The 399056-nt window shown below is 65.9% G+C and carries 368 protein-coding genes, 9 tRNA genes, 4 pseudogenes and 2 riboswitches (1 of these 383 running past the window's edge); of the genes and pseudogenes, 154 read left to right on the forward strand and 227 right to left on the reverse strand.

The window, feature by feature from the left end; genetic code table 11:
* The 3 genes from QWJ37_RS09165 to QWJ37_RS09175 form a co-directional block, all read right to left on the reverse strand.
* Positions 1–1248, reverse strand: partial view of a carboxylesterase/lipase family protein gene (locus QWJ37_RS09165; RefSeq protein WP_290245098.1) — the 5' portion only. 270 nt of this gene lie to the left of the window's left edge; only the first 1248 of its 1518 coding nucleotides appear in the window; its start codon is at positions 1246–1248; its stop codon lies beyond the left edge, outside the window.
* Between the two features lie 149 nt (positions 1249–1397).
* Positions 1398–1619 carry a hypothetical protein gene (locus QWJ37_RS09170; protein WP_290245099.1) on the reverse strand — a complete coding sequence of 74 codons (222 nt, stop codon included), beginning with the start codon at positions 1617–1619 and terminating at the stop codon, positions 1398–1400.
* A 295-nt stretch (positions 1620–1914) separates the two neighbouring features.
* Positions 1915–3552 (reverse strand): ABC-F family ATP-binding cassette domain-containing protein, encoded by a 1638-nt coding sequence (locus tag QWJ37_RS09175; protein ID WP_290245100.1) that lies wholly within the window; start codon positions 3550–3552, stop codon positions 1915–1917.
* A gap of 85 nt (positions 3553–3637) precedes the next feature.
* Here QWJ37_RS09175 and QWJ37_RS09180 point away from each other — a divergent pair, with 85 nt between their 5' ends.
* The gene (locus QWJ37_RS09180; RefSeq protein WP_290245101.1) at positions 3638–4531 is read left to right on the forward strand and encodes an arginase family protein; all 894 of its coding nucleotides are present in this window, start codon (positions 3638–3640) and stop codon (positions 4529–4531) included.
* 51 nt (positions 4532–4582) lie between these two features.
* Here QWJ37_RS09180 and QWJ37_RS09185 read toward each other — a convergent pair whose 3' ends face one another.
* The gene (locus tag QWJ37_RS09185) at positions 4583–6103 is read right to left on the reverse strand and encodes a carboxylesterase/lipase family protein (RefSeq protein ID WP_290245102.1); all 1521 of its coding nucleotides are present in this window, start codon (positions 6101–6103) and stop codon (positions 4583–4585) included.
* A gap of 187 nt (positions 6104–6290) precedes the next feature.
* Between QWJ37_RS09185 and QWJ37_RS09190 the strand changes: the two genes are divergently transcribed.
* A complete protein-coding gene (locus QWJ37_RS09190) occupies positions 6291–6950 on the forward strand; it encodes an SDR family oxidoreductase (protein ID WP_290245103.1) in 660 nt (219 codons plus the stop codon).
* 131 nt (positions 6951–7081) lie between these two features.
* Positions 7082–7921, forward strand: a complete 840-nt coding sequence (locus QWJ37_RS09195; RefSeq protein WP_290245104.1) for an SDR family oxidoreductase — start codon at positions 7082–7084, stop codon at positions 7919–7921.
* Here QWJ37_RS09195 and QWJ37_RS09200 read toward each other — a convergent pair.
* The gene (locus QWJ37_RS09200) at positions 7918–8763 is read right to left on the reverse strand and encodes a lysophospholipid acyltransferase family protein (protein WP_290245105.1); all 846 of its coding nucleotides are present in this window, start codon (positions 8761–8763) and stop codon (positions 7918–7920) included. The two genes, QWJ37_RS09195 and QWJ37_RS09200, sit on opposite strands and share 4 nt — an antisense overlap.
* A 152-nt stretch (positions 8764–8915) precedes the next feature.
* Here QWJ37_RS09200 and QWJ37_RS09205 point away from each other — a divergent pair, with 152 nt between their 5' ends.
* Positions 8916–9890, forward strand: a complete 975-nt coding sequence (locus tag QWJ37_RS09205; protein ID WP_290245106.1) for an alpha/beta hydrolase — start codon at positions 8916–8918, stop codon at positions 9888–9890.
* On the opposite strand, the gene QWJ37_RS09210 is transcribed toward QWJ37_RS09205, so the two are convergent.
* Positions 9870–10625 (reverse strand): glycosyltransferase family 2 protein, encoded by a 756-nt coding sequence (locus QWJ37_RS09210; protein WP_290245107.1) that lies wholly within the window; start codon positions 10623–10625, stop codon positions 9870–9872. The two genes, QWJ37_RS09205 and QWJ37_RS09210, sit on opposite strands and share 21 nt — an antisense overlap.
* A gap of 241 nt (positions 10626–10866) precedes the next feature.
* Here QWJ37_RS09210 and QWJ37_RS09215 point away from each other — a divergent pair, with 241 nt between their 5' ends.
* A complete protein-coding gene (locus QWJ37_RS09215; RefSeq protein WP_227902008.1) occupies positions 10867–11919 on the forward strand; it encodes a YeeE/YedE family protein in 1053 nt (350 codons plus the stop codon).
* 71 nt (positions 11920–11990) lie between these two features.
* On the forward strand, positions 11991–12218 hold the full coding sequence (locus QWJ37_RS09220; protein WP_290245108.1) for a sulfurtransferase TusA family protein: 228 nt from the start codon (positions 11991–11993) through the stop codon (positions 12216–12218).
* Positions 12219–12312: 94 nt separating this feature from the next.
* On the opposite strand, the gene ligD is transcribed toward QWJ37_RS09220, so the two are convergent.
* Entirely contained in the window at positions 12313–13335 is a 1023-nt protein-coding gene (ligD, locus tag QWJ37_RS09225; RefSeq protein ID WP_290245109.1) for a non-homologous end-joining DNA ligase, read from the reverse strand.
* A 38-nt stretch (positions 13336–13373) separates the two neighbouring features.
* On the reverse strand, positions 13374–14594 hold the full coding sequence (locus QWJ37_RS09230; protein WP_290245110.1) for an MFS transporter: 1221 nt from the start codon (positions 14592–14594) through the stop codon (positions 13374–13376).
* A 421-nt stretch (positions 14595–15015) separates the two neighbouring features.
* Positions 15016–15162: riboswitch (cyclic di-AMP (ydaO/yuaA leader) on the forward strand.
* Positions 15163–15167: 5 nt separating this feature from the next.
* Here QWJ37_RS09230 and QWJ37_RS09235 point away from each other — a divergent pair.
* Positions 15168–16067 (forward strand): LysM peptidoglycan-binding domain-containing protein, encoded by a 900-nt coding sequence (locus tag QWJ37_RS09235; RefSeq protein ID WP_227902011.1) that lies wholly within the window; start codon positions 15168–15170, stop codon positions 16065–16067.
* 97 nt (positions 16068–16164) lie between these two features.
* Here the strand turns inward: QWJ37_RS09235 and QWJ37_RS09240 are convergent, their stop codons facing one another.
* From QWJ37_RS09240 to kdpF, 6 genes are read right to left on the reverse strand one after another with little or no spacing between them, the layout of a single operon-like run.
* Complete coding sequence (locus QWJ37_RS09240; RefSeq protein ID WP_227927864.1) at positions 16165–16839, reverse strand: response regulator transcription factor; 675 nt, start codon at positions 16837–16839, stop codon at positions 16165–16167.
* Complete coding sequence (locus QWJ37_RS09245) at positions 16836–19367, reverse strand: ATP-binding protein (RefSeq protein ID WP_290245111.1); 2532 nt, start codon at positions 19365–19367, stop codon at positions 16836–16838. Before QWJ37_RS09245 ends, QWJ37_RS09240 begins: the two co-directional genes overlap by 4 nt.
* 3 nt (positions 19368–19370) lie before the next feature.
* Complete coding sequence (gene kdpC, locus QWJ37_RS09250) at positions 19371–19979, reverse strand: potassium-transporting ATPase subunit KdpC (protein WP_227902014.1); 609 nt, start codon at positions 19977–19979, stop codon at positions 19371–19373.
* A gap of 54 nt (positions 19980–20033) precedes the next feature.
* The gene (gene kdpB, locus QWJ37_RS09255; protein ID WP_290245112.1) at positions 20034–22184 is read right to left on the reverse strand and encodes a potassium-transporting ATPase subunit KdpB; all 2151 of its coding nucleotides are present in this window, start codon (positions 22182–22184) and stop codon (positions 20034–20036) included.
* 2 nt (positions 22185–22186) lie between these two features.
* Positions 22187–23848: a potassium-transporting ATPase subunit KdpA gene (gene kdpA, locus QWJ37_RS09260; protein ID WP_227927868.1), complete on the reverse strand. Its 1662-nt coding sequence runs from the start codon at positions 23846–23848 to the stop codon at positions 22187–22189.
* Positions 23848–23937 (reverse strand): K(+)-transporting ATPase subunit F, encoded by a 90-nt coding sequence (gene kdpF / locus QWJ37_RS16180; RefSeq protein ID WP_227902017.1) that lies wholly within the window; start codon positions 23935–23937, stop codon positions 23848–23850. The genes kdpA and kdpF overlap by 1 nt, the downstream gene beginning before the upstream one ends.
* A gap of 326 nt (positions 23938–24263) precedes the next feature.
* Between kdpF and QWJ37_RS09265 the strand changes: the two genes are divergently transcribed.
* The gene (locus tag QWJ37_RS09265; RefSeq protein ID WP_227927869.1) at positions 24264–24965 is read left to right on the forward strand and encodes a TetR/AcrR family transcriptional regulator C-terminal domain-containing protein; all 702 of its coding nucleotides are present in this window, start codon (positions 24264–24266) and stop codon (positions 24963–24965) included.
* Positions 24966–24967: 2 nt separating this feature from the next.
* Positions 24968–25717 carry an SDR family oxidoreductase gene (locus tag QWJ37_RS09270; protein WP_227902019.1) on the forward strand — a complete coding sequence of 250 codons (750 nt, stop codon included), beginning with the start codon at positions 24968–24970 and terminating at the stop codon, positions 25715–25717.
* On the opposite strand, the gene QWJ37_RS09275 is transcribed toward QWJ37_RS09270, so the two are convergent.
* From QWJ37_RS09275 to QWJ37_RS09300, 6 genes and pseudogenes are all read right to left on the reverse strand, one after another.
* On the reverse strand, positions 25714–27060 hold the full coding sequence (locus tag QWJ37_RS09275; RefSeq protein ID WP_290245113.1) for an alpha-amylase family glycosyl hydrolase: 1347 nt from the start codon (positions 27058–27060) through the stop codon (positions 25714–25716). The genes QWJ37_RS09270 and QWJ37_RS09275 overlap by 4 nt on opposite strands.
* Positions 27061–27174: 114 nt before the next feature.
* Positions 27175–27879 (reverse strand): penicillin-binding transpeptidase domain-containing protein, encoded by a 705-nt coding sequence (locus tag QWJ37_RS09280; RefSeq protein ID WP_356881878.1) that lies wholly within the window; start codon positions 27877–27879, stop codon positions 27175–27177.
* Positions 27880–28030: 151 nt separating this feature from the next.
* Positions 28031–29266 (reverse strand): annotated as a pseudogene (locus tag QWJ37_RS09285) (transglycosylase domain-containing protein); the annotation flags it as partial.
* Positions 29267–29548: 282 nt separating this feature from the next.
* Positions 29549–31186, reverse strand: coding sequence for a ribonuclease J (locus tag QWJ37_RS09290; RefSeq protein WP_227902022.1), 1638 nt, complete (start codon positions 31184–31186; stop codon positions 29549–29551).
* Between the two features lie 255 nt (positions 31187–31441).
* The gene (locus tag QWJ37_RS09295) at positions 31442–31621 is read right to left on the reverse strand and encodes a hypothetical protein (protein ID WP_290245115.1); all 180 of its coding nucleotides are present in this window, start codon (positions 31619–31621) and stop codon (positions 31442–31444) included.
* The gene (locus QWJ37_RS09300; RefSeq protein WP_290245116.1) at positions 31618–31788 is read right to left on the reverse strand and encodes a maltose acetyltransferase domain-containing protein; all 171 of its coding nucleotides are present in this window, start codon (positions 31786–31788) and stop codon (positions 31618–31620) included. Before QWJ37_RS09300 ends, QWJ37_RS09295 begins: the two co-directional genes overlap by 4 nt.
* 112 nt (positions 31789–31900) lie before the next feature.
* On the opposite strand from QWJ37_RS09300, the gene QWJ37_RS09305 reads away from it, so the two are divergent.
* The 5 genes from QWJ37_RS09305 to QWJ37_RS09325 all read left to right on the forward strand — a co-directional run bounded on the left by QWJ37_RS09305 (position 31901) and on the right by QWJ37_RS09325 (position 37634).
* Positions 31901–32887: a glycosyltransferase family 2 protein gene (locus tag QWJ37_RS09305; protein WP_290245117.1), complete on the forward strand. Its 987-nt coding sequence runs from the start codon at positions 31901–31903 to the stop codon at positions 32885–32887.
* A gap of 2 nt (positions 32888–32889) precedes the next feature.
* Positions 32890–33876 (forward strand): alpha/beta fold hydrolase, encoded by a 987-nt coding sequence (locus tag QWJ37_RS09310; RefSeq protein WP_290245119.1) that lies wholly within the window; start codon positions 32890–32892, stop codon positions 33874–33876.
* Complete coding sequence (locus QWJ37_RS09315) at positions 33860–34480, forward strand: L-threonylcarbamoyladenylate synthase (RefSeq protein ID WP_227902026.1); 621 nt, start codon at positions 33860–33862, stop codon at positions 34478–34480. The genes QWJ37_RS09310 and QWJ37_RS09315 overlap by 17 nt, the downstream gene beginning before the upstream one ends.
* A gap of 455 nt (positions 34481–34935) precedes the next feature.
* On the forward strand, positions 34936–36981 hold the full coding sequence (locus tag QWJ37_RS09320; RefSeq protein WP_290245121.1) for an alkaline phosphatase: 2046 nt from the start codon (positions 34936–34938) through the stop codon (positions 36979–36981).
* Between the two features lie 62 nt (positions 36982–37043).
* Entirely contained in the window at positions 37044–37634 is a 591-nt protein-coding gene (locus QWJ37_RS09325) for an SRPBCC family protein (protein WP_227902028.1), read from the forward strand.
* Here the strand turns inward: QWJ37_RS09325 and QWJ37_RS09330 are convergent.
* The 4 genes from QWJ37_RS09330 to QWJ37_RS09345 all read right to left on the reverse strand — a co-directional run bounded on the left by QWJ37_RS09330 (position 37583) and on the right by QWJ37_RS09345 (position 40993).
* Positions 37583–38317 (reverse strand): DUF2071 domain-containing protein, encoded by a 735-nt coding sequence (locus tag QWJ37_RS09330; RefSeq protein ID WP_227902029.1) that lies wholly within the window; start codon positions 38315–38317, stop codon positions 37583–37585. The genes QWJ37_RS09325 and QWJ37_RS09330 overlap by 52 nt on opposite strands.
* Before the next feature lie 45 nt (positions 38318–38362).
* Positions 38363–39952 (reverse strand): ABC-F family ATP-binding cassette domain-containing protein, encoded by a 1590-nt coding sequence (locus QWJ37_RS09335; RefSeq protein ID WP_290245122.1) that lies wholly within the window; start codon positions 39950–39952, stop codon positions 38363–38365.
* 135 nt (positions 39953–40087) lie between these two features.
* Positions 40088–40378 carry a hypothetical protein gene (locus tag QWJ37_RS09340; RefSeq protein WP_227927878.1) on the reverse strand — a complete coding sequence of 97 codons (291 nt, stop codon included), beginning with the start codon at positions 40376–40378 and terminating at the stop codon, positions 40088–40090.
* Positions 40379–40543: 165 nt separating this feature from the next.
* The gene (locus QWJ37_RS09345; RefSeq protein WP_227902032.1) at positions 40544–40993 is read right to left on the reverse strand and encodes a Fur family transcriptional regulator; all 450 of its coding nucleotides are present in this window, start codon (positions 40991–40993) and stop codon (positions 40544–40546) included.
* 140 nt (positions 40994–41133) lie between these two features.
* On the opposite strand from QWJ37_RS09345, the gene QWJ37_RS09350 reads away from it, so the two are divergent.
* From QWJ37_RS09350 to QWJ37_RS09360, 3 genes are all read left to right on the forward strand, one after another.
* Complete coding sequence (locus QWJ37_RS09350) at positions 41134–41598, forward strand: GatB/YqeY domain-containing protein (protein ID WP_227902033.1); 465 nt, start codon at positions 41134–41136, stop codon at positions 41596–41598.
* Positions 41599–41673: 75 nt separating this feature from the next.
* The gene (locus QWJ37_RS09355; RefSeq protein WP_227902034.1) at positions 41674–42255 is read left to right on the forward strand and encodes a TetR/AcrR family transcriptional regulator; all 582 of its coding nucleotides are present in this window, start codon (positions 41674–41676) and stop codon (positions 42253–42255) included.
* An 81-nt stretch (positions 42256–42336) separates the two neighbouring features.
* The gene (locus QWJ37_RS09360; RefSeq protein WP_227902035.1) at positions 42337–43173 is read left to right on the forward strand and encodes an SMP-30/gluconolactonase/LRE family protein; all 837 of its coding nucleotides are present in this window, start codon (positions 42337–42339) and stop codon (positions 43171–43173) included.
* 39 nt (positions 43174–43212) lie between these two features.
* Here QWJ37_RS09360 and QWJ37_RS09365 read toward each other — a convergent pair whose 3' ends face one another.
* The 5 genes from QWJ37_RS09365 to QWJ37_RS09385 form a co-directional block, all read right to left on the reverse strand.
* Positions 43213–44439, reverse strand: coding sequence for an acyl-CoA dehydrogenase family protein (locus QWJ37_RS09365; RefSeq protein ID WP_227902036.1), 1227 nt, complete (start codon positions 44437–44439; stop codon positions 43213–43215).
* A 63-nt stretch (positions 44440–44502) separates the two neighbouring features.
* On the reverse strand, positions 44503–45774 hold the full coding sequence (locus QWJ37_RS09370) for an ion channel protein (RefSeq protein ID WP_290245124.1): 1272 nt from the start codon (positions 45772–45774) through the stop codon (positions 44503–44505).
* Positions 45775–45871: 97 nt separating this feature from the next.
* Positions 45872–47293 carry an MDR family MFS transporter gene (locus QWJ37_RS09375; protein WP_290245294.1) on the reverse strand — a complete coding sequence of 474 codons (1422 nt, stop codon included), beginning with the start codon at positions 47291–47293 and terminating at the stop codon, positions 45872–45874.
* A 185-nt stretch (positions 47294–47478) separates the two neighbouring features.
* On the reverse strand, positions 47479–47808 hold the full coding sequence (locus QWJ37_RS09380; RefSeq protein ID WP_227927882.1) for a hypothetical protein: 330 nt from the start codon (positions 47806–47808) through the stop codon (positions 47479–47481).
* A gap of 27 nt (positions 47809–47835) precedes the next feature.
* Positions 47836–49416: a sodium:proton antiporter gene (locus tag QWJ37_RS09385; RefSeq protein ID WP_290245125.1), complete on the reverse strand. Its 1581-nt coding sequence runs from the start codon at positions 49414–49416 to the stop codon at positions 47836–47838.
* A gap of 322 nt (positions 49417–49738) precedes the next feature.
* On the opposite strand from QWJ37_RS09385, the gene QWJ37_RS09390 reads away from it, so the two are divergent.
* The gene (locus QWJ37_RS09390; protein WP_290245126.1) at positions 49739–50851 is read left to right on the forward strand and encodes a hypothetical protein; all 1113 of its coding nucleotides are present in this window, start codon (positions 49739–49741) and stop codon (positions 50849–50851) included.
* On the opposite strand, the gene QWJ37_RS09395 is transcribed toward QWJ37_RS09390, so the two are convergent.
* Both QWJ37_RS09395 and hrpB read right to left on the reverse strand, forming a co-directional pair.
* A complete protein-coding gene (locus tag QWJ37_RS09395; protein ID WP_290245127.1) occupies positions 50848–51879 on the reverse strand; it encodes an FUSC family protein in 1032 nt (343 codons plus the stop codon). The two genes, QWJ37_RS09390 and QWJ37_RS09395, sit on opposite strands and share 4 nt — an antisense overlap.
* 127 nt (positions 51880–52006) lie before the next feature.
* Positions 52007–54631, reverse strand: a complete 2625-nt coding sequence (gene hrpB / locus QWJ37_RS09400) for an ATP-dependent helicase HrpB (RefSeq protein ID WP_290245128.1) — start codon at positions 54629–54631, stop codon at positions 52007–52009.
* A 300-nt stretch (positions 54632–54931) separates the two neighbouring features.
* On the opposite strand from hrpB, the gene QWJ37_RS09405 reads away from it, so the two are divergent.
* The 3 genes from QWJ37_RS09405 (at position 54932) to QWJ37_RS09415 (ending at position 56982) form a co-directional block, all read left to right on the forward strand.
* Complete coding sequence (locus tag QWJ37_RS09405; RefSeq protein ID WP_227902043.1) at positions 54932–55423, forward strand: CarD family transcriptional regulator; 492 nt, start codon at positions 54932–54934, stop codon at positions 55421–55423.
* A gap of 100 nt (positions 55424–55523) precedes the next feature.
* Positions 55524–56267: a GntR family transcriptional regulator gene (locus tag QWJ37_RS09410; protein WP_290245129.1), complete on the forward strand. Its 744-nt coding sequence runs from the start codon at positions 55524–55526 to the stop codon at positions 56265–56267.
* A gap of 52 nt (positions 56268–56319) precedes the next feature.
* On the forward strand, positions 56320–56982 hold the full coding sequence (locus QWJ37_RS09415) for a malonic semialdehyde reductase (protein ID WP_290245130.1): 663 nt from the start codon (positions 56320–56322) through the stop codon (positions 56980–56982).
* 89 nt (positions 56983–57071) lie between these two features.
* Here QWJ37_RS09415 and QWJ37_RS09420 read toward each other — a convergent pair whose 3' ends face one another.
* Genes QWJ37_RS09420 through QWJ37_RS09435 form a run of 4 tightly spaced genes read right to left on the reverse strand, consistent with a single transcriptional unit; the run spans position 57072 to position 60273 of the window.
* Positions 57072–57686, reverse strand: coding sequence for a TetR/AcrR family transcriptional regulator (locus QWJ37_RS09420; RefSeq protein WP_290245131.1), 615 nt, complete (start codon positions 57684–57686; stop codon positions 57072–57074).
* A gap of 21 nt (positions 57687–57707) precedes the next feature.
* Positions 57708–58895 (reverse strand): NAD(P)/FAD-dependent oxidoreductase, encoded by a 1188-nt coding sequence (locus tag QWJ37_RS09425; RefSeq protein WP_227927889.1) that lies wholly within the window; start codon positions 58893–58895, stop codon positions 57708–57710.
* Positions 58892–59083, reverse strand: coding sequence for a ferredoxin (locus tag QWJ37_RS09430; protein ID WP_227902048.1), 192 nt, complete (start codon positions 59081–59083; stop codon positions 58892–58894). The genes QWJ37_RS09425 and QWJ37_RS09430 overlap by 4 nt, the downstream gene beginning before the upstream one ends.
* Positions 59080–60273, reverse strand: coding sequence for a cytochrome P450 (locus tag QWJ37_RS09435; protein ID WP_290245132.1), 1194 nt, complete (start codon positions 60271–60273; stop codon positions 59080–59082). Before QWJ37_RS09435 ends, QWJ37_RS09430 begins: the two co-directional genes overlap by 4 nt.
* 226 nt (positions 60274–60499) lie before the next feature.
* Here QWJ37_RS09435 and QWJ37_RS09440 point away from each other — a divergent pair, with 226 nt between their 5' ends.
* The 5 genes from QWJ37_RS09440 to QWJ37_RS09460 all read left to right on the forward strand — a co-directional run bounded on the left by QWJ37_RS09440 (position 60500) and on the right by QWJ37_RS09460 (position 66068).
* Positions 60500–61564 (forward strand): phosphotriesterase, encoded by a 1065-nt coding sequence (locus tag QWJ37_RS09440; RefSeq protein WP_290245133.1) that lies wholly within the window; start codon positions 60500–60502, stop codon positions 61562–61564.
* 58 nt (positions 61565–61622) lie between these two features.
* Positions 61623–62555: a phosphotriesterase gene (locus QWJ37_RS09445; protein WP_227902051.1), complete on the forward strand. Its 933-nt coding sequence runs from the start codon at positions 61623–61625 to the stop codon at positions 62553–62555.
* Between the two features lie 65 nt (positions 62556–62620).
* Positions 62621–63739: an FAD-dependent monooxygenase gene (locus QWJ37_RS09450; RefSeq protein ID WP_227902052.1), complete on the forward strand. Its 1119-nt coding sequence runs from the start codon at positions 62621–62623 to the stop codon at positions 63737–63739.
* 41 nt (positions 63740–63780) lie between these two features.
* The gene (locus QWJ37_RS09455; RefSeq protein ID WP_290245134.1) at positions 63781–64713 is read left to right on the forward strand and encodes an alpha/beta hydrolase; all 933 of its coding nucleotides are present in this window, start codon (positions 63781–63783) and stop codon (positions 64711–64713) included.
* A complete protein-coding gene (locus tag QWJ37_RS09460; protein WP_290245135.1) occupies positions 64710–66068 on the forward strand; it encodes an aromatic acid/H+ symport family MFS transporter in 1359 nt (452 codons plus the stop codon). Before QWJ37_RS09455 ends, QWJ37_RS09460 begins: the two co-directional genes overlap by 4 nt.
* Before the next feature lie 111 nt (positions 66069–66179).
* Here QWJ37_RS09460 and QWJ37_RS09465 read toward each other — a convergent pair whose 3' ends face one another.
* Positions 66180–67118 carry an MBL fold metallo-hydrolase gene (locus tag QWJ37_RS09465; RefSeq protein WP_290245136.1) on the reverse strand — a complete coding sequence of 313 codons (939 nt, stop codon included), beginning with the start codon at positions 67116–67118 and terminating at the stop codon, positions 66180–66182.
* A gap of 186 nt (positions 67119–67304) precedes the next feature.
* Between QWJ37_RS09465 and QWJ37_RS09470 the strand changes: the two genes are divergently transcribed.
* Positions 67305–69038, forward strand: a complete 1734-nt coding sequence (locus QWJ37_RS09470; RefSeq protein WP_227902056.1) for a CocE/NonD family hydrolase — start codon at positions 67305–67307, stop codon at positions 69036–69038.
* 70 nt (positions 69039–69108) lie between these two features.
* On the opposite strand, the gene QWJ37_RS09475 is transcribed toward QWJ37_RS09470, so the two are convergent.
* Positions 69109–70848, reverse strand: a complete 1740-nt coding sequence (locus QWJ37_RS09475; RefSeq protein WP_290245295.1) for a glycerol-3-phosphate dehydrogenase/oxidase — start codon at positions 70846–70848, stop codon at positions 69109–69111.
* A 253-nt stretch (positions 70849–71101) separates the two neighbouring features.
* Here QWJ37_RS09475 and QWJ37_RS09480 point away from each other — a divergent pair, with 253 nt between their 5' ends.
* Positions 71102–72010 carry a sugar-binding domain-containing protein gene (locus tag QWJ37_RS09480; RefSeq protein ID WP_231709776.1) on the forward strand — a complete coding sequence of 303 codons (909 nt, stop codon included), beginning with the start codon at positions 71102–71104 and terminating at the stop codon, positions 72008–72010.
* Positions 72011–72045: 35 nt separating this feature from the next.
* Positions 72046–72591, forward strand: a complete 546-nt coding sequence (locus tag QWJ37_RS09485; RefSeq protein WP_290245137.1) for a DUF4334 domain-containing protein — start codon at positions 72046–72048, stop codon at positions 72589–72591.
* A gap of 4 nt (positions 72592–72595) precedes the next feature.
* On the opposite strand, the gene QWJ37_RS09490 is transcribed toward QWJ37_RS09485, so the two are convergent.
* From QWJ37_RS09490 to QWJ37_RS09520, 7 genes are all read right to left on the reverse strand, one after another.
* A complete protein-coding gene (locus QWJ37_RS09490; protein ID WP_227927893.1) occupies positions 72596–73423 on the reverse strand; it encodes an SDR family NAD(P)-dependent oxidoreductase in 828 nt (275 codons plus the stop codon).
* 112 nt (positions 73424–73535) lie between these two features.
* Positions 73536–73835: a transcriptional regulator gene (locus tag QWJ37_RS09495; protein ID WP_227902060.1), complete on the reverse strand. Its 300-nt coding sequence runs from the start codon at positions 73833–73835 to the stop codon at positions 73536–73538.
* Positions 73828–74292, reverse strand: a complete 465-nt coding sequence (locus QWJ37_RS09500; RefSeq protein ID WP_290245138.1) for a hypothetical protein — start codon at positions 74290–74292, stop codon at positions 73828–73830. Before QWJ37_RS09500 ends, QWJ37_RS09495 begins: the two co-directional genes overlap by 8 nt.
* Positions 74293–74319: 27 nt before the next feature.
* Positions 74320–75291, reverse strand: a complete 972-nt coding sequence (sigJ, locus tag QWJ37_RS09505; protein WP_290245139.1) for an RNA polymerase sigma factor SigJ — start codon at positions 75289–75291, stop codon at positions 74320–74322.
* The gene (locus tag QWJ37_RS09510) at positions 75225–76385 is read right to left on the reverse strand and encodes an FAD-dependent oxidoreductase (protein ID WP_290245140.1); all 1161 of its coding nucleotides are present in this window, start codon (positions 76383–76385) and stop codon (positions 75225–75227) included. The genes sigJ and QWJ37_RS09510 overlap by 67 nt, the downstream gene beginning before the upstream one ends.
* Positions 76386–76494: 109 nt before the next feature.
* Positions 76495–77169 carry a M15 family metallopeptidase gene (locus QWJ37_RS09515; protein WP_290245141.1) on the reverse strand — a complete coding sequence of 225 codons (675 nt, stop codon included), beginning with the start codon at positions 77167–77169 and terminating at the stop codon, positions 76495–76497.
* A 98-nt stretch (positions 77170–77267) separates the two neighbouring features.
* Positions 77268–79436 carry an ABC transporter permease gene (locus QWJ37_RS09520; RefSeq protein ID WP_290245142.1) on the reverse strand — a complete coding sequence of 723 codons (2169 nt, stop codon included), beginning with the start codon at positions 79434–79436 and terminating at the stop codon, positions 77268–77270.
* A gap of 153 nt (positions 79437–79589) precedes the next feature.
* Between QWJ37_RS09520 and QWJ37_RS09525 the strand changes: the two genes are divergently transcribed.
* Positions 79590–80252, forward strand: coding sequence for a TetR/AcrR family transcriptional regulator (locus tag QWJ37_RS09525; protein WP_290245143.1), 663 nt, complete (start codon positions 79590–79592; stop codon positions 80250–80252).
* A 12-nt stretch (positions 80253–80264) separates the two neighbouring features.
* On the opposite strand, the gene QWJ37_RS09530 is transcribed toward QWJ37_RS09525, so the two are convergent.
* Complete coding sequence (locus QWJ37_RS09530; RefSeq protein WP_290245144.1) at positions 80265–81242, reverse strand: NAD(P)/FAD-dependent oxidoreductase; 978 nt, start codon at positions 81240–81242, stop codon at positions 80265–80267.
* 116 nt (positions 81243–81358) lie between these two features.
* Here QWJ37_RS09530 and QWJ37_RS09535 point away from each other — a divergent pair, with 116 nt between their 5' ends.
* Positions 81359–81946 carry a helix-turn-helix domain-containing protein gene (locus QWJ37_RS09535; protein WP_290245145.1) on the forward strand — a complete coding sequence of 196 codons (588 nt, stop codon included), beginning with the start codon at positions 81359–81361 and terminating at the stop codon, positions 81944–81946.
* A 12-nt stretch (positions 81947–81958) separates the two neighbouring features.
* Here the strand turns inward: QWJ37_RS09535 and QWJ37_RS09540 are convergent, their stop codons facing one another.
* Both QWJ37_RS09540 and QWJ37_RS09545 read right to left on the reverse strand, forming a co-directional pair.
* Positions 81959–83380 (reverse strand): ABC transporter permease, encoded by a 1422-nt coding sequence (locus tag QWJ37_RS09540; protein WP_290245146.1) that lies wholly within the window; start codon positions 83378–83380, stop codon positions 81959–81961.
* Between the two features lie 178 nt (positions 83381–83558).
* Positions 83559–84509: a zinc-binding dehydrogenase gene (locus tag QWJ37_RS09545; RefSeq protein WP_227927899.1), complete on the reverse strand. Its 951-nt coding sequence runs from the start codon at positions 84507–84509 to the stop codon at positions 83559–83561.
* Between the two features lie 136 nt (positions 84510–84645).
* Between QWJ37_RS09545 and QWJ37_RS09550 the strand changes: the two genes are divergently transcribed.
* The gene (locus QWJ37_RS09550) at positions 84646–85398 is read left to right on the forward strand and encodes a MerR family transcriptional regulator (RefSeq protein ID WP_290245147.1); all 753 of its coding nucleotides are present in this window, start codon (positions 84646–84648) and stop codon (positions 85396–85398) included.
* 13 nt (positions 85399–85411) lie between these two features.
* Here the strand turns inward: QWJ37_RS09550 and QWJ37_RS09555 are convergent, their stop codons facing one another.
* Positions 85412–85882, reverse strand: a complete 471-nt coding sequence (locus QWJ37_RS09555) for an NUDIX domain-containing protein (RefSeq protein ID WP_290245148.1) — start codon at positions 85880–85882, stop codon at positions 85412–85414.
* Positions 85879–86319: an NUDIX domain-containing protein gene (locus QWJ37_RS09560; protein WP_290245149.1), complete on the reverse strand. Its 441-nt coding sequence runs from the start codon at positions 86317–86319 to the stop codon at positions 85879–85881. Before QWJ37_RS09560 ends, QWJ37_RS09555 begins: the two co-directional genes overlap by 4 nt.
* Positions 86320–86474: 155 nt before the next feature.
* Here QWJ37_RS09560 and QWJ37_RS09565 point away from each other — a divergent pair, with 155 nt between their 5' ends.
* Positions 86475–88052: an NCS1 family nucleobase:cation symporter-1 gene (locus QWJ37_RS09565; RefSeq protein ID WP_290245150.1), complete on the forward strand. Its 1578-nt coding sequence runs from the start codon at positions 86475–86477 to the stop codon at positions 88050–88052.
* A gap of 85 nt (positions 88053–88137) precedes the next feature.
* Complete coding sequence (locus tag QWJ37_RS09570; RefSeq protein WP_290245151.1) at positions 88138–88875, forward strand: aspartate/glutamate racemase family protein; 738 nt, start codon at positions 88138–88140, stop codon at positions 88873–88875.
* A gap of 74 nt (positions 88876–88949) precedes the next feature.
* Here QWJ37_RS09570 and QWJ37_RS09575 read toward each other — a convergent pair.
* Positions 88950–89034: transfer RNA gene (locus tag QWJ37_RS09575), tRNA-Leu, on the reverse strand.
* 178 nt (positions 89035–89212) lie between these two features.
* Here QWJ37_RS09575 and QWJ37_RS09580 point away from each other — a divergent pair.
* A complete protein-coding gene (locus QWJ37_RS09580) occupies positions 89213–89806 on the forward strand; it encodes a response regulator (RefSeq protein WP_227902269.1) in 594 nt (197 codons plus the stop codon).
* Positions 89807–89900: 94 nt separating this feature from the next.
* Here the strand turns inward: QWJ37_RS09580 and pyk are convergent, their stop codons facing one another.
* The 16 genes from pyk to hisI all read right to left on the reverse strand — a co-directional run bounded on the left by pyk (position 89901) and on the right by hisI (position 108586).
* A complete protein-coding gene (gene pyk, locus QWJ37_RS09585; RefSeq protein WP_227902074.1) occupies positions 89901–91412 on the reverse strand; it encodes a pyruvate kinase in 1512 nt (503 codons plus the stop codon).
* Between the two features lie 218 nt (positions 91413–91630).
* Positions 91631–92425 (reverse strand): hypothetical protein, encoded by a 795-nt coding sequence (locus tag QWJ37_RS09590; RefSeq protein ID WP_290245152.1) that lies wholly within the window; start codon positions 92423–92425, stop codon positions 91631–91633.
* Between the two features lie 85 nt (positions 92426–92510).
* Positions 92511–93269 carry an ABC transporter permease gene (locus QWJ37_RS09595; RefSeq protein WP_290245153.1) on the reverse strand — a complete coding sequence of 253 codons (759 nt, stop codon included), beginning with the start codon at positions 93267–93269 and terminating at the stop codon, positions 92511–92513.
* Positions 93266–94069: an ATP-binding cassette domain-containing protein gene (locus QWJ37_RS09600; protein ID WP_290245154.1), complete on the reverse strand. Its 804-nt coding sequence runs from the start codon at positions 94067–94069 to the stop codon at positions 93266–93268. The genes QWJ37_RS09595 and QWJ37_RS09600 overlap by 4 nt, the downstream gene beginning before the upstream one ends.
* Positions 94070–94091: 22 nt before the next feature.
* A complete protein-coding gene (locus QWJ37_RS09605; protein ID WP_227927908.1) occupies positions 94092–94454 on the reverse strand; it encodes a DUF1048 domain-containing protein in 363 nt (120 codons plus the stop codon).
* A complete protein-coding gene (locus tag QWJ37_RS09610) occupies positions 94435–94806 on the reverse strand; it encodes a PadR family transcriptional regulator (protein WP_227927909.1) in 372 nt (123 codons plus the stop codon). Before QWJ37_RS09610 ends, QWJ37_RS09605 begins: the two co-directional genes overlap by 20 nt.
* A gap of 264 nt (positions 94807–95070) precedes the next feature.
* Positions 95071–96528 (reverse strand): glutamate synthase subunit beta, encoded by a 1458-nt coding sequence (locus QWJ37_RS09615; protein WP_227902080.1) that lies wholly within the window; start codon positions 96526–96528, stop codon positions 95071–95073.
* Entirely contained in the window at positions 96521–101110 is a 4590-nt protein-coding gene (gene gltB / locus QWJ37_RS09620; protein ID WP_290245155.1) for a glutamate synthase large subunit, read from the reverse strand. Before gltB ends, QWJ37_RS09615 begins: the two co-directional genes overlap by 8 nt.
* A gap of 258 nt (positions 101111–101368) precedes the next feature.
* The gene (lgt, locus tag QWJ37_RS09625) at positions 101369–102391 is read right to left on the reverse strand and encodes a prolipoprotein diacylglyceryl transferase (RefSeq protein ID WP_290245156.1); all 1023 of its coding nucleotides are present in this window, start codon (positions 102389–102391) and stop codon (positions 101369–101371) included.
* Entirely contained in the window at positions 102391–103197 is an 807-nt protein-coding gene (gene trpA, locus QWJ37_RS09630; protein WP_227902083.1) for a tryptophan synthase subunit alpha, read from the reverse strand. Before trpA ends, lgt begins: the two co-directional genes overlap by 1 nt.
* On the reverse strand, positions 103194–104537 hold the full coding sequence (trpB, locus tag QWJ37_RS09635) for a tryptophan synthase subunit beta (RefSeq protein WP_227902084.1): 1344 nt from the start codon (positions 104535–104537) through the stop codon (positions 103194–103196). The genes trpA and trpB overlap by 4 nt, the downstream gene beginning before the upstream one ends.
* Positions 104538–104598: 61 nt before the next feature.
* The gene (gene trpC, locus QWJ37_RS09640; protein WP_227902085.1) at positions 104599–105435 is read right to left on the reverse strand and encodes an indole-3-glycerol phosphate synthase TrpC; all 837 of its coding nucleotides are present in this window, start codon (positions 105433–105435) and stop codon (positions 104599–104601) included.
* Positions 105436–105729, reverse strand: a complete 294-nt coding sequence (locus tag QWJ37_RS09645) for an HGxxPAAW family protein (protein ID WP_227902086.1) — start codon at positions 105727–105729, stop codon at positions 105436–105438.
* 84 nt (positions 105730–105813) lie between these two features.
* Positions 105814–106497 carry a Trp biosynthesis-associated membrane protein gene (locus QWJ37_RS09650; RefSeq protein WP_290245157.1) on the reverse strand — a complete coding sequence of 228 codons (684 nt, stop codon included), beginning with the start codon at positions 106495–106497 and terminating at the stop codon, positions 105814–105816.
* A complete protein-coding gene (locus tag QWJ37_RS09655; RefSeq protein WP_290245158.1) occupies positions 106494–108137 on the reverse strand; it encodes an anthranilate synthase component I in 1644 nt (547 codons plus the stop codon). Before QWJ37_RS09655 ends, QWJ37_RS09650 begins: the two co-directional genes overlap by 4 nt.
* 68 nt (positions 108138–108205) lie before the next feature.
* Positions 108206–108586, reverse strand: a complete 381-nt coding sequence (gene hisI, locus QWJ37_RS09660; protein WP_227902089.1) for a phosphoribosyl-AMP cyclohydrolase — start codon at positions 108584–108586, stop codon at positions 108206–108208.
* Positions 108587–108685: 99 nt separating this feature from the next.
* Between hisI and QWJ37_RS09665 the strand changes: the two genes are divergently transcribed.
* Positions 108686–109333, forward strand: a complete 648-nt coding sequence (locus tag QWJ37_RS09665; protein WP_227902270.1) for a TIGR03085 family metal-binding protein — start codon at positions 108686–108688, stop codon at positions 109331–109333.
* Positions 109334–109369: 36 nt separating this feature from the next.
* Here QWJ37_RS09665 and QWJ37_RS09670 read toward each other — a convergent pair whose 3' ends face one another.
* The 14 genes from QWJ37_RS09670 to QWJ37_RS09730 all read right to left on the reverse strand — a co-directional run bounded on the left by QWJ37_RS09670 (position 109370) and on the right by QWJ37_RS09730 (position 119958).
* Complete coding sequence (locus QWJ37_RS09670; RefSeq protein WP_290245159.1) at positions 109370–110389, reverse strand: DUF808 domain-containing protein; 1020 nt, start codon at positions 110387–110389, stop codon at positions 109370–109372.
* Between the two features lie 174 nt (positions 110390–110563).
* Positions 110564–111085: an immunity 26/phosphotriesterase HocA family protein gene (locus QWJ37_RS09675; protein WP_227927915.1), complete on the reverse strand. Its 522-nt coding sequence runs from the start codon at positions 111083–111085 to the stop codon at positions 110564–110566.
* A 938-nt stretch (positions 111086–112023) separates the two neighbouring features.
* Positions 112024–112308, reverse strand: a complete 285-nt coding sequence (locus tag QWJ37_RS09680; protein ID WP_227927916.1) for a hypothetical protein — start codon at positions 112306–112308, stop codon at positions 112024–112026.
* Positions 112286–112807 carry an Imm26 family immunity protein gene (locus QWJ37_RS09685; RefSeq protein ID WP_227927917.1) on the reverse strand — a complete coding sequence of 174 codons (522 nt, stop codon included), beginning with the start codon at positions 112805–112807 and terminating at the stop codon, positions 112286–112288. The genes QWJ37_RS09680 and QWJ37_RS09685 overlap by 23 nt, the downstream gene beginning before the upstream one ends.
* Positions 112808–112837: 30 nt before the next feature.
* Entirely contained in the window at positions 112838–113524 is a 687-nt protein-coding gene (locus QWJ37_RS16185) for an RNA 2'-phosphotransferase (protein ID WP_356881928.1), read from the reverse strand.
* A complete protein-coding gene (locus QWJ37_RS09690) occupies positions 113424–113762 on the reverse strand; it encodes a hypothetical protein (protein ID WP_227927918.1) in 339 nt (112 codons plus the stop codon). Before QWJ37_RS09690 ends, QWJ37_RS16185 begins: the two co-directional genes overlap by 101 nt.
* Positions 113763–113867: 105 nt before the next feature.
* A complete protein-coding gene (locus tag QWJ37_RS09695) occupies positions 113868–114263 on the reverse strand; it encodes a hypothetical protein (protein ID WP_227927919.1) in 396 nt (131 codons plus the stop codon).
* A gap of 360 nt (positions 114264–114623) precedes the next feature.
* A complete protein-coding gene (locus tag QWJ37_RS09700) occupies positions 114624–115238 on the reverse strand; it encodes a hypothetical protein (protein WP_227927920.1) in 615 nt (204 codons plus the stop codon).
* A gap of 406 nt (positions 115239–115644) precedes the next feature.
* Positions 115645–115956 carry a hypothetical protein gene (locus tag QWJ37_RS09705; protein WP_227927921.1) on the reverse strand — a complete coding sequence of 104 codons (312 nt, stop codon included), beginning with the start codon at positions 115954–115956 and terminating at the stop codon, positions 115645–115647.
* Positions 115957–116496, reverse strand: a complete 540-nt coding sequence (locus QWJ37_RS09710) for an RHS repeat-associated core domain-containing protein (protein WP_290245160.1) — start codon at positions 116494–116496, stop codon at positions 115957–115959.
* 1109 nt (positions 116497–117605) lie between these two features.
* Positions 117606–118433 carry an RHS repeat-associated core domain-containing protein gene (locus tag QWJ37_RS09715; protein ID WP_356881935.1) on the reverse strand — a complete coding sequence of 276 codons (828 nt, stop codon included), beginning with the start codon at positions 118431–118433 and terminating at the stop codon, positions 117606–117608.
* 157 nt (positions 118434–118590) lie between these two features.
* A complete protein-coding gene (locus tag QWJ37_RS09720; RefSeq protein ID WP_290245162.1) occupies positions 118591–118854 on the reverse strand; it encodes a hypothetical protein in 264 nt (87 codons plus the stop codon).
* Positions 118855–118942: 88 nt separating this feature from the next.
* On the reverse strand, positions 118943–119509 hold the full coding sequence (locus tag QWJ37_RS09725; protein ID WP_290245163.1) for an RNA 2'-phosphotransferase: 567 nt from the start codon (positions 119507–119509) through the stop codon (positions 118943–118945).
* Between the two features lie 107 nt (positions 119510–119616).
* Positions 119617–119958, reverse strand: a complete 342-nt coding sequence (locus QWJ37_RS09730; RefSeq protein ID WP_227927925.1) for a hypothetical protein — start codon at positions 119956–119958, stop codon at positions 119617–119619.
* Positions 119959–120968: 1010 nt separating this feature from the next.
* Here QWJ37_RS09730 and QWJ37_RS09735 point away from each other — a divergent pair.
* Positions 120969–121430 carry a hypothetical protein gene (locus QWJ37_RS09735; RefSeq protein ID WP_227902094.1) on the forward strand — a complete coding sequence of 154 codons (462 nt, stop codon included), beginning with the start codon at positions 120969–120971 and terminating at the stop codon, positions 121428–121430.
* A 96-nt stretch (positions 121431–121526) separates the two neighbouring features.
* A complete protein-coding gene (locus QWJ37_RS09740) occupies positions 121527–122468 on the forward strand; it encodes an endonuclease NucS domain-containing protein (RefSeq protein WP_227927926.1) in 942 nt (313 codons plus the stop codon).
* A 251-nt stretch (positions 122469–122719) separates the two neighbouring features.
* On the opposite strand, the gene QWJ37_RS09745 is transcribed toward QWJ37_RS09740, so the two are convergent.
* The 6 genes from QWJ37_RS09745 to QWJ37_RS09770 form a co-directional block, all read right to left on the reverse strand.
* Positions 122720–122968, reverse strand: coding sequence for a type II toxin-antitoxin system prevent-host-death family antitoxin (locus QWJ37_RS09745; RefSeq protein ID WP_227902096.1), 249 nt, complete (start codon positions 122966–122968; stop codon positions 122720–122722).
* A gap of 95 nt (positions 122969–123063) precedes the next feature.
* Positions 123064–123573 carry an Imm26 family immunity protein gene (locus QWJ37_RS09750; protein ID WP_227902097.1) on the reverse strand — a complete coding sequence of 170 codons (510 nt, stop codon included), beginning with the start codon at positions 123571–123573 and terminating at the stop codon, positions 123064–123066.
* On the reverse strand, positions 123570–129146 hold the full coding sequence (locus QWJ37_RS09755) for a DUF6531 domain-containing protein (protein ID WP_290245164.1): 5577 nt from the start codon (positions 129144–129146) through the stop codon (positions 123570–123572). Before QWJ37_RS09755 ends, QWJ37_RS09750 begins: the two co-directional genes overlap by 4 nt.
* A 253-nt stretch (positions 129147–129399) precedes the next feature.
* The gene (locus QWJ37_RS09760) at positions 129400–129681 is read right to left on the reverse strand and encodes a pyrophosphorylase (RefSeq protein WP_227902099.1); all 282 of its coding nucleotides are present in this window, start codon (positions 129679–129681) and stop codon (positions 129400–129402) included.
* A 251-nt stretch (positions 129682–129932) separates the two neighbouring features.
* Positions 129933–130973: an NAD(P)-dependent alcohol dehydrogenase gene (locus tag QWJ37_RS09765; protein ID WP_290245165.1), complete on the reverse strand. Its 1041-nt coding sequence runs from the start codon at positions 130971–130973 to the stop codon at positions 129933–129935.
* Positions 130974–131040: 67 nt separating this feature from the next.
* Positions 131041–132261 (reverse strand): MFS transporter, encoded by a 1221-nt coding sequence (locus QWJ37_RS09770; protein ID WP_290245166.1) that lies wholly within the window; start codon positions 132259–132261, stop codon positions 131041–131043.
* Positions 132262–132430: 169 nt separating this feature from the next.
* On the opposite strand from QWJ37_RS09770, the gene QWJ37_RS09775 reads away from it, so the two are divergent.
* Positions 132431–132934 carry a hypothetical protein gene (locus QWJ37_RS09775; protein WP_290245296.1) on the forward strand — a complete coding sequence of 168 codons (504 nt, stop codon included), beginning with the start codon at positions 132431–132433 and terminating at the stop codon, positions 132932–132934.
* Between the two features lie 12 nt (positions 132935–132946).
* On the opposite strand, the gene QWJ37_RS09780 is transcribed toward QWJ37_RS09775, so the two are convergent.
* The 5 genes from QWJ37_RS09780 to QWJ37_RS09800 form a co-directional block, all read right to left on the reverse strand.
* Positions 132947–133432 carry a GNAT family N-acetyltransferase gene (locus QWJ37_RS09780; protein ID WP_290245167.1) on the reverse strand — a complete coding sequence of 162 codons (486 nt, stop codon included), beginning with the start codon at positions 133430–133432 and terminating at the stop codon, positions 132947–132949.
* 220 nt (positions 133433–133652) lie between these two features.
* Positions 133653–134189, reverse strand: coding sequence for a hypothetical protein (locus QWJ37_RS09785; RefSeq protein ID WP_290245168.1), 537 nt, complete (start codon positions 134187–134189; stop codon positions 133653–133655).
* A 113-nt stretch (positions 134190–134302) separates the two neighbouring features.
* Positions 134303–135073, reverse strand: a complete 771-nt coding sequence (gene hisF / locus QWJ37_RS09790; protein ID WP_227902104.1) for an imidazole glycerol phosphate synthase subunit HisF — start codon at positions 135071–135073, stop codon at positions 134303–134305.
* A 12-nt stretch (positions 135074–135085) separates the two neighbouring features.
* A complete protein-coding gene (hisG, locus tag QWJ37_RS09795) occupies positions 135086–135931 on the reverse strand; it encodes an ATP phosphoribosyltransferase (RefSeq protein WP_227902105.1) in 846 nt (281 codons plus the stop codon).
* 82 nt (positions 135932–136013) lie between these two features.
* The gene (locus QWJ37_RS09800; RefSeq protein ID WP_227902106.1) at positions 136014–136277 is read right to left on the reverse strand and encodes a phosphoribosyl-ATP diphosphatase; all 264 of its coding nucleotides are present in this window, start codon (positions 136275–136277) and stop codon (positions 136014–136016) included.
* Positions 136278–136507: 230 nt separating this feature from the next.
* On the opposite strand from QWJ37_RS09800, the gene QWJ37_RS09805 reads away from it, so the two are divergent.
* The 11 genes from QWJ37_RS09805 (at position 136508) to QWJ37_RS09855 (ending at position 149019) form a co-directional block, all read left to right on the forward strand.
* Positions 136508–136915 carry a YciI family protein gene (locus QWJ37_RS09805; protein ID WP_290245169.1) on the forward strand — a complete coding sequence of 136 codons (408 nt, stop codon included), beginning with the start codon at positions 136508–136510 and terminating at the stop codon, positions 136913–136915.
* A 226-nt stretch (positions 136916–137141) separates the two neighbouring features.
* Positions 137142–137474 carry an antibiotic biosynthesis monooxygenase family protein gene (locus QWJ37_RS09810; protein WP_290245170.1) on the forward strand — a complete coding sequence of 111 codons (333 nt, stop codon included), beginning with the start codon at positions 137142–137144 and terminating at the stop codon, positions 137472–137474.
* A gap of 79 nt (positions 137475–137553) precedes the next feature.
* Positions 137554–138123 (forward strand): hypothetical protein, encoded by a 570-nt coding sequence (locus QWJ37_RS09815; RefSeq protein ID WP_290245171.1) that lies wholly within the window; start codon positions 137554–137556, stop codon positions 138121–138123.
* A 304-nt stretch (positions 138124–138427) separates the two neighbouring features.
* Complete coding sequence (gene pelF / locus QWJ37_RS09820) at positions 138428–139939, forward strand: GT4 family glycosyltransferase PelF (RefSeq protein ID WP_290245172.1); 1512 nt, start codon at positions 138428–138430, stop codon at positions 139937–139939.
* Complete coding sequence (locus QWJ37_RS09825; RefSeq protein ID WP_227927935.1) at positions 139936–141267, forward strand: hypothetical protein; 1332 nt, start codon at positions 139936–139938, stop codon at positions 141265–141267. Before pelF ends, QWJ37_RS09825 begins: the two co-directional genes overlap by 4 nt.
* Positions 141268–141314: 47 nt before the next feature.
* Complete coding sequence (locus QWJ37_RS09830; RefSeq protein WP_290245173.1) at positions 141315–142019, forward strand: spherulation-specific family 4 protein; 705 nt, start codon at positions 141315–141317, stop codon at positions 142017–142019.
* Positions 142016–142888 carry an endo alpha-1,4 polygalactosaminidase gene (locus tag QWJ37_RS09835; RefSeq protein ID WP_290245174.1) on the forward strand — a complete coding sequence of 291 codons (873 nt, stop codon included), beginning with the start codon at positions 142016–142018 and terminating at the stop codon, positions 142886–142888. The genes QWJ37_RS09830 and QWJ37_RS09835 overlap by 4 nt, the downstream gene beginning before the upstream one ends.
* A gap of 112 nt (positions 142889–143000) precedes the next feature.
* Positions 143001–144383: an MFS transporter gene (locus tag QWJ37_RS09840; RefSeq protein ID WP_290245175.1), complete on the forward strand. Its 1383-nt coding sequence runs from the start codon at positions 143001–143003 to the stop codon at positions 144381–144383.
* 180 nt (positions 144384–144563) lie between these two features.
* A complete protein-coding gene (locus tag QWJ37_RS09845) occupies positions 144564–144980 on the forward strand; it encodes an SRPBCC domain-containing protein (RefSeq protein ID WP_290245176.1) in 417 nt (138 codons plus the stop codon).
* Positions 144981–145128: 148 nt separating this feature from the next.
* Positions 145129–146961: an MFS transporter gene (locus QWJ37_RS09850; RefSeq protein ID WP_290245177.1), complete on the forward strand. Its 1833-nt coding sequence runs from the start codon at positions 145129–145131 to the stop codon at positions 146959–146961.
* 537 nt (positions 146962–147498) lie between these two features.
* The gene (locus QWJ37_RS09855) at positions 147499–149019 is read left to right on the forward strand and encodes an HNH endonuclease signature motif containing protein (protein ID WP_290245178.1); all 1521 of its coding nucleotides are present in this window, start codon (positions 147499–147501) and stop codon (positions 149017–149019) included.
* A 126-nt stretch (positions 149020–149145) separates the two neighbouring features.
* Here the strand turns inward: QWJ37_RS09855 and QWJ37_RS09860 are convergent, their stop codons facing one another.
* From QWJ37_RS09860 to QWJ37_RS09930, 15 genes are all read right to left on the reverse strand, one after another.
* Entirely contained in the window at positions 149146–149541 is a 396-nt protein-coding gene (locus QWJ37_RS09860) for an MmcQ/YjbR family DNA-binding protein (RefSeq protein ID WP_227927942.1), read from the reverse strand.
* Between the two features lie 12 nt (positions 149542–149553).
* The gene (locus QWJ37_RS09865) at positions 149554–150651 is read right to left on the reverse strand and encodes a DNA alkylation repair protein (protein WP_290245179.1); all 1098 of its coding nucleotides are present in this window, start codon (positions 150649–150651) and stop codon (positions 149554–149556) included.
* A gap of 226 nt (positions 150652–150877) precedes the next feature.
* The gene (locus QWJ37_RS09870; protein ID WP_290245180.1) at positions 150878–151537 is read right to left on the reverse strand and encodes a GNAT family N-acetyltransferase; all 660 of its coding nucleotides are present in this window, start codon (positions 151535–151537) and stop codon (positions 150878–150880) included.
* Between the two features lie 3 nt (positions 151538–151540).
* Positions 151541–152023, reverse strand: a complete 483-nt coding sequence (ribH, locus tag QWJ37_RS09875) for a 6,7-dimethyl-8-ribityllumazine synthase (RefSeq protein WP_290245181.1) — start codon at positions 152021–152023, stop codon at positions 151541–151543.
* Between the two features lie 32 nt (positions 152024–152055).
* Positions 152056–152715, reverse strand: coding sequence for a GTP cyclohydrolase II (gene ribA / locus QWJ37_RS09880; RefSeq protein ID WP_290245182.1), 660 nt, complete (start codon positions 152713–152715; stop codon positions 152056–152058).
* A complete protein-coding gene (gene ribB / locus QWJ37_RS09885; RefSeq protein WP_290245183.1) occupies positions 152712–153353 on the reverse strand; it encodes a 3,4-dihydroxy-2-butanone-4-phosphate synthase in 642 nt (213 codons plus the stop codon). Before ribB ends, ribA begins: the two co-directional genes overlap by 4 nt.
* Complete coding sequence (locus QWJ37_RS09890; protein ID WP_290245184.1) at positions 153350–154021, reverse strand: riboflavin synthase; 672 nt, start codon at positions 154019–154021, stop codon at positions 153350–153352. The genes ribB and QWJ37_RS09890 overlap by 4 nt, the downstream gene beginning before the upstream one ends.
* Positions 154022–155098 carry a bifunctional diaminohydroxyphosphoribosylaminopyrimidine deaminase/5-amino-6-(5-phosphoribosylamino)uracil reductase RibD gene (gene ribD / locus QWJ37_RS09895; protein WP_290245185.1) on the reverse strand — a complete coding sequence of 359 codons (1077 nt, stop codon included), beginning with the start codon at positions 155096–155098 and terminating at the stop codon, positions 154022–154024.
* A gap of 2 nt (positions 155099–155100) precedes the next feature.
* Positions 155101–155784: a nicotinamide riboside transporter PnuC gene (pnuC, locus tag QWJ37_RS09900; RefSeq protein ID WP_227902125.1), complete on the reverse strand. Its 684-nt coding sequence runs from the start codon at positions 155782–155784 to the stop codon at positions 155101–155103.
* Positions 155785–155951: 167 nt separating this feature from the next.
* Positions 155952–156099, reverse strand: a riboswitch (FMN riboswitch).
* Between the two features lie 8 nt (positions 156100–156107).
* On the reverse strand, positions 156108–156776 hold the full coding sequence (rpe, locus tag QWJ37_RS09905; protein ID WP_227902126.1) for a ribulose-phosphate 3-epimerase: 669 nt from the start codon (positions 156774–156776) through the stop codon (positions 156108–156110).
* A gap of 24 nt (positions 156777–156800) precedes the next feature.
* The gene (locus QWJ37_RS09910) at positions 156801–158294 is read right to left on the reverse strand and encodes a transcription antitermination factor NusB (RefSeq protein ID WP_227927951.1); all 1494 of its coding nucleotides are present in this window, start codon (positions 158292–158294) and stop codon (positions 156801–156803) included.
* On the reverse strand, positions 158291–159226 hold the full coding sequence (gene fmt, locus QWJ37_RS09915; RefSeq protein WP_227902128.1) for a methionyl-tRNA formyltransferase: 936 nt from the start codon (positions 159224–159226) through the stop codon (positions 158291–158293). The genes QWJ37_RS09910 and fmt overlap by 4 nt, the downstream gene beginning before the upstream one ends.
* A 5-nt stretch (positions 159227–159231) precedes the next feature.
* Positions 159232–159825, reverse strand: a complete 594-nt coding sequence (gene def / locus QWJ37_RS09920; RefSeq protein ID WP_227902129.1) for a peptide deformylase — start codon at positions 159823–159825, stop codon at positions 159232–159234.
* A gap of 44 nt (positions 159826–159869) precedes the next feature.
* Positions 159870–160784 (reverse strand): PD-(D/E)XK nuclease family protein, encoded by a 915-nt coding sequence (locus QWJ37_RS09925; RefSeq protein ID WP_290245186.1) that lies wholly within the window; start codon positions 160782–160784, stop codon positions 159870–159872.
* 143 nt (positions 160785–160927) lie between these two features.
* Positions 160928–161002 (reverse strand) — tRNA-Val (locus QWJ37_RS09930).
* Positions 161003–161225: 223 nt separating this feature from the next.
* Between QWJ37_RS09930 and QWJ37_RS09935 the strand changes: the two genes are divergently transcribed.
* From QWJ37_RS09935 to QWJ37_RS09965, 7 genes are all read left to right on the forward strand, one after another.
* Positions 161226–161299, forward strand: a tRNA-Gly gene (locus tag QWJ37_RS09935).
* A 71-nt stretch (positions 161300–161370) separates the two neighbouring features.
* Positions 161371–161444 (forward strand) — tRNA-Cys (locus QWJ37_RS09940).
* 37 nt (positions 161445–161481) lie between these two features.
* Positions 161482–161553: transfer RNA gene (locus tag QWJ37_RS09945), tRNA-Val, on the forward strand.
* Between the two features lie 28 nt (positions 161554–161581).
* Positions 161582–161655, forward strand: a tRNA-Gly gene (locus QWJ37_RS09950).
* Between the two features lie 56 nt (positions 161656–161711).
* Positions 161712–161783: transfer RNA gene (locus QWJ37_RS09955), tRNA-Val, on the forward strand.
* Positions 161784–161808: 25 nt separating this feature from the next.
* A tRNA-Gly gene (locus tag QWJ37_RS09960) sits at positions 161809–161882 on the forward strand.
* A gap of 127 nt (positions 161883–162009) precedes the next feature.
* Positions 162010–162906, forward strand: coding sequence for a GNAT family N-acetyltransferase (locus QWJ37_RS09965; protein ID WP_290245187.1), 897 nt, complete (start codon positions 162010–162012; stop codon positions 162904–162906).
* Between the two features lie 182 nt (positions 162907–163088).
* On the opposite strand, the gene QWJ37_RS09970 is transcribed toward QWJ37_RS09965, so the two are convergent.
* Both QWJ37_RS09970 and QWJ37_RS09975 read right to left on the reverse strand, forming a co-directional pair.
* Positions 163089–163481 carry a hypothetical protein gene (locus QWJ37_RS09970; RefSeq protein ID WP_290245188.1) on the reverse strand — a complete coding sequence of 131 codons (393 nt, stop codon included), beginning with the start codon at positions 163479–163481 and terminating at the stop codon, positions 163089–163091.
* Between the two features lie 8 nt (positions 163482–163489).
* Positions 163490–164017, reverse strand: a complete 528-nt coding sequence (locus QWJ37_RS09975) for a hypothetical protein (RefSeq protein WP_290245189.1) — start codon at positions 164015–164017, stop codon at positions 163490–163492.
* Between the two features lie 304 nt (positions 164018–164321).
* Between QWJ37_RS09975 and QWJ37_RS09980 the strand changes: the two genes are divergently transcribed.
* Together QWJ37_RS09980 and QWJ37_RS09985 are read left to right on the forward strand one after the other, a co-directional pair.
* Positions 164322–165614: a ScyD/ScyE family protein gene (locus QWJ37_RS09980; RefSeq protein WP_290245190.1), complete on the forward strand. Its 1293-nt coding sequence runs from the start codon at positions 164322–164324 to the stop codon at positions 165612–165614.
* 121 nt (positions 165615–165735) lie between these two features.
* Positions 165736–165993: an antitoxin gene (locus QWJ37_RS09985; RefSeq protein WP_227902133.1), complete on the forward strand. Its 258-nt coding sequence runs from the start codon at positions 165736–165738 to the stop codon at positions 165991–165993.
* A 104-nt stretch (positions 165994–166097) separates the two neighbouring features.
* Here the strand turns inward: QWJ37_RS09985 and zapE are convergent, their stop codons facing one another.
* Entirely contained in the window at positions 166098–167135 is a 1038-nt protein-coding gene (gene zapE, locus QWJ37_RS09990; protein ID WP_227902272.1) for a cell division protein ZapE, read from the reverse strand.
* A 228-nt stretch (positions 167136–167363) separates the two neighbouring features.
* On the opposite strand from zapE, the gene QWJ37_RS09995 reads away from it, so the two are divergent.
* The 5 genes from QWJ37_RS09995 (at position 167364) to ybaK (ending at position 170429) form a co-directional block, all read left to right on the forward strand.
* Positions 167364–167846 carry a hypothetical protein gene (locus QWJ37_RS09995; protein ID WP_290245191.1) on the forward strand — a complete coding sequence of 161 codons (483 nt, stop codon included), beginning with the start codon at positions 167364–167366 and terminating at the stop codon, positions 167844–167846.
* A gap of 149 nt (positions 167847–167995) precedes the next feature.
* Positions 167996–168385 carry a hypothetical protein gene (locus tag QWJ37_RS10000; RefSeq protein ID WP_227927957.1) on the forward strand — a complete coding sequence of 130 codons (390 nt, stop codon included), beginning with the start codon at positions 167996–167998 and terminating at the stop codon, positions 168383–168385.
* A 101-nt stretch (positions 168386–168486) separates the two neighbouring features.
* Positions 168487–169398 carry a sulfurtransferase gene (locus tag QWJ37_RS10005; RefSeq protein ID WP_227927958.1) on the forward strand — a complete coding sequence of 304 codons (912 nt, stop codon included), beginning with the start codon at positions 168487–168489 and terminating at the stop codon, positions 169396–169398.
* Positions 169399–169428: 30 nt separating this feature from the next.
* On the forward strand, positions 169429–169893 hold the full coding sequence (locus tag QWJ37_RS10010; RefSeq protein WP_227902137.1) for a SufE family protein: 465 nt from the start codon (positions 169429–169431) through the stop codon (positions 169891–169893).
* A gap of 26 nt (positions 169894–169919) precedes the next feature.
* Positions 169920–170429 (forward strand): Cys-tRNA(Pro) deacylase, encoded by a 510-nt coding sequence (gene ybaK, locus QWJ37_RS10015; protein WP_227927960.1) that lies wholly within the window; start codon positions 169920–169922, stop codon positions 170427–170429.
* A gap of 42 nt (positions 170430–170471) precedes the next feature.
* On the opposite strand, the gene QWJ37_RS10020 is transcribed toward ybaK, so the two are convergent.
* Positions 170472–171200 carry a class I SAM-dependent methyltransferase gene (locus tag QWJ37_RS10020; RefSeq protein ID WP_290245192.1) on the reverse strand — a complete coding sequence of 243 codons (729 nt, stop codon included), beginning with the start codon at positions 171198–171200 and terminating at the stop codon, positions 170472–170474.
* A gap of 3 nt (positions 171201–171203) precedes the next feature.
* Complete coding sequence (locus tag QWJ37_RS10025) at positions 171204–172583, reverse strand: MFS transporter (RefSeq protein ID WP_290245193.1); 1380 nt, start codon at positions 172581–172583, stop codon at positions 171204–171206.
* Between the two features lie 77 nt (positions 172584–172660).
* On the opposite strand from QWJ37_RS10025, the gene QWJ37_RS10030 reads away from it, so the two are divergent.
* Positions 172661–173227 carry a winged helix-turn-helix domain-containing protein gene (locus QWJ37_RS10030; protein WP_290245195.1) on the forward strand — a complete coding sequence of 189 codons (567 nt, stop codon included), beginning with the start codon at positions 172661–172663 and terminating at the stop codon, positions 173225–173227.
* 38 nt (positions 173228–173265) lie between these two features.
* Positions 173266–173784 (forward strand): GNAT family N-acetyltransferase, encoded by a 519-nt coding sequence (locus tag QWJ37_RS10035; RefSeq protein WP_290245196.1) that lies wholly within the window; start codon positions 173266–173268, stop codon positions 173782–173784.
* A 1-nt stretch (position 173785) separates the two neighbouring features.
* Here QWJ37_RS10035 and QWJ37_RS10040 read toward each other — a convergent pair whose 3' ends face one another.
* A complete protein-coding gene (locus QWJ37_RS10040) occupies positions 173786–175048 on the reverse strand; it encodes an alpha/beta fold hydrolase (protein ID WP_227902143.1) in 1263 nt (420 codons plus the stop codon).
* Positions 175049–175145: 97 nt separating this feature from the next.
* Here QWJ37_RS10040 and QWJ37_RS10045 point away from each other — a divergent pair, with 97 nt between their 5' ends.
* The 16 genes from QWJ37_RS10045 (at position 175146) to QWJ37_RS10120 (ending at position 187195) form a co-directional block, all read left to right on the forward strand.
* Complete coding sequence (locus tag QWJ37_RS10045) at positions 175146–175637, forward strand: hypothetical protein (RefSeq protein WP_227902144.1); 492 nt, start codon at positions 175146–175148, stop codon at positions 175635–175637.
* A 14-nt stretch (positions 175638–175651) separates the two neighbouring features.
* Positions 175652–176098, forward strand: coding sequence for a peptide-methionine (R)-S-oxide reductase MsrB (msrB, locus tag QWJ37_RS10050; protein WP_227902145.1), 447 nt, complete (start codon positions 175652–175654; stop codon positions 176096–176098).
* Between the two features lie 8 nt (positions 176099–176106).
* Complete coding sequence (locus QWJ37_RS10055) at positions 176107–176655, forward strand: flavin reductase family protein (protein WP_290245197.1); 549 nt, start codon at positions 176107–176109, stop codon at positions 176653–176655.
* A gap of 22 nt (positions 176656–176677) precedes the next feature.
* Complete coding sequence (map, locus tag QWJ37_RS10060; protein ID WP_290245198.1) at positions 176678–177448, forward strand: type I methionyl aminopeptidase; 771 nt, start codon at positions 176678–176680, stop codon at positions 177446–177448.
* A gap of 149 nt (positions 177449–177597) precedes the next feature.
* On the forward strand, positions 177598–177918 hold the full coding sequence (locus QWJ37_RS10065; protein WP_227902148.1) for a hypothetical protein: 321 nt from the start codon (positions 177598–177600) through the stop codon (positions 177916–177918).
* A 104-nt stretch (positions 177919–178022) separates the two neighbouring features.
* Positions 178023–178466 carry a hypothetical protein gene (locus tag QWJ37_RS10070; protein WP_227902149.1) on the forward strand — a complete coding sequence of 148 codons (444 nt, stop codon included), beginning with the start codon at positions 178023–178025 and terminating at the stop codon, positions 178464–178466.
* Positions 178466–179497, forward strand: coding sequence for a hypothetical protein (locus QWJ37_RS10075; protein ID WP_290245199.1), 1032 nt, complete (start codon positions 178466–178468; stop codon positions 179495–179497). The genes QWJ37_RS10070 and QWJ37_RS10075 overlap by 1 nt, the downstream gene beginning before the upstream one ends.
* Entirely contained in the window at positions 179484–180806 is a 1323-nt protein-coding gene (locus QWJ37_RS10080) for a V-type ATPase 116kDa subunit family protein (RefSeq protein ID WP_290245200.1), read from the forward strand. The genes QWJ37_RS10075 and QWJ37_RS10080 overlap by 14 nt, the downstream gene beginning before the upstream one ends.
* Positions 180803–181258: an ATP synthase subunit C gene (locus QWJ37_RS10085; RefSeq protein WP_290245201.1), complete on the forward strand. Its 456-nt coding sequence runs from the start codon at positions 180803–180805 to the stop codon at positions 181256–181258. The genes QWJ37_RS10080 and QWJ37_RS10085 overlap by 4 nt, the downstream gene beginning before the upstream one ends.
* A complete protein-coding gene (locus tag QWJ37_RS10090) occupies positions 181255–181488 on the forward strand; it encodes a hypothetical protein (RefSeq protein ID WP_227927971.1) in 234 nt (77 codons plus the stop codon). The genes QWJ37_RS10085 and QWJ37_RS10090 overlap by 4 nt, the downstream gene beginning before the upstream one ends.
* A complete protein-coding gene (locus tag QWJ37_RS10095; RefSeq protein ID WP_290245202.1) occupies positions 181485–182012 on the forward strand; it encodes a hypothetical protein in 528 nt (175 codons plus the stop codon). The genes QWJ37_RS10090 and QWJ37_RS10095 overlap by 4 nt, the downstream gene beginning before the upstream one ends.
* On the forward strand, positions 181997–183925 hold the full coding sequence (locus QWJ37_RS10100) for a V-type ATP synthase subunit A (RefSeq protein ID WP_290245203.1): 1929 nt from the start codon (positions 181997–181999) through the stop codon (positions 183923–183925). Before QWJ37_RS10095 ends, QWJ37_RS10100 begins: the two co-directional genes overlap by 16 nt.
* On the forward strand, positions 183918–185330 hold the full coding sequence (locus tag QWJ37_RS10105; RefSeq protein WP_227902156.1) for a V-type ATP synthase subunit B: 1413 nt from the start codon (positions 183918–183920) through the stop codon (positions 185328–185330). The genes QWJ37_RS10100 and QWJ37_RS10105 overlap by 8 nt, the downstream gene beginning before the upstream one ends.
* A 13-nt stretch (positions 185331–185343) precedes the next feature.
* Positions 185344–185943, forward strand: a complete 600-nt coding sequence (locus QWJ37_RS10110; protein WP_227902157.1) for a V-type ATP synthase subunit D — start codon at positions 185344–185346, stop codon at positions 185941–185943.
* 475 nt (positions 185944–186418) lie between these two features.
* Positions 186419–186877 (forward strand): DUF2809 domain-containing protein, encoded by a 459-nt coding sequence (locus tag QWJ37_RS10115; protein WP_290245204.1) that lies wholly within the window; start codon positions 186419–186421, stop codon positions 186875–186877.
* A gap of 90 nt (positions 186878–186967) precedes the next feature.
* The gene (locus tag QWJ37_RS10120; RefSeq protein WP_290245205.1) at positions 186968–187195 is read left to right on the forward strand and encodes a hypothetical protein; all 228 of its coding nucleotides are present in this window, start codon (positions 186968–186970) and stop codon (positions 187193–187195) included.
* A 7-nt stretch (positions 187196–187202) separates the two neighbouring features.
* Here QWJ37_RS10120 and QWJ37_RS10125 read toward each other — a convergent pair whose 3' ends face one another.
* Entirely contained in the window at positions 187203–188369 is a 1167-nt protein-coding gene (locus tag QWJ37_RS10125; RefSeq protein WP_227927978.1) for an acetyl-CoA C-acetyltransferase, read from the reverse strand.
* Between the two features lie 285 nt (positions 188370–188654).
* Here QWJ37_RS10125 and QWJ37_RS10130 point away from each other — a divergent pair, with 285 nt between their 5' ends.
* From QWJ37_RS10130 to QWJ37_RS10165, 8 genes are all read left to right on the forward strand, one after another.
* Positions 188655–190283, forward strand: a complete 1629-nt coding sequence (locus QWJ37_RS10130; protein ID WP_227927979.1) for a peptide chain release factor 3 — start codon at positions 188655–188657, stop codon at positions 190281–190283.
* A 181-nt stretch (positions 190284–190464) separates the two neighbouring features.
* Positions 190465–191895: a DUF6421 family protein gene (locus tag QWJ37_RS10135; RefSeq protein ID WP_290245206.1), complete on the forward strand. Its 1431-nt coding sequence runs from the start codon at positions 190465–190467 to the stop codon at positions 191893–191895.
* Positions 191892–192659 carry an SDR family oxidoreductase gene (locus QWJ37_RS10140; protein ID WP_290245207.1) on the forward strand — a complete coding sequence of 256 codons (768 nt, stop codon included), beginning with the start codon at positions 191892–191894 and terminating at the stop codon, positions 192657–192659. The genes QWJ37_RS10135 and QWJ37_RS10140 overlap by 4 nt, the downstream gene beginning before the upstream one ends.
* A 45-nt stretch (positions 192660–192704) precedes the next feature.
* Entirely contained in the window at positions 192705–193787 is a 1083-nt protein-coding gene (locus QWJ37_RS10145) for a low specificity L-threonine aldolase (protein ID WP_227927982.1), read from the forward strand.
* Positions 193788–193910: 123 nt separating this feature from the next.
* Positions 193911–194534, forward strand: a complete 624-nt coding sequence (locus tag QWJ37_RS10150; RefSeq protein WP_227928084.1) for a DUF3000 domain-containing protein — start codon at positions 193911–193913, stop codon at positions 194532–194534.
* 51 nt (positions 194535–194585) lie between these two features.
* A complete protein-coding gene (locus QWJ37_RS10155; protein WP_290245208.1) occupies positions 194586–195917 on the forward strand; it encodes an HRDC domain-containing protein in 1332 nt (443 codons plus the stop codon).
* 247 nt (positions 195918–196164) lie between these two features.
* Entirely contained in the window at positions 196165–196590 is a 426-nt protein-coding gene (locus QWJ37_RS10160) for an SRPBCC domain-containing protein (protein ID WP_290245209.1), read from the forward strand.
* 56 nt (positions 196591–196646) lie between these two features.
* Positions 196647–197201 carry a GNAT family protein gene (locus QWJ37_RS10165; protein ID WP_227927985.1) on the forward strand — a complete coding sequence of 185 codons (555 nt, stop codon included), beginning with the start codon at positions 196647–196649 and terminating at the stop codon, positions 197199–197201.
* Here QWJ37_RS10165 and QWJ37_RS10170 read toward each other — a convergent pair.
* Complete coding sequence (locus QWJ37_RS10170; RefSeq protein ID WP_227927986.1) at positions 197198–197698, reverse strand: DinB family protein; 501 nt, start codon at positions 197696–197698, stop codon at positions 197198–197200. The two genes, QWJ37_RS10165 and QWJ37_RS10170, sit on opposite strands and share 4 nt — an antisense overlap.
* A gap of 145 nt (positions 197699–197843) precedes the next feature.
* Between QWJ37_RS10170 and QWJ37_RS10175 the strand changes: the two genes are divergently transcribed.
* The gene (locus QWJ37_RS10175) at positions 197844–198101 is read left to right on the forward strand and encodes a hypothetical protein (RefSeq protein WP_227927987.1); all 258 of its coding nucleotides are present in this window, start codon (positions 197844–197846) and stop codon (positions 198099–198101) included.
* A gap of 140 nt (positions 198102–198241) precedes the next feature.
* Here the strand turns inward: QWJ37_RS10175 and QWJ37_RS10180 are convergent, their stop codons facing one another.
* A complete protein-coding gene (locus tag QWJ37_RS10180) occupies positions 198242–198514 on the reverse strand; it encodes a hypothetical protein (protein ID WP_227902169.1) in 273 nt (90 codons plus the stop codon).
* A gap of 119 nt (positions 198515–198633) precedes the next feature.
* Entirely contained in the window at positions 198634–199269 is a 636-nt protein-coding gene (locus tag QWJ37_RS10185) for a hypothetical protein (RefSeq protein ID WP_227902170.1), read from the reverse strand.
* 193 nt (positions 199270–199462) lie between these two features.
* Between QWJ37_RS10185 and QWJ37_RS10190 the strand changes: the two genes are divergently transcribed.
* A complete protein-coding gene (locus QWJ37_RS10190; protein ID WP_227927988.1) occupies positions 199463–201292 on the forward strand; it encodes an immune inhibitor A domain-containing protein in 1830 nt (609 codons plus the stop codon).
* Positions 201293–201414: 122 nt separating this feature from the next.
* Here the strand turns inward: QWJ37_RS10190 and QWJ37_RS10195 are convergent, their stop codons facing one another.
* The 3 genes from QWJ37_RS10195 to QWJ37_RS10205 form a co-directional block, all read right to left on the reverse strand.
* Positions 201415–201939, reverse strand: a complete 525-nt coding sequence (locus tag QWJ37_RS10195) for a GNAT family N-acetyltransferase (RefSeq protein ID WP_290245210.1) — start codon at positions 201937–201939, stop codon at positions 201415–201417.
* Positions 201936–202448 (reverse strand): GNAT family N-acetyltransferase, encoded by a 513-nt coding sequence (locus QWJ37_RS10200; RefSeq protein ID WP_290245297.1) that lies wholly within the window; start codon positions 202446–202448, stop codon positions 201936–201938. The genes QWJ37_RS10195 and QWJ37_RS10200 overlap by 4 nt, the downstream gene beginning before the upstream one ends.
* A gap of 87 nt (positions 202449–202535) precedes the next feature.
* The gene (locus QWJ37_RS10205; protein ID WP_290245211.1) at positions 202536–202997 is read right to left on the reverse strand and encodes an SAM-dependent methyltransferase; all 462 of its coding nucleotides are present in this window, start codon (positions 202995–202997) and stop codon (positions 202536–202538) included.
* Between the two features lie 124 nt (positions 202998–203121).
* On the opposite strand from QWJ37_RS10205, the gene QWJ37_RS10210 reads away from it, so the two are divergent.
* A complete protein-coding gene (locus QWJ37_RS10210) occupies positions 203122–203631 on the forward strand; it encodes a PGPGW domain-containing protein (RefSeq protein ID WP_227927991.1) in 510 nt (169 codons plus the stop codon).
* Between the two features lie 21 nt (positions 203632–203652).
* Here the strand turns inward: QWJ37_RS10210 and QWJ37_RS10215 are convergent, their stop codons facing one another.
* Positions 203653–205044 carry an MFS transporter gene (locus QWJ37_RS10215; RefSeq protein ID WP_290245212.1) on the reverse strand — a complete coding sequence of 464 codons (1392 nt, stop codon included), beginning with the start codon at positions 205042–205044 and terminating at the stop codon, positions 203653–203655.
* Between the two features lie 114 nt (positions 205045–205158).
* Here QWJ37_RS10215 and QWJ37_RS10220 point away from each other — a divergent pair, with 114 nt between their 5' ends.
* Positions 205159–205560 (forward strand): ClpX C4-type zinc finger protein, encoded by a 402-nt coding sequence (locus tag QWJ37_RS10220; RefSeq protein ID WP_227902176.1) that lies wholly within the window; start codon positions 205159–205161, stop codon positions 205558–205560.
* Here the strand turns inward: QWJ37_RS10220 and uvrA are convergent.
* Positions 205557–208079 (reverse strand): excinuclease ABC subunit UvrA, encoded by a 2523-nt coding sequence (gene uvrA / locus QWJ37_RS10225; protein WP_227902177.1) that lies wholly within the window; start codon positions 208077–208079, stop codon positions 205557–205559. The two genes, QWJ37_RS10220 and uvrA, sit on opposite strands and share 4 nt — an antisense overlap.
* Positions 208080–208387: 308 nt before the next feature.
* Between uvrA and QWJ37_RS10230 the strand changes: the two genes are divergently transcribed.
* From QWJ37_RS10230 to QWJ37_RS10240, 3 genes are all read left to right on the forward strand, one after another.
* Positions 208388–208765: a PLDc N-terminal domain-containing protein gene (locus QWJ37_RS10230; protein WP_227927993.1), complete on the forward strand. Its 378-nt coding sequence runs from the start codon at positions 208388–208390 to the stop codon at positions 208763–208765.
* Positions 208766–208857: 92 nt separating this feature from the next.
* The gene (locus QWJ37_RS10235) at positions 208858–211446 is read left to right on the forward strand and encodes a LuxR C-terminal-related transcriptional regulator (RefSeq protein WP_290245213.1); all 2589 of its coding nucleotides are present in this window, start codon (positions 208858–208860) and stop codon (positions 211444–211446) included.
* Between the two features lie 99 nt (positions 211447–211545).
* A complete protein-coding gene (locus tag QWJ37_RS10240; protein ID WP_341482198.1) occupies positions 211546–211959 on the forward strand; it encodes a hypothetical protein in 414 nt (137 codons plus the stop codon).
* On the opposite strand, the gene QWJ37_RS10245 is transcribed toward QWJ37_RS10240, so the two are convergent.
* Positions 211904–212356: an alpha/beta hydrolase gene (locus QWJ37_RS10245; RefSeq protein WP_290245214.1), complete on the reverse strand. Its 453-nt coding sequence runs from the start codon at positions 212354–212356 to the stop codon at positions 211904–211906. The two genes, QWJ37_RS10240 and QWJ37_RS10245, sit on opposite strands and share 56 nt — an antisense overlap.
* The gene (locus QWJ37_RS10250; RefSeq protein WP_290245215.1) at positions 212317–212937 is read right to left on the reverse strand and encodes an alpha/beta hydrolase fold domain-containing protein; all 621 of its coding nucleotides are present in this window, start codon (positions 212935–212937) and stop codon (positions 212317–212319) included. The genes QWJ37_RS10245 and QWJ37_RS10250 overlap by 40 nt, the downstream gene beginning before the upstream one ends.
* 196 nt (positions 212938–213133) lie before the next feature.
* On the opposite strand from QWJ37_RS10250, the gene QWJ37_RS10255 reads away from it, so the two are divergent.
* Both QWJ37_RS10255 and QWJ37_RS10260 read left to right on the forward strand, forming a co-directional pair.
* Entirely contained in the window at positions 213134–214375 is a 1242-nt protein-coding gene (locus tag QWJ37_RS10255) for an acetyl-CoA C-acyltransferase (RefSeq protein ID WP_227902181.1), read from the forward strand.
* Entirely contained in the window at positions 214375–216504 is a 2130-nt protein-coding gene (locus QWJ37_RS10260) for a 3-hydroxyacyl-CoA dehydrogenase NAD-binding domain-containing protein (RefSeq protein ID WP_290245216.1), read from the forward strand. The genes QWJ37_RS10255 and QWJ37_RS10260 overlap by 1 nt, the downstream gene beginning before the upstream one ends.
* 193 nt (positions 216505–216697) lie before the next feature.
* Here QWJ37_RS10260 and QWJ37_RS10265 read toward each other — a convergent pair whose 3' ends face one another.
* On the reverse strand, positions 216698–217609 hold the full coding sequence (locus tag QWJ37_RS10265) for an SDR family NAD(P)-dependent oxidoreductase (protein ID WP_290245217.1): 912 nt from the start codon (positions 217607–217609) through the stop codon (positions 216698–216700).
* A gap of 101 nt (positions 217610–217710) precedes the next feature.
* Here QWJ37_RS10265 and QWJ37_RS10270 point away from each other — a divergent pair, with 101 nt between their 5' ends.
* Together QWJ37_RS10270 and QWJ37_RS10275 are read left to right on the forward strand one after the other, a co-directional pair.
* Complete coding sequence (locus QWJ37_RS10270; RefSeq protein ID WP_290245218.1) at positions 217711–218376, forward strand: TetR/AcrR family transcriptional regulator; 666 nt, start codon at positions 217711–217713, stop codon at positions 218374–218376.
* Positions 218377–218435: 59 nt separating this feature from the next.
* The gene (locus QWJ37_RS10275) at positions 218436–218669 is read left to right on the forward strand and encodes a hypothetical protein (protein ID WP_290245219.1); all 234 of its coding nucleotides are present in this window, start codon (positions 218436–218438) and stop codon (positions 218667–218669) included.
* Positions 218670–218993: 324 nt separating this feature from the next.
* Here the strand turns inward: QWJ37_RS10275 and QWJ37_RS10280 are convergent, their stop codons facing one another.
* From QWJ37_RS10280 to QWJ37_RS10305, 6 genes are all read right to left on the reverse strand, one after another.
* Positions 218994–219971, reverse strand: a complete 978-nt coding sequence (locus tag QWJ37_RS10280; RefSeq protein ID WP_290245220.1) for an aldo/keto reductase — start codon at positions 219969–219971, stop codon at positions 218994–218996.
* A gap of 39 nt (positions 219972–220010) precedes the next feature.
* Positions 220011–220328, reverse strand: a complete 318-nt coding sequence (locus QWJ37_RS10285; protein ID WP_290245221.1) for a hypothetical protein — start codon at positions 220326–220328, stop codon at positions 220011–220013.
* A gap of 48 nt (positions 220329–220376) precedes the next feature.
* Complete coding sequence (locus tag QWJ37_RS10290; protein WP_290245222.1) at positions 220377–221231, reverse strand: SDR family oxidoreductase; 855 nt, start codon at positions 221229–221231, stop codon at positions 220377–220379.
* A 50-nt stretch (positions 221232–221281) separates the two neighbouring features.
* A complete protein-coding gene (gene dxs, locus QWJ37_RS10295; protein WP_227902189.1) occupies positions 221282–223255 on the reverse strand; it encodes a 1-deoxy-D-xylulose-5-phosphate synthase in 1974 nt (657 codons plus the stop codon).
* Positions 223256–223429: 174 nt separating this feature from the next.
* Positions 223430–226255 carry an aconitate hydratase AcnA gene (gene acnA, locus QWJ37_RS10300; protein WP_290245223.1) on the reverse strand — a complete coding sequence of 942 codons (2826 nt, stop codon included), beginning with the start codon at positions 226253–226255 and terminating at the stop codon, positions 223430–223432.
* Between the two features lie 287 nt (positions 226256–226542).
* Positions 226543–227832 carry a TRAM domain-containing protein gene (locus QWJ37_RS10305; RefSeq protein ID WP_290245224.1) on the reverse strand — a complete coding sequence of 430 codons (1290 nt, stop codon included), beginning with the start codon at positions 227830–227832 and terminating at the stop codon, positions 226543–226545.
* A gap of 157 nt (positions 227833–227989) precedes the next feature.
* On the opposite strand from QWJ37_RS10305, the gene QWJ37_RS10310 reads away from it, so the two are divergent.
* Both QWJ37_RS10310 and QWJ37_RS10315 read left to right on the forward strand, forming a co-directional pair.
* Positions 227990–228664, forward strand: coding sequence for a TrkA family potassium uptake protein (locus QWJ37_RS10310; RefSeq protein ID WP_227902192.1), 675 nt, complete (start codon positions 227990–227992; stop codon positions 228662–228664).
* Positions 228661–229446: a TrkA family potassium uptake protein gene (locus QWJ37_RS10315; RefSeq protein ID WP_227902193.1), complete on the forward strand. Its 786-nt coding sequence runs from the start codon at positions 228661–228663 to the stop codon at positions 229444–229446. Before QWJ37_RS10310 ends, QWJ37_RS10315 begins: the two co-directional genes overlap by 4 nt.
* On the opposite strand, the gene QWJ37_RS10320 is transcribed toward QWJ37_RS10315, so the two are convergent.
* From QWJ37_RS10320 to dut, 4 genes are all read right to left on the reverse strand, one after another.
* Positions 229335–230072, reverse strand: coding sequence for a DUF3159 domain-containing protein (locus tag QWJ37_RS10320; protein ID WP_290245225.1), 738 nt, complete (start codon positions 230070–230072; stop codon positions 229335–229337). The genes QWJ37_RS10315 and QWJ37_RS10320 overlap by 112 nt on opposite strands.
* Positions 230069–230410 (reverse strand): hypothetical protein, encoded by a 342-nt coding sequence (locus QWJ37_RS10325; protein WP_227902195.1) that lies wholly within the window; start codon positions 230408–230410, stop codon positions 230069–230071. The genes QWJ37_RS10320 and QWJ37_RS10325 overlap by 4 nt, the downstream gene beginning before the upstream one ends.
* Before the next feature lie 3 nt (positions 230411–230413).
* Positions 230414–231154 (reverse strand): DUF3710 domain-containing protein, encoded by a 741-nt coding sequence (locus tag QWJ37_RS10330; protein WP_227902196.1) that lies wholly within the window; start codon positions 231152–231154, stop codon positions 230414–230416.
* Positions 231155–231218: 64 nt separating this feature from the next.
* Positions 231219–231689 (reverse strand): dUTP diphosphatase, encoded by a 471-nt coding sequence (gene dut, locus QWJ37_RS10335; RefSeq protein WP_341482016.1) that lies wholly within the window; start codon positions 231687–231689, stop codon positions 231219–231221.
* Positions 231690–231923: 234 nt separating this feature from the next.
* Here dut and QWJ37_RS10340 point away from each other — a divergent pair, with 234 nt between their 5' ends.
* Positions 231924–232394, forward strand: coding sequence for a DUF3093 domain-containing protein (locus QWJ37_RS10340; RefSeq protein ID WP_227902198.1), 471 nt, complete (start codon positions 231924–231926; stop codon positions 232392–232394).
* Between the two features lie 4 nt (positions 232395–232398).
* Here QWJ37_RS10340 and QWJ37_RS10345 read toward each other — a convergent pair whose 3' ends face one another.
* Positions 232399–232698 (reverse strand): DUF4193 domain-containing protein, encoded by a 300-nt coding sequence (locus tag QWJ37_RS10345; RefSeq protein ID WP_227902199.1) that lies wholly within the window; start codon positions 232696–232698, stop codon positions 232399–232401.
* A 303-nt stretch (positions 232699–233001) separates the two neighbouring features.
* Here QWJ37_RS10345 and sepH point away from each other — a divergent pair, with 303 nt between their 5' ends.
* Positions 233002–234399, forward strand: a complete 1398-nt coding sequence (sepH, locus tag QWJ37_RS10350; protein ID WP_290245226.1) for a septation protein SepH — start codon at positions 233002–233004, stop codon at positions 234397–234399.
* Between the two features lie 146 nt (positions 234400–234545).
* Here sepH and QWJ37_RS10355 read toward each other — a convergent pair whose 3' ends face one another.
* From QWJ37_RS10355 to QWJ37_RS10370, 4 genes are read right to left on the reverse strand one after another with little or no spacing between them, the layout of a single operon-like run.
* The gene (locus tag QWJ37_RS10355) at positions 234546–235349 is read right to left on the reverse strand and encodes a thymidine kinase (protein ID WP_290245227.1); all 804 of its coding nucleotides are present in this window, start codon (positions 235347–235349) and stop codon (positions 234546–234548) included.
* Between the two features lie 2 nt (positions 235350–235351).
* Entirely contained in the window at positions 235352–236569 is a 1218-nt protein-coding gene (locus tag QWJ37_RS10360) for a nucleotide pyrophosphatase/phosphodiesterase family protein (protein WP_227928008.1), read from the reverse strand.
* A 4-nt stretch (positions 236570–236573) separates the two neighbouring features.
* A complete protein-coding gene (locus QWJ37_RS10365) occupies positions 236574–237242 on the reverse strand; it encodes a DUF5998 family protein (protein ID WP_290245228.1) in 669 nt (222 codons plus the stop codon).
* A 60-nt stretch (positions 237243–237302) separates the two neighbouring features.
* Positions 237303–239990 carry a GNAT family N-acetyltransferase gene (locus QWJ37_RS10370; RefSeq protein WP_227902204.1) on the reverse strand — a complete coding sequence of 896 codons (2688 nt, stop codon included), beginning with the start codon at positions 239988–239990 and terminating at the stop codon, positions 237303–237305.
* A 110-nt stretch (positions 239991–240100) separates the two neighbouring features.
* Here QWJ37_RS10370 and QWJ37_RS10375 point away from each other — a divergent pair, with 110 nt between their 5' ends.
* Entirely contained in the window at positions 240101–242611 is a 2511-nt protein-coding gene (locus QWJ37_RS10375; protein ID WP_227902205.1) for a DNA topoisomerase IV subunit A, read from the forward strand.
* Between the two features lie 76 nt (positions 242612–242687).
* Here the strand turns inward: QWJ37_RS10375 and QWJ37_RS10380 are convergent, their stop codons facing one another.
* The 3 genes from QWJ37_RS10380 to QWJ37_RS10390 form a co-directional block, all read right to left on the reverse strand.
* Entirely contained in the window at positions 242688–245036 is a 2349-nt protein-coding gene (locus QWJ37_RS10380) for a heavy metal translocating P-type ATPase (RefSeq protein ID WP_290245229.1), read from the reverse strand.
* A gap of 81 nt (positions 245037–245117) precedes the next feature.
* The gene (locus tag QWJ37_RS10385) at positions 245118–245342 is read right to left on the reverse strand and encodes a heavy-metal-associated domain-containing protein (protein ID WP_227902207.1); all 225 of its coding nucleotides are present in this window, start codon (positions 245340–245342) and stop codon (positions 245118–245120) included.
* Positions 245343–245395: 53 nt separating this feature from the next.
* The gene (locus tag QWJ37_RS10390) at positions 245396–245776 is read right to left on the reverse strand and encodes a metal-sensitive transcriptional regulator (protein WP_290245230.1); all 381 of its coding nucleotides are present in this window, start codon (positions 245774–245776) and stop codon (positions 245396–245398) included.
* 118 nt (positions 245777–245894) lie between these two features.
* Here QWJ37_RS10390 and QWJ37_RS10395 point away from each other — a divergent pair, with 118 nt between their 5' ends.
* The gene (locus tag QWJ37_RS10395; protein WP_290245231.1) at positions 245895–246593 is read left to right on the forward strand and encodes a metal-dependent transcriptional regulator; all 699 of its coding nucleotides are present in this window, start codon (positions 245895–245897) and stop codon (positions 246591–246593) included.
* Between the two features lie 6 nt (positions 246594–246599).
* Here QWJ37_RS10395 and QWJ37_RS10400 read toward each other — a convergent pair whose 3' ends face one another.
* From QWJ37_RS10400 to QWJ37_RS10415, 4 genes are all read right to left on the reverse strand, one after another.
* Positions 246600–247592: a GNAT family N-acetyltransferase gene (locus QWJ37_RS10400; protein ID WP_290245232.1), complete on the reverse strand. Its 993-nt coding sequence runs from the start codon at positions 247590–247592 to the stop codon at positions 246600–246602.
* A gap of 9 nt (positions 247593–247601) precedes the next feature.
* Entirely contained in the window at positions 247602–251042 is a 3441-nt protein-coding gene (cydD, locus tag QWJ37_RS10405) for a thiol reductant ABC exporter subunit CydD (RefSeq protein ID WP_290245233.1), read from the reverse strand.
* On the reverse strand, positions 251039–252055 hold the full coding sequence (gene cydB / locus QWJ37_RS10410) for a cytochrome d ubiquinol oxidase subunit II (RefSeq protein ID WP_227902211.1): 1017 nt from the start codon (positions 252053–252055) through the stop codon (positions 251039–251041). The genes cydD and cydB overlap by 4 nt, the downstream gene beginning before the upstream one ends.
* A gap of 99 nt (positions 252056–252154) precedes the next feature.
* Positions 252155–253762 carry a cytochrome ubiquinol oxidase subunit I gene (locus QWJ37_RS10415; protein ID WP_227902212.1) on the reverse strand — a complete coding sequence of 536 codons (1608 nt, stop codon included), beginning with the start codon at positions 253760–253762 and terminating at the stop codon, positions 252155–252157.
* Positions 253763–253948: 186 nt separating this feature from the next.
* Between QWJ37_RS10415 and QWJ37_RS10420 the strand changes: the two genes are divergently transcribed.
* Both QWJ37_RS10420 and QWJ37_RS10425 read left to right on the forward strand, forming a co-directional pair.
* Positions 253949–254311, forward strand: a complete 363-nt coding sequence (locus tag QWJ37_RS10420) for a BlaI/MecI/CopY family transcriptional regulator (RefSeq protein WP_227902213.1) — start codon at positions 253949–253951, stop codon at positions 254309–254311.
* Positions 254312–254318: 7 nt separating this feature from the next.
* Positions 254319–255302 carry a M56 family metallopeptidase gene (locus QWJ37_RS10425; protein WP_227928014.1) on the forward strand — a complete coding sequence of 328 codons (984 nt, stop codon included), beginning with the start codon at positions 254319–254321 and terminating at the stop codon, positions 255300–255302.
* A gap of 24 nt (positions 255303–255326) precedes the next feature.
* Here the strand turns inward: QWJ37_RS10425 and bsh are convergent, their stop codons facing one another.
* Both bsh and QWJ37_RS10435 read right to left on the reverse strand, forming a co-directional pair.
* Positions 255327–256274, reverse strand: a complete 948-nt coding sequence (gene bsh / locus QWJ37_RS10430; RefSeq protein WP_227928015.1) for a choloylglycine hydrolase — start codon at positions 256272–256274, stop codon at positions 255327–255329.
* A gap of 148 nt (positions 256275–256422) precedes the next feature.
* On the reverse strand, positions 256423–258534 hold the full coding sequence (locus QWJ37_RS10435) for a DNA topoisomerase IV subunit B (protein WP_227902216.1): 2112 nt from the start codon (positions 258532–258534) through the stop codon (positions 256423–256425).
* A gap of 279 nt (positions 258535–258813) precedes the next feature.
* Here QWJ37_RS10435 and QWJ37_RS10440 point away from each other — a divergent pair, with 279 nt between their 5' ends.
* Positions 258814–259029, forward strand: a complete 216-nt coding sequence (locus QWJ37_RS10440; protein WP_227902217.1) for a hypothetical protein — start codon at positions 258814–258816, stop codon at positions 259027–259029.
* Positions 259030–259271: 242 nt separating this feature from the next.
* Here QWJ37_RS10440 and QWJ37_RS10445 read toward each other — a convergent pair whose 3' ends face one another.
* From QWJ37_RS10445 to QWJ37_RS10460, 4 genes and pseudogenes are all read right to left on the reverse strand, one after another.
* Positions 259272–260549: an RNA polymerase sigma factor gene (locus tag QWJ37_RS10445; protein ID WP_290245234.1), complete on the reverse strand. Its 1278-nt coding sequence runs from the start codon at positions 260547–260549 to the stop codon at positions 259272–259274.
* 287 nt (positions 260550–260836) lie between these two features.
* The gene (locus tag QWJ37_RS10450; RefSeq protein ID WP_290245235.1) at positions 260837–262267 is read right to left on the reverse strand and encodes a DUF4192 family protein; all 1431 of its coding nucleotides are present in this window, start codon (positions 262265–262267) and stop codon (positions 260837–260839) included.
* A 237-nt stretch (positions 262268–262504) separates the two neighbouring features.
* Positions 262505–263845 (reverse strand): MFS transporter, encoded by a 1341-nt coding sequence (locus tag QWJ37_RS10455; protein WP_227902220.1) that lies wholly within the window; start codon positions 263843–263845, stop codon positions 262505–262507.
* A 327-nt stretch (positions 263846–264172) separates the two neighbouring features.
* Positions 264173–265066: pseudogene (locus QWJ37_RS10460) on the reverse strand (PAC2 family protein); the annotation flags it as partial.
* A gap of 256 nt (positions 265067–265322) precedes the next feature.
* Between QWJ37_RS10460 and QWJ37_RS10465 the strand changes: the two are divergent.
* From QWJ37_RS10465 to QWJ37_RS10530, 14 genes and pseudogenes are all read left to right on the forward strand, one after another.
* Positions 265323–266852 (forward strand): leucyl aminopeptidase, encoded by a 1530-nt coding sequence (locus QWJ37_RS10465; RefSeq protein ID WP_227902221.1) that lies wholly within the window; start codon positions 265323–265325, stop codon positions 266850–266852.
* A gap of 189 nt (positions 266853–267041) precedes the next feature.
* Positions 267042–268424 carry a dihydrolipoyl dehydrogenase gene (lpdA, locus tag QWJ37_RS10470; RefSeq protein WP_227902222.1) on the forward strand — a complete coding sequence of 461 codons (1383 nt, stop codon included), beginning with the start codon at positions 267042–267044 and terminating at the stop codon, positions 268422–268424.
* Positions 268425–268540: 116 nt separating this feature from the next.
* On the forward strand, positions 268541–270334 hold the full coding sequence (gene sucB / locus QWJ37_RS10475) for a 2-oxoglutarate dehydrogenase, E2 component, dihydrolipoamide succinyltransferase (protein ID WP_227902223.1): 1794 nt from the start codon (positions 268541–268543) through the stop codon (positions 270332–270334).
* 163 nt (positions 270335–270497) lie between these two features.
* Positions 270498–270851 carry a hypothetical protein gene (locus QWJ37_RS10480; RefSeq protein WP_290245236.1) on the forward strand — a complete coding sequence of 118 codons (354 nt, stop codon included), beginning with the start codon at positions 270498–270500 and terminating at the stop codon, positions 270849–270851.
* An 80-nt stretch (positions 270852–270931) separates the two neighbouring features.
* Positions 270932–271360: an OsmC family protein gene (locus tag QWJ37_RS10485; protein WP_290245237.1), complete on the forward strand. Its 429-nt coding sequence runs from the start codon at positions 270932–270934 to the stop codon at positions 271358–271360.
* Positions 271361–271593: 233 nt separating this feature from the next.
* Entirely contained in the window at positions 271594–271899 is a 306-nt protein-coding gene (locus tag QWJ37_RS10490) for an urease subunit gamma (protein WP_227902226.1), read from the forward strand.
* 1 nt (position 271900) lies between these two features.
* Positions 271901–272794, forward strand: a complete 894-nt coding sequence (locus QWJ37_RS10495) for a hypothetical protein (RefSeq protein WP_227928020.1) — start codon at positions 271901–271903, stop codon at positions 272792–272794.
* 64 nt (positions 272795–272858) lie between these two features.
* Positions 272859–273164: pseudogene (locus tag QWJ37_RS10500) on the forward strand (urease subunit beta); the annotation flags it as partial.
* Positions 273165–273301: 137 nt separating this feature from the next.
* Positions 273302–275029: an urease subunit alpha gene (gene ureC, locus QWJ37_RS10505; RefSeq protein WP_290245238.1), complete on the forward strand. Its 1728-nt coding sequence runs from the start codon at positions 273302–273304 to the stop codon at positions 275027–275029.
* Between the two features lie 9 nt (positions 275030–275038).
* Positions 275039–275728, forward strand: coding sequence for an urease accessory UreF family protein (locus QWJ37_RS10510; RefSeq protein ID WP_290245239.1), 690 nt, complete (start codon positions 275039–275041; stop codon positions 275726–275728).
* Positions 275729–275823: 95 nt separating this feature from the next.
* Positions 275824–276456 (forward strand): urease accessory protein UreG, encoded by a 633-nt coding sequence (gene ureG, locus QWJ37_RS10515; RefSeq protein WP_227902231.1) that lies wholly within the window; start codon positions 275824–275826, stop codon positions 276454–276456.
* Positions 276457–276530: 74 nt separating this feature from the next.
* The gene (locus QWJ37_RS10520; RefSeq protein ID WP_290245240.1) at positions 276531–277541 is read left to right on the forward strand and encodes an urease accessory protein UreD; all 1011 of its coding nucleotides are present in this window, start codon (positions 276531–276533) and stop codon (positions 277539–277541) included.
* Positions 277542–277555: 14 nt separating this feature from the next.
* Positions 277556–278749 carry a HoxN/HupN/NixA family nickel/cobalt transporter gene (locus QWJ37_RS10525; RefSeq protein ID WP_227928024.1) on the forward strand — a complete coding sequence of 398 codons (1194 nt, stop codon included), beginning with the start codon at positions 277556–277558 and terminating at the stop codon, positions 278747–278749.
* Positions 278746–279678 (forward strand): urea transporter, encoded by a 933-nt coding sequence (locus tag QWJ37_RS10530; RefSeq protein WP_290245241.1) that lies wholly within the window; start codon positions 278746–278748, stop codon positions 279676–279678. Before QWJ37_RS10525 ends, QWJ37_RS10530 begins: the two co-directional genes overlap by 4 nt.
* 39 nt (positions 279679–279717) lie before the next feature.
* On the opposite strand, the gene crcB is transcribed toward QWJ37_RS10530, so the two are convergent.
* From crcB to QWJ37_RS10550, 4 genes are all read right to left on the reverse strand, one after another.
* Positions 279718–280095, reverse strand: coding sequence for a fluoride efflux transporter CrcB (crcB, locus tag QWJ37_RS10535; RefSeq protein ID WP_227902235.1), 378 nt, complete (start codon positions 280093–280095; stop codon positions 279718–279720).
* The gene (locus QWJ37_RS10540; RefSeq protein ID WP_227902236.1) at positions 280092–280544 is read right to left on the reverse strand and encodes a CrcB family protein; all 453 of its coding nucleotides are present in this window, start codon (positions 280542–280544) and stop codon (positions 280092–280094) included. The genes crcB and QWJ37_RS10540 overlap by 4 nt, the downstream gene beginning before the upstream one ends.
* Positions 280545–280800: 256 nt before the next feature.
* The gene (locus QWJ37_RS10545; RefSeq protein ID WP_290245242.1) at positions 280801–284367 is read right to left on the reverse strand and encodes a S41 family peptidase; all 3567 of its coding nucleotides are present in this window, start codon (positions 284365–284367) and stop codon (positions 280801–280803) included.
* Between the two features lie 9 nt (positions 284368–284376).
* Positions 284377–286347, reverse strand: coding sequence for a protein kinase (locus QWJ37_RS10550; protein ID WP_290245243.1), 1971 nt, complete (start codon positions 286345–286347; stop codon positions 284377–284379).
* 123 nt (positions 286348–286470) lie between these two features.
* Between QWJ37_RS10550 and lipB the strand changes: the two genes are divergently transcribed.
* The 3 genes from lipB to QWJ37_RS10565 all read left to right on the forward strand — a co-directional run bounded on the left by lipB (position 286471) and on the right by QWJ37_RS10565 (position 289128).
* A complete protein-coding gene (gene lipB / locus QWJ37_RS10555; RefSeq protein ID WP_227928029.1) occupies positions 286471–287199 on the forward strand; it encodes a lipoyl(octanoyl) transferase LipB in 729 nt (242 codons plus the stop codon).
* Entirely contained in the window at positions 287196–288200 is a 1005-nt protein-coding gene (gene lipA, locus QWJ37_RS10560) for a lipoyl synthase (protein WP_227928030.1), read from the forward strand. The genes lipB and lipA overlap by 4 nt, the downstream gene beginning before the upstream one ends.
* A 175-nt stretch (positions 288201–288375) precedes the next feature.
* Positions 288376–289128 (forward strand): DUF4191 domain-containing protein, encoded by a 753-nt coding sequence (locus tag QWJ37_RS10565; RefSeq protein WP_227902241.1) that lies wholly within the window; start codon positions 288376–288378, stop codon positions 289126–289128.
* Here the strand turns inward: QWJ37_RS10565 and QWJ37_RS10570 are convergent.
* Complete coding sequence (locus tag QWJ37_RS10570) at positions 289125–290231, reverse strand: NAD-dependent epimerase/dehydratase family protein (protein ID WP_290245244.1); 1107 nt, start codon at positions 290229–290231, stop codon at positions 289125–289127. The two genes, QWJ37_RS10565 and QWJ37_RS10570, sit on opposite strands and share 4 nt — an antisense overlap.
* A 37-nt stretch (positions 290232–290268) precedes the next feature.
* Positions 290269–290709, reverse strand: coding sequence for an RDD family protein (locus tag QWJ37_RS10575; RefSeq protein WP_227902243.1), 441 nt, complete (start codon positions 290707–290709; stop codon positions 290269–290271).
* Positions 290710–290957: 248 nt separating this feature from the next.
* Between QWJ37_RS10575 and glnA the strand changes: the two genes are divergently transcribed.
* Positions 290958–292382: a type I glutamate--ammonia ligase gene (gene glnA / locus QWJ37_RS10580; RefSeq protein ID WP_227902244.1), complete on the forward strand. Its 1425-nt coding sequence runs from the start codon at positions 290958–290960 to the stop codon at positions 292380–292382.
* Between the two features lie 95 nt (positions 292383–292477).
* Here glnA and QWJ37_RS10585 read toward each other — a convergent pair whose 3' ends face one another.
* Entirely contained in the window at positions 292478–293131 is a 654-nt protein-coding gene (locus QWJ37_RS10585) for a hypothetical protein (protein WP_290245245.1), read from the reverse strand.
* A gap of 135 nt (positions 293132–293266) precedes the next feature.
* Positions 293267–293395: a hypothetical protein gene (locus QWJ37_RS10590; protein ID WP_269437478.1), complete on the reverse strand. Its 129-nt coding sequence runs from the start codon at positions 293393–293395 to the stop codon at positions 293267–293269.
* Positions 293396–293714: 319 nt separating this feature from the next.
* Between QWJ37_RS10590 and QWJ37_RS10595 the strand changes: the two genes are divergently transcribed.
* A complete protein-coding gene (locus QWJ37_RS10595) occupies positions 293715–294395 on the forward strand; it encodes an alpha/beta family hydrolase (RefSeq protein WP_290245246.1) in 681 nt (226 codons plus the stop codon).
* Here QWJ37_RS10595 and QWJ37_RS10600 read toward each other — a convergent pair.
* Positions 294370–294921 carry a dihydrofolate reductase family protein gene (locus QWJ37_RS10600; RefSeq protein ID WP_290245247.1) on the reverse strand — a complete coding sequence of 184 codons (552 nt, stop codon included), beginning with the start codon at positions 294919–294921 and terminating at the stop codon, positions 294370–294372. The genes QWJ37_RS10595 and QWJ37_RS10600 overlap by 26 nt on opposite strands.
* Positions 294922–295059: 138 nt before the next feature.
* Between QWJ37_RS10600 and QWJ37_RS10605 the strand changes: the two genes are divergently transcribed.
* From QWJ37_RS10605 to QWJ37_RS10630, 6 genes are all read left to right on the forward strand, one after another.
* A complete protein-coding gene (locus QWJ37_RS10605; RefSeq protein ID WP_290245298.1) occupies positions 295060–295986 on the forward strand; it encodes an alpha/beta hydrolase in 927 nt (308 codons plus the stop codon).
* Between the two features lie 224 nt (positions 295987–296210).
* Positions 296211–297290 carry a Fe2+-enterobactin ABC transporter substrate-binding protein gene (gene fepB / locus QWJ37_RS10610; RefSeq protein WP_290245248.1) on the forward strand — a complete coding sequence of 360 codons (1080 nt, stop codon included), beginning with the start codon at positions 296211–296213 and terminating at the stop codon, positions 297288–297290.
* Between the two features lie 12 nt (positions 297291–297302).
* Positions 297303–298310 (forward strand): iron ABC transporter permease, encoded by a 1008-nt coding sequence (locus QWJ37_RS10615; protein WP_290245249.1) that lies wholly within the window; start codon positions 297303–297305, stop codon positions 298308–298310.
* Positions 298307–299356 (forward strand): iron chelate uptake ABC transporter family permease subunit, encoded by a 1050-nt coding sequence (locus QWJ37_RS10620; RefSeq protein ID WP_290245250.1) that lies wholly within the window; start codon positions 298307–298309, stop codon positions 299354–299356. The genes QWJ37_RS10615 and QWJ37_RS10620 overlap by 4 nt, the downstream gene beginning before the upstream one ends.
* Positions 299357–299385: 29 nt before the next feature.
* Positions 299386–300189: an ABC transporter ATP-binding protein gene (locus tag QWJ37_RS10625; RefSeq protein ID WP_227902253.1), complete on the forward strand. Its 804-nt coding sequence runs from the start codon at positions 299386–299388 to the stop codon at positions 300187–300189.
* 125 nt (positions 300190–300314) lie between these two features.
* Entirely contained in the window at positions 300315–301496 is a 1182-nt protein-coding gene (locus QWJ37_RS10630; protein WP_290245251.1) for an alpha/beta hydrolase-fold protein, read from the forward strand.
* A 92-nt stretch (positions 301497–301588) separates the two neighbouring features.
* Here the strand turns inward: QWJ37_RS10630 and QWJ37_RS10635 are convergent, their stop codons facing one another.
* From QWJ37_RS10635 to QWJ37_RS10665, 7 genes are all read right to left on the reverse strand, one after another.
* Positions 301589–301954 (reverse strand): SdpI family protein, encoded by a 366-nt coding sequence (locus QWJ37_RS10635; protein ID WP_227928036.1) that lies wholly within the window; start codon positions 301952–301954, stop codon positions 301589–301591.
* 36 nt (positions 301955–301990) lie between these two features.
* Positions 301991–303262 (reverse strand): FAD-binding protein, encoded by a 1272-nt coding sequence (locus QWJ37_RS10640; RefSeq protein ID WP_290245252.1) that lies wholly within the window; start codon positions 303260–303262, stop codon positions 301991–301993.
* Positions 303263–303428: 166 nt separating this feature from the next.
* Positions 303429–304106: an NUDIX hydrolase gene (locus QWJ37_RS10645; protein WP_290245253.1), complete on the reverse strand. Its 678-nt coding sequence runs from the start codon at positions 304104–304106 to the stop codon at positions 303429–303431.
* A 54-nt stretch (positions 304107–304160) separates the two neighbouring features.
* A complete protein-coding gene (locus QWJ37_RS10650; RefSeq protein WP_227902257.1) occupies positions 304161–304889 on the reverse strand; it encodes an amino acid ABC transporter ATP-binding protein in 729 nt (242 codons plus the stop codon).
* Positions 304886–306316, reverse strand: a complete 1431-nt coding sequence (locus QWJ37_RS10655) for an amino acid ABC transporter substrate-binding protein/permease (protein ID WP_341482017.1) — start codon at positions 306314–306316, stop codon at positions 304886–304888. Before QWJ37_RS10655 ends, QWJ37_RS10650 begins: the two co-directional genes overlap by 4 nt.
* Before the next feature lie 140 nt (positions 306317–306456).
* Positions 306457–309471: a bifunctional [glutamine synthetase] adenylyltransferase/[glutamine synthetase]-adenylyl-L-tyrosine phosphorylase gene (locus QWJ37_RS10660; RefSeq protein WP_290245254.1), complete on the reverse strand. Its 3015-nt coding sequence runs from the start codon at positions 309469–309471 to the stop codon at positions 306457–306459.
* A 16-nt stretch (positions 309472–309487) separates the two neighbouring features.
* The gene (locus QWJ37_RS10665) at positions 309488–310828 is read right to left on the reverse strand and encodes a glutamine synthetase family protein (protein ID WP_227902259.1); all 1341 of its coding nucleotides are present in this window, start codon (positions 310826–310828) and stop codon (positions 309488–309490) included.
* Positions 310829–310993: 165 nt separating this feature from the next.
* On the opposite strand from QWJ37_RS10665, the gene panB reads away from it, so the two are divergent.
* Positions 310994–311860, forward strand: a complete 867-nt coding sequence (gene panB / locus QWJ37_RS10670; RefSeq protein WP_227902260.1) for a 3-methyl-2-oxobutanoate hydroxymethyltransferase — start codon at positions 310994–310996, stop codon at positions 311858–311860.
* Here panB and QWJ37_RS10675 read toward each other — a convergent pair whose 3' ends face one another.
* Entirely contained in the window at positions 311861–312022 is a 162-nt protein-coding gene (locus QWJ37_RS10675) for an SPOR domain-containing protein (protein WP_227902261.1), read from the reverse strand.
* Between the two features lie 101 nt (positions 312023–312123).
* On the opposite strand from QWJ37_RS10675, the gene map (QWJ37_RS10680) reads away from it, so the two are divergent.
* Together map (QWJ37_RS10680) and ppgK are read left to right on the forward strand one after the other, a co-directional pair.
* Positions 312124–313002 carry a type I methionyl aminopeptidase gene (gene map / locus QWJ37_RS10680; RefSeq protein WP_227902262.1) on the forward strand — a complete coding sequence of 293 codons (879 nt, stop codon included), beginning with the start codon at positions 312124–312126 and terminating at the stop codon, positions 313000–313002.
* Between the two features lie 39 nt (positions 313003–313041).
* Positions 313042–313845 (forward strand): polyphosphate--glucose phosphotransferase, encoded by an 804-nt coding sequence (gene ppgK / locus QWJ37_RS10685; RefSeq protein WP_227902263.1) that lies wholly within the window; start codon positions 313042–313044, stop codon positions 313843–313845.
* Positions 313846–313976: 131 nt separating this feature from the next.
* Here the strand turns inward: ppgK and nrdR are convergent, their stop codons facing one another.
* From nrdR to dinB, 25 genes are all read right to left on the reverse strand, one after another.
* Entirely contained in the window at positions 313977–314477 is a 501-nt protein-coding gene (nrdR, locus tag QWJ37_RS10690) for a transcriptional regulator NrdR (protein ID WP_227902264.1), read from the reverse strand.
* Positions 314478–314606: 129 nt separating this feature from the next.
* Entirely contained in the window at positions 314607–315965 is a 1359-nt protein-coding gene (hisD, locus tag QWJ37_RS10695) for a histidinol dehydrogenase (RefSeq protein ID WP_227928090.1), read from the reverse strand.
* 77 nt (positions 315966–316042) lie between these two features.
* Positions 316043–319582, reverse strand: coding sequence for a DNA polymerase III subunit alpha (gene dnaE, locus QWJ37_RS10700; RefSeq protein ID WP_227902265.1), 3540 nt, complete (start codon positions 319580–319582; stop codon positions 316043–316045).
* Between the two features lie 71 nt (positions 319583–319653).
* Positions 319654–320589: an RluA family pseudouridine synthase gene (locus tag QWJ37_RS10705; protein WP_227902266.1), complete on the reverse strand. Its 936-nt coding sequence runs from the start codon at positions 320587–320589 to the stop codon at positions 319654–319656.
* A complete protein-coding gene (gene lspA, locus QWJ37_RS10710) occupies positions 320586–321197 on the reverse strand; it encodes a signal peptidase II (protein WP_290245299.1) in 612 nt (203 codons plus the stop codon). Before lspA ends, QWJ37_RS10705 begins: the two co-directional genes overlap by 4 nt.
* A gap of 220 nt (positions 321198–321417) precedes the next feature.
* Positions 321418–322086 (reverse strand): DivIVA domain-containing protein, encoded by a 669-nt coding sequence (locus QWJ37_RS10715; RefSeq protein ID WP_227902285.1) that lies wholly within the window; start codon positions 322084–322086, stop codon positions 321418–321420.
* A gap of 155 nt (positions 322087–322241) precedes the next feature.
* Positions 322242–322532, reverse strand: a complete 291-nt coding sequence (locus QWJ37_RS10720) for a YggT family protein (RefSeq protein ID WP_227902286.1) — start codon at positions 322530–322532, stop codon at positions 322242–322244.
* 57 nt (positions 322533–322589) lie between these two features.
* Positions 322590–323120 (reverse strand): cell division protein SepF, encoded by a 531-nt coding sequence (gene sepF, locus QWJ37_RS10725; protein ID WP_227902287.1) that lies wholly within the window; start codon positions 323118–323120, stop codon positions 322590–322592.
* Between the two features lie 88 nt (positions 323121–323208).
* Complete coding sequence (locus tag QWJ37_RS10730; RefSeq protein ID WP_227902288.1) at positions 323209–323967, reverse strand: YggS family pyridoxal phosphate-dependent enzyme; 759 nt, start codon at positions 323965–323967, stop codon at positions 323209–323211.
* Positions 323968–324025: 58 nt separating this feature from the next.
* On the reverse strand, positions 324026–324727 hold the full coding sequence (gene pgeF / locus QWJ37_RS10735) for a peptidoglycan editing factor PgeF (protein WP_290245255.1): 702 nt from the start codon (positions 324725–324727) through the stop codon (positions 324026–324028).
* Between the two features lie 32 nt (positions 324728–324759).
* Positions 324760–325956, reverse strand: coding sequence for a cell division protein FtsZ (gene ftsZ, locus QWJ37_RS10740; RefSeq protein ID WP_227902290.1), 1197 nt, complete (start codon positions 325954–325956; stop codon positions 324760–324762).
* A 315-nt stretch (positions 325957–326271) separates the two neighbouring features.
* Entirely contained in the window at positions 326272–327420 is a 1149-nt protein-coding gene (locus QWJ37_RS10745; protein ID WP_290245256.1) for a cell division protein FtsQ/DivIB, read from the reverse strand.
* Positions 327410–328852 carry a UDP-N-acetylmuramate--L-alanine ligase gene (gene murC / locus QWJ37_RS10750; protein ID WP_290245257.1) on the reverse strand — a complete coding sequence of 481 codons (1443 nt, stop codon included), beginning with the start codon at positions 328850–328852 and terminating at the stop codon, positions 327410–327412. Before murC ends, QWJ37_RS10745 begins: the two co-directional genes overlap by 11 nt.
* Positions 328849–329958, reverse strand: coding sequence for an undecaprenyldiphospho-muramoylpentapeptide beta-N-acetylglucosaminyltransferase (gene murG, locus QWJ37_RS10755; protein ID WP_227902293.1), 1110 nt, complete (start codon positions 329956–329958; stop codon positions 328849–328851). The genes murC and murG overlap by 4 nt, the downstream gene beginning before the upstream one ends.
* A complete protein-coding gene (gene ftsW / locus QWJ37_RS10760) occupies positions 329955–331286 on the reverse strand; it encodes a putative lipid II flippase FtsW (RefSeq protein WP_227902294.1) in 1332 nt (443 codons plus the stop codon). Before ftsW ends, murG begins: the two co-directional genes overlap by 4 nt.
* Position 331287: 1 nt before the next feature.
* Complete coding sequence (gene murD / locus QWJ37_RS10765) at positions 331288–332883, reverse strand: UDP-N-acetylmuramoyl-L-alanine--D-glutamate ligase (protein ID WP_227902295.1); 1596 nt, start codon at positions 332881–332883, stop codon at positions 331288–331290.
* Positions 332865–333968, reverse strand: coding sequence for a phospho-N-acetylmuramoyl-pentapeptide-transferase (gene mraY, locus QWJ37_RS10770; RefSeq protein ID WP_227902296.1), 1104 nt, complete (start codon positions 333966–333968; stop codon positions 332865–332867). The genes murD and mraY overlap by 19 nt, the downstream gene beginning before the upstream one ends.
* Positions 333965–335467: a UDP-N-acetylmuramoyl-tripeptide--D-alanyl-D-alanine ligase gene (gene murF, locus QWJ37_RS10775; protein ID WP_227928045.1), complete on the reverse strand. Its 1503-nt coding sequence runs from the start codon at positions 335465–335467 to the stop codon at positions 333965–333967. Before murF ends, mraY begins: the two co-directional genes overlap by 4 nt.
* A gap of 6 nt (positions 335468–335473) precedes the next feature.
* Complete coding sequence (locus QWJ37_RS10780; protein WP_227902298.1) at positions 335474–337132, reverse strand: UDP-N-acetylmuramoyl-L-alanyl-D-glutamate--2,6-diaminopimelate ligase; 1659 nt, start codon at positions 337130–337132, stop codon at positions 335474–335476.
* The gene (locus tag QWJ37_RS10785; RefSeq protein WP_227902299.1) at positions 337122–338909 is read right to left on the reverse strand and encodes a penicillin-binding protein 2; all 1788 of its coding nucleotides are present in this window, start codon (positions 338907–338909) and stop codon (positions 337122–337124) included. Before QWJ37_RS10785 ends, QWJ37_RS10780 begins: the two co-directional genes overlap by 11 nt.
* Positions 338910–338954: 45 nt before the next feature.
* Complete coding sequence (locus QWJ37_RS10790; RefSeq protein WP_290245259.1) at positions 338955–339662, reverse strand: hypothetical protein; 708 nt, start codon at positions 339660–339662, stop codon at positions 338955–338957.
* The gene (gene rsmH, locus QWJ37_RS10795; RefSeq protein ID WP_290245260.1) at positions 339659–340660 is read right to left on the reverse strand and encodes a 16S rRNA (cytosine(1402)-N(4))-methyltransferase RsmH; all 1002 of its coding nucleotides are present in this window, start codon (positions 340658–340660) and stop codon (positions 339659–339661) included. Before rsmH ends, QWJ37_RS10790 begins: the two co-directional genes overlap by 4 nt.
* Before the next feature lie 202 nt (positions 340661–340862).
* Complete coding sequence (gene mraZ, locus QWJ37_RS10800; RefSeq protein ID WP_227902302.1) at positions 340863–341294, reverse strand: division/cell wall cluster transcriptional repressor MraZ; 432 nt, start codon at positions 341292–341294, stop codon at positions 340863–340865.
* 283 nt (positions 341295–341577) lie between these two features.
* Entirely contained in the window at positions 341578–341952 is a 375-nt protein-coding gene (locus tag QWJ37_RS10805) for a DUF3040 domain-containing protein (protein WP_227902303.1), read from the reverse strand.
* Positions 341953–342140: 188 nt separating this feature from the next.
* Entirely contained in the window at positions 342141–343391 is a 1251-nt protein-coding gene (gene dinB, locus QWJ37_RS10810) for a DNA polymerase IV (protein ID WP_227902304.1), read from the reverse strand.
* Between the two features lie 103 nt (positions 343392–343494).
* Here dinB and QWJ37_RS10815 point away from each other — a divergent pair, with 103 nt between their 5' ends.
* The gene (locus QWJ37_RS10815) at positions 343495–344007 is read left to right on the forward strand and encodes a hypothetical protein (protein ID WP_290245262.1); all 513 of its coding nucleotides are present in this window, start codon (positions 343495–343497) and stop codon (positions 344005–344007) included.
* A gap of 3 nt (positions 344008–344010) precedes the next feature.
* Positions 344011–345138 (forward strand): polyprenyl synthetase family protein, encoded by a 1128-nt coding sequence (locus QWJ37_RS10820; RefSeq protein WP_290245263.1) that lies wholly within the window; start codon positions 344011–344013, stop codon positions 345136–345138.
* A gap of 203 nt (positions 345139–345341) precedes the next feature.
* On the opposite strand, the gene QWJ37_RS10825 is transcribed toward QWJ37_RS10820, so the two are convergent.
* A complete protein-coding gene (locus QWJ37_RS10825; protein WP_227902307.1) occupies positions 345342–345695 on the reverse strand; it encodes an Rv2175c family DNA-binding protein in 354 nt (117 codons plus the stop codon).
* Positions 345696–346030: 335 nt separating this feature from the next.
* On the opposite strand from QWJ37_RS10825, the gene QWJ37_RS10830 reads away from it, so the two are divergent.
* Complete coding sequence (locus QWJ37_RS10830) at positions 346031–347344, forward strand: LysM peptidoglycan-binding domain-containing protein (protein WP_356882075.1); 1314 nt, start codon at positions 346031–346033, stop codon at positions 347342–347344.
* An 82-nt stretch (positions 347345–347426) separates the two neighbouring features.
* The gene (locus QWJ37_RS10835; protein WP_290245264.1) at positions 347427–349613 is read left to right on the forward strand and encodes a Stk1 family PASTA domain-containing Ser/Thr kinase; all 2187 of its coding nucleotides are present in this window, start codon (positions 347427–347429) and stop codon (positions 349611–349613) included.
* Between the two features lie 124 nt (positions 349614–349737).
* Here the strand turns inward: QWJ37_RS10835 and QWJ37_RS10840 are convergent, their stop codons facing one another.
* Together QWJ37_RS10840 and QWJ37_RS10845 are read right to left on the reverse strand one after the other, a co-directional pair.
* Positions 349738–351138 (reverse strand): class II 3-deoxy-7-phosphoheptulonate synthase, encoded by a 1401-nt coding sequence (locus QWJ37_RS10840; RefSeq protein ID WP_227928052.1) that lies wholly within the window; start codon positions 351136–351138, stop codon positions 349738–349740.
* A 503-nt stretch (positions 351139–351641) separates the two neighbouring features.
* Positions 351642–352304: pseudogene (locus QWJ37_RS10845) on the reverse strand (lysophospholipid acyltransferase family protein); the annotation flags it as partial.
* A 166-nt stretch (positions 352305–352470) separates the two neighbouring features.
* Between QWJ37_RS10845 and QWJ37_RS10850 the strand changes: the two are divergent.
* Both QWJ37_RS10850 and QWJ37_RS10855 read left to right on the forward strand, forming a co-directional pair.
* Positions 352471–353235 (forward strand): alpha/beta fold hydrolase, encoded by a 765-nt coding sequence (locus tag QWJ37_RS10850; protein WP_290245265.1) that lies wholly within the window; start codon positions 352471–352473, stop codon positions 353233–353235.
* Entirely contained in the window at positions 353232–353753 is a 522-nt protein-coding gene (locus QWJ37_RS10855; protein ID WP_290245266.1) for a hypothetical protein, read from the forward strand. Before QWJ37_RS10850 ends, QWJ37_RS10855 begins: the two co-directional genes overlap by 4 nt.
* A 26-nt stretch (positions 353754–353779) precedes the next feature.
* Here the strand turns inward: QWJ37_RS10855 and QWJ37_RS10860 are convergent, their stop codons facing one another.
* Entirely contained in the window at positions 353780–354760 is a 981-nt protein-coding gene (locus QWJ37_RS10860) for an ROK family glucokinase (protein ID WP_227902349.1), read from the reverse strand.
* Between the two features lie 236 nt (positions 354761–354996).
* On the opposite strand from QWJ37_RS10860, the gene QWJ37_RS10865 reads away from it, so the two are divergent.
* Positions 354997–356805 (forward strand): AMP-dependent synthetase/ligase, encoded by a 1809-nt coding sequence (locus tag QWJ37_RS10865; RefSeq protein ID WP_227902313.1) that lies wholly within the window; start codon positions 354997–354999, stop codon positions 356803–356805.
* Positions 356806–356841: 36 nt separating this feature from the next.
* Here QWJ37_RS10865 and QWJ37_RS10870 read toward each other — a convergent pair whose 3' ends face one another.
* Complete coding sequence (locus QWJ37_RS10870; protein ID WP_290245267.1) at positions 356842–358269, reverse strand: mycothione reductase; 1428 nt, start codon at positions 358267–358269, stop codon at positions 356842–356844.
* A gap of 9 nt (positions 358270–358278) precedes the next feature.
* Complete coding sequence (locus QWJ37_RS10875; protein WP_290245268.1) at positions 358279–361695, reverse strand: pyruvate carboxylase; 3417 nt, start codon at positions 361693–361695, stop codon at positions 358279–358281.
* Positions 361696–361958: 263 nt separating this feature from the next.
* Here QWJ37_RS10875 and QWJ37_RS10880 point away from each other — a divergent pair, with 263 nt between their 5' ends.
* Positions 361959–362801 carry a ParA family protein gene (locus QWJ37_RS10880; protein ID WP_227902316.1) on the forward strand — a complete coding sequence of 281 codons (843 nt, stop codon included), beginning with the start codon at positions 361959–361961 and terminating at the stop codon, positions 362799–362801.
* A gap of 86 nt (positions 362802–362887) precedes the next feature.
* Here QWJ37_RS10880 and QWJ37_RS10885 read toward each other — a convergent pair whose 3' ends face one another.
* The 6 genes from QWJ37_RS10885 to QWJ37_RS10910 all read right to left on the reverse strand — a co-directional run bounded on the left by QWJ37_RS10885 (position 362888) and on the right by QWJ37_RS10910 (position 367667).
* Positions 362888–363469: a MerR family transcriptional regulator gene (locus QWJ37_RS10885; RefSeq protein ID WP_227902317.1), complete on the reverse strand. Its 582-nt coding sequence runs from the start codon at positions 363467–363469 to the stop codon at positions 362888–362890.
* A gap of 186 nt (positions 363470–363655) precedes the next feature.
* Positions 363656–364156, reverse strand: coding sequence for a bifunctional nuclease family protein (locus tag QWJ37_RS10890; protein WP_227928056.1), 501 nt, complete (start codon positions 364154–364156; stop codon positions 363656–363658).
* A 3-nt stretch (positions 364157–364159) separates the two neighbouring features.
* Complete coding sequence (locus tag QWJ37_RS10895; protein ID WP_227902319.1) at positions 364160–364909, reverse strand: MerR family transcriptional regulator; 750 nt, start codon at positions 364907–364909, stop codon at positions 364160–364162.
* Positions 364910–364940: 31 nt separating this feature from the next.
* Positions 364941–365417 (reverse strand): FHA domain-containing protein, encoded by a 477-nt coding sequence (locus tag QWJ37_RS10900; RefSeq protein ID WP_227902320.1) that lies wholly within the window; start codon positions 365415–365417, stop codon positions 364941–364943.
* 200 nt (positions 365418–365617) lie between these two features.
* A complete protein-coding gene (locus QWJ37_RS10905) occupies positions 365618–366373 on the reverse strand; it encodes a VOC family protein (protein ID WP_227902321.1) in 756 nt (251 codons plus the stop codon).
* 175 nt (positions 366374–366548) lie between these two features.
* The gene (locus tag QWJ37_RS10910; RefSeq protein ID WP_290245269.1) at positions 366549–367667 is read right to left on the reverse strand and encodes a PQQ-dependent sugar dehydrogenase; all 1119 of its coding nucleotides are present in this window, start codon (positions 367665–367667) and stop codon (positions 366549–366551) included.
* Between the two features lie 265 nt (positions 367668–367932).
* Here QWJ37_RS10910 and QWJ37_RS10915 point away from each other — a divergent pair, with 265 nt between their 5' ends.
* Positions 367933–368496, forward strand: a complete 564-nt coding sequence (locus tag QWJ37_RS10915; RefSeq protein ID WP_290245270.1) for an alpha/beta fold hydrolase — start codon at positions 367933–367935, stop codon at positions 368494–368496.
* 104 nt (positions 368497–368600) lie between these two features.
* Here QWJ37_RS10915 and QWJ37_RS10920 read toward each other — a convergent pair.
* From QWJ37_RS10920 to QWJ37_RS10965, 10 genes are all read right to left on the reverse strand, one after another.
* Positions 368601–368674, reverse strand: a tRNA-Pro gene (locus QWJ37_RS10920).
* A gap of 230 nt (positions 368675–368904) precedes the next feature.
* The gene (gene der / locus QWJ37_RS10925) at positions 368905–370467 is read right to left on the reverse strand and encodes a ribosome biogenesis GTPase Der (protein WP_227902324.1); all 1563 of its coding nucleotides are present in this window, start codon (positions 370465–370467) and stop codon (positions 368905–368907) included.
* A 171-nt stretch (positions 370468–370638) separates the two neighbouring features.
* Entirely contained in the window at positions 370639–371340 is a 702-nt protein-coding gene (gene cmk, locus QWJ37_RS10930; protein WP_227902325.1) for a (d)CMP kinase, read from the reverse strand.
* Positions 371337–372446 (reverse strand): prephenate dehydrogenase, encoded by a 1110-nt coding sequence (locus QWJ37_RS10935; RefSeq protein WP_290245271.1) that lies wholly within the window; start codon positions 372444–372446, stop codon positions 371337–371339. The genes cmk and QWJ37_RS10935 overlap by 4 nt, the downstream gene beginning before the upstream one ends.
* 4 nt (positions 372447–372450) lie before the next feature.
* Positions 372451–373650 carry a pseudouridine synthase gene (locus QWJ37_RS10940; RefSeq protein ID WP_227902327.1) on the reverse strand — a complete coding sequence of 400 codons (1200 nt, stop codon included), beginning with the start codon at positions 373648–373650 and terminating at the stop codon, positions 372451–372453.
* Between the two features lie 24 nt (positions 373651–373674).
* Complete coding sequence (scpB, locus tag QWJ37_RS10945; RefSeq protein ID WP_227902328.1) at positions 373675–374316, reverse strand: SMC-Scp complex subunit ScpB; 642 nt, start codon at positions 374314–374316, stop codon at positions 373675–373677.
* Entirely contained in the window at positions 374313–375125 is an 813-nt protein-coding gene (locus QWJ37_RS10950; RefSeq protein ID WP_227902350.1) for a segregation/condensation protein A, read from the reverse strand. The genes scpB and QWJ37_RS10950 overlap by 4 nt, the downstream gene beginning before the upstream one ends.
* A 76-nt stretch (positions 375126–375201) precedes the next feature.
* Positions 375202–376095 carry an AAA family ATPase gene (locus tag QWJ37_RS10955; protein WP_227902329.1) on the reverse strand — a complete coding sequence of 298 codons (894 nt, stop codon included), beginning with the start codon at positions 376093–376095 and terminating at the stop codon, positions 375202–375204.
* A gap of 114 nt (positions 376096–376209) precedes the next feature.
* Positions 376210–376797: a GNAT family N-acetyltransferase gene (locus QWJ37_RS10960; protein WP_290245272.1), complete on the reverse strand. Its 588-nt coding sequence runs from the start codon at positions 376795–376797 to the stop codon at positions 376210–376212.
* 145 nt (positions 376798–376942) lie between these two features.
* Positions 376943–378355: a cation:dicarboxylase symporter family transporter gene (locus QWJ37_RS10965; RefSeq protein ID WP_227902331.1), complete on the reverse strand. Its 1413-nt coding sequence runs from the start codon at positions 378353–378355 to the stop codon at positions 376943–376945.
* A 131-nt stretch (positions 378356–378486) separates the two neighbouring features.
* Between QWJ37_RS10965 and QWJ37_RS10970 the strand changes: the two genes are divergently transcribed.
* Together QWJ37_RS10970 and QWJ37_RS10975 are read left to right on the forward strand one after the other, a co-directional pair.
* Positions 378487–380103 carry a sensor histidine kinase gene (locus QWJ37_RS10970; RefSeq protein ID WP_290245273.1) on the forward strand — a complete coding sequence of 539 codons (1617 nt, stop codon included), beginning with the start codon at positions 378487–378489 and terminating at the stop codon, positions 380101–380103.
* A 2-nt stretch (positions 380104–380105) separates the two neighbouring features.
* On the forward strand, positions 380106–380813 hold the full coding sequence (locus QWJ37_RS10975; RefSeq protein WP_290245301.1) for a response regulator: 708 nt from the start codon (positions 380106–380108) through the stop codon (positions 380811–380813).
* A 9-nt stretch (positions 380814–380822) separates the two neighbouring features.
* Here the strand turns inward: QWJ37_RS10975 and QWJ37_RS10980 are convergent, their stop codons facing one another.
* The gene (locus QWJ37_RS10980; protein ID WP_290245274.1) at positions 380823–382742 is read right to left on the reverse strand and encodes an AMP-binding protein; all 1920 of its coding nucleotides are present in this window, start codon (positions 382740–382742) and stop codon (positions 380823–380825) included.
* 222 nt (positions 382743–382964) lie between these two features.
* On the opposite strand from QWJ37_RS10980, the gene QWJ37_RS10985 reads away from it, so the two are divergent.
* The 4 genes from QWJ37_RS10985 to QWJ37_RS11000 are packed head-to-tail and all read left to right on the forward strand — an operon-like array spanning position 382965 to position 387237.
* Positions 382965–383651, forward strand: coding sequence for a GntR family transcriptional regulator (locus QWJ37_RS10985; protein ID WP_227902351.1), 687 nt, complete (start codon positions 382965–382967; stop codon positions 383649–383651).
* Positions 383638–385155 carry an MmgE/PrpD family protein gene (locus QWJ37_RS10990; protein ID WP_227902335.1) on the forward strand — a complete coding sequence of 506 codons (1518 nt, stop codon included), beginning with the start codon at positions 383638–383640 and terminating at the stop codon, positions 385153–385155. The genes QWJ37_RS10985 and QWJ37_RS10990 overlap by 14 nt, the downstream gene beginning before the upstream one ends.
* Positions 385156–386061, forward strand: coding sequence for a methylisocitrate lyase (gene prpB / locus QWJ37_RS10995; RefSeq protein ID WP_227902336.1), 906 nt, complete (start codon positions 385156–385158; stop codon positions 386059–386061). It begins immediately after the preceding gene.
* A gap of 42 nt (positions 386062–386103) precedes the next feature.
* A complete protein-coding gene (locus QWJ37_RS11000; protein ID WP_290245275.1) occupies positions 386104–387237 on the forward strand; it encodes a bifunctional 2-methylcitrate synthase/citrate synthase in 1134 nt (377 codons plus the stop codon).
* A 193-nt stretch (positions 387238–387430) separates the two neighbouring features.
* Here QWJ37_RS11000 and QWJ37_RS11005 read toward each other — a convergent pair whose 3' ends face one another.
* From QWJ37_RS11005 to QWJ37_RS11050, 10 genes are all read right to left on the reverse strand, one after another.
* A complete protein-coding gene (locus QWJ37_RS11005; protein ID WP_290245276.1) occupies positions 387431–387931 on the reverse strand; it encodes an NUDIX domain-containing protein in 501 nt (166 codons plus the stop codon).
* A complete protein-coding gene (xerD, locus tag QWJ37_RS11010; RefSeq protein WP_227902352.1) occupies positions 387931–388845 on the reverse strand; it encodes a site-specific tyrosine recombinase XerD in 915 nt (304 codons plus the stop codon). Before xerD ends, QWJ37_RS11005 begins: the two co-directional genes overlap by 1 nt.
* 346 nt (positions 388846–389191) lie before the next feature.
* A complete protein-coding gene (locus tag QWJ37_RS11015) occupies positions 389192–389860 on the reverse strand; it encodes an NUDIX hydrolase (protein ID WP_227902339.1) in 669 nt (222 codons plus the stop codon).
* Between the two features lie 4 nt (positions 389861–389864).
* On the reverse strand, positions 389865–391559 hold the full coding sequence (locus tag QWJ37_RS11020; RefSeq protein WP_279326973.1) for a CTP synthase: 1695 nt from the start codon (positions 391557–391559) through the stop codon (positions 389865–389867).
* A gap of 82 nt (positions 391560–391641) precedes the next feature.
* Positions 391642–393363 carry a DNA repair protein RecN gene (recN, locus tag QWJ37_RS11025; RefSeq protein ID WP_227928069.1) on the reverse strand — a complete coding sequence of 574 codons (1722 nt, stop codon included), beginning with the start codon at positions 393361–393363 and terminating at the stop codon, positions 391642–391644.
* The gene (locus tag QWJ37_RS11030; protein WP_227902342.1) at positions 393360–394415 is read right to left on the reverse strand and encodes an NAD kinase; all 1056 of its coding nucleotides are present in this window, start codon (positions 394413–394415) and stop codon (positions 393360–393362) included. Before QWJ37_RS11030 ends, recN begins: the two co-directional genes overlap by 4 nt.
* Before the next feature lie 49 nt (positions 394416–394464).
* Positions 394465–395313, reverse strand: a complete 849-nt coding sequence (locus QWJ37_RS11035; protein WP_290245277.1) for a TlyA family RNA methyltransferase — start codon at positions 395311–395313, stop codon at positions 394465–394467.
* A 2-nt stretch (positions 395314–395315) separates the two neighbouring features.
* Positions 395316–395537 (reverse strand): hypothetical protein, encoded by a 222-nt coding sequence (locus QWJ37_RS11040; RefSeq protein WP_290245278.1) that lies wholly within the window; start codon positions 395535–395537, stop codon positions 395316–395318.
* A gap of 127 nt (positions 395538–395664) precedes the next feature.
* Positions 395665–396663: an HAD-IIA family hydrolase gene (locus QWJ37_RS11045; RefSeq protein WP_290245279.1), complete on the reverse strand. Its 999-nt coding sequence runs from the start codon at positions 396661–396663 to the stop codon at positions 395665–395667.
* Positions 396656–397492 carry a hypothetical protein gene (locus QWJ37_RS11050; RefSeq protein ID WP_227902346.1) on the reverse strand — a complete coding sequence of 279 codons (837 nt, stop codon included), beginning with the start codon at positions 397490–397492 and terminating at the stop codon, positions 396656–396658. The genes QWJ37_RS11045 and QWJ37_RS11050 overlap by 8 nt, the downstream gene beginning before the upstream one ends.
* A gap of 6 nt (positions 397493–397498) precedes the next feature.
* Between QWJ37_RS11050 and QWJ37_RS11055 the strand changes: the two genes are divergently transcribed.
* Positions 397499–398698 carry a hypothetical protein gene (locus QWJ37_RS11055; protein WP_290245280.1) on the forward strand — a complete coding sequence of 400 codons (1200 nt, stop codon included), beginning with the start codon at positions 397499–397501 and terminating at the stop codon, positions 398696–398698.
* Positions 398699–399056 lie beyond the last annotated feature (358 nt).

Genomic DNA, 399056 nt, shown 5'->3' on the forward strand with positions numbered 1-399056 from the left:
GGAATGGGTGGCGCCGAAGCCCAGGAGATTCATCATCGGCGTGGCGTAGTCGTAGCGGTATGCCCAGGTTGGGGCCACCCGCGAGTGCCCTTCGGCCACCATCTGGCTGGGATACCAGAAGACCAGGTCGCCGCTGATGTCCACGGACCGTTGGCGGGAGGGATAGCCCGGGTACGCTGCCACCACGCGGTCCCGGGCGAGCGGATCGGTCCCCGCGAACATCTTCTCGATCCGTTCAGGCGTCGACGGAAGGATGTTGGAGACCTTCGCGAAGAGTGCCCCTTCGCGGGCCATGGTGCCCAGCACCAGCGGCACCTGGTGTGATTCTCCCTCATGGAACATGTCGATTGGATGCCGCGGCAGAAAGTCACCGTCGATCACCGGCGAAACGCTCAGCGAGCCTGGCTGTTTGGCCGGACCTATTTTCGTGGTCATCTTCCGGGTTGCCTCGACAAGCTTGGATGCGCTGATGGTGGTCAGCCCCTCCGCTGCATCGGACGGGCTGATGCCAAGTATTTCCAGCAGGTCCGCGGCCCAGGCTGCATGCGTGTGGGGGTAATATGCTCCCGATGGTGCCGGGCTTTGGGCATAGGCCTGGTGGAAGAGCCCCCGGGCGCTGGGGATGCACATCAGGGACGTCACCGCCAGGCCGCCGGCCGATTCGCCGAAGAGGGTGACGTTCCCGGGATCCCCGCCGAAGGCCTCGATGTTCTGCTGAATCCACTCCAGTGCCGCTACCTGGTCCCGCAGTCCCACATTGGCGTCGAACCGGTGTTCCGGGGTCGAGTAGGCACGGAAGTCCATAAAACCGAGTGCCCCGATGCGGTAGTTGAGGCAAACGTAGACAACGTCCCCGTCCCTGACGAGCTTTGCGCCGCGATAGGTAGGTTCGGCCGAGGACCCGGAACTGAACGCACCGCCGTAAAGGTAGACGAGAACCGGGCGCAGGGTATCCGAGGGGTCCAGCGGGGCGGACACATTCACGCTCAGGCAGTCTTCGTCCATCGCCACCCGGCGGTGCGTGCCGGTAAGGCTGGGTGCCTTGGACTGCGGCGGCACCGCACCGAAAAAGCGTGCATCACGGATCCCGGTCCAGCTCTCCGGCGGCCGGGGTGCGCGCAACCGCAGCTCCCCCACGGGCGCTGCCGCATAGGGAATACCACGCCAGGTACGTACACCCTGGTCAACAACGCCCTGAACCCGACCGTTACGGGTTTCAACCACCAGTGATTCAACGCCAATATCCACGACGAACTCTTTTCGGCCGGGGAAAGCTGAGCCTGCTCCCTGCGACTATCAACGATAGCCGGGCGCCCAAGAGCTAACCAGAGACGGAGCCGCTCACGGCTGCACGCCGTGCGGGATTGTGCCGCGGCCGCACTCTTTCGGACGGCGGACTACGCGGCGGAAACGAGCCGTCCTGCCGCGCTGCGGCGTCCCGAGACCCTCGAACCGGCGTTTTTGACCAGATAGCGGTGGACGCCGAATTCCTTGGCGCAAAGCAGGGCAACGGCAAAGACGTTCAATGCAATCTTGGTGCCCGTGGACCAGTCAGTGGCCACGCACAGCATCCAGACAACAATCAGGACGGGCAGATCAGCCCGCTTCAGCGCCTTCACAGCCAAAGGCCGTACTGCCAGCCGCCCACTCCGGGGGCGTCACCGGGCAGACACCGCTGAGGCGTCCCGGCTGCACTGCCGCTTCCCCAGCCGCAGTGCAGGTTGGCTGCCGGGCAGCCGCGTTTTCCACTCCATGGATCCATTGGACACTTCTTCCGTGAAATCGTCCGATAACTTAGCGAGACCAATCCGTGAGCTAAGCGCCGCATCCGCGGGGATGCAGCCTGCATAATTTCTATCACATTCGGTCAAGCAATATGTCCTCCCCTGCTGCCGCGGCACGGGAGGACGCCGCTCACCGGATGCGGACGGTCCCGCCCTCAACTTCCCACCGCACATCCAGGCGCACATTTTCCAGCAACCGCCGGTCATGGGATACCAGCAGCAACGCACCCTCGTAACTCTCCAACGCTTCTTCCAGCTGCTCGATCGCGGGCAGGTCCAGATGGTTAGTGGGCTCATCGAGAACCAGCAGGTTCACCCCCCGTGCCTGCAGCAGTGCCAGGGACGCACGCGTCCGCTCACCGGGAGACAGGTCCCCGACCCTGCTGCCGACCTGGTCCGCCTTGAGCCCGAACTTGGCCAGCAGGGTCCTCACTTCCGCCGCGGAAAGTTCAGGGACGGCGGCCTCAAATGCGTCGCCCAGCCTGGCACCGGCCGGCAGCTGCCCGCGCCCCTGATCAATTTCGCCCACGGCCACGGAGGCTCCCAGGGACGCTGTGCCGGCGTCCGGGGTTTCCCGCCCCAGCAGGAGCGCGAGGAGGGTGGACTTTCCCGCACCGTTGGGGCCGGTGATGCCGATCCGCTCCCCCGCATTAACCTGCAGGGAAACCGGTCCCAGGGTAAAACTGCCGCGGTTTAGCACCGCTGCGTTCAGGGTGGCGACCACGGAACTGGACCGAGGTGCCGCCCCGATGCGCAGCTGCAGCTGCCATTCCTTGCGCGGTTCCTCCACCTCGTCCAGCCGGGCAATCCGCGATTCCATCTGGCGGACCTTGCGTGCCTGCTTTTCGGAGGACTCGGTGCTGGCTTTGCGGCGGATCTTGTCATTATCCGGATTCTTCTTCATCGCGTTGCGCACGCCCTGGGAACTCCACTCCCGCGTGGTCCGGGCCCGGGAAACAAGATCGGCCTTCTTGTCTGCGAACTCGTCATAGGCCTCGCGGGCGTGCCGGCGTGCGACGGCGCGTTCTTCCAGGAACGCCTCGTATCCGCCGTCGTACACACCCACACTGTTCTGTGCCAGGTCCAGTTCCACCACGGTGGTCACGCAGCGGGCCAGGAACTCCCGGTCGTGGGAGACCAGCACCACCCCGCCGCGCAGGCCGCGGACAAACTGCTCCAGCCGGGCCAGCCCGTCCAGGTCCAGGTCATTGGTGGGCTCATCAAGCAGGACTATGTCGAACCTGCTCAGCAGCAGCGCAGCAAGGGCCGTCCTGGCAGCCTGCCCGCCGGACAGGCCGGTCATCGGTGCGTCCATTTCCACCTCCAGCCCGAGGTCCGCGAGCACCGACGGGGCACGGTCCTCAAGATCCGCAGCTCCGGAGGCCAGCCAGCGATCCAGGGCAGCGGCATACACATCGTCCACACCGGGGGTATCCGTTCCCAGCGCCTCGGCAGCCTTTTCCATGGCCACGGTGGCCGCAGCCGCACCGGTCCGGCGGGCCAGGTAAGCACCCACTGTTTCACCCTGTACCCGCTCGTGCTCCTGCGGCAGCCAGCCCACAAAGGCGTCAGCAGGATTGGTGCTGACCGTTCCGGCCAGTGGTTCGGCAGCGCCGGCCAGCAGGCTCAGCAGCGTGGATTTGCCGGCACCGTTGGCACCCACCACGCCGACCACGTCGCCGGGGGCGACGGTCAGCGACAGGTGCTCGAACAGGGTGCGGTGGGCGTGGCCGCCGGAAAGATCCCGGGCGACAAGTGTTGCAGTCATACCACCAGTCTATTTTGCGTGCGGCCTGTTTCTGCGCGGTGCCCCGGCGGTAGGCTGGTTATCCCCTCCGCACCTAAGGACTGCCATGAATTCCATGCATCCCACCGGCCCCGGGGCCCTCCGCCTGATTTTCCCGCAGTGGCAGGGCGCCGCAGGAGCGGGAACCGTAGGGTCGCTGCCGGCAGGCCAGCCGCACCAGACCCTGCTCTCCTACCATCTGGGCCCGCCCCTGCTGGAGCTGCTTTCCCCGCTGCATGACGGGCCCACGGCCTTTGTGCCGGTAAGTACGGATACATCGGACGCGGCAGTGGAAACGGTAGACGGCATTTATGCGCGCGGCGCCGTTCTCCAGCAGCTCCGGCAGGCACTGGAGGTGATACAGGACGCTGCCCCGGAGACCGTGGTGACCTTTGGCGGGGAATGCTCGGTGAGTGTAGCTCCGTTCAGCCATCTTGCCGCACTGTACAGCGGGGATCTGGCGGTGCTGTGGGTGGATGCCCACCCGGATACCGGCACGCCGGGCGACGGTTACACCGGGTTCCGGTCAATGTCGCTGGCAACCCTGGCCGGAGAGGGTGACGAAGAGTTCCTCGCGGCGCTGCCCGCCGTGGTGCCGCCGTCCAATATTCTCCAAATCGGCCTGCGGGACTGGCAGGATCCCGGCATCGGCACCAAACAGCGCCTGGGTATCCGCAGCGTGGGCATCACGGATACACCTGAGGACACCCGCCGGATCCTGGAATGGCTGGCACTGACCGGTGCCACGAAACTGGCGGTGCACGTGGACCTGGATGTACTGGACCGGCGCGATTTTGCCGACACCACCGGCGGCGGCAGCCGCGGCGTCCGCGTTCCTGACCTGCTGCGCATCATCGATGCGGTCAGCGACGCCGGAGATATTGTCGGCTTATCGCTGGCTCAGCATGCGCCCCTGGAACTGCTCCGGTTGGGCGGCCTGCTGCGCGAGCTCCCCGTTTAGCCCCCGTCCACCCCCCCCCACGGACCACTTCCCCCCGCGCGGGTTTACGGTTCACCGGTAGCCCAGGTAGCCGTTCCACGCAACGCGCCGGACGTGGTGCGGGTCTGGCACTATCTGATCCGTCCGGTCAAAGATTTTGGTCTTGCGTGACTGTGTCTCATACGCAGGCCACATCGGCCCGGGATTCCCCGTCCGCGCAAACCGCAGCAGCGCCCCCTGGAAACGGTTGCTGACCGAAACGGCAGTGCGTCCGCCGCCGGCGAGCGTCAGGAACCGGCCGAGCCCGGAGGCATAGTTGCCGAACACAGCCGGGATATCCAGGCCGTGGGTGGCACCCAGTCCCAAAAGATGGGCCATGCGGGGAGCGTAATCGAAGCGGTAGGACCATGTTGGGGCAAACGCTGAGTGGGCCTCCGCCACCTGTATCCCCGGATGCCAGAAAACCGCATCGCCGCCAACATCCACTGCTTCCCGTTTCCCGGGATAACCGGGGTAGGCGCCCAGCACCCGGTCCTTGAGGTCAGGCCCGGTCAGGGCAAACATGGTGTCGATCCGCTCCGGCTTTGTTGGCAGCACATCCTCGAACTGGTCGAAGAGGGCACCTTCGCGGCCCATGTTGCCCATGACAAGCGGCACGCGGTGCGCCGTCCCGGCCCGGAAGGCGTCTATGGGGTGCAGTGGCAGGAAGTCACCGTCCACTACCGGTGCGACGGCGCGCGTGCCCGGTTCGGATTCCGGGGCCACGTCCCGGGTCAGGCGCACCGCCGCCTCCACCAGGCGCGACGCCGGGAGGCTGGCCAGGGCCTTTCCGGCGTCGGCTTCGGGGACGCCGAGGAGGTCCAGCAGGTTGGCGGCCCATTTTTCGGGCAGTCCCGGTCCGTAGGCCGTGGACGGTGCCGAGCTCAGGGCAATGGCCCGGTGGAACAGGCCCTTTGCCGAGGGTGCGCACATCAGGGCGGTCACGGACATGGCGCCGGCGGACTGACCGAAGATGGTCACATTGCCCGGATCTCCCCCGAACCGGGCAATGTTCCGCTGGACCCAGCGCAGGGCCGCAACCTGGTCTGCAAGGCCGCAGTTCGCGTCGAAGGGACGCTGCGGCGTGGAGTACCGGCGGAAATCCATAAAGCCCAGTGCGCCGAGCCGGTAGTTCATGCAGACGTACACAACGTCCCCGCGTTCCACCAGCCTGGTGGAGTCATACGCCTCGGCGGAAGCGGCTCCCGTGGTGAAGCCTCCGCCGTAAAGGTAAACGAGGACCGGCCGCGGCGCTGCGGGTGCCAGCGGCGCAGTGACGTTCACCGTCAGGCAATCCTCATCCATCGGCGTCCGCCGGCCGGCACCCAGGAAACCCCGGCCGCGCGGCTGCGGCGGCACCGGGCCATAAGCCGTGGCGTCGAACACCTCCGTCCATGGGCGTACCGGCTGCGGGAGGCGAAGCCGCAGCTCACCAACCGGCGGGGCGGCATAGGGGATCCCCCGCCAGGTCCGCAGGCCGCTGTTCACGGCGCCGCGCACCGGCCCTTCCATCGTTTCAACTGTGAGATCCGGCCGAACTGCAGTAAGGGACACAGTGTTCCTTCCGGGGTTCCAGGGTGTGGCGCGATCATAGCGGCCGCAGGGAACCGCCCGCTATCCCCCGGGCCGCTATTCCCGGTCCCGGAAACTAAGCCATTGGCGTAGGACGCGTTCCCTCGCAGCAAAAATATGCGAAGCATGCTTATGGTGGAGGCACGTAAGTCAACGAAAGGAATGCCGCATGTCACGCATCGCCATCATCGGGGGACACGGAAAAGTTGCACTCCACCTCGCCCGCAGGCTCACCGCCGCAAACCACTCCGTTACGTCAGTGTTCCGCAATCCGGACCACACCGCGGATGTCGAGGACACCGGGGCCGCTGCCAAGGTAGCCGACGTCCAGGACCTGTCCACGGAGGAGATGGCCGAGCTGCTGCGCGGTCATGATGCAGTGGTCTGGACTGCCGGAGCCGGCGGCGGCAGCCCCGAGCGCACCTTTGCCGTGGACCGGGACGCAGCCATCCGGTCGATGGACGCAGCCGAAGCTGCCGGCGCGAAGCGGTACGTTATGGTCTCCTACTTCGGGGCAGGCAAGGATCACGGTGTGCCGGAGGACGATGGGTTCTACGCGTACGCCGAGGCCAAGGCCGACGCCGACGAGCACCTGCGTGCCAGCGGGCTGGACTGGACCATTCTCGGCCCCAGCGCACTGACGCTGGATCCGGGTACGGGACGGATTGAAACCGGTTCGGGGGTTACCGGCAGCCAGGTATCCCGCGAGGATGTTGCCCATGTGGCAGCGGAGGTCCTCGACCGCCCCGAAACGGCAGGCCGGACCATCGAATTCAACAACGGCACAACGCCCGTAGCCGAGGCGCTGGACGCCGTGGCCGCACAGTAGCCGTGACGTAGTCCGCGGTCGGTGCCGGGGCACGTACCGGGGTGAGCCCCGGTACCTGCCCCGGCCTTCCGGTGACGGACGCCTGCACGGAGCACGCCAAGGACCAGGAGCGAAGCCAGGAAAGGACCACCATGAACCAGCCAAAGCAGCAACAGGAAGTGCCCGGAACGCAGGAGGCGATGACGCCGATTCCGGATTGCGGCGAGGAAACCTACCGCGGCAGCGGGAAGCTCGAGGGCAAAGCCGCCGTGATTACCGGTGGCGACAGCGGTATCGGCCGGGCAGTGGCCATCGCGTACGCACGCGAGGGGGCCGACGTCGTGATCTCCTACCTGAACGAGGATGCGGACGCGCGGGATACCGCCCGGCTTGTGGAAGAGGCCGGCCGCAGGGCGGTACTGGTGCGCGGAGACCTGGATACGGCAGCTCAGTGCCGCCGCGTCATCGATACCGCTGTTGACCAGTTCGGCAAGGTGGACATCCTTGTCCACAACGCGGCGTTCCAGATGGACCGCGAATCCATTGAGGAGATTCCGGACGACGAGTGGGAGTACACGTTCAAGGTGAACATCAATGCGATGTTCTATCTGGTGAAGGCAGCCCTGCCGCACATGTCCCCGGGCTCCTCAGTGATCGGCACTTCCTCGGTGAACTCCGACATGCCGGTGCCCACGCTGGCGCCGTATTCAGCAACCAAGGCAGCCATTGCCAACTTCTCCGCCAGCCTGTCGCAGCTGCTTGGCGAACGCGGCATCAGGGTCAACAGCGTGGCGCCTGGGCCCATCTGGACACCGCTGATCCCGGCCACCATGCCCGAAGACAAGGTTGAGTCCTTCGGAGCCGACACACCCCTGGGGCGGCCGGGCCAGCCGGCTGAACTGGCACCGACCTACGTGCTGCTGGCCTCTGAGGACGGCAGCTACATCTCCGGAGCCCGGATTGCCGTCACCGGAGGCAACCCCATCCTCTAGCCGGTGATCTTGTACTTCTCCCGGTCAGCTGCATCCAGTACACGCTGTTCCTCCACACCCATGGCGCTGCCGCCCCGGCTGCGTGGCATCCACCACGCACCGGGGGAGGGAGTGACCGGATACGTGTCAATGCAATGGTCGATTCCGGCCTGCAGTTCCTCCTGCAGCCGCAGGGTTTCCGCCGCGACGTCGGGATTTTCGTCAACGCGGATCATTTCGCCCACGTGCATGCGGACCGGTGTCTTCCACACCGAGGACAGGCTCAGCCCGTGTCCGCGGGTCTTCATCCGGTGGGCGCCCCAGATGGAAATCGGAATGATCGGCACACCTGCCTCGGCGGCCATGCGCACAGCGCCGGTCTTCAATTCGCGGACCGAGAAGCTGCGGCTGACCCCGGCTTCGGGGAGAACCGCAAGATAGTCTCCGCCCCGCAGCTTTTCCACGGACTCCGCATACGCAGCAGCACCGTCGGCCCGGTCCACCACCACATGCTCACACCAGTCGCAGACGGCCTTGACGAAGGGCTTTTTAGCCGCCTTCTTCGTGACCAGGAAGCGCATATGCACCTTCAGCTTCCGCCAGATGAGCAGCTCAGCGAAGGCAAAATCGAGATACCCGAAGTGCGTAATGGCTACCACGGCGCCTTTGCCGGGAACCACCTTGCGGTCCAATCCGCGGATCTGTTCGCCGGTGGGAAGATTCTCCAGGCCCGAGGGAATCACCGGGACCCGGAAGAGGCCGCGTGCGGCGAGGCCCGTGAAGACAATACCTCGGTAAACGTATTTGTTGGGGGAACGCTTTGCGGGCAACGTCAGCTCCTGGGAATGGGATGGTTCGGACATTTAGGGGCAGGCATAAAGATTCTAACGTGTGACGGCCGGCCTGCCCGGGCAGGTAGCACGCGGCACGCATCTTCCGGGTTTCTTGCCGCCTGAACAGGTCAGCAGCCTCCGCCCCGCAGACGGCGGCAGTCCGCGGCCGCTATCTTTTAGCCATGGCATTTAGGGGAATCTTTCCCGGGCGGAGGCTTCCCCGCAGACTGCACCCGGAACCGGCTGCGGGACCGGGTGCGGATCCAGGTGCAGCTGCCGCCGCGGACCCGGCTGCTGCGCGGGACGCCGCACTGGGCGACATTGACTGGACGGTCCTGCCACCGGGAACCGGGCGATCCTTTTTCCCGGCACCCAGCGGGGCCCTGGCCGCCGTCAGTATGGGCAGCCCTGCCGATACGCCGGTCATCCTTGTGCCTGGCGCCATGGGCTCCAAGGAGGATTTCTCCCTTATACTCCCCGAACTTGCCGCCGCCGGCTACTTCGCCTTCAGCTATGACCTGGCCGGCCAGTATGAGTCCGCCGGGGCCGGCCCGGAGCAACTGCACCCTCCGCGGGCCCATTATGACTACGACCTGTTTGTTGATGACCTGATCTCGGTGCTGGCCGTTCACGGCCCCGCCCATGTGGTCGGGTACTCGTTTGCCGGCGTCGTCGTCCAGCTCACGGCACTGCGGCGGCCGGACCTGTTTCGAAGCATGACCCTGCTTGGCTGTCCGCCCCGGGGCGGACAGAGTTTCCGCGGCGTAAGCCGGATCGGGTGGCTCGCTCCGCTGATCGGCGACCGGATCAGTGCGGACCTGATTGTCTGGGGGGTCAGGCGCAACTTCATCAGGGCGCCGGCAGGCCGGATGAAACTGGTCAACCTCCGCTTCACCGTCACCCGGCGGGATTCGATCCGAGACATGGTCCGGCTGATGCGCCACGCCCCGGACCTGCGCGCCGCCCTGGGCGCCACGACGGTGCCCAAATTCGTCGGTGTCGGTGCGCATGATGTGTGGCCGGTCCGGCTGCACCGGGAGTTCGCCGCGAGCATTGGCGCATCCTTTGCCGTGTACGCCACCGGACACAGCCCCAGCGAGGAATCCCCCTATCAGCTGACCCGCGACCTGCTGCGGTTATACCGCACCGCCCGCTAGGTACCGGCGTTCCCTGCGCCGGGCCAGCGGCCCCTCAGCGGCAAAATCGACCCGGAACGTTACATAGGCCATGGCCAGCCGCCTGCCCAGCCCGGCCCAGGTATGGAACGGACGGGCAGACACCCGGACGCGAAGCGTCTCGTCCCACACAACGTTCATCCACGGGCGCAGCTGGTAACTGAGGTCCAGGTCATCATGGACCCGGGGAACGCCGCGGTGGACCCGGTCCCGGACCTGTTCCCACATACTGCGGTGGAAGCCGAAGTTGGAGCCGAAGAGCGGCGGATGTCCCATCAGCAGGTTCATTGACCAGCGGTAGCCGCCGATGTACAGGTTCCGTGCAATCCACAGGATCACCGGACCTGCTCCGTAGAAATCCCCGGGGCCGGTCACCGCGGTGTCCTTGCCGGCCGCCAGCAGGGCAGTCTCCAGCTGGGCAAGCCAGTGCGGTGGCGGAACCGAATCTGCGTCGATGCGGGTCAGCCATTCACCGGCGGCCTCGTCGAAGCCGCGGAAGGTTGCTGCGGCAACACCGACACTGTCCTCCCGGACCCGGCGGACCCCGAAGGCCCGGCAGACCTCCGCGGTCCGGTCGGTGCTGGCGTTGTCCACCACCAGGATTTCATCCGGGGCACGGGTCTGCTCTGCCAGGCCCCGCAGGCACGCGGCGAGCATGGGGGCATCGTTTCGGCAAGGAATCACCACCGAGATGGTCGGCATCGCATCCCGTTCCACGGTTGGATGTACAGGGTCCTGCCCTCCGATCATCGCACCGCCCACCCGTGGCGGCCATGCATCCGTTCCTGCCTGCCCGCCCGGACGGCAAAGAAAGCCGGCGGATGTCCAGCCGTTCCGTAACCCGGCTTCATGCCCGGTCACATGGCGCCACACTCATTGAGGGCCGGGGCAGGCCCGCACTAGCGTTGCTCAACTGCGGCGGGATAGGCCGCAGTTCGTCTTCTCAGGAGTTCTTTCCATGCTAATTTCAGGCCTGCTGGTGGGGGTGGCCCTCGGTTTCGTTATGCAGCGGGGGCGCTTCTGCGTTACCGGCGCTTTCCGTGACATCTGGGTGACCCGCAATACGCGGTGGCTGACCGCTTTCCTGGTGGTGGTGGCTGTTCAGAGTGTGGGCGTCTTCGCCCTCGACGCAGCCGGAGTCATCACGCTCCATGGCGATGCCTTTCCCTGGCTCGCCACTATTGTGGGCGGCTTCATCTTTGGCTTCGCCATCGTCCTGGCCGGCGGCTGCGCCACCGGAACCTACTACCGGGCAGGTGAAGGCCTGGTGGGCAGCTGGCTTGCCCTGATTACCTATGCCCTCTTCGCCGCCATCATGAAGACGGGACCGCTGGCCGGATTCAACACGGCCATGCGCTCAGTGACCGTGGAACAAAGCAACTTTTACACCGTCCTGGGTGTTTCTCCGTGGCTGTTTGTCGCCGTACTGGTTGCCGCCGTCGCGCTGGCGGTCCGGCATCACCTGAACAAGCCCCGCATCGCAATGGCCGCCCTGCCGCCTTCCAAAACCGGCCTGGCACACCTGTTGTTCGAGAAGCCGTGGAATGCCTTCGCCACCGCGGTGGTCATCGGCATTATTGCCATTGCCGCCTGGCCGCTCAGCTGGGTCACGGGCCGTGAAGACGGTCTGGGCATCACCACACCCTCCTCCAAGCTTGTTGGCTATTTGGTGACCGGTGACGCCGAGCTGGTGGACTGGGGCGTGTTCCTGGTTGTCGGCATCCTCCTTGGCTCCTTCATTGCCGCTAAGGGCAGTGGAGAATTCCGGGTCAGGGTGCCGGACGCCGCCACCGTCATAAAAAGCCTGGGCGGAGGCGCGCTGATGGGCATTGGCGCCGCACTGGCCGGCGGGTGCACCATCGGCAACGCCATGGTGCAGACGGCGCAGTTCAGCTTCCAGGGCTGGACAGCCCTGGTCTTTATGATTCTGGGCACCGGCCTGGCCGCGAAGCTGACCATCATGAACCGCCGGCAGGCACCCGCAGCTGCGCGCGTACCGGCGGGAGTATGACCTCCGCTGCCCCACCCGCAGCCGTTTCATTCATCCATCCACCCGAAACCCCACCACAAAGGAGTCACACCGTGGCAAAAGTAACCCTGGAAACCAACGGATCCGTCTGCCCCTTCCCTCTGGTTGAAGCCAAGGAGGCCATGAAAACCATGACTGTGGGCGATGAGCTGGTCATCAACTTCGACTGCACCCAGGCCACGGACGCCATCCCCCGCTGGGCGGCCGAAAGCGGCTACCCGGTCACGGACTTCTCCAAGACCGGTCCGGCGGAGTGGTCCATTACGGTCGCAAAGGCGTAGCCCGTCCCGCGCAGGCCCGCAGCGGATTCCGGCGCCGCCGGAGTCTGCCGGGGGCACCTGGCCGGGGAGGAAACCCGGCCCGGGTACGGGTCCGTCAGTCCTTGCGGCGGGCCCGGCTGGGCTGGACCCGGGGCGGCTCCCCCGGCATCTTGGGATAGTCCGGCGGGAAGGGCAGCTCGCCCAGCCCGTTGGCCAGGTCCCGCTCCCACCAGCCCAGCAGCACGTCGATGGAGCCGGGCCGTGCATACATGTCGGCCCACGGATCCCCTACCGTACGCAGCCGCTCGGGAATGGTGGCAATGGTGAAGTCACCCGGATGCACCTGTTCGAGTTCCTCCCAGCTGATCGGGCAGGAGACGGGGGCATCCGGGAGGGCGCGGGGGCTGTAGGCCCCTGCCATGGTCCGGTCCCGGTTGGCCTGGTTGAAATCCACGAATACACGCGGGCCGCGCTCTTCCTTCCACCACGCGGTGGTCACCTTCTCCGGCATCCGCCGTTCCACCTCCCGCGCTGCGGCAATGACGGCATGGCGGACATCCTGGAACTCATGCTCCGGCCGGATCGGGGCAAAGAGGTGGATGCCGCGGTTGCCGGAGGTCTTGATGTACCCCTCCAGACCTGCCTCGGCGAGGATGGAGCGCAGTTCCAGCGCGGCCGGGACGGCGTCGTCGAAGTCCGTGCCCGGCTGGGGGTCCAGATCGATGCGCAGCTGATCGGGATTGTCCGTATTCTCCGCCCGCGAGGGCCAGGGGTGGAATACCACTGTGTTCATCTGCACCGCCCAGACCGCGGCCGCCGGCTCATCCAGCACCACCTGCGGGTGGGACCGGGCACTGGGATAGGTCACCGTAACCCCGCGCATCCACTCCGGCATGCCCCGGGGCGGATTCTTCGAGAAGAACACTTCCCCCTCGATTCCTTCGGGGAAACGCTCAAGGGAGACCGGCCGGTCCCCGTTGGCCCGAATAAAGGCTTCACCCACGTCCGCCATGTAGCGCGCCAGATCGAGCTTGGTGATCCCCGGGACGGGCCAGAGCACCCGTCCGGGACTTGAAATTCGTATCTCGCGTTCCCCGTCCGGACCGGGAACCGTCAGTGTTTCCGCCTCGCGTGCCATGGGCCTGCTCCCCTCGCTTGTGGAACGAGGGTACCCCGTCAGGCGGCGGGCGTGTCCTGAGCCACGAAGGCGGTATGGTCCGGCCGCCGGTCCTTGCGGCCGTGCACAAAGTAGTACAGCACCGTATTGCCCAGCAGCACCGCAGCGAGGACCCAGTACATACCGTGGAACCCGCTCAGCGGCAGCAGTACTCCCAGCAGGAGCGGGCCCAGACCCACTCCGGCGTCCATAAAGATGAAGAACGTGGACGTGGCCAGGCCAATCCGTGCCGGTGCGGCCATGCCCACTGCGATGGCCTGGGCGCACGGCATCAGGGCACCGAAGCCGAACCCGACGAAGACGCCGGCCACGGCCATGACAGTGTCATTGGGGGCGTAGGCAAGGAGCGCCAGGCCGGCGGCGAAGGAGAGAAGCGTGGGGTAGACCACGGCGTTGTCTCCGTGGCGGTCCTGGATCCGGCCAACGAAGAGCCGCGATACCAGCACCACCCCGGCATAGACCACAAAGAAGACGCTTGCCCCGAGGACCATGCCCTCCGTCTGGGCGTAGGAGTTCAGGAAGGAAAGGATGCCCGCGTAGGCGGCACCGGCGATGAACATTACCGAGGCAATGGGAAGCACGGACACATCGAGGATGTCGCTCAGGTGCATGCGCCACTTGTTCTTCAGTTCCTCCGGGCCCGGCGTGCGCTCGGGCAGCCGCAGCACCAGGGAAAGAATCAGGGCAACGGCGGCGCAGGCGGCAGCAAACAGGAAAAGCGCACGGTAGCTGGCCGAGTCCACCAGCAGCACGGCCAGGAACGGCCCGACGGCGGTGGCCAGGGTGGTGGAGATGCCGAAGTATCCGGTGCCTTCCCCGCGCCGGTGGGCGGGGATAAGCCCCATAACCGAGGCCGAGAGGCTGGTGCTGGCGGCACCGAAGGCGGCGCCGTGGAGCAGCCTCACTGCCAGCAGCAGGCCCAGGTTCGAGGCCGGGATGTAGAGCACCGAAGCGGCTACGAAAACTGCGAGGCTGGCGATCAGCATGCGCCGGCGGCCAATGAAATCAAGGAACTTTCCGGCAAAGACCCGGGCGGCAAGAGCGCCGATCACAAACGAACCGGAGGCAAAGCCTGCGGCGCTGTCCGACGCGGCGAACTCCTGCACCGCGTAGAGCGCCATGGTGGTCATCAGCAGGTAAAAAACGAGGGAAATGAACAGGTTCGTGACAATCGCCAGCACGAATCCCCTGGTCCATAGTTTCTGGCTGCTGCCTGACACTCGCGTTGCTCCTGTGCATCGTTGAGGCTGCCCTCGGTTGAAAGGTAGCCTAAGTATCTTATGCAGGAGAGCTGGCGCACCGGCAACCCAGATCCGCCAGGGAGAGCGACTTCACATTTTTTGTCTGCGGAACGGCGGTGTATCCCTGGCATCACGTGCACCATATACAACATCCGTTATGCGCCCCCGGCGCCGGACAACAGTCAGGCCTGAAAAATCGGCGGGAACAGTGTGACGGCATGGCATTGGATGGCATTGCAGGGGCCGGAGTGACTAGCACATCGAGGCGCCACTCACACGCTGCAGAGAACCGGATCACTAAATGGTTATCCAACCGTAACCATCTTGTACGGTTATTTCCATGCCGCTCTGAACGCGGCTCCCCCGGACTAGTTACCTAGCTCTGCCGCTTATCCGGGGTCCACAGAACGCACCATCACGGCAGGGGCGGGGGAACCAATGACGGGTTCCACGAATCCTTGGGGTTAAGTCGCCGGATTCACTCCGATGACCGGGTGTCTCCCATCCGCATCCGACAGCTCACCTCGCAGGTATCGGGAGAGGTAAATCAACATGTCATTCAATAAGAACCGTGGACGTCACCGTGCCGAGACCGCCGGCGTTTGGTCCACCATCTCACAGACCACCGTCAGCCGCGGACGGACCATCGGCAGCACCGCAGCCGTTGTAGCCGCCGGATCCGGCCTGATGCTCGGAATGGCCGCACCGGCCTCCGCAGGCGTCGTAGCGAACGACAACTACACGCCGACCCAGGCTGCAGCTCCGGCCGCACCGGTCGCAGCCCCCGTGGCTGAAGCCGCTCCCGTTGCCGCTCCGGCAGCCGCCAGCACCACCCACACCGTTCAGTCCGGTGACACCCTGGGCGCCATTGCCGCCAACTACGGCGTCAGCCTGGACAGTGTCTTCGCCCTGAACGGCCTGTCCATGGCATCGATCATCTACCCCGGCGACGTTATCACCGTCTCCGGCGAGGCAGCAGCCGCACCGGCTGCCCTGGATTACGCTGCCGCCACCTACACCACCGAGGCCTACGCCGCACCGGTCGCCCCTGCTGCCGCGGACAACGGCATCATCAGCACCCAGGCCACTTCGGTTACCCCGGCCCCGGCTCCCGCCGCCGCTGCTGCCACCGGCAGCAACGCCACCATGCTGGCATCGGCGTACTCGCAGCTGGGCGCCGCCCAGGACTGCACCGTCCTGGTTGAGGTTGCCCTGCGCGCCGCCGGCCACTCCGTGGGCGACCTTGCCCCCGCACAGCTGGCTGCCTACGGCACCCAGGTCTCCACTCCGGAGCCCGGTGACATGGTCTACTACGCCGACGGCGGCATGGGTCTGGCCCACATTGCCATCTACATCGGCAACGGCGAGGCCATCCACAGCGGCTGGAACGGCAACCAGACCGTGGTCCAGTCCGTCAACGTCGGCTCCGGCCCCGTGTTCTACCGCGCATAAGGCTTAGCGGCCCGTCCGCGCACGGCAATCCTGCCGTAGCTACGCAAAAGCGTCCGTTCCCTGAAGGGGGACGGACGCTTTTGCGTTTCCAGCGCCGTTACGGCACAAACCGGTACCCCATGCCGTGCTCGGTCAGCAGATGCTCGGGACACCCGGGGTCTACCTCCAGTTTGCGGCGCAGCTGCCCGATGTACAGCCGCAGGTAGCCCGTATCGGTGGTGCCCGGCCCCCAGACGTCGTGCAGGAGGGTATCCCGCGTCACCAACATGCCCGGGTGTGCCAGGAGGGCCGCCAGCAGGCGCCATTCAGTAGGCGTAAGGCGGATGTCGGACCCGTCCGGCAGCCGGATAATCCGCCGGGCAGCCAGATCGACACGCACCGAGCCGAAGGATATTTCGCTCGGCCCTGCCGCGGCCGGTGTCCGGCGGGACAGGGCACGGATGCGGGCCAGCAACTCCTCGGTGGAGAAGGGCTTCGTCACATAGTCGTCAGCGCCGAGGTCCAGTGCACGGACCTTGTCCGCAGGATCCATCCGGCCGGATACCACCAGGATGGGCACCGCGCTCCAGCCGCGGACCGCCTCGATGACATCCATCCCGCTCAACCCGGGCATGCCCAGGTCCAGGACCAGCAGGTCAGGATGGGTATCCACGGTTTTACGGATGGCTGCACTGCCGCTCTCGGCGGTCACCACCTCGTACCCGTACGCGGAGAGCGTGATGCGCAGGGCGCGCAGTATCTGCGTATCGTCGTCGGCCAGCAGGATCCTCATCGGGCCCCCACCGGCAGGCCGCCTGCCCCGGCGGACACACGGTCCGCGGCAGGCAGCGAAAGGACCATGGTCAGCCCGCCGCCGGGTGTGTCTTCGGCCTCCAAGGTGCCGCCCATACCTTCAGTGAATCCCTTCGCCAGTGCCAGTCCCAGCCCCAGGCCGGTTTGATTGTCCGTGTCGCCCAGCCGTTGGAACGGCGTGAAGATGTCCGGTTGCCGTGGTTCCGGGACACCGGGGCCCGAGTCTATGACACGGATTTCCACCCGTCCGGAAAACTCGCTCACGGCCAGCACGGCTCTGGCCGACTCCGGGCTGAACCGTACGGCGTTAGCCAGGAGATTGACCAGCACCCGCTGCAGCAGCACCGGATCGGCAAGAACATTCCGGCCGTCCACAGGAATCCCGAGTTCCACCTCGGCCGGGCCCAGGTCCAGTTCCTCCAGTGCCGGCAGCACGGCATCGGCAACATTCAGCGGCTCCAGGTTCACCCCGACCACCCCCGCCTGCAGCCGGCTGACGTCCAGCAGGCTGGTCACCAGCGTGGAAAGGGACGCGAGTGATTCCTCGGCAGTGGCAAGCAGCTCGCTGCGGTCCTGCTCGGACCAGGTGACGTCCGTGGCCCGCAGTCCGGTAACCGCGGCGGTGGCCGCCGTCAGCGGCCGGCGCAGGTCGTGTCCCACGGCGGCCAGCAACGCCGTGCGTACCTTGTCCGCCTCGGCCAGGGACCCGAGCCCGCGGGCCGTCTCGGTCAGTTCCCGGTGCTCCAGTGCCGCTTCCAGCTGGGCGGTGATGACCGCCAGCAGCCGGCGGTCCGACGCCGCCAGTTCACGCCCCCACAGATCCAGGAAGGCGCGTTCCCCCACCGGCAGCCGGGTGAAGGCCGGGTCCCCCGGCGGGAGATCTGCCGGCCAGTCGCCGTCGGCGTACAGGTCCATGCCGTCCGCCCTCAGCCGCGCCGCGCCCAGGGTAAACGCCTCACGGGTGCGCCCCACCAGGGCGGCCAGGGCATCCTCACCCCGCAGCACGCTGCCCGCGACCGAAGCCAGCAGTTCGGATTCCGACGCCGACCGCCGGGCGGTGCGGGCACGGCGCGCCGCCGCATCCACCACGTAGCTGACCAGCAGCGCGTTCACCACGTACAGGCCCAGGGCCAGCATGTGGGAGGGCGTGGCAACCGTGACCGTGTAGAGCGGCTGGATAAAGAAGAAGTCCAGCGTGAGACCCGAAAGCAGCGCGGCGAACAGTGCCGGCCAGATCCCGCCCACCAGCGCCACCAGAATCACCAGCAGCTGGTAGCTCAGGACATCGCCGGTGATGGTCTCGGCGCTCCGGACGGCCACCAGCCCGGCGGTAAGCAGCGGACCTCCGGCCAGGGCCAAGGCAAAACCCAGCAGGCGGCGGCGCCTGGAGAGTGCACCGCCGAAGTGCGGCAGTACCAGCGCCCGTGCTGCCGCCGAGTGGGACACGATGTGGACATCAATGTCCCCCGACTCCCGGATCACGGTGGCACCGATCCCGGGGCCGGAGAGCAGCGCCGCAATCCGCGGGCGGCGGCTCACGCCGACTACCAGCTGTGTGGCGTTCACGCCGCGGGCAAAGTCCACCAGTGCCTTGGGAATGTCGTGGCCCACCACCTGGTGGAAGGTGCCGCCCAGTTTTTCCGCCAGGATCCGCTGCGCCGCCAGCTCCCCGGGCTCTGCTCCGCGCAGCCCGTCCGCACCGGCAATGTGGACGGCCAGCAGTTTCCCGCCGGCCGACCGGGCGGCTATCCGCGCACCCCGGCGCAGCAGCGTTCGTCCTTCGGGGCCGCCGGTCAGGGCTACGACAACCCGTTCCCGGGCTTCCCATTTACGGTGAATGCCCTGTTCCGCACGGTACCGGTTCAGTGCCGAGTCCACCTCGTCCGCCAGCCACAGCAGGGCCAGCTCGCGCAGCGCGGTGAGGTTGCCCAGCCTGAAGTAGTTGGACAGCGCGGCGTCCACGCGTTCGGCCGGGTAGATCACCCCGTCGGCCAGCCGTCCCCGCAGGGACTGCGGCGCCAGGTCAACCAGTTCCACCTGTTCGGCCTCGCGCAGGACGGCGTCCGGTACGGTTTCGGCCTGCAGGGTGCCGGTGATCTGCTCGATCACGTCATTAAGCGAATCGACGTGCTGGATGTTCACGGTGGACAGGACGTTGATCCCGGCATTGAGCAGGGCCTGCACGTCCTGCCACCGCTTTTCATGCTTCAGTCCGGGGACATTGGTATGGGCCAGTTCGTCCACCAGCGCATACTCCGGGGCGCGGGCCAGGACGGCGTCCAGGTCCAGCTCCGTGAGCGCCAGCCCGCGGTGGTGCAGGACGGCGCGCGGGACTGTCTCCAGGCCCTCGGCCTGGGCAGCTGTCGCTGCACGGCCGTGGGTCTCCACCAGCGCGACGACGACGTCCGCCCCCTCGCTGCGGAGGCGGCGCCCTTCCTCCAGCATGGCGTAGGTCTTCCCCACACCGGGCGCCGCCCCCAGGAATACCCTCAGTTGTCCCCGCGTCATGGACTAAGTGTCCAGCTCCGCCAGTGAAATGTTCAAAAGCAACACGTTAACGGTGCGCAGTCCGAGGATCCCTGCGAACGGAGCCTGCGTGGCATCATCCACGAGTGCCTGGACCCGGGCCGGGTCCAGGCCGCGTTCGGCGGCCACCCGGTCCACCTGCATCCGGGCGTACTCGGGGCTGATGTGCGGATCCAGCCCGGACCCCGACGCGGTGACTGCCTCGGCGGGAACATCTGCCGGCGCCACCGCCTCCAGCTCGGCCACGGCGGCCCGCCGCTCCGCCACTGCAGCAGCCAGGTCCTCATTCAGCGGGCCGAGGTTGGAGCCGCTGGAGGCGCCGCCGTCGTACCCGTCCCCCGCTGCCGAAGGCCGGGACTGGAACCACTGCGGCAGGGCGGCGCCGTCGGCGTCAGTGAAGGACTGCCCGATCAGCGCCGATCCCACGTCCGTGCCGCCGCTGCTGACCATCGAGCCGTTGGCCCGGCCGTGCAGGGCGGCCTGTCCGATTCCGGCGACTGCCAGCGGATACACCACGCCGAGGAGAACAGTGAGCACTGCCAGTGCCCGGAGGGAGACGCCAAGCTGGCGCATACTGCTGCGGACGGGGTTCATTTACTGCTCCTGGTCAGAGGTGTGCTGCGTACTGTGCGGGTAAGGGGCGCCATTTCAGAAGCCCGGGAGAAGGCTGATCAGCAGGTCGATGGCCTTGATGCCGATGAATGGCGCGATCACGCCGCCCACACCGTAGACCAGCAGGTTCCGGCTAAGGATCGAGGAGGATCCGGCGGCCCGGTACTTCACGCCCCGCAGTGCCAGCGGGATTAGCACCACGATGATAAGCGCGTTGAAGATGACCGCGGACAGGATTGCCGAGGCGGGTGAATGCAGCTGCATCAGGTTCAGTGCGGACAGGCCCGGGAACACCCCTACGAACATCGCCGGGATGATCGCGAAGTACTTGGCAATGTCGTTCGCGATGGAGAAAGTGGTCAACGCACCGCGCGTGATGAGCAGCTGTTTGCCGATACCGACAATGTCGATCAGCTTGGTGGGGTCGGAGTCCAGGTCCACCATATTGCCCGCTTCCTTCGCCGCGGAGGTGCCGGTATTCATTGCCACGCCGACGTCGGCCTGGGCCAGGGCCGGGGCGTCATTTGTGCCGTCACCGGTCATGGCGACCAGGTGGCCGCCCTCCTGTTCACGCCGGATCAGGGCCATCTTGTCCTCGGGCGTCGCTTCCGCGAGGAAGTCATCCACCCCTGCCTCGGCCGCAATGGCCCTGGCGGTGTAGGGATTGTCACCGGTGATCATCACCGTGCGGATGCCCATGGCGCGCAGCTGCGCGAAACGGTCCTTCAGGCCCTCCTTGACCACGTCCTTCAGGTGGACGACGCCGAGCACCCGGGTGCCGCCGTCGGCGTCCCGGACCGCCACCAGCAGCGGTGTGCCGCCGCCCGTGGAGATTTTCTTTACCTGGTCTTCAACGGCAATCAGCACGTCGACGTCGATGCCGCCGGATTCCGCAGTCCAGTCCAGGATGGCGGAGGAGGCGCCCTTGCGGATCTTCGCCCCGTCGGGGAAGTCCATGCCGCTCATCCGGGTCTGCGCAGTGAAGGGAACGCTGACGGATCCGGCGGGCGGTTCGGGCCTGCACCCCTTCGCTGCGGCCAGGTCCACGATGGACTTGCCCTCCGGGGTGGGATCGCCGAAGGAGGACAGCACTGCGGCGTCAATCAGGTCGGTGCTTTCGGTGCCGTTGATCGGGATGAACCCGGCGGCCTGGCGGTTGCCGTAGGTGATGGTGCCGGTCTTGTCGAGCAGCAGGGTGGTGACGTCGCCGGCTGCCTCCACTGCGCGGCCGGACATGGCCAGGACGTTGCGCTGGACCAGGCGGTCCATGCCGGCAATGCCGATGGCGGAGAGCAGCGCGCCGATGGTGGTGGGGATCAGGCACACCAGAAGTGCCACCAGCACGGGGATGCTGACGGTCGCGGACGAGTAGCCCGCCAGCGGGTTGAGCGTCAGCACCACCACGATAAAGACCAGGGACAGCGTGGCCAGCAGGATATCCAGGGCAATCTCGTTGGGCGTTTTCTGCCGGGCGGCGCCTTCCACCAGCCGGATCATCCGGTCCACGAACGTTTCACCGGGCCTGGACGTGATCCGTACGACGATCCGGTCCGAGAGGACGCGGGTGCCGCCGGTGACGGCCGAGCGGTCGCCGCCGGATTCACGGACCACCGGAGCGGATTCACCGGTAATGGCGGATTCGTCCACGGAGGCAATACCGTCAATGATGTCGCCGTCGCCCGGGATGACCTGTCCTGCTTCGACCACCACGACGTCGTCCAGGGCCAGGTCGGCCGAGGGGACTTCGGCCACAGTTGCCCCCAGAGCGGCCGGATCGCGGGCTGCGTCATACCCGTCCACCCGGTAGGCGGTGGTGGTGGCACGGCTGTTGCGCAGGCTGGCTGCCTGCGCCTTGCCCCGTCCCTCGGCCACGGATTCCGCGAGGTTGGCGAAGATAACGGTGGCCCAAAGCCATCCCGCGATCAGCCAGGAGAAGGCTCCGGGGACGGCGGTGCCGCCGGAATCCGCCGGCCCGCTGAGGAAGGGTTCGGCCACGGCGATGGCCGTGATCAGGACGGCTCCGGCTTCGACAATGAACATCACCGGCGTGCGGACCATAAGCCGGGGGTCCAGCTTCCGGAAAGCTCCGGGCAGGGCGGCCGCCAGCGATCCCGCGGTGATGCCGCGGCGCACCGGGGCCGGGGCACCGGCCTGTTCGGATTCTCGGGGTTTGGTAAGTGTGGACATGGTTAGTGCAGTCCTTCCGCCAGGGGACCCAGCGCGAGTACGGGAAAGAAGGTCAGGGCAGTCACAATCACGGTGACGCCGCACAGCAGCGTCACGGATTGCGGCCGGTGGGTGGGCAGGGTTCCTGAGGTGGCAGGGACCTTGCCCTGCTCCGCGAAGGCCCCGGCCAGTGCGAGAACGAAGATCATCGGCAGGAAGCGTCCGACGAGCATGGCCACGCCTAGGGCCGTGTTCAGCCACGGGGTGTTGGCAGTAAGGCCCGCGAACGCCGAACCGTTGTTGTTGGCTGCCGAGGTGAAGGCGTACAGGACCTCACTGAAGCCGTGCAGCCCGGTGTTCAGGATGGAGGTGCCTTCAATGTCGGCCCGGATGGCCGGTACGGCGAAACTCAGTGCCGTTCCCACCAGGACCAGGGTGGGCATGGTGAGGATGTAGAGGCTGGCGAGCTTGATTTCCTTCGGCCCGATTTTCTTGCCGAGGTATTCGGGGGTGCGGCCTACCAGGAGGCCGGCCACGAAGGACGTAACCACTGCCAGGATCAGCATGCCGTAGAGCCCGGAGCCGACGCCGCCGGGGGCCACCTCGCCGAGCATCATGTTCAGCATGGCCATCATTCCGCCCAGCGGGCTGAAACTGTCATGCATGGCGTTCACTGCTCCGGTGGACGTGAGCGTGCTGGTGGAACCGAAGAGCGTGGAGGCGGCTATCCCGAAGCGCTGCTCCTTGCCCTCCATGGACCCGGCGGCGCCGTCAGCCGCACCGAATTCGAAGGCTGTCATGGCTGCGAGCGACACCGTGAAGATCCCGGCCATAGCGGTCAGGATGGCGTAGCCCTGCCGGCGGTCGCCCACCATGGTGCCGAAGGTGCGGGGCAGGCTGAACGGGATGAGAAGCATCAGGAAGATTTCCACCAGGTTGGTCCAGCCGCCGGGGTTTTCGAACGGATGCGCGGAGTTGGCGTTGAAAAACCCGCCTCCGTTGGTGCCCAGCAGCTTGATGGCTTCCTGCGAGGCCACCGGCCCGCCGGGGATGGTGGCGGTTCCGCCCAGCAGCGTGGTGACGGAGCTGAAGCCGTTGAAGTTCTGGATCACCCCGCCAACCATAAGGACAATGGCGGCCAGGAATGCCCCGGGGAGCAGCAGCCGCAGGACGCCGCGGGTCAGGTCCACCCAGAAGTTGCCGATGGTGGCGCAGTTGCGCCCGGCCAGTCCGCGGATCAGGGCCACGGCCACGGCCAGCCCGACGGCCGCCGAGAGGAAGTTCTGCACTGCGAGTCCGGTCATCTGCACCGCATAGCCCATGGTGGCTTCGGGTGAATAGGACTGCCAGTTGGTATTGGCCACGAAGGAGGCAGCCGTGTTAAAGGACAGGGCCTCGGGGACGGCAGGAAGGCCGAGCGAACCCGGCAGCAGCGGCTGGACCCGCTGCAGCACATAGAGCAGGAGCATGCTGGCTCCGGAGAAGGCCAGGACGCCGCGCAGGTAGCTCTGCCAGGCCTGGCCGGAGGAACCGTCCACGCCGATCAGGCGGTAAAAACCGCGTTCTATCCGAAGATGTTGATCGGAGGAATAGAGCCGGGCCATGTAGTCGCCGAGGGGCCGGTGGACCAGGGCCAGCAGGAGAAGCAGGCTGAGCACCTGGGCAAGCGTTGCCCACCCGCCCATCAGAACCGCTCCGGTCGGATGAGGGCCACCAGAAGGTAGCCGGCTGCGGCCGCCCCGAGGCAAAGCGCCAGGATATTAAAGACGATCACAGTCTTTCCACCGCCCCGACCATCAGGACAAACGCAGCGAATAGCCCTGCGAAGCCCAGCACAAATAAAACGTCAAGCACAGGAATTGCCCCCAGCCGAATCAGCGTGCCGCCGCAACGGCAGCACGGGCACGCCTTGTGCCGCATTCGATTAGAAACCTCCGCAGGGCGCCCTGGCGCCGTTCCTAATGCTTTCCTTACGGCCCCGCCGCAAACCCTTACGAAATACCCATAACGCGGCGTCGCAGCGGCGAACAGGATGCGCAGCTCCGTGGCGTGTACGCCGTAAACTTGAAGCACCGATCTTATTCGCAGAAAGGCACGCCCGTGTCCCGGAAAAACCCGCTGACCCCGGACGGTATCGCAGCAGCCGCCGTCGCGATAGCCGACGCCGAAGGCCTCGATGCCGTGAGCATGCGGCGCGTTGCCGGTGACCTGGGCGTCTCGGCCATGGCGCTGTACCGGCACGTGGCAGACCGCAATGACCTGCTGCTGATGATGGCCGGGGCGGCCACCGCCGAATTCTCCCTGCTTGGCCCCGGGACCCACACCTGGCAGCAGGTGCTGGCCCACATGGCAGAGGCGCAGTGGGAAGCGTTCACGGCACACCGCTGGCTGCTGCGCATTGTGCTCACTCCGCGCAGGCTGGTGAACATGGCCAGCCCCGGGGACGTGGAACGGATACTTGCCACGCTCGCCTCAGCCGGCCTGAGCGAGGAGCAGGGCTTCGACTGCCTGCTGGGAATTTCCGCCGCCGTGATAGGCACTTCGGCCATTACGGCGGCAGCCCACTACGGCCCGGCCTTCGATGGACAGCCGGCGCCCGCGGACGGCGGACAGGGCGAGTGGAAGGACGGCACAGCGGTGGCCCGGCACCCGCGGGCGGCCCGTTTCCAGCAGCAGGGCATCACCTATGCCGGGTCACGCCGTTCCCTGGACTTCTTCGTTGCCAACTTTATTGCCGGCGTCGAACAGACACTGGCACAGGCTCAGGACCTGCCAACGGGTTCTGCGACACGGAAGGAATAAGGATGAAACTCAGTAACCGGACAGCGATCATTACCGGCGGGGCCGGCGGGATCGGGCAGGGAATTGTCCGGCGGTTCCTCGCCGAGGGCGCCAAGGTTGCGGTAGTGGACATCGACCAGGCGCAGGGCGACAAGCTGCTGGCCGACCTCGAAGGCAAAGGCGAGGTCATATTCATCGCGAAGGACATCTCCAAGGCCGAGAACGCCGCAGCCATTGTGGCCGAAACGGTGGCACGCTTCGGCGGGCTGGACATCCTGGTGAACAACGCCCATGCCTCCAAGCAGGCGCCGATCATGGAAACCACGCAGGAAATGTGGGACCTGTCCTTCAACACGGGCACCATGGCCACCTTCCACCTGATGCGGGCCGCCTATCCCGAGCTGAAAAAGACCGGCGGCAGCATCATCAACTTCGGCTCGGGGGCGGGTATCAAGGGCCTGCCCAACCAGGTTGCCTACGCGGCGGCCAAGGAAGCCATCCGCGCCATCTCCCGCACGGCCGCCAACGAGTGGGCGACGGACGGTATCCGCGTCAACGTGGTCTCCCCCGTGGCGCTGACACCGGGCATTGTGCAGTGGGCCAAGGCCTTCCCGGACGCCTATCAGGAGGTTGTCGACGGCGTACCGCTGGGCCGGCTGGGTGATCCGGAAACCGACATTGCACCAATTGTGGTGTTCCTGGCCAGCGATGATTCGCAGTACCTGACGGGCCAGACCCTGATGGCCGACGGCGGCACCATCAAGCTGTACTAGCCGGCAGCAGTACCAAGCACGGCCCATCCGCCGCCGGGCAGGGACAGCTGCCTACCCGGGACGTCCAGCCCACCCTCGCCGGCGAGGACGTCCCGGGCTGCGGCCGGCACCGGAATATGCCCGGCTGCGGCGGAGGCATTCAGCGCCACGAACAGTGAGTTCCCGGCGTCGTACACCTCGTAGACAATCTGCTCATTGCTCAGCGAATGCACCCGGGTGCGGGCCGCGTGAACCCAGGCATGCCGGCGGCGCAGCCCGATCAGTTCGCGGTGCAGCCGGTACAGCGGCGCGCCGACATCGGAAAGTCCGTCGGGGGTGGCGGGGAACAGCGGCCGGATGTCGTCGTCCCCTCCGGCACGCTCCTCCTTGATGCCCCGGTAGCCCTGCTCGTCGCCGTAATAAATGGCAGGCGTGCCCGGCAGGGTCAGCAACAGCACCACCGCCTGCGCCAGCCTGCCCGACGGCGCCAGCCGGCTGGCAATGCGCGTCACGTCATGGTTGCCCACGAAGGTCAGCGGCACGAAGCTGTCCAGGAACGTGTTGTGCCGCTCCAAGGCAGCCGCAAGTTCGTAGAAGTTGGCGTCACTAAGCGAGCTCCAGACTGCCTTCCACAGCTCGTACTGGGTCACTGCGTCCAGTTTTCCCGCGCGAACCTCGGCCGGGTAGTCGCCGTGGATGTACTCCCCCACAAAATAGGCCTCCGGGAATTCGGCCCTGACCTCGGTGAGCACGCGTGCCCAGAACTCTGAGGGTACGGCGTACGCGGCGTCCAGCCGCCAGCCGTCAGCCCCGCGCCTGAGCCAGTGCTTCATCACATCGGCCACAAAATCCGCTACCGCGGGTTCGCCGTGATTCAGCGCCACCAGGTGGTGGTGCCCCTCGAAGTCGCCATACTGCGGTTCGGTTCCGGGTTTCCATCCGTCCGGCCAGTCCAGGTGGAACCAGCCGGCTGTCTCCGCGGCAGGCCCCTTCTCCAGTGCCTCCATAAACGGGGCAAAGCTGCGGCCGGTGTGGTTGAACACCCCGTCCAGCAGAACGCGGATACCGCGGGCCCGGGCCGCACGGATCAGCTCGTCGAAATCGGCGTCGTCGCCGAGCCGGGGATCAATCCGGTAATAGTCGGTGGTGTCGTACCCGTGGGATTCGGAGGCAAACACGGGGCCGAGGGCAAGGCCGGACGCGCCCATCTCCACCAGATAGTCCAGCCAGTCCGCCAGGTGCGGCAACCGGTGCTGCACGGGCTGCGCAACCGCCGGATCCCCGCCGGCTGCCATATCGCCCGGCGTTTTTTCGGCTCCGGTAAAGCCCAGCGGGTAGACGTGCCACCACACAGCGTGCTGCACCCAGTCCGGCGTCCTCATGTAACAGGTGACCTTTCAGTAGTCCTCGCGTCCTGGTCCAGTCTGCCATTATCAGCCGGCCCGCAGGTGCAAGCCGCCGGCCGGGAGCTGCGGCGGCTAGCGCAGCTCTGCCGGAACTGCGGGGAAGGCGTCCGCTGCGTAAAGACCTGCCACGGCCTTCATGTACTGCGTCCACTGGGCGCCGGCGAGGGCTGATCCGTCCACGTAGGAACGGGTAACCCCGTTGATTTCCTGGTTGTTCAGGGACGTGTAGGAGTTCCAGTTGCCCACCCAGGACGCCGTGGAGATACCCGTGGTGTAACCCACCGTCCAGGTCTGTTCAGACTGGTCGGTGGTACCGGTCTTGGCGGCTGCAGGCACACCGATGGGGCTGATGCTGCCCGGCGATCCGTTGACCAGGTTCTGCAGCGGCAGGGTAACCGCGGCGGCCACGTCCTCGGAGATGGCACGGCTGCAGTTTTCACCCGGAACCTCATATGAGTTGCCGCGGCCGTCGGTTACCTCGGTCAGCGCCGTCGGCTCGCAGTATTGCCCGCCGCTGGCGAACGTGGCGTAGGCCGCGGCCATGGTCAGCGGGGAAACTTCCTGTCCGCCGAGCACAAAGGACGGGCTCGTGACCTCCAGGGGTTCCCCGTCGACTGCCCGGTGCACACCCATGCTGGTGGCGGTATCCCTGATATCGCACAGGTCCAGCAGCGCTGCCTGCGCCACCGTGGCGGTGTTCACTGACTGGGTGAGGCCCTGGCTGACGGTCATCGGCCGTTCGAAGCCCCTCGCTGGCGTTTTTGAACTTCCATTCATCAAACTCGGTGTTTGCACCCAGGCATTTCGCCTGCCAGTCGAACCCGGCGGGATAGGACGTGCGGGTCGCGTCGATGGTGTCGCTGAGGCTCCGGCCGGATTTCAGCCACTGGGCCGTGGTGAAGGGTTTCATGGTGGATCCGGGCTGGAACCCGTAGGGGGTCCCGCCCATATCCGCATCCACGTTGAAGTTCAGCTGGGTCCTGCCGGCCCCGGGTTCCGGCGTGTACACGGTGTTCTGCGCCATGGCCAGGATCTTCCCGGTGCCCGGCTCAACGGACACCATTGCCGAACCGGCGCCGGATGCATCCCCGACTGGAACCTGTGCCTCGATCTGTGCCTGCGCCTCCGACTGCAGCCGGGAGTCAAGGGTGGTGCGGATGGTCAGTCCGCCGCGCGCCAGAAGCTTGGCGCGGTCCTGGACGTCGGCGCCGAAGGCTTCGGACTGCAGGATGGTCTGCTCCACGTAGCTGCAGAAGTACTGGGCGGTTTCGGCGCCGGTGCAGCCGGAGGTAACGGTCTGGGGGTTCAGGTCCAGGCCCGTGGCCACGGCCTGCTCATACTCGGCCTGGCTGATTTTGCCGTTCTTCAGCATCGCCGCCAGGACCGTGTCCCGGCGGGCCTGCGTCCCCTCGGGGTTGGTAAAGGGGTTGTAGTGGCTTGGTGACTGCACCATTCCGGCCAGCATGGCCGACTGTGCCGGGGTCAGCTGGGACGCCGGCACACCGAAGAAGCTGCGCGCCGCGGCTTCCACACCGTAGGTCTGCCCGCTGAACAGCACAATGTTCAGGTAGCCCTCAAGGATTTCCTCCTTGGTGTACTGCTTCTCCACGGCGACGGCGAGCTTGGCTTCACGCAGCTTGTCGCCCAGGTCCTTGGTGCCGCTCAGGGTCAGGTCACTGCCACCCTTGCCCGCTGCAATATCGCGGTTGATCAGGACGTTGTTAACGTACTGCATGGTCAGCGTGGAGGCACCCTGGGTGTCGCTGCCGCTGGCGTTGGAAGCCACCGCGCGGGCCACACCCTTGAAGTCAATGCCGTTGTGATCGAAGAAGCGTGCGTCCTCGATGGAGACAATCGCATCCTGCATGCTCTGCGAAATCTGGTCCAGGGTGACCGGGACACGGTTCTGCGCGTAGAACGTGGCCAGCAGGACGCCGTCGGCGCTGTAAATCTTCGACCCCTCGTCCAACGGGCCGGTTTCAAGCTCGTCCGGCAGCTGGTCCAGTACCTCCACGGTCATGTCCGTTCCGGTGGCCGCCACGGCTGCCACGGGTATCAGGGTGGCGGCGGCCAGCACGCCGGCCAGCAGGCTGACGAGGAAGAAGGCTGCCACCCGTGCGGGCAGCGTGAGTCGTTCCAGGAACGAGGGTTTGGGGGCTTGCATCCGGCTAAGTTATCGGTTTTTCCTGTGAGCGCTCCGGCACCGGCGGATGCCCGGAAGCGCGCTGCGGGGCGCGCGCACCGGCCTGCCGTCCGCCGTCCTGCCGCGTACTGACGGGGTTCAGCGGGGACCCCGCGCCGTGTCGCCGGGCCGGCGGGGCCGGACTGCCGAGCGTCGCAGGGAGAAAAAAATCACACGGCAGGGCAACTTACAGCCCCGGTTAACGAAGTCCGGCCCGCAGCGTAATCACTGCGGGCCGGAGCGCGGGACGGGTCCCGGGGCTAGCTACGCGTCAACAACAATCGCCGTGATGGCCGGCGTGCGGTTGTAGAACCGGCGCATCCAGTTGGCGACGGCGCGCTCGATGACGTCTTCGAGGTCCTCACCCTTGGGTCCGCGGCGGCTGCCGGAGGCCGCGTTGGCCAGGGCCTTCTCCACGGCTTCCTCGGCCTTCTTCAGGTCCTCTGACTTCACGGTAAAGCCCTTGGTGAAGAACTCGGCAGGCTCGGCAATGGTGCCGGTATCGGCGTCGACCAGGGCCAGCACCGTCACGGCGCCCTCCTCGGCCAGCTGCATGCGCTCCTTCAGGGTTTCCTCGGTGGTGTGGCCAACGCTGTCGCCGTCCACGAAGACCAGGTCCACCTGGTGTTTCCCGGAGATCGTGGCCCGGCCGCGGCGCAGGTCAACGGTCATGCCGTTTTCGGCGATGACGACGTCGCGGGGATCCATGCCGGTTGCCTCTGCGATGGCTCCGTTGGCCTTGAGGTGGCGCCATTCGCCGTGCACCGGCATCACGTTGCGCGGCTTGACGATGTTGTAGCAGTAGGCGAGTTCGCCGGCGCTGGCGTGGCCGGAGACGTGCACCTTGGCATTGCCCTTGTGCACCACGTTGGCGCCGATCTTGGTCAGGTTGTTGATGATGCCGTAGATGGCGTTCTCGTTACCCGGGATCAGCGAGCTGGCCATCAGCACGGTGTCGCCCTCGTGGATACGAATCTGGTGGTCCTTGTTGGCCATCCGCGACAGCGCGGCCATCGGCTCGCCCTGCGAACCGGTGCAGATCAGCACCACCTTGTGGTCATCGGTGCGCTGCAGGGACTTGAAGTCCACCAGGATGCCCTTGGGGATGTTCAGGTAGCCCAGTTCCTCGGCGATGGTCATGTTGCGGATCATCGAGCGGCCCACGAAGGAGACCTTGCGGTTGTAGCGCGATGCCGCGTCGATGACCTGCTGGATGCGGTGGATGTGGCTGGCGAAGCTGGAAACAATGATGCGGCGCGGTGCGGTGCGGAACACCGTGTCGATGGCCGGGGCCAGTTCCTTTTCCGAGGCCATAAAGCCGGGGACCTCGGCGTTGGTGGAGTCGGTGAGGAACAGGTCCACGCCTTCCACGCCGAGCCGGGCGAAGCCGGTGAGGTCGGTGATGCGGCGGTCCAGCGGGAACTGGTCCATCTTGAAGTCACCGGTGTGCAGTGCCATGCCGGCGGCGGTGCGGATGGCAATGGCCAGGCCGTCCGGGATGGAGTGGTTCACGGCCAGGAACTCCAGGTCGAAGCCGCCGATGGTGCGGCGGTCGCCTTCCTTGACCTGGATCAGCTTGGGCTTGATCCGGTGTTCCTTCAGCTTGGCCTCGATGAACGCCAGGGTCAGCTTGGAGCCCACGATGGGGATGTCCGAACGCTCGCGCAGCAGGTACGGGACACCGCCGATGTGGTCTTCGTGGCCGTGGGTCAGGACAACGGCAACAACGTCCTGCAGGCGGTCACGGATGGCGGTGAAGTCGGGCAGGATGAGGTTGACGCCGGGGTGTTCCTCTTCGGGGAAGAGGACGCCGCAGTCAACAATCAGCAGCTTGCCGTCGAATTCGAAAACGGTCATGTTCCTGCCGATTTCGCCGAGGCCGCCAAGATTCATGACTCGCATGGTTCCCTTCGCGAGTTCCCGGGGGGCTTTTAGGACGGCAGGTGTTCTATTCACGGATGATTTTCTTTCGTTGGGGATCGGGATTGCAAAGTGGAATGGCAGCCGTACGGCGGCATTCCGGAAGTCTGTGGTGCGGCCAGAGCAGGGCCGTCGGCTGCGGTGCTTACATCTATTCTATTGACTTTTCCGGCGCGCCGCGGACCACGGGGTTCCCGGGAGCGTCACGACGGCGCCGGACACCGCGTTTTTGCGCGGTCAGGCCGGCTTGGTGGCGTGCTTCGGGTTGCGGCTGATTACCGTGCCGTACCCGCACTTTGGACAGGCCCAGAGCGTCCGCAGGGGTTTGGCCGGGTTGCCTGCCACAACGGTATTGGGCGGTACATTGCGTGTGACGACGGCGACGGCCCCCACCACGCTGTTCTCCCCCACACTCACTCCGGGAAGGATGATCGCGGCGATGTGTGCTGTGCTGCACTTTGGTCCGTGGGCCAGGTGCGGGCGTAGCGCTCGGCCAGCGCCATGGCACGCCGGCTGTCTGCGGCCAGCTCCGGCTCGTCGGCAACGTAGGGATCGCCGGCAAGGTAGGGACGGCCGGCAAGCATCCGCTCCGCATGCTGCGGGTATCTCCGGGAAAAAGTCGCGCTTCTCCATGTGTCCCAGCCTACGGCATTACTAAGCTTGCTTAGTACTGGCAGTGCGGTTATCTTCTCTGGCATGGACGCCCGTCCCCGGACAAACGCCGAATACATCCTGCCGCTTAAATGGACTGAGGACAGCGGCCTGGAAGAGCTGTGCGGATACCTCGAAGTGCTGTGCACCCATCTGCCGGTACTGGTGGTGGACGGCTCCGACGAGGAACGCTTCGCCGCGCATGGCCGGGCGTTCCCGCCGGCGGTGCGGCATTGCCGGCCCGCCCACCCCGAATGCCTCAACGGCAAAGTTGACGGAGTCCTGACCGGCCTGGACCTGACCCGGGCGGAGTACCTGATTATTGCCGACGACGACGTCCGCTACACGCCGTCCGCGCTCAGCCGCGTGCTTGCGCTGCTCGCGGACGCCGACGTCGTCCGTCCGCAGAACTATTTCCCCGCCCCGCTGCCGTGGCATGCCAAATGGGACACCGGCCGCATCCTGCTGAATCGCGCCTTCGGTTCGGACTACCCCGGAACGCTGGGCGTGCGTGCGGAGCTCCTGCGACGCACCGGCGGCTACAGCGGAGACGTACTGTTCGAGAATCTGGAACTGCTGCGCACGGTCAAGGCGGCAGGGGGCCGCGAGGCACGCGCCGGAGACCTGCATATCGCCCGGCTCCCCTGCTCGGCCCGCCGGTTCTTCAGCCAGCGGGTCCGCCAGGCCTACGACGGTTTTGCCCAGCCCTTGCGCCTGTCGGCCGAGCTATCCCTCCTCCCCCCGCTGACCTGGTGCCTTCGCCGGCCGCGCCGGTTGGCCGGTTTCGCCGGCATTGCCGTTGCGGCGGCAGAATACGGCCGCCGGCGCGGCGGCGGAAGCCGGGTGTTTCCACCGACGGCGGCCCTCTGGGCACCCGTCTGGCTTTCTGAGCGGGCGGTCTGCATCTGGCTGGCAGCAGTCCGGCGGATGGGCGGGGGCATCCCGCACTCCGGCACCCGGATAAGGACCGCCGCGCATTCTGTTGTCACCCTTCGCCGGGAGCTGCACCGGGGAACAGACCCGGTGGCGTAGCGATGGGGAGTATTCCGGACAGCGGGAGCCACGGATGGGTACAGGTGCCCCATGCCCGCATTTACTGGGAGGGCAGCGGCAACCCGGCCGGCACCGCGGTCCTGTACCTGCACGGCGGCCCTGGCAGTTCGCTCGGTTCCGGCGGCTACCGCAGCCTGCACAATCCACGGCTTTTTTACACCATCGGGATCGACCAGCGAGGCTGCGGCCGCAGCACTCCGGCCGCACAGGATGATCCCGGGCACCTGCACCTGAACACCACCCAGACGCTGATCGCCGACATCGAAGCGGTGCGGACCAGCCTGGGGATCAGCCGGTGGATAGTCACCGGAATATCCTGGGGCAGCACCCTGGCGATGGCCTATACCCTCCGGCACCCGGACCGCGTCATTGGGCTGGCCGTGGCCGCCGTCACCACCACCAACCGTGCCGAGGTGGACTGGATCACCGGCGGCGTCGGGCGGTTCTGCCCCGAATCCCTGGCCCGCTTCAGCCGGGATGCCCGCGCCGTCGCCGGCGAGAGAACCGTTGAAGCGTACGCCCGCCGCCTGGCAGGAGAGGACCGGACGGATGCCCTTGCCGCCGCCGGAGCCTGGCTGCAGTGGGAATCCGCAGTTGCCGCTTTGGAACCCGGTGCGCCGGCCGGTCCCCGGTTCGACGGCGAGCGCAGCCTGGTGACGTTCGCGCTGTTGACTACCCGCTACTGGGCGCAGGACGGCTTCCTGCCCGGAGAGGCGGCGATCCTGGCCCGGGTGCGGGAGCTGGACGGCATCCCGGCCCGGCTGATCCACGGGCGGCGGGATGTCGGCAGTCCCGTAGGTACGGCCTGGGAGTTGCACCGGCACTGGCCCTCCAGCCGCCTCACGGTCATCGAGGACGAGGGACACGTGGGACCGAAGGCACTCGCTGCGCTGGGTGCCGCTGTGGAACAGCTACGGGGTGCAGAGCCTGCTCCGCCGGTAGGCTTTGACCATGGCCAGATACTATGACGTCCACCCCGACAATCCGCAGCCGCGGTCCATCAACCAGATAGTGGATACCATCCGCTCCGGGGGCCTCATCGCCTATCCCACAGACTCCTGTTACGCGCTGGGCGTCCAGCTGGGCAACCGGGAGGGAGTGGAACGCATCCGCCAGCTCCGCAGGCTGGATGAGAAGCACCACTTCACCCTTGTCTGCCGGGACTTCGCACAGCTGGGCCAGTTTGTGCAGCTGGATAACTCGGTGTTCCGCAGCGTTAAGGCCGCCACCCCGGGCAGCTACACCTTTATCCTGCCGGCCGTGAAGGACGTTCCCCGCTGGCTCTCGCATCCCAAGAAGCGGACGGTGGGAGTACGCATCCCGGATAACGCCGTGGTCCAGTCCATCCTCGCTGGCCTGGGCGAGCCCCTGCTCTCCAGCACCCTGCTGCTGCCCGGAGACGAGGAGCCGATGACCGAGGGCTGGGAAATCAAGGAGCGCCTGGACCACCAGGTGGACGCCGTCATCGACTCCGGTTTCTGCGGCCCCGATCCCACCACCGTCATTGATTTCTCCAGCGGCGCCCCGGAAGTGGTCCGACGCGGAACCGGAGACCCGTCTCCCTTCGAATAACCTGCCCGCCGGTACACGCTTCCCCGCGGCCTCCCCTGCCGCAGCCTAAACAGGCTGCCGGAGGAACCGGTTTGCCTCACCTCGGTTGACTCCCCGGAAGCCGGTACAGAGTGTTGCACGCGTCAGGGGGACCTTCACCGCTAGGCACTCGCAGGGGAATCCACATGAATAAGACGGCTAAGGCAGTATCAACGGCGATATTGGGCATTTGCGTCCTAGCAGGATGCGGAACCGGCGTGGGACTGCCGGGACACGGGGGTGGTACCGGCAGCCCCTCGGCCACCGGACATCCAACCCGGCCGGGACATACCGGTACACCGACACCCTCCGCTACCTCCACACCAAGTCCCACAGCTACCGGGAGCCCCTCTCCGACGGAAAGCCCGTCCCCTTCACCCAGTCCCACGGATGGTGGCGGAGACGGCGGAACCGACGAGTCGGTCAACGTCATCCTGATGGTCGGCGACGGTATGGGCACCAGCCAGCGCGACGCCATCCGGCTCGCTTCGGTGGGCCTGAGCGGGGAACTGGCCATGGACACCCTTCCCGAGGTGGGCAGGGTGCACACCAACTCCGCGGACGAGGAAACGTTCATCACCGATTCCGCCGCAGCAGCCACCTCCATGGCCACCGGTGTCAAAACCTACAACGGCGCCATCGGGATGGATGTGGACCGGCAGCCGGTCACCACGGCACTGGAAATAGCCGAGGAACTGGGCAAGTCCACCGGGCTGGTCACCACCAGCCAGGTCACCGACGCCACGCCGGCCGCGTTCGGCTCACATGTCCTGGACCGGGACGAGCAGAGCGCCATTGCCGCACAGTTCCTGCGCAGCTCGCACCCGGAAGTCATCCTGGGCGGCGGCGAAGACCACTGGTATCCGGAGGGCAGCCCGGGCAGGTACCCGGACAATCCTGACGAGGATCCCTCTGAGGAGAGCGCCGGCACCGAAGGCAATCTGGTCGAAGAAGCCATGGACCGGGGCTACGAATACGTCTGGGACCTGCCGGGCCTGCAGGCAGCACAGGGGGACCGGATTCTGGGACTCTTCGCCAATGAGGAAATGTTCCAGTACGGCGACGACGTCGAGGAAACCTACAACCCCTCGGTTCCGCTCACGGAAATGACGCGAAAGGCCCTCTCCGTGCTGGACGGCAACCAGTCCGGCAACGGCTTCTTCCTGATGGTGGAGGAAGAAGGCATTGACGCCTTCAGCCACGTTAACAACGGTGCGCTCACCATCGGGTCCGGCATTGAGTTTGACCGGTCGGTGGCTTTGGCCAAAGAGTTCGCCGAGCAGGACGGCAATACGCTCCTGGTCACGGTCGGCGACCACCAGACCGGCGGGATGGTTATCGAACCGCTGGGCGGCGCAGACCCGACGAATCCTGACAGCCCGGTGCAGGAGGAACCCTTTGACGTTGCCGGTTCGGAGCAGCAGTTCCGGATTGACTGGACCACCAACGGCCACACCGGCGACGACGTGCCCCTGACGGCCATGGGGCCGGGCGCCGAAATGCTCACCGGGGTGTACGAGAACACCCGCATCTTCGACGTGATGGTGGACGTTATGCGGTCCGGCACCGAACGGGCCTTCGATCTGCAGTCCCACCGCGGCGGGCGCGGGGAAAACACCGAGGAGTCCCTCGCGGCGTTTGCCCATTCCCTGGAACTGGGGGTAACCACTTTGGAGCTGGACACGCACCTGACCGAGGACGGCAAGGTGATTGTCTGGCATGACGACACCATCCAGCCGGAGAAGTGCGCCGACACCGGTCCGGCCACGTACGTGGATCCGGAGTTTCCCTACGTGGGTGACCGGGTGGCGGAGCTTAGCCTGGCGCAGATCCGGATGCTGGATTGCGGTTATGCCCAGCTGCCGGGCTACCCGGAACAGGTGGTGTCGCAGGGGAACACCATTGCGGAACTGCGTGATGTGTACGCGCTCGCCGATCGCTACGGGGCGGACACGGTCCGCTTCAATGTGGAGACCAAGGTCGAAGAGGGGCTGGCCGGCGGTCCGGGCAGCGTGGCGCTGACCGAGGCGGTTGTCAGTGAGGTCCGCGCGGCAGGCAAGGCCGGACGCACCACTATCCAGTCCTTCGACTGGTCCACGCTGAACCTGGTAGCCGGGATGGCCCCGGAACTGGTGCTGGTGGCGCTGGCCGGGACTCCGGAGGATCTGGGCGTGGGGCAGCCGGGGGCTGCACCGGAACTGGGCGGCATCGACATTGATGACTTCGGCGGTTCGGTTCCCCGGGCGGCCGCGTCTCTGGGGTACGACGTCGTCTCCCCCATCGCCACCAGCGTCACTCCGGCGATGATCACCGAGGCACACGGCCTGGGACTCAGCGTTATTCCCTGGACCGTCAATGAGGCGGCGGACATGAACGCGCTGATCGACCTGGGAGTGGACGGCATCATCACCGATTACCCCACCCGGCTGCGGACGGTTATGGCTGAGCGCGGGCTTCCCCTGCCCCCGGCCTACGCCGGCTGAGCCGGGCCGGGGCGGCGGGACCGTATTTTCCGCCGCCCCGGCGCCGATGGCATGCTGGTGCAATGCCCGGTCTCTATGTCCTTCCCTCCAGCTGGCTGCTTGATGCCTCCCCCGAAGACGTATGGGAGGCGGTGGCCGGCCCGGAGATGGACTGGCCCCGGTGGTGGTCCGGCTGCACCCGGCAGGACGTCTCCCCGGCTGCTGCCCCCTCCGGCGACCGGGCCGCGGTGCTGCTCTCCTCCACCGTCCGGCTGCAGTTCCGCGCCGCACTGGGCTACCGTCTTTCCATTACCCTGCGTCCCACTGCGGTGGACCACCCGGTCTCGATCGATTTCGACGCCGCCGGTGATCTGGCCGGCAGCGGGCAGATCCGCCTGACTCCCCTGGCCGCTGACGGCGGGACGGAGCCGGTGCAGACGCGGATGGACATATCGTGGCGGGTCCGGCCGACCCGGCCGTGGATGCGCCTGCTCACCCCGGTTGCCCGGCCGGTTCTCACGGCCGCCCACGCGCTGCTTATGCACCGCGGCGAAAAGGGACTGCAGCGCCTGCTTCGCCGGGCGGCGGGCGGTACCCGGCAGAGTGCACCTGCGCAGGCGCTTCAGGCAACCCGCCGGGGCCGGCCGAACAGGGTGTCCACCCCCGTGGAGTAGTGCACGGTGTCCGGCGGGCCGGAGACATCCAGCCCGGCGGCGGAGAGCAGTTCATCGTCGCAGTGTGCCAGCCGCGCCGGGTGCAGCGGCCAGGGCCGGTGGGAATTGGGGATAAAAACCGTGCTGCCGCCGAAAGCGGTATGCAGTCCGAAGCGGGCCGTCAGCCACAGCGAGAGCTCATCATCGGCCTGCCGGGCACAGTCCGGAACCGCAGCGAAGGAGGAACGTGCCTGCCTGCCGAACCGCTCGACGTCGTACCCCCGGGCCGTGCCGGCGCGGACCGGCCTGCACCGCGACCAGACATAGGGAATCCGCAGCGAGCGTGCCACGAGCACGGGAGCGAGCCGGGATGCGTCCAGGGACAGGAACAGAACCCCCGCGCTGCCGTCTGCGCCGCGGGAATACAGCCGCACGTTGATTTCCGTGAAGGAGCCGACGTAGGGCATGCCGATCCGTCCCAAAAACCGCGTCTTTGGCGCGTGGAACCCGATCAGCCCCACCCAGGTGGCACCATGAAGAACGTCCGGTTCCACGCCCGGCGGCATAAACGGGACGGCCGCTGCGGGGTCCATGCGCCAGTGCAGGAACACCACGTCTGCCCAGGTCTGGGCCATCAGCACCGGCGGTGCCGCGCGTGGCCCGGCAGGCCAGGGCTCCTGTGAACCGTGCCCGTACACACCCATTCCGCCAACGTAACAGCGGGTGCTAATCCCCTGCCAGGGCTTTTCCTAGGCTTCGCGGATGTCCACCTGCCCCGGGGCGGATCCTTCGGCGCCGAAGATGAGGCGGCGGGTGGCGATTTTCTCGGTGAAGAACCGGTCATGGCTGACCACAATCACGGCACCGGGAAAATGCATCAGGGCCCGTTCCATCACCTGGGTGCTGGACATGTCAAGGTGGTTGGTTGGCTCGTCCAGCAGCAGGACGGGTGCGCCGGAAAGCAGGCACTGGGCCATGGCCACCCGGGCACGCTGGCCGCCGGACAGGTTGCCGATCTTCTGGGTCAGGTCCGCTTCGGAGAACTGGAACATGGTCAGGAAGCGGTTCACGGACTTTTTCGTGGCACTGAAGGCAAGGGATCCCGGCAGGGCGTTGACCGCGTGGGTGACCGTGTCGCCGTCGTCGAGCGCCTCAAGCATTTTGTTGTAGGAGACCATGGACGGGCCCTTGGGCCAGCTGACCTCGCCGGAGTCGGGGGTCTCCTCCCCCGTGAGGACACGCAGCAGGGTGGTCTTGCCGCTGCCGTTGGTGCCGGTGACGGCAATCCGGTCGCCTTTGTTCACTTCAAAGCTCAGGTCGCTGAAGAGCACTTTGTCGCCGTAGGACTTGGACAGTGAGCGGAAACGGCCCAGCACGTCCTTGACGTGCAGGCCGGCATAAATGCCGGTGATGATTTCATCCACCGGCCGGGGTGCCCGGGACTTCTTGATCCGGGCCAGCTGGCTGCTCAGCCGGCCGCCGGCCTTGGCCGCCTCACGGCGGTCCGCGATGCCCTCGGCTTCAAAGGCCAGCAGTTCGGCTTCATGCACAAACTGGGCCTGCAGGGTTTTCAGCCGGAACTGCTTCTGCACAACGTATTCCGCAAAGTTGCCGGGGTATTCGTGCAGGTGGAAGTTCTCCACCTCCACGATGCGGGTAACCACGGCGTCCAGGAACTTCCGGTCATGCGAAACGATGACCGCCGCACCGCGGAAGTCGCGGAACCAGCCCTCAAGCCATTCCACGCCGTCCACATCAAGGTAATTGGTTGGTTCATCCAGCAGCAGCACATCCGGCTGTTCAAGCAGGATTTTCGCCAGCGCCGCCCGGTTCCGCCAGCCGCCGGAGAGGGCGTCAATGGCGCAGGTCCGGTGCGCCTCGGTGAAACCGAGGGTGGTGAGCACGGCATCGATGCGGCGGGGGTAGTCCCAGCCGTCCAGCCGGTCCATGGTCTCAAACAGTTCGGCCTGGCGGGTGATGAGCCGGTTCATTTCCTTCTCGGCGGGAGCCCCGGCAATGGCCGTGTCTATGCGGGCGAGCTCCACTTCGACGTCCTTGATCCCGGTAAAGACGGTGTCCAGCACCTCGGTGATGCTGGCTTCTCCGTCCAGTTCGGAGAACTGGGAGAAGTAGCCGATCCGCAGGCCCGGCTCCACCGTCACTGTGCCGGAATCCGGTTCGAGCCGGCCCAGCACGAGTTTCAGGATGGTGGACTTGCCGGATCCGTTGCGTCCGATCAGCCCGATCCGGTCCTTGGGTTCAAGGCGAAGGAACGCTTCGCGCAGCACCTGCTTGTTCTCGAACGATGTGTTGACGTCCTGCAGCCGGATCAGGCTCATGGTGTCCTCTCATAGGGGGGTGGTCTTCCTCGCCCCCGCGGGACAACGAGCATTCAGCTTATCGGCTGCGCACGTCCCGCCCGGCGCGGCCGCACGGTCTGCACCGCAGCCTGCGCCGGGGAATGCCGCCGCTGCCTACGCCTGAAAGGTGTAGCTGCCGCGGGCACGGCGGGGAGCAGATGCTCCGTCGGTGCAGGTGTAGCTGCCCGCGGGGCGGGTCCGCTGGCTGGCGGCGGTGACGTAGCTTCCCCGGGAGCGCGGGGTGCGGCGGGTTTCCGCAGCGGAGTCATAGCGGCTGGTGTAGCTGCCTTCGGGACGGATCGGAGCTGCTGCCTGTTCCGTGCGTTCGGCAACGGCAGGGCGCGGAGCGGAGTCCTGGCGGTTATCGTCACGGGCGGTGGCGGTAGGGGTGATCAAAATGGTCATGGTTCTCTCCTCGGATAACGCGTTGTGGTGAGACTCGGGCCGGTTCCTACCGCCGGTTTGCACAAGTGCAGGCCGGGGCAGGGGCGGTTTCCGGGCAGCGTGAAGCCCGGAAAGGGGTAATCGCCATTGAAAGGGGCCCGCCGGTGGTTCGACGGTTGGTGCTGCCTACGGGGCGGAGGATTCCGCCAGCTGCCGGCAGCTGCTGCAGATGCCGCTGAATGTCACTTCGGCGGCCAGCACGGTGAAATCGGAATCATCCGACGGCTCCAGGCAGGGTGCCTGGCCAATCACGCAGTCAACGTCCCTGATTTTCCCGCAGTGAATGCACACCAGATGATGGTGGTTATCTCCCACTCGGGACTCGTACAGGGCCGGTGAACCGGCGGGCTCAAGCCGTCGCGCCAGGCCGGCCTCGGTAAAGGCGGCCAGGATGCCGTAAACCGCTTGGGCGGAGATGTTCGGCAATTCCTCGCGGACGGCAGCAAGAACCTGCTCCGCACTGGAGTGCGGGGTCTGCTGCAGCACCTGCAGTACGGCCAGGCGCTGCGCGGTGACCTTCAGTCCGGCGGTCCGGATGTTCCCGGCCAGCCGTTCCGTGTCTTCGTCCGTCTGCATATCAAAACCCTATCAGTTGTTTTGAGCGACTCAAGACAACTTCCGCCCTTTCGGACTGTGATTCCGGACGCTGTGACCGGCACCTCCCGTGTAGGGGAGGATGAGGGTAGGAACTTGTGTCAAGGAAAGAGGAACAGGGTATGGGAACGCTCAAAGACCGGCTGCAGCAGGATATGAAAGCGCATATGAAAGCCGGCAACCGCACGGCGCTGGCCACGGTCCGCAATGTGCTTGGTGAAATCGGCACGCGGGAAAAGTCCGGGAAGACACCCGTGGAGCTGGATGACGCGCAGACCATCTCCCTGCTGCAGAAGGAGGCAGCCAAGCGGCGAGACACCGCACGGATCTACACCGAGGCAGGGGAAGCGGACCGCGCCACGGCGGAGATCGCAGAAGCGGAGATTATCGAGGCGTACCTGCCGGCTGCGCTGAGCCGGACAGAGGTTGAGGCCATCGTGGACGAGGAGATTGCCGGGCTGCGCGCCGGCGGCACGGAACCGTCCATGCGGCAGATGGGGCAGGTCATGAAACCGGTGACGGCCAGGGTGGCCGGCCGGTTTGACGGCAAAACGGTCAGCGAGATTGTCCGCTCGCGCCTGGCCTAACCGCCCCGCACCGGATGCACTCCCCTGTTACTCTGGTTGCTAAACGCTCATTTTGTTCAGAATCCGGAGGATCAGGTGCCCGCAACCGACACGGGCCAGCGCCTGCTGGAATCCGCCACCGAGGCCTTCGCAGCCAAGGGTTTTCACGGCACCACTACGCGGGACATTGCTGCAGCAGCAGGGGTGACGCCCGGGGCCGTGTACGTCCACCACAGGTCCAAGGAAGAGCTGCTGTACAGCATCTCGAAGCTGGGCCATGAGCGGACCCTGGAGCTGGTCCGGGCCGGAATGGCCTCGAGCACGGATCCGGTGGAGCAGATCCGCAACGTGGTGCGGGACTTTGTGGAATGGCAGAGCAGCAACCGGACCAAATCCAGCGTGGTCAACTTCGAGTTGCCCGCCCTCAGCGATGAGCACCGGGCCGAGGTGCTTGAGATCCGCCGTGCGGTGGACGCCGAGTTCCGGACCGTCGTCGACCGCGGGCGCGAACTGGGTGTGTTCTCGGTGCCGGACACCCGGCTGGCTGTTTTCGCTCTTCTGTCCCTGTGCATCGACGTGGCCCGCTGGTTCCGCGCGGACGGAAGGCTCACCGCGGCCGACGTCGCGGCGAACCACAGCATGCTGGCGCTGCGGATGCTTGGCGCCGCCGGCTCCTGACCCGCACCGTCTGTTCCCGGAACCGTGCGGGCGGCATACTGTACCTGCACACTGGAACACCCGGATGAAGCGAGGTGCAGCATGGCGGAACCGGCAACCCTGGCATCCGGCATTGGAATGGGCGAATCCGCACGCTGGCACGGCAATGAATTCTGGTTTGCGGACTGGACAGCGGGCACCATCTCGGCGCTGGACCGGCAGGGAAACATTCGCCGTGCCGCAGCGGTGCCGTCCTTCCCCATCAGCTTTGACTGGCTGCCTGACGGCAGGATGGTCGTGGTCTCGGGCAGTGACGGCACCGTGCTGGTGGAGGTACCCCACGCCGGGCTGGTCCCGCTGGCCGATCTGCGGCGGCTCTCCGAGCACCCCTGGAACGAGATTGCCGTCCACCCCGGCGGCAACGCCTACGTCAACGGCATCGGGGCGGACTACGCCGCCGGGGCGGGCAGCGACGGCATCATAGCCCTGGTCCGGCCGGACGGCTCCGCCGAGACAGTCGCCCGCGGACTGTCCTTCCCCAACGGAATGCTGGTCTCCGAGGACGGCAGCACCCTGGTGGTGGCCGAATCCAACGCCGGCCGCCTGGCATCCTTCACTATCAATGCCGATGGCACGCTCACCCCCGCGGGCGAGTGGGCCGGGGTGCCCGGCAGTGCCCCGGACGGCATCTGCTGGGACGGTGCCGGCGGCATTTGGTTTGCCGAAGTGCCCGGTGAGCGGTGTGTGCGAATCCGGCCCGGCGGGGACGTTGTGGAGTCCGTACAGCTGGAGCAGGGCTGTTTCTCCTGTGCTGTGGGAGGAGACGACGGCGGACTGCTTTTTATGATGACCGCACAGTGGCCGGAGGCCATGGACCCGATGGCGGGGAACACCGGCAGGGTGCTGGGGCTGCGGGTTGGCGGGCCCCAACACCCCTAGAGGTGTCCGTCGACTGTTCTCCGGCTGGCCTCTGATGCTCTAGGCGAAGGCGGACAGGCCGGTGATGTGCCGGCCCAGAATCAGGGACTGCATGGTGTCGGTGCCCTCATAGGTGAAGACCACCTCCATGTCGGTCAGGTGCCTTGCCACATGGTTTTCGAGCAGCAGTCCGTTGCCGCCCATGATGTCCCGTGCCTCCTGGCAGATCCAGCGTCCCTGCCGCGCTGCGAACATTTTCGCCATGGATGCCATGGGGCTGGTCATCTGGCCGGATTCGCCCAGCTCGTTGAGCCGGAAGCAGGTCAGCTTGATGGCGGTCAGCTGGGCAAGCATGTTGGCCAGCTTGTTCTGCACCAGCTGGAACCCGGCAATCGGCTTGCCGAACTGTACGCGCTGCTTGGCGTACGCGACGGCAATCTCATAAGCAGCCACGGCATGTCCCAGCGCCTCCCAGGCCACTCCCCCGCGGGTGGCGGCAAGGACCTTGTTTACGTCCTTGAAGGAGTTGCAGTTTTCCAGCCGGTTCGCGGCCGGAATGCGCAGGTCCTCAATGACAATGTTGGGCTGCAGCACGGCACGCTTGCCCATCTTTCCGGTGATGACTTCGGCGTTATACCCGGCCGGGTGGCCCTCGGCGCCCTTCTCCATGACAAACGCCTTAACCGCGCCGTCGGCTTCATCCCGGGCGTAAATGATCACGATGTCGGCAAAGCTGGCATTGCCGATCCATCGCTTGCTGCCGTTCAGGACGTAGAAATCGCCCTCGCGCCGGGCACTGGTCTCCAGCGAGACCGAGTCGGATCCGTGCGCCGGCTCGGTCAGGGCAAAGGCGCCGATCTTTTCAAACCGGGCCATGGCCGGCAGCCAGCGCTGTTTCTGTTCCTCACTGCCGAGCATGTCGATGCTGCCCATGGCCAGGCCGGAGTGGACCCCGAAAAAGGTGTTGATGGAGCCGTCGCCGCGGGCCAGCTCAGCGGCTGCGATGGAGGCCGACATCCGGCTCATGCCGGGGCACCCGTATCCCTTGATGGTGCCGCCGGCGATGTTGAGGGCTGCCAGCTTGGGAATCAGCTCGTACGGCACCTCGGCCCGCTCCCAGTATCCGTTGATGACCGGCAGCAGGTCCTGGTCCACGAAGGCGCGTACCCTCGCCTGCACGTCTTTTGCCTCCTCATCCAGCTGCTCGTCGAGCAGGTACAGGTCGGCATCAACGTCGGCGACGTCGTTCGGATCGAAGGTGGGACGGGCGGACTGGAGGACGGTCATCGGGGCTCCTGACGTAAGCACTAACTAATCGTTCATTTAGTATGGGGTCCGTCACACCCGTGGTCAAGGATTTTCCGGGACGCCCTGTTCGGCGAGCATGTGCGGGGCGTTGGTGACCACCAGCCAGGCCGGCAGCACGGCCAGGCAAAGGACGCCGGTCACGGTGACGTCGCCGGTGATCACCACGGCGATGAAGAGGGCCATCCAGCCGTCCCGGGCCACGGCAAGTACCAGCCCGAGCACGGCCGCGGACACGGCCAGCGCTACCGGTATGCCCGGCACAAACCCGGCAACCGCCAGGCCGGCGGCAACGCCGATAAAAACGGCAGGAAATATCCTCCCGCCACGGAAGCCTGCTGCCGCCGCTATGACCAGGGCGGCGAGTTTCACCAGTGCGTCACCGAGCAGGGCCCAGGGTTCCTCGCCGCCCGGGTTTTGGAGCAGGCGCGCGGATTCGGCCGCCCCTTTGAACAGGGTCACCGGCCCGCCGAGCACACCCAGCAGGCCAAGCAGCGCTCCCCCGAGCGTGGTGTAGAGGACGGGGCTTCCCAGCCGCCGGAATCCGCTGTGCACCCGGGCGAAGACCACTACCCCGAGCAGGCCGAATGCGGCCGCCAGCGGAGCAATCACCAGCGCCGCCAGTACGTCCCAGCCGTCCGGGGCGCCCATGGGCGGGAGCCGGACCTGCAGCAGCGTGCCACCGAGCAGAGTCATGGTTACTGCTCCGGCACCGGCGGAGACGAGCGGCAGGAAAAGCCTGTCAAAGAGGGCTCCCCCGGTGCGCATTGCGCCGGCCAAGCCGGTAAAAAGCAGGGCGGCCGCCACGGGTGTGCCGAACATGGCACCCACGGTTCCTGCCACCGCGAGGCCGGCGATCACCCGGGCGGGTATGCGGACGAAAAACCGCCCTGCCAGCGCGCTCAGCAGGGCGGTGTTGATGGCAATAATCGGATTCTCCGGTCCCAGGCTGACGCCCCCGGCCAGTCCAAGGACTGCAGCCAGGGCGAGCCCCGGCACCACGCCGGGCGGCAGCGGCGGACCGCCCAGTTCGGCGGCTGCTGAATCCGGGCCGGCATGGCCTGGCACAAACCGTACAGTGAGTCCCACGGCGAGCCCGGTAACCGTCAAGGTGCCCAGAATCCACCAGCCGCCCGCGGGATCCGCGCCGACGGCGGCCGGCAGGTCCGCCCAGACCCAGTGTTCGAGCAGCAGGCTAAGCCTGTCGAGACCAAAAAGGACCAGGGCGGACACCACGCCGAACAGGACCGCCGGGCCCGCGAGGGCCAGCAGCATCCGGACGCGGTTTCCGCCGGGGGCTTGCCTGTGCTCGGACATGGTGCCACTTCCCGGAGTGCAGTGCCTGTGATGGGGCGGATTGCACCTGCGTTACCGAGGATAGTGGCCGCCGCTGCCGAACAACAGGCACACCGGGTTAGTGGACGCCCACCCCGTCAGGCAGTTCGTTCACGGGACGGCGGACAAAGAATGACGCCGCCAGTGCCACCAGGGAGATCACGGCGCCCCAGAAGAAGGCCGTATGGATTCCGGCCGCTGCTGCCGGGATGGCCGCCAAGCCGTCATTAACTGCAGCGGTGGTGCCGGCTGTCATCAGCGTGATGAAGACTGCCGTACCTGCCGCTCCTGCCAGTTGCTGGAGCGTGTTGATGATGGCGCTGCCGTGCGAGTACAGCGTGCGGTCCAGGGAACCGAGTGCAGAGGTGAACAGCGGGGTGAAGATAAAGCCGAGGCCGGCGTTCAGGAAGCAGTGCAGCAGGATTACCAGTGGCACCGGAGAATCCTCCGTCAGCATGGTCATGCCCCAGAGCGAAGCACTCAGCACCAGGGCGCCGGGAATCACCAGCGGCCGCGGTCCGAAACGGTCAAAGAGACCGCCGACAATCGGGGACAGGATTGCCATGACCGCACCGCCGGGCAGCAGCAGCAGACCGGTTTCCAGAGTGGACAGGCCCAGCACGTTCTGCAGGTAGAGCGGGAGCACAATCAGGCAGCCGAACAGGGCCATCATGCTCACCAGCACCATAACCACAGCTATGACAAACGGCTTGCTGGTGAAAGTGCGCAGGTCCATCAGTGCCCGGTCAGAGCGCTGGAGCACCAGCTGGCGGTACACAAACCCGGCCATGGCCAGTGCACCGACGGTCAGGGGGATCCACAGCGGCATCAGTTCCTTGCCCTGGGCCGCCTCTCCGATGCTGCTCAGGCCGAAGATGATTCCGCCGAAGGCAAAGGTGGAGAGCACTATGGACAGGGCATCGAAGGGAACCCGTTTCGGTTCGGTCAGGTTGCGGATGAAGACTGTCCCCAGGACCAGCGAGAGCAGGGCAATGGGCAGCACCAGCCAGAACATCCAGCGCCAGTCCAGCGCATTGAGGATGATGCCGGAAACGGTCGGCCCGATGGCCGGAGCCACGGCGATCACAATCGAAATGGTTCCCATCATGCGGCCGCGCCTGTGCGCAGGCACCGCGTTCAGCACCGTGGTCATCAGCAGCGGGATCATGATGGCCGTACCGCCGGCCTGGATGATCCGCCCGCCCAGCAGGGCACCGAATCCGGGAGCCAGGGCAGCGAGGAGGGTGCCGGCACTGAACAGGGACATGGCGGTCATAAACAGGCCGCGCATGGAGAAGCGCTGGAGCAGGAACCCGGTCGCGGGGATTACCACGGCCATGGTGAGCATAAACCCGGTGGTAAGCCACTGGGCGGTTCCCGCAGTGATGTTCAGGTCCGCCATCAGCCGGGGCAGAGCCACGCTCATGATGGTTTCGTTCAGGATTACGACAAATGAGGAAACGAGCAGCAGCCCGATAACGGTTTTCGTCCGCGGATCCAGGGCGTCCGGTGCCGGTTTCCGTCCGGCGCGTTTTGTGGTGCCCGCTGCGGGCAGCGGTGAAGAGTTGGTGTGGGGGTCAAGACTCAAAGGGGTGAAATCCAATCACGCATAGTTGCTGGGGCACGCGGCGATCGATGCCCGGCCTGCCATCCTATGCGTTTGGAACACCCGGGGATTAATCCGGGCTATCCGAAGCCAATGACCAGCAGCCCGAACCCAAGGACGCAGGCAACCACCAGCCACCAGCCAAACACCACGGCCACGGCAGCCATGGCCAGCACCATCACCCAGGTCCGCCGGACGCGGCTGCGCAGCCAGGTGAAGATCAGCGGGGCGGCCAGCAGGAGCATCACCACGGACCCAAGGATCAGTGCCAGCAGCAGAGTGAGCAGCACCGGCTCCGGCAGAATCCACAGCTGCAATATCACCACTGCCACCGCCAGGGTGATGGCGGCAGCCGCCTGCACCACCCATGCCAGCCCCAAAAGCGGCCAGGACTGATCGTTTTCGCTCATAAACCCGCAGTCTAGCCGCGAAGGAGCCTAGTGCCGTTCCCGGTGGTCCATGGTGACGGTCCTCAGATCCAGCCGCCGCAGCACTCGGTCCACGGCCTCGGGATCCGTGCCGGGGCGGCGTCGGGCTGCGAGCACCTCGCGCCGTGCCGCGTCCATGGCTTCACGTTGGACCACATCCATGAGTTCCAGGGTGGCTTTGCGGTCCAGCAGCTTCTGCGGATCCGGCTCGTCATCGCCCTGCAGCATTGAGTGCAGCGAGGACATCCGCTTGGCCAGCACGGCCCGGCGTTCCGGCGGAAGCTGCGCAATTGCCGTGGAGCGTTTCATGCTTTCTATGGCTGCCCGTTCCGCGCGAAGCGCCAGTTCGCGTTCCTTGCGGTCCGCGTCCCGGTGGTCATCGGGCAGCTTGAGGACCCGCATCAGCCAGGGCAGGGTCAGGCCGGGTATAACGAGCGTGACCACGAGTACGGCCGCGGCGCACGCGACCACGAAGTTCCGGCCGGGCAGGGCCTCCCCGGCCATGGTGGTGCCGGGCAGCGCCAGGGCCAGCGCCAGGGTGGCGAGCCCGCGCATGCCGCACCAGGTCAGCACGAGGACTTCCTTCAGCGAGCCGGGAACCCGGTTCATCTCGGTTCCGCCCAGCCGGTAGATACCCAGCATCCACAGGAACCGCACCACCAGGACGGCCACGCATACTGCGGCAATTCCGGGAACGAAGCCGAGCAGTTCCGCCCCCTCGTCCTCGATGATGTACCGCATCTCGATGCCCACCAGGCCAAACGCAACACCAGTGGTCAGCATCTCCACCACGTCCCAGAAAGCGGTACGGGTGAGCCGTTCCTCGGAATCCTGCGGGCGGGCCCGGCGTCCAAGTTCCAGTGCGGTGACCACCACTGCCACCACCCCCGAAAAGTGCGCTTCTTCAGCAATCAGGTACACGGCATAGGGCGCCACCAGAGTAGCTGCCGAACGGGCCACCATGTTCGGGACAAAACGGTTCAGGCTGCCAATAAGCCACGCCATGGCCAGGCCCAGGAGGACGGCTCCCGCTGCACCGATAAGGAACCTCGGAACCACATCCCATCCGACTTCACCTCCGCTGGTGCTGGCCGCCACGGCGGCCTGGAAGATCACGATGGCGATGGCGTCGTTAAACAGGCCCTCTGTCTGGAGCACGGTGATCAGGCGGCGCGGCATTTTTACCTTGCCTGCCACCGCTTCCACCGCCACCGGGTCCGGCGGGGCGACAATGGCACCCAGGGCAATTGCGGCCGGTAGTCCGAGGGCCGGGATCATGGCCCAGGAAACCCCGGCAACCACCGCAACTGTGACTGCGACCAGGGCTACGGCCAGGAGCACCAGTGACCGCCACCGCAGGCGGAAGACGGACCAGGAGCTTCTTTGCGCCGCGGCGTACAGCAGCGGCGGCAGGAAGAGCGGCAGGATCAGTTCCGGGTTGATGTGCACCTCGGGAATGATCGGCAGAAAAGCGATCAGGGCGGAGAAGATCAGCATCAGCACCGGGTACGGAAGGCGGATACGTTCACCGACGCCGGCAGCCAGTACGGTTCCGAACAGCAGTCCGATCAGCAGTATCAGGAATTCCATGGTCTCAGCACCTTCCGCGCCTGGAGTCCGGAGCTGTTATGCATGCCATGTCTGTCCGCAACCTCTTCCGGGTCTGGGTCACTGCCTATTGGTCTGCGGACAATTATTGCACCCGGTCCGGGAGAGTGAATGAATGCATCGAGTGCAGGCTTGCCCCGGGGCGGGTGGAACCCGGCAGACTTCACGGGCGAACATCACAGGCGTGCATACGCATCCTCACAGCGGGAACCCCCGCCCGCGGTGTCAAGCCCGGATGTGGACAGCGTTAAGATTATTCAACAGGCATTTTGAGTGCACAAATCAAGGTGATTTGAGTTCTAAGATGTTGACTCCACATCTGTATGACCCCGTCCCTACCGTTTCACAGCGGGGCACGCTGACCGCTGCCCGCGGCCCCGGTCTGCTGATCGACTGGGACCCTGCCGACATACCGGATGCCCTGGACCGTCTCGCCGAACAGCATCCGGAGCACTTCACCGGCCCGGATGCCCTGCCCCAACACCCTGTCCCCTTCCGGATGCGTTTGCTGGATGCGGGGGCTCCACCCCCGATCCTGATCCACCCCTCCGTGGAGCAGGCCCAGGCAGGCTTTATCCGCGAGCAGGCCCGGGGCGTACCCATGGGTGCAGGCAACCGCAATTACAAAGATTGCCATGCCAAGGTGGAAGTAGCCGTTGCGGTAAGCCCCGTCAGCGTATTGTCCGGCGAGCGTAACCCTGCGACCCTCCGGGAGGTCGCCGAGGGGTTGGATCTGCCCTGGCTCCGGTCTTTCGTCACCTTTCAGCATGAATCGCCCAGCCACGCCGTGCTGCGGATGACGCGTGACGAGCAGCAGCGGGCGCTGCGGGAGACAAATTTTGCAGTGGACAGGGCCACGAACCCCACCGGGGCGGTGGCCGATACCGTGGCCACGGTTCGCCGTCTCCGCGAACTGTTTCCCGGGGACCGCGGCATCCTTTACGCCGTCTGCATGAATCACATCCATCTGGAACCAGGCCAGGCCATGGTCACACCGGCGGGCTGCCTGCATACTTACGTGTCCGGTCAGGCAGTGGTGCTGATGAGCATCTCCGAGAACTCGCTGCGGGTGGGCCTGACCAGGGACTACGTGGATACCGGTGAACTCCAGCAGGTCCTGCGTGAGGACCAGCCAACGCCGGCCCCCCTGCCGGTTATCCCAGTTGACGGCTTCCAGGACAGGATTCCGCTGTGGAGCGAGGATCTGCATCTGGGGCGTGCGGTGTTGGATGACACCGAAGAGACCGTCCAGCTGGGCCGTTTTGCCATAGTGCTCTCAGCGAAGGGGCGCGCGGAAATCACCGTGGGTGGCACCACCACACCCGTATCAGAGGGCTGCCGCGTCCTTTATCTTGGGGACCCGGTTCAGGCCCGGGTCCGCGGACCCGCGCAGCTTTTCATTGCTACCCGGCGCTAGCCCCGCACCCTGGATCCCGCATGCCGCGGAGTGGTGACGGCGACCACTGCCAGCGCCACCAGCGCACCAATAGTAGTTTGCAGTGACCGGTCCATGGTTAGCGCCCACACGTCTCCGCCGTGCGTAAATCCCGTCATCATCAGCGCCACGGGCGTCAGGAACACCATGGCGGCGCCGTAATGCCTGACCACATAGAGTTCACCGCTGAACTGCAGCATGGCCAGCAGCAATGCCAGCTGCACGGCTGACCAGGGCACCTGCATCAGCAGGGCGGAAAACAGTACGCCGGCATAGGTGCCGGCAATGAAGTGCACTGCCCTGGCTGGTCCCCGGGACAGTTCGACGGCGGCCAGTGGGGCGCAGGCAGCCAGCATTGCCCAGTATCCGTGTCCGAGGCCGAGCCCTGCGGATACCGTGCCGGCAATGCCTACTGCTGCGGCGTAACGGCTTGCGTGGACCAGCAACCGGCGGGCACGCCTCGGGCTGCCCAGCCGTGCCGCCGGCTCCCGGAGACGGCCCGGGCTATGCCGGCGGGCGTGCAGCCGGCCGGCCACTCCCAACAGCACCGCCAGCAGCGTACTTGCCGTGACGGTGAGAAATGCTTCGACCAGCGAACCGGCAAACGGCGCGGCCGACGTCGCTGTAAAGGCAAAAATGTAAGTGAACGGGCCGGCCGGGCGCACCCGCAGGGAATCCGCAGCCACAGAGATGCCCGCAGCAATCAGGGTTCCGGTGAATACCACTGTCCAGGGTCCGCGGCCGGCCTGGGACAAGGCCACCCCGGCCATCACCGTCAGGACCATCAACACGCCGGAAGCGGTTTGCTGCTTCAGCCGCCGCCAGTGCGGTTCGCTGCGCCCGAACACGCCGGTCAGGGAACCAAAGATGGCACACATGGTCAGATCGGTACGTCCGGCCGGAATTAGTACCAAAAGCGGCAGCAGCATCCCCAGGCCAACACGCACGGCCGGGAAGCGGTGTCCGCGGCCGGAGGGGATACTCAGGAATTCACGGACGGAGTACTTCACGGGTGCAGACAGCCTTTCACGGCAGCACAGGACGGCGCGCTGCCCTTCCAGCCTAAAACCCGCCGTGCTTCGCGGCGGGGCAGGGCGGCTGTGACTCTGCACTCAGTACCGCCCCGGAACCCCGCCCCTACATCCGGGCCTTGGTGCGTGCCGTTGCCTTGGCCTGCCAGGGATCTTCGGGCCAGGGGTGCTTGGGATACCGGCCCCGCATCTCAGCCCGCACCTGTGCATACGGTCCGGACCAAAAGGACGCCAGGTCATCCGTCACCGCCAGCGGCCGGCCCGCCGGTGAGAGCAGATGAAAGAGGACCGGAACCCTGCCCTGGACCAGGCGGGGAGTCTGTGCCCACCCGAAACACTCCTGCAGCTTCACGGCTACCACGGGCCGCTCCCCTGCATAGTCGATCCGCACGTGCGAGCCGCTGGGCACCTCAAGCCGTTCGGGAACCAGCTCCCCCATGTGCGCGGCCTCGGGCCACGGAAGCAGCCGCCGGAGCGGTTCGGTGAGGTCGATGCCGCGCACCGGGCTGCCGGCCGCCAGTGCGTCGAGCTCCGGTGCAAGCCAGTCCTGGAGCCTGGCCAGCAGCGCCTGCTCGGCAACATCGGGCCACGGTTCCCCCAGTTCCCGGTGCAGCAGTGCCATCCGCCGGCGCAGCGTGCCGGCAGCCGGTGAAAAGCCGATAATGTCCAGTCCCTCCTTCAACAACGCACGGCCAACGGCATCCCGGCCGGCCTCAACGGAAGCCCGGACCGGTGTAGAGGAGAGCACAATGGCGCCCAGCCGGCGTTCCTGACGGGCGCTGACCCGCCCGCCGGCAAACCGGGCCTCCACTGTATCCGTGAGCAGATGCGCAGCAGCGGCTTCGGCGGACGCTGCTGACAAGGGTGCGGCAGCCCGAATCACGGCGCCCGTGCCCGCGGCATCCCGGCCGGCAGCACGCGCCACCTCTGCCACGGCCAGCCACTCCTGGCCGCCAAGGCTACTGCCCGCCGGAAGGCCCGCCCGGGTGCCGGAGGCGAGCAGATAGCGCTCCGGCCCGGTGCCCGGCACCCGCCGGGCAATCCGGTCCGGGAACGCCAAGGCAAGCACGTACCCCGAACCTTCGTCCGGATCGGGGACCCAGGGGTGCTGCCCGGCCACGGACGCCGGTGGATGCTGTTTCCGGGCCACCGTCTCCATCCGCCGGACGTCTTCAGCCCAGCGCCGATGTCCCGGGTCCCGGCCGGAACGCAGGTCGGACAGCAGGCGGGTAAGGTCCGCGCCCGGGGCGCGCGCCTCCCCGGCTGCCAGGGCCACCGCCTCCGCGGCCGGGCGGGCCCCCACGGACGCCGCCCCGTCCAGGAGGGCCCGGGCCAGACGGGGGTCGGCAGGAACAGCGGCGAGCGCCTTACCGGTCGCGGTAGCCATACCTTGGGCATCAACAGCCCCAAGTCCCCGCAGCACGGAGACGGCCTCCTGCAGGGCAGCGGGCGGAGGTGCATCCGGGAGCGCCAGGCCGGTGCCTCCCGGCGCACCCCAGCAGGCGAGCATCAGGGCCGCGCCGGTCAGGTCCGCGACGGCGATTTCCGGAGTCGGGTGGGCCGGTGCTGCACCGTAGGCCCTGTCGTCGTAGCAGCGCACCACCCGGCCCGGCCCCTGGCGGGCGGCCCGCCCGGCCCGCTGCTCGGCTGATGCCCGGGAACAGGAGACCGTGACGAGCCCGGACATGCCGCGGGCAGCATCCCGCCGGGGCTCACGCGCCAGGCCCGAATCTACTACCAGGCGCACGCCCGGGACGGTCAGCGAGGATTCCGCCAGCGCCGTGGACACGATAATCCGTGCCGGTTCTCCCGCCCCCCGGCCGGAAACCGCCCGGTCCTGTTCCCGCGCCGGGACCTGCCCGTGCAACTCGAGCACTTCCGTTCCCTTCGGAGTCCGGGAACGCAGGCGGCTGGCCACGTGGGCCACTTCCCGGGCACCGGGGACAAACACCAGCGTGTCGACGGCGGGGTCACCGGCCTGCGCGTCGGAGTGCGCCAGGGCAGCGGTATCTGCCACATGATCCAGGAACCCGCGCGTTACACCGTGTTCATCCAACCGTGGCACGGACGGCGGGCGCCATTGGACAGTAAGCGGGTACAGGGCGGAGGGGCAGTCGACCAGCGGCGCCGGCCCGCGGCCGTCGCCGTCACCGAGCAGCGCGGCAAACCGTTCCGCATCCAGGGTCGCGGACATGGCAATAAGTGTCAGGTCACCGCGCAGCTGCCGGACTTCGGCGAGCATCCCCAGCAGCAGGTCCGTTTCCAGTCCGCGTTCGTGGACCTCGTCCAGGATGACGGCCGCAGCCGTTTCCAGCCCTGGATCAGCCAGGAGCCTGCGCAGCAGGATTCCCGGCGTCACGAACTCGATGATGGTCTCCGCGGAGGTGCGGGCCTCTCCCCGGACCGTGTAGCCAATGCGCTGTCCGAGTGCTGACCCGTCAAGCTGGGCCAGCCGGCGGGCCGCTGACCGGGCGGCAACCCTGCGTGGCTGGGTGACCAGAACCCGGCCCCGGGTGCCGGCTGCCTTCGCAGCGGCGTTGGCTACCGCCGGCGGCACCAGCGTTGTTTTGCCCGTGCCCGGCGGTGCCTGGACCACTGCGCTCCCGGCTCCGGCGGCAAGCAGGGCCGCCAGCTCCGGGAGTGACTCTGCGAAGGCCAGGCCGGCACCTATGCGGGACAGGTCAAAAGCCCGTTGCAGGTCCGGCGGAAACGGGGAGGATGGAGCATTCACTTTTCCATTCTGCCCTCCGGCCGGGTTCTTCCCGGCCCAAAGGAGCGCCGCTGCAGGTTTTTTCACGGACCTCGGACCCGCATCCGGCCGCAGGCACCGGATTTTGCCGGGGTTTCCGGCGTAAAATAGATCCAGTGGCCGGGCTCGCAGGTGCAGCTGCTTCCATCCATAGGTGGCCGGGTGCATCCGTGCTTTTGGCACGCCGGGCAGTTCTGTCCGCAGCTGAAACGATGGTTACCGCCGGCGACCTGCCGGAAGGGCATCGAGCGTGGCCCCGGACTTCCGCCAGGAGGTAATTACTTGCCATTTTCAGAGGGACAGGTTTTGGTCCACCCCCACCACGGCCCCGCCGTCGTGATGTCCTATCAGACCCACCCCCGGATGCAGAAGGACTGCATTGTCCTGGAGGTCCGGTCCTCCCGACTGCTGGTCTGGGTTCCTGTTGACCAGGTTGAACATGTGGGCCTCCGGCCGGTACTTGATTCCGCCGGGCTGTCTGCCCTGTTCGCCGTCCTGAAGGCTCCCGCGGATACTGAGGATCCGCAGTGGTCCCGCCGCTACAAGGACAACAGCGAAAAGATCGCAACCGGCGATCCGATGGTGATTGCCGCCGTCGTCCGCAACCTGATGCTGCGCGATGCGGACCGCGGGCTCTCGCAGGCGGAACGGGAAATGCTCCGGCATGCCCGCCGGCCGCTGCTGACCGAAATTTCCCTTTCCCTGGGTATTTCGGAGGACGACGCCGGCGGCCGGCTGGACGCCGTCTGGTCAAGTTCAGGCGCGGCCGCCTAGGGCGGGTTTGCGGGCCCCGGACGCCCGTAATGTCCGGGTATCGGCTCCGAATCGTGGTTGACTGTGATCCCCGCTGTTTATCACTTGGAGTACGAACACCATGGCCGCTGGCGAACTTGATCCCTCGTCCGGGGTCCCCCTGTATCGGCAGATCAAGGACATCCTCCGCACGGAGATTTCCGACGGGACGGCGGATCCGGGCACGCCCATGACCGAGGACCGGCTGCTGGAGCGCTTCGGCGTGAGCCGGGCGCCGATCCGGCAGGCCCTGAAGGAGCTCTCCTCGGAAGGGTATGTCTACCGGAAGCAGGGCAGGGGCACCTTTCCGGTCACCGGCCCGCGCATTCTCCGCCCGGCCCACGTGCGTACCGGCGATCTTTACCATTACCTGACCGAAAGCGGCCTGCATCCGGCATCGATCGTTTCCGACATCGCACGGGTGGAACCTCCGGAGAAGATGTCAGAAGTCCTCGGCATTGACCCCGCGGAACGGGTGCTTCACTTTACCCGGGTGATTTCCGTGGAGGGTGAACCCCTGCTCGAAGCGCGCATTTACATCCGTGCACCGGAGGGCTTTGCTCCGACCGTCCTCGAACTGGAGGAGTCCGGCTCGGGCTTCGAGCTGCTGGAACGGGAGCTGGGCATTGCCCTTGGCCGGGCCGAGCATGAATCCTGGGCTACCGCCGCAACGGCGGAGCAGTCTGCCGCACTGGGGGTGCGCGAAGGCAGTCCGCTGCTGGTTATCGAAACGGTTTTCTATACCACCGACGGGCGGCCGGCCGGCTGGCGTTCCGCGGTACACCGCGCCGACCAGTTCAGGTACAGATTCGTAACCGGGCGCTAGGACTTCCGGTCACCGGACGCCGTTCGTTTTGGACATACTCCCACGCAGCCGTATGGTTAAACCTTCAACCATCTACTTTGAAGGAGGACTGCTGGGCATGAGCGACGGCACTCTCGAATCAACCTCGGCGCTCGACTCAGCAGCCCTGGACCTGCTGTTCCGCGACGCACGGACCGTTGCCGAGTTCACGGACCAGCCGGTCACGGATGAACAGCTCCGGGACATCTATGAGCTGACCAAAATGGGCCCCACGGCAATGAACATCCAGCCGCTGCGGATCACCTGGGTACGCTCGCCTGAGGCCCGCGGGCGCCTGGCGGCCCACATGGCTGAGGGCAACAAAGCAAAGACCGAAGCGGCTCCGCTGACGGCCGTCCTCAGCTTTGACCGCAGCTGGCACCGGCATTTCGCCACGGTTTTCCCGCCGGCTCCCGCCCAGGGCGCCGTCTTTGCCGCCAACGCCGAGCTCAGCGCCATGATGGGCAACAACAACGCCCACCTGCAGGCCGGGTACTTCCTGCTTGCGGTGCGTGCCGTTGGCCTGTCCGCCGGTCCCATGGGCGGCTTTGACGCCGCAGGGCTGGATGCCGATCTGCATGCCGGCCTGGACCGCCAGTCCTTCCTGGTGGTGAACATCGGCGTTCCCGCTGCAACGGAACCGCGTCACCCCCGTCTGCCCCGCCTCGACTACGCCACGGCGGTCACGGAGCTCTAGGAAGCACGGGTCCTTGGGAAACCCTGAGCACTAAGAATAAAGCAGAAGGCCCGCCGGACTCCGGCGGGCCTTCTGCTCACATTCACCTGTCAGGCATCGTCGCACAGCAGGTGGTACCAGCTGTCCGCGAGCACCTCCAGCGCGTGCTCCCGGTTCGGCTCCAGTTTCCGCCGGGTCCACAGGGTGGCCACGTAATCCAACTGCGTGTAGGCCAGGGTGCCCCGGATGTGGTGGGTTTCGGCAGGGAAGCGTCCGGCCAGCTGCAGGCCGCGGACAATGTCGGAAATGACTTCCTCATGCCACCCGTCCATAAGTGCACGCACCTCGGGATCAAGGGCGGCAGCCTCCTCAAGCACGTCCAGATAGGGTCGGAACACCGGCCAGAGCGCAGCACGCGATTCCAGCCAGTCCAGGACACCCGCTATCCGGCCTGCCCGGACCACCTCCACGAGTTCCCGGGCCGTGGACGGCTGCCCGGCACCGGCTGCCCGTTCCAGGACAGAGTTCACCCGGCCCATGAAATCCTTCATCAGCTCGGTCCGTGACGGATAGTAAGCGTAGAAAGTGACCCGGGTGGTACCGGCCGCCACAGCAATTTCATCGATGGTGGTGGCGGCGTATCCCTTGGCGGTGAAAAGCTCCAGGGCGCACTCGACAATCCTGTCCCGCGTCAGTTGTTTTTGGGCCTCACGCAGCGACGACATGCTGTTTACAGTAGCAGTCAGTCAGGTGCGGACAGGCACCGGCGGGCTGAGCACGCCGGGTCCCTGGCTGGCCAGACGGCGCAGCTTGGGAACCGGAATGCGGTAGTTCACCGACACTGCGGTCCCTGCCCCGTCCGGGCTGCCCCACCACATCAGCCGCGAGTCCTCGTTTGGCCCGTCCGACGAGGAGCCGGGCGCACCCTGAACGGGCGTAAATCCGACTGCCTTGAGCGACAGGCCGAATGCTTCGGTCCAAAAGTACGGCTGGAAAGCCAGTTCGGGTGCCTCCTGCCCGTGCAGCAGTCCGGCGGCGGCAACCTTGGCCTGGTCAATGGCGCTGGTCCACAGCGGCACCCGGGCCACTCCCCTGCCGGTGGGGAAACTGGCTACGTCCCCGGCAGCGACAATGTCCGGCCGCACCCGGCCGCGGGAGTCCACCTGCAGTGTCCCGCCGGTCAGCAGCCCGGACCCGGCCAGCCACTCCGTGTTGGGGATATCGCCGGCAGCCGTCACCACCAGATCTGCTTCCAGGCGGCTTCCGTCCGCCAGCAGCACCGTGGTACCGGCGTCGGAGCGCTCGAGCTGCGCCCTGCCGCCGCCGCTGATGATCCTCAGCCCCTGCCGGGTGGCCGCCGTGGCGAAAATGTCCGCCAGGTAACCGCCCAGCTGCCGGGACAGCGGCGGGCCGTCGGAAACCAGGGTCACCCGGCAGCCGGATTTCAGACATCCTGAAGCGACTTCCATTCCCAGCGGGCCGCCACCCACGACAACCACCGAAGGCCCGGCAGCGGCCAGCCGCTTCAGGCGGAGAGCGTCCTCAAAGGTCCGCAGTGTGACTTCGTGCCCCGCGCCGCCGTCGTCCGCTGCCGGGCCAAGCCGGCGCGCCCGGGAACCGGAGGCGATCACCAGTCCGTCGTACGGCAGCTCCCCTCCCGAATCCAGCCGGACCACCCGCGCCCGGGGATCGAGCCCGGCAGCGGATTCCCCAAGCATCTCGGTGGCACCGTGCGTCGGCGCGGGCAGTTCATGCGCGGCGAGGTCTTCCCCGCCGTGCAGCAGTGCCTTCGAGAGCGCCGGGCGGCTGTAGGGCCGGTGGGTTTCGGCCCCTACTACGGTCAGTTCCCCGTCAAACCCGCCGGCACGCAGGGCATCGCAGGCCGTCAGGCCCGCAATCCCGTTACCCACCACCACTATGCGCCGCTGTGTCATGCGCTCAGCCGCAGAGCTGCCACGGGGCAGATCCGCACGGCGGCGTTCGCCGCCGAAGCGTCCGCCGGATCCACTTCCGCAACATCGATCACCAGCTCGCCGTCGTCATCGAGGTGCATCAGTTCCGGGGCCGCCTCCTCGCACAACCCGTGGCCCTCGCACCGCGGCCGGTCCAGTTCTATCCTCATGCTGCCTCCACCTTCGTTACCTGCAGTTCATCAATGCTCCGCGTGATGTTGCCGGGGACGCGGATTTCCTCCCCTGCTGTCCAGGACTTCATGTGCCGTGCCAGAGCACCGACAATGGCGTGGCCTTCCAGCTTCGCCAGCCCCTGTCCGGCGCAGCCGTGGGGGCCGTAGCCGAAGGAGAGGTGGTCCACGGGATTGCGGGTGACATCGAACAGGTCCGGGTCCGCGTACTGCCGGGGGTCGCGGTTTCCCGCGCCGAAGAGGATGCCCACCTGCGACCCGGCCGGAACGGTCGCGGAGCCTATCTCCACGTCCGCGGTGACGCGGCGCCCCCACACATGGATGGGTGCCCAGTACCGCAGCACCTCGGCGAAGGCGGACGGCACCAGCGAGGGGTCCTCCCGGATGAGGTCCAGCTGCCCGGGATGCCGGCCAAAGAGCGCCACCGCATTGCCAATCGAGGCGATGGTGGTGTCCACGCCGGCCCCGAGGTACTGGTGGATGATGTTTCCGGCGTAGCCCGCCGGAATCTCGCCCCGGGCTTCGGCGTCGAAGATCCCGCGCCCAATCGAGCCGGGAAGCAGATCCCCGGCAGTGACGGATGAGCACCACTCGTACAGTTCCCCGGCAATCGGGAAGCTTTCCCGGGTGCGCTGGTTCAGCGGTCCGATCACCTGCATGGCCGCCTGTCCCCAGCGCAGCATGTTCTCCTTCACCGCACCGTCGAAGCCGATCAGGTCCGCCACAATTTCCAGGGGAAAGGCACGGGCCAGCGAATCAATGGCGTCGAAACCGCCGCCGGCTGCCAACCCGGCAACCAGTTTGTCTGCTTTCTCCTCAATGACCACCTTGAGCCCGCGCAGCGCCCGCGGCGTCAGGTTCGCGGAGAGCGTGGCCCTCAGCTGGGTATGCAGCGGTGCGTCCGACGCCAGGGAGGTGCCCGCCAGTGCCTCGTTGACCATCGGGTTGAACCCGATGGAGGTGGAGGAGAAGGTTTCGGGATCACCCAGCGCATCCCGGATGGTTTCGTACCGGGTCAGCACATACACATCGTTCCGCGGAAGGTACACCGCCGGGGCGAGCTCACGCAGTTCGGCGTACACGGGATACGGATCGGCCAGGACGGCGTCGTCCCAGAGGTCAACGTCGGAAACGGCGGGTGCGTTCATGGGCACCTTTGTGCTGCTCATGGTGAAACTCCTTTGTTTCGAGGGACAGGGGCAAGGGCTGCGAAGACAACTGCAAACAGTCTGGACGGAAGGTTTACAGTGTGTCAAGCATCACATATAAACCTGACGTTCTGATGTCTTACTTGACACGGTGTAAAGGAATCTGTGATGCTACCCACACATCAACAACGGGTGTGAGCAGCGCCATATGCGCCTCGCACCCACCCGAGCTTCAAAGGAGAGGCAAGTGAGCCACTTCGCCGGCGGCGACGCCGCAAGTACTTCCCCGGGCGCCGTCGGACAGCAGAGCCGCAGCGCCACCGTCAATACCGTGCTGGGCCCCGTTCCCGCCGATCAGCTGGGCCCAGTGGCAGTGCATGAGGCCCTCCTTTCAGTGCTTCCCGGTGCGGAGTATGCCCCCGACATCTCCATGGACCGGGCAGAGATCTTCGAGACCCTGGCAGCTAAGCTGACCGAGTTCCACCGGCACGGCGGACGCACCGTCGTGGACAGCACCGGCATGTTCCACGGCCGGGACCTTCCCCTGTATGAAGCCCTTTCCCGCTCCACCGGCGTGCACATTGTCGCCTCCACGGGCATGGGGCCCGAAGAGATGCTGGGCGGCTACTTCCTGACCCCGCAGACCAACCCGCCTACCCCGTGGCCGGCCGACAAGTTTGCCGACCTTTTTACCAGGGAAGCCATCGACGGCATGGTGATCCCCCGCCTCGAACGCCGGGCAGCTGCCGGCCTGGTGGCAACGGCTGCGGACCGCGCCGGCATGACGCCAACGGAGGAGAGCCTGTTCCGCGGCGCGGCCCGCACCGCGCAGGCAGCAGGCATTCCGGTATCCATCCGCTTCGGCGCCGACGCACTGCATGACCTTGATGTTGTCCTCGAGGAGGGACTGGCGGCGGACAGGGTGCTTGTTGGCGGACTGGACCGCCGTGACGCCGTGGAGGCAGGAGCACCCTTGGAGGTGGCCCGCCGCGGAGCCTACGTGGTCCTTGACCGGGTGGGCACGAACGGGGAGGACGCATATGTGGACGACAGCCGGCGGGCCGGCCTGGTTCAGGAGATGGTGAACGCCGGGTACGCCGCACAGATCCTGCTCTCCGGCGGTTCCGTGGGCGTGGCCAAGGGCCACCCCGGCTATGACCTGCCGTTCAGCTACGTCCTGTCCACCTTCGTTCCGTTCCTGCACTCACAGGGACTCGGAGAGGAAGTCACCCGGCAATTCCTGGTCGATAACCCCCGCGTCCTGCTTTCCGTGCGCGGCGCCGTGCCTGCCCCGGCAGCGGCCGGCGTCTGAACAATCAAAAACTTATCTATTTTCTGAGGTGTTGGTGTTGGCAAAAGTAAACACTGTATTGGGTACCATTCCGGCCGAAGAGCTCGGCATCGTAGCCGTGCACGAACATATCGGCTACGGCATGCCCGGCAGCGAACTGGACGAAAAGTGGTGGAAGACGCCGGAAGAGCGGTACGCCGAAACGGTGCCGAAGCTGCGGCAGTTCCATGAGTACGGGGGCGGAACCATCGTGGACGCCACGGGGATCTGCAACGGCCGCGATGTGGACTATTACAAGTCCCTGTCCAAAAAGACCGGCGTGCACATTGTGGCGTGCACCGGATTTGTGGGCGGAGACACCGCTCTGCCGCACTTTGCCCGCGCAAGCGTGGCCTATCTGGCCTCGGTCTTTGTCCACGAAATCACGGTGGGCATCGGGGACACCGGAAGCAGGGCCGGCGTCATCAAGGTCGGGGTGAGCCGCGGCGGCCGGATGACCGAGCTCGACAAGCGCATCTACCGCGCCGCAGCCCGGGCCTCGGTAGCCACCGGCGTTCCGATCCTGACCCACCTCGCCATCGATCCGGCACCCGCCATCCGGATCTTCAATGAGGAAGGCCTGCCGCTGGACCGGGTGCTGTTCGGCCATGCAGATGACGGCCTGAACGCCGAAAACACTCCGAGCGAATGGATCATGAGCCAGGGTGGCCGCATTGGCTTCGATACCTTCGGCTACGAGACCGAACTGCCTGATCCGCCGTTCTGGGCCCGGCCGCGCAAGGAACGCCTGGACCATTTCCTTGACCTGATCGCAAAGGGACACCTGAACCGGCTGCTGGCGTCCGCGGACGCCAACTGCAGCCCGCTTGGCTGGCCCGGGGTCAAGGGACACACGGTCAACTACATCTTCGAGGACCTGATGCCGGACCTGCGCAATGCCGGTGTCGACGAGGCAGACATCAAGACCCTCTTTGTCGATAACCCCGCAGAATTCCTCTCCATCTCCGCCTGAACATTCCCGAAACGCCCCACACACTGCCCGGCGCAGCGACGCTCCGGACAGGGAAAGCGATACCCATGGAAATCTCTGAATTCAAAGACCTGCACATCGCCATTGTCGGCGGAGGATACGGTGGCGCCGCGGCGGCCATCGCGCTGAAGAGCATTGGCGCCGAAAACGTCCACGTTTATGAGCAGGCTCCGGCCTTCGGACAGGTGGGCGCAGGCATCGGCCTGCGCCCGACCACGGTGGAACTGTTCCGCCAGTGGGGCATTTTCGACCGGATTGCGGCGGTCAGCGCACCCAGCGACCACCTACGGATCCTGTCCGACGACGGCGCCCACCTCCTGGCACGCGAGGAATGGCCGATGCTGCACGGCTACGCCCAGACCAACCACACCCGCATCATCCACCGCGGCGACTTCATCGAGGCTCTCTTCGGTGCGCTGCCGGAGCAGATGGTCCACACCGATCACAAGCTCACCTCCATCACGGACAACGGCGCGCAGTCCACCCTCACGTTCGAAAACGGCCGCACGGTAACCGCCGATCTGGTGATCGCGGCGGACGGCATTCGCTCCCTGGTCCGCCAGCAGCTTTTCAGTGCGAAGCCGCCGGTCTTCGCCGGCGAGCATGCCTACCGCACCGTTATTTCCATCGACGACGCGTTTGGCCTGGTCACGGACGACAACCCCCGCTTCTACGTGGCCCGGAACGGCACCGTGGCCTACACCCTGCCGCTGCGGCACCGCAACGAGGTGTCCTACGACATCACCACACGCTCCGACGACGATTCCTGGGCACCGGTGATCACCAACGAATCGCTCGTCGCCGTCCTGGAAGGCTTCGACCAGCGCGTCATCGACGTTGCACGCACCCTGGACATCACCAAGGTGACCAGCCGTTCGGTCTATGACATCGACCCGGTGGACGTCTGGCACAGCGAGTCGGTCACCCTGCTCGGGGATTCGGCACACGCCATGCTGCACCACCAGGGCCAGGGCGCCAACTCAGCCATCCAGGACGCCGGCGCCCTCGCGGACGCCCTGCTGGCTGCGGACTCGATCCCCGCCGCCCTCGAACAGTTCCAGGCCGTACGCAAGCCCGTCACGGATGAACTGCAGCGGTTGTCCCGGCTGGGCTGGACCCCGGAGTCCGCGGAAACAGCCTTCCCGGAACAGACACCGGCGCGCTGAGCCAGCCTGTCCCCCGCACTTTCAAGCACCAAGGAAACAACATGACGATACATCCGGAAATCGCCAAAATCCTGGCCACTATCCCCGCCCCCGACGGCTCGCCGCTGGATCCGGCTGCCATGCGCGCCGGCGAGGCGGCGCAGGTTCCCCCTCCGGCGGACCGGCTGCCGCTGCACGCCGTTGAGGATCGCACCGCAGCAACGCCCGCCGGGGACGTGCCGGTACGGATCTACACACCCGTGGACGCTGACAGCTACGGCCTGCTGGTGTACCTGCACGGTGGCGCGTTCTTCCTCGGCAGCCTCGACACCCACGATCACGTCGCGCGTTCCCTGGCCAAGGAAACGGGCTTTAAGGTGATCTCCGTCGGATACCGGCTGGCACCCGAGGCAGCGTTCCCCGCCGGACTCCGGGACAGCTACGCCGTCCTCCGCTGGGCGGCGGACAACGGTGCCGAGCTGGGCTGGGACGGACGGAGCCTCGCGGTGGCCGGAGACAGTTCCGGCGGCAACTTCGCCGCTGCCCTCACGGCCATGGCGAAGGACGACGGCTGGCAGGGCATCACCCATCAGGTCCTGTTTTACCCGTCCCTGGATTTGGACTTCGATGTGGACCGCTACGCCTCGATGCGGGAAAACGCCGAAGGTTACGGGCTGGAGACTGCGGGCCTGGCACCCTTCAACGCGTTCTACCTCGAGAACGGTGCGGACCCGGCGGATCCCCTCGTTTCGCCCATCAAGCGCGGTGACCTCTCCGGCCTTCCGCCGGCCCTGATCATCACTGCCGAGCATGATCCCCTGCGCGACGAGGGTGAACTCTATGCAAAGCGCCTGGCGGAGGCCGGGGTCCCCGTGCAGCTGCACCGCTACGCCGGCGCGAACCACGGTTTCGTGGCCAACTTCTCCTGGCTGCCGGAGTTTTATGCGGCTTTCAGGGAGACGGCGCAGTTCCTCACCGGTAACGAGCAGCCGTGAATCCGGTCAACGTCCGGGAGTTCATCGCCGGGACACCCTTCAACCGGTTCCACGCCGGCATGCTGTTCTGGTCCTGCTTCATCATCACCTTCGACATGTATGACCTGGTGGTCTACGGGTCGGTGCTGCCGGTCCTGATGGAGGAATGGTCGCTGGGACCGGTGGCAGCCGGCGCGATTGGCAGCTACGGCATCTTCGGCATGATGGTGGGTGCCATCCTCTTCGGGATACTGGCTGACCGGCTGGGCCGGACGAGGGTCCTCACGCTCAGCGTTGTCCTCTTCTCCGTGGCCAGCGCCCTGTGCGGCTTCGCGCCGAACCCGGAGGTTTTCTCCGTGCTGCGCTTCATCGGCGGCCTGGGCATCGGCGGCATCCTGCCCTGCCTTATTGCCATGCTGACCGATTATGCGCCCCGGAACCGGGCGAACACCCTGGTGGCCGTGGTGATGTGCTTCTTCTCGGTGGGCGGCATCCTGGCAGCCTTCGTGTCCATGCTGGCGCTTCCGGTGTTCGGCTGGCAGAGCGTTTACTGGGTGGCTGCGCTGCCCCTGCTCTTCCTGCCGCTGATGACCAGGTACTTCCTGGACTCCCCGGCAAGCCTGCTGGAACAGGGGAAAACGGCTGAACTGCGATCCGCCCTCGGCAAGGTGAACCCGACGGCCGTTCCGGCCCAGGACGACACGTTCACGGTCAGCCAGGCAAAGGAACCGGGCAGTCCGGTGACGGCGCTGTTCAGGAACCGCCGGGCGCTGGGGACGCTGATGATCTGGGTGGCCTTCTTTATGTGCCTGCTGATGATCAACGGGCTGACCACCTGGCTGCCGAAACTGATGGTGGAAGCCGGCTACGCCCTGAACTCGAGCCTGACGTTTATGGTTGTCCTGAACGTGGGTGCCATCATCGGCACGCTGGTTCTGGGCAAGCTCTCGGACAAGTGGGGCGTCAAACGCGTACTGGTACCCATGTTTGTGGTCTCCGCGGTCTCCCTGACACTGCTCGGTTTCGGCAGCAACATGGCCGTCCTGCTGCTCCTGGTGGCAGTAACCGGGGCCTGCACCATGGGGGCGCAGAACATCTCCTACTCCTTCGTGGCGCAGTACTATCCCTCCTCCATCCGTTCAACGGCCATCGGTCTGGCGTCCGGAGTGGGACGCATGGGCGCCATCCTGGGTCCGACCTTCGGCGGTGTGCTCCTGACCCTGAGCCTGCCGGTGGAAATGAACTTCCTGTTCTTCGCCATCCCGGGACTGATCGCCGCACTGGCGTTCTTCTTCGTCCCGCTGGGCAGGAAGGGGACGCCAAAGGACGCTCTCCAGGGCGCGGATGCCGGATCCCCCGTGGCCGAACCCCGCTGAGCACGGCAGCATCCCTGCAGGCAACAACGACGGCGGCCCCCCTCCTTTCGGAGACGGGCCGCCGTCGTCGTCTGCGCGCTGTCTGCCTCCCGCCCCGCAGACAGCCCGCGGCTACGAACCGGAATGCAGCCGCCGGTAGCCGTCCAGGGTGGTGAAGAAGGGCGAGGGTTCCAGGGTGGGGTTCCCCGTGTAGCCAAGCTCCCGCGCCACCGGCTCAAACGGCGAGTAAACGGAGTCCGTCTCCCGCAGCCCGTCCTGCAGGCATCGGGCCGCTGCGCCTGCAATCCGTGCCTCGATGTCCAGGCTCTCCTGTAGTGCCTCCCGTGCCTGTCCGGCGTCGAGTTCCACCCCGAAGGGCTCACCGTCGGAACGCCGGTACGGATGGCCCAGGTACAGGTGGCCGGGCCGGACCTGATCAAGAAGGTACCGGAGGCTGGCGCGGTAAGCCGCCGGGTCCTCGTACCCCGGAAAACCGTTGGCTGCGCCATGGACCTGAACGGCGTCGCCGACAAAAACGTCGTTCTGACCATCCACCACGTAGGCGACCGAGCCTGCGGTATGCCCCGGCACGGGATGCACCGAAACGGAGACGCCGCCGCCCAGCGAAAGCCGCTCGCCGCCACGCACCAGCATGGTCGGCTCCAGCTCCCCCGATATGACGGCCCGGGCGGTCTTCGTCTGTTCGGCCACACCTTCGGGATCCTTCAGGTACTGCTGGCGGACGTCGACATACTGGTCGAGGTGGCGGTCCCGCGAGCGGAGCAGGGGTGCATCCGCCTCATGAATCACCACCTGGGCACGCCGGCCCGTCAGCTCCCAGAGCGCGCGCGCCCCGCCCAAATGGTCAATATGTCCGTGGGTCAGCAGGATCCAGCGCACATCCCTGATGCTCCTGCCCAGTGCCTCCAGCGCCGGCACCATGCCGTCTGCGGGCGACGAGGAGATGCCCGTGTCCACGATGGCTGGTTCGGGGGCATCGATGAAGAAGCTGTAGAGGCCAAACCGGCCCCACGGCGACTCCAAAGGATGGATCTTCACGTCCTGCGTCATTCTCTGCTCCTCAGCTGCACCGGACACCGGCTACTGGATGATTGTGGCACCGCGCGGGGCGGCGCCGGGGCGGCAGGGACCACTGTGGTCTTGCACACACAAAGTTTATTATAATAATATGTTGTTGTCACCCGCTGATTGCCGGCCACCACTGGCCATCAGCCGTCCCTAAGGAGCTACATCTGCATGGCTGAATTCTCGACGTGGAATGCCGGTGGCGAGACCATCTCCATTCGCAAGGATCTCCGCGCCCCCATGCGCGACGGCGTTGAACTGGCGCTGGACGTGTACCACGGCACCGAAGACAAACCGCGGCCGGCCCTGGTTGCGCTGAGCCCCTACGGCAAGGAACTGCAGGCCCTCGCGCTCACCATGCCGCCGCAGCGCCGCCCAAGCCCCATGTGGGACGGCTGCATCGAGGCCGGTGACATAGCCCGCATAGTCCGCGAGGACTATGCCCATGTGATCGGAGACCTGCGCGGCTCCGGGGACTCCGGGGGTGAGCACATCGGTAACTACAACGCCGGCGGCGTTTCCCTGGGCCAGGACGCGTACGACTTTATTGAATGGGTCGCCGAGCAGCCCTGGTGCGACGGCAACGTCGGAATGGTGGGCATCTCCTACTTCGGTTCCATGCAGGTCCTGGCCGCGGCCGAACGCCCGCCGCATTTGAAGGCCATCTTCGTTTCCGGCGGCCACTATGACTTCTATGAGACCACCTACCACGGCGGCGTGATGTGGTTTATGCCGCGTGCCGCACGCGAAGGCCGCGGCGGAGACTCCGGCTGGGCGTTCACGGACCGGACAAAGTCCCGCATGCTGGAGCGCTACTCCCCCGAGGAACTGAAAAAGCTGGTGGCCGAGCGGCTCCGGGATCCGGATGTCGCGGCCTGGCCCAACCTGGTGCACACCCTGAACTATCCAAAGCACCATGAGGCCTGGTTCGACATCGTGATGAACGAGCTCGACGGCGAGTGGTACGAGGAGCGCAACCCCATCACGCTGGCCCCGAACATCGATATTCCGGTGTACCTGCAGATCGACCAGGGCCGTGGCTGGACCATGGACGGCACCATTGAGCTTTTCGACGCGCTCAAGGGACCGAAGAAACTCGATATCGGTTCCTACCCGCCCATGCAGTCACGCCCCTTCATCGAGGAACACGAGAAGATGTTCCGCTGGTATGACTACTGGATCAAGGGCATCGAGAACGGGGTCATGGACGAACCCGCGGTCAGTGTGTTTGTGGAGGGCAGCAGGAAACAGGTCACCGGCAGCGCCTGGCCGCCCAAGCCGGTGGACTACCGCCCCCTCTACCTGCGCCCGCGCCGCAAACTGTCGCCGGAGCCCGAACCCATGGGCACGGAGTACGCAGCCCCGGACGGCTTCTACCAGGCCCCGTTGACGGTGACTGACAAGGTGGAAATCCTCAGCTGGAGCACTGACGCGTTTGAGCAGGATACGGAACTGATGGGATCCGGCGCAGCGCACATCTTTGCAGAGATTGACCAGCCGGACACCAATTTCATCCTGCGGCTGTGGGACAGCGCCCCGAACGGCACACGCCAGCTGATCACCACCGGCTACCTGAAGGCATCGCACCGGGAACTCGACGCGGACCGGACCACCGAGGGCAACCCCTACCACCCGCATACCCGTGCAGTGCCGGTGGAACCGGGCGTGGTCGAGGAGTACGTGATCCGCCTCTATCCGTTTGCCGCCACCTTCCGGCCGGGCCACCGGCTGGTCGTGGAACTGTCCAATGACGAACCGCTGGCGGACGAGCATAATGCCCTGCTGCCGCCGGACGCGTTCCATCTTCCGGTAGGCCGCCCGGTGACGCACAAGATCTATCGCGACGCCGCGCACCCGTCCCGGCTGGTACTGCCGTTCACCACCGGCGAGGCGTCTCAGGGCTAACCGCCTACACAACAGCAGAGGGCGGGCACCGGATCCGGCGCCCGCCCTCTGCTATTTGTACTGTTGCCGGCTAGGAAGCCATGGCCGGGATCTTCATCCCGTGCTTGGTGACCAGCAGCTCACGGGTGGCCTTCACCTGCTGCTTGGCTTCGGCATCGTCCCAGCCGAGCTGCGGAGCCAGCAGGTCCGCCATCTCGGTGAGCATTTCCTCGGACACCAGGCCACGGAAGGCCAGCGAGGTGCGGCGGATCAGGACGTCGGACAGGCGGGTGATCTGCTCGTGCTCCACCATGTACTCGAGCTCGCGGGTGCTCAGCTCGGGGGTGGACGCCAGCAGCTGGTCTCCGCCCTGGGCCAGGAACTCCATCACGTCAGTGGCACGGGTGCCGTAGCGGGTCAGCAGGACGCGGACACGGTCACGGTCGGCTACCTCGTTGGCGGTCCGGTTCACCCACAGGCGCTCTTCGGCCTCGGTGCGCGGGAAGTCCTTGCCGCCGCCAATCTGGAGTTCGGCGGTAGCTGTCTTGCGCGGCATGCCGAGGGCCGTCATGGCCGCCGTGGCGAGGTTTTCGGACAGCGCACGGAACGTGGTCCACTTGCCGCCCACCAGGGACAGCGTGGTGACGTTCCGGCCGCCGCGGTTGTCCATGCGCTTTTCGATGCGGTAGTCGCGGGACACGAAGCCGGGCTGCGTGTCGTCATGCTTGGGCAGCGGGCGGACACCGGAGAAGGTGTAGACAATGTGGTCGCGGCGCACGTCAACACTCGGGAAGACGTGGGCAATGAGCTCGAAGAAGTACTCGACTTCCTCGTCGGTGCAGACCGAGTCCTCGCGGATGTCGGCGTCAATGTCCGTAGTGCCCACCAGGACGCGGTCACCCATCGGGTAGATCAGGACAATGCGGCCGTCGGTGTGCTCAAAGAACATTTCCCGGCCGTTGCATGCTTCCAGCAGTTCCGGGTGGTCCAGAACAATGTGCGAACCCTTGGTGCCGCCCATGAAGGAGGTGCGCTTGCCGAAGGAGTCGTTGGTCTCGTCGACCCAGGCGCCCGTGGCGTTGATGACCACATCGGCGTCGAAGGTGAATTCCTCGCCGGTGAGTTCATCGCGCAGCAGCGTGCCGGCGTCGGTGGCGCCCACGGCGCTGACGTAGTTGCTGGCACGGGACTGCGGGTTGGCCTCGAGGCCGTCACGCAGCACATCCAGGGTCAGGCGCTCGGGGTTGTGCACCGAGGCGTCAAAGTAGGTGGCCGTGTACTTGACGTCCGGGCGCAGCAGGGGAAGTTCCTGCAGGGACTTCTTTTTGCCCACGAAGTTGTGCTTGGGGGCCACGCGGCCGCCGCGGGAGAAGAAGTCGTACATCAGCAGGCCGGCCTTGATCAGCACGGCACCGCGCTCGGTGTGCTTGCCCTGCTTGTGCGTCAGGAAACGCAGCGGCGCGGCGGTGATACCCGAGAACGTGGTGGTGATGGGGATGGTGGTCTGCAGCGGCTTGACGTAGTGCGGGGCCAGGCGCAGCAGCGCGTTGCGCTCGACGACGGACTCGTGCACCAGGCGGAACTCGCCGTTCTCCAGGTAGCGGATGCCGCCGTGGATCATGTGCGAGGAGGCGCCGGAGGCACCCTGGCAGTAGTCGCCGCGCTCAACGAGGGCAACGTCCACACCCTGCAGCGAGAGATCGCGGAAGGTGCCTACACCGTTAATGCCGCCGCCGACAATAAGCACCGAGGCCCGGGGACGGTCCTTCAGCTGCTGTACAACCGGACGGGTCCGGACTGCGGCGGTCTTGTCTGTACTACTGGGGTTCACGGAATTGTCCACGATATCTCCAAACGCTTCTGTGGCGGCTTTGCCATATCCCACAATGTTCAGAGTCCGCGGCCCGCCGCATCGAACCAATGCACAAACGTGCACCCTGCGATAATGGATATATGGAAAACCTAGCGGTGTCGGTGGTCAGCAAGTGAACGTTGGTCTCACCATCCCTCCACGGGAGGCTAATGGCGGTGTTCCCGCCACGGAGAAGGAGGGCAGGGACCGGGACGCCCTGCGGGCCGCCCAAATGTATTACCTGCAGAACCTGACCATGGAGGCGATCGCCCGCGAACTGCGGGTTTCGCGCTCCACGGTGTCCCGTCTGCTGGCCCACGCCAGGAGCACGGGGCTGGTGCGGATTGAGATCCGCAGCCCCTCGGACCGGGCGCCGGCGCTCGAACGGCAGATCAGCTCCCGCTTCGGCGTCCAGGCGCACGTGGTTCCGGTGGCCGAGACCGTTTCCGCGGCGCAGGCATTGCAGCGGGTAGCCGTGCAGGCAGCGCACCTGATCAGCCCGCTCATCGATTCGGATGCGATTGTGGGCGTGGCCTGGGGCTCAACCCTCACGGCCGTGAGCCAGCATCTGCCGGTCAAGAGCACGCATGACAGCACTATTGTGCAGATGAACGGTGCGGGGAACTTCCGCACCTCGGGCATCACCTACGCCAGTGAAATCCTGCAGCGCTTCGGCCACGCATATGGTGCGCGGGTGGTGCAGTTCCCTGTCCCCGCGTTTTTCGATCATGCCGAAACGAAGGACGCCATGTGGCGTGAGCGGCCGGTGAAGCGTGTGCTGGACCTGCAGGCCCGGATGAATACGGCCATCTTCGGTGTCGGTTCCATGGAAGCAGGCGTGCCCAGCCACGTGTACAACGGGTCCTACCTGGATGACGAGGACCTCAATGACCTGATGGCCGAAGGCGTGGTGGGTGACGTTGCCACCATGTTCTACCGGGCGGACGGCACCTGGGACGGCATCCGGCTCAACAGCCGCAGCACCGGCCCCGATCTTTCGACCCTCCGGCAAGTGCCGCGGCGGATCTGCGTGGTGGCCGGCGAAACCAAGACCACCAGCCTGCTGGGCGCGTTGCATGCAGGGCTGGTGACGGACCTGATCCTGGATGAAAACTCCGCGCGGCGGCTGGCATCCTCCTAGGTCCGGCGGTGGTCGGAGAAGGAAAGGCAGGACCCATGGAAAGAAATCCCCAGACCGCCCGGCGGCTGCGGGAGCTGCAGACCGGGGCGGACCCCGGCGCGATCCTCGCCTTCTTCGATGCCCTGCCACCGGTGACGGTATCCGAAATGTCCGGATCGTGGCGGGGTGCCGGTATTCCCACGGGCCACCCCCTCGACGGCCTGCTGGAACCGCTGGGCTGGCACGGAAAACGCTTTGACGGGCCGGAGGACGTTTTCCCGCTGGTCTTCTCCTCCGCCGTCGGCCTCTTTGCCGTGAATCCGGCCCCGGTTCCGCTCCGGGCCGTCCTGCGGCTGGCACCTGCCCTGCGCCGCTCCGGCCTGTTACACCGCATCCGGCCGCTGCTGCGGCTGCTCCGGACCCGGCACGCCCGGGCCCGCCTACGAATGACCGAGTACCGCGGCGTGTCGTCGGCCACCATGATTTATGATTCCCTGCCGGCCAATGACGTCTTCCGACGGGTGGACGCAAACACTGTCCTGGGGTGCATGGACCTGCGCGGCACCCGGGCGCCGTACTTTTTCGTGCTGCGGCGCGGGTAGGGACTCAGGAATCCAGCATGGCAACGGAACGGTTCCACAGCCCCAGAGCCAGTGCTGCGTCACCGGCCTGTTTGTTGGGCCGGGCCACCTTGCATCGCTCAAAGTACTTTCCGGTGGGGTAATCCTCCCCCGGTGTACCGCGTGCCAGGAACAGCAGGGTGCGCGCACCCTTTTCCGGGGTCGGCAGCAGCCGGCGCACCAGCGGCGCCTGGTAGAGGGAGCGCATGGCCGACCCTTCCGCGCTGGAGAAGCTGGAGCCGATGACGCCGGGGTGGAAGGCGGTGGAGGTAGCCCCGTGGGAACGGTAGCGCCGGTCGAATTCCTCGGTGAAAAGGATCTGCTCCAGCTTGCTGTCGCCGTAGGCCTTACGGGGGTTGTAGTCCTTCTCTTCCTCCAGGTCGTCAAGGTCCACGTGGCCGAAGTAGCGGTTGGCGACGCTGGAGGTATTGATGACCGTGCCCTTGGACCGGATCAGCCGGTCAGTCAGGAGCCGGGTGAGCAGGAACGGGGCCAGGTAATTCACCTGGAACGTCATTTCGTGCCCGTCATCCGTGACCTGGCGTTCCTTGCCGAAGATCGCACCTGCGTTGTTGGCCAGGACATCTATCTGCTCGTACCGCTGCAGCAGTTCCGAGGCCAGGTTCCGCACGCTGTCCAGGTCCGCGAAGTCGGCAAGGAAGTACTCCCCTCCGGTCTGCTCCGCCACGGCCGCCGTCTTTTCCCTTGACCGGCCGACCACCACTACGTGCTGCTGTTCCCTGGCCAGCGCTTTGGCGGCGGCAGCACCGATGCCGTCGCTTGCGCCGGTGATCACAATGGTTTTTCGACTCACGCACGCCTGCTTTCGGTGGGCCCTGCCGGGATCCTGGATGTTGGTTCCACCATAGCCCCCCGTGGTCCGGCTCCGCCCTGGGCTGCGCCCTGTGCGCCGCACCGGCTGCCCGCTATTGCCCGGCTATCTCCCGCAGCGCGCGGACGTGGCTGTCAAAGGCATCCGCACCTGTGGGGGTAAGGCGCACCCAGGTCAGGCGCCGGGAGTCCCCACGGTTCGCGGATGCCTGTTTGACCAGCCGGACATACCCTGCATCGGCCAAGAGTTTCAGGTGCTTGGACAACGCCGCATCCGCCACCCCCAGGGTGTCGCGCAGGACGGCGAAGTCCAGCTGCTCAACCGGCCTGAGCAGTCCGCAGATCCGGAGCCGGACGGGCGCGTGGATCAGGTCATTGAACTGCGCGTCAGGCACGGCGGAGCTCGTCCAGGCCGCTTCGGTAGGCGACGCCGGAAAGCCACGTTGCCAGCACAAACGCCGCCAGGCTTGTGAGCCCCACTGCCCACACGATGCCGAGGGAAACCAAGGCCAGCGAGATGGAGAACAGCACCAGGCTTCCCGCCAGGATGCCGGCTACGGCCACCATGGCCCGGCGCCCCATCCGGCGGAACTTCACTCCGGTCTCGCGCTGGATCAGGTAAGTGATGATCAGCACCGCCACCAGCGCCAGCCAGGCGGAACCGGACGGCTCATAGTCCGCTCCCGGACTGGCCGCCGCCGCAGCGGCCACGTACCACGCAGCCACGCCGCCGTACCCTGCAAGCAACACCCTCGGCACCCGGACGGCACCGGCCAGGGTGCTGCGGTCAGCGTTCAGCATCCGGAGTCCGGCCGCGGCCTCTTCGGCGCGCTTATCAAAGTCATTTTCCATAACGGCAAGTGTCTATCTTATTTTCCATTATGGCAAGTGACTTGTTCCGGGGCCCTCCTGCATCCGCCGGAGCTTTTCCGGGTTGCGGACGGCGAATACCGACTGCACTTTTCCGCCCGCCGAAAATTCCAGCTGGAACACCGTGGTCACGGCGCCCTCCTCACAGAACGCGACGGCGGGCAGGCCGTTAAGTTCCATGAAGAAGGGCACCGCCCCGTCGCCGTACTTGTCCGCCAGCCCCAGCATCAGCCGTGCCACCTTCTCCGGGCCGTGGACGGGGCGCAGTGCAGCACTCGCCTTGCCGCCGCCGTCGGATACCAGCACCACTCCCGGCGCCAGCAGATCAACCAGGGACTGGACCTGCCCGGTCATGGCGGCCCGAAGGAAACGTTCCACCGCTGCACGGTGTTCACCGGTATCCGCACCGGCCCGTGGTGTGCCGGACCGCACCCGGGAACGTGCGCGGTGCAGCATCTGCCGCACCGCGGGTTGACCGGCATCAAGGACGGCGGCAATCTCCGCATAGCCGAAGTCGAATACCTCATGCAGCAGAAAGGCAACCCGTTCCGGCCCCGTGAGGGTCTGCAGCAGCACCAGCATCGCAGTGGACACTTCCCCCGCCGTCAGCACAGCCGCCTCGGGGTCCGCAGGGTGCGCGTCCTCACCGGTGGGCAGCGGCTCCGGCAGCCATTCGCCGGGATAGTCCTCACGCCGCCGGCCGGAAGCCCGGAGAACATTCAGTGCCTGCCGGGACGCGATCCGTGCCAGGTAGGCGCGCGGATCGGCCACGGGAGCCTGCACTTCCCGCCAGCGAAGGTAGGTCTCCTGCACCACGTCCTCGGCGTCTGCCACGCTTCCCAGTACGTCATAGGCAATGGTGAACACCAGCCTGCGGTGTGCCAGGAACTGGGCATCACGGTCCGGGCTGGCGCTCACTCCATGAGGTGAACGGACCGCGCCGCCGGCGTCGTCGTTGGCACCTTCGGTCCCGTCGGCCATGTATATGCCCCACTTCGTTTGGCTTCGCTGCGGATCCACCGCAGCGTCATGCGGCAGATGATTTCCTTCTGCACTGCCGCCGTCCTGCCGTGCAGGTGCAGCCGGGCAGGCGAATCGTCGGCAGCAAGGAACTGGACCACCGCGTCGCTGCGGCCCAGACTAATGCACACCCCTCGGAATCCGCTGTTATGCCGCACCCCCGGCGTTCCGTCCACGGCGCGCAGAATGTTCCCTGCCGCGTCAGCACCCATCGGCAAAGCGGCGGCACAGCACATCCGCAGGTACGCATAGTCCGGGCCGGTAATCACGGCTGCGTCACCGGCGCCATAGATGCGTCCGCTCCCCTGCGCCTGCAGGGTGGGTTCCAGGCACAGCCTGCCGTTGCCGTCCACGGCCAGCCCGGCGTTGGCGGCGAGCTGCGGAACGGCAAAACCGGCACACCACAGCACGACATCGGCGGCCAGGTTCCGCCGGACGTCGCCGTCGGTGGCAACGGCACTCCCGGTGTGCAGCTGCACCCCGGCTTTTCCGAGGCGCTTCACCAGGGCCCTGCGGGCCGGTATTCCCAGGGTCCGGGCCACGTCCGAGGCGCTGTGCAGAGCCACGCTCAGGTGCGGGAAGGCCCCCGCAGTCTCCGCCGCGGTTTCGACGGCGGTGAAGCCTCCGCCCACCACTGCCACCCGGCCGCCGGCGGGCAGTGCCGACAGTTCGCGGCGGGCGCCGGCGGCCCCCTCCAGATGTTCAATCCGCAGGGCACCACCAGGGGCTGCGGCTGCCGCTGATCCCACGGCGTACACCAGATAGTCATAGGCAAGGTCACCGCCGGCGGCGAGCCGGACGGTGCGCATGTCCGGCAGGATCCCGGCTGCCGCATCCCGGACCAGGTGCACCCCCGGGTGCAGGACGGAGCCATAATCCACGGTGGCATCCGCGCGTGTACCGGCAGTGTATTCGTGAAGCCGGATCCTTTCCACGAACCGGGGACCGGGAGTCACGAGGACTACCTTCAGTCCGCTCCGTCCACTGGCCGCCAGCCGGTTGGCCGCCATGACTCCTGCATATCCGCCGCCCAGGATAACTGCCGTGGTGTCCATGGGGTTGCTCCTTGTCTGTGTGTCCTGGCCCGGTGCGTCGTTGGAGCACCGGTTGTGAACATAAGACACCGCGGGGAACCGATTTGTGACAGGGTCCCGGCCGGGCGGGTTATTGCGTCAGCCCGGCGTATTCCTCGAGCGTGATTCCCTCGCCGTGGAGCCTGGCGGCAAGGTCTGTCCCCACATAGCGCAGGTGCCAGGGCTCGTAGCTGTACCCGGTGGTCAGCTCCTTGCCTTCCGGATAGCGGATGATGAAGCCGTACCGGTGCGCATTGGCTGCCGTCCAGGCCCCGGCGGGCGTGTGCTTGAAGCAGGCCTGCAGGGAACAGGCGGCGTCCGGGTTGCCGATGTCCACGGCGAGTCCGGTCTGGTGTTCGCTGTGGCCGGGCCGGGCGGAGATTGCTTCGGCCGCATGCCGGCCCTGGTTGCGGATGTAGGCGGCATGCAGCTCCGCCTGTGCCTCAGCGGATCGGAATCCGCTGACCGCCCTCAGCGGGGAGCCACCTGCCGCGGCGTCCGCGGACATTCGGCTGTACGCTTCCGCGGCGTCGCGGCGCAGCTGCACTCCGTGGACGTCGGCAAGGTCCGGAGGCCGGAAACCTGGGTCGCTGAGCTGACGGTCCTTGTTGACGAGAACGCTGATGCTGGCGGGCGAGTCAAAATCCAGGCCCGGTCCGGTGGCCGGTGCTCCCGGTTCCGTGCCGGCCGGCGGCAGGAACATCAGGAGGGCGAGACATACGCAGCCAATCAAGGCTATGTGCGTAGTGACGTACTGGCGCGGCATGACAATTCCTCCCCCAGCAACTTTCCCACAGCAGCGTGCAATTAATCGGATAGGACCCGCTGCAGGTGCAGCGGGTCCTATCCGACGGCGCGGTTTCCCTAGACGGTGGCGGGCTCGCGGTCCGGCGCGGCTTCGGCGGGCGCTGGCTCCGGAACAGGTGCCTCATCCACCGGCCAGGCTTCATCCTTCGGCGGCTTGATCCGGTCAATGATCATCACCACCACGAGGGAGGCGGCGCCCCAGATGCCCAGGGTCAGCAGGTGTGAGCCCACGGTGTCTCCGCCGAAGTACAGGATGGAGCGGATGGACTCCACTGCGGCCGGCATCGGCAGGATGCCGTGCAGGAAGCGGAAGATCTCCGGTTCCATGTAAATGGACATGGCCGCACCCGAGGCCGGGACGCCCAGGAACATCAGGATGCCGATGACCGGCAGGATGGCCAGCATCCCGATCAGGCGTTCAAAGACCGTGGTGAACATGGCCACGCAGAAGATGGCGACGGCGCCCACGCCCCAAAGTGCGAGGAAATGGCCATCGATGGCGCCCACAAAAACGTCCACAATGACCCAGAGGAACGCCGAGAAACCTACGGACCAGCCGGCCACCACGGGCAGGAGCCGCCGAAGCGGCCGGCTCGCGGGCTGCGCGGTTGCCCCCACCACAATGATCATGAAGCCGGCCATGATCCAGCCCATGGCCAGGTACATGGTGGCCATGCCCATGGAGTCTTCACCCGGCAGCGGAGCAATCTCCTCCGTGGCCAGCTGCATCTGCTGACCCGCGGAAACCTGGGCGAAGATCTGGCTGACCACCTGCTGGGCACTGACGCCCGCAGCCTGGTTTGTATAGAGAGTGGCCGCGGGGTTCTCCGCGGACGGCAGCACATACGCTGCGGTGATCTCCCGGTCCCGCACCTGCTCCCGTGCTTCATCGGCGGAATCAAGTGCCCGCAGATCAAAGAGTCCGGACATGTTCTCTTCCAGTCCGGCTACGGCCTGTTCGGCCTGCTGCGTGGTTGCCCCCACGACGGCAACCGGCATATCCCGCGGTGCAGGCTGGTACATTGCGCCCAGCATCATGGTCAGCATCATGGAGACCATGGCCAGCGGGAAGAAGGCCAGGGTGAGGTAGCGCCAGACGCGGTTTTTCGGCCGCGGTCCGCCGTGCAGCGAGGCAACGTTGACGGGCAGCGGCTTGGCGTCCGGTGTTCGCCGGCGCTTCAGGGCATCCAGTGCCAGGGTCAGCAGCAGTGAGACCGCAGTGCCGATGGCCAGCACCAGCAGGTGCCGGCCTGCGCCGTCCCCGTCGAAGTAGAGCACCGAGCGCAGCGATTCGCCGGTCGCGGCCGCCGGCAGGAAGCTGTGCAGGAAGGGGTAGAGCGCGGGCATGGTGTGCACCGACATGCTCATATTCGAGGCGGGCACACCCAGAACCATCAGGAACAGCATGCCGGCAAGCACCGCCATGGGTCCCAGGATGCGGGTGAGGAACAGCTGGACGCTGCCCACGGCGAACACTGAGAGCCAGCAAATGCCCAGGACAGCAGCCGTATGGCCTTCCACCACGCCCATGATGGGTCCGACGACGGTCCACACCAGTGCCGCAATCAGTGCGGACCAGCCCGCCAGCAGCGGGACGAACCGGCGGAAACGCAGCAACTCGGGCGAGTTGGACAGCACCAGGCTCAGAGGCATGTACCCCGCCAGCATCAGGGCGGTGGTCATAAACATCGCCCCCAGCCCGGCCATGTCATTCTCCGGCAGGGGTGCCAGGTCCTCCGTCGCCAGGGACAGTCCCTGGGCAAGCACCTGGGGAGCCAGCAGTGCAGTGACGGTCCCACTTTGGGAGGCGCCGGCTGCCCCGGCGGTGTAGACCGTGGCAGTTTCACCGGCCAGGTCAACGGCACCGGAAACCTCGCGGTCCAGCACCAGCTGCCGGGCCTCCTCCGCGGAGTCCACCCTCCTGACATCAACGGCGTCGGGATTGGCGGAGGTCAGTGCCCCGGCGAAGGAATCCGCCTGCTGCGCCGAGCCGCTGACGGCAACGGGCATGTTGTTCGGCTCCGGAGAATGCATGGCGGCCAGGTATCCGCCCACCAGCATGGAAACCATCAGCAGCGGCATCAGGAACATGGCGACATAGCGCCCGATCTTTTCCGCCTTGGCCCGTTTCACGGCGGCGGCGGAATCCCGGTCCGTTGGTTCCGGTTCAGTTGCCGGCTCAGTCTCCGGCGGTGAATCGGTGGATGTGGGGGACAAATTGGTCAAGAACGTGCTCCTGTTGAATCAAGGACGGCGGTGCGAGGGCGCAGGCCGGTGCGGCCCGGGCCGGCCAGTGGGACCGACTCGTCAAAATTACGCCATGTGGCGTAAATTGGATAATCGAAGCCCGCAATGACGTTCAAAGGAGAGTGTTCAGCCATGGGACAGCACGGGGAAAAGGCGCGCGGGGCACTGCTGGATGCCGCCGAGGAACTGTTCGCCGTCAACGGGATCGATGCCGTTTCCAACCGCCGGATCGCCGAGCATGCGGGCACCGCCAACCACTCCGCCGTCGCCTACCACTTCGGCAGCCGCGACGAGTTGCTGCGCATCCTTTCGACGCGCCATCTGCAGGAAACCAACCGCCGGCGAACCGAATTGCTTCGTTCCCTGCCGGCGGATGCCGCCCTCCCGGACCTGCTGGCGGCCATGATCCTTCCGTGGGTGGAGCACCTGGCATCGCTGCCCGTGCCGAGCTGGCGGGCACGCTTTGTATCCCAGATCAGAAACGTCCCTTCGGTGCACGCGGTCAGTACCGACGCCGCGGCGGCCAGCCCCGCCATGGAGGAACTCGTCCGCCGCACCCACGCTGCCGCGGGCAACGTCACTCCCTCGGTGCTGTACGGCCGTTCCTCCATCCTCGGCGGCATGGTCCTCAGTGTCTGCGCGGATTATGAAGCGCGCGTCCAGGACGGCGTCGAAGAGCCCAACTGGACCGGCGTCGGCTATTTCCTGATTGACGCCTGCGCCGGGATGCTGGCCGCCCCGGTCACCCACCCCGGGGACTTCCTGGCCCAGCCGTCCTCGGTCTACCTGCTCTGAGCAGCTGCCCGCTTAGAGCGTCGCCTCCAGGGCCGCTACGGCACGTGAGGTGTCTTCAGCGGCCAGGTCGGCATTGATGGCCGCGCCTGCCATCAGCCCCGCTGCCGCCGAAGCAATGACCTGGGTCATCGGAGCAGTCAGGTTCCCGGCAGCGTAGATCCCCGGTACGGATGTGGCTCCTGCCGGACCGGCCTCGACGGCGGTTCCCAGCGCCGTCGCACCCATGAATTGTTCAACCGCGCTGATTCCCATGGGGGCAAGGTATTCGGCGCGGGCCTCGAGCCGGGTAAAGACCGCCAGGGCATCACGCTGCACCAGGTCACCGCCCGCCAGGCGCACATCGGCACCGGCACCTTCCACCCCGGCCACCTCACCGTGGACCGTGCGGATCCTACGGGCAGCCAGCTGTCGCGCCTGTTCGGCATTCGGTTCCCCCGCCGTGTGCAGGAACAGCACAACGTCCTCACTCAGCTGCCGCCACAGCATAGCCTGGTGCATGGCAACGTCCATATCCACCGCCAGGATACCGATCGCCTTGTCGCGCACCTCCCAGCCGTGGCAGTAGGGGCAGTGCAGCACTGTTGCTCCCCACCGTGCGGCAAGGCCCGGCACCTCCGGCAGGATGTCGCGCACTCCGGTGGTGGCCAGGATACGCCGGGCCCCCAGCCTGCGTCCGTCGGCCAGCAGCACGGAAAAGAGTCCGTCCTTCTCCCGCCGGACGCCGGAGGCCCGGCCCTGAAGCACCGTTCCGCCATAGCTACGCACTTCATCCCGGCCGATGCCGTACAGCTCACCGGGCGCTGTACCCTCACGGCCCAGATAGTTGTGGACCTGCGCAGCCGGGGCGTTGCGCGGATCGCCCGCATCCACCACCGCTACCGAGCGCCGGGACCGGGCCAGAGCCAGTGCACCATTCAATCCTGCGGCGCCACCGCCGATAATTACTGCGTCGTACGGCTGGGCCGCGCGCCGGTCTTCTGCTGATTCCATCACCGGGGTTCCTTTCGTTCCCCGCCCCGTTCCGGGCAGGGTTTCCTCTCCTGCCAGTTTCCGGCGGTGATCCGCACCGTGGCAAAGATGTTTGCCGGTATGGCAAACTCTTGCCCATGGACGACGCCGATGCTTCCCTTGATGCCGTAGGTGCCCGGCTGCGCTCACTGCGGCTGGAGCGCAACACCACGCTCGCCCGGGTTGCGGCGGCCACCGGCATTTCGGTAAGCACGCTTTCCCGGCTCGAATCGGGCGGGCGCAGGCCCACCCTGGAACTGCTGATGCCGCTGGCAAGAACCTACGGAGTGACCCTGGATGAATTGGTGGACGCTCCCGCTACCGGTGATCCCCGGGTCCATATGCGTCCGATGCGCCGGCACGGGGCCACCGTGATTCCGCTGACCGAACGGGCCGGCGGGGTGCGTGCCTATAAGTACATCCTCCCGGCGCGCTCCACGGCGGCGGAACCTGCCCTCCAAACCCACGAGGGCTACGAGTGGCTGTACGTCCTCAGCGGCAGGCTGCGGCTCCTCCTTGGGGACCGCGAGCTGATCCTGCTGCCCGGTGAGGCGGCAGAATTCTCGACGCGAACGCCGCACTGGATGGATAATGCCGGCCCGGAGGCCACGGAGTTCCTTGCACTGTTCGGACCACAGGGCGAGCGGGCCCACCTGCGGGCGCGGCCGGCGGCACGCCGTCAGTAATGCGCCCTGCCCCTAGGCGGGGGCAGCTGCCCGCAGTGCCCTGTATCCGAACATCCGGTCATAGACAGCGGCGAAGATCATCGCTAGGGCCACGGCAATCACCATGATGACGAGCATGCCGATCACCCCGCTCTGCACCCCGGCGTCGGCGTCGGCGTTGAAATAGAGCACCGCCCGGTTGGCCATGGTCATCTGGTACAGCGGTTCGCCGCGGGCAATGAACGTGAAGAATCCGGGCAGCGCCTCCAGCGGCACCACGCCGCTGGCCGCAGGCAGGCCCATAAACACCACGTAGATCAGGGACAGGATCATCCCGGCGCTGCCAAAGAGCGTAATCAGGGCCATGGTTACCGCCGACACGGTGACAATGGACAGCCACGTGGTGAGGAAGAACCAGCCGCCGTTCGGTATCGGCATGCCGACGGCGGAGGCCACCCACATCATCAGGCCGGCGGTGGGCAGCCCGCCCAGGACCACCAGGCCCCATTTGAGCAGATAGGTCTTCCAGCGGGCGGGCTGCAGTGGCGGGCCCAGGGAGAAGCGGGGCCCAAGTTCCACCGGCGCCACCCCCAGCCGGGCGTCCACCAGGAAGTGGATGGCCACGGTACCGCTCAGTCCCACGACCATCAGGAGCACGGAGTAGAAGAAGGCGCCCATGCCCAGGGCCGCCCCTTCCGGCGGCGGGTTGTAAACGTCCCGGGTAACGGAAATGGGCTCCGCCAGCAGGTCGGAGGACGTACCGTCAACCTTCGGCGCCACCTGCTGCTGCAGCTGGGGCGGCAGGTCCGCTCCCAGCCGTGCCAGCTCGCCCTGGAGTTCTGCCTGTGCCTGTCCCTGGGCTTCGCGTGCCGAAGCGGTCAGCTGTTCGCCCAGGGCCTTGTTGGCCTGTTCCACGGCCGGGTCCAGGGCAGAGGTGGCGAGGCTGCTTGCCAGCGGTCCTGCCAGGGGGTTGGTGTAGACGGTGATGTCCGGCCGCGTGACCTGCGTGTCGCTGAGTGAGCCGCTGACCAGTGCGGTGGCATTTGCGGAGAAGGATTCCGGGATTACCACCGCACCGTGGATCTGCCCCTTGCCCATTTGCTCCTGCGCCTCTTCCCAGGACAGGACCCGCAGGTCAATCTCGTCGTTGCTGCTGAACCCCTTCACCATTTCGTCGGTAATGTTCTGCCCCAGGTTCTCGCTGCCGGCAGGCGTCTGCGTCCCGCTGTCCTGGTTCACGACGGCAACGGGGAAGTGTTTGAGGTGGTTTCCCGGGCTGCCCAGGCCGCCGATATACAGGGCGGTGCCCGCCCCGCCGAGCAGCAGGAGGACCAGCAGCGGCAGCAGCCACATACGCGGTGAGAGGTACACCCCTGCCGTGGACGGCGCCGCACCCCGGCGGGTCTGCGGCGAAGGGGTTCCGGGCTGATCCGGTTGCGCTGAATGTGCGGGCATGCGGATACCTCCGAAGCAGCCGGGCTGTACTGTGGACGCACCTTCTCGCCCTTACCGTTCGAGGCTACCCCGCTGCCCTGTTCCGCGGATACGGTCCGGGGCCGCCCGGCCCGGCGGGAGGCCGAATTCCTGCCGAATTCCTGCCGAATTCCTGCCGGGCGGCCCGGAGCGGACAGCCCTAGTACTTGGCGATGAAGCGGCCGACTACTCCGCCGGCCCGCAGCTTGTCGATCGCGTCGGGAATGTCCTTCTGCTCAATGATGTTCATCGGCGGGTTCAGCTTCCCGGACTTCATCAGCTCGTACAGTGCTTCGAGGTCCTCCTTGGTGCCGGACTTGGAGCCCTTGATGGTGAGCTGGTTGATGATGAGCGGGTAGGTGCTGATGTTCGCTTCCAGCCTGCCCATTCCCACCTGTACCAGGGTGCCGTACTCCGCCAGTGTCTCCACGGCCCCCGCCGTCGTGCTGCCAAAACCGGCATAATCCACGATCAGGTCCAGGTTTTTGTCCTTGAACTCGGTAATCGATTCGGCAACGCCGGCCAGCCCAATCTCCTCGGCCAGGTCGCGGGTTTGCGGGTTGATGTCGGCGCCGTAGACCTCGGCACCGGCGAGCACTGCCACCCGGGCGCCGATGTATCCCAGACCGCCCAGGCCAATCACGCCCACCTTCATACCGGCCTTCGCTCCGCCTACGGCCATGATGGCGTGGTAGGCGGTAAGCCCGGCGTCAGTGGCCATGGCGGCCAGGTCAAAGGGGACTTCATCCGGGAGTTTGACCAGGTTGTCGTCCGTGGCGAGCAGTTTCGGACCGAAGCCGCCGTCCCACTTTCCGTAGCCGAGGGCATCTCCGTCACTCATCACCGGCGCCAGGCCTACCCGGTCCCCGACCTTCCAGTGCTCCATGCCCTCGCCGACTTCGACAATCACGCCGGCATTCTCATGGCCCATGGTGCGGGGCAGCTGGAAGAACAACGGCATCCAGCCCGGATCATCCAGTGCAGTCACATCTGAGTGGCAGACTCCTGCCGCTTTGACCTCCACCACAACCTGCCCTGGCCCGGCGTGCGGCTCAGGAACCTCGTTGAGTTCCAGCGGCTTGTTGGTCCCGGTAAACTGCCATGCCTTCATGGAAATACTCCCTCCATGGGTGCGCTTCTGCTTACCTATCCAGCCTATCCCCGGCTCGATCGGGGCGCCTGCCGGCGGTCGTTTGACCTTGACGTTGCGTCAAGTTCTAGGCTGGAGGGGCATGGAAAGGAAACGCATGGACTGGTCCATCAAGGAGGTGGCGAAGCTGGTCGGGACTACGTCCCGCACGCTGCGCCATTACGACAGCATCGGGCTGCTGCCACCCACGCGTGTGGGAAGCAACGGGTACCGCCGGTATGGCCGGGATGCCCTGGTGCGGTTGCAGCGCATTCTGCTGCTGCGCGACCTCGGCCTGTCATTGCCGCAGATTCGGAACATCCTTGACGGTGAACAGGACGACTCAGCGGCCCTGACCCGGCACCTGCGCCATCTGCAGGCTGAACGGGACCGGGTGCAGACACAAATCAACGCTGTCCGCTCCACGCTGGCAGCACTCCAAAAAGGAGAGGAGATCATGGCCGAGAAGATGTTTGAAGGTTTTGACCACACGCAGTATCGGGAGGAGGTGGAGGAACGCTGGGGCCCGGATGCCTATGCCGCATCGGATCGCTGGTGGGCTTCGCTCGATGAGGCACGCAAACAAGGCTTCCAGGCCGAGCACGCCGCGCTCCAGGACGCCTGGGACACAGCCCAGCGCCAGGGACTGGCAACGGACAGCCCCCAGGTGCAGGAGCTAGCGCAGCGGCACGCGGCCTGGATTGCCGCCGGCTCCGGCAAGCGGCAGCTCGACCCGCGAATGCTCGAAGGACTGGCGGACATGTACGCCGCTGACGAGCGGTTCACGGTCCACTACACCCGCGAGTTTGCAGACGGCGCCCGGTATGTCCGGGACGCCCTGCGTACCTATGCGCGGGGACTCGCCGGCTAACGCGTCACGCCCTCTACGGTTCCTGCTCCACCAGCCGCTGGAGAAGGGTGTCGAGCACTTGGATCTGGCCTTTGACCAGTTTGGTGCGCGCCGCCGCAGGGGAAAACCAGCCGGCGTCGTCAATCTCGGGGTACTCACGGATCCGGCCCGAGCCTTTCGGCCATTCCAGGGCAAAGGTATTGCTCGCTATCCGCTCCGGATAAAAGTCCGTTTCAGCAGTGAAAACCGTGATGGCCTTTTTCGCGGACTGGCGGAAACTGCCCAGCAGTTCATACTCCGCGGCGGGAGCGGGCGTGCCCATTTCCTCGCTGAATTCCCGCAGCGCTGCAGTCAGGGGATCCTCCTCCGGCAGGTATTCACCCTTGGGGATAGACCAGGCATGCGTATCCTTCCGGGCCCAGAACGGTCCGCCCATGTGACCTATCCAGACCTGCAGGCCATCCTGCCGCCGCCGGTACAGCAGGATGCCGGCACTGGTGATCATGCGGGCTCGAACCCGAAGGTGACAACCGGCGGCACGTCCGCGCGCAGCCGCTCCAGAACAAAACGTTCGTGGGGAACGACGGCGGCGGGCAGGTCGTGGAGGGCAAACCACGCCAGCTTCGCCGCCTTGCCGGGCTCCATGATGCGCGGTTCACCGCTCCAGCGGGTGCAGGTGAAGAAGAAGTCCACCCGTTCATCCACAGCCTGACCGCCTCCGTTGGTGCGGTGCATGGCAGTGAGGGGCACGACGTCGTCGGGTGCTACGGAGATGCCCAACTCCTCGCGCGCCTCCCGCACTGCCGCCTGCACGGCAGACTCCCCCGCTTCCACATGCCCGGCAGCGGCGGTTGCCCAGTAGCCGTCCATGTATCCGGTGCCCTGCCGAAGCTGCAGCAGGATCTGATCCCCCCGCGGAAGAATCAGATAGCTGGCTGGCACTACTCGGAACCGGTCGGTCACGGCGGATCAGTCTCCTTTTAATGGGGCGGACGGCATCAGCCTAACGGCGTGCCGTTACACAAAACTCAATATGACGGACATCACACTATGCTGGCTGGACTGTCCCGGATTACCGCCTGCAGGAAGGCCCGAAAATGTCTCACAATGCCCGCAGCGAACGCGCAAAGCGCGTGCCCCCGCATCTGGTGGACCCGGAGCCGGGAGGCGTGGGGGACCCGGCCGTGGCGTCCCTGACGGGAACAAAACCGGAGACGGTCCCGTTGCCGCCGGGGGTCAGCCCGAAGCTCTACAACGCGGATCTGGCGCCCACCACCAGAAAGGGACGGACCTGGCACGCCTACAGCATCTTTACCCTCTGGGCCAATGACGTGCACTCGCTGGGCAACTACGCGTTCGCCATCGGGTTGTTCGCCCTGGGCCTGGGCGCCTGGCAGATCCTGCTGGCCTTTGCGCTTGGGGCGGTGCTGTTGTTCCTGCTGCTGAACCTCTCCGGCTTTATGGGTGAGCGCACCGGGGCCCCCTTCCCGGTCATCAGCCGGATTGCCTTCGGGGTGAAGGGAGCCCAGATTCCCGCAGTTATCCGCGGCGCCGTCGCCATTGCCTGGTTCGGCATCCAGACCTATCTGGCGTCCGTGGTGCTGCGCGTGCTGATCCTCGCGCTGGCTCCGAACCTGGCGCCGCTGGACACCAATTCCTTCCTGGGGCTCTCCACGCTGGGCTGGATCTCCTTTGTGGCCCTGTGGGTGGTGCAGGTGATCATTGTCAGTTTCGGGATGGAAATGATCCGCAAGTATGAAGCATTTGCCGGGCCGATCATCCTGGTCACCATGCTGGCCCTGGCCATCTGGATGTTCGTGGAAGCCGGCGGGTCCATCGCCTGGTCCACCACCGAGTCCCTGACCGGCGGTGAAATGTGGGTCCGGATTTTCCAGTCGGCAGCTCTGTGGGTGGTCATTTACGGAACCTTTGTCCTGAACTTCTGCGACTTCACCCGCGGCGCCCCTTCCGAACGCTCGGTGGTGCGCGGCAACTTCTTCGGCATCCCGATCAACATGCTCTTTTTTGCCGTCATCGTGATTGTCCTGGCCGGTGCCCAATACCGGATCGACGGGACCATCATCGAATCCCCCACCGACATTGTGAACACCATCCCCAACACGTTCCTGCTGGTGCTTGCGGCCCTTGCCCTGATCATCCTGACCATCGCGGTGAACCTGATGGCCAACTTCGTCGCCCCCATCTATACCCTGGCCAACCTCTTCCCGCGCCGGCTGAACTTCCGCCGGGCCGCCCTGGTGTCGGCAGTCATCGGGCTCATCATCCTGCCGTGGAACCTGTACAACTCCCCCGTGGTGATTGTGTACTTCCTGGGCGGACTTGGCGCGCTCCTGGGCCCCCTGTTCGGTGTCATCATGGCCGACTACTGGCTGGTGCGTAAGGGCAGGGTAAACATGCCCGATCTCTATTCGGAGTCCCCCGACGGCGACTATGCCTACACCCGCGGGGTAAACCGCAAGGCGATCATCGCGGGCACGCCGGCCGCCGTCGTCGCACTGGTCCTGGCGCTGGTTCCCGCGTTCAGCCTGGTGGCCGGGTTCTCCTGGTTTGTCGGAGCCATCCTGGCAGCGGTCATCTACCTCATCATCACCAATCGGCACGGGACCTTCCGGGCTGTCGACGGCGAGACTATCGCCGTCGCCCCCAGACACTAAACGACGCAGACACTAAACGACGCAGGCACTAAACGACGTCGGCACTGAAAGACGCCAACACCGAGCAAAGCGAAAGGAAGACAGAATGCGCATTCTTGTGCTGAACGTCAACACCACGGAAACCATGACCAAGTCCATTGGCGCCGAGGCAGCCGCGGCCGCGTCACCCGGGACCGAAATCATTCCGCTGACACCGCTCTTCGGGGCGGAATCCGTGGAAGGAAACTATGAGAGCTATCTGGCCGCCATAGCGGTAATGGAAACCGTAAAGGCCTATCCCGAACCCTTCGACGCCGTGATCCAGGCGGGCTACGGTGAGCATGGCAGGGAGGGGCTGCAGGAACTGCTGGATGTCCCCGTGGTGGACATCACTGAAGCCGCCGCGGCCACGGCCATGTACCTGGGCCACAAATACTCGGTGGTGACCACCCTTGACCGCACTGTTCCGCTGATTGAGGACCGCCTGAAACTGGCCGGACTCCTGGACCGGTGCGCCTCGGTGCGGGCCAGCGGAATGTCGGTCCTAGGTCTCGAGGAGAATCCCGAGGCCGCAGTGCGTGCCATCACGGAGCAGGCAATGCTTGCGGTTCAGGAGGACCGGGCGGAGGTCATCTGCCTGGGCTGCGGCGGCATGGCCGGGCTGAAGGACAGTATTGCGGACCGTACGGGTGCACCGGTGGTTGACGGCGTGGCAGCCGCAGTGACCGTTGCAGAGTCCCTGGTCCGGATGGGGCTGAGCACCTCCAAGGTCCGGACCTATGCCCCGGGCCGCCCGAAGCTGTTCCGCAACTGGCCGTTCGCCGCCGGTTCCCTGCAGCACTGATCAGGGTTCGGCTGCCGTTCCCAAAAGGCCAAACAAAAGCACCCCGGTCCAAGGACCGGGGTGCTTTTGCATAGTGGTGCCCGAAGTGGGACTCGAACCCACACACCTTTCGATACTGCATTTTGAGTGCAGCGCGTCTGCCAATTCCGCCATTCGGGCGTGCCGTCTGTCACGAACAACGGGTAGTTGCCGTGTTGGACGCAAAACAACTCTACATGCGGATAGGCTGAATACGTGAACTGCCGGTGCGCCGGCAGGAGAGACCGTATCTGAGGAGCCACCTGTGTCTGAGTCCACCGAGCCCGCACCGTCTACCACTGAGGCGCCCGCCGAGGCCGTGAATGCCGCGTCCTCCAACGCGCCGGCCCGCCGCGTCCTCGTCGCTGAAGATGAGACCCTGATCCGCCTCGACATTGTCGAAATCCTGACCGGCGAGGGGTACGACGTCGTTGGCGAGGCAGACAACGGCGAGAAGGCCGTGCAGCTCGCCAAGGAGCTGAAGCCGGACCTGGTCCTGATGGATGTAAAGATGCCCCTGATGGACGGGATTACCGCAGCCGAGCAGATCGTCAAGGCCCGTATTGCTCCGGTAGTGCTGCTGACCGCCTTCAGCCAGAAGGAACTGGTGGAGCGGGCACGCGAAGCCGGTGCCATGGCCTACGTGGTCAAGCCCTTCACCCCGGCGGACCTGATCCCTGCCATCGAGATTGCCCTGTCCCGCCACGAGGAGATCAAGGCCCTCGAGGAAGAGGTCACGGACCTGAAGGAGCAGTTCGCCACCCGCAAGCTGGTGGAGCGTGCCAAGTCGCTGCTGACCACCAAGATGGGACTGACCGAGCCCGAGGCCTTCCGCTGGATCCAGAAGACCTCCATGGACCGCCGCCTGAGCATGCGCGAGGTTGCCGAGACCATCATCAACCAGGTCAACTGATCTTCACGTAGCACCAACACTAAAGGCCCCGTCCAATCGGACGGGGCCTTTACTGTTGGTGCGGCAGGGCTGTTTCTGCGGCAAGGCCGGAAGGCTAGATGGCCTTGGCCTTGCCCTTCTTGCTGTCCTTGACCGGCCACGGGCCGACCTTTTCCTTGATCCGTTCCTGGCCTTCGTAGCGCTGGCCGGCGTCGGCGATGTCGCCTACGCGGTGCACCTTGAGGCTGTTGGTGGAACCGGCCTGTCCGGGAGGCGAACCGGCGGCGATGACCACCAGGTCATTGTCCTCCACCAGGCCCTCTTCGAGCAGCGTCCGGTCCACCTGGGCGGTCATCTGGTCGGTGTGCTCGGCGAACTCAACGAGCATGGGTGCGACACCCCAGAACAGGGTCATGTAGCGGTAGGTTTCCTCCACGGGGGTGAAGGCGAACACCGGCTTGGAGGGGCGCAGGCGGGAAAGCCGGCGGGCGGAGTCACCGGACTGGGTGAAGGTACAGATGTACTTGGCGTCCAGCTGGTCCGAGATTTCGACGGCGGCACGCGTGATGGCACCGCCGCGGGTGCGCGGCTTGGAACCCAGCGGCGGAACACGGTTCAGGCCGTGCTCCTCGGTGGACTCGATGATCCGGGCCATGGTCTCCACCGTCTCGATGGCGTACTTGCCCACGGAGGTTTCGCCGGAGAGCATCACGGCGTCGGCACCGTCCAGCACGGCGTTGGCGCAGTCGGAGGCCTCGGCGCGGGTCGGGCGGGGGTTGTCGATCATCGATTCGAGCACCTGGGTGGCCACAATCACCGGCTTGGCCCAGCGGCGGGCCAGTTCAATGGCGTTCTTCTGTACCAGGGGAACCTCTTCGAGCGGCAGCTCGACGCCGAGGTCGCCGCGGGCAACCATGATGGAGTCGAACGCGTCGATGATTTCCTCGAGGTTTGCCACGGCCTGCGGCTTCTCGATCTTGGCAATCACCGGGACGCGGCGGCCTTCCTCGTCCATGATTTCGTGCACGCGGGCAATGTCGCCGGCGTCGCGCACGAAGGAGAGGGCAACCATATCCACGCCGCGGTTCAGTGCCCAGCGGAGATCATCCTCATCCTTTTCGGACAGTGCAGGCACATTCACGGCAACGCCGGGCAGGTTAATGCCCTTGTTGTTGGACACGTTGCCGGGCACAACAACCTGGGTAACCACGGTGGTGGAGGTAACGTCTACTGCCCGCAGCTTGACCTTGCCGTCATCGATCAGCAGGAAGTCGCCGATCTTGACGTCGCCGGGCAGGCCCTTGTAGGTGGTGGAGCAGATTTCCCGGGTACCGGGAATGTCCTCGGTGGTGATGGTGAACGTATCGCCCACATTCAGGAAGTGGGGTTCCTCGGTGAACCGGCCGAGCCGGATTTTGGGTCCCTGCAGGTCGGCGAAGATGCCTACGGGCATGCCGAGCTCAGCGGAAGCCTTGCGCACGTTCTCATACGTGGCGTTGTGTACGGAGTGGTCGCCGTGGCTCATGTTCATACGGGCGACGTTCACGCCCGCGCGAAGAACCGCTACGGTATTTTCATAGCTGGCGATCGCTGGTCCAAAAGTGGCAACAATCTTTGCGCGTCTCATATTTCCCAGCCTAGTCTTCCTTGACGGTTTCCGCATGGGACCGGGGCTGCCGGGGCCGCTGTGCCGCGCGCTTGACGGCTCCGAAGCAGGTCAAATTCCGTACCGCTAGTCCGGAAGCCTGCACAAATTCCCACAGACGGGCGCAAATGGCGCCGTGCGGGCCCGCATCCGGCAGTGCGGAAGGCAAGCCGTGGGAATCTGTGCAGCCGCCATCAGCACTATCCGGGCGTACCTTCTCCTCTTTGTGCCGCCGCGGCGGCCTTGGCGCCCGCCGGGCCGGACACTGATCTCCGGAACATCACGTAGCTGAGCGCGCTGATGACTGCCAGTCCCATAAGGAAGCCGGCCGCGGTCCAGTTGCCGCCGAAGCCCAGTACCAGGGCGACCGCTACGCTCGCCGCCGCCGGAAGGTACAGCAGCCGAAAGTCGGCCTGCCTGCGGGTGAGCGGTTTCTTCGTGCCCGCGGGGCGCGGGTCCGGTTCGGGCGTTCCACCGGCGGGCTCGGCCGGCGCCCCGTACTGTGCAGAAACCGCTTCGCCGCTCGTAAAGTGCGTCGGCGGGTGCTGCGCCACCGGGTACTGGGCCGGGCCGGCCTGCGCCGGAGGATGCTGCGCCGCCGGGTACTGGGCCGCAGGGAACTGTGCCGGGCTGTAGTACCCGTCCGGCGTAGCCGGAGTGCCGACCGCGCCTTTGCCCTCTCCGCTGACCACAAACATGCTCCCGGCCTGCTTCTGGATAACCGGCCGAAGCATTCCGAGGAGGAACACTATTCCGACACTGAATACCCACGAGGGCCGGTCGGAGTTGATGGCCATCAGCACCGCCAGCCATACCAGCACTGCAATGGCGCCTACAAACAGCAGCACGCCCTTTAATCCCCGGGGATTAAACTCCACCCGCGCACCCGGACCGGCTTTTTTGGCCCTGCGGCGTGCAGTGAGGAAAACAACCAGCGTCACCAGCCCCACCGTGACGCCGATCCCGAAAACGGTCCCGATAACCCCTGCCACCATCCTGCGCTCCCCCAAATATGCGTGTCCGAAAGTGTGCCTGTCCAATACCGGATCCGGTACGGACGCCACACTCTACCCGAAACGGTCAGCCGACCTTGCGGCGGTAGATGGCGATGGCGCCGGCGTAGGCAGCACCGAGGATACCCGCCAGCCAGGCCAGCGCTATCCAAAAATCCGCGCCGGCAGGTTGCTGGGCAAACAACGCCCGGATGGTGTCCACAATTGACGTGACCGGCTGGTTCTCCGCAAACCACGCAACTGGTCCGGGCATCGTCCCGGTGGGGACAAATGCCGAGCTGATGAACGGCAGGAAGATCAGCGGGTAACTGAAGGCGCTGGCGCCGTCGACGGTTTTGGCGACCAGGCCCGCGATCACCGCCAGCCAGGTGAGCGCCAGCGTAAACAGGACCAGGATCCCGACGACGGCGAACCAGGCCACCGGCGATGCACCGCTGCGGAACCCGATCATCACGGCCACACCGATAACCAGGGCAACCGCGGCAAGGTTTGCGCTCACCGAGGTGAGTACATGCGCCCAGAGCACCCCCGAGCGGGCAATGGGCATCGACTGGAAGCGTTCGAACATGCCGTCCCGTTTGTCGAGGAACAACCGGTAGGCGGTATAGGCGACACCGGAGGCAACGGTGATCAGCAGGATGCCGGGCAGCATGTAGTTGATGTAGGCCTCACCCGATCCGGTGCTGATGGCGCCGCCGAAGACGTAGACAAACATCAGCATCAGGGCGACCGGGGTGACGGCAGTGGTGATCACGGTATCCGGGCTGCGGAGCACATGCCGCAGGGAGCGGCCGGTCAGGGCGGCGGTATCGCTGAGGGCAGTCATCGGCTTTCCCTTTCTTCCGCGGTCGGAGTCCGGCCGGTGTCGCCGACCAGGGCGAGGAAGACGTCCTCGAGGGACGCCTGCTTGGTGACGTACTCAGTCTTGGCCGGCGGAAGGAGCTGCTGCAGCTCGGACAGGGTGCCGTTCCGGATGATGACGCCCTGGTGCAGGATCCCGATGCGGTCGGCGAGCTGCTCCGCCTCGTCCAGGTACTGCGTGGTGAGCAGGACAGTGGTTCCGGCCGCGGCCAGTTCCCGGACGGCGTGCCACACCTCGTTGCGTGCCTGGGGGTCCAGGCCGGCGGTCGGCTCGTCCAGGAAAATCACCCCCGGATCCCCGATCAGGCTCATCGCGATATCGAGGCGTCGCCGCATTCCGCCGGAATAGGTGCCCGCCCTGCGGGTCCCCGAGTCGGTGAGCGCAAACCGGGCGAGCATCCCGTCCGCAACCGCACCCGGATTCTTCCGGTGGCGCAGTTTGGCGATAAGGACCAGGTTCTCCCGGCCCGTCAGCACGTCATCAACCGCCGTGAACTGGCCGGTCAGGCTGATGGAGCGGCGCACATCGGCGGGCTGGGTTCCGACGTCGAAGCCGGAGACCGCGGCGGTCCCGGCGTCGGCGGCCAACAAAGTAGAGAGAATCCGCACGAGCGTTGTTTTTCCCGCACCATTGGAGCCCAACAGTGCGAAGATACTGCCTGCGCTTACGTCAAAGTCGACTCCGCGCAGCACCTGCAGATCCCGAAACGATTTTTCAATGCCCTCTACCCGGATGGCGGGGTCAAGGGTGTGGTTGGTACGCATAGCCGGTCTCCAATCCCGGTGGTTATGCCTCTCCCTCGGACCGGTCGATGGTGTCGACCAGGCGCCTGCGCTCCTTGTCGATCCACTGGCCGTCCGCATAATTCGCGATGAAGGCCTCTGCAAACTCCACCGGATCCTCACCGACGACGCCGCGGATAGGCGTCCCGTCGACGGCGGCGCGCTCAATCAGGTCAGCGAGGTCTTCGAGCATCTGGATATAGACGTCGCCCTTGGCGATTGGTCCCGCGTACATAAAGTAGCGCTCGAGGCCGTCCATGGCGGTCCGGTATCCCGCAGGCAGCTGGGCCTTGCGCTGCTTGAAGCGGCGCCAGCGCCTTTTATCCTCAAACGGTCCGGTCACAAGCTCAATCCATTTCGCGGCCATCATTGCCTCCCGTGTTGTGCGGCTGTTGGACGTCCCACTGCAGGTGTTCTATCCGTGCCGTCAGAAAGCTCCAGCTGCCCCAGAACTCACGGAGGTAATCCGCACCTTGTGCGTTCAGGGTGTAAACCTTGCGCGCCGGCCCCTTTTCCGAGGGCACCTTCTCGACGTCGACGAGACCTCGTTTTTCGATCCGGAGCAGGAGGGCGTATACGGTGCCCTCGGCAATATCGCTGAAGCCCTGATCCCGGAGCCGTGCCGTGATGTCGTAACCGTAGGCCGGATTCGCGGCAATGAGGGCCAGGACAATGCCTTCGAGGGTGCCCTTGAGCATCTCCGTCATCTGTTTGCCCATGGACCGCCCCTGCTCACGTCAACTACCTAGTGATACTGACTACCACTAGACAGTAACACTAGGTAGCTGCGGCGGGAAGTGGGCCGGGCAGAAGATTCCGGGGCACGGGAGCCGCACGGGATTCCAGAGCACCAAAAAGGCCCGAAGGCCCAGCCGCCGGTGCTGGGTCTTCGGGCCTGTTCGGTCGTAGCTGTGTTTTCTGTCGTGACTGTGTGTTGTCGTACCTCGAGCAGCCGGTCTGCACTTCGGGGACCGGCAGCGGGCCTACAGCGGGGTGATGGCCCGGTCCGTCGGAGCCACCGGCGCCGGCAGCCGGGTGGAGCCCATCAGCCACTGGTCCACGGCTGCAGCCGCTGCCCGGCCCTCCGCAATGGCCCAGACAATGAGGGACTGCCCGCGTCCGGCGTCGCCCGCCGCGAACACACCGGGAGTGCCGGTCATGTAGTAACCGTCCCGGATCACGTTGCCGCGGTCATCGAACTCCGCGGAAACCTGTTCGGCCAGGCCTGCCGGTTCCGGACCCGTGAAGCCCAGGGACAGGAAGACCAAGTCGGCGGGGATGACCCGCTCGGTGCCGGCCTTCGGCAGGCGCTTTCCGTCCACAAACTCCGTTTCCGCCACCTTGACGCCGGTCAGCTTCCCGTTCTCCCCCACAAACTCGACGGTGGAGGCAAGGTAGGTCCGTTCCCCGCCCTCTTCATGGGCACTGGCCACCTCGAACAGCGTCGGGTACATCGGCCACGGCTGGTGCGCGGCACGCTCGGCGGGCGGCTGCTGGCCAATCGCCAGGGTAGTGACGGACGCTGCCTGCTGCCGGTGGGCGGTACCCAGGCAGTCGGCACCCGTGTCGCCGCCACCCAGGATCACCACATGCTTGCCCTCGGCGCTGATCTGGTTCTTCACCCTGTCCCCGGCCACGGCCTTGTTGGACTGGACCAGGTAGTCCATGGCGAAGTGCACGCCGGTCAGGTCCCGTCCCGGGATGGGCAGGTCGCGGGGCACGGTGGCGCCGGTGGCAATTACCACGGCGTCATAGCGGCGGCGCAGCTGCTCCCAGCTGATGTCCTTGCCCACTTCCACACCGGTGCGGAACCGCGTGCCTTCGGTGCGCATCTGCTCCAAGCGGCGGTCCACCTGGATTTTTTCCATCTTGAAGTCCGGGATGCCGTAGCGCAGCAGCCCGCCAATGCGGTCGTCGCGTTCGTAGACGGCCACGGTGTGCCCGGCCCGGGTGAGCTGCTGGGCCGCTGCCAGTCCGGCGGGCCCGGAGCCGACGACGGCGATGGTGCGGTCCGTGAGCCGCTCCGGCGGGTGCGGGGTTACCCAGCCTTCACCCCAGGCTTCATCAATGATGGATACCTCCACCTGCTTGATGGTGACAGGCGGCTGGTTGATGCCCAGCACGCAGGACGCCTCGCAGGGTGCCGGGCAGAGCCGTCCGGTGAACTCCGGGAAGTTGTTCGTGGCGTGCAGCCGTTCAATGGCCTCCGCGCCCTTGTCCCGCCAGGTCAGGTCATTCCATTCCGGAATGAGGTTGCCCAGCGGGCAGCCCTGGTGGCAGAACGGAATGCCGCAGTCCATGCAGCGCCCGGCCTGTGCCTTCAGCACACCCTTCTCCTGCGCTTCGTAGACTTCCTTCCAGTCCATGATGCGCACCGGCACGGGGCGCCGGGGCTGGGTTTCGCGTTCGCGTACCTTCAAGAATCCGCGTGGGTCAGCCACCGGTAACCTCCAAAATCTGAGTCCATGCTTCAGCGCCGTCGGGATCGAGTCCCGCTTCCACGGCTGAGGCGCGGGCGCCGAGCACTGCCGCATAGTCCCGCGGCAGCACCTTGGTAATCCGGGACACGGTGTCCTCGAAGTTCTCCAGCAGTTTGCGTGCCAGATCGGATTCGGTTTCCTCGACGTGCCGGACCAGCAGGCCGCGGACAATGTCGATGTCCTCCGCATCCGGAGCCTCCAGGCGGAGTTCCCCGCGCTCCAGGCTTTCCTTATTGACCTTCGCCTGCACCAGGTCGATGACAAACGCGGTGCCGCCGGACATGCCGGCGCCGAAGTTGCGTCCGGTCGGGCCCAGGATCAGGGTCTGTCCCCCGGTCATGTATTCGCAGCCGTGGTCACCGATGCCTTCAACCACGGCGGTGGCCCCGGAGTTGCGGACCAGGAAGCGTTCGCCCACTTGGCCGCTGAGGAACATCTCCCCGCTGGTCGCGCCGTAGCCGATCACGTTGCCGGCGATGACGTTGCGGTCGGCGGCAAACACGTTCCCGCGGTCCGGGCGGACGATGATCCGGCCCCCGGAGAGGCCCTTGCCCACGTAGTCATTCGAATCGCCGAACAGGCGCAGGGTGATGCCTGCCGGGAGGAATGCCCCGAGCGACTGGCCGGCCTGGCCGGTAAGGGTGATGTCGATGGTGTCCGGTGCCAGGACATCGGTACCGAAGGTTTTGGTGACCGTGTGACCGAGCATGGTGCCCACCGACCTGTCGGTGTTCACCACATCCAGGGCAATCCGCACCGGTGCACGGTTCTGCAGCGCATCTGCGCTCATCTCGATCAGCTTGTTGTCGAAGTGCAGATCCAGTTCGTGGTTCTGCGACACCATGTTCCGCAGCGGAGCACCGGGGTCCACCTCGGCGCCGCGCAGGATCGGCTCCAGGTCCAGCCCGTCGGCCTTCCAGTGGTCAATCGCTGCCCGGGTGTCCAGCAGTTCGGTGTGTCCGATCGCTTCTTCCAGGGTGCGGAACCCGAGCTCGGCCAGGATTTCGCGGATTTCCTCGGCAATGAATTCGAAGAAGTTCACCACGAACTCCGGCTTGCCGGTGAAGCGGCTGCGCAGTTCGGGGTTCTGCGTAGCCACGCCCACCGGGCAGGTATCCAGGTGGCAGACCCGCATCATGATGCAGCCCGACACCACCAGCGGCGCGGTGGCGAAGCCGAATTCCTCCCCGCCCAGCAGCGCGGCAATCACTACGTCCCGTCCGGTCTTCAGCTGGCCGTCCACCTGGACCACTACGCGGTCCCGGAGTCCGTTGAGCATCAGCGTCTGCTGGGTTTCGGCCAGGCCGAGCTCCCAGGGCGCACCGGCGTGCTTGAGCGAGTTCAACGGCGAGGCGCCCGTGCCTCCGTCGTGCCCGGACACCAGTACGACGTCGGCCTTGGCCTTGGTCACGCCGGCCGCCACGGTGCCGATTCCGGCTTCGGACACGAGCTTGACGTGCACGCGGGCTGACGGGTTGGAGCGCTTCAGGTCATAGATCAGCTGCGCCAGGTCTTCGATGGAGTAGATGTCATGGTGCGGCGGCGGGGAAATGAGCCCCACGCCCGGGGTGGAGTGCCGGGTGCGGGCCACCCAGGGGTAGACCTTCTGGGCCATCAGCTGGCCGCCCTCGCCGGGCTTGGCGCCCTGTGCCATTTTGATCTGCAGGTCTTCGGCGTTGGTCAGATACAGGCTGGTGACGCCGAACCGGCCGGAGGCAATCTGCTTGATGGCCGAACGGCGCTCGGGATCCAGCAGCCGCTCCACGTCTTCCCCGCCCTCACCGGTGTTGGACTTCGCGCCCAGCCGGTTCATGGCAATGGCCAGGGTTTCGTGGGCTTCCTTGGAGATGGAGCCGTAGCTCATGGCACCGGTGGAGAAGCGCTTGACGATGCTGGAGACCGGCTCCACCTCGTCCAGCGGCACGGGCGGACGCTCCCCCGTGCGGAAGTCCAGCAGGCCGCGCAGGGTCATCAGGTTCTTCGACTGGTCATTAACACCGTTGGTGTAGGCCTTGAACACGTCGTACCGGCGCTCACGCGTGGCGTGCTGCAGCCGGAACACCGTCTCGGGGTTGAACAGGTGCGGCGGGCCTTCGCGCCGCCACTGGTATTCACCGCCGTTGTCCAGCGCACGGTGCGGCTCCTCCACGCCGTCGCCGGGGTACGCCTCGGCGTGCCGGGCGCCGGCTTCGGCGGCAATAACGTCCAGTCCGACGCCGCCGAGCTGGGTCTGCGTGCCGTGGAAGAACTCGTCCACCAGTTCCTGGCCGAGGCCGATCGCCTCGAAGGTCTGGGCGCCGCAGTAGGAGGCCACGGTGGAGATGCCCATTTTGGACATGATCTTCAGGACGCCCTTGCCCAGGCCCTTGATCAGGTTGGTGACGGCCTCTTCACGGGTGACACCGGTGATGTCTCCGTTGCGGACCAGTTCCTCGCAGCTTTCCATGGCCAGGTACGGGTTCACAGCTGACGCACCGTAGCCGATGAGCACGGCCACGTGATGCACCTCGCGCACGTCTCCGGCCTCCACGAGGAGGGAGATCTTGGTGCGGTTGGCGCTCTTGAGCAGGTGGTGGTGCACGGCGGAGAGCAGCAGCAGGGACGGGATCGGCGCCCACTGGGCGTTGGAATCCCGGTCCGAGAGGACAATGTACTGCACACCGCGGTTCACGGCGCCGGAGACCTTTTCACAGATTTCGCTGATCCGGGCCCGCAGTTCCGCTTCGCCGCCCTGTGGGCGGTACAGGCCGCGGACCTTCAGCGCGATCCGTTCGCCGTCCTCATCGGTGAGGTTGGCGATCTTCGCCAGCTCGTCATTGTTGATGACCGGGAACTTCAGCGCCACCTGGCTGGTTTTCACCTGTTTCAGCGAGAGCAGGTTGCCGTTGGGCCCGATGGAGGCCTGCATGGAGGTGACCAGTTCCTCGCGGATGGCGTCCAGCGGCGGGTTGGTCACCTGGGCGAAGGACTGCACAAAGTAGTCAAAGAGCAGCCGCGGCCGCTTGGAGAGCACCGCAATGGGGGTATCCGACCCCATGGCGCCGAGCGGCTCGGCACCGGTGCGGGCCATCGGGCCCAGCAGGATGCGCAGTTCCTCCTGCGTGTAACCGAAGGTCCGCTGGCGGCGGTTGATGGAGGCCTTGGTGTGCAGGACGTGCTCGCGTTCGGGCAGTTCCTCCAGCCGGACCTGGTTCTCCTTCACCCATTCCGCCCAGGGGTTGGCGGCGGCAATTTCGGACTTGATTTCCTCGTCTTCAATCAGCCGGCCCTCGGCGGTGTCCACCAGGAACATCTTGCCGGGCGAGACACGGCCCTTGCGGACCACGGTGGCCGGGTCAATATCCACCACGCCGACTTCGGAGGCCAGGACCACCAGGCCGTCATCGGTGACCCAGTACCGGGCCGGGCGCAGGCCGTTGCGGTCCAGCACCGCACCCACCTGGGTGCCGTCGGTGAAGGAGACGGCAGCGGGACCGTCCCACGGCTCCATCAGCATGGAGTGGTACTGGTAAAACGCCCGGCGGGCCGGGTCCATGGTGGCATGGTTTTCCCACGCCTCCGGGATCATCATCATGATTGCGTGGGTAATGGGCCGCCCGGAGAGCATCAGCAGCTCCGCCACCTCGTCAAAGGACGCCGAATCGGAGGCCCCGGGGGTACAGATGGGGAACAGTTCCTCCGGCGTCTGCCCCAGCAGCGGGTTCTTCATCTGGGACTGCCGGGCGCGCATCCAGTTGCGGTTGCCCTTGACCGTGTTGATCTCACCGTTGTGGGCAATGGTGCGGAACGGCTGGGCCAACGGCCAGGACGGGAAGGTGTTGGTGGAAAAACGTGAGTGGACAATGCCCAGCTTGGTCTTGAACCGCGGGTCGGACAGGTCCGGGAAGAACGGTTCCAGCTGCGCGGTGGTGACCATGCCCTTGTAGACCATGGTCTTGGAGGACAGCGAGGGGAAGTAGACGCCGAACTTGTTCTGCGACCGCTTCCGGACGCGGAAGGCCCGGGCATCCAGGTCTTCGGTGCCGAGGCCTTCTTCGGGGGCCAGGAATACCTGGACGAAGTAGGGCATGCACGCCCGGGACATGGCGCCGACCAGATCGGCGACCACGGGGACTTCACGCCAGCCCAGTACCTGCAGGCCTTCGGAGGCGGCAATGGCTTCCACCCCGGCCCGGGCGGTGTGCTGTTCTCGGTCTTCGGTAGGCAGGAACGCGGTTCCCACGGCGTAGCCGCCGGCTGCGGGGAGTTCGAAATCCACCACGGCCCGCAGGAATTCGTCCGGTACCTGGGTGAGCAGGCCCGCGCCGTCGCCGGTTCCTTCATCGGCGCCCACGGCACCGCGGTGCTCGAGGTTGCGCAGGGCGGTGAGGGCGGCGTCGACAATCCCGTGGGTGGGCTCGCCTCGCAGGGTGGCGATGACCGCCAGGCCGCAGGCGTCCTTCTCGTTTTCGGCCCGGTACAGACCGGAGTCCTCCGGGAGCGCGGCAAAGCGGGTGAAAGGTGACACGACGGTGTCGGAAAAAGCAGACAGGGAATCAGTCATAAGAAGTGAGTCCTTCCCCCTTATTAGAGCGTCGGGAGGGGACAACGCTGGCCCCACGGCGGGAAATCCTCAGGGGGATCCTCCGCGGCGTTTATTGATTCTACGGCTCACTTCGTCCCGGAAAACCGGAAAATCCGGTTCCACTGGGAATCCTGCCTGCCGTGACCGGCGCTTTCCGGATGGGTCTCCCGGGCTGCAGCCGTTGGCGCCACTTCAATGTGGCTACCGCCTGCAGCACCGGGAGGTAACCCGGAGTTCTTAGGCGGGAGGTCCGTTGTCCTTGGACCGGTGAGGATGGGACTCCTCGGTTTTTGTCTCTGCGAGATTAGCACGCACGGGGCGCCCGGATGACGCCGATTCCGATTTCGCGGCTTCTGTTTCGTTCTTGTTATCCGGGAGCTCAGCGGCTGGTTCGCGGCCGGGAAGGTACAGGGAACCCTCACCGCCCTTGCGTGCCTTGATTGTCAGGTAAACAAACATGGCCAGGGAGGCGATGAGCAGGGCTGCACTGGTCCACACATTAAGCCGTTGTGTGACGCCAAAAAGCGTAATCATTTCGGCGTCATCAATGCGCAGCAGCTCAATCCAGAGGCGCCCCAGGGTGTAGAAGGCCACGTAGAGCCAGACCAGCCGTCCGCCACGGAGCCTGAACCGGCGGTCCAGAAGCAGTAGCAGTGCCACGCCGGCCAGGTTCCACAGCGATTCATAAAGGAAGGTCGGGTGGAACAGGGTGCCGGGTGCGGCGTCGGCGGGGAAGTTGGGGTTGTCCGCGTCAATTTCCAAGCCCCAGGGCAGGTCTGTTTCCGCGCCGAAGAGTTCCTGGTTGAACCAGTTTCCCCACCGTCCCACAGCCTGGGCCAGGAGCAGGCCCGGAGCAGCGGCGTCGGCGAAGGTGGAGAGCTTGATGCCCGCCCGCCGGCACCCGATCCAGGCACCCACAGCGCCCAGTGCCACGGCACCCCAGATCCCCAGCCCGCCCCGCCAGATCTGCGGAATGAGGGCAAGGTCCCCGTCCGCACCGAAGTAGGCGTCCGGAGAGGAAATGACGTGGTAGAGCCGCCCGCCGATGATGCCGAAGGGAATGGCCCAGATGGCAATGTCCCAGACATCGTCAGTGTTCAGGCCACGGGCCTTCCAGCGCCGGGAGGTCAGCCACAGACCCGCGAGGATGCCGGCCAGGATGCACAGGGCGTAGACATGGATGGTCAGCGGCCCCAGCGAAAAGCTGCTGAAGTCGGAGGAGGGGCTGGGGATGCCCGCAGGCACCGGCATCAGGTTCATTAACGGGCCTTCGGGGTTCCGGAGTGCAGTTCACGGGTTAGCTCGGCCACGGCCGGGACGCCGCCGTCGCGCAGGGCGGCCACCAGGGCAGTGCCCACAATGACACCGTCGGCGTAGGCGCCGATTTCGCGGACATGCCCGGCCCGCGAAACGCCCAGGCCTACGCATACCCGCTCCGCGCCGGCGGCACGGGCGGCGCTGACTACGTCCCGGGCGGCGTCGCTGACGCTGTCCCGGGCGCCGGTGACACCCATGATGGAAACGGCATAGACAAAGCCGCGGCTCGCTGCGACGGTGCTCTTCATACGGGCCTCGGTAGAGGACGGTGCCACCAGGAACACCCGGTCCAGGCCGTACTTATCCGAGGCCGCGAACCATTCGGTGGCCTCGTCCGGCACCAGGTCCGGAGTGATGAGTCCGGCTCCCCCGGCCTCGGCCAGGCGGCGGGAAAACTCATCCACGCCCATCCGCACCACGGGGTTCCAGTACGTCATCACCAGCACGGCTGCGTCGGTGGCCGCCGTAATACCGGCAACGACGTCGAATACCTCGGCCACGCGGAAACCGTCGGCCAGGGCCTGGGTGGTGGCGGCCTGGATGACGTGGCCGTCCATGACCGGGTCCGAGTACGGAATGCCGATTTCAATCAGGTCGGCACCGTTCTCCGCCAGGGCAATACCCGCGGCGATGGTTTCCGCCACGGTGGGGTATCCGGCGGGCAGGTAGCCGATCAGCGCGGCGCGGCCTTCGGCAGCCGCCCGGTCAATGGCGGCCGCGGCCTTGCTCTGCCGGACTTCGGTGCTCACAGCTGTTCCCCTTCTTTGCCGATCTCGGCTTCGGCTGACTGGTCATCCAGCAGGTTGAACCATTCAGCGGCGGTGGCCACGTCCTTGTCGCCGCGGCCGGAGAGGTTAACCAGCACGATCTTTTCGGACGCGTCGCCTTCTTCCGCGAGCCTGCGGCCCACCTTGATGGCCCCGGCCAGGGCGTGCGCGGATTCGATGGCGGGAATGATCCCCTCCGTGCGGCACAGCAGCTGGAAGGCGTCCATGGCTTCGGCGTCGGTGATGGGCTCATAGCTGACCCGGCCGATGTCGGAGAGGTAGGAATGCTCCGGACCTACGCCGGGGTAGTCCAGGCCGGCGGAGATGGAATGCGATTCGACGGTCTGGCCGTCCTCATCCTGCATCAGGTAGGACCGCGCGCCGTGCAGCACACCCGGGCGGCCCAGGGTGATGGTGGCGGCGTGGCGGCCGGTTTCAACCCCGTCGCCGCCGGCCTCGAAGCCGTAGATTTTCACTGACGGATCATCCAGGAACCCGTGGAAGATGCCGATGGCGTTGGAGCCGCCGCCAATGCATGCGCAGACTGCATCCGGCAGCCGGCCGGTCTGCTCCAGCATCTGGGCGCGGGCTTCCTCGCCGATGACTTCGTGGAAGTACCGCACCATGGCCGGGAACGGGTGCGCCCCCGCGGCGGTGCCGAGCAGGTAATGCGTGTTGTCCACGTTGGCCACCCAGTCCCGCAGGGCCTCGTTGATGGCGTCCTTCAGGGTCTCGGAGCCGTTGGTCACCGGAATGACCTTCGCGCCGAGCAGTTCCATCCGGGCAACGTTCAGGGCCTGGCGGCGGCAGTCCTCTGCCCCCATGTAGACCACACACTCCAGGCCCAGCAGGGCCGCGGCGGTGGCGCTGGCGACACCGTGCTGGCCGGCACCGGTCTCGGCAATCACCCGGGTCTTGCCCATCCGCTTGGCGAGCAAGGCCTGGCCCAGGACGTTGTTGATCTTGTGTGAACCGGTGTGGTTGAGGTCCTCGCGCTTGAGGAAGATCCGCACCCCGCCGGCATGCTCCGCAAAGCGTTTGGCCTCCGTGAGCAGGGACGGACGGCCGGAGTAGTTCTTATTCAGGTCCGCAACCTGGGCAGTGAACTCCGGGTCGGCCTTGGCCTTCTCGAAGGTCTCTTCCAGCTCGTCGAGGGCCGCAATCAGGGATTCGGGCATCCATCGGCCGCCGTACTCGCCGAAATACGGACCGGAGGCATGGCGGAGGGAGGCTCCCCCGCTGAGGAAGGCCTCGGTGACGCTTCCTGATCCGGTCTCTGCGGCAGCGCCCGCTGCCTGTGCCTGTTCCGACTTCCCGATCATGGGGTTTCTGTCCTGTCCTGCTTGAGCCCGGGCTATCGCTGCCCGGACAGGGAGTTTGGAGCTATGGGTTGGCTTCCACGGCGCCGCGCGCGGCAATGGCGCCTGCCCCCGCTGCGGTGAATTCGCCGATGGTCTGTGCCGGGGTGGCGTGCTTTACCAGCGCCTCACCCACCAGCACCGCGTTTGCCCCGTGGGAGGCATAGTGTTCGACGTCGGCGGCGTCACGGACACCGGACTCGGCAATCACCACGGGTCCGGCGGGAATGCTGCCGGCGAGCGAGGCGAACACCGAACGGTCGACGTCGAGCGTCTTGAGGTTGCGGACGTTGATGCCGATGATCCGGGCACCCAGCGCCACGGCGCGCTCGACTTCCTCAGGGGTGTGCGTCTCCACGAGGGCGTTCATGCCCAGCTCGTGGGTGAGGTCGAGGAAACTGCGCAGCTGCGCGTCGTCCAGCGCCGCCACGATCAGCAGGATCAGGTCCGCGCCGTGTGCCCGCGCCTCCCAGATCTGGTACTCGTCAACGGTGAAGTCCTTGCGCAGGACCGGAATTCCTACCGCGGCGCGGACGGCGTCCAGGTCCGCCAGCGAGCCGCCGAACCGGCGCTCCTCGGTGAGGACGCTGATAACGGCCGCTCCCCCGCGCTCGTAGCTGGCAGCGAGGGCAGCCGGGTCCGCAATGTCGGCCAGGGCGCCCTTTGAGGGGCTGCTGCGCTTGACCTCGGCGATGACCCGCAGCTCGGTACGCGGATCAGCGTTTCCGCCGAGCGCCGCGAAGGCATCAAGCGGCGCCGGAGCCAGGGCAGCGGCGTCGCGCACCTGCTCCAGCGATACGCCCTGCCGGCGCCGGGAGAGATCTTCCCGGACGCCGGCAATGATGTCGTCGAGAACGCTCACCTAGTGGCTGCTGTTCTTCAGCTTTGATCCGTTGACGCCGTAGCCTGCCTTGCGCATGATGAAGCCCACAACCAGGCCGATGAGCATCACGGCGATGCCGGCGAAGAAGCCGACGAAGCTGGCCATGATGTAGGCGACGGATGAAACAGCGGCACCAACGATCATGATGAGGACGCAGGTCCAGGCGGCGGGGGTGTTGCCGTGCCCAATGGTCTCGTCGTGGATGCTGGCGTGGGCTTCGCCCTCGTTTTCCTGGCCGGCTTCGAGGCGCTGGTCAGTGGTGTTTGTGCTCATGGTGAATCTCCTCATTAACGAATCTGGGTTCCATTCTGCCATTAGCTGGACGGAAACCCTCTTATATGTAGCTTTGGTGCGGGTCTATTTGTCGGTCGGGTCTTCGCCGCGGGAGAGCTGGTCCCAGCCGTCAATCTCGTCCACGGGTTCCGCGTCCCGGTCATTGCTGCCGGCTGCGGCGTCTCCGGGGGTGTTCGCGCCGGTTCCGCCCTCGCGGTCCCCCGCGGCACCTGCCGCCGGCGCAGCATAGCGGCGCGAGGTGCTCCAGTGCCGTCCCGCGAGGGAGAGCCAGACACCGGCCAGGGCAATGAGGATGCCGATCACCAGTGCCGCATACGGCATGGCGGTCACTTCCACCGCGGTGCCCTCGGCGGAGCTGACGCCGATGGCCTTGCCAATGGCGCCGGCGGCGCCCTGGAGCGGGTCGCTGATAATCCGGTAGCTGGCCACCGCCACTCCGCTGCCGGAGATCACCAGGATCACGCCGATGATCCAGCGGGCAATCCGTCCGGCAATGGCGGCTGCCAGGGCGGCGGCCACGGCCACCACGGCGAAGGCGGTGACTGCGGTGGCCGCGTCACTGCCGGCGACAGCCACATCCGGGGTCACGACGTCGGTGGCCGGGAGTGTGACGTTCAGCCAGGTGCGGGTTGTGGTGCCGAAGGCGAGGGCCGCCAGCAGGACGGTTCCCATCACAACGGTTGCCTTGCGCCGCCAGCGGGGTGCCGGCGGGGTGGAGCGGGATGATGCGGCGGGCGTGGTGCTCACTTGTCTGCTTCCTGGGGTACGGATTCCTGCGGTCGGGTGGCGGGTGCGGAGGGCGCGGAAGTGCGGTCCGCCGGTTTACCCGGTCCGGTTTCACCCGGTGCGGCGACAGTTTTCAGCGAGCCGGCGATGAGCGCCGCCCGGAGGGGTGCAGCCGCCTTGTTGACGGTTTCCTGTGCTTCGGCTTCCAGATCAGAGTCGTTGACTATTCCGCCGCCGGCCTGCACGTAAGCCTTTCCATCCCGCAGCAGCGCCGAGCGGATGGCGATGGCCATATCCATGTCTCCGGCGAAGTCCAGGTATCCGACCACGCCGCCGTAGATGCCGCGGCGGTGCGGCTCAACTTCGTCGAGCAGGCGCAGGGCCCGCGGCTTCGGCGCACCGGAGAGGGTGCCCGCTGGGAAGGTGGCCGCGAGGACGTCGTAGGCCGTGGAGGTGTCGGCCAGGCGTCCGACGACGGTGGAGACCAGGTGCATGATGTGGCTGAACCGTTCCACTTCCATGAACTGGGTGACGTCGATGCTGCCGGGGCGGCAGACCTTGGAAAGGTCGTTGCGGGCCAGGTCCACCAGCATCAGGTGCTCGGCGCGTTCCTTTTCGTCTTCCAGCAGTTCCTCGGCCAATGCCCGGTCGAGTTCGGAGGTCCGGCCGCGGGGGCGGGAGCCGGCAATCGGGTGGGTGATGACATCGCGGCCGGTGACCGTGACCAGGGCTTCCGGCGAGGATCCCACTACATTGAACGGGTTGCCGTGGGCGTCTTCGAAGTTGAAGAGGTACATGTAGGGGCTGGGGTTGGTGGTGCGCAGGACCCGGTAGACGTCCAACGCCGCAGCACGGCACTCGGCCTCGAAGCGGCGTGAAATGACCACCTGGAACACTTCACCGTCCACGATGGCCTGCTTGCCACGCTGCACTGCCCGGGTGTAGTCGGGTTTCGGCCAGCTTTCCTTGACGTTGGCGGTCAGGTCGGCGGCGTCAACTCCGCCTGCGGGCAGCACGGACACTGCCTGCGGTGTGGGTGCCGCGAGGCGGTCGAGCATGGAGCGCAGGCGGCCGACGGCGTCATGCCACGCCTCATCGACCCGCTCGTCCGAACCGTCGAAGTTGATGGCATTGGCAACCAGCGTCACCGTGCCGTCACTGTTGTCATGGATGGCCATGTCCGAGACCAGGTTCATGGCGATTTCCGGCAGGTCCAGGTCATCCGCGGGCGGGTTGGGCAGCTTTTCCCAGTGCCGCACGGTTTCCCAGCCGACAAAACCCACCATGCCGGAGGTGAACGGGGGAACCTCGTCGAAGCGGTCAGTGGCCAGCAGCTCCACGGTCCGGGCCAGGGCTTCCACCGGGCTGCCATCCACGGGAACACCGGCCGGCGGCTGGCCTAGCCAGTGCGCTTTTCCATCCAGGGTGGTCAGGGTGGCCCGGGAGCGGGCGCCGATGAAGGAATACCGGGACCAGACGCCGCCGGACGCGGCGGATTCCATCAGGAAGGTTCCCGGCTCGCCGTTGGTGAGCTTGCGGTAGATCCCGATAGGGGTGTGTGCGTCCGCCAGTACCGTCAGGCGGACCGGGATGACCCGGCGGTCGGCGGCCAGGGACCGGAATTCCTCCAGGCCGGGGCGGATGGCTCCAAGATCGCGCATGGTGTTCTGCTTCCCTATCGGGTTCGGGTACGGCTGGTGATGATGGTGCGGCGTTGCGGGAGGTCCGGTCAGCGGGTGCCGACGGCGGCATCGAGTTCGCGGCCGTCAAAGCAGGTCCGGGTGCCGGTGTGGCACGCAGCCCCGACCTGATCCACACGGACCAGCAGGGCGTCGCCGTCGCAGTCCAGCGCCACGGACTTTACCCACTGCACATGTCCGGAGGTGTCGCCCTTGCGCCAGTATTCCTGCCGGGAGCGGGACCAGAAGGTGACCCGTCCGCTGGTCAGCGTACGGTGCAGGGCTTCCTCATCCATCCAGCCCAGCATCAGGACCTCGTTGGTGTCGTACTGCTGAACGATGGCGGCCACCAGCCCGGCGTCGTCGCGCTTCAGGGCGGCGCGGAGCTCGGGGGCAAGCTGAGGAGTCTGGGGAGAAGGCGTGGAGGACATCGTACTGATTCTACTGCCCGCTGCCATCTCACTGCCCAACCCGGGGTAATGTGCCGCCACGCCGCCCATTTCCGGCGTTCCGTGCTAGTTTCAGCAGTGATGCATTACGTAGAACCGTCCCGTGAAGTCCTTGCCGAGACCTTGCTCGCGGCGGGTCCTGATGCGCCCACGCTCTGCAACGGATGGCAGACCCGGCAGCTGGCCGCACACCTGTACCTGCGCGAGCACAAAATCAGTTCCGCCGTGGGCCTGTTCGTGAAGCCGCTTGCCGGGCGGGCTGACCGTGCCCTCGAAGAAGTTGCGCAGAAAGCCTCCACCACGGAGAGCTATGCCAGGCTTGTCCGCCAGTTCCGGTCCGGACCGCCGCTGCTCTCCCCCATGAAGATCAAGTCCGTGGACAACAGCGCCAACCTCAGCGAGTACTTTGTCCACACCGAGGACATCCGCCGTGCCGGCACCGACCGGTGGGCGCCGCGGGCCCTGGACAACGACTATTCGGATGCCCTCTGGGCCGAGCTGATCAAGCGTGCTGCCATCCTCTACCGCGGCGTGGACCTGGGAATCGTCCTGGTCCGCCCGGACGGCCCCCGGCATGTGGCCAAGCGGGCGCCCGTGTCGGTGGCGATTGTCGGCGAGCCCGGCGAGCTGCTGATGCATGCCCACGGCCGCACCCGCCATGCCCTGGTGATGTTCGAGGGCCAGCCGGATGCGGTTGCACTGCTGGAAAGTGCGGAGATCGGAATCTAGGTTCCGACCCCCGCACGGCGCCGTTGGTTCCGGCGCCTAACCTGCGGGATCAGTGTCCGCTTTGTCCGGTGTGTGTCCGGCGGCTGCCGCCCTCGTGTCACCGCTGGTGTGCGCGTCCTTCTTACCAAAGGGCAGCACCTTTTTCACGGGGATCAACACCGCCATGACTACCAGGCCCCAGGCGAGTCCTACGACGGCTGAGCACAGCGTGTTCACCAGCCAGGCCAGGAAACCGCCCACCACTGCAACTCCGGCGAACGGATGCTCCAGGGTATGGACCAGGTCATAGGGTGCGTGCCAACCAAGGTCGGACGCCCCTACCAGCATGATGTGCCCGCCCACCCAGAGCATCGCGATGGTTCCCACGAAGGTGATCGCCGCCAGTACAGCAGGCATACCCTTCACCAGCAGGCCGCCGAGGCGCTGCGAGCCGGCTGACTCCTTCTTCGCCAGGTGCATGCCTATGTCGTCCATTTTGACGATCAGCCCCACAGCTCCGTACACCAGGATGGTGATCGCAATGGCGACGACCACGAGGATGACCGCACGGACCCAGATGGACGCATCGCCCACCTCGTTCATGGAGATGACCATGATCTCGCAGGAGAGGATGAAGTCCGTGGTGATGGCTCCCTTGACCACCTTGGACTCGGCGTCGGGCCCCCGCTCTACCGCCGGGGCCTCCTTGTCCTCATGGTGGCCGAAGAACTGGTGCCAGACCTTCTCTGCGCCCTCGTAGCAGAGGTACGTGCCGCCGAGCATCAGGATGAACGGAATCACGCCCGGGATGAAGGCGCTGATCAGCAGCAGGGCCGGCAGGATGATGAGCAGCTTGTTCCGCAGCGAACCCCAGAAGATCTTTTTGATCATCGGGAGTTCGCGGGACGGGTCGGCACCGGAGACGTACTGCGGCGTCACCGCTGCATCGTCTATGACGACGCCGGCGGCCTTGGCTCCGGCTTTCGCTGCTCCCGCTGCGATGTCATCCACGGATGCGGCCGCGATGCGTGCCAGGGCGGCGACGTCATCCAGCAGGGCGACGAGCCCGCCGCTCACAGGCCGGCTCCGTGCTGATGTGATCCGGGCGGTTGGTCATGGAGAGCGCCCTCGAGGCGCAAAATTGGCATACCGGAATTATAGAACCGGCGGGCAGCAGGTTCCCGGCTCAACAGGACCTATCGCCAAAGGAAGTACGTCCACGGTCTCTGTCCAGGCGAATCCTCCTTGAGCTCACCAGCCGAAAATATCTGCGCTGGTGACAACGTCTCCAACGCGGATACGTTCATAGGAATCATCCCAGGGTTCCAACCCCATATGGGCCTTCATCGCCTTTTCGAAGCGGATGGGTGCCGTGTTCTCCCTGAACGGGATGATCTCGGCCTCTACGGCTGTGGCGGGACGCCAGACTTCGCCTTTGAAGTCTTCAATCATGCAGTTTCCCATCTCAGCAGTGCCGGTTTTGTAGGCAGGCAGATACTTCTTTCCATCCACTGGCCCGTTGTCCACTACCTTCCAATGCCCGTGACCAATCAGTGCATCAAAGGTCAATCCCGCGAGGACCGGCTCAGCACCAAGGGCTTCCGGAAGCCGCAAGGGAAGTTCGTCCACCCGCACAGCGAAGTCCCGTACAACTATGTAATACGCGCTATGGAAGGACGAGATAACCTGTCCCACGCTGACCCTTCCGTCGCCCAGCGGGATCGTAAAGATGTCACCGTCCCTCGGGGTCGCTGCTCTTTGACGATTGCCCATGGCTCCTCTCATCCTTTCGCCTCTTCCATCGCTCACGTTAGTCGCCGAAGAGGTCTGCACTGGTGACAATATCCCCTGCTCTCAGATCATCTCCCAAGGGAACCTTGAAGACATCCCCGTCTTTCAGCGTGGGAAAGGTTAGTCGCTCTTCCATGACGCTCAGAATCCCACGCCCGCAGTTCTGCGGCAGCATCCGACTCGCCCTACGGCGTGGTCGTTGCAGTAACCAGGTGAGCCGCCGTCGTACGGACCTTCACTCTCAGGCGTACTTCTCCAAAAAACGGTCTGCATATGCCACGTAATCCCGAGAGGCAGCATCCGTCTTATTCGCCGCTTCCCGCTGCTGCTCCCTCACGAAGTCCACAGCCTCCTCGCGTCGGCCTGTCAGTGCCAGGGCTATGGGGTAAGTCTTCCGCGGTAAACCCGGGTGGGCGCTGAACTGCGCGGGCGGCCGCAACCTCTCGACCACTCCCTCAGGATCACAGAGGGACTCCATAAACGGGATTCCCCAACGGACCACATCGTCCAGGACACCTTCCAGCTGAAAAGGTTCCCCTGCTGCGTCCCGCACACGCCATTGGGCGCCGTTATGCGGCCCTTCACAAGCTCGTAACTCAACGGCTGGGACAGCGCCGGCGACACGCTCTTCGGGAGTTGAGGATTCAGCTCCCGAAAAACTTTTTCAAGCGGCTTCCAGCGCACCCCCACCACAGGCAACACATCCACCGGCCCCGCACCGCAATAGCCCGCCGAGTTCAATCCCAGCCAACCCTGCCAGTCTTTCCCCAAAGGCAGCGTATGAATGAATCCCGACTTACGAAACCCGTGCTCCCTGACGAGAACGTCCCACGCGCCGAACAATTCGTCCTCTACTGACACGCAGCACTCCTATCGGTTATATCGCGGGATCGTACCTACGGATCTGAACTCGCCGTGGATCAACTCCAGTCGAACTCGATGAAGTCTCGAGCCGCTGCTAGGAACCATTCCTCCATAGTGGAGTACTCCCGCCCCACACGGCGTATCGGCATCCCGTTCTCGTCCGGCCAAAGATCCCAGTCATCAATCACTACGACTTTGCTGCCGGTCCAGCACGCCACGTCGTCATCATCGGTCCTTCGGGCAAAAGGAATGATTTCCCAGCCGGGGAGTACCTTGTCGATATGCTGTGCGCGCTGCGTCTGGGCCTCTCCAACCTTTTCAGTCTCGGAAGAGATCTGCACTCTTAACATTCTTTTCTGCTCGGAGGTCATCAAAGGAGTCTCTCCAAGGTTCCAAACCAACGTGGGCTCGGAGAGCATCTTCAAAGATCGCAGCAGATAATGTAGTCCTGTTGGGCAGTATCTCCTTTTCCAATTCAGTGGCAGGGCGCATTCTCTCACCAGAAAAGTCCACCACCATGTACTCTCCTGGGGCCTGCCACCCGACTTTGTATGCCGGGAGGTATTTTCGACTGTCTACGGTCCTGTTCTCGAGTACCTGCCATCGCCCTGGTCGGAACAGAGCATCCCTCGACAATCCAGCAAAGACTGGCTCAGACTGGAGCGCCTCCGTGACCAGCGGAGGCACTTCTTCCTCCGATGCCACGAAATCGAAAATAACCACGTAATAGGCGGACAAGTATGAAGAAACAACTTGGCCAACCGCCGCCCTGCCATCGCCTAGAGGAATCTTGAAGACGTCACCGTCTTTCAAAGAAGCCCATTTTTGAGCCCTTACCATAGATCTCCTCCGGCATCTGCATATCGCTTATCATTCATCTGGTGTCGCTTGTTCGAAAGCAGACCATCCGGATTCCCCTTGTTTGTTGGCCCGCCATAACACCAGGGAGCTGTCCTTACGCTGCCCGACTTCCCTCGCCTGCTCCACGGTCTCCGCCAGGTGAACATTCCGGCGCCCCATCGGCAGGATCCCGGCAACCCGAATGACCGGGACAGTATCTCGCGCGGTCCCGTGGAAAAGCACTGCGGGCGGCTCAATGGGTTCCTCCGCCGGCCGAACCGGCACGGAATGGCCGTGCACCGCACGAATCCGTCCATCACTTATCTGATGGCGCTTTTTCCCAGCAGCCTCAAGCACCCCGTGAAGCATCACCTCGTCAACGGCCTCCCACTCCGGACCTAACCGATGCAGGGCAGCAAGCACTCGAGCAACCGGCGCCCATCCCTCCGGATCCAGCACCAGCCCATACTCACCCGGGGCATGACGAAGCGCATGGGACAACACCCTGCTGATCTCGGACCGGCTCGGAGTACTCGTCAATTGCGTGGTCTTTCGGTGTGCCGGGCGGAACTGTTCGAGGGGCAATCCCCTTACCGGACCCTTCTGGGGGCCCAGGTCAACTCCAGTCGAACTCGATGAAGTCTCGGGCGGCAGCAAGGAACCATTCCTCCATCGAGCCATACTCACGTGCCACCAAACGTCGGGGGCCGTTCTCATCCCAAATAAGATCCCAGTCATCGATCACTACAACCTTGCTGCCGGTCCAGCACGCCACGTCGTCGTTATCGGTCCGACGGGCAAAGGGAATGATCCCCCACCCCGGGAATACCTGCTCAATATGTTGAGCCCGCCGCAGCTGCATCTCTCCCTGTAATACCGCCCACGGATCCAGATCGGTAATGCCACACTCAATCATGTGGGCATAAAGAGCAGGCAGCGATTGAATTTCTCTCATCGCGTCATCTTAGGCGTCGCTGCATGGGCCCACGCATGCAAAAACATTACAATTCAGCGCCGCTAACGCGTCGAACATCGGGGTCTCCGCAGGGGCGTCGTCCCCTCAGTGTCCGGGTGGTCGAAGAATTTCTCCACGGTCGCTGACCAAAGCAACAGCAACACCATGCTTGGAAGCCAAAGAAGTGAAAAGCTCCCGCGCTTCCGGCTCCTGACTCCACGCGAACGCCCCGTAGACCACTGTGGTTCCGATCGAGTAGTCAGCAAGACGATCTTCCAAGCCGGGATCCTGGTCGAGCTCCACATCCGTCGGAGAATCAGGTCCGTTCATGGGAGGAAAGGTTTGAATTAGCTCCTTGTAAAACCTGTTCAACGAGGGACTTGTTACGGCTACGTCATCGTATGAATGATTCTCTGCCCAACGCGACTGTTCAGCCCACCATGCGGGGAAATCTGCTTCAACCACACTGTCGGATTCGAACGCTAAAATATCGTAAGTCATAACGTGGAGACTACCTTTCCGTCGGTGTCTTGATCCTTGATACACGGACATTTCTCAAGAGATCGGTTGTCTCTCTATCTTCTGCTCAATGAGGCCAACTATTTCCAATCTTGGTGTTACTAAATCACCTAGTACCCCCAGTCGCACAGCGATAATAAGCAACCCCCCCTGCGCACCTTCTTTCACCGTATGATAATCAGCTGGATAGCGGGCACCTCGCAACATACCGTCCAGGTTCACATGCTCTTGGACCCGACCGACTCTAAAGCGAACGTCCTAGGAAGAATTATGTCCTCCCACACAACAGGGATAGGCGCCTTCGGGTCACCTTGGTTGCCCTGACGTACGTCGGCTGCGCTCTCAGGCGTACTTCTCCAGGAAACGGTCGGCGTATTCAACATAGAATTTAGAAGCCAGGTCCGGTTTATCAGCAACTTCCTGTAAGTGCTGAGTCACCACCTTTACGGCCTCTGATCGGCGGTCAGTCAATACCAAAGCAATTGGATAGGTCATCCAGGAGGCCGCAGGGTTAACCGCGAACTGCGAAGGCGGACGAAGTCTTTCGACAACCACCGACGGATCGCAGAGAGATTCCATAAACGGAACACCCCAACGAAGCACGGCGTCAACAGCCTCTTCCAGATGCACCGGCGCATCTTTGTCGGCCCGTACACGCCATTGCGCCCCGTCGTGACCTGGAACGAGGGTATAAAGCGGCCTGGACAGAGTGGACGTCGTACTCTTGGGAACCTTCGGATTCAGTTCTTCAAATATCGTACCCAGAGGCTTCCACCGCACTCCCACCACCGGCAGTGCATCCACCGGCCCCGCACCGTTGTACGTCGCCAGATTCACGCCTACCACGCCAAGCCAATCTTTTCCGAAAGGTATCGTGCTCAAACCACGGACCTTGCGAAAACCATGCTCTTTCAACAAGCCTGCCCAAGCGGCAAGCACCTCATCCTGCAACGACATCCAAGCTCCGTTTCACTTATATGGCCGGGACGTACTTATCCACTTGCACTTCTATCGGGCCGATAGGCACTCCGGGCTCAAACTGGGCCTCGTGGGCATGTTCCCCTACAGGTATGCCACGCATTTCACGAAGAATGGGATACGCAATCTTCTGGTTTTTCGTTGGGCCCGCGTGCGGGCCGTTTTTGCCTCAATAAGGTAAACAGTACCGTCGGGTCGTTCAGCCACAATGTCCAATTGTGTCCGGACACCGCCCACGTCAAACGTAACTTCCGTACCAAGCAGTTTGTCGCCGCACTGTAAGAGGGCGTCAATCGATGCATCTACACCTCTCTGCCCCTTAGCTACCAGCTCGGCGCCACCGCGTTTCGGGGCAGCACGGGCGAGCCCGGCAAGGCTCGGGTCTTTAGTCTGGGCCAGGTATTCGCCGCCCCCGGTGATCGCCCAGTCCACACCTGCTTCTACCGCCGCACGCACCACAGGGTTGTTGAACGGCCCTGCCCACCGCCGCGCCGGCGCCGAAACCAAGGATGCCCAGGCCCCCGGAGATTCCGGTCTGGACCCAGTTCACTTCCCCCGTAGTGGCTTTCTGGATGACGACGTCGGCACCAAAGCTGATCAGACCGGCGCCGAAGACCTGGCCGCCGGGAACGAACATCACTGCCGCCCCGCCGACGATCGCGGCACCGCCGACAATGTATTCCCAGTTGCCCTTCACCTAGTCCCCCGCAGCAGCCAGCGCACCGCGACTGGAGGCGTCATACGCCTTCAAATCCTCATCGGTCAGCGGACGCAGACCCGTGGGGTCGCTGGCGTTCAGCGGGTTGTTGCCCCCATAGGAGTACGGGTTGCCGTCCCAACCGGCACCCAGGACCGGAGACAGCGGGTCGGTGGAGAGGAAGCCCCGGGCCGCCGGATCATACGCGCGGGCGCCGAGCCATTCCAGGCCGGCAATATCCAGGCCACCGTCACCGGTCAGACCGATACCGGCTGGCAAACCACCGGCCATTCCGCGGATTGCGCCCGGGCCGGGCCCGGCGCTTCCGGACATGGCACCCGGTTCCGGGATCACAGAGGCACCCAGCACCGCCCACGGATCGTCCTGATCCGTGGCCCGGGCAGCACGCCATCCCGGTGCGATCCAGGCATCCCCTACCCCGGTCACCCCGTCGGGCAGGTTCAACACCTGGGCCGCACCGTTCCCGTTATGGCAGGTGCTTTTTCTCGCGTCCAGCGGCGTCCGTCCAATGGGTGGCATTCCCGTCCGGATCAGTCTGGGAGAGCTGGCGTCCCCCACGTTCCCACTACTGCGTGGCTACCGAAGAAAGTACGACCGAGGCGGTACAGCCCGTCTCGCGAACCGCCGCACAGCCTGAATTGTCTCCATGTAATCATTCGTGCGTTCAATGTTCGGTCTCCCATCAGGGTGAGCAAAATATATGTCCGTAACCCGGCCCGATCCAGCGCCTAAGGCCTCAATGATGCCGCGGCACACCTCGTACAGATCCTTCTTTGAAGGATTCGTTTTGAGTTCATCTGCCCATCGTTGAAACCTATTAGCTGCTGTACCCTTCCCATATTCTTCAAGATAGGTCGAGAGCTTCAACAAGAGTCGAATACCCACATCTAGTCGTGGTTCAGTCAATTTCAGCTCCCAATCGTTGATGATTCTGCCCTGTGTGTGCGACTTGGGAATGTGTACCTGCGGCGTGAACTGCGCTTCCCTCAGCCGGGGGTTGTGCACGGTCCTAATCCGGCCCGCAGCGTTTCGGGAATAGGTCGTGGTGGTGCCGGCGGTGTCAGTGAAGGACGTACGGTAACCGTCCGCGTAATAACACCAGGCCATGCCCTCGGCTCCGCGGGTGCGGGAGACCAGCTGGCCCCGCCGGCATGCGAAGCAATTTACCGCTGCAATTGGGAATCGTTATAAACCCTCCCGGTGGGATATTCCACCCACTTTGTTGTCCCTCCTTCCTCGTATAAGGCAGTCGCAATCATCTCGCACTCCTGCCAGTCGCGGCGCGATCCTCCGGGAGGGACACCCAGCGCCGCAGGAAGATCCCTCAACCGAACACGTTTGGGCTCGTTTTCAGGTGACAAGACAAGGTACTCAGGGTCGGCTACAAACCCAAACAGCCTACGTCGCGGTGAAGACACGAGCCGGAAGTATGAGGGATTATTCGGCGGCATAATATGTGCATCTCCTAGAGTTTCAGGTCCCAAGATGCCTGCGGATCCTGACTATAGCCAGGATAACCTGCTACGCGCTCTAGTTCCTCGTCGTAGTAGGGGCTCGGATCCATTGGCGTTATCCCCCGACCCGAGGACCCATCGGCGCTCCAATGTCCACAAGATCCTTGCCCTGCATTATTTGATTATTAATCCACTTCTCATTCGCCCATACGTGCAAGCCGACGTGATGCCGTTCTGACAGGTGCTTTCTGGTGAAGTCATAAATCGGGACCGGCAAACGTTCAGCGGGTTGTTGCCCGCATAGGAGTACGGGTTGCCGTCCCAGCCTGCACCGAGCACCGGGGACAGCGGGTCGGTGGAGAGGAAGCCCCTGGCTCCCGGATCATACGCGCGGGCACCAAACCATTCCAAGCCCGCAACATCCAGGCCACCGTCACCGGTCAGACCGATACCGGCCGGCAACCCACCGGCTGTTCCGGGGGTGGCGCCCAGAGCGGACCCGGTGGAGACGGCGCCCGGTTCCGGAATGACCGAGGCACCCAGCACCGCCCACGGATCGTCCTGGTCCGTGGCCCAGGCAGCACGCCATCCCGGTGCGATCCACGCATCACCGATCCCGGTCACCCCGCCGGGCAGGCTCAACACCTGCTCGTCACCAACGCCAGCCAGCGTGGGAACTGCACTGGCACTGTCCCACCACACCGGGCAGCCGTCCACCGACGCCAGCTCACCGAGGGCATCCACCCACAAGCGGTGCCGGGCAGTCTCGGCCCCGTCCGGGGTACGGTCCACAGTTCCGTGCAGGTACCCGGTCTGCCCCCAGGCGTATTCGGTCCAGGACCCGTCCGGGCGAATCAGCCGGGACCTCCGGCCGAGCCCGTCGTAGACATATTCCGTCCGGGACCCGTCCGGCTCGGTGACGGAGGTCAGTTCACCGGCCACGTCATAGGCATACAGCCGCGACCCGCCGGGGTGTGTTCTAAGGCACCGCCCTAGACACACCTCCGTCAATCTCTCTGCTGATTGTCTTCTGAATGCGCTTGCAAGAATCGAGCCGCTCGTTGGAGCGGTGACATACGACGTCGTCGGGGGCCCGGGACGCTGCTTGTCCGCCGCAGGGACCTAGCCCGACGCAGGACTGCAGGGCGCACCGGACGGCCTAGGCGCCATTCGCAAAGTTAGTCAGTTTGTGAAGGAGGGCTTCGTATTCGGCGTTCAGCCGTTCATCAATTACTCCATCGCTGTAAACGTACCGATCGCTCAGACTGCCGCTGCCGTTTCCGAAACTTCTCGCGACCCAAGACTTAGCCGCGAACACAGCCTCGGGTGACTGATCTTTTCGAAGCTTCCCGGCGACTTCGTCATACCCCTGTGCCAAATCCGATAGGCCCATCACCCGCAGAATGAAGGCGAAGCGGGACATATCTCCAGTTAGCAGACCAGTCTTGTTTTGCATGGTTTACTCGTACCCCCCTTACTCCCATACCTTCTGCCGCCCGTATACCTAGTTGTCAGTCGCTAACGTCCAGTATGTTTACCGCGGCCGCAGGGATGGGACCGGACAGCCAGACTCCGGACTCCGACCGATAGAAGGAAACACCGCGCGAGACGGCCAGACCGGTATCAATGGCAAGAATCACCGGGGAGCTGTCCTTACGCTGCCCGACTTCCCTCGCCTGCTCCGCGGTCTCCGCCAGGTGGACATACCGGCGCCCCATCGGCAGGATCCCGGCAACCCGAATGACCGGGACAGTATCTCGCGCGGTCCCGTGGAAAAGCACCGCGGGCGGCTCAATGGGTTCCTCCGCCGGGCGCACAGGCACGGAATGTCCGTGCACGGCCCGGATTCGTCCATCGCTTATCTGATGGCGCTTTTTTCCAGCAGCCTCAAGCACCCCGTGAAGCATCTCCTCGTCAACGGCTTCCCACTCCGGACCTAACCGATGCAGGGCAGCGAGCACCTGAGGAACCGGCGCCCACCCTTCCGGATCCAGCACCAGTCCATATTCACCCGGGGCATGGCGAAGCGCGTGGGATAACACCCTGCTGATCGCTGACCGGCTCGGAGTACTCGTCAATTGCGTGGTGCCTTTCGGTGTGCCGGGCGGAACTGTTCATTTTCTCCCCTGGGAGCAATCCGGGTACAAGGGCCAATCCCCCTATCAGACCCTTCTGGGGGCCCAGGTCAACTCCAGTCGAACTCGATGAAGTCCCGGGCGGCAGCAAGGAACCATTCCTCCATGGAGGCGTATTCCCGTTCCACCTTGCGCCAAGGCGCGCCATTCTCGTCCGGCCAGACATCCCAGTCATCGATCACTACAACCTTGCTGCCGGTCCAGCACGCCACATCATCGTTATCAGTCCTCCGCGCAAAAGGAATGATCCCCCAGCCTGGGAGTACCTTCTCAATATGTTGAGCCCGCCGCAGCTGCATTTCTCCCCGTAACACCGCCCATGGATCCAGATCGATAATCCCGCACTCAATCATGTGCTCATACAAAGCGGGGAGCGATTCTATCTCTTTCATTGCATTAGTTCCTTCGAAATGTTAGTCCCCGGACCATCCGATGAACGGTGACCCCTGCGGATACGCGTTGCGGAAGGCTGCCCCCTGTTTTCCAATTCTATTTTCAACCGCTTCACCCCAGTTGCTGGCAGGCAAGCCCTTATTTGGCCCACGCGTGGCTGGAAAGCGGTCTCCCGTCGTGGGATCATCAAAAGGGATCTGGCCCTTTTTGGGCCAGATCTCGGCACGATCCGGACGAATCGGACCCTAATTTGACCCAGTGCGATCAACAGCGCTTTCGTGGTCCAACAATGGCCCACGTCCGGCCCACAAATGGACACAGTGCAGGGCGGCCTCTATCGATATCCCGGTTCTGGCCCCGAACCGGACCAGAACCGGGCTGGTTCCGGTCCATTCAGTTATTTTGATGTCCGCCAGAAAGCAAGAAAACGCGGGCTGAAGAACCATCGTTGGGATCCGGGATGTGGCCTCGGCCTAGGTCCCCGCTGAGCTCCACCCGTTAGCAACGAACACACCGGCCTCAGCTCCCGGGGATCGACGGTGTGGTTGTCCAGGGCGCGCGACCGGGATGGCTGACACCGCGGAATCGCGACGACGAAACTATTGGGGGGTGCAAGCATTGTGCAACGGCGTTCCCTCCGGCTTGAAAAACTGGGTCCGAAGACGGGGGGTGGATGAGGTAGCGCTGCTGCGAGGAGTGCGCGGACGATGCTCGTTTGTCCAGCCTTGACCGGATGCTCGTCGCCCTGAGCTTCCCTTCGAAAGGTCACGGCCTCAGCAAACGACGGCCGGCCCATCCAGACGATATAGCTAAATATGCAATATATCCTCATTTATCAATGGATTATCACGGCGAAAGATATGCCCATTTCGCCTACTTACGAAGAACTCGCAAAAGTCGCATCGTTAGTTTATTATTTAGGCATCCGACGTCGGATGCTGATTACCGCGTCAGGATTGCACTCCGGGACTTCCGTAATGAATGATGTGCTGCTGATTCGAGGTGATGCATGGAACGCCATGTGAACATGAACGGTATGGTGCCCTCGTTCTGTGGTCCGAGAAACTTCTATTCCAATAGGGAATGGTGGACGCGGGCCATGTGGGCCTTTGAGGCGATTTCTTCCCCTAGCGACCTCAAGTTTGGATATGGTGCTGCGATGCTGACCGTGCTTGCTCAGAGCGGTGCCGCCAGCAACGAGGAGAAGGCCCTTCTTGACACAGTCTGGAAAACGACCGGCACCCAGATGTGGGACTCGGCGATACGCCGTCTCCTTGCTGACAGCACACTTTCTGCGTCCGGTGACAATTCTCCGCCGGAGCGTCCAGAGCGTATTAGGGAAGGTTCAGGTTCTCTCTACCGAGAGGTCCTCGCTGCTCGCCTGAAAGTCGTCCTGGATCAGGAGCTCGGCCGCCAGACCTCCTCCCTTGTGTGTGAGCTCGCGGGTCTGCAAGTCAACAGCGTTACCTGAATCGCGCGCAGTTTTCCGTTGCGTCCGGGTAAGTGTAAGCCCCATCCACCACACAGCACCTTCCCACGCACTCCACAAAGAATAGGGCGACTGGTGGTGACCCAACTCATGAAACTGCTGGGATTCCGTTATGAGAAGGACTTAGAGGACTATCTGGAAACCCGGCTATGGCTTACCGGGCAGGACCTATTGGTCATCGGAAGACAGGTGAAGATATCCGGAGGCGAGGTTGATTTACTCGCGATCGACTCGACTGGCCTCCTACACATCGTTGAGCTGAAGCGGGACGAAGCCAAACCCTCCGTCATTGGCCAGATTCTCCACTATCGGCACTCTCTCAAGCAGCTGAAAAGAGAGGAGCTCATCCACGTCGTTGGTCACGGTGACCGTATCGACCTGGCGGTGGCTTTCCAACAGCGCTTCGGCCACCCGCTTCCAGAAACCGTGAATGAATCTCCGGCTCTCATGATCATCGGAGAATCCATCCATCCTCAGACCGCTGGCAGCATCCTGGAGCTGCGAGATTGGGGATGCTCGGTCACGGCGTTCAGGTACGAGATCGACAAATTCACCGGGGTCCTCAGTCTTGTCCCGTGCTGTCGCTCCGACCAGGACATGATCGAAGGCACGCACAAAAAGAAAAGTCGTTCTGTGCGACCTGGAAGCACCGTTGCGGGATCGCGTCGACCTGCCTGTCGGGTACCCATTGACGAGAACGTTCGACGCTTTTGGCTAACCAATGCCCAGGACTTCACGCCTTTCGTGACCTTCAGGTTCGTGTATGACCGATACAGCGACTGGGTTCATGCACGGGCCGACGAAGGTGTTCACCTGTACCAGGACGGACTATTTGCCCGTCAACTGTCTGCAATCACAGCCGAACGCGGCGAGTGGACGCGCGTTTACATCGCGCCTCAAGACAATTTGGCTGCCTACGACATGCCTAGGTCCCAGGTGTCTGCCCAGCCATACCGTGCCATGGGCCACACTCGTGTGGCATACCGGCTTAACCCGATCGGCCCGGTTTCAGATCCATAATCAAGCTGACGGCGCATCGGACCTCATTGGTCCTGTTGAGCTGATTGAGTCGATGCCTGTCTGGGACATCCATGTCGGATAGGCCGCGTAAGACCTCGCTTGATCATGCACTTGGCGTGACGTTTGCTTTGTTCCGAGCCAAACGGTGTCCGTCCGCCTAACTGAGACGAGGATGCGGAACAATCTGTTATGCGTCTTCTTCCGCGCCGAGCGGATAGCGGAACAGGTCGAGTGGTCACTGTGTTGCCGGCTCACTGTTCACAATGCTCATACTCGGCCGTGTCGTCTTTCCGTGCAGACGTGAGTGACGCCAGGAGCCGCTGCGCGTTTTGCGGTGAGCTAAGCAGATAGTTTGTTTCCATCCACGAGTCATACTCGTCTTTCGACATCAATACGGCCGACCCCCGCTTAGACACGATCTCGATTTCGATGCGGTCATCGTTTACCCGTTCGATGAGACGAGCCAGATCCCGGCGGGCTTCCGTTGCTGTTATAGCCATTACTGCCTCCTAAACCTAAACCCGCTCCCTGGGAGCCCGCACACACCATCAAGCGCAACCAGTGATTTCACCAACACTAAAATGAGTTGAGCTCTTCAATCGTCAAAAATGTCCGCACTCTTAACCGTTTGCCCCAAACGAACTTCGTCGAAGGCGTCAAGCCAGGGTTCCATGCCTACGTGAGCCTTCATAGCGCGTTCAAGAATAATTGGGGAGATGGTCGTCCGAAAGGGAACTATCGCCTCTTCCACCTCGGTAGCGGGCCGTCTCCGCGTTCCCTTGAAATCCTCGATGACGCAATTTCCAATCTCACTTGCCCCGGTTTTGTATGCGGGGAGGAATTTCCTGCCGTCCACTACACTATTCCCAAGCACCTGCCAGCGTCCTGGGCGGAAGAGGGCATCGAAAGTCAGACCGCCAAATGCTGGACGAGATTGGAGGGCACTCGTAACGTTCAGCTCGATGTCATCTTCCTGTGCGACAAAGTCAAAAATCACCACATAATGTGCCGAAAAATAGGTCGATATAACTTGCCCAACCGCCGCTCGTCCATCGCCTAGGGGAACTTTAAAGACATCTCCGTCTTTCAGCTTTGGAAACTTCATTCGCTGTACCGTGATGGATCTCCTCCGGCCTCTTGGTATCTACTGTCCCGCATTTGATGTCGCTTGTTCGACAGCAAACCGTCCGGATTCCCCTTATTCGTAGGTCCGCCCAGCTTTCGAATCCAGTACTCCTCGAGTCGATCTAGCTCGACTCCTGGCTCTGCACGGTCCAAGACGGGGAATATAAACACTGCATCAGGATACTTCCTGTAGTGTTCCCGCTGTCGCTTGAGGAACCGCTGTTCGCTCTCTGCCTGCCCAACGTAGTCATCTATGCCCCCTAATGTGTCGACTCGTTTATAGACCACACCATCCGGTACCGGCGGAATCTCGCCTAGCCTTGGTTTGGCGGGCGGCATTAGTTCGCCCCGGCCAGCGCCAGTACCAGGACCAGGTATCAATCCCGATCCGGCACCAATTCCCGCAGCACGGGCGAGCCCGGCAAGGCTCGGGTCTTTTGTCTGAGCCAGGTATTCGCCGCCCCCAGTGATCGCACCGTCCACACCCGCTTCAACAGCCGCACGCACCACAGGGTTGTTGAACGCCCTGCCCACCGCCGCCCCGGCGCCGAAACCAAGCATGCCCAGACCGCCGGAAATTCCGGCCTGGACCCAGTTCACGTCCCCCGTGGTGGCTTTCTGGATGACAACGTCGGCACCAAAGCTGATCAGACCGGCGCCGAAGACCTGGCCGCCGGGAACAAACATCAGTGCCGCCCCGCCGATGATCGCAGCACCGCCGACGATGTATTCCCAGTTGCCCTTCACCCAGTCCCCCGCAGCAGCCAGGGCACCGCGGCTCGAGGCGTCGTACGCCTTCAAATCCTCATCGGTCAACGGACGCAGACCCGTCGGGTCACTGGCGTTCAGCGGGTTGTTGCCTGCATAGGAGTACGGGTTGCCGTCCCACCCGGCACCCAGGACCGGAGACAGCGGGTCGGTGGAAAGGAAACCACGGGCCGCCGGGTCATACGCCCGGGCACCGAGCCACTCAAGGCCCGCAATATCCAGGCCGCCGTCACCGGTCAGACCGACGCCGGCAGGCAAACCACCAGCTGTACCGGGGATTGCACCCAGGCCGGGCCCGGCACTACCGGACACGGCGCCCGGTTCCGGAATGACCGAAGCACCCAGCACCGCCCACGGATCGTCCTGGTCCGTGGCCCGGGCAGCACGCCATCCCGGTGCGATCCAGGCTTCCCCGACCCCTGTCACACCGCCGGGCAGGTTCAGCACCTGCTCCTCACCGATACCGGCCAGCATCGGGATCGAGCTCGCACTGTCCCACCACACCGGGCAGCCGTCCACCGACGCCAGCTCGCCGAGGGCATCTACCCACAAGCGGTGCCGGGCGGTTTCGGCGCCGTCCGGGGTGCGGTCCACGGTTCCGTGCAGGTACCCGGTCGCGCCCCAGGCGTATTCGGTCCAGGACCCGTCCGGGCGAATCAGCCGGGACCTCCGGCCAAGCCCGTCGTAGACATACTCGGTCCGAGACCCGTCGGGCTCGGTGACGGAGGTCAGTTCACCGGCAACGTCATAGGCATACAGCCGCGAACCCGCCGCGGTGTATTCGCGGACCAGACGCCCGCCGGCGTCGTACTCCCACTCCGAAACCTCAGACCGCACGGTAGCGGCAGCACCGGACTCACCCAACGGCGTGGTCGCGGCAGCCACGAGCTGTCCCGCTCCGTCGTAGCCGTACCGGGTCACGGCACCGGCACGGGTCAGGCCGGTGATCCGGCCGTCCTCATCCCGGCCGATCAGAGTGATGTCCGCGGAGGCGTCCAGAGCGGAGCCCATCCTGCGGGTATGTTCGGCCAGGTACCCGTTGCGGTATACCCATTCCTGCACCAGGTCCCCGACCGTGACAGCGGTCAGCCGGCCGGAGGCGTCATGCGTGAACTGCGCTTCCCCCAGCCGGGGGTTGTGCACCGCTTTGACCCGTCCGGCGGCGTCGCGGGTGTAGGTTGTCGTGGTGCCGGCAGTGTCAGTGAAGGACGTACGGTTCCCGTCCGCGTCATAAGACCAGGCCATACCCTCGGCTCCGCGGGTACGGGAGGTCAGCTGACCCCGGCGGTTGAAGCCGAGTTCATGCTCGACCGTCAGCCCGTCGTCCCCGGTGTAATCGGTGACCACCACCCGCCGGTTCATCCGGTCGCGGTCCACGGAAGCGAGCAGCTTCCCGTTCCGGGAGGTGCTCTGCTCCCGTCCGGCCGCGTCATAGGTCCAGGTGGTGGTGTTGCCGTCAGGGTCGGTCTGGGACAACTGCCGGCCCGCCGGGTCATATGTGGCGGTGGTGACCCGGCCCAGCGGATCACTGACCGACTCCACCTTGTCCGTCTCGGTATAGGCGCGGGTCGTCACCCCGCCCAGCGGGTCCGTAATCCGAATGAGCCGGCCCCGGACGTCGTACTCGAACCGGGTCCGTCCGCCCCCACCGTTGACGGTTTCGGTCAGTTCCCCGGCCACGTTGTACTTGAAGCGGCGGGTGCCGTACCAGGAGTCCTGCGAGAAGCTCAGCCGGCCGGCCTTGTCATACCCGTACCGGGCATTCCCCCGGCCCGGCGTGACGCGCAGAATGAGCCGGCCGCAGGCGTCGTACTCGAACGTCTCCGTCTCCCCGGTGGGAAGAATCCGGGAGGTAACGCGCTGGTCGGCGTCGTAGACCAGCTCAGTCTCGGCGCCGAGCGGGTCGATGGTCTTCCACGGCCGGCCGCAGACGTCGTACTCATACCGGGTCACCGCCCCGGACGGAGAGGTGACAGAGATGATCTTCCCGGACACGTCCCGTTCCAGGCGGGTCAGTCCGCCCTCGCCGTCGAGCAGTTCCACCGGGTTCCCGGCCGCGTCGTAGGTGACCAGTTCCGCGGAACCATCCGCGGCTTCGGCCCGCACCGGGCGACCGTATTCGTCGAAGCTGTAGGTCGAGGAGGAGAACGCATCCGCGACGGTGGCGGTGCCGGCCCCACGGTCGGTGGCGGCCTCGGAGCGGACGCCGGTGGGATCGACGACGGCGGTCAGGTTGCCGACCTTGTCGTATTCCCGGATCCAGTCGTGCCCGGCCGGGTCGGTGACGCCGGTGAGCCGGGAGAGCGTGTCGTGGGCGAAGCCCCAGCGGGCGCCGTCCGGCAGGATGGCCGCGGTGACGTTGCCCAGTTCATCAAAGACGCGCTCGATGGCCCGGCCCAGGGGGTCGATGGTGCGGACCAGTTCCCCGTTGGCGGCGTATTCCAGTGCGGTCCGGCCGCCATCGCGGGCGACGGAGGCGGTGAGCCGTCCGGCGGCGTCGTACTCGAAGGACCAGACGGCGCCATCCGGGTCTTCGCGCCGGACGAGCAGGCCCGCAGTGTTATAGCTGAAGCGGGTTTCCGCGCCGGACGGGGTGATCGAGGCGACCGGGCGGCCGGCGGCATCGCGCACAATCCGTGCGGTGTCGCCGAGGGCGTTGCGGGTGGCGACCAGGTCACCGAAGTCGTCATAGTCGAACTCGACCGTTACCCCGGCGGGGTCCGTCACGCGGGTCAGGAGCCCTTGGTCCCAGATCAGCTCGGTGCGTCCGCCGAGCGGATCGACAATCACCGAGGGGTCACGGGATAGATCGTCCGCGTACTCATAGGTGACGACGGACCCGGATTCGGTGACCAGGGTGGTGATGCGGTCCTGCTCGTCCCAGCCGTAGGTCAGGTCCGCACCCTCGGGCGTGACGGTGCGGATCTTCCGTCCGCGGTCGTCATAGGCGTGGACGGTGACGGACCCGTCGCGTTCGGTGAAGGAGACCAGATTGCCGTGCCGGTCGTACGCCATGGACTGGCGCTGGTCATGGGAGTCCAGCACCCCGACCAGCCGGCCCTTCGCATCGGCAATCCAGGAGTTCGAGCGGGTCCCGTCCTCGTCCGAAACAGCAGTGACTCTGCCGGGCAGGTACGCGAAACGGGTCCGGCGGCCGTGCTGGGTGACCTGCAGAACCACGCGGCCCTGCTCGTCATAGGTGTTCTCTGCTTCCAGCACACCGGCGGCGGAGTAAACGGCGTCGATCAGCCCGGCGTCGTTCCACCGGTAGGAACGGGTGCCGGTCTCCGTCGTCACTGAGACCAGGCGGCCGGCGTCGTCGTACCCGTACTCGGCCCGGCGCCCGTCCGAGGCCCGGACGACGGCGGCACGGCCGCCCACGTAGTCAATCTCCAGGAACCGGCCCCGCACATGGGACAGGCGGGTCACCAGTCCCGGGCGGCCGTCCTCATCGGTGTCTTCCCGGTGAACGGACACCGTCCGGCCCGGGCCGGACCCGGCACCGAGCCAGAGACCGGCCAAGCTGTAGGCCCACCATGCGCCCTCGTTGTTCCGGACCACCAGCAGTTCCGTAGTGCCGCCGGGACGAGAGGTAAGTTCGGCAAAGCCTGCGTCCGGCTCGCGGGTCAGCCAGTAGTTCTCCCCCACTGCCCGTGACCAGGCCTCCCCCTCTCGGGGGAAGTCCACGGCGCGGCCGTCGGCCATAATCCAGCGGCAGCCCTCATCCGAGAGCACCAGCTCCTGGTCCAGCACCGAAGACCAGCCCGGACCAAACACGCCGTGGGCGTCCTGCGGCGCCAGGGAGTTGTACATCCGGGACAGCACCAGGTTGGACGCGGCTCCGGGGAACCCGAGGTCCGTTTCGGGTTCGACGAAGTTACCGGTGGCCGTGTTCACCGGGTCATTGGCGTACCCGGTGGTCGGAACCGCACCGTAGGCCTGGGGCGGATCGATCTGCAGGCTGTCCCTGGTGACGTCCACGCCGGCGGCGGCCAGCGCAGCTTCCAGGGCCGCATCCGACACCGTCGAGACGTTCCCTTCCCCGCCGGCCGCAGCGAAGGCATCCGCCACGACGGTGGCCCACCGGGCGTCGTTCTCGTTGGCGTCCAGATAGTCCTTATAGGCATTGAGGACGCCCTGAGCGTCTATTCCGCCCCAGTTGCATTGCGCAGCGAAGGAGGAAAGATGCTGGCTCAGGGTTCCCGGCGTGGCGGACAAGTCCGTGTCCAGGCCGCGGGAGCCGACGGCGAAGGAGCGCAGGTTCGACGGCCGGGCCGAGGATGTGCCGCCCCCGTATCCTCCGCTGCCCGGCGGGGGCGTGTCCCGCTGGCCGGTCGCTGCCGTCGCCGCAGGGAAGGTTGGGGCGGATCCGCGGTCCTGGTTGGGCCTCGGTTCCTCACCGCCGAACCAGTCGCCGATTTCCTCCAGCCAGGAGCGGTTGTTGTGCCGCCACACCCACTCGTTGTTTTCCCGGCGCCGGTCATCTTCCTCATGCCCGGCCTCGATCATCTGCCCGGCGTAGCGCGCCACATCCCGCAGCGCGGCAGCAAGGTTCCGGGCGTCATTGGCTGCCACCAAGGCATTGTCCTGGAACTTGGTGGCGAAGTTTCCGTCGAAGTCCTCTTTGCCGGTTGCGACATAGGAGGCACGCGCCCCTGCCTGGCCGTCGAGCCGTGACGCCGCCTGTTCGAACGCTGATTTAAGTTCCTCTGCCACGGAATAGACAAACCGTCCCCGGGAATCTTCCGGCAACAACGGCACTTCAACAAACTTGGTGTCAGACATAGTCAGGGCCCCCCACTGAATGAACCGGAAGAAAAAGCAAAAGTAGAATTCATCAACCCCGGCAGGGTCTGACCCGGAATAAGCACAGGCCAGGCATGGAATCGCCGCCGAAAACCAGAGGCAGGGACTCCGGGTCCTTGCCGGCAGCGTTCAGGGCCGTCGGGAAACGTAAGAACGATAAAACGGCGGGTAACCGGCGGCTCGCGTGAGTCGGCGGCTACCCACCGTTTCCGTCACCTGCAGGTGACGGAAACTAGGCGCCGCCGCCTGCGGAGAAGATGTCCTGGGAGATCTTCTGGAGCTGGGTGCGGAGCTCTTCGAGCTCCTGGCGGGCTTTGTCCAGGGCAGCCTTGGTTTCCGGCCACGTGGATCCGCGGAACTGGGCAGCCAGCGGGCCGTCCCAGGTATTCGGATCAGACAGGATCTTGCCCTGCGCATCCAATGCCGAGATCTGGTCGGTGAAACCGCCGTTAATGATGGACTGCACCTGGTTGATAGCAGACTTCGCCTGCTCGGTGGACAACACGCGTGACATGGAATTCCCCCTCTAATGACATTTACCCGCCGAGCGCTTAATGCCGGCGACCGGTCGTGGGAGAACTTACCAACACAGGCCAATTAAGCCAATGACTTACCCAAAACTACTTGTAAATTCCAGACCCGACACCTGTTTTAGGCCCTAAAAACAAGAGATCAGATTCCCGGGCCTGAGACGCAAGTAATGACCCGTAAGCACAGCAGAGGCGCCCCACCAGCCGGTGAGGCGCCTCTGCTGACTAGGCAGGTTTAGATGGTGGCCGTGTCAATGACGAAGCGGTAGCGCACGTCGGATTTCAGCACGCGCTCGTACGCGGTATTGATGTCCTTGGCCTCGATCAGCTCCACCTCGGGGGCGATGCCGTGCTCGGCGCAGAAGTCCAGCATTTCCTGGGTCTCCCCAATGCTGCCGATGCCTGAGGCAGCGTAGGATCGCCGGTTGCCCATCAGGGCGAAAACGGAGATCGGCAGCGCCTCGGGCGGGGCTCCGACGCTGACCATGGTGCCGTCCAGGCGCAGCAGGGAGAGGTACTGCTGCAGGTCGATCGGTGCACTCACCGTGTTGATGATCAGGTCGAACCTGTTGGCCAGCTTCTCGAAGGTGCTCTCGTCACTGGTGGCGTAGTAGTCCTTCGCACCGAAGCGGAGCCCGTCCTCCTGCTTGCTGAGGGTCTGGGACAGGACGGTTACCTCCGCTCCCATGGCGACGGCGATCTTCACTCCCATGTGGCCCAGTCCGCCCATGCCGACGACGGCGACGCGCTTGCCCGGTCCCGCGTTCCAGTGGGAAAGCGGCGAGTAGGTGGTGATGCCGGCGCAGAGCAGCGGGGCGGCAGCCTCGTAGGAGATGCTCTCCGGGACGCGGAGCACAAAGTCGTCATTGACCACTACGGAGGTGGCGTAGCCGCCCTGGGTGATGGTGCCGTCTACGTCCTTGCTGGCGTAGGTGCCGATGTTGCCGTTGAGGCAGTAGTTCTCCATGCCGGCCTTGCAGTTCGCACACTCGCGGCAGGAGTTGACCATGCAGCCTACACCCACGCGGTCGCCGACCTGGTGCTTGGTGACCTCGGAGCCGATTTCGGCAACGGTCCCGACTATTTCGTGGCCCACCACCTGCGGGTAGGCAATGGGGCCCCATTCGCCGCGGACGGTGTGGATGTCGGAGTGGCAGATGCCTGCATAGGCAATGTCGATGAGCACGTCATGCGGGCCGACTTCGCGGCGTTCAATGGTGGTGGGAACCAGCGGATCCGTGGCGGAAGTGGCGGCGTAAGCGCGTGCGGTGGTCATACTTCTCCAAACTGTGGGGGAATCAGTGCCGTAGGGCACTTAGAGCACAAGGCGGATCCGGCATCGTTTATTTCCCGGGCACCTTCCCGCCACTCCCGCGGGCGACGGCGGACCGGGCCCTGCCATCCCGTACCCGGTAGGCAAGGCCGATGCCGGCGCAGACCAGATACGCGGCCCCGATGCACAGCCAGCCCGCCAGGAACCCGCCGGAGGCTTCCAGCAGCACACCCATCGCGAGCGGCCCCAGCGCGAACCCGGTGTACATGCCCAGCGACACGGCGCCGGAGGCGGCACCCACCCGTTCTTTGGGTACCTCCCGCAGCACCCCGGCCATCACCACCACGTTCACTCCCAGCACTGAGGCCCCGTGGAACACGACGCCGGCCCATAGCCATCCCTGTGCGCCGGTTTGGCCAGCCACCAGCAACAGCACTGCGCCGCAGACGGCGCCTGCGGCCAGAAGCAGCAGCAGGGTGGAGGCAAGGACGCCGGCTGCCATCCGCCGGCCCCAGAGCACCCGCGAGGCCACGCCGACCACGCCGGCAGCGGCTGCGGTGGCGCCGCCCATCAGCAGAGTGAATCCGATCTCCCGCTGGGCGAACAGGGGCAGATAAACATTCGTGGCCTGCATCCCCGCCCCGGAAAACAGAGCGAAGGCGGCCAGCAGCCAGACCGGGGCGCGGAATCTCCGGTTGGTGGGCGCCGGCGGCGTCGTCATTCTGCGCCGTGGTTCGGCGGGCAGCCGGTGCCACGCGTAGGCCAGCAGCAGGCCGAGGACCAGCGCTGCCCCGACGGCGGCGCCTCGCCATCCCGCGATGAGTGCGGCAGCCGGGAAGAACAGGCTGGAGAAGAGCTGGCTGGCCTGCACACCGGACTGCTTGATGCCCATCCAGCCCGGGCGTTTTCCGGGTTCCACGTCATGGCTGATGATCCGGTTGGTGGTGGGGTTGGAGATGGCCTGGGCCGGGCCGGAGAGCAGGACGGCGGCCAGCAGCCACAGGTAATTCCCGGACACCGCCATCAGTCCCAGGGCGAGGGCGGTTCCGCCGAAGATGATCAGCAGCTGGGTGCGGGAACTGATCCGGTCGCTGAGCCGGCCCAGGGACATCGAGGACAGGGCGGCTCCGGCGAAGCAGGTGGCGGCGAGCAGGCCGAACTGCGCTTCGCTGATGCCCAGGTCCGCCATGATGAGGGTGCTGGTGGCGGAGATGCCGTAGTTCATCATTGGTCCGGCACCCATGGCGCACACCAGGACAAACAGCAGGCCGGGGCCGGTGGCAGAACGCAAGCTTTTCCCTTCGGGCAGTGGCGGAAACGGATGGTCCCGCCTAAGCGACCAAAAACCACCGTACCGTTATCGGCAGTAGCCCGGTGTCCCCCTATGTCCGTGGCCCGGCCCGGATAGCATTGAAGGCGCCCGGCCGGCGGCGCCCATACTTCACACTGCAAGGAATCCGATCCCGTTGAATCGAAAATCACTCAAAGAGCACGGATTCACCGGCTTCCGGCCGCTTGGAGACCTGGATACCAACCGGATTCCACAGCGGCAGGGGATCTTCGCCGTGCTGCGCCCTCCGGGGATGGAACCGCGGTTCCTGGCCAAAAGCACGGCCGGGATCTTCAAGAAGAAGAATCCTTCCCTGTCCCAGGCAGACCTCGCCGCCGAGTGGGTGGATGACGCGGACGTCCTGTTTCTTGGCAAGGCCGGGGCGGGCAGCAAGGGCAACCGGGGGCTGCGGCGCCAGATCTCCGAATTTGTGGACTTCGGCCGGGGCAAGCCGCCGGGCCACTGGGACGGCCGGCTGATCTGGCAGCTGGCGGACGCGGAAAGCCTTCTCGTGGCGTGGAAGGAGCTGCCGCCGGAAGAGCTCACCCCTGCCCTGGCGGAGTATCAGGCGGAGTTTATCCGGCAATACGGCCGGCTCCCCTTCGCCAATCTCGTCCAGACCCGCGCGGCCTAGGACCCTGACGGGTTACCGCAGCACTGCCCGGTTTCCCCCTGCGGCAGCGCTGAGGCTCTTGCTGAACAGCACATACTCGCCGTCCTGGCCCGTGGCTTCATAACCCGCAGCCCGGTACAGCAGATGGGCCTGGTTGCCTTGGTACACGCCGATTTCCACCACACGTGCTCCGCTTGAGCCGGCGTCCTGCTCAAACGCCTCAAGGAGGAGCCTGCCGAGGCCTTGGCGGCGAAGGCCGGCGAGGACACTGATCGAGACCAGAGTGGCTTTGTCGCCGTCGAGGCTCCCCATCACATACCCAAGAGGACGACCATCTGCATCAGGGCAGACGAACGTATGGGGAAGGCAATCGATCCACAGTTCCAGGTTCTGGTCGAGAACTGTCAGCCACCCCAGGAGCGCATGCGGCTCGATGGTTTCCATGTATTCGCGCTCCTGGCGCAGGATGAAGGGCAGGTCGCTTACTTCAGCGCGCCGGACGCGTGTTGGCATAGTCATGGAGCGAAGCATGCCACATACGTCGGTGTTCGCCGCGCAAGTCCGGCGCGGCCGAGCCCGCCCTCACGGCCGGTGCGGCCGTGAGGGGAAAGCCGCTAGCGGACCGGGTAGCCGGCGTCGCGGATGGCCTGCTTCACCTGGTGGATCGCGTCATTTCCTACGCCCAGCTGCCACGCCTCCCACGGCGCCTGCTTCGTGCCTCTTGTGGCGTGAGAGATTCCTAGAAATCTCCTCCCTTGTATTCACCCTCAGGCCACTCGAAGCATTCGGAAGCAGAAGTAATCAGGATCGTATTGGGTTCCGTGCCCTCGCCCATGATGTAGATTTCCGCGGTGTCCCGAGACCGCAACTGGACTTCGTAGTCTCCCGCCGGCGCGGGGTCCCGCGTTTTTATCTTGAACCGACTGTCCTGGTACTTCGCTTCTAGCGACCGTACGAGTAGCTCCGGCTCTTCACCCGCGCTCAAAACGACGGTGGCACCCCCGGCCCAATTCACGGAGGAACCGCCGCAATCAAACAAAACACCGGTCGCCATTTGATCGACCTCGGCAACTTTATCCTCGGGGATCGAGTTGATGATTTCCCGTTCCATCGCCTGCGTTCGGGCCTTGGCTTCCGGCCACGTCAGCACCTGCGCCGCGGGGGTTCCCTGTTCCAGTGAACTCGTTCGTGTAGAAGCCTCAGACGAATCCCGTGCACATCCGGTGACGCTTAGCAACAGCACCAATACGGTGGCCGAACTTCGACGACAAATCATTCATAACCTCTTTGTTCACATCGCGAAGCACTTCTATATTGTCCTGGCTGTCATTGGCGACGAGCGAGTCTTGAACTGCATTGCCGCCATGGCCTGGTGCTCAAGACGTGAGCCTAGCGGACGTCGAAACCGGCGTCGCGGATGGCCTGCTTAACCTGGTGGATCGCGTCATCCGGGCCGAAGTGGAACACCGAGGCGGCCAGGACGGCGTCGGCCCCGGCGATCACGGCGGCCGGGAAATGCTCCGGCTTGCCGGCTCCGCCGGAGGCGATGAGCGGCACGTCCACGGCGGCGCGGACCGCTCGAATCATTTCGATGTCGAAGCCCTCGCGGGTGCCGTCGGCGTCGATGGAGTTCAGCAGGATCTCCCCCACACCGCGGTCGGCGGCCTCCTTGGCCCAGGCGACGGCGTCGATCCCGGTGCCCGTGCGCCCGCCGTGGGTGGTGACCTCGAAGCCCGACGGCGTCGCGCCGTCGTGCGTCCGCCGTGCGTCCACGGACAGCACCAGCACCTGCGAGCCGAAGTGCCGGGTGATCTCATCAATCACGTCCGGCCGGGCGACCGCGGCGGTGTTGATGGACGCCTTGTCCGCGCCAAAGCGCAGCAGCTTATCCACGTCCGCAATGGAGCGCACTCCCCCGCCGACGGTCAGCGGAATGAAGACCTCTTCGGCGGTGCGGGCAACGACGTCGAAGGTGGTGTCCCGGTTACCCGAGGACGCAGTGACGTCGAGGAAGGTCAGCTCGTCAGCCCCGGCCTTGTCATACCGGTGCGCGAGTTCCACCGGGTCCCCGGCGTCGCGCAGGCCTTCGAAGTTGATGCCCTTGACCACGCGGCCTGCGTCGACGTCCAGGCAGGGGATGACGCGGATGGCAACACTCATGGTGCGTCTCCCCTAGATCCGGCAGGCGTGGATGGTGCTGACGAGGATGGCGCGGGCGCCGATGTCGTACAGCTCGTCCATGATCCGGTTGGTGTCCGTGCGCTTGACCATGGAGCGGACGGCCACCCAGTCGGTGTCGCGCAGCGGGGAAACGGTGGGCGATTCCAGGCCGGGGGTGCGTGCGGCGGCTTCCTCCAACAGGTCGCGGCGCACGTCGTAATCCATCATCACGTACTGGCGGGCCACCAGGACGCCGCGCAGGCGGCGGATCAGCACGTCCAGGCCGGCCGGGTGTTCCGCGTTCCTGCGTCCAATCAGCACGGCTTCGGACTTCAGGATCGGCTCGCCGAAGATTTCCATGCCGGCGGCGCGCAGGGTGGTGCCGGTTTCGACGACGTCGGCGATCGCGTCCGCGACGCCGAGGCGTACGGAGGATTCCACGGCGCCGTCGAGCCGCACCACGGAGGCGCTGATGCCGCGTTCGGCCAGGTAGGCGCGCAGCAGGCCGTCGTAGCTGGTGGCCACGCGCTTGCCTTCGAGCTGCTCGATGGAGGTGAAGTCCCCCACCGGGCCGGCGAAGCGGAACGTGGAGGCACCAAAGCCGAGGCTCATCAGTTCCTCCGCGTCCACCTGCGCGTCCAGGAACAGGTCGCGGCCGGTGAGGCCGACGTCGAGCGTGCCGGCACCGACGTACACGGCAATATCGCGGGGGCGGAGGAAGAAGAACTCAACCTCGTTATCGGGGTCCACCATGACCAGTTCGCGGGAATCGCGGCGCTGGCGGTAGCCCGCCTCGTTGAGCATGGCGGAGGCGGATTCGGACAGGGCACCCTTGTTGGGTACGGCTACACGGAGCATGGGAAGCATCTTTCGCTGGAAGTTCGTTTTACTGAGAAGGTTCGACCGGCGGGCCACACACTGACGCAAGGTCAGCGCGCGGCTAGAGATGCTTGTAAACGTCCTGCAGGGTCAGGCCTTTGGCGAGCATCAGGACCTGGAGGTGGTACAGCAGCTGGGAGATTTCTTCGGCGCATTCGGCATCAGATTCGTATTCGGCGGCCATCCACACTTCGGCGGCCTCCTCAACAACCTTCTTACCGATGCCATGCACGCCCGACTCGAATTCGGTCACGGTGCGTGACCCGGCGGGGCGGTCCTGAACTTTCTGGCTCAGCTCGGCAAAGAGGTCTTCGAAGGTTTTCACATGCTCAAGGGTACGCTGTGGCGCGGTGTGTGACGGAATCGGGGGTGTGGGGCGTGACGTTTGGACACCGTCTCGACCCGCGATGCCGTCTCCGTGCGCAAAACCACCGGGATCGGACGACGCGCCGTTCTTAGAACGAGTTTCCCTCCCCCATTCCGTCCCCCTGTATGGCACCGCCACAATGGCCGTGTCGCTGGAGAAAAAGACGCAGGAGAAACAAGGAGACCATAATGGCCAAGTATTTGCTGCTTAAGCACTACCGCGGGGGTCCGCGGCCGTTGGATGACACCCCGATGGACCAGTGGACTCCGGACGAGGTCAGCGCCCACATCCAGTTCATGCAGGACTTCGCCGACGGGCTTCGGGCCAGCGGCGAGTACATCGACGCGCAGGCTCTCGCTCCCGAGGGCACCTTCGTGCGTTACGACGGCGAGGGCAGGCCTCCGGTCACCGACGGGCCGTTCGCGGAAACCAAGGACCTGATCGCCGGCTGGATGGTGATCGACGTGGACGACTATGACCGCGCCGTCGAACTCGCCGGGGAACTCTCCGCGGCACCGGCCGCCGGAGGAAAACCGCTGCGCGAATGGATCGAGCTTCGCCCGTTCCTGTCTTCGCCGATGACCATCACGGAATAACCCTTCCCGTGGACGAGAGCCAGGTCAGGGGTTAACACCGCAGGTGATCACCTCCCGGCCGCCTATGTGGTGGGCGAGGCAACCATGGCCCAGCGGATCAGAGACGCCGCAGGCGGCCCGGTTCAATGCCACGGGCAGGGAGCATCGCCGTCAATGAACACCATGGGTGAGCGCCGCATAAGTTTTCCCGACACCACGTCGATATAATGACCCGAGGACAAATCCCTTGTCCGCAGAACGTCGTGAAGGATCAAAAATGTACGTAGTGGTCAACACCCTGGAAGTCGGGCCGGAAACGGCCGAAGCCTTTGAGAAGGCCTTCATCGACAGCATGGCCAATCTGGAAGGCGTCCCCGGCCTGGGCCGCAGCACCCTCATGCGTCCGGAGGGAAAGAGCAACACGTACCTCTCCACAATGGAGTTCGACTCCAAGGAAGATTTCTTTGCGTGGTTGAAGTCGGATTCCTTCAAGGCTTCGCACTCCGATGACCAGGCACCCGGCATGCAGGCACCCAACACGGTTGCCTCCTACACGGTCATCAAGGACACCGCCGCCTAGCAAAACGCACCAAGCGACCACCCTGAAGCGACCGCCGAATACCCGCCGGTCCGAGAGACGAAACCCCGGAAGAACCCTCATGAGCAAGCATGCAGCAACACCCGAACGTCCCGAACCGACGCCCGTCCCCCATCCGGACCGGACCCTCACCGTGTGGGAGGACGGTGTCGAGCTGACCTTCACGTTCGCTGACTGCATGAAGTACCACGGACCGGGTTTCCCCGGCGGTGTGGCGCATGCCTTCGCCGCGCTCGGCCGGGCGCTGCCGGTGCTGGCGGCAAGTAGCGCCGGCGGCCGGGTTGAGCGCCGCGATATCACCGTGCGTACCCCGTTCGGCGGCCCCGGAGCCCGGGATACCTTCGAGCTGGTCACACGGGCAGTCACCGAAAACCGCTACAACGTGCTTCCCGAACTGGCGCGCACCGAGCGCGGCAACACGCTGGCCCGCTACGTCTTTGAGCTCAGCACCGGGGATGCCACGGTGACCTGCGTGCTCCGGGATGACGGCATTGTCGCGGACGAGTTCATCGAACTGACGGGCAAACCGGATAAGACGGCCGCCGAGCTGGCCCATCTGGAGGTCCTGAAGCTCCAGATGCGCGATCGCATTCTCGAGCGCGAACCGGCCGCCGTCTACGACGTCGAGTAGTCCCGGCAGCAGCACGCGGAACTCTCCCCGGCAGGCCAGCGCACCGACGTCGGGGTTGAGGACGACGGCGACGCCGGGCCGGGCGGCCGCCCGCCGCTGGCACATCAGCGCCGCACACGTAGTGCGCACGTAGCCGGTACTTATGTCTGCCGCCGCCGGAAGCTGTCTACTGGAAGCCGATACCGCCGCCAGGTGACGGTATCCGTCCAGGAGAAGGCCTCAACATGCCGCATGTGATCCATCCCGTCCAGTCCGGAGACCCGCGGGCGCCCCGGCACCCTCGGCGCACCGAACGGATGACCCGTTGAAGATAGCGCTGATCACTGAAGGCACGTATCCCCTAGCAACCGGCGGCGTCAGCACCTGGTGTGACCAGCTGGTAACCGGCATGCCGGAGCACGAGTTTCACCTGGTGGCACTGACCGGCGGGGACGCCGGCCGGCCGGTGTGGAAACTGCCTACCAATGTACGGTCAGTCAGCCTGGTCCCGGTATGGGGGCCTGCCGTGTCACCGCTGCGGCACGGCAACCGGCGCCGGTACGCGCTCGAAGCCGTCCAATATGAACTCACCCGTCTCTGGGACGCCGCGCTGGGGTCCGATACGGCGGACCCGGTGGGGAGGACCGAAAACGCCCTCCGGCATCTGGTGGACATCAGCAACAGGGTAGGACTGGCCCGTGCCCTGGCCACCCGCGGATCGGTGGAGCCCATTCTCACCGCCTGGACGCGGCATCTGGTCAGCACCGGCGAAGAGCCCATGTCCGTCGCGGACGCGGTGATGACCGCCAGTATTGTGGACCGCGCGCTGGCCCTCGTAGACCGCCGGCTGTCCGGAATGGACGTCATCCACGCCTCCAGCAACGGACCGTCGTCACTGATCGCCCTGTCCCAGTCCTGGCGGCACGGCACCCCCATACTGCTCACTGAACACGGGGTATATCTGCGTGAGCGGTACCTGGCGCTCTACGGCGCCGATTTCTCCTGGCCGGTACGGCGGGCAGTGACGGCGTTCCTGCGCCGCCTGTGCCAGGTGGCGGTCACCAGCGCGCACATGGTGCTGCCGGTGAACCGGTTCAACGCACGCTGGGAGCGGCGCCTCGGGGCCCGCCCGGAACGTATCCACACCATCACCAACGGCGTGGACCCGGCGAAGTTCGAGCCCGTCACCACGGAGCCCGAACTGCCCACCATCAGCTTTGTGGGACGGATAGATCCGCTAAAGGACCTGGGGACCCTCATCTCCGCCTTTGCCTTGGTGCGCCAGCGGATACCCAACGCGCAGCTGCGCATCTTTGGCCCCACCCCGGCCGAGAACGTGGGCTACCGTGCCGGTCTGATACGCCAGACGGAAACGCTCGGGATTACCGACGCCGTGCATTGGGAAGGCCCGACTAAGGGCAGCCGCCCCGCCATCGCCGCCGGCCACGTGGTGGCACTGTCCAGTGTTTCCGAGGGGCTGCCGTTCACCCTGATCGAGGCCATGATGTGCGGGCGTGCCACGGTTAATACAGACGTCGGCGGTGTGGCCGAATGCCTCGATGACGAGCACACGGCGGGCATGCTCGTGGACGCCAGGGATGCTGCGGCATTCGCAGACGCCTGCATCACGCTGCTGACGGACCCCAAACTGCGGGCCGCCATGGGAGCGTCCGCACGACGTCGTGCCCTCGCCGAGTTCACGCTGGAACGTTGCCTCGCCCGTTACCGCAAGGCCTATGCCGCCGCCAGGGACCGGGTCCTCTTTGAACATCCCGGTCCGCTGCCCGCCACCGCGCCGTTCAGCGTGGACAAAGCCGCGTTGAGACTCTCGGTATGAGCGCCGACAGCGTTACCCTGCCCGCCTCCGGCAACCCCCTGCCGAATTTTGACGAAAACGGCATTTCCTATGACGCCGTGGATACGTTTGAAATTACGGCACGACTGGAGGCATCCGGGCTCAGCGACCGCCTGGTCCGTCAGCGCCACGGTGCTGCCGACGTTTTCGCCTATGCGCAGACGATGGTGCAGGTCCGCGGCGCCACCCGGGTTCCCCACGGTCCCCGGGGCTGGCTCGGCAAGGGCGCCCTGATGGAAGCCGCGCGGCGGGCCATCATCCTGATCCTCGGTGCTGTCCTTGGCGGCCTCACCGCCACCATGCTGGCGGCCAACACGCGCGAAATCCTGATAGCCGGTATCGGCGCCTGGGTGATCGGCCAGTCAGTGTCCGGAATTGTCTGGGCCTACGCGGGCGCGGGACAGCTCAAACGCGGCATTGCCCGCGGAACCGCCGCCACGCTGCTGGTGACCTCGGTCCTGGCCTGTTATCTGGTGGTTTCCCTCCTGCTGCCCGGCCACGACGGCTCCGCGGCCGCACTGCTCATGGCCTGGTGCTGGTACTCCTGCATTGTGTCCATGCTCGTGATTCTTGGCCGGTCCCGTTTCCTACTGGCCGTCCTGGCCGTCGGGACGGGCGTCGTCACCCTGCAGATCCTGCTCGGTTACCGTGGGGCTCCCCTTATCGTGGCGACCGTGGCCGTAGCAGTGATCGTGTCCGTGACCGCGCTCTTCATCGCCCAGCAGCGCACCATTAAGGAACGGCGGGTGCTGAACAGCGGTGACTGGAAAGCCGCCATCCCGCCGGCAGCCCAGGCCGGCTTCCTGGCCGCCGCGCTATCGATGGCCCTGACCCGGCTGCCGGCCTGGGAGGGCACGGCGCTGGTCGCAGCCACCGTGGTCGCCGCTGCGGCAACAGACCCGGCGCTTGTCCTGATGCGCCAACGCCTCCAGTGGTCCTCCCAGCGCACTCCCCTGCTGCGGCATGCCGCCCGGAACGCCTGGCTGCTGACCATGGCCATATCCGCTGCGATCGTGGTGATTTCCGCCGTGGTATCCGCTCTGGTTGTCCTTTTCCTGGTGGAGGAAAACCGGGTGGCCACCACAATCATTGTTGCCGCCACCTTCAGCTCCCTGGCCACCACCTCCACTACCCTCAACGCTTTCGGCCTGCCGCGCGGTGCAGTGGGCTTTGCCGCGGCGGCATCACTCTCGGCAGCGGTTTGGATTGTGGTGGGCAACCTTGCCGGGCTTCTGGTGGCCCTGGGATTCCTGGCCATCGGCCTCACCGTCCTGCTCACACGCGTCGCCGATCCGCGGACGTACGCATGAGGGTGTCACGGCCGTGAGGAGGTCCGGGCAGTGAGGAAGTCCCGGCTGTGAAGGCTCCCCTGACGGCACCGCCCATCACCCCGCCCCGGCTGGCGATCCCCTGGTATGTCCATCCCGCAGCCGCGCCGCAGGACTGGGCATGGCTCGCCGCGCAGGAGGTGTCCTTTGCCGTGCTCAACGTCCACAACGGCCCCGGCGGGGATGAGGATCCCTACTATCCGCAGGCCGTGTCCCGGCTGCGCCCCATCCGCCTGCTCGGATACGTCACCCTGGCTTACGGACACCGGCGCACCGCGGAGGTTATCCGCGAAATCCGGGCATGGCAGCGTCTCTACCACGTGGACGGCATAATGTTCGATGAAGTCCCCTCCACCACCGGGACCGTGCGCCGCTGCCGACAATACGCAGGTGCGGCCCGGGACGCCGGGGTGTCCCTGCTCGCTGCCAACCCTGGAGTGTTTCCCTCGCCTGCTCATCTGGAACTTTTTGATGTCACCTCGGTCTTCGAGGGAACCGCCGAGGCCTACGCCGGTTTCCGGCACCCCGCCTGGGCCCGCCGGGTCCCTCCGGCACGGCTGTGGCACCTCGTCCACACCTCCTCCCCGGCACAACTGCCTGCTCTCCGGCTGGCAGCCGCCCGCCACGGTGCCGGCCATCTTTTCGCCACTGACCGTCACCTGCCCAATCCGTGGCTCGGCCCGCCCACTGCGGTGTCGGACCAGCTGGCGGCCGGCCACCCGGGGGACCGGTGAAGGCGCGCCTTCCGGCAGCTGCCGCACTGCTGCTGCTTCTGGCCGGGTGTGCAACGGCCGACGACGGCGGGTCCCCGGCCGCCCACACGGCGGGCACTGGCGCCGGTGCCCCGTCCGCGCCCTCAGACAGCTGGGCTCCCCCGCCCGGCGGCGGCGCGCCGTCGTCGGGCAGTAACTGGGCACCGTCACCCGGCGGCAGCTGGCAGTGGCAGCTCTCCGGCCCCCTGGACCTGGACGTGACCGCCGACAGCTTTGACGTCGACTACGAAACCACCACGGCGGCCGACGTCGACACCCTGCACCGGGCCGGAAGCGGCGTCATCTGCTACCTTTCCGCAGGATCCTGGGAGGAATACCGCGGCGACGCCGGCCAGTTCCCGGATTCCGTCCTTGGCACCGTCCTCGACGGCTGGCCGGATGAACGCTGGCTGGACATCCGCCGGATGGACATCCTGCTGCCCATCATGGCGGACCGGATGGACACATGTGTGGCCAAGGGGTTCGATGCGGTGGAACCGGACAATGTGGACGGCTACGTCAATGAATCCGGTTTCCCGCTGACCGCAGAGGACCAGCTGGCCTACAACCGTGCCGTGGCCGCACTCGCCCGGGACCGCGGCCTGTCCGTTGCACTGAAGAATGACCTGGATCAGATTCCGGACCTTGTGGAGCACTTTGATTTCGCGATTAATGAGGAATGCGTCCGGTACAGCGAATGCGACAGCTATGCACCCTTCACCGAGGCGGGCAAGGCAGTGCTGCATGTCGAATACGAGGGCACGCTGGACTTCTGCTCCGAGTCCGCGCGGCTCGGGTTGTCTTCCATGCTCAAGCCGCTGGACCTTGGTGCCGCCCGGGAGCCCTGCTGAGCCGGGTTCTCTGCTGAGCGGGGCTGCCTGCTGAGCGGGGTTGCCCGGCGGGCTGCCTGCTGAGCCCGGCGGCCCGCTGGCGAACGGCAGCACCTGAAGAAAGGGACCCGATATGCCGGACACCGCACCCGCGCCGGTTCCCGCCGGAAACGCCCGCCTTCTCGCCGTCGCCATCCTCGCCTCCTTTATCGCCTTTCTGGACGGGTCCATCGTTACCGTGGCGCTGCCTGCAATCGGCACGGAACTCGGCGGCCGGCTGGCGACCCAGCAATGGACCGTCAACGCATATCTGCTCACTCTCGGAGCCCTGATCCTGCTCGCGGGCTCCCTTTCGGACATGTTCGGCCGCCTGCGGGTCCTGCGCCTCGGTCTCCTGGGTTTCGGCGCCGCATCCCTGGCCTGCGCCCTGGCCTGGAGTCCGGAGGTTCTGATCATTGCCCGGGCCCTTCAGGGAATGGCGGGCGCACTGCTTGTGCCCGGCTCCCTGGCGCTTATTACGACGGCGTACCGGGACGAGGCGCGCGGACGCGCCGTCGGGCAGTGGACGGCCTGGACCGGGACGGCGGCGATCATCGGCCCGCTGCTGGGCGGCGTGCTGGTGGACTGGGCCAGCTGGCGGTGGATCTTCGCGGTGAATGTGCTGCCCGTGGCGGTGACCCTCCTGCTCAGCGCGGGGCTCCGGGACAGCGGCACGCTGCGCCGCATGTCCCTGGACATTCCGGGGGCGGCGCTGGCCGTCGCGGGGCTTGCCGGTTCCGTTTACGCGCTCATTGAACAGGAGCGCCGCGGCTGGGGCCACCCCGGCGTCGTCGTGCCCCTAGCCGGTGGCGTTGCGGCGCTGGTGTTCTTCTTCCTGCGCGAGGCACGCACTCGTGCTCCCATGATGCCGTTGTCCCTGTTCCGGGCGCGGAACTTCCGCTACGGCAATCTGGTCACCGCGGCGGCCTACGCGGGAATTTCGCTGGGGTCCTTTGCCGTGACCGTGTTTGTACAGGAGGCCGCCGGGTACAGCGCCATTGAGGCCGGTTTCATTTCGCTGCCGCTGCCTGTGGCCATGCTGCTGTTCTCCACGTATTTCGGCAGGATGTCCGGCCGGTACGGACCTCGGGCTTTTATGGCCGCCGGTCCGGCGATCTGCGGGACCGGCTTCCTGCTGCTGCTGACCGTTCAGCCGCCGGTGGACCTGGTCACCGAACTGCTTCCCGGGTTGCTGCTTTTCGGGTTCGGGCTCAGTGTTATGGTCGCTCCGCTGACCACTGCCGTCCTCGGCGCCCTGCGCGAAGAGGAGGCGGGGATCGGTTCGGCAGTGAACAACGCCGTCTCCCGGGTGGCCGGGCTGATTGCGGTGGCACTGGTGGGGACGGTGTCCGGCGGTGCGCTGGGCTATCCCGGTTTCCGGCAAACGGCACTGACGGCGGCGGGGTTGTTTTTTGCGGCTGCCCTGATAGCGGTGCTGGGCATTCGCAATCCGAACGCGGACCGGACTGTCGGGTAAGCCGTACAGGCGGCATTCTGCGTACGTACGTGGGGCATGCCAGTGGCAGGGCCGGTGCGGCGCGCGGTGCCGGGAAGGACACTGCTGCGGTAGGCTCCGGGCATGCCGCTGATCAGCCGCTGTATCGAACCTGGGCCTGGTATCGAACCTGGGCCTGACCGCGTTGTGCTGGAATGGTCCATGCCGGCTCCGCCCGCCCGGGTCTGGTGGGGCCTCACCGATTCCGAGGCATTGCCTCATTGGTTGGGCACGTTATCCTCCGGCCGCTTCGCAGCCGGCGATGTGGTGATCATCAGGCACGCCGAGGACTACTCGAGCACCAGCAAAGTCCTCACCTGCGAGCCGGGCAGCATACTGTCCATGACGTGGGAATTTCCGGACGAGCCGTTGTCCCACCTTCGGATCTCCCCCGCGGCCGACGGCGACGGGACGCACCTGGAATTGGCACACGACGGTCTGGGCGCCGAAGCCGGCGGCTACCTTCCCGGATGGCATACCCACCTGTTGTATCTTGAAGGCCTGTTGACTAACCGGCCTCGAGATCCTGCCTCATTCTGGTCCACGTATGCCGGCTTGGACGCCGACTCCGCCGGGTAGCCGCCACGGGGTAGCTGGGTAGCCGCCACGGGGTAGCTGGCTTGTAGCTGGCGGACCGGACTGTCGGGTAAGCCTTACAGGCGGGCCCCCGCGTGTCACAGACCACGGCGAACTCAGAACCGACCAGATGGTCTATTACGGTGAAGGCATGACCCTTCAGTCCCCTGCCCCCTCACCGGCCGGACCCCGTGAATGGGCGTCCCTCGGTGTCCTTACGCTTGCGGTCATGCTGCTGGCGGTAGATGGCACCGTCCTGGCCCTGGCCGTGCCGTCGCTGAGCGCATCGCTCGAACCCACATCGACCCAGCTGCTCTGGATCGGCGACATCTATTCCTTCGCGCTGGCAGGCCTGCTGGTCACCATGGGTAACGTTGCCGACCGTATCGGCCGCAAGAAACTGCTCCTTATCGGCTCGGCGGGTTTCGGCATCGCGTCAGCGATTGCCGCATTTGCCCCATCCCCCGAAGTGCTGATCGCAGCCCGGGCCCTGTTGGGCGTCAGCGGTGCCACCATTATGCCGTCCACCCTGTCCATCATCCGGCACGTCTTCACCATCCCGGCTCAGCGCACCCGCGCCATTGCCGTGTGGTCCGTCGGAGCCGGCGGCGGTGCCGCCCTGGGACCGCTGGTGGGCGGCATCCTGCTGGAGAACTTCTGGTGGGGATCGGTGTTCCTCATCAACATCCCGGTTATGCTCATTTTGCTGATCAGCGGCGCCGTTTTGCTGCCGGAGTCGCGTAACCCGCGTCCGGGTAAGTTGGATCTGCTTTCCGCGCTGCTCTCCATCGCATCGATTGTTGCCGTTGTCTACGCGGTCAAACACACGTTCAGCAGCGGGGTCGACGCCATCGGCTTCGCGGCATTGGTTCTGGGCCTCCTGACCGGGTGGGTATTCATCCGCCGGCAGCGGCTCTCCAGCAACCCGATGCTGGACATTGAGCTGTTCCGCCTGCCTGCGTTCCGCGGCGCCGTCGTCGCCAACGGGCTGTCCATCTTTGCCCTCAGTGGCCTGCTCTTTTTCTTTTCCCAGTACCTGCAGCTGGTGCGTGGTTATGGTCCGCTGAAGGCCGGTCTGGCCGAGCTCCCCGTCACTATCGCCATGATGACGGTGGTGTTTGTCATTGGGTTCGCTGTGGCCCGGTTCGGCGTCGGGCGCTCAGTGGGCGGCGGTCTGCTTCTGGGAGCTGCGGGCCTTGTTTTGCTTGCCGGTGCGGAGGAACTTGGCGGCTACCTCGGGATTGCTGTTGCGCTGGTCGTGACCGGGCTGGGTATTGGTCTGGCGATGACGCTGTCAACGGATGCGGTAGTCGCTTCGGCTCCGAGGGAACGTGCGGGAGCGGCGTCCTCCATCTCGGAAACCGCGTACGAGCTTGGTGTCGCCCTGGGAATCGCTGTCCTCGGATCCGTCCTGAGCGCCCTGTACCGTACGAATCTTCCAGCCATGTCGGAGCTCGACGCCGGCACACGCGCTGCGGTGACAGATTCTCTGGCCTCCGGGCTGCAGGTGCTCGACGACGACGCCACACAGCTGATTGCGGACGCCCAGAATGCTTTCACGGATGCCATGCAGGTGACATCCCTGATTGCCGCACTCATCCTGGCAGTTGCCGGCATCATTGCCTGGCGGGTAATTCCCGTCCGGCTGGAAACCAACGACGGTTCCCACGGTGGGGGTGCGGCCGTGAGCGACGGCGGGGGCAACCGCGGGGGTGCGGCCGTGAACGACGGCGGGGGCAACCGCGGGGGCGACGGCGGGGGCAACGGCGGGAGCGCGGGCTTGAACGACGGCGGGAGCGACGGCGGGGGCAACGGCGAGAAGGACAGCCGGAGCGACAGCGGAAACGCGGATCAGGAGGCCCCGGGACGGGAATTGTCGGGCTCGGACGCCTCGGCTCGGAAATCGTCGGTTTCGGAGGCGTCGGCTTCAGAGGCCTCTGCTTCGGATGTGCCAGCCTCGGAGGCCCCGACGGAGGAGAAGTAGCTCTCATCTGAACCAGGTTGGCCGGTACAGAAACGCTGGCAGTCTGCCGGTCAGAGCTTTCGGGCGCGGGCCTCTCAATCCACTGGGCGGCAACGACCCTCTTTTCCGCGCTGCAGGGACATGCTGCTGGAGCATGCTTCAGGGGCTAGCGCGGATAGGTAGTTTGGCCCCAAAAGACGGGTATTTCGAGTTTTCCTGGGTGCCCTTTTGCGCCGGTTTTTGGCTCTGAAATGTCAGTGCCGGATGAAATCCTGAAGCATGGATCAGGACAGGAAATCCGGGTGCGGAACCGGAATACCGGCCGGCACGGACCTTCCACGGGAAGGGGCGGCCGACAATGCGGATGCGCCCGGGAAACCGTCCCCGGCCCCGACCAGTCTCGCGGTATATCGTGCCGACCCTGCAGGCGAAGCTGTCGCACGGTCCGCGGACGCCATGCCCGCCGAGAGTCCCATGGGTGCAGCCAGTCCCTTAGCTTCAGATGCCGTGCCCGCCGCGAGTCCCATGCGTGCAGCCAGTCCCTTAGCTTCAGATGCCATGCCCGCTGCAAGTTCCACGCGTACAGCCAGCGGCACTGCTTCCACCAGTCCCGCGGGCGCCCCCGGCAATGCGGAATGCTCAGGCAACATTTATCCGGACGGATTTACCGGAATCCTGGCATTGGCGAATCTTGAGTCCTTTGACGAAGTGACCACGGGCGAAGCTCTGGGCCGAATGGCACATTTGATTGCGTGGGCGCAGGCGCAGCAAGCCCGGCTGATGAACCGCATGCAGGAGGTCTTCCGGGACAGCTACCATGACGCCACCGGCCGGCTGGAACCGGGCATGGCGTTCAGCCTCGCCTCCGCCGAGTGCGCGGCCATCCTAAGAGTCCCGCAAATGACGGCACAACGGCTGATGGACGAGGCCTGCAGGCTCTGCGGCCCGCACGCCGCCACCCTCACCGCCCTGGAGGAAGGCACGCTCGGCTACCCGCATGCGCAAGTGGTTCTGGACCAGTGCGAGAACGTTCCCGCCGCTGACCTGCCGGAACTTGAAGCGGACCTGCTGGCCGCTGCCACAGGACAGACCCGGGCACAGTTCTCCGCCAAAGCCCGCAGACTGCGGGAGAAGAAATATCCGCAAACCATTCCTGCTCGGCACCAAAGCGCCTTCGAGAAACGGAAGGTCACCCTGGATCCGGTCGAGGACGGCATGTCCTGGCTATCGGCCCTTTTGCCGGCACCGGAAGCCCAGCAGATCTACACCGCCCTGAACACCTCCGCCCAGGGAGAACAGACAGCCGGTGACCCGCGGACCAGGGACCAGTTGCGTGCCGACATCCTCGCCCAACTGCTCATGGGCGGCCTCGGATCAGCCCGCAGCCAGCGCGCGGACAAAGCCGAAGGTGGAAGGCACGCAGGGGCGGCCGACGGTGCTGGTCACACGGGCTGCACCGACGGAGGAGATCACCCGGGCAGGCCCGACGGTGGAGGCCACGAAGACAAAACCGGTGCCGGGCTCACCGATCCGGACGATATTGGCAGCATCCCGCGCGCCGAGATCATGGTGCTGATCAGCGCTGAAACCCTCTTCGGCGCTAACGAGGAACCCGCCGAACTCCACGGCTACGGACCCATCAGTGCCGAAGCCGCCCGCCGGCTGGCCCGCAACGCCACCTGCTGGACCGGACTCGTCCGGGATCCGCGCACCGGAGAGATCCTGGGTGTGGGCAGGCGCCGGAAAGTCCCCGCCGGACTCGCCCGCTGGCTCCGGGCACGGGACGGGACCTGCCGGTTCCCGGGATGCCGGGTCAGTACCGGGGTGACCGAGATTGACCACACCAAAGACTGGGCCAAGGGCGGGAACACCGATCATTCGAACCTGGCTCACCTGTGCCGGAGACATCACCGGTTCAAGACCCTGGGTTATTGGAAGGCCTGCCAACCTTCGCCGGGGGTGTTGGAATGGACCTCGCCCACCGGCCGGGTCTACCGGACCGAGCCCTTCCTGGAACTGGCGGACGCGAATCCAAACGCACGCTCCGTCCCCGGACCGGAAGAGGTACCCCCGTTCTGACGAGGTTCGTCCCGAAGGACACCAGCCCGTTCAACACCTCATTCGCAGTTCTCATTCGGGCTGGCCACCGTACCGCTCTTCCAGCAGTTGACGAATCAGTAGCCCCACGCGCCGACCTGCCGGCTGCTATTTGCCGAACCGCCCCGGGTCTACAGGCCGGATGTCTCTGGGCAGCTTTTCGACAACCAACAGGTAGGACTCCGTCACCAGATCATCCACCAAACCTGCATCGATGTCCCTTCCCGGAGTCAGCGTGATCCAGTGCTTCTTATTCATGTGGTAGCCGGGCGTGACGTGCTCATAGGCCTCTTGGAGTGTCCGCCCATCATCGGGCGCCGCTTTCAGGATCACCATCGGGGTTCCGGTGGTTTCCGTAAGCAGCATAAAGACCTTTCCCCGAACCTTGAACACTTCCCAGTCCGGCCCGAAGGGATGCACCAGTCCGGCACCCGGCAACTCCTCGGTCCGTGCTGCGGCTCGTTCCAATAACGCTGTTCCCTGCAAGAGACCCCGCCCTCTCATTCGCCTCGGGCTTTAGACACGGACCTCAAACTCCAGCCGCCCGTGCCGGACACCGTTGATCTGCAACTCCAAAGCATGCAACCCCGCATAGTGCCGCCTCGTGGTCATCTGCCGGAAGGCGTGCCTGCCGGAGAGTTTCCGCGACTCCCCCGGTGCCAGTTCCACGGTGGCCAGCTTGAAGACTTTCTCCGCAGTGGACCCCCGAGCCTTCACAAAGTGCACGGCATAATCCACCGCCAACTTCACCGGAGCATCTCCCATATTGGTGAGAAGGAATCCGAACGCCAGCTTCGCAGGAAGCGTGAGCATCCCGCCCTCGGCATGCAGGTCCGTGACGCTGACCTGCGCCGGAGCGAAACCCATCAGCGCCAGTGCCCCGGGATTGCCCTTTTTCACCAGCGTCCGCAGAGCATGCCGTACCACCCATGTGCTTTCCGGAGTACCTGTCTGCTGCCACTGCCCTGCCTTCGCAAGCACCATGTCGGGAGCATGCCGCGCCAGATCGTTGGCATGGTTGGCCACCGAGCGGCGAACGTAGTCCTCGGGGTCATTGTGCAAGGCATCAAGAATCGGCAGCGTAGCTTCCGGCCGGCCCATTAGCTGCGGCACCCGAACGGCCCAGGGCAGATATGACCTGGTCCCCTCGCTCGCCAACCTTCGAACGTGCTGATCCGGATGCCAGGTCCACTCCTGGATGATCGCCAGCGCGCGGTCCGGCCTGGCCTGGAGCAGGCGCCGAATAGCGAATTCGCTGGTCAGCCGAGGTGTCAGCTCCGCCAGCAGGGCCAGAGCGTCATCAAACTCAGCCTCACCGCCGGATTCCAGCGCTAAAGTCACAGCAGCCTCAGTAACCGGCCAGAGCGCCCACCCCTTGAACGCCGGGTCGGGCAGAGCCGCACGAAATACTGAAGCAGCCGCCGAATATGAACCCAGGGCCCGGACCAGGGCTCCGGCAACCAGGTCAGTCCGGCCGCGAAGCGATAAGGGATCCAACCGGTCACGCGTTGCAAGGACAGAGCCAAGGTCGGCCCCCGGCACATTACCCGCAGCTGCAGCACTCAGTACGTTGTACAGCTCCGTAACCTCTTTAGGCCCGAGCATGTCATCCATTGCGCCGATGGTATTTCCCCTTTCCTGATGCACGGCATCCCGACCCACGGCTTCCACGGAGAGGCTCGGCTCCGCAGCCTGACAGCAACGGGGCCGCATAGCTCCGGAGCGCTCCAACCTTATGGGGCCTGGAGAAGACATGATGCGTGAAGAACCAGTCTCGCAGGTGCGCCGTTACGGTGCCGCAGGAAGCCGCGTCATCCAGAGGTCGCAGCCTCGCCCGCCGTTACGGTGCCGCAGGAAGCCGCTTCATCCAGAGGTCCCCCGTGTATTCTGCCCCGGGCACTCCCCCATGCTCTGCGCCGCGGTCACCCACGCGATCCCGCCCGCGGTCCCGCACGCGATCCCGCCCGCGGTCCCGCACCCGGTCCCGCCCGCGATCCCGCCCGTGGTCCCCTTCGCCTTGCCCCGGCTCGGCAACAAAACCGAACCGGGCATACAGCCGGGCACTGGCCTCGGTAGTCGCCTCAAGATGGACCAAATCAGTGCAACCGGCCAACCGGTGCGTAAGCAGTTTTCCTCCGGTTCCCTGTCCCCGCCCGTCCGGAGCCACCGCAATACCTTCCAGAAGCCATCCACGAAGATGCTCCCGCTGACGACGGGAAAACAACCGGGTGATCCGGCCGATCAGCCCGCCGGGACGCTGCCCCGGCGGATACCACAACGCCACTCCCACCAACCGCCCGGCATCCCAGGCGCCGTCGGCGTTGCCAGCCGGAACCAGGTCCTGGAGACAGCGCCGGTAGTAGCGCGTCAGCGCCGGACGGATCCGTCGGCTGCGGAACACACGCTGCCAGCTGGGATCGGCTACAAAAACGTCCACAAGAATCTCCAGCGCGTCAGCCACATAGCTGCCGGCCAACGGCCTGACGGTAATCCCGCTCATGGTTTACACCCCGGCGCCGCGCAGCTCGGCCACGGTCAGCACCGCAGCCGCCGTTGCCTCATAGCCCTTGTCCTCGGACGAGCCCGGCAGCCCGGCACGGTCCAAACCCTGCTGCTCCGTGTCGCAGGTCAGCACTCCAAAACCTACAGGCGTTCCGGTGGACACGCTGAGATCGGTCAGGCCGGTGGTCGCCGCCGAGCAGACGTAGTCAAAGTGCGGTGTCCCACCCCGGATGACGACGCCGAGAGCCACCACCGCATCGTAGTGCGGTGCCAGCCGGGCAGCGGCGACAGGAAGCTCGAAGCTGCCGGGAACCCGGATCAGCTTCGGCCGCAACCCGGCCTCCTCGGCAGCACGCAGGGCGCCGGCAATAAGCCCGTCCATGATTTCGGTATGCCAGCTGGCAGCCACAATGGCCAGCTTCACCGGTACTCCGGCCAGCCGGATACCGCTGAGGTCAGTGGCGGGTGCGCCGTGTCCGCTCATGTGATGATGCTCCTTAGTTAGGGGAAAGTAGTTCAGCTTTGCTGCACGGGCTTGGTGCGCAGCAGGGTCAGATGATGGTCCATCCGGTCCCGCTTAGTCTGCAGGTACCGCTCATTCTCGGCACGGATGGGCACTTCGGAAGGCACCATGGCCTCCACCTCAATATCAAAACGACGCATCCAGTCCTGTTTGGCCGGGTTGTTGGTCAGCAGCCGGATCCGGTGCAAGCCCAGCTGGTGCAGAATGTCAGCGGCGGCCTGGTAGTCGCGGGCATCCACCGGCAGACCGAGCTGCTCGTTGGCCTCGACCGTGTCCGCACCGGCTTCCTGCAAGGCGTAGGCCCGCAGCTTGTTGGCCAGGCCGATTCCGCGGCCTTCCTGGCCGCGCAGGTACACGATGGTTCCGCCGTACAGTGCAATCAGTTCCATGGCCTGTTCCAGCTGTTCACCACAGTCGCAGCGGTAGGAGCCAAAGACGTCTCCGGTGAGGCATTCCGAATGCAGCCGGACCAGCGGTGCACCCTCGGCCAAAGTTCCGGCGAGTTCAGTTTCGGTCCCGGGTGCGGAGAGGGTCATGTGCTCGACGCCGGTACGCGTGTCCGTCCATGCGGTGGCGGTGAAGTCCCCGAACGCGGTGGGCAGATGGACCTGGGGGCCGGGCAGGACGGGCGGACTGGCTACGGCTTCACTCATGCTCCGGCCCTCCTCAGCTGGACGTACTGCACCAGGTCCTCAATGGAGATCAGCGGGATTCCGTGGGCATCCGCGAAGTCCCGCAGCGCCGGCAGGCGCATCATGTCGCCGTCGTCGTGTACCAGTTCGGCAATCACGCCCACCGGAGCGCATCCCGCCAGCTCCGCGAGTTCCACGGCCGCTTCGGTATGCCCTCGGCGTTCGCGCACACCGCCGTCGGCGGCACGCAGCGGAAAAATGTGTCCGGGCCGGTGCAGCTGCGCGGGCGTTGCGGCGGGGTCCGAGAGCACCCGGGCGGTGCGGGCGCGGTCGGAGGCGCTGATGCCGGTAGTGGTGCCCTCGGCGGCATCGCAGGAGACGGTGTAGGCGGTGCCCTTTGCATCCTGGTTCACCACCGTCATGGGCGGCAGGTCCAGCCGGTCCGCATAGCTGCCGGGCAGCGGCACGCACACGACGCCGGAACTGTACCGAACGGTCCAGCCCATCAGTTCGGGAGTGGCGTGCTGCGCGGCGAAGATGATGTCTCCTTCGTTCTCGCGGTCGGCATCGTCCACCACCACAACTGCGCGGCCGGCAGCGATGGCTTCCACGGCCTCAGTCACGGGGTTCAGCACAATGTGCGTGGCGGGTGCGCTCATGACCTCTCCTGCATGCCGTGCCCGGTTTCAGCGGCAGAGTGCGCCGGTTTGCGGGGATTCGCGAAGGACAGCAGGCGTTCGGCGTACTTGGCCAACACATCCACTTCCAGGTTCACCCGTCCCCCGGCCCGCAGTTTCCCCAAACCCGTTTCGGCCAGTGTGGTGGGAATCAGGCCCACCTCGAACCACTGCTCCTCCGCACCGGCGGGACTGACAGCGGTGACGGTCAGGGACACGCCGTCCACGGCGATGGACCCTTTCTCGGCAATGTACTTCGCCAGCTCGGCAGGGACACTGAACCGCAGCCGGTCCCAGCTGCCCAGGTTTTCGCGTTCGAGCAACCGGCCGACACCATCCACATGGCCCTGGACCACATGACCGTCCAGGCGCCCGCCGGCAGGGACACAGCGTTCCAGGTTGACTGTGGCACCGGGCGCCAGGTCGCCGGTGGTGGTGCGGGTGAGGGTTTCACCCATAACGTCCACGCTGACCGCTCCGTCGCGGATGTCGGTGGCGGTGAGGCAGACTCCGTTGACGGCAATCGAGCCGCCCGGCTCCAGGCCCCTGCCGGTTTCGGGGGCGGTGATCACCAGGACGGCGCCGTCGCCGTCAGTGTTCGGTGCCAGGGAAACCACGCTGCCCTGTTCAGCAACTATGCCGGTAAACATTCATGCGTCCTTTGCGTTGTTTCGTATCAAAGCCGGTTCCGGTTCCAGCCGCAGCCGCAGGTCATTCCCGACCGTTGCGGTGGCACCGCCTGCGGCGTGATCCCACCGCCAGCGTGAAGCGTCAGCCAGTGTGTGGACACCGAGGCCGGTCACGGAGCCGGTGCCCGCACCGAGTAGCAGCGGAGCGGTGTACACCACCAGTTCGTCCACCAGCCCGGCCTGCAGGAAAGCGCCGGCCACGGTGGCGCCGCCTTCCACCAGCACGTGCCGCACGCCGCGGCCGTACAGGTCGGCGGCGACACCGGCCGGATCATGCCCGGCCAGCTGCAGGAACCGTCCGTCGCTGCCGCGTACCGCAGCATCCTCAGGAACCTGGCGGCGTCCGACGACGACGCGCAGCGGCTGCCGCCGGGACTCACCGCCGCCTGCGTCCCGGGCGGTCAGACGCGGGTTGTCCGCGATGACCGTGCCGGTGCCTGCCAGGATGGCGTCCACCCGGGCGCGGAGCCGCTGCCCGTCCCGGCGCGCCTCGGGGCCGGTGATCCACTGGCTGCTGCCGTCCTCCGCGGCAATCCGGCCGTCCAGGCTGGAGGCCAGCTTCAGCGTGATGAAGGGGCGGCGTTCCGCGGTGGCCGCGGTCCAGCGGGCGTTCAACTCCGCTGCCGGCCCGGCACCCAGCCCCGAGGCTACGTCGATTCCTGCGGCCCGCAGGGCCGCGGCTCCTCCGGCAGCGGCATCGTTGGGATCTCCTACGGCAAACACCACCCGGCCCAGCCCGGCATTGATGATCGCCTGGGAGCAGGGTCCGGTACGGCCGGTGTGGTTGCACGGTTCCAGGGTCACCACCATGGTGGCGCCGGTGACGTCCGCGCCGGCTGCGCGGGCATTGGCCAGGGCATCGGCTTCGGCATGCGGTGTGCCGGCGCCGCGGTGGTACCCGGTGGCGAGGGTCGCGCCGTCGGCGTCGAGAATCACCGCGCCGACCAGCGGGTTCGCGCCCCGCACTCCTCTGGCGGCCAGGTCCAGTGCCCTGTCCATCGCGGAGACTTCACCCGGGGTGAAGGGATCAGCAGGCATGGTCAGCGGGTCCGGATATCCGGCATCAGGACTTCCACCTGCGGTTTTTCATTCTTCTTCGCCTTCCACCAGACAAAGAATCCGGCGAGGGTGAAGCCACCGTAGAAGAGGTACATAAAGGCGGTGGCGTAGTAGCCGGCGCTGAAGAGCAGCGGGACGCCGACAATGTCCACGGCCACCCAGATCAGCCAGAATTCCACCCAGCCCTTGGCCATGCCGTACGTGGCAAGCAGCGAGCCAACGAAGGTCCAGGCGTCGGCCCACACGGGTTCGTAGGACCCCAGCCGGGCGAAGACCGGGGTCAGTGCCACGGTGCCCAGCAGCATCACCGTGACCAGGCCGATCCGCTGCCGGCCGGTCGCCCACTGCGGTGTCACGGCGGCGTCGCCGTTGGTTTTGCTCTGCTGCCAGCGCCGCCAGCCGTAGATGGACACTGCAATGAACATGATCTGGCGTCCGGCCTGGCCCAGCAGGGTGGCAGTGTCGGCCGAGCCGAAGATGGACCCGAGGAAAACGGTCAGCAAAAGCAAGTTGCCCAGGATGCCCACAGGCCAGGCCCAGACCTTGCGGCGCATACCGCCGAGGGCGCTGAGCAGTCCGAAGATGTTGCCGAGAAGTTCGCGCACCAGCAGCGAGCTTGAGCCCACCGGTAGCTGTGCGTCAAAGAGCCACCGCAGAAAATCCATGTCGTCCTTTATCCCTAAGCTGCTGCTCCGGGGCGGGGTACGACAGGCGTACGGCAGTGGGTGCGTCGCCGGCAGCCAGGGGTCCTTAACGGACCCGGTGAAACCCCGGCGGATTCCCGGTTAAGGGACCCGCGGCAGGGTTGGCAAAGCCGGCGGAACAACAAACTGCACGTGCTTCTCCCATCCAGACTTTAACTGTCGGTATCGGAATTTCACCGATTCAACCGAACCGCTTCCCCGAGGTTCTCGGATCAGCAGTGCGGGTCGCGGACTATAACCGCCGGTTCGGAATTACACCGACCCCGGAGCACGTTTGTTAGGAACTATTCTTGCACAGCCGCTTCCGCGGACGCGCGGAGTTTACGTATAGCGTCATTAGGATCACCCGATCCGTAAACCGCGGACCCGGCCACAAAGACGTTCGCGCCGGCTTCCGCGGCCCGTTCAATGGTCTCGGCAGAAATTCCGCCGTCCACCTGGATCGCCAGCGGCAGCCCGGACCCGCGGACCGCTTCGGCGGCCCGGCGGATCTTGGGCAGCGTCACGTCCAGGAACTTCTGTCCGCCGAAGCCCGGCTCCACCGTCATGATCAGCAGCATGTCCAGCTCGGAGAGCATGTCCAGGTACGGCTCCACCGGAGTGGCAGGGCGCAGCGCCATACCGGCCTTGGCACCGCGGTCCCGCAGGTCACGCGCCAGCTTGATCGGCGCCGTCGCGGCCTCCACATGGAAGGTGACCGAAGCCAGGCCCGCCTCGGCGTAGAGCGGAGCCCACCGGTCGGCGTCGGAAATCATCAGGTGCGCATCCAGCGGCAACTGGGAGACCTGCTGGATCCGCTCCACTACGGGCAGCCCGATGGTCAGGTTGGGCACAAAGTGGTTGTCCATAACGTCCACGTGCACCGCGTCGGCAGCGCTGATCCGCTCCAGTTCGGCTTCAAGGTTGACGAAATCTGCCGAGAGGATGCTCGGGTTGATGCAGCACTTGCTCACTTGGGTCTCCGTGGGTTGGGCGGATCAGATCTTGCGGCGGATGAGCGCCAGGAACATGGCGTCGGTGGAGTGGATGTGCGGCCACAGCTGGGCGGTGGACTCGTGTCCGGCCTCCAGCGCACCGGGCAGGCTGGCCGCATCCAGTGCCGCACCGGCATCCAGCAGCTCCAGGTCGTTGCGCTTGCGCAGCACGTCGGCGACGACGGCGGTGGTCTCGGCAGGGTGCGGCGAGCACGTCACGTACGCCACCACGCCGCCGGGCTTTACGGCGTCAACGGCGGTGGTCAGCAGTTCGCGCTGCAGGATGCCCAGATCGCCGACGTCGCCGGGCTGGCGGCGCCAGCGCGATTCGGGGCGGCGGCGCAGGGCGCCAAGGCCGGTGCAGGGGGCGTCCACGAGGATCCGGTCAAAGGTTTCCGGATAGTCCTCGGCAATGGTGCGTCCATCGCCGGTGCGCACGTTCCAGGTTTCCCCGGGGACGGCGTCCAGTGCCTGGCGGACGAGCTGGGCCCGGTGCGGAGCCGGCTCGTTGGCCAGCAGCACGGCGCCCTGCTCATGGGCCAGCGCGGCCAGCAGCGTGGCCTTCCCGCCGGGACCGGCGCACATGTCCAGCCACTTTTCCACGCCGTCCTCATCGATGGAGGACCCGTCCAGCTCCACTTCAGCCAGGGCACGGGCCACCAGCTGTGAACCGGCGTCCTGCACCCGGGTGGTGCCGGCGCGCACGGAGTCCAGCCGGCCGACGTCGCCGGCGGCAAACAGTGCGGAATCCTTCACCAGTTCGCCGTCGGTTGCACCGGCTTTCCGTGCTTCGTCCAGATCACCCAGACCGGGCAGCGCCACCAGGTTCACCACGGGTGCGTCGTTGTCGGCGCGGAGCAGGTCGGTGATTTCCTCGACACTGCGGCCGTGGGCCACCAGGGACTGCCGCAGTGCGCGGACAATCCATTCGGGATGGCTGTGCTCAATGGCGGCACGCTTAACCGCATCGGTTTCCCCGGCGGTGAGGATCTCCACCCAGTCCTCCAGGCTGCGGGCCGAAACCTTGCGCAGCACTGCATTGATCAGCGCCGACGGTCCGGCCCCGATGACGGCGCGAGCCAGGCCCACGGTCTGGTCCAGGGCCGCGTGGGCGGGCACGCGCATGGCCAGCAGCTGGTGCGCACCGATCCGCAGCGCATCCAGCACCGCCGGGTCCAGACGCTCCAGGGGACGGTCCACGCACTTGGCCAGGATGGCGTCATAGGTGCCCTGGCCGCGCAGCGCACCGTAGGCCAGTTCGGTGGCGAAGCCGGCGTCGCGCTTATCCAGCCGGTGTTTGCGGATGCTCTTGGGCAGCACCAGGTTGGCGTAGGCGTCCTCGCCAGAGACGGCGCGGAGCACCTCGAACGCCACCAGGCGGGCGGGATCGGCCGCGCGGGTGCGCTGGCCGGGAGCAACGGCGGTGCGGGTTTTCACGGCGGCGCGGCGGCGTTCGTGGCCCTTTTCGTTGCGTTTCTTTTCGGGCTGGGAGGTCATTCGAAGACCACGTCCTCACGGTTGGCGAGGCCGCGGGCCCAATCGGCCCCCGGCATCATTTTCTTGCCGGCAGGCTGCACGCGCAGCAGTTCCAGGGCATGGGAGCCGGTGCCCACCAGTGCGGCTGCGCTGCCGCCTCCGCTGAAGCGGACCTGGCCGGGCCGCAGGTCGGTGATGTCCGGGCGCAGGGCTGCGGCGCCGATCTTGAACCGGGCACCGTCCCATGAGGTCCAGGCACCGGGCTCGGGGGTGACGCCGTTGATGCGGCGGCGGATGGCCAGGGCGGGCTGGGTCCAGTCCACCCGGGCATCCTCGATGGTGAGCTTGGGGGCCAGAGACACCTCGCCCTGCTGGGGTACGGCCACCGCGGCACCGGATTCCACGGCGCTGAGCGTCTGGGTCAGCAGCACGGCACCGGAATGCGAGAGCCGTTCCAGCAGGTCCCCGCTGGTGTCATCGGGCTGTACGGTTTCGGTCAGCGTGCCGTAGACGGGACCGGTATCCAGCCCCGCCTCCAGCAGGAATGTGGAGGCACCGGTGACATCGTCGCCGGCAATGACCGCATGCTGCACCGGAGCTGCACCTCGCCAGGCGGGCAGCAGGGAGAAGTGCAGGTTGATCCAGCCGTGCTTCGGGACGGTGAGGGCACGGGCCGGAACCAGTGCGCCGTACGCCACGATCGCGGCGACGTCGGGCGCCAGGGCGGCGATGGCGGTAATGGCTTCATCGTCGACTTTGGCTGCTCGGATCACGGGAAGTCCCAGTTCCTCGGCGCGGGCCGCCACCGGTGACGGGGTTAAGACCTTCTTCCTGCCCAGCGGAGCATCGGGACGGGTCAGGACGCCGACGACGTCGAACCCGGCGCGAACGAGGGCGTCCAGGGACGGAACGGCAACCGAGGGGGTACCGGCAAAAAGAACTCGAAGCGCCACGCGGACTAGGCCCCTGCCTTGTTGCGGGCGCCGAAGGAACCGCCGCCGAACGAGCCGAAGCTGGAGCCCACGCTCTGCGCCCGCTCGCTGACGGTGCGGGCGGCAACCGCGTCATACTCGCGTTGGCGGATGGCACGCAGCGCGGCCTTGCGGTCCTCGCCTTCGAGCCGGTCAATATAGAGCGAACCGTTCAGGTGGTCGGTTTCATGCTGGAAACAGCGCGCGAGCATGCCTTCACCCTCAATGCTGATCGGGTTGCCGTGCAGGTCTACCCCCGTGACGCGGGCCCAGCGGAAGCGCGGTGTCGTGTAGCCGAGTCCGGGGATGGACAGGCAGCCCTCGAGGTGGTCCTCCTGGCGGTCCTCGCTTAGTTCCAGCACCGGGTTCACCACGTGGCCGGACTGACCGTCAATCCGATAGGTGAAAACCCGGAGGCTGACGCCGACCTGCGGGGCCGCCAGCCCGGCGCCGTCGACGTCCTCCATGGTCTCCTCCATGTCCGCTACCAGCTTGGCCAGTTCGGGCCCGAACTCGGTGACGTCTTCGGCCCGGGTCCGCAGAACCGGGTCGCCGAGGGTGCGGATAGTGAGGATGGCCATCGGGTGTTCGTTCCTTACTGTTGCTGCTTGGGATCGAATCCAGTCTAGTTGGCTCCGCCGCTCACCGGGACGGCTGGCGGCTGGATGGGGGTCTCAGATCCCGGAGCGGCATGGGCACCCACCGGAGGCGGCGGAACGGGCAGCAGTGCCCGGCCCGCGGACACTGCGTCCATGCTGGTCTGCCAGACCCGGCGCAGGGCGCAGAACTTGTACCAGTGCTGGGGCAGGACAGCAGGGTTGGCGCGCATGGGCCGTACCTCGGTCTGCCCGACGGCGACGCCGAGCAACAGCGGCTCCTGTCCGTAGGCCCACGGCTCCCAGGTCCCGGCACCGGCGTCGACCAGGGATTCCTGGGCCTTCATCCCGGCAACCAGCTGCATGACCACTTTGTCATCGAGCGGCTTCACCTGTCCGTCGCGGTCCGTTTTTTTGGTTTTGTAGTCGATCAGGCACAGCCGGCCGCCAATCCGGGCCACCAGGTCCAGGGTGCCGGCGTAACCGACCTCGGCATTCCAGACGGTGATCTCCGGGGCAATGGGCTGGATTTCGTAGAGCTTCCACCATTCATCGAACCGGTCCGCGAACTGGTGTTCACCGCGGGCAGCCAGGTCCTCGCGGGCACGTTCGAGTTCATGCGGCCGGTCCAGTGCGCGCAGTGCCACCTGCTCCGCATAGAAGTGGACGCGCGTTCCCCGTTCCGCGGCGGCGTCGCGGTAGCGTTCGGACGCCGACGATGCGTTCTTTACGACGCTGCGCAGCGCGGACGGGTTTCCCAGGGCGGCGCTCAGCTTGGGATCCTTCACGACGGCGGTGGCTGCCATGTAGCTGTGCCAGCCGTCCAGGGACGTGGAGCCCTGGGCAATCACCGTAGTTATGGAGGGCACCGTGGGCGGTTCGGAAAGCGACCGCGAGTACATCCGTCCATATTCGGTAGCGTGTGCCAATGCTGGTTCAGTCATGTCTCCAGTCTGCCACCCGGCGGTGACAGTCCGCGTGCTGACCTGCCCGGGCCGGTGCAGGCAGCAGGACGCCGGAAGTGCAAGCGCTCCGGGCACGAAAAAGGCCGCCACCTTCCCGAAGGGGAAAGTAACGGCCTTTTAGCTGGTGGGCGATACTGGGTTCGAACCAGTGACCTCTTCGGTGTGAACGAAGCGCGCTACCACTGCGCCAATCGCCCAGCTTTTGCTGTTGCCAGCCGGTGTGCCCGGAAGCACTCCAACGAGTAAAGATGCTAGCCCAGATCCGGCGGGAGTCCAAACCGGCAGGTCAACGGCGTCGCAACCCGGGCCGATTGGACGAACCCGCAAACGTCCTATAGAGTTTTTCTTCGTTGGAAAGCGGGGGTTCGCCGCGGAAAGCGCAAGCATTCCGAGGCAAATAACCCCTAAGTTCTTCAACATGCGGACGTAGCTCAGCTGGCTAGAGCACCACCTTGCCAAGGTGGATGTCGCGGGTTCGAATCCCGTCGTCCGCTCGCAAGTCACTGTACAAGCTGTTCCCTGGATGTTTCATGGATCGGCCAGCCAAAGCTTATGCTGCGGTTACGGTGGGGTGGCCGAGAGGCGAGGCAGCGGCCTGCAAAGCCGTATACGCGGGTTCGAATCCCGTCCCCACCTCCACGGTGATATGTAAAGCAACACCAAGACCCATTTATGGGCGCGATTGGCGCAGCGGTAGCGCGCTTCCCTGACACGGAAGAGGTCACTGGTTCGATCCCAGTATCGCGCACGACAGTACTGTTTTTCGGTGCTTTCTTGCGGACGTAGCTCAGCTGGCTAGAGCACCACCTTGCCAAGGTGGATGTCGCGGGTTCGAATCCCGTCGTCCGCTCTCCCTGCTGCTTATGGTTTTCCAGGAGTAATCCTGAACGGGCCGGGCAGTATAGGGCGCGATTGGCGCAGCGGTAGCGCGCTTCCCTGACACGGAAGAGGTCACTGGTTCGATCCCAGTATCGCGCACGAACAGTTTCGGCTGTTTACATTTGCGGACGTAGCTCAGCTGGCTAGAGCACCACCTTGCCAAGGTGGATGTCGCGGGTTCGAATCCCGTCGTCCGCTCTCCCCCGGTCCATTCGGCCGGAAAAGGAAGGAACAGGTTCTCGCCTGTTCCTTCCTTTGTTTAACCAGTAGGGGCCCGCCGCGGGGCGTTCGGACGCCGAACCGACCTGCGCCTAGAGTGTGGCCTATGGACATCCGCCCGCTGGACTTCACCGATGACAGCGTCATGGCCGAGGCCTACCGCATCGAATGCGCGGCAAACCAAAAAGTGCGGCGCGACTGGACCCCCTTGGATATAAATGCCCGAATCCTGGGATGGCGCACGCCCAACGGCTGGAGAAACGACCTTCTCGGCGTCTGGCACGGGTCTGAGCTTCGGGGCTTCGGGGCCGGCATGACTTCAATCGAGGCCCCGGATACCACGTGGATCTTTGTCTGGGTCGATCCGGCCCATCAACATGCTGGTGTGGGATCCGCACTGGCACGCGCAGCCGAAGCCGCCAGTCCGGCGTCGACCAGGCGGTTCGTGGCCAGCGCCTACCGGCCGACCCCAGCGGACGCTGAGACGTTTGCCCGGAATTTCGCTTCCCCTTTGGGCTACTCCGCTGCAACCACGGAAACGGTGGTTGAGCTTGACCTTCGTGAGGCGGACCTCACCGGCCCGACGACGGCGGCCGGTTACGCCATCTCGACGCACGTCAATGGCGTCCCGGAGCGGTTCCGCGAACAGGTAGGGCAGATCAAGGGCCTGGTGGATGCCGAGGCACCCAACGGCGAGCTCGGCTGGGGTGAGACTCCGGTGTCGCCTGAGGAATACGCCGCGGAGGTGGACCTCAGGGTGGCCCAGGGGTCCACCGTGTTTGAGTCCGTCGCCGTGGACGCCGCGGAAAACGTGGCTGCATGGACCTGCCTGGTTGCGGCTGCCGACCCCCGACGGCCGGCCCAAGTTGAAGGAACCCTGGTGGTTTCCGGCCACCGGGGCCACGGGCTTGGGGCAGCGGTGAAGCTCGCTTCCCTGCACCACACCGTCGGGCTGGGAACCGTCACCAAAGTCCGGACCAGCAGTGACGACCGGAATGTCTGACGGCGTCCTTCTGCAGGATGATCTCCGACTCAACAGGCGTGAACCCGAGCCGGGCGTTGATGGCGCGCAACCTAGGAACTCCGGGCCGGGAGCTGCGGCGAGGACCGGTCTTCGGCTACGGGGACCTTCAGCCGGGCCTTGCCGTCGATGACTGCCTCCCATGCCGTATAAGAGTGCGCGGCTTAGTCCGAGCGGCTGTGCAGACGCCGTCGTATCGCTATGAAGATCATGCCGGCGAGGACTATGTGCACCAGGACGAGGGCGATTGCATCCGGCTCGACCCATGTGATGGTCCATCCCGAATCGAGCCAACCCGTTCCGCCAAGAACCGTGCGGGTGATTGTCAGCTGCGTCCAGTGGAACGCGATCGCGATCAGCAGCGCCCCGGGCAGGGGGATGCGCCGGGCCGCCACGAGCGCGAGCCCGAACAGCACCAGCTGCGCGATATAGGCGAAGGGATCATTGCCGCCGGGGAACACCTCAATGTTCCCTCCGTCGGCACCGGACACCGTTGTGATTGCCCACCGAACGGGCCCGACAACAACGCCGATGAAGGGGAACAAGGCGGTTGTCACCACCGTCGCTACGACATTCCCCACCCGTCCCGCAGATTCGTCCAGGCATACCCGCGCAGGGAAAGTTCCTCCGGAAGCGCCTCATACAGGGCAAGGACTACGCCGTTCAGGAGGACGAAACCCAGGAAAACGCCAACATCCAGCTCTTCCACGCGGATCCATCCGGCCATGGCTGCCGGCGCCCAGACCAGAAGTCCGGTGAACGCTGCCACGGCCACGCCCAGAACCAGCGGTCGGGCAGCTGACCGGCTGAGCCCAAGCCCCTCCAGCCGCCGATGGTCAAGCCTCCGGCGCAGCAACCCGATGCCCGGCACCACGAGGGCGGTCATCAGGACGGCCTGCAGCAGGACTTCGGCCAGTCGCCCCCAACCGAATAGACGGCCCAGCGCTTCGGAGATGCCAATGGCCGTGCCGAGACAGATGCCGAGGAACGCCCAGCCCAGAACTCCGGCCCCCAGAGCGCGCCACCGCGGAATCGGCCGGCGTTCCTGCGGCACCGTCGGCGGTGTCGCGGACGGCAGTGTGCTTGTAGACATCGGGGTCCTCGTTCATCACGGCTGGGCATCGGCTGGTCTGTTTCCGGCCCAGTCCACCACGCAGTCCCAACCGATCTGCGTAGCCACGCCTGCTGCACTCGGGCAGCAACAGATACTCGCTTAGCCATCGCTCCGACTACGTGGTTTTTCTGAATGCTGCATGGGCGTATGTGTGAAAACCACGTGGTCTCTGAGCAGGGCCGCCCCTAGTCTGTGACTGCCTCGGCCGGGGGCGTGGCGGGGAAACCACGGGAGGCCTGGAGGCAAGTCTCGCATTGACCACACCAATGCTGAGGAGAACACCGTGAAGAAATCATCACCCGCCCTCGCCATCCTCGCCGCAACCGCCGCCCTCGGGCTGGCCGCGTCACCGGCATCCGCAGGCGGGCGGCACCACCCGCCATCACCACCACCTGTACCCGTGGCCGGGGAGGTAACCACCGTCGCCGAGGGGCTGATCAGCCCCCTGAGCTTCGCCGTCGGACGGCGGGGCACCGTCGATGTGGCCCAATCCTTTGCCGGCATCGTAAGCCGCGTAAGCAACGACGGCGGCATCCAACTGCTTGCTGCGGCGCCGGAGGGTTCGCAGTACGGCACCGCCTCCGTCTCCCGCGCCCGCGGCACCACCTACTTCTCATTCAGCGCCGGGCAGGACACACGGGATCCGGCTACCAACATTGGGCTGCTCAAGTCAGTTGACCGGAACGGCAACGTGGAAACCGTCGCCGACATTGCCGGCTATGAATACGCTGCCAACCCGGACGGCATCAACACCTACGGCTTTGAGGAAGCGCTCCCGGCTGAATGCGCGGCGCAATTGCCGGAAGGCATCGCTCCGGCTCCGTACACCGGACTGCCCGATTCCAACCCGGTGGCCTCCCTGCCGGACCGGAACGGGATAGTGGTCGCCGACGCCGGGATGAACGCCCTGGTGCTGGCACGCTACAACGGGAGTGTTTCCACCGTGGCCGTGTTGCCGGCGATCCCGTTTACCTTCCCGGCCGGCGCCGGGTACCCCGACTGCATTGTCGGACTCACCTACCGGGCCGAAGGTGTCCCGACCGACGTCGAACGCGGACCTGACGGCGCCCTGTATGTGACTTCGCTGCCGGGATTCTTTGACGCCGGAGTCCCCGGATCGGTCTACCGAATCAATCCGGTGACGGGCGTGCCGGAGCTGGTGGCCTCGGGATTCGTCGGGGCCACGGGACTGGCGCTGAACAGGAACGGGGACATCTTCGTAGCGGAACTCTTCGGCAACCGGGTTTCCGTGGTGCCAGCCGGGTCAGATACCCCCGAGCTGTTCCTGGAGGCCAACCAGCCTGCTGCGGTTGAACTGCGCGGGGACGGTTTGTACGTAGCGGTGGATGCCCTGGCCGGTGGAGCACCAGTTGAGCCGGGTGCACGGCAAGCGGGCCCACAGCAGCCGCCGGCCCCGGAACCTCCGGCGGAACCGGAACCAGCACCGGAAACCAGCAGCATCATCCGGATCGATCTGGACAACGACTGCCGCGGCCACCATCACCGCGGCGGACATGGCGGCGGACATGGCGGGCACTCCGATTACGGTGTCCTCGACGACGGGGCAGAGGACTGAGTATCCCAACGAAAGCCGGGATATGCCATAAGAGAAAAGTCCTTTCCTCCGCCCCCTTGCCGGATCTAGGATGGACGCGAACGGGAAACGAGCGGGTTTCCCCTGTGAAAGGAGGTGATCCGTGTCTGTATTTGACGAGCTCAAGGGCAGGGCCGGAGAGCTGAAGGACAAGGCCGCCGGATTCGTGGGCGAGAACGCCGACAAGATCAAGGGCGGAATCGATCAGGCCGGCAACTTCGTGGACCAGAAGACGGGCCACAAGTACTCCAGCAAGATTGATGGCCTCCAGAACAAGGTTTCCGAAGCGGTGGATAAGACCAACCGCGGCAAGGAACCCGGAACCGGTGACGGTCCCGGGCAGACCCCTCCGGCCCAGTAAGCCTGCCGGGCACGACAAGAAGCGCCGGTCCCGCCGAGAGGCGGCACCGGCGCTTTCGTCGTTTAAGCGCTCGTGTTTATGTGCCGGGCTGGTAGTTCAGGAAACTAGGATTCCTCGCCGGTCTGACCTTCACGGGCCAGGGCAGTCAGGCGCGAGACGGCGCGGAAATACTTCTTCATGTAACCGCCGCCCATCATTTCCTTGGTGAACAGCTGGTCGAACGGCACGCCGCTGGCCAGGATCGGCACATCCTTGTCATAGAGCCGGTCAGCCAGGACTACGAACCGCAGCGCGACCGACTGCTCGGTAATCGTCTGCACGTTGTGCCAGACCACGGCGTCCACACCGTCAATGAGCTGCCGGTAACGGCTGGGGTGGACGCTGGACAGATGGGCAATCAGCTCGGAGAAGTCATCGGCAGCAACCGTCTTGCCGCTGAACTCTGCTTCCATCCGGGATTCCAGCTCGTCGTCCTCCAGCGGTGCCGGGGATTCGGGCAGCCCGCGGTGACGGTAGTCCTCGCCGTCAATCCTCACGACGTCGAACTGGTCCGCCAGAACCTGGATTTCGCGCTGGAAGTCGACGGCGGCAAAGCGGCCCTCGCCCAGGGATCCCGGCAGGGTGTTGGACGTGGCAGCGAGCTTGACACCGGCGTCGGCCAGTTCGCGCATCAACCGGGACATCAGCACGGTGTCCCCCGGATCGTCGAGCTCGAATTCATCAATGCAGACCAGTTTGTAGGTGCTCAGGGCGTCCACCGTCTTGCGGAAGGACATGGCTCCAACCAGGTTGGTGTACTCCACGAACGTGCCGAAAGCCTTGGGGCCCTCCACGGCATGCCAGAGCGAGGCAAGCAGGTGGGTCTTACCGACGCCGAAGCCGCCGTCCAGATAGAACCCCGCCTTGCCCTGGGGTTTTTTCCCGCCGAAAAGCTTCCGCAGTCCGCTCGGTTCCGGCGTATCCACCCCGGCTGCGAATCCGCGCATCGCTTCCACAGCCTGCGCCTGGGAGGGCTGCTGCGGGTCTGGACGGTAGGAATCAAAGGACACGCTGCCGAAGCGGGGCGAGGGAAAGAATCCCTGCAGCAGTTCGTCCACGGATACCTGGGGAGTCCGTTCTGTCAGGTGCTCCAGTTGTGCCACTGCGCGCTGTCCGTCCGTTCCATGCCTGCGGCCGGCAGGGACCTGCCGGGCTCTGATGCTGTTTCTTTACTGCCTGTTGCTTTGCTGCTTGCTGCGGCATTTTGCCGCCCTGCAAACGATACGCCAACCCGCCCGCCAACCGGCACTGCACGGTTCCCGCCGCGAAACACGCCGCTAAACACGTCGCGGCTCTGGACGGACGTACCGGCACCGCGAATACTCGGGGACATGGCACGGCATGTAGCAAGGGCGCGGCGCACCCGCACGGAACGGACCCTGCTCGGGCTGGAATTCGGCACTGCCGCCTCAGCCCTCGGCGGCGGGATCCTGCTGGCCCTTCGTCCCGACGGTGCTTTCCTGCACGCGGATCCGCACGTGCTGCAGCGCACCCCGTTCACGAACTGGCGGGTGCCCGGTCTTCTCCTGGCCGCGGGCTGCGGCGGCGGATTCCTGGCAGCCGGCGTGCTGACCCTGGGCCGGCACCGGGCCGCACGCCCGGTTGCCGTTGCGGCCGGTACGGCCCTGATCGGTCTCGAGGCGTGGGAAGTCGCGTTTGTCGAGTTCCAGCCGCTGGAGGCAATGTTCGCCGGCGTCGGTGCCGCCGTCGTGGTGCTGGCCCTGCGCCTCCCCCGCTTCCCCGAGCCCCAATCTCCGGCTCCCCGCTCCCCCGACTCCGGCTTCCCCGACCCCGAATCCCCGGCGACACGATAAATCTCACTGCCCCGCGACGGTCATGCGCTGCGTTCTCTGTGATGGTGTCCTGTGGAAGATGTATCTCCCCTCGCGGACCTTATGGACGGAGTTGACCCATGGCAGGTACGGACAGACCAGGCCGGGGCGCTCCGCCCATCCGGCGAGCCATGATTACCGCAGGACTGCTCTGCCTGGCCGCCGTTGCGGCCCCCGCGCTGGCCGGATGTGACCCGAGGTCGGGCCTGACACCCCGGCAGGTAATCGAGGGCTTCGCAGCCACTCCGGACCTGCCCGCCACAAATCCCCGGGATGTCACCTCCGAACGGTGCGGTGACGGCGGTGACGACGTTGGCTGCGAGGAAGCCGTCCAGGCGGACGAACTCACGGTGTACGGCTTCGCTAAGAAGGAGGACGCGGCAGCTTTTGCCCGCTCGCTGGGGCGCAACGGGTACCAGTCCGACTGGATTGTGCTCGAATACGACAACGCTGCCGCAGACACCGATGAGGCCAAGGCCTCGTATGCAACCCAAGTGGACGGAACGTGGACTTCGGACTGAGCCCGCCACCGCGGATTACCCCGCAGGAAGTTTTCACCTCCCGGCGTCGTTAGGCTTAGTAGAAGCCCGCAAGCAAAAAGCCGAGGAAAGAAGTTTCGCGTATGTCGATCGCCGCTGACAGCAACCCCAAGTTCGCCGCCTATGCCCACCCGGAACGTCTGGTCTCCACTCAATGGCTGGCCGATCAGCTCGAAACCGGGAACCCGGAGAACAATCTGGTGGTCCTGGAATCCAACGAGGACATCCTGCTGTACGAAACGGGCCACATCCCCGGCGCCCGCAAGATTGACTGGCACACGGACCTGAACGATGCCGATACCCGCGATTTCGTGGACGGCGAAGCCTTCGCGCAGCTGATGTCCCGCAAGGGCATTACCCGCGACTCCACCGTGGTGCTGTACGGCGATAAGTCCAACTGGTGGGCTGCCTACGCCCTGTGGGTTTTCACCCTCTTCGGCCACGAGGACGTCCGCCTGCTCGACGGCGGCCGGGACAAGTGGGTTGCCGAGGGCCGCCCCATGACCACGGACAAGGTCACCGTGGAGGCCACCGATTACCCGGTAGTGGAGCGCAACGACGAGAAGATCCGTGCGTTCCTGCCCGACGTCGTCGGCCACCTGGGCAAGGGACCGCTGATCGATGTCCGCTCCCCCGCCGAATACACCGGTGAACGCACCCACATGCCGGACTACATGGACGAGGGCGCCATGAAGGGCGGGCATATCCCCACCGCCAAGTCGGTGCCCTGGGGCAAGGCTGCCGCGGAAGACGGCACCTTCCGCAGCCGCGAGGAACTCGAGGCCCTCTACAAGGACGGCGCCGGACTGCAGGAGGGCGACGACGTCGTTGCCTACTGCCGCATCGGCGAACGTTCCAGCCACACATGGTTTGTGCTCAAGCACCTGCTGGGCTTCGATTCCGTCCGCAACTATGACGGATCCTGGACCGAGTGGGGCAACGCGGTGCGCGTTCCCATTGCGCGCGGCGAAGAGCCCGGCAACGCACCCCGCTGATCCACCACTGCATAACGAAAGAATTCCCTGATGACTGCCACCCCCGAAACCGCCGTCCCGGACTCCCTGGCCGGGATTGTCGACGACTTCCAGGCACTGGAGGAAGCCGAGCGGCTTGAACTGCTGCTGGAATTTTCCCGCGACCTGCCTGACCTCCCGGCCGAAATAGCGGACCGGCCCGAACTGCTCGAGCAGGTGGTGGAGTGCCAGTCACCGGTGTTCCTCAGCCTGGATGTGGATGACTCCCCCGAGCACCTCGTGACCCTGTTCTTCAAGGCACCCAAAGAGGCCCCCACCACCCGCGGTTTCGCCGGCGTGCTCTACGAGGGGCTGAACGGTCTGCCGGCGGAGCAGATCCTCGCCGTCCCCGCCGATGTTCCTGACCGGTTGGGCCTCACCCGTGCCATCACCCCGCTGCGCATGCGCGGGATGTCCGCCATGCTGGGACGTATCAAACGCCGCCTGGCCGAGCACGAGAAGCTTCGCCAGGCGTAGACGCACCAAGGCGGAAGGCTCCAGCGATGGCAGGGAACCGGGACAAGCATGCGGGCAGGGGCGCGACGCCGGCCACGCGGCTGCTGGATCAGCACAAGGTCCGCTATACCGTGCGGCACTACGAGCACGACGCCGGCGCTCCCTCCTACGGGTTGGAGGCGGCAGAAAAGCTGGAGCTTCCGCCGGAAGCGGTCTATAAAACGCTGATGGTGGATCTGGGCGGGCATCTGGCCGTAGCCATGGTGCCGGTGGCCCTGAACCTGGATCTGAAGAAGTTTGCCGCCCTGATGGGTGCCCGGAAGGCCGTGATGGCGGACCGGCACGAGGCGGAAAAGCGCACCGGCTACGTGGTGGGCGGGATTTCGCCGCTCGGCCAGAAACATTCCTCACCGGCCGGCATCGACAACCGGGTGGAACTGCTGGACACCGTCTACGTGTCCGGTGGGCGGCGGGGACTGCAGATCGGCTTGTCGCCCTTTGACCTGATCCGGCTGACGCACGCTGTCACGGCACCGATTGCAGCGGTGCCGGCCTAGAGCCCGGCTTCACGAACGTCCGGTACCACCCGTCAGGCACGTTCAGGGCTTCCTCAGATGGTGCAGCGCGTAGCCGTAGCTGAGCCGGACGCGCTCCGGGCCGGCGGCCAGCCAGGCCTCCGCGGCACCGTTGGGGAATTCCATCCGCACGACGTCGGCCAGGTCCTGTGCGCTGTCGAAGGTCCAGCTGCTCATCACGTGTTCGGTTGATGCACCGCGGGCCTTCCACCAGTCCGCGATATACCCGCCATCGCCCTGGCCTGCCGACGCGTTGGCAGCCTCGAGCAGCTCCGCGAACTCGCCGTCGTGCTGGTCATTATCGATCACCATCAGGGATCCGCCGGGGCGCAGAACCCGCTGGACCTCGGCCAGTCCGGCGGAGCAGTCGTTCTGCGGCGACGGAAAGAAGTACGCGAATCTGGCGTGCACCAGGTCCACCGAATGATCCGGCAGCGGAATGTGCTCCGCGGAACCGTGCAGCACGGAGGCGCCGCCGGGGCGGGCCCGTGCTGCGGCCAGCAGTTCGGAATCCGGTTCAACGCCGATCACCGAGGCCGCCAGCTCCGCATAGCGCGGCAGCCAGAACCCGGTGCCGCAGCCCAGGTCCAGAATGACGCGGCCGGCCCACGGAGCCAGCCGGGCAAGGGCAGCCCACACCAGCCCTTCACGGTCCAGGGCACGGTTCTCGATCTCATACAGGTCCGGGTGCAGCCCCTGGTTCCAGGCGCGGAAGAAGTCTGCCGGCATTCCGGCCTGGTCATGGTTCAGCATCGGTTACTCGTCAGCATTGGTTCCCCCATTGGTACGGCTTTGATTCACCGAAGATACCGGTTCATCGGGGGAAACCGGTTCCTTGGCCGATACCGGCCCGGCGGGCTCACCGTCCGGGAGGTGCCGCATCCCGCGCAGCGGTGACAGGAGCACCGGAAGGAAGGCCAGGCAGGCCAGGGCGCCGGCAATCCAGAGCGCAGCCCGTGCTCCGTAGGCCTGCCCCAGCACTCCGCCGAGGACCGCGCCGACAGGCTGGGTGCCCCAGACCAGGAACCGCATGGTGGCATTCATCCGCCCGAGCAGCCTGTCGGGGGTCACCCGCTGCCGGAAGCTGACCTGCGCGATGTTGTAGATCACGACACCGAAACTGGCGACCCCCAGGCCTGCCGCCCCAAGCCAGACCAACCAGCCGTTCGTAGCCGCGGGCCAGAGCAGGGCGAAAGGCGCCGTTGCCGCCACTGTGATCCAGATGGCCGGACCCTCACCCAACCACGCGGTTATCCGCTTCGCGGCCAGGGCCCCCAGCAGCCCGCCGATTCCCAGCACGGAAAAGACGACCCCCATCTGCCCCGATCCGAGCCCAAGGTCGCGGGGAAGAAAAAAGATCAGCATCGCCATGTAGGCGGAGAATGCCAGGTTAAAGAGGCCGCTGGACCCGGCGATGGCGCGCAGCAGGGGGTTGGCCAGGACAAATCGCAGGCCCTCGGCGACGTCCGCGAAAAGCTTCGACCCGGGTTCCCGCTCAGGTTGGGCCTGCGATTTCCGGATCCGGAAGACGAAAAGTGCTGACAGGCCCATGGCCAGGGCATCCAGAACCAGGGCGATGGGCGCGGTGAGCCAGGCAATGAGCTGGCCGGCCACGGCGGGGCCGCCCAGCTGGGCTACGGACCGCACGGTTTCCAGGCTGGCGTTGCCGTCCACCAGCCGGCTGCGGCCGATGAGGTGCGGAAGGCAGCTCTGGTACGCCACGTCGAAGAACACGCTGAAGATGCCGGTGACCAGCGCCACCGCGTAGAGCTGCCAGATGGACAGCGCTCCCAGCCACCAGGCCAGTGGAATCGTCAGCAGGACCACGGCCCGGATGACGTCGGAGAGAACCAGGACGTGCCGGTACCTGAGCCGGTCGACCCAGACACCGGCCGGCAGGCCGACCAGCAGGAACGCCACGCTGCTCATGGCAGCCAGCAGTCCCACTTCCAGTTCGCCGGCGTTCAGCGAGAGCACGGCCACCAGCGGAAGGGCAAGGCCGGAGACCTCCTGCCCGAATCTGCTCAGTGCCGTGGAGTAAAAGAGGTTGCGGAAATCGTGCTCCCGCAGCACCCCGCGGCTTGGCTTTTCCGGGCTACCCCTGTCCGTATTTGCCGCAGCCCCACCCGATGTCATGCCGTGTCCGTCATCATGCGATTGACTTTGAACAATCGATTGAGTTTTGTCAATGGGTCTCTGGTATTCTGCCACTCATGACGCAAGAGAGCCGCCCGGCCGCGCGGCGGGCGCCCACGGAGGAGGAAGCCAAGGCCCTCGCCTCCGCAATCCGGCTCCGGATCCTTCGGCTTTGTTTCAAGGAGCAGCTCACCAACAAGGAGATCGCCACCCGGCTGGGGGCCAACCCCGCCACGGTGCTCTACCACGTCCGCAAACTCGTCTCCACCGGTTTCCTCGAGGCGCAGGAAGCACGGTCCGGCCCCAGCGGAGCCTACGAGGTCCCCTATCTGGCCACCGAAAAATCATGGCGGCTGGAACAGGACGGGCATGACCTGGATGTCCGCCAGGCCGTGATCGGTGCCTTTGTCGATGAAATGGGGCAGGTCCCGGCCTCGGACGAGGTCCTGATCTCCCGCCTGGCGGTGCAGCTGACTAAGGAAGGACACGACCGGTTCCTGGAACGGGTCATGGGCATCCTGGAGGAGATCAAGGCAGAGGAAGCGGACGGGGAAACGGACAGCACCAGGTATTCGATCTTCCTGGCCGTGCATCCGGAGAGTCAGCCGGGCCAGCCCGGCCAGCCCCGCCACTCGCAGGCATAGCTCTGGCGCGGACCCGTGCTCCCGTGTTGACTACGTCCATGCCTACCGTTGACATACGCCGCGCCATCGAAAAGGACATGCCGGCTCTCGGACAGGTGCATGTGGCCGCCTGGCAGTGGGCATACCGCGGGCAGATGCCGGACACCGTGCTGGACACGATGGACGCCGGCCGGCGGGCCGACGGCTGGACCCGCATGATGCGGGAAGGGACTGTTCCGGCACCGCACGTGGCTGTGGCGGGCGCGGACGTGGTCGGGTTTTCACATGCCGGCACCAGCCGCGACGACGACGCCGGCGCACAGGTCGGTGAGGTCACCGCGCTCTACCTGCGGGAACAGCACGTAGGCACAGGGCTCGGACGCCGCCTGTGGGAGGCTGCTCTGGACCAGCTGGAGCGCAGCGGCCACACCGAGGTGAGCGTCTGGGTGCTGGACACCAACCAACGGGGACGGGCGTTCTACGAACGGATGGGGTTGACCCTGGACGGGGCAGCGAAAACCGAAACGCTCGACGGGTTTCCGCTGACCGAAGTCCGGTACCGGGCGGCCCTTGGCTGAGCTATTCCCCGGTACGGTGCTCCGAGGGGTGCCGTGTGCGTCCCAGAGCGTTACCGAGCCAGTTCAGCACCACACGCTCCCAGCGTTCGGGATCCACGTTGTATTCCTTCGTGTGCCCTGCCTCGGTAAACGGCTCGAACGTGATGACGTCCGGGTTTTTATCCGCCAGCTCCGCTGACGGACCGTAGGGCACAAAGTCATCATCCTTGCTGTGCAGAATCAGCGTGGGAATACGGATCTCCTCGGCACGGGTCACCCAGTCCATGCTCTTCAGGTCCAGTGGTGCGGCCAGCCCGGTCAGTGCACGCCCGGCCGCGTTGGAAATCAACCACTGGCCCAGCCGGCCCGCCTGCGCGGGAATCCGGTTCACCTTGGCGTGGTGGGAAAGCACGTTCACCCAGTCGATCACCGGACCGTCCAGCACCATGGCACGGATGTAGCGGCGCAGCGGAGAGCGGTCCGCTGTCTGCAGGCTGATGGCTCCGCCCATGGACCAGCCGAACAGCACCACGTCCTTGGCACCGTTCTCGAGCGCAAAACGAATGGCTGCCTCGACGTCCTGCCACTCCGTCAGTCCCAGCCCGTAGCGGCCGTCGGACGCGTAGGGAGCCTCGCCGTCGTTCCGGTAGGAAATGAGGAGGCTGGTCAGTCCGGCCTCGCGCGCCGTGCGCACCGCTCGCAGGCATTCGGTGCGCCGTGCACCGCGGCCGTGAACCATGATGGCCCAGGTTTCCGCGCCGGGGGTACGCACCAGCCAGGCAGGGGCGGTTCCGTTCTCCACCGGAATCTCCACGTCTTCCTGGGGCATGCCGACGGCGGCGGGAGTGGGATAGATGGAGCCGCTCCACCAGCCACGCAGCGCCTTGCCCAGGTCTCCGCTGTACACCTCTTCCACGTCCCGCTGCACCGTGCCTTCACGCGGCACATAGGAGCGGATCGCTCCGATCCGGGCGTGGCCTGCGCCGTCGTCGAAGTACAGGCTGTAGGTCCCGTCCACCGTGGTGTCCGCGTTTGCCGGGAGGATCACCTGGCGCCCGAACTCGCTCTCAGTCACTGCCAGGATTTCCAGGTTTTCATCCCGGGTGCGTACCGGGGTCACCACCTGCCGGGCGAAGTAAATGCCCAGTCCCGATGCCGCAGCCACTACCGCGGTGGACGCCGCCGCGCCTATGCCGGCCCCGAACGCGGTCCAGCGGACCCAGGGAGCGGCGGAACGGACTGCAGTGGAACCGGTGGAAACGTCGGTGGGAACGGAAATAGCCATAAGACCATTCTTACCGACGCAGGCGCGCGCCCCGGGCACCGGCCGTCCGCGCCGCGCCGATCGGCACCGTGACGGCAGACATATTAGGCTGGGACACATGACTTCGACAATTGTGGTGCTGACGGAAGAATCGCTGGGCAGCGGCGACGTGGAGAACCTGCGGGCACTGATGGGTGAGGAGCCCACCCGCTTTGACATCCTGGTGCCGGCAGACACCGGCCGGAACCTGCTGGTGGACGTGCTGGACAACCTGAGCCTGCTGGACTTTTCCGCGGCCTTCAAGGACCTGACGGGCGGACGGCAGACCAAGGCCGAAGGCGTGAAGGAAGCCGTCACCGAGCTCGCCGAATCCCTGGAAGCACTGCAGGCAGCCGGGCTGGAAGCCACCGGCAGCGTGACCGGCGAGGACCCGGTGGCCGCCGTCGTCGAAACCGCCAAGCGCACCGGTGCCAGCCAGGTGGTGGTCATCACCACTCCGCACGCCATCGAGGATACGTTCCGCACCGACTGGGCCAACGAGGCGCAGGACCGGCTCGGCGTGCCGGTGCTGCACCTGTACAGCGGCTCGGGATTTATTGGCGGCTCTTAAGCGTTGAGGCGGATATGACTACCGAAGAGAACGCCGGAACCATCCCTGTCCAGAAGTCCGATGAGCAGTGGCGTGAAGAACTGACACCGCAGGAGTTCGCCGTGCTGCGCCAGGCCGGCACCGAACGCCCATACACCGGCGAATACTGGGACACCAAGACCGCCGGCGTCTACCAGTGCCGCGCCTGCGGCAGCGAGCTGTTCACCAGCAACGAGAAGTTCGACTCGCATTGCGGCTGGCCGTCCTTCTTTGCGCCGCTGGCCGAGGGAAAGGTGCGTTACCTGCACGACCGCAGCATGGGCATGGACCGCATTGAGGTCCGCTGCGCCAACTGTGATTCGCATATGGGACACCTGTTCGAGGGCGAGGGTTTCGACACCCCCACCGACCAGCGGTTCTGCATCAACTCCATTTCCGTGAAGCTGGTTCCCGGCGAGACCGCCGGCACCACCGCGGAATAACGGATCCCTTGGAGCACGGAGTATTCCCCGGTGACGCCGTCGAAGGACCGGATGTCCCGGACGAGGTGGTTGACCGCTACCGCGAGCTGAGCGCGGACATTGCCTCCGGCGTCGGCGTGGTCTCCACCCGGCTGCGCGGGCGTGACTACGCGGCCACGGTCAGCGGTTTCCTCTCCGTCTCCTATGATCCGCCCACCGTCCTGGTCAGCCTGTACGCCGAGGCACGCATCGCGGAGGCGGTGCTCGACGCCGGCAGCTGGGCGCTGAGCCTGCTGCCGGCGCGGCTGCGCGGCACCGCGAACTGGCTGGCAAGCCCCGGCTCGCCCCTGGAGGGACTACTGAACCAGGTGGACTACGGCAGGGGCCCGGAAACAGGTGCTGCCATTATTGACGGCGCCATCGCCTGGTTTGAGGTCCGTACCACCTCGGTAACCACGGCGGCTACGCATGAACTGATCGTCGGAGAGGTAGTGTCGATGGGACGCCGGGCCTCCGCCGACGACGAGTCGGACCCCCTGATCCACTTTGCCTCGGCGTACGGGAGGCTGGCCCGTTGAACGACTGCGGTAGGAAGGCACCATGATCGAGATTCTGACCCCGGACGAAATGGCGCGAGCCAGGGTTACCGGAGCACTGGTGGCCGAGATCCTGCAGACCATGAAGCAGCGCAGCACGGTGGGCACGAACCTGCTCGAGATTGACCGCTGGGTGGCGGAAATGATCCGGGACGCCGGAGCGCAGTCCTGCTATGTGGACTACGCACCGTCCTTCGGGCGCGGGCCCTTCGGCCACTACATCTGCACCTCCGTCAACGACGCCGTCCTGCACGGCCTCCCCCACGACTATGCGCTGGCCGACGGCGACCTGGTGAGCCTGGATCTGGCCGTCATCAAAAACGGCATCGCCGCGGATTCGGCCATCAGCTTTGTGGTCGGAACACCGGATCCGGCGAGTACGGCCATGATCCGCGCTACCGAACAGGCGCTCCAAGCCGGCATCGCAGCCGCCGGTCCGGGTGCCAGGATCGGCGACATTTCCCATGCCATCGGCGCCAGCCTGAGCGCTGCCGGCTACCCGGTCAACACCGACTTCGGCGGACACGGTATCGGGTCCACCATGCACCAGGACCCGCACATCCCCAACACCGGCCGCGCCGGCCGCGGATACAAGCTCCGCCCCGGGCTGCTCCTCGCCCTTGAACCGTGGATTATGGCCGACACCGCGGAACTGGCCATGGATCCTGACGGCTGGACCCTGCGCAGCGCCACCGGCAGCCGGACCGCGCACAGCGAGCACACCATTGCCATCACCGACGACGGCGCCGAGATCCTGACTCTGCCCCGCCGCTAGTACCGCTCCCCCACAGAGCTCAGCCCTCCCGGCGCCGTTGGGTCCGGGGACCATTGTGCCGCTCCCGGCCCAAACGTAACCTCGAGGAACGGGGAAAACCGTTCCGGCCCTCAGCGGCTGCGGAACCACCGGTCCGTCAGGAGACACGTATGGGCACCGAGCAGTACCACGAGCCACCGTCCGAACTTCCCGCCGAAACCCGAACCTTCGCACGCATGTGCGCCAGCCTCAGCGAGGAAGCCGAAGCCATTGGCTGGTACGTACAGCGGATGGCCGTGGAACCCGACGCCGAGTCGCGCGCCATCATGCACGATTCCCTCGGCGAGGAATTCAAGCACTTCAGCATGGAATTGGAATTCCTGCTGCGCCGCACCCCGCTCTGGCGGGAAATTGCGCGGGGCATTCTGTTCACCGACGGGGACATAGTGCAGCACGGCGAGGATTCCGAGGCCCGGGCCACCGGGGACTGAGTCCTGCACCCGTCCGCTGCTGCATAAATCGGATCCTGCACAAATCGGATCCTGCACACGTCCATTCCTGTACAAGTCACTCCTTTACAACAGGGAGGTACCGCATGGCACGCAACAGCCTGCTGGACCGCTTCCGGCCCGTCGGGGCACCGGGGCCCGCCGGCCCTGCCGGTGTTCCGGCCCAGGATGACGAGGGTCCGGCCGCTGAACTGATTCCCGTCTTCGAAGCCCTCGACCCGCAGATTGAGGCAGCGCAGGCTACCGCCGGGAACGCGGCCGAACAGGCACGCGAGAGCGTCGCTGCGGCCCGCCGCCAGGCCGCCGCCCTTCTGGAACAGGCACGGATGGACAGTGCCGCGGCCCGTGCCGAGGCCGCCGCCCAGGTCTCGGCCGAGGTGTCCCGGCAGGACGAGGCTCTGCTTTCCGAGGCGAGGCAGGAAGCCGCCGAGTTGCGGCGCAGGGGTGAATCCAGGGTGCCCGAACTCGCTTCCGCCATCGTGGCGGACCTGGTTCAGGACCTGCTGGGACGCGGAACGGACAGCGGCTGATGCAGGCGGACTGGGTGGCGGCGACGGTCCGGGGACGGTCCATGGCACAGCGCCGGCTCGGCGCCGGTGCCTGCCGCAGCCTGTCCACCCTGCCGAACCTGCCCGCTGCAGTGGAGGCCCTCGCCGGGTCCGTCTACGCCGGGGAGCTGGCTGCCGCCCGGACCCTGCAGGAGGCCCAGCTGGCTACCCGGCGTACCGTGCTGTGGCAGCTGCGTGTGCTGGCGGGCTGGCTGCCGGCCAGCGGCACCCCGCTTGTCCGCGCCGTCGCAGCGCGGTTCGAAGCGGATAACATCGTGGCCCTTGCCGCCGCGCTCTCCGCAGGCACCCCGCCGGACGAGGCACCGGACCGGACGCCCGGGTCTTCCGGGTCTTCCGGGTCTTCCGGGTCTTCCGGGTCTTCCGGGTCTTCCGGACGTTCCGACACCAGCGCCTCTACCCCTTTTGACCTTGGCGGCCTCGCCACGGCCTGGCCACGGCTTAGGACCGCCGAATCCCTGGATACCCTCCAGCCCATGCTCGCCGCCTCACCCTGGGGCAGTCCGGGACCGGCCGACAGCCTGAGTGCGACACTGCCGGACACCCTGGCGGCAGTGTGGCTGCGCCGGGTGGCCTCCGCTGCCCCGGAGGCACGGCCGTGGGCGGTTGCCGCTGCCGTCCTGCTGGTGGCCCGGCTGCTGCTGGTGGATGGTGGCCGTCCAACCGAGCGCCAGGTATCCCTGCTGCGTCCGCTGATCGGCACCGGGTGGGCGGAAGCGTTCTCCCTGCCGGAACTTCTCCTGGCCCTCAGCCCGGCGGCCGGGCAGGCATTGGCGGGAGTTCAGGATCCGCGGGAATTATGGCGGGCCGAAGCTGCCCTGGCAGGCCGCGTGGAAACGGACGGCTTCTCCCTGCTGCGCGCCGGTCTCCCCGGACCCGGAGTGGTGCTGGGCGCGGCGGCAGTGCTTGCCGCTGATGCCTGGCGGGTGCGTGCCGCCTTGGCTGCGGCGGGCTCCGGCGGTGGCGGAAGCGAGGTGCTCGATGCCGTGGCGTGAGAGCCTGAGCCCGGTCCGGATGGAGCGCATCGCCCTGGTCTGCCCGCTGGATGCCCGCGAACCCATGCTCACTGAAGTTGCGGCCAGTGCCGCCGTCGAACTGGATCTGCCCTACGAGCCCGGCGACGGACCCGAGGAGGTTCAGCGTGCGGCCGAAGCCGCCGTCGTCCACGGCCCGGTAGCCGCCCTCGCCGGCTGGGCACCCACCGCCGACCTTCCCGCCCTGCGGAAGGCCCTGGAACCGCACGGCGCCTCAGCGGTCCCGCTGCGCCGGCCCCGCGGTGTCCAGCCGCCCACCCGGCTCACCGGTGAAGACCGGTCACGGCAGGTGCCCCGGCTTTCCCGCCTGCTGGTGGATACCTACACCACCGTCCCGTACTCCAACCTCGATCCGGCGCGGATAGCCGGCGTCGCGTACGTGGTGATGTTCGGGATGATGTTCGGTGACGCCGGCCAGGGGGCGCTGCTGCTGATCGCCGGGCTGCTGATCCGTTTCCTGAAGGTCCCCTGGCTGGACCGCTACCGGCGGACGTGGCTGTTCATCGCCGGAGCCGGGTTCGCTGCGGTGGTCTTCGGCTTCCTGTACGGGGAATTCTTCGGCCCTACCGGCGTGCTCCCGGTGCTCTGGCTGGAGCCGCTGGAGGAACCCATCACATTGATCATCGCGGCGCTGGCCTTCGGCGCGGTGCTGCTGGCGGGTTCCTACGTGCTGGGCACCATCAACCGGGTGCGGGAGGGCGGCTGGGGATACGCGCTCTACGCCCGCTCCGGGCTGGCCGGGTCCCTGCTCTTTGTTGCCGTTGGACTGGCCGCCTGGGGGCTGCTGACCGGGAACACGATTGTGCTGGTATTTGCCGGTGCAGCCGCACTGGTGGCGCTGGTGTTCATTTTCATCGGCCTGTTCGTCGAAGCCGGCGGCGGTCCCACCGGCGGACTGCAGGCCTCGGTGGAGCTGATGGACACGGTGGTGCAGCTGGGTTCCAACCTAGTGTCCTTCACCCGTCTGGCCGCCTTCGGGCTCACCCACGCCGCACTCATGATGGTGGTCTGGCAGGCTACAACGGCCATCTGGGAGCCGAACTGGCGGATCATCCCGGCCATCCTGATGTTTCTGGTGGGCAACATTCTCACCTTCGCCCTGGAGGGTCTGGTGGCCGGCATCCAGGCGCTGCGGCTGGAGTACTACGAACTCTTTTCCCGCATTTTCCTCGAGGAGGGGCGCCGGTTCCGGCCGTGGACCCCCGCCACGGGACCGGCTGCCAACGCCGCTGTTACCCCTACCGCCCCTGCTGAAAGGCACCTGCCGTGAATCCCTGGTTTGCCAGCATTCCGCTGGTCCTGATCCTGACCGTCCTACTGACCGCGGGTGCCGTGATGCTGATGCGCCGGCGGCGCCGCACCGGCGTCCGGGCACTGCTGGGCCTCAACGCCGTCCTGATGGGGGGCGCGCTGGCCCTTCTGGTCGCCGCCTTCAACGCAGTTCCCGCCACGGCGGGCGACGGCGGGGCTGCCGCCGCTTCCGTTGCCATGGCCACCGACGGCAGCGACAGCAGCAGTGCTGCCCTGCTCGGTGCGGCGATCGCCGTGGCCGGGTCCTCCATCGGCGCGGCCATTGCCGTGGCCTACACCGGATCCGCAGCGCTGGCCGCCATGAGTGAGCGCCCGGAAATCTTCGGCCGCGCCATGGTGGTGGTGGGCCTGGCCGAAGGCATAGCCATCTACGGGCTGATCATCTCCATCATCCTCATCGGCCAGGCATGAGCGCTCGCGAAGGAACCGTCGCTGCCCTGGGCAGCACCACGCTGCTGCAGGGGTTCAGGCTTGCCGGGGCGGCGCTGTATCCGGCTGCCGGGGCAGCTGATGTTCGCGCCGTATGGGCAGCGCTGCCCGAATCGGTGTGCGTAGTGCTGCTGACGCCCGACGCCGCGGCGGACCTCGCCGTCGAACTCGCCGACCCGCTGGCCCCGCTGACAGTGGTGCTGCCGGTATGACCCGGCTGCCGCGCGGCGCCGAAACCGCGCTGGAACCGGTTCGCCGGGCGCTGGACCGTGAGGCCGCACAAAACGCCGCCCGCACAGAGGCAGAAGCACGGAGGCAGGCGGAGGAGATCCTCGCCGCCGCCCGCGCCGAAGCCGCGGACATCCGGGCCACTGCCTCGCGCGAGGGCGCCGAGGCGGCGCGGGCGGATGCCGTGGCGTCCTCGGCCCGGGCCCGCCGGGCAGCACGGCGGAGCATCCTGGCCGAGCAGGAGCACCTGCACTCCCTGCTCACTGCCGAAGTGATGCAGCAGGCCCGCGAAATCCGCCGGGACCCGCGCTATCCGCAGATCCTGCGGCGGCTGACGGCACAGGCGGACCGGTTGCTGGGGCCGATGGCTTCGGTGACGGAAAGCCCCAGGGGCGGCGTCACCGGCACGGCCGGATCACGCCGGATTGACCTGTCATTGCCCGCCCTGGCCGAACAGGCCCTGGAAGAAAACGCGCGGGAGGTGCGCAGACTATGGGAAGACGTGTGAGGACACCGGGTACCGGCAGCGCCGGTACGGCCAGGGACATTGCCGGGACCGGGACCGGGGCGACGGCGGGGGCGGCGGCGACGTCGGCGGCGGGGACCGGGGCGACGGCGGGGGGAGGAGCGGCAGCCGGGCAGGCACGGGGCGAAACGGGCGTGGTCACACGGGTCAGCGGACCGCTGGTTGAAATCCGCGGCCTGCCCGGCCTGACCATGCTTGAAGTGGTCAATGTGGGTCCCGAAGGTATTGCCGCCCAGGCGGTGTCCATTAATGGGGATACTGCCACTGTCCAGGCGTATGAGTACACCGGCGGGCTGAAAAACGGTGACCCGGTGGAACGGACCGGCCACCAGCTTGCGGGCCTGCTGGGGCCCGGACTGCTCGGCACCGTTTTTGACGGGCTGCTCCGTCCGCTCTCGTCCGCCCCGCTCTGGCTCACCCAGCAGCGGCAGAGTTCCACTGAAGATCCGACGGTGCTGGAAACCGAATGGGACTTCACCCCCTCCGTGGCGGTCGGGGACACGGTCCGGGCAGGGCAGGTCCTGGGTATTGTCCCCACGGCAGGCACAGTTGAATTCCGGGTGATGTCGCCGCCGTCGGTCTCCGGGGAAATCGCTTGGCTGGCGCAGGGAAAAGTCCGACCGTTGGACCCGGTGGCCCGGGTGGGCGGAGTGGAGGTTACCCTGGCCCAGCGCTGGCCGGTGCACCGGCCCCGCCCCTTCGGCGAGCGCATTACCGATCTCGTCCCCCTGCAGACCGGACAGCGTGTGCTGGATCTGCTCTTCCCGGTTCCGCGCGGTGCGGCGGCAGCCGTCCCCGGCGGGTTCGGCACCGGCAAAACGCTGACGCTGCAGCAGATTGCCAAATGGTCGGACGCGGACGTGATTGTCTACGTGGGCTGCGGCGAGCGCGGCAATGAGATGGCGGACGTGCTGGACGGGCTCTCAGGTCTGGATGATCCGCGTACCGGCGGCAAGCTCATTGACCGTACGGTCATCATTGCCAATACCTCCAACATGCCGATGATGGCCCGGGAGGCGTCCATTGCCTCCGGGGTTACCGTTGCCGAGTTCTTCCGCGACATGGGCTACGACGCCGTGGTGATTGCCGATTCCACCTCCCGCTGGGCGGAAGCCCTGCGCGAATTCGCCAACCGCAACGGGGACCTGCCCGCCGAGGAGGGCTATCCCGCCTCCCTGGCCAGCGAACTGGCGGCATTCTACGAGCGGGCCGCCCGGGTACGGACCCTGGGCGGGGCGACGGCTTCGGTTACCGTCATCGGCGCCGTCTCCCCTCCCGGCGGGGACATGAGCGAACCGGTGACCACCGGTACCCAGCGTTTTGTCCGTACCCTCTGGCTGCTGGACCGGGACCTGGCCTACTCACGGCACTACCCCGCCGTCTCCTGGCGCGGTTCCTTCTCCCGGGACGCCGAGTCACTGGGCCGCTGGTACTCCGCCCACGGAGACCCGCAATGGACCGCGCGGCGTGCCCGGGCCTCGCTGCTGCTGGCCGAGGCGGACCGGCTGACCGCGCTCGCGGAAATCATCGGCGCCTCCTCGCTGCCCGGCCATGAGCAGATGGTCCTGCTGGGCGGGCGCCTGCTGCGCGACGGGGTACTGCTGCAGAATGCGCTCAGTCCCAATGACGGGTACAGCTCCGCGGACAAGGGTGCCGCCCTGCTGCAGACGGTGCTGGACGTGGTGGATACCTGCCAGGCCATGGTGGGACGCGGAGTGCCGCCGGCCGACGTCGAACGCTACGATTTCTCCCCCGTCCTCCGGCTGCGCGAGGACACGGGCCCCACCGACGCCGAGGGAGTCCGGCAGCGCGCCCGGGACTTCCTGCGTCGGCTAACAGCGGATCTTGACCAGCCATCCACAGTGCAACCAGCGGCGGGAGCAACCCATGGCTAACAACACCGGCCCCACCGCCCGGGTGGGACACAGCGACGTACGCGAGCTCCGGGGCCCGCTGCTGGTCCTGGGCGACACCGACGGCGTGGGCTGGGACGAGTTCGCCACCGTCTCTGTGGACGGCGGGGCGCAGCGGCACGGCCTGGTGCTGGAGATCGACGGGGACGAAACCACCCTGCAGGTCTTCGAAGGCACCGAGGGCATGGCGCTGGGCGGGGTGGAAGTGCGCTTCCAGGGCCGCCCGCTTTCCGTGCCCGTGGGAGACGGGTGGCTCGGCAGGGTCTGCAACGGCCGGGGGGAACCGCTCGACGGCGGCCCTCCCGTTACTGCCGAGGAAACCGCTCCGGTGGGCGGCTGGCCGCTGAACCCCGTGTTCCGGGAACCGCCGCAGGATCCGGTCATCACCGGCATTTCCGTGGTGGATGCCCTGACCACCCTGGTCCGCGGACAGAAACTGCCGATCTTCTCCATCCCGGGCCTGCCGCACCTGACCCTGGCTACGCAGATCGCCGCCCAGGCCGCCACCTCCTCGGGGCGGGCCTTCCGGGTGGTGTTCGCCGCCATGGGCATGACCCATGCGGACATTGCCTACATCCGTGACCGGCTGGAGGAACGCTCGGCCGCCGGAGAGCTGGTGCTGCTGCTCAACGCCGCTGATGATCCGGTGATTGAACGCATTCTCACCCCGCGGATCGCGCTGACGGTTGCGGAGTCCCTGGCCTATGACCACGGCTCGGATGTGCTGGTGGTGATGTCGGACATGACCAGCTACGCGGAGGCAGTCCGCGAGGTCTCCGCCGCGCGGCGGGAAATACCGGCCCGCCGCGGCTACCCCGGCTACCTCTACAGTGACCTGGCCACCCTGTACGAACGCTGCGGGCGGGTTAAGGGCCGCGAAGGCTCGGTCACCATTGTGCCCGTGCTGACCATGCCCGCCGGGGACATCACCCATCCGGTGCCGGACCTCACCGGTTACATCACCGAGGGGCAGGTAGTGCTCGACGGCGACATTGACGCCCGCGGTATTTACCCGCCCGTGGATGTCCTGTCCTCCCTGTCCCGGCTGATGCGCAGCGGTGCCGGGAAGGGGCGTACCCGTGAGGACCACCTCGACGTCGCCGCCCAGATCCTCTCCGCCATGTCCCGCGCGCGCTCCGCCTCCGAACTGGCCGAACTGGTGGGAGCTGCGGCGCTCAGCGAAACCGACAAGGCCTACATCGAGTTCCGGACCGTGGTGGAACGGGAGCTGCTCAACCAGGGCCGGGACGAGCTGCGCACCCTGCAGCAGACCCTGGACCTGGCGTGGCAGGCACTGTCGCTGCTGCCGCGCCGGGAGCTGACCATGCTTTCGGCGGACTTCCTTGACCGGTACCTGCCCGGGCCTGAGGGCGGGGCACGGCTGTGACGGGACCGGCGCGGTGAGCGGGTTCCGGTCCGGAGGCAGCCGGGCCGAACGGTCCGAGGTGCAGCGACGGCTCGCGACCGCCCGGCGCGGGGCCGAATTGCTGGACCGCAAGCAGCGGATCCTGCAGCGCTCCATCGAGGGGATGGCAGAGCGGGCCGACGCCGCACGGCTGGGCTGGGAAGCAGCGGCCCGTGAAGCATCTGTGTGGCTGCGGCGGACCACGGCACTGGACGGCGCGGACCGCCTGCTGGCTGCGGCCCCGCTGCAGGACGCCCGGGTCCGCGTGCGGTGGGGCGGGGCCATGGGCATCTCCTATCCCGAGGAAGCCACGTGTACCGTCCCGTCTGCGCCGCCGGCCGGGGGCAGTTCGGCCCTGGCATATGCAGCCGCAGCCCACCGGGAAGCGCTGGAGGCGGCAGTCTCCGCTGCGGCCGTCCAGCGGGCGCTGCTGCTGGTCTCGGAGGAATTGGCAGCCACCCGCACCCGGCAGCGGGCCGTGGAGAACCGGTGGATTCCGCTGCTCGAGGACCAGCTGAAGGCGATCGAGCAGCGCATAGCGGAGCAGGAGCTGGAGGAAAGCCTGCGGTTGCGCTGGGCTGCCGGGCTGATGTGACGAGTGGGGCAGGGAGATGTGACGGTGCGGAGATGTGGGGCCCCGGGAGGCATCGAGTCCGCAGTTCTTATCGTTTCCCGGCCGAAAACCCGTAACCAGTGCAGAGTCGACACCGGCCCGGCCGTCGGGGTGCCGCTGCCCGGTCCGATGTGAGGTGCAATTGCCTGGCCCGGATCGGCCCGGATCGAGAAGGCACAAATTACCGTTGGCGGGATCGAAAAGGCACAAATTACCGTTTTCCGCCGAAAAATCGGTAATTCGTGCCTTCTCGATTGGAGCCTGTGCTCCTGCCCGGACTTCCCGGATACTCCCAGCCGAGCTCCCGCCTGCTTCCCATCCCGACTGCCCGGACACTCCCCGCCGGGATCCTGCCTGGTTCCCGGCGGGCTACAGTGACCGCATCGATACTTCACAGCCCCGCTCGGAGAACAACCGGATTCCCGCCGTCCCGCGGAGCACCAGGTCAGGCCCTGGCGTGCCATCCCGCCGGACGGCCCGTCGCCGCGCCGCGCTGGCCGGCGCCGCCGTCGTTGTCCTGCTGCTGGGCCTGTTCGTCCGGACAGGGCTGCCGGGAGTCCCGGGCGACGCCGCCGGGGGCTTCCTGTACGCCGCCCTGATCTACCTGCTGCTGGCCTTTGCCCTGCCCGGGGCGAAGCGAATGAGGATGGCGGCTGCCGCCGTCGCACTGTGTGCGCTGATCGAGTTATTCCAGCTCACCCCGTACCCGGCGCAATGGGGCACGGCGTGGCCGCCGTTGCGGCTGGTGCTGGGCACCACCTTCAATGCCTGGGACCTGCCCGCATATCTGGCCGGCGCGACGGCTGCAGGCCTGGCCGACGGGCTGATTGGGCGGACGGCCGGGCACGGGCTGTCCCGCCGGACGCAATCCGGCGGGAAGCAACATCCGCAAAGTAACGAGGACAGGACACCCTGACTCCCGGTACGCTGCCTAGGCGGCCGGGGCGCCCTGCATATTGACGGCTTCGTCCAATGTGGCCGGGAAGGAGGAGCCGAACAGCTGGCTGTGCGGGTCGAGCTGGCGGGCCGGAACATCCTGGCGCAGGGGGTACACCTCGGCGCAGCTGACACGGACATGATGGCAGGTGCCGACGGGCCCATGATCCACCCGGACGACGTAGCGAAAGCAAGCCTCGCGGGCGTGGAATCCGGCATGATCGAAGTCCTCGCGGATGACCCGGCGCGGTTCGTCAAGGCGGCCCTGGCCGGCGACCCGTCCCGGCTCTACAGCTGAAACCCGGTTAGAGTCGGAAACCCTCGTCCAGACGTTCAATGATGGTGACATTGGCCTGGCCGCCGCCCTCGCACATGGTCTGCAGCCCGAAGCGTCCGCCGGTCCGCTCGAGTTCGTGCAGCAGCGTGGTCATGATCCTCGCACCGGTGGCCCCGATGGGGTGGCCCAGGGAAATGCCGCCGCCGTTGACGTTGACCTTGGCCATGTCCACGCCAATCTCCCGCTGCCAGGCCAGGACCACGGAAGCGAAGGCCTCGTTGATCTCGAACAGATCGATGTCCTCCACGCTCATGCCGGTGCGCTTCAGGGCATGGCGGGTGGCCTCGATGGGCGCACTCAGCATCATGATCGGATCATCGCCGCGGGCGGAGATTGAGTGGATCCGGGCTCGGGGCTTCAGCCCGTACCGCCGCACCGCGTCTTCCGAGGCGACCAGCAGGACCGCTGCGGCGTCGGAAATCTGCGACGACGTGGCGGCAGTCAGGGAGCCGCCCTCGGCCAGCGGGGCAAGGGTGGCGATCTTGGCCCGGTCCGGATCCCGCGGCCCTTCATCGGCGCTCACGCCGTTCATCGGGAGGATTTCCCGGTCAAAGCGTCCCGCTGTCTGGGCGGCGATGGCCCGGACATGGGACTCGACGGCGAAGTCCTCCATCTCTTCACGGCTGAGCCCCCACTGCTTCACCATCATCTCCGCACCGATGAACTGTGAAACCTGCTGACCGCCGTAGCGCTTTTCCCACCCAACCGAGCCCGCAAACGGATCCGGGAAACCCAGCTCCCTGGCAGCGGTATTCGCGTAACCGATGGGCACGGAGGACATGCTCTGCACACCGCCGGCAATCACCAGGTCGCTGGTGCCGCTCATCACGGCCTGCGCGGCATAGGAAACCGCCTGCTGGCCGGAGCCGCACTGCCGCTCCACGGTGGTCCCGGGAACCCGCTCCGACAGGCCGGCAGCCAGCCAGGAGGTGCGGGCAATATCCATGGCCTGCGGACCGACCTGGTCAATGGCGCCGAGGATCACCTCGTCATATTCCTCGGAATCGACGCCGCTGCGGCGGACCGTCTCGGCGATGACATGGGCGGCAAGATCAGCGGGGTGGATGCTGCTCAGTCCCCCCTTGCGCTTGCCAACGGGTGTGCGGACGGCGTCGATAATGAACGCTTCAGCCATGATGGGAGGGCCTTTCGTCGTTGTAAGGCAGATGGTTGCCAGGTGTGTGCTGAGCACCACAGTAGGCGATACCGCGGGTTCGGGCACCCGACCACCGGTATGCCTCCGCGGCCCAGCGCACCGGTGTCCGTGCGGGACAGCCGCCGGGCAGGATCCCTGCCCTGTCCGGGCGGCAGGAAGCCAGCAGGTAGAATGAGAAAGCTGTGTTCTGAGCAGCCGGCTGCCGGGCGCGGACAACATGCAGTCCCCCAGCAGTTCCAACCCACAGAGTCTGAAAGCAGCGGAGTGTCACAACAGGTTTCCACCACCGTCAGCGCCACCGCCACCAAAGAGATCGTTCGGGAGTCCGCCCGGCGGCGCACCTTTGCCGTCATCTCGCACCCCGACGCCGGTAAGTCCACGCTCACCGAGGCGCTGGCCCTGCACGCCCGGGTGATCGGCACCGCCGGGGCCACCAACGGCAAGGAAAACCGCCGCGAGACGGTCTCCGACTGGATGCAGATGGAAAAGGACCGCGGCATCTCCATCAGCTCCACGGCCCTGCAGTTCGCCTACCGCGACACCGTGATCAACCTGCTGGACACCCCGGGCCACGCCGACTTCTCCGAGGACACCTACCGCGTCCTCGCCGCCGTGGACTGCGCCGTAATGCTCGTGGACGCCGCCAAGGGCCTGGAAACCCAGACCATGAAGCTGTTCGAAGTCTGCCGCGCCCGGAACCTGCCCATCATCACCGTGATCAACAAGTGGGACCGCCCCGGACTGGATCCGCTGGCCCTGATGGATGAAATCACCGAACGCACCGGCCTGGCCCCCATGCCCCTGACCTGGGCCGTGGGCATCGCCGGCGATTTCCGCGGTGTCTGGGACCTGCAGAAGGACGAATACGTCCACTTTGAACGGCAGAACTCCGGTGCCTCCCTGGCCAAGGAAGAACACTTCACCCCGGAACAGGCGCTCGAGCGTGAAGGCGATGTGTGGACCGATTCGCTGGACGAGGCCGAACTGGTCATCGACGGCCGCGACTTCGACCGTGACGCCTTCCTGAACGCCAAGGCCACCCCCATCCTCTTCTCCTCGGCTGCCCTGAACTTCGGCGTCAAGCAGATCCTGGACACCCTGGTGGACCTGGCCCCCTCGGCCTCCGCCCGCGAGGACAAGGACGGCGGACTTCGCCCCGTGGACGCACCCTTCTCCGGGTTCGTCTTCAAGGTCCAGGCCGGCATGAACCGCGCGCACCGTGACCACGTGGCTTTCATCCGGGTCTGCTCCGGCATCTTCGAGCGCGGCATGGTGGTCACGCATTCCAACACCGGCAAGACCTTCGCCACCAAGTACGCCCAGCACCTCTTTGGCCGCGAACGCGAAGTGATCGACCAGGCCTACCCGGGCGACGTCGTCGGGCTGGTCAACGCCTCCGCACTGCGGGTGGGCGACAGCCTGTACGTGGAGGAACCGGTGGAATACCCGCCCATCCCGTTCTTCTCCCCCGAGCACTTCCGCGTGGCCCGTTCCCAGGATCCCAGCCGTTACAAGCAGTTCCGCCGGGGCATCGACCAGCTCGAGCACGAGGGCATCATCCAGGTGCTGCGCTCGGACCGCCGCGGCGACCAGGCGCCGGTGCTTGCCGCCGTCGGCCCCATGCAGTTCGAGGTGGTGGAGGACCGCATGACGCAGGACTTCAACGCCCCCATGCGCTACGAGCAGCTTTCCTACTCACTGGCCCGGCTCACCACGCCCGATGCTGCGGAGATTCTCTCCAACGTGCACGGCGCCGAGGTGCTGGAGCGGACCGACGGCGCGTACGTGGCCGTTTTCAATGACGTATGGGCGCTGCGCCGGGTGGAGAAGAACCACCCCGAGGTTTCGCTGACCGTCATCGGCACCGAATCCCCGAACAGCCGCGGCTACTAGCCGTCTGCAGGCGAAGAGGTACTAAAGCTTTGGCGTGACGGGCACCACACGAGCATAAGAGGTACTTACGTGTGGGCTGTTCTTCGGTAAGCGTTAGGAATACGTGAGTATGCTGGCGGCTAATCAGTCCAGCTGCCACCCCACCCCCACGGGACGGCCCCTCCCCCGGAAGGTCACAGCCATGTCCTCCCCAGCATTTTCCGCGCTCAACCGCCCCGACATCGACGCAGTTCCGGCGGGCACCGCCCCCGCCGGAACCGACGCCTGGCTGACCCTGAAACAGGCTGCCACCGATCTGCAGCCGCTGCAGAACAAAAACGGTTCCGTGGACGCCCCGCACCATGACCGGGCCGTGGAGCTGATCGGCACCATCTGCGCAGCCGTCACCGCCCTGGCCCCCGCCTTCCCGCATGATGAGGAGTACCTCCGCCTCGTTGTCGCCGACTTCGAACGCTGGGTTGCTGCCGGCCTGGAGACCGAGCCGGATTTCCTGGACTCGCTGATGGCCTTCCAGCCGCAGCGCGAGCGTGTTGACGGCCTGGCGCACCTGGTGGTCTTTCCCATGTACACGCAGAACGGCAGCTCCAACCGCCTCGTGGAGGCTGTGCTGATCGAGGTCATCTGGCCGGAGTTCGTGGCAGAACTCGAGGCCGGTGAGTACTCCAACGGACTCTTCGTCCCGATTCGGTTCCTGGACTTCACCCCGGGCTATGACACCAATTCCGCTGTCCTGTTCCCGGAAACCGTAGCAGTGCGGGAAACCCCGTCCTTCACCTGGGGCGCCATCTTCGCGGACCGGGAAGCGGCCCGCTTCCGCCGCGTCCTTGCCGCGGCAGCGGACATCACCTCCCTGCAGCTGCCGGCCGAAGCCGCGGAGCTTCTGGAGGACCAGAAGCTGACCGAGGAAACCTTCATCATGTGGGACCTCATCCACGACCGCACCCACATGCGCGGCGACCTCCCCTTTGACCCGTTCATGATCAAGCAGCGCATGCCCTACTTCCTGTACTCGCTGGAGGAACTGCGCTGCGACCTGACCGCGTTCCGTGAAGCGGTAAAAATCCAGCGCGATGAGGAGGCACCCGCGGAGACCCGCCGGCACGCCCGCCTGGTCCAGTACGCGGTGATCTTCGACCGCATCTTCCGCTTCGCCATCACCGGCAGCCGGGTGCGCAACTATGACGGCCTCGGCGGCCAGCTGCTCTTCGCCTGGATGCACCAGAACCATGTACTGCACTGGACCGACGGCAAACTGAGCATCGACTGGGAAGAGACCGCCGACGTCGTTGTCCGGCTTGGCGCCCGGATCGAGGAACTCTACTGGCGTTCCATTGACCGCCCCAAGACGGCGCACTGGCTCGCGGCCTACGACCTGGTGTCGGCCACCCTGACGCCGCACCCGGCGTCCGTCTGGGCACAGGGTCCGCAGGCGCTGCCGCTGGACGGACCGCCGCGCGGCCTCACCGACCGGGTGCTCGATGACGAGTTCCCGCTGTCCATGTTCTACGAGGCCCTGTCCAAGAAAATGGCCCCGGTTATCGAGTCCACCTCCGGGATCACCGGAGCCACGGCCACCCCGTCCGGCGCACCCGCAGGAGAGCACACCGCATGAGCTCCGAACCGGGCACCGCGCCAGGCCGGGACACCGCGTCCGCGAAGGGCCTGACCGTCCTCGTGGCCGGTGCCGGGAGTGCCTCCGGCACCGCGGTGTGCCAGGCGCTCGACGCCGCCGGTGCCAAGGTGGTGGCCGTTGGCCGCGACGCGGCCCGGCTGGAAAACACGCTGTTCGGGCTCAACAACGCCGATCTGCGCACCTGCGACCTCGCCGACGCCGGGGAGGTCGCGGCCCTGGCCTCGGACATGCAGGAGAGCTACGGCGGGATCGACGGCCTGATCCACCTGGTGGGCGGCTGGCGTGCCGGCGCCGGGATCACCACACAGTCCGAGGAGGACTGGGATTTCCTGGAAACGAACATCCTGGGCACCCTGCGCAACGTCAGCCGCAGCTTTTATGACCAGCTGGCCGCTTCCCCGAACGGCCGGCTGGCCATCGTGTCAGCCACCGCCGTGGACACCCCCACCGCCGGCGGTGCCGGCTATGCCGCGGCCAAGGCAGCAGCGGATGCCTGGGTGCGGGCCATTGCCGCCGGGTTCCGGCGTGCCCAGTCGGGGCGCAGGGAAAACCCCGAACCCCAGCGTTCCGCCGCCGTGGTGTTTGTGGTGAAATCGCTGGTGGATGACGGGCAGCGGCGGTCCTCCCCGGAACGGACCTTCAAAGGCGCCACCGACGTCGCAGACCTGGCCGGCGCCGTCGTCCGGCTCTTTGGTCAGGAAGCCGGCGACATCAACGGACAGCGGATCTACCTCACCGGCTAGGAAAAAGTAACCTGCGCAACACCAACGTAAGAGATACTAGGAACCGTGACTGACATTCTCCCCCTGCACGACACCACCATCCGGGCCTTCGCCTCCGACAACTACTCCGGTGTCCATCCGGAAATCCTGGCAGCACTGACTGCCGCCAACCAGGGCCACCAGGTGGCCTACGGCGAAGACGTCTACACGGCCAAACTCCGCGAGGTCATGACGGACCAGTTCGGCAGCCGCATCCGTGCCTTCCCCGTCTTCAACGGCACCGGCGCCAACGTGACCGCGCTGCAGTCCCTGCTGCCCCGCTGGGGCGCGGTGATCTGCCCGACGACGGCGCACATCAACGTGGATGAAAACGGCGCCCCCGAACGCATCGGCGGGATGAAGCTGCTGGGCATCCCCACCGATGACGGCAAGCTCACCCCCGAACTGATCGACCGCGAGGCCTGGGGCTGGGGCGATGAGCACCGCGCCCAGCCGCTGGCCGTGTCCATCACCCAGTCCACCGAGCTTGGCACCCTCTACACCGTGGAGGAAATCACCGCCATTGCCGAGCACATCCACGCCCGCGGCATGAAGCTGCACATGGACGGCGCCCGCCTGGGCAACGCCGCAGCCAGCCTTGGGGTCTCCTTCAAGGAAATGACGGCCGACGCCGGTGTGGACATCCTGTCCCTGGGCGGCACCAAGAACGGCATGATGTACGGCGAATGCATCATCACCTTCGACCCGGAGGCCTCCCCGGGCCTGGACTACCTGCGCAAGATGAACATGCAGCTGGCCTCTAAGATGCGCTTCATCTCCGCCCAGTTCGTCACCCTGTACGGCACGGATCTGTGGCACCGCTCGGCGTCGCACGCCAACGCCATGGCGCAGCGCCTGCGTGCCGCGGTGGAGAAGATCGACGGCGTGGAGATCACCCAGGCCACGCAGTCCAATGCCGTGTTCGCCAAGCTGCCCGCCGGCGTCGCCGACCGGCTGCGCAGCGACTTCCGTTTCTATGACTGGGACCAGTCCACCGGCGAGGTGCGCTGGATGTGCACCTTCGATACTTCCGAGGACGATATCGATGCCTTTGCCGAAGCCATCGCCCGTGAAGTTGCCGCCGATCCGGCACCGCTGGGCACGCACTAAATCCGCTTCACCCTGCCGTCCGTCGGCATTTGCGCCACGGACGGCAGGTAACGAAACGGCCACACCGGCGAGCCTGCGTCGGCGGCAATGTTCCGCAGGCCATAGTCTGCGGAGGTGAGTGCAATAGGTGACCTTTCCCAGGTGCCCCCGGATTTCCTGACGGCCCTCGGCGCGCTGCGCCGGGCCACCTGCCGGGCGGAACTGAAACTCGAGGAAATCCCCGCCCCCACGCGCCTGGCCCCGTACGCTGTTTCGCTGGGCGCAGAGGTGCTGGCGCCGGGTCCCGCCGGGCCCACCAGCCTGCATGGCCCGGCCGCCCTGCAGATCCCCGAACAGCTGGAGCTGGCCACGGGGCGGTTCATCCTGCTCCATGATCCGGCCGGCTCACCCGTCTGGAACGGAACCTTCCGGATTGTGACCTACATCCGCGCCGAACTGGAGCCGGACATGGGCAATGACCAGCTGCTGGGCTCGGTGGCCTGGACCTGGCTGGTGGAAGCGCTGGAGGAACACGGAGCGCCCTATTCACTGGCCGGCGGCACAGCCACCCGGGTGCTTTCGGAAAGCTACGGCACCCTCGAGGGCAGGGACGACTCGATCGATATTGAGCTGCGGGCGTCCTGGACGCCGGCTGGTGCCGATGTGCAGTCCCATCTGGAAGCGTGGTCGGACATGGTTTGCACCTTCGCCGGGCTGCCCCCGCTGCCCGACGGCGTCACTCCCCTTCCGGGCCGCCGGCGCAGCTAGGGCCGCCGTCCTGTCCGCTGCCCCCGGCTTCGTCGGTAGAATGGAATCCTTATGACCGCGCATATATCCGGCAAGGCCGCAGACCCGTCCAGCTCCGCACCAGCCGAGGCCGGGGAACCGCCGGAGCCGCTTCCGGTACTTGAAACTCCCCGGGACGGTGTGCCGCTGGTCATCGACTCTCCCCGCGGATTGGAACGGGCTGCGGCAGCCCTGGCCGCCGGCACCGGCCCCGCCGGTGTGGATGCCGAACGGGCTTCCGGGTTCCGCTACGGACAGCGCGCCTTTCTCGTCCAGATCCGCCGTGAAGGCGCCGGAACCTGGCTGATCGACCCCGAAGCCTTCGGGGACCTGCGGATTATCAACGAGGCCCTGAGCGGGGTGGAGTGGATACTGCACGCCGCCACCCAGGACCTGCCCTGCCTGTCTGCGCTGGGCATGTGGCCGGACAAGCTCTTCGACACCGAACTTGCCGCCCGGCTGGCCGGACTGCCCCGTGTGGGCCTGGCCGCAGTGATCGAAACCCTGCTGGGTTTCTCCCTGGCCAAGGAGCACTCCGCTGCTGACTGGTCCACCCGGCCCCTGCCCGAGCCGTGGCTGCGTTACGCGGCGCTCGACGTCGAAGTCCTCGCAGAGCTGCGGGTGGAACTGATCCGTGTGCTGGACGAGGCAGGCAAGCTCGAACTGGCCGAGGAAGAGTTTGAAGCCATCCGCACCGCACCGCCGGCCCTTCCCCGCGTCGATCCCTGGCGCCGGACCTCCGGCATGCACCAGCTCCGGGACCGCCGCCAGCTGGCCGCCGTGCGCGAGCTGTGGACCGAGCGTGAACACCTTGCGGAACTGCGCGACACCGCGCCGGGCCGGCTGATACCGGACTCGGCTATTGTGGCCGCAGCCCGTGCCATGCCCGCCACGGTTCCCCAGCTCCTGAAGACGCCGGGATTCCACGGCCGGGCGGCGCAGAAGGAAGCCCCGCGCTGGCTGCGCTGCATTTCGGCTGCCCGCTCCACCACCGACCTTCCCCCGCTGCACATCCCCACCCATGCCCCGCCTCCCCCGCGTGTCTGGGCGAAAAACGACCCGGCGGCCGCTGCCCGGCTGCAGACCGCCAAGCCGCGGCTGACCGCACTGGCGGAAAAACTGAATCTGCCGCTGGAAAACCTGCTTACCCCGGATCACCTGCGCCGGCTGGCCTGGCGTCCGCCGGCGGAGATCAACCTGGACACCATCAGCGCCGCGCTGCGCGGGCTGGGTGCCAGGGAGTGGCAGATCCGGGAGACCGCTGCGGTACTGACCGTCGCCTTCCTGGACCCTGATCCCCTGGTGGAGAAGCCGTCCGAGGAGAAATCCGCGGCCGGAGCCCGTACTTCCGCACGGCAGCGGTAAGCCGGCAGCCTATCCGTTGACTAGGCGGGCAGCGCTTGCCGGGATCGGCGTCGCGGTCATCTAATTGGTTGCGCCGGTGCGGTACTTGGACGCCGTCCGTACCGAACTGCATCCGGTGGATCCGCCCAGCAGAGGGAACTGAGTGCTATCCACAGGCAGCACCTCGGGATAGCGGTCCAGGTGCTGCCTGGTTTATCGTCGCCGCAGACATGCTGCAGACGCGCGGCACCGGCACAGGAGGCAGGCCATGGGCAACATATCGGAGACTCTTTACCGGACCCTCATTGCCTGTCCATCCGAGCGGGTGTGGGCAGAGCTCACTGCAACCGGGGTTCCCCGCCCCTGGATGTGGGACTCAACGCTCTCCGGACCCTTGTCGGAGGGCAGCACGTACACCATGGCCTACGACGGTGAGGACCTGATCAGTGGCACCGTTCTGGCGGTGGAGCAACCGGTCCGGCTGGCCCTGACCTTCAATCCGCAGTGGAACGGTACAGTGGCCGCCGAGTCCCCGGGTGTCCTGGAATACACCTTGGAACATGCCGGAGAAGGCTGCGAACTCACCGTCCGAATCACCGGGCTCTACGGGGCGTCGGCCATCTCGGTTGACCACGACACCCCGGGGATTTATGCCGGGTTGAAGGCCATGCTGGAATCATTTCCGGTGGCGTGACACCGCTGAACCGGTGAGGGGTTGGGGAGCCGCTGAGGACGGCGCAATAATGGCGGATGCCCCTAATTACGGCGACGCCGGACTCACTCCAACTGGGGCGATTCACGCTTCGGATCCTCACGGCATCAGACTGGCACCTGGAGCAGGAGCTGTCCCGGGACGAGGACGTCATCCGCTGGACTTTGTTTCCCGCATACCTCAGCGCAGATAACGCCCGACGGCGGGTGGAGCGGGCAGCGGCAGCCCGCCGGGAGAACCTGCTGGCACGCTACGCCCTCTGCGACGGCGACCAGGTGCTCGGTACTGCAGGCATTTCCAGCACTGTGCACGACACCCCCGAAATCATGTATGCGCTGTTGCCGGCCGGGCGGGGCCGCGGAGCCGCCACGGCAGCGGCCCGGGGACTTAGTGACTGGGCGCTGGCGGGAGGCTTCCCGACCGTTGTCCTGCGGACCATCGTGGGCAACGTCCAAAGTGAAGCCGTGGCCCGCCGGGCGGGATTCCGCCCCATCCGTACCGAACGCCAGTCCCAGCGCAGGCACCCGGTCGAGATGCTCTTCTGGACGCGGTCCCGCGGAGGCGGTCCGCGGAGCGGGATCACCGCCGGCTAGTCTCCGGTGGAGCCGTCCAGCAACTCGCGCAGGATGTCCAGATGGCCGCAGTGCCGGCCGGTTTCCTCGATCATGTGGACCAGTACCCAGCGGACTGTCTGCCGGCCTTCGCCGCCGCGGCAGCGGTCCTCCAGGGCATAGTTCAACAGCACGGCTCGTGACCCGGCACAGGCCGATTCGTAGTCGGCAATAATGCCGGCCAGGCTGTCCTCGTCGCTGACCCGGAATTCGCCGTCCGGATCTTCATCGGACCATCTGGTGCGTACGTCCGGCTGTCCGTCGATTCGCCCCTGAAACCAAAAACGTTCCACGTCGGCAAGATGGCGGACCAGCCCGGAGACGGTGGTGATGGAGGGCAGCAGCTGCTTTGCGCCCTGCGCGTCGGTCAGCCCGGAGGCCTTCATCACCACGGTGTCCCGAAAGTAGTCCAGGAATCCGGTCAGGGTCTCGAGTTCCCCGGCTGTCTCGGGCGGGTCGACCCGGTTATCGGTTTGCATGCCCTCAATCTAGCGCCGAATGCCGGCCGGAGCCGGATACGCGCCGTGCCCTTTGACCGGCATTTACAGGAACCGGGGAACCCGATACGGTGGAAACCTCTGTGGTTTAAGACGTGGACCATTGGTTCTTTTGTGAGGACACTTTATGACCCATGCCCCGATCACCCACGTCGACCTGTTTCCCGATTTCGCCGCCATGAACACCAGCAGCCTCGAAGCACTGTGTGACCAGGCGTTCAACCAGTTGGAAGAAGGGCCGCTCATCGAGGGCCTCTTCGGCTTCTATCTCTCCCTCTCCGCTGAGCTTGAGGAGCGCAGCATGCGCCCCGCAGACATCACTCCCGGCACTGCCCCGGCCGAAGCCGCTGGCGGTTACCCGGCTCCGGAATCGCTGCCTGCCTGATCCGGCCGCCGGCGCACACACTTGGAAAGAAACGTCAGATAAAAAACCGTCCCGGCCCCACAGCATGATGCGGTGGAGCCGGGACGGCTTGTTTTTGGGGCTGAGGTCTCCGGGGTTTGTCCCCCGGGGTGCGGCCGGGTTTACCTGCGGATCTGGGAGTTGCCCTTGTTCCGGCCGGCAATAGCTTCAGCGGTCCCCACGAGCAGTACAGCTGCAACAACTGCGATGATGAAGCCGAAGACATTGAGTTCAAAAATGTCACCCGTACCCAGCAGATTGGCGATCACGCCACCGATGACGGAACCTGCCAGGCCGAGCAGCAGGGTTGCCAGGATACCCAGGTTCTGCTTGCCGGGCTTGATCAGCCGCGCCAGCGCTCCGATGATTAGCCCTGCGATGATGAATCCGATCATGATCCTGATCCCTTCGTAACGGTGTACACAACGGAAGTCCAAGCGGTTGTCCAGGCTTCCGGAGAGCTATTCTGCCTTCAATCCTAGACTGGAAGCCGCCAGTCTCCTAAGCCTGCTGTCTATTTCAGGCGTCTCAGGGCCTCACTGACAGCCATCTCGGCCGATTGCAGTTGGTCCCCGGGCGCTCCCGCAGCAATGCGAAGATGCAGCGCCCGCCGGAACTCAGTTAGTGCCCAGACGGGATGTCCAGCGTCCAGGAGTACCTTGCCGCGATGCTGGTGCAGGAACGCCCGGCTGACCAGCGCGTCACCGGGCTTCCCGTGGCCGGGCGCGGCCAGGAACCGGTCCACGGCCGCCAGCAGCCGCAGGGCGTCGCTGAGCTGCCCTTTCCACTGCAGCACTTGGGCCAGGCGGATGGCCGGGCGGACTCCTGCGGACAGCATGCCGGCACCGATACGGGCGCCGGAATGCAGGGCGCCGGCATGCAGGAACGCAGGGGTTACGGCATTGAGTGCTTCCCGGGCGGCCGCTTCGGCTTCGGGAAGCCGTCCCAGGATCCGCAGCCAGGCGATCCGGGCGGACGCGGGGCGTCCATCACCCGCCGTCGTTGCCAGCCACGCCTCGGCGCTGCCGGGATCCAGTGGTATTTCCCGCAGGGTTCGCGGATCAATCCGGTATTCGGGTTCAGGCAGTGCAGTTCCTTTGCCCGTGCCGTCCGCGGTGTTCTCCCCCATGCGTTCCCCAGCGTGTGTCATCAACCGCAGTGTAGCCGCACGTTAGGAAGACCTTTTACTGCTTAGGAAGCGTTTTTGGAAGAGGCTGCGTATAAACCCGTGCCACTTTGATGCCAATTCATTTCCTATCCGATTTACGGTCCTTCCGGGAACCGGCGCTCCAGTAGCTTGATTCCACCTCACTTACGCACCACGCACTTTCTAAGGGGAACAATTGAGTTCAATAAACAACGTTGCGCGGAAGGCTGCCGTGCTGGCTTTCAGCAGCGCCCTTCTGCTCTCGCCGGTGGTGGCCGTGTCCGCCGTCGCCGCCCCGTCCCCCCAGCCCCCGGGCGGCGGGAGCAACGGCGCTTCCGGCGCCCCCGGGGCCAACGGCAGCACCGCGAAAACGGACGACCGCCCCGACGCCGCCGCTGATGAGCGCCGGACGCTGAACCAGCAGGCGGTGGAGAAGGTAGTGCGCGGCGAAGCCCCGGTCCAGAACCGCGGCGGCTCCAAGGCTGTCCAGGTGGCTCCCGGCCAGTGGGCAGAATACGGGCTGGAGGACAGCGACCAGATCCTGTCCTTCCTGATTGAGTTCGGGGACCAGGTGGATCCCCGCTTCCCCGGCTCCGCTCCGGGTCCGGAACATAACCGGATCCCCGCACCCAACCGCAGCATGGACAACTCCACATACTGGCTCCCCGAGTTTGACCGGGAACATTACATGGATATGTTCTTTAACCCGCAGGGCGAATCGTTGAAGACCCTCTATGAGGAAATGTCCAGCGGCCGCTACACGGTCGACGGCGACGTGAGCGACTGGGTAACCGTCCCTTATAACTCGGCCAGCTACGGCGAAACGGAATCCCAGACGGATATGACCCGGTTCGTACAGGACGCGGCCGACGCCTGGTACGACGGGCAGATCGCCGCCGGTAAGAGTGCCGCGGATATCGACGCCTACCTTGCCGGTTTCGACCAGTGGGACCGTTATGACTACAACAACAACGGCAACTTCGACGAGCCGGACGGGTACATCGACCACTTCCAGGCCATCCATTCCGGCGAGGGCGAGGAAGCCGGTGCTGCGTCGTCGGCCATCTGGTCGCACCGCTGGTCCGTGGGCCAGGCCGGACGCGGAATCGAGGGCCCGGCCAGCAACCCGTTTGGCGGTATCCGGATTGGCGATTCCAAGGTCTGGATCCGCGACTACACCACCGAACCGGAGAACGGCGGACTCGGTGTCTTTGCCCACGAATACGGTCACGACCTGGGCCTGCCGGACCTGTACGACACGGCAGGCGGAGACAACGGAACCGGTTTCTGGACCCTGATGAGTTCCGGCTCCTGGCTGGGCCGCGGCGAAGACTCCATCGGCACCACACCCAACCACATGGGCGCCTGGGAAAAGCTGCAGATGGGCTGGCTGGACTATGACGTGGCAACGGCGGGCGTAAAGTCCACGCACATGCTTGGCCCGTCCTACCACGCCACCAAAAAGCAGCAGGCCGTAGTGGTGACCCTCCCCAAGGACGCCAACGGCAACGGCAGGTATTACATTGCCGAAAACCGGCAATACGCCGGCTACGATGCCACCCTCCAGACCGGCCCGTACAACTTCGGCTGGGCCGTCAGCGCACCGGACAAGGTGGAACACTTCCCCTACCAGAACGGACTGCTGGTGACGTACTGGAACGCAGGGCAGCGCAACAACAACACCAGCCAGCATCCCGGCGCCGGCCTGGTTCTTCCCGTGGATGCCCGCCCGCAGGCCCTGCGCTGGACCGACGGCGCCCTGGCACGGAACCGCATCCAGAGCTTTGATGCGACGTTCAGCAAGGAAGCCACCGACCCGATTCTCCTGCACCGCGAAACGGCTGCCGGGATGACAACGCTCAATGTGCCGTCCAAACCCGGCATCGCCGTCTTCAATGACAGCAACCCGAATGCGTACTACGACCCGGCAAACCCGCAGGGCAGCGTAGTAGTGGCCGGCACCGGAACCACCATTGAGGTTATCCAGAGCAATCCGAAGGGCATGATGACCGTCAAGGTCAAGTAGCAGCTTTTCGACCCCCAAAGGGCGGGGATCGGAGCAGGACGCTCCGATCCCCGCCCTTCTGCTGCGCCGGCACTGCTACACCGGCGGGGCCACACCGGCGCTCTTACACCGGCACGCCCGGGCTACCCAGCCGGCGTGGCGCTGCGCCAGAGCTCCTCGCCGTCCTCGTCCAGCTGACCGCTGCCGGCCAGCCCCAGTTTCCGTGCGACGCCGGTGGAGGCCAGATTCTTAGGAGCGATATAAGCAGCAACCGGTCCTCCGGTACGGGGCAGCAGCCAGCCGAGCAGGGCCCGGGCCGCTTCCGTGGCAATGCCGCGGCCTTGGAAGTCCTCGCCTACCACCCATGCCACGTACGCCGTCGGGCACGGTGCGCCAACGGCTACGGTGGCCTGCACAAAGCCGACGGCGGCGCCCTGCTCCCGGATGATCCAGTTCAGCCATGCCTCCCTGCCGTCCGGTGACGCCCCGACCGATTGGCCAGCGTACCGGGCAGCCAATTCCTGCGCGGTGGGTGCTGTACCCCCGATATGCCGGTAGATGGCAGTGCCCGCCCTCACCGGAACCATTTCCCGGGCATGGTGCACGGACAGCGGTTCCAGCCTCAGGCGTTCCGTGGCTATCAGTTCGGCCCGCAGTACCCCGTTCACAGCGGACCCTGCAGGATCCGCTGGAAAAGCACGTGATCCTGCCATTGGCCGGCGATCCTCAGGTACCGCGGAGCCAGACCGATACGTTCAAAGTCCAGCCGTTCCAGAATCCGCTGCGACGGGACGTTGTGCGGCAGCGTCGCCGCCTGGAGTCGGTGCAGGCCCAGGCGTTCCCGGGCGGCCTCCAGGACGGCGGCAACGGCCGCAGTTCCGATCCCCCGCCCGGCGTATTCTCCGTCTATCCAGTAGCCCAGATTCGCGGACTGGAACGGACCACGGACAATACCGGCCAGCGTGACAGTACCGATGATGCGCTCCCCTGCAGCCAGAACCCAGGGCACTTCCGTACCGGCCCGGAACAGCAAAAGTTTTGCCTCAATCACGGCCGTCTGCCCGTCGGAGCTGTAAAAGGATTCCTCGCGTAACGGCTCCCAGGGGGCAAGATAGGTGCGGTTGCGCCGGTAGCCCGCTGCGAGCGCATCGGCATGGGATGCGGCCATGACCTCCATCCGGATGCCGTGCAGCAGCGTGGTCGCGGAAAGCGGTTCAGTAAGCACGCCCCAACCTAACCCATGCGGGCCCGGTTCCCCGGAAGGCTACCAGTAGCCGCGCATAAGCTCCGTGGCCCACCGGGGCTGGATCACCGCGCCGCGCGGACCGAATTCAGCCATAAAGGGCTTGATGTCCAACACCGGCGTGCCGTCGACGGCATCCAGTCCGGAAACCTTCATGGACAGCCCGTCCACTGATTCGATCCGCACAACGGTGCTTCCGATCCGGTTTGGCCGGTTCTTCCCGCGCTGGGCGAAAATGCCCACCAGCGGCCAGTCTGTGTTGCCGCGCGGCCGCCGGGCACCGCGCTCAATCTTGCTCTCGGGGACCTGGTCGAAGACGAACAGGATTTCTGCATGGCTGAACTCCGCCAGCCCCCACAGCGCTTCCTCCGTAAACAGGGCCGGATCCAGCGAGATGACTGCGTTCTCGCTGTCCCAGTCGTCGTCGAGCACCTCGCTCCGGCTGGATGACACCGCCCCTATGGCCTCCATACGCAATTCCATTGTTTTTCCTTCCCGTCCGCCGGTTCTTAGGCAGCATTCTGGCACCCGGTACGGGAGCCTGCGGAATCGGTGACGGGTCCCGGCGGGCCTGCATCAAGGTCCGGCTGTATGCAAAGCTTGGTGGATGACGCGCACGGAACGGATCCCGGCCTGGCTGCGCCGCACCGGTATTGAGGTGGCCGGCTGGACCCTTGTTGTCCTGGGACTGGCCGCATTGGTGCTCCCCGGGCCGGGCCTGCTGATGATCGTGGCCGGCCTGGCCGTTTTGTCACTGCGTTATGCGTGGGCACACCGGTGGCTGCACCCGGTGCGCATTCATGCCTTCCGTGCTGCGGCGCAGGGCGTGCAGACCTGGCCCCGGATCGCCGGGTCCGTGTGCGCTGCCTTTGCGGTGATGGCCGCAGGCGTGGTCTGGGGGCTCTGGCGGCAGGTGCCGCAATGGTGGCAGTTCCGGGATTCCTGGTGGCTGCCCGGTGGCTGGGTCACCGGCGGAACCCTGATCGCCTCGGGATGTATCGGGCTGGCACTCATTGTTTACAGTTACATCCGTTTCCGCCCGAACGGTGGCCCACGGGCCTCGCGGCAGGCACCTCCCCCGGATACCGCAGATCCGTCCACTCCCCCGGCAGAGTAGCCGCAGCAGCGGCAACGCGGGTCAGCGGAAACGGTCGAGGGAACGTGTGCCCACAATGGGCACGGCAGCTGCTGCCGCCAGCAGGACCCACAGCCAGAAGACGGGCGGTGTTCCGGCAGTTACCCCAAGCAGACCGGCTGCGAGGGCGGCGACGGGCATAACGCCAAGTGTCAGCGTCCGCTGCGCCGCACCGACGGTGGCCAGGCGGTCAGGCGGCACTGTTCCGGGCAGGACCTCCGACCCGGTTACTCCGGCAACGGCCACCAGAAAGGCCCAGAGCAGGAACTCCAGGCCAAGCCACACCAGTTCCGGGCCGGGGAGCCTGGTGCAGGCCACGGCCAGCAGGATGGCAGGGACGGAAAGCACCGCCGCACCCGCCCGTGAAACCCGCAACCCCAGCCTGCTGCTGATGGACGGCGCCGCAGCAGCACCCAGGACCGCCCCCACCGCTCCAAACGCGCCAAGCACGGCGTACGCAGCTGGCGGCAGGGAAAGATCCCGCAGCACGTAGACAGGCAGGATCGTGTTACCGACCATGGCCGCCGCGTTGGTCAGGCAGGCACTGAGGGTCAGTGCCCGCAGGGCTGGTGACTTCCGAAGGATGGCAAAACCTTCCCTACCGGCCCGCCGCGGCCTCACCTGAGGCTGATGGCCGTCTCCGCCCGTGCCGGCGAGCCCGCTGTTGCCGGGTTGCCTGTCTGCGCCGGGTTCACGCTCTGCGCCGGGTTCACGCTTTGTGGCAGGTTGACGCTCTGTGCCAAGCGCGCCGCTGCGCACGCTCCTGGGCAGGCCAAGCTGGAACAGGCGTGAGGCGGCGTAGGCAACTGCCGCTGCCCCGAGCAGCAGCGGCATACCGAGCAGCGCCAGGAACGCCCCTGCCGCTGCGGCCGCTGTGGCCGACGCCGTCTGTCCGGTGATGGCCAGGCGTGAGTATGCATGCTTCAGGCCCCGCCTGCCGGCGACGGCGGGAATGAGCACGGTCTGGGCAGTGGTGAACACGACGTCGGCCACGCCGATGAGAACGGCTGCCGCGGCGAGCATCGTGGGTGAGAGCCATCCGCCGACAGCTGCGGCTGCGAGACCCAGAAGTGCCAGGCACCGCAGCAGCGAGGCGGCGCCCATGGCGCTGTGCGGCTGCCCCCGGCGGTCCACCGCAGCGCCCACCTGTACGCCGAGGAGCACAAACGCTGCAATCCCGATCGCATTGAGAACCCCGACAAACCCGGCCCCCAGACCCAGCACCGACACGGCCAGGATGGGAAGTGCTGCACGACTGACGGCGTCCCCGAACCCCTCGGCCGCGGCAGTGGCCAGCAGGAAACCGAGCCCGCGGCTGCTCTTCTGCTGGGCCACGGCTGCGCTGCGTTGCGTGCCCTCCGGCCCGGCCGTGCCGGTAATGTCCTTGGCCGCCATCAGAGATCCCCCCGCACTGTCCGGGGACTTCCCGAAACTGCGGACATCCTGTCAGGTATTACCTGACACCACAAGAGGTACGCGACCGGCTATCGGGCTGGATAGGATGGCCGCATGCCTCCCGAGCAGCCCGCAGCGGGCCACGCCGAGCCTTTGCACCAGCCGTTTATGTGTTCATTCTGCCTGCGCGGCCGCGAGGAGACCGGCGTGCTGGCGGCAGCACCCACTGCCGCTGTCTGCCGTGACTGTGCAGCCAAGGCGCTGCGGATGCTGGACGCGCACCACACCTCGGCGTCGGACCCGCTTCCCGGAACACCCTGGGAGGCGCTGAACAACGAGGAACTGCTCATACGCCTGCCCCGGGTCGCCGAGGCCCGGGACCAGGTCGAGCAGCACCTTCAGCGCTGGGTGGCGGTGGCCCGGGAGCGCAACATCAGCTGGGCCGCCATCGGCACTGCCCTGGGCATGTCGCGGCAGTCCGCCTGGGAACGCTTCCGGAGCGGGCCGGGAGCCTAACCCAGCGTCTTCAGCGCCGCGGCAAGGTACGGGGCTGTCCGGCTCGCATCGCAGCCGGCCACGTCTGCAGCGGTGCCGGCACAAATGATCCGGCCGCCTTCCTCGCCGCCGGACGGGCCCATGTCGATCACCCAGTCGGCTGAGGCCACCACATTCATGGAGTGCTCCACCACCACCACGGTGTTGCCTGCATCCACGAGCCGGTTCAGCTGGGCCAGCAGCAGCTGCACGTCCTGCGGATGCAGCCCGGTAGTGGGCTCATCCAACAGGTAGAGAGTGTGTCCGCGCCGGGCGCGCTGCAGCTCGGTGGCCAGTTTGATGCGCTGTGCCTCGCCGCCGGAGAGCTCCGTGGCCGGCTGACCCAGGCGCAGGTAGCCCAGGCCGACGTCGAGCAGGGTACGCAGGCTGCGGGCGGCTGCGGGCACATCGGCGAGGAACTCGGCGGCGGATTCCACCCGCATGCCCAACACATCAGCGATGGACTTGCCCCGGTAGGTGACTTCCAGGGTTTCCTCGTTGTAGCGGGCGCCGTGGCAGACCGGGCACGGCCCGTAGGTGCCGGGAAGGAACAGCAGCTCGACGGCGAGGAAGCCTTCACCCTGGCAGGTCTCGCAGCGTCCGCCGGCCACGTTGAAGGAGAACCGCCCTGCGGTGTACCCCCGGGCCCGTGCCTCATCCGTTGAGGCGTAAAGCTTCCGGACCGCGTCGAACAGGCCGGTATAGGTGGCGAGGTTGGAGCGCGGCGTGCGGCCGATGGGCCGCTGGTCCACCCGGACCAGCCGGTCCAGGTGCTCCAGGCCGGCGATGCCGCGGACCTTGGCGCCGGGATCATTGTCCTCGGCTTCCTCACCGTCAGCGGGCTCCGGCGCGGCACCGTTGACCTTGCTGCCCACCGTTTCGGCCAGCACCTGGCTGACCAGGGTGGACTTACCCGAGCCGGAGACACCGGTCACCGCCGTCAGCACCCCCAGGGGGATTTCCGCATCCAGCTCGCGCAGGTTGTGCCGGGTAATGCCTTTCAGGCTCAGCCATTGCTCGGGGACCCGGCGGGGCGGCCGGACGTCCCGGGCTTCGCCGAACAGGAACGGGCGCGTGGCACTGTCCCTGACCTTGGCCAGCCCTTCCACGGGTCCGCTGTACAGGACCGTTCCGCCGCCGTCGCCGGCCTGCGGGCCGACGTCGACAATCCACTCCGCGCTGCGCACTACGTCCATGTTGTGTTCAACGACGAACACCGAGTTACCCGCGTCCTTCAGTTCCTGGAGGACGGTGAGCAGCGGTTCCGCGTCCGCCGGGTGCAGGCCCGCGGACGGTTCGTCCAGGACATAAATGACGCCGAAAAGCCCGGAGCGCAGCTGGGTGGCAATCCGCAGGCGCTGCATCTCCCCGGGCGACAGGGTGGGGGTGGCGCGGGAGAGGCTAAGGTAGCCCAGGCCCAGGCCGGTCAGTATTTCCAGCCGGCCCAGCAGGTCCCTGGTAATGGTCACGGCCACTTCGGTGTCTTCATTGGAGGCAGCCGCACGGGAGGCCGTGCCGGCGGACTTCAGCTCCGCCGTCGGCCGGATGATCTCGGCCAGTTCGGCCAGCGTTGCACCGTTCAGCTCGGCGATGTTCCGGCCGGCGAAGGTAACGGCGAGCGCTTCGGGGCGCAGGCCCGCGCCGCCGCAGACCGGGCACGGTCCGGAAACCATGTAGGCCAGGACCCGCTCGCGCATCTGTGCACTGCCGGAATCAGCCAGGGTATGCATCACGTAGCTTTTGGCGCTCCAGAAGCGGCCCTTGTACGGTTTGGCCACGCGGTCCCGCTGCGGGGTAATCATGACCACAGGCTGTTCGTCGGTGAACAGGATCCAGTCGCGATCCTTTTTCGGCAGCTTTTTCCACGGCACGTCGACGTCGTAGCCCAGCTGGATGAGGATGTCACGCAGGTTCTTGCCCTGCCATGCCCCGGGCCAGGCGGCAATGGCACCCTCACGGATGGTCAGTGACGGATCCGGTACCAGGGAATCCTCGGTCACGGTATGGGCAATGCCCAACCCGGAGCATTCCCGGCAGGCCCCGGCGGCGGTGTTCGGGGAGAAGGCATCCGAGTCAAGGCTGCCCGGTTCCGCGTCCGCCGGGTAGGTGCCGCCGCGGGAGAAGAGCATACGCATGGAGTTTGAGAGCGTCGTCAGGGTGCCCACGGTGGAGCGGGAACTGGGTGCGCCGCGGCGCTGCTGCAGGGCAACGGCCGGGGGCAGCCCGGTGATTTCCTCGACCTTGGGGTTGTGCCCCTGGGAGAGCAGCCGGCGCGCGTACGGCGCCACTGATTCGAAGTAGCGCCGCTGGGCTTCGGCGTAAATGGTGCCGAACGCGAGGGAGGATTTCCCGGATCCCGACACCCCCGTAAAAGCGACGATCGCGTCACGCGGAACGTCGACGTCGACGTTGCGCAGGTTGTTCTCCTGCGCTCCGCGGACGCTGACCATGCCGTTGCGGGTGGATGCCTGTACTGGGTTGGATTTCACGCTGCTCATCATTCTCAGGTTAGCGAGGACCGAGGCAGGGGACTAAACGCTAAGCATGCTTTCAGCCAAGAGCGTCAACGTCGGTTACCGGGCCTGCGGCGGCAGCCTTGGGCGGGACTTCCAGGCTTTGGACTCCGGACTGACGCCTCACCTAGACCGGGTGAATTCCGCGTGCCTGCCTTTTCGGTTTTCCGGAACCGTTTCATCCGCCTGTAAACCGGCTCCACAATGGAGCATCACCTCCGTGGCATTGTCCGGCCGCTGCATCCCACCCCGCACCTCCGGTCCCGCCATAGGTGAACCTAAAGGAGAGCTGAGCCATGACTTTTTGGGAATCGATCTGGAGCATTGTTGTTGCGTTCCTCTTCGTGGCCTACCTGATCCTGTTGTTTCAGATCATTTCCGATCTGTTCCGTGACAGGGAGTTGGGCGGATTCGCGAAGGCGGTATGGGTTTTCTTCCTCTTTTTCGCGCCGTTTATTACAGCGCTGGCCTACATCATCGCCCGGGGCCGGGGCATGGCCCTGCGCAGCGAACAAAGGGCCCGGGAAGTTACCGAGCAAAACGAAAGCTATATCCGGCGGGTAGCTGACAGCACGTCGCCGGCACAGCAGATTGCGTCCGCACACGATCTGCTGGAAGAAGGACAGATCACTGAGCCGGAGTTCGAGCGGCTGAAATCCCTGGCCTTGTCCTGAGTACCGGCATCCGAAGTACAGGCACCCGAAGTACCGGCACCCGATCGCAGTCCGCCGGGTCAAACTGGTCCGGAGGGACCTAGAATCGCACGGTGGAGACTTCAGCGGCCCACCCCCAGCCCGCGGCAGCACCTTCCGCCAGGGGAACGCTTCCGGCGCTTATCCCCCGCCCACACCTTCTGGAACGCCTGGGCGGCACCACAGGTCCGGTTCTCATCGCGGCCCCGGCCGGATACGGCAAAACCACGCTGCTGCGGCAATGGTCCGGCACACTGAGGCCACAGCCGGTGTGGGTGGTTCCGCGGGACGGCGGCGCGGTGTGGCCGGCCATTATGGCCGGCCTGCAGGCGGCGCGGGTTGTGCCGGAAGGGAATGCGGGCGCGCTTCAGCCGCCCGGCGGCCTGGATGATGCCCTGGCATTCCTCACCCGGAAACTCGCCGGGTCCCGGATCCGCCTGGTGTTCGACGCCGTTGAGGGTTTCAGGGCGGCTGAAAGAGAGTCGTGGTTCCGCGCCCTGCTGAACCGGGACCCCGTCCCGTTCCAAGTCATTGTTGCCACGCGGGACAGCACCGCCATAGACGCGACCGATGCCCGCCTTGCCTTCCGCCTCCTGGACCTGCGGGCCGAGGACCTTGCCTTCTCCGCTGCGGAGACCTCCGCTCTGGCCGCCCTGGCGGTTCCCGGTGCAGGGCAACGCACCGTCCGGCAGATCCATTCGGACTGTGGCGGCTGGCCTGCGTGCACCGCCCTCGCACTGGGATACCTGCAAGGCGACCGATCCCCTGCCCGCCCCGCCGTGGAGGACCGGAGCGGGACGATTGCTGCCTACCTGGACCGGACGGTACTGCCCGCGCTGACGCTGACGGAAATCCGGGTGATCGCGGCTGCGTGTATTTGCGGCACGAGTGAGCCTGCCCAGGCGGCTGCGCTCTGCGGGGTTCCGGACGCCGGGACCATTCTGGGCCGACTCGCCACGCAGGGCCTGATTCAGCGCCGCGGGCAGCAGGCGTTCGTGCTGCGTCCGGTTCTGCGGCAGCATTTGCTGCAAATGCTCTGGCGGGCCGATCCCGCCGGGCTTCGCCGGCTACACCGCCGAGCCTCATCCTGGCACAGCACCGCAGGCAGCGCCGCGGCATGCCTGCGCCATGCGGCAGCGTCCGGTGAGGGGCCCCACCTCGCAGCCGTCCTGGCCCACCACGGCGCCGATCTGGTCCACTCCGGGGAATCGGATGCCGTGCTCGCTGCACTGTCGCTGCTGGGCGACGCCGAAGTCACCTCGGATGGCAGACTCAGCCTGATCGCGTCGCTGGCCCACTCGGTGCAGTTGGAGCCGACGGCGGCTTCCCGGTACCTGCAGGCGGCAGACCTTGCCTGGCGGTCGGCAATGCCTGGCGAGGCGGAGGCACTTCGTGAACTCGTACAGGCGCGGAGCACCTTATTCAGCTCCGGCTGGTCCCGGCCATTCCCCGGATCCGGGGTCCGCCCGGCAGCGCTTTCCGCCGCCGCCCTGCCTGGCATCAGGATCGAGGCGACACTGGTGAATGCTGTGGCGTTGCTCGGCAGCGGACGCTATTCCGCTGCCCAGGAGTCCGCTGCGAAAGCCTTATCCGAGGCAGCTGCTGTCCACAACGGTTATCTGGCCGGCAGGAGCCTGTTTGATCAGGCCATCGGGGCCCAGCTGCAGGGAAACAACCGCAGGGCGGCCGGCCTGCTGCGGGATGCCCGCGCCCGATCCCCGGCCCGCGTCCGGCAGCCCGGTCCCCGGCATGCAGCCGTCAGCCTGGTGTACGCCGGCCAGGCGCTCCTCCGTTTGGAGCCCGTCTCAGCCCATAACCTGGCAGTCGATGCGGCGGGGAACCTCGACGCACTTGAGCCCACCCCCGCCGGGCTCGGCGCAGCGATGCGTTCTGCTGCCGCCTTGCTGGAAGCGGGCGCCCTTTTTGACCTCGGTGAGGTGCAGCGGGGGCTGGACGGCCTGCTCGCCGCCCGGCTTATGCTCGACCCCGAGGCGCCCTTCGCCGGTGCACTGAGTGCCTGGACTGCTCTTATCGAGCATTCTGCAGCTCTGTCCCACGGCTATCCCCGGCGGGCCGGCGAAGTCCTGGACTGGGCGCAACGGCCGCTCGGCGGAACCGCGGAACTCTGCCTGCTCCGTGCTGCCGCCGCTGACTCCGCCGGCAGGGCGGAGTCAGCGGCGCATCACCTGCGCCAGCTTCGGGAGGAAAGCCTTCCCGCGCTGCTGGCCTGGACTGCCGTGGAAGTTCCCCTGCTGGAGTGTCTAACCGCCCTGCGCAACGGGCAGCGGGCCTGCGCCGTCGGGCATCTGTCCCTGGCACTGCGGAAGGCTGTGGACCTGGACGTCCTGCGGCCCCTGGCGGGGGCGGGACCGGAGGTAAGGTCCCTGCTGATGGAGCGGGCGGGCGGTCACGGGCCGGAAGCGGCGGCGGTACGCACGGTGCTACAGCAGCGGACGCCGGAGAATATCAGCGCACTCACACCACGTGAACTGGAAATCCTTACGCTTCTCCCCTCTCACCTTTCGCTCAGGCAAGTGGCCGAAGACCTGCAGCTGTCAGTCAATACGGTCAAAACCCATGTCCGGATCCTGTATTCAAAACTCGGTGTGACCAACCGTCATGACGCAGTGGAAGCAGCGTTCAGGCACGGCCATGTCGCCTAGTTTCCGCAGCCCGGCGGCTCACCCCATGAGGGTGGTCCCGGACCCGCCCTGCAGCCCTAGCCTTGTGGGAATGGCACAAACAGCCTTTTCGGCAGGCGGGTGAACACCATGAAAAACATCCTGAGCACCGTGGGGATCCAGATTCTGGCTGCCTGCGCAGGCTTGCTGCTGAGCCTGTGGTGGGTGTCCGGTTTCGACATCCAGTTGCCCGGTTTCCTGGTGGCGGTGGTGGTTGTTGTCCTGGCCCAGGCGGTCCTGACCCCGCTGGTTTCCAAGGCGGCGCGCCGCTACGCACCGGCGTTCCTGGGTGGAACCGGGCTGATTGCGGCTCTTCTTGCCCTGCTGATAGCGGGCCTTTTCCCGGGCGGCGTGACGGTCACCGGAATTGGCGACTGGCTTTTATCCGCCCTGATCCTGTGGGTCGCCAGCGCTGTGGGTGCATTGGTGGATCAGCGGCTTACGTCGCGCCGCTCGGCGCATCCGGCAGGGCGTTCCGGTCCCGCCGCAGCATAGCGGTGTGCGACAGTAGCACACCGTAGGCAGTGAGCAGGGAGTCGCCGGCATGGCGAGCTGCAGGCGAGACGGCGTCGAGGGTCAGGAACCCGTGCACCAGGTCAGGATGCGGCCGATACTCGACGTCGGTGCCGCCCCGGGCCAGTTCTTCGGCCAGCAGCTTCCCTTCATCCCGCAGGGGATCGTGTCCGGCGGTCGCGAGCAGCGTCCGGACCGGCAACGGCTGCGCCCGGGCCACTTCCACAGGACTGAACTTCCCCAGCAGCGACGCGTCCGGAACCCATTGGGCAATGTAGAACGCCAGGTCCTGCACGGACAACCCCCAGCCTTCCCCCTTCTCAGAGACGCTCTGCAGACTCAGACTGAGATCGGCATTCGGGTAGGCCAGAAACAACACATCAGGCAGGCCGGCGTGCCGGCCAGCCCGCAGGCCGCCAGATAGGCAATCAGCCCGCCGGCGCTGTCTCCTGCCAGGCCTGTCCCCGGCAGCAGCTGCCCCAGCTCCTTCGGCCGGGACGCCACCCATTCCAATGCCCGCATGACGTCGTCCACCGCGGCGGGAGCAGGATGCTCCGGCGCCAGCCGGTAGTCCACTGCCAGAACCGCGGTGCCGGCCAGCAGTGCGAGCCTGCGGCACAGCCGGTCGTGGGACTCCAAGCCACCAAAGACAAATCCCCCGCCATGCACAAAAACCGTCAGTGGCAGCGCGTCGGGGCCGGAGCGGTACAGCCGTGCCCGGAGCGGGACATGGTCCGTAATACTTCCGGTCCCCGCCCGCGTTCCGCCGCCGCGGCGTTCGCCGATCGGGTTCTCCCGGGCGGGGATTTCGATCCCGCGTACCTCGGACAGTCCCGGGCCCGCTTCCCGCGGTCGCGGGGCGCGCAGTCGGCGTATCTGCGCAAGCGACGGCGGTATGGCGGGAGCGGCGCGCACTTCGGTCAGCCACGCCGCCAGCGCGGGATCGGCAACGGCATCCATCGGACCACGGTAGCAGCGGAAATCCTGCTGCGGTTTCCGGCGGTATGTGGGTAGGGTCGGTGGCGGGACCTGCATGATCCACGTCATAGCGGATTCGCTCCCCGAGTGGCGCCCGCGGTCCTTGCGGCCTATGTTACTCACGAGTAACATCGAGTCGGACGTTGTTCCGTTTCATATCTCAAAGAGGAGTAAGTACGTGAGCCCACAAAGCCGATCACGGCAGATCAGGGACGTAGTTTTCGTAGACGGAGTACGGACTCCGTTCGGCAAGGCCGGTGAAAAGGGCATCTACGCCGGAATGCGTGCAGACGACCTGGTGGTCAAGTGCATCCGCGAACTGATGCGCCGCAACCCCTCCCTCCCCGCGGAACGGATCGACGAAGTAGCCATTGCCGCCACCACCCAGTCCGGTGACCAGGGCATGACCATCGGCCGCACCGCCGCCCTGCTCGCGGGGCTGCCCCGCACAGTGCCCGGCTTCGCCATCGACCGCATGTGCGCCGGCGCCATGACCGCCGTAACCACCACTGCCTCGGGCATCGGCTTCGGCGCCTACGACGTCGTCATCGCCGGCGGCGTGGAGCACATGGGCAACCACCCGATGGGCAAGGACGCCGATCCGAATCCCCGCTTTATGACCGAGCGGCTGGTGGATCCGGCCGCCCTGAACATGGGCAATACCGCAGAAAACCTGCACGACCGGTTCCCGAACATCACCAAGGAACGCACTGACGCGTACGCCGCCGCCAGCCAGGAGAAGCTCGCCAAGGCCTACGCCAACAACGAGATCCAGCCTGACCTGGTACCGGTTGCCACCAAGAAGCCCGGCACCGGCTGGACCCTGAACACTGTGGACGAGCCGCCGCGCCCGGGCACCACAGTTGAGGACCTGGCCGAGCTGCGCACCCCGTTCCGCGCCCACGGCCGCGTCACGGCAGGTAACGCCGCCGGCCTGAACGACGGCGCCACCACCGCCCTGCTCGCCTCAGCCGAAGCTGCCGAGGAACTCGGCCTGGGCGTGAAGATGCGCCTGGTCGGCTTCGCGTTCGCCGGCGTCGAGCCCGAGGTCATGGGCTACGGACCGGTTCCCGCAACCGAAAAGGTGCTGAAGCAGACCGGCCTGTCCATCGAGGACATCGGCCTGTTCGAAATCAACGAGGCCTTCGCCATCCAGGTGCTCTCCTTCCTGGACCACTTCGGCATTGCAGATGATGATCCCCGGGTTAACCGCTACGGCGGAGCCATCGCCGTCGGGCACCCGCTGGCATCCTCGGGCGTGCGCCTGATGAACCAGCTGGCCCGCCAGTTCGAGGAAGATCCGAGCGTCCGCTACGGCATGACCACCATGTGCATCGGCCTGGGCATGGGTGCCACCGTGATCTGGGAAAACCCGAACCACCCCGACTACAACACCGATTCCACGGAGGCAACGAAGTAATGTCAGCTCCCGATTACCAGCGCCTCGCGGCCCTCTTCCCCACCGAGGTTGTCACCCACTCGTATGTCTCGGACGTCCAGCTGCCCGGCAACGCCGGCACCTTCGCGCTGATCACCCTGGACAACGACGTCGACCACTCCCGCCCCACCACGCTGGGCCCGAACACCCTGCTCGAGCTCGGTGAAAAGCTGGACGAGCTCAAGGTGCGCGCCGAGGCCGGCGAGATTGTCGGCGTCGGCGTCACCGGCAAGCCGTTCTACCTGGTGGCCGGCGCCGACCTGTCCGCGGTAAAGGGCATCTCCGACTTCGAAGCCGGCTACGCCATGGCCCGCCTGGGACACGACGTGTACGCCAAGCTGGGCAGCCTGGGTGTGCCCAGCTTCGCCTTCATCAACGGTGTGGCACTGGGCGGCGGGCTGGAAATTGCCCTGCAGTCCGATTACCGCACGGTGTCCACCGGCGCCGGTGCGATCTCCCTGCCCGAGGCCTTCATCGGCCTGGTTCCGGGCTGGGGCGGGGTTTACCTGCTGCCGCGCCTGATCGGGCCCGAGAACGCCGTCAAGGTGATGATCGAGAACCCGCTGAGCAACAACCGCACCCTGAACGGCAAGGCTGCGTATGACCTGGGCATCGCCGACGCCCTGTTCGAACCGGCCGACTTCCTGGAGCAGTCCCTCACCTGGGCCGCCCGCGTTATCACCGGCGAGGAGCAGGTACAGCGGCCCAACGCCGTCGAACCAGCCTCGGTGGGCGAGGCATGGGACGCAGCAGTTGCCCGCGGCCGTGCGTTTGTGGAGGCCAAGACGTCCAACGCCGCGCCGGCGCCGGCCAAGGTCCTGGACCTGCTGGAGAACGGCAAAACCTGGACGCGCGAGGAATCCCGCGAGGCCGAGTGCGACGCCCTGGCCGAACTGATGCAGACGCCGCAGTTCAGCTCCACCGTCTACGCGTTCCTGGACCTGGTGCAGAAGCGCGGCAAGCGTCCCGCCGGTGCTCCGGACAAAAAGCTTGCCCGTCCGGTCACCAAGGTGGGCGTCGTCGGTGCAGGCCTGATGGCCAGCCAGCTCGCCCTGCTCTTCGCACGCCAGCTGAAGGTTCCCGTGGTGATGACGGACATCGACCAGGAGCGCGTGGACAAGGGTGTGGGCTACGTGCACGCCGAGGTGGACAAGCTCCTTGCCAAGAAGCGCATCTCCCCCGACGCCGCCAACCGCACCAAGGCGCTGGTCACCGGCTCGGTGTCCAAGGAGGCCTTCTCCGACGCCGACTTCGTCATCGAAGCCGTCTTCGAGGAGATGTCGGTCAAGAAGCAGGTCTTCGCCGAGGTGGAGGCCGTGGTCTCCCCCGAGTGCATCCTGGCCACCAACACCTCCTCGCTCTCGGTGACGGAGATGGCAGCAGACCTCAAGCACCCCGAGCGCGTGGTGGGCTTCCACTTCTTCAACCCGGTGGCAGTGATGCCGCTGCTGGAGATTGTCCGTGCTCCGAAGACCGACGACGCCGTCCTGGCCACTGCGTTTGTCCTCGCCAAGCAGCTGAAGAAGACCGCTGTGCTGGTCAAGGATGCCGCCGCCTTTGTGGTGAACCGTATTCTGGGCCGCATGTTCGGTGAGATCACCCGAGTCTTTGACGAGGGCACGGACGCCGCCACGGCGGACAACGCCCTGCGCCCCATGGGCCTGCCGATGTCCCCGTTCACCCTGCTGGCCCTCGTGGGCCTGCCGGTGGGCCAGCACGTGCAGGAATCCCTGCACAGCGCCTTCGGTGAACGGTTCTGGCTCTCCAAGAACTCGCAGAAGATCATCGACGCCGGCATCAAGTCCCTGTGGCAGAAGGACGAGAACGGCAACCAATACATCCCGGAGGAAACCCTGGCGATGCTGGACTTCGGCACCACCCCCTCGACCTCCGAGGAAGTCTTGCGCCGCACGCAGGACGCCCTGGCCGAGGAGATCGGGCTCATGCTCGAAGAGGGTGTTGTGGCAGGTCCCGAAGACATCGACCTGTGCATGATCCTCGGCGCCGGCTGGCCGATGCACCTGGGCGGCATCACGCCGTACCTGGACCGCGTCGGTGCATCCGAGCGGGTCAACGGCAAGAAGTTCCATGAGGCGGCTGTGGCTGCTTAGCCTTTCGCCTTAGGTTTCGCCCGCGCCGGGCGTCCGCGCCTCGCGTCCGCGCCGGGCGGACCGGAACGGCGGCAACGAAAATCCCTGCTCGCAGAGCTCGCAAGGATTATTAAAGCCGCCTAACCCGGTCCGTCCGGCGCTCTCGTTTTAATCGTCCCGTGAGCGACCGGGCGGGTCTGTAACGCTCGCCGGGTCAGGTCCGTGGTGCCAGAGGGAAGGTTACTCCGGTGAGTTCCTCCGAGATGGTCCAGAGGCGTTGCTGGATCGCTTGGTCGTGGGAGGCAGGGCTGGAGGTGACCGGCTTTGGGAAGCCGCGCGTCTGGGTGCGGTTGCCCGGACCGTAGTACTGGCCGCCGGTGACGTTCGGGTCGGTAGCCGCACGCAGGGTCGGGAGGGCGCCCATCGCCGGCGTCTGGGTGAGCACAGGAGCGAGCCAGGAGACCGGAATCCGGAGCGCTGCAGGTGTGTTCCTGATGAGTTCGGTGTTGGACACGCCGGGATGGGCGGCCACCGCAATGGTTGTGCCGTGGGAGGCCAGCCGTCGCTGCAGTTCATAGGTGAACATGAGGTTGGCGAGCTTGGCCTGGCCGTAGGCCGCCACGCGGTTATACGAGCGTTCCCACTGGAGATCGTCGAAATGGATGGCTGCACGGATCCGGTGGCCCGTGCTGCTGACCGTCACCACGCGCGAGCCGGGCACCGGCAGCAGCCGGTCCAGCAGCAGCCCGGTCAGGGCGAAGTGCCCAAGGTGGTTGGTACCGAACTGCAGCTCGAAGCCGTCCGCCGTGGTCCGCTTGGGTGTGTACATCACCCCGGCATTGTTAATCAGCAGGTCTATGCGCGGGTGGGCAGCCCTGATGCTCTGCGCAGCGGACCGGATGGAATCCAGGGACGTCAGGTCCAGCGCCTGGACCGTCACGTCGCCGGCAATGCCCGCGGCCGCCTGTTTGCCTTTCTGCAGGTCGCGCACCGCCAGGACCACCGTGGCACCGTGCTCGGCAAGCACCTTGGCAGTTTCGAAGCCCAGCCCGGTGTTGGCGCCGGTCACTACCGCCACCCGTCCCCGCTGATCGGGGACGTTTTGTTCATTCCATGTGCCGTTCATTCCAGCTCCTCAAACACCGTAGGTCTGTTACGTGGTGACGACGCTAAAAGACCGGCGGTCTGAAGTCAATAGACCGCCGGTCTATAAGTTAGGCTGGGGCCGTGACTTTCCAACGGGCACGCAGCGAAGAACAGAAGGAAGCCCGCCGTCGGGCGATCCTGGACACCACGGCTGCCATGCTGGAGGAAATGCCGGTAGCCGAGGTGAGCCTCAACGAGCTAAGCCGGCGGGTGGGGCTGGCCAAGTCGAATGTCCTGCGATATTTCGAGTCCCGCGAAGCGGTGCTGCTCGAACTGCTCGATGATTTCCTGGGGACGTGGCTTGCCGGGTTGGCAGAGGAACTGACAGCAGCGATTGAGCCGTCGGCGGCACCGGAGACCCGCGCGGATCAGCTGGCGGACATCCTCAGCCGTTCCCTGGGCGCACGTCCGGTGCTGTGCGACCTCTTCGGTGCGCAGGGCGGTGTCCTGGAACGCAACATCTCGGTGGAGGTGGCGAAGCACCATAAGCGGTCATCCCTGGCACGGCTGGAAACCATGACGGGCCTGATCCGTCACCACCTGCCCGAGCTTGGTGACGCTGCGCAACAATTCTGCCTGATGAGCCTCATCACGGCCGGCGCCCTCTCGTCCTACGTACCTGCCCCGCCCACCCTGCTTGCCGCCTACACCGAGGAGCCCGATCTGGGTGTTTTGAACGTGGATTTGCAGGACGCGCTGCAGATGGCTTTCACCTCCGCGCTCGTTGGGGTATTGCCGCGCGCGTGAGCCCGAAAGGCCATCGGTTTGCTCTGGTGAGAACACAGCCCCGGCGCTAATCTCGCTCCATGAGCCAGGAGCCGGCATGGTCGCAGAAGCGTGCCAAACGGATGGTTGCGCTGCTGCTTAGTGCCTGTGTTTCTTTCTGGCTGGTTATTCTCCTACCCTTTGACGAGCCCTGGAACTGGCTGATGGCCGGTCTGTCGCTGGCACTGGCGGGGGCCCTCGTCACCCTGCTGGCACGCCTTGCCCTGCGGCAGCGTGACGATTATTGGCGCGGGCAAAGGAACACTGACCGTTAGCCATCAGAGTCCAAGGAGCAAGAGCATGTCTTTCCAGGCCTACTTAGACGCCATCGAAGCGAAAACCGGACTAACGCCCCGCCACCTCCGGGGCCGCCCGAAGTGGCCGGAGTAGGCGCGCGGCAGGGGCAGGAGGGCCCGGAGTAGGCGTCCGCAAGGGGCCGGAGGGCCCGGAGTAGGCGCCCGCAAGGGCCCGGAGTAGGCGCCCGCAAGGGCCGGAGGGTCCGGGTTAGGCGGCTTTAATAATTTCTGCGAGCTCTGCGAGCAGGAATTTTCGTTGCCGCCGTTCCGGACCCTCCGGCCGCACAAGGTGACGAGAAGCGCCTAGAACAAAGCAACCTTCGGCGTCTTCGGGAAGATCCGGTCCAGTTCTTCCAAATCCTTCTCCGAGGGCACCCAATCCGCGGCCTCGGCGTTCTGCTGCACCTGCTCCACCTTGGTGGCACCGGCAATGACGGAGGCCACGGATGGCTGCGCTGCGAGCCAGGAGAAGGCCACCTGCACCTCGGTGAGGCCGCGCTCGGCGGCGAACCGGCCGAACTCCCGCAGCTGCTCAAAATCGGCGTTCTCCAGGAGGTTGGTCCGGGAGTGCGTGAGCCGGCTCCCCTCGGGTGCCTGGCCGCTGCTGTACTTTCCGGTGAGGAGGCCGTTGGCCAGCGGGAAATAGGGCAGCACGCCCAAACCATACGCCTCAGCCGCCGGAGTAACTTCCAGCTCGGCCCGGCGGTCCAGCAGGTTGTAGTGGTTCTGCGAGGAAATGAACGGCGTATAGCCGCCCATCCGCGCCACGAATTCCGCCTCGGCAATCTGCCAGCCGGCACGGTTGGAGTGTCCGATGTACCGCACCTTGCCACTGGTGACCAGATCATCCAGGGCAGCGAGGGTTTCCTCAATCGGCGTCAGCGGGTCCGGGGTGTGGAACTGGTAGAGATCGATCCAGTCCGTGTTCAGCCGGCGGAGCGACGCCTCCGCCGCTTTCACGATGTAGCGGCGCGATCCGCGGGCACCGAAGTCGGCACCGTTGGCTCCCTGCATGTCCATGCCGAACTTGGTGGCAAGGACCACGTCCTCGCGCCGGGAGCCCAGGGCCCTGCCGAGCATTTCCTCGCTGAGCCCCGGTGTCCGGCCATACGTATCGGCAACGTCAAAAAGCGTAATACCGGCGTCGATCGCGGCGCTGATGACGGCGTCGGTGCCCTCCTGCGATTCCGTGGGCGTTCCCGGACGGCCGAGGTTGTTGCAGCCCAGCCCTACCGTGGACACGGTCAGGCCGGAGTTTCCGAGTCTGTTGTAAGAAGTCATGGAAGCTACGCTATACCCGCCCGGGACGGAGCCCGCGTCCTATGCCGGGAAGATGTCCAGGCCGCTGTTGGGACCGGGCGCCTTGTCAGTTTCGAGGATGTACTGGATGGGGATGGCTCCGGTGGGCAGCAGGCCGGTGTAGACCTGCTCGCTGCGCCGGCGCTCCGCTTCGATGCCTTCCTCGCGGACAGCAGCGGAGAAGGCCTGCACTGCCAGCGGGTCCGTGCCCTGCTGTTCACTCCAGATGATGTACATGCCGTACAGGTCGGCTACGGGGGTTGTTTCATCCTCGTCCAGGTCACTTACCGTGCATTCGGCAAGAAAGCGGCGGATGTCCGGCACAGATCCATCAGTCATGCCTCCAAGACTATCCGCTGAGAGCCGTGCCACCCAGTCTCCTTACGCTCAGTAGCGGCCGGCCAGCAGGTAATCCTGAAAGGCCAGCGGAGCCGTACCGGTGAGACGCTCGATGTCCGGGCTCGCCGGGCCGAGCGCGCCGGCGGCGATGGCCTGGTAACTGCTGGTCCAGGCCTCCGCCTGCCAGCGGGCGGCATGCCCCTGCATCCGGCTGGCCATCGCCTGCTCATAGGTTTCGTTCTCATACCCGACATGGCTGCCGGAGACGCGGGTCAGGACCTCCGCAACTTCGGCCATGCTGAGCTCCGTTGGTCCGGTGAGCGTGTAGGTGCGGTTCCGGTGCTCCCCCGGGGCAAGGAGGATTGTGGCGGCGGTGCGTGCAATGTCGGTCCTGGCTACCGGGGCGAACCGGCCGTCTCCGGCAGGTCCCCGGATGACGCCGTCCGGCTGGATGAAGGTGGGCAGGACATCCTGGTACAGGCAGTTCCGCAGGAACGTCCAGGACATGCCGCTGCCCTTGATGTGCTCCTCGGTGGCCGCATGGTCCCGGGCCAGGGAAAACACTGCGTCCGGCGCGGCACCCATAAAGGAGGTGTACACAATGTGGTCCACCCCGGCCTCCGCCGCGGCGTCGACGAAGGTCTGCTGGTCTTCGACCCGGTGCGGGCTTTCGGCTGCGGACACCATAAAGAGCGTATGGACGCCGCGCAGCGCACTCACCGCCTGCGCGCGGTCCAGATAGGAAACGGCAAAGACCGGGGTGTCCGGCAGCTCGGGCAGCCGGGCCGTGTGCCTGGCCAGCAGCCGCTGGCGCACCCCTGACTCGGCCAGCAGCCGGGCAACGGCGCCGCCCAGGGCGCCGGTAGCGCCCGTGACGGCGAGGGCTGGAACGTTATCAGCCATGGCTTTCACACCCCTTTTTCCGTTGACCCGGCTAACGGGTCCCTGCACGGCTACTGGATTTTGGGCACCTGCCCTGTGGGCATTTCCTGCCCCGGGAGGGGCCGGGCAAACGGGACCTTCGTGCCCAGGACCTGGGCGACAATGTCATTGGCAACCTGCCGGGCCGTCAGTCCCACCCGCTCAAGCACCTCACCGCGGCTGCCATGGTCCAGGAACTCGACCGGCAGGCCGACTTCGTTCAGGGCGGTGTCCACCCCGGCGGCACGCATTTCCTGCCGGATCCGCGAACCGACCCCGCCTGCCCGCACGCCATCCTCGATCACTGTGACGATCCGGTGCTCCCCGGCCAGGCGGATGATTGACCGCGGCACCGGCAAGACCCAGCGCGGATCCACCACTGTGGAGCTGATGCCCTGCGCGTCCAGCCGCTCGGCTACGTCCAGGGCCATACCGGCCATGGCCCCCACACTCACAATCAGGACGTCGTTCGAGCTGTCGCCGCTGTGCCGGCGGGCCAGGATGTCCACGCCGTCGGCGGTTCGCTCCACTGCGTCGATATCGCGGCCCACGGTGCCCTTGGAGAACCGCACCACACTGGGCGCATCCGAGATGGCCACGGCTTCGCGCAGTTCCTCCTTCAGGCGGGTGGCGTCCCGGGGTGCGGACAGATGCAGGCCGGGCACAATCTGCAGCATGGACATGTCCCACATGCCGTGATGGCTGGCGCCGTCCGGTCCGGTCACCCCGGCACGGTCCAGCACAATGGTGACGCCGGCCTTGTGCAGGGCAACGTCCATCAGCAGCTGGTCGAAGGCACGGTTCAGGAACGTGGCGTACAGGGCGACGACGGGGTGCAGTCCGCCGAAGGCCATGCCGGCCGCCGAGGTGAGGGCATGCTGTTCGGCGATGCCGACGTCGAACACGCGGTCAGGATGCTTTGCCGCGAAACGGTGCAGGCCCACGGGGATCAGCATGGCGCCGGTGATACCGACAATGTCCGGACGCTCGTCGGCTATCTGGGCAATCTCCGTCGCAAAGACGGAGGTCCAGGATTCCTTGCCGCCCGGTTCCACCGGTGCGCCGGTCTCGGGATCAATAATGCCGACGGCGTGGAACTGGTCAGCTTCGTGGGCGCGGGCAGGCGCGTAGCCGCGGCCCTTCTCCGTCATGGCGTGCACAATCACGGGACCGGCATAGTTCTTGGCCTTGAGCAGTGCGCGTTCGACGGCGTCGAGGTCGTGTCCGTCGATGGGGCCCACGTACTTCATGCCCAGATCCTCGAAGAGGCCCTGGGGGGACCACCAGTCCTTGATGCCCTTCTTGGCGGCATGCAGGCTGCGGTAGGTGAAACGGCCCACAGGGCCGCCCTGCTGCAGCCGGTCCCGCCACCAGCCCAAGGTGTTCTCGTACGCGTGGTGCGTGCGCACGGCGTCAATGGTGGGGCGCAGCGAGGCCAGGTAGTCAGCCAGGCCGCCGATGGTCGGCGCGTAGGATCGGCCGTTGTCATTGACCACAATCACCACGCGGCGCCGCTGGTCCGCCGCAATGTTGTTCAGTGCCTCCCAGGCCATGCCGCCGGTCAGGGCGCCGTCGCCCACCATCACCACGGTGTAGCGATCGCTCTCGCCGTTCAGCTGCCGGGCCCGGGAAATGCCGTCTGCCCAGGACAGGGACGAGGAGGCGTGCGAGCTTTCCACAATGTCATGCACGGATTCCGCGCGGGACGGATAGCCGGAAAGCCCATGCTGCTGCCGCAGCGTTCCGAAGTCCTGGCGGCCGGTAAGGATTTTGTGCACGTAGGACTGATGGCCGGTGTCAAAGACGATGCTGTCCCGCGGCGAATCGAAGACCCGGTGGATGCCCATGGTCAGTTCCACCACGCCCAGGTTCGGGCCGAGGTGGCCGCCGGTCTGTGCCACGTTGGTGATCAGGAACGAACGGATCTCTTCAGCAAGCCGCTTCAGCTGTGTCAGCGAAAGCCTGCTGAGGTCCCGAGGGTCCCGGATTGTTTCCAGAAGTCCCAACAGGGTGCCTCCCTTGAGTCGTAGTCGGCGGCACTGCACACCGTCGCAATGGTTAACTCTAACGCCCAGTGTGCACTGCGCGGTTCCCCCACCAACGCATCAGGACCCCGCGTGCCCTGACCGCCCGTTGGACGGATCGGGGACGCGGGGTCCTGACAATGGTGCTGGTTGCTGCTACTTAGCGGAGATCTGCCGCAGCACGTACTGCAGGATGCCGCCGTTGCGGTAGTAGTCGGCTTCACCCGGGGTATCAATGCGCAGGACCGCATCGAAGGTGATGGCTTCGCCGTTTTCGGGGGTGGCCGTGACCCGGACAGTCTTGGGAGTGTTCCCGTTGTTCAGTTCGGTGACACCCTCAACCGCGAAGGTTTCCGTACCCGTCAGGCCCAGGGACTCGGCGTTGACGCCGGCCGGGTACTGCAGGGGAAGGACGCCCATGCCGATGAGGTTGGAGCGGTGGATGCGCTCGTAGCTCTCGGCGATGACAGCCTTGACGCCCAGCAGTGCGGTGCCCTTGGCGGCCCAGTCACGCGAGGAGCCGGAACCGTATTCCTTGCCGGCCAGGACGACCAGCGGGGTGCCGGCAGCCTGGTAGTTCATCGCGGCATCGTAAACGGCAGCCTGCGGAGCGTCGGCCTGGCTGAAGTCACGGGTGAAACCGCCTTCAACGCCGTCGAGCAGCTGGTTCTTGATGCGGATGTTGGCGAAGGTGCCGCGGATCATCACTTCGTGGTTGCCACGGCGGGAGCCGTAGGAGTTGAAGTCCTTGCGGGCCACACCGTGCTCCAGCAGGTACTTGCCTGCCGGGGTGTCGGACTTGAAGGAGCCGGCCGGGGAGATGTGGTCGGTGGTGACCGAATCGCCCAGCTTCAGCAGGACGCGGGCGCCCTCGATGTCGGAGACGGGCTCCGGCTGTGCCTTCATGCCCTCGAAGTACGGGGGCTTCCGGACGTACGTGGACTCCGTATCCCACTCGAAGGTTGCACCTTCGGGAGTGGGCAGGGACTGCCAGCGCTCGTCACCTTCGAAGATGGTGTCGTAGCTGTTGGAGAACATTTCCTTATCGATGGAGGCATCGATGATCTGCTGGACCTCAACCGGGTTCGGCCAGATGTCCTTCAGGAAGATGTCGTTTCCGGCTTCGTCCTGGCCCAGCGGGTCATTCTCGAAGTCGAAGTCCATGGTGCCGGCCAGGGCGTAGGCGACTACCAGCGGCGGGGAGGCCAGGTAGTTCATCTTCACGTCCGGGTTGATGCGGCCTTCGAAGTTGCGGTTACCGGAGAGCACCGCGGTGACGGCCAGGTCGGCTTCATTGATCGCGTCGGAGATTTCCTCTTCGAGCGGACCGGAGTTGCCGATGCAGGTGGCGCAGCCGTAGCCGACCACGAAGAAGCCCAGCTTCTCGAGGTACGGGATCAGTCCGGACTTCTCGTAGTAGTCCGTGACAACCTTCGAGCCCGGGGCCACGGAGGTCTTGACCCACGGCTTGGAGACCAGGCCCTTGTCCACCGCGTTGCGGGCCAGCACGGCGGCGGCCATCATCACGGAGGGGTTGGACGTGTTGGTGCAGGAGGTGATCGAGGCGATCGTCACGGCACCGTGGTCCAGCTCGAAGCTGCGGCCATCCGCCATGGTGACCGGCACGGAGTTGCTGGCGCGCTTGGCCGGGGCATCGGCTTCGGCAACCAGGTCGTGCTGGTGATCCTCGACGTGCGTGGCGTTGGCGTTGAAGGACGGAGCATCCGAGGCCGGGAAGGTTTCTTCCAGGGTCTCGTCTACAGTGCCGTTTTCCGCCTCAACGGTCTCGTGGACGTAGTTCTTCAGGTCATTGCGGAACTGCGTCTTGGCGTTGGTCAGCTCCACGCGGTCCTGCGGACGCTTCGGTCCGGCGATGGAGGAGACAACGGTGGACAGGTCCAGTTCCAGGTACTCGGAGTACTTGATCTCCTTGGACGGATCGTGCCAGAGGCCCTGTTCCTTGGCGTAGGCCTCCACGAGGGCTACGTTCTCCTCGGAGCGGCCGGTCAGGCGCAGGTAATCCAGGGTCACGTCGTCGATCGGGAAGATCGCGGCCGTGGAACCGAACTCCGGGCTCATGTTGCCGATGGTGGCGCGGTTGGCCAGCGGCACAGCGCCGACACCCTCGCCGTAGAACTCCACGAACTTGCCGACAACACCGTGCTTGCGCAGCATTTCGGTGATGGTCAGGACGACGTCGGTGGCGGTGGCGCCGGCGGGGATCTCACCGGTGAGCTTGAAGCCGACAACGCGCGGGATGAGCATGGAGACGGGCTGGCCGAGCATGGCTGCCTCGGCCTCGATGCCGCCAACGCCCCAGCCCAGGACGCCCAGGCCGTTGACCATGGTGGTGTGGGAGTCGGTGCCGACGCAGGTGTCGGGGTAGGCGCGCAGGACGCCGTCAACTTCACGCGTCATCACGGTGCGGGCCAGGTATTCGATGTTGACCTGGTGCACAATGCCCATTCCCGGGGGAACAACCTTGAAGTCATCGAATGCCGTCTGGCCCCAGCGCAGGAACTGGTACCGCTCGCCGTTGCGCTGGTACTCGATTTCCATGTTGCGCTCCAGGGCGCCGGCGTTGCCGAAGGCATCAATCTGCACCGAGTGGTCAATGACCATTTCGGCCGGTGCCAGCGGGTTCACGCGCTTGGGGTCGCCACCGAGATCGGCAACGGCCTCGCGCATGGTCGCCAGGTCCACGATGCAGGGAACGCCGGTGAAGTCCTGCATGATCACCCGGGCGGGGGTGAACTGGATTTCGGTGCTGGGCTCTGCTTCTGCATCCCACTGCGCCAGGGCACGTACGTGGTCCGCAGTGATGTTTGCACCGTCTTCGGTGCGGAGCAGGTTCTCCAGCAGGACCTTGAGGCTGAACGGAAGGCTCTGGGCGCCTTCGACGGAATTCAGCCGGAAAATTTCATACTCGGAACCATTAACGTCCAGGACGCCTTTGGATCCGAAGCTGTCCACATTAGTCATAACAGGACTCCTCTCGCCACCTTGTTATCTTTGTCCAGCTCACTACTGCCCGCCAGTTAGGTATTCCTAACAGCGACTCAAAGGGACCTGCGAGGGAAACCGGTGGTTCATTTCCCTGCCGAACGGCCCCCTGCCCGGGTATCGGCTTCCCCCAACAACGGGAAACTTCCTTAATGGCGCAGGACTGGACAACTGCCTCCCATCCTAGCCTTTACAGGGACGCCCGCAGGAGATATAGGCCACGACGCGGCGTGACGTATTTTCCATTCCCCCTGCGGGCGCCTGTTTCAGGCCTTGCGGAGGACCGCGAAGGACTCCATGTGGTGGGTGTGCGGGTACAGGTCGAATACCCGCAGGGTTTCGGGTTCCCACCCGGCGCTGCGGAAGTAGCCCAGGTCCCGGGCGAACGACGCCGGGTCGCAGGATACGTAGCCAACTACCCGGGGGGCGGCTGCGTCAATCTGCCGGACCACGGTCTTTCCGGCTCCGGCGCGCGGCGGATCCAGCAGGACGACGTCGAGCTTTCCGGCGTCCCGGAGCACCTTGTCCACCCGGCCCTGGTGAATCTGGACCTGGGGCGCGGCGAAGAGGTTCTTGCGGGCATCCCGGCTGGTGCCCGGGGAGCCTTCCACGGACAGGACGCGCCCGGATTCCCCGGCAGCTCCCGCCAGCGGAGCGGTAAACAGTCCGGCTCCGGCGTACAGGTCCGCGACGGCGTCCCCTGGCTGCACATCGAGGCCGGCCAGGACCGCCGTCGTCAGGGTTTCCGGGGCTGACCGGTGAATCTGCCAGAACCCGGCACCGGTGACCCGGTAGTCCTGTCCCAGCACGGTCTCCTGTACCCAGGTCCGTCCCTTGAGCCGTGTCAGTTCATGGCTTTCCGGGTTCCACGCCGCCACGGACACACCGTCGGGCAGGCTGCCGGCGATGCGGCCCAGGGTGCGCGGGTGGGTTCCCGCGGCCGGGATGAGCAGGACCAACGGCTGGCCGCCGGCGGCAGGGGCGGCAACCTCCACACGTTCGACGCCGGAGAAGTCGGTCTCCCAGAGGTGCAGGCTGTTGATGGCCTCCGCGGCGAGGGGCATTTCCTGAACCGGAATCAGTTCATCGGAACGGTGGGCGTGCATGGCCAGGCGCCCGCCCGGTGCCACGGAAAAGCTGACCCTGGTCCGCCAGCCCAGTCCGTCGCTGCTTTCATCCAGCGCCGGCTCCACCTCCGGTGCCAGGTCGGTTCCGCCGAGGCGGCGCAGCTGCTCGGCGAAGATCTCCGCCTTCAGCCGGCGCTGGACGGCCAGGTCAATGTGGCCAAACTCGGCCCCGCCCACCGGCAGCTTTCCCCGCGCCGCGGCCCGCAGGGCGTCCGCTTCCTTCCAGAAATGCTCGCGGCGTCCCTCGGCTGCTTCGAGGACCTCAACGACGTCGGCACGCCAGAATTTGGCGTCCTCGCCGGACTCCGTCAGCCGGACCCTGACCCGCTCCCCCGGCAGGGCATGCCGGACAAAAACAACGCGGCCCTCGTGGCGGGCAACAAAATGGCCGCCGTGGGCAGGTGCTTCTACGGTGAGTTCAATCGACATGGTGTGGCTGTACTTCCTTCAAGGGGCCTAAAAGTCCATCTCACCACGAGGGCCGGGCGCTGTGCTATTTGGGCCGCCGGCAGGACTAAGCTGGCGTTGATTGTTTTTCATCTGTGGAACAGTCACCAAGGACCGAACCGAAACCGAGGTAGGGCAGTTGGCCCATTACGTGATCATGGGGTGCGGGCGCGTGGGCGTCAGCCTGGCGCACACCCTGGACAATGCCGGCCATTCGGTCGCCATTATCGACCAGGACGAGCGGGCCTTCCGGCGCCTGCGGCACACCTTCACCGGCCGCAAGGTTACCGGCGTCGGGTTTGACCGTGACACGCTGAAGGCTGCCGGCATCGAGGAAGCCTATGCCTTTGCCGCCGTATCCAGTGGTGATAATTCCAACATCCTGGCCACCCGGGTTGCCCGCGAGACCTTTCATGTCGGGCACGTGGTTGCCCGTATCTATGATCCCGGACGCGCGGAGATCTACCAGCGGCTGGGAATCCCCACGGTGGCCGCGGTGCGCTGGAGCGCTGACCAGGTGCTGCGTCGGATCCTGCCTGAGCAGAGCATCAACGGCGATTTCAGGGAGTCTTCCGGCCGGCTGATCCTGGGCGAACTGGCGCTGCACGAGGCCTGGCTGGGCCGCTCACTCTCCGGTATCGAAGCCGCAGCAGGAGTCCGCATCGCCTACGTCACGCGTTTCGGGGAGGGAATACTCCCCCGCCCGGACAGCAGTTACCAGCAGGGCGACGTCCTGCACGCCATGATGTCCGTGGACCGGACGGCGGAAATCAGCAAAATCCTCTCCAAGGAACCGATCAGGGAGTCCCCGTGAAAGTTGTGATTGCCGGTGCCGGCAGCGTGGGCAGCTCCATTGCCAAGGAACTGCTCTCGCACGGGCACGATGTGCTGCTCATTGATGAGAAGCCCGAGTGCGTGGGCCGCAGCGGGCTGCGCGGTGCGCGCTGGCTCATTGGCGACGCCTGCGAACTTACCACCCTCAAGGACGCCCAGCTGGAAGATGCCGACGTCGTGGTCTCGGCCACGGGTGACGACAAGGTGAACCTGGTGGTCTCGCTGCTGGCCAAAAGCGAGTTCGGTGTGGCGCGCACGGTCGGCCGGGTCAACAACCCCAAGAACGACTGGATGTTTGATGACTCCTGGGGTGTGGACGTAGCCGTGAACACCCCGCGGCTGATGACGGCCCTGGTGGAGGAGGCAGTGGAGATCGGTGACCTGGTCCGGCTGCTGACGCTGCAGACCGGTGTCTCCTCGATGGTGGAATTCACCGTCCCCGCGGATTCGCACCTGACCGGACGGACCCTTGGCTCCATCGACTGGCCGCTGGATGCCACGGTGGTGGCCATCCTGCGCGACGACGTGCCCATCACCCCCAGCAACGACGACGTCGTCGAACCCGGCGACGAACTGTTCTTCATCACCACCATCGCGGCGGAGGATGATCTGCGTGCCGTACTGGCCCCCGGCGCCGATCAGCGTGCCGGTCAGGGAGCGGACGCGGACCCCGCTTCCGGCGGGGCATCGGATGCGGAGCCGTCCGAAACAATGGCCGCGGGACGGGAAACCACCCAGGCCAGCCACAATCCCAGCGCATAGAGCGGTACGCCCATGGCCAGTCGCATGGTGCCCAGGGCGGCAACGTTGTCCGCAAGGTACAGCGGCAGCTGGACTGCCAGCCGCAGCGCGAAGACCGCCACGATGATCCAGCTGGCCCAGATGTAGGCCTTCATCCGCACCGGCACGGCCCGCCAGTCCAGGTTCTCGCCCCGGATGAATCCGAAGAGCAGCCCGGCCACGGGCCACTTCACGGCGATGGAGACCAGGAAGGCCAGGATGTACGCCGCGTTGAGGTAGAAGCCGGGCACGAAGTAGGTGGCGCCCTCGCCGCTGCGAAGGGCAACAAACGCGCAGATCGCGACGCCGGCCACCCCGGTCAGGGACTGCATCAGCGGACGGCGCTGGATCAGGTTGGCAATGGAAAAGACCGCCGCGGCTGCCACTGCTGCACCCAGGGCAAGGTTCAGCGCGGCACCCACGGTGTAGAGGAGCGTAAACAGCAGGCCCGGGACAATTGCTTCAGCCAGTCCGCGGATTCCACCCACGGATTTCAGGACGTCAATCTGGCCGTCTTCGCGGCGTTCCATGCCTGCCCGGGCGGCATACTGTCCCGCGAGCCGGTTCAAATCCGGCTGGCCTTCACCGGGGTCCTTCTGGGTGCTCATGCGTCGGCCTCCGGGCGTCCAATGATTTCGTATCTCGGGTTGAAGATTGTGGGATAGCCGTCCACCGTCGAGACCATACCCTCGAAGGCGAGGGAGGTCCCTGCCTCGACCCCGGGAACGCGGCGCTGGCCAACCCAGATGAGCCGCACCTTGGGGCGGGGCTTCAGCGGGGAGCTGCGGTACGCCGCCATGGAATCCTCCACCATCGCCGTGAAACGCGGCGGCTCGGTGGCCGGCGCAACCGTGATGGCTGATACGTAACCGCGGCAGTAGGCCCTGCCGCGTGGCGGCAGGGACTTGACGCTGACGAAGTGGGGGGAACCGTAGGCTGTTGGCACCGATTAGCCGATCGTCGTGATTTCCGGGCCACGCTTAGGTGCGGAAGGCCGGGCGGGGCCTGCAGCCGGCCGCGGCAGCGGGGATGCGTCTCGCGGCAGGCGCAGCTGTAGCAAATCCCTGGGCGGCAGCGGCTGCTCGCCGCGGACAACCACCACGTTACGGAAGACATCCTCCAGGGGGCGTGCAGCTTCGGGGTTCATGGCTGCCGGACCGCCGAAGACGCCGCGAAGGAACCAGCGGGGCCCGTCAACACCGACGAAACGCGCCACCCGGTAGCCCTTGGAGCCATCCTGTGCCTGGGCCGGGACCTTGGCCAGCAGCTCAGTGCCGAAGGTGCCGGTAAGTTCATCCACGGTTCCGCCCTGGGAACTGACCGACTTGCCGATCTGCTCACGGATGTCGTCCCAGAGAGTTTCCGAGCGGGGAGCAGCGAACGCCTGGAGCTGCAGGCTGGAGCCCTCAAGATCCAGCGTCACGGCGACCACGCGCTGGGTCTTCTCCTCGACCTCCAGGCGCAGCTGCAGCCCCTGGGAAGCAGCGATCCGCAGGGCACCGAGATCAATGTAGCCTTCCTCCGAAGGCCGGTCGCTCAGGTCATAGGGGCCGGCCGCCTCCGGTGTGCCGGCCTCCGCCGCCGCGGAATCCTGCGCACCTGCGTCCTGCACGTCGCCTGCCGTCTCGGCGGCAACGCCGGCAGCTGCCGGTTCCTCTGCCTTGGTTTTCTTACGGCGCCCAAATGCCATAACCAGGTTCCTTCTCTCTCATCTGCGAAGTTCAAATTTCCCGGCACGGCAGCCGGGCACGGGCTCAGGCCGGTACGGCGCTGAAGCCCCCGGTGGAGCCAAACCCGCCGGCGCCGCGAACGGAGTCCGGCAGTTCGTCAACGACAACAAACCCTGCGGTTTCCACCCGCTGGATCACCAGTTGCGCAATCCGGTCACCCCGCCGCAGGCTGACTGCCTCAGTGGTGTCGGTATTGATCAGTGTGACGGAGATTTCCCCCCGGTAGCCTGCATCGACGGTCCCGGGTGCATTGACAATGCTGATGCCGTGTTTGGTGGCAAGTCCGGAGCGGGGGTGCACAAAGGCGGCATAGCCGTGCGGCAGCGCCAGGGCAACACCGGTGGGAATGAGCTTCCGCTCCCCCGGCTCCAGCGTGAAATCGATCCGCGAGCGAAGGTCCGCCCCGGCGTCGCCGGGATGGGCATACGAGGGCGCTTCCAGGCCTTCGTCAAGCATCTTGAGCTGCACCTTCAGGGTGGTCGCTTCCTCTGGCACCAGTTTCTCCGGTTTCAATAGACCTGCATCCGCTGTCCTGCGGCCGGAGCGGCCACACGGAAGTGAATGGACAAATATGAATGGTGCCCCGCTTTGGCGGGGCCGGTTGCTTCGCGGGCGTCCGCCCGGGTCAACCCACCACACTTTAGCGCGTTTTCCTGTACGGTTCCCCGGCTCCGCACTGACGGCACGGCGCGGGATGAAATGCCTCGGCAAAGGTGAAAAGCTGTTGGTATGTCATCCCCTTCTGCCAAGAGCCCCGCGAACACAGTGCTGTACTCCGAACGGCTCACGCCCTCCATCTGGATCTGGCTTATCGCCGCCGGCCTTGCCTCCGCCTGCATCCTCGTTTTTATGCCCATCAGTGTTTTTGCCGGCATCACCGGCGCGGTGATTGCCGCCATCATCCTTGCCGTCCTGCTGATCCTCTCCACCCCTGCCATCCGGGTCACGCCGGACTCCCTGCAGGTGGGACGCGCCCAGATTGAACGCCGTTTCATCGGCCGGGTGGAAGGCTTCCGCGGAGATGACGCCACGCTCCAGCGGGGACCGGCGCTGAACGCCACTGCCTACATGTGCATCCGGGGATGGATCTCGCCGGTGGTCCGGATTGAAATCACCGACCCGGCGGACCGCACGCCGTACTGGCTCACCTCCACCCGGCACCCCGAGAAGCTGGTTCAGGCACTGACCGAGGGCCGCTAGGGCATCAGCCTTCGCAGTCCACGCAGTAGTACATTCCGTCCTTCTCCAAGGCAATCTGGGAGCGGTGGCGGACCAGGAAGCAGGAGGCACAGGTGAATTCGTCTGCCTGCGCCGGCATGACCCGGACAAGCAGCTCTTCACTGGAAAGGTCGGCGCCGGGCAGTTCGAAGCCCTCGGCGGCCTCTGCCTCGTCCTCGTCCACCACAGCCGACTGCGGATCCACCCGCCGGGTCTTGAGTTCTTCTATCGACTCCTCGCCGGCGTCCTCTTCGGTCTTGCGGGGGGCGTCATAATCTGTCGCCATAATGTTTTCTTCTCACCGTCCGGTTGAGTGGTGTTCGCCGTTCCCTGAGTCCGCGCAGGACCGGCTGTCCGGACCCGTGTCAGCGACTCGGAGATATCAACGCCACGGATACCTGTTTTGTGCCCGTAAAGCAGAGATTTTTGCCTAACGGCGGACAAAAAGCCAACCGGTGTCTCCCGGGCGGGCCGGGGGCCGGCTTTCGGCCCCTTCCCAATCGCGCCACACCCGGCCAAACCTTAGGTTTTCGCCTCGGGTGATGGCATTGTTTCAAGAAGGAATTGCTATCGGGTGGAGGATTTTTTGATGCAGGATCTACGGCTGGTGGGTGTCCATGAAGGTGGCGAACATCTGCTGTTAAGCGGCAAGGGTGGCGAAACGTTCCGTCTGCGGATCGATGAAGCACTGCGTGTGGCAGCTTCACGCCCCACGCACCGGTCCGCACCACAGGCGGACGCCTCCACCGGGTCCGGCCCCAGCATGACGCCCCGGGACATCCAGGCCCGGATCCGCTCCGGCGCCAGCGCCGAGGAAGTGGCTGAGTTGTCCGGCCACGACCTGGCGCATATCCGCCGCTACGAAGGTCCGGTGCTCGCCGAACGCGAGTATGTGGCCCGGCAGGCCCAGGCCGTTGAAGTTGCGGCCCCGATGTCCGCCACGCACGACGGTTACCGGAGCGCCTTTGGCGAGAACCCGGTCAACCTCGGCGATATGGTCCTGCACCGCCTGCGTTCCTTCGGTGTGGACCCTGATTCCGTGCAGTGGGATGCCTGGCGGCGGCCGGACGGCACCTGGGAGGTTGTTGCCCGGTTCGACCTCAGCGAAAAGTCCCGCGTAGCCGTGGGTGAGGAGCCCCCCGCGCGCTGGATTTTCAGTCCGCTGCGCAAGAGCGTCACCAATACCAACAGGTGGGCCCAGGTCCTTAGCGAACTCGAGCCGCTGGACTCCCCCGTTCCCACCCGCCGCCTGGCCGCCGTCGCGGACCGTGTCTTCGACTTCGAAGCCGAGAGCGGGCCGGAGGAGCCGTCCACGGACACCGACAGCATCCTCGAAGTCCTCCGTTCGCGCCGCGGGCAGCGTCTGGGCAGCGACGAAGAAGGGGATGACGCCCTTGCCACACTGCTCGCCAAGGGCAGTGTTCCCGCTGCCCACCCGCGGGACGGGCGTGCCGATGCCGAAGAGGACGACGACGCAGGAAAGCGGCCGCGTACAGGCCGGCTTACCCTGGCTCCGTCCATCAGCGCACCGTCGGCGGAGGACCCGTCCACTGCTGCTGCGGCCGACGGCGAGGGCACCATTGATCCCATCACGCTGCCGGGCGGGGTGACCCAGACCCGGGAAATCAGTGTCCTGGCCCGCCCGTTCCGCCGCCGTGCGGCCCGCACCGGGGACTCCCCTGACTCCGGGCCGGCGGACACGCAGGACGCTTCGGCATCCCAGGCAGACCCCACAGCGGAAAACACGCCAGCTGTTTCCGAGCCGGCCGAGGACGCGGCAGACACTGTGGCTGCAGCACGGAAGAATGCCGGACGGGACTTCCCCTGGGACCGGCTGCCCAACGGCGGCCGGGGCCAGCGCGTGGACGAGTCGGACAGCTCCAAGGACGCCAAGCCGGAGGACGGCTCCGAACGCAGGGTGATTAAGCCCAAGCGTTCCTCTGTACCGTCCTGGGACGAGATAGTCTTCGGCACCAAGGGCGATTAGTCCTCCGGCGCCTCCGGCCACCGGAAACACGAACGCAGAAGGGCTGCCTGCCGCGGGCAGCCCTTCTGCGTTGCTGGTTGGGGCCGGTAGTGAGTTGGGACCGGTTGCTGGTTGACCAGGTAGTCCCGCCGGCCAGTCGGTGGGGTTTAGTGGCGCCGGCGCTGTCCCGCAGCCGGTTCCACGGAGCAGATATCCGCCGAGGCGGGCTCACCCTCGTCTGTCAGCAAGGCCGCCTGATGCGCGGTGACCCGCCGCATGTAATGCCGGCGGCACAGGGTTTCGTAGCCAACCGCCGGGGCGGTACCCGAGGAAGCGGCCTCCAGCAGGTCATCGGCGTCAAAGAGCGGCTGATCGTGAAACAGGGGCCCGGCATCTGCCTGCCCGTCCCGGCGCGCGTCCGGAGCTGCGGCGGAGGCACGGGCCTCAACGTCACCCACTACCACCTGGTCCCCCTCCGTAACCATCACGCCGTCGACCGTTCGCGCATTATGGGTGGCGCGCCGGCCGCACCAGCACAGGGCCCGAACCTGGAGGACCTCCATGCGGTCGGCCAGCTCCACCAGGCGCTGGGACCCGGGAAACAACCGGGTGCGGAAGTCCGAGGTGATGCCGAAGGCAAACACGTCAATGCCCATTTCATCAACCACACAGGCCAGCTGTTCCACCTGGTCGGCACTGTAGAACTGCGCTTCGTCGCAGATCAGGTAGTCCACGTTGTGTCCCGCCGCGCGGCAGTTGAGCACCTCGGCCCAGAAATCCGTGTCGTCACGGACTTCGACGGCGGGAGTCTGCAGTCCGAGCCGGCTGGAGATCATGGATTCACCGGCGCGGTCATTGCGGCTGAACAGGATTCCCCCGCGTCCGCGGGCGCTGTGGTTGTAGTCCATCTGGAGCGCGAGGGTTGATTTCCCGCAATCCATGGTGCCCGAAAAAAAGACCAGTTCTGCCATGACTACTTTCCGCCGCTGGCCGCACGGGGCCGGGCGTGTGAGCGGGTGGGGGTTTCCGGGCGGGCCAGGACCAGGAGCGGCACTTCGCACTCAGCCCGTGTCAGTGAGCCGTGCTGGCCGACCACATCGAAGGCAGAGGCGGGCACACGCCGCAGGTCGTAGAGGGCGATGGGTTCGCGGGCGGCTACCAGGAGGTCACCGATGCGCGGCAGTACGGCCGGATCCACGTCCGGCCCGAAATACCCGGCCTGCACCGCCTCGTTCCGGGTGAAGATCCAGGCCCGGTTGCCATAGGCTTTCTGCCAGGCGGACCGCAGCCGCTCCAGTGCGGCGCTGCCGGCGTCGGGCTCCAGGTACAGGTGCACCATGCGCGGCTCGCCCGCAGTGTGCCGGACGCCGTCGATAAGTTCAGGCTGCGTACTGAAGTCGAAACGTGCGCCGGCGGGAACATCCACCATTCCGTGGTCCGCCGTCAGCAGCACCAGGGTACCGGCGGGCACCCTGGCGACGAGGCGTTTGAGTGCGCTGTCCAGCTCTTCAAGTTCGTTGCCCCACTCGGCGGAGGCGGACCCGTAGCGGTGCCCGGCCTTATCCAGCTCGTTCCAGTACAGGTACATCAGCATCCGGTCCGCTCCGGCGAGGGCATCCACCGCAGCGGAAACCCTCGCATGGACACCGGAGGCCGGGATGAACGTGCCGCCCCGCAGCGCCGCGCGGGTCAGGGCGGAATCGGCAAAGCGCGGCAGGCTGACGGTGGCAACGGAAACATGCCCGGCTGCCTCTTCCAGGACGGTGGGATACGGCTGCCAGCGCAGCGGATCCACGCCGGCGTCCCAGGAGCCGAGCATGTTCACCACCTTGTCCTGCTCCGGATCCAGCACGTCGTAGCCTACGAGTCCGTGCCGTCCGGGCGGCAGTCCGGTGCCCAGGGAGGCCAGCGAGGCCGCCGTCGTCGTGGGGAAAGAGGCATCCAGGCTGCGGGCACCGGGCAGGAAGCTCCGCAGGAAGGGGGCGTGTCCGCCGCGCTTCTTCAGCAGGGACAGGCCGAGGCCGTCCACCATGACAACACAAACGCGTTTGGCGGCCGGCAGGTTCAGCCGGTTGGTGTATCCGGGCACACCCAGGACGGCAGCTGCGCTGGCGAGGACATCGCTTACGGAGCGGCTGCCGTAAGCCGGTGCCGCGGGCAGGGGCGAGGGAACGGCGGAGTCGGATCCCACGGAGCTACCGCTGCGGGTGGGCGCGGTTGAAGCGTCCGCCAATGCCGGGAACACGCCGCGTGTCGGTGTCCAGGGGACGGGGCGCGGTGGTGGTGTCCGTGTTGACCTTGCGCAGTGCGCGCGCGAAGGCCTTGGCGTTCTGCACTGCCTGCGCGCCGTCGGCTTCGGAGCTCACGCGCAGCACAATGTCCTCCTGGGCAATGGTGCCCGTGTAACCGTGGTCCGCCTCGCACTGCGGGTCGGCACAGCCTGCCGGACCCATGTCCAGCCGCTGCCCGCCGGACCAGGCGATGGCCAGGGTCATTTCGCGGACCGGATCGGAAGGCTTGTAGTTCTGCGGCTGGGCATACATGTAACCCAGCACCACGGAGCGGATCTGGGTGACCGGAACCGATTCGGTGGATACCTGGGCCATCATCTGCTCGCCGGCCTCATCCAGCTGCTGATCATCCACGTGGGTGATAACCAGCATGTCCTCGGTCAGGACCAGCACGGTGATGTGCCGGTGCACCTCGGTGCGCTCAAAGTGCGTTTCGAGGTGGATGAGGTGGGACAGCGGTTCCCGGCCGTCGAGGGCGTCGTGGACGACCTCGGCCAGGAGCGTCGGGTAGAAGCCCGCACGTTCCATGGAGGCATCAAGGCTGCGGCGTTCAGCGGAAAGTAACGGCGACATGTCTCCAGTTTCCCCCAGATCGGCCTCCAGTGCCTAAATGGCGCGCGGGCGGCGGGAAGATCAGTCCCGCATCGCCCGCCGTGCACTGTCGGCACGCCGCTGCGGGTGGCCCAGACGGATGTCGGCGCTGAGCACGGTGACCCCTTCGGCCGATACCAGCACCGGGTTGATTTCGATAAGCCCGATCTGCGCGTGCTCGTCCTTCAGCGCCGCTATCCGGGCAATCAGGTCCTCGAGCGCGGCAGTGTCGGCCACCGGCAGGCCCTGATAGCCAAAAAGTTTCACCGAGGCCCGCGGTGTCCGCACGAGATCGGAAATATCGCGGTCCGTCAGCGGCGGTACGGCGTGGGCCCAGTCATCCAGGAGGGAGGTGGCGTCTCCAGCCAGCCCGAAGGAGAGTACCGGTCCCAGCAGGGGATCCTCAATGGCGCGGATCAGGCAGCCCTGGCCGCTGGCTGCCATGGACTGCACTTCCATTTCGAAAGTGCCGTACCGCGCCAGGGCCTCCCGCATCTGCACGATGTTGGTCCGCAGTGCTTCCGGAGTGAAGATGTTCAGCCGCACTCCCCCCAGGTCCAGGCGGTGCCGCAGGTGTCCTTCGCGGGTCTTGACCACCACCGGCCAGCCGAGTTCTTCCGCCGCCTGCACGGCCTCATCCTCGGTAGTGAAACTTTTGGCAGGCAGTACGGAAATGCCGTAGAACTCCAGCAGCCGGGCTGTCTGGGCCTGATCCAGGCGGGTCAGCCGGTCCCCTTCCACCTGATCCATCAGCGAGTCGATATACGCGGCTGCTCCTTCGGTGTCCACGCCCTCCGGTTCCACGAAAGTACCGTGGTCACGGGCTGCCCACTCGGTGTAGCGGACCACCGAGGCCAGGGCACTGACCGCTGCCCCCGGGCTGCTGAAGCAGGGAAGGCCCTCCCCCGGCCCGGCGGTATCGGCGGCCAGGAGTCCTTCCACATGTGCGCGGGGATCCACGATCCCCGTGAACGCGGCAACAAGCGGCTTGCCGGTTGCCTGTACGCACTCGGCCAGCGCCGCGGCGATCGCCTCGGTGCCCAGCCCGGGGGCAGGCAGGACGGCGACGACGCCGGCGTCGACGTCATCGGCGGAGAGCACCTCGGTGACGGTCCGGCGCAGCTGCGGCAGCGCAACGCTCATGCCGGTGTCCAGCGCCAGTTCCGTTTCCAGCCGGGCAATGTCCAGGTCCATGCCGGTGCAGGCATCGGCCAGCACCCGGCCCAGGGCGACGGAGTTGCTGAAAACCGCTATCCGGCGTCCGCGCGGAAGCGGCTGGCTGACCGCTATCTGGGCCACATCGATCAGCTGCTCGTTGGTACTGACCCGGATAACGCCGGACTGGCGCAGCATCGCATCAAGTGCCCCCGGAGGTGCCTGCGTGGTCCGCACGGCGTGGCCCGGCGGCAGCTGCTGCCCGGTGACATCCGATTTGGCCACAATGACGGGTTTGGTGCGCGCCAGCCGCCGGGCCAGGCGTGAGAACTTACGCGGGTTGCCCACCGATTCCAGGTACATCGCCACCACGCGGGTATCGGCGTCGTCCTCCCAGTACTGCATGGCGTCGTTGCCGGATACGTCGGCACGGTTGCCGGCGGAGATGGTGGAGGAGAGCCCCAGCGCACGGCGCTGGGCGGTGGCGTAGAGGAGGACGCCGATGGCCGCCGACTGGCTGAAAAGCCCCAGGCCGCCGCGCCGGGGCAGGGCCGGCGCCATGGAGGCATTCAGCGAAACCTCCGGCCGGGTGTTGATCAGTCCCAGGGAGGCCGGACCCACCACGCGCATGCCGTGGGCGCGTGCCCGGCGCACCAGGGCGCGCTGCCGGGCCAGGCCCTCGGGCCCCTTCGGGCCGAAACCGGCGGTGACCACCAGCAACGCCTTGACGCCGGCCGCTGCGCATTCATCGGCCACTTCCAGGACCTGCTCGTACGGCACTGCGATGACGGCGAGCTGCACGGTTTCGGGGACTTCGGCAATCCGGCTGTAGGAAATCATCCCGGCGAGCTCGAACGCCTCGGGATTGATGGCATAGACGGATCCCTTGAAGCCGCCCTCAATAATGTGTTCCAGCAGCTGCTGGCCCACCGAGCCCCATTCCCGGCTGGCCCCGATGACCGCTATGGAGGACGGTGAGAGCAGGTCAGCAACGCTGCGGGCCTCGGCCCGGTGTTCGCGGGCCTCCATCACTGCCAGCGATTTCTCGGTGGGGTCAATGTTGAAGTCCAGGGCAATCACGCCATCGTCAAAGTGCCTGCTGACTTCATACCCGGCGTCGGCGAACACACCGATCATCTTTCGGTTCTCCGGCAGGACCTCGGCCGAGAACCGCCGGATGCCGTTTTCCCGGGCCGCGGCGGCGAGGTGTTCGAGCAGGATGGAGCCGAGCCCGCGGCCCTGGTGCTCGTCCGCTATGTTAAACGCCACCTCGGCCTCGGTGGGATCATCCAGGCGGTCATAGCGGCCAATGCCGATGATCTCGTCGCCGATGGTGATCACAAACGCCACCCGGTTGCGGTAGTCCACATTGGTGAAGCGCTCCAGCTCCTTGCTGCTGAGCTTAGCCTTGTAAGTGAAGAACCGGAGGTAGATGGAGCTTTGCGACTGCCGCATGTGGAACGCCTGGAGGGCATCTGCATCAGCCGGGGACACCGGCCGCAGATGGCCGGTTCCTCCGTCACGCAACACGACGTCCGCTTCCCAATATTCGGGGTAATGTCCCTGCTCCACCATAGACTCAGAGTAGTGGGCATTCTCCCCCACCGCATTTATCCCGCACCGCATGGTTTTGCGGCCGCATGGAAAACATCCACCCCCTACCACTGCAAGGATTCGACAACAGCATGGCCCGGCGCCAACCCGTCTCCAAGTCCGTACCCGGCGAAAAGATCGCCGAGAACATCATTGATATTGATGTCACCACCGAGATGGAAGGTTCCTTCCTCGAGTACGCCTATTCGGTGATCTATTCGCGTGCGCTGCCCGATGCACGTGACGGCCTCAAGCCCGTCCAGCGGCGCATCCTGTACATGATGTCGGACATGGGCCTGCGCCCGGACCGTGGCCATGTGAAGTCCGCGCGCGTGGTGGGCGAGGTCATGGGCAAGCTCCACCCGCACGGCGACACCGCCATTTATGACGCCATGGTGCGCATGGCGCAGGACTGGGCGCTGCGGCTCCCCCTCATCGACGGGCACGGCAACTTCGGCTCGCTCGACGACGGCCCGGCCGCCGCGCGGTACACCGAAGCCCGGCTGGCGGCTCCGGCCCTGACGCTGACGGATCACCTGGACGAAGACGTAGTGGACTTCGTGCCCAACTATGACAACCAGCTCCAGCAGCCCGAAGTCCTTCCGGCAGCGTTCCCGAACCTGCTCGTCAACGGCGCCACGGGTATTGCCGTGGGCATGGCCACGAACATGGCCCCGCACAACCTGGGCGAGGTCATTGCCGCCACCCAGCACCTCATTGCCAACCCGGACGCCGGGCTCGATGAGGTCATGCGCTTTATCCCCGGGCCCGACCTTCCTTCCGGCGGACGGATTGTCGGCCTGGACGGCATCCGGGATGCCTACGCCACCGGCCGCGGGTCGTTCAAGACACGGGCCAAGGTGGAAGTTGAACAGCTGACCGCCCGGCGCACCGGCCTGGTGGTCACCGAGCTGCCCTACATGGTGGGCCCGGAGAAGGTGATCGAAAAGATCAAGGATGCGGTCACGTCCAAGAAGCTGCAGGGCATCTCCGACATTGTGGACCTCACGGACCGTGCCCACGGACTCCGCCTGGTGATCGAGCTGAAGAACGGGTTCAACCCCAACGCCGTGCTGGCCCAGCTGTACAAGTTCACACCCATGGAGGATTCCTTCGGCATCAACAATGTGACCCTGGTGGACGGCCAGCCCCGGACCCTGGGCCTGGTGGAACTCCTGCAGGTCTACATTGCCCACCGGATCGGCGTGGTCCGGCGGCGCACCGCCTACCGGCTGGGCCGCAAAAAGGACCGCCTGCACCTGGTCGAGGGCCTGCTCATCGCGATCGTGGATATTGACGAGGTTATCCAGATCATCAGGTCCTCGGATGAAACCGCGCAGGCACGCGAACGGCTGATGGCCATCTATGACCTGACCGAGGTCCAGGCCAACCACATCCTGGAACTCCGCCTGCGCCAGCTGACCAAATACTCCCGGATCGAGCTGGAGAAGGAACAGGAGGAACTGCGCAGGGCCATCGAGGAGCTCGAGGCCATCCTGAACTCCGAAGAGCGCCTGCGCGCCCTGGTTTCCGATGAGCTGGGCGAGGTTGCCGCCAAGTACGCCACCCCGCGGCGTACCGTGCTGCTGGAATCCGAAGCCGCGTCCCCGCTGAAGGGCGCTGCGGTTGCCGCTGCTGCCGGCACCACGGGCAAGGGCGCCAAGGCGGTGCTGCCGCTGGAGATTCCGGATGACCCGTGCTGGGCCATCCTGACCACCTCCGGCCAGGTGGCCCGCACCTCGGACCAGGAGCCGCTGGTGGAGGGCGGCCAGCGTGTGCGCCACGATGTCTTCCGCTCCGTGGTGAAGACCACCGCCCGCGGCGAGATCGGTGCGCTCACCTCCTCGGGCCGAATGGTCCGGATCCAGGTACTGGACCTGCCCGCACTGCCGTCCACGGCCGGCCTGCCCAACCTGGCCGGCGGCGTGCCGGTGAAGGAATTCATGACCCTGGGCAAGGGCGAAAGCCTGATCGGCCTGGTACCGCTGAACGAGGTGGTGGCATTGGGAACCCGTAACGGCGTGGTGAAGCGGGTTAATCCCGATTATCCGCTCAACCGTGATGACTGGGAGGCCATTACGCTCAAGCCCAAGGACGAAGTGGTGGGAGCGGCGGTTGCCGCCAACGAAAATGACGAGCTGGTCTTCGTGACCCGTTCGGCCCAGCTGCTGCATTTCCCGGCTTCGGCGGTCCGCCCGCAGGGCCGGACGGCCGGCGGCGTGGCCGGCATCAAGCTTGCCGCCGATGATGCCGTGGTGTTCTTCGGCGTGGTGGCCGGCGAGGATCCAGACGCCGTCGTCGTTACCGTTTCCACCGCAGCTGAAACCCTGCCGGGAACACCCGGCGGATCGGTGAAGGTTACCCCGTTTGCGGAGTACCCCGCCAAGGGCAGGGCTACCGCCGGGGTCCGGGCGCACCGCTTCCTGAAGGGCGAAGACAGCCTCGCCGTGGCGTGGGCCGGGCACGGACCGGCCAAGGCGGCCGCCGCCAACGGCGTGGCCCGTGCGCTTCCCACCGAACACGGGCGCCGGGACGGTTCCGGTGTTCCGCTGGCCAATGCCGTGGACGCGGTGGGGCCCAGCCAGGGCGGGGCTGAAGGCTAAGCCCGGAAAGCGAAACGGCAGGCAGGCTCAGTGAGCCTGCCTGCCGTTCTTTGTGCCCGGCTGTACTGCGTCCGTCTTATTTGCCGAAGCTGCGCAGCCGAAGCGAGTTGGCAACCACCAGTACCGAACTTGCCGCCATGGCCGCGCCGGCAATCATGGGGTTCAGCAGCCCGAAGGCAGCTACCGGGATGCCCACCGCGTTGTAGAAGAAGGCCCAGAACAGGTTGGTCCTGATGGTCCGCAGCGTGCGGCGGGAGAGCTCAATGGCCGTCGCCACCTGGCCCAGGTCGCTGCCCATCACGGTCAGGTCCGCCGCTTCCATGGCTACGTCGGTACCCGAGCCCATGGCGATCCCGAGGTCGGCCTGGGCCAGGGCCGCGGCGTCGTTGACGCCGTCTCCGGCCATGGCCACGGTCCGGCCCTGTTCCTGGAAGCGCCGCACAGCGTCCACTTTGCCCTGCGGCCGGACGTCGGCCAGGACATCTTCGGCGGGAATGCCCACCTGTTCCGCCACATGGGCGGCCACTACGGCATTGTCGCCGGTGAGCAGCACCGGACGCAGGCCCAGGCTGCGGAACCGGGCAATGGCGGCAGCCGAGCCGTCCTTGACGGTGTCCTGCAGGCTGATGATCCCGGCTGCCCTGCCGTCCACTGCGACCAGTACGGCGGTGGACCCGGCCTCCTGTTCCCCGCGCAGCGCCGCATAGGCGGCATCGTCGAGGTCAATGCCGTTTTCATCCAGCCAGGCGGGCCGGCCCGCCACAATCCGGCGGCCGTCCACGCTGCCCCGCACTCCCCCTCCGGGTGCTGAGTCGAAGTCGGTGACCGGCGTCGTCCCCGGACCGGAGGATGCCGCTGCGGCGATGGCTCGGGCAATCGGGTGTTCGCCGGCGGCTTCCACGGAGCCCGCCAGGCGCAGGAGTCCGGCGTCGGTCAGCCCCTCCGGGGCGGTGTCCAAAAGGCTCAGCCGGGCCACGGACAGGGCACCGGTGGTGACGGTGCCGGTTTTATCCAGGACGATGGTGTCCACGGTGCGGGTATCTTCCAGGACCTGCGGGCCCTTGATCAGGATGCCCAGCTGGGCACCCCGCCCGGTTCCGGTCAGCAGCCCCACGGGTGTGGCCAGGCCCAGGGCGCACGGGCAGGCAATCACCAGAACGGCCACGGCAGCTGTAAAGGCTGCCTGCAGATCACCGGTGAACACCAGCCACAGCACAAAGGTCAGGACGGCAATGCCCAGGACCACCGGCACAAACACCGCACTGATCCGGTCCGCGAGGCGGGCAATCGGTGCCTTGCCGGACTGGGCTTCGCTGACAAGCCGGCCCATCTGCGCCAGCGTCGTCTCGCTGCCCACGCGGGTGGCCCGGACCAGGAGCCGGCCCGAGGTGTTGATGGTCGCCCCGGTCACCTGGCTGTCCACGTCCACTTCCACGGGCACCGATTCCCCGGTAATCAGAGAGGCGTCGACGGCCGAACGGCCTTCCACCACCACGCCGTCCGTGGGAATCTTCTCCCCCGGGCGGACCACAATCACGTCACCGACGGCGAGCTGATCCGCCGGTACGCGGATTTCCTCGCCGTTGCGCAGCACGGCCGCATCCCTGGCACCCAGGTTCAAGAGGGCTTTCAGCGCATCCGAGGCCTTGGTCTTGGCGTTGGCCTCCAGGTAGCGTCCCAGCAGGAGGAAGGTGACCACAACGGCGGCCACCTCAAAGTACAGGTGCGGTTCGGAGCCCATGCCGGGATCCGCGGTCAGGCCGGGATTCGCGATCAGCTCCCCTACCGAAAACAGGAACGACGCTGCCACGCCAATGGAGACGAGTGTGTCCATTGTGGAGGCAAGGTGCCGGGCGTTGATCGCTGCGGCCCGGTGGAAGGGCCAGGCGGACCAGGTCACCACGGGCAGGGCCAGCAAAGCAGCCACCCAGCCCCAGTGCGGGAACCCGAGCGCGGGCACCATGGAAATCAGCAGTACGGGAACACTGAGTACGGCGGCCAGAATGAGCCGGGGGCGCAGCGAGGCGGCCGTTCCGCCGTGGGCCATGTGGTCCGCGTGGTCTCCGCTGTTGTCAGCGGTATTGCCCGCGGCATCGTGAACATCCGGGGCTGCTTCGCTGCCGCCTTGCCCGGCTGTGGTGTGCGCGTGCTGATGGGCGGCCGACGCACCGCCGGGCCGCACCGGAAGCGCCTTGAGCCGGGCGGTATACCCGGCTGCGTTGACCGCGTCGAGGATCTGCTGGTCGGTTACGGTTTCCGGGACCGTCACCCGCGCGCTCTCCAGCGGCAGGTTGACCGACGCTTCAACACCCTCGATCTTCCCCAGCTTGCGTTCCACCCGTGCCACGCAGGACGCGCACGTCATGCCCTGGATATCCAGTTCCACTGCCCTGGTGTTGGAGTTCAGCAAATGCTGAGTGTCCATGATCCGTCCCTTCCTGGAAAATAAGCGCTCCTGCAACGGCAGGTGCGCAGGCCGCCCGCGTCCTTATCCGGCGACGGGCGCTCAGACTCCCGCGTCAACCACGGTGTAGCCCGCTTCGGCAACTGCTTCGCCGAACTCGGCCGGTGCAATGGCACGCTCCGAGGTGACGGTGGCTGTGGAGACGCCGCCGGCATTCAGGTCAACCTGCACGTCATCGACGCCGCTGATGGCTTTCAGTTCCTCGGTGACGGACGCCACGCAGTGGCCGCAGGTCATGCCGGAAATGTTCAGTGTGGTGGTTTCCATGTTTTTGCTTCTTTCCGTGGATTCGATCGCTGGTGGACTCTTGGGCGCCGGCGTCAGCGCAGGAGCCGGCCGATGGCGTCGGCTGCTTCCTGGACCTTTGCCTGGACGATTTCCGGGTTGCCGGTCCGCTCGGATTCCCGTGCGGCGCCGACAACGCAGTGTGACATGTGGTCCTGGACCAGCCCGAGGCTGACCGCATGCAGGGCCTTATTGATGGCAGCCACCTGGGTGAGGATGTCGATGCAGTACTTATCCTCCTCAACCATGCGGGCGATGCCGCGGACCTGGCCTTCGATCCGGCGCAGCCGGCGCAGGTAGGCATCTTTGTCCGAGGTGTAGCCGTGGGCGCTGCCCACGGGTCCTGCTTCCACGGATCCTGCGGCGGCGGGCCCGGTCACGGCAGCTTCGGCGAGGATGCTTGAGGTGTCGCCCATAATGATCTCCTTTTCGCTGGCCTGTTCCCCAACATATACCCCCAAGGGGTATCAATTCAAGTACCCCCAGGGGGTATCCCCGAACCACTTGTCGGGGCGGTCCCGTAAGGTGGTGGGCGTGGCACACGGCGAACTTTCAACAGCAACCCAGGACTACCTGAAGGTCATCTGGACCGCGCAGGAATGGACGGATGAGCCGCTGACGGTGTCCGCGCTGTCCCTGCACATGGGGTTTTCGCCGTCGTCGGTCTCCGAGGCGGTCAAGAAGCTGACCAAAAAGGGACTGCTGACGCATGCCCGCTACGGCTCCATTGCCCTCACGGACGCCGGCGAAAAGGCGGCCGTCGCCATGGTGCGCCGGCACCGCCTCATCGAAACGTTTCTGGTGGATTATCTCGGCTACGGCTGGGATGAGGTGCACGACGAAGCCGAGCACCTTGAGCATGCGGTCTCGGACAAGATGGTGGATGCCCTGGCCGACCGCCTGGGCAACCCTGTTCGGGATCCGCACGGGGATCCCATCCCTGCCCGGGACGGCAGGTTCCCGGTCCTTGATGCACTGCGGCTGAGCCGCTGCGAGCCGGGAACCCAGGGCACCGTGGCCCGCGTGTCGGATAACGAACCTGAACTGCTCCGGTACATCGCCGGACTCGGACTGCACCTGGACGCCGAACTCTCGGTGCTGAGCCGCCAGCCCTATGCGGGAACGCTAACTGTGGAAGCCGCTGGGCGGACACTGGATCTGGGCCTGCCCGCGGCGGAGGCCATTTGGATTCTGGCACCGGATGAGGCTGCCGGAAGCGCACCCGAAGCCTGACGCCCGCTAGAGGACGGTTTTGTCGAACACCACTTCGCGGTGCGTCGGCTGATATCCCAGGCTTTCGTATAGCCCCAGCGCCCCGGAGGGATTCTCGGTATCCACACCCAACCCGGCGTGCTCCATTCCGTCCTCCCGGAAGCGCCGCATGGCCTCGCGCAGCATCGCCGGCGCCAGTTTCCGTCCGCGCCAGTCCCGCCGCACGCCCAGGAGCATGGTGTACCCCTCGGTGTACCCGTGGATTTCCTTGCTTTCGGGGTCAAAACTGGCCAGCTGGTACGCCGCCACTTCGCCGGATCCGGTGTCCAGCACCGCGAAGCTCCACTGCGGACGGAACTCGGGGTGGCTGACGGTGAATCCCCAACGCTCCTTGTTGCGCGGTTCGCTGCCCCAATGATCCCGGAACGCCTCGTTGTGGGCGCGCCGGATGGCATCGGAGTTTTCCTCGCTGAAGGTAGCGAACTCCATGCCTTCGGGGAGCTCGGCGTCGGGAAGCCCGGCGTCCAGCGGACGGCTCATCTCGGTGAAGTACCGGACCACCTGTGCACCGGAGGACTCCAGGAGCGCCACCTGTGATGCGTTGGCTTCCTCGGCATAGGTCCGCAGCACGCCGTGCTTCCGGTGCTCGGTCAGCAGGCGCTCCCGCAGGCGGGATTCCTGCCAGCGGACAATGGCCGCGCCGATGCCCCGGCGACGCCACTGCGGATCCACTCCCCCGAAACCGGACCCGATCTCGGAGCCGGGGTTGAGCGCGATCCGACCGTAGGCGCGCGCCGTCCCGTCCCTGTCCAGGCCGATGAGCGTATCCCGGGCCGGATCCCCGGATGTGGTTTCCAAGGCCTGCTCCAGGTCCCTGCGGTCCTCCACCCAGCCGGGCTTGTCAGCGTCGGCCATTCTGCGGATCAACGCATACCAGGCGTCCACATCCTCGACGTCGATGGAGCGCCAGCGGAGACCTGTCTCCGGGCCGGGGAACACGGGCGGGGTGGGAGTCTGCATCCATCCACCCTAGGACAGATGCACCGGCTCCGCATCCAGCGTGACCTCCCGTTCGCACCAGGCAGCGTCCGCGCGGTTGTGCGTGACCACCACCACCGCCTTGCCCCGCAGCCCGGACTTCAGATCAGCCATCAGCTGTTCCCCGGCCTCGGCGTCAAGGTGCGCGGTGGGCTCGTCCAGCAGCACGACGTCGGCGGAGGCAAGGAGCGCCCGTGCCACGGCGAGCCGCTGGCGCTGGCCTCCGGAGAGGAAATGCCCGCCGGCCCCGATGGGGGTATCCAGCCCGTCCGGCAGGGTCTCGAACAGCGGCCCCAGACCCACCGCCTGGAGAGCCCCGATCATTTCCGCCTCCGACGGAGCCAGCGTCCGGTCCCGGGCAAGGAGCAGATTCCCGCGCAGGGTCGAGTCGAACAGATGAGCCTCCTGCGGGCACCAGGCCATTCGCCGGGCCGCGGGCGGCATCGACTGCGCCGGCGTCCCATTGATCAGGTAGGACCCGCTTCGCGGTGTCAGGAACCCCAGCAGCACACCCAACAGGGTGGATTTGCCGCTGCCGGAGGGTCCGGTCACTGCTACCCACTCCCCGGCGGACACTGAGAGGCTGACACCGGACAGGACATCTGCGGCTGCATCCGGGTAGCGGTAGCGGATGTCCTTCAGCTGGAGCCTCGTCACCGTGCCGGGCTCCGCGGCCAACACATCCGCCGGGACGCCGTCGTCGACCTCGTCGGTGCCCAGATCCGGCAGGACCTTGTCGCCCAGCGTGCGCCAGGCGGCGAACTGCTGGATGGAACCGTTGACGGCAATAAACGGCTCGATCAGCGCCAGCTGCATCAGCACGACGACGGCGGCAACGGTCGCGGGGTGCTCCCGGGCGGCGCCAATCATGTACAGCGCGCTGAGGGAGCAGGCCAGGGCGGTCAGTGCGTTGGCCAGGCCCTGCGCCCAGGCGCTCCGGCGGACCGCCTGGCCAGCCGCGGCTTCCAGCCGTTGCTGCCGGGCAAGGACCGGGGCGGTGCTGGAGTTGGCTTCCAGGTCCCGTGCCGCCGCAAGCAGCCGGGCCATCGCGGACATGGACCGGGCCTGCAGGTTCACCGTAGCGGCCCGCGCCGCCCGGTCAGCCAGCAGCGCGAGCAGCGGTGCCACTACCAGGCCCACCAGGCACAGGGCCGCCTGAACAGCCAGCCCCTCGGGAACCAGCAGCCAGGTTGCCAGGCATGCAGCAAGGGCGGTCAGGAAACCGGTCAGCGGGGCAAAAACCACCCGCGGCGCAATATCGCGCAGCTCATCAACATCACCCACCAGCCGTTCGAGGGCACCTGACCCGCGGGCAACACGGCGCCAGCCCTCCGGGCGCTGAAGCAGCCCGTTCCAGAGCCGGACGCGCAATTCATTGGTGGCCCGGAAAACCGCGTCATGCAGGCTCAGCCGCTCGAGATAACGGAGCAGAGCCCGGCCGATCCCAAAGAAGCGGACGCCCACAATGGCGGTCAACAGGTACAGGATGGGCGGCTGCTCGCTGGCCCGGACAATCAGCCACCCGGACAGGGCAGTGAGGGTCACGGCGAATAGGGTTGCCCCGGTACCCAGCACCAGGGCCAGCAGGAACTGCCGGCTCCAGGGACGCAACACCAGCAGGTTCTTCCACAGCGGCTGGTGAACAGGCGCGCCCTCGGCAGCGGAGTCTGCTGCGGAGTCTGCTGCGGAGTCTGCTGCGGAGCGCAGCCGGCCTACGGGGGCCGGAGCCTGGGGCGCGGCCTGGCCTGAGGGGACAGCAGACAGTGCGGGGTCTGCGTATCCGGGGTCTGCGTATCCGGGGGCAGGCCGCCGGGCGGCCGGACCGCCGGCAGCCGGAGAGACCGGGATGACCGTCTGCGCAATGGCGGCGGTTTCGGCGTCGTGAGCCACCAGCAGCACTGTCGCCTGTCCGCGCAGCCCCGCCAGGGCGGTACGGACAGCGGCTGCACTGCCGGCATCCAGGTGCGCCGTCGGCTCGTCCGCGAGCAGCACGTGCACACCGGGGCAGCCGTGGATCCTGGCGAGGGCGCGGGCCACCGCCACGCGCCGCTGTTCGCCCGGACTCAGGTCCGCAGTGGCGGCATCGACCAGATGTGCGGCGCCAATCAGTTCCAGGGCGGAGAGCGCTGCGGCCCGGCCGGTCCAGTCGGGATCCGACGCGGTCCCCGGCACACCGGCATACAGCGCTATCTCCTCGGCGACGGTGTCTTCCACCAGTACCGGATGCTGCGGGATCCAGGCCAGCGATGGCCGGTCCACGCCGTGCACCGTGCCGGTAATGCGGGTGTCCCCACCGTCCCGGCGCAGGCCCGCCAGTACTTCCAGCACCGAGGTTTTGCCGGATCCGCTCGGACCGGTAAGCGCTGCAATGCTGCCTGCGGGCACGGTAAAGCTGAGAGAGTCCACGGCCGGGTGCGGCCGGCCGGCATAGCTGATGGACAGGTCGCGGACTTCGAACGGGCCCGGGGCCGTCTCCGCTCCGCCGATCAGCGGCCGGGCAGCCGGTGCCTTCAGCACGGCGTTGGTACGGTTCAGCGCTTCCAGTCCGTCTTCGCTGGAATGGTGCGCGGTACCCAGATCGCGCAGCGGCTGGTAGCACTCGGGAGCCAGGATCAGGGCCAGCAGGCCCACTTCCAGCGGCATGCCTCCGTGCACAAGCCGGACGCCGATGAACACGGCCACGAGCGCCACCGAAATGGTGGCAATGAGTTCCAGTGCCAGGGAGGACATAAAGGCCACCCGCAGGGTTGCCAGCGTGGTGGTGCGGTAACGGTCGGCGACGTCGCGCAGGGCGCGGGTCTGGGCCTTGGCCCGGCCCAGTCCCACCAGCACGGGCAGGCCCTTGGCCAGTTCCAGCATGTTGTCGGAGAGCCGGTTCAGGGCGTCCACTGCGGTGGCAGTCTTATCCTCCGTGTGCAGGCCGATGAGGATCATGAACACCGGGATGAGGGGGACGGTGAGCACAATGATGAGGGCGCTGACCCAGTCCGCGGACAGGATGCGGATGCCCACCAGCAGGGGCACGACGGCGCAGGTCACCAGGGCGGGCAGGTACTTGGAGTAGTAGTTGTCCAGCCCGTCGAGCCCCCGGGTGAGCAGCACGCTCAGTGCCCCGCTGCCCATTCCCGGTACGGAACCGCCGTCGGCCAGGACCCGGGCGGACAGCTGTCCGCGCAGTTCGTCCTTGACTCCGGCTGCCGCGCGCTGGGCCACGGTGTCCTGGCCCCAGACTGCGAGGGAGCGCAGGACGGCACCGGCGGCGCCCAGGACCAGCATGCGGTTCCAATCGGATCCATCTGCGGCCAGGCCGGCAATTCCTCCGGCGACGGCGTCTGCCAGCAGTACCAGCCCCGCCGCTTTGAGCGCGGCGAGCAGTCCGAGGAGATACAGCGCCCGTTTGCTGGTGGCGCTGACCGGTAGAACCGGCTTCACTGGGCGTTAAACGAGTGGGGGGCGGGGATGGACTCGGCGGTGACGCGCTTCCGGAAGACCCAGTAGGTCCAGCCCTGGTAGAGCACTACAACCGGCAGGCCGAACAGGGCCACCCAGCTCATGACCTTCAGGGCGTACGGGGATGCCGAGGCGTTCTCCACCGTCAGGTTCCATGCGGCGTCCAGGGTGGAGGGCAGCACCACCGGGTACATGGACGCGAAGATGGTAACCGCGCCGGCCACCAGGAAGAGGGCCAGGCTGACGAAGGTTGCCCCGTCCTTGCCCCGGCGGGCAAAGATCCAGGCCAGGAGCGCACCCACCACGGCAACGACGAGGAGCGGCAGGGTTGCCACCTTGGCATTCATGAACTGGACAATGATGGCCCAGGCGGCCAGCGGGAGGATGCCCAGGGGCAGCCAGCGAAGCACTGCCCTGCGGGCGCGGTCGCGGATCTCGCCGTCGGTCTTCAGCATCAGGAAGGCGCAGGCATGTACGAGGCAGAACGCCACCACGGCGACGCCGCCGAGGACGGCATACGGCGTCAGCCAGGCGAAGGCCCCGCCTACGCGGTCACCGTTTTCATTCAGCGGCAGGCCGGTAGTGGTCAGGCCCAGGGCCGCGCCAACACCAAAGGCGGCAACGAGGGAGCCCAGTGCCAGGCCCCAGTCCCAGCGGTTCCGCCAGGAGTCGCTGTCATGCTTGCCGCGGTACTCGATGGATACCGCGCGGAAGATCAGTCCCATCAGCACCAGGACCAGCGGAATGTACAGCGCCGAAAACAGGGAGGCATACCACATGGGGAAGGCGGCAAAGGTCATGGCGCCAACGGTGATCAGCCATACCTCGTTGCCGTCCCACACGGGTCCGATGGTGTTGAGCAGGACCCGGCGCTCTTTCTCATTGCGGGCCATCAATTTCATGAGCATGCCCACGCCCAGGTCGAATCCCTCGAGGAAGAGGTATCCGATCCACAGAAAGGCGATCACTATGAACCAGAACAACGGTAGCGACATTACTTCAGAGCTCCAGAAATGCCGGCAGCCGGCAGGGTCGGGGTGTTATCCGGCAGCGGCCCGCAGGCCGCTGCCGGGAAGGTCCGGGTGAGGCGGGTGTCAATAGGCGAAGTCGAGGACATCGTCCTTCTTCTTTCCGGGGCCGCCGTCGGGATCGCCGCCGGCCGAGTCCAGGCCGCCGCTGCTGCCCTCGTCGTCGTCACCGTGCAGCAGGCCCGGCATGGCTGCGGGAACGCCGCCGCGCACGAACTTGAAGAGCAGGCGCACCTCCACGATCAGCAGTGCCAGGTACACCAGGGTGAAGGCGCTGACGGAGAAGAGCAGCTCGCCGATGTTTACGCCCGGTGAGACCGCAGCTGCGGTGAACATAAAGACGCCGTCCACTCCGGTGGGGTTCGGTGCCACCACAAACGGCTGGCGGCCCATTTCGGTGAAGATCCAGCCGGCGGAGTTGGCGCCGAAAGGTGCCAGGATGCCGAAGACGGCCAGCCGCATGAGCCACTTGGATTCGGGCACGGTGCCCTTGCGGACCACCCAGAGGGCGAAGGCGGCGGCGACAGCTGCGATTCCGCCGAACCCGATCATGATGCGGAAGCCCCAGTAGGTCACAGCAAAGTTCGGGGTGTAGTCGATTTCGGCGCCGGCGTTGGTGCCGTACATTTCATCGTCCGGCAGATGGGTGCCGTAGGCGTCCGCGTACTCCTCCAGAAGGGTGTTCACGCCGCGGATTTCGGTGTCGAAATCTCCGTTGGCAAGGAAGGAAAGCATGCCCGGGATTTCGATCAGCGTGTCCACGTCTTCGCAGTTCACGGCGCCGGGGTCGCCGATGGACAGGACGGAGAATCCGGTGCCGTCATGGCAGGCGGCTTCAGCGGCAGCCATCTTCATCGGCTGCTGTTCAAACATCAGCTTGCCCTGCAGGTCACCGCTGACGGCGACGCCGGCGAAGGCCACTACGGCGACGGCGGCACCAATGCGCAGGGAACGCAGCCAGACAGCGTGGTCGGTCTTGTCACGGCCGGTTTCGGGGCGCTCCCCCACCACCACGTAGCCGCGGTCATCCACGGTGTCGATGCCGTCGCGGCGCCGCTTCCAGAGGTGGTACCAGGCGATGCCGAGCAGGAACCCGCCCGCGACGGCGAACGCGCCGAAGATGGTGTGGGGGAAGGCAACCAGCAGGGTGTTGTTCGTCAGGACAGCCCAGATGTCATTCATGACCGGACGGCCGTCCACCATCTCCACGCCCACGGGGTGCTGCATCCAGGAGTTCGCGGCCAGGATGAAGTAGGCCGAGAGCATCGAGGCCAGGGTGGTGATCCAGATGGTGGCCAGGTGAACCTTCTTCGGCAGCCGTTTCCAGCCGAAGATCCACAGCCCCAGGAACACCGACTCAGTGAAGAAGGCCAGCAGGGATTCCAGTGCCAGGGGGGCACCGAACACGTCGCCGACGAACCGGCTGTACTCGCTCCAGGCCATACCGAACTGGAATTCCTGCACGAGCCCGGTAGCCAGGCCGAGGATGAAGTTGATGAGGAAGAGCTTGCCCCAGAACTTCGTCATCCTGAGGTATTCCTCTTTACCCGTACGCACCCAGGCGGTCTGCAACGCTGCCACGACCAGGCCCAGGCCAATAGTGAGCGGCACCATGAGGAAGTGGTAAACGGTGGTGATGCCGAACTGCCACCGGGCAATATCCAGTGCTTCCACGCTATCTCGTCCTTCAATAGAGCTATGACTTCTACAGGACGTAGAAGACTGACTTCTACAAAGCGTAGAACAACTCTGACAAGATTTCTACGTGATGTAGAACCAACGGCGCAAACACGGTACATTAGTAAGTCTGGACCCGGAATGCCGGGGTCCACAGGGGTCTCGAAAAAAAGAAGGACAGACATGGCTACGCTCGGTGAACTGGAACGGGCAATGATGGACCTGCTTTGGGAATCAGCCGAGGCAGCATCCGCCAATGAACTTCGCGAGCTGCTTGCCCGGCGCGAAGAAACGGACAGCAAGGGCCTGGCAGTCACCACAGTGCTGACCGTGCTTTCGCGGCTGGAGAAGAAAGGGCTCGTTGAGCGTGAACGGGACACCCGCCCGCACCGCTACCGGGCAGTGACAACACGTGCCGAACATACGGCGGAACTGATGCATGAGGCACTGGGAACCGCGAATGACCGCGAGGCCGTGCTGGCACGGTTTGTCGGCTCCGTCTCCGAGACCGAGGCAGAGATGCTGCGCAGGCTGCTGGGCGCCTGAGCACCGGGTGTTCTGGACCTCGTACGCGCTGGCCGCGCTGGCATTGCTGCTGGCCTGGCCCGTGCCGGTTCTGCTCTCGCGGGCCAAGTGGCCTGCCCGCTCGCCGTTCACTGCCATGGTCCTATGGCAGGCAATAGCCCTCGCCGGCGGACTGTCCATGATCGGCGCCATGCTGACCTGGGGGCTGGAGCCCCTCGGTGACAACCTGATCGACGGCCTGCAGGGCCTGTGGCACATCCTGGTGGACCGCGCTCCGGCAAGCACGCTGGGACTGGTCCATGTTTTTGCCCTCAGCGCTGCCGCCCTGCTCAGCGTGCACCTGGTGTTCACCCTGTGGCTTACCTACTACCGCATCCTGCGCGGCCGCCGGCGTCACCGCGACATGCTGAACCTGCTCAGCTCTCCTTCCGCGGACACGCCCGCCACCCTTGTTATCCAGCATCCGACGCCGGTGGCGTACTGCCTTCCCGGCGGCGCACGCTCCGTAACCGTCCTGTCTGACGGACTGCTGAACATGCTCTCCCCGCAGGAGCTCTCCGCCGTATTGACACACGAGCGGGCACACCTGGTCCAGCACCACCATCTGCTGTTGTGGGCCTTTGCGGCCTGGCGTGCCGCGCTGCCCTGGCTGCCGACTTCCCTGCTGGCCCAGCGCTCGGTCAACGAACTCATCGAGATGCTCGCGGATGACCAGGCGCTGCAGCAGGTGGACCGGGAGGTCCTGGTTCGTGCCGTGGCTATTGTCGGATCCGGGACACAGCCTTCGGACGCCTCGTCGGGAAACCCGGAGCACCGGGTTCCCGCGGAGTCTCCCATGCCGCTCGGCGGCCCGGACAACCTTGAGCCACTGAGTACCGCCGGACGGCTCAGCCGGCTGTTGACCCCGCGGCCTCCGCTTCCTTACTACCTCCGCGTGGGCATCCTCGTGCTCGCCATCCTCCTGCTCGCCGTGCCGACCACCCTGCTGGTCGCTCCGGGCCTGCTGGACTAACCCCACCGGGATCCGGCCGAACGGTTAGACGATCACCAGGTCCGTTCCCTGGGCCTTGTGGTCGGCCATGGCCACGCTCTGGATCGCCGGATCGTCGTAGGTGTTCCAGTAGTAGGTCATGGTCCGGGATGAGAAGAGACCGGTGTACGTGGTCTTCTCGAATTCCCCGGAACCCATGGCCGCGCTTCCTTCCACCATCGCGACCTGCTGCAGGGTGTGGAACGCGCGGCTGACGTTCTCCTCCTCGGTGGTCTTCTGCGGGTAATGTGCGTTGACGTAGGCGGCACGCACAAACCGGGACGGCGAGTAGTAGTCACCCGGGATACCCCGCATGAGCGAGCCGGACCCAAACGGCGCCAGATGCGCCTGATTGAGCACCACCTCTTCCGGGAAGTCGGGAGACGCGTTGAGGTAATTGCGGAGGTTCTCGTGGTGCCAGTTGAAACCGGGCTGGTTTGCCAGGACGTCGACGTCGTCATGGAAGACCTGCATGCCCTCGCTCGTGTATTCGACAACAATGGCGCGGTCCTTATCGGCAATCAGCCAGTGCAGCAGAGAACTCGGATACTTGTCATTGATCGGCCTGTCGACAATCGCGACGTTCTGCAGCGCGGCTTCAACCTCGTCTACGGTGGTGAACTGCGAGGCAACCCAGAGCGGGAACTCAAACGCCGCAACATTCGTCGCACCCTCAACCGGCCCCGGCGCGTACTGCGCATACCCCGGGAAATTAAGGCCGCCGACGGCGAGGCCTGCGTCATTGCCGCAGTCGAAGTAGAGCGGTGTGTCCTCCTGCACGATGCCCATCCCCATGACGGCGTGCCGGATTTGCGGTACAGCCCCAAACGGCGACTTCGTGGCATACCCGGTGGGCGTCAGCACCACCTGCTCCCCGAAGTCGCTGGTCCAATCAAGGTTGCGTGCGAAATAGAGGTGGCCGCTACCGTCTGTAAACCTGATGCCTGTGCACATATTTGACGCTTCCTAGTCTGCAGGACTCCGAAGGATTCCGGCCCGCCCAGCGGGCCCCCGTTCCTGCCTTACCAGTGTGAGGCCCGGGCCGGCGTTTAGGCAGTACCTGCGGCCAACCCGGCCCCGGAAGCGGCAATCAATGCACCGGCTACGCGTCAATCCTGTCGCGGTCCAGCATGGAGGCACCGGCGATGATGAAATCCTTGCGCGGTGCCACATCACTGCCCATCAGCAGTTCGAATGCCTGCTCGGCCGCGGCCGCCTCGGCGATCCGCACCCTTCGCAGGGTACGGTGCCGCGGATCCATGGTGGTCTCAGCCAGCTGCCCCGCGTCCATTTCACCCAGGCCCTTGTAGCGCTGGATGGGCTCCTTGTAGCGCTTCCCTTCCTTTTCCAGGCGGGTGAGCACCTCGTGCAGTTCTTTTTCGCTGTAGGTGTAGACCATCTCATTGCTCTTGCTGCCGGGGTTGATGACCTCCACGCGGTGCAGGGGCGGCACGGCGGCATATACCCTGCCTGCGTCCACCAGGGGCCGCATGTAGCGGAAGAAGAGCGTAAGCAGCAGGGTGCGGATGTGCGCCCCGTCCACGTCGGCGTCGGTCATAAAGATGACCTTCCCGTAGCGCGCGGCGTCGAGCTGGAAGCTGCGGCCCGAGCCCGCACCCACCACCTGGATCAGGGCGGCGCACTCCGCGTTGTTGAGCATGTCCGCCACGGAGGCTTTCTGCACGTTCAGGATTTTGCCCCGGATCGGCAGCAGCGCCTGGTAATCCGAGGACCGGGCCAGCTTGGCCGTTCCGAGGGCACTGTCGCCCTCCACGATGAAGAGCTCCGAGCGTTCCTGGTCATCGATCCGGCAGTCCGCAAGCTTGGCGGGCATGGTGGAGGTTTCCAGGGCGTTCTTCCGCCGCTGGGTTTCCTTGTGGACCCGGGCGGAGATCCGGGACTTCATCTCCGCCACCACCTTTTCCAGCAGCTGGGAGGACTGTGCCTTATCCGCCCGTGCGGTGGAATTGAGCCGGGCGGTGATCTCCTTCTCCACCACCTTGCTCACAATGGCACGTACGGCCGAGGTGCCCAGGATTTCCTTCGTCTGGCCCTCGAACTGCGGCTCGGCCAGACGCACGGTAAGCACGGCGGTCAGGCCTGCGAACACGTCGTCCTTTTCGATCTTGTCATTGCCGGCCTTCAGCTTGCGGGCGTTGGCTTCGATGACTTTTCGGAAGGTTTTGAGCAGTCCCTGCTCGAAACCGGTCTGGTGTGTGCCGCCCTTGGGCGTGGCAATGATGTTGACGAAGGAACGGATGCTGGTCTCATAGCCGATCCCCCAGCGAAGCGCGATGTCCACCTCGCATTCGCGCTCAATCTCGGTGATCCGGCTGTTGCCCGTTTCGTCCAGGACCGGCACGGATTCCTTGAACTTACCCGAGCCGTGCAGGCGCCAGATGTCGGTGACAGGGGCGTCAGCGGCGAGGTATTCCACGAACTCGGTAATGCCGCCGTCGTGGTGGAAAACCTCCTCCACGGGACCGTTTTCTCCGGGTGTGCCTGGCAGCCGGCGCTCGTCCCGCAGGGTGATGCGCAGACCGGGGATAAGGAATGCCGTCTGGCGTGCCCGGGCCTGCAGCTCGGTATAGGAGAATTTGGCATCCGGGGTGAAGATCTGGCGGTCCGCCCAGTAGCGGATGCGCGTGCCGGTCACGCCGCGTTTGGCTTTGCCGACCACTTCCAGCCGTGAGCTGTCCAGGAACGGGGAGAACTTGGCGTCCGGCCCCGGCTTCTTTCCCGCGTCTGCAAAGTGGCCCGGTTCCCCCCGCCGGAAGGTCATTTGGTAGGTCTTCCCCGCCCGGTCCACTTGGACGTCAAGACGGGAGGACAGCGCGTTGACCACGCTGGCACCCACACCGTGCAGACCGCCGGAGGCGGCGTAGGACCCGCCGCCGAACTTGCCGCCGGCATGCAGCTTGGTGAACACCACTTCGACGCCGGAGAGCCCGGTTTTCGGTTCAATGTCCACGGGGATGCCGCGGCCGTCGTCGTGGATCTCCACGGAGCCGTCAGGGTGCAGGATGATCTTGATGCTCTGGCCGTACCCGGCCAGCGCCTCGTCCACGGAGTTGTCGATGATTTCCCAAAGGCAATGCATCAGCCCCCGGGAATCGGTGGAGCCGATGTACATGCCCGGACGTTTGCGGACGGCTTCCAGTCCTTCCAGGACGGACAGGTGCCGGGCGGTGTAGTTCGAGCTTGGGGGCGCCACGTGTGTTGAAACTCCTTGGTGTCGGCCGCTGGGCCGGTGGGATGTGCAGTGCGGTATGTGCAGGTGGTATTTGCAGGTGCGCATGTCCGGGAACAATCCAGGACTCCTACAAGGTTAATCCCCCCCGGTGACACTTCCGCCCAGCGACTCGGCGGCCGTGAGTCTGGCCACACGGACCCCGCGGATCGGTACGCGTAGAGCGAAAGGCGGGCCCGCCTGCAATTACCCGCCGGGCAAAGGTGGTTATATGAAGTATCAACACCCTTGAGGAGGCAACTCATGACAGCAGCAGTAGCAACACGTGAGCTGAACAGCCTGGACCGCTGCGACCGTTGCGGCGCACAGGCATACGTACGTGCCGTACTGGAATCCTCCGGCGGGGAACTGCTTTTCTGCGGACACCATGCCCGGGCAGTGGAGGCCAACCTTCGCCCGCTCACCTCGGAATGGCAGGACGAAACGTCCCGCCTGAACGAGAAGGCACCGGTCACGTAGTTTCACGCCGGCAGAACCCACGGTTCCATCGGCGCAACGGCCGCGCAGTCGCGGCGTTTACGCACCAAGCTTGAAGAAGTCCCCTTCCGTCCGGAAGGGGACTTCTTTTTGTATCCGTCCGCTTCTTATGACGTCCGCTTCGAAACGGGCCGGGAGAACCCGGGCCTGTGCCGGAACCCGCAGAAAAAAGCACCCCGTACCGCTGGCGCGGTACGGGGTGCCGATGGAGGTGCTGTGTCTTATTAGTCCAGGTAGTCCCGGAGGACCTGGGACCGCGACGGGTGGCGCAGCTTGGACATGGTCTTGGATTCGATCTGGCGGATGCGCTCACGGGTAACCCCGTAAACCTTGCCGATCTCGTCAAGGGTCTTCGGCTGGCCGTCGGTGAGGCCGAACCGCATGGCCACCACACCTGCCTCGCGCTCGGACAGCGTGTCCAGCACCGAATGCAGCTGCTCCTGCAGGAGCGTGAAGCTGACGGCGTCGGCAGGAACCACGGCTTCGGAGTCCTCAATGAGGTCACCGAACTCGGAGTCGCCGTCTTCGCCCAGCGGGGTGTGCAGGGAAATCGGCTCGCGGCCGTACTTCTGGACCTCAACGACCTTTTCGGGGGTCATATCCAGTTCAAGGGCCAGCTCTTCCGGAGCGGGCTCGCGGCCCAGATCCTGAAGCATCTGACGCTGCACGCGGGCCAGCTTGTTGATGACTTCCACCATGTGCACCGGGATACGGATGGTGCGGGCCTGGTCCGCCATGGCACGGGTAATTGCCTGGCGGATCCACCAGGTTGCATAGGTGGAGAACTTGAAGCCCTTGGTGTAGTCGAACTTCTCGACTGCACGGATCAGGCCCAGGTTGCCTTCCTGGATCAGGTCCAGGAACAGCATGCCGCGGCCGGTGTAACGCTTGGCCAGGGAGACCACCAGGCGAAGGTTTGCTTCAAGCAGGTGGTTCTTGGCGCGCTTTCCGTCGTGGGACACCCACTGCAGCTCGCGCTTCAGCTTCGGGTCCATGTCCGGATCAGCGGCCAGCTTCTCCTCGGCGTACAGGCCGGCTTCGATCCGCAGGGCAAGATCGACTTCCTGCTCCGCGTTCAGCAGGGCAACCTTGCCGATCTGCTTGAGGTAATCCTTGACGGGGTCGGCGGTGGCACCGGCCGACACCACCTGCTGGGCAGGCGCGTCATCATCGTCGGCATCGGAGTACACAAACCCCGAGCCCGTAGGTGCTGCGTCCGCGGCGGGGTCAGCCGCTTCAACTGCTTCTGCATCCGGCTCAACCTCGACGGAATCGTCGTGCGGCTCTTCCGCAGCTTCCTTGGCAGCCTTCGCCGAAGTCTTCCTCGCGGTGGCAGCCTTGGCCGGCGCCTTCCGAGTGGAGGGCTTGCGGGCCGTTTTGGCAGCAGTCTTATCGCCGGACGCGGCCTCCTTGGTGGCCGCTGCGGCAGGGGCCTCAGTTGCGGCAGTGCGCTTATTTGCAGTGTCAGTCTCTTCGACTGCAGTTGTCTTTCTCGGCGACACAGAAAACCTTTCATACGGCGGGTTGTGGCACCGCCATTGGGGGCAACACCACTATGACCCTGTCAAGTCCGTGCTTGAAATCCAAGTGCTTGGCTTTGATCTGTTCCTGATGGAACAGACGCTGCCGGTGTTTTGTTCCGCTGCCACAGGGACTAGCAGTTCAAAGGACACTTGATACACGAACCCGACCGGGTCTCGGTTCCCATTGTCGCACGTTTTCCGTTAAGCCACAGCACTCCCCCGCCGCACCGGATGCAGGCGGGAGGCCGCTCACCCCGGCAGGGCGCCTAGCCCGCCCCGCCGGGACGCGGATCATTACCCGCACCGGGCCAGGACTCTGAACGTGAGCGCGCCCAGTCGGGCAGCACGCCCGTCCCGAGCAGCTCACCCAGCAGCAGCGCCAGCCGGTACCCCGGTTGGGCGGCGAGGCTCTGCTCCAAATAGACGTGGGCCCGCGACCCCCGCCCGCGGGCCCATTCAATCCAGGCGAGCAGAGACAGCAGGGCCGCCCGGGCTTCTCCCTCCGAGGCCGCGGCAAGATCGGTAAAGACATTGTTTGCCCGGTCCAGGAGGGGCCAGTCCGGCGTGCCGCCGCCGCGTCCAACCAGGATGCCGCGGAAATAGCCTGCCGCCTGTCCGGGGGCTGCCCCGCGTGGGATGGGCCCGCCGGGGCTGGCCGGTCCGGTCCTTGCCCGGCCAGTCCTGGCCCGTCCGGTCCTGGCCCCCGTCCCTGCGACGCCGGATCCGGGCGGCTCCCCTGTTCCGGATAAGGCTGTCGCGTCCGGTGTGCCGTCGCACCCCGCGCCGAGACCAAGGGCATCCCGGGGAAACACTGCCGGACTGCCCTGGCAGCGAAGCAGTCCGTGGGCTTCGGCTCCCGCCAGGGCTGTTTCCAGGCCGACTGCCGCCAGCACCAGCACCGAATCACGGATTCCCCGGTCCCGAAGGCTCGCCAACAGAAAACCTGCTGTCTCCGGCGCCTCCCGCAGCCCCGGGTTTCCGCCGGCCAGATCCTGCCCGGAATCCGGCACACCCGGAGAAAAACATGCGGCCCACAGCCGCAGGGTGCCGCCGAACTGATCCCGTTCACACCAGCGGTCCCCGAGCAGTTTTGCGAAGCGTGCCTGTGCGTCCGCCACTTCCTGCCGCCGGCTCCACGGCCGGGCACGGGAGGAACCAACCGCCTGCTCCAGCGACGGGGCAAACGCGCTGCCCCGGTAAACCAGTTCGGTGTTCAGGGTGCTGTCCGTGATCTGCGAACGCGGCATTCCCGGCCAGGGGCAGCAGCCCGGCCGGGTACAGAAATAGTCCCGCCAGTATTCCGGTCCGACCATCCATCCGTCCTGTACGGGGAGCGACACTGCGGCCAGTTCCTTTTCCAGCCTGCGAATCAGGGCGAGGAACGGCGGCCGGGCCGGCTCTGTCCACGGCGCGCCGGTATAGAGCACCAGCAGGGCGCCGTCTGCACGGGTGTCCGCGGCCAGGAACCGGGCAGCGGCAGCGGCGTAGGCCGCGTTGGCGCCGGCTTTCGACGCCGCCCGCACGGGTGGCAGATCCAGCCGAAGAGTGGCTCCGAGGCGGCCGCTGCACAATGCCAACAGCACCAGCGACTCCCGGGGTTCAAAGCCCAGGGTGTGCGGAATCAGACTGAGAATATCCGCCGGATCACTGACGCGGTAGGGATTCTCCGCGGTGCCGTCTGCAGGTTCTGTGCTCATGAGCCCAAGTTTTCCCGCTGCACCCGTAGCCGGGCCGCACCGTTCGCCTATCTGTGCATTCGTGCGGCGGAGCAGCCCCCTCACCTGGTCTGTGGAGGCCGGGTCAGGCCGGCAGACCCCGCGCACCGTCCCAGGATGACCGGGCGAGCCGGGCAGACCCGCCGGCGCCCAGACCCTCCGGCGCCCGGATGCCCGGATGTCCGGACCCGTCCTGGTGTTTCCCGGCCGGCTCCGGGGCTACCCGCGGCCGGCGGGGCCGCCGCGTTCGTCCTTGCGGCGCTGGCGTTCCCGCGCCAGTGCTGCCCGGAGAGGCGGCAGCGGAGCTCCGTTCTCGGCAAGGCGCAGCCGGATTGCTTTGCGGGTCCGCAGGATGCCCGCAACCCCCACGGCCATCACAGCGAACTGAACGGTCAGCGCAATCCGGAATGAATCCAGCGCGTAGAGGTTGCCGTCGGAGAAACCGTTGTTATTGAGCACGTCGAGCACCAGGCCAATCAGGTACATGCTCACCAGCGAGGCAACGAAACCGCCAATGTTCACAATGCCCGTGGCGGTACCCAGCCGATGGCTGGGGTTGTAGGTCCGGGCAAAATCGAATCCGATCATGGAGCCCGGGCCGCCGACGGCGAGCAGCATCACCAGCAGGACCAGCAGCCACAGGGGCGCAGGTCCGGGGTACAGCAGCACGGCAGCCCAGCCGGCGGCCATGGACGCGGCAATTATCAGCACCATGGTGGAACGGCGCAGCGGGTGGCGCCCCACCCAGGAACCCATCCAGGGACCGCAGAGAATGGCTACCACCACGAACAGGGTCATCAGCGACGACGCAACTGCCGGGGTTACCCCTTCGGCACTAACCAGATACGGGAATCCCCACATCAGCACAAACACCGTGCCGGGGAACTGGACGGTGTAGTGGGTCCACATACCCAGCCTGGTTCCGGGCTGGGCGAAGGCTTCCGAGAGGCTTGTCCCGGTCTGGCGCAGCGGCAGGGGTACCGGTGCCTCGCCGCCCTCCGGCCGGTTGCGCACGCAGGCAAGGGTGAGGACCAGCGCAAGCAGGGAAAGGGAGGCGGCAGCGATAAACGCGGTGCTCCAACCGAAACGGTGCAGCACAAAGGCGAACGGAATGGCACTGGCAATCTGCCCCAGCTGCCCCACCACGCCCGTGTACTGGGTCAGGACCGGAATTCGCCGCCCGGAAAACCAGGCGGGCAGCAGACGCAGCACCGAGATAAAGGTCAGCGCATCCCCGGCTCCCACCAGGGAACGTCCCAGAATGCCGGCGCCGACAGATTCGGCCGTGGCCAGCTGGAACTGACCGGCCAGCATCAGCGCCGCACCGCCGGCAATCAGCAGCCTCGGGCCGAAGCGGTCCACGAGGACACCGACGGGAATCTGCAGCCCGGCATAGACCAGCAGCTGCACCACGGTGAAGACGGACAGGACCGATGCGGTCGCCGAAAACCGATCCGTGGCTTCGATGCCTGCCACGCCAAAAGTGGTCCGCTGGGTGACGGCGACCATGTAGGCGAAAACGCCGACGCCCCAGACAATCCAGGCACGCCGCCCGTTCATCGCAGGAGCACTCGCGGACCTGCCCGAAGAGGATGACCCCTCAGGCGGGGTTGCCCCGGCCGGCCCCGGGTTGGGCGGAACAGCGGAGCTCAACCTTCTGCCTTTTCCGCCGAAGTGCGCAGCGGCCGGGGGTTATGCCCCGCCGTTTCGTCCCTTCGGTTCGCCGGTTCCGTGATCCTCAACCGTGCCGTCGGTGGCATGGGGTGCATTCTCCTGATCCGCGTTATCGCTCGGTTCGTACTCTTGCGCCGTATCCGTTTCTTCGCCGGCCTGGCCGTGCGGGTTCTCCGGCCACAGCGCCTCGGACTCCTCTTCGGCCTGCGGGCTGGCCAGATAGGCCTCCACTGCGGCGCCAATTTCCTCGGCGTCCGCCAGTTCGTCATTATCCTTCACCAGCAGCGAGCGTCGGACAGTGCTTTCGGTGTACTCGTCATAGCGCTTCTCCAGGGTCGAGACCACGCCCTTGACTTCGGCGGAAGCTTCGACCTGCTGGGCGATCTGGCGTTCGACGTCCCGGCCTGCCTCGCGCAGCCGGTCGGTGGGCAGCACCAGGGACGCCGCGGCGCCCAGGTACTCCAGTCCGGCGACGGCGGCGGGCGGGAACTCGGCCTCAGCCAGGTAATGCGGAACGTGCACTACATGACCGACGACGTCGACGCCGGCCTCGGACAGCCGCAGTTCCAGCAGGTGCCCGACGGCGGCCTGAACCTGGGCGATTGGAGTCCAGGAACTAATGCCTTCGACCAGATCCGGGCGGTTGCCGTGGGTGGTAACGCCAATGGGCCGCGTGTGCGGAACGGGCATCGGGATTGAATGCACCCAGCAGACCAGCTCCACTTCCAGGGAGTGGACCAGGTGCAGCACTGCAGCGGTAAAGCGTTCCCACTGCAGGTCCGGTTCAAAGCCGCTCAGGAACAGGAACGGCTCCCCCAGCCCGTCATACATGCGGTGCAGTTCAAGCCGCGGCGGCTCATAGTCGCTCAGATGGTCCTCTATAAAGGAAATCTGCGGCCGGCGGTTCCGGTAATCAATCAGCTGATCGGCATCGAAGGTGGCCACCAGGTCGTGGTCCAGGGCATCAAAGAGTTCGTCCCGGATCTGGCTGACCACGTGGCCCGCCTCCGCAAAGCCGGTGAAGCCGACCAGGAGCTTGCGTCCGCGCAGGTCGGCGGAATCCGCCACCTCCGGATTAAGATTAAACAGGGTCAGCGGATCAAGCATGTCTTACCCCTCCCGGCTACTCGTCGGCGTGCTTTCTCGGTACAGCAGGGTTTCCCGGCCGCCGTTACGGGCCGTGATTTGCCACTCCTGTTCCCTTACTCAAGGGTAAACGCACCGAAGTACCCGTTTCATTCCGGGCCCGCCCATGCCGCCGGCAGCCCCGTCCTCCTCCCCCGGTGGCAGCCTGCACGCCTTCTTCGGACTACGATCGATGTGATAACGCAACTCAACACAGAAAACGTGAGGAAGCAGCTTCGTGAACAAAGCCAGTGAGCCCAGCCTGTCGGCAGTGTCAAAGGACGGGCGGAAGGTATCCGCCAACGCACTCGTGATCGGTGTGGGCCAGACCCCTGACGGTCCCGTGCTCATCGAAAGCCCGCTTACCCCCAAGGCGTCCGCCGCTTTGAGCGCGTCCCTGCCGCTGCTCGGCGTCACGGGTGCCGCCGACGAGGTGCACCGCCTGCCGGGCCTGCCTGAGGTCGAAGCCGACATGCTCGTCCTCGCCGGACTCGGGAAGGTCTCCCCCGGGGTTGCCCTCACTGAGGAAACCCTGCGGCGCACTGCAGGCTCCGCCGTCCGGCAGATCGCCGGCACCGGCTCCGTCGCCCTGGCACTGCCCGCCGGCAGCGTAGCCGACGCCGCCGCCGTCGCCGAAGGCGCCCTGCTGGGCGCCTACAGCTTCACCGAGCACCGCAGCGCCGCCACGGCGGAGAAGGTGCCCGCCCCGGTCGCTGAGATCACCGTTATTACTGCCGCAGCCGACGAGAAGGCCATGAAGCCGGCCCTCGAGCGCGCCCGCATCCTGGGCCGCGCGGTCAACGCCACCCGCACCCTGGTCAACCAGCCCCCGAGCCACCTGTACCCGGAGACCTTTGCAGCGGCTGCAAAGGACCTGGCCAAGTCCCTGCCGGTCAAGGTCACCGTCATGGATGAAAAGAAGCTCGAACGCGAAGGCTTCGGCGGCATCCTCGGCGTCGGCAAGGGATCCTCCCGCCCGCCGCGCCTGGTGAAGCTCGAATACGCGCCGCTGCGCTCCAAGGTCAAGCTGGCCCTGGTGGGCAAGGGCATCACCTTTGATTCCGGCGGACTGTCCCTGAAGCCGGCCGCCGGCATGCAGGCCATGAAGTCGGACATGGGCGGAGCCGCCGTCGTCCTCAACGCCCTGCTGGCCATCGCCGAGCTGGGCCTGCCGATCAAGGTCACCTCCTGGCTGTGCATAGCGGAGAACATGCCCTCGGGTACCGCCCAGCGTCCCTCGGACGTCATGACCACCTACGGTGGCCGCACCGTTGAGGTCCTCAACACCGACGCCGAGGGCCGCCTGGTCATGGCCGACGGCCTCGTTGCCGCCAGTGAGGAGGCACCGGACGCGATCATCGACGTCGCCACCCTCACCGGTGCCCAGATGATCGCCCTGGGCAACCGGGTCTCCGCCGTGATGGGTGAGGAAGGGGTCCGTGACGCAGTCAAGGCCGCCGCAGACCGCGCCGGAGAGCTGTTCTGGCCGATGCCCATCCCCGAGGAGCTGCGCGCCAGCCTGGACTCCCAGGTGGCGGACATTGCCAACCACGGTGAGCGTTTCGGCGGCATGATGACCGCCGCCACGTTCCTGCGTGAATTCGTCGGCGAGGTCAACGGCACCAAGATCCCGTGGGCCCACCTGGATATCGCCGGCCCCGCCTTCAACGAAGGCGCTCCTTACGGCTATGTGCCGAAGGAAGGCACCGGCGTCGCCGTCCGCACGCTGGTGGCCTACGCGGAAGACGTGGTCTCGCGCGCTTCCTAGCAGTTAAAACGGTTCCGTGAAACGGAACTGACGGTTGTGACTGGTGTTTCTCATTACACTTCGCCCCCTACCGCCCGTCTCCAAGTGGATGCCGGTGGTAGGGGGCGATAGGGTGAGACCTAATCACAAACGCCCAAATACTCACCGGCGCGCATGGGCGCGTCAACGATTACGCGAGGGAGCGTCCAAGTGGCCGATAAGGCAGCTGCGCAAGAGTTCGACATCCTGATCCTCGGCGGAGGCAGCGGCGGCTACGCCGCAGCACTGCGCTCCGTGGAGCTGGGATTCTCCGTAGGTCTCATTGAAAAGGGGAAGCTGGGCGGGACCTGCCTTCACAACGGCTGCATCCCCACCAAGGCCCTGCTGCACTCCGCGGAAATCGCGGAGAACGCAAAGACCGCCTCGAAGTACGGCATCAACGCCACCTTTGACTCCGTGGATATGACGGCAGTGAACTCCTACAAGGACAACATCATTGCGGGCAAGTTCCGCGGCCTGCAGGGCCTGATCAAGTCCAAGGGCATCACCGTCATTGAGGGTGAAGGCAAGCTCACCAGCGAAAAGACCATCGAGGTCAACGGCGAGACCTACACCGGCAAGAACATCATCCTGGCCACCGGCTCCTACTCCCGCTCACTGCCGGGCCTGGAAATCGGCGGCAAGGTCATCACCTCCGACCAGGCACTGAAGATGGACACCGTGCCCAAGAGTGCCATCATCCTGGGCGGCGGCGTGATCGGCGTCGAGTTCGCTTCGGTCTGGAACTCCTTCGGCGTGGATGTCACCATCGTGGAAGGCCTGCCCTCGCTGGTCCCGAACGAGGACGCCGCGATCATCAAGAACCTGGAACGAGCCTACAAGAAGCGCGGCATCAAGTTCAGCACCGGCATCTTCTTCGACAACGTCAAGCAGAACGACGACGGCGTGGTTGTCACGCTCGCCGACGGCAAGACCTTCGAAGCGGACCTGATGCTCGTGGCCGTGGGCCGCGGACCGGTCACCGCCAACCTGGGCTACGAAGACGCGGGTATCACCATGGACCGCGGCTTCGTGATCACCAACGACCGGCTGCACACCGGCGTCGGCAACATCTACGCCGTGGGTGACATTGTCCCCGGCCTGCAGCTGGCCCACCGCGGTTTCCAGCAGGGCATCTTCGTGGCCGAGGAGATCGCCGGCCTCAAGCCGGTAGTCGTCGAAGACGTCAACATCCCGAAAGTCACCTACTGCGAGCCCGAAATTGCCTCCGTCGGCCTGACCGAAGCCAAGGCGAAGGAAAAGCTGGGAGCAGAGAACGTCGAGATCCAGGAATACAACCTGGCCGGCAACGGCAAGACCTCCATCCTCGGCTCCTCCGGCCTCATCAAGATGGTGCGCGAGAAGGACGGCCCCATTGTGGGCGTGCACATGATCGGTGCCCGGATCGGCGAGCAGATCGGCGAAGCCCAGCTGATCGTCAACTGGGAGGCGTACCCTGAGGATATTGCCAGCCTGATCCATGCCCACCCGACGCAGAACGAAGCGTTGGGCGAGGCTGCCATGGCTTTGGCCGGCAAGCCCCTTCACGGTTAAACCCAAAGGATTCACTTTCCGGGGCAGCCGGTCCGCCGGCTGCCCCGGAGCACACATCACCGGCACCAGCGGTACGGCTGGTCACAAAAGATCTAACAAGGAGAAACGGGGACAATATGTCTGAAACCGTGAACTTACCCGCCCTTGGTGAAAGCGTCACCGAAGGCACCGTCACCCGCTGGCTGAAGAACGTCGGCGACACCGTAGAGGTAGACGAGCCGCTGCTGGAGGTTTCCACCGACAAGGTTGACACAGAGATCCCCTCCCCCGTTGCCGGCGTTATCGAGGAAATCCTCGTAGCCGAAGACGAAACCGCTGAAGTAGGTGCCCCGCTGGTTCGCATCGGCGACGGCTCCGGCTCCCAGCAGGACGACGGCGGCAGCGCCGCCAGCCAGGAAGCACCGGCGGAGGAAGCACCCGCTGAAGAGGCACCCGCAGCCGAAGAGGCTCCGGCGGCTGAAGAAGAAGCCCCGGCCTCCTCTGATTCCGACTCCGGTTCCGACGCCGGTTCCGGCGAAGGCACCGAGGTCACCCTGCCCGCACTGGGCGAGTCCGTTACCGAAGGTACGGTCACCCGCTGGCTGAAGGCCGTGGGCGACGACGTCGAAATGGACGAGCCGCTGCTGGAGGTGTCCACCGACAAGGTTGACACCGAGATCCCCTCCCCGGTAGCGGGCAAGCTGCTGGAGATCCGGGTCAACGAAGACGACACCGCCGAGGTTGGTTCCGTTCTGGCCGTCATCGGTTCCGGTGCGGCAGCCCCGGCCAAGGCCGAGCCGAAGGAGGCCGAGCCGGTAGCGGCGGCGTCCAAGGACGAACGTGAAGCTCCGGCTGCCGAGCCGGAGAAGAAGGAAGAGCCCAAGGCCGAGGCACCGAAGCAGGAAGCCCCCAAGGCTGAAGCTCCCAAGGCTGAGGCACCGAAGCAGGAAGCTCCCAAGCAGGAGGCTTCTGCCGGCTCCAACGACGGCGGCACCTATGTCACCCCGCTGGTGCGCAAGCTGGCCAACGAGCACGGCGTGGATCTCTCCACCGTCAAGGGCTCCGGCGTGGCCGGGCGCATCCGCAAGCAGGACGTGCTCGAAGCCGCCGAAGCGAAGAAGGCGGAAAAGCCCGCCGCATCCGCACCGGCTTCATCCCCGGCATCGGATAAGGCAGCTCCGGCCCAGATCAGCGAGGCCAGCGCCAAGCTGCGCGGCACCACGGTGAAGGCTCCGCGGATCCGCCAGACCATCGCCCGCCGCATGCGCGAGTCCCTGGAGGAATCGGCACAGCTGACGCAGGTGCACGAGGTCGATATGACCCGCATCGCGGCACTGCGGCAGAAGGCCAAGGGCAGCTTCCAGGAGCAGAACGGTGCAAAGCTCACCTTCCTGCCGTTCATCGCCAAGGCTGTTGTCGAAGCGCTGAAGCAGCACCCGAAGCTGAACGCGTCCTACGACAACGAGACGCAGGAGATCACTTACCACGACTCCGAGCACCTCGCTATTGCCGTGGACACGGAGAAGGGCCTGCTGGTTCCGGTCATCAACGATGCCGGCGACCTGAACATCACCGGTCTCGCGAAGAAGATTGCCGATGTCGGCAGCCGGACGCGCAACAACAAGATCGGTCCGGACGAACTGTCCGGCGGCACCTTCACCATCACGAACATCGGCAGCGTCGGAGCCCTCTTCGACACGCCGATCATCAACCAGCCGCAGGTAGGCATTCTGGGCACCGGCGCCATCGTCAAGCGCCCCATGGTCCTCACCGATGCCGAAGGCAATGACAATATTGCCATCCGTTCGATGATGTACCTCTCCCTGACGTACGACCACCGCCTGGTGGACGGGGCCGATGCAGGCCGCTTCCTGCAGACGCTGAAGGCACGTCTGGAAGAAGGCAACTTCGAGGCAGACCTGGGCCTCTAGGACTCCGTGTCGCCCGCAGGGCGCCCTCCCATGGGAGGGCGCCCTGCGCTGTTTAAGCCGCAGCCGCCGAGCCGGGCAAATTTCTCTACATGTTGTAGAAAAGTTACCGCCCGTGCCGCCGGTGTGGTCAAAGGAGCCGACAGCTTGTCGGTAAAGTTAAGGCATGGATATTCTTCAGAGCTTCCTTGTCTTCCTGCACATTCTGGGTGCGGCCATCATCGTCGGTCTGTGGTTCGCCCGGATAAAGAACCCCACGGTCCTGCCCGGCCAGTTTCACGGCGCCCTGCTGCAGCTGGTCACGGGCCTTGCTCTGGTGGCCGTCGCCGAAGCGGGTGACGGCGACAGCGGCCTGATCCACATGAAGGTCGGCATTAAGCTCGTGATCGCCCTGGTGATTGCCGTGCTCGCCTTCATCGGACAGCGCCGCTACAAGAAGGACGAAAAGGTCTCCGCCGGGCTGGCCAACAGCGTCGGCATCCTCACGATTGTCAACATCGCCCTCGCCACTATGTGGTAGTCCGCACCACAGCGGAAATAGGATGGGATGGTGCACCGGCTACGGCCGGTCCCATCCCGTCACTTTTTAAGGAGACCCCCATGGCTACAGTCCGATCAGCCCACACCGTCTGGAACGGCGACCTCTTCAACGGCAAGGGTGACGTGACCCTCGACAGCTCCGGCCTTGGCACCTACGACGTGACGTGGAAGGCGCGTGCCGAAGAGGCCAACGGCAAGACCAGTCCCGAGGAGCTGATCGCCGCGGCGCATTCCGCCTGCTTCTCCATGGCGTTCAGTAATGCCCTTGCCGAAGCCGGCAAGACCGCGGAGCGGATTGAGACCTCCGCGGACGTCACTTTCGTGCCCGGAACCGGCATCACCGGCAGCCATCTGAAGGTCACCGCTGTGGTGCCCGGCCTTACGGCGGAGCAGTTCGATGACATTGCAGAGGCAGCAAAGACCGGATGCCCTGTCTCGCAGGCCCTGGCCGGCATCGATATCACCATGGACGCTGTCCTGGAATCCTAGGAACCGCGTCGAGTAACAGGCGCATGGCCCGGCCCGCTTCTGCGGGCCGGGCTTTTTGCGTTTCCGTCCCGTCATGGGCTGGGCGCCAACCTATTTGGGGGGCGGCGGCGGCGGTGTCCCCAGACAGGGTGTTGACCTCTGAAGAGCCCGCGTAGCGTGGTTTCCACGCGAGCTTGGCCCTATGCCAAGGAAGCGGTTTCGATAGGCTCGCAACTGCGTCTGAAGGTAAAAAGATGAACCTCACTCCCAAAGAAATCGACAAACTTTACATTTATCAAGTGGCGGATCTGGCCCGGAAACGGCGGGACAGGGGAACCAAGCTGAGCGTCAGCGAGGCAACCGCGCTCATCTGCGAGGCTATCCTCGAGGGCGCCCGCGACGGCCGGACCGTCGCCGAGGTGATGGAGCTTGGCAAAACCATCGTCTCCGAATCCGAATGCATGGACGGCGTCCGTGAGCGGCTGCCCCTCCTGCAGGTCGAAGCAACCTTTGTCGACGGCAGCAAGCTGGTCTCCTGTCACGATCCCATCGGAGTCTGACTTGACCCGGCCGGCCGAGCCGGATGCGACGGTGGTACTGGTCGGAGGTCATGAGAGCGGCAACGGGACGGATCTCTCCTTCCTTGCGGATTACCTTCCCGACGCTCACATCACCCCGGCCGGACGGCCGTTGCACAACCTGCTCACGCAATTACGCGGGCGCAAACGCCTCGCATCGGATCCCGCGCCGGTGGTGGTGCTGCCAATGACGTTCGGGCGCAACCCCACGCTCATTGCCGATGCGGCAAAAACGCTCAAATGGCTGGAAGCGGGGGCCGACGCTTCCGGCTTACCCCTGGTCCTGGCCGATCCTTTCGGCACGGGCGACCACCTCACGGCGTGGCTCCGAGCCGCGGCAACCAATGTGCACCACCGCGCGCCGGAGGCGGGCATGCTCATCATGGCCGATGCGGCCAATCCCTTTGACGACGCCGAGCTCTACCGCATCTCCCACCTTGTGCGCACCCACGGGGCGGGCAACCAGGTGGAAACTGCGACAGTTGAGTCGCCGGCTGAGGTTGTGGACGCTGTTAAGCGGCTGCGGCTTCTCGGCAGCACAGAAACGGTTGTTGTCCCCGCCGGTTTCCGGCAGACGGCGACGCTGCATGGCGATCCGTTGCCGTTCGGTGAAGGCGCACTTGCCGATGCCGGCTTTTACGGTTCTTTGCTCAGCGGGCAGGCAGCGCTGCGTGTTATCCGTGAGCGGGTCCTCGATGCACTGCACAACTTCGAGCATGGCCACAACGGGATCGAGGCCGGACTGCAGGCCGACCACGGCCACGGATACGCACACTCACACGCCTTTGACGCAGCCAACGGCCACTCCCATACCCACGGGCAGGGAGCTAGCGCTGGCCATACACATTTCCACCCCGCCCCCATCGGCTCGACTTAACCGCAGAACTCCCCCACCCAAACATGCCGTGCAGCGACGCTGCACCGCAAGGGAAGGAAACATCATGCTGGGCACCCCCTCTTATGACCACAAGGACGAAGAGATCGAGATTAACGCCGGCAGGCCAAGCGTCACTCTGCTGGTAAGCAACACCGGAGACCGGGCGATACAAATCGGGTCACATTTCCACTTCTTCGAGACGAACAAGGCGCTTTTGTTTGAGCGTGAGCTCGCCTATGGCATGCACCTCGATGTGCCGGCGGGCACCGGTATCCGCATCGAAGCAGGAGATACCAAAGAGGTAACCCTGACGGCGTATGCCGGCAACCGAAGGGTTATCGGCTTCAACAACCTCGTCGATGGCGGGCTCGATTCCACGGCGACCAGGATTCGCGCAATTGACCGCATGAACGAGCTCAAGTTCCAGAACGGCAAACCGAGCGCCAAACCAAGTGCCGGCAGCACCGGCAAGGCGCCGAAAACGGGCAATGCTGGAGAGGGGAAGAAGTGATGGCGAAGATCTCGCGCAAGCAATACACCGATCTCTTTGGTCCGACCACCGGGGACCGGGTACGCCTGGCCGATACCAACCTCGTGATCGAGATTGAGAAGGATTACAACGAAGGCCACTACGGCGACGAGGTTGTCTACGGCGGAGGAAAGACCGCCCGCGACGGCATGGCGGCCGACCCCCAGGCGACATCCGCTGAGGGCGTGCTTGACCTGGTCATCACCAACGCCATCATCCTGGACCCCGTGCTGGGTGTGGTTAAGGGCGATATCGGCGTACGCGATGGCAAGATTGCCGGTATCGGCAAGTCCGGAAACCCGCACACCCAGGACGGTGTGGATCCGCGCCTCGTTGTGGGGCCGGGCACCGAGCTGCTGGCCGGCGAACACTTTATCGCCACTGCGGGCGGTATCGATTCGCACGTGCACTACATCTCGCCGGAACAGGCACAGGCGACCCTCTCCAACGGCATCACCACTATCTTCGGTGGCGGCACCGGACCTACCGACGGGACCAACGGCGTCACCACCACCCCCGGCGTGTGGAACCTGGCCCGGATGCTCGAATCCGCGGAGGGCATGCCCGTGAACATGGGCTTCCTGGCCAAAGGCAACGGTTCGCTGCCGGGGGCACTGATGGAACAGATCGAAGGCGGGGCGGCAGGGTTGAAGGTCCACGAGGACTACGGCACAACACCCGCGGCGCTCAGCAATGCCCTCGCCATGGCCGACCTCTACGATGTGCAGGTTTCGGTGCACACCGACAGCCTCAACGAGGCCGGTTATGTTGAGAACACGCTGGACGCGATCGACGGCCGCACCATCCACACCTTCCACACCGAAGGTGCCGGCGGCGGACACGCGCCGGACATTATCAAGGTGGCCGGGCACCCCAACGTCCTCCCCTCATCCACGAACCCGACCCTCCCCTACACCGTCAACTCCGTCGATGAGCTCCTGGACATGGTGATGGTCTGCCACCACCTCTCCCACGACATTCCGGAAGACGTCGCGTTCGCGGATTCCCGCGTCCGGGCCGAGACCATTTCCGCGGAGACCGTGTTCCACGACGAAGGCATCATCTCGATGGTCTCCTCCGATTCACAGGCCATGGGCCGCATCGGCGAGTCATTTATGCGTACGTTCCAGATAGCCCACCACTGCAAGGACCAGCGCGGCAAGCTGCCCGAGGACAGCCCGGACAATGACAATTTCCGGGTCCTGCGCTACCTGGCCAAAATCACCATCAACCCGGCCATCACCCAGGGCGTGTCCGATTACATCGGCTCCCTGGAAGAAGGGAAGATGGCCGACATCGTGCTCTGGCCGATCCAGTCCTTCGCCGCAAAACCGCGGCTGATCGTCAAGGGCGGCCTGATCAACTGGGCGCTGATGGGTGATCCAAATGCCTCGCTGCCCACCCCTCAGCCGGTGTATTACCGCCCCATGTTCGGTGCGCAGGGCAAAGCGCTGCAGAGCACGCGGGCAACCTTTATGTCCAAGGCAGCCATCGACAAGGGCGTGCCGGAGAAGCTGGGGCTCGAAAGCCAGGTGCTGCCGGTGCAGCGCTGCCGCGGCATCGGCAAGCAGCACATGGTGCGCAACAGTGCCACGCCGAACATCGAGGTGGACCCGGAGACGTACAACGTGACGTACAACGGCACGCTGGCCAGCATCCCTCCTGCCCAGTCCCTGCCGCTGACCCAGTTGTTCTTCCTCGCCTAGGAGCAACGCATGACAGATGTACGCCAGTTGCTGACCAGCCTGCAGTTTGCGGACTCGGCATTTCCCAGCGGCTTTTACACGATGTCCCACAGCCTCGAGGGCTACAGCCAGGCCCACCTCGTAGGCCGGGACGGCGTGCAGCAGCTGCTGGGCGATCTGCTGCTGCACGCCGTCGGACCCTCGGATGCAACCGCCCTCGCCACCGCGCACCGCGCGGCGGCGGGCGGCGACGTTGACCGCGTTCAGGAGGTCGACCAGCTGCTGTTTGCCTCGAAACTGAACGCGGAAATGCGCACCGCCTCCGTGCGCAGCGGGCACCAGCTCATCGATTTGGGCGCCGAGCTGATTGACCAGCCACTGCTCGCGGAGTACCGCGAACGGGTGCGGCTGCGCAGTACGCCCGGTTGCCAGCCGGTTGCCGCAGCAGCGGTGTACGCGGCAAACGGAGTCGACACCAGGCACGCAGTGGCTGCGGACCTGTTCGCTTTTTCGGCCAGCTTCGTCGGCGCGGCCCTGCGCTTGCGGCTGACTGATCACCGGCAGGCACAGGCCGTGCTGCTGGCAACCGCCAGCGTGATCGAACAGGTCACGGATGCCGCTTTGGGACGCGATCTCGCCGACCTGGGCGGTTGCGCACCCATGTCCGATGTGATGTCGGCCAGGCATGAGCGGGCCGAGGCCCGCCTGTTCGCCAGCTAAGGCAGGCACACGGTATGTCCGCACGGTATGGGGCCTGAACCTTCGTGCAGCTACCGCAGACAAAAAACAGCATTCACACCGAAACAGAGGAAACCATGAGCGAGAACGTGTTGAGAATCGGCATTGGCGGTCCCGTTGGCAGCGGCAAAACGGCACTGACGGAGGCGCTGGTACCGCTGCTGATCGAGGCCGGCCGCACCCCCGGCGTGATCACCAATGACATCTACACCCAGGAGGATGCCCACCACGTCCGAAGGGAGCTGGCAGGCATTCTCGACCCCGAGCGCGTCATGGGCGTTGAGACCGGGTCCTGCCCGCATACGGCGGTGCGCGATGACCCGACCATGAACCTGGCCGTCGGGGCGGAAATGCTGGAACGGTTTCCTGAGATCGACACGCTGATATATGAGTCGGGCGGCGACAACCTGACCCTGACCTTCTCACCGGCGCTGGCCGATGTGTTTGTCTTCGTGCTGGATACCGCCGAGGGCGAGAAAATGCCCCGCAAGCGGGGTCCCGGCATCACGGACAGCGACATCCTGGTCATTAACAAAATCGACATCGCCCAGTATGTCCGCACCGATCTGGACGTAATGGAGTCCGATGCCCACCGGGTGCGCGAGGACAGGCCGGTAGTACTGACGAACTCGCTGACGGGGCTCGGAGTGGACGAACTTCACCGGGAAATCATGTCCCAGTGGGGCGCCAGAACCGAGCTGATCGGATGAGGCTGAAGACAACAGACCCTGAAAGTACTGCGGAGCCCGCAGGGATCGGTGCCGGAGCAGGCCGGCTTGCCGGCGTGAGCGACCTGTCCCGGCCGGCGGTTCAGCAGACCGGTGGCCGGGTGCCGAGCACTGGCGGCTACCGCCTTGAGCCCGCATTCTATGAACCGGAGCGGGTGCCGCCCGAGGTTCTGCAGCAGTCCCGGGTCTGGCGGGGCCTGCCGGTTGGCAGCCCGGGCAAGGTGGGCATCCTGCAACTTGGATTCGACCGCAACCGGGGCCGTACCGAACTGGTACAGCACTACCAAAAATCACCGCTGCAGATCATGCATCCCCTGTACTTTAATGAGTTGCGCCCGGACATGGCGTACACCTACCTGATGTCCTCCGGCGGCGGCATCCTGCACGGAGACCGGTTGCGTACCGATTTGCGCTTCGGTCCGGGCACCGCGGCGCACGTGACCACTCAGACCCAGACCAGGGTATACCGCATGGAGCACGACTACGCTTCCGCGATTGTGAACATCACCGTCGAAGAAGGTGCCTACGCGGAGTACCTGCCCGAGCCCGTGGTGCCCTTTGCCGATTCACGCTTCTACCAGCAGACATCGGCGGTGGTGGACGAGTCGGCCACACTGTTGCTCGGCGAGACCCTGTACGCCGGCAGGCTCGCCCGCGGCGAACGGCATGCCTACGATGTGTACGCCTCGGATCTGGAGGTGCGGCGGCCGGACGGCCGCCTGGTCGCCCTGGACCGGTTGCGGCTCATCCCCGGCAAGGGTGCAGACGGTGCAGAATCCGGGGTGAACGGGCTCGGCGTGCTTGCCGGACACGATGTGCTTTCCATGCTCTACGTCATCACACCAGACGTCCCTGTTGTCCTGCTCGCAGACACACTGCACCGGGCCGTTGAAGAGAGCGGAGGTGACCTGATCTTCGGCGTGAGCACGCTACCCGGCGATACGGGCGTGTGGATGCGCCTGGTGGGAAACGACACCGTGGCCGTAGCAGCTGCGGGGACAGCCGCGGCCGCCGCCGTTCACGAACTGCTGACCGGGCTGCGGGCCTCCGTCATTCGAAAAAGCTAGAAAGGGGTCTGACAGTGCCTAACAACATACAGGAGCAGGCAGCGAAGTCGGGGCGCTCCTACCGGGCGCAGGTGGTGCTCGCCTTCATTCCGGTTGCGCTGCTGCATATTGTGGGTTTCGGGCTGTTTTTCTTCCTGGTTGAGCCATTGCACCTGCAGCTGGGCACCTCTGTATTCGGAGTCGGCATAGCCGTGGTGGCCTATGTGCTGGGTGTGCGGCACGCCTTCGATGCCGATCACATTGCCGCTATCGACAACACCACCCGCAAGCTCGTCGATCTGCGCAAACCGGCCGCCGGCGTCGGCCTGTTCTTCTCGCTTGGGCACTCCACCATCGTTTTCCTCATGGCGGCGCTGCTGGCACTTGGAGTGAGCTGGGCGGTGGGCCTCAGCGACGACGGCAACGGTGTGCGGAACGGCCTCGGCGTGTTCGGGACGGTGGTCTCCGGCGTCTTCCTGCTCCTGATCGGGCTCATCAACGCCGTCGCGTTCATGGGAATCCTCAAGGTTTGGCGGGCCTCGCGCAACGGTGACCTGGATGAGCTGGAACTGGAGCGGCATCTGCAGGGCCGCGGTTTCATCAGCCGTCTCATCCGGCCAATGCTGCGGTCAATCGACCGGCCCGGAAAGATGTACGCCGTCGGCTTTCTGTTCGGGCTCGGCTTCGATACCGCCAGTGAGATCGCCCTGCTGGTGCTGGCCGGAACAGGGGCAGCGACGGGGCTGCCCTGGTACGCGATCCTCTGCCTGCCCCTGATCTTCGCGGCCGGTATGAGTTTGTTCGACACGCTCGATTCCGCCGTCATGGTGAAAGCCTACGGATGGGCGAGCGTCAATGCGGTGCGCAAGCTGTACTACAACCTCACCATCACCGGGCTCTCGGTAATGATTGCCGTCATGATTGGCGGCATTGAGCTGGTCGGGCTGCTGAACGAGAAGCTCGGCCTGCGCGATCCGCTCACCGGATGGGTCGCCGCCATCGACCTGGAAAACGTGGGCTACATTGTGGTGGCCACGCTGATACTTGTCTGGCTGATCTCCACCGCTTACTGGCGGTTCGGACATGTGGAGGAGCGCTGGGCGCTTGCGAACGGGACGGCCGGCTCCGGGAGCGGGGCTGCCGCGCCGGGCGGACCACAACCCGGGGCAGAGCCGCTGCCCGGGAAGGAGACGCCACCCGATGACGCCACCGGAAAGAGGCTGACGTGAGCACCGCGGGGGCGGCGACACCGGGCCCGGCCATCTCGGGCACGGAGTGGCTGAGGGGCTGGGGACAGGGACTGTCGCAGATCTTCTTCCAGAGCAATATCTACACTGCCCTGTTATTCCTGGCCGCCTTTGCCGTGGCTGACTGGCGGATGGCAGTCCTCGTGCTGATTGGGTGCGCAGGAAACATGGTGGGAGGGCGCCTGCTCAAAGCCGATTCCCCGTCGGTCGTATCCGGTATGGAGGGCTTTTGCGGCGCCCTTGTCGGAGCCGCCACCTTCTCCATCATGGGCGGGGCCCAGTGGGCGGCGTATCCCATCGCGCTCGTCGGCGGCATACTTTGCGCCCCGGTGACCTGGCTGGTGGTTGCCCTGTTCACCAAGACACCGCTGAGGGTGTTCTCCCTGCCGTCCACGACAGCCCCGTTCTGCATCGTGGCGACGGCCATCCTGGTCAGCACGGAGGCACTGCACCTGCCTTCGGCGCCGTCGGCCACCATTGACTCCGAGCCGCTGGCCTTCGCCCGCTCTCTTCTGACGAACGTCTCCGAAGTGGTGCTGATCAACAACGTCTGGTCAGGCGCCCTCATCCTGCTGGGGTTGTTCGTGGCGGGCTGGAAAGTGGGACTGGCCGGGCTGCTCGGCAGCGTAGTGGGAAGCCTGTGCGCGCTGGCGATGGGTGAAGCCCTTACCGAGACGGCCAACGGGCTGGCGGGCTACTCGGGTGTCCTCACCGCCATAGCCCTCGCCGTCGTCTTCCTCCGCAGCAGCGCTGTTTCGTGGGTGCTCGCCGTGATCGGAACGGTGGTGACTGCCGTGGTAACGGTGATCATGCACGATCTGAACGCTCCCACCTACACGTGGCCTTATATCCTCACCACCTGGGTTTTCCTGGTGATCGCCCATTACATTCCGGCTGCCAAGCGTCCCTGACCGGACCTTGCGGCCGAGGGCACCTACGGCCCGTGGAATCTACATCGAGGCGCCGATCCAGAGGCCGATCACTGCGGCGGCGACGGACAGTACCAGCATGACAATGCCGCTGATGAAGGACGCCCCGTAGCGGCCCTGCTTGATCAGCTGCACCGTCTCGTAGCTGGCGGTGCTGAAGGTGGTGTAGCCGCCGAGGAACCCGGTGCCGATCACGATGCTCAGATCCGTGGACACAAAGCGCTCGATGGTGAGTCCCGTGAGCAGCCCGAGAACGAGCGAACCGGAGACATTGATGATCGTGGTAGCCCACGCAAACTCGGTTTTCATATGGGCACGGATGTATCCGTCCACAATGAACCGGACCGTGGCGCCTACTCCGCCGGCCAATGCCAGCAGCAGGAAAATCCCCGGGGTCATGAGCCCTCCTCCTGTTCGTGCCGGCGGCCGGAGCCGCGGGCATTGATGGTGCCGGCGGCGATACCGGCCCAGGTGGCACAGGCACCGATGAGCACCGTGCCGAGGGCATAAACGATCGCTATCCAGGGCAGACCGTCACGGAAGAGCACGGCCGTGTCAGTGGCCAGCGAACTGTACGTTGTAAAGCCGCCGCAGAAGCCCGTGCCCAGGAGCAGCTTCAGGTTCTTGCCGGTTGGGCGGGAACTGTCGAGCCGCGTCACCGCCTCGTACAGGTAACCGAGCAGAAACGCGCCGACCACGTTGATCAGCGGGATGGCCACCGGCACCGAACCGAGATTCGGGATGGCCAGCGAGAGCCCTTCGCGGCTCGCAGCGCCCGCTGCGCCGCCGACGGCGACCAGCCCGATCGCCGCCCAGCGCAGGTATGCCGGGCGGGTGCCGGCATTCATTCCACGCTCCAGGGGTTTGCGCCGCCGGCAACACAACGTGCTGCGAGCTGATGATTTTGCGGGGAATCCGGGTGAGTGCCCATCTTTGTGAGATTACTCCTGCCCGGTTGCACCGACAACGCATGCGAAGCCCCTGCCCCGGCTGAGTGCCGGAACGATGGAAACGCCCGGTAACGCGCAGACGTGGCTGGAGCCGGACCGGTGTTCCCAGTCCGGCTCCAGCCGTAATTATTGACGGGCGTGTGCGGCCTCGGCCCTAGTGTCGGTTGTCCTTCACGTCCGTGCCGGCGGAAACCGGTGCCGGGATGGACAGGTCACCGTTCTCCTGCCGGGACCCGGCCTGGCCATCCTGCGGGCGGGGAGGCAGCGGTGCCGGCTGCAGAGTCGGGTAGCCCGTGAGCGCGGGCGGCTCGTCCGTAGGCAGTTCCGAGAGCATTTCCCGGAGGATGCCCACACCGTGTTCCAGCTGGGGATCCTCGCCGGCTACGTAGGCGTGCGGAGGGAACGTCACCTCAATGTCCGGCTCGACACCGCGGTTCTCAACACCCCAGCCCACCCCGCCGGTGAACCAGTAGGCGTACCGCGGCTGGTTGACGGTGGTGCCGTCCACCAGATTGAACCGACCGTCAATGCCGACGACGCCGCCCCAAGTGCGGGTGCCGATCACCGGGCCGATACCGCGCAGTTTGGAGACCTGCGTGATGATGTCACCGTCCGAGCCGGCGAACTCGTCAGTCAGGATGACCACCGGTCCGCGGGGCGCGTGGGCCGGGTAGGGGCTGGGCTGGCCGCCGCGGGGCATGTCCCAGGCCGTAACCTTGCGGCCTATCAGTTCGGCAACGAGCTGGGAGGTGTGGCCGCCGCGGTTCCTGCGGACATCCACCACCAGCGCCTGCCGGGATGCCTCCTGGTCCAGGTCGCGGTGCAGCTGCGACCAGCCATTGGCCACCATGTCGGGTATGTGCAGGTAACCGAACGCTCCGTTGGAGGCCTCCCGCACAATCCGCCGGTTGGCGTGCACCCAGTTCTGGTAGCGGAGCCGTTCCTCGCTGCGCAGAGGCACGACGGCGATGCGGCGCTGGGAGGGGGCTCCGGCGTCGTCGGCAGAGACTATGGTCAGCTCCACCGTTCGCCCGGCTGCACCGGTCAGAAGTGCCGCAGGACCTTCGCGGGGCGGGACGGGTACACCATCGATGGCGGCAATGACGTCACCGGGGTGAACGTCGGCCCCCGGGGCGCTGAGTGGCGAGGTGGCCTGCGGGTCCGAAGATTCGGCGCCCAGGATCCGAACCACTTCCCAACCGCCGGCTCCCGGCCGCAGATCCGCACCCAGGAAACCCTGTCCGCCGGCACCCTGCTCCGTGACCGGAACCGGGGTGACATACGCGTGGGAGGTACCGAGCTCTCCGTGCATCTCCCAGAGCAGGTCCACGAGGTCATCGTGGCTGCCGAGGTTGTCTACCAGGGGCCGGTAGCGGGCATGCACGCCTTCCCAGTCCAGGCCGCCCATGTCCGGGGCCCAGAAGAAGTCGCGCTGCAACCGCCAGGCCTCGTCGAAGGCCTGGCCCCAGACCTTGACCGGATCAATGCGTACGCGGATGCGGTCCAGATCCACACGGATGTTTTCCGCGGAATCCTCCTCCACCCGGGAAGCGGCGGGAACTACCCGGACACCGCCTTCGTGGCGTAAAACCACCTTGCTGCCGTCGCCGCTGACCTCGTAGCCTTCGAGGGCCGGCACCAGGACGGACAGATCCTTGGTCAGCAGGTCGAACCGCTCCAGCCGGGCGGCCGGATCCCGGTCGGTCGCTGTGGCCCGGCCATCGCCGGTGACGCCGTAGATGTCATTTGCCTGCCAGAGCAGGGCCGAATCGGCGGCCCGGAGTTTGGTGTAGCGGCCCTGCGGCACCGGAACGGCGATGATCCGGTCCCCGATCCGCTCGGCATCCACCTGCACGTCAGGGACTGTTTTCTTCGACGTTCCGCCCTCCGCTGCTTCTGCGGCCACGGGAACCGAACCGCCGGAGACCGACGGGCCGAATGGTGACGGCGTGCCCGCCGCCAGCGCCACCAGGAAGGGCTTGGTGGAGGAAGGGAAGCTCAGATCGAAGCGGTGCGTGTCATAGACGGGGTCGAAGCTGCGCTCCGAGAGGAATGCCAGGTAGCGGCCGTCCCGGGTGAAGGAGGGATCGTGATCGGCGAAACGGCCATCCGTAACGTCGATGACCGGTGCGGAGGCGTCGACGGCGGAGCGCAGGCGGATCCTGGTCCGGCCCTCCCCCGTGGTCGGTTCCGCCCAGGCAAGCCACTGCGAGTCCGGTGAGAACGCCAGCTGGTCCACTGCACCGAATTCGGATGCGGCAACCGGGCTCAGTTGCGCGGTGGAGGTTTCAAGGATGAACACTTCCCCGTATTCCGTGGCCACCCCTACGCGCTGTCCGTCCGGGCTCGGAACCAGTTCGCTCACGCGGGTGGGCCGGTCGAATCCGATGCGTACGGTGCCGCTTTCCGTGGCGGGAACAGCCGGAGATGCTCCGGCAGCGGTGTCCTGCGCTTCGGTCTGAGCTGCGGGTACTGCAGCGCGGTCCTGCGGTCCCCGGGATCCGTGGGTGGTGGTGCTGGAGGCAGAGACGGGGCTGGGAAGGACCAGCCCGGTGTCCGCAGCCTGCTCGTTCGCCGGGCTGCCGGCGGGCAGCCCGGCGTCCCGGGCGGAGCCGCCGGAAGCGGTGTCCACATCGGCAAAGACCTTCCGGATGTAGATTGCTTCCTCGCCCTGGCTGTCCGAGACGAAGACGGCGTGGGTCTCTCCCAGCGGACGGCCCAGGCGGGCACGCACGGCGGAGTCTGCCTCGATGACGCGGGAGGGGCCGTCGCGGTGTGTCAACCAGTGCAGGGTGCCGTGGGTTTCCACCACGCTCGCGGTCCCGGTGGCATCCGGGACGGCTGCGGCCAGGTGCCTGGCAACGTTGAGCGGTCGGGGGCGCCGCGCGGTACCGGCGGACCCAAGCGAAATCTCCAGCGGCTGCGCATCAGCGTCCAGTGATGCCAGGAGCCAGATGCGTCCTGCGGATTCAAAGACAATCCGGGTGCCGTCCGACGAGGCGTGCCGGACGTAGAAGCCTTCAAAATCAGTGTGGCGGCGCAGATCGGTGCCCTGGGGGGTGACCGAATACAGGTTTCCGTAACCCTCATGGTCGGAGAGGAAAACGACTCTCCCGTCAATCCACATGGGGTCGGACAGGTTGCCGTCAAGCTCGGGGACGAGCCGGACGAATTCGCCGTTGCCGTCCGCGTCGATCCACAGCTTTCCGGCAGTGCCGCCCCGGTAGCGCTTCCACCAGGCCTGTTCGCGGGTCAGCATGCTGCCGATCACCATTGGGCGTTCGTCGCCGACTGCGGGGCCTTCGGCGATGGTTTCCACCGGCCCGTAGGGCAGTTTGACCGGGGCGGTGCCGTCGAGCGGGACGGTGTAGGCCCACCGGAGCCGGTTGTCTTCCTGCTCCACGGAACTGGTGGCGATAACGTCTCCGGCTGAGTTGAAGCCCTTGAGCCGCGTGCTTTGGCTGCCCCAGAAGGTCAGCTGACGGAAATCCCCGCCCTGGACATCTGCCGTGACAATCTCCGGAGCACCGCCCTGGACCACCTGCCAGGCCAGCCGGGTGCCGTCCGGTGAAAACTTGGGGCTGCGTGCCGGCAGTTGCATCGAGGAGATACGCCAGGCCCGGCCGCCGGATACAGGTGCCATCCACACGTCGTCTTCAGCCACGAAGGTGACAAGGTCGCCGTGCAGATCGGGGTAACGAAGGTAAGCAGTTGGACTCATGGAACGATCCTATCTTTCGGTACCGGCTTCCCCGTGTAGGACCATGCCTTCGCCCGCTGCGAGAATCCGGCTGATTTTCCATGCTCCGTCGCTGCGCAGCAACACCAGCTGTACCTGTTGCTGCTGCCCGTCGGCCTGATGCACCACGCTGCCTTCCGCGTCCACCTGTTCGTAGGCGGAGACCTCCAGCCGTACAGTGAGCCCGGCCGTCTCCCCGGGGGCGTCCCCTGTTGCCGCCCGTTGCCCGTCCCCGCCGTCCGCCGTGGCCAGGACCGCCGCCTGCATGTCCAGTCCGCGGAGGGTATGGCCGTCACGTGCAAGCCGGCTGATCTGCTGCTGGTCCTCCCGCAGGGCCTGGGACCCCGGGGCATTAACGAGGTGCAGCAGCTCGGGATCGGCTGTGGCGAACGCCCGAGCCCGCAGTTCTGCGAGCGCGGGCAGGGCCTGTGCCGGGTCCGGAACGGAAGCCTCCGCCAGCAGGGTTTCCACCGGCTGGGCCTGTTTCACCGGGCCGCCCGTTCCGGGAGCCTCTCCGGGCGGTGGCGTCAGCTGCCCGGAACCGGCAGGCGGTTCGCCAGCCGCCGGGCGGAGCACCTCGGGAGCAGCAAGGGCGACGCCGGCGAGCACCAGTACCGCAAGCACCAGCGCGGTGGCGGCGGCGGGCCACAGCGTACTGCGGCCACCGCGGCGCCGCCGCCGTGGCCGCCTGTCCCCCTCAGTACCCGCAGGGCTGCGTCCATCGCCCGCCGTTCCCGGCCGGTTCCGGCTCCGCCTGCCGAACCGTTCAGCTCCCGACCCGCCCGGCTCGGCGGCAGTCCGCCTCCGGTCCCGGGCGGGTGCTCCCGCGTTCCTCCCCCTCCTCCCGGCATCCCATCCTGACCTCCCGGCCCTGCGCCGGCGGATACCCGTACCGCCCCGGTCCGCCCCGCGGCTGCCGGCGCGCCTGTTCGTGCCGGCCCGTCTCAGGCCGAACCTGCGTCTTTCCTGCCCGGTTGCCGAGCGGGTCCGCCGGGTCAGCAGTTCCGGCAGGACCTCCGGGTGCACTGATGCCGCCAGATCCACAGGCAGGGCCGGCGTGCTGCGGTAGGCCGCTGCGGCAAATTCGTCTGCGGACGGCCGCTGGTCCGGTTCCTCGTGGAGTCCCGCTTCCAGCAGGGCCGGCAGCAACCTCCCCACACCGGGCACCAGGATGGACAGCGGCGGGCGTTCCCGGAACGGCGGCGGAGCCTTTCCGGTGAGGAGGAACCAGCCCACGGCCGAGAGCGCAAAAATATCCCCCGCGGTGCCCAGCCTTGCGCCCCGGTTTCCGGTGTTCTCCGGCGGCTCATAGCCAGGGGTGCCGAGCCGTTCCTCCCCCGGTGCCCCCAACAGCCGTGCCTGCCCGAAATCCCCCAGCAGCGGTTTGCCGTCGGCGGCGAAAAGGATGTTGCCCGGTGAAATGTCTCCGTGGGCTGCTCCCCGTGCGTGCAGGTAGCCAAGCGCAGCGGCCAGGCCAACAAGTATGCTCACTGCCTCGCCGGGAGCCACCGGGCCCCGGGCGGCCACGAGTGCCGCGACGCTGCCTCCCGGCGCATAGGTGCTGAGCAACCCGGCCCCCCGGTCCGTTTCCGCAACTGCGTGCAGCTGCAGCAGGTTCGGGTGCTCCAGACGCGCCAGGACGTTCGCTTCCCTCCGAAGCTCAAAGGCATTCGGCGGCCGGTCTCCTGCGCCCCGGACAACCTTGAGCGCAAACGGCTCTCCGGCGTCATTGCGAACCAGCCAGACTGCCCCGCTGCCGCCCACCCCCAGCAACCGGACTGCGGTATAGCCCGGCAGCACCGGCGCCGGTCCGGCCGCCTCCCGGGCGTCCTGTTCCGCACCCCGGGCTGCGGTGTTTCGCACTCCGGCGTCACCCGCTCCGGCGTTCCCCGCACCGGTGTCCCCCATACCGATGTTCCCTGCCCCGGTGCCCTCTGCTGCGGTTTCCGCTCTGTTCTCCATGGCACCCCAGTCTGGAACGCCATTGTCCTGCAGGACCGGTTATCCACAAGGTAGTCGGCACCCCGCCGGACGGCCTGTCAGAGTGTGGTCCACATTACGTCGCAGGGGGATTAGGCTAGCCCCATGGCTTTGGAGTTCACCCGCGTAGGCCTGGCTCCGCACTACGTGGATTATTTGGCAGGCTGGGACCTCCAGCGGCAGCTTCACCGGGCAGTTCTTGAGGACAATGCACCCAACAGAGTCCTGCTCCTGGAGCATCATCCGGTGTACACGGCAGGACGCCGCACCGAGCCGCATGAGCGTCCCTTCGACGGGACACCCGTGGTCAATGTCGACCGCGGCGGAAAGCTCACGTGGCACGGGCCGGGACAGCTGGTGGGCTACCCCATCCTCAAGCTGGCTGATCCGGCCCACATCAGGGCTTATGTAGACGCACTGGAGGCTGCAGTGATCGCTGTACTGCGCGACTACGGGCTGGCCGGAACCCGCATCGAGGGGCGCTCCGGCGTCTGGCTCCCAGGGGACGGGCAGCCGTTCGGCGTCCCGGACCGGAAGATAGCCGCCGTGGGCATCCGGGTGGACCACGGAGTCACCATGCACGGCTTCTCACTGAACTGCAGCAACGACCTCGCCCCCTACAGCCAGATCATCGCCTGCGGGATTACCGACGCCGGCACCACCTCCATCAGCGCAGAGACCGGCCGGACGGTTACGCCGGCCGACGTCGTCGCCCGGGTGGAGGAAGAGCTCACCGCCCGGGAAGCAGACCTGACCGGCACCACCACCGTGAAAATCACCCCCGGCTCCGGCGCCATCCCTGCCGCCAGCCGGCCGAAAGGAGCCCTGCTGTGACCCTCGCCCCTGAAGGACGACGCCTGCTGCGCATCGAACAGCGCAATGCAGCCGTTCCCGTGGAACGCAAGCCTGAGTGGATCAAGGCCAAAGTGAACATGGGGCCTGAGTTCGTGGAGCTGAAAAAGCAGGTGAAGAAAGAAGGCCTGCACACGGTCTGCGAAGAGGCCGGCTGCCCCAACATCTTTGAATGCTGGGAAGACCGCGAAGCCACGTTCCTGATTGGCGGCTCGGAGTGCACGCGGCGGTGCGACTTCTGCCAGATCGACACCGGCAAGCCGTCCCCGCTTGACCGGCTGGAACCCACCAAGGTGGCCCGTTCGGTCCAGCAGATGAACCTGCGCTACGCCACCGTCACCGGCGTGGCCCGCGACGACCTTGAGGATGAGGGTGTCTGGCTCTACGCCGAGACCATCAGGAAGATCCATGAGCTGAACCCCGGCACCGGCGTCGAAATCCTCATTCCCGATTTTTCCGGGAAGGTTGAGCACATTATCGACATCTGCGAAGCGCAGCCCGAGGTTTTCGCGCACAACGTGGAAACGGTTCCCCGCCTGTTTAAGCGGATCCGGCCTGCCTTCCGGTACGAGCGCTCACTTGATGTCATCACCCAGGGACAGAACATGGGCATGGTCACCAAGTCCAACCTGATCCTCGGTATGGGTGAGACACGTGAAGAGGTGTCCGGTGCACTGAAGGACCTGCGCGACGCCGGCTGCGACCTGCTCACCATCACGCAGTACCTGCGGCCCAGCGAACGGCACCTGCCGGTTGACCGGTGGGTCAAGCCGCAGGAGTTCGTGGACATCAGCACCGAGGCCGAGGAACTGGGTTTCCTGGGGGTGATGAGCGGGCCCCTGGTCCGTTCCTCCTACCGTGCCGGCCGTCTGTGGGCCACAGCCATGCGCCGCAAGGGCCGGGAACTGCCTCCGCAGTTGGCGCACATCGAGGATTCCGGCAGTACGCTGCAGGAAGCCTCGTCCATCCTCGCCCGCGGCTGATCCCTTCCGGCAGCAGCCGGCAGCCCTGAACGGGCCGGGCGTCCCGGCATGCCCCATGCCCGCAGTCCCCCAGTCCCTCAGTCCCCCAGTCCCTCAGTCCCGCACGCGAACGGGCGCCGTCACAACCGGAGCGCCTTCCTCACCGCACGCCCGCATCACGTAGAATTGACTCACTATGGCCAAAAGCACTGATCCCGACGCACCCCAGAGCGCCCGCAAGGGTCTCTTCTCCCGCAAGCCGAAGGGGGAAAAGAAGCCCAAAAAGCAAGGGCGCCTAAAGCAGATCGCCGAAGTCTTCAGGATGACGCGGCGGAATGATCCGAACGTCGTCTGGCTGATGGTGGGCGCGTTCTTCGGCATCATTGCCGTGGGGCTGCTGATCGGCCTGCTGATTGACAACTGGATCACCATGCTGATCGTTGCCATCCCGATCGGCCTGCTGGCAGCCATGTTCATTCTCTCCCGCCGTGCTGAGCGGGCCGCTTTCTCGCAGATCGAAGGCCAGCCCGGGGCATCCGGCGCCGCCCTGAGCGTGCTGCGCCGCGGCTGGATCCTGGAGGAACAGCCGGTTGCCGTGAATCCGCGCACCCAGGAAGCCGTGTTCCGCGCCATCGGCCGTCCCGGCATCATCCTGGTGACCGAAGGAGCCCCCGCACGTGCCCGGGCACTGGCCGACGGCGAACGCCGCCGGATGAACCGCATTGCCCCCAAGGTTCCGGTCCACATCATCCAGACCGGCCGCGGCGAGGGCCAGGTTCCGCTGGCGAAGGTAGCCACCACGGCAAAGAAACTCCCCAAGGAACTGACCAAGCAGGAAGTTGCCGCGGTCAATAAGCGCCTGTCCGCACTGGGCACCCGGCTGCCGATCCCCAAGGGCATTGACCCGTACCGCGCCCGTCCGGACCGCAAGGCCACCCGCGGACGTTAGCCGTTTTCTGCATAAGGGCTCCTTTCGAGGGGCCCTTTTGTTTTGCCCTGCTTTGTTTTTCCCTTTGTGTCAGCCAGCGCGGCCGCCTCATCGAGCCGGCCCAGCAACTCCTGCTCTTCCTCGCGGGTGAGGCCGGCACCGCGGGGACGGTCGACGCCGGCCGCTTCCTCCCAGGCGAGTGTGTCGGCCAGGGTTTCGGCCAGGGGGCGCAGGCTAAGACCCGCCTGCGCCGCGCGCAGGTTCGACCGCGCATTCATCCCGTGCCACTGCGGGTCAGCCAGCCATAGCGGCAGCGAGCGGGGTCCGGACCATTCATGAACCCCCTGTCCAAGGAGCCATGCTTCCTGCGCCGGCACGGACGCCGCCGCCTCGTTCCCTGCTGCGGCCTCCTGTGCAACGGCGGCGGCCGTTTCAAGATGGCGCCCGAGCGGCATCTGTTCCCCGCCTGCGTTGAAGACCCCCGGCTTTTGTTCTCGGGCCAGCTCCACCAGCCATTGGGCGAGGTCGCGGACGTCGATGAGCTGCGTGGGCTGTGTGCCGGCGTCGGGTACCAGGACCCTGCCGCCGGCGTCGGCTGGATGCGCGAAGCGCAGCGGCCAGTATCCGCTGCGGCCGGATGTGTCACCGGGGCCTCCAATCAGCCCGGACCGCACGATCGCCCGGTTCGATACGCCGAACCCGGAGGTTACCGCCTGCTCGCAGGCCACCTTCGCCGGGCCGTAGCTCTCCATGGTTTCCATGATGTCGGACGCAAGCGGTGCCAGCAGCGAAGCGTCTTCATCCTGCCCGTGCCCGCTTTGTCCGGCATAGACGTTGCCGGTGGAGACAAACAGGTAGAAATCACTCACCGCGGACAGATCCCGGACGGCCCGCCGGACCTGCCCGGGCTGGCGGGACACATCGATCACCGCATCCCAGTGTTCGGTGGCCAGCCCCGCCAGGCCGTCGTCGGCATCCCGGTCCGTTTGATGGAACCTGATGCCCGACGGCGGGGTCCCCGATGTGCCGCGCGCAGCGCACGTCACCAGGTGTCCCCCGGCGGCAGCCGCCTGCGCAGTGTGGTATCCCAGCCAGGCGGTACCGCCAAGAATAAGCAGCTTCATGCCCCGAGCCTGCCCGAAAGGGCAGGGAAAGCAAACCCTAGTATTTAACCTTCACCAGGACCGTGCCCATGGCGCGGTCGTGCAGGCCGCGCTGGTCGGCGTCGAACACAACAGGCGGAATCACCAGGCACAACAGCACTGCGCGCACAATGGCAGCGGGAATACCGGCCGGCAGCCCGTTCATTTTCTGTACCTGCAGGCTGAAGACGCGATGCCCGATGCTGTAGCCAAGGATTCCGATCATCACGATCTGCTCGGCCGCGAAGACGGCCAGGATCGCAAAGTCATCGCCGCCGAACAGCCAGTAGGCAATCAGCGAGGCAACGGCCCAGTCGATGAGCAGCGCGCCCAGGCGCGGGCCAACCCGCGCTATCGAACCGGGGCCCGTTTTGGGCCGGCCGAGGCGCTTGCCGGGCCAGGTGCTCTCATCGGAGGGAGGGCCTTCCAGCCAGGAACCTAAATCGCTTCTATCGACCACCCTTAAAGACTACCCGGACCTGCAGAAGGGAAATAAACCCCCCATTATCACCACCCTTAGTGGTTGCGGATAGGGTAGGAGAGAGACCATCGACTGCGTAACGTGCCGGAAACACACGTGTCACCGCCGGGAAACCGGGCCCGGTTAGGGTCAAGGTGTCGCGCCGGACGGACGCGAGACCCGGCTCCAGCCGGGTCGGGGCAGCCCGAGGTCTTCCACCCAAACAGTTGTATAGGAGCACAGAAACGATGTTCAAGAACGCGGACGAGGTCCTCAAGTTCATCGCTGACGAGCAAGTGAAGTTCGTCGACATCCGATTCACCGACGTTCCCGGAGTGCAGCAGCACTTCAACGTGCCGGCCAAAACCGTCGATGCCGATTTCTTCGTCAACGGTCAGCTGTTCGACGGCTCATCCATCCGCGGCTTCCAGGGCATCGCCGAGTCCGACATGCAGCTGATCCCGGACGTCACCACGGCGTTCATCGATCCCTTCCGCATGGAGAAGACGCTGGCGCTTAACTTCTCCATCGTGAACCCCCGCACCGGCGAGCCGTACCACCGCGATCCCCGCGGCGTGGCCGAGCGTGCCGAGGCATACCTGGCCTCCACCGGCATCGCCGACACGGCCTTCTTCGGCTCCGAGGCCGAGTTCTACATCTTCGACAACGTCCAGTACGAGTCCTCCCCCAAGGGAAGCTTCTACAAGGTGGACTCGATCGAAGCCCCGTGGAACAGCGGCCGCGAGGAAGAGGGCGGCAACCTGGGCAACAAGACCCCGTACAAGGGCGGCTACTTCCCCGTGGCGCCGGTGGACAAGCAGGCTGACCTGCGCGACGCCATCAGCGTTGAGCTGGACAATGTGGGCCTCGAAGTTGAGCGCGCCCACCACGAGGTCGGCGGCGCCGGCCAGGCCGAGATCAACTACAAGTTCACCACCCTGACCCACGCTGCGGATGACCTGCAGAAGTTCAAGTACATCGTGAAGAACGTTGCCGACGCCTGGGGCAAGTCCGCCACCTTTATGCCGAAACCGATCTTCGGTGACAACGGTTCGGGCATGCACTGCCACCAGTCGCTGTGGAACGGGGGCGAGCCGCTGTTCTATGACGAGAAGGGCTACGCCGGCCTTTCGGACCTGGCCCGCTGGTACATTGGCGGCCTGCTCAAGCACGCCTCCGCCGTGCTGGCCTTCACCAACCCGACGGTGAACTCCTACCGCCGCCTGGTCAAGGGCTTCGAGGCTCCGGTGAACATGGTCTACTCGCAGGGCAACCGCTCGGCTGCCATCCGCATTCCGATCACCGGTTCCAACCCGAAGGCCAAGCGCCTCGAATTCCGTGCACCGGATCCCTCCTCCAACCCGTACCTGGCGTTCTCCGCCCAGCTGATGGCCGGCCTGGACGGCATCAAGAACCGCATTGAGCCTGCCGACCCGATCGACAAGGACCTTTACGAGCTGCCGCCCGAAGAGGCACAGCACATCCAGAAGGCTCCGGGCTCCCTCGAAGAGGCTCTCGTTGCCCTGGAAAACGACAACGAGTTCCTCCAGGCAGGCGGCGTGTTCACCCAGGACATGATCGACAGCTGGATCGCGTACAAGCGCGAGTTCGAAATCCTGCCGCTGGCCATGCGCCCGAACCCGTTCGAGTTCGAGCTCTACTACGGCGTCTAGGCCCTTACGGCTTCCAGGACCTCACCGGCAGGGCCGCACCTTCTTTCTGAAGGTGCGGCCCTGCCGCCGTCCGGATGCGTTGGCGAGTCCGGCACCTACAGTGTCACGCCGTCGGGCAGCTCCGGCGCATCGAACTTCTGCCGTTCACATTCGGCTTTCAGCTGCGGGTAGGTGTCTGCAATCAGGTCCAGGATCCGGTTACGGACCACCAGATAGGCCTCACCGACGCCCACCACGCCTTTAAACTCCTTCAGTTCCTCTTCGTAGGAGGTCTGCTGGTGGCGGAGGTAGTTCACAGTGAGCCGGTTCAGCCGCGACGGTGCGGTCGAGAGGCCGGCCGGTGACTGTTTGCCGCGCAGCCGGCCGTTGAAGTGGGCTATCGCCTTCTGCAGGACGGTGTCCCACGGCTCGGGAGTAATTCGCAGGTCCAGGGATTCGGCGACGGCGACGGCCGCCTTCTTCTTCACCAGGGCACGTTCGCGGGCCGCCAGCTGCCGGTTCCGGGAAGCTTCGCGGGCCCTGCGGTACTCCGGCGTCGCCTCGATGGCTTCCACCCGCTCGAGGGAATACAGCTTCATGGGCGCGGCCTTGCGGGAGAACGGATTACGGGCGGTTTTGTCCGGTTCCGGCAGGAAGGTCTTGATCTGCCCGTCGGTCCAGCCGCGTTCCTTCTTCAGGTCATTGGCAATAAGCACGCCCTCGCTGTTGGCGGGCTTGGGGCGCGGCGGATGGTGTTTGCCTCTGGGCACGGTGCTCCTGCGGAAATTGAAATGATGGGTTCTCCATTCTATGGAGGCGGTACAGCGCCCGCCCAACCCGCCCCGGACGCAAAAACGCCGCCATTCCCTCGAACGGGAACGACGGCGGAGACTTTCTTTTCGCTGCTAGGCGTTGGCTTCGGCGACAACCGGGCCAGGGGCCGGTGCTGCGTTCAGCATCGCGATTTCGGCTGCTGATACTCCCCCGGCAACCAGCGCACATCCTGCAGCGATAGCAGCGATCTGTGCGGTCAATCGTGAGTTGGTGGTTCTGGTACGCGTTACAGCGACGTGCTTCAACATATAGCTGGTGCTCCCTTCAAGAGGCATGGAGGAACTCCGGGCACACCGAAAGTCGGTGGGTTCCAAGGTGGTATGGCTTCAGTGCCGGAGTGATCATTCGGTTCGTCGCCCGAGGCGGACCGCGGGGATCAGGAGAGACTGCGCTTCAAACTCGCGCCGGCATCAGGTGATTTACATGCCTGGCCTTCAGATCCTGTCCACTTCCCAGTCTAAGGCGATCAGCGGATGCCCTCAAGGAGCGGCCCCCCGATACTGCAGTATGTTTGAACACATGCCCGTTACGTCCGAACAGCTGTCCCTTCGCGTCGGTGAGGCAACGGTCTCCGCAGAGTTCTCACGCCCCGCCGAGCCTGCCGCCGTCGTCGTGGTGGCGCACGGAGCGGGCACCGGCATGGAGCATCCGTTCCTGACCGGGTTTTCGGATGCCCTGAACCATGCCGGCCTGGCGACCCTGCGGTTCAACTTTCCCTACCGGGAGGCCGGCCGGAAGTTCCCGGACAAGGCACCGGTTGCTGTTGAGACGTGGAGAACAGCCATGGAGGCTGCGCTGACCCGCAGCGGGGATACGCCGGTGTGCGCCTGTGGGAAATCGTTCGGCGGTCGGATGGCTTCCATGGCCGTTGCCGATGGCATGCCGGCGGCCGGACTGGTGTACCTGGGCTATCCGCTGCATCCCCCGGGCAAACCGGAAAAGCTGCGGGATGCACACCTGTACGGAATCACCGTGCCCATGCTGTTCCTGCAGGGCACCCGCGATCCGTTTGCACTGCCGGGTGAACTGGAACCAATAGCCGGCCGGATCGGGACGAATGCGCGTATTCAGTACGTCGACGGCGGGAACCATTCCTTTGAAGTCCGGGGGCAGAAGCGTCCGGCAGAGGTGATCGGTGCAGCGCTGGCGGACCCGGCGGCTCAATTCGTCCTCCTCAGTCCGAACGCAGGCCGTAGGTAAGCAGGGCATTGCCGGAGGACGTGACCTGGGAGTTTTTCAGCTCCAGCCGGGTGGTGGGGTCTTCGGGCCGGAAGAGCCGCTGCCCGCTGCCGGCGACCACGGGATGCACCATCAGGGTGAGCTCATCCAGCAGGCCGGCAAAAAGCAGTTGCCGGACAACCGAGATGCTGCCCTGGACCCCGATGGTGCCGCCTTCGGTGGTGCGGAGGTCTGCGACAAAATCCTCCAGATCCCCGTCGATCAGGGAAGAGTTCTCCCATTCCAGCGGTCCCTCGAGGGTGCGGGAAGCCACGTATTTGCGGACGGGATTGATGAACAGTCCGAACTCGTCGTCGTGCGCCGGGTCCGGCCAGTAATCGGCCCACTGCTCGTAGGTGGAGCGGCCCATCAGCACCGTATCCATGCCGGAGAGCGCCGCTTCCATGGCCGGGCCCATCTCCTCGTCGAAGTGGTCGAACTGCCAAAGGTTCGGTGATTCCACGACGCCGTCAACCGAACTGAAAAGTGCTGAGGTTACCTTGCGCATGCCAACAGGTTCCGGGGTCCGGCCAGCCCTGTCAACGGGTGCGGAGGTGCCCCGGTGTGCCGCGCGCAGATCACCGGAATACCCGCATAGTCTTCGGTCAGGTTTTCCGTTGCGAGGGAGGGTGTCCAATTGGCGAGTGTGCCCATGCGGCTTCTGGTCCCCTATCTGCGGCTGACCCGGAAACCCCTGACCGCAACGGTGCGGCGTGCGCGGCAGCGGCTCGCCGCAGATAAGCACCCGGCGCCTCCTCCGCGTCGGCTGCGGGGCAGGTACGGAGTTCAGGAACGCACGGTCAACGGTTTCACCTGCTGGTCCGTGTTTCCGCGGACCCCGCGGCCCTCCCCCGCACCGGTGGTGATGTATCTGCACGGCGGGGCCTACACCAGCCCGATCACCGGCTGGCACTGGCGTTTTATCGCCCGTCTTGCCGCCGCTGGGTACCGCGTGGAGGTGCCGCTGTACGGTTTGGCGCCGAAGTTTAACCACCGGGATGCGACGCCGTTCCTTACTGCCGTGTACCGCAAAATCCTGTCAGAGTGCCCGCCGGGTGCGGTGGCCTTTATGGGTGATTCCTCCGGGGGCGGACTGGCCCTGGCCTTTGCGCAACAACTGGCCGGCCTGTCCCTCCCGCCGCCGGGCCGGCTGGTGCTGCTCTCTCCCTGGGTGGACCTGGCCATGCAGAACCCGGAACTTGCGGAAGTGGAAGCGCGTGATCCCTGGCTGAGCCGAACCGGGCTTCGGGTGTCCGCGGAGGCGTGGGCCGCCGGCGACCCTCTGAATGATCCCCGGGTTAGTCCGCTGAACGGCAGCTTCTCCGGACTGCCGGCCACTGAGCTGTTTTCCGGCACCAGCGATCTGCCGTACCCGGACATCCTGCGCCTCGAGAAGGCAATGCTGGCGGGCGGGTGCCGGGTAAACCTGCATATAGCGGAGGGCGGCGTCCACGTGTATCCGCTGCTTCCGGTTCCGGAGGGCCGGGCTGCCCGGAACCGGATCCTGGCGGTACTCGGCCGTGCGCGGCGCACCTGTCTGCGTAGCGAATCTCCGGACGAGGAGCATCGATAAAGGGTGTACGGCAGAACGCTTGGCATTAGGACACAGTAATGTTGCGTAATTAGGGCGCACTTAGGTTACGCTAACTGTTGTTGCGGCGAGCACTCCCGCAACTCCAGCCACTTCTGCCTAGCATCCGGACCGCACCAGCACGGAAACGCCGGCTCCTCACGGAACGGCTGCTTTCACCGCGAGCAGCGTAGCGCCCCGGACGGGCAGCCCACCTAGGAGTCATTTTGAGCTTCGCCCTGCCCAAAACAGGTCTTCCCACCCCGCTTGCGAAACGCCGCAACCATAACTCCTCCGGGTCCATCCCGCGGCGAACATTCACTAGGGGCATTGCCCTTGCCGCTTCGGCTGCTCTTTCCCTTTCCCTGGCTGCCTGCACCACCGCTGCCGAATCGGAGACCCCGCTGGAGGGCACCGGCGCCTCGGGTGAGTGGCCTCGCACCGTCACCCACGAGGCGGGCGAAACAACCATCGATGCGATGCCGGAGAGGATCGTTTCCACCACCCTGTCCGTCACCGGCACACTGTTGGCCATCGACGCCCCGGTAACGGCGACGGCCTTTACCCCCGCCCAGGGCGGCACCGCGGATGAAAACGGCTTCTTTACCCAATGGGCCGACGTCGCCGTCCAGCGCAACGTGGAGCCCCTGTACCCGGTTGGTGAATTTGACCTGGAAGCGGTTATTGCCCAGGAACCGGACCTGATTGTTGTCTCGACGTCCGGCAATGACTCCGTGCTGGACCAATATGAGACCCTCAGCGGCATTGCCCCCACCGTTGTGGTGAACTACGGTGACCAATCCTGGCAGGACCTGGCCGAAGAGCTGGGCGAAGCAACGGGACACGAACAGGATGCAGCGGACGTCGTCGAAGAGTTCGATGCGAAGGTGGCTGAAACTGCTGAAACCCTACGCATTGAAGAGGGCGCCACCGCCTCGATTGTCAGCTACAACCCTGGCAGGCCGTCCCCGGTTGGGAAAACCATCGGCCCGCACGCCCAGCTGCTGCAGACACTGGGCTTCAGCATCGCCGAACCCGATGAACAGTACGACACCTCGGTCCAGAAGCGCGAGGATTTCTCTTTCAGCTCCTATGAGGGCCTGGCCGAGTCCGTGACCGGCAGCTACACCTTCCTCATCAGCGCAGACGAGAAGAAGGTTGACGCATTCACGGCCGATCCCACACTGGCCAACGTCCCCGCAGTCGTTAACAACAAGGTGTATCCCCTGGGCTTGGCCTCATTCCGCCTGGACTACTACAGCTCTACTGAAATCGTGGACTGGTTCGGGGAGACTTTCGGTAAGTAAACCACCACAACCATGCAGCACAAACACCGTCAGGGGCAGGGCTGGGCCGTAGGACTGGTCCTGCTCCTGTTCCTCACTTTCGCCAGCCTGACCATGGGGAGCCGCCCTATTCCGCTCCCCGATACCTGGGCAGCCATGGCCCGCTTTGATCCGAGCCAAAACACCCACCTGCTGGTGCGGGAACTGCGCCTCCCGCGCACCCTGCTGGCCGTCGCAGTGGGTGCTGCCCTCGGCTTGGCAGGGGCACTGATGCAGGCACTAACGAGGAACCCGCTGGCCGAACCTGGCATTCTGGGAGTCAACGCGGGCGCGGCATTCGCCGTCGCAACCGGTCTGACTATGTTCTCGGCTACCAGCCCCCAGGAGTACATGTTCTTCGGTTTCACCGGAGCGGCTGCCACCTCCCTCGTGGTCTACCTGCTGGGCAGGGCGCACGACGCCGGCACCAACCCCGTCCGCCTGGTCCTAGCCGGTGCGGGACTGTCGGTTATGCTCGGCGCCGCTACATCGATCCTCCTGCTGTCTGGCAGCGAGGAAACCTACAGTTCCTACGCCAACTGGGCCACCGGTTCGCTGCAGGGCCGCGGGTATGACGTGCTGCCCTGGGTTCTGGGCGCGGGCGCTGCCGCAGCGGCCATGGCGCTGCCGTCCGCCCGCAGCTTGGACTCCCTGTCCCTGGGTGCAGACCTGGGCCGGAGCCTGGGCGTGCGCGTGCGCACCACCTGGATCATCGGGACCGCTGCCATCCTCTTACTCGCGGGCGCCGCCACAGCCGCAGCGGGACCTATCGGCTTCCTGGGTCTGGCTGCACCCCACACCGCTCGGCTGATCGTGGGACCCGCCCATCGCCGACTCCTGCCCTTTTCCATGCTGCTGGGGGCGGTCCTGCTGCTCTGTGCGGATGTGCTGGGCCGGCTCGTGGCCGCCCCGGACGAAATCGGTGCCGGTGTGATGAGCGCACTGGTGGGCGCACCGTTCTTTATCGCCCTCGCCCGGCGGCGGAAGCTGGCGAGGCTGTGAGGGGAACCAAAAGCACGGCACTGGCGGTGAAAAGCCGCCGTTGGCAGCGCAGGGCATTGGGCCGCAGCCGCACGGCAGCCGTCGGCACGCTGCTGGCCTTCACGGCCACCATGCTGGGTGTCGCGGCCATGCAGACCGGGAGCATTTCACTGCCGTTCAGTGATGTGCTTGCTGCAGTTTTTGGCCTCAGTGAGGAGCCGCGGACCACCGCGGTGGTGCACCGTATCCGCTTGCCCCGGGCGGTGACGGCCCTGGCTGTGGGCGCCTGTCTTGGCGCAGCCGGTGCCGTTTTCCAATCCGTATCCCGCAACGCCCTGGGATCACCGGACATCATCGGCTTCACCACCGGCGCGGCTACCGGTGCGGTGGCCCAGATCATCCTGTTCGACGCCGGCGCTGCCGCCACTGCACTGTGGGCAGTGGGAGGTGGCCTGCTCGCTGCGGCACTGGTCTACTTATTGTCCCTGCAGGGCGGACTAACCGGCGGGTACCGGCTGGTCCTGATCGGCATAGGTGTAGGCGCCGTGCTCTCGGCGCTGAACTCGGTCCTTCTGGCCAAGGGAGATGCGGACCTTGCGGCCCAGGCACACCTGTGGCTGTCCGGATCCCTTGCCGCACGGACCTGGGAACACGCCGTACCGGTCCTGTGCGCATTGGTCCTGCTGCTGCCGGTCCTGCTCGTCCTGGGACGGTCGCTCACCCTGATGGAAATGGGTGACGACGCTGCCCGCGCCTTGGGCGTCCGTGTGGAACAGACGCGGATTACGTCGATGGCTGCGGCCGTCGGCCTGACCGCCGTGGCGACGGCCGCCGTCGGCCCCCTTGCTTTTGTGGCGCTGGCCGCACCGCAGCTTGCCGCAAGGCTGACCCGCTCCCCCGCCATTCCGATTGGCACAGGGGCCCTGATGGGTGCAGTGCTCGTGACCGGCGCTGATCTGCTGTCGCAGCAGCTGCCAGTCCGCGCAGCGCTGCCAATCGGCCTGATGACCGGTCTGGTGGGCGGCGTCTACCTGCTCTGGCTCCTGACCCGCAGCAGGCAGGTCTGACTATGCGAACTCCCACCGAAAGAGGCGCTATGCCCGCTCAACATGTTCTCTCCGGCGCTGGTCTCACCCTGGGCTACGAGGGCCGGACCATCTCCGAGTATCTGAACGTGAACATTCCGCCCGGTTCATTTACTGCCATTATCGGGCCGAATGCATGCGGCAAGTCCACGCTGCTGCGTGCCCTCTCACGGCTCCTCAAGCCGGTTGCCGGACAGGTCTTCCTGCACGGACAGGACATCGCCGGCTACCCCACCCGGGAGGTGGCCCGGCGGCTGGCGCTTCTGCCGCAGTCGTCCACGGCGCCGGACGGCATCACCGTAGCGGATCTGGTGGCCCGGGGACGGTTCCCGCATCAGGGCCTGTTGCGCCCTTGGTCCGACGCCGACCGGCAGGCGGTTGATGCGGCCATGGCTGCCACCGGAGTGACGGACCTGGCCGGCCGGACCGTAGGCGAGCTTTCCGGCGGTCAACGGCAACGGGTCTGGCTTGCCCTGGTGCTGGCACAGGACACCCCCGTGCTGCTTCTGGATGAACCCACCACGTTCCTGGACATTTCCCATCAGCTGGACGTACTGCGCCTGTGCCGGAATCTGCACCGCAGTGGCGACTACACCCTGGTCACCGTGCTTCACGAACTGAGCCTGGCCTTCCGGTTTGCGGACCACATCATTGCCATGAAGGACGGCCGCGTGCTGGCGCAGGGCCCTCCGGAGCAGATCGCCACGCCGAAACTGATGAAGGAAATCTACGGAATCGATGCCGTGATCATCCCGGATCCGGCCACCGGAGGGCCGCTGGTGGTGCCTCTCGAGCCTGAAGATGCGGTGCGATGAGTGGGGAACCGAGGCATACAACCGAGTCGGCAGCCAGCAGTTTTCCCGATCCACGTGTCCCCGTTCCGCCTGAGCCGGCACCGATTCAGGTCCTGCAGGGACACTTCGAGCGTTTGTGGAGCCGGTTGGGCGCTGCAGGACAGGCGGATTTCCTTGCACGTTGGGACACGTTGGTACTTCCCTTGGTGGAAGCGGACCCGCAGGGCTGTCCGGAGTTCCGTGCCGCCACATTCCTGTATCGCGAGGATGGGCCCGGTGCACCCCCTGAGGCAGTGATTCTCGCGGCCAATGCCCTGGTGGACCACCGGAACCCGGCAGCAACGGAGTTCACTCCTCTATCCGGCAGTGCCGCCACCAGAGCCGGGCTATGGGCCTTGACCCTGCGGATGCCGCAGGATTGGGAAGCGAGCTACCGCATCACGTCCTCACCGGCCGGTCTGCCGGTACCCTGGCGGACCGCCGCAGACCGCCGCACCGTCCGGATAGCTGCCAACGCCGGGGGCAGGGATTCGCGGAATCCCCACGTTGGAGCGGCAATGGACGGCACACCGACGTCGGTGCTCCGGTTACCCGGGGCACCCGCGGCACCGTGGCTTGCTGCACCGACGCCGGGCCATACCGGGCCAGTTCCACGGCTTCAGGAGCTGTGGGTTCCGGATACCCTTGCGGGACGGATGCGGAAAGTCTGGCTGTATGCGCCGCCGGCCACGGGCGGCAGCGTCCAAGGCCTTCCGCTGGTCCTGCTGCATGACGGGCAGGTCTGGGCCAGGTACCAGAACCTGCAGGCGACCCTTGACTCTGCGATCCGTTGCGGAGCGCTCCCGCCAGTATGTGTGGCACTGATCGATTCGGCAGACGTGGAAACCCGGTCCCGGGAACTGTCCGGGCCGGTTGGCACAGTCGATTTCCTGGGGCGGGATCTCCTGCCGGTCCTGCGCGGCAGGCTGCCGGTGAGCCCGCGGGCCGAAGACACAGTGGTTTCAGGGGCCAGCTACGGCGGACTGGCGGCCCTGTGGCAGGTGGCCCGCTACCCGGACCTGATAGGCAAGGCGCTCGCCCAGTCGCCGTCGTTGTGGCGGTATGACCTTGCGGCCTACCTGATGCCGGTCAAAGACCGGGTCCGGATCCGCATGCAGGCCGGACGATATGAGTCCACCGTGCATGAGCCGGCCGCCCACCTCGCGCAGGTCCTTGGGGAGGCGGGAGCGGACGTCGGTTTCCGATCCATCACCGGAGGGCACGACTGGGCCTGGTGGTCTCCCTGGCTGATCCGCGGGTTGGCGGAGGTCCTGGAGGACGGCAACTGACCCATCGGCTGATGTGTGCGGCGCTGGCCGGCCGCCGGGTCGCCGTGAACCCGTTACCCCGGCTGCATTCCCCGGCAGCGTTCCCGTGCGCTCTAGGCCCGGCCGTGTGGCGAAGCAGCCAGGACCACCGCACGGGCAGCCCGGTTTGCCTTCACCGCAGCCGCCAGTATGAGGCCCAGAACCAGCAGGGAACCGCTGATGATGGCCGCGCCCGAAGTGCTTTCAGCACCACAGAAAACCAGCGCAAAAATTCCCAGTGCGGCAAATACGCCGGCAGCGGCATGAGTCAGCGGGCGGGCAGCTCGGTGCCCGGCGCGCCAGGCGGGCTCCGACACCGTTACGTATCCCACCCGGATACCCACCAGCGAGTTGATGCCCATCCGGCCGCTCGCCGTGGCTTCAGCCGCCCAGGAAAGCCCCGCGCCGCAGATTATCAAAAGTACCCCGGTGATCCCCATGTGCAGTACTCTAGCCGCCGGCTCCCCGGAGAAGCGTCAGGCCGTCCCGAAGACCGTCCGGTCCAGGAAGGGATTGCGGAACTTCCCCTCGGGGTCCATGCGTCCGGCCAGGGCCTTGAAATCGTCGAACCGGGGGTAGAGCGGTGCAAGCGCAGCGGCGCCCGCTGTAAACAGTTTCCCCCAGTGCGGACGGGCCGAGGACGGAGCCAGGGCGGCCTCGATGTCCGGCAGGACGGCCTCGACCGCCGCCTGCTGCGGCTTCCAGGTGAAGTGCAGGCCAATTCCGTCCCGGTGGTAGTTGCTGCTGAGCCACAGCCTGTCGGCTGCCATCGAGCGCACCTCGGACACCAGCAGCAGGGGCGTGATCTTCGGCGCAAGTGCGCGGACCGCCTGAATCGCTGCAACCGCGTGTTCACGTCCTACGAGATACTCCGACTGCAGCTCGTCGCCGTTGCTGGGCGTGAAGGCGAGGCGGAAGTGCGCCAGCCGGTCCGACCACGGGCCGGGAACGCCGAGCTGCCGGGTACAGTGATCCGCAGCCACGCCCGGCACCGGGTGCAGCGCACGGTCCGCCGGGGTCCCACCGTAGAACACCTCCGGCACACCCCGTGCATCATCCATGCGGCTCTTGAGCCATGCCTGCCCAATGCTGCCTTCGGTCCAGTCAGTGAACAGACTGACACTGTAGGCAGCGGACATGGCGGCGTCGAAGTCGGCCAGCACCGCGTCCCACGCCACCCCGGTGAAGATGTCCTGGCGCACGTTGAAGGCCGGCTCAACGCGCAGGGTCACACGGTGCACCACGCCGAGGGCACCGAGTCCCACCACCAGACCCTCGAAATCGCTGTCGCCCTTTCGTACGGTCCGAACCTCGCCATCGGCAGTGACAATTTCCAGGCCGACGACGGCGGTGGCGAGGTTCCCGTTGCCGTTACCGGAGCCGTGGGTGGCGGTCGCGATGGCGCCGCCGACCGAGATATGGGGCAGGGATGCCAGGTTGTGGAGGGCAAAACCGCGTCGCTGCAGGTGCTCTGCAAGTATCCCGTAGCGGACGGCGGCGCCGACGGTGACGGTGCGCGCATCCGTGTCGAGATCGATCCCCGGGGGCAGCGCCTCCAGCGACACCAGGGTCCCGGCACTATCGGCAATGCCGTTGAAGGAGTGCCGCGAGCCAAGGACGCCGACCTGCCGGGCACCGGCCACCGTCTGCTGCAGTTCGGCAAGCGACGCCGGCACCACAATCTGCCGGGCCGCGTACTCATAATTACCTGCCCAGTTGAGCCTGTCGCGTACCTGTTCCTCGAGCATGGGCGTCCTTAGTCTGGCCGGTGCCGCGGCAGCAGGACTGGAAGCTGCCGCGGCGTCATCCGGAAGGGTGACCGCCAGCCTACAACTTGCAGACCCGCATTATGTGGTGGATACACCAAGCCGGGCCGGCGCGTGGGCGTGGTGCCGGACATCCCCGTCCGCCGGCTCAGGGGGTTCGCTCGTAGTGCCAGTGCGTCCCGTCCATCACGAGGCGGTGGCGGGAGAGGGAAAGTGCCGGGCCGCCGGATACCGCGCCGTCGTACTCCGCGTCGCCCTCCCAGGCGAACACGGTGGCCGGTTCATATCCGTCCAGCCGCCGGGTCCGGAAGGTCTCCGGTACGGTGTCCGCGATTTGGGCAAGGGCGGCCCCGGCACCATTGGCCCCGCCGCACAGGGTGTACAGGGTGACCCACGTGGGTGTCACCAGCTGCATCAGGCCGTTGCGGTGGCGCTCCAGGGCATTCTCCGGGGTCAGCCAGAGGTAGTTGAGCAGTTCCCCCGGGTTCAGCCGGATCGTGCCCGCGGGAGCGGCGGCGGCAAAGAACCACGTCTGGTAGCGGCGCGGGATGTTCTCCGGCGGGATCCAGCAGGACAGCGGCACCAGCGCATCGGGAAGCAGGGTCAGTCCGGTTTCTTCAGCGGTTTCCCGAACCCCTGCCAGCCGGGCCGCCTCTGCTTCGGAGGGCGTGTCCCGGCGGTCTTCGGGATCTACCCGGCCGCCGGGAAACACCCAGGCCCCGCCAAAGGATCCGGCCGTCGGCCGCTCCAACAGCAGCACCTCGGGACCGGCGTCGGAGTCCCGGAGAAGCACAACGGTGGCCGCCGTACCGGTAAGTTCGCTCATGCCCTGAGCATAGCGAAATCCGGGGGCGGCCACCGGTGGGAGGCTCTTTCGGGTCTAGAGGACCTTGGCCAGGAAGTCCTGCAGGCGCGGAGCCTGCGGGGCACCGAACAGCTGCTCCGGGGAGTTTTCCTCCACAATGTAACCATCCGCCATAAAGATCACGCGGTCGGCCACTTCACGGGCGAAGCCCATCTCATGCGTAACCACCACCATGGTCATGCCCTGCTCCGCCAGGTCGCGGATGACCTGCAGCACTTCGCCCACCATCTCGGGGTCCAGCGCCGACGTCGCTTCATCAAAGAGCATGACGTCAGGCTTCATGGCCAGGGCACGGGCAATGGCCACACGCTGCTTCTGGCCGCCGGAGAGCTGGGCCGGGCGTGCGTGCGCCTTATCGGCCAGGCCAACCCGGTCCAGCAGTGCCAGCGCGGTCTTGCGGACCTCTTCCTTTGACGCCTTCTTGAGCTGCACCGGCGCCAGCATGATGTTCTCCAGCACGGTCATGTGCGGGAAGAGGTTGAAGTGCTGGAAGACCATACCGATGTGCTGGCGCACCTCGTTGAGGTTCACCTTCGGATCGGTGAGGTCAATACCGTTGACCTTGACCGTTCCTCCGCTGATGTCCTCCAGCTTGTTCAGGCACCGCAGGAAGGTGGACTTTCCGGAACCGGACGGGCCGATAACGCAGACCACTTCCCCTTCGGCAACGCTGACGTCCAGGCCCTTGAGGACCTCGTTGGACCCGTAGGACTTCCGCAGTCCGATGGTTTGGATCTTGCTCACTTGTTGAACCTCTTATCCAGGACGTCCGCCAGCTTGGTCAGCAGCGTAATGACGATGAAGTACAGGGCGGCCACAATGATCAGCACCTCCGCGGTGCGGAAGTTCACGGCGTAGACCTGCTGGCCCTGGTAGGTCAGCTCCGCGAAGCCGATGACGGCCAGCAGGGACGTGTCCTTGAGCGTGATGACGAACTGGTTGATGAAGGACGGCGTCATGATCTTGATGGCCTGCGGAATGATGACCTTCTGCATGGTCTTGCCGTAGCCAAGGCCCAGGCTCCGTGCCGCTTCCATCTGCCCGGGGTCCACGGACTGGATGCCGCCGCGGACAATTTCGGTCATGTAGGCGCCGGCATTCAGGCTCAGGGTCAGCACGCCGGCGGTCAGCACGTCCACGGGCTGGCCAATAATCTGCGGCAGGCCGAAGTAGAAGAAGAAGGCCTGCACCAGCACCGGGGTGCCGCGGAAGATGCTCACGTAAATGGTGGCAAGGCCGCGGAGTACCTTGATGCTGCTGACCTTCAGGAACCCGAAGAACACGCCCAGGATCAGGGCGAAGAACAGCGAGAGCGCGGTGGCCAGCAGGGTCAGGCCCAGGCCCTTGGCGAACGCCGGGGCGTTATCGGTCACCAGGGCCCAGAAGCTGGAGTCCGTGGCGCCGGCTTCAAGGTAGGTATCCAGGATTTCCTGGTACTGCCCGTTGTCCTTCAGCTCGGTCAAACCCTCGTTGAAAGCGGCGAGAAGCTCAGGGTTGGTGCCCTTGTTCACGGCGAATCCGTAGGAGCTGCCGGCTTCCTTGTCGGTGACGGTCTTCAGCCCGTTGCCGGACTTCACACCGTAGGCGAGCACGGGGTAGTCATCAAAGACCGCCACCGAACCGCCGGCCTTGACGTCGTCGTACATCTGGGCGGACTGGGCGAAGGCAACCACTTCGAAGCCGTACTCGTCCTTTATGGACTCCGCGAAGGTCTGGCCTTCGGTACCGGTCTTGACGGCTACACGCTTGCCGCGCAGGTCTTCGTAGGACTTGACGTCATCATTGTTCTCGGCGACGGCCATCTGGATGCCGGACTCGAAGTACGGGTCCGAGAAGTCGAACACCTGCCGCCGCTCGTCCGTGATGGACATCCCGGCAATAACACCGTCCACCTGGTTGGACTGCAGGGACTGCAGCGCCGCATCAAAGCCGAGGGACTGGATTTCAACATCGAAACCCTCCTCCTCCGCGATGGCGTTGATCAGGTCCATGTCGATGCCGACGAGTTCGCCGTTTTCACGGAACTCGAAAGGCGCGAACGTGGTGTCGGTTCCGATAACGAAGGTTTCACCCTCCACGCCGTCCGCCGCGAAGGCCCCGGCCGCAGGTACCCCAAGCAGCAAAGCCAGGGTTGCGAGGAAGGCGGTCAGCGGTGCGGCCAGTCTGGCCAACCCCTTTGTAGCCCGTTTGCCACTAAGCAAAATAAACGTCTCCTAGCTCTTTCACTGCGGCTGGCGCCGCAAATGCCCCCATAGAGACTACCTAGAGCAGTGGCAATGCAACGAACCGGAGGGGCCCGTGGAAACGTGAGCTACGTCCCGTAGCCGTAGAAATACCGTTCGATAACAGCCCGGGCATGCCGGGTGTCGCGCAGGTAGTCCTCCTCCAAAACCCCGCCCTGGCCTGCACCGTAGCCGCACCAGCGGGCCACGGCGTCCAGTTCCCGCCGCGAGGCAGGGAGCACATCGGGGTTGCGTCCGCCGCGGATAACATTTGCGCTTCGGATCCTGCTGGCCAGCAGCCAGGCGTGGCGCAGGATGGACACATCGGCGGCCGGAAGCAGCCCCGCCGCCTCGATGGCGTCCAGCGCCGGCAGGGTCGCCGTGGTCCGAAGTTCGGGGATGGCATGGGCGTGCTGCAGCTGGAGCAGCTGGACCAGCCACTCGACGTCGCTGAGGCCTCCGCGTCCCAGCTTGAGCTGGCGGGACGGATCCGCACCACGGGGCAGGCGTTCGGCTTCCACCCGGGCCTTGATCCGCCGGACTTCCCGGATGTCCTTTGGCGAGACGTCCTGTGGGTAGCGCACCGGGTCGATGAGGGCCATAAAATCCTTGGCCAGGGCATCGCTGCCGGCCATGGGACGCGCCCGCAGCAGCGCCTGAGCCTCCCAGATCAGGGACCACCGCTCGTAGTAGCCCCGGTAGGACTCGAGACTGCGCACCAGCGGCCCCTGCCTGCCTTCAGGCCGCAGCCCCGCGTCAAGAACCAGAGTGCGTTCGGCAAGGACCGCCGGGGTGCAGGGCTGCTGCAGGAACGTGGATATCTGGGCTACGATCTTCTCCGCCTGGGCCTGGGCGGCTGCCGGATCCGCACCCGGCAGCGGACGGTGAACGTACATCACGTCGGCGTCCGAACCGTAGCCGATTTCCCGGCCGCCCTGCCTGCCCATGGCCACCACCAGCAGTTCGGTGAGTTTTTCGCTGCCGGCAAATACTTCGCCCTCTGCCACATGCAGGGCGCCAAGCACCGCGGCGCGGTCCGCGTCGGCCAGCGCACGGCCGACCTCCTGCTGGCTGAGCAGGCCGGCACTGTCAGCGATGGCGATGCGCAGCATCTCCCGGCGCCGGATCAGCCGGATCAGCCGCATTGCTTCACCGGCGCGCGGATGGCGGGACATCTTGGACTGGATTTCCTGCCACTGCGCCTCGAAGGGAACCGGAACCAGATCCTTGTCGGAGCCGAGCCAGGCAGTGGATTCAGGGGAAACCTCCAGCAGGTCGGTGATGAACCGGCTGGAGGAAAGAATGGAGCACAGCCGCTCCCCCGCGGCAGAGGAATCGCGGAGCATCCCCAGGTACCAGTGGGTATCCCCCAGGGACTCGCTGAGCCGCCGGAAGCCGAGCAGGCCGGCGTCGGGGTCCACGCCGTCGGCAAGCCATGCCAGCAGCACCGGCAGCAGCTGGCGCTGCAGTGCGGCCCGCCGGCTGACGCCCACCGTCAGGGCCTCTATGTGGCGCATGGCACCGCGCGGGTCCGCGTAGCCCAGGGCCGCGAGCCGGGCCTGGGCGGCCTCCGGGCTGAGCCGGACCTCATCCGCACTGAGGTTGGCCGCCGTGCTGAGCAGCGGGCGGTAGAAAATGCTTTCATGGAGTCCGCGCACCAGCCGCTTGGTCCGCTGCCACTGCTCACGCAGCCGGTCGGCGCCGGGGCGTCCGGGCGCCAGTGCACCGGCGCTGGCCTTGGCCAGGGCCCGCAGCGCCGCGTCGTTTTCCGGCATCAGGTGGGTACGGCGCATGTGCACCATCTGAATGCGGTGTTCGAGCACCCGCAGGTACCGGTAGGACTCGTCCAGCTCCCGGGCATCGGCGCGCCCGATATAACCGGCGTCGCTGAGTGCGGCGATGGCAGCCGTGGTGCCGCGTACGCGCAGGGACTCATCAATGCGGCCGTGGACCAACTGCAGCAGCTGCACCGTGAACTCCACGTCCCGCAGTCCGCCGCTGCCCAGTTTGAGCTGGCGGGCCTCTTCGCTGGCCGGAATGTTCTCGGTGACCCGACGGCGCATGGCCTGCACCGATTCCACGAAACCGTCACGTTCCGAGCTGGTCCAGATCAGGGGCGCCACTGCCTCCTCGTAGCGCCGCCCCAGTTCCGGGTCCCCGGCCATGGCCCGTGCCTTCAGCAGTGCCTGGAACTCCCAGCTGTGTGCCCACCGCTGGTAGTAGTTCATGTGTGAGTCCAGGGTGCGGACCAGCGGACCGTCCTTGCCCTCCGGCCGGAGGTTGGTATCCACTTCCCAAAGCGGCGGCTCCGGTGCGGCGGTGTTGATGGCCCGCGAAATCCCCGCCGCGAGGGCCGTACCGATGGTGGAGGCCCGCTGCTCCGGCAAACCTGAGGCTTCAATAACGTAGATGACGTCCACGTCGGAGATGTAGTTCAGTTCCCGGGCGCCGGCCTTGCCCATGCCAATGACGGCGAGCTTCACTGCCGAGATTTCCTCTGCCGGGTAGCTGGCCGCCAGTTCCGCGCGCGAGACGGCCAGGGCAGCTTCCAGCGCGGCGCCGGCCAGGTCGGCAAGTTCCCGGCCAGCGGAAGGGAGATAATCCGTGGGCGAGGCGGCGCCCAGATCCCGGACCGCAAGATCCAGCAGGTGGCGCCGGTAGCGGGCACGCAGGGCAACATACGCCTCGGTGCCCGTCAGCCGCGCCACCGGTGCCGGACCGCTGCCGGCCCGGACGGCGTCCAGCAGTGAGGCGCGCAGCTCGCCCGCCCCGGTGCTGCCCGGTTCCGCGCGCAGCGGACGGTGGAGCAGATCCATGTTTTCGGGGTGGCGCATCAGGAATTCCGCCAGCGCCTCCGAAGCGCCCAGCAGCCGGAACAGTGCCTCATTCCGCTCATCCGCGGCGTTGACCAGCTCCACGACCTCCGGGATCCGGCCGATCAGCCGCACCAGTGACTGCAGGGCCAGGTCCGGATCCGCGGAATTGTTGAACCCGCCAAAAAGGGCGTCCTCATCCACCCGTTCCAGTTCGGAGGCCGCCAGGAAGCGTGCGCTCTTCTCAAGATCCTGGAAACCTGTGGCAATCATCCGCCGGGTCAGGCTCATGGGTACCGGCCCTCCGTTAGAGAATGCCCAGGTTCTTCTGCAGCTCGAACCGGGTCACGTGCTGGCGGTACTCGTTCCAGTCCGCGCGCTTGTTGCGCAGGAAGTTCTCGAACACCTGCTCGCCGAGGATTTCGGCGACCAGCTCGGAGTCCTCCATGACCCGCACGGCGTCATGCAGGGATGCGGGCAGCGGGTCGTGCCCCATGGCGCGGCGTTCGGCGGCGCTCAGGCTTTCAATATCGTCCTCGGCACCGGGCGGCAGGTCATAGCCCTCTTCAATGCCCTTCAGGCCGGCGCCTAGCAGCACCGCGTAGGACAGGTAGGGGTTGGCCGCCGAGTCGATGCCGCGGTATTCAATGCGCGCGGACTGTCCCTTGTTCGGCTTGTACAGCGGAACCCGGAGCAGAGCCGAGCGGTTGTTGTGGCCCCAGGAGAGGTAGCTCGGTGCTTCGCCGCCGCCCCAGAGCCGCTTGTAGGAGTTCACGAACTGGTTGGTGACGGCGGTGAACTCCGGGGCGTGGCGCAGGATGCCGGCCATGAACTGCCGGGCGGTCTTGGACAGCTGGAATTCGGCGCCGGCCTCGAAGAACGCGTTGCTGTCGCCCTCGAACAGGGAGAAGTGGGTGTGCATGCCGGAGCCGGGGTGGTGCGAGAACGGCTTCGGCATAAAGCTGGCGTAGCAGTCCGTCATCAGGGCAACTTCCTTGACGACGGTGCGGAAGGTCATGATGTTATCCGCGGTCTGCAGGGCGTCGGCGTAGCGCAGGTCGATCTCGTTCTGGCCCGGACCGGCCTCATGGTGGCTGAACTCCACGGAAATGCCCACCGCTTCCAGCATGGACACGGCGGTGCGGCGGAAATCCTGGGCAACGCCGCCGGGAACGTGGTCGAAGTATCCGGCCTGGTCCACCGGAACCGGCTCGCCGTCATCCCCCAGCTGGTCCGACTTCAGCAGGTAGAACTCGATCTCCGGATGGGTGTAGCAGGTGAAGCCCATGTCCGCGGCCTTGGCCAGCTGGCGCTTGAGCACGTTGCGCGGGTCCGCAGCGGAGGGCTGGCCGTCCGGGGTGAGGATGTCGCAGAACATCCGGGAGGTCTGCTCTTCGTCGCCGCGCCAGGGCAGGATCTGGAACGTGGACGGATCAGGCTGGGCCAGCATGTCGGACTCGAAAATCCGCGCCAGGCCTTCAATGGACGAGCCGTCGAATCCCAGCCCCTCCTCGAACGCGCCTTCCACTTCCGCCGGGGCCAGTGCCACCGACTTCAGTGAGCCCACGACGTCGGTGAACCACAACCGCACAAACCGGACATCGCGCTCCTCGATGGTGCGCAGAACGAATTCCTGCTGGCGGTTCATCCTTACCTTCTTTCCTGTTCCCGTTTTGAGACTTGTGAAGCCTTCTTCACTCTACCTACGTACGCGCCATTTCCACCTCAGCGCGTTCTTCGAGCCGTTGCGTTACGGCACCGCCGACGGCGGGACGGCGGGTTCCCCGTCCCCGTTCTTTAGTAGGCTCGATACATGACCAGTGCCGAACAGCCTTCCCCGTACGCCGCCGCCCCCGGGACGCCCGCCGCCTCAGCGGCCCCGGCGCTGAAGAAAATCCGTATCTCGCACCTGCAGCAGCTCAAGGACAACGGCGGCAGATTCGCGATGCTGACCGCCTATGACCAGTACGCCGCCGGCATTTTCGATGAAGCCGGCATTGAGGTGCTGCTGGTGGGCGACTCCGCGGCCAACAACGTGATGGGACACGCGACTACCCTGCCCATCACCATGGACGAAATGATCGTTTTTGCCCGCTCGGTGACCGCCGGGGCAAGCCACGCACTGGTGGTCTGCGACCTGCCTTTCGGCTCCTACGAGGTCTCCCCCGCCCAGGCCATCGAATCCTCCGTGCGGCTGATGAAGGAAGGTCTGGTCCACGCCGTCAAGATGGAAGGCGGGCGTCACTACGTGGACCATGTCCGGGCCATGACGGCCGCCGGCATCCCGGTGATGGCGCATGTGGGCTTCACGCCCCAGGCCGAACACGCCCTGGGCGGCTACAAGGTCCAGGGCCGCGGCGAAGCCGGTGCGGAAGTGGTGGCGGATGCCGTAGCGCTTGCCGAGGCCGGTGCGTTCTGCGTGCTGATGGAAATGGTGCCTGCGGACATCGCAGCCGAGGTCGACGCCGCGGTGCGGGTGCCCACCATCGGGATCGGTGCGGGCAACGCGACCACCGGGCAGGTGCTGGTGTGGCAGGACATGGCCGGACTGCGCGGCGGACGGCAGCCGCGCTTCGTCAAGGCGTTCGCGGACCTGCGCACCGAGCTGTCCCGGGCGGCGAAGGAATACGCGGACGAGGTCCGCAGCGGCTCCTTCCCCGGCCCGGAGCACAGCTTCTAGTCAGTCTTCCTCCGCGTCCCAGGCCTTGTTCCTGGCCTGGACCTTCTGCAGTGCCAGTTCGGCTTCTTCACGCGTGGGGTAGGGTCCGAGCAGCTTCGTCCAGTCGGACTGCGGACCTTCCTCGACCTCATGCGTCACAACGTTGAACCAGTAATCGGCCATTGGTGTCCTCCTGTTGACTGTGCGCCCGGCGGTACCGGCCGCCGGTGCGTTTGGTACTTCCCCGTCCCCTGTCCGGGCACGCTGGCGATAAGATCGATGGTATGCCCCAGAATCTTGCCACTGCACCTGTTGGACACCTCTCGCCCGGGATTGTGAGCCCCCGGCTGCGGGTACCGGCGTCGATCCCCCGCCCCGAATATGTGGACCGGGAGGCACCGGCACCGTTCACCGGGTCCGAGGTCAAGTCTGCGGAGACCATCGAAAAGATCCGGATTGCCAGCCGGATCGCTGCCCAGGCCATCGTCGAGGTGGGCAGGCACATTGCTCCGGGCGTCACCACCGATGAGCTGGACCGGGTGGGCCACGAGTTCCTGCTGGATCACCATGCCTACCCCTCCACGCTGGGTTACCGGGGCTTCCCCAAGTCCCTGTGCTCCTCCATCAATGAGGTCATCTGCCACGGCATCCCGGACAGCACGGTGCTCGCCGACGGCGACATCATCAACATCGACATCACTGCCTATATCAACGGCGTGCACGGCGATACCAACTGGACCTTCCTTGTGGGCGACGTGGACGAGGATTCCCGTCTGCTGGTGGAACGCACCCAGGAGTCCCTGCGCCGGGCAATCAAGGCCGTCGCGCCGGGACGTGAAATCAACGTCATCGGCCGTACCATCGAGTCTTACGCCAAGCGCTTCGGCTACGGCGTGGTCCGGGACTTCACCGGCCACGGCGTGGGCGAGGCGTTCCACACCGGCCTGATCATCCCGCATTACGACGCCGCACCGGCGTACAGCAGGCTGATTGAACCGGGAATGGTGTTTACGATTGAACCTATGCTCACTCTGGGAACCATTGAGTGGGACATGTGGGATGACAACTGGACCGTCCTGACCAAGGACCGCAAACGGACCGCGCAGTTCGAGCACACCCTGCTCGTCACTGATACCGGTGCCGAAGTTCTGACCCTTCCCTAATCCGCGTAAGCCCGAGCTCAGAACTACTACTGGAGAACCATGGCCAAGAAGCATAAGTCCGACAAGCACGTCGACGCCGTCATTGGAATTGATATCGGCGGCACCGGCATCAAGGGCGGCGTCGTCGACCTGTCCAAGGGCAAGCTGATTGGCGACCGGTTCCGTATTCCCACCCCGCAGCCGGCCACCCCTGAAGCCGTAGCCGGCGTCGTCGGGCAGATCGTGGCGGAGCTGTCCTCGCGCCCCGAGGGCCCGGGTCCCGATGTGCCCGTGGGCGTCACCTTCCCGGCCATCATCCAGCACGGCGTTGCCCGTTCCGCGGCCAACGTGGACAACAGCTGGGTGGACACCGACGTCGACGCCCTGCTCACCAAGGCGCTGGGCCGGGATGTGCAGGTCATGAACGACGCCGACGCCGCCGGGCTGGCCGAGGCACGCTACGGCGCCGGGCGCGGCGTGGAGGGCACGGTGCTGGTCATCACCCTCGGCACCGGCATCGGCTCGGCGCTGATCCACCAGGGTGTCCTGGTTCCCAACGCCGAGCTGGGCCACCTGGAGATTGACGGCCACGACGCGGAGTCCAAGGCGTCCGCCTCGGCACGGGAGCGTGACGGCATCGGCTGGGAGGAGTATGCCCAGCGGCTGCAGCGCTACTTCTCCCACGTGGAGTTCCTCTTCTCCCCCGACCTGTTCGTGATCGGCGGGGGCATCTCCAAGCGCAGCGAGGACTTCCTGCCCATGCTGGATCTGCGGACCCCCATGGTCACGGCCAACCTGAAGAACAACGCAGGCATTGTGGGCGCGGCCCTGCAGGCAGCCCTGCATTTCAAGTACATCAAGTAGGCCCGCAGCCTCCGCCGCGCCCAGTGCAGGCGGGCGGACGGCAGAAAGGCGGCGGAAGGGATTTCCCTTCCGCCGCCTTTTTCGTGTTTGTGCGGGCTACTGCGCCGTAATTGGACGGGGACGTAAGCGGGCTACTGCGCCGTAAGCGGACGCTGGGCGCCGGAGGGCACCCTGCCCGCACTGTCCCGGCCCTCGGTCCGCAGCTTCTCGATGGCGGTCTCGAAATCCTCCAGCGATTCGAAGGACTGGTAGACGCTGGCGAAGCGCAGGTAGGCCACCTGGTCCAGCTTCTGCAGCGGCGTCAGGATGGCCAGGCCTACTTCGTGGGCATCAATCTCCGCCACGCCGCTGGCGCGGATGGATTCCTCGACTTCCTGCGCCAGCATGGCCAGATCATCTTCACTGACCGGCCGGCCCTGGCAGGCCTTGCGTACGCCGTTAATGACCTTGCTGCGGCTGAAGGGCTCCCCCACGCCGGAGCGCTTGATCACGCTGAGGCTGGTGGTTTCCACCGTGGAGAACCGGCGTCCGCACTGGGGGCACTGCCGGCGGCGGCGGATTGCCGAACCGTCATCCGCCAGGCGGCTGTCCACGACGCGGGAATCAGCGTTGCGGCAAAACGGACAGTACATGTCCCGTCCTTTCGCGATGGGCCTTATGGTGCTCTCACTATAGGGCGCACGCACCTTCGGCACCAAGTGGGACCACCACATGTAGTGGTTGGTTCCACTACATGTGGCGGGTGGGAGAGAAAGAGCGGCTTAGCTGAACCGGACGGTGACCGCGTCGCCGTGGGCGGGCAGATCTTCGGCGACCGAGAGGGCCACAATGTCCGCGCTTACCTCCTGCAGTGCCTCACGGTTGTAGTTGATCACCTGGATGGCCCGCATAAAGGTGGTGACGTTCAGGCCGGAGGAGAACGCTGCAGTGCCGCCGGTGGGCAGCACGTGGTTGGAACCGGCGCAGTAGTCCCCCAGGCTGACGGGGCTGTAATCCCCAACGAAGATGGCACCCGCGCTGCGGATCCGCGCTGCCACCGCCTCGGCGTCGGCAGTCTGGATCTCGAGGTGTTCAGCTGCATAGGCATCACAGACCGCGATCCCCTGTTCCAGGCCATCCACCAGGATCACACCGGACTGCGCGCCGGACAGGGCGGTCCGCACCCGGTCGCCGTGCTTTGTGGTGCCGGCCTGGCGGGCGAGTTCGGCCCGGACCTTCCCGGCAAGTTCCTCGGAAGCGGTCACCAGGACCGAGCCGGCGTTGGGATCGTGCTCGGCCTGGCTGATGAGGTCAGCTGCCACCAGCCGGGGGTTGGCTGTGTCATCCGCCAGGACCATAATCTCGGTGGGTCCGGCTTCGGAGTCAATACCCACCACGCCCTTGACCAGGCGCTTGGCGGTCGCGACAAACACGTTGCCCGGGCCGGTCACTACGTCCACGGGAAGAAGTTCGCCGTTGTTCGCATCGGCGGGAACCCCGTAGGCGAAGGCGGCGATGGCCTGCGCCCCGCCCACTGCGTAGACCTCGGTGATGCCCAGGAGTTTGGCGGCGGCCAGGATGGTGGGGTGGGGCAGTCCGCCGAATTCCTTCTGCGGCGGGGATGCCAGGGCCAGGGATTGGACGCCTGCCGCCTGCGCCGGGACAACGTTCATGATCACCGAAGACGGGTAGACGGCCAGACCGCCGGGCACGTAGAGCCCCACCCGGGACACCGGAACCCATTTGTGCGTGAGGACGGCACCGGGGCGGATTTCGACCTCCGCATCCGCAGGGCACTGGGCTTTGGCGAAGGTCCGGGTCCGGTCAATCGCGGTTTCCAGGGCGGAACGGACCGCGGGGTCCAGCTGCTCCAGTGCGGTGTCCAGTGCTTCGTCCGGAACCCGCACCGAATGCTGCTCCACGCCGTCGAAGCGCTGCGCCAGGTCCGTCAGGGCCGCAAATCCACGCGTGCGGACATCGGTGATGATGGCGGCAACCGCGTCGGAGGCGGCGTCGAACGTGGTTTCGGCGCGCGGCATGGCACCCTTGAGCTCTGCGGGGCTCAGGTGCTTCCCGCGCAGGTCAATGGTGCGGAATGAATCAAAGGCTGCTTCGGGGCTGGAAGAGATCACGCCTTTTATTCTACCCAGCCCCGGCGGCCCGGCACCGCTGCGCGTCGCCGCACTACGGGCCATCCCTCCTGTTCGTCGGGCGCCTGCTAGCTGTCCAGGCAGGCCGGGCCGAGCAGCACCTTCAGGTCACCGAACAGCGACGGCGTGGGGTTCACGCGCATGTCGACTCCCAGCTTCATGACTTCCACGGTGCGGGAACCGTTGAGCCGGATCTGCACCTCCGATGTGCCCGGGTGCGTGCGCAGCACGTCGCCCAGCTGCGACACCACTGTTTCGGTGGCTTTATAGGTCGCCATGGAAATCACCACGGGGCCGGAATGGCCTTCGCTGAGGTCCGGAACGGTCAGTTCCTGGGCGTTGAGGGTGACGGCGCCGTCGTCGCGGCGCTGCAGCCGGCCACGAACCACCACAATCAGGTCCTCGGCCAGCACCGCCGCAATCGGGCCGTACACCTGCCCGAAGAACATCACTTCCATGGACCCGGCAAGGTCCTCAATCTCGCAGCGGGCATAGGCGTTGCCGCTGTTCTTCGCGATGCGCCGCTGCAGCGAGGTGATCATGCCGGCGATGGTGACGATGGCGCCGTCGGGCGGGCCTTCCTCCCCCACGATGTTCGTGATGGTGGAGTCCGCGTGCTGGCTCAGAATGCCTTCCAGGCCCTGCAGCGGATGGTCCGAAACGTAGAGCCCGAGCATGTCCCGTTCAAAGGAGAGTTTGTCCTTCTTCTCCCATTCGGGCAGGTCCGGAATATCGATGCTGATCGAGTCTTCCGGCTCCTGGTCGCTGATCGCGGCGAAGAGGTCAAACTGTCCCACGGCCTCGTTGCGCTTGAGCACCACCACCGAGTCGATGGCTTCTTCATGGATCATCGCCAGTGGCCGGCGGGCATGGCCCATGGAGTCGAAGGCGCCGGCCTTGATGAGGGATTCGATGGTGCGCTTGTTGCAGACCACCGCCGGGACCTTCATCAGGAAGTCCTTGAAGTTGGTGTAGGCACCCTTCTCCTCACGGGCGGCCACCATGGCCTGGACCACGTTGGTGCCCACGTTGCGGATGGCGCCCATGCCGAAGCGGATGTCCTTGCCCACAGGGGTGAAGTTCACCGAGGACTCGTTGACGTCCGGCGGCAGCACCGTGATGCCCATTTTGCGGCACTCGTTCAGGTACAGGGCGAGCTTGTCCTTGTCGTCACCGACGGAGGTGAGCAGGGCAGCCATGTACTCGGACGGGTAGTGCGCCTTGAGGTAGGCGGTCCAGTAGGAGACCAGGCCGTAGGCAGCGGAGTGGGCTTTGTTGAAGGCGTAGTCGGAGAAGGGAAGCAGGATGTCCCAGAGGGCCTTGATGGCCGCCTCCGAGTAGCCGCGGTCCACCATGCCCTGGTGGAAGCCGGCGTACTGCTTGTCCAGCTCGGACTTCTTCTTTTTGCCCATGGCGCGGCGGAGGATATCTGCCTGGCCGAGCGTGAAGCCGGCGACCTTCTGGGCGATGGCCATGACCTGCTCCTGATACACAATCAGGCCGTAGGTGGTGTCCAGGATTTCCCGCAGCGGCTCTTCCAGCTCGGGATGGATCGGGGTGATTTCCTGGACGCCGGTCTTGCGCAGGGCGTAGTTGGTGTGCGAGTTGGCGCCCATGGGACCGGGCCGGTACAGCGCGATGACAGCGGAGATGTCTTCGAAGTTATCCGGGCGCATGAGCTTGAGCAGGGACCGCATGGGCCCGCCGTCGAGCTGGAACACGCCCAGGGTGTCACCGCTTGCCAGCAGGTCGTAGGAGCCCTTGTCATCGAGTTCAAGCTGCTCCAGGTCCAGGTCAATGTCCTGGTTGAGCTTTATGTTCTCAATGGCGTCGGAAATGATCGTCAGGTTCCTCAGGCCGAGGAAGTCCATCTTGATCAGGCCCAGGCCTTCGCAGGTGGGGTAATCGAACTGGGTGATTACCTGCCCGTCCTGCTCGCGCTTCATGATCGGGATAATGTCGATCAGCGGGTCCGAGGACATGATGACGCCGGCGGCGTGCACGCCCCACTGGCGCTTCAGCCCCTCCAGGCCCAGTGCGGTGTCAAAGACCCGCTGGGAATCCGGATCGGTCTTGAGCAGCTCGCGCAGCTCGTCGGCTTCGCCGTACCGCTTGGCTTCCTTGTTGTGCACGTCCTGCAGGGACAGGCCCTTGCCCATCACGTCCGGCGGCATGGCCTTGGTGAGCCGCTCGCCCACGGAGAACGGGTAGCCCATCACGCGGGAGGAGTCCTTCAGGGCCTGCTTGGCCTTGATGGTGCCGTAGGTGACGATCATGGAGACGCGGTCCGCGCCGTACTTCTCGGTGACGTAGTGGATCACTTCGGAGCGGCGCCGATCATCGAAGTCGACGTCGAAGTCAGGCATGGACACACGGTCCGGGTTCAGGAAGCGTTCGAAGATCAGCCCGTGGTTCAGCGGGTTCAGGTCGGTGATGCGCATGGCGTAGGCCACCATGGAACCGGCGCCGGAGCCGCGGCCGGGGCCCACCCGGATGCCGTTGTTCTTGGCCCAGTTGATGAAGTCGGCCACCACCAGGAAGTAGCCCGGGAAGCCCATCTGGGTGATGATGCCGATTTCGTATTCGGCCTGCTTGCGGACATCGTCCGGAATGCCCTTCGGGAACCGGTAGTGCAGCCCGGTTTCCACTTCCTTGATGAACCAGGATTCCTCGTTTTCCCCGGGCGGGCAGGGGAAACGGGGCATGTAGGAGGCTTTGGTGTTGAATTCGACGTCGCACCGCTCGGCAATGAGCAGGGTGTTGTCGCAGGCGTCCGGGTGGTCGCGGAAGATGGCCCGCATTTCATCCGGGGACTTCAGGTAGAACTCGTCGGCGTCGAACTTGAAGCGCTTGGGGTCAGCCAGCGACGAGCCGGACTGGACGCAGAGCAGGGCCGCGTGGGCGGAGGCATCCTCGGCGTGGGTGTAGTGCAGGTCATTGGTGGCCACCAGGGGCAGCTGCAGTTCCCGCGCCAGCTTGATCAGGTCCGCCTGGACGTTGCGTTCAATGTCCAGGCCGTGGTCCATCAGCTCGCAGAAGAAGTTCTCCTTGCCGAAGATGTCCCGGAAGTCCGAGGCTGCCTGCACGGCTTCCTTGTAGAGTCCCAGGCGCAGCTTGGTCTGCACTTCGCCGGAGGGGCAGCCGGTGGTGGCAATGAGGCCCTTGCCGTAGGTCTGCAGCAGGTCCCGGTCCATGCGGGGCTTGTAGAGGTAGCCCTCGAGGGAGGCGAGGGAGGACATGCGGAACAGGTTGTGCATGCCTTCGGTGCTTTCGGCCCACATGGTCATGTGGGTGTAGGCACCGGCGCCGGAAACGTCGTTGCGGCCGCCGTCGCCCCACTTCACACGGGTTTTGTCCGCCCGGGCGGTGCCGGGGGTGAGATAGGCCTCCACACCCACAATGGGTTTGATGCCTGCGCTGCGGGCCTTGTTCCAGAAATCAAAGGCGCCGAACACGAATCCGTGGTCGGTGGTCGCCAGGGCATTCATGCCCAGTTCGTCGGCGTGGCTGAACAGGTCGGTCAGCCTCGCGGCACCGTCCAGCATCGAGTATTCAGTGTGGTTGTGAAGATGGACAAACGATTTCGACGTACTAGTTGCTGAAGCCACCAGTACATTCTAGGCCCCGGCGCGCGGGGGATTTACCCCCGCCGCGCCGCTGCGCCGGATGTCACTTCCGGCTAGATCAGCCCGCTGCGCAGTGCGTCCACGGCATACTGCAGATCCTGCGGGTACTCGCTGACAAACTCCACGTATTCACCGGAACCCGGATGGGTGAAGCCCAGCTTCCGGGCGTGCAGCCACTGTCGGGTCAGGCCCAGCTCGGCGGCAAGTTTGGCGTCAGCCCCGTAGGTCAGGTCGCCGGCACAAGGGTGTCGCAGTGCGGAGAAATGGACGCGGATCTGATGCGTGCGTCCGGTTTCCAGGTGCACCTCCACCAGGGACGCCTTGCCAAAGGCTTCCAGGACCTCGTAATGGGTGACTGAGGGCCGTCCTCCTTCGACAACGGCGAAGCGCCAGTCGTAGCCCGGGTGCCGGCCGATGGGTGCGTCAATGGTGCCCTTCAGCGGATCCGGCAGCCCCTGGACCACGGCGTGGTACATCTTGTCCACGGTGCGGTCCTTAAAGGCCTGTTTCAGCAGCGTGTAGGCGTGCTCGGTCTTGGCCACCACCATCACGCCGGAGGTGCCGACGTCGAGCCGGTGGACGATGCCCTGGCGCTCGGGCGCACCGGAGGTGGAAATCCGGTAGCCGGCGGCTGCCAGGGCACCCACCACTGTGGGGCCGACCCATCCCGGCGAGGGGTGGGCTGCCACGCCTACCGGCTTGTCAATCACCACGAAGTGCTCGTCATCGCCCAGGATCTTCAAGTCCTCCACGGGTTCGACGACGACGGCGAGCGGGTCGCGCTGTTCCGGCACGTCGGCGGTGATTTCCTGGCCTGCCTTCAGCTTGTCCGATTTGGAGAGTACCCGGCCGCCGGAGCTGAAGTAGCCGTCGGTGCACCAGGTCGCTGCCACTGAACGGGATACTTCGAGCAGGGACGCGACCACCGCGTCCGCGCGCTTTCCATCGGCTTCTTCCGGAACGCTAAAAACTGCATGCAGCTCGTTCACCGCTCGTCCTCCCGCTCGCTGAGCCTGCTTCCGCTGCGCTCCCCCGCGTCGGAGCCGGGCGCCGCAGCACCGGGTTCGCCACTGCGGGGTTCCTCGGCGCCGTGCCCGGCAGCGGCACCTTTTTTTCCGGCACGGGTCCCGGCGCTGTCCACGCTGCGCGTGCCATCCAGGTCGATCCCGCGCAGGGTCAGCAGGCACACGAGAATGACACCGCTGACCACGCAGGAATCGGCGATATTGAAGATCGCGAAGTTGGGGAAGGCGATGAAGTCCACCACATGGCCCTGCCCGAACGAGGGTTCGCGGAAGAGACGGTCCATCAGGTTGCCCATGGCACCGCCGAGCACCAGGCCCAGCGCCGTCGCCCAGCCCAGCGACCGGACCCGGAACATCAGGTAGATGAGGAAGGCGGAGACCAGCACCATGATGATGGTAAAGACCCAGGTGTAGTCGGTGCCGATGGAGAACGCGGCGCCAGGATTGCGGATGAAGTGCCAGCGCAGCAGCGGGGCGGCCACATCGGTGATCTGCCCTTCGGTCATGGTGCGCACAACCCACAGCTTGGTGAGCTGGTCAAACGCCAGCGCGGCAGCCGCGAGGAGCAGCATCAGCAGCCCTGCCCGACGCTTCCGGCCGGTGCTGTGCCCAAGTCCTGTTTGGCCGGGGGTCTCCGGTGAGGATGTTGTCATGATGCTTTCGTTGTTTAAGGATGAGGGACATCGGAAACGACACGGGCCGGCGGCCGGGGTTACCCGGCCGCCGGCCCGTGGCAGGTTCTGCCGTTGCCTTCAGTTTAACCGATCCCCACGGGACCGGGACTGGCAGGAATTATGCGTCGGCGGTTTCCGAAGCAACCGAACCGCGTGCATCCAGATCACGCAGCTGGCCTTCGATGTAAGCCTTCAGGCGGGAGCGGTAATCGCGCTCGAAGCCGCGCAGCTGCTCAACCTTGCGCTCAAGCACGGCCTTCTGCTGCTCGAGGGTGCTGAGGATCTTGCGGCTCTTCTCCTGGGCGTCCGTGACGAGGCCGCTGGCCTCGATCTGCGCTTCGGCGATGATCTTGTCGCGCTGCTCAACACCGGCGCTGACGTAGTCGTCGTGCATCTTCTGGGCCATGGCCAGGATGCCGGCGGCGGTCTCGGTGTTGTTGGCAGCGGCAGGAGCGGCGGCGGGAGCCGGGGCGGGCTCGGGCTTGGTCTCGACCGGTGCCGGCTTCTCTTCAGCCTTCGGAGCTTCGACCTTGGGTTCGGGCTTGGGCTCTTCGGCGACCTGCTCGGTCTTGGAGGCTGCAGCGACCGGCGCGGGAACCGAGCTGGACGAACCGCCGGCAACGGCCTCGGCCAGCTGGCGGCGGAGGTCTTCGTTTTCGGCGTTCAGCCGGCGCAGCTCCACCACGATCTCGTCGAGGAAGTCATCGACTTCGTCCTGGTCATAGCCTTCCCGGAACTTGGTCGGCTGGAACCGCTTGTTGACAACATCTTCTGGCGTCAGAGCCATCTGGTCACCTCATACTGGATTATAAGATTCGCCTGCGTGTCAGGCAGGCGGTTCTACGTAGAGAATTACGGACATACAAAATCTGGGGTTGTATCAATTTTCACAGTATATCTTTTGGGGGCTGAAAACTAACCGGCCCCGGGCATCGTCCAAGGTCAGACGGCTATGCCCACTACCACCTGGGTCAGGATTGAGACAAGGATAAAGAGCACCAGGAAGGCCAGGTCCAGCGAAATCCCGCCCAGCCGCAGCGGCGGAATGACCCTGCGCAGGAGCTTCAGCGGCGGGTCGGTTGCACCGTAAACACCGGTGGCCACCACCAGGGCGGGGCCCTTGGGACGCCACTGCCGCGCAAACATTTGCACGGCGTCGTACACGATCCGCAGGATCAGCGCGAGCTGGAACAGGACCAGCACCAGGTACACCAGGGGAAGAATGATATTCACGCGCAGGGTTTCATTTCTTGGTCGGCCGCCCAGGCATCCCGTCGGTGCGGGAGCGGGCTAGCTCTGGTTGAAGAATGTGGAAGAGGATTCGCTGACCTTCTTGTCATCGCCCAGGACCTCGACGTACGACGGCGAAAGCAGGAAAACCTTGTTGGTCACACGTTCGATGCTACCGCGCAGGCCAAAGACCAGGCCCGCAGAGAAGTCGACGAGCCGCTTGGCATCGGCTTCCCCCATGTCGGTGACGTTCATGATCACGGGGATGCCGTCACGGAAGCTCTCTCCGATGATCTTGGCATCATTGTAGGAGCGCGGGTGGACGGTGGTGATCTGCCGCAGGCCGGCAACGTCCTCACGGGATGAGGGGGCACGCTTGATGGGTGTCACGGGTGCGCGGTACTCCTCCACTGCATTGCGGACAACCGGGGCGGGGGCCGGCTCCGGCGCCACTTCCTCGGCTTCCTGGACCGGGGCAAACTCTTCTTCCCTGGCGGGAGCTTCCCTCAGGTTTCGCTGTTCCGACTCGTAGTGCTCGTCACCGTCGGCGAGCCCAAGGTAGATCATTGTCTTGCGCATTGCGCCAGCCATGGTTGCTCCTCTAATCCTTCAACGCCGTAGTTGCCCGTGGGGTTTCTGCTGTGCCGTACGGCGGCTGTGTGGTGTTCGTACTTCGACGCTACCGTACCGGCGGGCGCGCGCCCAGAACATCGGAGCCGATTCTCAGGTGTGTCGCCCCGTTGGCGAGTGCCGCTTCGAGGTCCCCGCTCATGCCCGCGGAAATGCTGCGTGCCTGCGGGTGATTCTGCTGCAGCTGCAGGGACAGGCTGTTCAGACGGCCAAAGGCGGCATCCGGATCCTCCCCCAGCGGGGCCACGGCCATCAGCCCGGCCAGCCTCAGTCCCGTGGTGCCCGCAACGGCATCGGCCAGGCCGGCAACGTCCTCCGGGGCCGCTCCCCCGCGTCCCGGATCCGCTTCCCGTGCCGGGCCGGGGCGCAGGTCCACCTGGATGAAACAGGAGAGGTCGGGGCGCTGCGGCACTCCGCCGTCCGCCCGGCGGCGCTGCTCGGCGCCCATCGCCTTGCCCAGCGCGGAGACCAGGGACAGCCGGTCCACCGAATGAACCGAGGCGGCGTAGCGCACCACAGACTTGGCCTTGTTGGACTGCAGCTGGCCAATGAAGTGCCAGTTCAGCTCCGGATCCGCCAGTTCCGCCGCCTTGGCTGCTGCTTCCTGGTCCTTGTTCTCGCCGACATCCCGGACTCCAAGATCTCTCAGGATCCGGACGTCGGAGGCGGGGAAGTACTTGGTGACCACAATCAGGTGCGGCTCATTCTGCCCGTCCGGCGCGGTGGCCGCGGCAATCCGGTTGCGTACGCTCCGGAGCCGGTGTGCCAGCTCCCGGGCGCGGGAGGACTGCTCAGGGGTCATTGTCATGGTCTTTCCATTCTCACTCCGCCGGCCGGCCTGTCCCGGCACCGTGCGCCGGAGGGTTTTAGGGCCGGCGCCAGATCACGCCGGCAATACGTCCGGTGCCCGGGTCCCGCCGGTGGGAGTACAGCTCGGCGTTCTCCCGGGTACACCCCTCGATGCGTTCCACGTCTACACCCAGATCCTCCAGCTGCATCTGCGCTCCGGCAGGAAGGTCCAGGGCAGGGGTGCCCTCACGGGTGCTCGCGGCGGCTGCGGGCAGCACTGCCGCCGCATCTGCCCGCATGGCTGCGGGGACTTCGTAGCAGGATCCGCAGATGCACGGGCCGATCCAGGCGCGGATGCTCCCGGCACCGGCGGCGCGCATGCGCTCCACGGACACCGGCAGGATACCGTCGAGCAGGCCGCGGCGCCCGGCGTGGACAGCTGCGGTTACGGCCGTGCCCGCCGTCGTCCGCCCTGCCAACAGGACGGGGACGCAGTCGGCAACCATAACCGCCAGGGGTGCCAGGCCGTCCGTGCTGATCAGCCCGTCGGCGGTCGGCGCGGCTTCGCCTGCCTCCTGCGCGTGGAGGACTGTGGCGGAATGCACCTGGTTCATAAACCGCAGGCTCGCCGGCGCCACACCCATTGCTGCTTCGAGATCCGCCCGGCGCCGCAGGACGGCCTCCGGGTCATCCCCCACATGCAAAGCGAGGTTGCCCGCGGAAGCGTCGGTGAATCCCACCCACAGGTTTTCTTCAACCTGCCGGTGCCACCAGAACATCCGGGGCAACCCCGCTGCAGTGCTCAGTTCGACTACTTCAGGAAGTCCGGAACATCCAGATCATCCGGGCGGCCCGTGGACAGATCCGATTCCACTACGGCGGGCAGGTCGATGTCGAAGCCGGCGTCGGCGGGGACATCACTGTGCTGGTGCGACCGCTGCGACCAGGCGGAGAGCCCGGCGGATGCCGGAGCGGCAGCTGCGAAGCTTCCGCCGGCAGGTGCCGCAGACGGCGGGGTGGCCGGCTCTGCGGGCTTATGCGAAGCGGGCTGGGAAGTCACGTCAACCTGATCGAAGCCGGCTGCGATAACCGTAACGCGTGCTTCGTCACCCAGGGCGTCGTCAATGACGGCACCGAAGATGATGTTGGCTTCGGGGTGGGCCACTTCCTGGACCAGGCGGGCTGCTTCGTTGATTTCGAACAGGCCAAGGTCGGAGCCACCCTGGATGGAGAGCAGCACGCCGTGGGCGCCGTCGATGGAGGCTTCGAGCAGCGGTGACGCTATGGCCAGCTCGGCTGCCTTGACCGCGCGGTCCTCACCGCGTGCGGAGCCGATGCCCATAAGGGCCGAACCGGCACCCTGCATCACGGACTTGACGTCCGCGAAGTCGAGGTTGATCAGGCCCGGGGTGGTGATCAGGTCGGTGATGCCCTGGACACCGGACAGCAGCACCTGGTCGGCGGAGCGGAATGCGTCCAGCATGGACACGTTGCGGTCGCTGATGGAGAGCAGGCGGTCGTTCGGGATGACGATGAGGGTATCGACCTCATCGCGCAGGGTGTCGATGCCCGATTCGGCCTGGTTGGAGCGCCGGCGTCCTTCGAACGTGAACGGCCGGGTGACAACGCCGATGGTCAGCGCACCGAGCGAACGGGCAATACGGGCGACGACGGGAGCGCCGCCGGTGCCGGTGCCGCCACCTTCGCCGGCGGTAACGAAGACCATGTCCGCGCCGCGCAGGACCTCTTCGATTTCCTCTGCATGATCCTCGGCAGCCTTCCGGCCGACTTCGGGATCCGCACCGGCGCCCAGGCCGCGGGTGAGTTCGCGTCCGACGTCGAGCTTGACGTCGGCGTCACTCATCAGCAGAGCCTGCGCATCGGTATTGATGGCGATGAACTCCACGCCGCGGAGGCCAACATCAATCATTCGGTTTACGGCGTTCACGCCACCGCCGCCGATGCCGACGACCTTGATGACGGCCAAGTAATTCTGCGGTGCTGCCACGTCCTGTGTCCCTTGTTCGAATCTCTGCAACTTATGTTTTTCTGCGGCTGCCTGGGTGCTGCAGCTGCGTGTCTCTTCGGGCCGGCCGGAGCCGGCCCCGGCCGCCAACAGCCGCGCTCCTCCACCGGCACAATGCCTGTGGGTTTCGCGCGGTCCGTCCGGCCGAAAACCTTGAACCGACAAACTCTTACCTTCAACTTGAAGGTTAGAGTTATGTCAAGTAACCCTGTACTTGAGACGCTATGGGGCCGGCGGTGCATGTGCAATTACCGGGCCCGCGTGTCGGAGGAAACTTTCGCCACTCCCGCGTAGCGCTCACCTGGTCACCGGCCTGTCCGGCGCGCTGACGTCATAGACCTCAACCGGCGGATCGGTGGGCGCCATTTTCAACAGCGCTTCCAGCACCCGGGCTTTGGCCGCGCTGGCGTCGGCGCTCCCCCAGAATACCGTTTGGCCGCTGTTGAGTTTCAGTTCAACGGAATCCACGGTCTGCGCCGAGGCACTCTCCAACCGGCCCAGGACCTCCGCCGGCAGTGCCGCCAGCACCGAGGTGATGCTGGGGAATACCTCTGCGTTGACCGCCTCGGTTCCGCCCGCAATCAGGGGCAGGGGGACGGCGGCCCGGTCAGCGGCAACCGCCAGCCGGCGGCCCTCTTCATCAATGAGAACGTGCTGGGCGCCGTCCTGCAGGACGGCAACGGGCATCCGCTCGGTGACTGTGACCAGCAGCGTGGAGGGCGGCTGCGCGGCCACCTTCAGCGATTCGATTTCCGGCCGGTCCGCCAGCAGGCTCTCCACGTCTGCATCCGAGATGGAGGGCAGGGTCCGGCCTTTGAGCGGCTCCAGCGCTGCCTCTGCCTGTTCGCGCGGCAGCAGCTGGGTTCCCTCCACCACCACGGTTTTCAGTGCCAGGGCAGGGGAGAAAAACAGGAACGCGAAGAACAGTCCGGTCAGCAGCAGGGCCGACACGGCGGCAATCCAGGCATTGCGCCTGCGTTTGCGCCGGGGCGGCTCCGGGAAGGCCAGGACGGTTGCGGGCGGCTTACGGCCTGCTTCCGGGGTTGGAGTCCGGCCCCGGGTACGGGCCGGATCCGGAGCGGAACCCGTTGCCCGGTTCCCGGCCGGGTTCCCTGAAGCCTTTCCGGCAGGGTTCCCCGAAGTGGTCCCGGAGGTGGTCCCGGCAGCCGTGCGTGCAGCAGCGGGTTCACGCTGGCCGGCAGCTCTGCCTGCTGCTTCCGGACGTGGGGTTTTCGCGGACCTGGCGGCGGAGGCCTTGGCCGCGAGCGTACGCCCGCCCGACTTCATGCCGGCTGATCCCGCCCGTGTACCGGCAGACGCCGGTGTCCGCGCGGACGGTCCGCGGGCGGCCGGACCCGACGGGTCCGCCCCGTCCCCGGCGCCGGGCAGCGCCTTGGTGGCCGTAATGGTTTCCTCATCCTTCGTGCGGCGCTTCCTACCGGCCATCAGGGGTTTTCCCTGCCGTGGCGTCCGCGGCATCCCCGCCGTTGCGGGCGGCCAGGCGGGCCACCAGATCGGCGCCGAGGCGGGTGACGTCCCCGGCACCCACGGTGAGGATGACGTCGCCGTCCCGGGCGCCGTCGGCCACCCGTTCCACGGCGGCTTGTGGATCCTCCACGTACCCGCCCGGGACACTGAGCCGGGAGGTGATCAGCTCGCTGGTGACCCCTTCAATCGGGTCCTCGCGGGCAGGATAAATGTCCAGCACGGTGGCAGTGTCCGCCAGATCCAGTGCCTGCGCGAATTCGGCGGCAAAGTTCCGTGTGCGGCTGAACAGGTGCGGCTGGAAGAGCACGTGGACGCGGTGTCCGTCCGCGACGGTTCGGGCTGCCTTCAGGGCGGCATTCACTTCCGTCGGGTGATGGGCGTAGTCATCGTAGACCCGCACTCCCCTGGACGCTCCGCGGGACTCGAAGCGCCGCGCGGCACCGGAAAACGTGCCCAGGCCCGCCGCGGCAACGTTCGGGTCAACCCCGAGTTCCAGGGCCACGGCAAAGGCTGCCGCAGCGTTGAGGATGTTGTGGGCCCCCGGCACCTGAAGATCAAGCCGGACCTGGCAGGCCTGGCCGTCCGCAGTGTAGGTCAGGGTGCTGGAGGAGCCGGATCCCTGCGGCCTGGTGTCCGAAATTCGGATATCCGCGTTCTCCGCGTACCCGTAGGTCGCAGCCCGCACCCCTTCGTTGCGCCGGAGGAGGGCGGCTGCCCCGGCGTCGTCGGCACAGGCGACGAGCAGGCCGTCGGAGGGCAGGAGGGAGGTAAACGCATCGAACGCCGCAAAAACGGCGTCCTCGGTTCCGTAGTGGTCCAGGTGGTCCGCCTCAACGTTCGTCACCACGATGATCTGCGGTGTGTAGTTGAGGAAGGAACCGTCGGACTCATCGGCTTCGGCCACGAACACGGGACCGGATCCGGAGGCGGCATTAACGCCAAGGGCCGCGACGTCTCCGCCGATGGCAAAGGACGGGTCCAGGCCGGCTTCGCGCAGCATCACGGTGACCATGGCGGTAGTGGTGGTTTTGCCGTGCGTTCCGGCCACCGCAACCAGGTCCTTATCGCCCATGGCGGCCGAAAGCGCCACGGAGCGGTGGATGACCCGCAGCCCGAGGCGCCGGGCCTCGGCCAGCTCAGGGTTCTGCTCACGGATGGCGGTGGAAACCACCACGGTATCGGCCTCGGCCACATGCGCGGCGTCGTGGCCCACGAAGGTCCTGGCGCCGAGGGCGCCGAGGGCACGCAGTCCGGGGGAATCCTTCGCGTCGGAACCGGACACGGGAATTCCCTGCGCGAGCAGTACCCGGGCCACGGCGGACATGCCGGCGCCGCCCAGTCCGATGAAGTGCACCCGGCCCAGTTCGGACGGATTCAGTCTGCTGATCATGCCTTGGACCTGCCGCTCGTTTCGAGGATGAAGCCAGCCATGCGGCGGTCCGCGTCACGGATACCGAGGGAGGCGGAGGCTTTGGACATTGCGTCCAGCGCCGCAGGGTCAGCCAGCAAAGGTATCAGCCTGCCGGAAATCCAGTCGGCTGTGAAGAGTGAATCCGCAACAGTGAGCGCTCCCCCGGCGGCTACCAGGGATTCGGCGTTCAGGGCCTGTTCGCCGTTGCCGTGCGGCAGCGGAACCAGTACGGCCGGCAGACCCACGGCACTGATTTCGCAGACCGTACCGGCTCCGGCGCGGGCCAGCAGCAGGTCCGCGGCGGCGTAGGCGGTTTCCATGCCGTCCACGTATTCCACCTGGGTGTAGCCGGGTGCGGCAAGCCGCTGCCCCGCGGAGTCGGTCAGGGATTTGCCCCGGCCGGTGATGTGCAGCGTCTGGATGCCGGCTGCCGCCAGTGCCGGAAGAGCGGCCTCCACGGCCCGGTTGATGCTGGCTGCGCCGGAGGAGCCGCCGGTCACCACCAGGGTGGGCGTCTCCGCGGCCAGGCCAAGTGCCTGCCGGGCTGCGGCCCGGGCCGCGCTTCGGTCCAGCCCGGAGATTTCCCGGCGCATCGGCATCCCTACGTGGACGGCGCCGGGCAGCTGGGTCTGTGCGAAGGCCACGCCGGTGACGGCTGCGAACCGGGCGCCCACCCGGTTGGCGAGGCCCGGGCGCGCATTGGCTTCATGAACGATCACAGGGATCGAACGCCGGCGGGCCGCAAGGTACACGGGGGTGGAGACATACCCGCCCACACCCACAACGACGTCGGCCGCGGCCTGGTCCAGGATGGCGCCGGCCTGCTGGACCGCGCGGACCAGCCGTACCGGAAGCTTGACCAGGTCACCGCTGGGACGGCGCGGCATGGGGACACGGTCGATGGTCGCCAGCTCGTAGCCGGCCGCCGGTACCAGTCGGGTTTCCATGCCGGATGCCGTTCCCACCACGGTGATGCGGGTGTCTGGACGTTCTGCCCTGAGGGCATCGGCAATGGCCAGCAACGGGCTGATGTGCCCGGCTGTGCCGCCTCCGGCCAGGACTACGGACAAGGGATGCTGCGTCATGGAGCTGTTGGTTCACTTTCGGGGATTTTTCGGGCAAAGGAAAGCAGGACGCCGACAGCGGCGAGGGTGAAGGTCAGCGAGGAGCCGCCGTAGGAAATAAAGGGCAGGGGGACGCCGATGACGGGCAGCAGGCCCGTGACCATGGCAATGTTCACGAATGCCTGGCCCACAATCCATACCAGGATGCTGCCGCAGACAATGCGGATGAACGGGTCGGTATGGCGCATGGTGACGCGCACTGTAGCCACGGCGAGCACCGCGAACAGGCTGACCACCACCAGGGTGCCCACCAGGCCGAACTCCTCGCCGATGATCGCGAAGATAAAGTCGTTATGCGCTTCCGGTATCCAGTTCCATTTCTGCCGGCTCTGGCCGATTCCCACGCCCAGCCAGCCGCCGGAGGCCAAGGCATACATGCCGGCGTTGGACTGGTCGCAGAGACCGGTGCTGCAGTCGAGTTTCAGCCAGGCGCTGATGCGGTTGGAACGGTTGCTGCTGACCACCGACATCAGCAGGGCACCTGCAGACGCCACAGCGAAAAGGGCGCCCAGGAAACGCATGGGTGATCCGGCGAAAAACAACGCCGCCAGCATGATCATTCCCATGATGATCACGGTGCCAAGGTCGCTTCCCGCCATGACCAGGATGATCAGGAGGCCGCCGCCGGGCACAACCGGAATCAGGGCGTGCTTCCATTCCGTGACCAGCGCTCCCTTGCGGGAGAGCACCGCGGCGAACCAGATGGCCATCGCCAGCTTGACTGCTTCCGAGGGCTGGCCGGTAACCGGTCCGATCTCGATCCAGTTTTTGTTGCCGTTGACTTCCTTGCCGATGACCAGCACGAGGCCCAGAAGGATAACGCCCACGAAATACAGCGGCCAGGCGAACCAGCGGTATTGCCGCGGCCCGAGCCGCGACAGGCCCAGCATCGCCACGACGCCGGCGGCAGCGAACATGGACTGCTTCAGGAACAGGTCAAAGGTGGTTGCGGCACCGGCGTCGCTTCCCGCGGCAGCGGCGATGGATTCCACCGACGACGCCGAGAGCACCATCATCAGGCCGATGGCCGTCAGGGCCAGGGTGGCACCGAGGATGGTGTAGTAGCTGGAACCGGTGGCGCTTCGGCCGCTGCCTTCCAGGAAGACCAGGAAACGCTCCCTCCGGGGCACGCGTTTGGTACCGGTGCCGGAGGTACTGTCCTTGCCGGGCGACCGTCCGTTGCCCGCTGTGTCGGGTCCGGTCACCGCGCCCTTGCCTGTTCCGGCGATGTCCGCAGGGCTCCGGCGCAGTGCCGGTTTGCGTTTGCTGCCGGTGGGCGTGGTGACCACTCTAGGGCTCCTTCGGGGTCTGTGCCTGTCCCGGTTCCTGTGCCTGTTCCGGTCCCTCTTCCGGTTCCTGCGCCTGCCGTTCGCCCACGTACCCTGCCACGGCTTCGATAAAAGCCTCGCCGCGGTGGGCGTAGGAGGTGAACTGGTCCATGGACGCCGCTGCCGGCGCCATCAGGACCGTGTCCCCGGCTTCCGCCACGGCGGCGGCTGCCGCCACGGCACGGGCCATGACTTCCTCGGCGCTGGTCACGGGTTCTTCCTGCTCACCAGTCTGCGCCGGGAGTGCCTCTATCACCGGGACATCGGGGGCGTGTCTTGCCAGTGATGCCCGCAGGTCCTCGGTCTGCACACCGATCAGGACCACTGCCTTGAGGCGGCCCCGGTGGGCGGACACCAGATCGTCATATCCGACGCCCTTGGACAGTCCGCCGGCAATCCACACCACACTGCTGAAGGCGGCCAGTGAGGCAGCGGCAGCATGCGGGTTGGTGGCCTTGGAGTCATTGACCCACAGGATGTCTTCCAACCGGGCCACCGGCTGGATCCGGTGGTCGCCGGGCGAGTAGGCGCGCAGTCCGTCGCGGACGGCTACAGGCTCAACGCCATAGGCCCGTACCAGTGCGGCGGCGGCCAGGGCGTTGGCCACCATGTGGCGCGGCGCGTACTCACCCAGGTCAGCCATGGACGCGAGCTCGGCTGCGGAGTCCTTGCGCTGCTCAATGAACGCACGGTCCACCAGCAGTCCTTCAACCACACCGACCATGCTCACGGCCGGCACGCCCGTGGTGAATCCGACGGCCCGGCAGCCCTCCACAACGTCCGCCTCTTCGACCATGGACTCGGTCTCGTGCTGCTCGGCGTTGTAGATGCAGGCAACCTGCGTATTTTCGTAGATTTTTGCCTTCGCGTCCCGGTAGGCAGCGTAGGAGCCATGCCAGTCCACGTGGTCTTCGGCCAGGTTCAGGCACACGCTGGCCAGCGGTGAGATGGAATGCGTCCAGTGCAGCTGGAAGCTGGAGAGCTCCACTGCGATGGCGTCGTAGCCTTCCGGATCCCGGATGGCATCCAGGATGGGGGTACCCACGTTGCCGGCGGCGATGGCGCGCAGCCCCGCAGCGCGGAGCATGCTCTCGGTCATGGAGACGGTGGTGGTCTTGCCGTTGGTTCCGGTAATGGCCAGCCACTGGGCAGTCTTGCGGCCTTCACGGATACGCACCCGCCAGGCCAGCTCGACGTCGCCCCAGACGGGGATATCCGCGGCTTCGGCTGCCAGCAGCACAGGGTGCGTTGGCCGGAAGCCCGGTGAGGTGACCACAAGCTCGGCTGCTTCGCCTTCGACCTGTGGCAGGCCGGCAACGGCGTCCGCGCCGAGCAGCACGTCAACCGCTCCCACAATGCGCAAGGTGTCCGCCTTGGCACGGTTCTCCTCCGTGTCGCGCGCGTCCACCACGACGACGCGGGCGCCAAGCTCAATGAGGGTGTCCGCTGCGGAAAAACCGGAGAGGCCGATGCCGGTGACCACTACGCGCAGTCCGCTCCAGTCGGCATCCCAGGTTGTCAGTTCGGAAAGGGGCGCGCTCAATGTCCTACCACCCATTCTGCGTAGAAGATGCCCAGGGCCACCGCGACGCACAGGCCGGCAATGATCCAGAACCGGACCACCACGGTCACTTCAGCCCAGCCTTTGAGTTCAAAGTGGTGCTGCAGCGGAGCCATCTTGAACACGCGCTTGCCGCCGCTGATCTTGAAGTACCCCACCTGGATGATGACCGAAAGGGTGATGATCACGAACAGGCCCGCCAGGATCACCAGCAGCAGTTCCGTCCTGGACAGGATGGCGAAAGCGGCAATAGCACCGCCGATGGCCAGCGAGCCGGTGTCCCCCATGAAGATCTTCGCCGGAGCGGTATTCCACCACAGGAAGCCGATCAGGGCGCCGGCCATGGCACCTGCGAGCAGGGCAAGGTCCATGGGGTCGCGGACCTCGTAACAGACGGCACCGGCCGTCGGGGAACCGCAGCTTTGGTTGTACTGCCAGATGCCGATGAGGAAGTAGGCCCCGAACACCAGCACCGATGCACCGGCGGCGAGGCCGTCCAGGCCGTCGGCCAGGTTCACGCCGTTGGTGGTGCCTGTGGTGATAAGCAGTGACCAGAGGACGAACAGGATCGCACCAATAATGGTGCCGGCAAAGGCCAGGTCAACACCCGTATCGCGGACAAAGGAGATGGCCGTGGACGCCGGGGTGCGGCCCTGTTCGTTGGGGAACTGCAGGGCGAGAACGGCGAAGGCTATGCCGACGGCGGCCTGCAGGATGATCTTCGCGGTGGCGTTGAGGCCGAGGCTTCGCTGCTTGGAAATCTTGGTGTAGTCGTCAATAAAACCGACCATGCCCATGCCCACCGTAAGCAGCAGGACCAGCAGGCCGGACGCCGTCGGGCTGTACGAGCCGAAGCCGAGCATGCCGCTGATCAGGTGGGTAATGAAATACGCAGCCACCACCGAGGCCACAATGACGGCGCCGCCCATGGTGGGGGTGCCGCGTTTGGTGTGGTGCGAGGTGGGGCCGTCATCGCGAACGAACTGGCCGTATCCCTTGCGCACCAGGAACCGGATGAAAAGGGGTGTGCCGGCAAAGGCGAAGACCAGGGCCAGCGATGACCCGACAAGCAGGGAAATCACTTCGTGTCGCCTCCGGTCCCGTCGGTACGGACCGGCGGGACAGCCGAATCGGTGGAAGTCAGTGGTGCAGAGGTCAAGGCTATCCGATCGCCGAGGAAGCGCAGTGCGGCCCCGTTGGAGGATTTGAACAGGACAATATCGCCGGGGGCCAGGGATTCCTCGAGGATGCGTTCAGCGTCTTCGGCCGTTTCCACAAAGGTGGACTCATCCCCCCAGGAACCCTCCATCACGGCGCCGGTGTGCATGGCACGGGCGCCGGTGCCAACAACAATGAGTTTGGAGATGTTCAGCCGAACGGCATACCGCCCGATGGCATCGTGCTCGGTGACGGAATCATCACCCAGCTCCAGCATTTCGCCCAGCACCGCCCAGGTACGGCGTTCCCGTCCGAGTTCGGCCAGGGTGCGCAGGGCTGCGCGCATGGATTCAGGGTTGGCGTTGTAGGCGTCATTAATGACGGTGACGCCGTCAGCCCGGTCGGTGCGTTCCATCCGCCAGCGGCTGGCAGCGGCACGCCCGTTGAGCCCGGCGGCAATCTGCTCTCCGGGGATGCCCGCGGCATAGGCGGCAGCCGCCGCAGCCAGCAGGTTGGCCGTGTGGTGTGCGCCGATCAGGCCCGAGCGGATGCCGTACCGGCCGCCGTCGGGCAGGAGCAGGGTGAAAACCGGCCGTCCCTCGGCGTCGGTGCCGGTGTCCACCGCACGGACGGCGTTCTTGGTGCCATGCGCTTCCTCCGGCGATGAGGTGAAGTACAGCACCGGTGCCTGGGTGCGGGAGGCCATGGCGGCCACCCGGACGTCGTCGGCGTTGAGGATGGCGGTGCCGGTGGCGGGCAGGGCCTCGACCAGTTCACCCTTGGCGACGGCGATGTTCTCCACGCCGCCAAACTCGCCGGCGTGTGCCGAGCCCACGAACAGCACAACCCCGATGTCGGGCTTGACGATGTCCGCCAGGTAGCGAATGTGCCCGATGCCGGTGGCACCCATTTCCATCACGAGATACCGGGTGTCGTAATCGGCGGTGAAGACGGTCAGCGGCAGTCCCACTTCACCGTTGTAGGAACCCACGGGGGCCACCGTGGGGCCTGCGGAGGCCAGTACGCCGGCCAGCAGGTCCTTCGTGGTGGTCTTGCCTGCCGAGCCGGTGATGCCGATGACGGTCAACTCGCCGTTTTCACGCAGGCGGCGGATGATCTCCGCTGCCATGGCGCCCATGGCGAGGACAACGTCAGGCACCATGACTGCCGGGAAGAGGTTGCCGGCGTCGTCCGTAACCGGCCGTTCCACCAGGGCGAGCTGCGCTCCCTGGTCAAAGGCTGCCCCCACAAAGAGGTGGCCGTCGGAATTCTCTCCGGGCTTGGCTATGAAAAGCGAACCCTGCGTGGCTTCACGCGAATCCGTTGTGGCGGAAGTCACGGCAAAACCGGTGCCCTGCGCAGCGGGCCCAATGAGCTCGCCGCCTGTAATAGCCGCTATTTCGGCTGCATTAAGTTCAATCATAACGATTTAGGACTCTACCCCGTCGCTAGTCAGGGCACTGAATCCGTATCTTGTCAAAGCATGGCGCAGTTCCACCCGGTCATCGAGGGCCAGGTTCTCGCCCATGACCTCCTGCCACACCTCGTGTCCGCGGCCGGCAACAAGCACGGTGTCCTGCGGCCGGGCGAGTTCAACGGCGCGGTCGATGGCCGCTGCCCGGGGGGCCACCTCTTCAATCACGCAGTCGAGCCCCTCGTCCGTCGCGGCAGCGTCCGCCCCGCGGCGCACATCTGCCCGGATGGCTCCCGCGTCTTCTCCGTGCGGGTCATCGTCGGTGACTATAACGACGTCGGCGAGCCGCGCTGCGATGGCACCCATCAGCGGGCGTTTGGTCTGGTCCCGCTCACCTGTGGCACCAAACACCACAATGACCCGGGCGTCAGCGTCCGGACGGCGGACGGACGCCAAGGTGCGGGTCAGCGCATCCGGGTTGTGCGCGAAGTCGACAATGGCAGCCGGAGCCTCACCGATCAGCTGCATCCGGCCCGGGACCTCAACGGTGAACGGATCATGCGCTGCCAGGGCCTCCTGCAGGTCCGCGGCCGGGACCCCTGCTGCCCGCACCATAACGGTCGCCAGCGCGGCGTTCGAAACGTTGAATCCGCCGGGCAGGGCGGTGGAGACGCGCAGCTTCTCCCCCGCCGGTCCGCGCAGCACGAAGGAGTGGCCGAGGCCGCGCGGTTCCACATCGGTGACGTTCCAGTCCGCGCCGTGATCGGCGCCGTCGGTGGCCAGGGTCAGCACGGGAACACCTGCCGAGGCTGCCATCCGCGCACCCCATTCGTCATCCACGGTGATGACGGCCTGCCGCGAGCGGTCTGGCTGGAACAGTGCGGCTTTGGCAGCGAAGTACTCCTCCATCGACCCGTGCAGGTCCAAATGGTCCTGGGTCAGGTTGGTAAACCCGGCGACATCGAAGCGCACACCGTCCACCCGGCGGTAGGCAATCGCGTGGGATGAAACCTCCATGGTGGCGGCGTCGAGTCCGCGTTCGCGCATCAGGGCAAGCAGCCCGTGCACCTGCGGGGATTCCGGGGTGGTCAGGACGCTGGGAATGGATTCGGCGCCGGCCTGGATCTCGATGGTGCCGATAAGGCCGGTGGTACGCCCGAGGGCCTGCAGGAGCGAGTTCAGGAAGTAGGACGTGGTGGTTTTGCCGTTCGTGCCGGTGATGCCGAACAGGGCGGGGCGGCGGCCTTGGGCGGGAACGCTGTCAAAGACGGCGGCGGCAAGCGGGCCAACCAGCCGTCGGACATCCCCTGCCACGAAGACCGGGATGCCGGGGCTGCCCATTTCGGCGAGCCCGGCAGCATCGGTCAGCACCGCAGCTGCTCCGGCTGCTTCCGCTGCCTGCGCGAAGCGGGCACCGTGATGGCGTGCACCTGCCACTCCCACGTAGAGGTCCCCGGGGCGCACCTCGCGGGAATTGATGGTCAGTCCCGTCAACTCGGTGGCCCAGGCCCCGTCCGCGGTGCCGGGGGCTGCCGCGACGTCACGAAGAGCCGCCGGCAGGCGGTCTACGGCGGCACGCACGGTGACGGGCTGGACCGCTGCAGGACGCAGCCCTGATCCGGCCAGCTGGTTTTCACTTGTTGGCACTTCGTTGCTCTCCGATTTAGTACTCAATGGGGTAGGTCTCCGGCTTTCCCGTGGAGGGCGGTACGTTGCTGCTGACGAGCGCCTGCTCCATGACCTTCTGGAAGGACTGCCCCGGAATAATGTAGTAAAGGTCGCCCTGCGGCCGCTGAAGGGTCACCACAACCACGTACTTGGGATCCTCCAAAGGCGCAATACCAGCATAGGAGAGCGTGGAGCCGCTGTAGCCGCCGTTGGGACCGGGAGCCTCGGCAGTACCCGTTTTGGACCCCACCCGGTACTGCTCCAGGGCGCCCGTGGCGCCGGAACCGTCCACCGTGACGGTCTCCAGCATGCGCCGGACCTCCCCGGCTGTCTCCTTGGACACAACGCGGGTTGCCTCAGGTTTTTCAACCGGCTTCTCGGTGCCGTCCTCATCGATCACGGAGTCGATGATGCTGGGCGGAATCCGCACGCCGTCGTTGGCAATGGTCTGGTAGACACTGGCAGTGTGCAGGGCTGTCTGTGTCAGCCCCTGGCCGAAGAGCACTGTGTACTGCTGCCGGGTGTCCCATTCGTCGGGATCGGAGAGTATGCCCGAGGTTTCCCCGTTCAGCCCCACGTTCAGGGGCTGGCCGATGCCGAACTTCCGCAGCCAGTCGTAGCGTTCGCGCGGCGTGAGCTGCTGCCCGATCATCACGGTTCCGGTGTTCAGGGACTTCGCCAGCACCCCTGAGGCCGTCATCCGGAGGTCGCCGTGCGGTGCGGCGTCCTTGAATGTCTGACCGTCCACGGTGTAGTTCGGGCCGATGGCGAACTGCGATTCCGGGGTGATCAGGCCCTCTTCGATTGCGGCAGCCATAGTAATGACCTTGGTGGTGGATCCCGGTTCGAAGGAATCCGTCACGGTCCGCGCCTTGCGGGACTCGGCGGGGGTGGCACCCGGGTTGTTGGGGTCCACGGTGGTGGACTCGGCGAGGGCAACCACCCTGCCCGTTTCCGCCTCCATCACAACGATATTGCCCCACTCGGCGTTGTATTCCTCCACCTGGGCGGAGATGGTCTGCTGTGAGAACCACTGCAGGTCCTGGTCAATGCTGAGCTTGATGGACTGCCCGTCCTGCACGGGCTCATCCTCGTTGGTGGCGTACGGAATCCGGATGCCGTCCCCGCCGATTTCATAGGTTTTGCTGCCGGCTTTACCCGCGAGGATCTCATCCTGCGTCAGTTCAAGGCCTTCCTGGGCGCCTTCAGTGCCCAGGAAACCCACGATGGACCCGGCAACCGCACCGGAGGGATAGGTGCGCAGCGTGGTCCGGTCCGCGTAGATGCCGGGGAATTTGACTGCCAGGACCTTCTCCTTGATTTCCGGGGTGACGGTCTTGGCAACGAAGTTGAATCCCTTCTCCCCCAGTACCGAGGAACGCAGGGTCCCGGTGTCCTGGCCCAGGATCGCCGCGAGCTCCTCGAAACCCTGGTCAAAGGTAATGTCCTGCAGCACGCCTTCGGAGTCCCGGCGTTGGAAGACCTCGTCCTCGGCGTAGGGCTGTGACAGCCGCTGATCCACCACAATGTCGAAGCGTTCCACACTGCGGGCCAGATAGTTGCCGTTGGCGTCGAGGATGCTTCCGCGGAGGGCCGGGACACTAACGGTGGTGAGCCGGTTGGCGACGGCGTCTTCGGCCATGCCGGCCGGATCCAGGGCCTGGACATGGAAAAGCCGGAGCCCCAGGACGGTCAGGAGAACGAGGGCCGCGACCAGTCCTATCCGCAGCCGCTTGGCAACGAGGGCCACCCTGTGGTTGTTCGGGCCGGATGTCTGTGCCACAACGTGTCCTCGTTAATACCTAAAGTTGATGCCTGCCGGCCTGTTTCAGTTTCCGCTTCTCTGGACCGGAGCAGGAATGGTTCCGCCGTTCAGGTCCGCTTCGACAACAGCGTCGGGTGCCGGTTCCGGCCCGGCCTCCGCGGCCGCTGCGGCGGCAGCGGCCTCCTGCGCGGCTGCCTCTTCCTTTGCCTCGGCTGCCCTCACAGTATCCGGCGCCGGTTCCGGATTCACGGAAGGCGCCGGGGTGATCGGCTGGGTCAGGACGCTGGGCGCGCCGATCTGCGCGGGTGCCGGATCGCCGTCCTTGGCCGGTTCGGGGGTTCCGGTGACGGTGAGCGTCTGCAGGTCAATGGTGCCGAAGGACGGCGAGGAGACCATACCGAGTTCCCCTGCCGCTGCGGCAAGGACCTGGGGTGCCTGATGGTTCTCGATTTCCTGCGTCAGCGCCTCGTTGCGCTGGGTAAGTTCGGTTTTCTGGCTTTGCAGCTCCACCAGTTCGTACTGGCCGCTGGATACGGAGATGTTGAGCAGCAGCACGGAGGCGAGACCAAGCACCAGGGCAGCGAAGCAGAAAACGGCAAATGGAGCCCGTTTCCTCCCGGCAGCAGCGGGAACCAGGGAGAGCGGCGTGCGGCGTCTGGGCGCCGGCTCAGACGCCGGGGCTGTATCCCAGTCAAGGGCACGTGCCGTATTGCCTACTACGGCATTCGCGGCAGAAGTACGGTATCGGGCCGTTGGCCGACGTTCACTCATTTTTCCCAGGCCCCGTCCATGGATTCGCGAATACGTTCTACTGCCCGCAGCTTGGCGGAGGCTGCACGGGGATTCTCCGCGATCTCCTCCTCCGTAGGCACTTCGGTGCCCTTGGTCAGCCGCTTGAGCTGGGCTTTGTGCTGTTCAAGTTCAACGGGGAAGCCCTTGGGTGCCGAGGAGCGTGCCCCTGCCGCAAATACTCCCTTGACGATCTTGTCCTCGAGGGAGTGGTAGGACATCACCACCACACGTCCGCCAAGGTTCAGTACGGAAAGCGCGGCAGGAATGGCGCGTTCAAGCACGTCCAGTTCCTCGTTGACTTCGATGCGCAGCGCCTGGAAGGTCCGTTTGGCCGGGTGGCCTCCCGTGCGTGCAGCACCGGCCGGCACCACACCCCGGATGGCCTCAACCAGTTCGCCGGTGGTGGTAAACGGCTTGACCGCCCGTGTGGCAGCAATTGCCGAGGCGATACGCCCGGCAAACTTCTCTTCACCCCACTTGCGGATGATGCGTACGAGTTCCGCTTCGCTGTAAGTGTTGACGACGTCGGCCGCGGTCTGTCCGCGGGTGGTGTCCATCCGCATGTCCAGCGGCGCGTCGTAGGAGTAGGCGAAACCACGGTCTCGTTCGTCAAGCTGCAGGGACGAGACACCCAGGTCAAACAGTGCCCCGTCGATCCCGTCGAAGCCAAGATCGAGAACCACCTCGGCTACCTCGTCATAGACCGCGTGCACCAGGTCGATCCGGTCGGCGAACGGCTCCAGCCGCTTGCCTGCCAGGGCCAGTGCCTGCTGGTCACGGTCGATTCCGATCAGGTGGAGCTGCGGAAAACGCTGCAGCATTGCCTCGCTGTGCCCGCCCATGCCCAGGGTTGCGTCGACGACGACGGCCCTGCCGTGGTCCGCGACGGCACGTTCAATGGAGGGGGCAAGGAGATTGATGCAGCGGTCGCGCAGCACCGGAACATGCCGTTCCTCGGTGGGGCGCTCTTCGCTCATCTGGGGCTTCCTTAGGTTGTGGTGGTGCCGGTGTGTTCTAAAAGCAGGTGGCGGGTAACCGGCGGTTCTTGAACCAGACCCCCATCCGCGCCTCACCTGCCGGCCGCCTGGCTCCGGGGAAGGGAAGCCAGGTGGGCGGCGGTGGGGCGGCTGGAGATCTCATTCAAGATCCGACCGGTGCCTGCCGGTGGGTCCGGTACTGCTAGAAGATTCCGGGAATCGCGTCCTCGTCGGTTTCCGAGAATGCGGTCTCCTGTTCTTCCAGGTAGTTCTGCCAGGCACCCGCATCCCAGATCTCGGCCCGCGTGCCTGCGCCAATGACGGCCAGTTCGCGTCCGAGTCCTGCGTACGTCCGCAGTGCCGGCGGAATGGTGACCCGGCCCTGCTTGTCTGGTACTTCGTCGGAGGCTCCGGACAGAAAGACCCGAATGTAGTCACGCGCCTGGCGGGAGGAAAGTGGAGCTTCCCTCATCTGGTCGTGGACCCGTTCGAATTCCTTCTGGCTGAAGACGTAGATGCAGCGTTCCTGACCTCTGGTCAGGACGAGGCCGTCAGCCAGTTCCTCGCGGAACTTGGCTGGCAGGATCAGCCGCCCCTTCTCATCCAGACGTGGCGAATGTGTTCCCAGGAACATCAGTCACCACCCCGTCTGATTGGGGGCAAACCCCTCGAGTACCGCCCCTACCCTCTTATGTCCCCCACTTTACTCCACTTCCCTCCACAGTCAACGCTCTGGCGTGTTGGATTCCGGGCGCGTCGGATTCAAAAATCCGCGAAATTCCGCGGATAGCCGCCGGTGGAGCGAGGTGGAGGGAATTCAACACGGTGTACGCGTCCGGGGCATAAAAAAGACCCGCCGTAGCGGGTCTTTTTCCGGGATCAGCGCTTCGGCCCAGGGGCCTGGCCGGTACGGCCGCTTACGGCTGGTCGCGCTTGCGCTCGTCCCATTTATTTTCGAGGTTGTTCATGAACCCGCGCTGCGCAGTGGGTTCCCGTTCCTTGCGGCCATCTGTGGCTTTTGGCGGGTTCTTCCGTCCGCGCGTGGTCGCGTAATAGACCCCGGCACCCATGACGAGGAATCCGACCACCCCCACGGCAATGCCGGCTTCAGTAATGCCCAGCAACAGTACCGCCAGTCCCACAACCGCTAACAAGGCACCAAGCACGATGCGCCTGGTCGAGATACCCCGCCCGGCCGACGTCGCCATCGAATTCGCGAATTTCGGGTCCTCGGCGTGTAATTGCTGCTCCAGTTGATCCAGCAAGCGCTGCTCGTGTTCCGAGAGTGCCATTGCTGCCTCCTTGCCGTCCGATTTTGCCCCTGTAAACCAGCCAACGAACGTGTGGCGCCGGATGTTCCCTGCGCAGGCCCGCTGCTGCTTTGCACTTATTCCAAGGATAGGGTGCAACGGGTCGCCACGAAAGCGGCGCATGTACCTATTCGGTCCAGGGTAGGTCGCCAGCAGTCAACGCCCACCGCTCAGGCCCCGGATCCGCCCGCCGGGGACGCTCCCCCGCCGTCCGGCGTGCGCGGCCGGGCCGGGGCAATCAGCCGGGCCGGGACTACGCCCATTTCACCGAACCGCCGGTTGATGCGGTCGAGCGCGTCCTCCGTGGCACGCCAGTTGTCTTCCCGCCCGTCCAGGGTCAGCTGCATGGCCGCACCCTGCGCCGGCTCCAGCTGCTCGGCCCGGAGTCCGATGAGGCGCACGCTTTGCGGCCGCTTCCCCAAGGCGGCGAGCAGGCCCCTTGCCGCCTCGTAAATCATCTGCGCACTGTCCACCGGCTCGGTCAGGGTGCGGCTGCGGGTCAGCGTGGTGAAATCCGTGTACCGAAGCTTCAGGGATACCGCCCGGCACTGCAGGCCGGCGGCACGCAGCCGGACGGCGCTGCGGTGGGCCAGGCGCAGCAGCTCGGTTCGCAGCACCTCGTCATCACTTACGTCCCGGGCGAAGGTTTCCTCTGCACCGATGCTTTTTTCCTTCCGGACAGGGGTCACCTGACGGGCATCCCGCCCCCAGGAAAGTTCGTACACGTGATCACCCACCGCGCCGAGCAGACGGCGGAGAACACTCGGCGGGGTATTGGCCACGTCAGCAACAGTGGCAATACCAACCCGGGCCAGCACCTCGCGCGTCTTGGCTCCCACTCCCCACAGCGCGGAGACGTCCAGAGTGTGCAGGAAGTCCACGGTCTGCTCTTTGGGAACCAGGAGCAGCCCGTTGGGTTTGCACCGTGTGGAGGCGATTTTGGCAACGAATTTCGTGGCGGCAATACCGACACTTGCCGTCATCCCCATCTCAGCTGCCACCCGTTCGCGAATCAGCTCGCCAATCTCCCTTGGCGCACCCAGTCTGCGCATGGATCCGGAGATGTCCAGGAAAGCCTCATCGACACTGAGCTGTTCCACCTGCGGGGTAATGGATTCGAAAATCTCCATCAGCTTCCTGCTGAAGGAGCGGTAGACCTCCTGGTGCGGTTCCAGCACTGTGGCCTGCGGGCACTGGCGCCGTGCCACGGCCATCGGCATGGCCGAACGCACACCATAGCGCCGTGCCTCATAGGACGCGGAAAGGACCACGGACCGGCCGCCCAATCCGCCAACGATCACGGGCTTGCCAACGAGGTCGGGGCGCTTCAGCAATTCCACGGACACATAAAAGGCATCCATGTCCACATGCAGGATGGTGCAGTCGCGGTTGCCGCTGCCGCCGTCGGGGCCAGTACTCACCCCTTCATGGTAGCTATCGGCACCCCCGGTCCGCCTTCCTGCCCAGCTGCGGCGGTCACCTAGACTTGGGTGCAGGACCCTGCCCCCCACCGAGTGGAAATCAATGAAAAAGTCCCTGACTGCGCTCTCTGCCGTTGCTCTTCTCCTGGTTGCTGCCGGGTGCACCGAGGAAGGCGGCACGGACTCCCCCGCCTCGGCGGCCGCAAGCCAAACCGCCGGCGCCTCCCTGCCGGCACAGTCCGGACCCGCCTCCACCCCGAGCGCCTCCGCGTCGCCGGTCGCCCTGGCGGACGGCTTCCCCGCCGCGCTGATCCCTGTGATGGACGGTGCCGAGATCCGTTCCAGCACCGTGGACCGGACCGGCACGCAGGTCAGTGCCGTGCTGGTGGAAACCACAACGGCGCCGGCCGCCGACGTCTTCGCCTTTTATGACAAGGCGCTCACGGCTCAGGGGTTCACTGCCGCCGAGTCCGCGGCCGGCGCCCCGGCATCGCGTGATTACATCCGCACCGGCGCAGCTGAACCGGAAACCGTAAACGTGACTGTGACCGCCCGGACCGGTGAGCCGTCCACGGTGACCGTCGGTGCCACCGTCCTCACCGAGTCGGTGGAATAATTTATGGCTAACATCCCGTCCACCCCCGCCCCCCGCAGCCAGGACATCTCCACCGCGGAGCAGGAGCAGGCCGCCTACCGCACCCTGCTCGCCGGGGAACTCGAAGACTTCCTGGCAACGCAGCATGCGGTCCTTTCCGATGTATCCGAGGAAGCACTGCCGCTGCTGGAGGCGGTACACAACCTGTCCCGCGGCGGCAAACGCCTCCGCGCCCTGTTGGCGTACTGGGGCTGGCGGGGAGCGGGCGGAGCACCGCTGGATACCGCCGCCGTACGCGCAGGGGTGGCCCTGGAACTCTTCCAGAGTGCGGCCCTGATCCATGACGACATCATTGACCGGTCCGACACGCGCCGCGGCGGCCCAAGCGTGCACCGCACGTTTTCGCTCGCGCACCGGGACGCCAACTGGCACCTGGACGGATCACACTTCGGTTCTTCCGCGGGCATCCTCGCCGGAGATCTCTGCCTCGCGCTCAGCGAGGAAATGTTCTCGGCGGTCGGGGTACCTGCGGCGCACGGCACCACCGCCCGCCGCATTTTCAACCGGATGCGCACCGAGGTGATGGCCGGCCAGTATCTGGACATCCTTGAAGAGGTGGTCGGTCCCAGCCACGAGCCTGAACGCGCCGTCGTCCGGGCCCGGAACATCCTGCGTTACAAGGCCGCCAAGTACACCACCGAACATCCCCTGGCCCTGGGCGGCGCACTGGCCGGTGCCAATGAGGAACTGCTGGCGGCATACTCACGCTTCGCCCTCCCCCTCGGCGAAGCCTTCCAGCTTCGCGACGACGTTCTCGGTGTCTTCGGCGATCCGCAGACAACAGGGAAACCTGCGGGCGATGACCTGCGCGAAGGCAAGCGCACAGTGCTGATTGCCTATGCCCTGTCCGGAGGCGGGGAGACTGCGCGCCGGGAGATCACCCTCCGGCTGGGGGACCCGGGCCTGGATGACGACGGCGTGCAGGTCCTTCGCAGCATCATCGAGGACAGCGGGGCCCTGGCGGCCACCGAAGCCCTGATCAGCAGCCACACCGAAGCTGCATTCGCCGCACTGGAGGCCCTGCCCGTGGACGAAGTGTCCCGGGCGGCGCTGGCGGCACTCGCCCACTCCGCGGTCAGGCGCAGTTCCTAAGGAACGGACCGGTCCCGACAGTTCCCGCCGGCTCCGGGGATGCCGGCAGGAACTGCCGCCTCGACAGGAACGGCCCCGCCCGAAGGCGGGGCCGTTCCTGTCTGATCCGTCTATAGGGCTTCGTGTAGGGGTTGCCTATATACCGTCATATATGCGGACAGATATATGACACAGGACCCCCGCAGCCGCGGGTGTACAGCCAGTTACCAGGCCAATGCCTGGGCCCGGCGGCGGATCTCCGTCTTACGCCCCTCACGCAGGGCATCCACGGGGCGGCCCGGAAGGGTGTCATCCGCAGTGAAAAGCCAGCGGATCATCTCGTCGTCGTGGAAGCCGGCGTCATTGAGCACCGAGATAGTGCCCTTGAGGCTATCCAGGATGGCGCCGTCATTGATAAAGGCAGCGGGAACGCTGCGGATTTTCCGCTCCCCCAGGCGCACGGCCACAAGGGCGCGCTCCTCCAGGAGGCTATGCACCTTGTTAATGGGCAGGTCGAGTTGTTCAGCCACATCGGGCAGGGTCAGCCAGTCGGAAACAAGTTCCTCGAGTTCATTCACCCTTCAAGGGTGCCATGTCCTCTGATTCCGGGCCACTTGGCCATTCCGACGCGTAAAAGAAACCTTAAATCCGATACTCAGGTATTGTCCCCGAGCCTGCTTGGTGTAAATTCACATGAGTACCAGAAATCACATGTGTAACCTAAGCAACATTAGTCACATAAGCCACAGGCACCTTACCTGTTGCACTACTTGTTTTTGTCCCACGGATTTGCGGTAAAGGCCGCGGCCATCACAGATGAGGAAACAGCAACCCTATGAACGCTGAGTCGACAACGGGAACGCCAGCCACGCGCCCCGCTGCAACCGGAATGCCGCGCAAATTAAGTGTTGCCGTGACAACCGCCGCGATTCCTGCAGTGATGATGTCCGCACTGGCTCTGGCGGAGCCCGCTGCCGCCGCACCCGTTTCGCCGCAGAACACGCTTTTCCCCCAGCTTCCGCTGCAGGCCATCAAGAACCTGAACACCGGCGCAGTGACCGGCGTCGCCGCTTCCCAGCTGGCCACCCAGGTCCCCGCCACGCTGGCCGCCGAGTCTTCCGTGCCCGCCACCCACCGGATTGCCGCCGGTGACACCGTGACCTCCATCGCCGCCCGGTACGGCCTGTCAGTGTCCGAGGTACTCCGGGTCAACAACCTGCAGCCGACCTCCCTGATCTTTGCCGGTAAAGAGCTCCGCCTGACCGGCACCGCAGCCGCCCCGGCCGCCCCGGAGAAGAAGGCAGCTCCGGCATCGGGCACCTACAAGGTCGTTTCCGGTGACACGCTCAGCGCCATCGCAGCCCGGCACGGCGTTGCGCTGTCCAGCATTCTCGCTGCAAACAACCTCACCCTCACCTCCGTGATTTACCCGGGCCAGTCCATCGTGGTGAACGGATCGACGCCGTCAGCGCCGCCTGCAGCACCCGCAGCGCCGGCCGCCCCGGCTCCTGCCGAGGTCCAGGCTGCAGCTGGCACCTACACGGTGAAGCCCGGCGATACGCTCGGTGCCATCGCGGCCGAACACGGCGTAAGCCTGTCGAGCGTCCTTGCCGCCAACGGCCTGAACCCCTCCTCCGTCATCCGGCCGGGGCAGCAGATTAGCGTCAGCGGCGTCGGGACCGTGAGCATCGCCTCCTCGGCACCGGTAGCTGCCGCACCGACGGACGCAGCACCGACGGACCTGGTCCCCAGCACGTTCCTGCACTACACCTACCCCGCGCATGTGGTGGCCGGTGCCAACCTGAACAAGCAGACCCTGAATTCCCTGCCCGTGCCCAGCCGGGCCCAGATGCAGCAGATTGTTGCCGATACCGCTGCGCAGATGGGTGTTGATCCGGCACTCGCCCAGGCCTTCGCCCTGCAGGAGTCCGGCTTCGATCAGCGCGCCGTCTCCCCTGCCAATGCCATTGGCACCATGCAGGTCATCCCGTCTTCGGGCGAGTGGGCTTCCCAGCTGGTGGGCCGCGAGCTGAACCTGCTGGACCCGTATGACAACGCTACAGCCGGTGTGGCCATTATCAGCGCCCTGATCCGCACCAGTGACAGCCTGGAAAACGCCATTGCGTCCTACTACCAGGGGCAGTATTCGGTGACGACCAACGGTATGTTCTCCGACACGCGCAGCTACGTCAGCTCCGTGCTGGCCCACCGGGCCTCCTTCCAGTAACCGGAAGAGCCGCAGTGCAGCGGAAGGGTCCGGATCGGGTGTCGATCCGGGCCCTTCCCGCTGTCCCCACTAGGATCGAAGAGTGCATGATCCCGTGAAAGACTCCCTCGTAGACACGCTGGTGGATGACCGCTACTTCGTCAGGTCACTGATCGCGCGCGGCGGCATGTCCAGCGTCTACCTCGCCACCGACCGCCGGCTGGACCGCGACGTAGCGCTGAAAGTGCTGTTCCCGCATCTGGCCGCCGACCGTGGTTTCCTGCGGCGTTTCGAGAGCGAAGCCAAGTCCGCGGCACGCCTTTCGCACCCCCATGTGGTGGGCGTGCTGGATCAGGGCATTACCGACTCCCTCGCCTATCTGGTGATGGAGTATGTTCCCGGACGGACCCTTCGCGGGCTGCTGGACGAGCGCCATGCCCTGTCTCCCCGGCTTGCGCTGGCACTGATGGACGCGGTGGTCGAGGGCCTGGCCGCGGCCCACGACGCCGGGCTGGTCCACCGTGACGTCAAACCCGAGAACGTGCTGCTGGCAGACAACGGCCGGATTAAGATCGCCGACTTTGGCCTGGCCCGCGCCGTCTCAACCAGCACCAACACCGGAACCCTGGTCGGAACCGTCGCCTACCTGGCCCCGGAGCTGGTGACCGGCGACGGCGGAGATGAACGCAGCGACGTCTATTCAGCCGGCATCCTGCTTTATGAAATGCTGACCGGACGCCAGCCCTTCACCGGCGACTCGCCTATCCAGGTCGCCTTTGCCCACGTGCATTCGGCAGTGCCGGCCCCCTCCACCCTGTGCCCCGGCCTCGCAGAGGACCTGGACGAGCTGGTGCGCTGGTGCACGGCACGGGACCCCGAAGAACGTCCGGTCAACGGGCGTGCGCTGCTGGGTGAGCTCCGGCATATCCGCACCACCCTCACTGACGAGGAACTGGACTTCCGGTGCACCACCGGTTCCGCGTCCGGTGACATGCCCACAGAGGCTCTTTCCCGCTCCGGAGCCGCTGCCGGTGCCACGGAGGTCATTGGGGCATCCGATCCCACCAGCATCATTGACGCCTCCGCCCTGGACCAGGATCCCCACGGTTCCGATACCGGGCGGGACGCGAACCACACCGAAGTGCTCAGCCGCAGCGAACACGCCACCACGGTTTTCCCCGGCGGACTCGGAACGGCCGGCGATGACGGAGACGGCACTGCGGACGGTTATCCTCACGACGGCTTTGAGGATGGTGAGGACGATGAGGGCGACGACGGCACCGGTAATGAGCAGGCAGGCACCCGTGCGCAGCGCAGGCTCGCCAGGCGCGCTGACCGCAACCGGCTCCGCGACAGTGACCGCCAGGCACACCGGCCGCAGGTAGGTCTGCGCAGCGGCAGGAGCGGGCGCCGGGGAGTGCTGCTGGCCCTGCTGCTGACGGTGCTGCTTTGCGCTGCGGCCTTTGCCGGCTGGTTCTTCGGGGCCGGCCCGGGCGCGCTGGTGTCCATTCCCGATGTCAGCAATGCCTCCGTTGACGAGGCAGGCGACCAGCTCGGCGGCGCCGGCCTGAACTTCACCACCACCGAGGTCTATGACGAAGTAGTCGCCGCCGGATTCGCCGTCGGCACCGACCCGGCAGCTCCCGGGGAAGTCCGCCGCTACCGGCCCGTCACACTGCTGGTGTCCAAAGGGCCCCAGCTCTTCGCGGTACCCAACATCGTCCAGCGCAGCCTGGATGCCGCGGAATCGGACCTGGCAGACGCCGAACTGGCCCTCGGTGGCGTCACGGAAGAATACAGCGAAACAGTATCCGCCGGTGCGATTATCAGCCAGCGGCCCATCCCGGACACCATGCTCCGGCTCGGTGCCACGGTGGATGTCACGGTCTCCAAGGGTCCGGCCCCCGTGGAGGTTCCGTCGGTGACCGGTCAGAGCGAGGAAGCCGCGGTCAAGGCCATTGAGGATTCAGGCCTCACGGCCGCCGTTGCCCCGGATAAGGTCAACAGTGCCACTGTGCCGGCCGGCGCCGTCGTCTCCCAGACTCCCGAAGCCGGCCTGCTCGAGAGGGGCCAGAGCGTAACCCTGACCATCTCGCTGGGACCGCGGATGGTCGAAGTACCGAACTATGTGGGCCGCCGTGCCGAAGAAGCACGAGCGGACCTCGAAGGCCGGGGATTCAATGTGCAGGTGGAAAACCTGCTCGGCGGCCTCCTGGGCCTGGTCCGGGACCAGGACCCCGGCGCCGGAACGGCACCCGAGGGGTCCACCGTGATCCTCAAGGTCGTCTAGCGCCTGCGCCCGGACAAACACACCAAACAGGCAAAGCAACCGGACAGGCAAACAGGCCGGACAGACAAGGGAGGGCTGCAGGAGATCCCGGATCTCCTGCAGCCCTCCCTTGCAGTTTTTGAAACTAGCTCCGGCGCGAAAGAGCTCCGGCAACCAGGAACGCCATTTCCAGGGACTGCATGTGGTTCAGGCGCGGATCGCAGACCGATTCGTAGCCCTCGACAAAGGCATCCTGATCAACCGGATCTGCTCCGCCGAGGCACTCGGCCACGTCGTCACCGGTCATTTCCACGTGCAGTCCGCCGGGGAAGGTGCCCAGCGAATCATGCACTTCAAAGAAGCCGCGGACTTCGTCCATAACGTCATCGAAGTTCCTGGTCTTGTAGCCGTTCGGTGACGTCACGGTATTTCCGTGCATCGGGTCGGTTACCCACAGGACCTTCGCGCCGGACGCGGTGACCTTCTCCACCAGCGGGGGCAGCTTCTCCCGGATGTTGTTGGCTCCCATCCGGGTGATAAAGGTCAGCCGGCCCGGTTCACGGTTCGGATCCAGCTTGTCAATCAGGGCAAGGGCATCCTCGGGGCTGGTCTTGGGGCCAAGCTTCACGCCAATGGGATTGCGCACCTTGGAGAGGAAGTCCACATGGGCGGCGTCAAGATCCCTCGTCCGCTCCCCGATCCAGAGGAAGTGCCCGGAGGTGTCGTAGGGCTGGCCGGTGCGGGAATCCACGCGGGTCAGGGCGCGCTCGTAATCCAGCAGCAGCGCTTCATGGCTGGCAAAGAACTCCACCCGTTTCAGGGCCTCGAAGTCTGCGCCGCAGGCATCCATAAAGCGGACGGCCCGGTCAATCTCGCGGGCCAGGGACTCGTACCGGGAGTGCGCGGGGTTTGAGGTGAACCCCTTGTTCCAGTGGTGCACCAGCCGCAGGTCGGCAAACCCGCCCTGGGTAAAGGCGCGGATCAGGTTCAACGTGGAAGCGGAGGTATGGTACGCCCGCACCATCCGTGCCGGGTTGTGCCGGCGGGACTCCGGGGTGAACTCGAAGCCGTTGACCATATCGCCACGGTAGGCAGGCAGGGTGACACCGTTGCGGGTTTCGTCATTGGAGGAGCGGGGCTTGGCGAACTGGCCAGCCATCCGGCCCATCTTGATCACCGGCACCGAGGCGCCATAGGTGAGCACCACAGCCATCTGCAGCAGCGTGCGCACACGGGCACTGATCTTGTCCGCAGTGGCGGCCTCGAAGGTCTCGGCGCAGTCCCCGCCCTGGAGGAGGAATGCCTTGCCCTGCGCGGCCTCGGCCAGACGGGAACGGAGCACGTCCACTTCACCGGCAAAGACCAGCGGCGGGACCATGGAAAGTTCCGCGATTGCCGCGCTATACCCGGGATCGTCCTGCCAGGTGGGCTGCTGGGCAATCGGCAGGGAACGCCAGTTATCCAGTTCCGGATGGCTGGCAGCAGTAGCGGCCGCACCGGAGAGCGTGGTTGGAAGGGAATCGCTGTTTACGGGTGTGTTGGTCACGGCTTAAGCCTACTGGCTGCCCGCCCGGAACAAATAAGCGCGTCATATTCGCCGGATGCCGTGCAACGTAAACAGGGCCGGGAAGAACAGGACTACGCCGAGTGCGGCCTGCGGTCCTGTGCGGCGGGTGCGCTGCCGTTGTCGGCATCGGAGGCCCCGTCCGCGCCGGACGTCTTGTCCGCGCTGGACGTCTTGTCCGCACCGGAGCCGGTGATGTCCGCGGCGAGCTGGGATGTACGGCGCTTTCCGGCACGCGCACCGCGTGCTGCCTTCTTTCCCTTACGGTCCGCCGTCACGTCTTTAGGCGCCTCATCCGAACCGGCGGCCTTGGACCCGATCACGGTTACCGTGCCGGGCAGCTTTTCGCCGTCCTCCACGGGCACATCGCCGGCGGAAGTGTCCTGAGTGGTACGGGCGTCGGTTCCCGCCGGAGCAGTCCCGAGACGGACCGCGGCGCCGCGGGCCTCGGCAGCCTTGCCGCCTTTCCGTGCGGCGTTCTTTTCCTTGACGGTGCTGGCGTATACGTCTACGTATTCCTGGCCGGACAGGCGCATGAGTTCATACATGATCTCGTCGGTTACCGAACGCTGGATAAAGCGGTCATTCTCCAGCCCGGCATACCGGGAGAAATCCAGCGGCTCGCCGACAATGATGCCGATACGGCGGATGTTGGGGATCCGGCGTCCAATCGGCTGGACCTTATCGGTACCGATCATGGCAACCGGGATCACCGGGACACCGGTGGAGAGGACCAGCTTGGCCACCCCGGTTTTGCCGCGGTAGAGGCGTCCGTCAGGGCTGCGCGTGCCCTCGGGGTAGATACCCAGCAGTCCGCCGTTTTCCAGCACGTCCACCCCGGCTTTCAGGGAGCTCGCGGAGGCTGCACCACCGGAACGGTCCATGGGCAGCTGGTTGGCGAGCCGGAAGAACGCCGCAGTGAGCTTGCCCTTGATGCCCTTGCCGTTGAAGTAGTCGCTCTTCGCCAGGAAGCTCACCGGGCGGGGCACAGCCAGCGGCAGGAAGATCGAGTCGGAGAAGGAGAGGTGGTTACTCACCAGGACGGCCGGACCGGACTCGGGAATGTTGTTCATCCCCTTCACCCAGGGCCTGAAGAGAAGATTTACCACCGGCCCGATGAATATCGTCTTCATCACCCAATAGAACACGCGGCCTGATCTCCCGTCCGGACAAACAAAACTAGGGAACCTGTTGGTTCCGCAGACTCTACTGTATGCGGGCTGCGCGCCGCAGGTGAATTTCCGGCGTGCGCGCCCCCTAATAGTTTGCTCCCTGCGGGGTGGAAAATGCTCCCCGCAATGCAACCATAGAGATATGACTTCCCTCCCGGGCGCTGACGCCTTTCACTATGCGGGACACGGCCCCAATGCCGGCGTGGGCGTGCTCCTGAGCCACGGCTTCACCGGCTCCCCGGTGAGCCTGGCCGCCTGGGCCCGGCACCTGGCGGATCAGGGCTACGCGGTCAGCCTGCCGCTGCTGCCCGGACACGGCACCACCTGGCAGGAACTGGCAAGGACACCCTGGCAGCGGTGGTACGGGGAATATGAGCAGGCCTACTACTCCCTGCGGGAGCGGACCGGAACCGTCGTTTCGGCAGGACTGTCGATGGGAGGCGCGCTGGCACTGCGGCTGGCGGCGAAGCAACCGGTGGCGGGCGTCGTCGTCGTTAACCCCGGCCTGACCATCGGCGACCCGCGGGCACGCTATTCGGGGTTGCTCAAATACGTGCTGCGATCCGTTCCGGCCATCGGCAACGACATCCGGCTGGAGGGGCAGGACGAAGGGGCATACCCGCGGACTCCGGTAGCGGCGGTACAGCAGTTGGGACGGCTTTTCCGCGACACCACTGCTTCGCTGCCGGAGGTGACCGCACCGGTCCTCGCCTTCCGGTCCCGGGTGGATGCGATTGTCCCCGAGTCCAGCATGGATGTGCTGCGCGCCGGGCTTGTCAACGCGGACCTTGAGGTGGTGCCGCTGGAGAACAGCTACCACGTGGCCACCATGGATCATGATGCACCGCTGATCTTCGAACAGTCCCAGAGTTTCATCCAACGGGTGAGCACCGGAGTCCGCTCATGAGCGACCGCGAACCGGAGCACAATGAATCCACCGACGAGGAAGTCTGGCGGGACCTGGTCGCCCGGCTGGAGCACATGGATGCCGGCGAAACCAGCCGCGACGGCGGCGACCGGGAATCCCCTGCTCCGCAGGAGGACCCCGGCCCCGGACAACAGGCCGGCGTTCCCGGTCCGGGCCGGGCCGGCTCACCCGCCGAGCGAACCCGGGCCATTTTCGAGAACCAGCCGCTCCCGATGACCGGCCCGCGGGACTACGCGGCGCCGGAGGAGGACGAGGACGACGGCGGGTTCACTCCCCCGGAACCACCACCCCTGGGCAGCGGCGAACCGCTGGTGGTGCTGGCCTGGATCGGCGCACTGGGCGGGCCGCTGATGCTTCTGCTATTCGCGATGCTCTGGCGCGGGGCGCCGCTGGCCGTTGTGCTGGGGACCATCGCCGTCTTCGCCGGCTCGGCGGCGTACCTGCTGTTCCGGCTCCCCTCGCATCGCGACGAGAACGACGACGGCGCCGAGGTCTAGGCGGTCCGGCCGGGTCCGCGTCCGGCCTAGCGGCGTGTGGCGATCCGCGAGAGGTCCGCGGCACCGATCATTCCTGCTGCCGGACCCATCGCGGCGCGTTCCATCCTCGCTGCGGGCCGGAAACCCCGGCCGGTCAGGTTCCGGGCAAAGGATCGGCGTGCAGGTTCAAGGAGCAGATCCCCGGCGTCGCTCAGTCCGCCGCCAATAACGAACATTCCCGGGTCCAGGGCGGCTGCCAGGTTCGCCAGGCCAAGTCCCAGCCATTGGCCCACCTCATCCAGCAGCTCAATGCTCGCCGCATCACCTTCCAATGCCAGGCGGGTCACTACGGCCCCCGTCACCGCGTCCGTATTGCCGTCCACGGCACGGAGAAGCTCCTGCGCCACCGGTGAGTTGGCGGCCGCAAGTTCACGTGCCTCTCTGCCCAGCGCGTTGCCCGAGGCGTACTGCTCCCAGCAGCCGCGGTTTCCGCATTCGCAGCGGTGCCCGCCCGGCATGATGATCTGGTGGCCAAACTCCCCCGCCACCCCAAACCGGCCGCGCTCCAGCCGCCCGTCCAGCACCATGGCACCGCCGATCCCTGTTCCCAGGGTCACGCAGACCAGCCGGGACTCACCGGCACCCGCACCGAAGCGGTACTCCGCCCAGGCAGCACCGTCGGCGTCGTTGACAAGGAAAACCCGGCGGCGCAGCAGCCGCTCGAGATTCTCGCGCAGCGGCTCATTGCGCCAGGCCAGGTGCGGGCTGAACAGGACCGTGCTGCCGGCCAGATCCATCCAGCCGGCCGCGCCGATGCCCACCGACCATACGTGGTGCTCCGCGGAGAGTTCACGGACCAGGTCCACAATCACGGCCTCGACCTCCCGGGGGTCATGACCGGGAGTGGAGCGGCGTGCCTGTTTCAGAACTCTGCCGTTCCCGTCCACCAGGCCGGCCGCTACCTTGGTTCCGCCGATGTCGATGCCGATGGCCAGGCCGCGCCGCCGCATCCGGTTGTGCAGCCGCATGGGCCGGCCGCCCCGGAAGGGCTCGGCAGGGCCGAGACGGCGCTGCAGGGGTGTGGGAACGGAACGGGGCACGGAAACTGGCGTTAAGGGAGGCATCAGAAACCTATTCTAAGGAAACAGCAAGAGCGGTGACGCAAAAGTTATAGATCCGCAAGGTTACCGACGGGTACAAGAGTGTGATCTAGGTTATAGGCTGACAGTGCCTACGGGCCCACCCGGATATCAAAGGAGCTATCGTGCGAGAATTCAGCGTTCCCGTCCTAGCGGAATCCCCGCCGCAGACAAACATCACCAACATGCTGCTGGACCAGGCAGCAAAGCCGAGCAATCCGGCACTTTTTGCCGTACGGGACGGGCAGGGTGAGTGGCAGCGGATCAGCGCCACGGAGTTCACCAAGGATGTCAGCGCCCTCGCGAAGGGCTTTATGGCCTCCGGCGTGAAGGCAGGCGACCGGGTCGCCATTATGTCCCGCACCCGGTACGAGTGGACCCTGGTGGACTTCGCCCTCTGGTTCGCCGGAGCCGTCTCCGTTCCGGTGTACGAGACCTCCTCCCCTTCACAGGTCGCCTGGATCCTCAGCGACTCCGGTGCCGTCGGCATTGTGGTGGAAGCTCCGCGGCACGAGAACATTGTCCGTCAGGCTGCAGCCGACGAGGACCTCTCAGGGGTTGCCAACGTCTGGCAGATCGACGGCGGCGGCCTCGACACACTGCGGACTGCAGGCGCCTCGATCAGTGACGAGGATCTCGACGCCCGCCGGGCCACGGCACACATGGATGACCTCGCCACCATCATCTACACCTCCGGCACCACGGGTAAGCCCAAGGGCTGCGAGCTCACCCACGGCAACTTCGTGAACCTGTCCAAAAACTCCGAGCTCGCCGAGCCCGAAGTGGCCCGCGAAGGGTCCCAGACCATCATGTTCCTCCCGCTGGCACACGTGCTGGCCCGGTTCATTTCGGTGCTTAGCGTGGCCACCGGCGCCACGGTGGCGCATACACCGGACGTCAAGAACCTGCTCCCCGATCTGCAGAGTTTCAAACCGACCTTCATCCTGGTGGTCCCCCGCGTACTGGAAAAGGTCTTCAACGCTTCCATGCTCAAGGCCGAGGACGGCGGCAAGGGCAAGATCTTCCATGCCGGCGTTGCCACCGCCGTGGAATGGTCCAAGGCCAAGCAGGAAGGAAAGGTGCCGCTGGGCCTGAAGCTCAAGCACGCCCTGTTCGACCGGCTGCTGTATGGAAAGATCCGCGAGGCCATGGGCGGCCGGGTGGAGTACGCCGTCTCCGGCGGAGCGCCCCTGGGTGAGCGGCTGGGACACTTCTTCCATGGCATCGGGCTGCTGGTCCTGGAAGGCTACGGCCTTACCGAGACCACTGCCCCGCTGACCACCAACACCCCGCAGCTGGTCAAGCTGGGCACGGTGGGTGCCCCGCTTCCCGGCAACAGTGTCCGGATCGCCGACGATGGTGAGATCCTCGCCAAGGGCATCAGCGTTATGAAGGGCTACTACAAGCGCCCCGACCTCATGGGTGAAACCTTCACCGACGGCTGGTTCCACACCGGCGATATCGGCGAGCTTGATGCCGACGGCTTCCTGAAGATCACCGGCCGCAAGAAGGAAATCATCGTGACGGCCGGCGGCAAGAACGTAGTGCCGTCCCAGCTGGAGGATTCCATCCGGTCCAGCGCCATCGTCTCCCAGTGTGTGGTGGTGGGTGATGCCAAGCCGTTCATCTCCGCACTGATCACCATCGATGAAGAGGCACTTCCGGGCTGGCTGGAACGGAACAAGCTGCGCGCCGGCATGACGGTGAGCGAGGTTGCCGCCACTGACGAACTGCAGACGGAACTGCAGGGCATTGTGGACCGGGCCAACAAGAAGGTCTCCCAGGCTGAGGCCATCAAGGTCTTCCGGGTAGTGCCCACCGACTTCACCGAGACCAGCGGGCACCTGACCCCGTCCCTGAAGATCAAGCGCGCCCAGGTGCTGCGGGACTTCTCGGAGGTTATCGACGACATCTACAGCGGTCAGCGCGTCTGATCCTGCACGGCTTGAAGCCGGGCAGCGGCCCCTCGACTAGAGGCGGTTCCTGCCCGGCTTTTCCGTTGTCTTCAGGGACAGCAAGGCGTTTTCCACTACCTCGGTCAGTGCCGGGTGAATCCAGTACTGGCCCCGGGCCATGGTGGCCGCGTCCAGACCGAACTCCATGGCCTGGATGAGCGGCTGGATCAGCATGGACGCCTCGTGGCCCATGATGTGCGCGCCGAGCAGGCGGCCGCTCTCCTTCTCCGCCAGCAGTTTCACGAAACCGGTGGAGTCCTCCATGGCCCAGCCATACGCCGTCGAGCCGTATTCCTGCACGGCCAGCGCCAGTTCCACGCCGCGGGCCTCAGTATCGGTGCAGGCCTCTTCCTCCGTCATTCCCACACTGGCAATCTGCGGGCTGCTGAAGACGGCGGCCGGGACAAAGCGGTGATCCGCCTTCCGCAGGTCATCCGGATGGACCAGGTTATGTGAAACCACCCGTGCCTCATGGTTGGCAACGTGCTTGAGCTGGTAGTCGCTGCTGACATCCCCCAGCGCCCAGACACCGGGGACCGGGGCGCCGGAGGACAGCACCCGGCCGTACCCGTCCACGGCCAGCCGGCCGTCCTCCCGGGTATCGAAACCGGCTGCAGCTACGTCCAGCCTGTCCGTATTGGGCACCCGTCCGGTGGCGGCAAGCACCAGGTCCACGTCGAGTTCCTGCGTTCCTGCCGGCCCGGAAAGCACCACGTGCACGGAACCGTCAGCGTTTTCCTTGAGCGAGTCCACCGTGGTGTTCAACTGCAGGTTCCACTGCTTGGCCGCTTCGGCGGTGAAGCGCTCGGATACTGTCTCGTCCAGTGAACGCAGCATCGCCCCCGAACGGACTGCAACGGTCACCTCCGTACCGAAGGCAGCGAAGACGAACCCGAACTCCGCGGCGATGTACCCGCCGCCGATGATGAGCACCCGGCGGGGCAGCTCATCCACACGCATGACGGTATCGGAGGTGTGCACCTGTGGCAGGTCCATGCCCGGGGTATCGGGCAGGACCGGGCGTGAGCCGGCAGCCACCACTATATGATCGGCGGTGATTTTCTCACCGGTAGCGGTGACCAGGGAATGCGGCGAAGTGAAGCGGACGTATTCGCTGTACAGCGTGACGTTCTCCAGCTCTTCGGCCCGGTAACGCCTGCCACCCTCCGAGATGGCGTCTATGCGGGTAAAAATCCGGTCCCGGATATCGCGCCAGCGCACCCCGGCCAGCGGCGCATCCACGCCCAGCCGGGCGCCGTCGGTCACGGCGGCCGCCAGCTGGGCGGGATACACAAACATCTTGGTGGGAATGCACCCGACGTTCAGGCAGGTACCCCCGAACGTTCCTCCGTCGATGACTGCCACCCGCTTGCCGTCCCAGTCAGGGGTGATCAGTGAATTGCCGGAGCCTGAGCCGATGATGGCGAGATCAAAATGGGTCACGCCATCAGTCTACTCAGCCTGGGGATTTCCCTTAGGGGTGATCACCAGCAGCAAATCACCGCCCTGGACCTGTTCCACCTGCGAAATGGCCACCCGTTCGATGGTGCCGGCGATCGGTGCCGTAATGGAGGCCTCCATCTTCATGGCCTCAATGGTGGCAACCGTCTCGCCCGCAGCAACTTCGGTGCCCTCCTTGACCGTGACAGTCACCGCGCCGGCGAACGGCGCTGCGACATGTCCGGGCTCGGCCGGATCCGCCCGCTCCGCTGATTTCTCCGAGGTCTCAATGCTGCGGTCCCGCACCAGGACCGGGCGCATCTGCCCGTTCAGCGTGGTCATGACCGTCCGCATGCCCTTCTCATCCGGTTCAGATACGGCGTCGAGCGTGGCTATCAGGCGCACGCCCTTTTCGAGTTCAATAACGTGCTCTTCCCCACGGCGCAGCCCGTACAGGTAGTCACGTGTTTCCAGCACGGACACGTCGCCGTAGGTTTCCCGGACAGTGGCGAACTCCTTGGCGGGGCCGGCGAAAAGCAGGCGGTTGAGCGTTTCCTGCCGGGTTGCCGAATCCGCGTTCAGTCCCGCCCTGTCCACCTCGGTGAGTTCGACGTCGCGTGCCCTGACCTTGCGACCCTGCAGCGCCTTGGTCCGGAAGGGTTCCGGCCAGCCTCCGGGAGGGTCGCCCAGTTCGCCGCTCAGGAAGCCGATCACCGAATCGGGAATGTCGTAATTCTGCGGGTTCTCTTCAAAGTCCTCCGGGGAGACGTTCGATCCGACCAGCTGCAGGGCCAGATCCCCCACTACCTTCGAGGAGGGCGTGACCTTCACCAGGCGGCCGAGAATGCGGTCCGCGGCAGTGTACATATCCTCGATGGCTTCGAACCGCTCCCCCAGTCCCAGGGCAATGGCCTGCTGGCGGAGGTTGGACAGCTGGCCGCCGGGGATTTCGTGCCGGTACACCCGCCCGGTGGGGCCGGCCAGACCGGACTCGAAGGGTGAGTACACCCGGCGGACGGCTTCCCAGTACGGTTCCAAGGCGCCCACCGCGTCCAGGCTGATACCGGTGTCCCTGTCGGTATTGGTCAGTGATGCCACCAGCGAGGACATGGAGGGCTGGCTGGTGGTTCCGGCCAGCGGGGCGCTGGCCACGTCCACGGCGTCCACACCGGCGTCCGCTGCCGCCAGCAGGGTGGCCAGCTGGCCGCCTGCGGTGTCATGGGTATGCAGGTGTACCGGCAGGTCAAAGCGTTCCCGCAGGGCGGAGACAAGCTTGGCGGCAGCAGCCGGGCGCAGCAGGCCGGCCATGTCCTTGATAGCCAGGATGTGGGCGCCGGCGTCGACCATGCGCTGGGCCAGATCCAGATAGTAGTCCAGCGTGTAGAGCTCTTCCTTGGGGTCCAGAAGGTCACCGGTGTAGCAGAGGGCAACCTCGGCTACCGCGGTTCCCGTGTTCCGCACCGCCCGGATGGCCGGTTCCATCTGCGAGACGTCATTGAGCGCATCGAAGATCCGGAAGATATCAACACCGGTGGCGGCTGCCTCTTCCACGAAAGCCTCGGTGACTTCCGTGGGGTAGGGCGTGTAGCCCACCGTGTTCCGTCCGCGCAGCAGCATCTGGATGCAGACGTTGGGCAGTTCGTGGCGCAGCGCGGCCAAACGTTCCCACGGGTCTTCGCCGAGGAAGCGGAGCGCAACATCGTAAGTGGCACCGCCCCAGGCTTCCACGGAGAACAGTTCGGGCGTCAGGGCAGCTACCGCCGGAGCTGCTGCGGTCAGGTCCCGGGTACGGACCCGGGTGGCGAGCAGGGACTGGTGGGCGTCCCGGAATGTGGTGTCCGTGACCGCCAGGGCCGTGCGCTGCCGAAGGTCTGCGGCGAAGCCCTCCGGCCCCAGTTCAAGCAGCCGCTGCCGTGAGCCCGGCCGTACTTCCGGCAGGTCGTCGGGAAGCTTCTCCGCCGGGTCGCTGTGCAGCACTGCTTCTCCATGCGGCTTATTAACTGTGACGTCAGCAAGCCAGTTCAGCAGCTTGGTACCGCGATCTGCTGAACCGCGGGCATTAAGCAGTTCCGGGCGCTCCTCGATGAAGGACGTAGCCACATCCCCGGCAACAAAATCCGGATCGTCCAGCACGGCCTGCAGGAAGGAGATATTGGTGGCGACACCGCGGATCCGGAACTCCGCAAGTGCCCGGCGGGCACGGTTCACGGCCACCGGGTAGGTCCGGCCACGGCACGTCAGTTTCACCAGCATGGAGTCAAAGTGCGGACTGATTTCCGCACCGGCGTATACGGTGCCGCCGTCGAGCCGCACCCCGGCGCCACCGGCTGAGCGGTAGGCGCTGATCCGGCCGACGTCGGGCCGGAACCCGTTGGCGGGGTCCTCGGTGGTGATGCGGCACTGCAGGGCGGCCCCGCGGATCTGCAGCTCATCCTGGAACAGGCCCAGATCAGCCAGCGTTTCCCCGGCTGCGATGCGCAGCTGGGACTGGACAATATCGACGTCGGTGATTTCCTCGGTGACGGTGTGTTCCACCTGCACGCGCGGGTTCATTTCAATGAACACGTGCTGGCCGGCCCGCTCGCCCACCGTATCCACGAGGAACTCCACGGTGCCCGCATTCACGTATTTCAGCGCCTTGGCGAACTTCACCGCATCCCGGTACAGAGCCTGGCGGATGTTCTCGTCCAGGTTCGGTGCGGGGGCAATTTCCACCACCTTCTGGTGCCGGCGCTGCAGTGAGCAGTCCCGCTCGAACAGGTGAACGATGTTGCCTTCAGCATCCGCGAGGATCTGAACCTCAATGTGCCGGGGCCGAAGGACTGCCTGCTCGAGGAACACCGTGGGGTCGCCGAAGGCGGTTTCCGCCTCCCGCATCGCCGCGGCGAGGGCTTCGGGCAGCTTGTCCTTGCTGTCCACCCGCCGCATGCCGCGTCCGCCGCCGCCGGCCACGGCCTTGACGAAGATCGGGAAACCGATGGCGTCAGCCTCCGCCAGCAGCTCGTCGGGGTCTGCGCTCGGCGCCGTGGACCGCAGAACCGGGATGCCGGCTTCCCTGGCGGCGTTCAGTGCGTGCACCTTATGCCCGGCCAGCTCCAGAATGTCCGCCGCCGGCCCCACAAAGGTGATGCCGGCGTCGGCTGCAGCCCGGGCCAGATGCGAGTTCTCGGACAGGAAGCCGTACCCGGGATAGATCGCGTCGCAGCCGGATTCCTTGGCCACCCGGATAATTTCATCCACATCCAGGTACGCCCGGACCGGGTGGCCCTCCTCGCCGATCAGGTAGGCCTCGTCGGCCTTCTGCCGGTGAATGGAGTTCCGGTCCTCGTGGGGAAACACGGCCACCGTCTTCGCACCGAGCTCATATGCGGCACGGAACGCCCGAATGGCGATTTCGCCCCGGTTCGCTACCAATATCTTCGAGAACATGGGTCTCCTGCATCGTTGCGGTGGGGCACCAGGACAGTACCGCCATTAACGGATTTTACCCACGGCAGTTGCTGGCAAGCGTGAAAAATACCGGTTGCAGCCGGTAGGCGCAGCACGGAACCGCCGTGGTGGATATCACAGTGTGCCACCAGTGTAAGCGCCACCCCTGCAAAAGGGCGCTGCCAAGGTAACAGGCGTCCGTCACATAGAATGAGGGTGCAGCCTCCAGTGATCCCTAGACACGTTAGGTTTTGGTTCAACAAGTGCAAGTAGTGAGCATCAGCAGCCTGAAGGGCGGCGTCGGTAAAACCTCCGTCACGCTGGGCCTGGCATCCGCCGCGCTGGCCGCAGGCATTCCGACGCTCGTCGTGGACCTGGACCCGCATGCAGATGCGACCACCGGCCTGGGTGTCAGCGCCGGCAGCCAGCTTGGCATCGGCGAAATGCTTCGCAACCCCCGCCGGGTGCAGCTGGCCGACCAGGTGGTACCCAGCGGCTGGGTGGAAAACGCCCGCCGGCTCGCCAAGAACCCGGCCGGCCGGAAACCTGTCCTGGACGTAGCCATGGGTTCCGCCTACTCGGGGATCTATGACCGCCCCGACCTCGGCAAACGCGACCTTCGGCGCCTGACAAACCTGCTGTCCCGGGTCACCGGCTACGGTCTGGTCCTGATCGACTGCCCGCCGTCACTGAACGGCCTGACCCGGATGGCGTGGACGGCCAGCAACCGCGTCCTGCTTGTTGCCGAGCCCGGCCTCTTCTCAGTAGCAGGCACCGAACGCACCATGCGTGCCCTGGACCTGTTCAGGGAGGAGTTCGCACCGAACCTGGCCCCCGCTGGCATCATCGCCAACCGGGTGCGGCCCAGTTCCAACGAGCATGTGTTCCGTCTGGCCGAGATGAAGCAGATGTTCGGCGATCTCCTGCTGAGCCCGACCATCGCCGAACAGGCCAACTGGCAGCAGATCCAGGGTGCCGCGCATTCGGTCCACCACTGGCCGGGCGAATCCGCCAAGCAGGCTGCGGGCACTTTTGATGCCCTGGTCAAGAACCTGATGGATACCGGCAGCGTCCGCAACCGCGTGATGCGCCGGCCCGTGGGCTAACAGCTGCGCAGACTGACAAACGGAAGGGCACCCCGCGGGGTGCCCTTCCTTTTGTCTAAGGCTTCTGTGGCCGGTTCTTTCCCTGGCTAGCTGATTTTGCGGGCGATACGCCGCTGGCTCAGTTCGTCTCCGGGAAACTCGTTGACGTGCTCGCTGGGCAGCTGGGCGAGGCTGCCCTCCACTTCACGCCAGACACGGCCCACGGCAATGCCGAATACGCCCTGGCCGCCCTGCACCAGGTCAATGACTTCATCTGCGGAGGTGCACTCGTACACGCTTGCACCGTCACTCATCAGGGTGATCTGGGCCAGGTCCTCGACGCCGCGTTCCCGCAGGTGTTCCACGGCGGTACGGATCTGCTGGAGGGACACCCCGGTATCCAGGAGGCGCTTAACCACCTTCAGGACAAGAATGTCCCGGAAGCTGTAGAGGCGCTGGGTGCCGGAGCCTGCGGCACCCCGCACGGCCGGCTCAACGAGTCCCGTCCGCGCCCAGTAATCCAGCTGGCGGTAGGTGATGCCGGCCGCCTTGCAGGCTGTAGGGCCGCGGTACCCGGCGTCCTCGTCCAGGACGGGAAGGTCTTCGGTGAACAGCAAGCCCTGGGCACTGTGGGGCGGGATGCTCCCTGGTACACCGGCACGCTCGCCGGCGTCGCCTTTCGGACTCACGTGTGCCTCCTAATAACGGTTCCCCTGGGGGTCGGCACGGGCCGGAGCAATCGGGGTTTTCAGTCTCCCCCGAGAACTCCCCCGATGCAATGGGAACTCTATGCTTCGACGTTAGAACCGACTGGCACCAAGGTCAAAGACGCAGGGGTTTTTGCCGCGGCGTGTCGGAGCCGGGCAGGTAATCCGTTAGTGCTCGAAGTCCTCGGGTTCAACATCGGCCAGGAATTCACGGAACTGCCGCATCTCCTGTTCCGCGTTGTCCTGCTCTTCTTCGCTGGCCTCGGACTCGTCGGTCTCCGCAATCCGCACTCCGGCCTCGTCAAGCACTGCATCCGCGCAGTAGATCGGGCAGGGCACCCGCAGCGCAACGGCTATGGCGTCCGAAGCCCGGGAATTCACTGCCGTGCCGTCCTCAAAAACAATCTCCGCGTGGAAGACGGTGTCCTCCACCGAGATCAGCCGGACCTGGGTGACGGTGCGCTTCAGGGCCCGGATCAGGTTCACGAGCAGGTCATGGGTCATCGGCCGCGGTGGAACTATCCCCTGCTGCACAAAGGCGATCGCGCTGGCCTCGGGTGCTCCGATCCAGATGGGCAGGTGCCGTTCCCCGTTGACTTCCTTCAGGAGGACCAGCGGCTGGTTGGATGGCAGTTCAATCCGCACGCCCACTACTTCGATTTCCTGCATGGGTTAGGCCTCCATCCGGGCGATTTGGCCCTGGACCAGAGCGCTGTGCAGGCTCAGGCACAGGTCACTGATCTCGCGGGCTGTTTCAGCGGCACGTGCCTTGGACGCCACGTCGCGGCGGGAGGCAACGGGGGCGACCACGCGTTCCACCAGTCCCAGCTCACGGTCGGCGGCCGCCCGGAATGGGCGCAGGTGGCGGGGCTCGATGCCGTGGGCCTCAAGCTGGACGCAGGCCTTCGCCACCTTGAGCGCATGTTCGTCATAGCGTTCATCCGTGGCATTAATCAGCCCGTAGCTGGCGAGGCTGTGCACAAGGTCACTGCTGGCGCCGGATTCCCGGACCAGTTCCGCGAAGGTCAGTGTCCGGGCACGGGCGCGTGCCGCAAGTTCTCCGGCCAGCTGGTCCGACACCGCACGCGGGGCAAGGGACATTCCGCCGGGCAGCGACTCGGGACGTTCACCCCGGTCGATGGCGTCAAGATAGTCCTTGATGACCTTCAACGGCAGGTACTGGTCCCGCTGAAGCGCCAGGACAAACCGGAGCCGTTCAACGTCCGCCGTGGTGTACTTGCGGTAGCCAGCCGCGGTGCGCTGGGGCGTTACCAGGCCCTTTTCCTCCAGGAAACGGATCTTGGACGCACTGATGGCCGGAAAATCACCGCTCAGCTCGCCGAGGACCTCGCCAATGTTCAGCACCCTGCCGCGCAGCCGCTCCGGTCCGGGGGTACGCCTGACGGACTGTGATGCTGACATGTCTACTACCTTATCTGCCCTGCGCCCGGAGCTACGCCTGGGTCCGGGCAGATGCCGGCCGTGCAGCATAAAAAGTCAGCCGGAATTTCCCGATCTGCACTTCGCTGCCCGTGCGCAGCAGCACACTGTCCACCCGGTCATTGTTGACGTACGTACCGTTCAGGCTCATTGAATCGACCACCCGGAATCCTTCCGGTGTACGGCGGAACTCGACATGCTTGCGGGAGACGGTGACGTCATCGAGGAACACATCTGCATTGGGATGCCGGCCGGCGGTGGTCACATCCTGGTCCAGCAGGAAGCGGGCACCGGCGTTGGGTCCGCTGTGGGCAATCAGCAAGGCTGATCCTGCCGGAAGAGCGGCGACGGCGGCGCGCTCGTCCGGGGTCAGCTTCGGCTCCACCGATGTGGAGTCGGAAATCGGGGGAAGACTGATGGATGTGGTGTCTTCTCCGCCTGGTGCCTGTCGGTTGTCCGCTCGTTCGGCACTGTACTGCTCGCCCGCCATGTGCAAATCCTCCCCAAAATGAAAACTGATCAGCCGGGGTATCCCTGGCTGATCCGGTTCCAGCGACTGTTTCTGCCTTACCTGCTGTATTAGCCTACCCGCTGCAGGCCCTTGGCGGCACTGGCGATTCCGCTGGGGAAAACTATATGTCCTTGTCCGGGCGTTCCTCCGGCAGCCGCCGCGGTCCGTCCGCACCCTACTCACCCCGGTTCGGGCGTCTGCTGGTGGTGGATCAGTTCAGCCCGTCCATCGCGGACAATGTAGCCGGACAGCATTACAGCCGAATATTCCTCCCCGTCCCGACTGCCCGTGAACCGGTAGGCCAGGGTCGCCGTATCAGCGGTGACCCAGTGCCGGAAAGGGTCCATCCGGACGGTGTCCCAGGGAGCCGCGGCCGTGATCGCGGCAACACACTCCCCTTTGTTCAGCACCGCACCCGGAACTATCACCACGGCGTCCGGGTGCAGGAGTTCCCGGTAGGCGGGCGCGCCCTCAACCGCGAGTCTGCGCTCCAGCCGAAGGAGCTCCTCACGGGCCAGCTCCGGCGGAACGGCCCTGCCTTCACCGGGACCGGCCACCCATTGGACCATTTGGATGATCAGGCCGTTCGGATCCCGGTACTGGGCAAAGCGTTCACCCCACGGCTCGGTTTCCGGTGGCGTGACCACTTCCGCCCCGGCGTCCCGCAGTTGCGCATGGGCTGCGTCGAGATTGTCCACCTCGTGCACCAGCAGTAGGCCCTCGCGGGCACGGCCGGCGGCTTCGGCGGGCTTGAAGGTGGGCAGCCCGGTGCGGAGGAAAATGATGTTGGACCCGCCGTCGGGGTGGCGAAGGGAGAAAAACCCGTCATCTTCCATGTCCACGGCGTAGCCCAAGTGCTCTATCAGGAATCGGGCGGAGGCTTCGGGGTCCGGAACGTTGAGCGAAACGGCAAACGAAGAGATTTTTTCCGGCATGGCTGTCCTTCCAGTTTCTTGTCGGGCTCGCTCCGGGACGCCAGCAGCCCGCACGGGGGCCGGTCAGCAGACAGATGTAAGGCTAGGCTTCCGGGGGCGGCGCGGGAAGAGCGGCACAGAGCGTGCCGGAACGGAAGCCGGTCGCGGCCTGGATGAAGAGGGCCTGCCTACAGCTTTAATCCGGCGGCTCCATGCGCAGTATGCGGTCATCATCGGGACCTGGCTTTCCGCGGCCATCGGTGTTGTTTGTCAGCACCCACAGGCTGCCGTCGGGAGCATTCACCACATCGCGCAACCGGCCGTGTTCGCCGGTGAAGTAGTCCGTGGACGTCCCGGGGCCCGCCAGCGGCACCTGCCGGAGACGTTCCCCGCGCAGGTTGGCGATGTAGGCGGATTCCTTCACGACGGCGATGCCGCTCGGGCTGGCAACATCGGGAGCCCACTGCTGCACCGGGTCGATGAAGCCTGCCTCACCTGCCATGCCTTCCACCTCCGGCCATCCGTAGTTGCCGCCGGGCTCAATCACGTTGAGCTCGTCCCAGGTGTCCTGACCGAACTCACTGGCGTAAAGAATGCCGTCGGCATCCCAGCCAATCCCCTGCGGATTGCGGTGCCCGTAGCTGTAGACGAGGGACCCGGGCAACGGATTGTCCGCAGGGACTGTGCCGTCGGCCGCCATCCGCAGGATCTTGCCAGCCAACGATTCCAGGTCCTGGGCGCTGTCCCGGTCTCCGGCGTCGCCCGTGGTGGCATACAGCATGCCGTCGGGACCGAACGCGAGGCGCCCGCCGTTATGGACCCGGCCTGCGGGAATGCCCTCCACTACGGTCGCCGGGGGCCCCAAACCCCAAGACCCGGCGTCCCCGCTTAGTTCCCGCCGGTCAATCCGGTTCTCCTCCCCGGCGGTCAGGTACGTAAAGAGGACGCCATCCTGCACGGCAATCCCGAGGAGCCCGCCTTCTCGGCTGCCGGCTGATTCGGCAATACTGCCCACCTCGTAGGTAGTCCCGTCAGGGTTCACCGACAGGATGCGGCCGGTATCCCGCTCGCTGATCAGCGCGGTGCTGCCGGCGAACGCAACGGACCACGGAGCGTCGAGTCCGGTGGCGATGGTTTCAGCTGTGGCGGCACCGGCGGACGATTCGTCGGTGGACAGTCCACCGGCGCCGTCCGGGCCGGCGGTACAGGCAGCAGCGGCCAGGACAGTGAGCACCATCGCGGCCGGGCGGAGGTAACGGCGTCGGAGTGTGCGTCCGGGTACGTTCCGGTCTGCCGTCCCGGGTCCACCGTTCATCCCGGGCGTACCTGGGAACTGTAGCCGCGTCATTGTCCGAACCTAACCGGGCGGGGAGCCCTCCGGAAGGCCGGCAGACGGAAAGCCGCCTTGCCCCGGCGACTGTGCGCATCTGGCGGAGTGCCCCGGAGGCGCGGAGAATCGGTCCTAGGGTTTTTGGCGGGCCGCTGGAGCGCCCGACGGCGGAGCGTGGTGAGCGGGCGCCCAGCCCCTACCTCTCTCCCCCAGCCATACGAACCCGCTCCCAACAAACATTGGAGCCAAGATGGAGATTCTCTTCGTCCATGGTGCCGGCGGATGGATGGATGACCAGCCGTTGGCAGCGGAACTGCGTAACCGGCTGAACGTCCCCGTGGTTATGCCCGAATTTCCCGAAGAGGACATGTCCGCTGCCCAGTGGCGCCGCGAATTGGAGCGCTGGCTCACGTCGATGGAACCGGGTGCGGTGGTGGTGGGGCACTCCTTCGGTGCGTCCATGGCCCTGCTGCACTATGCGGATGAGAGCGGGGCCGAAGAAGGCGGGGCCGACGATGGCTTGGCCGATAATGACAGGGCGCCCGCTCCCCTGGGCCTGGTGCTCCTGGCGACGCCGGCATGGGGCACCGAAGGATGGCAGGCCGAGTACGCACTGCCGCCAGCGGCGCAGCTGCGGCTTCCCGTCCGGCTGCATCACTGCCGTGACGACGACGTGGTGCCCTTTGCCCACCTTGAGCGGCTCGCTGAGCGAATACCCCATGCCGCCGTTCGCAGGCACGCAACCGGTGGCCACCAGTTTGAGGGCCGCATGGGTGCCATTGCCGAGGACGTGGCGGCGCTGGGGAACCTGTGATCCGGCACGGCCCGTCGGTACGCCGCTGACCGACAGATGTCGCTAAACGGCAGGCCGTTTAACGACAAAAGCCCGGCAGAACTCTCGTTCCGCCAGGCTATCTGTCGGGTTGACAGGATTTGAACCTGCGACCCCTTGACCCCCAGTCAAGTGCGCTACCAAGCTGCGCCACAACCCGTTACCCGCCCGGTTTATTTCCGGCCGAACCAACTCGAATACTCTACATCATAAGCAGCGAAAGTCCCGAATCGGGTCCGCCGCCGCGACGGAACCCGGTTCATAGTGCAGGTACTGCTCCCCCAAAGGGTGCCGGAGGACGCGTACTGCGCAATGAAAGCCCAGACTCCCCGGGATACGGAAACGGGCCTGTCCCCTAGGGAAAAGCCCGTTACCGTATCGGCGGTGAAATTAGCGCCGGCTGTTCTTGCCGCGCTTTTCGCGCACACGCATGGACACCTCAATGGGTGTTCCTTCGAAGCCGAAGGTTTCGCGCAGGCGGCGGGTAATGAAGCGGCGGTACCCCGGGTCCAGGAAACCTGTGGTGAACAGGACGAACTTCGGCGGGCGGGAGGATGCCTGGGTGCCGAAGAGGATACGGGGCTGCTTGCCGCCGCGGACAGGGTGCGGGTGCGCCGCCACCAGCTCGCCCAGGAAGGCGTTGAGCTTGCCGGTGGGGATGCGCTTGTCCCAGCTTTCCAGGGCGGTGTCCAGTGCGGGCACCAGCTTGTCCTTGTGCCAGCCGGTCTTGGCCGAGATGTTCACGTGCGGGGCCCACTCCACGTGGGCCAGGTCGCGCTCGATCTCCGTCTTGAGGTAGCGGCGGCGGTCGTCGTCGAGCAGGTCCCACTTGTTGAAGGCCAGGACCAGTGCGCGGCCGGATTCGATCGCCAGCTGCAGGATACGGACATCCTGTTCGCTAAGGACCTCATCGACGGCCAGGAGCACCACGGCAACCTCGGCCTTTTCCAGGGCAGCCTGCGTACGCAGCGAAGCATAGAAATCCGCACCCTGGGCCATGTGCTGGCGGCGGCGGATGCCGGCGGTATCCACGAAGCGCCAGGTGCGCCCGCCGAGTTCAACCATTTCATCCACCGGGTCGCGGGTGGTCCCGGCCAGGTCATCAACGACGACGCGTTCGGAGCCTGCCAGCTTGTTCAGCAGCGAGGACTTGCCCACGTTCGGGCGTCCGATCAGGGCGATGCGGCGGGGACCGCCGGAGCGGTCCAATCCGCCGTAGGCCGAGTACTCGGGCAGGACGTCCATCACGGCATCAAGCATGTCGCCCGTGCCGCGGCCGTGCAGGGCCGAGACCGGGTACGGTTCGCCGAAGCCCAGTGCCCAGAGAGCAGACGCGTCGGCTTCGTTCTGGATGTCATCAACCTTGTTGGCAACAACAATGACCGGCTTCTTCTTGCCGCGCAGCATCCGCACCACGGCTTCATCGGTGGCGGTGATGCCTACTGTTGCATCCACCACCAGCATGACGGCGTCGGCGTGGTCGACGGCGATCTCGGCCTGGTCCGCCACCCGGGCGTGGATGCCGCGGGCATCATGCTCCCAGCCGCCCGTGTCCACCAGGGTGAAGTTCACGCCGTTCCAGGTCGCCGGGTAGGACACCCGGTCACGGGTAACGCCCGGAGTATCTTCCACCACCGCTTCGCGGCGGCCCAGGATGCGGTTGACCAGCGTGGACTTGCCGACATTCGGCCGTCCCACAATGGCTACGACCGGATCCTGGCGCAGGGGCGCGTCTTCGTCGTATTCCTCAAAGCCGCCGGCAAGCAGGGCGGCGTCTTCCTCGTCGAGTTCGTAGTCCTCAAGGCCGGCCCGGAGGGAGCGGGCGCGGATCTCCGCCTCGTCGTCGTCCATTGCCGCCAGGCGCTCGTTGATCGAGTCTTCTCCTACGGGGATGTATTCATCCGTGGAGGTCCCGTCACCGGCGGTGTCGTCGTTGAGAGGTTTGCCGTTCATAGAATTGCTTTCTTTCCGTTGAGGTCTGCAGCACTGTGCATACAGGCCGTCTCCGGACGTTCAGCCCGGTAAGTGCAGGGGAAGATCCGTGCGGCATTGCCGCAGGGACCCACCTCCCATTGAAACACGGGCCGGAGCCCGCGGGTGCTGCCGGGGTTCCCGGCGTCGGTGTTAGTGGGTGCTGCTGAAAACGACGTCGAGCACGGCCGCGACCGTCTCTTCGAAATCCAGGTCCGAGGAGTCGATGGTGGTGACGCCGTCGGCTGCCTGCTGGAAATCCACCACCGTGGAATCCTTGGCGTCGCGGACCAGCACCTGTTCCTTCAGTGCAGCCGCGCTCTGGGTCCCCCCGAGCTGGATGCCGCGACGGCGGAGCCGGGCTTCCTCGCTGGCGGTGAGGAGGATGCGCACTTCGGCGTGGGGTGCCACCACAGTGGTAATGTCGCGGCCTTCGGCCACAATCCGCAGACCGGAGTCCCGGATCAGCTGCTGCTGGCGGCGGACCAGTTCGGCCCTGGCGCCCAGCGTCGTGGCCACGGCGCTGACGGAGGAGGAGACCGAGGGTTCGCGGATGGCGTCAGTGACGTCACGGCCGCTGACCCGGACCCATTCCTCGTTCGGGGACATGCTCAGGGCAATATCGGCTGTCTCCGCAGCGGCTTCCACAGCCACGGAGTCGGTCAGGTCGATACCCGCTTCCATGCAGGAGAGCGTGACGGCGCGGTACATGGCACCGGTGTCGAGGTAGGCGGCGTGCAGCCGGCGGGCCACTTCACGGCTGATGCTGGACTTGCCGGAGCCGGACGGGCCGTCAATGGCCACCACCAGGGGCTTGCCCTGCCGGAACTGGGCCGGATCAATATTCGAACTCACTGCACTACCTTCCACCCGCGGGCGCTTAATTCAGAAACCAGATCATTTACCCGGCCGGGGAGCACGGAGATTTCCGCCCGCCCCACCTGCCGACCGGAGGAATGCTCCAGCCGCAGATCCTCCAGGTTGACGCCGATCTCCCCAATCTCGGTAAGGAGGCGGGCAATCTGACCCGGGGTGTCATCCACCAGGACCGTGAAGGAGACAAAGGACTGGGCCGGCCCGCCGTGCTTGCCCGGAATCCGGGCCTGGCCCACGTTGCCCTCGGCGATGAGCTGCGCCATGTCCAGCCGGGCACCGTCCGCCACCGGATCCTCCAGCGTGCGGATCAGCCGGTTCAGGTCCTCCCGCACGCCGTGCAGGATGGGTACCAGCCGCCCGGCGTTGCCGCTGAGGATCTGCACCCACAGGTTTGGATCGCTGGCCGCTATCCGGGTCACGTCCCGCAGGCCGTTGCCGGACAGGGCCAGGGACTGCGAGGGGGTTTCCTGCAGCCGGCTGGCGACCAGGGACGCCATCACCTGGGGCAGGTGCGAGGTCAGCGCCACGGAGGCATCATGGTCCTCCGCCGACATCCGCGACACTACGGCTCCCAGGTCATAGGCCATGGCCTCGGCCCTGCGCACCGCATTCGGGGTTGCTTCCTCCGGCGCGCAGATAACCCACGGCATCCCGTTGAACAGTTCAGCCCGTGCAGCCACCGGCCCGGATTTCTCCCGGCCGGCCATGGGATGGGTGCCAACGTAACGGCTCAGGTCCGCGCCGCTGGAGCGCAGATCGGTCAGCACAGCAGACTTCACACTCGCAATATCAACAACGACGGCGTCAGGCCAGTCCTTCAACGCGGCCGCAGCCAGCGAAGCGGTGACATCCGGCGGAGCGGCAACCACTACGAGAGAGGGCGCAAAGGCGGCCTCTACGGAACGCAGCAGGCGCCCGGCGCCAATGTCCCGGGCAACGGCTTCAGTGGAGGGCGAGAGGTCCGAGAGGACAACGTCGAGGTCCCGGGCACGGAGCCCCAGGCCGATGCTCGTGCCCAGCAGTCCCGTACCGATAATCAGTACGGATCCGGACAGGTGTGTGCCCCCGTCAGCGGCGTCGGCCATGTCCCTAGAGCCCTACGGAAGCGAGCAGGTGTCCCACCTCGCCGCGGCCGAGAACGCGGATGCTGCCCTGACGCTGGTCCCCCAGGCTGATCGGGCCGATCTTGGTGCGGACCAGGCGCTCCACCGGGTGCCCGACGGCGTCGAACAGCCGGCGGACAATACGGTTACGGCCCGAGTGCAGTACCACCTCTACCAGGATGTGCCCGGGCGTGGAGTCGACCAGTTTGAAGGAGTCCACCTTCTGGAAACCGTCCTCCAGCTCGATGCCTTCGCGCATCTGGGCTCCCACGCCCTGCCCCATCGGGCCGCGGACCTGGACCAGGTACGTCTTGGGCACCTCGAAGGACGGGTGGGTCAGACGGTTGGTGAGCTCGCCGTCATTGGTCAGCAGCAGCAGACCCTCGGTCTCGTTGTCCAGGCGGCCCACATGGAAGAGGCGCTCATGCTTGCTGCTGGGCTTCAGGTAATCGCTGATGCAGGGACGGCCTTCGGGATCCTCCATGGTGGAGATGACGCCGCGGGGCTTGTTGAAGACGTAGTACTTCAGGTTTTCGTCCAGCTGCAGGCGCATGCCGTCCACATGGATGGCCACCGTGGCGGGATCAACGCGGACGCCAAGCTCGGTGACGACTTCGCCGTCCACCTCCACGCGGCCTTCCGCGATCATTTCCTCGCACACGCGGCGGGAGGCGACGCCGGCGCTGGCCATTACCTTCTGCAGGCGGATGCCCTCGGGGTTGTGGTGCTCGGAGATTACCGGTGCGGCGGGACGCCGCGTGGTGGAACGGCGGACCGGGCCCAGGTTCTGGCCGAATCGCTCGTTGCGGAAGGCACGGTCACCGCTCTTGCGCTGACCGGCCTGGGGGCCGCCGAACTTGCCGGCACCGGACTTGGCACCGCCGGAACGGGCACCCGCACCGGACTTCGGCGCACCGGACTTGGGGGCAGATTTGCCGGGCGTCGGGCCGAAGGCCTTTACGGCGTCGGACTTGAACTTCTCGGGCCGCACCTCGGGTGCGGGACGGTAGCCGTTGGCGCGCTCTTCGCCCTTTTTCAGGCCGGAGGCGGAGCGGGGGCCGCCGGAGCGCGGCGAAGCGGGCTTGGAGCCGCGGCCGAAGCCCTTGCCGCCGGCGGGACCACCGGCACTGCGTCCGCCGCCGCGCGGGGTATTGCGGCCGGATCCGGAACGGGGTGCTGGTGTCATGAGTAAGTCCTTTGGGTGTAGCGGTTAATAAGTAGTGTCTTCATATTCGGCCAGGTTTTCCAGCCCGGGCAGGTGCGGTGCAATCTGCGGAAGTTCGTCGAGGCTGCCCAGACCGAGCCGTTCCAGGAAGTACGGCGTAGTGCGGTACAGCAGCGAACCGGTTTCCGGTTCGGTGCCGGCATCGACGATCAATCCACGCTGTACCAGCGTGCGGACCACCGAATCGACGTTTACTCCCCGGATCGCGGAGACCCGGGCCCGGGAGACGGGCTGCCGATAGGCAATAACCGCCAATGTTTCCAGTGCGGCCTGCGACAGCCGTGCACTCTGGCCTTCCAGTACAAACTTCGACACAACGGGCGCATAGTCAGCGCGGGAAAAAATCCGCCATCCGCCTGCAACATCGCGGAGTTCAAAACCACGCGGTGCGCCCTCGGGTCCATCCCCAGTATAGCCGTCATACTCACGGCGCAGTTCCTCCAGTGCCCGGAGCACCTCAGCCTCCGGCACCTCGAGCACCGCGGCCAGTTCAGCAGGCGCCACCGGTTCGTCCACCACCATCAGCACCGCTTCCACCGCCGGCTTCACTCCGCCGGGCAGCGCAGCCCCGTCCGGGGCGTCGCCGGGAACGGTGCGTGCTGCCGAATCATGCTGCTCTGCCGTCATGTCAGAATCCTTTCACTACCGGCACTGCTCTCGCCGGTGCCGGCGTATTCATCAGCCGGAACCAAGGCAACCGCGGATTCCGGGTCTCCGCCGGTCCAGGTGATCCGCAGCTCTCCCAGCGGAGCATCCTGGTCAAAGCTGACCGCTCCGTCCCGGAACAGCTCCAGCAGCGCCAGGAACCGGGCCACCGCCACAGGCCCGTCGGCATCCGAGACCAGCTCGGCAAACGTAGCCGCGCCCTGGTCAAACAGCCTGCCGGCCAGGATGCGGCTCTGCTCCCGGACGCTGGTTTTAGGCGCGTGCAGATGATCCAGGCCCACCGTTGGGGGCTGCTCGTCCCGGGGCTGGAGGGCACGGGCGGCAAGCTCGGCGAACTGCTGCGGTGTGGTGCGCCAGATCAGTTCGGGCAGCATGGCCGCAAAACGGGGTTCCAGGCTTACCTGACGGGGGAAGCGCCTGGCTTCCTCGGTGAGCCGCTCCCCCATCAACCGCGCCATTTCCCGAAACGCCTTGTACTGCAGCAGGCGAGCGAAGAGCAGGTCGCGGGCCTCGAGCAGGGCAACGTCTTCTTCGTCTTCGACATCTCCGGCCGGCAGCAGGCGCGCAGCCTTGAGGTCCAGAAGCGTGGCTGCGATGACGAGGAATTCGCTCGCCTCGTCCAGCGCCACCTCCGGGCCGGTGCCGAAAAGCTCGCGGATGTAGCCCAGGAACTCATCCGTGACCGCGGCGAGGGCTATCTCGGTGATGTCCAGCTCGTGCTTGGAGATCAGCCCCAGCAGCACATCGAAGGGCCCGGTGAAGTTTGTCAGGCGTACTTCAAAGCCACCTCGTTCGGACGCCCTCTGCTGCGGAGCGTCGTCGGGCGCGGCAGCAGGCCCGGCCGGCTTAGGGCGCGCCGCCGCGGGCAATCAGTTCCTTGGCCAGACGGCGGTACGAGTCGGCGCCCGGGTGGTTCCCTGCGTAGGAGGTGATCGGCTCGGCGGCCACGGTGGCGTCGGCAAACTTGATGGTCCGCTTGATGACCGTTTCGAAGACCTTGTCACCGAAGGCTTCCACCAGCCGGGAAATGACCTCGCGGCTGTGCAGGGTGCGGGCGTCATACATGGTGGCCAGGACACCGTCCACCTGCAGGCCCGGGTTGAGGCGGTCCTGCACCTTTTCAATGGTCTCCACCAGCAGCGCAACCGCGCGGAGGGCGAAGAATTCGCAGATCAGCGGAATGATCACGCCGTGCGCCGCGGTCAGTGCGTTGACGGTAAGCAGGCCCAGGGAGGGCTGGCAGTCGATGAGGATGACGTCGTACTCGTCACTCACGCGGCGAAGCGCACGTTCGAGCACCTGCTCGCGGGCCACTTCGTTCACCAGCTGGACCTCTGCCGCGGACAGGTCAATGTTGGCCGGCAGCAGGTGGATGTTTTCGATCGCGGTTTCATGGATGGCCTCGCGGATATCCACCTTGCGGTCCATCAGCACGTTGTAGACGGTGAGATCCAGCTCGTGGGGGTTGGCTCCGAGACCCGCGGACAGGGCTCCCTGCGGGTCAAAGTCCACCAGCAGAACGCGGCGGCCGGCCTCGGCCAGCGCGGCCCCGAGGTTGATGGTGGAGGTGGTCTTGCCGACCCCGCCCTTCTGGTTCACCATCGCGATGATCCGCGCAGGGCCATGTGAGGTGAGGACGGGAGGTTCCGGGAATTCCGTGACGGGACGTCCGGTGGGACCCATCGCCGTATCGGTTGCGGTTGCGTCCTGCAGAGTCGACGAACTCTGATCGCTGCTCACGTATAAATCCACGCTTCCGTATCTAGCTGTCCTGCGGGCTGTCTGTGTCAAGGTTACAGCCGGGCCACGGCCATACCGTGAATCGTCGCCCCGAACACCGGCGAGCCTTGACGCTCAAGTAGAACTCGAACCTTGCGGGTTCACCGCAGCGTGAAGGTGCATGTCATGCCAGCCGTCCTGGTGCCGCAGTCCGCTGCGCCGGATCCCCTCCAAGGCATAACCGGCCTTCCGTGCCACCGCACAGGACGCCTCATTGCGGACCGAGTGGGACAGCTGAAGCCGTTTCAGCCCCAGGGCGCTGAAACTCCATTGGCTAAGCGCTTCCACGGCGCGGGCCGCCACACCTTTTCCCCGCTCCGCTTCCATCACCCAATACCCGAGCTCGCCCTCGCCTTCGTACAGGTTGAGGCGGCTCAGCGCCACACGGCCCACAACGTCTCCGCCGCCGCTGCACACGGCCCAGTTTGCCCCGGATTCGTCCTGCCAACGGGCGGACCAGCTGGTGATCCATCCCCGCGCTTCGGCTTCGCCATCCATGGTGCGGCGGTTGTAAAAGGCTATTTCCGGCTGGCTGTAGGCGGTGACCAGTACCGCGGCGTCATCCACGGTCCAGGGCCGCAGGACCAGCCCGTCGGCGGCCAGGGACGGCTGCGCCGAGGCATTGAGCGATCCGCGCCGCAGATAGGGGCCAAGAGCCGTCATGATCTTCCTCCCGTGCCGGACACGCCCATTATGCCGGTTTCACGGGCAGTCGGTCCGGGGCGCGCGGGCAGCGCGAAAGAGCACGGCACAGCAAAACGCCCCGCCCCGGATATACCGGGGCGGGGCGTTCGTAGGCAGATGGGCGTCAGTGCCGGGGGGCAGCCGGCGCGCTTCCGGCAGGGCCGGGAACGGTTTCGGCCAGTTCACGGGACTCTTCTGTCTCGCGCGGCTCGTCGGTGCCTGCATCGATGTTCATGCTGGCCTCGTCGAAGGGACGCTCGCGGTCCAGCACTGCGGTGACCTGTTCCTTGTCGATTTCCTTGGTCCAGGTGCCGATCAGCACGGTGGCAACGGCATTGCCGGTGAAGTTGGTCAGTGCACGGGCCTCGGACATAAACCGGTCGATGCCCACGATCAGGCCTACGCCGTCGATGAGGTCGGGGCGGTGCGACTGCAGCCCGCCGGCCAGGGTGGCCAGGCCAGCGCCGGTAACCCCGGCGGCACCCTTGGACGCAATGATCATAAAGACCAGCAGCGAGATCTGCTCACCGAGCTCCAGCGGCTTGCCCATGGCTGAGGCAACAAAAAGTGCCGCCATGGTCAGGTAGATGGCCGTGCCGTCCAGGTTGAAGGAGTAGCCGGTGGGAACCGTCACTCCCACCACCGGCTTGGAGATACCCAGGTGCTCCATCTTGGCGATCAGGCGGGGCAGTGCCACCTCGGAGGAGGACGTGGAGAAGATCAGCAGGTATTCGCGGCCGAGGTAGCGCATGAGCTTGAAAATGTTCACGCCGGTGACCAGCTTCAGGATGCTGCCCAGGACCACCACGATGAAGAGGATGCAGGTGAGGTAGAAGGCGACCATCAGGGTGGCCATGCTGACAATGGCCTGAATGCCGGTCTCGCCGACGACGGCGGCAATGGCGCCGAACGCACCGATCGGTGCCAGCCACATGATCATCATGAGGATCCGGAACACGAGTGCCTGGATGTAGCCGATGCCCTTGAGCACGGGGGCGCCGGCGGTGCCCATCTTCTGCAGCGCGAAGCCCACGAGCAGGGCAACAAAGAGGGTCTGCAGGATGCTTTCACCGGTCAGGGAAGCCAGCAGCGTGGTGGGAATAATGCTGAGCAGGAAGCCCGTCATTCCCTCTTCGTCTTCCGCGGCGGCCGGCGCGGCATCCGAGGACGCGGCGATATCCAGGCCCTCACCCGGATGGATGAAGTTTCCCACCACCAGGCCGATGGCCAGGGCGAAGGTGGACATGATGATGAAGTAGCCCAGCGCCAGGCCGCCGACCTTGCCAACCGTGGCTGCTTTGGCGATTGAACCGATGCCTAGGACAATGGTGCAGAAGATGACCGGGGCGATCATCATCTTGATGAGGCTGATGAACCCGGTCCCGAGCGGTTTCAGGGACTTGGCGAACTCGGGTGCGGCCAGGCCGATGACGGCACCGAGCACCACCGCCGCGATGACGGCGATGTAAAGGAAATGTGTTCTGTCCGGCCGGCGGCTCTTCTGTGAACCGGCGGCCGGGGAAGCGGCAGCTGCCATGGCGGTACTCCTAGTTGCTTTTGATCGGCTCCCATCTTCTGCCCCTGTGTGACCACAGTCACCCTTGTGTTCATACTGTTCTCGACAGATTTCCCAACTAATACCCATTTCCGGCAGACGTAAGGACGAACGTGCATCAGTGGAGCCTGGCCCGCCGCTTCCTGCTGGCGCAGCTGGCATTCATCCTCTGCGTCTCCGGCGGCATCGGCTGGGGGCTGTACAACCAGGCCGAAGAAAACACGTATGCGGAGACCGGTCAGCGGATGCTGGCGGTTGCAGGCACCGTAGCCGCAAGCGGCACCGTGCGCACCGCCGTCGAATCGTCCGAGCCCGAGGTCCTGCAGGTGTACGCCCGGGATGTCATGGACCGGGTAGGCGTGGATTTCGTGACCATCATGGACACGGACCGCACCCGGCTTACGCACCGGAATCCCGACCAGATAGGCAAGCCCTACATCGGCTCAGTGGACCAGGCGCTCGCCGGCGAGAGCTTCACCGAAACCTACACCGGCACCCTGGGGCCGTCGGTCCGCGCCATTACACCGGTACGGGATGACGACGGGAACATCATTGCCCTTGTGGCTGCCGGCATCACCGTGGACCGCGTGGGCATTGCCCGCGATGCCCGCCTGCCCGAACTGTTCGCCATCGATGCCCTGGCCCTGGCGGTCGGAGCGGTGGCCGCGTACCTGCTCAGCCGCTACCTGCGCCGGGTTACCCATGACCTGCGCCCCGGCGAACTGGCCCATATGTTCACTTTTTACGACTCCGCCCTGCACTCGGTCCGTGACGGACTGCTGCTGCACAACAACCGGGGGCAGCTGGTGCTGTACAACGACGAGGCTGCCGGACTCCTGGGCCTGCCGCCCGGCGGATCCGGGCCGCAGCAGCTCCCTCCCCTTCCGGGACCGCTGACGGAACTGCTTCGTTCAGGGCGGGACGCGCGGGAGGAAATCCACCTCACCGGCGAGCGCGTCCTGGTGGTCAACCAGTCCGCTGCCGTCTCCGCAGCCCCGCAGCGCCGCCGCTACGGCACGGTGACCACACTGCGTGACCATACGGACGTCGAATCACTGACCGGCGAGCTGGCATCCCTGCGCACCCTGGCGGATGCCCTCAGTGCGCAGACCCACGAACACGCCAACCGGGTGCATACCCTTGTCTCGCTCATTGAGCTGGGCCGGTCCGGGGAAGCGGTCCGGTTTGCCACTGCCGACCTGGAGCAGTCCCAGCAGCTCAATGACGAGGTCCTGGCGGGTGTCGAAGAGCCGGCTGTCACGGCCCTGCTGATGGGCAAGGCCGCCCAGGCCCGCGAGCGCGGCATTGACCTGCACATCGAGGTGACGCAGACGTGCGGCCGGTTCACCGGCGGCGGCGTGGAACCCGTGGAACTGGTGACCATCATCGGAAATCTGCTGGATAACGCCTTTGATGCCGCGGACGGGTCCGTTTCCCTGCTTCTGGATACCGAGGAAACCCACGTGCTGATCGAAGTGCAGGATGACGGGCCCGGCGTCGCGCCCACCATACTCGAACATATATTCGAACAGGGGTTCAGCACCAAGGAGCCCGGCGACGGCCGTGCACTGGCAGGACGGGGCATAGGACTTGCGCTGGTCCGGCAGGCGGTGACCCGCCTGGACGGTGATATCCGCGTTTTATCGGAACCCGGCGCCTGCTTCAGTGTGCAGCTGCCCGTTCCCGCCCCGAAGCAAACGCCGGCGGCCCTGACGGATGTGGCCCCGTGACGGTGACGCAGTCCCCCATCGGCGTCCTGGTGGTGGAAGATGAGCAGATCCCGGCCGAGGCCCATGCCGAGTACGTCCGGCGCATCCCCGGGTTCCGGCTCGCGGGGATCGCGCGTACCGGCACGGAGGCGCTGAATATGCTCAAGGACGCGGGTCGGATGGCGGAGGAACCGGGTATTGACCTGGTGCTGCTGGATATGAACCTGCCCGATCTGCACGGGCTGGACCTGCTGCGGCGGATCCGGGGCGCGGGGCTGCCCGTTGACGTCATTGCCATCACCGCCGTCCGGGATCTGGCCGTAGTGCGCAGTGCCATGTCCGGCGGGATCGTCGGATACCTGATCAAACCGTTTACCTTCTCTGCGTTCAGCACCAAGCTCACCACCTATGCCGAGTACCGGCGCCGGATGGGAGAGCAGGCAACCGCCACCACCCAGAGCGAAGTGGACAGTGCCTTTGCCGCGCTCCGGCCGGCTGTGGCAGCCGTACTGCCCAAGGGCCTCTCGGGAGAAACACTGGCCGCCGTCGGTGACCTGCTGAAGCGTGCCCCGTCCCCTCTGTCCGCCACGGAGGTGGCAGTGCAGCTGGAAATGTCCCGGATTACCGCCCGGCGCTATCTGGAGCACCTGGCCGATCAGGGTGCCGTGCTGCGTGCCCCGAGGTACGGCACTCGCGGCCGCCCGGAACTTGAATACAGCTGGCGGCGGTAACCGGCGACGTTACCCCCGGGATCCGCCCGGCCGCAGCAACGGCGTCAGGGCCTCGATCACTGCCGGATCCTCGATGGTGGAGGGGACGGTGTGCGGGACCCCGTCAGCAATCTGGCGCATGGTTTTGCGCAGCACCTTTCCGGAGCGGGTCTTTGGCAGGGCATCCACCACTTGGACCTCTTTGAAGTCCGCCACCGCCCCGATCCGCGAGCGCACACGTTCCACGAGTTCGCGCTGCAGCTGCGCCGCGTCCGTCTCGGCGCCACTCTTGAGCACCACGTAGGCGCAGGGACGCTGGCCCTTGAGCGGGTCCGCGACCCCGATCACCGCACACTCGGCGACTGCGGGATGGGAGCCCACCGCTTCCTCCATGGCGCCGGTGGAGAGGCGGTGTCCGGAGACGTTGATGACGTCATCCGTGCGGCCCATCACGTAGAGGTAGCCGTCCTCATCCAGATAGCCGGAGTCCCCCGTGGCGTAATACCCCTCAAAGACCTCCAAGTAGGCGTTCCGGTACCGCTCATCACTGCCCCACAGCGTGCGCAGCGTGCCCGGGGGCAGCGGCAGGCGCAGGGCAATGTTCCCTTCCGTTCCCGGCGGCACCTCGGCGCCGGCGCCGTCCAGGATGCGGACGGTGAAACCGGGAACCGGGACGGTGGGTGAGCCCGGTTTGACCGGCAGCTCATCCAGGCCCACGGGGTTGGCGCAGATAGCCCAGCCGGTTTCGGTCTGCCACCAGTGGTCAATGACCGGAACATCCAGCGCGGCGCCCGCCCACTCCAAGGTGGCCGGGTCCAGGCGCTCGCCGGCGGAAAACAGGTGCCGCAGCCGGGACAGGTCGTACCGGCCGGGTTCGACGGCGTCCGGGTCGGCCTTGCGGATCGCACGGAGGGCGGTAGGGGCGGTGAACAGCACGTCCACTCCATGCTCGGCGGCAACCCGCCAGAAAGCGCCGGCGTCAGGGGTTCCCACCGGTTTGCCCTCATACAGGACCGTCGCTGCCCCGGCGATCAGCGGCGCATAGACAATGTAGGAGTGGCCCACCACCCAGCCGACGTCCGACGCCGTCCACATCACCTGCCCCGGGCCGACGCCGTAGATGTTGCTCATCGACCAGGCCATGGCCACGGCGTGGGAACCGTTATCCCGCACCACTCCCTTGGGTGATCCCGTGGTGCCGGAGGTGTAAAGGATGTACAGCGGGTCACCGGCGGCCACGGAGACCGGTCCGGCCGGTTCGGCGGCAGCGGCAAGTTCCGCCCAGTCCTGCCAGGAGGCTCCGCCCGCGCCGTTGAAGTCGGCGCGGGACGAGCTGAACCCCTTGCGTTCGGCAACGACGACGGCGTCCACCCGGTGCCCGGCTGTCTCCAGCGCCTCGGCCACGGCCGGCAGGTACTCCACCCTGCGCTTGGGCTCCACCCCGCCGCTGGCAGTCACGATGACCTTCGGGCCGGCGTCGTCAATCCGTGCCGCCAGCTCCCGCGGTGCGAATCCGCCGAACACCACGGAGTGCACCGCACCCAGCCGGGCGGTGGCCAGCATGGCAATCACCGCTTCGGGAATCATGGGCAGGTAAATGATCACCCGGTCCCCCGCCTCCACCCCGAGTCCGCGCAGCACACCGGCGAAGGTTTCCACCTCGGCCAGCAGCTCACGGTAGGAATAGGTCCGCTGCACCCCCAGCATGGCCGAATCGTAGATCAGTGCGTCGGCATCCCCGCGGCCGGCCGCCACATGCCGGTCCAGGGCGTTGTAGCTGGTGTTCAGCCGCCCGTCCGGGAACCACGCATACAGGGGCGCGGCAGAGGACTCGAGTGCGAGCGCAGGCGGAACGTCCCAGTCCACCATGGACGCCGCCTCCAGCCAGAAGCCTTCGGGGTCTGCCGTGCTCCGGGCGTAGGTCCGGGCGTAGGTGTCGCGCTCTGCCATGAATCCTCCTCGATCCGCTGCGGTACGCGCCATGCTACTAGCGGCGCGGCAGTGACGGCGCAAGACCGTGCCGGTCCGGGCCGGGACGGCTTCATTCGGAAAGGCATCTGTATACACAGCCGGGATCCAGACTGCACTTTGTGAGCCCGGATACGTAAATTGCGCTCTCATGTATACACTGTGGTGAACGTGACGCAGGTATCAGACGTGAGGAGGCGCACCATGCGGGCCAGTGACCGTGCTTATGCCGCCTTGCGCCAGGACATTGTCAATTGGGAGCTGCCGCCGGGCACCGTGCTGGGCGAAGTGGAACAGTCCGCCCGGCTGGGCGTCTCCCGCACGCCCCTGCGCGAAGCACTCAGCCGTCTCACCGCGGACGGCCTGGCGGCCCCGCACAGCGGACGCGGCGTCGTGGTTACCGGCATATCGCTGGATACCGTTGCGGACCTGTTCGAGCTGCGGCAGGCGCTGGAATGCAAGGCAGCGGCACTCGCCGCGGTCCGCGGACCGGCGCCGGCCTTCCACGCGCTGGCGTCCCGTTTCCGCTCCGCCGGGGAAGTGATCGGTTCGGCCGACGGCGACCGCACCGGCTACTACTCGCTGGTGGCCGAACTGGATGCCGCCATCGACGCGGCCGCCGCCAATGCCTATCTGACCCAGGCGCTGGGCAACGTGCGGCTGCATCTGGCCCGTGTCCGCCGGCTGGCCAAGGACAACCCGGAGCGGCTGTTCGAAACCGCCGGCGAGCATGCCACCATCGCCGACGCCGTGGCCTCCGGCAACCCGGAGCTGGCGGCTGCCGCCGTCGCCGTCCACCTGCATAAAAGCCTCAACCATCTTCGGTCCGCCCGGACCGGTTCCCCTGAGATCACCACCCCTGAGATAAGGACACACCGTGAACCTGCATAAAGTGCGCGTCTACCGCAGCGACGAGAAGCTGGCCCGTGAGGATCAGCTCGCCTACAAAATTGCCCGGGTTGCCGCCGACCCCGTGGATGTCACCGCCGACGTCACGGATATGGTCATCAACCGCATCATCGATAACGCTTCCGTAGCCGTGGCATCCCTGAACCGCGGTCCCATTGTCGCCGCCCGCGCCCAGGCCCTCTCCTTCTCCCCCTCGGCGCACGGCAAGGGCGCCTCCGTCTTCGGTGTGCTCGCCAAGACCAGCCCCGAGTGGGCCGCCTGGGCCAACGGCGTGGCCGTGCGTGAACTCGACTACCATGACACCTTCCTGGCCGCCGAGTACTCCCACCCCGGCGACAACATCCCGCCGGTCCTCGCCGTCGCCCAGCACACCGGGGCCTCCGGCAAGGACCTGGTCCGCGGCATCGCCACCGGCTACGAAATCCAGGTCAACCTGGCCAAGGCCATTTGCCTGCACAAGCACAAGATCGACCATGTGGCCCACCTCGGCCCCTCCGCGGCCGCCGGCATCGGCACGCTGCTGGGGCTCGACGTCGACACCATCTTCCAGGCCGTGGGCCAGGCCCTGCACACCACCACCGCCACGCGCCAGTCCCGCAAGGGCGAGATCTCCACCTGGAAGGCCCACGCTCCGGCCTTCGCCGGCAAGATGGCCGTCGAGGCAGTGGACCGTGCAATGCGCGGCCAGACTTCCCCCACGCCCATCTATGAAGGTGAAGACGGCGTCATCGCCTGGATGCTGGACGGACCCGACGCCGCCTACGAGGTTCCGCTGCCCGAGGAAGGCGAAGCCAAGCGCGCCATCCTGGACACGTACACCAAGGAACACTCTGCGGAGTACCAGGCCCAGGCCTGGATTGACCTGGCCCGCAAGATCCACGGCGAACACCCCGAAGCCGCCGATCCGGCCAACGTGGAGAGCGTCCTGATCGCCACCTCGCACCACACCCACTACGTCATTGGCTCCGGCGCGAACGATCCGCAGAAGTACGATCCCACCGCCTCGCGCGAAACCCTGGACCACTCCATCCCGTACATCTTCACCGTGGCCCTGCAGGACGGATCCTGGCACCACGTGGATTCCTACTCCCCCGAACGCGCCGGCCGGCCGGACACCGTGGAACTGTGGCACAAGGTCACCACGGTGGAGGATCCGGAGTGGACCCGCCGCTACCACTCGCTGGACATCAGCGAGAAGGCCTTCGGCGGCAAGGTCACCATCGTGCTGACCGACGGCACCGTGATCACCGACGAAATTGCCGTTGCAGACGCCCACCCGCTGGGCGCCAAGCCGTTTGCCCGTGAGCAGTACATCAACAAGTTCCGCACCCTGGCCCGCGGCCTGGTGTCCGAGGAAGAGATCGAGCGCTTCCTGGCCACCGTGCAGCGCCTGCCCGAGCTGGCCGCCGGCGAGCTGGACCAGCTGAACATCACCGCCGCCGACGGCGTCATCACCCCGGCCGCCGCACCGAAGGGACTCTTCTAAATGCTGTACTCCTCCGTAACCCCCGAAGCCAAGCGGATTGCCTTCCGTGAAGGACTGGCCTCCGGCACCCTGCAGCAGTTCCCGGGCGCCTTCAACCCGCTCTCGGCCCGCCTGATCGAGGAAAAGGGCTTCCACGGCGTCTACATTTCCGGCGCCGTCCTGGCCAATGACCTGGGCCTGCCGGACATCGGGCTGACCACCCTCACCGAGGTGGCCACGCGTGCCGGGCAGATCGCCCGGATGACCGACCTGCCGGCCATCGTCGACGCCGACACCGGCTTCGGCGAGCCGATGAACGTGGCACGCACCATCCAGGAACTCGAGAACGCCGGCCTGGCGGGCTGCCACATCGAGGACCAGTTCAACCCCAAGCGCTGCGGCCACCTGGACGGCAAGAACGTGGTGGACACCGAAACCGCGGTCAAGCGCATCCGTGCCGCCGCGGACGCGCGCCGGGACCCGAACTTCCTGATCATGGCCCGCACGGACATCCGCGCCGTGGACGGACTCGAAGCCGCCCAGGACCGCGCCCGGGCGCTGGTGGAGGCCGGCGCCGATGCCATCTTCCCCGAAGCGATGAAGTCCCTCGAGGAATTCGCGGCCATCCGCGCCGCCGTCGACGTGCCGATCCTGGCCAACATGACGGAGTTCGGCAAGAGCGAGCTGTTCACCTACGAGGAGCTCTCGTCCGTGGGCGTGAACATGGTGATCTACCCCGTCACGCTGCTGCGCAGCGCCATGGGTGCGGCCGAGCGGACACTGGAAACCATCAAGGCGCACGGCACGCAGGAGTCCGATGTGCCCAACATGCTCACACGTGCACGTTTGTACGATCTGGTGGATTATGAGGCGTACAACCACTTCGACACGTCCGTTTTCAACTTCCAGGTTCCGGGCACCCACTAGACCCGGCCAGGCATTAACCGCACGACGAAGGAGTCAGCACCAATGACAGATCCCCAGATCCACAAGGGCCTGGCGGGGGTACTCGTAGACACCACCCGCATCTCCAAGGTCAACCCAGAGACCAACTCCCTGCTCTACCGCGGCTATCCGGTCCAGGAGCTCGCCGCCCGGTGCAGCTTCGAAGAAGTGGCCTACCTGCTCTGGAACGGCGAGCTGCCCACCGAGGCGGAACTGGCCGAGTTCACCGACCGGGAACGCGCCCAGCGTGCCCTCACCCCCGAGCTGAAGGCCGTCATCGACGCGCTGCCGGTCACCTGTCACCCGATGGACGTCTGCCGCACCGCGGCCTCCGTCCTGGGCGCCTCGCATGAGCTGGCCGAGGATTCATCGGTACAGGCCAACATGGACAAGGCCGTGGGCCTGTTCGCGGCCATGCCCGCCGTCGTCGCCTATGACCAGCGCCGCCGCCGCGGCCAGGACGTCGTGGAGCCCCGGGATGACCTGGGCTACTCGGCGAACTTCCTCTGGATGACGTTCGGTGAGGAAGCCGCCCCCGAGGTGGTGGAGGCCTTCAACGTCTCGATGATCCTGTACGCAGAGCACTCCTTCAACGCGTCCACCTTCACCGGGCGTGTCATCACCTCCACGCTCTCGGACCTGCACTCGGCAGTCACCGGAGCCATCGGTGCGCTGAAGGGCCCGCTGCACGGCGGCGCCAACGAAGCCGTGATGCACACGTTCGAGGAAATCGCGCAGAGTGCGGGCGACGGCGACGTCGCGGCCCACGCTGCAGCGTGGCTGGACGAGGCGCTGGAACAGAAGAAGAAGATCATGGGCTTCGGCCACCGGGTCTACAAGAACGGCGATTCCCGGGTGCCGACCATGAAGGCATCCCTGGACAACATGGTCAAACACTATGACCGCCCTGACCTGGGGGACCTGTACACGGCGCTGGAATCGGCCATGGGTGAGCGCAAGAACATCCTGCCGAACCTGGACTACCCGGCAGGCCCGGCCTACCACCTGATGGGCTTTGATACGCCCACGTTCACGCCGCTGTTTGTTGCGGCGCGGATTACCGGGTGGACGGCGCACATCATGGAGCAGCTTGAAGCCAACTCCCTGATCCGTCCGCTGAGCGAGTACAACGGAGCCGAGGAGCGGCACCTGCCGTAGGGTTCACTTTCGTCCCGGCATCGGGGGTCCGGAACGGCGGCAACGAAATTCCCTGCTCGCAGAGCTCGCAGGGAATATTAAAGCCGCCTTATCCGGGCCCCCTTTTGCGTCTGCCGTGCCCTCGCCCGGCGACCCGTCCAGGCCTTTGTGCCGTCCGGAGCCCCCGTCCTATCACTGGGTTTGCTGGCCGCAGCTAGGAAAAAACGATGCTTGCGACATTGACGTTGTCGTCGGCGATGGTGACGACGGCGTCGAAGTATTCGCCGGCCAGCAGGCGGGGCATCCAGTGGGCGGAGTCCGGCCACATCCTGGCATAGGGCATCTCCCCCGCCGGATACCAGGCCGGGCGGATCTCCTCCGTCTCCACAGGATCGCCCTCCCAGCGCTGTGCCCGAAACAGGACGGTGGACATGTCCAGGGCCGGTGCGGCGGGGAAGATCCATTCGATGGTGCCGGCCCGTTGCAGGTCCGCTTCGGCGACGACGACGCCGGACTCTTCCTCCACCTCGCGGATTGCTGCCTGTTCGGGAGTCTCCCCCGCCTCGATGTGTCCGCCAAGGGTGACAACCCGGCCGAGGCCGAAGCCGGTCTTCTTCAGGCCCATCAGGACCTGCGGACCGTCCTGTGTGGTCCGGAACAGGAAACAGAGGACCACCGGGGACGCCCGGAAGGCCGGCACCCCGCCCGCAGGCATCACAGTGCCCGGGGGTGGGCTGCGGCGTAGACCTCGCGCAGGGTCTCTGCGGTGACCAGGGTGTAGACCTGCGTGGTCGTGACCGAGGCATGCCCCAGCAGTTCCTGGACCACGCGGACGTCGGCACCGCCTTCGAGCAGGTGCGTCGCGAAGGAGTGGCGGAGGGTGTGCGGCGAGACGTCACGGCCGATGTTGGCCTTCTCAGCGGCGTTTTTAAGAATGGTCCAGGCACTCTGCCGGGACAGCCTGCCGCCTCTGGCGTTGAGGAAGAGCGCCGGAGTGCCTTTGCCCTTGGCCGAGGCCGCGGGCCGGCCGCGCACCAGATAGTCATCCAGCGCCCGGGCAGCATAGGAACCCAGTGGGACCAGGCGTTCCTTGGACCCCTTGCCGAAAAGCCGCACCACGTCCGGACCCTTCGCCGGAATCCGTTCCAGGGACAGGTCATCCACGTCCAGGCCCACGGCTTCACTGATGCGGGCACCGGTCGAGTACAGGAACTCGAGCAGGGCACGGTCGCGCAGGCCGGACGGGGTGTCCAGCGAGACGGCTTCGAGGATGCGCGTGACTTCGCTGACGCTGATGGCCTTGGGCAGGCGTTTGCCCGGCATGGGCGGATGCACATCGGACGCAGGATCGGCGGCGGTCATTCCTTCCAGCGCCCAGAAGCGGTGCAGTCCGCGCACCGCAACAATGGTCCGGGCCGCCGAGCGCACGCTCAGTGCAGACGCACCGTCGGATCCTTCGGAGATGGACTGGGCGAAGGCCGTGACATCGTGCCGCGAAATACGGGTAATGTCCTCCACTCCCCTCGCGGCCAGGAAGCGGGCGTAACGCAGCAGGTCGCGGCGGTAGGCGTCCAGCGTATTGACCGCCAGGCCGCGTTCCACGGCCATGTGCTGCAGGTAGGCTCCGATGGCCCGGCCGGCCGGGGTGGAGCGGAGCTCTTCGGCAGCCGAGTGCGACGTAGCGGCACGCGACCTGGCAGGCGCCTTGGCCGGGGTATTACCCGCCTGGGCGGCGCCGGTCCGGGTCTTGGGTTCCCCGGCCGGTCCCGCATCGTCTGCGGGCGCTGCCGTGCGGGATGCGTTGGAGGGACCGGTGCGGTCCAGCTCGGCCAGATCAGCGTCCCGCAGGCGCCGGGCAGCTTCGGAATCCAGATCCAGTTTGAGTGTGGGGTTCAGGGACCCGCTCAGGTTGATGGCTACGGTGTCGTTGCTGTTCCCCGGTGAGGCGTCAGCGGTGGTCATGCTTGGTTCCTAGCTAGCGAACCGGGCCGTTGGGCCAGGTGGAGTGCTGCGAGTGGTGCTCGGGCCACGGTGCGTCGGCCGGACGCAGATCCCGGAAACCGTTGCCGCGTGCGACGGCGGCTGCAAGGACCGCGGCGACGGCAGAGGGGCTGTGCATTCTCCCCTGCAGGGCTGCCTGCACGGCATCATCCAGGTCCACCCATTCGGCCTTGATCTCGGCTTCCTCGTGGGTCCTGGTGTGACGCTCCGCAGCCGGGACTTCGGAAATACCGCGGGCCAGGTAGATCCGCAATGCCTCGCGGGAGGAACCCGGCGAGAGGAACAGATCGGTCAGGACCTGCCATTCCGAAGCCACCAGGTCTGCTTCCTCCGCCAGTTCGCGGGCGGCGCCGACCTGGAAGTCCTCGCCGTCCACGTCCAGCAGGCCGGCCGGAATTTCCCACAGGGTCATCCTCACCGGATGCCGGTACTGGTTGATCAGCAGCACCTGGCCGGCGTCATTCATGGCCAGGATGGCCACGGCGCCGGGGTGGGTGATGTAGTCACGGACGAGGGGCTCGCCGTCGTCGGTCAGGGTGAACTTCTCCTTGACCACGTCCCACACCTGACCGCTGTACACCGTTTCCGATGCCAGCAGCCGCCGCGGGCTTTGTTCGTCAGCGAACCCCTGCGTCCCTGTCATGGTGCTAGGCCTTGGCTTTCTGGTGGGCCAGGGCAGCCTTGACGAGTCCGGCGAAGAGCGGGTGCGGACGCGTCGGGCGGGAGCTGAGCTCCGGGTGAGCCTGCGTGGAGACGTAGTACGGGTGGACGTCGGCGGGAAGCTCGACGAACTCCACCAGGCCGCCGTCGGTGGTGGTTCCGGAGAACACCAGGCCGGCGTCGGCGATCTGGTCACGGTACTGGTTGTTGACCTCGTAGCGGTGGCGGTGACGTTCGGCCACCTCCGTCTTGCCGTAGGTCTTGGCAACCACGGACTCCGGTTCCAGCTTGGCGTCCCAGAGGCCCAGGCGCATGGTGCCGCCCATGTCGCCGCCGCCGGCAACAATGTCCTTCTGCTCGGCCATCGTGGCGATAACCGGGTACTGCGTATCCGGTTCGAACTCGGACGAGGAGGCACCCTCAAGGCCCACCACGTTGCGGGCGTATTCAATGACCATGCACTGCAGGCCAAGGCACAGGCCCAGCGTCGGGAGTTTGTTCTCCCGGGCATAGGTCAGGGCGCCGAGCTTGCCTTCGAGGCCGCGGATGCCGAAGCCGCCGGGCACACAGATGGCGTCGGCGCCGGCCAGCGCCTTCGCGGCACCTTCGGGGGTGTCGCAGTCATCGGAGGGAACCCAGCGGATGTTGACCTTGGCCTTGTTCGCGAAACCGCCGGCGCGCAGCGCTTCGGTCACGGAAAGGTAGGCGTCCGGCAGGTCCACGTACTTGCCCACCAGGGCAATATCCACGTGGTGCTTGGGGTTGTGCACGGCTTCAAGCAGGCGGTCCCACTTGGTCCAGTTGACGTCCTTGAACTTCAGGTCCAGGTGCTGGACGATGTACGCGTCCAGGCCCTGGGAGTGAAGGGTCTTGGGGATGTCGTAGATGCTCGGGGCATCCGGGCAGCCGATCACTGCGTCAACGTCGACGTCGCACATGCGGCCAATCTTGTTGCGCATGGCATCCGGCACCGGGCGGTCCGAGCGGATGACGATGGCGTCCGGCTGGATGCCGATGGAGCGCAGGGCAGCCACGGAGTGCTGCGTCGGCTTGGTCTTCAGTTCCTGGGACGGGCCGATGTACGGCACCAGGGACACGTGCAGGAAAAAGACGTTGTTGCGGCCGATGTCCTGGCGCACCTGGCGGGCTGCCTCGAGGAACGGCTGGGACTCGATGTCGCCGACAGTGCCGCCGATTTCGGTGATGATGACGTCGGGGGTCTTCTTCGCCTCGGAGGGCAGGCGCATGCGGCGCTTGATCTCGTCGGTGATGTGCGGGATGACCTGCACCGTGTCGCCGAGGTATTCGCCGCGGCGTTCCTTGGCAATAACGGTGGAGTACACCTGTCCGGTGGTCACGTTGGCAGAACCGTCGAGGCTCTCATCAAGGAACCGCTCGTAGTGTCCAATGTCGAGGTCCGTCTCGGCACCGTCATCGGTCACGAAGACCTCGCCGTGCTGGAAGGGGTTCATTGTGCCCGGATCCACATTCAAGTAGGGATCGAGCTTCTGCATGGTCACCGCTATGCCGCGCGACCTCAACAAATGGCCGAGACTTGACGCTGTCAGTCCCTTACCGAGTGAGGACGCCACGCCACCGGTGACGAAGATGTGTTTGGTCGTAGAAGACGACTTGGGAAACCTGGAATTTGATCGCTGCACCACGGAGTTCGAGCCTATCACCTTTTGTCGTTTCGGGTTTGACCTGCACTGGAATTCTGACCGGCGGCGCCGCCCTGCGGGGTTCCCGCATGAGTTGGCCGGGTCATTGGAGATGTCCCGCTGAGCCCAGCAGCTCCTCGGCGTGGGCACGTGCCGATGCCGAGTCTTCCTGGCCCGCAAGCATGCGGGCAAGTTCCTTGATCCGCTCCTCCTGGCCCAGTACCCGCACGTCGCTTGCGGTGACACCGGAGCCGTCGTCGGCAGCGGTTGAGGTCTTAATCACGCGGATGTGATGATCGGCGAAGGCTGCCACCTGTGGAAGGTGGGTCACCACGATCACCTGGACGTGCTTTGCCAGCATGGCCAGGCGCCGCCCGATTTCGACGGCGGCCTTACCGCCCACGCCGGCGTCAACCTCATCGAAGATGAAGGTGGGCACCGGGTCCACGGCGGCGAGGACCACTTCGATGGCGAGCATGACGCGCGAGAGTTCGCCGCCGGAAGCTCCCTTCCCCAGCGGGCGGGCGGGCGCCCCGGGGTGGGGTGCCAGCAGGAACGCAATGGTGTCCGCACCGTACGGCCCGGGCTCCCCCGCAGGTTCAACCTCAATGACCAGGTTGGCGTCCTTCATGGCCAGGGCCGTCAGCTCGTCGCTGACCCGCCGGGACAGTTCCGCTGCGGCGTCGGTGCGTAGCTTGGTCAGCGCCGCACCCCTGGTTTCCAGCCGTTCGCCGAGCGACGTGATTTCCGCCTCGAGGGCTTCTATCCGGGTGTCGTCGGAGCTGAGCTCAGCGAGCCGTTTGGCGCTTTCCGCGCCCCATTCCAGTACGCCGTCGATGGAGGGCGCGTACTTGCGGACCAGGCCGGCCAGTTCTGCGCGCCGGGATTCCACCTCTGCCAGCCGTTCAGGTCCCTCTGAATCCAGAGATGCGCCGTAGCTGGCCAGTTCCGTTGCGATGTCCGCCAGAATATAGCCGACTTCCGCCAGCCGCTGGGCTGCCGAGGCAAGGGCCGGGTCATGCTCGCCCGCGGATTCGAGCTGGCGTTTGGCGGCGTCCACCAGCGAGGTGGCATCACCGCCGTCAGCGAAGTCGTCCGCGATCAGGGCCGCATGGGCACCGGCGGCCGCGGTCCGCAGTTCCTCCAGGTTGCCCAGGCGCATGGCTTCGGATTTGAGGGTTTCATCCTCCCCTGGCTGCGGGTCCACCGCCTCGATTTCCTCCAGCGAAGCGGTCAGGTATTCGGCCTCGCGCAGCCGGTCCCTCGCCTGGTCCCGGAGTTCGGCCAGTTCCTTGGCGGCGGCGCGCCAGCGGGCATAGTCCTCCCGGTAGGATCCGAGCTCGGCGGCCAGCGGAGCGCCGGCGTACTTGTCCAGAGCCTCCCGCTGCGCGGCGGCACTCTTCAGTCTCAGCTGGTCGGTCTGCCCGTGGACCACTACAAGGTGCTCCCCGACCTGGGCCAGCACCCCCACCGGAGCGGACCGTCCCCCTACGTGGGCACGGCTGCGCCCGTCGGCGTTGACGGTGCGGACCAGGGTGAGTTCGGCGGCGCCGTCGTAGTCCTCCAGTTCGGCACCAGCCTCGGCAGCTCGGAGGGCTGCCGGACTCTGCGGGTCAACGTGGACGAGCGCCTCAGCGACGGCGGACTTGGCACCAATGCGTACCGCGCCTGCATCGGAACGGGCGCCAAGCAACAGGCCCAGTGCGGTGATGACCATGGTTTTACCGGCACCGGTCTCGCCGGTGACCACGGTAAAACCGGGCCCCAGGTTCAAGGTGGCATCGGTGATGACACCGAGGTCCCTGATCCGGATTTCCTCAATCATTCGACGAAGCCTCCGCGGTCGGTAACTGCCTGGTCTGTAGCCGCGGTGTCTGCATCTGCACTCTCCCGGCTGCCCTCTGCCGCACCGGCGGCTTCCCGGAGGCCTGCATCCCTGCGGCTGGGGCTCAGGTCGGTTCCCGCCGGCGGAGCGGCTGCGGGCCCGCGCCAGCCATGGGTCGGAAGCTGGAATTTGCGGACCAGGCGTTCAGAGAAGGGGGTCAGGTGGGTCCGTGCCAGCCGCACCGGGGTTTGGGAACGTGTGACCTCCACCCGGGAGCCCGGGGGAAGGTCCAGGCTGCGCCTGCCGTCGCACCAGAGCACACCGGATGCGTCCGTGCGGGTCAGGATTTCCACGGCAAGCACGGAGGTGGGTGCCACGACCAGCGGCTTGGCGAACAGGGCGTGCGCGCTGATCGGGGCCAGCAGCAGTGCCTCGACTTCGGGCCACACCACGGGACCGCCGGCGGAAAAAGCGTAAGCCGTGGAACCGGTGGGGGTTGCCAGCACCACGCCGTCGCATCCGAAGGAGCTGATCGGGCGGGCATCGACTTCGATAACCACCTCCAGCATGCGCTGCCGGTCGGCTTTTTCCACGGCCGCTTCGTTGAGCGCCCAGGTATGCGCAATCAGGGTGTTGCTGTGCCAGACCTTCACGTCAATGGTCATGCGTTCTTCGACCGTGTAGGCCCGTTCCACCACCCAGTGCACGGTCTGGGCCAGGTCCGCTCGTTCGCTTTCCGCAAGGAAGCCAACATGGCCCAGGTTCACGCCCAGCAGCGGTACGTTGGTGCCCCGGACCAGTTCCGCGGCGCGGAGGATGGTGCCGTCTCCGCCAAGCACCATGCCCAGGTCAACATCGGTCAGTGCCACGTCTTCGTCGAGTATTTCGGTGGGGGCGGTCAGGACGCCGTATTCGGCCTGGATATCCTCCAGGTCCCGGCGGCGCATGACGGGGATCAGGCCCGACGAATGCAGCTGGGTGCAGGCCTCCTGGGCAGCGGTCATGGCGGCCCGCCGTCCCGTGTGGGCCAAAACCAGTATCCGTCTGCTCATCTGCGCCTTCATCCTCTTCGTTGCCGGTGTCTTATGGCACGTCCATCCGTCAGTCTTCTACGGCAGACTCCCCCACCGCAAACCCGGTGAAGCCAGCGAATGCCTCATCCACCACCCGCTCCGCGGCTGTATCAGCCGGGCCGGCGGGGACGGCTTCAGCACGTTCCGGAACCTGCAGCCACATAAAGAACTCAACATTCCCGTCCTGGCCGGGCAGCGGACTGGGCGCTATGCCGCCGATCCGAAGCCCTGCCGCCATGGCAGCGGCCGCCACACGGGTCACTGCCTGCCGGTGCCTGGCGGGATCCGTGACCACGCCGGTGCGGTTCAGGTTCTCCCGGCCCACCTCGAACTGCGGTTTGACCATCAGCAGCAGGCTGCCGCCGGGGCGGGTGGCAGCTGCCAGCGGTCCCATCACCATGGTCAGGGAGATAAAGGACAGATCAGCGACGGTGAGGTCCACGGAACCCCCGATATCTGCCGGAGAAAGGTAGCGCACGTTCATGCCCTCGTAGACGCTGACCCGCGGATCCGTCCGGATCTGTTCCACCAGCTGGCCGTGGCCAACGTCCACGGCCGCGATGTGCGCGGCCCCGGAGCGCAGCAGCACATCAGTGAATCCTCCGGTGGAGGCACCCGCATCCAGGCAGCGCGCCCCCTGGGCACGGACGGCCGGAAAGGCCGCCAGGGCACCCGCCAGCTTGTGTCCGGCACGGCTGACATAGTCCGGCAAACCATCATCGAGCACATCGAGCCGGTCTCCCGGCCCCACCGGCGCTGATGCCTTGCCTGCCGGCTGGCCCGCACGCAACACCCGGCCCGCTGCAATGAGCTTTGCCGCCTGGGTCCGCGACCGCGCCAGTCCGCGGGTCACCAGTTCCTGATCCAGTCTGGGCATGCTTAGCGTGCATCCTTCGCTGGTCCCGGCGCCGGCGCGTGCGGCGGCGTGTTCCCTTCGGCGTTTAATGCTGCCAGCAGCCCCTCATGGAGCGCGGAGTACGTTGCGCCGTGCGAGGAAACCGGGGCATCGTCCAGGGCCCGGAGTTCGTCCAGCAGCGAATCCACATCAGTATCGCCGGTGGGGACCGGGGACTGCGGCCGCGATTCTGATGCTGCAGGCATCATCGAGTCCGGCAAGGCTGATTCGGACAACGCTGATTCAGACAACCCAGATTCAGACAATGCTGATTCAGACAATGGGGCTTCCTCCTGCGACTGCGGTAGAACGGATAGAACTGCTGGCACAAGACTAGCTGCGGGGTGTGACACTCCAGCGGATCTCCGGTGCCACCGCTGCTTCGACTTCCGGGTAGGCCGCCCACCACGCCGCGCACGCAGCGCGCCAGCTGTCCAGATCGGAAGAGTCTCCGGTGATCACCACAACGGACCCGTCCACCCGGGCGCTGGCGGCTCCGCAGCTGTAACTCTCGCCGTCCCATACCGGCTGCCGGTACGGGACGAAAAGCGCAGCAAGATTTTCGATGATGTACACCGGCCGTTCCGGCGTGCGCGCCGCGAGGGCGGTCATGGGCGTATCGACGCCGGTCAGCACCAGTGCGGTGTCAAAGCCGGCGTTGGTCCCACCCAGGATGTCGGTGTCCAGCCGGTCCCCCACCACAAGCGGGCGTTCAACGCCCAGGTGACGTGCCGCCGTCGTAAACAGCGGTGCCTCCGGTTTGCCGGCCACGAAGGGTACGCGTCCCGTGGCAGCGCCGACGGCGGCCACGAGCGTGCCGTTGCCGGGAGCAATGCCTCGGGCCTGCGGAATGGACATGTCGGTATTGGTGGCTACCCAGACGGCGCCCCTGCCGACGGCGAAGGCGGCCTCCGCAAGGTCCTTCCATCCCAGCCCGGGGTCGAACCCCTGAATGACGGCATCCGGTTCATCCTCGGCTGAGTCAACGCACACCAGCCCCTGGGCTTCCACGGCCGCCCGCAGCGTGGCACTGCCCGTCACCAGGACGCTGGCACCGGCCTGCACCTTGGCAGCAAGCAGTTCGGCCCCGGCCTGCGCGGACCCGAAGACGTTGGCCGCCGTAGCCGGTGCTCCGAGTTCGCGCAGGTGGGCCGCCACGGTCTCCGAAGAGCGTGAGGCGTTGTTGGTGATGTAGGCAAGCCGGACCGGGGAGTCCGCCACCCTGCCCAGTGCCTCTACGGCACCCGGGATGGCGTGCGGGCCGGCATAGACCACCCCGTCCAGGTCCGAAAAGACCGCGTCATAACCCGAGACCAGCGAAGAATCAGTCATCGATACGCGACTGTTCCGTCTCGTCGGCGTCTTCGCGTGCGGTGTCCTCATCCTCGTCGTCGTCCATGTTGAAGTCGCTCACCACAACCTCGACGTCCTCATCCACGTCGCCGTCCTCGGTCAGCAGGCCTTCCTGCTCGTCGCTTGGCAGTGCATCGGCGTCCTCTGCCGGTTCGACCACCGAGTTGTCCTTGGGCGCGGACTCCTCATCTGCTGCAAAGTAGGCCCCGGAGCGGTCCTCGCGGCGTTCGGAACGGCGTTCCTTGCGTTCTTCCTCCGGTGCCAGGTCAAAGATCTCGGGTTCGGCGAAATCGCCCATACCCAGTGCGCTGTCGGCACGCAGTGCCTGCTTACGCCAGGTCTCGGCTTCCTCATTCCGGCCGGCCAGCTCCAGTGCATCAGCGTAGGCACGGAACAGGCGCGGGCTGAAGGAGAAGGCCCGGTTACGGTCCAGCTGCGGAATCTCCAGGGCGCTGACGGCGGCCTCGAACTGCCCCATGTCCATGCGCGCACCGGAGGCAACAATGGCCAGGTCCACCTGACCTGCGGTATCCAGATCCTTGGCGTCCTCGGACCGGACTAGATCCAGTGCCCGCTCCGGATGACCCAGGCCGCGTTCGCAGTCGGCCATCATGGGCAGGTAGTCATTGGAACCGCTGATGCGACGGTAGGTACGGAACTCGCGGAGGGCCTCACCGAAGTGCTCGGCGGCATAGGCGGTCAGGCCCACGGCCTCGCGGACAACGGCCATGCGTCCGCCGCGCCGGCTGGCAGCGAGGGCGTGCTGGAATGCCAGCTCCGGTTCGTCGTCGATCAGGCGTCCGGCCATCACCAGGTGCTTGGCAACCCATTCGCCGTTGACCTCTTCGAGGTTGCGAAGCTGGGCGCGGGTTACCTTGTCCAGCTCCTGTCCGGTGATGTCCTCGTCGATCTCGGGCGAACGCTCACGGTCCGGCCGGTTGGCGCTGCGCAGGTCCTTCGCATTGCGGGGCCGGGGCGCAGCCGGGGCTTCGTCCCGGCCAAATGCGGGACGGCCCGCTCCCTGCGAGGGACGGTCACCGCGCGGCGGACGACTATCCCGCTGGGGGCGATCATCACGACTGAAAGGCTTACGCTCACCATCGCGCTGCGGACGGTCATCACGGCTGAACGGCTTACGGCCGCCAGCGGATGCACCGCGGTCGCCGAAGGAGCGACGCTCACCATCACGCGGCGGACGACTATCCCGCTGCGGGCGATCATCACGACTGAAAGGCTTACGCTCACCATCACGCTGCGGACGATCATCACGGCTGAACGGTTTACGGCCGCCAGCGGATGCACCGCGGTCGCCGAAGGAGCGACGCTCACCATCACGCGGCGGACGACTATCCCGCTGCGGGCGATCATCACGGCTGAAAGGCTTACGCTCACCATCACGCTGCGGACGATCATCACGGCTGAACGGCTTACGCTCGTCACGGTTGAACGGCTTACGCTCACCATCACGAGCAGGACGGTCATCACGCGAGAACGGCTTACGCTCGTCACGGTTGAAAGGCTTACGCTCGCCATCACGAGCAGGGCGGTCATCGCGGGAGAACGGCTTACGGCCAGCGGAAGCACCGCGGTCACCGAAGGAGCGACGCTCACCATCACGCTGCGGACGATCATCACGGCTGAACGGCTTACGCTCGTCACGGTTGAAAGGCTTACGCTCGCCATCACGAGCAGGGCGGTCATCGCGGGAGAACGGCTTACGGCCGCCAGCGGATGCACCGCGGTCGCCGAAGGAGCGACGCTCACCATCACGCTGCGGGCGGCTATCCCGCTGCGGGCGATCATCGCGGCTGAACGGCTTACGCTCACCATCACGAGCAGGACGGTCATCACGCGAGAACGGCTTACGCTCATTGGAACCGGAGCGCTGACCGCCGCCAGTGGGCTTCCGGTCTTCCCAGCGCTTAGGGGCATTACGGTCATTGGTGGCGGGGCGGCCCTGGGCGTCCCGGCGCGGAGCGCCGCTTCGGTTCTGGTCCCTGTTGTTCTGCTCTGACATGCTGGCTAGTTCCTCTCGTCGTGAGCCGACCAACGGAATTTACTGCAGTCGCTCGTCACTATGTACCTGTAATGGAGATGTAAAAGTTTAGGGAGACGCTTAACGCCTCAGGGTAATTCTAGTCCAGTGCACCGTCCGACACCGATTCGCCGGCCCTCGCTGCGTACCCAATCGAGGTGATACTCAGCACCAGGACCGCAGATACGGTGACCTGTGCCGGCATCCCTCGTGGCGGGTTAAACAGGTGAGGCCCGTACCAACACTGGTACGGGCCTCACCCTTCACAATTTGTCCGGCGGTGACCTACTCTCCCACATCCTCCCGGATGCAGTACCATCGGCGCTGTGGGTCTTAG

Source organism: Arthrobacter sp. YD2 (genome assembly GCF_030410475.1).
Taxonomy (GTDB): domain Bacteria; phylum Actinomycetota; class Actinomycetes; order Actinomycetales; family Micrococcaceae; genus Arthrobacter_B; species Arthrobacter_B zhangbolii.

Excerpts from the sequence above, each read along its gene's own strand:
- QWJ37_RS09240 (WP_227927864.1), bottom strand. The coding sequence starts at position 16,839 with ATGAGGATCCTGCTGGCCGACGACGATACGCAGATACTGCGCGCCCTG.
- QWJ37_RS10375 (WP_227902205.1), top strand. The coding sequence starts at position 240,101 with ATGGCCCGGCGCCAACCCGTCTCCAAGTCCGTACCCGGCGAAAAGATC.
- QWJ37_RS09300 (WP_290245116.1), bottom strand. The coding sequence starts at position 31,788 with ATGCTTGCCGGCCGTCCCTACCTTGCCGGCGATCCCTACGTTGCCGAC.
- QWJ37_RS10320 (WP_290245225.1), bottom strand. The coding sequence starts at position 230,072 with ATGAGCACCCAGAAGGACCCCGGTGAAGGCCAGCCGGATTTGAACCGG.
- msrB (WP_227902145.1), top strand. The coding sequence starts at position 175,652 with ATGACTACCGAAGAGAACGCCGGAACCATCCCTGTCCAGAAGTCCGAT.
- QWJ37_RS10625 (WP_227902253.1), top strand. The coding sequence starts at position 299,386 with ATGCCCGCTCAACATGTTCTCTCCGGCGCTGGTCTCACCCTGGGCTAC.
- QWJ37_RS10570 (WP_290245244.1), bottom strand. The coding sequence starts at position 290,231 with ATGAAGCTGCTTATTCTTGGCGGTACCGCCTGGCTGGGATACCACACT.
- QWJ37_RS10380 (WP_290245229.1), bottom strand. The coding sequence starts at position 245,036 with ATGGACACTCAGCATTTGCTGAACTCCAACACCAGGGCAGTGGAACTG.
- QWJ37_RS09995 (WP_290245191.1), top strand. The coding sequence starts at position 167,364 with ATGGCACGGCATGTAGCAAGGGCGCGGCGCACCCGCACGGAACGGACC.
- cydB (WP_227902211.1), bottom strand. The coding sequence starts at position 252,055 with ATGTCGCTACCGTTGTTCTGGTTCATAGTGATCGCCTTTCTGTGGATC.
- QWJ37_RS09720 (WP_290245162.1), bottom strand. The coding sequence starts at position 118,854 with ATGTCCCGCTTCGCCTTCATTCTGCGGGTGATGGGCCTATCGGATTTG.
- QWJ37_RS09540 (WP_290245146.1), bottom strand. The coding sequence starts at position 83,380 with ATGCCCGCACATTCAGCGCAACCGGATCAGCCCGGAACCCCTTCGCCG.
- QWJ37_RS10035 (WP_290245196.1), top strand. The coding sequence starts at position 173,266 with ATGCCTACCGTTGACATACGCCGCGCCATCGAAAAGGACATGCCGGCT.
- QWJ37_RS11015 (WP_227902339.1), bottom strand. The coding sequence starts at position 389,860 with ATGACAGGGACGCAGGGGTTCGCTGACGAACAAAGCCCGCGGCGGCTG.
- QWJ37_RS10440 (WP_227902217.1), top strand. The coding sequence starts at position 258,814 with ATGACAGCAGCAGTAGCAACACGTGAGCTGAACAGCCTGGACCGCTGC.
- QWJ37_RS10965 (WP_227902331.1), bottom strand. The coding sequence starts at position 378,355 with ATGGCAGCTGCCGCTTCCCCGGCCGCCGGTTCACAGAAGAGCCGCCGG.
- QWJ37_RS10940 (WP_227902327.1), bottom strand. The coding sequence starts at position 373,650 with ATGACACCAGCACCCCGTTCCGGATCCGGCCGCAATACCCCGCGCGGC.
- QWJ37_RS09590 (WP_290245152.1), bottom strand. The coding sequence starts at position 92,425 with ATGGTGGCAGGGGTTATCGGGACCGTTTTCGGGATCGGCGTCACGGTG.
- QWJ37_RS10020 (WP_290245192.1), bottom strand. The coding sequence starts at position 171,200 with ATGCTGAACCATGACCAGGCCGGAATGCCGGCAGACTTCTTCCGCGCC.
- QWJ37_RS10510 (WP_290245239.1), top strand. The coding sequence starts at position 275,039 with ATGACAGATGTACGCCAGTTGCTGACCAGCCTGCAGTTTGCGGACTCG.
- QWJ37_RS10285 (WP_290245221.1), bottom strand. The coding sequence starts at position 220,328 with ATGACTGATGGATCTGTGCCGGACATCCGCCGCTTTCTTGCCGAATGC.
- QWJ37_RS09755 (WP_290245164.1), bottom strand. The coding sequence starts at position 129,146 with ATGTCTGACACCAAGTTTGTTGAAGTGCCGTTGTTGCCGGAAGATTCC.
- QWJ37_RS09530 (WP_290245144.1), bottom strand. The coding sequence starts at position 81,242 with ATGGAATCAGCAGAAGACCGGCGCGCGGCCCAGCCGTACGACGCAGTA.
- QWJ37_RS09605 (WP_227927908.1), bottom strand. The coding sequence starts at position 94,454 with ATGGCCGCGAAATGGATTGAGCTTGTGACCGGACCGTTTGAGGATAAA.
- QWJ37_RS09215 (WP_227902008.1), top strand. The coding sequence starts at position 10,867 with ATGCTAATTTCAGGCCTGCTGGTGGGGGTGGCCCTCGGTTTCGTTATG.
- nrdR (WP_227902264.1), bottom strand. The coding sequence starts at position 314,477 with ATGTACTGTCCGTTTTGCCGCAACGCTGATTCCCGCGTCGTGGACAGC.
- QWJ37_RS09380 (WP_227927882.1), bottom strand. The coding sequence starts at position 47,808 with ATGAGCGAAAACGATCAGTCCTGGCCGCTTTTGGGGCTGGCATGGGTG.
- ribA (WP_290245182.1), bottom strand. The coding sequence starts at position 152,715 with ATGAGTGAAGCCGTAGCCAGTCCGCCCGTCCTGCCCGGCCCCCAGGTC.
- QWJ37_RS10915 (WP_290245270.1), top strand. The coding sequence starts at position 367,933 with ATGGAGATTCTCTTCGTCCATGGTGCCGGCGGATGGATGGATGACCAG.
- hisG (WP_227902105.1), bottom strand. The coding sequence starts at position 135,931 with ATGCTCCGTGTAGCCGTACCCAACAAGGGTGCCCTGTCCGAATCCGCC.
- QWJ37_RS10250 (WP_290245215.1), bottom strand. The coding sequence starts at position 212,937 with ATGGATGCCGTTGCCGATCCCGCGCTGGCGGCGTGGCTGACCGAAGTG.
- QWJ37_RS10155 (WP_290245208.1), top strand. The coding sequence starts at position 194,586 with ATGACCGCGCATATATCCGGCAAGGCCGCAGACCCGTCCAGCTCCGCA.
- QWJ37_RS10715 (WP_227902285.1), bottom strand. The coding sequence starts at position 322,086 with ATGGCTCTGACGCCAGAAGATGTTGTCAACAAGCGGTTCCAGCCGACC.
- QWJ37_RS09595 (WP_290245153.1), bottom strand. The coding sequence starts at position 93,269 with ATGACTGCCCTCAGCGATACCGCCGCCCTGACCGGCCGCTCCCTGCGG.
- QWJ37_RS10045 (WP_227902144.1), top strand. The coding sequence starts at position 175,146 with ATGACTTCGACAATTGTGGTGCTGACGGAAGAATCGCTGGGCAGCGGC.
- QWJ37_RS09645 (WP_227902086.1), bottom strand. The coding sequence starts at position 105,729 with ATGAGCACAAACACCACTGACCAGCGCCTCGAAGCCGGCCAGGAAAAC.
- panB (WP_227902260.1), top strand. The coding sequence starts at position 310,994 with ATGACCAGTGCCGAACAGCCTTCCCCGTACGCCGCCGCCCCCGGGACG.
- QWJ37_RS10980 (WP_290245274.1), bottom strand. The coding sequence starts at position 382,742 with ATGGCAGAGCGCGACACCTACGCCCGGACCTACGCCCGGAGCACGGCA.
- QWJ37_RS09510 (WP_290245140.1), bottom strand. The coding sequence starts at position 76,385 with ATGGACACCACGGCAGTTATCCTGGGCGGCGGATATGCAGGAGTCATG.
- recN (WP_227928069.1), bottom strand. The coding sequence starts at position 393,363 with ATGATTGAGGAAATCCGGATCAGGGACCTCGGTGTCATCACCGATGCC.
- QWJ37_RS10140 (WP_290245207.1), top strand. The coding sequence starts at position 191,892 with ATGAGCTCCGAACCGGGCACCGCGCCAGGCCGGGACACCGCGTCCGCG.
- QWJ37_RS09890 (WP_290245184.1), bottom strand. The coding sequence starts at position 154,021 with ATGTTTACCGGCATAGTTGCTGAACAGGGCAGCGTGGTTTCCCTGGCA.
- QWJ37_RS09700 (WP_227927920.1), bottom strand. The coding sequence starts at position 115,238 with ATGTCGTTGCAGGATGAGGTGCTTGCCGCTTGGGCAGGCTTGTTGAAA.
- QWJ37_RS09305 (WP_290245117.1), top strand. The coding sequence starts at position 31,901 with ATGGACGCCCGTCCCCGGACAAACGCCGAATACATCCTGCCGCTTAAA.
- QWJ37_RS10455 (WP_227902220.1), bottom strand. The coding sequence starts at position 263,845 with ATGAACGGGCGGCGTGCCTGGATTGTCTGGGGCGTCGGCGTTTTCGCC.
- trpB (WP_227902084.1), bottom strand. The coding sequence starts at position 104,537 with ATGATCGGGAAGTCGGAACAGGCACAGGCAGCGGGCGCTGCCGCAGAG.
- QWJ37_RS10025 (WP_290245193.1), bottom strand. The coding sequence starts at position 172,583 with ATGACATCGGGTGGGGCTGCGGCAAATACGGACAGGGGTAGCCCGGAA.
- def (WP_227902129.1), bottom strand. The coding sequence starts at position 159,825 with ATGGCCATCCTCACTATCCGCACCCTCGGCGACCCGGTTCTGCGGACC.
- QWJ37_RS16185 (WP_356881928.1), bottom strand. The coding sequence starts at position 113,524 with ATGAGAACGGCCCCCGACGTTTGGTGGCACGTGAGTATGGCTCGATGG.
- QWJ37_RS10230 (WP_227927993.1), top strand. The coding sequence starts at position 208,388 with ATGACTTTTTGGGAATCGATCTGGAGCATTGTTGTTGCGTTCCTCTTC.
- QWJ37_RS09565 (WP_290245150.1), top strand. The coding sequence starts at position 86,475 with ATGTCTCACAATGCCCGCAGCGAACGCGCAAAGCGCGTGCCCCCGCAT.
- QWJ37_RS10305 (WP_290245224.1), bottom strand. The coding sequence starts at position 227,832 with ATGTCGATTGAACTCACCGTAGAAGCACCTGCCCACGGCGGCCATTTT.
- QWJ37_RS09815 (WP_290245171.1), top strand. The coding sequence starts at position 137,554 with ATGAGCAAGCATGCAGCAACACCCGAACGTCCCGAACCGACGCCCGTC.
- QWJ37_RS10805 (WP_227902303.1), bottom strand. The coding sequence starts at position 341,952 with ATGGCACTCTCGGAACACGAGCAGCGCTTGCTGGATCAACTGGAGCAG.
- pgeF (WP_290245255.1), bottom strand. The coding sequence starts at position 324,727 with ATGTTCTGGTGGCACCGGCAGGTTGAAGAAAACCTGTGGGTGGGATTC.
- QWJ37_RS09420 (WP_290245131.1), bottom strand. The coding sequence starts at position 57,686 with ATGTCGTCGCTGCGTGAGGCCCAAAAACAACTGACGCGGGACAGGATT.
- QWJ37_RS09290 (WP_227902022.1), bottom strand. The coding sequence starts at position 31,186 with ATGCGAGTCATGAATCTTGGCGGCCTCGGCGAAATCGGCAGGAACATG.
- QWJ37_RS10745 (WP_290245256.1), bottom strand. The coding sequence starts at position 327,420 with ATGGCCGGTAGGAAGCGCCGCACGAAGGATGAGGAAACCATTACGGCC.
- QWJ37_RS09570 (WP_290245151.1), top strand. The coding sequence starts at position 88,138 with ATGCGCATTCTTGTGCTGAACGTCAACACCACGGAAACCATGACCAAG.
- pyk (WP_227902074.1), bottom strand. The coding sequence starts at position 91,412 with ATGAGACGCGCAAAGATTGTTGCCACTTTTGGACCAGCGATCGCCAGC.
- QWJ37_RS09500 (WP_290245138.1), bottom strand. The coding sequence starts at position 74,292 with ATGGAAAATGACTTTGATAAGCGCGCCGAAGAGGCCGCGGCCGGACTC.
- QWJ37_RS10450 (WP_290245235.1), bottom strand. The coding sequence starts at position 262,267 with ATGAGCACAGAACCTGCAGACGGCACCGCGGAGAATCCCTACCGCGTC.
- QWJ37_RS09865 (WP_290245179.1), bottom strand. The coding sequence starts at position 150,651 with ATGGATGACATGCTCGGGCCTAAAGAGGTTACGGAGCTGTACAACGTA.
- QWJ37_RS09925 (WP_290245186.1), bottom strand. The coding sequence starts at position 160,784 with ATGACTGAACCAGCATTGGCACACGCTACCGAATATGGACGGATGTAC.
- acnA (WP_290245223.1), bottom strand. The coding sequence starts at position 226,255 with ATGACTAATGTGGACAGCTTCGGATCCAAAGGCGTCCTGGACGTTAAT.
- QWJ37_RS10855 (WP_290245266.1), top strand. The coding sequence starts at position 353,232 with ATGAGCGACCGCGAACCGGAGCACAATGAATCCACCGACGAGGAAGTC.
- QWJ37_RS10290 (WP_290245222.1), bottom strand. The coding sequence starts at position 221,231 with ATGGCTGATAACGTTCCAGCCCTCGCCGTCACGGGCGCTACCGGCGCC.
- QWJ37_RS09200 (WP_290245105.1), bottom strand. The coding sequence starts at position 8,763 with ATGTCCGAACCATCCCATTCCCAGGAGCTGACGTTGCCCGCAAAGCGT.
- QWJ37_RS10545 (WP_290245242.1), bottom strand. The coding sequence starts at position 284,367 with ATGAGTCCAACTGCTTACCTTCGTTACCCCGATCTGCACGGCGACCTT.
- QWJ37_RS09525 (WP_290245143.1), top strand. The coding sequence starts at position 79,590 with ATGGGACAGCACGGGGAAAAGGCGCGCGGGGCACTGCTGGATGCCGCC.
- prpB (WP_227902336.1), top strand. The coding sequence starts at position 385,156 with ATGCTGTACTCCTCCGTAACCCCCGAAGCCAAGCGGATTGCCTTCCGT.
- QWJ37_RS09450 (WP_227902052.1), top strand. The coding sequence starts at position 62,621 with ATGGAAATCTCTGAATTCAAAGACCTGCACATCGCCATTGTCGGCGGA.
- QWJ37_RS09195 (WP_290245104.1), top strand. The coding sequence starts at position 7,082 with ATGAACCAGCCAAAGCAGCAACAGGAAGTGCCCGGAACGCAGGAGGCG.
- QWJ37_RS10815 (WP_290245262.1), top strand. The coding sequence starts at position 343,495 with ATGAAAAAGTCCCTGACTGCGCTCTCTGCCGTTGCTCTTCTCCTGGTT.
- map (WP_227902262.1), top strand. The coding sequence starts at position 312,124 with ATGCCCCAGAATCTTGCCACTGCACCTGTTGGACACCTCTCGCCCGGG.
- QWJ37_RS09750 (WP_227902097.1), bottom strand. The coding sequence starts at position 123,573 with ATGAAGTTTCCAAAGCTGAAAGACGGAGATGTCTTTAAAGTTCCCCTA.
- ppgK (WP_227902263.1), top strand. The coding sequence starts at position 313,042 with ATGGCCAAGAAGCATAAGTCCGACAAGCACGTCGACGCCGTCATTGGA.
- QWJ37_RS10890 (WP_227928056.1), bottom strand. The coding sequence starts at position 364,156 with ATGCAGGAAATCGAAGTAGTGGGCGTGCGGATTGAACTGCCATCCAAC.
- QWJ37_RS11000 (WP_290245275.1), top strand. The coding sequence starts at position 386,104 with ATGACAGATCCCCAGATCCACAAGGGCCTGGCGGGGGTACTCGTAGAC.
- QWJ37_RS09410 (WP_290245129.1), top strand. The coding sequence starts at position 55,524 with ATGGCCGCTGGCGAACTTGATCCCTCGTCCGGGGTCCCCCTGTATCGG.
- QWJ37_RS10565 (WP_227902241.1), top strand. The coding sequence starts at position 288,376 with ATGGCCAAAAGCACTGATCCCGACGCACCCCAGAGCGCCCGCAAGGGT.
- QWJ37_RS09205 (WP_290245106.1), top strand. The coding sequence starts at position 8,916 with ATGGCATTTAGGGGAATCTTTCCCGGGCGGAGGCTTCCCCGCAGACTG.
- QWJ37_RS11030 (WP_227902342.1), bottom strand. The coding sequence starts at position 394,415 with ATGAGCAGACGGATACTGGTTTTGGCCCACACGGGACGGCGGGCCGCC.
- QWJ37_RS10010 (WP_227902137.1), top strand. The coding sequence starts at position 169,429 with ATGACTGCCACCCCCGAAACCGCCGTCCCGGACTCCCTGGCCGGGATT.
- QWJ37_RS09390 (WP_290245126.1), top strand. The coding sequence starts at position 49,739 with ATGTTGACTCCACATCTGTATGACCCCGTCCCTACCGTTTCACAGCGG.
- QWJ37_RS10180 (WP_227902169.1), bottom strand. The coding sequence starts at position 198,514 with ATGATCGGATTCATCATCGCAGGGCTAATCATCGGAGCGCTGGCGCGG.
- QWJ37_RS10960 (WP_290245272.1), bottom strand. The coding sequence starts at position 376,797 with ATGACGGCTCTTGGCCCCTATCTGCGGCGCGGATCGCTCAATGCCTCG.
- QWJ37_RS10005 (WP_227927958.1), top strand. The coding sequence starts at position 168,487 with ATGTCGATCGCCGCTGACAGCAACCCCAAGTTCGCCGCCTATGCCCAC.
- QWJ37_RS10215 (WP_290245212.1), bottom strand. The coding sequence starts at position 205,044 with ATGGCGGCCAAGGACATTACCGGCACGGCCGGGCCGGAGGGCACGCAA.
- sepH (WP_290245226.1), top strand. The coding sequence starts at position 233,002 with ATGCAGGATCTACGGCTGGTGGGTGTCCATGAAGGTGGCGAACATCTG.
- rsmH (WP_290245260.1), bottom strand. The coding sequence starts at position 340,660 with ATGAGCGAAGAGCGCCCCACCGAGGAACGGCATGTTCCGGTGCTGCGC.
- QWJ37_RS10860 (WP_227902349.1), bottom strand. The coding sequence starts at position 354,760 with ATGCGGCTGCACAACCGGATGCGGCGGCGCGGCCTGGCCATCGGCATC.
- QWJ37_RS09470 (WP_227902056.1), top strand. The coding sequence starts at position 67,305 with ATGGCTGAATTCTCGACGTGGAATGCCGGTGGCGAGACCATCTCCATT.
- QWJ37_RS11035 (WP_290245277.1), bottom strand. The coding sequence starts at position 395,313 with ATGCCCAGACTGGATCAGGAACTGGTGACCCGCGGACTGGCGCGGTCG.
- QWJ37_RS10540 (WP_227902236.1), bottom strand. The coding sequence starts at position 280,544 with ATGAATGCCGGCACCCGCCCGGCATACCTGCGCTGGGCGGCGATCGGG.
- ribB (WP_290245183.1), bottom strand. The coding sequence starts at position 153,353 with ATGAGCGCACCCGCCACGCACATTGTGCTGAACCCCGTGACTGAGGCC.
- QWJ37_RS10490 (WP_227902226.1), top strand. The coding sequence starts at position 271,594 with ATGAACCTCACTCCCAAAGAAATCGACAAACTTTACATTTATCAAGTG.
- QWJ37_RS10905 (WP_227902321.1), bottom strand. The coding sequence starts at position 366,373 with ATGCCGGAAAAAATCTCTTCGTTTGCCGTTTCGCTCAACGTTCCGGAC.
- QWJ37_RS09315 (WP_227902026.1), top strand. The coding sequence starts at position 33,860 with ATGGCCAGATACTATGACGTCCACCCCGACAATCCGCAGCCGCGGTCC.
- lspA (WP_290245299.1), bottom strand. The coding sequence starts at position 321,197 with ATGCTGCTCCTCGCGGCTGCCGCGCTGGCGTTTGACCAGCTCACCAAG.
- QWJ37_RS10160 (WP_290245209.1), top strand. The coding sequence starts at position 196,165 with ATGGGCAACATATCGGAGACTCTTTACCGGACCCTCATTGCCTGTCCA.
- QWJ37_RS10730 (WP_227902288.1), bottom strand. The coding sequence starts at position 323,967 with ATGACAATGACCCCTGAGCAGTCCTCCCGCGCCCGGGAGCTGGCACAC.
- QWJ37_RS10595 (WP_290245246.1), top strand. The coding sequence starts at position 293,715 with ATGCCCGTTACGTCCGAACAGCTGTCCCTTCGCGTCGGTGAGGCAACG.
- QWJ37_RS09190 (WP_290245103.1), top strand. The coding sequence starts at position 6,291 with ATGTCACGCATCGCCATCATCGGGGGACACGGAAAAGTTGCACTCCAC.
- QWJ37_RS09765 (WP_290245165.1), bottom strand. The coding sequence starts at position 130,973 with ATGACCACCGCACGCGCTTACGCCGCCACTTCCGCCACGGATCCGCTG.
- bsh (WP_227928015.1), bottom strand. The coding sequence starts at position 256,274 with ATGTGCACAGGCATCAGGTTTACAGACGGTAGCGGCCACCTCTATTTC.
- ribD (WP_290245185.1), bottom strand. The coding sequence starts at position 155,098 with ATGCCTGCTGATCCCTTCACCCCGGGTGAAGTCTCCGCGATGGACAGG.
- QWJ37_RS09745 (WP_227902096.1), bottom strand. The coding sequence starts at position 122,968 with ATGGCTATAACAGCAACGGAAGCCCGCCGGGATCTGGCTCGTCTCATC.
- QWJ37_RS10370 (WP_227902204.1), bottom strand. The coding sequence starts at position 239,990 with ATGGTGGAGCAGGGACATTACCCCGAATATTGGGAAGCGGACGTCGTG.
- QWJ37_RS09975 (WP_290245189.1), bottom strand. The coding sequence starts at position 164,017 with ATGTCTACAAGCACACTGCCGTCCGCGACACCGCCGACGGTGCCGCAG.
- mraZ (WP_227902302.1), bottom strand. The coding sequence starts at position 341,294 with ATGTTCCTGGGAACACATTCGCCACGTCTGGATGAGAAGGGGCGGCTG.
- QWJ37_RS10895 (WP_227902319.1), bottom strand. The coding sequence starts at position 364,909 with ATGTCAGCATCACAGTCCGTCAGGCGTACCCCCGGACCGGAGCGGCTG.
- QWJ37_RS09515 (WP_290245141.1), bottom strand. The coding sequence starts at position 77,169 with ATGCCGCGCCAGTACGTCACTACGCACATAGCCTTGATTGGCTGCGTA.
- QWJ37_RS09675 (WP_227927915.1), bottom strand. The coding sequence starts at position 111,085 with ATGGGCAATCGTCAAAGAGCAGCGACCCCGAGGGACGGTGACATCTTT.
- map (WP_290245198.1), top strand. The coding sequence starts at position 176,678 with ATGATCGAGATTCTGACCCCGGACGAAATGGCGCGAGCCAGGGTTACC.
- hisI (WP_227902089.1), bottom strand. The coding sequence starts at position 108,586 with ATGTCCTCCACGCCTTCTCCCCAGACTCCTCAGCTTGCCCCCGAGCTC.
- QWJ37_RS09455 (WP_290245134.1), top strand. The coding sequence starts at position 63,781 with ATGACGATACATCCGGAAATCGCCAAAATCCTGGCCACTATCCCCGCC.
- QWJ37_RS09860 (WP_227927942.1), bottom strand. The coding sequence starts at position 149,541 with ATGAGAGGGCGGGGTCTCTTGCAGGGAACAGCGTTATTGGAACGAGCC.
- glnA (WP_227902244.1), top strand. The coding sequence starts at position 290,958 with ATGTTCAAGAACGCGGACGAGGTCCTCAAGTTCATCGCTGACGAGCAA.
- QWJ37_RS09855 (WP_290245178.1), top strand. The coding sequence starts at position 147,499 with ATGCCCGCTGCAAGTTCCACGCGTACAGCCAGCGGCACTGCTTCCACC.
- murG (WP_227902293.1), bottom strand. The coding sequence starts at position 329,958 with ATGACGCAGCATCCCTTGTCCGTAGTCCTGGCCGGAGGCGGCACAGCC.
- QWJ37_RS09685 (WP_227927917.1), bottom strand. The coding sequence starts at position 112,807 with ATGGTAAGGGCTCAAAAATGGGCTTCTTTGAAAGACGGTGACGTCTTC.
- QWJ37_RS10000 (WP_227927957.1), top strand. The coding sequence starts at position 167,996 with ATGATTACCGCAGGACTGCTCTGCCTGGCCGCCGTTGCGGCCCCCGCG.
- QWJ37_RS10345 (WP_227902199.1), bottom strand. The coding sequence starts at position 232,698 with ATGGCGACAGATTATGACGCCCCCCGCAAGACCGAAGAGGACGCCGGC.
- QWJ37_RS10635 (WP_227928036.1), bottom strand. The coding sequence starts at position 301,954 with ATGGGGATCACCGGGGTACTTTTGATAATCTGCGGCGCGGGGCTTTCC.
- QWJ37_RS09665 (WP_227902270.1), top strand. The coding sequence starts at position 108,686 with ATGCATTACGTAGAACCGTCCCGTGAAGTCCTTGCCGAGACCTTGCTC.
- crcB (WP_227902235.1), bottom strand. The coding sequence starts at position 280,095 with ATGACCCCGGGGATTTTCCTGCTGCTGGCATTGGCCGGCGGAGTAGGC.
- pnuC (WP_227902125.1), bottom strand. The coding sequence starts at position 155,784 with ATGGATTTTCTGCGGTGGCTCTTTGACGCACAGCTACCGGTGGGCTCA.
- QWJ37_RS10640 (WP_290245252.1), bottom strand. The coding sequence starts at position 303,262 with ATGCTCGAGGAACAGGTACGCGACAGGCTCAACTGGGCAGGTAATTAT.
- QWJ37_RS10135 (WP_290245206.1), top strand. The coding sequence starts at position 190,465 with ATGTCCTCCCCAGCATTTTCCGCGCTCAACCGCCCCGACATCGACGCA.
- QWJ37_RS10665 (WP_227902259.1), bottom strand. The coding sequence starts at position 310,828 with ATGAACCGCCAGCAGGAATTCGTTCTGCGCACCATCGAGGAGCGCGAT.
- QWJ37_RS10400 (WP_290245232.1), bottom strand. The coding sequence starts at position 247,592 with ATGCAGACTCCCACCCCGCCCGTGTTCCCCGGCCCGGAGACAGGTCTC.
- QWJ37_RS09415 (WP_290245130.1), top strand. The coding sequence starts at position 56,320 with ATGGTTAAACCTTCAACCATCTACTTTGAAGGAGGACTGCTGGGCATG.
- QWJ37_RS09360 (WP_227902035.1), top strand. The coding sequence starts at position 42,337 with ATGGCGGAACCGGCAACCCTGGCATCCGGCATTGGAATGGGCGAATCC.
- QWJ37_RS09735 (WP_227902094.1), top strand. The coding sequence starts at position 120,969 with ATGGAACGCCATGTGAACATGAACGGTATGGTGCCCTCGTTCTGTGGT.
- gltB (WP_290245155.1), bottom strand. The coding sequence starts at position 101,110 with ATGACTGATTCCCTGTCTGCTTTTTCCGACACCGTCGTGTCACCTTTC.
- QWJ37_RS09780 (WP_290245167.1), bottom strand. The coding sequence starts at position 133,432 with ATGACTATGCCAACACGCGTCCGGCGCGCTGAAGTAAGCGACCTGCCC.
- kdpC (WP_227902014.1), bottom strand. The coding sequence starts at position 19,979 with ATGAACCCCGTCCGCAGCAGTATGCGCCAGCTTGGCGTCTCCCTCCGG.
- murF (WP_227928045.1), bottom strand. The coding sequence starts at position 335,467 with ATGATTGAACTTAATGCAGCCGAAATAGCGGCTATTACAGGCGGCGAG.
- QWJ37_RS10910 (WP_290245269.1), bottom strand. The coding sequence starts at position 367,667 with ATGAACGGTGGACCCGGGACGGCAGACCGGAACGTACCCGGACGCACA.
- QWJ37_RS09545 (WP_227927899.1), bottom strand. The coding sequence starts at position 84,509 with ATGAAGGCATGGCAGTTTACCGGGACCAACAAGCCGCTGGAACTCAAC.
- QWJ37_RS09730 (WP_227927925.1), bottom strand. The coding sequence starts at position 119,958 with ATGAAAGAGATAGAATCGCTCCCCGCTTTGTATGAGCACATGATTGAG.
- QWJ37_RS10210 (WP_227927991.1), top strand. The coding sequence starts at position 203,122 with ATGACGCGCACGGAACGGATCCCGGCCTGGCTGCGCCGCACCGGTATT.
- QWJ37_RS09485 (WP_290245137.1), top strand. The coding sequence starts at position 72,046 with ATGGAAAGAAATCCCCAGACCGCCCGGCGGCTGCGGGAGCTGCAGACC.
- QWJ37_RS10820 (WP_290245263.1), top strand. The coding sequence starts at position 344,011 with ATGGCTAACATCCCGTCCACCCCCGCCCCCCGCAGCCAGGACATCTCC.
- QWJ37_RS09965 (WP_290245187.1), top strand. The coding sequence starts at position 162,010 with ATGGACATCCGCCCGCTGGACTTCACCGATGACAGCGTCATGGCCGAG.
- ybaK (WP_227927960.1), top strand. The coding sequence starts at position 169,920 with ATGGCAGGGAACCGGGACAAGCATGCGGGCAGGGGCGCGACGCCGGCC.
- QWJ37_RS10985 (WP_227902351.1), top strand. The coding sequence starts at position 382,965 with ATGCGGGCCAGTGACCGTGCTTATGCCGCCTTGCGCCAGGACATTGTC.
- QWJ37_RS09385 (WP_290245125.1), bottom strand. The coding sequence starts at position 49,416 with ATGGAATTCCTGATACTGCTGATCGGACTGCTGTTCGGAACCGTACTG.
- QWJ37_RS09610 (WP_227927909.1), bottom strand. The coding sequence starts at position 94,806 with ATGGGCAAACAGATGACGGAGATGCTCAAGGGCACCCTCGAAGGCATT.
- QWJ37_RS09555 (WP_290245148.1), bottom strand. The coding sequence starts at position 85,882 with ATGATCACCAGTGCCGGCATCCTGCTGTACCGGCGGCGGCAGGATGGC.
- murC (WP_290245257.1), bottom strand. The coding sequence starts at position 328,852 with ATGATCAGCAGACTGAATCCGTCCGAACTGGGCCGGGTGCACTTCATC.
- QWJ37_RS10355 (WP_290245227.1), bottom strand. The coding sequence starts at position 235,349 with ATGGCAGAACTGGTCTTTTTTTCGGGCACCATGGATTGCGGGAAATCA.
- QWJ37_RS10090 (WP_227927971.1), top strand. The coding sequence starts at position 181,255 with ATGAGCGCTCGCGAAGGAACCGTCGCTGCCCTGGGCAGCACCACGCTG.
- QWJ37_RS09340 (WP_227927878.1), bottom strand. The coding sequence starts at position 40,378 with ATGACCATTTTGATCACCCCTACCGCCACCGCCCGTGACGATAACCGC.
- QWJ37_RS09870 (WP_290245180.1), bottom strand. The coding sequence starts at position 151,537 with ATGAGCGGGATTACCGTCAGGCCGTTGGCCGGCAGCTATGTGGCTGAC.
- QWJ37_RS09335 (WP_290245122.1), bottom strand. The coding sequence starts at position 39,952 with ATGAGCCTGATCCGGCTGCAGGACGTCAACACATCGTTCGAGAACAAG.
- QWJ37_RS10275 (WP_290245219.1), top strand. The coding sequence starts at position 218,436 with ATGAGCCAGGAGCCGGCATGGTCGCAGAAGCGTGCCAAACGGATGGTT.
- QWJ37_RS09370 (WP_290245124.1), bottom strand. The coding sequence starts at position 45,774 with ATGTCCGAGCACAGGCAAGCCCCCGGCGGAAACCGCGTCCGGATGCTG.
- QWJ37_RS10280 (WP_290245220.1), bottom strand. The coding sequence starts at position 219,971 with ATGACTTCTTACAACAGACTCGGAAACTCCGGCCTGACCGTGTCCACG.
- QWJ37_RS09330 (WP_227902029.1), bottom strand. The coding sequence starts at position 38,317 with ATGGGTGTGTACGGGCACGGTTCACAGGAGCCCTGGCCTGCCGGGCCA.
- QWJ37_RS10185 (WP_227902170.1), bottom strand. The coding sequence starts at position 199,269 with ATGACACACGCTGGGGAACGCATGGGGGAGAACACCGCGGACGGCACG.
- QWJ37_RS09310 (WP_290245119.1), top strand. The coding sequence starts at position 32,890 with ATGGGGAGTATTCCGGACAGCGGGAGCCACGGATGGGTACAGGTGCCC.
- QWJ37_RS09805 (WP_290245169.1), top strand. The coding sequence starts at position 136,508 with ATGGCCAAGTATTTGCTGCTTAAGCACTACCGCGGGGGTCCGCGGCCG.
- QWJ37_RS10660 (WP_290245254.1), bottom strand. The coding sequence starts at position 309,471 with ATGAGCCTGACCCGGCGGATGATTGCCACAGGTTTCCAGGATCTTGAG.
- QWJ37_RS10070 (WP_227902149.1), top strand. The coding sequence starts at position 178,023 with ATGGCACGCAACAGCCTGCTGGACCGCTTCCGGCCCGTCGGGGCACCG.
- QWJ37_RS09480 (WP_231709776.1), top strand. The coding sequence starts at position 71,102 with ATGTATTACCTGCAGAACCTGACCATGGAGGCGATCGCCCGCGAACTG.
- QWJ37_RS09550 (WP_290245147.1), top strand. The coding sequence starts at position 84,646 with ATGGACTGGTCCATCAAGGAGGTGGCGAAGCTGGTCGGGACTACGTCC.
- QWJ37_RS09690 (WP_227927918.1), bottom strand. The coding sequence starts at position 113,762 with ATGAGAGAAATTCAATCGCTGCCTGCTCTTTATGCCCACATGATTGAG.
- QWJ37_RS10165 (WP_227927985.1), top strand. The coding sequence starts at position 196,647 with ATGCCCCTAATTACGGCGACGCCGGACTCACTCCAACTGGGGCGATTC.
- QWJ37_RS11040 (WP_290245278.1), bottom strand. The coding sequence starts at position 395,537 with ATGCCTGCAGCATCAGAATCGCGGCCGCAGTCCCCGGTCCCCACCGGC.
- QWJ37_RS09760 (WP_227902099.1), bottom strand. The coding sequence starts at position 129,681 with ATGTCACGCGTGTTGTCCACCGAGCAGGCGAAGTCTGCTATCAACCAG.
- QWJ37_RS09435 (WP_290245132.1), bottom strand. The coding sequence starts at position 60,273 with ATGAGCAGCACAAAGGTGCCCATGAACGCACCCGCCGTTTCCGACGTT.
- QWJ37_RS11050 (WP_227902346.1), bottom strand. The coding sequence starts at position 397,492 with ATGGCCGGACGCCTGATCGACGACGAACCGGAGCTGGCATTCCAGCAC.
- QWJ37_RS10420 (WP_227902213.1), top strand. The coding sequence starts at position 253,949 with ATGGCTACGCTCGGTGAACTGGAACGGGCAATGATGGACCTGCTTTGG.
- QWJ37_RS09345 (WP_227902032.1), bottom strand. The coding sequence starts at position 40,993 with ATGCAGACGGACGAAGACACGGAACGGCTGGCCGGGAACATCCGGACC.
- lgt (WP_290245156.1), bottom strand. The coding sequence starts at position 102,391 with ATGAACCTGATGCCGGTGCCTGCGGGCATCCCCAGCCCCTCCTCCGAC.
- QWJ37_RS09425 (WP_227927889.1), bottom strand. The coding sequence starts at position 58,895 with ATGACACAGCGGCGCATAGTGGTGGTGGGTAACGGGATTGCGGGCCTG.
- kdpB (WP_290245112.1), bottom strand. The coding sequence starts at position 22,184 with ATGTCCACACTTACCAAACCCCGAGAATCCGAACAGGCCGGTGCCCCG.
- QWJ37_RS09350 (WP_227902033.1), top strand. The coding sequence starts at position 41,134 with ATGGGAACGCTCAAAGACCGGCTGCAGCAGGATATGAAAGCGCATATG.
- QWJ37_RS10330 (WP_227902196.1), bottom strand. The coding sequence starts at position 231,154 with ATGGCATTTGGGCGCCGTAAGAAAACCAAGGCAGAGGAACCGGCAGCT.
- QWJ37_RS10480 (WP_290245236.1), top strand. The coding sequence starts at position 270,498 with ATGGATATTCTTCAGAGCTTCCTTGTCTTCCTGCACATTCTGGGTGCG.
- QWJ37_RS10200 (WP_290245297.1), bottom strand. The coding sequence starts at position 202,448 with ATGGAGGTCATGGCCGCATCCCATGCCGATGCGCTCGCAGCGGGCTAC.
- QWJ37_RS10105 (WP_227902156.1), top strand. The coding sequence starts at position 183,918 with ATGGCTAACAACACCGGCCCCACCGCCCGGGTGGGACACAGCGACGTA.
- QWJ37_RS09465 (WP_290245136.1), bottom strand. The coding sequence starts at position 67,118 with ATGACGCAGGACGTGAAGATCCATCCTTTGGAGTCGCCGTGGGGCCGG.
- QWJ37_RS10600 (WP_290245247.1), bottom strand. The coding sequence starts at position 294,921 with ATGCGCAAGGTAACCTCAGCACTTTTCAGTTCGGTTGACGGCGTCGTG.
- QWJ37_RS10100 (WP_290245203.1), top strand. The coding sequence starts at position 181,997 with ATGGGAAGACGTGTGAGGACACCGGGTACCGGCAGCGCCGGTACGGCC.
- ligD (WP_290245109.1), bottom strand. The coding sequence starts at position 13,335 with ATGGCACGCGAGGCGGAAACACTGACGGTTCCCGGTCCGGACGGGGAA.
- QWJ37_RS09840 (WP_290245175.1), top strand. The coding sequence starts at position 143,001 with ATGCCGGACACCGCACCCGCGCCGGTTCCCGCCGGAAACGCCCGCCTT.
- QWJ37_RS09320 (WP_290245121.1), top strand. The coding sequence starts at position 34,936 with ATGGTCGGCGACGGTATGGGCACCAGCCAGCGCGACGCCATCCGGCTC.
- QWJ37_RS09235 (WP_227902011.1), top strand. The coding sequence starts at position 15,168 with ATGTCATTCAATAAGAACCGTGGACGTCACCGTGCCGAGACCGCCGGC.
- QWJ37_RS09600 (WP_290245154.1), bottom strand. The coding sequence starts at position 94,069 with ATGCGTACCAACCACACCCTTGACCCCGCCATCCGGGTAGAGGGCATT.
- QWJ37_RS09270 (WP_227902019.1), top strand. The coding sequence starts at position 24,968 with ATGAAACTCAGTAACCGGACAGCGATCATTACCGGCGGGGCCGGCGGG.
- QWJ37_RS09825 (WP_227927935.1), top strand. The coding sequence starts at position 139,936 with ATGAGCGCCGACAGCGTTACCCTGCCCGCCTCCGGCAACCCCCTGCCG.
- QWJ37_RS09655 (WP_290245158.1), bottom strand. The coding sequence starts at position 108,137 with ATGCGCGATCTTGGAGCCATCCGCCCCGGCCTGGAGGAATTCCGGTCC.
- QWJ37_RS09785 (WP_290245168.1), bottom strand. The coding sequence starts at position 134,189 with ATGATTTGTCGTCGAAGTTCGGCCACCGTATTGGTGCTGTTGCTAAGC.
- QWJ37_RS10900 (WP_227902320.1), bottom strand. The coding sequence starts at position 365,417 with ATGGCGGGCGAGCAGTACAGTGCCGAACGAGCGGACAACCGACAGGCA.
- QWJ37_RS09535 (WP_290245145.1), top strand. The coding sequence starts at position 81,359 with ATGGACGACGCCGATGCTTCCCTTGATGCCGTAGGTGCCCGGCTGCGC.
- QWJ37_RS09850 (WP_290245177.1), top strand. The coding sequence starts at position 145,129 with ATGACCCTTCAGTCCCCTGCCCCCTCACCGGCCGGACCCCGTGAATGG.
- QWJ37_RS10205 (WP_290245211.1), bottom strand. The coding sequence starts at position 202,997 with ATGGAATTGCGTATGGAGGCCATAGGGGCGGTGTCATCCAGCCGGAGC.
- QWJ37_RS09280 (WP_356881878.1), bottom strand. The coding sequence starts at position 27,879 with ATGAATGGAAGTTCAAAAACGCCAGCGAGGGGCTTCGAACGGCCGATG.
- QWJ37_RS10875 (WP_290245268.1), bottom strand. The coding sequence starts at position 361,695 with ATGTTCTCGAAGATATTGGTAGCGAACCGGGGCGAAATCGCCATTCGG.
- QWJ37_RS10675 (WP_227902261.1), bottom strand. The coding sequence starts at position 312,022 with ATGGCCGATTACTGGTTCAACGTTGTGACGCATGAGGTCGAGGAAGGT.
- QWJ37_RS10095 (WP_290245202.1), top strand. The coding sequence starts at position 181,485 with ATGACCCGGCTGCCGCGCGGCGCCGAAACCGCGCTGGAACCGGTTCGC.
- uvrA (WP_227902177.1), bottom strand. The coding sequence starts at position 208,079 with ATGATGAGCAGCGTGAAATCCAACCCAGTACAGGCATCCACCCGCAAC.
- QWJ37_RS10390 (WP_290245230.1), bottom strand. The coding sequence starts at position 245,776 with ATGGGCGACACCTCAAGCATCCTCGCCGAAGCTGCCGTGACCGGGCCC.
- QWJ37_RS10645 (WP_290245253.1), bottom strand. The coding sequence starts at position 304,106 with ATGAGCGAACTTACCGGTACGGCGGCCACCGTTGTGCTTCTCCGGGAC.
- QWJ37_RS09180 (WP_290245101.1), top strand. The coding sequence starts at position 3,638 with ATGAATTCCATGCATCCCACCGGCCCCGGGGCCCTCCGCCTGATTTTC.
- QWJ37_RS10340 (WP_227902198.1), top strand. The coding sequence starts at position 231,924 with ATGTCATCCCCTTCTGCCAAGAGCCCCGCGAACACAGTGCTGTACTCC.
- scpB (WP_227902328.1), bottom strand. The coding sequence starts at position 374,316 with ATGACGGCAGAGCAGCATGATTCGGCAGCACGCACCGTTCCCGGCGAC.
- QWJ37_RS10385 (WP_227902207.1), bottom strand. The coding sequence starts at position 245,342 with ATGGAAACCACCACACTGAACATTTCCGGCATGACCTGCGGCCACTGC.
- QWJ37_RS10935 (WP_290245271.1), bottom strand. The coding sequence starts at position 372,446 with ATGGCCGACGCCGCTGACGGGGGCACACACCTGTCCGGATCCGTACTG.
- QWJ37_RS10615 (WP_290245249.1), top strand. The coding sequence starts at position 297,303 with ATGCAGCACAAACACCGTCAGGGGCAGGGCTGGGCCGTAGGACTGGTC.
- QWJ37_RS11045 (WP_290245279.1), bottom strand. The coding sequence starts at position 396,663 with ATGACTGATTCTTCGCTGGTCTCGGGTTATGACGCGGTCTTTTCGGAC.
- QWJ37_RS09245 (WP_290245111.1), bottom strand. The coding sequence starts at position 19,367 with ATGACGCGGGGACAACTGAGGGTATTCCTGGGGGCGGCGCCCGGTGTG.
- QWJ37_RS10065 (WP_227902148.1), top strand. The coding sequence starts at position 177,598 with ATGGGCACCGAGCAGTACCACGAGCCACCGTCCGAACTTCCCGCCGAA.
- QWJ37_RS10365 (WP_290245228.1), bottom strand. The coding sequence starts at position 237,242 with ATGTCGCCGTTACTTTCCGCTGAACGCCGCAGCCTTGATGCCTCCATG.
- QWJ37_RS09710 (WP_290245160.1), bottom strand. The coding sequence starts at position 116,496 with ATGCCACCCATTGGACGGACGCCGCTGGACGCGAGAAAAAGCACCTGC.
- sigJ (WP_290245139.1), bottom strand. The coding sequence starts at position 75,291 with ATGGCCGACGGGACCGAAGGTGCCAACGACGACGCCGGCGGCGCGGTC.
- QWJ37_RS10260 (WP_290245216.1), top strand. The coding sequence starts at position 214,375 with ATGTCAGCTCCCGATTACCAGCGCCTCGCGGCCCTCTTCCCCACCGAG.
- hisF (WP_227902104.1), bottom strand. The coding sequence starts at position 135,073 with ATGAGTGTTGCCATCCGCGTCATCCCCTGCCTGGACGTCGACGCAGGC.
- sepF (WP_227902287.1), bottom strand. The coding sequence starts at position 323,120 with ATGGCTGGCGCAATGCGCAAGACAATGATCTACCTTGGGCTCGCCGAC.
- QWJ37_RS09175 (WP_290245100.1), bottom strand. The coding sequence starts at position 3,552 with ATGACTGCAACACTTGTCGCCCGGGATCTTTCCGGCGGCCACGCCCAC.
- QWJ37_RS10485 (WP_290245237.1), top strand. The coding sequence starts at position 270,932 with ATGGCTACAGTCCGATCAGCCCACACCGTCTGGAACGGCGACCTCTTC.
- sucB (WP_227902223.1), top strand. The coding sequence starts at position 268,541 with ATGTCTGAAACCGTGAACTTACCCGCCCTTGGTGAAAGCGTCACCGAA.
- ribH (WP_290245181.1), bottom strand. The coding sequence starts at position 152,023 with ATGAGCGGACACGGCGCACCCGCCACTGACCTCAGCGGTATCCGGCTG.
- QWJ37_RS10175 (WP_227927987.1), top strand. The coding sequence starts at position 197,844 with ATGACCCATGCCCCGATCACCCACGTCGACCTGTTTCCCGATTTCGCC.
- QWJ37_RS10170 (WP_227927986.1), bottom strand. The coding sequence starts at position 197,698 with ATGCAAACCGATAACCGGGTCGACCCGCCCGAGACAGCCGGGGAACTC.
- QWJ37_RS10850 (WP_290245265.1), top strand. The coding sequence starts at position 352,471 with ATGACTTCCCTCCCGGGCGCTGACGCCTTTCACTATGCGGGACACGGC.
- QWJ37_RS10075 (WP_290245199.1), top strand. The coding sequence starts at position 178,466 with ATGCAGGCGGACTGGGTGGCGGCGACGGTCCGGGGACGGTCCATGGCA.
- QWJ37_RS09845 (WP_290245176.1), top strand. The coding sequence starts at position 144,564 with ATGCCGGCTCCGCCCGCCCGGGTCTGGTGGGGCCTCACCGATTCCGAG.
- lipB (WP_227928029.1), top strand. The coding sequence starts at position 286,471 with ATGGCTTTGGAGTTCACCCGCGTAGGCCTGGCTCCGCACTACGTGGAT.
- QWJ37_RS09325 (WP_227902028.1), top strand. The coding sequence starts at position 37,044 with ATGCCCGGTCTCTATGTCCTTCCCTCCAGCTGGCTGCTTGATGCCTCC.
- QWJ37_RS10790 (WP_290245259.1), bottom strand. The coding sequence starts at position 339,662 with ATGAGTGAACGTCGGCCAACGGCCCGATACCGTACTTCTGCCGCGAAT.
- kdpA (WP_227927868.1), bottom strand. The coding sequence starts at position 23,848 with ATGGGCGGGTGGGCAACGCTTGCCCAGGTGCTCAGCCTGCTTCTCCTG.
- QWJ37_RS10080 (WP_290245200.1), top strand. The coding sequence starts at position 179,484 with ATGCCGTGGCGTGAGAGCCTGAGCCCGGTCCGGATGGAGCGCATCGCC.
- QWJ37_RS10550 (WP_290245243.1), bottom strand. The coding sequence starts at position 286,347 with ATGGAGAACAGAGCGGAAACCGCAGCAGAGGGCACCGGGGCAGGGAAC.
- der (WP_227902324.1), bottom strand. The coding sequence starts at position 370,467 with ATGAACGGCAAACCTCTCAACGACGACACCGCCGGTGACGGGACCTCC.
- QWJ37_RS10030 (WP_290245195.1), top strand. The coding sequence starts at position 172,661 with ATGACGCAAGAGAGCCGCCCGGCCGCGCGGCGGGCGCCCACGGAGGAG.
- ureG (WP_227902231.1), top strand. The coding sequence starts at position 275,824 with ATGAGCGAGAACGTGTTGAGAATCGGCATTGGCGGTCCCGTTGGCAGC.
- QWJ37_RS09695 (WP_227927919.1), bottom strand. The coding sequence starts at position 114,263 with ATGACTTACGATATTTTAGCGTTCGAATCCGACAGTGTGGTTGAAGCA.
- QWJ37_RS09430 (WP_227902048.1), bottom strand. The coding sequence starts at position 59,083 with ATGAGGATAGAACTGGACCGGCCGCGGTGCGAGGGCCACGGGTTGTGC.
- QWJ37_RS11005 (WP_290245276.1), bottom strand. The coding sequence starts at position 387,931 with ATGCCTGCGGGCGGGGTGCCGGCCTTCCGGGCGTCCCCGGTGGTCCTC.
- murD (WP_227902295.1), bottom strand. The coding sequence starts at position 332,883 with ATGGGTGGTAGGACATTGAGCGCGCCCCTTTCCGAACTGACAACCTGG.
- QWJ37_RS10220 (WP_227902176.1), top strand. The coding sequence starts at position 205,159 with ATGCCTCCCGAGCAGCCCGCAGCGGGCCACGCCGAGCCTTTGCACCAG.
- QWJ37_RS10265 (WP_290245217.1), bottom strand. The coding sequence starts at position 217,609 with ATGAACGGCACATGGAATGAACAAAACGTCCCCGATCAGCGGGGACGG.
- QWJ37_RS09910 (WP_227927951.1), bottom strand. The coding sequence starts at position 158,294 with ATGACCTCCCAGCCCGAAAAGAAACGCAACGAAAAGGGCCACGAACGC.
- QWJ37_RS10040 (WP_227902143.1), bottom strand. The coding sequence starts at position 175,048 with ATGGCTATTTCCGTTCCCACCGACGTTTCCACCGGTTCCACTGCAGTC.
- QWJ37_RS10125 (WP_227927978.1), bottom strand. The coding sequence starts at position 188,369 with ATGGCTGAAGCGTTCATTATCGACGCCGTCCGCACACCCGTTGGCAAG.
- QWJ37_RS09365 (WP_227902036.1), bottom strand. The coding sequence starts at position 44,439 with ATGACCGTCCTCCAGTCCGCCCGTCCCACCTTCGATCCGAACGACGTC.